Origin of the sequence: Pelomonas sp. SE-A7 (genome assembly GCF_030345705.1) — a bacterium.
GTDB lineage: Bacteria > Pseudomonadota > Gammaproteobacteria > Burkholderiales > Burkholderiaceae_C > JAUASW01.
Map to the genome: position 1 here is coordinate 1 of NZ_JAUASW010000002.1, position 452,603 is coordinate 452,603.

General features: G+C 66.8%; 407 protein-coding genes and 10 tRNA genes (1 of these 417 running past the window's edge). 147 read left to right on the top strand and 270 right to left on the bottom strand.

Features of this window, described 5'->3' with window-relative positions; all coding sequences use genetic code 11:
• Positions 1-248: 248 nt before the first annotated feature.
• From tfpB to QT382_RS14085, 3 genes are read right to left on the bottom strand one after another with little or no spacing between them, the layout of a single operon-like run.
• Complete coding sequence (gene tfpB / locus QT382_RS14075) at positions 249-2,045, bottom strand: type IV pilus assembly ATPase TfpB (protein WP_502929887.1); 1,797 nt, start codon at positions 2,043-2,045, stop codon at positions 249-251.
• A gap of 6 nt (positions 2,046-2,051) precedes the next feature.
• Positions 2,052-2,846, bottom strand: coding sequence for a class I SAM-dependent methyltransferase (locus tag QT382_RS14080; protein ID WP_289254734.1), 795 nt, complete (start codon positions 2,844-2,846; stop codon positions 2,052-2,054).
• Entirely contained in the window at positions 2,843-3,367 is a 525-nt protein-coding gene (locus QT382_RS14085) for a DNA-deoxyinosine glycosylase (RefSeq protein WP_502929917.1), read from the bottom strand. Before QT382_RS14085 ends, QT382_RS14080 begins: the two co-directional genes overlap by 4 nt.
• Before the next feature lie 48 nt (positions 3,368-3,415).
• Between QT382_RS14085 and QT382_RS14090 the strand changes: the two genes are divergently transcribed.
• The gene (locus QT382_RS14090; RefSeq protein WP_289255460.1) at positions 3,416-4,225 is read left to right on the top strand and encodes a mechanosensitive ion channel family protein; all 810 of its coding nucleotides are present in this window, start codon (positions 3,416-3,418) and stop codon (positions 4,223-4,225) included.
• Here QT382_RS14090 and QT382_RS14095 read toward each other — a convergent pair.
• The 5 genes from QT382_RS14095 to polA are packed head-to-tail and all read right to left on the bottom strand — an operon-like array spanning position 4,222 to position 10,665.
• A complete protein-coding gene (locus QT382_RS14095) occupies positions 4,222-5,037 on the bottom strand; it encodes a TatD family hydrolase (protein WP_289254736.1) in 816 nt (271 codons plus the stop codon). The genes QT382_RS14090 and QT382_RS14095 overlap by 4 nt on opposite strands.
• A 16-nt stretch (positions 5,038-5,053) precedes the next feature.
• Positions 5,054-5,917: a formyltetrahydrofolate deformylase gene (gene purU / locus QT382_RS14100; protein ID WP_289254737.1), complete on the bottom strand. Its 864-nt coding sequence runs from the start codon at positions 5,915-5,917 to the stop codon at positions 5,054-5,056.
• Between the two features lie 24 nt (positions 5,918-5,941).
• Positions 5,942-6,622 carry an ABC transporter ATP-binding protein gene (locus tag QT382_RS14105; RefSeq protein ID WP_289254738.1) on the bottom strand — a complete coding sequence of 227 codons (681 nt, stop codon included), beginning with the start codon at positions 6,620-6,622 and terminating at the stop codon, positions 5,942-5,944.
• Positions 6,615-7,871: a lipoprotein-releasing ABC transporter permease subunit gene (locus tag QT382_RS14110; protein WP_289254739.1), complete on the bottom strand. Its 1,257-nt coding sequence runs from the start codon at positions 7,869-7,871 to the stop codon at positions 6,615-6,617. The genes QT382_RS14105 and QT382_RS14110 overlap by 8 nt, the downstream gene beginning before the upstream one ends.
• Before the next feature lie 28 nt (positions 7,872-7,899).
• A complete protein-coding gene (gene polA, locus QT382_RS14115; RefSeq protein ID WP_289254740.1) occupies positions 7,900-10,665 on the bottom strand; it encodes a DNA polymerase I in 2,766 nt (921 codons plus the stop codon).
• 115 nt (positions 10,666-10,780) lie between these two features.
• On the opposite strand from polA, the gene QT382_RS14120 reads away from it, so the two are divergent.
• From QT382_RS14120 to QT382_RS14135, 4 genes are all read left to right on the top strand, one after another.
• Entirely contained in the window at positions 10,781-11,128 is a 348-nt protein-coding gene (locus QT382_RS14120; protein ID WP_289254741.1) for a hypothetical protein, read from the top strand.
• 38 nt (positions 11,129-11,166) lie between these two features.
• Positions 11,167-12,144, top strand: a complete 978-nt coding sequence (locus QT382_RS14125) for a homoserine kinase (protein WP_289254742.1) — start codon at positions 11,167-11,169, stop codon at positions 12,142-12,144.
• A complete protein-coding gene (locus tag QT382_RS14130; protein ID WP_289254743.1) occupies positions 12,141-12,968 on the top strand; it encodes a BPSS1780 family membrane protein in 828 nt (275 codons plus the stop codon). Before QT382_RS14125 ends, QT382_RS14130 begins: the two co-directional genes overlap by 4 nt.
• Positions 12,969-13,051: 83 nt before the next feature.
• Positions 13,052-15,253, top strand: a complete 2,202-nt coding sequence (locus QT382_RS14135; protein ID WP_289254744.1) for a PhoX family protein — start codon at positions 13,052-13,054, stop codon at positions 15,251-15,253.
• 60 nt (positions 15,254-15,313) lie between these two features.
• Here the strand turns inward: QT382_RS14135 and QT382_RS14140 are convergent, their stop codons facing one another.
• The 3 genes from QT382_RS14140 to QT382_RS14150 form a co-directional block, all read right to left on the bottom strand.
• Positions 15,314-16,843, bottom strand: a complete 1,530-nt coding sequence (locus QT382_RS14140; protein ID WP_289254745.1) for a ComEC/Rec2 family competence protein — start codon at positions 16,841-16,843, stop codon at positions 15,314-15,316.
• A gap of 113 nt (positions 16,844-16,956) precedes the next feature.
• Positions 16,957-19,593, bottom strand: coding sequence for a M1 family metallopeptidase (locus QT382_RS14145; RefSeq protein ID WP_289254746.1), 2,637 nt, complete (start codon positions 19,591-19,593; stop codon positions 16,957-16,959).
• Between the two features lie 31 nt (positions 19,594-19,624).
• Positions 19,625-22,021: a UvrD-helicase domain-containing protein gene (locus QT382_RS14150; RefSeq protein WP_289254747.1), complete on the bottom strand. Its 2,397-nt coding sequence runs from the start codon at positions 22,019-22,021 to the stop codon at positions 19,625-19,627.
• Between the two features lie 34 nt (positions 22,022-22,055).
• Between QT382_RS14150 and QT382_RS14155 the strand changes: the two genes are divergently transcribed.
• Positions 22,056-22,463, top strand: coding sequence for a YchJ family protein (locus QT382_RS14155; RefSeq protein ID WP_289254748.1), 408 nt, complete (start codon positions 22,056-22,058; stop codon positions 22,461-22,463).
• A gap of 8 nt (positions 22,464-22,471) precedes the next feature.
• Here the strand turns inward: QT382_RS14155 and QT382_RS14160 are convergent, their stop codons facing one another.
• Entirely contained in the window at positions 22,472-22,594 is a 123-nt protein-coding gene (locus tag QT382_RS14160; protein ID WP_289254749.1) for a hypothetical protein, read from the bottom strand.
• 116 nt (positions 22,595-22,710) lie between these two features.
• Between QT382_RS14160 and QT382_RS14165 the strand changes: the two genes are divergently transcribed.
• Complete coding sequence (locus QT382_RS14165) at positions 22,711-23,457, top strand: pseudouridine synthase (protein WP_289254750.1); 747 nt, start codon at positions 22,711-22,713, stop codon at positions 23,455-23,457.
• Here the strand turns inward: QT382_RS14165 and QT382_RS14170 are convergent.
• From QT382_RS14170 to QT382_RS14180, 3 genes are read right to left on the bottom strand one after another with little or no spacing between them, the layout of a single operon-like run.
• Positions 23,421-25,358 (bottom strand): CocE/NonD family hydrolase, encoded by a 1,938-nt coding sequence (locus QT382_RS14170; RefSeq protein ID WP_289254751.1) that lies wholly within the window; start codon positions 25,356-25,358, stop codon positions 23,421-23,423. The genes QT382_RS14165 and QT382_RS14170 overlap by 37 nt on opposite strands.
• Positions 25,359-25,387: 29 nt before the next feature.
• Positions 25,388-26,476, bottom strand: coding sequence for a WD40/YVTN/BNR-like repeat-containing protein (locus tag QT382_RS14175; RefSeq protein ID WP_289254752.1), 1,089 nt, complete (start codon positions 26,474-26,476; stop codon positions 25,388-25,390).
• A 5-nt stretch (positions 26,477-26,481) separates the two neighbouring features.
• On the bottom strand, positions 26,482-26,751 hold the full coding sequence (locus QT382_RS14180) for a MoaD/ThiS family protein (RefSeq protein WP_289254753.1): 270 nt from the start codon (positions 26,749-26,751) through the stop codon (positions 26,482-26,484).
• A gap of 89 nt (positions 26,752-26,840) precedes the next feature.
• Between QT382_RS14180 and rarD the strand changes: the two genes are divergently transcribed.
• The gene (rarD, locus tag QT382_RS14185) at positions 26,841-27,737 is read left to right on the top strand and encodes an EamA family transporter RarD (RefSeq protein ID WP_289254754.1); all 897 of its coding nucleotides are present in this window, start codon (positions 26,841-26,843) and stop codon (positions 27,735-27,737) included.
• On the opposite strand, the gene ahpF is transcribed toward rarD, so the two are convergent.
• The 3 genes from ahpF to lysA form a co-directional block, all read right to left on the bottom strand.
• A complete protein-coding gene (gene ahpF / locus QT382_RS14190) occupies positions 27,725-29,296 on the bottom strand; it encodes an alkyl hydroperoxide reductase subunit F (protein WP_289254755.1) in 1,572 nt (523 codons plus the stop codon). The genes rarD and ahpF overlap by 13 nt on opposite strands.
• A 136-nt stretch (positions 29,297-29,432) precedes the next feature.
• On the bottom strand, positions 29,433-29,996 hold the full coding sequence (gene ahpC, locus QT382_RS14195) for an alkyl hydroperoxide reductase subunit C (RefSeq protein WP_282826858.1): 564 nt from the start codon (positions 29,994-29,996) through the stop codon (positions 29,433-29,435).
• A 104-nt stretch (positions 29,997-30,100) separates the two neighbouring features.
• Positions 30,101-31,336 (bottom strand): diaminopimelate decarboxylase, encoded by a 1,236-nt coding sequence (gene lysA / locus QT382_RS14200; RefSeq protein ID WP_289254756.1) that lies wholly within the window; start codon positions 31,334-31,336, stop codon positions 30,101-30,103.
• 81 nt (positions 31,337-31,417) lie between these two features.
• Between lysA and QT382_RS14205 the strand changes: the two genes are divergently transcribed.
• Positions 31,418-32,329, top strand: a complete 912-nt coding sequence (locus QT382_RS14205) for a LysR family transcriptional regulator (protein ID WP_289254757.1) — start codon at positions 31,418-31,420, stop codon at positions 32,327-32,329.
• A gap of 4 nt (positions 32,330-32,333) precedes the next feature.
• Here QT382_RS14205 and folE2 read toward each other — a convergent pair whose 3' ends face one another.
• The 4 genes from folE2 to QT382_RS14225 all read right to left on the bottom strand — a co-directional run bounded on the left by folE2 (position 32,334) and on the right by QT382_RS14225 (position 36,332).
• Positions 32,334-33,134 carry a GTP cyclohydrolase FolE2 gene (gene folE2 / locus QT382_RS14210; RefSeq protein WP_289254758.1) on the bottom strand — a complete coding sequence of 267 codons (801 nt, stop codon included), beginning with the start codon at positions 33,132-33,134 and terminating at the stop codon, positions 32,334-32,336.
• A 105-nt stretch (positions 33,135-33,239) separates the two neighbouring features.
• Positions 33,240-35,132, bottom strand: coding sequence for a 1-deoxy-D-xylulose-5-phosphate synthase (gene dxs / locus QT382_RS14215; protein WP_289254759.1), 1,893 nt, complete (start codon positions 35,130-35,132; stop codon positions 33,240-33,242).
• A gap of 40 nt (positions 35,133-35,172) precedes the next feature.
• Complete coding sequence (locus tag QT382_RS14220) at positions 35,173-36,060, bottom strand: polyprenyl synthetase family protein (protein WP_289254760.1); 888 nt, start codon at positions 36,058-36,060, stop codon at positions 35,173-35,175.
• Between the two features lie 2 nt (positions 36,061-36,062).
• Complete coding sequence (locus QT382_RS14225; RefSeq protein WP_289254761.1) at positions 36,063-36,332, bottom strand: exodeoxyribonuclease VII small subunit; 270 nt, start codon at positions 36,330-36,332, stop codon at positions 36,063-36,065.
• A gap of 339 nt (positions 36,333-36,671) precedes the next feature.
• On the opposite strand from QT382_RS14225, the gene QT382_RS14230 reads away from it, so the two are divergent.
• The 3 genes from QT382_RS14230 to QT382_RS14240 all read left to right on the top strand — a co-directional run bounded on the left by QT382_RS14230 (position 36,672) and on the right by QT382_RS14240 (position 39,602).
• Positions 36,672-37,784 carry an aromatic ring-hydroxylating oxygenase subunit alpha gene (locus QT382_RS14230; protein ID WP_289254762.1) on the top strand — a complete coding sequence of 371 codons (1,113 nt, stop codon included), beginning with the start codon at positions 36,672-36,674 and terminating at the stop codon, positions 37,782-37,784.
• A 64-nt stretch (positions 37,785-37,848) separates the two neighbouring features.
• The gene (locus QT382_RS14235; protein ID WP_289254763.1) at positions 37,849-38,748 is read left to right on the top strand and encodes a DMT family transporter; all 900 of its coding nucleotides are present in this window, start codon (positions 37,849-37,851) and stop codon (positions 38,746-38,748) included.
• Positions 38,748-39,602: a sulfurtransferase gene (locus QT382_RS14240; RefSeq protein ID WP_289254764.1), complete on the top strand. Its 855-nt coding sequence runs from the start codon at positions 38,748-38,750 to the stop codon at positions 39,600-39,602. The genes QT382_RS14235 and QT382_RS14240 overlap by 1 nt, the downstream gene beginning before the upstream one ends.
• A 7-nt stretch (positions 39,603-39,609) precedes the next feature.
• Here the strand turns inward: QT382_RS14240 and QT382_RS14245 are convergent, their stop codons facing one another.
• Positions 39,610-41,292: a S41 family peptidase gene (locus tag QT382_RS14245; protein WP_289254765.1), complete on the bottom strand. Its 1,683-nt coding sequence runs from the start codon at positions 41,290-41,292 to the stop codon at positions 39,610-39,612.
• Positions 41,293-41,637: 345 nt separating this feature from the next.
• Between QT382_RS14245 and QT382_RS14250 the strand changes: the two genes are divergently transcribed.
• Positions 41,638-42,072: a universal stress protein gene (locus QT382_RS14250; protein WP_289254766.1), complete on the top strand. Its 435-nt coding sequence runs from the start codon at positions 41,638-41,640 to the stop codon at positions 42,070-42,072.
• Positions 42,073-42,074: 2 nt separating this feature from the next.
• Here QT382_RS14250 and QT382_RS14255 read toward each other — a convergent pair whose 3' ends face one another.
• Both QT382_RS14255 and QT382_RS14260 read right to left on the bottom strand, forming a co-directional pair.
• Positions 42,075-42,854, bottom strand: coding sequence for a ZIP family metal transporter (locus QT382_RS14255; protein WP_289254767.1), 780 nt, complete (start codon positions 42,852-42,854; stop codon positions 42,075-42,077).
• A gap of 81 nt (positions 42,855-42,935) precedes the next feature.
• Entirely contained in the window at positions 42,936-43,784 is an 849-nt protein-coding gene (locus QT382_RS14260; protein WP_289254768.1) for a dienelactone hydrolase family protein, read from the bottom strand.
• An 86-nt stretch (positions 43,785-43,870) separates the two neighbouring features.
• Between QT382_RS14260 and QT382_RS14265 the strand changes: the two genes are divergently transcribed.
• Positions 43,871-45,382, top strand: a complete 1,512-nt coding sequence (locus QT382_RS14265) for a Ppx/GppA phosphatase family protein (protein ID WP_289254769.1) — start codon at positions 43,871-43,873, stop codon at positions 45,380-45,382.
• Here QT382_RS14265 and ppk1 read toward each other — a convergent pair.
• Positions 45,369-47,438, bottom strand: coding sequence for a polyphosphate kinase 1 (ppk1, locus tag QT382_RS14270; RefSeq protein ID WP_289254770.1), 2,070 nt, complete (start codon positions 47,436-47,438; stop codon positions 45,369-45,371). The two genes, QT382_RS14265 and ppk1, sit on opposite strands and share 14 nt — an antisense overlap.
• 63 nt (positions 47,439-47,501) lie before the next feature.
• On the opposite strand from ppk1, the gene QT382_RS14275 reads away from it, so the two are divergent.
• The 13 genes from QT382_RS14275 (at position 47,502) to QT382_RS14335 (ending at position 62,824) form a co-directional block, all read left to right on the top strand.
• Complete coding sequence (locus QT382_RS14275) at positions 47,502-48,449, top strand: hypothetical protein (RefSeq protein ID WP_289254771.1); 948 nt, start codon at positions 47,502-47,504, stop codon at positions 48,447-48,449.
• Positions 48,446-50,185 carry a single-stranded-DNA-specific exonuclease RecJ gene (recJ, locus tag QT382_RS14280; RefSeq protein WP_289254772.1) on the top strand — a complete coding sequence of 580 codons (1,740 nt, stop codon included), beginning with the start codon at positions 48,446-48,448 and terminating at the stop codon, positions 50,183-50,185. The genes QT382_RS14275 and recJ overlap by 4 nt, the downstream gene beginning before the upstream one ends.
• A gap of 7 nt (positions 50,186-50,192) precedes the next feature.
• Positions 50,193-50,990, top strand: a complete 798-nt coding sequence (locus QT382_RS14285) for a substrate-binding periplasmic protein (RefSeq protein WP_289254773.1) — start codon at positions 50,193-50,195, stop codon at positions 50,988-50,990.
• A gap of 49 nt (positions 50,991-51,039) precedes the next feature.
• Positions 51,040-53,292, top strand: coding sequence for a TonB-dependent receptor (locus tag QT382_RS14290; RefSeq protein WP_289254774.1), 2,253 nt, complete (start codon positions 51,040-51,042; stop codon positions 53,290-53,292).
• Positions 53,293-53,427: 135 nt separating this feature from the next.
• Positions 53,428-55,254, top strand: a complete 1,827-nt coding sequence (locus tag QT382_RS14295) for a bifunctional diguanylate cyclase/phosphodiesterase (RefSeq protein WP_289254775.1) — start codon at positions 53,428-53,430, stop codon at positions 55,252-55,254.
• A 185-nt stretch (positions 55,255-55,439) separates the two neighbouring features.
• The gene (locus tag QT382_RS14300; protein WP_289254776.1) at positions 55,440-56,294 is read left to right on the top strand and encodes a cytochrome c; all 855 of its coding nucleotides are present in this window, start codon (positions 55,440-55,442) and stop codon (positions 56,292-56,294) included.
• Between the two features lie 36 nt (positions 56,295-56,330).
• Positions 56,331-57,212: a 3',5'-nucleoside bisphosphate phosphatase gene (locus QT382_RS14305; protein WP_289254777.1), complete on the top strand. Its 882-nt coding sequence runs from the start codon at positions 56,331-56,333 to the stop codon at positions 57,210-57,212.
• Complete coding sequence (locus tag QT382_RS14310) at positions 57,212-58,132, top strand: DMT family transporter (protein WP_289254778.1); 921 nt, start codon at positions 57,212-57,214, stop codon at positions 58,130-58,132. The genes QT382_RS14305 and QT382_RS14310 overlap by 1 nt, the downstream gene beginning before the upstream one ends.
• Before the next feature lie 32 nt (positions 58,133-58,164).
• The gene (locus QT382_RS14315; protein WP_289254779.1) at positions 58,165-58,791 is read left to right on the top strand and encodes an L-threonylcarbamoyladenylate synthase; all 627 of its coding nucleotides are present in this window, start codon (positions 58,165-58,167) and stop codon (positions 58,789-58,791) included.
• A gap of 167 nt (positions 58,792-58,958) precedes the next feature.
• The gene (locus QT382_RS14320) at positions 58,959-60,506 is read left to right on the top strand and encodes a methyl-accepting chemotaxis protein (RefSeq protein WP_289254780.1); all 1,548 of its coding nucleotides are present in this window, start codon (positions 58,959-58,961) and stop codon (positions 60,504-60,506) included.
• An 83-nt stretch (positions 60,507-60,589) separates the two neighbouring features.
• Positions 60,590-60,940, top strand: coding sequence for an energy transducer TonB (locus tag QT382_RS14325; RefSeq protein WP_289254781.1), 351 nt, complete (start codon positions 60,590-60,592; stop codon positions 60,938-60,940).
• A 193-nt stretch (positions 60,941-61,133) separates the two neighbouring features.
• On the top strand, positions 61,134-61,517 hold the full coding sequence (locus tag QT382_RS14330) for a BlaI/MecI/CopY family transcriptional regulator (RefSeq protein WP_289254782.1): 384 nt from the start codon (positions 61,134-61,136) through the stop codon (positions 61,515-61,517).
• Positions 61,514-62,824: a M56 family metallopeptidase gene (locus QT382_RS14335; RefSeq protein WP_289254783.1), complete on the top strand. Its 1,311-nt coding sequence runs from the start codon at positions 61,514-61,516 to the stop codon at positions 62,822-62,824. The genes QT382_RS14330 and QT382_RS14335 overlap by 4 nt, the downstream gene beginning before the upstream one ends.
• On the opposite strand, the gene QT382_RS14340 is transcribed toward QT382_RS14335, so the two are convergent.
• The 4 genes from QT382_RS14340 to ipdC all read right to left on the bottom strand — a co-directional run bounded on the left by QT382_RS14340 (position 62,825) and on the right by ipdC (position 66,351).
• Positions 62,825-63,175 carry a RidA family protein gene (locus tag QT382_RS14340; RefSeq protein WP_289254784.1) on the bottom strand — a complete coding sequence of 117 codons (351 nt, stop codon included), beginning with the start codon at positions 63,173-63,175 and terminating at the stop codon, positions 62,825-62,827.
• Positions 63,172-63,900: a glycerol-3-phosphate 1-O-acyltransferase PlsY gene (gene plsY, locus QT382_RS14345; protein WP_289254785.1), complete on the bottom strand. Its 729-nt coding sequence runs from the start codon at positions 63,898-63,900 to the stop codon at positions 63,172-63,174. Before plsY ends, QT382_RS14340 begins: the two co-directional genes overlap by 4 nt.
• 41 nt (positions 63,901-63,941) lie before the next feature.
• The gene (locus tag QT382_RS14350; protein WP_289254786.1) at positions 63,942-64,580 is read right to left on the bottom strand and encodes a hypothetical protein; all 639 of its coding nucleotides are present in this window, start codon (positions 64,578-64,580) and stop codon (positions 63,942-63,944) included.
• 124 nt (positions 64,581-64,704) lie between these two features.
• On the bottom strand, positions 64,705-66,351 hold the full coding sequence (gene ipdC, locus QT382_RS14355; protein WP_289254787.1) for an indolepyruvate/phenylpyruvate decarboxylase: 1,647 nt from the start codon (positions 66,349-66,351) through the stop codon (positions 64,705-64,707).
• A gap of 110 nt (positions 66,352-66,461) precedes the next feature.
• Here ipdC and ubiU point away from each other — a divergent pair, with 110 nt between their 5' ends.
• The 3 genes from ubiU to ubiT all read left to right on the top strand — a co-directional run bounded on the left by ubiU (position 66,462) and on the right by ubiT (position 68,885).
• Entirely contained in the window at positions 66,462-67,469 is a 1,008-nt protein-coding gene (ubiU, locus tag QT382_RS14360) for a ubiquinone anaerobic biosynthesis protein UbiU (RefSeq protein WP_289254788.1), read from the top strand.
• Positions 67,470-67,480: 11 nt separating this feature from the next.
• Positions 67,481-68,392 (top strand): U32 family peptidase, encoded by a 912-nt coding sequence (locus QT382_RS14365; protein ID WP_289254789.1) that lies wholly within the window; start codon positions 67,481-67,483, stop codon positions 68,390-68,392.
• Positions 68,393-68,462: 70 nt separating this feature from the next.
• Positions 68,463-68,885, top strand: coding sequence for a ubiquinone anaerobic biosynthesis accessory factor UbiT (ubiT, locus tag QT382_RS14370; RefSeq protein ID WP_289254790.1), 423 nt, complete (start codon positions 68,463-68,465; stop codon positions 68,883-68,885).
• 1 nt (position 68,886) lies between these two features.
• Here ubiT and ybaK read toward each other — a convergent pair whose 3' ends face one another.
• Both ybaK and QT382_RS14380 read right to left on the bottom strand, forming a co-directional pair.
• Complete coding sequence (ybaK, locus tag QT382_RS14375) at positions 68,887-69,381, bottom strand: Cys-tRNA(Pro) deacylase (RefSeq protein WP_289254791.1); 495 nt, start codon at positions 69,379-69,381, stop codon at positions 68,887-68,889.
• A 19-nt stretch (positions 69,382-69,400) separates the two neighbouring features.
• A complete protein-coding gene (locus QT382_RS14380) occupies positions 69,401-71,077 on the bottom strand; it encodes a diguanylate cyclase (protein ID WP_289254792.1) in 1,677 nt (558 codons plus the stop codon).
• Between the two features lie 68 nt (positions 71,078-71,145).
• Between QT382_RS14380 and QT382_RS14385 the strand changes: the two genes are divergently transcribed.
• Both QT382_RS14385 and QT382_RS14390 read left to right on the top strand, forming a co-directional pair.
• Positions 71,146-72,978: a PAS domain-containing sensor histidine kinase gene (locus QT382_RS14385; RefSeq protein WP_289254793.1), complete on the top strand. Its 1,833-nt coding sequence runs from the start codon at positions 71,146-71,148 to the stop codon at positions 72,976-72,978.
• 63 nt (positions 72,979-73,041) lie between these two features.
• Positions 73,042-73,695, top strand: a complete 654-nt coding sequence (locus tag QT382_RS14390; RefSeq protein ID WP_289254794.1) for a hypothetical protein — start codon at positions 73,042-73,044, stop codon at positions 73,693-73,695.
• A gap of 13 nt (positions 73,696-73,708) precedes the next feature.
• Here QT382_RS14390 and QT382_RS14395 read toward each other — a convergent pair whose 3' ends face one another.
• Positions 73,709-75,430, bottom strand: a complete 1,722-nt coding sequence (locus QT382_RS14395; protein ID WP_289254795.1) for an acetate--CoA ligase — start codon at positions 75,428-75,430, stop codon at positions 73,709-73,711.
• Positions 75,431-75,534: 104 nt separating this feature from the next.
• On the opposite strand from QT382_RS14395, the gene arsC reads away from it, so the two are divergent.
• Positions 75,535-75,888, top strand: a complete 354-nt coding sequence (gene arsC, locus QT382_RS14400) for an arsenate reductase (glutaredoxin) (RefSeq protein ID WP_289254796.1) — start codon at positions 75,535-75,537, stop codon at positions 75,886-75,888.
• Positions 75,889-75,925: 37 nt separating this feature from the next.
• Positions 75,926-77,959 (top strand): S9 family peptidase, encoded by a 2,034-nt coding sequence (locus QT382_RS14405; RefSeq protein ID WP_289254797.1) that lies wholly within the window; start codon positions 75,926-75,928, stop codon positions 77,957-77,959.
• Between the two features lie 3 nt (positions 77,960-77,962).
• Here QT382_RS14405 and QT382_RS14410 read toward each other — a convergent pair whose 3' ends face one another.
• Positions 77,963-78,457 carry a GNAT family N-acetyltransferase gene (locus tag QT382_RS14410; RefSeq protein WP_502929889.1) on the bottom strand — a complete coding sequence of 165 codons (495 nt, stop codon included), beginning with the start codon at positions 78,455-78,457 and terminating at the stop codon, positions 77,963-77,965.
• A gap of 56 nt (positions 78,458-78,513) precedes the next feature.
• On the opposite strand from QT382_RS14410, the gene QT382_RS14415 reads away from it, so the two are divergent.
• Positions 78,514-79,431: an alpha/beta fold hydrolase gene (locus QT382_RS14415; RefSeq protein WP_289254799.1), complete on the top strand. Its 918-nt coding sequence runs from the start codon at positions 78,514-78,516 to the stop codon at positions 79,429-79,431.
• Here QT382_RS14415 and QT382_RS14420 read toward each other — a convergent pair.
• Together QT382_RS14420 and QT382_RS14425 are read right to left on the bottom strand one after the other, a co-directional pair.
• Entirely contained in the window at positions 79,417-79,680 is a 264-nt protein-coding gene (locus QT382_RS14420; RefSeq protein ID WP_289254800.1) for a DUF4212 domain-containing protein, read from the bottom strand. The genes QT382_RS14415 and QT382_RS14420 overlap by 15 nt on opposite strands.
• Complete coding sequence (locus QT382_RS14425; RefSeq protein ID WP_289254801.1) at positions 79,671-79,925, bottom strand: hypothetical protein; 255 nt, start codon at positions 79,923-79,925, stop codon at positions 79,671-79,673. The genes QT382_RS14420 and QT382_RS14425 overlap by 10 nt, the downstream gene beginning before the upstream one ends.
• A 121-nt stretch (positions 79,926-80,046) precedes the next feature.
• Here QT382_RS14425 and prfB point away from each other — a divergent pair.
• The 6 genes from prfB (at position 80,047) to QT382_RS14455 (ending at position 86,594) form a co-directional block, all read left to right on the top strand.
• Positions 80,047-81,151, top strand: a protein-coding gene (gene prfB / locus QT382_RS14430) for a peptide chain release factor 2 (RefSeq protein ID WP_289254802.1) whose coding sequence is annotated in 2 segments (ribosomal slippage) — positions 80,047-80,127 and positions 80,129-81,151 — 1,104 coding nt in all. Because the reading frame shifts where the segments join, the coding sequence is not laid out codon by codon here.
• Positions 81,151-81,594, top strand: a complete 444-nt coding sequence (locus tag QT382_RS14435) for a hypothetical protein (RefSeq protein ID WP_289254803.1) — start codon at positions 81,151-81,153, stop codon at positions 81,592-81,594. The genes prfB and QT382_RS14435 overlap by 1 nt, the downstream gene beginning before the upstream one ends.
• 17 nt (positions 81,595-81,611) lie before the next feature.
• Positions 81,612-84,302, top strand: a complete 2,691-nt coding sequence (gene pepN / locus QT382_RS14440) for an aminopeptidase N (RefSeq protein WP_289254804.1) — start codon at positions 81,612-81,614, stop codon at positions 84,300-84,302.
• Entirely contained in the window at positions 84,299-85,309 is a 1,011-nt protein-coding gene (locus tag QT382_RS14445) for a class 1 fructose-bisphosphatase (RefSeq protein ID WP_289254805.1), read from the top strand. Before pepN ends, QT382_RS14445 begins: the two co-directional genes overlap by 4 nt.
• Positions 85,310-85,506: 197 nt before the next feature.
• Positions 85,507-85,582 (top strand) — tRNA-Thr (locus tag QT382_RS14450).
• A gap of 430 nt (positions 85,583-86,012) precedes the next feature.
• Positions 86,013-86,594, top strand: coding sequence for a hypothetical protein (locus QT382_RS14455; protein WP_289254806.1), 582 nt, complete (start codon positions 86,013-86,015; stop codon positions 86,592-86,594).
• Between the two features lie 766 nt (positions 86,595-87,360).
• On the opposite strand, the gene QT382_RS14460 is transcribed toward QT382_RS14455, so the two are convergent.
• A complete protein-coding gene (locus tag QT382_RS14460; RefSeq protein ID WP_289254807.1) occupies positions 87,361-87,576 on the bottom strand; it encodes a helix-turn-helix domain-containing protein in 216 nt (71 codons plus the stop codon).
• A 123-nt stretch (positions 87,577-87,699) separates the two neighbouring features.
• Here QT382_RS14460 and QT382_RS14465 point away from each other — a divergent pair, with 123 nt between their 5' ends.
• The gene (locus tag QT382_RS14465; protein ID WP_289254808.1) at positions 87,700-88,146 is read left to right on the top strand and encodes a hypothetical protein; all 447 of its coding nucleotides are present in this window, start codon (positions 87,700-87,702) and stop codon (positions 88,144-88,146) included.
• 400 nt (positions 88,147-88,546) lie between these two features.
• Here the strand turns inward: QT382_RS14465 and QT382_RS14470 are convergent, their stop codons facing one another.
• The 4 genes from QT382_RS14470 to QT382_RS14485 form a co-directional block, all read right to left on the bottom strand.
• Positions 88,547-90,514, bottom strand: a complete 1,968-nt coding sequence (locus tag QT382_RS14470) for a DUF5906 domain-containing protein (RefSeq protein ID WP_289254809.1) — start codon at positions 90,512-90,514, stop codon at positions 88,547-88,549.
• Between the two features lie 83 nt (positions 90,515-90,597).
• Complete coding sequence (locus QT382_RS14475) at positions 90,598-90,891, bottom strand: helix-turn-helix transcriptional regulator (RefSeq protein ID WP_289254810.1); 294 nt, start codon at positions 90,889-90,891, stop codon at positions 90,598-90,600.
• Positions 90,892-90,933: 42 nt separating this feature from the next.
• On the bottom strand, positions 90,934-91,743 hold the full coding sequence (locus QT382_RS14480) for a hypothetical protein (RefSeq protein WP_289254811.1): 810 nt from the start codon (positions 91,741-91,743) through the stop codon (positions 90,934-90,936).
• A gap of 37 nt (positions 91,744-91,780) precedes the next feature.
• Complete coding sequence (locus tag QT382_RS14485; RefSeq protein WP_289254812.1) at positions 91,781-92,152, bottom strand: hypothetical protein; 372 nt, start codon at positions 92,150-92,152, stop codon at positions 91,781-91,783.
• A 208-nt stretch (positions 92,153-92,360) separates the two neighbouring features.
• Here QT382_RS14485 and QT382_RS14490 point away from each other — a divergent pair, with 208 nt between their 5' ends.
• The gene (locus QT382_RS14490; RefSeq protein ID WP_289254813.1) at positions 92,361-92,570 is read left to right on the top strand and encodes a hypothetical protein; all 210 of its coding nucleotides are present in this window, start codon (positions 92,361-92,363) and stop codon (positions 92,568-92,570) included.
• A gap of 1 nt (position 92,571) precedes the next feature.
• Positions 92,572-93,144, top strand: a complete 573-nt coding sequence (locus tag QT382_RS14495; protein WP_289254814.1) for a DUF6879 family protein — start codon at positions 92,572-92,574, stop codon at positions 93,142-93,144.
• Between the two features lie 479 nt (positions 93,145-93,623).
• Here the strand turns inward: QT382_RS14495 and QT382_RS14500 are convergent, their stop codons facing one another.
• Positions 93,624-94,814: a tyrosine-type recombinase/integrase gene (locus QT382_RS14500; protein ID WP_289254815.1), complete on the bottom strand. Its 1,191-nt coding sequence runs from the start codon at positions 94,812-94,814 to the stop codon at positions 93,624-93,626.
• 294 nt (positions 94,815-95,108) lie between these two features.
• Between QT382_RS14500 and QT382_RS14505 the strand changes: the two genes are divergently transcribed.
• The gene (locus QT382_RS14505; protein ID WP_289254816.1) at positions 95,109-95,288 is read left to right on the top strand and encodes a hypothetical protein; all 180 of its coding nucleotides are present in this window, start codon (positions 95,109-95,111) and stop codon (positions 95,286-95,288) included.
• Positions 95,289-95,301: 13 nt separating this feature from the next.
• On the opposite strand, the gene QT382_RS14510 is transcribed toward QT382_RS14505, so the two are convergent.
• The 10 genes from QT382_RS14510 to kduD all read right to left on the bottom strand — a co-directional run bounded on the left by QT382_RS14510 (position 95,302) and on the right by kduD (position 107,081).
• Complete coding sequence (locus tag QT382_RS14510) at positions 95,302-96,762, bottom strand: sensor histidine kinase (protein ID WP_289254817.1); 1,461 nt, start codon at positions 96,760-96,762, stop codon at positions 95,302-95,304.
• 177 nt (positions 96,763-96,939) lie between these two features.
• Entirely contained in the window at positions 96,940-97,689 is a 750-nt protein-coding gene (locus QT382_RS14515; protein ID WP_289254818.1) for a sulfite exporter TauE/SafE family protein, read from the bottom strand.
• Entirely contained in the window at positions 97,670-98,488 is an 819-nt protein-coding gene (gene kdgR / locus QT382_RS14520) for a DNA-binding transcriptional regulator KdgR (protein WP_289254819.1), read from the bottom strand. The genes QT382_RS14515 and kdgR overlap by 20 nt, the downstream gene beginning before the upstream one ends.
• Positions 98,489-98,545: 57 nt before the next feature.
• The gene (locus tag QT382_RS14525) at positions 98,546-100,867 is read right to left on the bottom strand and encodes a pectinesterase family protein (protein WP_289254820.1); all 2,322 of its coding nucleotides are present in this window, start codon (positions 100,865-100,867) and stop codon (positions 98,546-98,548) included.
• On the bottom strand, positions 100,864-102,027 hold the full coding sequence (locus QT382_RS14530) for an oligogalacturonate lyase family protein (protein WP_289254821.1): 1,164 nt from the start codon (positions 102,025-102,027) through the stop codon (positions 100,864-100,866). The genes QT382_RS14525 and QT382_RS14530 overlap by 4 nt, the downstream gene beginning before the upstream one ends.
• 13 nt (positions 102,028-102,040) lie before the next feature.
• Positions 102,041-103,339, bottom strand: coding sequence for an ABC transporter substrate-binding protein (locus QT382_RS14535; protein ID WP_289254822.1), 1,299 nt, complete (start codon positions 103,337-103,339; stop codon positions 102,041-102,043).
• A gap of 3 nt (positions 103,340-103,342) precedes the next feature.
• On the bottom strand, positions 103,343-104,479 hold the full coding sequence (locus QT382_RS14540; protein ID WP_289254823.1) for an ABC transporter ATP-binding protein: 1,137 nt from the start codon (positions 104,477-104,479) through the stop codon (positions 103,343-103,345).
• 20 nt (positions 104,480-104,499) lie between these two features.
• Positions 104,500-105,357 carry a carbohydrate ABC transporter permease gene (locus QT382_RS14545; RefSeq protein ID WP_289254824.1) on the bottom strand — a complete coding sequence of 286 codons (858 nt, stop codon included), beginning with the start codon at positions 105,355-105,357 and terminating at the stop codon, positions 104,500-104,502.
• A complete protein-coding gene (locus QT382_RS14550; protein WP_289254825.1) occupies positions 105,357-106,241 on the bottom strand; it encodes a carbohydrate ABC transporter permease in 885 nt (294 codons plus the stop codon). The genes QT382_RS14545 and QT382_RS14550 overlap by 1 nt, the downstream gene beginning before the upstream one ends.
• 78 nt (positions 106,242-106,319) lie before the next feature.
• Positions 106,320-107,081 carry a 2-dehydro-3-deoxy-D-gluconate 5-dehydrogenase KduD gene (gene kduD, locus QT382_RS14555; protein ID WP_289254826.1) on the bottom strand — a complete coding sequence of 254 codons (762 nt, stop codon included), beginning with the start codon at positions 107,079-107,081 and terminating at the stop codon, positions 106,320-106,322.
• Between the two features lie 318 nt (positions 107,082-107,399).
• Between kduD and QT382_RS14560 the strand changes: the two genes are divergently transcribed.
• From QT382_RS14560 to QT382_RS14570, 3 genes are all read left to right on the top strand, one after another.
• The gene (locus tag QT382_RS14560) at positions 107,400-107,732 is read left to right on the top strand and encodes a cupin domain-containing protein (RefSeq protein ID WP_289254827.1); all 333 of its coding nucleotides are present in this window, start codon (positions 107,400-107,402) and stop codon (positions 107,730-107,732) included.
• A gap of 189 nt (positions 107,733-107,921) precedes the next feature.
• The gene (locus tag QT382_RS14565; RefSeq protein WP_289254828.1) at positions 107,922-110,891 is read left to right on the top strand and encodes a TonB-dependent receptor; all 2,970 of its coding nucleotides are present in this window, start codon (positions 107,922-107,924) and stop codon (positions 110,889-110,891) included.
• 60 nt (positions 110,892-110,951) lie between these two features.
• Positions 110,952-111,722, top strand: a complete 771-nt coding sequence (locus QT382_RS14570) for a rhamnogalacturonan acetylesterase (protein ID WP_289254829.1) — start codon at positions 110,952-110,954, stop codon at positions 111,720-111,722.
• Here the strand turns inward: QT382_RS14570 and QT382_RS14575 are convergent.
• The 9 genes from QT382_RS14575 to QT382_RS14615 are packed head-to-tail and all read right to left on the bottom strand — an operon-like array spanning position 111,716 to position 124,259.
• Positions 111,716-112,882 (bottom strand): dienelactone hydrolase family protein, encoded by a 1,167-nt coding sequence (locus tag QT382_RS14575; RefSeq protein ID WP_289254830.1) that lies wholly within the window; start codon positions 112,880-112,882, stop codon positions 111,716-111,718. The genes QT382_RS14570 and QT382_RS14575 overlap by 7 nt on opposite strands.
• Positions 112,883-112,919: 37 nt before the next feature.
• Entirely contained in the window at positions 112,920-113,630 is a 711-nt protein-coding gene (locus QT382_RS14580; RefSeq protein ID WP_289254831.1) for a carbonic anhydrase, read from the bottom strand.
• 9 nt (positions 113,631-113,639) lie between these two features.
• Complete coding sequence (locus QT382_RS14585) at positions 113,640-114,509, bottom strand: peptidylprolyl isomerase (RefSeq protein WP_289254832.1); 870 nt, start codon at positions 114,507-114,509, stop codon at positions 113,640-113,642.
• Between the two features lie 22 nt (positions 114,510-114,531).
• Complete coding sequence (gene narI, locus QT382_RS14590) at positions 114,532-115,251, bottom strand: respiratory nitrate reductase subunit gamma (RefSeq protein WP_289254833.1); 720 nt, start codon at positions 115,249-115,251, stop codon at positions 114,532-114,534.
• Positions 115,248-115,946, bottom strand: a complete 699-nt coding sequence (narJ, locus tag QT382_RS14595; RefSeq protein ID WP_289254834.1) for a nitrate reductase molybdenum cofactor assembly chaperone — start codon at positions 115,944-115,946, stop codon at positions 115,248-115,250. The genes narI and narJ overlap by 4 nt, the downstream gene beginning before the upstream one ends.
• Positions 115,947-115,956: 10 nt before the next feature.
• On the bottom strand, positions 115,957-117,480 hold the full coding sequence (narH, locus tag QT382_RS14600; RefSeq protein ID WP_289254835.1) for a nitrate reductase subunit beta: 1,524 nt from the start codon (positions 117,478-117,480) through the stop codon (positions 115,957-115,959).
• The gene (locus QT382_RS14605) at positions 117,477-121,253 is read right to left on the bottom strand and encodes a nitrate reductase subunit alpha (protein ID WP_289254836.1); all 3,777 of its coding nucleotides are present in this window, start codon (positions 121,251-121,253) and stop codon (positions 117,477-117,479) included. The genes narH and QT382_RS14605 overlap by 4 nt, the downstream gene beginning before the upstream one ends.
• A 26-nt stretch (positions 121,254-121,279) precedes the next feature.
• On the bottom strand, positions 121,280-122,941 hold the full coding sequence (locus tag QT382_RS14610) for an MFS transporter (RefSeq protein WP_289254837.1): 1,662 nt from the start codon (positions 122,939-122,941) through the stop codon (positions 121,280-121,282).
• 25 nt (positions 122,942-122,966) lie between these two features.
• Positions 122,967-124,259, bottom strand: a complete 1,293-nt coding sequence (locus QT382_RS14615; protein WP_289254838.1) for an MFS transporter — start codon at positions 124,257-124,259, stop codon at positions 122,967-122,969.
• A 254-nt stretch (positions 124,260-124,513) separates the two neighbouring features.
• Here QT382_RS14615 and QT382_RS14620 point away from each other — a divergent pair, with 254 nt between their 5' ends.
• Together QT382_RS14620 and QT382_RS14625 are read left to right on the top strand one after the other, a co-directional pair.
• Positions 124,514-125,314 (top strand): Crp/Fnr family transcriptional regulator, encoded by an 801-nt coding sequence (locus tag QT382_RS14620; protein ID WP_289254839.1) that lies wholly within the window; start codon positions 124,514-124,516, stop codon positions 125,312-125,314.
• 101 nt (positions 125,315-125,415) lie between these two features.
• The gene (locus tag QT382_RS14625) at positions 125,416-127,464 is read left to right on the top strand and encodes an alpha/beta hydrolase family protein (RefSeq protein ID WP_289254840.1); all 2,049 of its coding nucleotides are present in this window, start codon (positions 125,416-125,418) and stop codon (positions 127,462-127,464) included.
• 6 nt (positions 127,465-127,470) lie between these two features.
• Here the strand turns inward: QT382_RS14625 and QT382_RS14630 are convergent, their stop codons facing one another.
• The 3 genes from QT382_RS14630 to QT382_RS14640 are packed head-to-tail and all read right to left on the bottom strand — an operon-like array spanning position 127,471 to position 129,442.
• On the bottom strand, positions 127,471-127,944 hold the full coding sequence (locus QT382_RS14630) for an RrF2 family transcriptional regulator (RefSeq protein WP_289254841.1): 474 nt from the start codon (positions 127,942-127,944) through the stop codon (positions 127,471-127,473).
• Between the two features lie 9 nt (positions 127,945-127,953).
• A complete protein-coding gene (locus QT382_RS14635) occupies positions 127,954-129,147 on the bottom strand; it encodes an NnrS family protein (protein WP_289254842.1) in 1,194 nt (397 codons plus the stop codon).
• A 16-nt stretch (positions 129,148-129,163) separates the two neighbouring features.
• Positions 129,164-129,442: a DUF2249 domain-containing protein gene (locus tag QT382_RS14640; RefSeq protein WP_289254843.1), complete on the bottom strand. Its 279-nt coding sequence runs from the start codon at positions 129,440-129,442 to the stop codon at positions 129,164-129,166.
• A 128-nt stretch (positions 129,443-129,570) separates the two neighbouring features.
• Between QT382_RS14640 and QT382_RS14645 the strand changes: the two genes are divergently transcribed.
• Genes QT382_RS14645 through QT382_RS14655 form a run of 3 tightly spaced genes read left to right on the top strand, consistent with a single transcriptional unit; the run spans position 129,571 to position 132,021 of the window.
• Positions 129,571-129,963: a putative zinc-binding protein gene (locus QT382_RS14645; protein ID WP_289255461.1), complete on the top strand. Its 393-nt coding sequence runs from the start codon at positions 129,571-129,573 to the stop codon at positions 129,961-129,963.
• A 20-nt stretch (positions 129,964-129,983) separates the two neighbouring features.
• Positions 129,984-130,865 carry a 1-acylglycerol-3-phosphate O-acyltransferase, YihG family gene (gene yihG / locus QT382_RS14650; RefSeq protein WP_289254844.1) on the top strand — a complete coding sequence of 294 codons (882 nt, stop codon included), beginning with the start codon at positions 129,984-129,986 and terminating at the stop codon, positions 130,863-130,865.
• 34 nt (positions 130,866-130,899) lie between these two features.
• Positions 130,900-132,021: an HPP family protein gene (locus tag QT382_RS14655; RefSeq protein ID WP_289254845.1), complete on the top strand. Its 1,122-nt coding sequence runs from the start codon at positions 130,900-130,902 to the stop codon at positions 132,019-132,021.
• Here the strand turns inward: QT382_RS14655 and QT382_RS14660 are convergent.
• Genes QT382_RS14660 through QT382_RS14675 form a run of 4 tightly spaced genes read right to left on the bottom strand, consistent with a single transcriptional unit; the run spans position 131,966 to position 135,942 of the window.
• Complete coding sequence (locus tag QT382_RS14660; RefSeq protein WP_289254846.1) at positions 131,966-132,370, bottom strand: SirB2 family protein; 405 nt, start codon at positions 132,368-132,370, stop codon at positions 131,966-131,968. The genes QT382_RS14655 and QT382_RS14660 overlap by 56 nt on opposite strands.
• 11 nt (positions 132,371-132,381) lie before the next feature.
• Positions 132,382-133,062, bottom strand: coding sequence for a response regulator (locus QT382_RS14665; RefSeq protein ID WP_289254847.1), 681 nt, complete (start codon positions 133,060-133,062; stop codon positions 132,382-132,384).
• A complete protein-coding gene (locus QT382_RS14670; RefSeq protein WP_289254848.1) occupies positions 133,059-134,969 on the bottom strand; it encodes a type IV pili methyl-accepting chemotaxis transducer N-terminal domain-containing protein in 1,911 nt (636 codons plus the stop codon). The genes QT382_RS14665 and QT382_RS14670 overlap by 4 nt, the downstream gene beginning before the upstream one ends.
• A 31-nt stretch (positions 134,970-135,000) precedes the next feature.
• Positions 135,001-135,942, bottom strand: a complete 942-nt coding sequence (locus tag QT382_RS14675) for a sugar kinase (protein ID WP_289254849.1) — start codon at positions 135,940-135,942, stop codon at positions 135,001-135,003.
• Positions 135,943-136,031: 89 nt separating this feature from the next.
• Between QT382_RS14675 and QT382_RS14680 the strand changes: the two genes are divergently transcribed.
• The 3 genes from QT382_RS14680 to QT382_RS14690 are packed head-to-tail and all read left to right on the top strand — an operon-like array spanning position 136,032 to position 138,207.
• Positions 136,032-137,198 carry a GGDEF domain-containing protein gene (locus QT382_RS14680; RefSeq protein WP_289254850.1) on the top strand — a complete coding sequence of 389 codons (1,167 nt, stop codon included), beginning with the start codon at positions 136,032-136,034 and terminating at the stop codon, positions 137,196-137,198.
• A gap of 1 nt (position 137,199) precedes the next feature.
• Positions 137,200-137,868 carry a trimeric intracellular cation channel family protein gene (locus QT382_RS14685; protein ID WP_289254851.1) on the top strand — a complete coding sequence of 223 codons (669 nt, stop codon included), beginning with the start codon at positions 137,200-137,202 and terminating at the stop codon, positions 137,866-137,868.
• On the top strand, positions 137,869-138,207 hold the full coding sequence (locus QT382_RS14690; protein ID WP_289254852.1) for a VanZ family protein: 339 nt from the start codon (positions 137,869-137,871) through the stop codon (positions 138,205-138,207).
• On the opposite strand, the gene QT382_RS14695 is transcribed toward QT382_RS14690, so the two are convergent.
• Genes QT382_RS14695 through QT382_RS14705 form a run of 3 tightly spaced genes read right to left on the bottom strand, consistent with a single transcriptional unit; the run spans position 138,194 to position 140,999 of the window.
• A complete protein-coding gene (locus QT382_RS14695; RefSeq protein ID WP_289254853.1) occupies positions 138,194-139,513 on the bottom strand; it encodes a TRAP transporter large permease in 1,320 nt (439 codons plus the stop codon). The two genes, QT382_RS14690 and QT382_RS14695, sit on opposite strands and share 14 nt — an antisense overlap.
• Positions 139,510-139,977, bottom strand: coding sequence for a TRAP transporter small permease (locus QT382_RS14700; RefSeq protein WP_289254854.1), 468 nt, complete (start codon positions 139,975-139,977; stop codon positions 139,510-139,512). Before QT382_RS14700 ends, QT382_RS14695 begins: the two co-directional genes overlap by 4 nt.
• A complete protein-coding gene (locus QT382_RS14705) occupies positions 139,974-140,999 on the bottom strand; it encodes a TRAP transporter substrate-binding protein (RefSeq protein ID WP_289255462.1) in 1,026 nt (341 codons plus the stop codon). The genes QT382_RS14700 and QT382_RS14705 overlap by 4 nt, the downstream gene beginning before the upstream one ends.
• 186 nt (positions 141,000-141,185) lie before the next feature.
• Between QT382_RS14705 and QT382_RS14710 the strand changes: the two genes are divergently transcribed.
• Positions 141,186-142,067 carry a hypothetical protein gene (locus tag QT382_RS14710; RefSeq protein WP_289254855.1) on the top strand — a complete coding sequence of 294 codons (882 nt, stop codon included), beginning with the start codon at positions 141,186-141,188 and terminating at the stop codon, positions 142,065-142,067.
• Between the two features lie 147 nt (positions 142,068-142,214).
• Positions 142,215-143,045 (top strand): hypothetical protein, encoded by an 831-nt coding sequence (locus tag QT382_RS14715; protein WP_289254856.1) that lies wholly within the window; start codon positions 142,215-142,217, stop codon positions 143,043-143,045.
• Positions 143,046-143,055: 10 nt separating this feature from the next.
• Here the strand turns inward: QT382_RS14715 and fahA are convergent, their stop codons facing one another.
• The 5 genes from fahA to QT382_RS14740 are packed head-to-tail and all read right to left on the bottom strand — an operon-like array spanning position 143,056 to position 147,715.
• On the bottom strand, positions 143,056-144,372 hold the full coding sequence (gene fahA / locus QT382_RS14720) for a fumarylacetoacetase (protein WP_289254857.1): 1,317 nt from the start codon (positions 144,370-144,372) through the stop codon (positions 143,056-143,058).
• 8 nt (positions 144,373-144,380) lie between these two features.
• Positions 144,381-144,587, bottom strand: a complete 207-nt coding sequence (locus QT382_RS14725) for a DUF2783 domain-containing protein (protein ID WP_289254858.1) — start codon at positions 144,585-144,587, stop codon at positions 144,381-144,383.
• Positions 144,584-146,185, bottom strand: a complete 1,602-nt coding sequence (locus tag QT382_RS14730; RefSeq protein WP_289254859.1) for an FAD-dependent oxidoreductase — start codon at positions 146,183-146,185, stop codon at positions 144,584-144,586. The genes QT382_RS14725 and QT382_RS14730 overlap by 4 nt, the downstream gene beginning before the upstream one ends.
• A gap of 13 nt (positions 146,186-146,198) precedes the next feature.
• Positions 146,199-146,744, bottom strand: coding sequence for a VOC family protein (locus tag QT382_RS14735; RefSeq protein WP_289254860.1), 546 nt, complete (start codon positions 146,742-146,744; stop codon positions 146,199-146,201).
• A 5-nt stretch (positions 146,745-146,749) separates the two neighbouring features.
• The gene (locus QT382_RS14740; protein WP_289254861.1) at positions 146,750-147,715 is read right to left on the bottom strand and encodes an MBL fold metallo-hydrolase; all 966 of its coding nucleotides are present in this window, start codon (positions 147,713-147,715) and stop codon (positions 146,750-146,752) included.
• Between the two features lie 107 nt (positions 147,716-147,822).
• Between QT382_RS14740 and QT382_RS14745 the strand changes: the two genes are divergently transcribed.
• The gene (locus QT382_RS14745; protein ID WP_289254862.1) at positions 147,823-148,593 is read left to right on the top strand and encodes an IclR family transcriptional regulator; all 771 of its coding nucleotides are present in this window, start codon (positions 147,823-147,825) and stop codon (positions 148,591-148,593) included.
• A gap of 12 nt (positions 148,594-148,605) precedes the next feature.
• Here QT382_RS14745 and QT382_RS14750 read toward each other — a convergent pair whose 3' ends face one another.
• From QT382_RS14750 to QT382_RS14775, 6 genes are all read right to left on the bottom strand, one after another.
• On the bottom strand, positions 148,606-149,271 hold the full coding sequence (locus QT382_RS14750) for an N-acyl amino acid synthase FeeM domain-containing protein (protein WP_289254863.1): 666 nt from the start codon (positions 149,269-149,271) through the stop codon (positions 148,606-148,608).
• Positions 149,272-149,524: 253 nt separating this feature from the next.
• Entirely contained in the window at positions 149,525-151,087 is a 1,563-nt protein-coding gene (locus QT382_RS14755; protein WP_289254864.1) for an amidase, read from the bottom strand.
• 33 nt (positions 151,088-151,120) lie between these two features.
• Complete coding sequence (gene pcaCD / locus QT382_RS14760; RefSeq protein ID WP_289254865.1) at positions 151,121-152,341, bottom strand: bifunctional 4-carboxymuconolactone decarboxylase/3-oxoadipate enol-lactonase PcaCD; 1,221 nt, start codon at positions 152,339-152,341, stop codon at positions 151,121-151,123.
• Positions 152,331-153,722: a lyase family protein gene (locus tag QT382_RS14765; protein WP_289254866.1), complete on the bottom strand. Its 1,392-nt coding sequence runs from the start codon at positions 153,720-153,722 to the stop codon at positions 152,331-152,333. Before QT382_RS14765 ends, pcaCD begins: the two co-directional genes overlap by 11 nt.
• Positions 153,723-153,843: 121 nt before the next feature.
• Positions 153,844-154,599: a SapC family protein gene (locus QT382_RS14770; protein WP_289254867.1), complete on the bottom strand. Its 756-nt coding sequence runs from the start codon at positions 154,597-154,599 to the stop codon at positions 153,844-153,846.
• Positions 154,596-155,897 (bottom strand): hemolysin family protein, encoded by a 1,302-nt coding sequence (locus QT382_RS14775; protein ID WP_289254868.1) that lies wholly within the window; start codon positions 155,895-155,897, stop codon positions 154,596-154,598. Before QT382_RS14775 ends, QT382_RS14770 begins: the two co-directional genes overlap by 4 nt.
• A gap of 99 nt (positions 155,898-155,996) precedes the next feature.
• Between QT382_RS14775 and QT382_RS14780 the strand changes: the two genes are divergently transcribed.
• The 5 genes from QT382_RS14780 to QT382_RS14800 all read left to right on the top strand — a co-directional run bounded on the left by QT382_RS14780 (position 155,997) and on the right by QT382_RS14800 (position 161,284).
• A complete protein-coding gene (locus QT382_RS14780; protein ID WP_289254869.1) occupies positions 155,997-156,827 on the top strand; it encodes a symmetrical bis(5'-nucleosyl)-tetraphosphatase in 831 nt (276 codons plus the stop codon).
• 141 nt (positions 156,828-156,968) lie between these two features.
• Positions 156,969-158,120: a tetratricopeptide repeat protein gene (locus QT382_RS14785; RefSeq protein WP_289254870.1), complete on the top strand. Its 1,152-nt coding sequence runs from the start codon at positions 156,969-156,971 to the stop codon at positions 158,118-158,120.
• A complete protein-coding gene (locus QT382_RS14790; RefSeq protein ID WP_289254871.1) occupies positions 158,066-160,339 on the top strand; it encodes a TonB-dependent receptor in 2,274 nt (757 codons plus the stop codon). The genes QT382_RS14785 and QT382_RS14790 overlap by 55 nt, the downstream gene beginning before the upstream one ends.
• A 57-nt stretch (positions 160,340-160,396) precedes the next feature.
• A tRNA-Ser gene (locus QT382_RS14795) sits at positions 160,397-160,486 on the top strand.
• Positions 160,487-160,510: 24 nt separating this feature from the next.
• A complete protein-coding gene (locus tag QT382_RS14800) occupies positions 160,511-161,284 on the top strand; it encodes a substrate-binding periplasmic protein (protein WP_289254872.1) in 774 nt (257 codons plus the stop codon).
• A 13-nt stretch (positions 161,285-161,297) separates the two neighbouring features.
• Here QT382_RS14800 and QT382_RS14805 read toward each other — a convergent pair whose 3' ends face one another.
• The 3 genes from QT382_RS14805 to QT382_RS14815 all read right to left on the bottom strand — a co-directional run bounded on the left by QT382_RS14805 (position 161,298) and on the right by QT382_RS14815 (position 165,345).
• Positions 161,298-163,226: an Ig-like domain-containing protein gene (locus QT382_RS14805; RefSeq protein ID WP_289254873.1), complete on the bottom strand. Its 1,929-nt coding sequence runs from the start codon at positions 163,224-163,226 to the stop codon at positions 161,298-161,300.
• Positions 163,227-163,342: 116 nt separating this feature from the next.
• The gene (locus tag QT382_RS14810; protein WP_289254874.1) at positions 163,343-164,554 is read right to left on the bottom strand and encodes a cyclic di-GMP phosphodiesterase; all 1,212 of its coding nucleotides are present in this window, start codon (positions 164,552-164,554) and stop codon (positions 163,343-163,345) included.
• Between the two features lie 149 nt (positions 164,555-164,703).
• Positions 164,704-165,345 carry a c-type cytochrome gene (locus tag QT382_RS14815; RefSeq protein ID WP_289254875.1) on the bottom strand — a complete coding sequence of 214 codons (642 nt, stop codon included), beginning with the start codon at positions 165,343-165,345 and terminating at the stop codon, positions 164,704-164,706.
• Positions 165,346-165,433: 88 nt separating this feature from the next.
• Here QT382_RS14815 and QT382_RS14820 point away from each other — a divergent pair, with 88 nt between their 5' ends.
• The 6 genes from QT382_RS14820 to QT382_RS14845 all read left to right on the top strand — a co-directional run bounded on the left by QT382_RS14820 (position 165,434) and on the right by QT382_RS14845 (position 176,050).
• Positions 165,434-166,291: an AAA family ATPase gene (locus tag QT382_RS14820; RefSeq protein WP_289254876.1), complete on the top strand. Its 858-nt coding sequence runs from the start codon at positions 165,434-165,436 to the stop codon at positions 166,289-166,291.
• Entirely contained in the window at positions 166,291-166,890 is a 600-nt protein-coding gene (locus tag QT382_RS14825; protein ID WP_289254877.1) for a GNAT family N-acetyltransferase, read from the top strand. The genes QT382_RS14820 and QT382_RS14825 overlap by 1 nt, the downstream gene beginning before the upstream one ends.
• A gap of 167 nt (positions 166,891-167,057) precedes the next feature.
• The gene (locus tag QT382_RS14830; RefSeq protein ID WP_289254878.1) at positions 167,058-169,082 is read left to right on the top strand and encodes a S9 family peptidase; all 2,025 of its coding nucleotides are present in this window, start codon (positions 167,058-167,060) and stop codon (positions 169,080-169,082) included.
• A 10-nt stretch (positions 169,083-169,092) separates the two neighbouring features.
• A complete protein-coding gene (locus QT382_RS14835) occupies positions 169,093-170,277 on the top strand; it encodes a vWA domain-containing protein (RefSeq protein WP_289254879.1) in 1,185 nt (394 codons plus the stop codon).
• Positions 170,274-172,082, top strand: coding sequence for an autotransporter assembly complex protein TamA (locus tag QT382_RS14840; RefSeq protein WP_289254880.1), 1,809 nt, complete (start codon positions 170,274-170,276; stop codon positions 172,080-172,082). Before QT382_RS14835 ends, QT382_RS14840 begins: the two co-directional genes overlap by 4 nt.
• A complete protein-coding gene (locus tag QT382_RS14845) occupies positions 172,079-176,050 on the top strand; it encodes a translocation/assembly module TamB domain-containing protein (RefSeq protein ID WP_289254881.1) in 3,972 nt (1,323 codons plus the stop codon). Before QT382_RS14840 ends, QT382_RS14845 begins: the two co-directional genes overlap by 4 nt.
• Before the next feature lie 6 nt (positions 176,051-176,056).
• On the opposite strand, the gene QT382_RS14850 is transcribed toward QT382_RS14845, so the two are convergent.
• Entirely contained in the window at positions 176,057-178,156 is a 2,100-nt protein-coding gene (locus QT382_RS14850; protein ID WP_289254882.1) for a sodium:solute symporter family protein, read from the bottom strand.
• Positions 178,157-178,236: 80 nt separating this feature from the next.
• Positions 178,237-180,636 (bottom strand): phosphoenolpyruvate synthase, encoded by a 2,400-nt coding sequence (gene ppsA / locus QT382_RS14855; RefSeq protein ID WP_289254883.1) that lies wholly within the window; start codon positions 180,634-180,636, stop codon positions 178,237-178,239.
• A gap of 210 nt (positions 180,637-180,846) precedes the next feature.
• Between ppsA and ppsR the strand changes: the two genes are divergently transcribed.
• Together ppsR and QT382_RS14865 are read left to right on the top strand one after the other, a co-directional pair.
• Positions 180,847-181,668, top strand: coding sequence for a posphoenolpyruvate synthetase regulatory kinase/phosphorylase PpsR (gene ppsR, locus QT382_RS14860; protein ID WP_289254884.1), 822 nt, complete (start codon positions 180,847-180,849; stop codon positions 181,666-181,668).
• Positions 181,668-182,543, top strand: coding sequence for an EamA family transporter (locus QT382_RS14865; protein ID WP_289254885.1), 876 nt, complete (start codon positions 181,668-181,670; stop codon positions 182,541-182,543). The genes ppsR and QT382_RS14865 overlap by 1 nt, the downstream gene beginning before the upstream one ends.
• Before the next feature lie 13 nt (positions 182,544-182,556).
• On the opposite strand, the gene QT382_RS14870 is transcribed toward QT382_RS14865, so the two are convergent.
• The 17 genes from QT382_RS14870 to rpsB form a co-directional block, all read right to left on the bottom strand.
• The gene (locus tag QT382_RS14870) at positions 182,557-183,198 is read right to left on the bottom strand and encodes a thiol:disulfide interchange protein DsbA/DsbL (RefSeq protein ID WP_289254886.1); all 642 of its coding nucleotides are present in this window, start codon (positions 183,196-183,198) and stop codon (positions 182,557-182,559) included.
• Positions 183,199-183,283: 85 nt separating this feature from the next.
• The gene (locus QT382_RS14875) at positions 183,284-184,066 is read right to left on the bottom strand and encodes a TrmH family RNA methyltransferase (protein WP_289254887.1); all 783 of its coding nucleotides are present in this window, start codon (positions 184,064-184,066) and stop codon (positions 183,284-183,286) included.
• Entirely contained in the window at positions 184,063-184,689 is a 627-nt protein-coding gene (gene rnhB / locus QT382_RS14880) for a ribonuclease HII (RefSeq protein WP_289254888.1), read from the bottom strand. The genes QT382_RS14875 and rnhB overlap by 4 nt, the downstream gene beginning before the upstream one ends.
• Positions 184,658-185,809 carry a lipid-A-disaccharide synthase gene (gene lpxB / locus QT382_RS14885; RefSeq protein WP_289254889.1) on the bottom strand — a complete coding sequence of 384 codons (1,152 nt, stop codon included), beginning with the start codon at positions 185,807-185,809 and terminating at the stop codon, positions 184,658-184,660. Before lpxB ends, rnhB begins: the two co-directional genes overlap by 32 nt.
• Before the next feature lie 4 nt (positions 185,810-185,813).
• Positions 185,814-186,596, bottom strand: a complete 783-nt coding sequence (gene lpxA / locus QT382_RS14890) for an acyl-ACP--UDP-N-acetylglucosamine O-acyltransferase (protein ID WP_289254890.1) — start codon at positions 186,594-186,596, stop codon at positions 185,814-185,816.
• A 7-nt stretch (positions 186,597-186,603) separates the two neighbouring features.
• Complete coding sequence (fabZ, locus tag QT382_RS14895; RefSeq protein ID WP_289255463.1) at positions 186,604-187,047, bottom strand: 3-hydroxyacyl-ACP dehydratase FabZ; 444 nt, start codon at positions 187,045-187,047, stop codon at positions 186,604-186,606.
• Between the two features lie 8 nt (positions 187,048-187,055).
• The gene (lpxD, locus tag QT382_RS14900) at positions 187,056-188,090 is read right to left on the bottom strand and encodes a UDP-3-O-(3-hydroxymyristoyl)glucosamine N-acyltransferase (protein WP_289254891.1); all 1,035 of its coding nucleotides are present in this window, start codon (positions 188,088-188,090) and stop codon (positions 187,056-187,058) included.
• 15 nt (positions 188,091-188,105) lie between these two features.
• Positions 188,106-188,615 carry an OmpH/Skp family outer membrane protein gene (locus tag QT382_RS14905; protein WP_289254892.1) on the bottom strand — a complete coding sequence of 170 codons (510 nt, stop codon included), beginning with the start codon at positions 188,613-188,615 and terminating at the stop codon, positions 188,106-188,108.
• Positions 188,615-190,960, bottom strand: coding sequence for an outer membrane protein assembly factor BamA (gene bamA / locus QT382_RS14910; protein ID WP_502929893.1), 2,346 nt, complete (start codon positions 190,958-190,960; stop codon positions 188,615-188,617). The genes QT382_RS14905 and bamA overlap by 1 nt, the downstream gene beginning before the upstream one ends.
• 21 nt (positions 190,961-190,981) lie before the next feature.
• The gene (gene rseP, locus QT382_RS14915; protein ID WP_289254894.1) at positions 190,982-192,355 is read right to left on the bottom strand and encodes an RIP metalloprotease RseP; all 1,374 of its coding nucleotides are present in this window, start codon (positions 192,353-192,355) and stop codon (positions 190,982-190,984) included.
• Entirely contained in the window at positions 192,352-193,563 is a 1,212-nt protein-coding gene (gene ispC / locus QT382_RS14920) for a 1-deoxy-D-xylulose-5-phosphate reductoisomerase (RefSeq protein ID WP_289254895.1), read from the bottom strand. Before ispC ends, rseP begins: the two co-directional genes overlap by 4 nt.
• Positions 193,560-194,396, bottom strand: coding sequence for a phosphatidate cytidylyltransferase (locus tag QT382_RS14925; protein WP_289254896.1), 837 nt, complete (start codon positions 194,394-194,396; stop codon positions 193,560-193,562). Before QT382_RS14925 ends, ispC begins: the two co-directional genes overlap by 4 nt.
• Before the next feature lie 6 nt (positions 194,397-194,402).
• On the bottom strand, positions 194,403-195,134 hold the full coding sequence (gene uppS / locus QT382_RS14930; RefSeq protein ID WP_289254897.1) for a polyprenyl diphosphate synthase: 732 nt from the start codon (positions 195,132-195,134) through the stop codon (positions 194,403-194,405).
• A gap of 5 nt (positions 195,135-195,139) precedes the next feature.
• Positions 195,140-195,700, bottom strand: a complete 561-nt coding sequence (gene frr / locus QT382_RS14935; protein ID WP_289254898.1) for a ribosome recycling factor — start codon at positions 195,698-195,700, stop codon at positions 195,140-195,142.
• 34 nt (positions 195,701-195,734) lie between these two features.
• The gene (pyrH, locus tag QT382_RS14940; protein WP_289254899.1) at positions 195,735-196,445 is read right to left on the bottom strand and encodes a UMP kinase; all 711 of its coding nucleotides are present in this window, start codon (positions 196,443-196,445) and stop codon (positions 195,735-195,737) included.
• Between the two features lie 121 nt (positions 196,446-196,566).
• The gene (tsf, locus tag QT382_RS14945; RefSeq protein ID WP_289254900.1) at positions 196,567-197,481 is read right to left on the bottom strand and encodes a translation elongation factor Ts; all 915 of its coding nucleotides are present in this window, start codon (positions 197,479-197,481) and stop codon (positions 196,567-196,569) included.
• A gap of 98 nt (positions 197,482-197,579) precedes the next feature.
• Positions 197,580-198,326 (bottom strand): 30S ribosomal protein S2, encoded by a 747-nt coding sequence (gene rpsB, locus QT382_RS14950; protein WP_289254901.1) that lies wholly within the window; start codon positions 198,324-198,326, stop codon positions 197,580-197,582.
• A gap of 170 nt (positions 198,327-198,496) precedes the next feature.
• On the opposite strand from rpsB, the gene QT382_RS14955 reads away from it, so the two are divergent.
• The 3 genes from QT382_RS14955 to QT382_RS14965 are packed head-to-tail and all read left to right on the top strand — an operon-like array spanning position 198,497 to position 202,656.
• The gene (locus QT382_RS14955) at positions 198,497-199,855 is read left to right on the top strand and encodes an amidase (protein ID WP_289254902.1); all 1,359 of its coding nucleotides are present in this window, start codon (positions 198,497-198,499) and stop codon (positions 199,853-199,855) included.
• Complete coding sequence (locus QT382_RS14960) at positions 199,855-201,162, top strand: FAD-dependent oxidoreductase (RefSeq protein WP_289254903.1); 1,308 nt, start codon at positions 199,855-199,857, stop codon at positions 201,160-201,162. Before QT382_RS14955 ends, QT382_RS14960 begins: the two co-directional genes overlap by 1 nt.
• Positions 201,163-201,174: 12 nt before the next feature.
• Positions 201,175-202,656 (top strand): NAD(P)H-hydrate dehydratase, encoded by a 1,482-nt coding sequence (locus tag QT382_RS14965; RefSeq protein WP_289254904.1) that lies wholly within the window; start codon positions 201,175-201,177, stop codon positions 202,654-202,656.
• Between the two features lie 9 nt (positions 202,657-202,665).
• Here QT382_RS14965 and rnr read toward each other — a convergent pair whose 3' ends face one another.
• The gene (gene rnr / locus QT382_RS14970; RefSeq protein ID WP_289255464.1) at positions 202,666-204,945 is read right to left on the bottom strand and encodes a ribonuclease R; all 2,280 of its coding nucleotides are present in this window, start codon (positions 204,943-204,945) and stop codon (positions 202,666-202,668) included.
• Between the two features lie 110 nt (positions 204,946-205,055).
• Here rnr and QT382_RS14975 point away from each other — a divergent pair.
• A tRNA-Leu gene (locus QT382_RS14975) sits at positions 205,056-205,140 on the top strand.
• A 44-nt stretch (positions 205,141-205,184) separates the two neighbouring features.
• Here the strand turns inward: QT382_RS14975 and QT382_RS14980 are convergent.
• The 20 genes from QT382_RS14980 to QT382_RS15075 all read right to left on the bottom strand — a co-directional run bounded on the left by QT382_RS14980 (position 205,185) and on the right by QT382_RS15075 (position 225,652).
• The gene (locus QT382_RS14980) at positions 205,185-205,706 is read right to left on the bottom strand and encodes a phosphoribosyltransferase (protein WP_289254905.1); all 522 of its coding nucleotides are present in this window, start codon (positions 205,704-205,706) and stop codon (positions 205,185-205,187) included.
• A gap of 58 nt (positions 205,707-205,764) precedes the next feature.
• Positions 205,765-207,099 (bottom strand): adenylosuccinate synthase, encoded by a 1,335-nt coding sequence (locus QT382_RS14985; protein WP_289254906.1) that lies wholly within the window; start codon positions 207,097-207,099, stop codon positions 205,765-205,767.
• A gap of 38 nt (positions 207,100-207,137) precedes the next feature.
• A complete protein-coding gene (locus QT382_RS14990) occupies positions 207,138-208,301 on the bottom strand; it encodes an ATP phosphoribosyltransferase regulatory subunit (protein WP_289254907.1) in 1,164 nt (387 codons plus the stop codon).
• Between the two features lie 91 nt (positions 208,302-208,392).
• The gene (locus QT382_RS14995) at positions 208,393-208,581 is read right to left on the bottom strand and encodes a DUF2065 domain-containing protein (RefSeq protein ID WP_289254908.1); all 189 of its coding nucleotides are present in this window, start codon (positions 208,579-208,581) and stop codon (positions 208,393-208,395) included.
• Between the two features lie 21 nt (positions 208,582-208,602).
• Positions 208,603-209,499, bottom strand: coding sequence for a protease modulator HflC (gene hflC, locus QT382_RS15000; protein WP_289254909.1), 897 nt, complete (start codon positions 209,497-209,499; stop codon positions 208,603-208,605).
• 15 nt (positions 209,500-209,514) lie between these two features.
• Positions 209,515-210,801, bottom strand: a complete 1,287-nt coding sequence (gene hflK / locus QT382_RS15005; protein WP_289254910.1) for an FtsH protease activity modulator HflK — start codon at positions 210,799-210,801, stop codon at positions 209,515-209,517.
• A complete protein-coding gene (gene hflX / locus QT382_RS15010; protein ID WP_289254911.1) occupies positions 210,798-212,048 on the bottom strand; it encodes a GTPase HflX in 1,251 nt (416 codons plus the stop codon). Before hflX ends, hflK begins: the two co-directional genes overlap by 4 nt.
• Before the next feature lie 50 nt (positions 212,049-212,098).
• Positions 212,099-212,347, bottom strand: a complete 249-nt coding sequence (gene hfq, locus QT382_RS15015; protein WP_289254912.1) for an RNA chaperone Hfq — start codon at positions 212,345-212,347, stop codon at positions 212,099-212,101.
• Between the two features lie 94 nt (positions 212,348-212,441).
• Positions 212,442-213,782 (bottom strand): ribosome biogenesis GTPase Der, encoded by a 1,341-nt coding sequence (gene der / locus QT382_RS15020; protein WP_289254913.1) that lies wholly within the window; start codon positions 213,780-213,782, stop codon positions 212,442-212,444.
• A 55-nt stretch (positions 213,783-213,837) separates the two neighbouring features.
• Positions 213,838-214,965, bottom strand: coding sequence for an outer membrane protein assembly factor BamB (locus tag QT382_RS15025; protein WP_289254914.1), 1,128 nt, complete (start codon positions 214,963-214,965; stop codon positions 213,838-213,840).
• Positions 214,962-215,615: a YfgM family protein gene (locus QT382_RS15030; RefSeq protein WP_289254915.1), complete on the bottom strand. Its 654-nt coding sequence runs from the start codon at positions 215,613-215,615 to the stop codon at positions 214,962-214,964. The genes QT382_RS15025 and QT382_RS15030 overlap by 4 nt, the downstream gene beginning before the upstream one ends.
• Positions 215,616-215,665: 50 nt before the next feature.
• Positions 215,666-216,946 (bottom strand): histidine--tRNA ligase, encoded by a 1,281-nt coding sequence (gene hisS, locus QT382_RS15035; protein WP_289255465.1) that lies wholly within the window; start codon positions 216,944-216,946, stop codon positions 215,666-215,668.
• Between the two features lie 15 nt (positions 216,947-216,961).
• A complete protein-coding gene (gene ispG / locus QT382_RS15040) occupies positions 216,962-218,233 on the bottom strand; it encodes a flavodoxin-dependent (E)-4-hydroxy-3-methylbut-2-enyl-diphosphate synthase (RefSeq protein WP_289254916.1) in 1,272 nt (423 codons plus the stop codon).
• Positions 218,234-218,276: 43 nt separating this feature from the next.
• A complete protein-coding gene (locus tag QT382_RS15045; protein ID WP_289254917.1) occupies positions 218,277-219,158 on the bottom strand; it encodes a helix-turn-helix domain-containing protein in 882 nt (293 codons plus the stop codon).
• A 13-nt stretch (positions 219,159-219,171) separates the two neighbouring features.
• Positions 219,172-219,999 carry a type IV pilus biogenesis/stability protein PilW gene (pilW, locus tag QT382_RS15050; protein ID WP_289254918.1) on the bottom strand — a complete coding sequence of 276 codons (828 nt, stop codon included), beginning with the start codon at positions 219,997-219,999 and terminating at the stop codon, positions 219,172-219,174.
• A 21-nt stretch (positions 220,000-220,020) separates the two neighbouring features.
• Entirely contained in the window at positions 220,021-221,148 is a 1,128-nt protein-coding gene (gene rlmN / locus QT382_RS15055) for a dual-specificity RNA methyltransferase RlmN (RefSeq protein WP_289254919.1), read from the bottom strand.
• A gap of 45 nt (positions 221,149-221,193) precedes the next feature.
• Positions 221,194-221,619: a nucleoside-diphosphate kinase gene (gene ndk, locus QT382_RS15060; RefSeq protein ID WP_289254920.1), complete on the bottom strand. Its 426-nt coding sequence runs from the start codon at positions 221,617-221,619 to the stop codon at positions 221,194-221,196.
• 106 nt (positions 221,620-221,725) lie between these two features.
• A complete protein-coding gene (locus QT382_RS15065; protein ID WP_289254921.1) occupies positions 221,726-223,657 on the bottom strand; it encodes a pseudouridine synthase in 1,932 nt (643 codons plus the stop codon).
• On the bottom strand, positions 223,654-224,376 hold the full coding sequence (gene scpB, locus QT382_RS15070) for an SMC-Scp complex subunit ScpB (protein WP_289254922.1): 723 nt from the start codon (positions 224,374-224,376) through the stop codon (positions 223,654-223,656). Before scpB ends, QT382_RS15065 begins: the two co-directional genes overlap by 4 nt.
• Positions 224,377-224,650: 274 nt before the next feature.
• Positions 224,651-225,652, bottom strand: a complete 1,002-nt coding sequence (locus QT382_RS15075) for an RluA family pseudouridine synthase (RefSeq protein ID WP_289254923.1) — start codon at positions 225,650-225,652, stop codon at positions 224,651-224,653.
• Between the two features lie 89 nt (positions 225,653-225,741).
• Here QT382_RS15075 and QT382_RS15080 point away from each other — a divergent pair, with 89 nt between their 5' ends.
• Positions 225,742-226,575: an outer membrane protein assembly factor BamD gene (locus QT382_RS15080; protein WP_289255466.1), complete on the top strand. Its 834-nt coding sequence runs from the start codon at positions 225,742-225,744 to the stop codon at positions 226,573-226,575.
• 60 nt (positions 226,576-226,635) lie between these two features.
• On the opposite strand, the gene yoaA is transcribed toward QT382_RS15080, so the two are convergent.
• Both yoaA and QT382_RS15090 read right to left on the bottom strand, forming a co-directional pair.
• Positions 226,636-228,654, bottom strand: a complete 2,019-nt coding sequence (gene yoaA / locus QT382_RS15085) for a DNA repair helicase YoaA (protein WP_502929895.1) — start codon at positions 228,652-228,654, stop codon at positions 226,636-226,638.
• A 1-nt stretch (position 228,655) separates the two neighbouring features.
• Complete coding sequence (locus QT382_RS15090) at positions 228,656-228,859, bottom strand: YdcH family protein (RefSeq protein ID WP_289254924.1); 204 nt, start codon at positions 228,857-228,859, stop codon at positions 228,656-228,658.
• A gap of 64 nt (positions 228,860-228,923) precedes the next feature.
• Here QT382_RS15090 and QT382_RS15095 point away from each other — a divergent pair, with 64 nt between their 5' ends.
• The gene (locus QT382_RS15095; RefSeq protein WP_289254925.1) at positions 228,924-229,691 is read left to right on the top strand and encodes a PP2C family protein-serine/threonine phosphatase; all 768 of its coding nucleotides are present in this window, start codon (positions 228,924-228,926) and stop codon (positions 229,689-229,691) included.
• Here QT382_RS15095 and QT382_RS15100 read toward each other — a convergent pair.
• The 5 genes from QT382_RS15100 to QT382_RS15120 form a co-directional block, all read right to left on the bottom strand.
• Positions 229,688-230,305, bottom strand: coding sequence for a hypothetical protein (locus QT382_RS15100; RefSeq protein WP_289254926.1), 618 nt, complete (start codon positions 230,303-230,305; stop codon positions 229,688-229,690). The genes QT382_RS15095 and QT382_RS15100 overlap by 4 nt on opposite strands.
• Positions 230,306-230,313: 8 nt before the next feature.
• A complete protein-coding gene (gene zapE, locus QT382_RS15105) occupies positions 230,314-231,414 on the bottom strand; it encodes a cell division protein ZapE (RefSeq protein ID WP_289254927.1) in 1,101 nt (366 codons plus the stop codon).
• 69 nt (positions 231,415-231,483) lie between these two features.
• Positions 231,484-232,908 (bottom strand): dihydrolipoyl dehydrogenase, encoded by a 1,425-nt coding sequence (gene lpdA / locus QT382_RS15110; protein WP_289254928.1) that lies wholly within the window; start codon positions 232,906-232,908, stop codon positions 231,484-231,486.
• An 18-nt stretch (positions 232,909-232,926) separates the two neighbouring features.
• Complete coding sequence (gene odhB / locus QT382_RS15115; RefSeq protein ID WP_289254929.1) at positions 232,927-234,180, bottom strand: 2-oxoglutarate dehydrogenase complex dihydrolipoyllysine-residue succinyltransferase; 1,254 nt, start codon at positions 234,178-234,180, stop codon at positions 232,927-232,929.
• A gap of 38 nt (positions 234,181-234,218) precedes the next feature.
• The gene (locus QT382_RS15120) at positions 234,219-237,074 is read right to left on the bottom strand and encodes a 2-oxoglutarate dehydrogenase E1 component (protein ID WP_289254930.1); all 2,856 of its coding nucleotides are present in this window, start codon (positions 237,072-237,074) and stop codon (positions 234,219-234,221) included.
• 399 nt (positions 237,075-237,473) lie between these two features.
• On the opposite strand from QT382_RS15120, the gene QT382_RS15125 reads away from it, so the two are divergent.
• The 4 genes from QT382_RS15125 (at position 237,474) to QT382_RS15140 (ending at position 241,915) form a co-directional block, all read left to right on the top strand.
• Positions 237,474-238,316, top strand: coding sequence for an isopenicillin N synthase family dioxygenase (locus QT382_RS15125; RefSeq protein WP_289254931.1), 843 nt, complete (start codon positions 237,474-237,476; stop codon positions 238,314-238,316).
• 70 nt (positions 238,317-238,386) lie between these two features.
• Positions 238,387-238,689 carry a hypothetical protein gene (locus QT382_RS15130; RefSeq protein WP_289254932.1) on the top strand — a complete coding sequence of 101 codons (303 nt, stop codon included), beginning with the start codon at positions 238,387-238,389 and terminating at the stop codon, positions 238,687-238,689.
• Positions 238,690-238,751: 62 nt separating this feature from the next.
• A complete protein-coding gene (locus tag QT382_RS15135) occupies positions 238,752-240,326 on the top strand; it encodes an ABC transporter substrate-binding protein (protein WP_289254933.1) in 1,575 nt (524 codons plus the stop codon).
• An 11-nt stretch (positions 240,327-240,337) separates the two neighbouring features.
• Positions 240,338-241,915, top strand: a complete 1,578-nt coding sequence (locus tag QT382_RS15140) for an ABC transporter substrate-binding protein (RefSeq protein ID WP_289254934.1) — start codon at positions 240,338-240,340, stop codon at positions 241,913-241,915.
• Here QT382_RS15140 and QT382_RS15145 read toward each other — a convergent pair.
• The 4 genes from QT382_RS15145 to QT382_RS15160 form a co-directional block, all read right to left on the bottom strand.
• Positions 241,908-242,864 carry an NAD(P)H-dependent flavin oxidoreductase gene (locus QT382_RS15145; RefSeq protein ID WP_289254935.1) on the bottom strand — a complete coding sequence of 319 codons (957 nt, stop codon included), beginning with the start codon at positions 242,862-242,864 and terminating at the stop codon, positions 241,908-241,910. The two genes, QT382_RS15140 and QT382_RS15145, sit on opposite strands and share 8 nt — an antisense overlap.
• A gap of 14 nt (positions 242,865-242,878) precedes the next feature.
• Positions 242,879-244,666 carry an acyl-CoA dehydrogenase gene (locus tag QT382_RS15150; RefSeq protein WP_289254936.1) on the bottom strand — a complete coding sequence of 596 codons (1,788 nt, stop codon included), beginning with the start codon at positions 244,664-244,666 and terminating at the stop codon, positions 242,879-242,881.
• A gap of 81 nt (positions 244,667-244,747) precedes the next feature.
• A complete protein-coding gene (locus QT382_RS15155) occupies positions 244,748-245,680 on the bottom strand; it encodes an electron transfer flavoprotein subunit alpha/FixB family protein (protein ID WP_289254937.1) in 933 nt (310 codons plus the stop codon).
• A 38-nt stretch (positions 245,681-245,718) separates the two neighbouring features.
• Entirely contained in the window at positions 245,719-246,468 is a 750-nt protein-coding gene (locus QT382_RS15160) for an electron transfer flavoprotein subunit beta/FixA family protein (RefSeq protein WP_289254938.1), read from the bottom strand.
• A gap of 178 nt (positions 246,469-246,646) precedes the next feature.
• Here QT382_RS15160 and murI point away from each other — a divergent pair, with 178 nt between their 5' ends.
• Entirely contained in the window at positions 246,647-247,444 is a 798-nt protein-coding gene (gene murI, locus QT382_RS15165; protein ID WP_289254939.1) for a glutamate racemase, read from the top strand.
• Here murI and QT382_RS15170 read toward each other — a convergent pair.
• Complete coding sequence (locus QT382_RS15170; protein ID WP_353957280.1) at positions 247,441-248,727, bottom strand: MFS transporter; 1,287 nt, start codon at positions 248,725-248,727, stop codon at positions 247,441-247,443. The two genes, murI and QT382_RS15170, sit on opposite strands and share 4 nt — an antisense overlap.
• Before the next feature lie 98 nt (positions 248,728-248,825).
• Between QT382_RS15170 and QT382_RS15175 the strand changes: the two genes are divergently transcribed.
• Together QT382_RS15175 and QT382_RS15180 are read left to right on the top strand one after the other, a co-directional pair.
• Positions 248,826-250,130 carry a Xaa-Pro dipeptidase gene (locus tag QT382_RS15175; RefSeq protein WP_289254941.1) on the top strand — a complete coding sequence of 435 codons (1,305 nt, stop codon included), beginning with the start codon at positions 248,826-248,828 and terminating at the stop codon, positions 250,128-250,130.
• 83 nt (positions 250,131-250,213) lie between these two features.
• Positions 250,214-250,786, top strand: coding sequence for a GGDEF domain-containing protein (locus QT382_RS15180; protein ID WP_289254942.1), 573 nt, complete (start codon positions 250,214-250,216; stop codon positions 250,784-250,786).
• Positions 250,787-250,813: 27 nt separating this feature from the next.
• On the opposite strand, the gene QT382_RS15185 is transcribed toward QT382_RS15180, so the two are convergent.
• The 12 genes from QT382_RS15185 to QT382_RS15240 form a co-directional block, all read right to left on the bottom strand.
• Positions 250,814-250,902 (bottom strand) — tRNA-Leu (locus QT382_RS15185).
• Between the two features lie 80 nt (positions 250,903-250,982).
• Positions 250,983-251,058 (bottom strand) — tRNA-Gly (locus QT382_RS15190).
• A 47-nt stretch (positions 251,059-251,105) separates the two neighbouring features.
• Positions 251,106-251,181 (bottom strand) — tRNA-Gly (locus tag QT382_RS15195).
• Positions 251,182-251,189: 8 nt separating this feature from the next.
• Positions 251,190-251,263, bottom strand: a tRNA-Cys gene (locus QT382_RS15200).
• Positions 251,264-251,339: 76 nt separating this feature from the next.
• Positions 251,340-251,415, bottom strand: a tRNA-Gly gene (locus QT382_RS15205).
• Between the two features lie 117 nt (positions 251,416-251,532).
• Positions 251,533-253,944 carry an endopeptidase La gene (lon, locus tag QT382_RS15210; protein ID WP_289254943.1) on the bottom strand — a complete coding sequence of 804 codons (2,412 nt, stop codon included), beginning with the start codon at positions 253,942-253,944 and terminating at the stop codon, positions 251,533-251,535.
• 98 nt (positions 253,945-254,042) lie between these two features.
• Complete coding sequence (clpX, locus tag QT382_RS15215; RefSeq protein ID WP_289254944.1) at positions 254,043-255,314, bottom strand: ATP-dependent Clp protease ATP-binding subunit ClpX; 1,272 nt, start codon at positions 255,312-255,314, stop codon at positions 254,043-254,045.
• Between the two features lie 122 nt (positions 255,315-255,436).
• Complete coding sequence (gene clpP / locus QT382_RS15220) at positions 255,437-256,045, bottom strand: ATP-dependent Clp endopeptidase proteolytic subunit ClpP (RefSeq protein WP_289254945.1); 609 nt, start codon at positions 256,043-256,045, stop codon at positions 255,437-255,439.
• A 130-nt stretch (positions 256,046-256,175) separates the two neighbouring features.
• The gene (tig, locus tag QT382_RS15225) at positions 256,176-257,489 is read right to left on the bottom strand and encodes a trigger factor (protein ID WP_289254946.1); all 1,314 of its coding nucleotides are present in this window, start codon (positions 257,487-257,489) and stop codon (positions 256,176-256,178) included.
• Positions 257,490-257,512: 23 nt separating this feature from the next.
• Positions 257,513-257,599, bottom strand: a tRNA-Leu gene (locus QT382_RS15230).
• A gap of 135 nt (positions 257,600-257,734) precedes the next feature.
• Positions 257,735-260,860, bottom strand: a complete 3,126-nt coding sequence (locus QT382_RS15235) for an efflux RND transporter permease subunit (RefSeq protein WP_289254947.1) — start codon at positions 260,858-260,860, stop codon at positions 257,735-257,737.
• A gap of 15 nt (positions 260,861-260,875) precedes the next feature.
• Positions 260,876-261,991: an efflux RND transporter periplasmic adaptor subunit gene (locus tag QT382_RS15240; protein WP_289254948.1), complete on the bottom strand. Its 1,116-nt coding sequence runs from the start codon at positions 261,989-261,991 to the stop codon at positions 260,876-260,878.
• Positions 261,992-262,162: 171 nt separating this feature from the next.
• Here QT382_RS15240 and hpnC point away from each other — a divergent pair, with 171 nt between their 5' ends.
• Genes hpnC through QT382_RS15260 form a run of 4 tightly spaced genes read left to right on the top strand, consistent with a single transcriptional unit; the run spans position 262,163 to position 265,951 of the window.
• Positions 262,163-263,026: a squalene synthase HpnC gene (gene hpnC / locus QT382_RS15245; RefSeq protein ID WP_289254949.1), complete on the top strand. Its 864-nt coding sequence runs from the start codon at positions 262,163-262,165 to the stop codon at positions 263,024-263,026.
• Positions 263,023-263,871, top strand: coding sequence for a presqualene diphosphate synthase HpnD (gene hpnD / locus QT382_RS15250; RefSeq protein WP_289254950.1), 849 nt, complete (start codon positions 263,023-263,025; stop codon positions 263,869-263,871). Before hpnC ends, hpnD begins: the two co-directional genes overlap by 4 nt.
• Positions 263,835-265,187 carry a hydroxysqualene dehydroxylase HpnE gene (hpnE, locus tag QT382_RS15255; RefSeq protein ID WP_353957278.1) on the top strand — a complete coding sequence of 451 codons (1,353 nt, stop codon included), beginning with the start codon at positions 263,835-263,837 and terminating at the stop codon, positions 265,185-265,187. The genes hpnD and hpnE overlap by 37 nt, the downstream gene beginning before the upstream one ends.
• Positions 265,184-265,951, top strand: a complete 768-nt coding sequence (locus tag QT382_RS15260) for an IclR family transcriptional regulator (RefSeq protein WP_289254951.1) — start codon at positions 265,184-265,186, stop codon at positions 265,949-265,951. The genes hpnE and QT382_RS15260 overlap by 4 nt, the downstream gene beginning before the upstream one ends.
• A gap of 21 nt (positions 265,952-265,972) precedes the next feature.
• Here QT382_RS15260 and pbpG read toward each other — a convergent pair whose 3' ends face one another.
• The 7 genes from pbpG to QT382_RS15295 form a co-directional block, all read right to left on the bottom strand.
• Positions 265,973-266,971 (bottom strand): D-alanyl-D-alanine endopeptidase, encoded by a 999-nt coding sequence (pbpG, locus tag QT382_RS15265; protein WP_289254952.1) that lies wholly within the window; start codon positions 266,969-266,971, stop codon positions 265,973-265,975.
• 79 nt (positions 266,972-267,050) lie between these two features.
• On the bottom strand, positions 267,051-268,592 hold the full coding sequence (locus QT382_RS15270; RefSeq protein ID WP_289254953.1) for a 2-isopropylmalate synthase: 1,542 nt from the start codon (positions 268,590-268,592) through the stop codon (positions 267,051-267,053).
• A gap of 28 nt (positions 268,593-268,620) precedes the next feature.
• Positions 268,621-270,327: a 2-isopropylmalate synthase gene (gene leuA / locus QT382_RS15275; protein ID WP_289254954.1), complete on the bottom strand. Its 1,707-nt coding sequence runs from the start codon at positions 270,325-270,327 to the stop codon at positions 268,621-268,623.
• A gap of 207 nt (positions 270,328-270,534) precedes the next feature.
• The gene (gene pssA, locus QT382_RS15280) at positions 270,535-271,377 is read right to left on the bottom strand and encodes a CDP-diacylglycerol--serine O-phosphatidyltransferase (protein ID WP_289254955.1); all 843 of its coding nucleotides are present in this window, start codon (positions 271,375-271,377) and stop codon (positions 270,535-270,537) included.
• A 75-nt stretch (positions 271,378-271,452) separates the two neighbouring features.
• Positions 271,453-272,469: a ketol-acid reductoisomerase gene (gene ilvC / locus QT382_RS15285; protein ID WP_289254956.1), complete on the bottom strand. Its 1,017-nt coding sequence runs from the start codon at positions 272,467-272,469 to the stop codon at positions 271,453-271,455.
• 50 nt (positions 272,470-272,519) lie between these two features.
• Positions 272,520-273,011, bottom strand: a complete 492-nt coding sequence (gene ilvN, locus QT382_RS15290) for an acetolactate synthase small subunit (RefSeq protein WP_289254957.1) — start codon at positions 273,009-273,011, stop codon at positions 272,520-272,522.
• Positions 273,012-273,176: 165 nt separating this feature from the next.
• Positions 273,177-274,967, bottom strand: coding sequence for an acetolactate synthase 3 catalytic subunit (locus QT382_RS15295; RefSeq protein ID WP_289254958.1), 1,791 nt, complete (start codon positions 274,965-274,967; stop codon positions 273,177-273,179).
• 250 nt (positions 274,968-275,217) lie between these two features.
• Here QT382_RS15295 and QT382_RS15300 point away from each other — a divergent pair, with 250 nt between their 5' ends.
• From QT382_RS15300 to QT382_RS15320, 5 genes are read left to right on the top strand one after another with little or no spacing between them, the layout of a single operon-like run.
• Positions 275,218-275,784 carry an RNA polymerase sigma factor gene (locus QT382_RS15300; RefSeq protein ID WP_289254959.1) on the top strand — a complete coding sequence of 189 codons (567 nt, stop codon included), beginning with the start codon at positions 275,218-275,220 and terminating at the stop codon, positions 275,782-275,784.
• Positions 275,781-276,275: a DUF3619 family protein gene (locus QT382_RS15305; protein WP_289254960.1), complete on the top strand. Its 495-nt coding sequence runs from the start codon at positions 275,781-275,783 to the stop codon at positions 276,273-276,275. The genes QT382_RS15300 and QT382_RS15305 overlap by 4 nt, the downstream gene beginning before the upstream one ends.
• A gap of 13 nt (positions 276,276-276,288) precedes the next feature.
• A complete protein-coding gene (locus QT382_RS15310; RefSeq protein ID WP_289254961.1) occupies positions 276,289-277,038 on the top strand; it encodes a DUF3106 domain-containing protein in 750 nt (249 codons plus the stop codon).
• Positions 277,039-277,055: 17 nt separating this feature from the next.
• On the top strand, positions 277,056-277,538 hold the full coding sequence (locus QT382_RS15315; RefSeq protein ID WP_289254962.1) for an RDD family protein: 483 nt from the start codon (positions 277,056-277,058) through the stop codon (positions 277,536-277,538).
• Positions 277,535-277,921: a diacylglycerol kinase gene (locus QT382_RS15320; protein WP_289254963.1), complete on the top strand. Its 387-nt coding sequence runs from the start codon at positions 277,535-277,537 to the stop codon at positions 277,919-277,921. Before QT382_RS15315 ends, QT382_RS15320 begins: the two co-directional genes overlap by 4 nt.
• 9 nt (positions 277,922-277,930) lie before the next feature.
• On the opposite strand, the gene QT382_RS15325 is transcribed toward QT382_RS15320, so the two are convergent.
• Complete coding sequence (locus QT382_RS15325) at positions 277,931-278,269, bottom strand: P-II family nitrogen regulator (protein ID WP_233369985.1); 339 nt, start codon at positions 278,267-278,269, stop codon at positions 277,931-277,933.
• Positions 278,270-278,305: 36 nt separating this feature from the next.
• Positions 278,306-279,988: an NAD+ synthase gene (locus QT382_RS15330; RefSeq protein WP_289254964.1), complete on the bottom strand. Its 1,683-nt coding sequence runs from the start codon at positions 279,986-279,988 to the stop codon at positions 278,306-278,308.
• Between QT382_RS15330 and QT382_RS15335 the strand changes: the two genes are divergently transcribed.
• Positions 279,987-281,165: a GNAT family N-acetyltransferase gene (locus tag QT382_RS15335; RefSeq protein WP_289254965.1), complete on the top strand. Its 1,179-nt coding sequence runs from the start codon at positions 279,987-279,989 to the stop codon at positions 281,163-281,165. The two genes, QT382_RS15330 and QT382_RS15335, sit on opposite strands and share 2 nt — an antisense overlap.
• 64 nt (positions 281,166-281,229) lie before the next feature.
• Here the strand turns inward: QT382_RS15335 and ppa are convergent, their stop codons facing one another.
• Positions 281,230-281,769 (bottom strand): inorganic diphosphatase, encoded by a 540-nt coding sequence (gene ppa / locus QT382_RS15340; RefSeq protein ID WP_289254966.1) that lies wholly within the window; start codon positions 281,767-281,769, stop codon positions 281,230-281,232.
• A gap of 243 nt (positions 281,770-282,012) precedes the next feature.
• On the opposite strand from ppa, the gene QT382_RS15345 reads away from it, so the two are divergent.
• On the top strand, positions 282,013-284,187 hold the full coding sequence (locus QT382_RS15345; protein WP_289254967.1) for a sodium-translocating pyrophosphatase: 2,175 nt from the start codon (positions 282,013-282,015) through the stop codon (positions 284,185-284,187).
• A gap of 110 nt (positions 284,188-284,297) precedes the next feature.
• On the top strand, positions 284,298-285,125 hold the full coding sequence (locus tag QT382_RS15350) for a J domain-containing protein (RefSeq protein WP_289254968.1): 828 nt from the start codon (positions 284,298-284,300) through the stop codon (positions 285,123-285,125).
• 2 nt (positions 285,126-285,127) lie between these two features.
• On the opposite strand, the gene mobA is transcribed toward QT382_RS15350, so the two are convergent.
• The 17 genes from mobA to QT382_RS15435 form a co-directional block, all read right to left on the bottom strand.
• The gene (mobA, locus tag QT382_RS15355) at positions 285,128-285,748 is read right to left on the bottom strand and encodes a molybdenum cofactor guanylyltransferase MobA (RefSeq protein ID WP_289254969.1); all 621 of its coding nucleotides are present in this window, start codon (positions 285,746-285,748) and stop codon (positions 285,128-285,130) included.
• A gap of 116 nt (positions 285,749-285,864) precedes the next feature.
• Positions 285,865-285,941, bottom strand: a tRNA-Pro gene (locus QT382_RS15360).
• 37 nt (positions 285,942-285,978) lie between these two features.
• Entirely contained in the window at positions 285,979-286,377 is a 399-nt protein-coding gene (locus tag QT382_RS15365; protein ID WP_289254970.1) for a MerR family transcriptional regulator, read from the bottom strand.
• A gap of 34 nt (positions 286,378-286,411) precedes the next feature.
• Positions 286,412-286,786, bottom strand: a complete 375-nt coding sequence (locus QT382_RS15370) for an integration host factor subunit alpha (protein WP_502929897.1) — start codon at positions 286,784-286,786, stop codon at positions 286,412-286,414.
• A gap of 28 nt (positions 286,787-286,814) precedes the next feature.
• Positions 286,815-289,229, bottom strand: a complete 2,415-nt coding sequence (gene pheT, locus QT382_RS15375; RefSeq protein ID WP_289254971.1) for a phenylalanine--tRNA ligase subunit beta — start codon at positions 289,227-289,229, stop codon at positions 286,815-286,817.
• 44 nt (positions 289,230-289,273) lie between these two features.
• Positions 289,274-290,311, bottom strand: coding sequence for a phenylalanine--tRNA ligase subunit alpha (gene pheS / locus QT382_RS15380; RefSeq protein WP_289254972.1), 1,038 nt, complete (start codon positions 290,309-290,311; stop codon positions 289,274-289,276).
• A gap of 137 nt (positions 290,312-290,448) precedes the next feature.
• Entirely contained in the window at positions 290,449-290,805 is a 357-nt protein-coding gene (gene rplT / locus QT382_RS15385; protein ID WP_289254973.1) for a 50S ribosomal protein L20, read from the bottom strand.
• 29 nt (positions 290,806-290,834) lie between these two features.
• Entirely contained in the window at positions 290,835-291,038 is a 204-nt protein-coding gene (gene rpmI / locus QT382_RS15390) for a 50S ribosomal protein L35 (protein WP_289254974.1), read from the bottom strand.
• Positions 291,039-291,158: 120 nt separating this feature from the next.
• Positions 291,159-291,704, bottom strand: a complete 546-nt coding sequence (gene infC, locus QT382_RS15395; RefSeq protein ID WP_289255470.1) for a translation initiation factor IF-3 — start codon at positions 291,702-291,704, stop codon at positions 291,159-291,161.
• Positions 291,705-291,773: 69 nt separating this feature from the next.
• Positions 291,774-293,681, bottom strand: a complete 1,908-nt coding sequence (gene thrS / locus QT382_RS15400) for a threonine--tRNA ligase (RefSeq protein WP_289254975.1) — start codon at positions 293,679-293,681, stop codon at positions 291,774-291,776.
• Positions 293,682-293,862: 181 nt separating this feature from the next.
• A complete protein-coding gene (locus tag QT382_RS15405) occupies positions 293,863-294,933 on the bottom strand; it encodes a patatin-like phospholipase family protein (RefSeq protein WP_289254976.1) in 1,071 nt (356 codons plus the stop codon).
• A 28-nt stretch (positions 294,934-294,961) separates the two neighbouring features.
• Entirely contained in the window at positions 294,962-297,160 is a 2,199-nt protein-coding gene (locus tag QT382_RS15410) for a TonB-dependent receptor plug domain-containing protein (RefSeq protein ID WP_289254977.1), read from the bottom strand.
• A 113-nt stretch (positions 297,161-297,273) separates the two neighbouring features.
• Positions 297,274-299,610: a Tex family protein gene (locus tag QT382_RS15415; RefSeq protein ID WP_289254978.1), complete on the bottom strand. Its 2,337-nt coding sequence runs from the start codon at positions 299,608-299,610 to the stop codon at positions 297,274-297,276.
• Between the two features lie 76 nt (positions 299,611-299,686).
• Positions 299,687-302,194 carry a TonB-dependent receptor gene (locus QT382_RS15420; RefSeq protein ID WP_289254979.1) on the bottom strand — a complete coding sequence of 836 codons (2,508 nt, stop codon included), beginning with the start codon at positions 302,192-302,194 and terminating at the stop codon, positions 299,687-299,689.
• A gap of 41 nt (positions 302,195-302,235) precedes the next feature.
• A complete protein-coding gene (locus tag QT382_RS15425; protein ID WP_289254980.1) occupies positions 302,236-303,402 on the bottom strand; it encodes an SO2930 family diheme c-type cytochrome in 1,167 nt (388 codons plus the stop codon).
• 16 nt (positions 303,403-303,418) lie between these two features.
• Positions 303,419-304,681 (bottom strand): parallel beta-helix domain-containing protein, encoded by a 1,263-nt coding sequence (locus QT382_RS15430; RefSeq protein WP_289254981.1) that lies wholly within the window; start codon positions 304,679-304,681, stop codon positions 303,419-303,421.
• A gap of 163 nt (positions 304,682-304,844) precedes the next feature.
• On the bottom strand, positions 304,845-308,741 hold the full coding sequence (locus tag QT382_RS15435) for a DUF3683 domain-containing protein (RefSeq protein ID WP_502929898.1): 3,897 nt from the start codon (positions 308,739-308,741) through the stop codon (positions 304,845-304,847).
• Positions 308,742-309,005: 264 nt separating this feature from the next.
• Between QT382_RS15435 and ugpQ the strand changes: the two genes are divergently transcribed.
• The gene (ugpQ, locus tag QT382_RS15440; protein WP_289254982.1) at positions 309,006-309,743 is read left to right on the top strand and encodes a glycerophosphodiester phosphodiesterase; all 738 of its coding nucleotides are present in this window, start codon (positions 309,006-309,008) and stop codon (positions 309,741-309,743) included.
• Here ugpQ and QT382_RS15445 read toward each other — a convergent pair.
• The 4 genes from QT382_RS15445 to QT382_RS15460 all read right to left on the bottom strand — a co-directional run bounded on the left by QT382_RS15445 (position 309,730) and on the right by QT382_RS15460 (position 314,403).
• Positions 309,730-310,302, bottom strand: a complete 573-nt coding sequence (locus tag QT382_RS15445; RefSeq protein WP_289254983.1) for a GNAT family N-acetyltransferase — start codon at positions 310,300-310,302, stop codon at positions 309,730-309,732. The genes ugpQ and QT382_RS15445 overlap by 14 nt on opposite strands.
• Positions 310,303-310,307: 5 nt before the next feature.
• Complete coding sequence (locus tag QT382_RS15450) at positions 310,308-311,636, bottom strand: MFS transporter (RefSeq protein WP_289254984.1); 1,329 nt, start codon at positions 311,634-311,636, stop codon at positions 310,308-310,310.
• A 284-nt stretch (positions 311,637-311,920) separates the two neighbouring features.
• The gene (locus QT382_RS15455; protein WP_289254985.1) at positions 311,921-312,769 is read right to left on the bottom strand and encodes a GNAT family N-acetyltransferase; all 849 of its coding nucleotides are present in this window, start codon (positions 312,767-312,769) and stop codon (positions 311,921-311,923) included.
• A 2-nt stretch (positions 312,770-312,771) separates the two neighbouring features.
• Entirely contained in the window at positions 312,772-314,403 is a 1,632-nt protein-coding gene (locus QT382_RS15460; RefSeq protein WP_289254986.1) for a gamma-glutamyltransferase family protein, read from the bottom strand.
• Positions 314,404-314,561: 158 nt separating this feature from the next.
• On the opposite strand from QT382_RS15460, the gene QT382_RS15465 reads away from it, so the two are divergent.
• Positions 314,562-314,975 (top strand): hypothetical protein, encoded by a 414-nt coding sequence (locus QT382_RS15465; RefSeq protein WP_289254987.1) that lies wholly within the window; start codon positions 314,562-314,564, stop codon positions 314,973-314,975.
• 66 nt (positions 314,976-315,041) lie between these two features.
• Here QT382_RS15465 and QT382_RS15470 read toward each other — a convergent pair whose 3' ends face one another.
• The 3 genes from QT382_RS15470 to bfr form a co-directional block, all read right to left on the bottom strand.
• Positions 315,042-315,431 (bottom strand): VOC family protein, encoded by a 390-nt coding sequence (locus QT382_RS15470; RefSeq protein WP_289254988.1) that lies wholly within the window; start codon positions 315,429-315,431, stop codon positions 315,042-315,044.
• 62 nt (positions 315,432-315,493) lie between these two features.
• Complete coding sequence (locus QT382_RS15475; protein WP_289254989.1) at positions 315,494-315,733, bottom strand: (2Fe-2S)-binding protein; 240 nt, start codon at positions 315,731-315,733, stop codon at positions 315,494-315,496.
• A 97-nt stretch (positions 315,734-315,830) separates the two neighbouring features.
• Positions 315,831-316,313: a bacterioferritin gene (bfr, locus tag QT382_RS15480; protein WP_289254990.1), complete on the bottom strand. Its 483-nt coding sequence runs from the start codon at positions 316,311-316,313 to the stop codon at positions 315,831-315,833.
• A 159-nt stretch (positions 316,314-316,472) separates the two neighbouring features.
• Here bfr and QT382_RS15485 point away from each other — a divergent pair, with 159 nt between their 5' ends.
• Positions 316,473-317,909: an aldehyde dehydrogenase family protein gene (locus tag QT382_RS15485; protein ID WP_289254991.1), complete on the top strand. Its 1,437-nt coding sequence runs from the start codon at positions 316,473-316,475 to the stop codon at positions 317,907-317,909.
• Between the two features lie 144 nt (positions 317,910-318,053).
• Positions 318,054-319,106: a choice-of-anchor A family protein gene (locus tag QT382_RS15490; RefSeq protein WP_289254992.1), complete on the top strand. Its 1,053-nt coding sequence runs from the start codon at positions 318,054-318,056 to the stop codon at positions 319,104-319,106.
• 8 nt (positions 319,107-319,114) lie between these two features.
• Here QT382_RS15490 and sppA read toward each other — a convergent pair whose 3' ends face one another.
• Genes sppA through QT382_RS15510 form a run of 4 tightly spaced genes read right to left on the bottom strand, consistent with a single transcriptional unit; the run spans position 319,115 to position 322,154 of the window.
• Positions 319,115-320,122 carry a signal peptide peptidase SppA gene (gene sppA, locus QT382_RS15495; protein WP_289254993.1) on the bottom strand — a complete coding sequence of 336 codons (1,008 nt, stop codon included), beginning with the start codon at positions 320,120-320,122 and terminating at the stop codon, positions 319,115-319,117.
• Positions 320,123-320,150: 28 nt separating this feature from the next.
• On the bottom strand, positions 320,151-320,540 hold the full coding sequence (locus QT382_RS15500; protein ID WP_289254994.1) for a Rieske (2Fe-2S) protein: 390 nt from the start codon (positions 320,538-320,540) through the stop codon (positions 320,151-320,153).
• Positions 320,533-321,198 carry an HAD-IA family hydrolase gene (locus QT382_RS15505; protein WP_289254995.1) on the bottom strand — a complete coding sequence of 222 codons (666 nt, stop codon included), beginning with the start codon at positions 321,196-321,198 and terminating at the stop codon, positions 320,533-320,535. Before QT382_RS15505 ends, QT382_RS15500 begins: the two co-directional genes overlap by 8 nt.
• A complete protein-coding gene (locus QT382_RS15510; RefSeq protein ID WP_289254996.1) occupies positions 321,195-322,154 on the bottom strand; it encodes an RluA family pseudouridine synthase in 960 nt (319 codons plus the stop codon). The genes QT382_RS15505 and QT382_RS15510 overlap by 4 nt, the downstream gene beginning before the upstream one ends.
• Positions 322,155-322,879: 725 nt before the next feature.
• Between QT382_RS15510 and QT382_RS15515 the strand changes: the two genes are divergently transcribed.
• The 3 genes from QT382_RS15515 (at position 322,880) to QT382_RS15525 (ending at position 328,478) form a co-directional block, all read left to right on the top strand.
• Positions 322,880-325,777 carry an Rne/Rng family ribonuclease gene (locus QT382_RS15515; RefSeq protein ID WP_289254997.1) on the top strand — a complete coding sequence of 966 codons (2,898 nt, stop codon included), beginning with the start codon at positions 322,880-322,882 and terminating at the stop codon, positions 325,775-325,777.
• Between the two features lie 154 nt (positions 325,778-325,931).
• A complete protein-coding gene (locus QT382_RS15520) occupies positions 325,932-327,437 on the top strand; it encodes a POT-type proton-dependent oligopeptide transporter (RefSeq protein WP_289255472.1) in 1,506 nt (501 codons plus the stop codon).
• Positions 327,438-327,527: 90 nt separating this feature from the next.
• Entirely contained in the window at positions 327,528-328,478 is a 951-nt protein-coding gene (locus QT382_RS15525) for a hypothetical protein (RefSeq protein WP_289254998.1), read from the top strand.
• Between the two features lie 34 nt (positions 328,479-328,512).
• Here the strand turns inward: QT382_RS15525 and acpS are convergent, their stop codons facing one another.
• From acpS to QT382_RS15610, 17 genes are all read right to left on the bottom strand, one after another.
• Positions 328,513-328,905 carry a holo-ACP synthase gene (acpS, locus tag QT382_RS15530; RefSeq protein ID WP_289254999.1) on the bottom strand — a complete coding sequence of 131 codons (393 nt, stop codon included), beginning with the start codon at positions 328,903-328,905 and terminating at the stop codon, positions 328,513-328,515.
• Complete coding sequence (locus tag QT382_RS15535) at positions 328,902-329,684, bottom strand: pyridoxine 5'-phosphate synthase (RefSeq protein ID WP_289255000.1); 783 nt, start codon at positions 329,682-329,684, stop codon at positions 328,902-328,904. The genes acpS and QT382_RS15535 overlap by 4 nt, the downstream gene beginning before the upstream one ends.
• A gap of 3 nt (positions 329,685-329,687) precedes the next feature.
• Positions 329,688-330,458, bottom strand: a complete 771-nt coding sequence (gene recO / locus QT382_RS15540; protein ID WP_289255001.1) for a DNA repair protein RecO — start codon at positions 330,456-330,458, stop codon at positions 329,688-329,690.
• The gene (era, locus tag QT382_RS15545; RefSeq protein ID WP_289255002.1) at positions 330,458-331,378 is read right to left on the bottom strand and encodes a GTPase Era; all 921 of its coding nucleotides are present in this window, start codon (positions 331,376-331,378) and stop codon (positions 330,458-330,460) included. Before era ends, recO begins: the two co-directional genes overlap by 1 nt.
• A 4-nt stretch (positions 331,379-331,382) precedes the next feature.
• Entirely contained in the window at positions 331,383-332,096 is a 714-nt protein-coding gene (gene rnc, locus QT382_RS15550) for a ribonuclease III (RefSeq protein ID WP_289255003.1), read from the bottom strand.
• Between the two features lie 11 nt (positions 332,097-332,107).
• Positions 332,108-332,473 (bottom strand): DUF4845 domain-containing protein, encoded by a 366-nt coding sequence (locus tag QT382_RS15555; protein ID WP_289255004.1) that lies wholly within the window; start codon positions 332,471-332,473, stop codon positions 332,108-332,110.
• A gap of 43 nt (positions 332,474-332,516) precedes the next feature.
• Complete coding sequence (gene lepB, locus QT382_RS15560) at positions 332,517-333,491, bottom strand: signal peptidase I (RefSeq protein WP_289255005.1); 975 nt, start codon at positions 333,489-333,491, stop codon at positions 332,517-332,519.
• 10 nt (positions 333,492-333,501) lie between these two features.
• Positions 333,502-335,310, bottom strand: coding sequence for a translation elongation factor 4 (gene lepA, locus QT382_RS15565; protein ID WP_289255006.1), 1,809 nt, complete (start codon positions 335,308-335,310; stop codon positions 333,502-333,504).
• Between the two features lie 504 nt (positions 335,311-335,814).
• A complete protein-coding gene (locus tag QT382_RS15570; RefSeq protein WP_289255007.1) occupies positions 335,815-337,272 on the bottom strand; it encodes a DegQ family serine endoprotease in 1,458 nt (485 codons plus the stop codon).
• Between the two features lie 546 nt (positions 337,273-337,818).
• Positions 337,819-339,063, bottom strand: coding sequence for a beta-ketoacyl-ACP synthase II (gene fabF, locus QT382_RS15575; RefSeq protein WP_289255008.1), 1,245 nt, complete (start codon positions 339,061-339,063; stop codon positions 337,819-337,821).
• 55 nt (positions 339,064-339,118) lie between these two features.
• Positions 339,119-339,358, bottom strand: a complete 240-nt coding sequence (gene acpP / locus QT382_RS15580; RefSeq protein WP_282823812.1) for an acyl carrier protein — start codon at positions 339,356-339,358, stop codon at positions 339,119-339,121.
• 144 nt (positions 339,359-339,502) lie between these two features.
• Positions 339,503-340,240 carry a 3-oxoacyl-ACP reductase FabG gene (gene fabG / locus QT382_RS15585; protein WP_289255009.1) on the bottom strand — a complete coding sequence of 246 codons (738 nt, stop codon included), beginning with the start codon at positions 340,238-340,240 and terminating at the stop codon, positions 339,503-339,505.
• A 13-nt stretch (positions 340,241-340,253) separates the two neighbouring features.
• A complete protein-coding gene (gene fabD / locus QT382_RS15590) occupies positions 340,254-341,195 on the bottom strand; it encodes an ACP S-malonyltransferase (protein ID WP_289255010.1) in 942 nt (313 codons plus the stop codon).
• Between the two features lie 23 nt (positions 341,196-341,218).
• The gene (locus tag QT382_RS15595; protein ID WP_289255011.1) at positions 341,219-342,208 is read right to left on the bottom strand and encodes a beta-ketoacyl-ACP synthase III; all 990 of its coding nucleotides are present in this window, start codon (positions 342,206-342,208) and stop codon (positions 341,219-341,221) included.
• Positions 342,205-343,305 carry a phosphate acyltransferase PlsX gene (gene plsX, locus QT382_RS15600; protein ID WP_289255012.1) on the bottom strand — a complete coding sequence of 367 codons (1,101 nt, stop codon included), beginning with the start codon at positions 343,303-343,305 and terminating at the stop codon, positions 342,205-342,207. Before plsX ends, QT382_RS15595 begins: the two co-directional genes overlap by 4 nt.
• Before the next feature lie 229 nt (positions 343,306-343,534).
• Positions 343,535-343,720 (bottom strand): 50S ribosomal protein L32, encoded by a 186-nt coding sequence (rpmF, locus tag QT382_RS15605; RefSeq protein ID WP_198100908.1) that lies wholly within the window; start codon positions 343,718-343,720, stop codon positions 343,535-343,537.
• Positions 343,721-343,943: 223 nt separating this feature from the next.
• Positions 343,944-344,507 (bottom strand): YceD family protein, encoded by a 564-nt coding sequence (locus tag QT382_RS15610; RefSeq protein ID WP_289255013.1) that lies wholly within the window; start codon positions 344,505-344,507, stop codon positions 343,944-343,946.
• A 50-nt stretch (positions 344,508-344,557) separates the two neighbouring features.
• Here QT382_RS15610 and QT382_RS15615 point away from each other — a divergent pair, with 50 nt between their 5' ends.
• Both QT382_RS15615 and QT382_RS15620 read left to right on the top strand, forming a co-directional pair.
• Positions 344,558-345,160 (top strand): Maf family nucleotide pyrophosphatase, encoded by a 603-nt coding sequence (locus tag QT382_RS15615; RefSeq protein ID WP_289255014.1) that lies wholly within the window; start codon positions 344,558-344,560, stop codon positions 345,158-345,160.
• The gene (locus QT382_RS15620; RefSeq protein WP_289255015.1) at positions 345,157-345,927 is read left to right on the top strand and encodes an SAM-dependent methyltransferase; all 771 of its coding nucleotides are present in this window, start codon (positions 345,157-345,159) and stop codon (positions 345,925-345,927) included. The genes QT382_RS15615 and QT382_RS15620 overlap by 4 nt, the downstream gene beginning before the upstream one ends.
• 16 nt (positions 345,928-345,943) lie before the next feature.
• Here QT382_RS15620 and QT382_RS15625 read toward each other — a convergent pair whose 3' ends face one another.
• Both QT382_RS15625 and QT382_RS15630 read right to left on the bottom strand, forming a co-directional pair.
• Complete coding sequence (locus tag QT382_RS15625) at positions 345,944-347,428, bottom strand: DEAD/DEAH box helicase (protein WP_289255016.1); 1,485 nt, start codon at positions 347,426-347,428, stop codon at positions 345,944-345,946.
• Positions 347,429-347,462: 34 nt separating this feature from the next.
• Positions 347,463-348,569 (bottom strand): MraY family glycosyltransferase, encoded by a 1,107-nt coding sequence (locus QT382_RS15630; RefSeq protein WP_289255017.1) that lies wholly within the window; start codon positions 348,567-348,569, stop codon positions 347,463-347,465.
• A gap of 249 nt (positions 348,570-348,818) precedes the next feature.
• Here QT382_RS15630 and QT382_RS15635 point away from each other — a divergent pair, with 249 nt between their 5' ends.
• From QT382_RS15635 to QT382_RS15765, 27 genes are all read left to right on the top strand, one after another.
• Positions 348,819-350,663, top strand: a complete 1,845-nt coding sequence (locus tag QT382_RS15635; protein WP_289255018.1) for an SLBB domain-containing protein — start codon at positions 348,819-348,821, stop codon at positions 350,661-350,663.
• Positions 350,664-350,670: 7 nt separating this feature from the next.
• The gene (locus tag QT382_RS15640; RefSeq protein WP_289255019.1) at positions 350,671-351,843 is read left to right on the top strand and encodes a Wzz/FepE/Etk N-terminal domain-containing protein; all 1,173 of its coding nucleotides are present in this window, start codon (positions 350,671-350,673) and stop codon (positions 351,841-351,843) included.
• 61 nt (positions 351,844-351,904) lie between these two features.
• Complete coding sequence (locus tag QT382_RS15645; RefSeq protein ID WP_289255020.1) at positions 351,905-352,285, top strand: MarR family EPS-associated transcriptional regulator; 381 nt, start codon at positions 351,905-351,907, stop codon at positions 352,283-352,285.
• A gap of 12 nt (positions 352,286-352,297) precedes the next feature.
• Complete coding sequence (locus QT382_RS15650; protein ID WP_289255021.1) at positions 352,298-353,308, top strand: NAD-dependent 4,6-dehydratase LegB; 1,011 nt, start codon at positions 352,298-352,300, stop codon at positions 353,306-353,308.
• A gap of 20 nt (positions 353,309-353,328) precedes the next feature.
• The gene (locus tag QT382_RS15655; RefSeq protein WP_289255022.1) at positions 353,329-354,498 is read left to right on the top strand and encodes a LegC family aminotransferase; all 1,170 of its coding nucleotides are present in this window, start codon (positions 353,329-353,331) and stop codon (positions 354,496-354,498) included.
• Positions 354,495-355,655: a UDP-N-acetylglucosamine 2-epimerase gene (gene neuC, locus QT382_RS15660; protein WP_289255023.1), complete on the top strand. Its 1,161-nt coding sequence runs from the start codon at positions 354,495-354,497 to the stop codon at positions 355,653-355,655. The genes QT382_RS15655 and neuC overlap by 4 nt, the downstream gene beginning before the upstream one ends.
• Before the next feature lies 1 nt (position 355,656).
• Positions 355,657-356,733 (top strand): N-acetylneuraminate synthase, encoded by a 1,077-nt coding sequence (neuB, locus tag QT382_RS15665; protein ID WP_289255024.1) that lies wholly within the window; start codon positions 355,657-355,659, stop codon positions 356,731-356,733.
• Positions 356,730-357,383 (top strand): acetyltransferase, encoded by a 654-nt coding sequence (locus QT382_RS15670; protein ID WP_289255025.1) that lies wholly within the window; start codon positions 356,730-356,732, stop codon positions 357,381-357,383. Before neuB ends, QT382_RS15670 begins: the two co-directional genes overlap by 4 nt.
• Entirely contained in the window at positions 357,380-358,429 is a 1,050-nt protein-coding gene (locus QT382_RS15675; RefSeq protein ID WP_289255026.1) for a nucleotidyltransferase family protein, read from the top strand. Before QT382_RS15670 ends, QT382_RS15675 begins: the two co-directional genes overlap by 4 nt.
• Complete coding sequence (locus QT382_RS15680) at positions 358,426-359,160, top strand: acylneuraminate cytidylyltransferase family protein (RefSeq protein ID WP_289255027.1); 735 nt, start codon at positions 358,426-358,428, stop codon at positions 359,158-359,160. The genes QT382_RS15675 and QT382_RS15680 overlap by 4 nt, the downstream gene beginning before the upstream one ends.
• 4 nt (positions 359,161-359,164) lie before the next feature.
• Positions 359,165-360,340 carry an N-acetyl sugar amidotransferase gene (locus tag QT382_RS15685; RefSeq protein ID WP_289255028.1) on the top strand — a complete coding sequence of 392 codons (1,176 nt, stop codon included), beginning with the start codon at positions 359,165-359,167 and terminating at the stop codon, positions 360,338-360,340.
• Positions 360,341-360,344: 4 nt separating this feature from the next.
• Positions 360,345-361,106, top strand: a complete 762-nt coding sequence (gene hisF / locus QT382_RS15690) for an imidazole glycerol phosphate synthase subunit HisF (protein ID WP_289255029.1) — start codon at positions 360,345-360,347, stop codon at positions 361,104-361,106.
• Positions 361,103-361,759, top strand: coding sequence for an imidazole glycerol phosphate synthase subunit HisH (hisH, locus tag QT382_RS15695; RefSeq protein WP_289255030.1), 657 nt, complete (start codon positions 361,103-361,105; stop codon positions 361,757-361,759). Before hisF ends, hisH (QT382_RS15695) begins: the two co-directional genes overlap by 4 nt.
• Positions 361,760-361,773: 14 nt before the next feature.
• Positions 361,774-363,087, top strand: coding sequence for a lipopolysaccharide biosynthesis protein (locus tag QT382_RS15700; RefSeq protein ID WP_289255031.1), 1,314 nt, complete (start codon positions 361,774-361,776; stop codon positions 363,085-363,087).
• A gap of 10 nt (positions 363,088-363,097) precedes the next feature.
• Positions 363,098-364,150 (top strand): Gfo/Idh/MocA family protein, encoded by a 1,053-nt coding sequence (locus QT382_RS15705; protein ID WP_289255032.1) that lies wholly within the window; start codon positions 363,098-363,100, stop codon positions 364,148-364,150.
• A 32-nt stretch (positions 364,151-364,182) separates the two neighbouring features.
• Positions 364,183-365,145: a Gfo/Idh/MocA family protein gene (locus QT382_RS15710; protein WP_289255033.1), complete on the top strand. Its 963-nt coding sequence runs from the start codon at positions 364,183-364,185 to the stop codon at positions 365,143-365,145.
• Complete coding sequence (locus QT382_RS15715) at positions 365,135-366,535, top strand: hypothetical protein (RefSeq protein WP_289255034.1); 1,401 nt, start codon at positions 365,135-365,137, stop codon at positions 366,533-366,535. Before QT382_RS15710 ends, QT382_RS15715 begins: the two co-directional genes overlap by 11 nt.
• Before the next feature lie 31 nt (positions 366,536-366,566).
• Positions 366,567-367,235: an acyltransferase gene (locus QT382_RS15720; protein WP_289255035.1), complete on the top strand. Its 669-nt coding sequence runs from the start codon at positions 366,567-366,569 to the stop codon at positions 367,233-367,235.
• Positions 367,232-368,518, top strand: coding sequence for a hypothetical protein (locus QT382_RS15725; protein WP_289255036.1), 1,287 nt, complete (start codon positions 367,232-367,234; stop codon positions 368,516-368,518). Before QT382_RS15720 ends, QT382_RS15725 begins: the two co-directional genes overlap by 4 nt.
• Before the next feature lie 13 nt (positions 368,519-368,531).
• A complete protein-coding gene (locus QT382_RS15730) occupies positions 368,532-369,770 on the top strand; it encodes a glycosyltransferase family 4 protein (protein ID WP_289255037.1) in 1,239 nt (412 codons plus the stop codon).
• 21 nt (positions 369,771-369,791) lie between these two features.
• Positions 369,792-370,949, top strand: a complete 1,158-nt coding sequence (locus QT382_RS15735; RefSeq protein WP_289255038.1) for an N-acetyl sugar amidotransferase — start codon at positions 369,792-369,794, stop codon at positions 370,947-370,949.
• Positions 370,946-371,560, top strand: a complete 615-nt coding sequence (gene hisH, locus QT382_RS15740; protein ID WP_289255039.1) for an imidazole glycerol phosphate synthase subunit HisH — start codon at positions 370,946-370,948, stop codon at positions 371,558-371,560. Before QT382_RS15735 ends, hisH (QT382_RS15740) begins: the two co-directional genes overlap by 4 nt.
• Positions 371,561-371,564: 4 nt before the next feature.
• Positions 371,565-372,359, top strand: coding sequence for an AglZ/HisF2 family acetamidino modification protein (locus tag QT382_RS15745; protein WP_289255040.1), 795 nt, complete (start codon positions 371,565-371,567; stop codon positions 372,357-372,359).
• 4 nt (positions 372,360-372,363) lie between these two features.
• Complete coding sequence (locus QT382_RS15750; RefSeq protein ID WP_289255041.1) at positions 372,364-373,398, top strand: polysaccharide biosynthesis protein; 1,035 nt, start codon at positions 372,364-372,366, stop codon at positions 373,396-373,398.
• Positions 373,399-373,402: 4 nt separating this feature from the next.
• A complete protein-coding gene (gene wbjC, locus QT382_RS15755; protein WP_289255042.1) occupies positions 373,403-374,518 on the top strand; it encodes a UDP-2-acetamido-2,6-beta-L-arabino-hexul-4-ose reductase in 1,116 nt (371 codons plus the stop codon).
• Positions 374,515-375,648 carry a non-hydrolyzing UDP-N-acetylglucosamine 2-epimerase gene (wecB, locus tag QT382_RS15760; RefSeq protein ID WP_289255043.1) on the top strand — a complete coding sequence of 378 codons (1,134 nt, stop codon included), beginning with the start codon at positions 374,515-374,517 and terminating at the stop codon, positions 375,646-375,648. The genes wbjC and wecB overlap by 4 nt, the downstream gene beginning before the upstream one ends.
• Positions 375,649-375,667: 19 nt before the next feature.
• A complete protein-coding gene (locus tag QT382_RS15765) occupies positions 375,668-376,924 on the top strand; it encodes a glycosyltransferase family 4 protein (RefSeq protein ID WP_289255473.1) in 1,257 nt (418 codons plus the stop codon).
• Here the strand turns inward: QT382_RS15765 and QT382_RS15770 are convergent.
• From QT382_RS15770 to QT382_RS15790, 5 genes are read right to left on the bottom strand one after another with little or no spacing between them, the layout of a single operon-like run.
• Positions 376,870-377,745, bottom strand: a complete 876-nt coding sequence (locus QT382_RS15770; RefSeq protein WP_289255044.1) for a dTDP-4-dehydrorhamnose reductase family protein — start codon at positions 377,743-377,745, stop codon at positions 376,870-376,872. The genes QT382_RS15765 and QT382_RS15770 overlap by 55 nt on opposite strands.
• Positions 377,742-378,962, bottom strand: a complete 1,221-nt coding sequence (locus tag QT382_RS15775; RefSeq protein ID WP_289255045.1) for a glycosyltransferase family 4 protein — start codon at positions 378,960-378,962, stop codon at positions 377,742-377,744. The genes QT382_RS15770 and QT382_RS15775 overlap by 4 nt, the downstream gene beginning before the upstream one ends.
• A 5-nt stretch (positions 378,963-378,967) precedes the next feature.
• The gene (locus QT382_RS15780) at positions 378,968-380,011 is read right to left on the bottom strand and encodes a glycosyltransferase (protein WP_289255046.1); all 1,044 of its coding nucleotides are present in this window, start codon (positions 380,009-380,011) and stop codon (positions 378,968-378,970) included.
• Positions 380,008-380,937: a glycosyltransferase family 2 protein gene (locus QT382_RS15785; RefSeq protein ID WP_289255047.1), complete on the bottom strand. Its 930-nt coding sequence runs from the start codon at positions 380,935-380,937 to the stop codon at positions 380,008-380,010. Before QT382_RS15785 ends, QT382_RS15780 begins: the two co-directional genes overlap by 4 nt.
• Positions 380,934-382,358 (bottom strand): flippase, encoded by a 1,425-nt coding sequence (locus tag QT382_RS15790; protein ID WP_289255048.1) that lies wholly within the window; start codon positions 382,356-382,358, stop codon positions 380,934-380,936. The genes QT382_RS15785 and QT382_RS15790 overlap by 4 nt, the downstream gene beginning before the upstream one ends.
• 203 nt (positions 382,359-382,561) lie before the next feature.
• Here QT382_RS15790 and QT382_RS15795 point away from each other — a divergent pair, with 203 nt between their 5' ends.
• The 3 genes from QT382_RS15795 to QT382_RS15805 are packed head-to-tail and all read left to right on the top strand — an operon-like array spanning position 382,562 to position 385,784.
• Complete coding sequence (locus tag QT382_RS15795; protein WP_289255049.1) at positions 382,562-382,789, top strand: hypothetical protein; 228 nt, start codon at positions 382,562-382,564, stop codon at positions 382,787-382,789.
• Entirely contained in the window at positions 382,786-384,729 is a 1,944-nt protein-coding gene (locus tag QT382_RS15800) for a sulfatase family protein (protein WP_289255050.1), read from the top strand. The genes QT382_RS15795 and QT382_RS15800 overlap by 4 nt, the downstream gene beginning before the upstream one ends.
• On the top strand, positions 384,726-385,784 hold the full coding sequence (locus QT382_RS15805; RefSeq protein ID WP_289255051.1) for a sulfotransferase family protein: 1,059 nt from the start codon (positions 384,726-384,728) through the stop codon (positions 385,782-385,784). Before QT382_RS15800 ends, QT382_RS15805 begins: the two co-directional genes overlap by 4 nt.
• Here QT382_RS15805 and QT382_RS15810 read toward each other — a convergent pair.
• The 12 genes from QT382_RS15810 to QT382_RS15865 form a co-directional block, all read right to left on the bottom strand.
• The gene (locus QT382_RS15810; RefSeq protein ID WP_289255052.1) at positions 385,769-386,974 is read right to left on the bottom strand and encodes a type II secretion system F family protein; all 1,206 of its coding nucleotides are present in this window, start codon (positions 386,972-386,974) and stop codon (positions 385,769-385,771) included. The two genes, QT382_RS15805 and QT382_RS15810, sit on opposite strands and share 16 nt — an antisense overlap.
• Positions 386,975-386,978: 4 nt before the next feature.
• Complete coding sequence (locus QT382_RS15815) at positions 386,979-388,697, bottom strand: GspE/PulE family protein (RefSeq protein WP_289255053.1); 1,719 nt, start codon at positions 388,695-388,697, stop codon at positions 386,979-386,981.
• A 2-nt stretch (positions 388,698-388,699) separates the two neighbouring features.
• Complete coding sequence (locus QT382_RS15820) at positions 388,700-390,766, bottom strand: type II secretion system protein GspD (RefSeq protein ID WP_289255054.1); 2,067 nt, start codon at positions 390,764-390,766, stop codon at positions 388,700-388,702.
• Between the two features lie 16 nt (positions 390,767-390,782).
• Complete coding sequence (locus QT382_RS15825) at positions 390,783-391,250, bottom strand: hypothetical protein (protein WP_289255055.1); 468 nt, start codon at positions 391,248-391,250, stop codon at positions 390,783-390,785.
• Entirely contained in the window at positions 391,247-391,876 is a 630-nt protein-coding gene (locus tag QT382_RS15830) for a hypothetical protein (protein ID WP_289255056.1), read from the bottom strand. Before QT382_RS15830 ends, QT382_RS15825 begins: the two co-directional genes overlap by 4 nt.
• Positions 391,873-392,973, bottom strand: coding sequence for a hypothetical protein (locus QT382_RS15835; RefSeq protein ID WP_289255057.1), 1,101 nt, complete (start codon positions 392,971-392,973; stop codon positions 391,873-391,875). The genes QT382_RS15830 and QT382_RS15835 overlap by 4 nt, the downstream gene beginning before the upstream one ends.
• A 19-nt stretch (positions 392,974-392,992) precedes the next feature.
• Entirely contained in the window at positions 392,993-394,024 is a 1,032-nt protein-coding gene (locus QT382_RS15840; protein WP_289255058.1) for a type II secretion system protein GspK, read from the bottom strand.
• Entirely contained in the window at positions 394,021-394,695 is a 675-nt protein-coding gene (locus tag QT382_RS15845; RefSeq protein ID WP_289255059.1) for a PulJ/GspJ family protein, read from the bottom strand. Before QT382_RS15845 ends, QT382_RS15840 begins: the two co-directional genes overlap by 4 nt.
• Positions 394,692-395,171 (bottom strand): type II secretion system protein, encoded by a 480-nt coding sequence (locus QT382_RS15850; RefSeq protein WP_289255060.1) that lies wholly within the window; start codon positions 395,169-395,171, stop codon positions 394,692-394,694. The genes QT382_RS15845 and QT382_RS15850 overlap by 4 nt, the downstream gene beginning before the upstream one ends.
• Positions 395,168-395,563: a type II secretion system protein gene (locus tag QT382_RS15855; protein ID WP_289255061.1), complete on the bottom strand. Its 396-nt coding sequence runs from the start codon at positions 395,561-395,563 to the stop codon at positions 395,168-395,170. The genes QT382_RS15850 and QT382_RS15855 overlap by 4 nt, the downstream gene beginning before the upstream one ends.
• The gene (gspG, locus tag QT382_RS15860) at positions 395,560-396,015 is read right to left on the bottom strand and encodes a type II secretion system major pseudopilin GspG (RefSeq protein ID WP_289255062.1); all 456 of its coding nucleotides are present in this window, start codon (positions 396,013-396,015) and stop codon (positions 395,560-395,562) included. The genes QT382_RS15855 and gspG overlap by 4 nt, the downstream gene beginning before the upstream one ends.
• 123 nt (positions 396,016-396,138) lie before the next feature.
• Positions 396,139-397,569 carry a hypothetical protein gene (locus QT382_RS15865; protein WP_289255063.1) on the bottom strand — a complete coding sequence of 477 codons (1,431 nt, stop codon included), beginning with the start codon at positions 397,567-397,569 and terminating at the stop codon, positions 396,139-396,141.
• A gap of 534 nt (positions 397,570-398,103) precedes the next feature.
• Between QT382_RS15865 and QT382_RS15870 the strand changes: the two genes are divergently transcribed.
• Positions 398,104-399,474 carry an FAD/NAD(P)-binding protein gene (locus QT382_RS15870; protein WP_289255064.1) on the top strand — a complete coding sequence of 457 codons (1,371 nt, stop codon included), beginning with the start codon at positions 398,104-398,106 and terminating at the stop codon, positions 399,472-399,474.
• Here QT382_RS15870 and cysC read toward each other — a convergent pair.
• Genes cysC through QT382_RS15940 form a run of 14 tightly spaced genes read right to left on the bottom strand, consistent with a single transcriptional unit; the run spans position 399,471 to position 413,464 of the window.
• Positions 399,471-400,004, bottom strand: coding sequence for an adenylyl-sulfate kinase (gene cysC, locus QT382_RS15875; protein ID WP_289255065.1), 534 nt, complete (start codon positions 400,002-400,004; stop codon positions 399,471-399,473). The two genes, QT382_RS15870 and cysC, sit on opposite strands and share 4 nt — an antisense overlap.
• A gap of 2 nt (positions 400,005-400,006) precedes the next feature.
• On the bottom strand, positions 400,007-401,308 hold the full coding sequence (locus QT382_RS15880; RefSeq protein WP_289255066.1) for a sulfate adenylyltransferase subunit 1: 1,302 nt from the start codon (positions 401,306-401,308) through the stop codon (positions 400,007-400,009).
• Positions 401,308-402,240, bottom strand: a complete 933-nt coding sequence (gene cysD / locus QT382_RS15885; protein WP_289255067.1) for a sulfate adenylyltransferase subunit CysD — start codon at positions 402,238-402,240, stop codon at positions 401,308-401,310. Before cysD ends, QT382_RS15880 begins: the two co-directional genes overlap by 1 nt.
• A 13-nt stretch (positions 402,241-402,253) precedes the next feature.
• Entirely contained in the window at positions 402,254-404,122 is a 1,869-nt protein-coding gene (locus tag QT382_RS15890) for a polysaccharide biosynthesis protein (RefSeq protein WP_289255068.1), read from the bottom strand.
• Positions 404,123-404,133: 11 nt separating this feature from the next.
• Positions 404,134-404,721, bottom strand: coding sequence for a sugar transferase (locus tag QT382_RS15895; RefSeq protein WP_289255069.1), 588 nt, complete (start codon positions 404,719-404,721; stop codon positions 404,134-404,136).
• A gap of 14 nt (positions 404,722-404,735) precedes the next feature.
• A complete protein-coding gene (locus QT382_RS15900) occupies positions 404,736-405,899 on the bottom strand; it encodes a DegT/DnrJ/EryC1/StrS family aminotransferase (RefSeq protein WP_289255070.1) in 1,164 nt (387 codons plus the stop codon).
• 4 nt (positions 405,900-405,903) lie between these two features.
• Complete coding sequence (locus tag QT382_RS15905) at positions 405,904-406,593, bottom strand: class I SAM-dependent methyltransferase (RefSeq protein ID WP_289255071.1); 690 nt, start codon at positions 406,591-406,593, stop codon at positions 405,904-405,906.
• Positions 406,590-407,804, bottom strand: a complete 1,215-nt coding sequence (locus QT382_RS15910) for a glycosyltransferase family 4 protein (protein WP_289255072.1) — start codon at positions 407,802-407,804, stop codon at positions 406,590-406,592. The genes QT382_RS15905 and QT382_RS15910 overlap by 4 nt, the downstream gene beginning before the upstream one ends.
• Positions 407,801-408,889, bottom strand: coding sequence for a glycosyltransferase family 4 protein (locus QT382_RS15915; RefSeq protein WP_289255073.1), 1,089 nt, complete (start codon positions 408,887-408,889; stop codon positions 407,801-407,803). Before QT382_RS15915 ends, QT382_RS15910 begins: the two co-directional genes overlap by 4 nt.
• Positions 408,889-409,485 (bottom strand): acyltransferase, encoded by a 597-nt coding sequence (locus QT382_RS15920; RefSeq protein WP_289255074.1) that lies wholly within the window; start codon positions 409,483-409,485, stop codon positions 408,889-408,891. Before QT382_RS15920 ends, QT382_RS15915 begins: the two co-directional genes overlap by 1 nt.
• 2 nt (positions 409,486-409,487) lie before the next feature.
• A complete protein-coding gene (locus QT382_RS15925; protein WP_289255075.1) occupies positions 409,488-410,708 on the bottom strand; it encodes a lipopolysaccharide biosynthesis protein in 1,221 nt (406 codons plus the stop codon).
• 7 nt (positions 410,709-410,715) lie between these two features.
• Positions 410,716-411,804, bottom strand: coding sequence for a DegT/DnrJ/EryC1/StrS family aminotransferase (locus QT382_RS15930; protein WP_289255474.1), 1,089 nt, complete (start codon positions 411,802-411,804; stop codon positions 410,716-410,718).
• Positions 411,805-411,809: 5 nt separating this feature from the next.
• On the bottom strand, positions 411,810-412,397 hold the full coding sequence (locus QT382_RS15935) for an acyltransferase (protein ID WP_289255076.1): 588 nt from the start codon (positions 412,395-412,397) through the stop codon (positions 411,810-411,812).
• An 8-nt stretch (positions 412,398-412,405) separates the two neighbouring features.
• Positions 412,406-413,464, bottom strand: a complete 1,059-nt coding sequence (locus tag QT382_RS15940; RefSeq protein WP_289255077.1) for a Gfo/Idh/MocA family protein — start codon at positions 413,462-413,464, stop codon at positions 412,406-412,408.
• A 134-nt stretch (positions 413,465-413,598) separates the two neighbouring features.
• Between QT382_RS15940 and lysS the strand changes: the two genes are divergently transcribed.
• The gene (gene lysS / locus QT382_RS15945) at positions 413,599-415,113 is read left to right on the top strand and encodes a lysine--tRNA ligase (protein ID WP_289255078.1); all 1,515 of its coding nucleotides are present in this window, start codon (positions 413,599-413,601) and stop codon (positions 415,111-415,113) included.
• Positions 415,114-415,179: 66 nt separating this feature from the next.
• Here the strand turns inward: lysS and QT382_RS15950 are convergent, their stop codons facing one another.
• From QT382_RS15950 to QT382_RS15985, 8 genes are all read right to left on the bottom strand, one after another.
• Entirely contained in the window at positions 415,180-415,635 is a 456-nt protein-coding gene (locus QT382_RS15950) for a hypothetical protein (protein WP_289255079.1), read from the bottom strand.
• A gap of 199 nt (positions 415,636-415,834) precedes the next feature.
• Complete coding sequence (locus QT382_RS15955) at positions 415,835-416,323, bottom strand: response regulator (RefSeq protein WP_289255080.1); 489 nt, start codon at positions 416,321-416,323, stop codon at positions 415,835-415,837.
• A 64-nt stretch (positions 416,324-416,387) separates the two neighbouring features.
• Positions 416,388-417,179 (bottom strand): enoyl-CoA hydratase, encoded by a 792-nt coding sequence (locus QT382_RS15960; RefSeq protein WP_289255081.1) that lies wholly within the window; start codon positions 417,177-417,179, stop codon positions 416,388-416,390.
• Positions 417,176-418,270, bottom strand: a complete 1,095-nt coding sequence (locus QT382_RS15965) for a DUF3108 domain-containing protein (RefSeq protein ID WP_289255082.1) — start codon at positions 418,268-418,270, stop codon at positions 417,176-417,178. The genes QT382_RS15960 and QT382_RS15965 overlap by 4 nt, the downstream gene beginning before the upstream one ends.
• Positions 418,255-419,988: a M61 family metallopeptidase gene (locus QT382_RS15970; RefSeq protein ID WP_289255083.1), complete on the bottom strand. Its 1,734-nt coding sequence runs from the start codon at positions 419,986-419,988 to the stop codon at positions 418,255-418,257. Before QT382_RS15970 ends, QT382_RS15965 begins: the two co-directional genes overlap by 16 nt.
• 3 nt (positions 419,989-419,991) lie before the next feature.
• Positions 419,992-420,450 (bottom strand): DUF3429 domain-containing protein, encoded by a 459-nt coding sequence (locus QT382_RS15975; RefSeq protein WP_289255084.1) that lies wholly within the window; start codon positions 420,448-420,450, stop codon positions 419,992-419,994.
• 8 nt (positions 420,451-420,458) lie between these two features.
• Entirely contained in the window at positions 420,459-421,190 is a 732-nt protein-coding gene (locus tag QT382_RS15980) for a DsbC family protein (protein ID WP_289255085.1), read from the bottom strand.
• Positions 421,191-421,244: 54 nt separating this feature from the next.
• A complete protein-coding gene (locus QT382_RS15985) occupies positions 421,245-422,360 on the bottom strand; it encodes an FAD-dependent monooxygenase (RefSeq protein ID WP_289255086.1) in 1,116 nt (371 codons plus the stop codon).
• A gap of 102 nt (positions 422,361-422,462) precedes the next feature.
• Here QT382_RS15985 and ychF point away from each other — a divergent pair, with 102 nt between their 5' ends.
• The 4 genes from ychF (at position 422,463) to rpoH (ending at position 428,448) form a co-directional block, all read left to right on the top strand.
• A complete protein-coding gene (gene ychF / locus QT382_RS15990; protein WP_289255087.1) occupies positions 422,463-423,554 on the top strand; it encodes a redox-regulated ATPase YchF in 1,092 nt (363 codons plus the stop codon).
• A 94-nt stretch (positions 423,555-423,648) separates the two neighbouring features.
• Entirely contained in the window at positions 423,649-426,804 is a 3,156-nt protein-coding gene (locus QT382_RS15995; protein WP_289255088.1) for a CHASE domain-containing protein, read from the top strand.
• 30 nt (positions 426,805-426,834) lie between these two features.
• Positions 426,835-427,356 (top strand): chemotaxis protein CheW, encoded by a 522-nt coding sequence (locus QT382_RS16000; RefSeq protein WP_289255089.1) that lies wholly within the window; start codon positions 426,835-426,837, stop codon positions 427,354-427,356.
• Positions 427,357-427,539: 183 nt separating this feature from the next.
• Positions 427,540-428,448: an RNA polymerase sigma factor RpoH gene (gene rpoH / locus QT382_RS16005; RefSeq protein WP_289255090.1), complete on the top strand. Its 909-nt coding sequence runs from the start codon at positions 427,540-427,542 to the stop codon at positions 428,446-428,448.
• Between the two features lie 86 nt (positions 428,449-428,534).
• Here rpoH and QT382_RS16010 read toward each other — a convergent pair whose 3' ends face one another.
• The 6 genes from QT382_RS16010 to QT382_RS16035 form a co-directional block, all read right to left on the bottom strand.
• Positions 428,535-429,149 carry a PEP-CTERM sorting domain-containing protein gene (locus QT382_RS16010; RefSeq protein ID WP_289255091.1) on the bottom strand — a complete coding sequence of 205 codons (615 nt, stop codon included), beginning with the start codon at positions 429,147-429,149 and terminating at the stop codon, positions 428,535-428,537.
• Between the two features lie 139 nt (positions 429,150-429,288).
• The gene (locus QT382_RS16015) at positions 429,289-429,885 is read right to left on the bottom strand and encodes an SCO family protein (RefSeq protein ID WP_502929904.1); all 597 of its coding nucleotides are present in this window, start codon (positions 429,883-429,885) and stop codon (positions 429,289-429,291) included.
• Positions 429,886-429,891: 6 nt separating this feature from the next.
• Positions 429,892-430,812 carry a heme o synthase gene (gene cyoE / locus QT382_RS16020; protein ID WP_289255092.1) on the bottom strand — a complete coding sequence of 307 codons (921 nt, stop codon included), beginning with the start codon at positions 430,810-430,812 and terminating at the stop codon, positions 429,892-429,894.
• Positions 430,813-430,822: 10 nt separating this feature from the next.
• A complete protein-coding gene (locus tag QT382_RS16025; protein ID WP_289255093.1) occupies positions 430,823-431,920 on the bottom strand; it encodes a COX15/CtaA family protein in 1,098 nt (365 codons plus the stop codon).
• A gap of 4 nt (positions 431,921-431,924) precedes the next feature.
• Complete coding sequence (locus QT382_RS16030; RefSeq protein ID WP_289255094.1) at positions 431,925-432,614, bottom strand: SCO family protein; 690 nt, start codon at positions 432,612-432,614, stop codon at positions 431,925-431,927.
• Positions 432,577-433,266 (bottom strand): SURF1 family protein, encoded by a 690-nt coding sequence (locus QT382_RS16035; RefSeq protein WP_289255095.1) that lies wholly within the window; start codon positions 433,264-433,266, stop codon positions 432,577-432,579. Before QT382_RS16035 ends, QT382_RS16030 begins: the two co-directional genes overlap by 38 nt.
• Positions 433,267-433,296: 30 nt before the next feature.
• On the opposite strand from QT382_RS16035, the gene QT382_RS16040 reads away from it, so the two are divergent.
• A complete protein-coding gene (locus QT382_RS16040; RefSeq protein WP_289255096.1) occupies positions 433,297-433,518 on the top strand; it encodes a twin transmembrane helix small protein in 222 nt (73 codons plus the stop codon).
• 72 nt (positions 433,519-433,590) lie between these two features.
• Here QT382_RS16040 and QT382_RS16045 read toward each other — a convergent pair whose 3' ends face one another.
• From QT382_RS16045 to QT382_RS16075, 7 genes are all read right to left on the bottom strand, one after another.
• On the bottom strand, positions 433,591-434,478 hold the full coding sequence (locus QT382_RS16045) for a cytochrome c oxidase subunit 3 (RefSeq protein WP_289255097.1): 888 nt from the start codon (positions 434,476-434,478) through the stop codon (positions 433,591-433,593).
• Positions 434,479-434,522: 44 nt separating this feature from the next.
• Positions 434,523-434,756 carry a DUF2970 domain-containing protein gene (locus QT382_RS16050; protein ID WP_289255098.1) on the bottom strand — a complete coding sequence of 78 codons (234 nt, stop codon included), beginning with the start codon at positions 434,754-434,756 and terminating at the stop codon, positions 434,523-434,525.
• The gene (locus QT382_RS16055) at positions 434,753-435,364 is read right to left on the bottom strand and encodes a cytochrome c oxidase assembly protein (RefSeq protein ID WP_289255099.1); all 612 of its coding nucleotides are present in this window, start codon (positions 435,362-435,364) and stop codon (positions 434,753-434,755) included. The genes QT382_RS16050 and QT382_RS16055 overlap by 4 nt, the downstream gene beginning before the upstream one ends.
• 10 nt (positions 435,365-435,374) lie before the next feature.
• Positions 435,375-435,485 (bottom strand): cytochrome oxidase small assembly protein, encoded by a 111-nt coding sequence (locus tag QT382_RS16060; protein ID WP_289255476.1) that lies wholly within the window; start codon positions 435,483-435,485, stop codon positions 435,375-435,377.
• An 11-nt stretch (positions 435,486-435,496) separates the two neighbouring features.
• Positions 435,497-437,134 carry a cytochrome c oxidase subunit I gene (gene ctaD / locus QT382_RS16065; protein ID WP_289255100.1) on the bottom strand — a complete coding sequence of 546 codons (1,638 nt, stop codon included), beginning with the start codon at positions 437,132-437,134 and terminating at the stop codon, positions 435,497-435,499.
• A gap of 29 nt (positions 437,135-437,163) precedes the next feature.
• Complete coding sequence (coxB, locus tag QT382_RS16070) at positions 437,164-438,360, bottom strand: cytochrome c oxidase subunit II (protein ID WP_289255101.1); 1,197 nt, start codon at positions 438,358-438,360, stop codon at positions 437,164-437,166.
• 224 nt (positions 438,361-438,584) lie between these two features.
• Positions 438,585-439,496, bottom strand: coding sequence for a biotin synthase (locus QT382_RS16075; protein WP_289255102.1), 912 nt, complete (start codon positions 439,494-439,496; stop codon positions 438,585-438,587).
• A gap of 187 nt (positions 439,497-439,683) precedes the next feature.
• Between QT382_RS16075 and QT382_RS16080 the strand changes: the two genes are divergently transcribed.
• Both QT382_RS16080 and trmL read left to right on the top strand, forming a co-directional pair.
• Positions 439,684-440,253 (top strand): ComF family protein, encoded by a 570-nt coding sequence (locus QT382_RS16080; protein ID WP_289255103.1) that lies wholly within the window; start codon positions 439,684-439,686, stop codon positions 440,251-440,253.
• Positions 440,254-440,257: 4 nt separating this feature from the next.
• A complete protein-coding gene (gene trmL, locus QT382_RS16085; protein ID WP_289255104.1) occupies positions 440,258-440,728 on the top strand; it encodes a tRNA (uridine(34)/cytosine(34)/5-carboxymethylaminomethyluridine(34)-2'-O)-methyltransferase TrmL in 471 nt (156 codons plus the stop codon).
• Here trmL and QT382_RS16090 read toward each other — a convergent pair whose 3' ends face one another.
• The 7 genes from QT382_RS16090 to QT382_RS16120 form a co-directional block, all read right to left on the bottom strand.
• On the bottom strand, positions 440,729-441,739 hold the full coding sequence (locus tag QT382_RS16090; protein WP_289255105.1) for an NAD(P)H-dependent glycerol-3-phosphate dehydrogenase: 1,011 nt from the start codon (positions 441,737-441,739) through the stop codon (positions 440,729-440,731).
• Between the two features lie 82 nt (positions 441,740-441,821).
• Positions 441,822-442,310 carry a protein-export chaperone SecB gene (gene secB, locus QT382_RS16095; RefSeq protein ID WP_289255106.1) on the bottom strand — a complete coding sequence of 163 codons (489 nt, stop codon included), beginning with the start codon at positions 442,308-442,310 and terminating at the stop codon, positions 441,822-441,824.
• Positions 442,311-442,424: 114 nt separating this feature from the next.
• The gene (grxC, locus tag QT382_RS16100) at positions 442,425-442,682 is read right to left on the bottom strand and encodes a glutaredoxin 3 (protein ID WP_289255107.1); all 258 of its coding nucleotides are present in this window, start codon (positions 442,680-442,682) and stop codon (positions 442,425-442,427) included.
• Between the two features lie 41 nt (positions 442,683-442,723).
• Positions 442,724-443,137 (bottom strand): rhodanese-like domain-containing protein, encoded by a 414-nt coding sequence (locus QT382_RS16105; RefSeq protein WP_289255108.1) that lies wholly within the window; start codon positions 443,135-443,137, stop codon positions 442,724-442,726.
• Between the two features lie 75 nt (positions 443,138-443,212).
• Positions 443,213-444,727, bottom strand: coding sequence for a methyl-accepting chemotaxis protein (locus QT382_RS16110; protein ID WP_289255109.1), 1,515 nt, complete (start codon positions 444,725-444,727; stop codon positions 443,213-443,215).
• Positions 444,728-444,803: 76 nt separating this feature from the next.
• Positions 444,804-445,229, bottom strand: a complete 426-nt coding sequence (locus QT382_RS16115; RefSeq protein WP_353957279.1) for a type 2 periplasmic-binding domain-containing protein — start codon at positions 445,227-445,229, stop codon at positions 444,804-444,806.
• A 16-nt stretch (positions 445,230-445,245) separates the two neighbouring features.
• Positions 445,246-446,475, bottom strand: coding sequence for a porin (locus QT382_RS16120; RefSeq protein ID WP_289255110.1), 1,230 nt, complete (start codon positions 446,473-446,475; stop codon positions 445,246-445,248).
• 229 nt (positions 446,476-446,704) lie between these two features.
• Between QT382_RS16120 and gpmA the strand changes: the two genes are divergently transcribed.
• Complete coding sequence (gpmA, locus tag QT382_RS16125) at positions 446,705-447,448, top strand: 2,3-diphosphoglycerate-dependent phosphoglycerate mutase (RefSeq protein ID WP_289255111.1); 744 nt, start codon at positions 446,705-446,707, stop codon at positions 447,446-447,448.
• Positions 447,449-447,475: 27 nt separating this feature from the next.
• Positions 447,476-448,285 carry a 2-oxo-tetronate isomerase gene (gene otnI / locus QT382_RS16130; RefSeq protein WP_289255112.1) on the top strand — a complete coding sequence of 270 codons (810 nt, stop codon included), beginning with the start codon at positions 447,476-447,478 and terminating at the stop codon, positions 448,283-448,285.
• Here the strand turns inward: otnI and QT382_RS16135 are convergent.
• The 5 genes from QT382_RS16135 to QT382_RS16155 all read right to left on the bottom strand — a co-directional run.
• A complete protein-coding gene (locus QT382_RS16135) occupies positions 448,267-449,382 on the bottom strand; it encodes an HD-GYP domain-containing protein (protein ID WP_289255113.1) in 1,116 nt (371 codons plus the stop codon). The genes otnI and QT382_RS16135 overlap by 19 nt on opposite strands.
• Before the next feature lie 70 nt (positions 449,383-449,452).
• A complete protein-coding gene (locus QT382_RS16140) occupies positions 449,453-450,340 on the bottom strand; it encodes a ribose-phosphate diphosphokinase (protein ID WP_289255114.1) in 888 nt (295 codons plus the stop codon).
• A 1-nt stretch (position 450,341) separates the two neighbouring features.
• Entirely contained in the window at positions 450,342-451,865 is a 1,524-nt protein-coding gene (locus QT382_RS16145) for a thymidine phosphorylase family protein (protein ID WP_289255115.1), read from the bottom strand.
• On the bottom strand, positions 451,862-452,587 hold the full coding sequence (locus QT382_RS16150) for a lysophospholipid acyltransferase family protein (RefSeq protein ID WP_289255116.1): 726 nt from the start codon (positions 452,585-452,587) through the stop codon (positions 451,862-451,864). Before QT382_RS16150 ends, QT382_RS16145 begins: the two co-directional genes overlap by 4 nt.
• Before the next feature lie 5 nt (positions 452,588-452,592).
• Positions 452,593-452,603, bottom strand: the 3' end of a protein-coding gene (locus QT382_RS16155; protein ID WP_289255117.1) for a dihydroorotase. Its footprint extends 1,303 nt past the window's final position; 11 of the gene's 1,314 nt are visible here — the last part of the coding sequence; its start codon lies off the right edge, out of view; it ends in the stop codon at positions 452,593-452,595.

A 452,603-nucleotide genomic window follows, 5' to 3' on the forward strand; every position in this document is an offset into this window, starting at 1 on the left:
ACTGACTCCTCAGTCGCTTCGCTTAATCAATTTCGTGATCAGCGAAGAAGCGAGATTATGACTGAATTCTTTTGAATCCGTCAAGCGCTTTGCAAAATATTTTTGTCATCGCGCTTGCTCACTTCCCATCTCCCCAACCACTGCGCCCCGCCCCTTTCGAAGCAGCGCCGTGATCAGCGAAGTCCGCCACTATAGCATGGAAATTTCGAAGTCCGCAAGACTTTGCCGAAGCAAATGCAATAGTCGGCTCAGGTCTCCCACTGCGGCGTGCTACGAAGGACTTCCTCGACCGTGGTCACGCCTTCGGCAACCTTCATGGCACCAGCCAGCCTTAGCGGGCGAAGCCCTTCCTGCATTGCCTTGCGGCGCAGCGCACTGATGTCGGGCGTTGGATGCATAGTGGCTTTGACAGCCTCACTGACCGTCAGCAGCTCATACAAACCCGCACGACCGCGGTATCCGGTATTGCGGCAATCAAGGCATCCCACTGGCTTGTACGGCTTGACGCCTCCGTTCATCCGCCAGTGCTTCAGCATTTCATTCAACGTGTCACGGGTGATCGCCGGATCGGGCTGCTTGCAGTTGGGGCACAAAGTACGGACCAGCCGCTGAGCCAGTACGCCAATGATGGTTGCAGTAAGCAGGTATGGCGGCACTCCTAGGTCAGTGAGCCGGGTGATGGCGGACGCAGCATCATTGGTGTGCAGCGTCGAGAACACCAAGTGCCCAGTGAGCGCAGCCTGGATAGCCATCTCGGCCGTCGCCAGGTCGCGGATCTCGCCGATCATGATGATGTCGGGATCCTGGCGCATAAGAGCGCGCAGGCCCTCGGCAAAGCCGAAGTCGATGGCTGGTTGGGCTTGCGTCTGATTGAAGGCCGGCTCGACCATTTCGATCGGGTCTTCAATCGTCGAGACATTGACCTCGTCTGTCGCCAGTCGCTTGAGCGTCGAATAGAGCGTTGTCGTCTTGCCGCTACCGGTCGGTCCGGTCACGAGGATGATGCCGTGCGGCTGCGTGACCAGCTTCTCCCATCGTTCCGCGTCATGGCCGGAGAAGCCGAGCATGCTCAGATCCTTGACCGCCGTGTCCGGGTCGAAGATCCGCATCACCATCTTCTCGCCGAAGGCAGTAGGCAAGGTCGACAGGCGCATTTCGACTTCATCGCCGGCCGGGTTCCGCGTCTTGATACGTCCATCCAGCGGACGACGGCGCTCGACCACATCCATCCGCCCCAGCAGCTTGATACGCGAAGTCATCGCGCTCATGACCGAGGGCGGCAATTGGTAGACCGTGTGCAGCACTCCGTCGATACGGAAACGGATCACGCCCATCTCGCGCCGAGGCTCCAAATGAATGTCGCTGGCACGCTGATCGAAGGCGTATTGCCAGAGCCAGTCGACAACCTGAATCACGCCCTGGTCGTTGGCATCGAGCTGCTTGTTGGTCTTGCCCAGCTCGACCAGCTGTTCAAAGCTGGCGACCTGGTTGACCTCGCCGGCCTTGGCCGCAGCCCGTACCGAGCGGGCCAGGGTGAAGAACTCGGTCGTGTAACGCGCGATCTCCAGTGGGCTGGCCACCACCAGCTTGATGGTCTTGCGCACGTGGGATTCGATCTGCGGCACCCAGCTGATGTCGAAGGGCTCGGAGGTGGCAATGGTCACGTCCATCAGCCCCACTTGGATTGGCAGGCAGCGCTTGGCCTCGGCATAGCCGACCGACATCACATCGGACACCCGACCCACGTCGACCTTGAGCGGGTCAACGCGCAGGTAGGGCAGCCTGGCGCGCTGCGCCAACCATTCGGTCAGCGCATCGACCTCGAGCGGCTTGCCGTTGGCCTTGCGAACCAGGTTTGCATGGCCGAGCCGGACCAGCGGATGCATGGAGCTGTCGCCCGCCGCAAAGCGCTGCTCGGTCTTCTGCGCCTGCTCGGCGTCGATGACCTCGTCCTCGACCAGCCAGCGCAGCATCTGCCGCCACTCAAGTCGCCCCTCTGGCCTCATCTCCGGTGCCGCGACGGCTGGCTTGGTCATGGTGCTCATCGGCTTTCAGTCAGGCTGCTGGTTGATGATGCTGATCGGCAGGGGCCGCACCAGGCGCAACCATTTGCGCGCCGGCAGGCCGTACTGCGACTCGATGTTAGCCGCGCGGCGCTCCAGTTCGTCCCGCTCGGGAACCCTCACCCCGCGCGCGGCCACCACCACGGTATTACCCTCCTTGGTCGGCGCCAGACTCCAGACCTGGTCGCTGCCGAACGCGCGCGCAATCCGCCCTGCGCTGCGTGCAAAACTGGCGCTGCGGCCAAACAGGTTGACGGTCATCAGGCCGCCCTCTGCCAGCACGGCATGGCAATTCGAATAGAAGGCCTCGTCGTCCAGTACCGGCCCGGCGGCCTCATGGTCATAAAGATCGACGTTCAGCACCTGCACCGTCTGCAGATTGGCCTCGCGGGCTACCCAGGCGCCGGCATCCTCGTTCAGCACGGTCAGGCGCCTGTCGTCGTCGGGCAGATGGAACCAGGCCCGGCAGGCCGTGATCACGCTGGGGTTCAGCTCCACAGCCGTGGTCTTCATCCTCAGCACTTTGTGACTGAAGCGGGTCAGGGCCGCCGCACCCAGTCCCAACTGGACCGCATGACCTTCGCGCAGCTCTGCGTCGTCGCGCCAGAGCATCCAGGCCATCATGCGCTGGATGTACTCAAGCTCCAGCTGCTGGGGCTTGCGTATCCGCATCGCGCCCTGCACCCAGATCGAATCCAGGTGCAGAAAGCGCACGCCGTCGAATTCGCTGAGCGTGGCCGGCGCCCAGTCCTGCTTGTCGGTCTTTTTCTTGCTGCTGCTCATTGCTTGTCTTGTGCCAGCGAAAGCCAGGCTTCCAGCTTGGCATCGTAGGGCAAGGTGTAGGCCGGACTGGACGAAGGCAGGCACAGCACCCGCCATCGAGACTGGCCAAGCCGCTCCAGTTGCTTCAGCCCCAACCGCGCGGCCGTTCCGCCGTTGAAGGCAATCGTCTCCAGCTGCGGCAAAGCGGACAGCAGGCTTGCAAGGTCGCTGGAAAGCGGATCACGGATGCTGCTGTCCAAGCTGCCCTCGCGCTCGGTCTCGGTGATCACGTCCCACAGCGCGACCCGATGCTGCCGCAGCAAGGCCAGCCTGTCCTCATAGGCCAAGCCAACGAGCTCACATCCCAGCACTGCGCCCAACAGGCGCCAGAACTGGTTGCGCGGATGGCCGTAGTACTGCTGGGCCTTCAGCGAGGCGACACCCGGGAAGCTGCCAAGCAGCAGCCAGCGGGCATCCGGCCCGAACTGTGGGGCCAGGCCTTGCCAGCGCCGGGCTGGTTCGGGCGGCGATTCCTCGGCGATGATGGGGCGGGACTTGGTCTGACTCACGAATCAGGAGCAATCGAAATGATGAATACCGAAGCGATCTGGCAGTTCCTCAGCACCCAGGGCGCCGCCTTCGGGCTCAAGGTGCTGAGCGCCATCGCCGCCTGGATTGTCGGCCGCTGGATAGTCAGCCTGACCGTCCGCCTGGTCGGCGCCGCGCTCGAGAGGGGCCGGCGCATCGATTCCACGCTGTCGACCTACCTGCGTTCCATCCTCACGGTGCTGCTGAACATCGTGCTGGTGCTGGCCATCCTCGACATCTTCGGCATCCAGACCACCTCGTTCGCCGCCCTGCTGGCCGGTGCCGGCCTGGCGATTGGCACGGCCTGGGGCGGCCTGCTGACGCATTTCGCGGCCGGCGTGTTCATGCAGGTGCTGAGGCCGTTCAAGGTGGGCGACTTCGTCCAGGTCGGCGGCGTCACTGGCACGGTCAGCGAGATCGGCCTGTTCGGCACCACGGTGATCACCGGCGACAACGTGCAGACCATCATCGGCAACAACAAGATCTTCTCGGACACCATCCAGAACTACTCGTCGCTGCCGCATCGCCGCGTCGACTGCCTGGCCAAGGTGGCCAACAGTGTCGACCCCATGGATGCCATCGCCCGGCTGCGCGCTGCCGTGGCTGCGATTCCCAACGTCAAGGCCAGCCCGGCGCCGGACATCGAGATCCTGAGCTTCACGCCCGAGGGCCCGCTGCTGTGCGTGCGCCCGTATTGCCATACCGACCACTACTGGCAGGTCTATTTCGACACCCACAAGGCCGTGGTCGCCACCTTCGGCGCGGCCAGCTATCCGGTGCCGGAGACGCCCATCGCGCCGCGCAACCGCTAAGCCGAGCGAGCGCCCATCCGCGGCAAGGCCGCGCGCACATTGGCCGAGCTGATCTCGGCCGTCTGCGCCAGCGTCCAGCCGCGCAGCTCCGCCAGGCTGCAGGCAATGCGCGGCAGCTCGGCCGGCTCATTGCGTGAGGACTCGCCTGCGGCCCGTTGCTCGGCCGTCTTGTAGAGCCATTGCGGCGGGATATCGGGCGCATCGGTTTCCAGCACCATGGCCGAGTCCGGCAGGCTCGCTGCGAGTCGGCGGATCTGCAGCGAGCGGTCGAAGGTCAGCGTGCCTCCAAAGCCCAGCTTGAAGCCCAGATCGACAAAGGCCGCCGCCTGCTGCTCGCTGCCATTGAATGCATGGGCGATCCCGCCCTGCACTTCCACGCGCCGCAGACCGGCCAGCAGCTGATCGGCGCTGCGCCTCACGTGCAGGATCACCGGCAGCTTGAAGCGGCGCGCGAGCTTGAGCTGCTCCACGTAGAAATGCTGCTGCCGCTCCGCATCGATGCCCGGCACGAAGTAGTCGAGCCCGATCTCGCCCACGGCCACCAGCCGTGGATCGGCGTGGTGCTGCTCCAGCGCCGCGGCCAGGCGCTCCAGCGCGTCGTCGGCGGAGCGCATCACGTACATGGGATGGATGCCCAGCGCGTAGACGAAGTCGTGGCGGATCGCCAGCAGCCGAACGGCCTCGAAGTTGGCCACCTCCACGGCCGGCACCACGATCTGATCGACGCCTGCCGCCCTCGCCCGCGCAATCACCGCTTCGCGGTCGGCCTCGAACTCGGCCGCGTCGAGATGGCAGTGGCTGTCTATCCACATGCCGGCATCGCCTGGTTCAGCGGAACACCACCGTGCGTGCGCCGTTCATCAGCACCCTATGCTCGGCATGCCACTGGATGGCTCGGGCCAGCGTGACGCATTCGGTGTCGCGGCCAATCGCCACCAGCTGTTCCGGCGTCATGCTGTGGTCGATGCGGGCCACCTCCTGCTCGATGATCGGCCCCTCGTCCAGGTCCGAGGTCACGTAGTGCGCCGTGGCGCCGATCAGCTTCACACCGCGCTCGTGGGCCTGGTGGTAAGGCTTGGCGCCCTTGAAGCTGGGCAGGAAGGAATGGTGGATGTTTATGGCGCGGCCCGACAGGTACTCGCACATCTCGCCCGAGAGGATCTGCATGTAGCGGGCCAGCACCACCAGGTCGATCCGGTTCTCCTCCACCACCTCGCGGATGCGGCGCTCCTGTGCCGCCTTCTGCTCGGGCGTGGAAGCCAGCAGCGGGAAATGGTGGAACGGGATGTTGTGCGAGGCAGCCAGCTGGTAGAAGTCCCGGTGGTTGGAGACGATGGCCGGGATCTCTATGGGCAGGTGCCCGGTCTGCACACGGAACAGCAGGTCGTTCAGGCAATGACCGAGCTTGGAGACCAGCAGCAGCACGCGGGTCTTGGCCTGGCTGGAGACCAGGTCCCAGCTCATCTGCAACGACGAGGCCAGCGGCTCGAAGGCGGAACGCAGGGCTGCCAGCTCCAGCGGCTGCGCGGTCTCGAACTCGATGCGCATGAAGAAGCGCCGGTGATCGGCGTCGCCATGCTGGGCCGAGGTCAGGATGTTGCCGCCCTGGCCCATCAGGAAGCCGGTCACGGCATGGACGATGCCCGGCCGGTCCGGGCAGCTCAGCTTGAGGATGAAACGGGTACTGCTCATGGCCTGGGTCTCGATTCGAAAAGCTTACTGGGCCCGTCCGCTGGCCAGCCGCAGCTGGGCCTGGCATTGCCCGGCCAGGCCCTGGTCGTGCGTGACCATGACGAAGGCCGTGCCCTGCTCCGCCGCCGTGTCCAGCATCAGCTGGAACACCGACTGGGCGGTCTCGCGGTCCAGGTTGCCGGTGGGCTCGTCGGCCAGCACGCAGGCCGGCTTGGTGACCAGGGCGCGTGCGATCGCCACGCGCTGGCGCTCGCCGCCCGATAGCTGGGCCGGCCGGTGCGCCGTGCGCTGGGCCAGGCCCACGCGAGCCAGCATGGCCGCCGCCGTCTCACGGGCCTGCTCCAGCGGCATGCGGCGCACCCGCAGCGGCATGGCCACGTTGTCCAGCGCGCTGAACTCGGGCAGCAGGTGGTGGAACTGGTAGACGAAGCCCAGGTGCTGGTTGCGCCAGCGGCCGCGGGCCGATTCGTTCATGGCGGCGAAGTCCTGGCCCATCAGGGCCACGCGGCCGACGGTGGGCTTGTCCAGGCCGCCCAGCAGATGCAGCAGCGTGCTCTTGCCTGAGCCGGAGGCGCCAAGCACGCCCAGCGTCTGGCCGCGCCGCACGGTCACGTCCACGCCGCTGAGCACGGTCACGTCGAGGTCGCCGTCGTGGAAGCGTCGCTGCAGGCCCAGGCCCTGCAGAACGATGTCTGGTTCACTCATAGCGCAGCGCCTCCGCCGGTTGGACGCGGCTGGCGCGCCAGCTCGGATACAGCGTGGCCAGGAAGGCCAGCACCAGCGAAGCCACGGTGATGGGAATGATGTCGCCGGCCTGCGGATCGCTGGGCATGCGGCTGACCAGGTAGATGCTGCCCGGCAGGAAGCTGATGTTCAGCAGCCGCTCTATCACCGAGACCAGCACGCCCACGTTGAAGGCCACGCCCAGGCCCAGCACCAGGCCGGCCAGCGTGCCGATGACGCCCGAGGCCGCGCCCTGCACCATGAAGATGGCCATCACCGAACGCGGACTGGCGCCCAGGGTGCGCAGGATGGCGATGTCGGCCTGCTTGTCGGTCACCATCATCACCAGGGTCGAGACCAGGTTGAAGGCCGCCACGGCGACGATCAGGGTCAGGATGATGCCCATCAGCCGCTTCTCTATCTGCACCGCATCGAACCAGTTGGCATTGGTGCGGGTCCAGTCGCGCACGATGACCTCGGGGCCCAGACTGAGCATCAGCTCCCGGGCCACGGACCGCGCCGAATGCACATCGGCCAGCTTGAGCTGCACGCCGGTCGCGCCCTCGACGCGGAACAGCCGCGCCGCGTCTTCCATGTGGACCAGGGTCAGGTTGCTGTCGTACTCGTAATGGCCGGAGTGGAAGGTGCCGACCACGGTGAAGGTCTTGAAGCGCGGCACGACGCCGGCCGGCGTCACCTGCCCGTTCGGGGCCGCCAGCGTGATCTTGTCGCCCTCGTAGACGCCGAGCGAGCGGGCCAGCTCCGAGCCCAGCACGATGCCCCATGCGCCGGGCTGCAAGCGGGCCAGCGCACCATCCTTGAGCTCGGCCGCCAGCGGCGTGACCGTGGGCTCGAAGGCCGGGTCGATGCCGCGCACCATGGCGCCGCGCATGTCCTCGCCTCGCGCCACCAGGGCCTGGGCGGCCACGAATGGGGCGGCGCCGACCACGGCCTTGTTCTCGCGAGCCTTGGCCGCCAGCGGCTGCCAGTCTTGCATGCCGCCACCGCGGGCGTCGATCAGCTCCACATGGGCGATCACCGACAGCATGCGGTCGCGCACTTCCTTCTGGAAGCCGTTCATCACCGACAGCACGATGATCAGCGCCGCCACCCCCAGCGCAATGCCGAGCATGGAGACACCGGAGATGAAGGAGATGAAGCGGTTGCGGCGTCCGCCGCGGCCGGCGCGGGTGTAGCGCCAGCCTATCTGCAGCTCATAGGGCCAATTCATGGGGCGCGATGCTAACTGACGGCTTGCGTCAATGAGCCTCGTCCCAGTTCGAGCCCACGCCCACCTCGGCTTCCAGCGGCACCTTGAGCTGGGCAACGCCGGCCATCAGGCGCGGCACCTGTTCCTTGATCCAGTCCAGCTCGGACTCGGGCACCTCGAACACCAGTTCGTCATGCACCTGCATCACGATCAGTGTCCGCTTGCCGGCCTCGTCCAATGCCTTCTGCACCGCGACCATGGCCAGCTTGATCAGGTCGGCCGCCGTGCCCTGCATGGGCGCATTGATCGCCTGGCGTTCGGCGCCGGCTTTGCGCGGGCCGTTGCCACCCTTGATCTCGGGCAGCGTGATGCGGCGGCCGAACAGCGTCTCCACATAGCCCAGTTCCGCGGCGCGCGCCTTGGTCTCGTCCATGTAGCGCTTCACTCCCGCGAAACGGGCAAAGTAGCGCTCGATGTAGTCCTTGGCCGCCTTCTGCTCGATGCCGAGACTGGCAGCCAGACCGAAGGCGCCCATGCCGTAGATCAGGCCGAAGTTGATGGTCTTGGCATAGCGGCGCTGCTCGGCCGTCACCTCGGCCACCGGCGTGCCGAAGACCTCGGAAGCGGTGGCGCGGTGCACGTCCACGCCCTCGCCGAAAGCCTTGAGCAGGCCCGGGTCCTCGCTGATATGGGCCATCAGGCGCAGCTCGATCTGCGAATAGTCGGCGCTGACGATCTTGTGGCCCGGCGAGGCCACGAAGGCCTCGCGCACGCGCCGGCCTTCGGCCGTGCGGATCGGAATGTTTTGCAGATTGGGGTCGTTGCTGGCCAGACGGCCGGTCACGGCCACCGCTTGCGAGTAGGTCGTGTGAACCCTGCCAGTGTCCGCATTGACCTGCAGCGGCAGCTTGTCGGTGTAGGTGCTCTTGAGCTTGGCCAGGCCCCGGTACTCCAGGATCTTGGCCGGCAGCGGATAGTCCTCGGCCAGCTTGTCCAGCACCTCTTCGTCGGTCGAGGGCGCACCGGTCGCGGTCTTCTTGACCACCGGCAGTCCCAGCTTGTTGAACAGGATCTCGCCGATCTGCTTGGGGCTGCCCATGTTGAAGGGCTGGCCGGCCAGCTCGTAGGCCTCCTGCTCGAGTTTCACCAGGCGCTGGGCCAGCTCATGGCTCTGGGCCTGCAGCCGCGCCGCGTCTATCAGCACGCCGTTGCGCTCGATGCGCGCCAGCAGGGCCGATGCCGGCATCTCGATCTGTTCGTAGACAAACTTCAGTCCCGCCTCGGCCTCGATGCGGGGCATCAGCAGCTCGTGCACGCCCAGGCACATCTCCGAGTCTTCGCAGCTGTATTCGCTGGCCTTGGCCACATCGACCTGGGCGAACGGGATCTGGTGGGCGCCCTTGCCGCACAGGTCCTCGTAGCTCAGGCCGTGGCGGCCCAGGTGGCGGTCGGCCAGCGCTTCCAGGCCATGGGTCTTGTGCGCCTCCAGCACATAGCTCTCGAGCATGGTGTCGTAGCGGTAGCCGCGCACCGTGATGCCATGGTTGGCAAACACATGGGTGTCGTACTTGATGTTCTGACCCAGCTTGGGCTTGCTCTCGTCCTCCAGCCAGGGCTTGAGCCTGGCCAGCACCTCGTCCATCGGCAACTGGGCCGGCGCGTCGGGGCCGTTGTGGCGCAGCGGGATGTAGGCCGCCTCGCCGACCTTGTCGCTGAAGCTGATGCCGACGATGCGGGCCCGCATCGGATCCAGCGAGTCGGTCTCGGTGTCCAGGCCCGACAGCGCGGCGCCATTCAAGCGCGCCAGCCAGCGGTCGTACGCGGCCCAGTCGAGGATGGTGTCGTACTGCCTGTTGACGTCGGCAGCTGGCGCAGGCGCATCGGCAAACATGTCGGTGGTGACCGGGGCTGCTGCAGCGGGTTTGGCAGGTGCCTCGCCGGTCAGCTCCTTGAGCCAGGTCTTGAAGCCGTTGCGGCTGAAGAAATCCGTCAGGCCTGCGGTATCGACCTCCTTCAGCGCCAGCGATTCCAGCGCCGGCCAGCCGGGCACATGGTCCTTCAGGTCGGCATCGCAGACCACGGTCACCAGCTTGCGGCCCATGGGCAGCCAGTCCAGGGCCTTGCGCAGGTTCTCGCCGGCCACGCCCTTGATGGTCGCGGCATTGGCAACCACGCCGTCCAGCGATCCAAATTCCGCGATCCACTTGGCCGCGGTCTTGGGGCCCACCTTCTCGACGCCGGGCACGTTGTCCACCGTGTCGCCCATCAGGGTCAGGTAGTCGATGATGCGATCCGGCGGTACGCCGAACTTCTCCAGCACGCCGGCCTCGTCCAGCCGCTCGGGCGGCTTGGCCATGGTGTTGATCAGGCTGACGTCAGGAGTCACGAGCTGGGCCATGTCCTTGTCACCGGTTGCGACGACAACCGCATGCCCGCTCGCCGCGCCGACTCGGGCCAGCGTGCCAATGGCGTCGTCAGCCTCGATGCCGGGCACTTCCAGCACCGGCCAGCCCAGCAGCTTGACCACCTCGTGGATGGGCGCGATCTGGGCCCGCAAGTCCTCGGGCATGGGCGCGCGCTGGGCCTTGTATTCGGGGTACCACTCGTCGCGGAAAGTCGGGCCCTTGGCGTCGAACACGCAAGCCGCATGCTCGGCGCCTATGTCATCGCGCAGCTTTTTCATCATCGCCACGAAGCCGTGGACCGCCCCGGTCGGTCGGCCGTCAGGTCCGCGCAGGTCCGGCATCGCATGGTAGGCCCGGTACAGGAAGCTGGATCCATCGACCAGCAGCAGGATGGGTTTCTTCTCGCTCATGGCGGCGATTGTCATGCACTCAAGTCCGCGACGGGCCGCTCCCGAGCTGGCTTCGCCCCCTCGGGGGGCCGCGGCGGCCAGAGGCCGACGCTTGGGGGCGCATAGAATCGCTCGCATGTCCTCCGCAACCGACTGCCTGAAGCCCCTGGCCCTGATCACGCTGATCGCCGTGGCCAGCCCTGCCGCCCAGGCAGCCGAACCCGCCAAGGCCGAGCCGGCCAAGGTCGAGAAGGCGGCGCCGGCCGAACCGAAGGTCGAGCGCATCGTGGTCGAGGACGATCACACCAAGATCGAAGAGTTGCGCGTGCGCGGCCAGACCCAGACGGCCACGGTCACCCCCAAGGACAGCAAGCTGCCTTCCTACGAAATCATCATGGGCGACGGTGGTCGCGACCTGTCGGCCGGTCCCGGCTCCAACCGCGGTGCCACCGGCAAGCGGGTCTGGAAGCTGCTGACCTTCTGACGGCGGGCGCGGCCGCCGAGCCCGCAGCATCCCATCCCATGGCCGTATTCACAGCAGTCACCGACGAGCAGGCGCAAGCCCTCGCCAGCCGCCTCCAGCTGGGTCAGCTGCAGCAGCTGCGCGGCATCACCGCCGGCATAGAGAACAGCAACTTCTTCCTCACCACCGACCGTGGCGAGTATGTGCTGACGATCTTCGAGCGCCTGACGTTCGAGCAGCTCCCCTTCTACCTGCGCCTGATGCAGCACCTGGCCCGCCGCGGCATCCAGGTGCCGGCGCCGCAGCCCGATGCCGATGGCGAGATCCTGCTGGACCTGGCCGGCAAGCCGGCGGCCGTGGTCGACCGGCTACGCGGCGGCCATCAGCTGGCACCCGATGTCTTCCACTGCGAGCAGGTCGGCGCCGAGCTGGCTCGCATGCACCTGGCCGGCCAGGACTTCGGCCTGCAGCAGCCCAATCTGCGCGGCCTGGACTGGTGGACCGAGACCGTGCCCGTGGTCCTGCCCTATCTGACGGCCGAGCAGGCCGAACTGCTGTCCGGCGAGCTGGCGTTTCAACAGCAATTGGCCGCCTCGGCCGGCTATGAGGAGCTGCCGCGCGGGGCCATCCATGCCGACCTGTTCCGCGACAACGTGATGTTCGAAGGCCTGCCCGGCCGCGAGAAGCTCAGCGGCTTCTTCGACTTCTATTTCGCCGGCGTGGACACCTGGCTGTTCGACATCGCCGTCTGCCTGAACGACTGGTGCATAGACCTGGCCAGCGGCCGGCTCGACGAGCAGCGTGCCCAGGCCTTCGTCGATGCCTACGAAACCGTGCGGCCGCTCAGCGGCACCGAGCACCGCCTGCTGCCCGCGCTGCTGCGCGCCGGCGCGCTGCGCTTTTGGCTGTCGCGGCTGTGGGACTTCCACCTGCCGCGCGAGGCCTCCCTGCTCAAGCCGCATGACCCCACGCATTTCGAGCGGGTGCTGCGCGAGCGCATCGCCAATCCCTGGCATGCATTGAGAGAGATTGCATGACGATGATGCTGCATCTGCAGACGGTGCCGGCCCGCAACGGCCTGCTGTGGATACGCCATGCCTTCAAGGTCTGGCAGCGCAAGCCGCTGGCGCTGACCGGCCTGTTCCTGTTCTGGACCTGCTCGGCCCTGCTCATGATGGCCTTGCCGGCCGGCTTCATGCTGCTGATCGCGCTGGCGCCGCTGGCCTCGCTGGGCTTCATGCTGGCCACCCACCTGGTGCTGCAGGCGCAGACGCCCACCGTCGCCGTGTTCTTCGCACCGCTCAAGCTGACCCCGGAGCGCCGCCGCAGCCAGCTGCTGCTGTGCGGGGCCTACCTGCTCGGCGTGATGGTGATGAGCAGCCTGCTGCTCTGGGTCCAGGGCGATGCCCTGGGCCGTGCCGCCCAGGCCCTGCAGCTCGAGATGGCCAAGGACAAGCCCGACACCGCGGCGATGAACAGCATCATGCTGTCGTCCGAGGTGCTCATCGCCACAGCCTGGAACATGACGGCCAGCGCCCTGCTGTCCATCCCGTTCTGGCATGCGCCGGCCCTGATCCACTGGGGCGGCCAGGGCGTGATGCAGGCCCTGTTTTCCAGCACCCTGGGCCTGTGGCGCAACCGCGGCGCCTTTGCGCTCAACGGCCTGGCCTGGGTCGGCCTGGTGCTGGGCTTCGCCCTGCTGCTGCAGCTGCTGGCGCTGCTGCTGGGCCCCTTCGCCATGCTGCCGGCCATGGCGCTGACGGTGATCATTCCGACGCTGTTCTATGCCTCGCTGTACTTCACCTTCATCGACTGCTTCATGTTCGGCGCCCCGCGCGACCTGCTGAGCAGCAAGCCGTAATCTTTTCGTAGCCTTCCCGTCATCGCCCTGCCACCGGGGCTTTGAAGAATGCGCCGCTTGTGACCCAAGCGGAGTATTCCAAGATGTGCCTCGAGAGCTACGACGAAGAGAGAATCACCAACCACAGCGACAACGCGCATTTCGAGAGCGTGCTCGCAGCGCGCCTTGATCGCCGTGCCGCCCTGCGCGGCGGCGTGGCCGCCACGACCACCGCCCTGCTGGGCGGCCTGGCCCTGGCCGGCTGCGACAGCAACGATACGGTGGCCGCACCCGCCCCGGCTCCTGCACCGGCCCCCGCCCCCGCTCCTGCCCCCACGCCGCTGAAGCTGGGCTTCAATGCCGTGGCCAAGAACAAGGACGACATCGTCACCGTGCCGGACGGCTACCAGGTCGCCATCCTGCATGCGCTGGGCGATCCGCTGCACTATGGCGACGAATCCTGGAAGGACGACGGCAGCGAGACCGCCGACTCCTACCAGCGCCGCATAGGCGATGGCCACGACGGCATGTACTGGTTCGGCCTGTCCGAGGCCGGCGCCTACCAGGCCGACCGCTCGGACCGCGGCCTGCTCTGCGTCAACCACGAATACGTGGTCGCGCCCTATGCCCTGCACCCGGCCGGCCGCGCCGCCGGCGCCAGCCGCAACGCCAGCGAGGTCGAGAAGGAAATCTACGCCCACGGCGTCAGCGTCTGCGAGGTCAAGCGCGAGAGCAACGGCACGATGAGCATGGTGCGCGGCTCCCGGTTCAACCGCCGCATCACCTCGGCCACGGTGATGGACTTCAGCGGCCCGGCCCGCGGCGCGGCCCTGCTGGCTACCAAGTTCTCCGGCCTGGGCACTCAGACCCGCGGCACCAACAACAACTGCGCCAACGGCTATACGCCCTGGGGCACCTACCTGACCTGCGAGGAGAACTTCCTCAACGTGATCAGCCGCGCCGCCGGCGACAACGCCAAGCGCGGTGCCAAGGACGTGACCAGCCTGAACCGCTACGGCCTGCCCGAGAACCGCAAGAGTCCCTACCTGTGGGAGACCGCCGGCAGCGAAGACCTGTTCGCCCGCTGGAACTCCTCGGTCACCGGCGCCACCGCGGCCGACGACTACCGCAACGCGATCAACACCTTCGGCTGGGTGGTCGAGATCGACCCCTTCACCAACACCTCGGTGCCGGCCAAGCGCACGGCCCTGGGCCGCTTCAACCACGAAGGCGCCTGGCCGGCGGCCGCCGTGGCCGGCAAGCCCATCGTGATCTACATGGGCGACGACGCGCGCAACGAGTACATCTACAAGTTCGTGTCCAAGGCCCTGTGGGATGCGGCCGACGTGGGCAAGGGCCTGAGCGCCGGCGCCAAGTACCTGGACGAGGGCACGCTCTACGTGGCCAGGTTCAACGCCGACGGCTCGGGCGACTGGCTGGAGCTGACCTTCGGCAAGAACGGCCTCGACGCGAGCAACGCGGCCTACCCGTTTGCCGACCAGGCCGACGTGCTGATCAACGCCCGCCTGGCCGGCGACAAGCTGGGCGCCACCAAGATGGACCGTCCGGAATGGGGCGCGGTCAATCCGCTGAATGGCGAGGTCTACATGACCCTGACCAACAACAGCAACCGCGTCGCCATCACGGCCACGCCCACCGGCAGCCAGCTCAAGCCCGACGCCGCCAACCCGCGCTACTACGAGGACCTGAAGAGCGGCACCACCTCGCAGAAGGGCAACCCGAACGGTCACATCATCCGCTGGCGCGAAGATGCGGCCAACGTCGCGAAGTTCGTCTGGGACATCTACCTGTTCGGCGCCGAGTCGGTGGCCGCGGCCGAGGTGAACCTGTCGGGCCTGAGCGCCAACAACGACTTCTCCAGCCCGGACGGCATCCACTTCGACAAGCGCGGCCTGCTGTGGATCCAGACCGACGACGGCGCCTACACCGACGTCACCAACTGCATGATGCTGGCCGCCATTCCCGGCAAGGTCGGCGACGGCGGCGTGGCCACCGCCGCCGGCGGCACCAGCACCATCAAGGGCGCCAATGCCACGGCCGACACGCTGCGCCGCTTCCTGGTCGGCCCCAAGGAATGCGAGATCACCGGCATCACGCTGACCCCGGACGCCAAGACCCTGTTCTTCAATGTCCAGCACCCGGGCGAGGAATCGGCACCTGACTGGGCCGGCAAGACCTACGGCAGCTACTGGCCGGCCAGCCAGGCCAGTGCGACGGCCAAGGCCCGTCCCCGCTCGGCCACGGTGGTGATCACCCGCAAGGACGGCGGCGAGATCGGCATCTGAGTCGCCCCTGCCCCAAGCAAAAGGCCGCCCCGAGGGGCGGCCTTTCTTTTCACTGCAAGCTCAGACCCGCCGCACAGCGGCCGGCCTGGGCGCACCGGCCTCGTCCAGCTCGAAGGCGTAGGCCTCCTTCATCGCCAGATTGGCGCTGTCGGTGTAGACCAGCAGGCGCTGGCCGTCGGTGCGGGTCTTGACGATGCCGTAGGCCGCGCGGCTGAAGCCGAAGAACTCGCCGCGCGTCTTGGCCTTGGCCGCATCGCTGAGCTTGGACCAGCCCTCCATCTGGAAGAAGGCCACCAGCTCGGTGACGAAGACCAGCGGCTCGGCCACCCGCGAATAGCGGCCCAGCGCGCCCATCAGCGTGGCGCGCGGATGCACGTATTCCTTGCGCGCGCTTTCGTCCCCGCTGGAGACCACGCTGACCACCGGCTCCACGGCCTTGATGAAGGCACCGGAGAAATCGGCCGAGCCATGGTGCGGCACCTTGAACACCTCGGAGCGCAGATCTAGATGCCCCTCGGCCTGGGCCTGGACCAGGAAGCGGCTGGACTCGTCATTGAGGTCGCCGCAGAACAGGTAGCTGAAGCCGCCATAGCTGAGGCGGAACACGATGGAATGCCCGTTGATCGTGTGCGAGGCCGACTTGCCCTTGGAGGCCAGTGGCTTGTCGCTCGTTGCCTCGTCGCCTATGCGCGGTCCCTTGGGCGGCTCGCCCAGGAAAGGCAGGGCCGGCTTGCCCCCCACTTTCTTCACCAGGGGCCCCAGGCATTCGATGCGGACGCCGGCCTCGTTGAAGAAATCGAAGGCCTCGTCGTCGCCGAAGGCCAGCCGCCGAAACTCGACCGGCGAGCGCTGGTGGTATTCGGCCAATGCCGCCTTCCATTCGCGGAACGGCTTGTTCATCTCGGTGTCCGGCACCTTCAGGAGGTTGTCGACCAGGCCGTTCAGGTAGAGCTTGCTGCCCTCCTTCACCGTGGGCCCCAGCAGTTCGGTGTCCGGCACGGACTTGCCGTCGCGCGTGCTGGGCCGCTTGACGATGCCGTTGTGATAGACCCGCAGCGGCTGCATGAACAGTCGCTTGCGCAGCGTGGCGTTGGTCTCGGACTTCTTGATCTCGACCAGGCCCTCGAAATGGTCGGCATCGCCATGGGTGACCAGGATGCAGTCCACCACCTTGGGCTTGGCCAGGCTGGTGCCCGGATAGCGGCCGGCCAGGTAGCGGGCGAACATCTGGTTGTCGCCGCCGTCGACCAGCATCAGCTTGCCCTTGGGCGATTCGATCACCGCGCCGTCGCCCTGCTGCACGTCGACGAAGTTGACTCGCAGCACCTTGTTGGCACTGGCCTTGATCACCACCTCGCCGGCCTTGATGCCGGCGCTCTTGAGCGGCTTGATGTAGCCGGTCTTGCGTTCGGCCAGCGAGCTGCCGTCGGCCGCGGCCACGAAGGCGGTGAACTCGACCTCCGCCTGCTCGTCGGTGACGGTCTTGACCATCACCTCGTCACCCCAGGCCAGGGTGCGCAGCAGCTGCTTGCGGCCGGTGTCTTCCCAGACGTCGGCCAGGTCCACGGCGATGACGGAACGGGTAGCCATGATGAGTCCTCCGGTGGCGGCTCCTTGCGGCGGAGCCGATACCGAATGGACACCAGGACGGCGCGGCTGGCTTCCTCAGCGCTGCTGAAGAAGCCCCCCGGACAAACGCTGAGTCAGCGCTGGCGAGCGGATTCCAGCAGGCGCGGCAGGTCGGAGGCCTGGGCCTCGCGGTAGGCGCTGCACAGCTCGATGCGCGAAAGCGTCTTGGCCAGCACGGCCGGACCGGCATCCAGCTGGGCCGCGGCCGGGCCGAACTGCTGCTGCAGCCGCTGCACCCGCTCCAGGCTGCAGCCGCCACCGGCCACCTCGGGCAGCGAAGCCGCGGCCACCTTGGTGATGCGCTTGCGGATCGCGGCGTCGTTCTGCACCAGGAAGTCCAGCGCCGCGGCATTCAGCTGCGGATCGCGGGTCTGGCGGCCAATCACCGGGCCCAGCACTTCGCGGATGTCGAGCTGGGCATCCAGGGCCAGCTCGCGGGCCCGCGTGGCCAGCACCGCGTCGCCGAAATAGCCCAGGGCCGCCAGCAGCTGCTCGCGCAGCTGGCGCTCCGGCGTCTTGCGGGCCAGGCCCAGCATGGCGTCGAACAGGTTCGCGTCACCGCCGAGCGCGGCCGAGCGCAGCACGCCCGAACGCAGGCCCGGGTCCAGCAATTCCTCATGCGGCTTGCCATCGCGTGCCGCAGCAGCCACCCAGCTGCGCGCGTACAGCAAGGCCTGCTCGCGCAGCACGGCGTCGCGGCCCGAATCGGCCATCAGCGGCAGCAGAGACTGGCGCAGCAGGCGACGGTCCTCGTCGTCCTTGGCGTCCGGCCGCCAGCCCAGCTCGCGAGCCAATGGGCCGTAAAGGCTTTGCAGCAGGGCCGCGTAGCCGGCGCGCTGATCGGCACCGAACAGCGGGTCGATGGCGGCCAGCGTCTCCAGCGCGAACTCCTTCAGCTCGCGCCGCGGATCGGCCGCCAGCGTGCGCAGCAGCGGCAGCATCTCGCTGAGCTTGAGGTCGCCGCTCTGGGTCAGCGCGAACTGGTCATCCATCATCGCCAGCAGCTCGCCGGCGTTGTATTGCTGCGGTTGCAGCAGGGCCGTTTCCAGGCGCGAGCGGTAGTAGCCCTTGCCGTCGGCATTGGGCTGCAGCCAGGCCGGGCAGCTGGCGTCGGGCAGCTGGACCGCCTCGCTCTGCGACTTCAGGAGATGGCGGGTCACACCCGCCGGGCTGCGCAGCACGACCGGAATCATCCAGCGCGTGTCCGGCATGCTCTTGACGCCCAGCGGCCGGTAGCGCGACTGGCTCAGCAGCAGCTGCGGAGCCCGGGCCTCGTCGCATTGCAGCTCGAAGCTCACGACCGGAATGCCGGCCTGGTCGATGAAGGTGGTGAAGGCCTGCTGAAGTTCCTTGTCACCGTCCGAGATCGCGCGCACGAACTGCTCGCCGGTGGCGCTTGAGCCGGCATGGCGTTGGATGTAGCGCCGGACGCCGGCCTGCATGCGCTCCTCGCCCAGCCAGGACTCGAACATGGACAGCACGCTCTGGCCCTTGGAATAGGTGATCTCGTCGAAGGCCGTGCCCAGGTCCTCGTTGGTCCGCACCGGCTGGTGGACGCGCCTCGCCGTGGGCAGACGATCGCCGCCCATGGCCTTGCGGCGCTCGCCCTGGGTGTTCAGCTCCCAGCGCCAGCCGGGGCGCACCCTGGCCGTGATCTTGTCGCCCATCCAGGAGGCGAAGGACTCGTTCAGCCAGAGGTCGTCCCACCAGGCCATGGTCACATGGTTGCCGAACCACTGGTGGGCGATCTCGTGGGCCGCGATGGACACATAGCTGCGCTGCAGGTTCAGGGTCTCGTTGCCGGGCTTGCCGAGGATCAGGTTGCCGGCGTAGGTGATCAGGCCGGCGTTCTCCATCGCACCGAAGTTCTCGGTCAGCGGGATCACCAGGCTGTCCAGCTTGCGGAACGGATGCGGCATGCCGAACCAGCGCTCCAGTTCCTGGACCACGGCCGGCGTGGCCGATGCGGCGAAGCTGGCCTCGTCGGCGCGGCCGCGCGGCGTGAAGTAGCGCAACGGCGTGGCGCCCACGCTGCCGCCTTCCTTGACCGAGAACGGGCCGACCGCAAAAGCCAGCAGGTAGCTGGGCAGCGGCGGCGTGGTCTTGAAGGCGATCTTCTTCCAGCCCTTGCCGGCCGGAGCCTCGCTCTCGACCGGCTCGTTGGCCACGGCCACCTGCTTCTCCGGGACGGTCAGGCTCAGCGTCCAGGGCACCTTCCAGCCCGGCTCGTCGAACGAAGGGAAGGCCATGCGCGCGCCCAGGTCCTCGAACTGGGTGATCGCATACCAGTCACCGCCCTCGCGCTGGCGGAACAGGCCCAGCGTCTCCTGCTCGCTGGTCACGCCCGTGAAAGTCAGACGCAGCGTGCCGCGACCGGCCGGCAGGCCCTGGGGGAAGCGAAGCCAGGCGCTGTCCTCGTCGGCCTTCACCGCCTTGCCCGCCCTGGCCTTGCCACCGCCCTCGGGCCGGTACTCGACCTTGGCGATGCGCAGCTCCTTGGCATGCAGCCGCAGCTCCTTCATCGCCGCCGCCAGCTCCAGCTGGATCTCGACCTGGCCGCTGTGGCGCGGCTGGTTGGGGTCGATCTTCAGGTCCAGCTTGTAGGCCAGCGGCCGGGCCGCATCGCCGAGCCGCATGGGCAGGCTGGAACCGGCTTGGGCCAGCCCGCTCATGGCCAGGCTCAATGCCAGGCCGGACAACAGAAATCTCATGCGCTCCCTCATGCTCTCTCTCGTTCGCTATTCAATCAATCGGCGTCAGCTTGGCGACCGACAGGGCCAGCCACTTGGTGCCGTGGCGGCCAAAGTTGATCTGGGCGCGGGCGTCGACGCCGCTGCCTTCCAGCGTCATCAGCACGCCCTCGCCAAACTTGTTGTGGAACACGCTCTTGCCGACCCTCAGGCCGCCATGCTCTGCATCCACCTTCTTGACCATGGCCGCCGGTACCGGCGGCTCGACCCAGGCCGGCTTTTCGGCATAGCGACCCGCGCCGACCATGGACTTGAGCCCGCTGCCGCGCTGCCAGGCCTGCTGGTAGTCGCGGGCAAAGCCGGAGCCGAAGCCCTGGTTGCGCGGCGACAGCCATTTCAGCGCGGCTTCCGGCAGCTCGTCGAAGAAGCGGCTCTTGACGTTGTAGCGGGTCTGGCCGTGCAGCATGCGGGTCTGGCAGAAGCTGAGGTACAGCCGTTGGCGCGCCCGTGTGATGGCGACATACATCAGGCGCCGCTCCTCCTCGAGTCCATCGCCGTCGGACAGCGAGTTCTCGTGCGGGAACAGGCCCTCTTCCAGGCCGGTGATGAAGACCGCGTCGAACTCCAGGCCCTTGGCCGAATGCACGGTCATCAGCTGGATCGCGTCCTGGCCGGCCTGGGCCTGGTTGTCGCCGGCCTCCAGCGAGGCATGGCTCAGGAAGGCGGCCAGCGGCGAAATGATCTCTCCGGTCTCTGCATCGGGCACGGCCGGCTCGGCACGGGCCACGGCGGCGGGCAGGCCTTCGGCGATGCTGCCCGGGCCCAGCTCGTCCACCGGCAGGGCCACAGCATCCTTGCCGAAGCCCTCCTGGGTGACAAAGGCCTCGGCCGCGTTGACCAGTTCGCCCAGGTTCTCCAGCCGCTCGGCGCCTTCCTTCTCAAGCCGGTAGAAGTCCGCCAGCCCGGAGCTCTCGACCACCCGCTCGATGATGTCGCGCAGGTTGTGGCCCTGGGTCAGGTTGCGCATGGACTCGACCAGATTGACGAACCCAGCCAGGTTGACGCCGCCCTTGCCGGGCACGGCAGCCACGCTTTGGTAAAGGCTGCGGCCGCTGGCGCGGGCTGCATCCTGCAGCTGTTCCATGGTGCGGGCGCCAATGCCGCGGGCCGGGAAGTTGACCACGCGCAGGAAGCTGGTGTCGTCGTTGGGGTTCTCGATCAGGCGCAGGTAGGCCAGCGCATGCTTGACCTCGGCCCGCTCGAAGAAGCGCAGGCCGCCATAGACCCGGTAGGGAATGCCGGCATTGAACAGGCCCGACTCGATCACCCGCGACTGGGCATTGCTGCGGTAGAGCACGGCGATCTCGCTGCGCGGCATGCCCGAGCGGTGCAGGGCCTGGGCCTCCTCGATCAGCCACTGGGCTTCGTTGAAGTCGCTGCTGACCTCGTTGACACGCACCGGCTCGCCGGGACCGGCCTCGGTGCGCAGGTTCTTGCCCAGGCGGCGGCTGTTGTGGCCGATCAGGGCATTGGCGGTGTCGAGGATGTTGCCGAAGCTGCGGTAGTTCTGCTCCAGCTTGACCACCTGGCGCACCCGGAACTCGCGTTCGAAGTCCGACATATTACCGACCCGCGCGCCGCGGAAAGCATAGATGCTCTGGTCGTCGTCGCCGACGGCGAACACACCCTGCCCGGCACCGGGCGGCGCGAACATCTTCAGCCAGGCGTACTGCAGCTTGTTGGTGTCCTGGAATTCGTCGACCAGCAGGTGGCGGAATCGCTGCTGGTAATGCTGGCGCAGCAGCGCGTCGTCGCGCAGCAGCTCGTAGGAGCGCAGCATCAGCTCGGCAAAGTCGACCACGCCTTCGCGCTGGCACTGGTCCTCGTAGGCCTGGTAGATCTCGGCCAGCTTGCGGGTCTGCTCGTCGTGCTGCTCTATGTCCTTGGGCCGCAGGCCGTCTTCCTTGGCGCCGGCGATGAACCAGGACACCTGCTTGGGCACGAAGCGCTCCTCGTCCAGGTTCAGGCCCCGTATCACCCGCTTGATCGCCGAGACCGTGTCGGTCGAGTCGAGGATCTGGAAGCTCTGCGGCAGCTTGGCCTGTTTCCAGTGGGCGCGCAGGAAGCGGTTGCACAGGCCGTGGAAGGTGCCTATCCACATGCCCCGCACGTTCACCGGCAGCATGGTGGTCAGCCGGGTGACCATTTCCTTGGCCGCCTTGTTGGTGAAGGTCACGGCCATGATTGAGCCCGGCGAGGCCTGGCCGGTCTGCAGCAGCCAGGCGATGCGGGTGGTCAGCACGCGGGTCTTGCCCGAACCCGCGCCGGCCAGGATCAGGGCCGGCTCGGCCGGCGCGGTCACGGCAGCCAGTTGCTCGGGATTCAGGTTCTTCAACAGTCCGCTGCTGGCAGGGGCGGCAAACAGGTCTTCTTGGTCAGGCGGACTCATCGGCGCGATTGTAGGCAGTGGCATCATGCCGGCCGTGAGCCACCCCACCCTCCCGAAAGACTGCCCCTGCGGCAGCGGCAAGACCTACGCCGCCTGCTGCGGCGAGCTGCACCGGCGCTTCGCCGACACCGGCGAACTGACCGCCTTGAGCGCCGAAGTCCTGATGCGCTCGCGCTACAGCGCCTTCGTGCTCGATCAGCTGGACTATCTGCGCGCGACTTGGCATTCGAGCAAGCGGCCCGAGGACCTGGCGGCCAACGAGGCGGGCCTCAGATGGCTGGGCCTGGAAATAAAAAAGCATGGCCAGCAGGACGCTGACCATGCCACGGTGGAATTCGTCGCCCGCAGCAAGCTGGGCGGCCGGGCCTGGCGGCTGCACGAGACCAGCCGCTTCGTCCGCGAGGACGGTGTCTGGTACTACGTGGACGGGGACCTGGCCTGAACGCTGGCTCAGCGCGCCAGGCGCTGGCGCGGTGGCCAGCTCTGGTCTTGCTGGACACCCAGCAGGCTCAACAGCCGGGCCCAGACCGAGCCGAGGGTGGAGCGGTGTCCGACGGTGTAGGTGGTTGGCATGGCAGTCTCCCGAATCGCTGCGTCATCATCTCTTTCGAACGTGACAAGATTTTTTCGGACGATCACCGCAGCGACTAACCCCTCGAACAGGGGAAGTTGCAAGCATCTGCAACACCATGGATGACGAATTGCACATCCTCCACCGGGACCAACGCCTGGTGGCCATAGCCAAGCCGGCCGGATTGCTGGTGCACCGCACCCAGCTGGACGCCCAGGAAGAGCGCGCCGCCCTGCAACTGCTGCGCGATCAATTGGGCCAGCCGGTCTGGCCGGTGCACCGGCTGGACAAGGGCACCTCGGGCGTGCTGCTGTTCGCGCTGGACGCCGACATGGCCTCGCTCGCCGGCCAGGCCTTTGACCGCGGCGAGGTGCGAAAGCGCTACCTGGCCCTGGTGCGGGGCTGGCCGGCCGAGGACGCCGGACAGATCGACCATCCGCTGGCCCGCGACCCCGAGAAGCCCTCGGCCGGCCAGCCGCTGCTGGAAGCGCGCACGGCCTGGCAGGTCCTGGCCCGGGCGGAATGGCCGCTGGCGACTGACCCTCGCTTCGCCACCAGCCGCTATGCCCTGCTGGAGCTGCGGCCCGAGACCGGCCGGCGCCACCAGATCCGCCGCCACCTGAAGCACATCGCCCACCCCATCGTCGGCGACGCCACCCATGGCAAGGGGCCGCTGAACCGCGCCGTCGCGGCCCATCTGGGCCTGCAGCGGCTGTGGCTACATGCGCTGGAGCTGCAGATCCGCCACCCGGAAAGCGGCGAAGCGCTCGTGTTGAGCGCTTCGCCGGGGCCCGAATGGTCAGGCCTTCAGGGGTTGGCGATCGTGCTTCAGTCGATCACGCGCAGCACCAGGCCGGAGGCCTGATCCTTCCAGCGGTAGACCTTCTGGGTCGCCGCCTTGAAGTCCTCGGGCTTGGCATCGCGGATGCGCACGAAGCTCTGCGGATTGCGGTCGATCAGCGGGAACCAGCTGCTTTGCACCTGGACCATGATCTTGTGGCCGCGGCGGAAAGTGTGGTTCACGTCCGGCAGGTCGAAGGCGATCTGCTCCACCTTGCCCGGCACCATGGCCTCGGGCTTCTCGAAGCTGTTGCGGAAACGGCCGCGCAGCGGGTCGCCACGCACCAGCTGCTGGAAGCCGCCGAAATTGCTCTTGGGCGTTTCCGGGTCACTGGGTGCGCCATCGCGGCTGCGGGCGCCCGGGGGCTCACCGGCCTCGGGCGGATGCACGTCGATCAGCTTGACCACCCAGTCCGAATCGGTGCCGCTGGTCGAGACAAAGAGCTTGGCGCCCACCGGGCCGGCCACGGTCACATCCTCCTCCAGCACCTCGCTCTCGTAGACCAGCACATCGGGCCGGGTGGCGGCGAAGCGCTGGTCACTGACCATGTATTCCTGCGGCATCGACAGCGCCGTGTAGCCGACGAAGGGCACGGGCTTGTTGGGGTCGCTGATGTACTGGTCGAAGGCCGACTGCGCAGCGGCCGGCGGCGTGAAGCCCAGCTTGCCGCCCGGCTGGAAGTACAGCGTCCTGGCCTTGGCCTGGGCCGGCGGCCAGGCATCGTACTGGCGCCAGACATTGGTGCCGGTCTCGAACATATAGGCCTCGGGCAGCTTGGCATCGGCCGCGCCGCGCAGGTGCTGCTCGAAGAACGGGAACACGATCTTCTTCTGGAAGAACTCGCTGTTGTTCTGCGCAAAGCTGATCTGGCCCAGGGCCTTGCCCACCGAGCGTGACCAGCCGCCATGCACCCAGGGGCCCATCACCAGCTGGTTGGAACTGCCGGGGTTCTGCGCCTTGATGTGCTTGTAGACCGACAGCGGGCCGGCCAGGTCTTCGGCGTCGTACCAGCCGCCCACGGTCAGCACGGCCGCCTTGATGCCCTTGAGGTGCGGCGGGATGGCGCGCGCCTTCCAGTGCTCGTTGTAGGTGTCGTTGTCAACCAGTTGGTCGAAATAGGGGTTGCGTTCGCCCTTGGGTCCGAAGCTCTTCTGGATGTTCGCCAGGTTGCCCAGCTTCAGGAAGTAGTCGTAGCCGTCGCGGCTGTTGTAGTCGAAGGGTAGCGAGCCCTTGGGACCTATGGTGGGGTTGTCCTGCACCTTGTAGCTGGTGAAGAAGCCGTAGTTGTGGACCAGCATCAGGCCGCCGCCGTGATAGCCGTCATCGCGCATGAAGTAGTCAGCGATGGGCGCCTGCGGCGACGCGGCCTTGATGGCCGGGTGCGAGTCGATGATGGAGGCCGCGACGTAGAAGCCCGGGTACGAGATGCCCCAGAGGCCCAGCTTGCCGTTGTGACCCTTCACATGGTCCAGCAGCCACTGCACGCTGTCGTGCGTGTCGCTGCTCTCGTCCACGTCGTTCTTGCTCTTCTTGTTCGCCACATGGGGCGTCATCTCGACGAAATGGCCTTCGGACATGTAGCGGCCGCGCACGTCCTGGCAGACGAAGATGTAGCCGGCCTTGAGGAAGTCCTCGCTGGGCGCCAGGCGGCGTACGCCCATGTTGTCCACGCCATAGGGGCCGCAGCTGTAGGGCGTGCGCACCATCAGGAAGGGATAGGTTTTGGCGGCATCGCGCGCCGCTTCCTTGGGCACGTAGACCACGGTGAACAGCTTCTTGCCGTCGCGCACCGGGACCTTGTATTCGTACTTGGTGTAGTTGGCGGCCGAGTCGTAGGCTGGTGCGGAAGCGGCCGCGGGCGGCGGCGTCTGGGCCTGGACGGCCGAGGCCGCCAGCAGGCTGAGGACGGAAACAGTCAGGCGCATGGGCATGGGCTCAGGTTGGTACTGCGGGGTCATTCGGAAAAACGGACGGCATAGATGGGCGGCAGGTTCAGCGAAACCGTCTGCCAGCTGTCGCCGGCATCGCCGCTGGCCCACAGGCCACCGGTGGTGCTGCCCATCAGCAGTTGCTGACCGGTGCCGTCCACGGTCAGGCCGTGGCGGTACACGAGGTCGTAGCAATGTAGCTGCGGCAGGCCATTGCGCAGCGTCTCGAAAGTCCTGCCACCGTCGCGGGTGCGCAGCACGCACAGGGCGGCATCGACCGGCAGCCGCCTTTCGTCCTTGACGGCAGGCACGAACCAGGCAGTCTGTGCATCCAGCGGATGGGCGGCGACTGCGAAGCCGAAGCTGGAAGGCTCGGCCTTGAGCTCCTGCCAGCTCGCGCCGTTGTCGCTGGAGCGCCAGATGCCGCAGTGATGCTGGCACCACAACACCTCGGGCACGGCACGGCAGCGCTCGATGCGGTGCGGATCCTGGATGTTGGGGTCGTCCTGCCGCTCGGGTGGCATGAACAGCGCCTTCATGCCGGTCGACCGGGTGGCCCAGGCCTCGCCGCCATCGCTGCTGTGCCAGGCGCCGCCGCAGCTGATACCCAGCAGCAGCTCGCGGCCGCTGGACGGATGCGGGCAGACCGAGTGGATGCCCGGCGCTTCGTAGCCGCCGCCGAACCATTCGAGGCGCTCTTCGCGATGCCACAGCGATTCGACCAGCTGCCAGCTTTCGCCCTGGTCGCTGCTGCGGAACAAGGCGCCGGGAATGGTGCCGGCCCAGATCACGCCGTCGGCGCCGCGCTCCAGCGACCAGATCTGCACCAGCTTCCAGGCCGGCCCCTGGGCACCCTCGGGCTGGGCCGGGAAAGTCGGCACGGCCAGCTCGCGCCAGGTCTTGCCGCCATCGTCCGAGCCGTGCAGCTTGACGCCGAAATGCCCCAGGTTCAGTGCCGCCAGCATGCGCTGGCCGGCCGGCGCGGGCAGCAGCATGGTCACCGGCTCGGCGATGAAGCTGAGATTGGCGATCTGCCATTGGCCGGCCGCATCGCGGTTCAGCTCGAACAGGCCCTTGCGGGTGGCGGCCCAGGCGGTCTTGGTGCTCGATGTCATCCTGCTCATCCTCCGGAAAGCGCCTGCAGCACATGGACCGTGCTGCCGGCCTGCAATTCGTCGCTCAGGCCCACGGCATCGCGCTGGCGGCGGCCGTCTATGAAGATCACCACGTTGGCGCGCAGATGAGCCTGGTCGTCCAGCACATAGCCGCGCAGGCGCGGATGGGCGGCGAAGCAGGCTTCCAGCGCGTCACGCAGGCGCAATTCGCCGGTCTCGAAATCCGGCGCCTCGACGAAGCGGCGCAGCTGCGGCGTGAAGACAATGCGGGGCATGGCCGCCATTAGGCGCCAGCCCCGGCCTGGACGCACGCTGGATTTCCCGCTTCAGCAAAGGTCAAGGTAGGCGCCGGACAATCCGCGCCATGAGCCAAGAATCGTCCAAGGGCGCGCTGTACGCAGCCGCTGCCTATGCCTCCTGGGGCCTGTTTCCGCTGTTCTTCAAGCTGCTGAGCCAGGTCGGCGCCCTGGAAGTGGTCGCCCACCGCACGGTCTGGTCGCTGGCCTTCGTGCTGGTGCTGCTGGCGGTGATGAAGCGCTTCGCCTGGATGCGCGAGCTGCTCTCCAAACCCAAGGTCGTGGCGGCCTTTGCCGTCTCGGCCCTGCTGCTGGCCTGCAACTGGCTGGTCTATGTCTGGGCAGTGCAGAACGACCATGTGCTGGATGCCAGCCTGGGCTACTTCATCAACCCGCTGGTCAATGTGGCCCTGGGCTTTGCCGTGCTGCGCGAACGGCCGCGCAAGCTGCAGTGGCTGGCCGTTGGCCTGGCCGCTGCCGGCGTGCTGTGGCTGACGGTGCAAGGCGGCCGCCTGCCCTGGGTGGCGCTGACGCTGGCCTTCAGCTTCGGCATCTACGGCCTGCTGCGCAAGATCGCGCCGCTGGGTGCACTGGAAGGGCTGACGGTCGAGACCCTGGTGCTCGCTCCGCTGGCCATCGCCGCCCTCGCCTGGTGGAGCTGGCAAGGCCATAGCGCCTTCGTCATCGGTGACGGCAGCACGCTGTTGCTGCTCCTGCTGGCCGGGCCGCTCACGGCCGTCACCCTGCTGCTGTTTGCCGCCGGTGCGCGCCGCATCCCTATGACCACGCTCGGCCTATTGCAGTACATCGCGCCCAGCATCCAGTTCGGCCTGGGCGTCTGGCTCTACCACGAGCCCTTCCAGCCGACGCGGATGATCGGCTTCGCGCTGATCTGGGCGGCGCTGGCGGTCTACAGCCTGGAAGGCTTGTGGACCAGCCGGCGACCCGCGCTTCAAGCGGCCTGAACGGCCGGCGTACGTATCAGGTGATCGAAGGCCGCCAGGGCCGCCTTGGCGCCGTCGCCGGCCGCGATGATGATCTGCTTGAAAGGCACGGTGGTCGCATCGCCGGCTGCGAACACGCCAGGCACCGAGGTCTGGCCCTTGGCGTCGACGATGATTTCGCCGTGCTTGCTGAGCTCGACCACGCCCTTCAGCCATTCGGTGTTGGGCACCAGGCCGATCTGCACGAACACGCCTTCGAGCTCGATATGGCGTGACTCGCCGCTGGCGCGGTCGGTGTAGTTCAGGCCATTGAGCTTGCTGCCGTCACCGGTCAGCTCGGTGGTTTGAGCCTGCACGTGGATCGTGACGTTGGGCAGGCTCTTGAGCTTGTTGACCAGCACCGCATCGGCACGCAGGGCCTCGCCGAATTCGAGCAGGGTCACATGGCTGACCAGGCCGGCCAGGTCGATGGCCGCCTCGACGCCGGAGTTGCCACCACCGATCACCGCGACGCGTTTGCCCTTGAACAACGGGCCGTCGCAATGCGGGCAGTAGGCCACGCCCTTGTTCTTGTATTCCTGCTCGCCGGGCACGTTGACGTTCCTCCAGCGCGCGCCGGTGGAGAGGATCACGGTCTTGCTCTTGAGCGTGCCGCCATTGGCCAGCTGCACCTCGACCAAGCCACCGGGGGTGGCGGGCGGGATCAGCTTGTCACCGCGCTGCAGGTTCATCACGTCGACGCCATAGGCCTTCACATGGGCGTCCAGGCCCATGGCGAACTTGGGACCGTCGGTCTCGAGCACCGAAATGAAATTCTCGATGGCCAGGGTGTCGTTGACCTGGCCGCCGAAACGCTCGGCGGCGATGCCGGTGCGAATGCCCTTGCGGGCGGCATACACGGCCGCCGCCGCGCCGGCCGGGCCGCCGCCGACGACCAGCACGTCGAAGGCCTCCTTTGCGGAAAGCTTGGCAGCGTCCTTGTCGGCCGCGCCGGCGTCCAGCTTGGCGACTATCTCTTCCGCCGTCATGCGGCCCGAGCCGAAGGGCTGGCCATTCAGGTAGATGCTGGGCACGGCCATGATCTCGCGCTCATTGACCTCGGTCTGGAACAGCGCGCCGTCAATCACCACGGTCTTGATCTTGGGGTTCAGCACCGACATCAGCGACAGCGCCTGCACCACGTCCGGGCAGTTGTGGCAGCTGAGGGACATGTAGACCTCGAAGCTGTACTCGCCATCCAGCGATTTGATCTGCTCGATCACGTCCTGCTCGACCTTGGGCGGATGGCCGCCGGTCCACAACAGGGCCAGCACCAGCGAGGTGAACTCGTGGCCCAGCGGGATGGCTGCAAAGCGCAGGCTTTGATTCGTGCCGGTGCGGCGCAGGCTGAAGGACGGCTTGCGCGCATCCTGGCCGGCGGTGCTCAGGCTGATCTTGTCGGACATCGCGGCGATGTCCTGCAGCAGGGCCAGCAATTCCCGCGAGCTGTCGCCTTCGTCCAGCGAAGCCTCGATCTCGAAAGGCTGGGTGACGCGCTCGAGATAGGCCTTGAGCTGGGTCTTCAGGGTGTCGTCCAACATGGTGCTGCTCCTTGATCGTTCAGGCGTGGCGTGACCAGCCACTCTGGAAGCGCCCCGTGCGGACGCTTTCAGAGTCGCTTGCGCGGCTCTCTGGGGATTGCTGCAAGCCCTCCCGGGCTCGCAGCAAAGAGGATCATCAGATCTTGCCGACCAGGTCCAGCGACGGAGCGATGGTCTTGGCGCCTTCGTTCCACTTGGCCGGGCAGACCTGGCCCGGGTTCTTGGCCGTGTACTGGGCAGCCTTCAGCTTGCGCAGCGTTTCCTTGACATCACGGGCGATCTCGTTCGAGTGGATCTCGGCCGTCTTGATCACGCCTTCCGGGTTGATCACGAAGGTACCGCGCAGGGCCAGGCCTTCTTCGGGGATGTGCACGCCGAAGGCATTGGTCAGCTGATGCGTCGGGTCGCCGACCAGGGGGAACTTGGCCTTGCTGACGGCCGGCGAGGTTTCGTGCCAGACCTTGTGGGCGAAATGCGTGTCGGTCGTGACGATGTAGACCTCGGTCTCGGCCTTCTGGAACTCGGCGTAATGGTCGGCAGCGTCCTCGACTTCGGTCGGGCAATTGAAGGTGAAGGCGGCCGGCATGAAGATCAGCACGGACCACTTGCCCTTGAGGCTTTGCTCGGTGACTTCGATGAACTTGCCGTTGTGGAAAGCCTCGGTCTTGAAGGGCTGGACTTGGGTGTTGATCAGCGACATCTCGTTTTCCTTGGAAACGTGGGTTGATGGGATAGCCGGAACTATATCGACCCCGAGATGTCGTTAGTTTTGATTGATCAAATGACCCTTTTAGCAATTCCCTATCAGGCCTCGAGCGTCAGCAGCTCTTCCACCGTCTGGCGGCGGCGGATCAGGCGCGCCTCGCCGCCGTCGATCAGCACCTCGGCGGTCAGTGGCCGGCTGTTGTAGTTGCTGGACATGGAAGCCCCATAGGCGCCTGTGTCGTGGATCACCAGCAGGTCGCCGACCCGCGCTTCGGGCAGGTCGCGGGTGAGCACCACGCCGCCATCGCCCTGCGTGAACACGTCGCCGGACTCGCACAGGGGGCCGGCCACGACCGAGGGCCGCAGGGCGCGCTCGCCGCCATCGGCCGGTAGAAGGCTCATCGCGTGAAAGGCGCCGTACATGGCTGGCCGCATCAGCTCGTTGAAGCCAGCATCGACCAGCACGAAATGATTGGCGCCGGCATCCTTGACCGCCCGCACCTCGGTCAGCAGCAGGCCCGATTCAGCGACCAGGTAACGGCCCGGCTCGATCTCCAGGTGCAGTCCATGGCCGACCACGGCTTCGGCCTGCTTGCGGGCCGCATCCCAGAGGCCGAAATAGTGGGCGGTATCGATCACTGCATCGCCGGTCCGATAGGGAATGGACAAGCCACCGCCGGCAGAGATGGCCTGCAGGTCATGGCCGGCCGCGTGGGCCTGGCGCACCAGCTCGACCATCGCACCGCTGACCTGGCTCAAGTGGCCGTAGTCGACACCCGAACCAATATGCATGTGCAGACCGACCAGCAGCAGGCCCTCGGCTCGGATCACGTCGAGCGCCGTGCTCAGTTCCGCATGCCAGATGCCATGCTTGCTGTGCTCGCCGCCGGTGTTGGTCTTGTTGCTGTGGCCGTGGCCGAAGCCGGGATTGATGCGCAGCCAGACCTTGTGTCCCTTGGACACCGCGCCGAGCTGTCGCAGCATGTCGATCGACCCGGCATTGACCGGCACCTGGTGCTCGACCACGGCGGCCAGGGTTTCACGGTCCAGCAGGTCGGCGGTGAAGACGATCTCGCCGTCCGGCCCGGCAACATAGCCTGCCGCCAACGCCCGCAGGATCTCACCACGAGACACCGCATCGACCTTGACGCCCTGCTCCCGCATCAGCCGCAGGATATGGGTGTTGGAGCAGGCCTTCTGGGCGAAGCGAACCGTGTCGAAGGCCTTCAACGCGGCAATCCGTTCGCGGATGGTGGCTGCGTCGTAGACCCACAGCGGAGTGCCGAAACGTTGGGCCAGCGAGCGGAGCATGGAGGGGTTCAGATCTTGAGGCATGGCTTGGATGCTGACAGGCCCCATCCATTCACTCAAATACTTTGTTGTTTAGATTCAATCCATTCCTGATATGGTCTGTGCGTGATCTCGCACCGCCACATCGAAGTCTTCCGCGCCGTGATGCGCGCCGGCAGCGTCACCGGTGCGGCCGAGCTGCTGCACAGTTCGCAACCCACGGTCAGCCGCGAGCTGGCCCGCCTGGAACAGTTGCTGGGCTATGCCTTGTTCGAGCGCGAGCGCGGCCGGCTGCAGGCCACGGCCCGGGCGTTGGCGCTGTTCGATGAGGTACAGCGCTCCTACCAGGGCCTGGAGCGGGTGCTGGCCCGCGCGGGCCAGCTCGGTCGGGCAGAGAACGAGCAGCTCGCCGTGCTGGCCCTGCCCGCGCTGGCCCATGCGCTGTTGCCGGCAGCTTGCGCCGCCTTGCTCAGGCAGCGACCGAATGCCAGGTTGGCAATCACCCCGCAGGAGTCGCCGCTGCTGGAGGAATGGATGGCCGCCCAGCGCTTCGACCTCGGCCTGACCGAGGGCAGCACGGCGCCACCAGGCACGGTGCTGGAGCCTTTGCTGAGTCTGGACGAAGTCGCCGTGCTGCCGCCAGGACATGCACTGCTAACCAAGCCGGTTCTGTCATTGGCTGACTTCCAGGGCCAAGGTTTTGTCAGCCTGGCCGCCGACGACCCCTACCGGGTCCAGCTCGACAGCCTGTTCGATCAGGCTCGCGTGCAGCGGCGGCTGGCATTGGAAACCCATAGCGCCGTGGCCGTCTGTGCCATGGTGGAGCAAGGTCTCGGGCTGGCCATCGTCAACCCATTGACTGCCCTGGCCTGCGCGGGCGAACGCTTGCAGTTGAGGCGGCTGGCGGTGTCGGTGCCGTTCCGTGTGAGCTTGCTGCGGCCTTTGCATCGACCCAAGCAGGCATTGACCGAAGAGCTGATAGCTTGCCTGCGCGCCGAAGCACGACGCATCGAGGAGAGACTCTTCAGCCTCGATTGATTGATCAGCCGCGCTCTATGCGCGCGTAGGCCGAGTGGTTGTGGATGGACTCGAAGTTCTCGACATCCACCGAATAGGCACCAATCCGCGGCTCGGCATTCAGGCGCAGCGCCACGTCCCGCACCAGGTCCTCGACGAACTTGGGGTTCTCGTAGGCATGCTCGGTGATCCACTTCTCGTCGCTGCGCTTGAGCAGCGGCCAGATCTCGCTGGAGGCGCTCTCCTCGGCGAAGCGGACCAGCTCGGCCCAGCTCAGCGAGGCATCCTTGACCTCGGCGCGGATCGTCACCAGCGAGCGCTGGTTGTGGGCACCGTAGTCGGAGATCTCCTTGGAGCAGGGGCACAGACTCTTGACCGCCACCGCCACCTCGGCATGGACGCTGGTGCGGCCGCCACGGGTCTCCGAAATCAGGGCGCCCTGGTAGTCCAGCATCGATTCGATACCGGAGACCGGCGCGCGCTTGCGCAGGAAGAACGGGAAGCGCACCTCGATGCGGCCCTCGACGGCTTCCAGCTTGGCCAGCATCTGGCCATGCAATTCGCGCAGCGAAGCCGCATCCAGCGGTGCCTGCAGCGCGTCGAGCCAAGCCACGAAGCGGGACATGTGCGTGCCCTTCTTCTCGGCCGGCAGCATCACGTCCAGCGTCCAGTTGCCCACGGTGGGCTGGGCCTTGCCCGCCACCACGACCTGCAGCGGATAGCGCACGTCCTTGACGCCCACTCGCTGGATCACCAGGTGGCGCTCGTCACGCTCACTCTGGGTGTCGGGGATGTGGTGCAACAGGGCGCTGGTGATCTGGTTCATTCGGGGGTCGCGTTTCCAGCCCTCAGGGCCAATGGCGCGGGTTACTGCTGAGTCGAGAGCATGACAGCATGCCACCAGCCTTGCCGGCGTGGGGCCATCCTGCCTTCAGCCGTTGGCGGCGGCACGCATGGCCGGGCGCGGGCCGAAGCGTTCGAGCACCGAGCGCTCGATGCCGGCGGCATCCAGGCCGCATTGGCTCATCAGCTTGGCCGGATCGCCATGTTCGACAAACTCGTCGGGCAGGCCCAGCTGCAGCACCGGCACATGGAGGCCGGCCGCCTGCAGGCTCTCGAGCACGGCACTGCCGGCGCCGCCCATCACGCAGCCTTCTTCGATGGTCACCAGCACATCATGGCTGCGGGCCAGCTCGGCCACCAGCTCATGGTCCAGCGGTTTGACGAAGCGCATGTTGGCCACGGTGGCGTCCAGCTTGTCGGCGGCCGCCAGGGCCGGGTACAGCACAGTGCCGAAGGCCAGGATGGCGATGCGCGAGCCGCGGCGGCGGACCTCGCCCTTGCCCCAGGGCAGCGCCTGCATGGCTTTCTGCGGTTCGACGCCGGCACCGGCGCCGCGCGGGTAGCGCACCGTCACCGGACCATCGAACTGGAAGCCGGTGTACAGGGCCTGGCGGCACTCGTTCTCGTCGGCCGGCGTCAACACCGCCATGTTCGGAATGCAGCGCGTATAGGCGATGTCGTAATTGCCGGCGTGGGTGGCGCCGTCGGCACCGACCAGGCCGGCCCGGTCCAGCGCGAACAGCACCGGCAGGTTCTGGATCGCCACGTCATGGACCAGCTGGTCGTAGGCGCGCTGCAGGAAGGTCGAGTAGATCGCCACCACCGGCTTCAGGCCCTCGCAAGCCAGGCCAGCGGCGTAGGTAACCGAATGCTGCTCGGCGATGCCCACGTCGAAATAGCGGCCGGGGAAGCGCTTGTGGAAGTCCACCATGCCCGAGCCTTCGCGCATGGCCGGCGTGATGCCGACCAGGCGCTTGTCCTGCTCGGCCATGTCGCACAGCCAGTCGCCGAACACCTGGGTGAAGGTCTGCTTGGGCGGCTGGGCCGGCTTGACGAAGCCGACGGCCGGGTCGAACTTGCCCGAGGCCGCGTGGTACTTGACCGGATCGGCTTCGGCCAGCTTGTAGCCGGCGCCCTTCTTGGTGACCACGTGCAGGAACTGCGGGCCCTTCTTGTCGCGCAGGTTTTCCAGCGTAGGGATCAGGGCGTCGAGGTCATGGCCGTCGATCGGGCCGACGTAGTTGAAGCCGAATTCCTCGAAGATCGTTCCTGGCACGACCATGCCCTTGGTGTGCTCCTCGAAGCGGCGGGCAAATTCGTACAGCGGCGTGTTCTTCAGCACCGTCTTGGCGCCTTCGCGGGCCGCTGCGTAGAACTTGCCGCTCATCAACCTAGCCAGGTACTTGTTCAGCGCGCCGACCGGCGGGCTGATCGACATGTCGTTGTCGTTCAGTATCACCAGCAGGTCGCCCAGCAGGCCGCCCTGCTGCACGCCGGCGTTGTTCAGCGCCTCGAAGGCCATGCCGGCCGTCATCGCGCCGTCGCCGATGATGGCCACGGCCTTGCGGTCCTCGCCCTTGAGCTTGGCCGCCATGGCCATGCCATGCGCGGCCGAGATCGAGGTCGAGGAATGGCCGGTGCCGAAGGTGTCGTACTCGCTCTCGTCGCGGCGCGGGAAGCCGCTGATGCCGCCCAGCTGGCGCAGGCCGCTCATGCCTTCGCGGCGGCCGGTCAGCACCTTGTGGGGATAGGTCTGGTGGCCCACGTCCCAAACCAGCCGGTCTTCCGGCGTGTTGAAGACGTAGTGCAGCGCAATCGTCAGCTCCACCGTGCCCAGGTTGGAGCCCAGATGACCGCCGGTCTTGGACACCGACTCGAGCACGTAGCTGCGAAGCTCCTCAGCCAGCCGGGGCAGGTCTGCGCGCGGCAGGCGTCGCAGGTCGGCCGGGCTGTTGACGGTCTTCAGCAGGGCGTAGTTCATGTCTGTCCTGTTCTACTGTGCGGCAACCGAGCCGGAGGGCTCAGTTGTCACGCTCCACGACCTTGTCGGCCAGTTGGGCCAGCCGGCTGGTATCGGCCAGACCGCTGGCGGCCAGGGCGGCATGGGCCTGGTCACGCAGCGTCTGCGCATAGCCACGGGCCTGTTCCAGGCCCAGCACCGACACATAGGTCGGCTTGTTGGCGTCCTGGTCTTTGCCCGCCGTCTTGCCCAGCACCTCGGAGGCCTGGGTCACGTCCAGAATGTCATCCACCACCTGGAAGGCCAGGCCTATGGCGGCCCCATAGTCGGCCAGGGCATCCCAGGCGCGCTGGTCCAGCTTGCCGCAGGCCGCGCCCATCAGCACGCTGGCCTGCAAGAGTACGCCGGTCTTGCGCCTGTGCATATCGCACAGCGCAGCTTCGTCGAGCTGGCGGCCGACGCTGGCCAGGTCGATGGCTTGCCCGCCGGCCATGCCCGCGTGACCAGCGGAGCGTGCGAGCAGTGCACATAGACGTGCCTGCAGAGCCGGCTCGACGCCGTCGTCGGGCGTCAGCACCTCGAAGGCCAGGGCCTGCATGGCGTCGCCAGCCAACATGGCCTGCGCTTCACCGAAAGCCACGTGGACAGTGGGCTTGCCGCGGCGCATCACGTCGTCGTCCATGCAAGGCATGTCGTCATGGACCAGGGAATAGGCGTGGATCAACTCCACCGAGCAGGCTGCGCGCAGGGCCGCTTCGTTGCAACCACCGGCGGCCTCGCAGGCGGCCAGCACGAGCAGCGGGCGCAGGCGCTTGCCGCCACCCAGCACGGCATAGCGCATGGCTTCGCCCAGGCCAGCAGGCGAATCCTCGGGCACCCAGCGCTCCAGGGCCGCTTCCACGCGGTCCAGCGCATGCAGCGCCCAGGCATCAAATCGTGCGGCGTCCACGGTCAGGCATCCTCCCAGAGCTTCAGTTCGCCGGCGTCGAGCAGCTTGACCTGCTGCTCCACCGCCACCAGACGCTCCCGGCAAAAGCCCAGCAATTCGGCGCCGCGCCGATAGTTGTCGAGCAGTTGATCCAAGGGGAGCTGGCCACCCTCCATGGCCGACACCAGCTGTTCCAGTTCGGCCAGGGCCGACTCGTAACTGGCTGGAACAGGGCCGGCACCGCCGCGGACGGACCGGGCGGACTTGGTGGAGGATTCGGGCGCCTTGCTCATTTCAATACGCGAAACGTGACATTGTAGTCAGCGCGCTGAGCGATTCCGGCGCCTCGTCCAGGAGGGTGGTTTCGGAACGCAACAGTTGACAGCAACCCGGCCTCCAGTGCAGACAGGCAACCCTCGCCGCCCCAAGGGCGGCCGCTTGGGTACAATCCCGCCCTCGCGCAAACCATTAGACGGCCGCCGGCCGTGCAGTGGCTGGCGCCTGTTTGGCATCCGGGCCCGGCGCAAGTCGGGCTTTGTACTTTTCTCATCAGCACAAACCCGGTGCAGCGCGGCGGAGGCCGCGACCGTGCCGGGGGGTTGACATTGGTTTCTTGGAGACCCCTTTGGATCATGTCCGACCTGAGCCTCACCGTCTCGGCGCTTGAACGCAGCAAGACCCAGCTGCCCGTCACTTCCTATTTCGACGAGGCCCTGTTCCGCAAGGAGCAGGCGCTGCTGTTCCAACCGGGTCCTCGCTACCTCGGGCACGCGCTGGCGATTCCCGAGGTGGGCGACTACTACGCCCTGCCCCAGGAAGGCGAAGGCCGCGCCCTGGTGCGGACGCCGACCGGCATCGAGCTGATCTCCAACGTCTGCCGCCACCGCCAGGCGGTCATGCTCAAGGGCCGGGGCAACACGCGCAGCAACATCGTCTGCCCGCTGCACCGCTGGACCTACGACCTCAAGGGTCAGCTGGTCGGGGCCCCGCATTTCGAGCAGGACCCCTGCCTGAACCTGAATCGCTACCCGCTGCGCGAATGGAACGGCCTGCTGTTCGAGGACAACGGTCATGAGGTCGCCACCAACCTGGCCCGCATGGGCCCGACGGCCGAACTGGACTTCTCGGGCTATGTACTCGACTCGGTCAAGGTCCACGAGTGCGACTACAACTGGAAGACCTTCATCGAGGTCTATCTCGAGGACTACCACGTGGGCCCCTTCCACCCGGGCCTGGGGCAGTTCGTCACCTGCGAGGACCTGGCCTGGGAATTCGGCGAGCACCATTCGGTGCAGACCGTGGGCATCCACAAGGCGCTGGAGAAGCCGGGTTCGGACACCTACAGCAGATGGCACGAGCAGGTGCTGGCCTTCCGCGGCGGCGAGCCGCCCAAGCAGGGCGCGATCTGGCTGACCTACTACCCGCACATCATGGTCGAGTGGTATCCGCATGTGCTAGTGGTCTCTACGCTGTTCCCCAAGGGGCCGCAGAAGACCACCAACATCGTCGAGTTCTACTACCCGGAGGAGATCCACGCCTTCGAGCGCGACTTCGTCGAAGCCCACCAGGCCGCCTACATGGAGACCTGCGTCGAGGATGACGAGATCGCGATCCGCATGGACGCCGGCCGCAAGGCCCTGATGGAGCGCGGGGACAACGAGATCGGCCCCTACCAGAGCCCGATGGAAGACGGCATGCAGCACTTCCACGAGTGGTACCGCCGGCTGATGGACCAGCCCGCCTGATCCCGCGAAAGAAGGCCGCCCCCCGAGGTGGCCTTCCGCTTTCTGGGCCATGCAGAATGCGCGCATGACCTCCTCGCTGCTGATGATCGCCGCCAGCTTCCTGTTCGCCACCATGAGCGTTTGCGTCAAGCTGGCGTCCTCCGACTACGGCGCCGGCGAGATCGTGATGTACCGCGGCCTGGTCGGCGTGGCGATGATCGCCTTGATGGCCAGGGTCCACGGGCTCAGCCTGCGCACCACGGTGCCGGCCATGCATTTCTGGCGCAGCCTGTCGGGCGTCTGCGCGCTGTCGCTGTGGTTCTATTCGATAGGCCAACTGCCGCTGGCCACGGCCATGACCTTGAACTACATGTCCTCGGTCTGGATGGCGCTGTTCCTGATCGGCGGTGCCGTGCTGCTGGGCACCAACAAGGTCGACTCGCGCCTGGTCGCGGCCGTGCTGCTGGGTTTCGTCGGCGTAGCCCTGGTGCTGCGGCCGACCATAGACCAGCAACAGGCCTGGCACGGCATCGCAGGCCTGCTGTCCGGCATGCTCTCGGCCCTGGCCTATCTGCAGATCACGGCCCTGGGCCGGGCGGGCGAGCCGGAATACCGCATCGTCTTCTACTTCTCGGTCGGCGGCGTGATCGCCGGCGCCCTGGTCAGCCTGTCCGGCATCGTCGGGCCGACCCGTTTCCATTCGCACAGTCCCAAGGGCCTGGCCCTGCTACTGGCCGTGGGCCTGCTGGCCACCGTGGCGCAGTTGATGATGACCCGCGCCTATGGCCGCGGAAAGACCCTGGTCAATGCCAGCCTGCAGTACCTGGGCATCGTGTTCTCCAGCCTCTACGGCGTCTGGCTGTTCAACGAACTGCTGCACTGGACCGCCGTGCTGGGCATAGTCCTGATCGTCGGCGCCGGCCTGGCCGCCACGCTGCTGCGCAGCCGCGTCGAATCCTCTCCTCATGCCGTGAGCGAATCCTGATGAGCCATCCTGTCTACCGCACCCTGATCTCGGCCGCCGAGCTGCTGCAACTCGAGAAGCAGCACCAGTCCCTGCTGATCGTCGACTGCAGCTTCGAGCTGGCCGACACCGCCGCCGGCGAACGCGGCTGGCGCGAACGCCATCTGCCGGGCGCGCACTACCTGCACCTGGACCGCGACACCTGCGCCCCCATGACCGGCCTGAACGGCCGCCATCCGCTGCCGGATCGCGAATGGTTCGCCGAACGCATGCGCGCCCTGGGCCTGAAGGCCGAGACCCAGGTCGTGGCCTACGACAACCAGGGCAGCCCCTATGCCGCCCACCTGTGGTGGATGCTCCGCTGGCTGGGCCATGAAGCCGTGGCCGTGCTCGATGGCGGCCTGGCCGCCTGGTCTGCCGCCGGTGGACCGCTCAGCAGCCATGAGCCGCCGGCGCCGCAAGCCAGCAGCTTCGCGGCCGTCAGCTCGCTCTCGCCGACCATTTCGGCCGAAGCGCTGCAGGCAAGACTTGGCACCCTGAGGCTGATCGACGCCCGGGCCGGCGAACGCTTCCGCGGCGAGGTCGAGCCGCTGGACAAGCAGGCCGGCCACATCCCCGGCGCCAGCAACCGCTTCTTCAAGGACAACCTGGCCGCGGACGGCCGCTTCAAGCCGGCCGCGCAGCTGCGCGCCGAGATCGAGCCGCTGCTGGCGCCGCATGGCGCCGAGGCCACGGTCCACTACTGCGGCTCCGGCGTCACCGCCTGCATCAATCTGCTGGCCATGGAACATGCCGGGCTGGCCGGCTCCACGCTCTATCCAGGCTCCTGGAGCGAATGGTCGGCCGACCCGCGCCGACCCATCGCCCGCGGTTGAATCAGCGTCACAGACGCGCCTTCAGATAGGCCAGGCCGGCCTCCAGCACTTCGTCTCGCCCTTCGCGCAAGGCTTGCACGGTACGGACCTTCAGGACCGTGGGCTGGATGCCGACGCCGATCAGCCGGCTGCCGTCATGCTGCGTGACTTCCAGTCCGGTGAAGGTGATAGAGCCCGCAGACGTGCTGCCCTCGCGCAGCAAGCGCATGCTGGTGATGTCGCCGTTGATGCCCATGGTTGGCTCGCCGATGATGGCAATGCCGGCGCTCTGGACATAGCCCAGCACATGCTCGTTCTGGCTGATGCAGTACGGGCTGGAAAGTGCCACGACCGGCGCCGTCACACGCGGCGATGCCGGCTCTATCTCCTGAGGGACGCGGGTCTTGACGACCACCGGCCCCGGCGCAACCGGCCGGTGTTCGAACATGGGCAGCGATTGCAGAGGCCGGGACGCTAGCCGCGCCAGCACGGACCACCAGGCGTCCCAGCTGACCGGATAGCCGCGCAGGTCCAGTACCACGGCACGGGCCTGCTCCATCGCAGCCAGCGCAGCCGGGAGATTCTGCGGATCCAGCGTCACCAGGTTGATCACCACCAGGCCGTCGGCACGTTTTTCAATCATCGGCCGGCCTGCCGCCACGCTGTACAGCGCATGAACGCTGGTTGGCGTGGTGGCGATGCTGGAAACCAGTTGCTCGCGGCGCGCGCCCTTGGCGTCTGCCAGCTGCAGCCGGTATTGCCTGGCATCGGCAGAGCGCAAGAAGCGCTGGGCCAGCAGGCGGCTTCGGGTCCGGTGCTCGCTGCTGGTGGATTCCGCCAACATCGGGCGCAGCAGTTCATCAACGGCGACCCCATCGACGGACAGTAGTTCATCGCCCACCTGCACGCCCAGCCCGGAAGCCAGAACCTGGACGATCAAGGTGCGTCCCTCGACACTTTGGGCCACGAAGGGCGCCATCTGGTTGAACTGCTCCAGCGTTGAGCGCAGCACCACATGGTTGTCCTGCAGCTTGCTGAGGCTGAGCCGCAGCTGCCGCGCTGCATTGGCAGCTGCCTTGTCCGCGCCAACCTGCGGATCGCAGGCGGCAAGCATTTGCGGCAGCTCGGCACTCCAGCCCGGCTTGATGGTGTCGTGATAGGGCCAGAAATTGCGGATCACCGTCCAGACCCGTCCCATCTCGGCCAGGCACACGGCGGGCTCGCCGAACTGTCGTGCGCCGCGCCATTGGCTGACCGAGAAGGCGCTGCTCTTCGGCAGGCTGACGCCTCCTTCGCTGCGCTGTACCAGGGGCTGCATGACCTCGATGCCCTGCACCGTGTAGCGCAGTTGCGCGGCAGTCGGCAGCCCGGGCGCGGCGCCCAAGGCCGAAGCCGACAGCGTGACCCGCTCGCGGTGATACGCGGCCATGTCGGCGCTGCCCGAAGCGTCCTCGGTGTAGCCGTTCTGAACCCAGGCCAGCAAGCTGGCTTGCGCTGGCGCTTCGTAGGAGGCGCCAGGTTCGTTGAAGCGCACGGAAGGCGCGACATTGGCGAACAACTCGCGCAGCAGGGCCAGGTACTCGGCGTCACCGGCCACCCGCGAGACCCTCAGCATCGCGTACTGATAGAAATCCTGCCAATCGGTCGCGGCAACGCCGTCGCTGGGATGGAAGTACTGAACATTGCCAGCGACTTCAATCAGACCGGCCATGCGCGCCAGATCCATGCGCCCAAACGAACCGGGCGCAGGCAGCGTGGTCGATACCGGCGGCAGAGGCACCTCCGGCGTCAGGGAACCCGTGCCGCCGCCACCGCCCCCGCCACAGGATCCAAGCAACAGCAGCAGCCATGCAGCGGCCATGCGAGCCGGTCGCAGTCTCCTCATATCACCCTCACTCGATCAGTTATTTTGTGCCGCGATGCTCATGCCGACACTGATCGATGACCATCGGGGCTTCCACCATGGGCTCGGTCAGGCCTCGACTTGACGTGTCGCAAGACAAGCCGATGATCGGCACTGGAAGATAGTCACAGTCGACGCACAAGGAGGTCCGCCATGTTCAAGCGCATCCTGGTCCCCACCGACGGTTCCGACATCACCAGCAAGGCCATAGACACGGCCATCGCCCTGGCCCGTGTCCACGGCGCCAAGCTCTACACGATCAGCGTCAAGGAGCCCTTCCCCTACAGCGCGGTGTCAGAGATGCAGCCCACGCCGCCCCAGGAGTTCTTCGATGCGCAGGAGCGCATCGCCAGCTCAAGGGTCAAGGCCGTGCTGCAGGCGGCCGAGACGGCCGGCGTGGCCTGCGAGGGTCATACGGTCGAGGCCCTGCATCCCTGGGAGGCCATCATCGAACATGCCCAGCTGCAGAACGTCGACCTGCTGGTGATGGCCTCGCATGGCCGGCGCGGGGTCCAGGCCCTGCTGCTGGGCAGCGAAACCCAGAAGGTGCTGACCCACTGCAAGACGCCGGTGCTGATCGTTCGCTGAGCCTAGTGGCCGCTGCTGATTCGGACGACTACGGTGACCAGGGCCAGCCCCGCGGCCAGCCAGGCCAGCTGCGCAGCCGTGTCGCGCCAGGGCAGGCGACGCTGCAACTGCGGAATCAGGTCGGCCACGGCCACGTAGATGAAGCTGCTGCTCGCCGCTACCAGCAGGAAGGGGAACATCGCCTCCCAGGGGCCGACGACGAAGTAGCCCAGCACGCCGCCGGCCACCGCGGCAAGACCTGACACGGCGTTGTAGAACAGCGCCTTGCCCCGCGAGAAACCGGCATTCAGCAGCACGATGTAGTCGCCCACCTCCTGCGGAATCTCGTGGGCGATGATGGCCAGCGAGGTGGCCAGGCCCAGGTGGGTGTCGGCCAGGAAGGCGGCGGCGATGATGATGCCGTCGCAGAAGTTGTGGATGCTGTCGCCCACCAGCACCGAGAGCCCGCCCCGGCCGGCCTGCTCGGCATCGAAATGATGGTGGTGGTGGTGGCCGTCGCCCTCGTGGTGATGGGTGTGGCGGTACAGCTCGGCCTTCTCCAGCAGGAAGAAGAACAGCAACCCGGCCAGCAGGGTCAGGAACAGCGCATGCGGGCTGGCGCCCGGCCGTTCGAAGGCCTCGGGCAGCACATGCAGCAGGGCGGTGCCGAGCAGCACACCGGTGGACAGGCTGACCAGCTGCTTCACCACCTTGCCCAGCAGGCTCACCGTCAGGCTGGCCGCGATCACGACGGACAGGAGGCCGCCGATCAGGGTTGCGAGCACGATGTAGAGCAGGGTCATGGGTGCAGGAGGGAGCGGTGCAAATTCAAAGCGCACCGGGCGGTGCGCTGGGCAGCCATTGTCTCAGAGCCTTGCAAGCCCTCAGACGCCCTTGGCCTTGAACCAGGCCAGGCATCGCTGCCAGCCATCGCGGGCGTCGGCCTCGCGGTAGCTGGGCCGGTAGTCGGCATGGAAGGCGTGGGGCGCGTCCGGGTAGACCTGGACCTCGCTACGCCGGGCCGCATCGCTGCCCTGCTTCAGGGTCTCCCTCATGCGCTCGACATGGACCTGCGGAATGCCCTCATCCTTGCCGCCGTACAGGCCCAGCACCGGCGCCTTCAGCTCGGGCGGCAGATCGACCGGGTGGCGGGGATAGACCGTGTTGCGCTCGCCATCCAGCCGGCCATACCAGGCCACGGCCGCCTTCAGCCTGGCCTGGTGGGCCGCATACAGCCAACTGATGCGCCCGCCCCAGCAGAAGCCGGTGATGGCGACGCGCTCCAGGTCGCCGCCGTTGGCCCCAGCCCAGGCCAGGCAGGCGTCCAGGTCGCCCATCACCTGGGCATCCGGCGTCTTGGCGACGATCTCGGCGATCAGCTTGGCGATCTCGCCGTACTCGCTGGGATCGCCGGCCCGCACGAACAGCTCGGGTGCAATGGCCAGATAGCCCAGGCGGGCGAAGCGCCGCGCCACGTCGGCGATGTGCTCGTGCACGCCAAAGATCTCGCTCACCACCAGCACCACCGGCAGCTTGCCCTTGGCCTGGACCGGCGCGGCCCGGTAGGCCGGCAGCTTGAAGCTGTCACCCACGGCAATGCTCACTTCACCGACCGTGAGGCCGTCGGAAGACGTCTTGATCGTCTGGGCCGTCACCGGCAGCACGGCCGCGGCAAAGCCGCTGCCCAGGCTGGCCCGGATGAAGTCGCGGCGGCTGGATTCGGAAGCTGGCATTCGAAGCACTCCTGCGCAAAGCTGCGCGGATTCTAGGGAGCCCTGCGGCCCGGAACCGTCATCGATTGCCCCGACAATCGCGGCCCATGAATGCCGTCTCCAGCCTTCCCCTGCCCCTGGCCGCCATCGACATGGGCTCCAACAGCTTCCGGCTGGAGATCGCCCAGGTGGCCGGCAGCCAGTACAAGCGCCAGCAATACCTGAAGGAGACCGTGCGCTTGGGTGGCGGCCTCGATGCCGACGGGTTGCTGACCGAGGAAGCAATGCAGCGCGGCCTGGACTGCCTGGCCCGCTTCAAGACCGCGCTGAGCGGCTTTGCCCCCGAACGCGTGCGCGCCGTGGCCACGCAGACGCTGCGCGAAGCCCGCAATCGCAATGCCTTTTTGGTGCGGGCCGAGCAGGCCCTGGGCTATCCGGTCGAGGTGATCTCGGGCCGCGAGGAGGCCCGGCTGATCTTCGGCGGCGTGGCCCGGCTGCAGCCCTCCGAACATACCCGGCTGGTGATCGACATAGGCGGCCGCTCGACCGAGATGATCCTGGGCCGCGGCCGCCAGCCGCTCAAGGCCGAGTCCTTCCAGATCGGCAGTGTCAGCCTTTCGATGCGCTTCTTCCCCGAGGGCCGCTTCACGGCCGAGGCCTTCCGCGCGGCGCAGATCGCCGCCGGTGCCGAGCTGGAGGAAGCCTTCAAGCAGTTCTCCCGCCAGCACAGCCAGCCGGCCTGGACCGAGGCGCTGGGCTCCTCCGGCACCGTAGGCGCCGTGGCCCAGCTGCTGGCCGGCAGCGGCATCACCGACGGCACGGTCACGCCGGAAGCGCTGCGCTGGTGCATGGAGCAATGCCTGGCGGCCGGCCACATGGACAAGCTGGCCCTGCCCGGACTCAAGGACGACCGCCGCGCCGTCGTAGCCGGCGGCCTGTGCATCCTCTACACCTTGCTGACCCAGTTCGGCATCGAGGCCCTGAAGCCGGCCAAGGGCGCGCTGCGACAGGGTGTCGTGTTCGAGCTGGCCCAGCGCCTGCAGCCGTCCGGCCGCATGGCCGAAGACCTGCGCGAACAGTCGGTGCAGGAGCTGCAGCGGCGCTTCCTGGTCGACACCGAACAGGCCCGCCGCGTGCGCGACCAGGCGCTGGGATTCCTGCGCCAGCTGCAGCCCAAGTCGCCGCCCGAGCTGCGGCGCGAGCTGGCCTGGGCGGCCGACCTGCACGAGATCGGCATGATGGTCTCCCACCATGACCATCACCGCCACAGCGCCTACCTGCTGTCGCATGTGGATGCGGCCGGCTTCTCGCAGAACCAGCTGCAGCGCCTGGGCGACCTGGCCCTGGGCCAGCGCGGTGGCCTGCGCAAGCTGGGCGAGCGGCTCGAAGACGAAAGCTTCGTCGCTCAGCTGCTGGCGCTGCGCCTGGCCGTGCTGCAGTGCCACGGCCGCGGCGCGCAGGCCGGCGCGGGCCTGAGCCTGCAGCGCGACGAACGCCGGGTGCGGGTCAAGGCCACGCCGGCCTGGACCCAGGCCAATCCGCGCTCGGCCTACCTGCTGCTCGAAGAGCTGCAGGCCTGGCAGCGCGGCGGCCCGCTGAACCTCGTTACTGCGGAATGAAGCGCCGCATCAGTGCCTGCTGGGCGCTGATGCCGTCGCCGCTGACGCGGTTGGCGCGGCCGTCCGGCCCCAGTTGCCAGGCATCCAGACTGTCGCTCAGGTAAGGCACCAGGCCTTCGTCGATCACGCGCTGGCGCAGCTTGGCATCCAGCACCGGCCAGGCCACCTCGATGCGGCGGAACATATTGCGGCTCATCCAGTCGGCACTCGACAGATAGAGCGCCTCATCCTCCTCGCCATCGCCCCACCTGAAGTAGCTGATGCGCGAATGCTCCAGGAAGCGGCCGACGACCGAGCGCACCACGATGTTGTCGCTGACACCCGGCAGGCCCGGCGGCAGCATGCAGGCGCCGCGCACTATCAGGTCGATACGGGCACCGGCCTGGGCCGTGCGCAAGAGCGCGGCAATCAGCTCGGCGTCGGTCAGCGCATTGATCTTGACCACCACGCGCGCCGGCTGGCCGCTGCGTGCGGCCTCCTCGACCTGGGCCAGGTGCTCGACCATGCGCGAATGCATGTTGAACGGCGCCACCAGCAGGCGCCGCGGCTCCTTGAACTTGCCCAGCGAGGCCAGCTGGCGGAACACCATGTCGGCGTCGGCACAGAGGTCTGGGTCGGCCGTCAGCATGCCGACGTCGGTGTAGAGCCGCGCGGTCTTGGGGTTGTAGTTGCCGGTGGACAGATGGGCGTAGCGGCGCAGCTGGGTCTTGCCGCCCTGCTTGCTGCTCTGCTCGCGGCGCGTGATCAGCAGCAGCTTGGCGTGGGTCTTGTAGCCGACGATGCCGTAGACCACCTGACAGCCCACGGCCTCCAGCCGCTCGGCCCAGTTGATGTTGGCCTCCTCGTCGAAGCGGGCCTTCAGCTCGACCACCACCATCACCTCCTTGCCGCGCCGCGCTGCCTCGATCAGCAGGTCCATCAGCTCGGACTTGGAACCGGTGCGGTAGACCGTCTGCTTGATCGCCAGCACGTCGGGGTCCTCGACCGCCTCGCGCAGCAGCTGCACCACCGGCTCGAAGCTCTCGAACGGATGGTGCAGCAGCACGTCACCCTTCTTGAGTCGATGGAAGATGGACTTGCCGCGCGGCAGCCGGCCCTCGGGCCAGACCGGCTCATGCGGCAGAAAGCGCAGCTCGGGCGCATCGGTCAGGTCGATCAGCTCGTTGAGCCGCACCAGGTTGACCGGGCCATTGACCCGGTACAACGCCGCCGGCGGCAGGGCAAATTGCTCGAGCAGGAAGCGCGACAGCTCCTCGGGGCAGGTATTGACCACCTCCAGCCGCACGGCACGGCCGAAGTGGCGCGTGGTCAGGCCCGAGCGCAGCGCATGGCGCAGATTGGCCACCTCTTCCTCGTCCACCTCCAGGTCCGAGTCGCGAGTGACGCGAAACTGCGAGAACGACTCCACCGTGCGGCCGGGAAACAGCTCCTCCAGGTGGGCGCGGATCACGCTGGTCAGCAGCACGAAGGACTGGCGGCCGTCCGAGATCGCGGCCGGCAGCTTGATCACCCGCGGCAGCACCCGCGGCACCTTGACGATGGCGATGCGGGTGTCGCGGCCGAAGGCATCCTTGCCCGACAGCCTGGCGATGAAGTGCAGCGACTTGTTCGCCACCTGCGGGAACGGATGGGCCGGGTCCAGCCCCACCGGCACCAGCAGCGGCCGCACCTCGCGCTCGAAGAAGCGGGCCACCCATTCGCGCTGGGCCTCGGTGCGGTCGGCGTGGTTCAGGATGACGATCTGCTGCTCGCGCAGCGCCGGCATCACCTGCTCGTTGAAGATGCCGTACTGCTCGTCGATCAGCAGATGGGCCTCGCGGGCCACGCGCTCGACGTCGCGATTGCTGACCAGGCCTTCGGGCGCGCGAGCGGCATCCAGCATGTCGGCGAAGCGCACCTCGAAGAACTCGTCCAGGTTGCTGGAAACGATGCAGATGTAGCGCAGCCGCTCCAGCAGCGGCACATCGGCGCGCTGGGCCTGGGCCAGCACGCGGCGGTTGAATTCAAGGATGGCCTGCTCGCGGTTGAGCAGAGGCGGATTGGCAAGGGCGCTCATGCGCCCCAGCTTAGGGAGCTTGTGTGACAGGGTCATGTCGATCCGCCCGGGATAATGCCGGCCATGCACCTGATGATCCCCCATGCCAGCGCCGCGGGTGAAGCCGCCGAGGCGGCACTGCAGACCCTGGTGCTGCCGCGCCTGGCGGCCCTGCTGGGCCTGCTGCAAGGCCAGGCCGGCCTTGAAGGCTCGGCCGCAAGCCTCAACACCCCGCACGAAAAAGCCCTGGCCCAAGCCCTGGGCTGGCCGGCCCTGCCCGACGGCTGCCTGCCGCTGGCGGCACGAGCCGCCGCCGCCGATGGCATCGATGTCGGTGAGCACAGCTGGGCCTTGCTCAGCCCCATGCACCTGCAAGTCAGCGCCGACCAGATCGCGGCCCTGGAGCCGGCCGCCCTGAACCTGTCGGAAGCCGAATCGCGCCAGCTGCTGGACGACCTGGCCGTCGCGCTGTTCCCGGCTGATGAAGGCTGGCGTCATGCCTGGGGCGCGCCCGACCGCTGGTTCGTGGCCCATGCCAGCCTGGCCGGCCTGGCCTCGGCCAGCCTGGAACGCGTCGTCAACCGCGGCGTCGACCCCTGGATGCCCGAGGCCCGTGCCCTGCGCACGCTGCAGAACGAATGCCAGATGGTCTTGCACCGCCATCCGCTCAACGAGCAGCGCGAGGCCCGTGGCGAGCTGATGGTCAACACGGTCTGGATCAGCGGCTGCGGCGCCGCCTTGGGCGGCTCGCTGCCGGCCGGCCTGCAGATCGACGAACGCCTGGTCCAGCCGCTGCTGGCCGGCGACTGGCCGAGCTGGTGTGATGCCTGGAAGGCGCTCGACGCCGGCCCTATCGCCGAGCTGCTGGACCGTGCCCGCCGCGGCGAAGCCGTCGCGCTGACGCTTTGCGGCGAGAGCGAGGCGCGCGAATTCCACCCGCAGACTCGGTCCACATGGCAGAGGCTCTGGAACGCCCTGTCGGCGCCACGGGTCGATGCGCCCGCCCTGCTCGCTTCGCTGTCCCGATCATGAGCCCGCAACTCCTCACCCGCGACGTGCCGCCGCGCGCCGCCTGGACCCTGGAGCAGGCCGGCGTCTCGCCGCTGCTGGCCCGCCTGCTCGCCGCCCGCGGCGTGACCAGCGCCGAAGAGCTGGACGACGGTCTGGCCCGCCTGCTGCCGCCCGAAGGCATGAAGGGCATGCTTGAAGCCGCCGCCCTGCTGGCCGACCTGCTTTCGGCGGGCGAGCGCGTCTGCATCGTGGCCGACTACGACTGCGACGGCGCCACCGCCTGCGCCACCGCCTTGCGCGGCCTGGCCCTGCTCGGCGCAAGACCCGGCACGCTGGACTACGTGGTGCCCGACCGCGCCATCCACGGCTACGGCCTGACGCCGGCCATCGCCGAACTGGCCCTGGCCAAGCGGCCGCATCTCCTGATGACCGTGGACAACGGCATCGCCAGCCTGGCCGGCGTCCAGCATGCCCAGCAGCTGGGCATGAAGGTGCTGGTGACCGACCACCATCTGCCGGCCCTGGTCGGCGAGCAGATCGTGCTGCCCGCCGCCGATGGCCTGGTCAATCCCAACCAGCCGGGCTGCGGCTTCGCCAGCAAGCACCTGGCCGGCGTCGGCGTGGTGTTCTACCTGCTGCTGGCGCTGCGCGGTGAGCTGCGCAAGCGCGGCGTGTTCGACGCGGCAACTCAACCGAAGCTGGACGGCCTGCTGGACCTGGTCGCCCTCGGCACCGTGGCCGACGTGGTGCGGCTTGATGCCAACAACCGCCGCCTCGTGGCCCAGGGCCTGCGCCGCATGCGGGCCGGCCGCATGCAGCCCGGCGTGGCCGCGCTGTTCGCCGCCGCCGGCCGCGATGCTTCGGCCGCCAACACCTTCGACCTCGGCTTCGCCCTGGGTCCGCGCATCAATGCGGCCGGCCGGCTGTCCGACATGACGCTGGGCATCGAATGCCTGCTGACCGAGGATCACGCGCGCGCCGCCGACCTGGCCAGGCAGCTGGACGCGATCAACCGCGAGCGCCGCGAGATCGAGGCCGGCATGCGCGAGGTGGCGGAGGAGAAGCTGGAGACCCTGATGCAAGGTCCGGCGTTGAAAGGCACGCCGCCGCCGGCCCTCGCCATTTACGAGCCCGACTTCCACGAAGGCGTGGTCGGCATCGTCGCCTCGCGGCTCAAGGACCGGGTCCATCGGCCGACCTTCGTGTTCGCCCTGGGCGCCGACGGATCGCTCAAGGGATCGGGCCGCTCCATCCCCGGCTTCCATCTGCGCGATGCGCTGGACCTGGTCAGCAAGCGCCACCCGGCGCTGCTGAAGAAGTTCGGCGGCCATGCGATGGCGGCCGGCTGCACGCTGGCCGGCCCCGAGGCCTTTGCCGGCTTCGACGAGGCGCTGCAGCAGGTGGCCCGCGAATGGCTGGACGAGGCCGCACTGACCCGCACGCTCAAGACCGACGGCGCCCTGCCGCCCGAGGCCTTCACGCCGCAGACGGTGCGCGAGCTGGACGGCCAGGTCTGGGGCCAGGCCTTCGAGGCGCCGCTGTTCTGCGACAAGGTCGAGGTGCTCAACCAGCGCATCGTCGGCGAGAAGCACCTGAAGCTGCGGCTTCGCCAGGGCCAGGTCTTGCGCGACGCCATATGGTTCGGCCGCACCGAGGGCCTGCCCGAGCGGGTGCGCCTGGCCTACCGGCTCAGCCTGGATGTCTGGAACGGCCAGGAAAGGGTGCAGATGGTGGTCGAGGCCGCGGAACAGGCATGATGCGGCCATGCCGCTTCACCAGCTGCTCGCCGCCCTGCTGCTCCTTGGCCTCGCGTCAGGACCGGCCGCCGCCGCCGAAGCGGCGGCCACCTGGCCCAGGCTGCTGAAGGTCTGCGGCGACGCCGGCGAATTCGCCCCCTTCACCTTTCGCGACCAGAGCCGACCGGGCCGGCCGGTGGCGGGCTACAACGTGGACCTGCTGCAGGCCCTGCTGGCCCCCAGCGGCGGCGAGCTGCGGATCACGCTCTTGCCCTGGAAGCGCTGCCTGGCCGATGCCGCACGCGGCGACTACGACCTGGTGCTCGATGCGGTCCGCGCCAAGGACCGTGAAGCCTTGTTCACCTACCCGCGCTCTCATTACCGCATCACGCCGATCGCGCTCTATCGACGCGCCGCACCGCCACCACCAATTCACAAGCCGGAAGACCTGGTCGGCCTGGATCAGTGCCGTGTGCAGGGCGTCAACTACTCGCTGCTCGGCATGACGCCCACGGTCGAATCCCGCAGCCTACCGGCCACGGCCAGGGGCGCCCTGGCCATGCTCAGGGCCGGCCGCTGCAAGCTGATGATCTGGGACGAGGAAATGATCGCGGTTCCGCGCCAGGCCAGCCACGGCGCGCTGACGCTGGATGCCGAGCTGGCCTATGTGCATCTGCCCTGGCTGCCCAAGGTCTCCATGTATTTCATGGTCAGCCGGGCCTCTCGGCAAAGCGCCCGGCTGGTGCGCTGGCTGGACGAGGGCATCGCGACGCTGCAGCGCAGCGGCGAGGCAGCGCGGCTGCACGAGCCCTATCGAGCGAACTGACAGCCCCTCGCCGCGGCGCTATGCTGGGCTCGCCTTCTGGGAGGCCGTCATGCCGCTTCTTCGTCACGCCATCTGCTGGCTGGGTGTGTTCGGATGCCTGCCCTGGCATGCACAGGCCACCGAGCCGACGCAGCTGGAGCCGGTCCTGGTCACCGCCCGCAAACGCGAAGAAAGCCAGCTGCAGGTGCCGCTGGCCGTGAGCCTGCTCGATGCCCGCACCCTGGACGACTACGGCATCCGCGACTTCAACGGCTATGCGCTCAGGATTCCGGGCCTGTCCTTTGCGTACGGCAATGGCAGCAGTGCCGGCGAGACCGGCACCGCGCTCGGCAACTCGCGCACCATCGCCATCCGCGGCCTATCCGGCGCCCGCACCACGGGCTACTACCTGGACGACGTGCCGCTGCCCGGTGCCGTCGATGCCCGCGTGCTGGACCTGGCCGGCATCGAGGTGCTCAAGGGTCCGCAAGGCAGCCTGTTCGGCGAGAGCTCGCTGGGCGGTACGGTGCGACTGATCAGCCGCTCGCCGATGCTCGACACCAGCGAGGCCCGCGCCAGTGCTGGCGCCGGCGGAGGCCAGGGCCAGGGCGGCTGGGACCGCAGCGCGCAAGCGATGCTCAACCTGCCGCTGCAGACCGGTCGTTCGGCCTTGCGGATGACCGCCTTCGGCGAAGGCCAGGCCGGCTGGCTGCAGCGCAGCTTCCGCAGCCGTGTCGACGATGCGAACTCGCCGCGCCTGCTCGTCGGCGACCAGGGCGCCCGCCGCAGCGGCGGTGCCTCGCTGCACGGCCTGCTGCGCCTGGACAACGGCCTGGAGCTGAGCCTGCGCCTGCTGCACCAGCGTCAGCACTACCACGGTCAGCCGGCCGCCTATGCGCCGCTGCCGGCCTTCGAGCCTCAGCCCCTGCTGGACCGGCTGGCCGACATCCAGCCCGAGGCACAGGACCGCTGGACCCTGGCCGCCCTGGTGCTGCGCTGGCGCGGCGAAGGCTGGCGCCTGGTGTCCAGCACCAGCCGGTTTAGCCGCCAGGCCGACGACCTGGAGGACAGCAGCGAGGGCACGCTGCAATACCTGACGAGCTACGGCCTGGGCACGCCGCCGGCGCAGGGCTTTGCCTGGCAGGCCAGCCGCCACAGCCGCCAGACCAGCCACGAGACCCGGCTGCTCTTGAACGAAGGCGGACGCTGGAGTGCCACGCTGGGCGTCTACCTTTCACGGCTCAGCACGCTGCGCGACACGCCGCCGGTGTTCGGCCGCGAGGTATTGGGCCAGACCGGCCAGACCCTGCTCTGGCTGTTCGACGACCGCTACCGCCAAAGCGACAGCTCGCTGTTCGGCGAGCTGGACCTGCGCCTCGCACAAGACCTGACCCTGAGCCTGGGCGAGCGCTTCTACCGCCTGAGCCAGGACGACCGCACGCATTTCAATGGGGCCCTCTACGGCCTGGACTTCCGCTCGCAGACCGAGAGCCGGGCGAACGGCCACAACCCGCGCCTGGCCCTGGCCTGGCAGGCCGCACCGGACCGGCTGTTCTATGCCTCGGCCGGCAAGGGATTCCGGGCCGGCGGCGCCCAGGCCGACCTGACGCCGCTGCTGGGCGGCTGCGTCAGCGCCGACGAAGCGCGCCGCCTGGCCCGCGTGGCGCCGGATTCGGTCTGGAGCTACGAACTGGGCGCCAAGCGCGGCTGGACCGACCCGGGCCTGCTGCTGACCGGCGCTCTCTACCGCATCGACTGGCGCGACATCCAGCAGCCGGCCCTGATCCCGGCCTGCGGCTTCTACCTGCTGGGCAACGCCGGCAGTGGCCGCATCAATGGCGGCGAGATCGAACTGAGCGGCCGGGCCACGAGCGGCCTGCAGTTGCGACTGGGGCTGGGCTGGAGCGATGCGCGGATCACCGAGCAGGGCTCGGCACGCCTGGCGGTGGGCAACCGGATTCCCCAGGTTCCGCGCTGGAATGCCACCGCCGGCCTGCACTACAGCCATTCCGTGCATGCCGGCCTGGCCGCCAGCCTGGCCCTGGACCTGAGCGCCGTCGGCGACAGCATCTCCTACAACTCCACCAGCACGCCGCTGCGCCGGCCGGCCTACCGGATCGCCAACCTGCAGTTGGGCCTGCAGTGGAGCACGAGTCAGGTCAAGCTCGGTATCAGCAATCTGGGCAATGCCCACCCCAACCTGGGCGACCTGGGCTATCTCGGCTACCTGCGCTTCGAGGCCGACGGCATCACCCCGCGGCCCATGGTGGCCACGCTGCCGCCGCGCCGCTGGCTGCTGAGCTACGAGCACAGCTTCGACTAGCGGCTCGTCTGAGCATTTCCGCACGCCGACCCTGCCTTTCGCACCGGGCATCCGCCGCGCGGGCGGCCTGTCAAGGAACTGCCACATGGCCTCGAAAGAATGCGCCCGCAACCGCGCTGCGAGCGCCTTCATCCGATGCCCGAACTTGTCACTCCCCTCACGCCGCGCCACGACCTGCTGGCCCTGCAGCTGTCCAACCTGATCAGCCAGCAGAGCTTCGAGGTCCACTTCCAGCCGCTGGTCGACGTCAACCGTGCCGGCATCCTCGGCTACGAGGCCCTGACCCGAGGCCCCGCCGATTCGCCCTTGCATTCGCCGCTGGTCCTGTTCGAAGCGGCAGCTCGACTGGGTCGGCTGGTCGAACTGGAACGCCTGGTGGTGCGCAAGGCACTGCGGCGCTTCCGCGAGCTGGCGCTGCCGGGCCAGGTCTTCCTCAACCTCACGGCCGACACCCTGCTGGCCGCCGAGGGCCGGGTCGAGCAGATCGCCCATGAGTTCGCCGAGCTGGACATGCCGCCCTCGCGCATCGTCATCGAGCTGACCGAGACCCGGCCCATCCTCGAGCCCGAGCGGCTCAGCGCCTCGCTGGAGGGTCTGCGCGCGCTGGGCTTCGTGGTCGCGCTGGACGACCTGGGCGAGGGCTTTGCCAGCCTGAAGCGCTGGATGGACATCCGGCCCGACTTCGTCAAGATCGACCGGCACTTCATCGACGGCATTTCGCAGGAGCCGCTGAAGCAGCAGTTCGTGCGCTCCATCCTGGAGATGGCGGCCTCCAGCGGCTGCACCGTGATCGCCGAGGGCCTGGAGCAGACCGGCGGCCTGGGCGTGCTGCGCGAGCTGGGCGTGCCGGTCTGCCAGGGCTATCTGCTGGCACGGCCGGCCAGCAGCCCGCGCGCCACGCTGCGGGCCGAGGTGGCCACGCTGCTGCGCGGCGGCAACAACCCGCGCAGCTTCGGCAGCCTGCCGGGCGCCATCACCCAGGCCGCCCAATTGGCCCAGCGCGGCCACACGGTCTCGGGCCGCATCGACTGCCAGTCGGTGGTGGAGATGTTCACCGGCGACGAGCAGCTCTATGCGCTGCCGGTGCTGGACGCCGACAACCGGCCCATAGGCATCCTGCGCTCGCTGCAGGTGCTCAAGCGCAGCGCCGAGCGCTACTTCATGGACATCCACCGCCGCCACAGCTGCACCGTGCTGATGGATCCTCAGCCGCTGCTTTTCGACGTCAGCACCTCGCTGCGGTCCATGAGCGAAACCATCGCCAACCTGGACGACCGGCTGATGGTGGACGGCTTCATCGTCACCAAGGGCGGCCAGTATTTCGGCAGCGGCCGCACCTCGGACCTGCTCAAGGCCGTGTCCGACCTGCAGGTGCATTCGGCCCGCTATGCCAACCCGCTGACCCTGCTGCCGGGCAATGTGCCCATCGACCATCACCTCGACGGCCGCCTGGCCGAGGGCCAGCCCTTCGTCGTGGCGCTCTGGGACATCGACAACTTCAAGCCCTTCAACGACAGCTACGGCTACCGCTCCGGCGACGAGGTGATCAAGTTCACCGCCGCGCTGCTGAGCCAGGTGGCCGATGCCGAGCAGGACTTCGTCGGCCACATAGGCGGTGACGACTTCCTGATGGTGTTGGGCTCGGCCGATTGGGAACAGCGCCTGCACCAAGTCTGCCAGGGCTTCGATGCCGGCGTGCGCCGCTTCTTCAGCGACGAGCACCTGCAGCGCGGCGGCTACACCACCTTGAACCGCCAGAACCAGCCCTCGTTCCACCCCTTGCCGACGCTGAGCGCCGGCGTGGTGGCGGTGCGCTCCAGCAGCGGCTTCGAAAGCGCCCAGGCGCTGTCGGCCGCCTTGATCGAACCCAAGCGCGTCGTCAAGAGCCGCAGTGGGCCCAGCCGCTTCTTCCTCGAACGGCGCACGCCCGAGCTGCCCAGCCTGCTGCCCGCCGCCGCCTGATTGCCGCTCTTGCAGTCCGCAGGCGATTGCTGCCTTCACCGGCGCCCAGGACCCGGCGCCGGCCTGCCGACCTTCAGTCTTTGAGAGGACGGCTCAGGGCAATCCATGAGGCCGACCGCCTTCCCTCGCGGCCTGGACAGGACTAGGCTGGCTCGCCCCCTTGGCCCTGACCCCTGCGAGGTTGTATGAGCAGACTCTGGCGCTTGGTACTTGGCGGACTGGTCGCGGCCGTGCCGCTGGCGGCCTGGTCCGATGTCACGGCGGACCGACTGGCCCGCGGCAAATACCTGATGGACTCGGTGGTGGCCTGCGGCAACTGCCATGTCCAGCGAGGGCCCCAGGGCGAGCCGCTGTTCGAGCGCGGCCTCTCGGGCGGCTTCAAGTTCGACGCGCCGCCGTTCACCTCTTACGCTGCCAACATCACGCCCGATGCCGAGACCGGCATAGGCCGCTGGACCGAAGCCCAGTTGGTCAAGGCGATCCGCGAGGGCGTGCGGCCCGACGGCAGCCTGATCGGCTGGCCCATGCCCATCGAGTACTACCGCCATCTGTCCGACGACGATGTCGCCGCCCTGGTGGCCTACCTGCGGGCGCAGCCGGCCGTGGCCAATGCCGTGCCCAAGTCGGTCTACCGGATCCCGCTGCCGGCCAGCTACGGGCCGCCGGTAGGCAAGGTCAAGGCGCCGCCGGCCAAGGACCTGCGGCGCTACGGCGAATACCTGGCCAACATCGCGCACTGCATGGAGTGCCACACGCCGCGCGACGACAAGGGCGAACTGATCGAGAGCCGACTCGGCGCCGGCGGCCAGCCCTTCAAGGGGCCCTGGGGCGTCAGCGTCTCGCGCAATCTGACGCCCGACGCGGCCGGCCTCAAGAGCTGGAGCGATGCTCAGATCGCCCAGGCCATACGCACCGGCGTGCGGCCGGACGGCCAGGCCCTGAAGCCGCCGATGGGCTTCGGCTTCTACAGCAAGATCAGCGACGCCGACATGAAGGCCCTGATCGCCTACCTGCGCTCGCTGAAACCGCAGAAGCCCTGAGCCGGCCGGGGCGGCGGTGGCCGCGATAATGCGCGGGTGAACAGCGCCCCCACACTCCACGCCCTCAGCAATGCCGACCTGCATTGCCATTCCAAGGTCTCCGATGGCACGCTGGAGCCCGAGGCACTCGCGGCCCGCGCCAAGTCGCAGGGCGTCGAGCTGTGGGCGCTGACCGACCATGACGAGGTCGGCGGCCAGCAGCGGGCCATGGACGCCGCCCTGGCCCTGGGCCTACCTTACCTGACCGGCACCGAGATCTCGGTCAGCTTCGCCGGCAAGGTGGTCCACATCGTGGGCCTGGGCTTCGACCACAACAATGCCGAGTTGGTGGCCGGCCTGCGCGCCACCCGCGGTGGCCGCGAGCCGCGCGCCCGCGAGATGGCCGAGGGCCTGGCCCAGGTCGGCATCAAGGGCGCCTTCGAGGGCGCGCTGCGCTACGTAGGCAATCCCGAGCTGATCTCGCGCACCCATTTCGCCCGCTGGCTGGTCGATGCCGGCCATTGCAGCGACGTGCCCGAGGTGTTCCGCCGCTTCCTGACGGAGGGCAAGCCCGGCTTCGTGCCGCACAAATGGGCTTCGCTGCGCGACGCGCTGCGCTGGGTCCACGAGGCCGGCGGCCTGACGGTGATCGCCCATCCGGCCCGCTACGGCTTCACGCCCACCGAGGAATACGCGCTGTTCACCGAGTTCATCGGCCACGGCGGCCGCGGCGTCGAGGTGGTGACCGGCAGCCACACGGCGGCCGAGGCGGTCAAGTACGGCGACATGGCCCAGGAGTTCGGCCTGCTCGCCTCGCGCGGCTCGGACTTCCACAGCCCCGACGAGAGCCACACCGAGCTGGGCTCCCTGCCCGGCCTGCCCGGCAAGCTGGAGCCGGTCTGGCTGGCGCTGCAGGACCGCATCCACCTGCCGAGCTGATGGCCGCTCCTGCCCAGCGGCCCGCCCTGGGCATTGCCCTCGTGTTCCTGATGGCGGCCTGCTTCGCCAGCATGGACAGCCTGACCCGCCACCTGGGCTCCACCCTGGCCCTGCCGGTGCTCCTGATCATGTGGGCCCGCTACAGCGTGCAGGCGGTGGGCATGGCCGTGTGGCTGGGCCTGGCGGGCAGCTTCCGCAGCGCACATCCGCGCTTCCAGCTGCTGCGCGGCCTGCTGCTGCTGGCCACCAGCGCGATGAGCTTCTTCGGCGTGCAGTACATGCCGGTGGCCGAGTTCACCTCGATCAATATGCTGACCCCGGTGGTCGTGACCCTGCTGGCGGCCATGTTGCTGCACGAGCAGGTGTCGCCGCTGCGCTGGACCCTGGTGATAGGCGGCTTTGCCGGCGCCCTGATCGTGATGCGGCCGGGCAGCGGCCTGTTCGGATGGGCCGTGCTGTTTCCGCTGGCCGGCGCGCTCTGCTATGCCAGCTTCCAGGTGCTGACCAGCAAGCTGTCCTCGCTGGAGAACCCGCTGACCACGCATTTCTACACCGGGCTGACTGGCTCGCTGCTGCTGAGCGCCCTGCTCTTGCTGGGGCCCTGGTCGGTCTGGCCGCAGCTGCTGGCCGCGCCGGCCTGGCAATGGGGGCTGTTGCTGATCGTAGGCCTCCTGGGCACGACCGGCCATCTGCTGCTGATCCTGTCGCTCGGCCTGGCTCCCACGGCCACGCTGATGCCCTTCAGCTATGCGCAGATCGCCTTTGCCGCCGCCATAGGCTGGTTCGCCTTCGACCATGCGCCCGACGGCTTCGCCTGGCTGGGCATGGCCGTGGTCTCGGCTTGCGGCGCGGCCGCGGCCTGGCTCAATGTCCGCGAGAAGCAACAAGCCGCGGTTTCCACCGACACGATCGCCGATTGAAGCTCGGCTCTGCAGGGTGAGAATCGGCCGCCATGGCCCAGACTTTCGATGTTCATCCCGACAACCCGCAGGCCCGCTTCCTGCGCCAGGCAGCACAGATCCTCGACAAGGGCGGCATAGCGGCCATCCCGACCGATTCCAGCTATGCCCTGGTCTGCCATCTGGACGACAAGGCGGCCACCGAGGCCCTGCGGCGCATACGCGGCGTCGACGACAAGCATCACCTGACCCTGCTGTGCCGCGACCTCAGCGAGCTGGCCAACTACGCCCGTGTCGACAACAAGCAGTACCGATTGCTGAAGGCGGCCACGCCCGGGCCCTTCACCTTCATCCTCGAAGCCACCAAGGAAGTGCCGCGCCGGCTGCACCATCCCTCGCGCCGCACCATAGGCTTGCGCGTGCCCGACCATGGCGTCACCCAGGAATTGCTGACGATCTTCGGACAGCCGCTGCTGGCGACCACCCTGATTCCGCCCGGCGAGAGCGAGCCGCTGAACGACCCGGACGAGATTGCCGAGCGCTACGACCACCAGCTGCAGCTGGTCATCAAATCGGGAGCCTGCGCGATGCAGCCCACCACGGTGATAGACCTCAGCGGCGAGGAGCCGGCGATCGTCCGCCTGGGTCGTGGCGACCCGGCCGCACTGGGCCTGTCCTGAGCTCGCGCCAGAGCAGATATCCGGTTCTGCAAAGAGCCGAGCCGTGCTAGCGTTGGGGCCGGGCCTCGCTGCATCGAGGACTGTCGTAGGGAGTTGGTTTCGACCGGGCTCAAAGGCCCGGCACTTCGAACGAACAGGCCCCCGGGGCCGGACAACTAGGAAGCGCTATGGGACTGCTGACGCAACTTCGCATCGGCCAACGGCTCGCCTGGAGCTACGGCCTCCTGATCCTGCTGCTGGTCATCATCGGCATCTACGGCGGCTACAGCGCCAACCGATTGGCCAAGGACCTGGACCGCACGGCCAACCAGAGCCTGGTCAAGATCAATGCGGCCAATGCGCTGTCCGAAAACGTCAACGTCTTCGCCCGCGCCTCGCGCGACCTGCTGCTGCTGGACGAAGCCCGCCAGATCAAGAAGCAGAAGGCGGCGCTGGACGATGCCCAGCAGGCCAGCATCGACCAGCTCGCCAAGCTCAAGGCCGGCGCCGAGGAAGGCAAGGAGTCCGAGCTGATCTCCAAGGCCAAGAGCACGCAGGACCAGTTCCTGGAAGCCATCGCCAAGTTCCGCAAGGTGCAGCAGGACGCCAGCCCGGACGAAGCCCGCGAGGCGCTGATCACCGGCGTCAGACCGGCCCAGCAGGCCTACCAGGAAGCGCTCAAGGCCCTGGTCGACCTGCAATACGAAAGTGCTCACGACCTGGCCGTGGCCGGCGGTGACCTGGCCAAGAATGCGGTGGTCGTGACCGTGGTCCTGGTGATCGCGGCGGCGCTGTTTGGCGTGCTCGGCGGCCTCACGATCTCGCGTTCCATCGTGGTGCCGGCGCGCGCCGCCCAACGTGCGGCCGAGGCCATCGCCCAGGGCGACCTGACGCGCGAGATCACCAGCGAAGGCCGCGACGAACTGGCGCAGATGCTGCAGGCCATGCGCGAGATGCAGGACGCACTGGTCGGCGTGGTGCGCAGCGTGGGCTCGGCCGCCAGCGAGGTGGCCGACAGCTCCAGCGTGATCGCCAACAGCAACAACGACCTGTCGGACCGCACGGCCCGCTCGGCCGCCAGCCTGCAGAACACCGCCGCCTCGGTCGAGCAGATCGCCGCCAACCTCAGCGGTGCCAGCGAGCTGACTCGCAAGGCGGCGGCCATCGCCAGCACGGCCCGTCAGTCGGCCTCGACCGGTGGCCGCGTGGTGTCCGAGGTGGTGTCCACCATGGAGGACATCAGTGCCAGCTCCAAGAAGATCGGCGACATCATCGGCGTGATCGACGGCATCGCCTTCCAGACCAATATCCTGGCCCTGAACGCCGCCGTGGAAGCCGCCCGTGCCGGCGAGCATGGCAAGGGCTTCGCCGTGGTCGCCACCGAGGTGCGCGCCCTGGCCTCGCGGGCCGCCGCTGCGGCCAAGGAAATCAAGCAGCTGATCCAGGAAAGCACCGAGAAGGTGGACAGCGGCACCGGCCTGGTCAACAACGCCGGCAAGACCATCACCAGCGTGGTCGACGAGGTCAATCACATGGGGCAGCTGATCGAGGAGATCTCGCACTCGGCCCAGGAGCAGGCCTCGGGCGTGGGCGTGGTCAACCAGGCCATGAACGAGCTGGACAAGAGCACCCAGCAAAATGCCAGCCTGGTCAGCGAGCTGAATCGCTCGACCGAGGCCCTGACCAGCAGTTCTTCACGACTGCTGGAGGCGGTTGGCTTCTTCCGTACCGCCTGAGGGGCAAAAAAGGCCTCATGATGGCGCCTGTCGTTGAAATCTCTACCCGATACAACCGCTTCGAATCACAAGGAGATCCGTCCATGCAAGCCGTCGTCAACCAGCCCTGGCGCACCCACCTGGCCAAGCGCTGCGCCGTCGCCCTGATAGGCGCCCTGCTGGCCGTCGGTGCCATCGCCGCTCCCAAGGTCATCAAGAAGGTGCCGCCGGAGTTCCCGCGCGAGGCCGCCCAGAAGGGCATCGCCAACGGCAGCGTCAAGGCCGAACTGACCATAGGCGCCGATGGCACGGTCACCGACGTCAAGATCCTCGAGGCCGAACCCAAGCGGGTGTTCGACAAGGCCGTGATCGCCGCGCTGAAGGAATGGAAGTACGAAGGCACCGGCGAAAAGCAGACCGCCGAAGTCAAGCTGGTGTTCCGTAACGAGGACTGAGGCTGCACTTGCAAAGCCGCCTGCGCGGCTTTGTCAGGCAGCATCAGGCCGGATCCTGTCTTGCAGGATCCGGCTGAGCCGCAAAGAGAAAGGCCGCCTCGCGCGGCCTTTTTTCATTTCCGCGTCGCCCCTCTTGACAGCATCGATTACGTGCGTAAACATCCGCTCATGTTTACAACCGTAATCGATTGCCATGCCCACGATCTCCGAGGCTGAGGCCCAGGTCATGGAAGTGCTCTGGGCCGCCGACGCCCCCTTGAGCACCGAAGACATCGCCAGCGCCCTGCAGGGCCGCCAGGACTGGCAGCTGGCCACGATCAAGACCCTGCTCAACCGCCTGCTCAACAAGGGCGCCGTCGCGGCCGACAAGGACGGCCGGCGCTACCTCTACACGCCCCGACTGAGTCGCGAGGACTGGGCCGGCGAACAGGCCACCGGCCTGCTGGACCGGCTGTTCGGCGGCAGCCTGGCGCCGCTGGTGGCCCAGTTCGGCAGCCAGCGCAAGCTCAGGCCCGACGAGGTCGAGGCGCTCAGGCAGCTGCTGCAGGACTACGACAAGGCGGAGAAGAAGAAATGATGATGCCCCCCCTGAGCGACCCCATGAACTGGCTGGCCCTGCTGGCCCGCCAGACCCTGGTGCTGGGACTGGCCGTGCCCCTGCTGCTGGCCCTGCGCCGGCCGTTGCAGCAGCGCTTCGGCGCCAGCCTGGCCTATGCGTCCTGGCTGCTGTTGCCGCTGCTGATGCTGGCCGCCTGGCTGCCGAGCAGTCCGCCGGCCCGGGCGCTGAGGGCCGAGGTGGTCACCCGGCTGGAACCGCTGCTGGGCGTTGCGATGCCCGCGCTGCCGCCGCCGTCTCAACCGATGTGGCCGGCCCTGCTGGCCGCGCTGTGGCTGGTCGGCGCCCTGGCCTGCCTGGCACGCCTGGTCGTGCTGCAGCGCCGCTACATGCAAGGCCTGACCCTGCAAGGCCGCCAGTGGCAGGGCCCGGCCGGCAGCAGCCCGGCCCTGGTCGGCCTCCTGAAGCCGCGCCTGGCCCTGCCGGCTGACTTCGGCCAGCGCTTCGATGCCGAGCAGCAGCAGTTGGTGCTCGCCCATGAAGAGGTGCACCAGCGGCGGCGCGACAACCACTGGAACGCGCTTGGCGCCCTGCTGTGCCTGGTCCACTGGTTCAACCCGCTGGCCTGGCTGGCCCTGCGGCGCATGCGCGCCGACCAGGAACTGGCCTGCGACGCCGCCGTGCTGGCCCGTCATCCCGGCCGCGAGGCCGCCTATGGCCGCGCCCTGCTGCTGGCCCAGGCTCCGAATCCCGTCCCCAGCACCGGCCTGCCCTGGGCCAGCTGGCAGTCCACCCATCCCCTGATCGAAAGGATAGAAATGCTCAAGCAACACAGCGGTTCCGCCGCACGCCGCAAGCTGGGAATGGCCCTGCTGGGCCTGCTGGCCGTGGCCGGCACCGGCACGGTCCAGGCCCTGCATGCGGATGCAAGGCCCGAAACGGCCAGCATCGAGCTGCGCATGGAGATCGCGGTCACCGACAGCCCGGGCGGCGTCGCCAGAACCCAGCGCAGCCAGCCCACGCTGCGCGTCCATCCGGGCAAGCCGGCGCTGGTGATGTTCAACGGCGCGCCGGACAAGCCATCGGCCGATCAGCTCGCCATCGAGGTCATCGCCGAGGACCTGGGCGACAACAAGGTGAAGCTCTCGCTGGACCTGAAGAAGGGCGACCCCCTGGTCAGCATGGCCAAGCCTCGCCTCGTCACCAAGGATGGCGTGAAGGCCCTGATCGAGCTCGGCAACAAGGTCGAGTACGGCAGCAAGGACGGCGGCGACATGCTGTCGATCGCCATCACGCCTTCGGTTCTCGCCAAGCCCAAGAAGGACTGATCAGAGCGCCGCCTTCACGACGATCTCGACCTTCCATTCCGGCCGCGCCAGCGGCGCGATCACGGTGGCGCGCGGCGGCGCGCTGCCGGCCGCCACCCAGGCATCCCAGGCGGCGTTCATGCCGGGGAAATCGGCCCGGTCGGTGATGAAGATCTGGGCCATCAGGATCCTGCTCTTGTCGCTGCCGGCACGCTCCAGCAGCTTGTCGATGGCGGCGAGCACCTGGGCCGTCTGGCCGGTGATGTCGGCCGTCGCGTCCTCGGGCACCTGGCCGGCCAGGTAGGCCACGCCGTTGTGCACGGCCATTTCCGACAGGCGTGCGCCCACGTCGAATCGTTGGATCTCGCTCATGGCTTGCTCTTGCCTTTCTTGGCATGGTGATGCGAATGGCCCCGGGCCTCGTAGCCCTGGCCATGCGGATGTTTCTTGCTCGTGCCTGAGGCCGGTGCGGCCGCGGCGGCGGTGGCCTTCTGGCCCAGCTTGCTCTCGGTGCCGTTGAGCAGCTTCTGGATATTGGCCGCATGGCGCCAGACCAGCAGCAGGCTCAGCACCAGGATGGCGAGCACCGTCGGCGAGGCGCCCCAGATCAGCATCTGGTAGAACGGCGCGAACACGGCCGAGACGATGGCGGCCAGCGAGGAATAGCGCGAGAACCAGGCGATGATGGCCCAGGTCAGCAGCGTTGCGGCGCCCAGCAGCGGATTGATCGCCAGCAGCACGCCGGCCGCCGTGGCCACGCCCTTGCCGCCCTGGAAGCGAAAGAACACCGGCCACAGATGGCCCAGGAAGGCCGCCAGGCCGACCAGCGCCGGTGCATCCTCGCCCAGGCCGAAGCGCTCGCCCCAGATCACCGTGGCCAGCACCGGCAGATAGCCCTTGAGCGCGTCGAACACCAGGGTCAGGATGGCGGCGACCTTGTTGCCTGAGCGCAGTACATTGGTGGCACCGGGGTTGCCCGAGCCGTAGGAGCGCGGGTCCGACAGGCCCATGAACTTGCTGACGATGACGGCGAAGGACAGCGAGCCGATCAGGTAGGCGGCCAGGGCCGCCAGCAGCGGGGACAAGGTGTTTTGCATGGGCCGCTATTCTGCCCTGCCGCCGGGGCCGGCCCGCCGGCTCAACTGGCAATGCGCGGCCAGCGCCGCGGGGCCGCACGCCTCAGCCGGAAGACGCCGGGGTCGTAGGCGCAGGCCAGCAGCAGGGTCGACACCCGCTCATGCCAGAGCCGGCCGAGCCGGGGCAGGTCGTCCTCGGTCAGCTGGCCGGCATCCCAGCGCGCCAGCACCGCCTGCAGCGGCTCGGCCAGCGGCAGCATGTCCAGGTCGGCCTCGGCATCGACCGCCTGGCCGTTGTCCAGCCGGGTGAAACGCATGGCCAGCGGCAGGTCCGGCGAGTAGCGCTGCAGGCCGACCCGCGCGAAGCGCCCGGCAATGCCCTTGAAGCCGCTGCCGCCGGCCGCGCCGGTCAGCATCTGCACGACGCTGGCCACCACGCCGGTGCTGCCGACCCGGGCATCGTTCCTCAGCTCGACCCGGATGCCGCCACGCTGCGGAAATTCGTCGCCGTAAAGCTCGTTCAGGGCCCGCCAGGTCAGCCAGTAGCTGGCCGCCACGGTCGGGCAGGAATGGCCGGTCAGGCGCACCACGTCGTCGTAGCCGTACTCGAGGACACCGCCTTCGGCACAGCCCAGGGCGGCGGCCAGCGGATCGAGCACGCGCAGCCGCGGCACCTGGTCGAAATAGGCGGGGAACTTCATGGACGCTATTGACGCATCGGTGGGCGAATAGCGGCTTGATGCTTCGCAAGCCGCGCCGACCTTGGACTGACCTCCCCATTTCGATCGGGCTGCGCGGCTCTTGGCGGCCGCTCGCAGCGAGCTTTCAGGCCAGCATGGCCTCGGCGGCCGGTGCCGGCATCGACAGGCGCTTCACCGCCGCAACGAAACGCTCCAATGTCGGCGACAGCGCGCCCGGCTCCAGTCGCACGTCGATCAGCTGGAAGCGGCCCTCGCGCGCCTGGGCCCGGGCGAGCGCCAGGCGCAGCTCGCCGCAGGTGCGCACGCTGTAGCCCTCGCCGCCCATGCCGGCGGCCATGGCGGCAAAGTCCCATCGGCCACGGTCGTTGTAATTCACGTCGGGCTCGAACACGCGCAGCATCTCCCAGCTCGCATTGTTGAAGACCAGGACGATGGGGTCGCAACCCAGGCGCGCGGCATTGCCGAGTTCCCAACCGGTCATCTGGAAGGCGCCATCGCCGACCACCACCAGCGGGCGCAGCCCGGTGGCCAGCTGCAGACCCAGTGCCGCCGGCACCCCATAGCCCATGGTGGCGTAGTAGCCCGGCGCCACCATGGGCGTGGGCAGGAAGTCGACCGCGGTGAACAGGCAGTCGCCGACGTCGCTCGCCACCGGCATGGGACCGTGCCGCAGCAGCAGCTCGTTGACCGCTTCGGCGATGGCCAGCGGCGTCACCGCTTCGTCGTCGGCCGCCCGCGGGCCGGGCACCCGGCGCGGGTTGGCATGCCAGGCCGTGGGCCGCGCCGGCACACGCTCCAGCATCGCTTCGACCAGGGCCGCGATGCCGACCTCGGGATAGACATGGTGGCCCAGCTCGACCTGGCCCTGGTAGACGCGGATCGCATGTCTGAAATCGATGCGCCGCGCCGACACCGCGAAGTTGGTATCCGACACGATGGCGCCGAGCAGCAGGAGGCCGTCCGAATGCTCGACCAGCTCGGTCAGCGCCGGGTCGCCGGCCAGACCCAGATAGGTGCCGAGCAGGCGCACGCCGCTGTCGACCAGCAGGCCGCGGCCCATCAGCGTGGTGGCGACCGGGATGTCGAGCCGCCGGGCCAGCTCAGCCACGCGGGCCTCGATGCCATGGCGGCGGATCTCGACCCCGGCCATCAGCAGCGGCCGCCCGGCCGAGCGCAGGCGCGCCAGCACCTCGTCGGCACAGGCCGCCAGGCGCTCGGGATCGGCCTGTGGCTGACGGCGCGGTGGCACCGCAGCACAGGCCCGCGCCGGCATGTCGCGCGGGATCTCGATGTAAACCGGTGCCGCCTGGTCCAGCGCGGCGTCCAGCACCCGGGCGATGCGATCCGGCGCGCTGGCCATGTCGTCCAGCCGCACCCGGTCGACCGTCACCTCCTCGAACAGGCGCCACTGCGAATCCAGCGACTTGACCTGGTGGTGCAGCAAGAGGCCGCTGCTGGCCTCGTGCGCGGCAGGAGCGCCCGACAGGACGACCAGCGGCACCCGTTCGGCATAGGCGCTGGCCACCGCGTTGATCATGTTCAGCGCCCCCGCCCCATAGGTCACGGCGGCCACGCCGAGGCCGCCTCGCACCCGCGCCGCCGCATCGGCCGCAAAGCCCAGCGCCGGTTCGTGCGACAGCGTGTGCAGCGGCAGGATGGCGGCCCTCTCGATCTCGCGGAACAGCGGGATCGCGAAGTCGCCGGGGATGCCGAACACCTCGGTGGCGCCGCGCGCCTTCAGCGCGGCCAACAGTTGCTGCGTCAGGTTCACGCCCGATCCCTCCATCGTTGATCGAGGCGGATTCTGGCGAGCCGGCCGCGCGCTGGATTTGTGCTGGCTCCACAGGCGGCGCCGGCTGCGCCGGCACAGTGGCGCCCACCATGATTCGCAAACCCGAACTCGTCTGCCCGGCCGGCTCGCTGCGTGCCCTCAAGCTCGCCATTGATGCCGGCGCCGATGCCGTCTACCTGGGCCTGAAGAACGCCACCAATGCGCGCAACTTCGCCGGCCTGAACTTCGACGACGCCCAGCTGCGCGAGGGCGTGGCCTATGCCCATGGCCGAGGTCGCCAGGTCCTGATGGCGCTGAACACCTATGCGCGCGCCGACGACGCCGGGCCCTGGTACGCGGCGGTCGATGCCGCCGTGCGTCTTGGCGCCGATGCGCTGATCGTCGGCGACATCGCCGTGATGGCCTATGCGCGCCGGGTCCATCCCCAGCTGCGCCTGCACCTGTCGGTCCAGGCCTCGGCCACCAGCCACGAGGCCATCGCCCTGTATCAGCGGCGCTACGGCATCCAGCGTGCCGTGCTGCCACGCGTGCTGACGCTCTCCCAGGTCGGCCATGTGTTGCGCCACACCGGCGTCGAGATCGAGGTGTTCGGCTTTGGCAGTCTGTGCGTGATGGTCGAGGGCCGCTGCGCGCTCTCGTCCTATGCCACCGGCCAGTCGCCCAACAATGCCGGCGTCTGCTCGCCGCCGGCCCATGTGCGCTGGATCGAGCATCGTGACGGCGTCGAGGCGCGGCTGAACGGCCTCCTGATCGACCACTACGCGCCGGACGAGGCGCGCGGCTATCCGACGCTGTGCAAGGGCCGCTTCGACGTGGCCGGCCAGCGCGACTACGCGCTGGAGGAACCCACCAGCCTCAACACCCTGGCCATCCTGCCCGAGTTGATGCGCCTGGGTGTGAAGGCGATCAAGATCGAGGGCCGCCAGCGCAGCCCGGCCTACGTCGAGCAGGTGACGCGGGTCTGGCGCCAGGCCATCGACGCGGCGGCGGTGGCGCCCGATCGCTTCCGCGTCGATCCCGGCTGGACCGCCGCCCTGGGCCACCTGGCCGAGGGCCAGCAACACACATTGGGCGCCTACGACCGCCCCTGGCGCTGAGGACTGTATTCATGAGCCTTCCCTTTGCGCTGAGCATCGGCCCGCTGCTGTACTTCTGGCCGCGCGAGACCTTGCTGCATTTCTATGCCGGCGTCGCCGAGTCGCCGGCCACCACCGTGGTGCTGGGCGAGACCGTCTGCGCCCGTCGCCACGAGATGAAGCTGGCCGATTGGCTGGATCTCGGCCGCGACCTCGCCGCCGCCGGCAAGGAGGTGCTGCTCGCGACCCAGGCGCTGATCGAGTCCGAGGCCGACCTGCGGCTCCTGCGTCGCATTGCCGAGCAGAGCGAGTTCGGCATCGAGGCCGGCGACGCCTCGGCCCTGAACCTGCTCGAGCAGGCCGGCCTGCCCTTCGTGCTGGGTCCTCACATCAATGTCTACAGCCGCGCCGCGCTGCAGGAATACCAGGCCATGGGAGCGACGCGCTGGGTCGCGCCGGTCGAGCTGTCGTTGGACGCGGTGGGACAGGTCAATGCGGGAGGTACTGCGTTGCCGACCGAGGTCTTTGCGCATGGCCGCCTGCCGCTGGCTTTCTCGGCGCGCTGCTTCACAGCGCGCCATCACCGCCTCAGCAAGGACCAGTGCGAGTTCCGCTGCCGCGACGATGCCGACGGCCTGCTGCTGTCGACCGGCGAGGGCCAGCCCTTCCTGGTGCTCAACGGCATCCAGACCCAGTCGGCCGCCACCCAATGCCTGTTGGGCGAGCGCGAGCGCTTGCAGGCCGCCGGCGTGAGTCGGCTGCGCCTGTCTCCGGCGGCGGGCAACTTCGAGCGGGTGATCGCAGCCTTCGACGCGGTCATGAACCAGGGCGCGCCGGTGGCCGCCTGGTTGCAGGAACTGGCCGCGGGGGCGCCGCCGGGCGGACTCGCCAACGGCTTCGCCCATGGCGAACCGGGCCTGGCCTGGCGATGGAGGGCCGCATGAGCTACGCACGGCTGCCCGAAGAGGCTCATTCCCGCTTGGCGGGACGGCGCGCAGCGCCCAGGGTGCCCCAATGAACGCCGCCCTGCCTCCGCTGCTGATGGACCTGCAGGCGCGGCTGCGGCCACTGGTCGCGCGCCTGCCGATGGAGCCGCCGGCCTTCTTGCTGGCTGCGGCGCTGAACCGGCTGCTGCTGCCGCGGCTGGACGCGGCGGCCCGCGGTCCGCTGTCGGGCCGGGCCGTGCAGGTCGACGTCAGCGACCTGGGCCTGTCGCTGAAGCTGCAGCTCGGCCCGCGCGGCTTTGCGCCGGCCTCGCGCGAGGCCGCGATTGCACTGCGAATCGTCGCCGAGGCGCCCAGCTACTGGCGCCTGCTGCGCGGCAGCGATGACGCCGACCGTCTGTTCTTCGAACGCGCCCTGGTGATGGAGGGCGATACCGAGATGGGCCTGGTGCTGAAGAACACGCTGGACGCGATCGGCCCGCTCTGGGCCTGACTCAGTCGGCCAGCGCGCATTGCACCGGCCGGGCCTGCAGGAGCTCGACCAGCAGCCGGGGCTCCAGCCCCACCAGGTAGCCGCGCCGGCCGCCGTTGATGCAAATCCTCGGCAGGGCGAGGATGCCCTCTTCCACGTAGACCGGCATGGGCTTGCGAATGCCGAACGGCGAGGTGCCGCCGACCTGGTAGCCGCTGTGGCGCTGCGCCACATCGGGCTTGCAGGGCTCGACCTTCTTGCAGGGGATCTGGCGCGCCAGCTCCTTGACGCTGACCTGGCGGTCGCCATGCATCAGCACGATCAGCGGCTGGGCCTTCTCGTCCTGCATCACCAGGGTCTTGACCACGGCATGCTCGTCCACGCCCAGCTGGCGCGAGCTTTCGGCCGTGCCGCCATGCTCGACGTAGTCGTAGACATGCTCGCTGAACGCAATCTTGTGGCGGCGCAGGAACTGGGTGGCCGGGGTCTCGCTGATGTGGGTGCTTTTCTTGCTCATCGGGAAAAGGGCTTCGGATTCAGACGGCGCGTACCGCGGCGCGCCAGCAGTCGCGGCCGGACTGCTTGGCTTCGTACAGGGCCATGTCGGCATGGCGGCTCAGCTCGGCCAGGCTGCGGCCCTGGCTGGGGAACCGGGCCAGGCCCACGCTGGCGCTGAGCTGGTGGCGGCGCTCGCCGAGGTGGACGGTCTCGCGTGCCGCCGTCAGCAGCCGGTTGACCACGCTGGACACCGCCGCCTCGCCGCTGCCCGGCGCCAGCAGCAGCACGAATTCGTCGCCGCCGACGCGCGCCACCAGGTCGTCGCCGCGGATGCAGGCCTGCATGCGGCGAGCCAGCACGCGCAGCACCTCGTCGCCCTCGTGGTGGCCGAAGCTGTCGTTGACCGGCTTGAAGCGGTCCAGGTCCAGGGCCAGCAAGGTGAACGGCTGGTCGCGAGCCGCCAGCTCGGCAAAGCGCTGCTCCAGCGCACGGCGATTGGGCAGGCCGGTCAGCTCGTCGACGAAGGCGGCCTGGCTGCTGCGGTCCAGCTGCTTGATGCGCGCAGCCAGGGCCAGCGAGAAGATCAGGGTCTCCAGCGTCGCCGCCACCGGCAGGGCCAGCTCGGTCAGCGTGCTGGGTTCCAGCGCACCGGCGATGCGCAGCAGGAACAGCAGCGTGCCCAGCAGCACCGTGCCGTAGCCGATCAGGAAATAGCGTGCCGGCTCCAGGCCCTGGCGCAGCCGCAGGATGGCCACGGCAAACACCAGCGGCACGCAGAACATGGGGAAGATGGTGAGCAGCTGGGCCGAGGGTCCGTGCAGCCCGGCCAGGCGCGCCACGAAACAGACCACGTAAAGCGCCTGCACGCCGAGCAGCACCTTGTGCAGCCGCGGCAAATGCCGCCGTGTCTGGAAGAAGGCCATGACGAAGCCGGCCAGCGCAAAGCCCCAGACGCTCGGGATCAGCACCCGGCCGGCCGAGGTCAGCCAGGCCTGGTCGCGCCAAAGCCATTGCGCGAGATGGCCATGCAGATGGACCAGGAACAGGCCCAGCGACAAGGTGGTGGCCACATACCAGCCATAGGCCCGATCGCGCAGACTCAAGGCCAGAAACAGGTTGTAGGCGCTCAGCGCCAGCAGGGCGCCATACATGGCACCTAGCAGCAGCTCGCCGATGCGCTCGTGCCGACGCAGATCATCCTCGTGCCAGAGCGCCACCGGAAAACTGGCACCGCCCGGATCCTGGGCTCGCAGATAGAGCTCGGTGACGGCCTCGCCGTCGTCCGGCAGGCGGAAGGCAAATTGGCGCCATTCGCGTTCGCGACCCGCGGCGAATGGCACGCGCTCGCCAGATTGCAGCTCCTGCCAACCACCATCGCCGGCACGGCGGTAGACACGCAGATCGAAAAGATTGAGCGGCTCCACCACCAGCCACCAGGCCTGGCCGCGCTCGGTCGCCGAGCGGCGCAGCTGCAGTCGCATCCAGTGGGCGGTGCCCCCCAGGCCGGCACCGGCCCGGGCCGGCTCGACGAACAGGTCGGCATGGCCCAGCACCCCGGCGGACGGACGCAGGCCACTGCCGTCGGCAAAGGCCTGCATCTGCGCATTGATCGTGTGGCCGCTCCAGCTGCGGTCCAGCGCCAGCGGCTCCGCCCCTGCCGCGACAGCGAACAGGGCCAGCAACAGCGGCAGGAACAACAGGCGTAGGCGGCACATGGCGGACTTCGGATGCGAACGCGCAGTTTAGGCGTGCCGACCGACCGCACCCGTGCGAAAGTCGGCCCATGGATGCGCCGCTGCAGCCCCCAGAGTACAACTACCTGGACAAGGGCCAGGGCTACCGACGCTTCGTCGTCTGGCTACACCGGGCCCTGCTGCTGATCGTGCTGCTAACCCTGGTCGGTGCCCTGCTGGTCGGCTTCCAGGAATGGCCGGGCTATGTCTACCTGGCCGCCACCGTCGGCCTGGTGCTGCTGAGCCAGTGGGTGCTGCGCCGACGCGGCCCCGAGGCCAGCACCGGCCTGCTGGCGGCTGGCCTGTGGCTGATCATCAGCCTGAGCCTGCTGCAGTTCGCCGGCATCTACGGCGTCAACCTGCTCGCCTACCCCTTCCTGGTCGGGCTGGCCGGCTGGGTGCTGGGGAAACGCTGGCTGCTGGGGATGACGGCGGTCAGCGTGTCCTGGCTGCTGATGCTGGGCCTGGGTGCACACCTGGGCTGGCTGCCGCCCACGCCACGGACGCCGGCCCTGCTGGTGACCCTGCAGGCCCTGTCCCTGCTGGTGGTCTGCGCGGCCCTGGTCCATGCCGCCCACCGCAGCCTGGCCAGCAGCCGCGACGAGGCCCTGCGCCTGTCGGATGCGCTGTCGCAGCGGCATGCCGAGGTCCAGGCCCGCGAGCGCCAGCTGGCCCAGCTGATCGATGCCGTGCCGGCCGGCGTGGCCTCGTTCGACGGCGAGACGAGGATGCGGCGCTGCAACCCTCGCTATGCCGCGCTATACGGCAAGCGGCCCGAGCAGCTGGTCGGGCTGCGGGTCGTGGACTTCGTCCATGAGGACGTACTGCCCCAGGTCCAGCCGCATTGGGCCAAGGCCCTGGTCGGCCAGACCGTGCGCTTCCGCCGCAGCAATCGCGATCCCTCCGACGGTTCGGTCAGTTGGCTGGACGTCAGCCTGGTGCCCGAACTGCACGAGGGCCAGGTGGTCGGCATGTTCGCCCTGCTCGTGGACGTGACGGCGCAAGTCCATGCCGAGCGCGCAGTGATGGAACTCAACGCCGGGCTGGAACAGCGGGTCGAGCAGCGCAGCGCCGAGCTGGCCGAGGCAAACGAAAGACTGGAGCAGACCCAGCGCGAGCTGCAGGAGGCGCAGTCGCGCGCCACGCTGTCGGTGCTGGTGGCCAAGATGTCGCATGAGCTGGCCTCGCCGGTGGGCAACAGCCGCCTGCTGGCCGACACCTTTCTGCACTGGATACGCGACTTCGAGCAGGAGCTGGACCAGGGCCAGGTGCGCCGCTCCTCGCTGAACAAGCTGCTGGCCGACCTGCGCAGCGGCGCGGTGCAGATGCAGCTCAACCTGGCCGGCGCCGACTCGCTGATGCGCGACTTCAAGCAGCTCTCGGCCGACCAGGCCAGCGGCCAGCGGCGCCGCTTCGATCTCGCAACGCTGGTCGGCGAGGTGATGGCCTCGCTGGGCCCGGCGCTGCGCCGCTCCGGCCACCGCGTGCGCCTGGACCTGCCCGAGGGCGTGGCCATGGACAGCCTGCCCGGTCCGCTGGGACAGGTGCTGATCAACTTGGTCAACAACGCACTGATCCATGCCTTCGAGGGCCGCAGTCACGGCGAGATCCTGATCTCGGCCCAGCTGCTGGACGGGCCGGACCAGGGCCGGGTCGAGCTGCGCGTGGCCGACAACGGCAAGGGCATCGCGGCCGAGGCCCTGCCCGAGCTGTTCAAGCCCTTCTACAGCACCAAGATAGGCCAGGGCGGCAGCGGTCTGGGCCTGCCCATCGTCGAGGACATCGTCTGCAAGCGCCTGGGCGGCAGCATCTCGGTCAGCAGCGAACCGGGGCGCGGCAGCTGCTTCACGCTGAGGCTGCCGCTGCGACTTTTGGAAGCCTGAAGCTTGAGCCGCTACAGTGCGGCGCAGCGGCGGAAACAGCCGTAACCCGGAGGAGAGAAGACCTTGACCCTAGCCAGCCCCTGGCCGCAGCCATCTCGCTGGAAGCGGTTGCCGGCCCTGCTGATCGCATTGGCGATCCCGGCCGGCATCGTGGCAACCATGCTGCGCGAATGGCGGACCCTGCCGCTGGAACCATCGAAGCGCATCAGCAGCAGCATTCCGGTCCACTTCGTGCCGATACGGCACTACGACGACTTTCCAGTCCCCAAAAGGCCGGCCAAGCAAGCTTCGACGAACCCGAGCCAGCCGCGTGAGGCCGAGGTCCAGGCCGTGCCGTCGGGCGAGGTGACGACCGCGCCGACCGTCCAGGCCGAGACACCGCGCAGCGAGGCGCCGACCCCACCAGCGCCGCTGCGCCTGGGCCTGCCCAGCGCGCCCCGGGCCGCCTCGGCACCGCCGCGCGACTCCATGCTGGCCCAGATGCTCAACGACCCGCGCAGCAACACGCGGCGTGCCGCCACCGCCGAGGCCGCCGTGGCCGACACGGTGGGCAACCCGGTGGCCGAGGAAACCCAGATCGCCGAGGGCCATCGACTCATCAAGAAGAACGGCATCTGCACCGAGCTGCGCGACCTGGTCCAGCGCCAGCATCTGGATCCATACAACAAGAACCTGATGCCGCTGCCGGCGCTCTCGCGCAGCTACCGCTGCAAGTAGTCCGGACGCGGCTTCAGCCGGCGCGGGCGCGCGCCTCTTCCTGCAGCCGCAGCACGCGGCGCTGCACCTTGCCGGTGGTGGTCATGGGCAGGCTGGCGATGAACTCGATTTCCTTGGGGTATTCGTAGGGCGCCAGCCGGCCGCGCACATGGGCCTGCAATTGCTCGACCAGCCGGGCATTGCCCTTGTGGCCCGGCGCCAGCACCACATAGGCCTTGACCACGGCGCCGCGCTCGGCATCGGGCTTGGGCACGACGGCGGCATTGGCCACGGCCGCATGCTTGACCAGGCAGTTCTCGATCTCGCTGGGGCCTATGCGATAGCCGGCGGCCTTGAACATGTCGTCGCTGCGGCCCTGGTACCAGAGGTAGCCGTCCTCGTCCATGCTGGCCATGTCGCCGGTGCGGCACCAGCTGTCCGCCATGTCGCCGGTGAACTTGTCGGCCGTGGCCTCGGGCCGGTTCCAGTAGCCCAGGAAGAACACCGGGTCCGGGTCGCCGTGGACATCGCGGCGGTGCACGGCCACATCGCCCGCCACGCCCGGGGGGCAGGTCTTGCCTTGCTCGTCGATCACCGCCACGCGATGGCCCGGATAGGCCCGGCCCATGCTGCCGGCGCGGGCCGGCCAGAGCCGGTTGCAGTTGCCGACCACGTAGTTGATCTCGGTCTGGCCGAACATCTCGTTGACCGTGAGGCCCAGCTCGGCCTCACACCAGGCGAAGACCGCGTCGCCCACCGCCTCGCCGGCGCTCATCACCGCCTCCAGCTTCAAGGCGTGCTGCTGGCGCGGATGGGGCACGGCCTTCATCATTGCCTTGAGCGCGGTGGGGAACAGAAAGCTGTGGGTCACGCCGTGATGCGCCATCAGCTCGAAGGCGCGCTGCGGATCGAAGCGGCCCTGGTAGGCCACGATGGGCCGGCCGAAATACAGCGTGGGCAGCAAGGCATCCATCAGGCCGCCGGTCCAGGCCCAGTCGGCCGGGCTCCAGAACACCGCCTGCGAGGGCTTGCTGCTGTCGAAGGGGTCGAAGCCGAACCAGTTCTGGCTGGCGACGAAACCGCTGAGATTGCCTATCAGCGCGCGCTGCGGAATCAGGGCGCCCTTGGCCGGGCCTGTCGTGCCGCTGGTGTAGATCAGGACAGCGGCATCGTCGGCCGACAGGCGCTCAGGCAAGAAGCGCGCATCCTCGGCCTGCAGGGCCGCCATCCAGCCGACCTCGTGTTCGAGCGGCGCGCAGTCGCCGACCACGATCAGGCATTGGAGCTGCGGGCATTGCGGCCGCACCGAGCGCACCGCCTGCAGCGCACCGCACTCGACCAGGGCCAGCACGGCGCCACTGTCCTGAAGGCGATATTCCATCGCCTCGGGACCGAACAGCATGGACAACGGCATGGCCACCGCACCCAGCTGGTTGATGGCGATATGGGCCACGGCGGTTTCGAAGCGCTGCGGCAGCACGATGGCCACGCGGTCCCCGCGCTTCACGCCCTGGTGGCGCAGCACGTTGGAAAGACGGTTGGCGGCGCGTTGCAGCTGGCCGTAGCTGTAGTGGGCGCGGCAGCCGCTGTCGCTCTCGAACAGCACGGCCGGCGCATCGGGCGTCTCATGGGCCCAGCGGCCACAGCAGGCCTCGGCAATGCTGAAGTCCTCGGGCACGGACCAGCGGAACGCGCGATGGATCTCGGCGTAGCGGTCGGCTGCTTGTTCTACCGGCTCCGGCCTGACTTGGCCCATTCCCAACCCCCCTCTGCTTATTGCGCAAAAGAAGCGAGGGGCAGAGGGTAGCCAGCGGCGGCGGCCAGCGGCCTATGGATTTCCCGCACATAAACTCGGCCGCCATGAGCATTCGCCTGATCCACAACCCCGGCTGTTCCAAGTCGCGCGCTGCGCTGGCCCTGCTCGAACAGCAAGGCCTGCCATTCGAGACCATCGACTACCTGGCCAGCCCCCTGACGCTGGACGAACTGCGCGACTTGCAGCGGCAACTGGATCTGCCGGCCCGCGCGCTGTTGCGTGAGTCCGAGGATGACTTTGCGCGACTGGGCCTGGCCGACCCGACACTGTGTGAGGAGCAACTGCTCACTGCCCTGGCCAGCCATCCGCCATTGCTGCAGCGCCCCATCGTCCTGTGCGGCGACCGGGCGCTGATCGCACGACCACCCGAACTGCTGCTGGCCTTTCTCGCCGCCTGAGCCATCCCTCCATCCGTTCCCGGAGATGCCGTCCGCCATGCAAGCTCGCTACCGCCTCGCTCCCCTGCTGGTCCTGATGCTGGGCCTGGCCCAGGCGGCCGACCGCCATGTGCCGACCATCGACGAGCTGCTGCAGCTCAAGAGCCTGTCCGGCGGCACGCAGATCTCGCCCGACGGCCGTTACGTGGCCTATGCGATCAGCCAGGCGGACTTCAAGCAGGACGCCTTCGTCACCTCGATCTGGCTGGCCGACACCCGCGACGGCACGAGCCGCCAGCTGACTCAGGGAACCAAGTCGGCCCATGGGCCGCAGTGGTCGCCCGACGGCCGCTACCTGGCTTTCCTCAGCAACCGGGCCGAGGACAAGGAACAGCTGTTTGCGATACGGCCCGATGGCGGCGAGGCGGTGCAGCTGAGCAAGTCCGAGACCTCCTTGCGCGCCTTTGCCTGGTCGCCCGATGGCAAGGCCATCGCCTACACGGCCAACGAGGCGCCAAGCCAGGCCAGCAAGGACCGCAAGGCCCATTTCGCCGACTACGAGGTGGTGCGCAAGGAGACCCAGCCCGCCCAGCTGTGGACATTGGAAACTGCCGAAGCGCTCAACGCGCCGCAGGCCGGCAAGCAGCGTACCCACAACCCCAGACTCAGCATCGAGGGCTTCAGCTGGTCGCCGGACGGTCGCCAGATCGCCTTCAGCGGCGCCGCGTCGCCCGAGCCGCGCCACCTGGCCACCAGCGACATCTACCGCCTGGTGCTGGCCGACAACAGCGTCGAGCCCGTGGTCCGGCAGCCGGGCCCCGACCAGAACCCGCAGTGGAGCCCGGACGGCCAGCAGATCGTCTTCGTCAGCGCCATGGGCCAGACCGATTTCTTCGCCCTGAACCTGCGCCTGGCCGTGGTGCCGGCCGAGGGCGGCATGGCGCCGCGGTCGATCAGCAATGCCTTCGACGAGAACCCCTCGCTGATCGCCTGGAAGGCCGACGGCGTCTACTTCAATGCGCTGCAGCGCACGGCCAGCCACCTGTTCCGGGCTGACCCGGCGAACGGACGCATTGCCCGCGTCACCGCGCCCGACAGCCTGATGGCCAGCTCGTTCTCGCTGACACCGGACGGCAAGCGCATTGCCTTTGCAGCGCCCTCGCCCACCAGCCTGTCGGAAGTCTTCGTCAGCGATGCCGCCAGCTTCGCGCCCAAGGCTGTTACCCAGCTGACCGAGCAGACCCGCGACTTCCTCATGGCCAGCCGCGAGCTGGTCCGCTGGAAAAGCCAGGACGGCACCGAGATCGAGGGCGTGCTGATCAAGCCGGCCGACTTCGATGCAGGGAAGAAATACCCGCTGCTGACCATCATCCACGGCGGACCGACCGGCATTGACCGGCCGACGCTGCTGGACACGCGCTACTACCCGGCCGACCTCTTCGCGGCCCGCGGCGCCCTGCTGCTCAAGGTCAACTACCGCGGCAGCGCCGGCTATGGCGAAAAGTTCCGCCGGCTGAACGAACGCAACCTGGGCGTGGGCGATGCCTGGGATGTGGTCTCGGGCGTGGACCATCTGGTGGCACAGGGCCTGGTGGACAAGCACCGCGTGGCCAGCATGGGCTGGAGCCAGGGCGGCTTCATCTCGGCCTTCCTGGGCACGGCCACGCAGCGCTTCGTCGCGGTGTCCATGGGCGCCGGCATCTCGGACTGGGCGACCTACTACTACAACACCGACATACCGCAGTTCACTCGCAACTACCTGGGCGCCACGCCGGTGCAGGACCCGGCGGTCTATGCCAGGACCTCACCGTTCGGCTACATGAAGCAGGCCCGCACGCCGACGCTGATCCAGCACGGCGAGCTGGACAAGCGCGTGCCCATCGCCAACGCCTACCAGCTGCGCCAGGCGCTGGAGGACCAGGACGTGCCGGTGGAGATGATCGTCTACAAGGGCTTCGGCCACGGCATCACCAAACCCAAGTCGGCGCGGGCCCAGATGCAGCACAACCTGGACTGGTTCGCGCACTGGATCTTCAAGGACCCGCTGCCCGACTTCGCCGCGCCCAGCGTGCCCAAGGCCAAGAAGGATTGAAACTCAGCGCTTGTAGGCCTGCAGCGCCGGACCGGCGATGCGGCAGACGCGCCAGTCGTCCATCAGCACCGCGCCCATCTTCTTGTAGAACTCGATGGCGTTGACGTTCCAGTCCAGCACGCTCCATTCGAAGCGGCCGTAGTCGCGCGCCACGGCGGTCTCGGCCAGGCGGGTCAGCAGGGCCTTGCCCAGGCCGCTGCCGCGGTGCTGGGGCTGGACGTACAGGTCTTCCAGGTACAGGCCCGGCTTGGCCAGGAAGGTGGAGAAATTGGTGAAGAACAGGGCGAAGGCGATCAGCTCGCCCTGCGTCCCCTCGGCCACCAGGCATTCGACCACCGGCCTGGCGCCGAACAGGTGCGGATGCAGGGTCTCGGGCGTGGCCTGGGCCAGGTGGCCCAGCTTCTCGAAATCGGCCAGCTCCTGGATCAGGCCGACGATGGCCGGCACATCGGAGGGGCGGGCTTCGCGGATGCGATGGTCATGGTTCATGGCCGGCATTGTCGCTGTCGCCCCGCCGACAGCAGGGCCGCGGCAGAGCGCCTACATTGAGGCCCATGCCTGAGACCGCCTACTCCGTCCGCCGCACCGCGAGCAGCGAATTCATTCAGCTCCGCGGCCTGCGCCACCACCTCTTGCGCTGGGGCGATGCCTCGCTGGTCAAGGACGACAAGCCGCTGCTGGTGATGCTGCATGGCTGGATGGACGTGGGCGCCTCGTTCCAGTTTGTCGTCGATGCGCTGGCCCGGCTGGGCGAGCAGCGCGCCATCGTCGCCATGGACTGGCGCGGCTTCGGTCTGACCGAGAACAGCGGCGGCGACGCCTACTGGTTCCCCGACTACCTGGGCGACCTCGACGCCCTGCTCGACGCCATCAGCCCCGACGCCCCGGTGGACCTGCTGGGCCACAGCATGGGCGGCAATGTGGTGATGAGCTTTGCCGGCGTGCGGCCCGGCCGCATCCGCAAGCTGATCAACCTGGAAGGTTTCGGCCTGCCGGAGACGAAACCGGAGATGTCGCCTGGCCGCCTGGTCGCCTGGCTGGACGAGCTGAAGCAGCCGCAGCAGCTCAAGCCCTATGCCTCGCTCGCCGAGGTGGCGGCGCGGCTGCGCAAGACCAATCCCCGCCTCAGCGCCGCCAAGGCCGACTGGCTGGCGCCGCACTGGGCGCGCGAGGTCGAGGGGCAGTGGATCATCCTGGGCGACCCGGCCCACAAGCGCACCAATCCCATCCTCTACCGCAAGGCCGAGGCGCTGGCCGCCTGGTCGGCGATCGAGGCACCCACGCTCTGGGTTGAGGGCGACTCGACCAATCTCTCGCAATGGTGGGGCGACCGCTATCCGCGCGAGGATTTCGAATCGCGCCTGGCCGTGGTCCAGAACCTGCAGCGCTGCACGCTCAAGGACGCCGGCCACATGCTGCACCACGACCAGCCCGAGGCGCTGGCCGAGCGCCTGGCCTCATTCCTGGCCTGAACGGCCGGCTTGCTCTTCGTCGAGCCGGTTCATCCGGCGAGCGTAGATCCAGCTGATCGCCAGGTAGGCGATCAGCGCACCCTGCGAAGCCACCCAGAAGCTGAAGGGCCAGCCGAAGAAGACGAAATCCAGGTCGCGAGCAAAGAAGGGCACGACGAAGGTGGGCACGGCCCAGAGCACGACCAGCAGCCAGGTCAGCCGCATATTGCTGCGCCAGTAGCGGCGCTGGCGATCGGTATTCACTGGCATTGGGTGTTCTCCAGGCAGAGCCGGAGCTTGAGCGCCGTGGCCGTGAGCCACAGGCCCAGGGCCAGCCAGGGCGCCCAGCGGCGGCCGGCCGGCTGCTCGAAGGGCCGCACCACCACGTCCAGCAGGCCGTAGAAGAAATTGCCCTCGCGCCGCGCGCCAATGAGGGCGCCGAGCAGGGTCCGGCCCAGCCAGGCCAGCAGGCCGATTTCGGCCACCAGTTTGAGCGCGGAGACGAGCAGCAGCATGGCCGGCAGCTTAAGGCCAGGGCCCGGCCGGCGGCCCCGGCACTTCCCCCGGGGCGCACGGCTAAAATGCCGCCTTCTTCCCGCGCCCGGGATTCCCCGGGCGCCACCAACAGAAAACACCATGGACATCGAACGCATCAACGCGATCGGTACGACCCTCGCCGATCTGACAGCGCGTACCGCCGCGCTAAGGGGGTATCTTTGACTACGACCGCAAATCCCTGCGGTTGAACGAAGTCAACGCCTCGCTCGAGAACCCCAACGTCTGGAACGACCCCAAGCGCGCCCAGGAACTGGGCAAGGAAAAGCGCTCGCTGGAACAGGTCGTCGACACGATCAAGCACCTCGAGACCAATCTGTCGGACAACACCGAGCTCTACGAGATGAGCAAGGCCGACGAGGACTTCGATGGCCTGGAGGCCATTGAGGGCGACGCCGATACGCTGCGCGCCAAGGTCGAGGAACTGGAGTTCCGCCGGATGTTCAACAACCCGGCCGACCCGAGCAACTGCTTCATCGACATCCAGGCCGGCGCCGGCGGCACCGAGGCCTGCGACTGGGCCGGCATGCTGCTGCGCCAGTACCTGAAGTACTGCGAGCGCAAGGGCTTCAAGACCACGATGGAAGACGAGACGCCGGGCGACGTGGCCGGCCTCAAGAGCGCCACCATCAAGGTCGAGGGCGAATACGCCTTCGGCCTGCTGCGCACCGAGACCGGCGTGCACCGCCTGGTGCGCAAGTCGCCGTTCGACTCCTCGGGCGGCCGCCACACCAGCTTCGCCTCGCTGTTCGTCTACCCCGAGATCGACGACTCGATCGAGATCGACATCAACCCGTCCGACGTGCGCACCGACACCTTCCGTGCCAGCGGTGCCGGCGGCCAGCACATTAACAAGACCGACTCGGCGGTGCGCCTCACGCACATCCCGACCGGCATCGTCGTGCAGTGCCAGGACGGCCGCAGCCAGCACAGCAACCGCGACGTGGCCTGGAAGCGGCTGCGCTCGCGCCTGTACGACCACGAGATGCGCAAGCGCCAGGCCGAGCAGCAGAAGCTCGAGGACAGCAAGACCGACGTGGGCTGGGGCCACCAGATCCGCTCCTATGTGCTGGACCAGAGCCGCATCAAGGACCTGCGCACCAACTACGAGACCTCGGCCACCCAGAAGGTGCTGGACGGTGATCTCGACGCGTTCATCCAAGAAAGCCTGAAGCAAGGCGTCTGATGAAGACCCCCTTGCTGATCGCCCTGATCGCCGCCATCGCAGGACAGGTGCTCTACCACCTGGCGCAGAAAAGCGTCAGCGCGGCCGCGCACCCGGTCCTGTCGCTGCTGGCGTTCTATGCACTTGCCGCCCTGATGAGCCTGCCGCTGTTCCTGCTCTTCCCGCTCCAGACCGGGCTGGGCGAGGGCCTGCGGCAGATGAATTGGGCCACGGTGGGCGTGGCGCTCAGCATCGTGCTGGTCGAAGTCGGCTTCCTGCTGGTCTACCGCGCTGGCGGCAGCCTGCAGACGACCTACATCGTCAGCGCCCTCATTTCCACGGCCGCCCTCGTCCTGCTGGGCTGGCTGTTCTACAGCGAGGTGCTGAGCGGCACCAAGATCGCCGGCCTGTGCCTCGCACTGGCCGGCATCTGGCTGCTCAGCCGCCCCGTTGCCAATTCCTGATCCCTAGGACCCATCCCATGCGTGAAGGCACCGCCCCCCTGATCCACCTCGCCGACTACCAGCAGCCGGCCTTCTGGATACGCACGGTCGACATCAGCTTCGACCTGGAACCGGCCAAGACCCTGGTCATCAACAAGATGAAGATAGAGCGCAACACGGCCGTGCCCCACGGCCCGCTGCGCCTGCACGGCGAGGAACTGCAGCTGCTGCGCGTGCTGATCAACGGCGAGAGCGTGTCCTTCCGCCAGGAAGGCCATGAGCTGGTGATCGAATCGGCGCCGGACGCCGACTTCCTGCTCGAGATCCGCAACACCTGCGCCCCGGAGAAGAACACGGCGCTGTCGGGCCTCTACACCTCGGGCGGCAGCTTCTTCACGCAGTGCGAGGCCGAGGGCTTCCGCCGCATCACCTATTTCCTGGACCGCCCCGACGTGATGGCGGTCTACACGGTGACGCTGCGTGCCGACAAGGCCCGCTTCCCGGTGCTGCTGGCCAACGGCAATCTGGTCGAGACCGGCGCGGTCGATGCCAACCGCCATTTCGCCGTCTGGCACGACCCCTTCCCCAAGCCCAGCTACCTGTTCGCCCTGGTGGCCGGCGACCTGGTCCACCGCGAGCAGCGCATCACCACGCGCGCCGGCAAGGACCATCTGCTGCAGGTCTATGTTCGCCGCGGCGACCTGGAGAAGACCGAGCATGCGATGAACTCGCTGATCGCCTCCATCGTCTGGGACGAGGCCCGCTTCAGTCTGCCGCTGGACCTTGAGCGCTTCATGATCGTCGGCGTGTCCGACTTCAACATGGGCGCGATGGAGAACAAGGGCCTGAACATCTTCAACACCAGCGCCCTGCTCGCCTCGCCGGCCACGGCCACCGATGCCGACTTCAGCCGCATCGAGGCCATCGTCGCCCACGAGTACTTCCACAACTGGACCGGCAACCGCGTGACCTGCCGCGACTGGTTCCAGCTGTCGCTGAAGGAAGGCCTGACCGTGTTCCGCGACCAGGAGTTCTCGATGGACATGGCGGCCGCGCCCAGCGCCCGCGCCGTCTGCCGCATCCAGGACGTGCGCCAGCTGCGCGCCATGCAGTTCCCCGAGGACTCGGGCGCCATGGCCCATCCGGTACGCCCGGCCAGCTACGTCGAGATCAACAACTTCTACACCGCCACCGTCTACGACAAGGGCGCCGAGCTGGTGCGCATGTACCAGACCCTGGTCGGCCGCAAGGGCTTCGAGGCCGGCATGAAGCTCTATTTCGAGCGCCATGATGGCCAGGCCGTGACCTGCGACGACTTCGCCCAGGCCATTGCCGACGCCAACCCCGGCTCGGCCCTGAGCACGCGCCTGGATGCCTTCAAGCGCTGGTATTCGCAGGCCGGCACGCCGCGCGTGACCGCCCGCGGCGCCTACGACGCCGCAGCCCAGACGTACACGCTGACGCTGACGCAAGCCAACCCGCCCAGCCCCGGCCAGGACCAGAAGCTGCCCCAGGTGATCCCGGTCGCCATGGGCCTCTTGGGCGCCGATGGCCAGGCCCTGCCGCTGCAACTGCAGGGCGAGGCCGCCGCCGTCGGCACCGAGCGCGTGCTGGTGCTGGAACAGGCCGAGCAGAGCTTCGTCTTCACCCAGGTGGCCTCGGCGCCCGTGCCCTCGCTGCTGCGCGGCTTCTCGGCCCCGGTGCTGCTGGACGACGGCCTCACGGACGCCGAGTTGCTGGTGCTGCTGCAACATGACGCCGATGCCTTCAACCGCTGGGAAGCCAGCCAGCGCCTGGCGCTGAACCGCATCCTGGCCGCGGTGCGCGCCGGCAAGGCCCTGGTGCTGGACGGCGCCTATGTGGAGGCCATGCGCAGCGTGCTGCGCCATCCGCAGCTGGACTCGGCCTTCAAGGAGCTGGCCCTGACCCTGCCCGGCGAGGCCTACATCGCCGAGCAGCTGGACGTGGTCGATCCGCAAGCCATCCATGCCGCCGTCGTAGCAGCGCAGGCCCAGTTGGCCCATTCGCTACGCGAAGACTGGGTAGCGGCCTTCGAGGCCAACCAGGTCACCGGCGGCTACCGCCCCGACCCGGTCTCGTCCGGCAAGCGTGCGCTGGCGAATCTGGCCCTGGCCATGCTGGTGCTGGACGCCGGCCGCAGCGGCGATGCCGTCTGGCCGGGCCGCGCCTACCAGCGCTTCAAGGACGCCGGCAACATGACCGACCGCCTGGGCGCCCTGGCCGCCCTGGTCAATGCCCATGCCGAGCTGGCCGAGCCCGCGCTGCAGCGCTTCCATGCGCTGTTCAAGGACGAGGCCCTGGTCGTGGACAAGTGGTTCGCCCTGCAGGGCCGCGCCAGCGAGAGCGCCGGCAAGACCTTTGCCCGCGTCAAGCAGCTGATGCAGCACCCGGACTTCACGCTCAAGAACCCGAACCGCGCCCGCAGCCTGATCTTCTCGCTGTGCATGTTCAACCCGGCTGCCTTCCATCGTGCCGACGCCGCCGGCTATGTGTTCTGGGCCGACCAGCTGCTGGCCCTGGATGCGATCAATCCGCAGATCGCCGGCCGCCTGGCCCGCGTGATGGACCGCTGGACCAAGCTGGCCGAGCCCTACCGCAGCGCCGCCCGCGAAGCCATCGTCCGCGTGGCTGCCAAGGCCGAGCTGTCCAGCGATGTGCGCGAGATCATCGAGCGCGCCCTTGCCTCCGAAGCCAAGGAACAAGCATGACCCGTCGTGTCAGCCTTACCCAGTACCTGATCGAACAGCAGCGCCAGCACGGCCACATCCCGCAGGAGCTGCGGCTGCTGATCGAGATCGTGGCCCGCGCCTGCAAGCGCATCGCCATCAGCGTCAACAAGGGCGAGCTCGGCGACGTGCTGGGCACGGCCTCCAGCGAGAACGTGCAGGGCGAGATCCAGAAGAAGCTGGACATCATCGCCAACGAGGTGCTGATCGAAGCCAACGAATGGGGCGGCCACCTGGCGGCCATGGCCTCGGAAGAGATGGAAGGCATCTACGTGGTGCCCAACCGCTATCCGCAAGGCGAGTACCTGCTGCTGTTCGATCCGCTCGATGGTTCGTCCAACATCGACGTCAACGTCAGCATCGGCACCATCTTCTCGGTGCTGCGCAAGGTCACCAACCACCGCGGCGTCGGCGAGGAAGACTTCCTGCAGCCGGGCAAGCAGCAGGTGGCGGCCGGCTACTGCATCTACGGCCCGCAGACCACCCTGGTGCTGACCCTGGGCGACGGCGTGGCCATGTTCACGCTGGACCGCGAACAGGGCAGCTTCGTGCTGACCGGCGAGGACGTGAAGATCCCGGAGGACACCAAGGAGTTCGCGATCAATATGTCGAACATGCGCCACTGGGACGCCCCGGTGAAGCGCTACATCGACGAATGCCTGGCCGGCACGACCGGCCCGCGCGGCAAGGACTTCAACATGCGCTGGATCGCCTCCATGGTGGCCGACGTGCATCGCATCCTGACCCGCGGCGGCGTCTTCATGTATCCCTGGGACGCCCGCGAGCCCAACAAGGCCGGCAAGCTGCGCCTGATGTACGAGGCCAATCCCATGGCCTTCCTGGTCGAGCAGGCCGGCGGCGCGGCCACCAATGCCCGCGAGCGCATCCTCGACATGCAGCCCACCAAGCTGCACGAGCGCGTGGCCGTGGTGCTGGGCTCCAAGAACGAGGTAGAGCGGGTCACCAGCTACCACCTGGCTGACAGCTGAAAACTTCTGCTATAGTCGCGGGCTCGCAGCAAGCAGCCGCTTGATGGCGAAGCCGATGTAGCTCAGTTGGTAGAGCAGCGCATTCGTAAGTAGAGGGTTCGAGCCCAAAAGCTCCTGTAGAATCCACCGCTTAGCGCCAGCCGGCCGCAACTAAGAACGCAGTAATAAGGTCGCAAAGAACAGGTTAAGAAGGTTTTGCCGATGTAGCTCAGTTGGTAGAGCAGCGCATTCGTAATGCGAAGGTCGGGAGTTCGACTCTCTTCATCGGCACCACTCCTTGCAGAAGGCCACCCCTCACCGGGTGGCCTTTTTGCTTTCCGCCTCGCATCTTCCGCCTTGCCCTCAATCATGGGCCCAACAGAACATCACTCCACCGGAGTGCAGACGCCTGTACTCGCGCACACCATCCACCCCAGGCACGATTCGCGGACACAAACCGCCCCACCACATCTCCCACCAACTTCAATCATAGTTAAACATCAGCAACCAGCAACAACCAAAGATGGATTTCAAATTCGGAATCAATGCAATCATTGCGGAACAAATTTGTTCTTAAAAATCATAGACTTATTTGCTGTATATAAAGTCAGCACTGCGCCTTTTCCGTTTTTGCACTGCGCCTTTGCCATCGGATCTCTGACTCATTGCACATTACGCGCGGCCTGCTGTACACTGCAGCCTACGCGACGATGAGGAGATGCCCATGTCCGATCCGATCCAGCTAGCCATTGCGAAGCTCCAGGCGAAGCTTCGGGAACAGGAGCGCGCGGCGTCAAAGACCAAGATGGCCATCAACGCACTTTGCGAGGCTGTGGACTTGCCACCGATGTACGCCGAAGACGCCGAAGAGAACCATGACGTTGCTTCGCTCTCGATTCGCTCAGACCAGTTCTATGGTCAACCCCTCGCGGCCGCGATTCGCACCATCTTGGAGATGCGCCGCAAGCAAGATCGCGGGCCAGCCACGGTGAACGAGATTTATGCAGCGCTGATTGAAGGCGGGTTTGCCTTCGATACCCGCAACGAGGAGAACGCGAAGCGAGGGCTGCGGATTAGCCTTACCAAGAACTCTGTCACGTTCCACAAGCTGCCCAACGGCAAGTACGGCCTGTTGGACTGGTATCCGGCTGCAAAGACGAAGCGGCCGAGGAATGGCAGCACGTCTGGGGCTGCGGACGATGATGGCGGAAATGACAACGCCGACTTCGACCTAAGCACCTCGGATGAGGGCAACGAGAATTTCTTTGCAACAGCCGATGACAGCGGCCCAGAAGATGCGCGCTGAACGGATAGGAGCAGAAATGAAGACGTAAGAAGGAAGAAGCCCCGACACCCCGAAGCTCTGTGGCGGAGGGAGGGATGTCGAGGCTGCTTGGCACAGAGGCTGACTACCAATCAGCCTTTAAGTGGTTGGGGGCGACCCAAGCACCTGCACCGTCTATGTAGACCGGCCCGAAGTGTAGTTCGTTCGGGCTGCGCAGGCAATCGACTGCCCCTTCAATCCTTTTCGATTGGAGGTGACGCCATGCGCGTGCTTTCCAAGGTGAAGACCGTCTTTGTGACGGCATACAAGCGCTACCGGTTCGGCCGGTGGGAAGACGTATGCCAGCACTGGCGGTCCCATCCTGGACAGTTGAGTTTGTTCAACTGACCAAGATGGCCTGGCCCACCAGCCAGGTGCGGGGCCGGTTTCGGCCGGCCCCTCATTCACCGAGAAGCGCTCATGTGCCCCTCTGACCCATGTTGACTTCAACTTCAAGGATCAGTCATATGCCCAAGAACGAGCAATCATCGAAGCAGTTGGCGAGCCTCGCCGGCAAAGTGCTTCAGCAGAAATCTGCCACGGAGGCAGCCAAGAAACTGGCAGGGTCCGTCCTGACCCAAGCGCCAGACCGCCGGCCTGCTGGACCCAAGAAGGCCGGCAAGTAGGCCAACGCTAGCTCGCAACACGAAGGCCCCACCTGGGGCCTTCTTTCATTCCAACGCCTTCGGCACTCAATCAACACTGCGCCGACGCTCAGAAGCACCTCGTCGCAGCGGCAGGCTTTTCATCAGAGGTCGGCCGCCATCTCGCAAACGCTACACCGTAAAGCCACGCAAATCTTGCACAGCGTCAGCACAGTGATGTTCCGCTCCCCGCGCTCCACGCCGCCCATATAGGACCGGTCCAGACCAGCCAGGTCTGCCAGTTCTTCTTGGGTCAGGGACAGTTCCTTTCGACGGGCGCGGATGTTCGACCCAAGCACAGCCAATGCGTGCTCGCTCATGCACGCAGGTTCGGCGAATGGTGACTATCAGTCCACGGACTAAGATACCTCATTTTGATCTATGGCCGCACCGTAGGCCGTAGGTGGCCGCCCATCTTGGGCATCAACTGAGGGAAGTCGAAGATGAAAATCAGCCGCATCGCTGCCGGCGCCATTGCCGCCCTGGTCACGTTCGCCGCGACGGGCGCCGAGACCGCCGAACCCGACACGCGCAGCCCACTGGACCGCTACCAAGGTGACAGTCAGTTCTCGATGCTGATGTGCTCGATGACAGTGAAGATGGCGGCAACCACCGGCAGCGGCCCCAGCACTGGCGATGAGAAAACGGACTACGTGGCCTGCGTGTCCAAAGGCAAAGCCACCGCCAAGGCGAACTTCGAGAGTGCGCTGAAGACCCTCAAGAAGCCCAAGGCCCGCGAAGCCCTGAAGTCGTACCACGTCGCTCTGGTTGCCGCGCTGGAGGGCATCAAGCCCGGCACGGATGAGCGCAAGATCAGCTACGAACAGCGCCAGCAGGCACTTGAGCAGAAGATGACCGAGGCCTGGGCGCGCTTCGAAATCGAGAAGTAAGACCCCGCCTCGCAGGCCTGAACAGGTCGCGGCGCAGCAGAAACTGGCGCAGGCGCCGCGATCTGCCCCGCGACTGCGGCGCCCTACAGCCCGACCGCTCCGATGCCGCCTACGGCAATTTCTGCCGGCCTTGCGCGGGCGCGCGTTTTATGGCCCCTGGAAATGCGCTCCATATCTGGGCCGACCACTTCCCGGCACTGCGAGCGAACCGAGTTGACCGAGCGCACCGAATCGGGCGGTCGCGTATAGGGTCATGAACTTGCGCCGAATGCCCTGTCTATCGAACTCTTAAAGAGGTCAACTCGGTCAACTCGGTCCGCTCGCCACATACCCGTCCCATGGGCAAATGGCTGACCGGCGAGTTGACCGAGATGACTGGGCTGTGCGCCCGCCTCACCGATCAGCGCTCCGCCGCCCATCGCTTCCAGTCGATTGGTTGACCAATCGCCGATTCAAAGGCCTTGCGGCATTCGTCAAGGCTGGGGAACTTCCACAGGCGCACCTGCTGGCCTCCGACGCCGATGCGGGGCCGGTATGCAGTGAGCTTCGGGAGAAGGTCATGCAGCACGCGACCCAACTCAGTCTCTGAGCTTCGATGACGCTCCCCAGTGCCGTTGGAGAAATCTCTATACATCTCGTGAAGGTGCAACGTGGGCACCTCAGCCGCCCAGCCGCCCCGCTGCCGGTTGTTCACTCCAGTTGCGAGCATCTCGAAGAGGAACTTGCGGGCACCAATCAGGGAATGGAGCTTGTTGTCGAGCAAGGCCATCGTCTTCGGAATCACACGTGGATTGAATGCGCGGATATCGCGGTCCAGCAGGAATTGCATCAGCGCTTCGCGCCCACCGTTACTCATCTCAACCAGCAACCTCCCGAAGTACTGCTCATCCTGCATACGGGCGTCCGACACATCCATGATGACCATGCGCCGCTCTTCCAGGCCGGCCGGAACCGCCCAGGCGTTGTTTGTCGAGACAAGCAGGCGCGTGAAGTTCGCCACCGAGATTGCATCGCGACCTTTGCCTTCGATCATCCGAGTAGGTTCAGTGATCAGCGCCTTCAGTGCACCCTCTGCTGCCTTATCGCCCGCCCAAAAACCTTCCTCCGACAGAACGCACAGTGCGCGCTCAAGGTGCCGGTTGAAACTGCCGACCAGATGTGATTGCTGGGAGACCATCACGAAGTGCGCACCAAACAAGCTGCCGAAGTGCTTGCAAAAGACGCTCTTCCCGATGCCCATCTTGCCGCGCAACACCAACGCAGTGCCAGGCAACTCTCCGGGCTTCTGCACCGCGTGTGCCATCCAGGACAGCACGTAGGCCGCCAACTCAGCATTGCCCGCACAGATGATCTTTTCAACGTGCTGCAGGAAGAGCCTGCAATCGCCCTTCACCGGCTTCACCGCGAAGCCTTGGAACAGGTTGTAGAAGCCTGGCGCATCCGACCCGGGCGCGAACACCACGCCTCGGTACTCCCTCCGGGAAGGACTGGACTTCCAGATCGAAAACGCATTGACCATCTTGCTCCCGTTGGCGGTATGCACACGCACCAGCCGATTCGCATAGCCGGGCTCAACCTCGTTCGGACGTGCGAATGCGACTGCGGCCACCCCCGTCGAATCGCGCTCCTCCCGCAACACGAGGGCCTTGCCGCCGTTCCAGACCATGGCTATGTCGCGATTGAGTTCTGCAACCACGTCCACGGGCTCCTCGGTTGCCGCGTCAATCAGCGCCTGTAGCTGCTTGGGGCCGTGATCGACAAGGAAGTCATCAAGACCGACCTTGCCGCCATCGGCTGGAAAGTGAATGAACTTCACGACGGCGCCGCGCCCGCGCAGTTCGTCAGCAAGGGCTATCAGCGCTTCGGCGACACCGCGATTGACCTGCACGTCAGGGCTGTCGAATGCGAGGCAGACATTGCGGCCCTGCCAGTGGAACTGATCCAGACCGGGTAGTGGCTGCCTGTCACCTCGCCAACTCCAGACGCCACCAAGCCCAATCGTCGAGAAACCGTGGGCGGTGGCGCAAGCGGCCTTCTTCTCGCCCTCGGTGATCAGAAGCGGTATGCCCACGGTGGTCGCCACGTCGCGCCATGTCTGCGCGCCCACGGGCGGCAGATAGAGATGATTTCCACTGCCCGTTGCCTGCACATACCGGCGCTCCTTCTCCTCGCCCTTGGGTACCCAAGGCTTCAGCGTGCGAAGACGGTAGAACCCGGTCGGCTTCCCATCAAGGTCGAAGTACGGGATTCGAGCGGACGGCACCGGAAGCTTGACTTGCCGATCTTGGCGCGCAGGAACCAATTCGATGCACAACCGCGCCATCAGTTCAGCGCCGATTCCAGAGGGGATGAAGTGCTCGATCAGCATTGGATCGACAACGGCTTTCGCAGCTTTCGGCGCCGTCACGCCGACCGGGCCACGCCTTGCGCCGCCCTTGTTCGTTGACCGACTCACTGCGCCACCCCCTCGGACGTGTGTGCGCGCTCGTTGTCGACCAGCCACTCATCGAGCGCAGCCTTCCGGTAGCGCACCAGTCGGGTCAACTTGACATAGCGTGGGCCGCCGCCCGTGACACGCAGTAGTTCGAGAAGTTGGCGCGATACCTTGAGATACGCCGCAGCGCCCTCCGTGTCGAAGACCTCTCGCGTCCACTTCGCCGCGCCGGTATCGGCTATTTCGTCTTGCCGACTGACTGCGGCGTGGTCAGCCGCCTGTGCAGATTTCTGGGTGATGTGTCGTGGCATTTCGTGCCCTCCTAAAAGCAGGTAGGCACGATCCTCTAGAAGCTAGGGCAGAACGGAAGGACGGGGAGTCTCCACCCCGGCTGCTTCTAGCTGCCGACTGACCCGCGACGCATAGGTGGTCAACGAATTCACCTGGAGCGCGAATCCATGTCGTGCTGCCAGCGCGCTGGCATAAAGCGCAGCGGCCGTCTTTGGGTAGGTCTTCTTCGGCCCATCAAAGCCGATGAGCACCAGCACGTGCATGAGCGCTGAAGCCAGTTCAGTCTCCCGAGGGGTTCCACGCTCGTCAGACCTGGGCAAAGAAAACTTGTCGTCCAGGCCATCAATCAACTGCTGGATATCTCGCCTGAGCCGCACGGCCATCGTCGAAGTGCATAGACCTCGACGCTCCATCTCATCAATGGCCTTCAAGCTCCCCGCCAACGGTGCCTTGAGCTTTGGCAAATCGCTCCGCAGCTTCTTCACGAATGCACGTAGTTGCCCGCGCTTGTGCGCCTCCTGATTCGCGTCGTCACGCCAACCCGCAGCCCACTCGCACAAGAGTTCACAAAGCGTGACCGTCGCGTCGGCAAATTTCCCGTCTCGGACCATATCGTCCATGAGGGCAAGCCGCTCTGCACCTTGGCTCAGTGCCGCATCGCGAGCACCAGCGGAGATCGAGGCAATACCCGGAGGCTCAACGGCGTCGAGGAGATACCTGAGCCGCAGCTTCGGCAAGTCGGCCGTGAACAGGGCTGCTAGGTCATGCTCGAAGGAGCGGATGACGTGAGCAGTTGCCGCCACAATTTCTGCGTTTGCGCCCAACGGCAGATGCTTGAGCCAGCGGTTCGACAACTGGCTGGCCGACGTCATGTCGAAGCCCTGCACATCCCGACCATGTACTTGCGAATCACTTCCCTGCGATGGCCGCCACGATGGCGCCAATCGCGAACATCACGCCGCCCAGCACCAGCATCAAGACCAGCCCATATCCAAGGCATTGCAGCACCAGCGAAATCGCCTGCCCCAGCAGTGACTCCTTTGGAATCTTGAAGCGGTCCACCCGATCCCTGCGCTGATAGCTGACCAGCGTAGGTTTGAAGTTCCGCCAAACCACGTAGTGGGTCTGATTGAACATGAAGTTCGCGGCGGACAGAGCCAGGAACACCACGATGAGGACGCCGAAGAAGACGCCGGGACGCTGGAAGGCACCCACGATCATTGCGGCACCGACGACACCCTTCGCCAGTGAAAGGCCAACCTGCTTCTTGTTGATGTTCATTTAGCTCCCAAAATTCAATGAATTGTTGGATCGCGACAGGCTATCCGACCCGTTGGACGCGAGCCATCAGGCGGAGTGCTGACATACGGCACCACTTAGCCGCCGCTCACCCACTTAACCACCAGCAGTTGAGGAATTTTTTGCCTTGACACAAGGGCGGCCCTGTGGGAAACCACTAGCCGCGAGCTTCTTCGCACTGGAGATGTTCATGGAGCCAATCACCTTGACCCTGCTTGCTAGCGATCCGACAGGCTGCGCTGGTGGGAAATGCCCAACGCTCTACAGGGGTAGCGATGGTCACATTTACGTGCAAGGCTTTGTCGTGGAAGACGCCTTGAAAGCATCCGTGTCCGTGCCGAACGGCGAAGAACTGGTCCGCATCCCGGAGGCGCTCATCAACGCAGTCCGCAACTCTTGATATGCAGGCGTACGAAGCCTTCCAGTTTCTAAGACCTATTGCCCTTAGCGAGTTCGGCGAGGCATTTGACACTTTCACGACTTCGGCCTTTAGGTTGGAATGCCTCACGACCTATCTAGTCGATGAGGAGAGACCTTTTTTTGACTCATACAGCCGAACCGGGAGCTGCGAGGAAGGATTCAACCAAGACTGGCTGGACTTTCTCACTACGGCGAATCGAAAGGGAAAGTCGATTCACCGCTGCCGCATTCTTCCTCAGCCCAACGACGACCAGACGTATTTCAGGTTCGAAGTGGATTGCGGATATCGAAGGAACTTAGAGTGCGGCGAATCGATTAGTTACCTCACACGGGACGATGCTTCAGAGCTGGCTGCTGCTGTACCATTTTTGCTTGATTACTGGCTCTTCGATCACCTCAATGCATACGCGGTCCTCTACGACACAAGAGGGGTCTTCCTTGGCGCCGCCAAGATGGAAGGAGAACTCCCCAAAATTTATGCTGCACTTGCTGATCGCGCCGTCAATATCGCCACACAAATCCCAATAGAAGATGTCTTGGCAAGAATTCGTTAACCTAGCGTCAACGGTGACCGTTGCTGTTGCAACGGTCATATACACCTTTGGGACGTTCCTGCTTTGGCGCACTGGGAAGTCGAGTCTGGATGCACTTCAGGATCAGATCGACCTCCTAAAACGGCAGCATGATTCCCAGAGCGAATTCAACAAGGCAGTCACGAAGGGCGCCACTCTGGACGCCCATCGGGAAATATGGTTGCCGATAATTTCAAATCCCGAATTAGCTCAATTGCTTGAGGAGGACTCCCCAAGTGACAGGAATCGAGTTGCTTGCGAGTTTCTCGGGTCAATTTTAGTGAACCACTGCTCTCGGATATTTGATAACTATCGGGCTCAGATATATGATCCTGAAGAGCTTGATGCGTTTAAGCGCGATGCTCGACACTTGTTCTCCTACGCATTGGTTAGATGGCGTTGGAAAGAGGTATCAAAGTATCACTCAACAGCCTTTAACGACTTCATTCATGCGAATGTGATTAGCTAGTTTTGGCATATTTCGCCAATTCTGCAATTCGCTCCGAGATCGCCTGCATCGGCGCCCGCAGCCGCTCCAGTTCCGGCGAGATGTAGCCGGCCGTCACGTCCTGCTTGTCGGGCAGGCTGTGATTTACCAGCATCTTGATCGCATAGGGCGACGTGTCGAGCGATTCGGCGACCGTGATAAAGGTGTTGCGCAGGCCGTGGATCGTGAACTTCACGGCCAGTTTCTCCTTGGGCTCGGTGATGTGGCCCGACTTGCTGTCGGCCGGGAACACCCAAGGCGACTTCGGAAACATCGTGGCGGTGTCGGCGCATTCCTGCCGGCTCTTCAATAGCTCGATGAGCTGAGTGGACAGGGGCAGCAAGAAGGGTCGGCCACCCTTGGGGCGCGGAATCAGCAGCGCCCGGTTGTCCCAGTCGATGTGCGACCACTCGACACACGCCGCGCTCTCGCGACGCAGGCCGGTGAGCAGGACGAAGCGCAGGTAGTCGCGGCGCACAGGGTTCGCGATGCCCATGACTTCGGCGTGCCATGCGGCCACATCGGCGCTCGGGATCGCCGCCTTGCGCCGCTCTTCGGGGAACCAATCGACCGCGATGGCCGGGTTGACGCCCAGGTCTTCATGGATCTTCAGGGCGCCGTTGTATGCGGCTCGGAAGACCCGGAACGCGCTGTTGGCGACGTAGGGGCCGTGATCCTGGCCGATCTTGCGATGCCGCTCGCGGCAGTCCTTGCGCGTGATCTCCGACAACGGGCGCTTGAGCCAGTCCGACAGGTACTGATCGGCAAGGTAGCGATAGTCAGTGATGGTCCGCGCTGAGCGCTTCTTGTTCGAGGTGAGATGCGTGTCCAGGGCATCTTCGAACGTGACGCCGGTGGACCGCCGCTGCTCTTTCTCGCGGTTCGGGTTGATGCCCTTGCCCATGCGGATGATGAGTTCGCGGGCCTCCTCGCGCGCCTGGGCGACCGTGTACACGCCATAGCGGCCGATGGTCGTTCGTACCGTCTTGCCGTTCACGTCCCGCTGCACGAAGAAGGTCTTGGTGCGGGCGCCGACGCACAGGCCGAAGCCCTTCAGCTCGGTATCGAGATACAGCCGCTGGCGCACGCCGCCGTCCACCATGAGGGGTTGCGCGTCATCGATGGCGGCCTTGGTCAGGCGAACTTGGGCAGTGGTCTTGGCCATGAACTAGTAAGGCTGTAGGAAGGACGGTACTTCGAAGTCAGTAGGGTGACCCACTAACTCTTTAGGACGACTTCCCAGGTACCATACGCGTTCTTAGACCTTCTTAGAAGCCCCACCGGGCCCTCTAGGATTTGGCTGCTGGAATTCGTAATGCGAAGGTCGGGAGTTCGACTCTCTTCATCGGCACCAACACTGGACAAGGGCCTGACGCAAGTCAGGCCCTTTTTCTTTGCTTGCACGGCGGGTCGCCCTACCATTGCCCATCGCCTCCGCGCATCACCTCAAGGACCGGCCATGGAAGTCTCATCCGCCACCGCCAAGCCCGTGCAGGCCGCGGCTCCCGAGCAATCAAAGCCGGTGCGTGAATCCAAGCCGCAGCAAGCCGAACAGGCCAAGCCGGCCGAGCCGCCGCCCAAGCCCAGCATCAGCGCCGAAGGAAAGCCGACCGGCCAGATCATCAACGAACGGGCCTGAGCCAGCCCGCCGCTCAGGCCGCGTCCACGGCCTCGGCCTCGTTGCGCTCCGGCGCGCGCCGCGGCAGCTGCATGGTGAAGCGCGTGCCTTCGCTCAGCGCCGAATGCACCTGCAGCTGGCCGCCCAGGATGACGGTGACCAGGTTCAGCGTGATCGTCAGCCCGAGGCCTGAACCGCCCTGCCCCAGCCGCGTGGTGAAGAAGGGGTCGAAGATCTTGTCCAGCGCTTCTTCCGGGATGCCACCCCCGTTGTCCTCGACGACCAGCTCGAAGCGCTCGTCGTCCAGCGGCCGACCCAGCACGCGGACCCGGCCATCGGCCCGGTCGCCAACGCCGTGCAGCAGCGCGTTCTGCACCAGATTGGCAATCACCTGGCCCAGCGGGCCGGGATAGCCATCACATTCGATGCCCGGCTCGATCTGGGCTTGCACCTCGGCATGGCCCTTGCCGAAGCTGGGCCGCATCGAGCGAAGCAGCTCGCTCACCATTTCGTCCAGCATGAAGCCGCGGCGCCGTTCCGAACTCTGGTCCACGGCCACCTGCTTGAAGCCGGCCACCAGCTCGGCGGCCCGCTGGGTCGAGCGGGCCAGCAGGTCGGAGCTCTCGAATGAAAGATCGACAAAGGCGCGCAGCTCGGCCTTGCGCAGATGGCCCTGCTCCAGCTTGCGGCCGAACTCGCCGGCCGCCTCGCGCAAGGTGCTGGCGGTCAGCGCCGCATTGCCAATCGGCGTATTCAACTCATGGGCGACGCCCGCCACGAGCTTGCCCAGGCCGGCCACCTTTTGCCCACGCACCAGCTCGACCCGGGCCTGGTCCAGCGTGACCATGGCCTGGCGCAGTTCCTCATTGGCCTGGCTCAGTTCCTCGGTGCGACGGGCCACGCGTTCTTCCAGCGTGTGCTGGTGGTCGGCGAGCAGGCGCAGCAACCGGGTCAGGATGTAGGAAACATAGGTGGCCACCACGCTGCAGAAGGCGATCACCACCAGGCTGGTGACCACGTCCAACGGGTTGTCGTCGACGAGGCCCAGGAAGGGTGTGCCGCGCACCTGATGGGTCAGCGTGGCATAGGCCACGACGCCGACGCAGGCCATGCCGGCCAGGCAGAACAGCGCCGTCTGCCGCGGCCGCGACACCACCGAGAACGCGAGCATGCCCGCCGGGAATACCAGCATGGCCGAATCGAACGTGCCCAGGGCCAGCAGCGACAGCGCCGTGGGAACGGCCAGGAATTGCACGCCCAGCAGCAGCCCGGCCAGCATCGGACGACGGGCCAGGGCCAGGCCGATGGAGACCAGGCTCAGCAGGGCACTGGTCAGGGCGGCAGTGAGCGCCGGCGTGGCCATCCGCGAGCCCACGACCAGCAGCAGGATGGCCAGCAGGTTGGCGCCCTGGATGGACACGAGGGCGCGGCGCCGGTAGCGCGCCACCTCCTGGTCCAGGTCCAGCGCATGGGTCGCCCCGAGGACCCGGTTCATGGGCCCCCCTGTTCAATGACAAGGCTATGCAACAGCGCTTGCGGTGCCATGGTCGGATTGGAAGACGGGTGCCCCGATTCTGCCGATGGCTGGGCAATGCGCGTGCCGTCTCTCGTCAAGTTCCTCACGACAACATCGCTTACGCAACAGGACCGGGTCGCCAGCAGCAGCCAGTCGCTAGCGAGCAAAGAACAGCGCCGTCATCCCCAGGCCGGTGGCGATCACCAGACCGCGCACCGAGCTCGCCGGCAGGCGCCGGGCCACGCGGGCACCGGCCCAGCCGCCAAGCGTGGCCGCCACCATCATCAGCAGCCCCTGGCGCCAGGCGATGGCGCCGGCCGCGACGAAGGCCAGCACCGACAGCAGCGAAAGCACCAGCGAGGCCAGGTTCTTCAGCGCATTGACCCGGTCCAGCCGGCTTTCGCCGCTGAGCAGGTAGAGCGCCATCAAGAGAATGCCCAGGCCGCCGTTGAAGTAGCCGCCGTAGACAGCCACCGCCAGCAGGCCCGGCTCGCGCCAGCGTGCCAGGTCTTGCCCGGCGCCCAGCGTCCGCTGCAGCCAGGGGCCGAGGGCGAACAGGACGGTGGCGAACAGCAGCAGCCAGGGCACCAGGCCCGAGAACAATCGGCCGGGCGTGACGAGCAAGAGGCCGGCGCCGACAAGGCCGCCCGCCGCGGCGATCAGGGATTCACGCAGCAGTCGCGAACGCGGCAACTCGGCCAGTTCGGCGCGAAAGCCCAGGGTGCTGCCCAGGTAGCCCGGACTCACCGCCAGGGCGCTCGTGGCATTGGCCTGGATGGGCGGCACGCCGGCATAGACCAGGGCCGGAAACGTCAGGAAGCTGCCGCCGCCGGCGATGGCGTTGAGCACGCCGGCACCGAAGGCCGCGGCCGAGAGAAGCAGGACCTCAGCGGCCGGAGGCAGCATCCAGCGGGAAGCGCGAGCAGCCCAGGCGGGCCGAGATGTCGCGGCTGGCGTCCTGCAGGAACTTGACGATCTCGGGCTGCTTGGCCTCGTCGAAGCGGAAGGTCGGGAAGCTGACGCTCATGCCGGCGATGGGCTGGCCCAGCCGGTCGAAGATGGGCACGCCCAGGCAGCGGATGTGGTCGTCGAACTCCTCGCGGTCCTCGCCGAAGCCCTGGGCCCGCACCCGGTCCAGCTCGGCCAGGTAGGCCGGCAGCTCGACGATGGTCTTGTCGCGGAAGCGCTTGAACTCCGCACCGGCCAGCACGCGGTCGCGGCGCTCGGGATGCTCCCAGGCCATCAGCACCTTGCCGATGGCGGTGCAATGCAGCGGCGCCCGGCGGCCGACGCGCGAATACATGCCCAGCATGTGGCGCGAATCGACCTTGTGGACATAGATGATCTCGGAGTCGATCAGGGTGCCCAGGTGGACCGTTTCGCCGGTGGCGTCGGCCAGCATCTGCATGTGGTGCTTGGCCAGGTCGATCAGGTCGGGGTACTGCAGGGCCTTGGCGCCCAGTTCGAAGGCCTTCATGGTCAGGCCGTAGCGTTCGCTGCCGGATTCCTGGCGCACATAGCCCAGGGTCATCATGGTCTGCAGGAAGCGGTAGACCGTGGCCTTGGGCATGGCCAGCCGGACCGAGAGCTCGGAGATGCCGGTGTCGCGCTGCTCGGACAGGGCTTGCAGGATGGCAAACACCTTGAGCACCGCCGCCACCGACTCCGGCTGCTGCTTGCTGACATCAATCGAATCGTCGTCCATTCCGGGCTTCTCTTGTTCTGAAGTTTCTGAGCTGGCGTTTCAACAAATCCGGATTGTCTACCAACGGCCGGCACCGGCCCCGGCGCGCACCCGCGCCGCCACCTGATCGGCCGGGTCGATGCCGCCATGCAGCCGGGGCTGCCAGCCGACGTCGCCGCTGATCGCCTCGCTGCGGCCGGCGTTGACGGCACCCAGCAGATCGACCGGCTGACCGTTCAAGAGCGAGCCGCTGTCGTGGAAGCGCTGGCCCTTGAGCACGCGCACGATCTGCGAAGCGGGAATGGAAGCCGGCAGCTCCCACACATTGTTCTGGCTGTAGAGCCGCGAGTCCTGGCCCACGCCCAGCGAATAGCCGTAGCGGTAGGCCACATCGTCGCGGCCGACGAAGAGGTTGTTGTAGACATGGACCTGGCCGAAGCGCACCCGCGGCGTGCGCTCCATCACCTGCTCCCACAGGTTGTGATGGAAGCTCACGCGCAGCTTGCCCTCGTCCAGTTTCTGGCTGTCGCTGCTGCCCACCAGGTTGGTCTTGTCATGCTGGCGGAACACGTTCCAGGAGACCGTGACCAGATCGCTCTGCTGGGTGATGTCCAGCAGGCCGTCGTGGTGCTGCATCGGCCGGCCGAAGGCGATGCGCTCGGCCTGGTCGGGCCGCGCGCCATCGTCAAAAGTGCAGTGGTCAATCCAGACCCGCGTGGCGCGGCGCAGCGTGATCGTGTCGTAGTCCGAGTTCCACTCGCCGTTGGCGTTGTCCTTGGGGTCCCAGGCCGGGAACTGGTCGTAGGCATCGGCCAGGTGCAGGTGGCGGACGATGATGTTCTCGACGCCGTCCAGCATCAGGCCGCCATTGAAGAAGCCAGCGCCCGGCGCGATACCAATCAGCGTGGTGTTGGACGGGATGCGCAGCATCACCCGCTCGGCCTGGCGCTTGCTGGAGCGCTTGCGGGCCTCTTCCTGCGGGCCTTCCAGCGGCTTCTTGCCCCAGGTCTTGGGGTCGTAGTCGCGCAGATAGGCCTCGAAGTCGAAGGCCGGGTCGCGGAAATCCTCGTAACCGAGCGGACGGCCCTGGTCGTCACTGCTCAGGTCGATGCGGGCCTTGAGCTTGATGATCTTGGGCTTGCCGCCCAGGGCCAGCGCGGCCGTCAGTTCGGCGCGGTTGCTGACCTCGAACACATGCTCGGCCATGGCGGCAGAGCCGCCGCTGGTGCCCAGGCCAGCGGCGGCCCAGCCGTCGTTCTCGGCCAGGCGCTCGCGCGCCGGGTCGATCTGCTGCCGGTTGTTGAATTCATGCAGGCGGTTGGCCTGCCCGCCGCTGGCCGAGAACGGCCGGCGCGAGGTCGAGGCCGACCACGGGCCCAGGTGCGGACCCAGCTCGCTGTCGCGTATCAGGGCCTGGCCATTGGGCGAGACGCCGGCCTGCCACTGGCCCTTGGGCACGCCGGCATCCCAGGCGCGGCCCAGCGCCGCCGACCCGGCAGCCAGGCCGGCATCGCCCAGCAGGCGGCTGCCTGTCACCAGGAATCCCCGCGCCTGGCCGGGCGCCGTGCTGGGCGCCAGCACGATGCCGCCCTCGCCCGGCGTGCGGCGGCCGGCGCGGCTCTGGATCACGCTGGCTTCGATCACCAGCGTGGCATTGCCGAAGATGAAGTCCACGTCACCGGCGATCAGGCTGCGCCCCACGTAGACCCGCGACGCCCCCTGGGCGCGGGCCCGGGCATAAAAGGTGTCCTGGTGGCCGAGCAGCCGCACCGATTCCAGCTGGATGCGGTCGCCCTCGGTCATCAGGGCCACGGCCTGGGCACCGCCCGATTCGGCCACGGCCGGCGGATAGCCCTGGCCGGCCCGCACCGCGTCCATCGCGTCATTGGCCACGGTCAGGTGCGCCAGCTCGGCCGCATCGCTGAACAGGCCGAAGGTGGCGCTGCCCGCGGTGCCATAGGTCGTGGCCGCGGCGTTGGGCAGACAGGCATTCGCGGCCGCGCCCACCGCCTTGGGCTCGCCGGCGAAATGACCAGCCACGATGACGACGGCCGCCGGGTCATCCGGGCGGCCGTAGAGAGTGAACGCTGCCTTGTCTCGGATGCAGAGCTGCTCGCGGTACTGGCCCGGCTTCATCTGGATGTAATAACGCCGATTAGACGCATCCTTGGCGGGCAGCGCATTCAGCGCCGACTGCAACGTCTTGTGCGTGCCGCTGCCGTCAAGCGCCACGACGAAGTCCGGCTTCCAGGCGCGAGCGTCACCCAGCGGCTGCGGCTGCCAGTCGCCCAGGTAGTCGGCTACTTGATTGCGGGCGGCCGTGGCAGCGTCCATCTGCGGGCGCTCCTGCGCCATGGCGAGGCCACCGACCAGCATCAGCGCAAGCAGCCCTGCCCTCATGCCACGTCCGCCAGGTAGAGAGCCGGCTCGCCCGGCTCCTTGTCGCAGCTGAACAGCACCTGCTTCTCGTCGGGCGTGAAACTGGGGTGGGGATGGGTGACCTGGCGGCTGTCCTTGTAGACACCCCAGCCGCTGTCGTGGCGGGCGATGGGCCGGGTGGTGCCGGCCTTGATGTCGAACAGGTGCAGATAGGGGTCGCCGGTCAGCATCTCGTTGCTGGCGCTGCTGTCGCCGCTGGCCTTGCCGCAGCCGTCGCCGACGATCAGCGTGCCGTCATGGTTGCTCATCAGATGCGAGCACGGCGGCATCGAGGTCAGCAGCTTGTTCTCCAGCGTGACCGGATCCAGGCTGTAGATCCAGCGCTCGGGCGAGCTGTGGTTGTAGCTGACGTAGATCATGGCGCTGCCGTCCGGCACCCAGAACTCATGCGTGCAGCTCTCGCCCTCGCTGTGCTCCTTGCCGCAGCGGCGGTTCGTGCCGTCCTCGTTGATGAACCACATGCGCGCGTCGATCAGGTCATGCGGACCCTCGTGGCAATAGGCCACGGTGTTGTCGTCGAAGGGCCGGTACTGCGGATGGCCCAGCCAACCGCGCTGCTCCAGGATGACGGTCTGCTTGCCGGTCGCGAGGTCCACGCTGAACAAGCGGCAGCGCGGCTTCTGGTGGAACATCTCGTTGAACTTCTGCCAGGTGTTCAGCGGGAACCAGTCGTCCGCATGGATCTCGATGCCGACCATCTTGGTGCAGGCGCTGTTGCTGACCCAGGTGCCATAGCCCACCCAGCCCTGCGGCACGGTGTAGACCACCTCTTCGGTGAGGTCGGCCAGGTTCAGGCGAATCAGCTGGCGCTCGGCCCGCACGAAGTACAGAAAGCGGTCGTCGGGCGACATGAAGCCGCCGAAGGTGTTCTCGCCGGCCTGGTCGGTCAGCTGGGTGGCGACCTGCGTCTCCAGGTCGAGCAGGTGGTAGTTCCAGTTGGGGCTGGGCTGAGGTCCGAACTCGGCGCCGAAGATCAGCTTCTTGCCGTCGTTGGTGAAGCACTTCTGATAGAAGTAATTGCGATGGCAGGTGACGTCCAGCGGCGTCAGCCGGGTGACGCGGGCGCCGGTGTCGGGGTCCTGGCGGGTTTCGAACTTCAGCTGGCGTTGGGTCGCTTTCATCGCTTGCTCACTGCTATTTGATTCGCTTCAAGAGGGCATTGCCCTCTTCGACCAGGCGGCGGGCCGCCTCCTGGTCCGTGGTCTTGCCGTAGGCGACGGTCTCGAAGACCTCGCGCATGAACTTGTGCAGCCGGGCATGCTCGAACAGCTTGGCCGGCACCGGCACCTGGCCGGCATCGCGCAACTGCTTGATCTGGTGGTGGGCCTGCAGCTCAAGCGCCGGCAGCTTCCTGGCCCGCTCCAGCGTCTCGAACTGCTGCTTCGCCGCCGGCACGCCGCGGGTCTTGCCCAGCAGCTGGATGGCTTCCGGGTCGGTCAGCAGGAAGTTGATGAAGCGCGCCGCCACCTCGGGATGCTTGCAGTTGCGGCCCATGGCCAGCATCACCGTCGGACGACCGAACATGCCGCTGCCGGCCGCGCCGGGCAGGCTCAGGAAGTCGCCCAGCACCAGCTTCTGCTGCTTGTCCAGCGTGGCATTGCGCAAGGGGATGGTCGAGTCCCAGGTGAAGTTGCCGGCCCAGTTGCCGACCACCCAGTCCTGCTGCTGCTCGGTGGGCTTCTCGGCGCCGCCCAGGGACGCGCGCAGCGGCAGCGGCGTGGCCACATGCTGGTCGATCAGCCGCTTGTAGAACTGCACCCATTCCAGCGCGGCGGCCGGGCTCATGGCCACGCGAGGTTCGCGCGGGTCCACATAGGGCATGCCGAACTTCTGCTGCACATAGGTCTGCGACAGCAGGATCATGTCGTAGAGCTCGCCGTCCAGCGGATAGGCCTGGTCGCCGAGCTTCTGCTTGAACACCGGGCCGGCGGCCAGCAGTTCGTCCCAAGTGCGGGGCAGGCCCAGACCGGCGCGCTCAAAGGCCTTCTCGTTCCAGAGGAAGACCCGGGCGGTGAAGGCCGAGGGCAAGGCGTTGAGCTTGCCTTCGACCCGGCCGGAATCGAGGTCCGAAGGCAGGAACTGGTCCAGCGCGATGTGGCGGCGGTACTGCTCCAGGTCGGCAAAGCCGCTGCCGCGCTTGGAGAACATGGCCAGCCAGGCCCAGTTGATCTGCAGGATGTCGGGCTCGGAGCCGCCGGCGATCTGGGTGGTCAGCCGCTCCAGATAGCCGTTGAAGCCCATGTACTCGGCCTTGATGCGCAGGCCGGGGTTGAGCTTCTCGAAGGCCGCGATGGCCATGAGCGTGGCCTCGTGCCGCCCCGCCCCGCCCCACCAGGCGAAGCGCAAGACGGTCTCGCCGGAATTCGACCCCGAGCGCGAGCAGGCCGCCAGCGGCAGGCTGGCCAGCGCGGCGGTGAAGTTTCTTCGCTGCATGGCTCAGCCCCGCGGCAGCAGCGTGGCGCCGCCGTCATCGGTCTCGAACAGATGGCAGCGGTCCATCTGCAGATGCAGCTCCAGGGCCGAACCGCGCTCGCGCCGGTCTATATCGGCTATCTGGTCGGCCGGCACGCGGGTACTCATGGCCACCTCGCCCAGGTCGAAGTGGACGTAGACCTCGGAGCCCATGTGCTCGCAGAAGCGCAGCTTGCCGGGCACGGCCAGGGTGTCGCCCTGCGGACGCGGCTGCACGCCAATGTGCTCGGGCCGCAGCCCGAAGCGCACGGCGCCGGTGCGGCCATTCAAGCGCTGGGCCTTGGCAGCCGGCAGCGGCAGCAGCTGGCCGCCGAGGCGCACGGCCACGCCACTGCCCTGAGCCACCAGCTCGGCCTCGTTGATATTCATTTCCGGCGAGCCGATGAAGCCGGCCACGAAGGCATTGGCCGGATGCTCGTAAAGCGCCGTCGGCGTATCGACCTGCTGGATGCGACCTTCCTTGAGCACGCAGATGCGCTCGCCCATGGTCATGGCCTCGACCTGGTCGTGCGTCACATAGATGCTGGTGGCCGGCTGGCCCGATTCGCGAAGCGTGCGGTGCAGCTCGGTCAGGCGCACACGCATCGAGGCGCGCAGCTTGGCATCGAGGTTGGACAGCGGCTCGTCGAACAGGAAGACCTCAGGCTTCTTGACGATGGCCCGGCCCACGGCCACGCGCTGGGCCTGGCCGCCGGACAGCTGCTTGGGGTAGCGGTCCAGCAGGTGCTCCATCTCCAGCAGCTTGGCGGCATGGCGCACGCGCTGGTCCACCTCGGCCTTGGGCGTGTTGGCCAGCTTCAGGCCGAAGGCCAGGTTGTCGTAGACCTTCATGTGCGGGTACAGCGCATAGTTCTGGAACACCATGGCGATGCCACGCTGCTTCGGAGCCAGCTCGTTGACGCGCTTGTTGCCGATCTGCAGGTCGCCGCCGGAGATGCTCTCTAGGCCGGCGATCATGCGCAGCAAGGTGCTCTTGGCGCAGCCCGAGGGGCCGACGAAGACCATGAACTCGCCGTCCTTGATTTCCAGGTCCACGCCATGCACGGCCTTGAAGCCGTTGGGATAGACCTTCTCGATTTTCTTCAGGCTCAGGTGGGCCACTGCTGTCTCCGAATCTTTTCTCAACCCTTGACGCCGCTGGACGTGGCGCCTTCGATGAAGTGCTTCTGGGCCGCGAAGAACACGGCGACCGAGGGGATCAGGGCCACGACCGAGATCGCGATCACATTGGCCCATTCCACTTCCTCGGTGGCGCCTATGCTCATCTTCAGAGCCAGCGACACCGGGTATTTCTCGACCGAGGCCAGGTAGATCAAGGGGCCCATGAAGTCGTTCATGGTCCAGATGAACTGGAAGACGATCACCGAGATGATGGCCGGCTTGAGCATGGGCACGATGATGTGCCACAGCAGCTGCACCGAGTTGCAGCCGTCGATCTGGGCCGCCTCTTCCATGTCGCGCGGAATGCCGCGCAGGAACTGCACCAGCATGAAGACGAAGAAGGTGTCGGTGGCGAAGGCCGAGGGCACGACCAGGGGCAGGTAGGAGTCCAGCCAGCCCAGCTCGCGGAACATCAGGTACTGCGGCAGGCGCAGCACGATCAGCGGCAGCATCATGGTGCCGACCATGATGGAGAACATCAGCTTCTTGCCCCAGAACTCGAAGCGGGCGAAGGCATAGGCCACCAGCACGCAGGAGATCACCGTGACGATGATGCGCGGGATGGTGATCAGGAAGCTGTTCAGGAAGTAGGTGGCGAAGGTGTATTCGGTGCTGGTCTTCCAGCCCTTGGCAAAGGCGCCGAAGTCAAACCTGCTGGGCCAGAAACCGACCTCGGTGAAGATCTCGGTGTTGCTCTTGAATGAAGCGCCGACCAGCCAGATCAGCGGATACAGCATCACCAGCGCCACCAGGCCCAGCGCGAGGTAGCGCAGCCATTTGTTGCCCTGGTCGCGGCCGAGGGTGAGGGGTTCGCTCATCACTTGTTCCCCTTCTCGCCCGAATAGAACACCCAGTACTTGCTGCTCCAGAACGAGATGCCGGCCAGGCCTGCCACCAGGGCGAACAACACCCAGCTCAGGGCCGCGCCATAGCCCAGGTTGAAGAAGCGGAAGCTCTGGTCGTAGATATAGAGAGCCAGCACATAGGTGGAGCTCAAGGGGCCGCCTTCGGTGATCAGGTAGGGGCCGTTGAATTCCTGGAAGGCCTGGACCATCTGCATGATCATGTTGAAGAAGATCACCGGCGTGATCAGAGGCACGGTGATCTTCCAGAACTGCTGCCACTTGCTGGCGCCGTCGCATTCGGCCGCCTCATAGAGCGAGACCGAGACGTTCTGCAGCGCCGCCAGGAAGATCACCATGGCCGAGCCGAACTGCCAGGTGAACAGCAGCACGATGGTCCAGAGCGAGAAATGCTCGTCGGCCAGCCAGGGGATGGGATCCAGGCCCAGCTGGGTCAGGATCAGGTTGACCAGGCCGTTCTTGGAGAAGATGAAGCGCCACAGCACGGCCACCGCAATCGACCCGCCCAGAATGGAGGGCAGGTAGAAGGCCGAGCGGAAGAAGTTGATGCCGCGCAGCTTGAAGTTCAGCACATGGGCGATGAACAGCGCGAAGCCGACGCGGAAGGGCACGGCCAGGATCGCGAAGGTCAGCGTCACGCCCAGCGACTTGCGGAACAGCGGGTCGCTGGCGACCAGTTCCTTGTAGTTGTCCAGCCCGATGAACTGGGGCGGATCGATCAGGTCGTACTGCGTGAAGCTCAGCGCCAGGCTGGCCACGAAGGGGAAGAGCTTGAACAACAGCACGCCCAGCACGAAAGGCAGGACGAACAGGAAGCCAAGCCGCTTGTTCTCATACATGCACCGTGTCTCCGCGGCGAGTGGACGACCGGGGTTCTCTTTCGCCCTGGTTCGTCCATGCAGGAATCAAAGGATCAATCAGCGGGCCAGCCAGCCACCGTCTACGGCGATGGTGTAGCCGTTGACATAGTCCGAGGCCTTGGACGCCAGGAACACGACCGGGCCGCCCAGGTCATCGGGCGTGCCCCAGCGGCCGGCCGGGATGCGCTCGAGGATGGCGGCGTTGCGGCCTTCGTCGGCCCGCAGCGCGGCCGTGTTGTTGGTCGCCATGTATCCCGGGGCGATGGCGTTCACATTGATGCCATGCTGGGCCCATTCATTGGCCATCAGCCGGGTGATGCCCATCACGCCGCTCTTGCTGGCCGTGTACGAGGGCACACGGATGCCGCCCTGGTACGACAGCATCGAGGCCACGTTGATGATCTTGCCGCCCGAGCCCTGGGCCAGAAAGCAGCGGGCCACGGCCTGCGAGAAGAAGAACACCGTCTTCAGGTTCAGGTCGATGACGTCGTCCCAGTCCTTCTCGCTGAACTTGATCGCATCCTCGCGGCGGATGATGCCGGCGTTGTTGACCAGGATGTCGACCCGGCCGCCGAAGGCCTTGGCCTGCTCAACCAGGCCTTCAAGGCAGCTGATGTCCGACAGGTTGGCGCGCAGGTCCAGGAAGCGGCGGCCCAGGGCCTCGACCTGCTGGCGGGTCTCGTCCGGTTCGGACACGTTGACGCCGACGATGTCGGCGCCGGCCTGGGCCAGCGCCCGGGCCATGCCCTGGCCGAGACCGGTATTGCAGCCGGTGACGATGGCCACGCGGCCCTGCAGATGGAAGTTGTCGAGTATCACTTCAAAGCTCCGTTCAGCACGATGTCGGCGGGCCCTGCGGCCCTGCCCTTGAAAACCTGGAACCGGCCGGCTCCGGAGGAGCTCGTGGCGGCATCCAAATTGCGGGATAACCCTTGATTCCTGGGCCGGGACTTGGCGGAAAAGGGCCCGAATTGCCGCTAGCCTAACGCCGCCCCAGCTTTTCCCGGAATTATGGTTTCAACTTAGTGAACCGTTGTTTCAAATCCGTTTGTTGGCGCTATAGTAGTCACGAATCAATGTTCCACCAAGCCCTTTTTGCATGCGCTCAAGGGGCTGAGAGAAGTACGGAGACCCGGCATGAGCCATTACTTCGACAACACCGCCACGCCCTGGACCGACCTGGGCGACGGCATACGCCGCAAGATCGTGGGCCACACGCCCGAGCTGATGTCGGTGCTGGTGCAGTTCGACAAGGGCGCCATTGGCACGCCGCATGCGCATGACGCGCATGACCAGATCGCCTTCTGCATCAGCGGCTCGTTCGAATGCGAGATCGGCGGCGTCAAGAAGACCATTCGCGCGGGCGACGCCTTCGTCGCCCCGCGCCTGACCATGCACGGCGTGATCGCCCTGGAACAGGACAGCACCCTGCTAGACCAGTTCTCGCCGCGCCGCGAGGACTACCTCTGATTCAGAAGCGCCGGCCGGCACTGCAGCCGCCGGCGCCTTGACTTGCGTGGCGCCCTGCGAGCGTCCTGATTCATTCACTCACTGCAGCCGCAACCCGGGCGCACGACCCGGGACCACGGACCTGGTAAGCCGCATCGCGCCACAGCCCCCAGGGCGGCGCATGCACAAAGACACAACAGGAGACTGAGAATGCAAAGATCCTTCCGGGCCCAGCCCCGCCTGAACAAGCTGGCCGCGTGCCTGCTGGGCTCCACCTCGCTGATGGCCGCCGCCCAGACGGCGCCCACGCCGCCCGCCGCTGCCGCCTCCAGCCCCGAGGCCAAGTCGCAGCAGCTCGAGACCGTGGTCGTCACCGGCCTGCGCGGCGCGCTGGAAAGCGCTTTGCGCAAGAAGCGCGACGAGACCGGCATCGTTGACGTGATCAAGGCCGAGGACATCGGCAAGTTCCCCGACACCAACCTGGCCGAATCGCTGCAGCGCATCCCCGGCGTGGTGATCGACCGCGACGCCGGCGAAGGCCGCCAGATCACCGTGCGCGGCCTGGGTGGCGACTTCACCCGCACCCGCATCAACGGCATCGAGGGCCAGACCTCCACCGGCGGCACCGACAGCTCCGGCGGCAGCAACAAGACCCGGACCATGGACTTCAACGTCTTCGCGTCCGAGCTGTTCAACAGCGTGACCCTGCGCAAGAGCTCGGCCGCCGAGGTGGACGAAGGTTCGCTGGGCGCCGTGGTCGACCTGCAGACCACCCGTCCGTTCGACCTCAAGGGCTTCACGCTCGCCGGTTCGCTCAAGGGCAGCTACAACGACCTGTCGGGCAAGACCACGCCGCGCGCGGCCTTCCTGATCTCCGACACGCTGTGGGACCGCAAGGTCGGCTGGCTGCTGTCGGGTGCGTTCTCCAAGCGCAGCCTGCTGGAAGAAGGCTTCAGCACCGTGCGCTGGGACAACGGCGTGTCGTCGGGCGGTTGGTGCCCGCCGCAGGGCGCCACCATCGCCCCGGGAACCACCCTGCCCGCCGGTTCCACGGCCACCACCTGCGGTCCGGCCGCCCAGGGCGTGAACCGCCTGCCCAACACGACGGACAACCAGGCCGCCTACCTGCTGGCCAGCAATGCCGCCAACTTCCATCCGCGCCTGCCCCGCTATGGTCGCCTGACCCATGAGCAGGACCGCATGGGCATCACCGGCTCGATCCAGGTGCGTCCGTCCGAGAACACCCTGGTCACCTTCGACATGCTGTACTCCAAGCTGAAGGCGACGCGCCAGGAAGACTTCCTGGAAGCGATCTCGTTCAGCCGCACGCTGGCCCAGGGCGGCAAGCCGCAGACCAGCGTGGTCGAGACCCAGTACGACGCCGCCGGCCGCCTGCTGTACGGCAAGTACAACGGCGTGGACGTGCGCGCCGAGTCGCGCTTCGACAAGCTCTCGACGGTCTACACCCAGCCGACCCTGACGCTGGAGCATGACATCAGCGACAGCCTGAAGTTCACCGGCATCGCCGGCCGCGCTGACTCCAAGTTCAAGAACCCGATCCAGACCACGACCACGCTGGACGTGGCCAACGTCAACGGCTACACGATCGATTTCCGCAACAGCGACCGCCTGCCCTCGATCACCTATCCGTTCGACCCGGCCACCACTGGCGGCAGCTCGTTCGGCATCCTGGGCGTGCCCACCGGCGGCGCCACGGCGCTGACCAACGGCACGGCCAGCGAGATCCGCATCCGTCCGCAGGGCACGAACAACCGCAACGATGTGCTCAACCTGAACCTGGCCTGGGAAGTGGTCCCGGACAAGCTGACCATCAAGGGCGGCACCAGCTTCAAGAAGTACAGCTTCGAGTCCTACGAGTCGCGCCGCGCCGTCGAGACCATGTACGCGCCCCCCGCCGGCACGGCCCTGTCCAGCCTGACCACCATGGTCAGCGGCTTCGGCAAGGGCCAGAGCCTGCCGGCCGGCACGATCACCTCGTGGGCCATCCCTGACCTGAATGCCATCGCCTCGCTGTACGACATCTACTGCAACTGCCTGAAGAGCGGCGCGGCTGGCGGCCCGGGCGACTTCACGCTGGCCTCGATCACCAACGGCAATGCCCGCGGCAACAACCGCGCCATCGTCGAGTACGACCGCGGCGCCTTCCTGCAGGCCGACTTCCGCACCCGCATGGGCGACGTGCCCATGCGCGGCAACATCGGTGCCCGCCTGGTCCGCACCGAAGTGATCGCCACCGGCTACCTGGCCACCGGCGGCGGCACTCCGGTCACCGTCAGCAACCAGTACGAGGACATGCTGCCCTCGCTGAACCTGACCGCCGAGCTGAACCGCGAGCTGAACCTGCGCTTCGGAGCGGCCAAGGCCATGACCCGCCCGCCGCTGCAGCTGATGAACCCGGGCGGCACGATCAGCACCACGGGCAACCTGAGCATCACCACCGGCAACCCCAACCTGTTGCCGTTCCGCTCCACCAACGTGGACCTGGGCATCGAGTGGTACTTCGCCAAGAACGCGCTGTTCGGCATCGGCGCTTTCTACAAGGACATCGATTCCTACATCCAGACCAGCGTGCAGACGGTCAAGTTCAACGACACCGGCCTGCCCAAGAGCCTGCTGCCGGCGAACTTCACCGGTGACGAGCAGTTCGCGCTGAGCTCCAGCTTCAACACCCCGGGGGGCAAGCTCAAGGGCATCGAGCTGAACTACCAGCAGCCGTTCACCTTCCTGCCGGGCTTTGCCAAGAACTTCGGTGCCCTGCTGAACTACACCTACGTGACCTCCAAGATCGCGTACTTCACCTCGGCCACCAGCACCGTGCCCATCCTGGACGACCTGGTCAACATGTCGCCTCGCGCCTGGAACGCTTCGCTGTACTACGACGACGGCACCTTCACCGCCCGGGTCTCGTACTCCAACCGCTCGACCTACCTGACCCGCGTGCCGGGCCAGAACAACAACGACGTGGAAGGCAAGAACGGCACCAAGAACGTGGACATGACCCTGTCGTACAAGGTCAACAAGCAGCTGGAGCTGACGCTGGAAGGCGTGAACCTGACCAACCAGGCCAACGACCAGTTCATCAGCCGGGCCCGCAACAGCGTGGTGGTCAACAACGTGACCGGCCGCGAGTACATGGTGGGTGCGCGGTACAAGTTCTAATTCGTTCCGCCAAGGGCCCTGATCGAAAGGTCAGGGCCTTTTTTCATTGGGATCCTGACGATGATGAAACGACTGCTGCTCCCGCTCGCCATGGCCGCCGCCTGCGCTGCGGCGCCAGCCCAGACCCTGGGCCTGCGCCTCATCCTCGTAGGCGACTCGACGATGGCGCCGCGCAGCGGCTATGGCAACGCGCTCTGCGAGCGCCTGCCGCTGCTGGCCTGCCTGAACCTGGCCCGCGGTGGCCGCAGCAGCAAGAGCTACCGCGCCGAGGGTCTGTGGAACAGCGTGACCACGCTGCTGCGCGAAGGCGGCCAGAAGGACCTGGTGCTGATCCAGTTCGGCCACAACGACCAGCCGGGCAAGCCCGGTCGCTCGACCGACCTCGCCACCGAGTTCCCGCCCAACCTCGCCGCCTATGTCGACGAGGTGCGCGCTGCAGGCGGCACGCCGGTGCTGCTGACGCCGCTGACCCGCCGCTCGTTCAAGGCCGGCCAATTGCAGAACGATCTGGGGCCCTGGGCCGACGCGATCCGCAAGGTGGCCGCCGACAAGGGCGTCCAAGTGCTGGACCTGAACGCACTCAGCGCCGCCGCCGTGCAAGCCATGGGCGAGGACGAGGCCGACACCCTGGCCCTGGCGCCCAAGCCCGCCGCTCTCGCCCCGGTCCCCACAGACCCCAACCAGGTCGAACCGCAAGGCCAGCCCAAGAGCCTGTTCGACCGCACCCACGTCGGGCCCAAGGGCGCGGCCCTGTTTGCCGACATCGTCCTGAAGGAGCTGCTGAAGCTCAGGCCGGAACTGCAGGCAGCGACCGGCGCCCGCGCTCAGTAGGTCTTGATCTGGCGACGTTCCAGCCAGTTGAACGCCGCCTCCTGCTGCTGGGCCGTGAACTGGTGACCGCCCGGCCACATGCGGGTCTCCAGCCTGTACCCGGCGCTGTTCGCCACCCAGACCTCACGCAGCCTTGAAAAGGCCTCGGCCACGGCGGCCGGCGGGAACAGCAGGTCCTGCTCGCCGGCATAGAACAAGGCCGGCTTCGGTGCCGCCAGCGCGGCCACGTCGGGATAGTCCAGGTAGCGGGCCAGGCCGGGGTGCAGCATCGCAAACGCCGACTGGCCCTTGAGCTGGTTGTTGCCCGGGACCATCAGGCCCTGCAAGCCCGCCATCCAGTTGACGGCGATGCAGTAGCCCACGTCGTCGGACAGCGCCGCCAGCTGCCAGGCCCGCTGCGCGCCCATCGAGAAGCCGATGGCCGATACGCGAGAGCGGTCGACCTCGGGCCGCGTGGCCAGAAAGCGCGCCAGCCTCAGATCCTCGGTCGCGATCAGGGCGGCCCAGGAGAGGCCAAAGTTCAAGAGGTTGGCGGCGAGCGCCTGTTGCTGGTCGCGCCCGAAGCCGGGGCCGCTGCGATCACTCCAGCCGAGGGCATCGGCGACCAGCACCAGATGGCCGCGTCGCGCCAGCTCATCGCCCGGAAAGCGGCCCGAGAAATAGCGATCGGCCCAGGCCTGCGCGGCCTGCTCTCGTGCGGCATCGCCCCAGGGCCGCACCAGCTTCTCCTTGCCGATGTCGAAGCGGGCGCCATGGTCGTGCAGCATCAGCGCGGCCGGGAACGGGCCGGCGCCCTTGGGCACCAGCATCAGCGCCGTGATCCGGGCGTACTTCGAGACGCTCAGCTCGATGCGGTGGGCCACATAGCTGCCGCGATCGATCTCATCCACAACGCGCGGCTCGAACGGGGTCGCATCCTCAGCCGGCAGCATCATCAGCTCGCGCGCCTTGGCCAGGCCCGCCGCCTGCCAGGCCTGCGGCCGGGCCTTGTCAGCCTCGGTCCACCCCAGGCTGAACTTCATCTCGCTGCGCAACTGCCCATGAAAGGCCGGCAGGCTGCCCTCGGGACCTACCAGACCACCGGCCGCCTGCGGCGGGGCCGAGGCGCCGCCCGACATCAGGGACAGGAGCAGGACGGCGGCGAGAAGCGGCTTCAGCATGGCCGCCGATTATCCCGATGGCCGCCGGTGCGCCGACTCAGCGCTGCGGCCGCCAGGCCTCGTCGATCTCGTTGAAGATCGGCTGCTGGCCGGCATCGACCGGGTCCAGGCTGTAGGGCCCGTCGCCGCTGTGCTCGGCCCGGCTGGCCGGCACGAAGCGGCCCTGCTTCACATCGAAGACGTTGACCTCGCCGTCCTCGATCACGTAATGCCAGCCATGCAGGCTGAGCCGGCCCTGCTCGACCCGCGAGCGCACCATCGGATAGTCCATCAGCCGTTCCAGCTGCAGCACGACCGAGCGTTCCTCGGTCCGGCGCAAGGCCTCGGGCGTGGGTTGTACCGGCAAGGTGGCCTCGCGCCCCAGCTCGAGCCAGGCCTTGAGGTTGGTGGCCTCCGGCGGCGGTTCGCCGTACAGCGCGCGAATGCCGCCGCAATGGCTGTGGCCGCAGACGATGATGTGCTTCACGTCGAGCGACAGCACGGCGAACTCGATGGCGGCGGCCGTGCCGTGATGACCGGCCGAACCATCGTAAGGAGGCACAAACGCCGCAACGTTGCGGACCAGGAAGAGTTCACCCGGCCCGGCCCCGGTCAGCAGATAGGGCACCAGGCGTGAGTCCGAACAGCCTATGAACAGCGTGGTCGGATGCTGGCCCTGCTCGACCAGGTCCTTGAAGCGGGATCGGTACTGCGGAAAGAAGTCCGTGTTGAACTTCCGCAGCCGATCCAGCAGTTCGTCGGCGGGCATGAGCGACACCTACTGCAGCAGCGGAGACTCGGCCCCCTCCAGTTCCACACCCTGCAGCGCGGCCGCACCGGCCAGCAGGTTCAGGTACTGGCGCAGGGCGGTCACATAGGCCTGCTGGCGCAGGGTCTGCGCGATGGCGCCCTCCACCGCTTCATAGGCCTGCTGCTGACCCGCCTCGCGCGCCTCGACGCGGATGATGTGGAAGCCGAAGCGCGTCGTGATCAGGCGCGGCAGCACGCCGACATGGGCACTACCCTCATCCTGCGCGAACAGCGCGGCCGCGAACTCGGGCGCGCAATCGCCGCGCTCCAGCCATCCAAGCTCGCCGCCCTGCCCGCCACTGGGGCAGTTGCTGGACTCGCTCGCCGCCTCGGCAAAGCTCGCCTCGTCGGCGCAGCGCAGGCCGATCAAGAGGCCCTCGGCCCGGCGGCGCAAGGCATCGATGTCCACGCCCGGCATCACGGCGAACAGGATGTGGCGGGCATTCACCCTCTCGCCCACGCTGTAGCGCGAACGGTGGGCCTCGTAGTAGCGGCGGCAGGCCGCCGCGTCGGGATCGGGCACGCGCAGCTCGCGCTCGAGCAGACGCTCGATGGCCGCCGAGGCGGCTTCGCTCTGCACGCCGTCCAGCGAGGCCACATCGTTCAGCGACAGCAGGCCGCCCTGCTGGGCCGCCTGGCGCAGCAGCTCCGAATACGCACGCTGGCGCAGCGACTCCGGGTCCGGCGACTCGCCGGCGCCATGCAAAGGAACGCCGTTGACCCGCGCCACCGGAGCGATGTTGTCGCTCTTGTAGACATCCTGCTCTTGCGTCGCTGTCTTGGCGCTGTTGTTGCCACCGCCGCAAGTGCAGCTGCCGGTTCCACCACATCCGCTCATGAGGTTCTCCTTGATTCCAGGTTCAGCGCCGCTGCGGCGTCGTATGGCCGGGCGGCAGCGAGAGCTTGCGGCTGCGCACCAGCTGGTACGGACGCACCAGGTAGGCAAGCGTGCCGAAACCGCTCCACACATGGACGAGGCGGGTGAACGGGAACACCAGGAACACCGTCATGCCGAGGAACATGTGCAGCTTGAACACCCAGGACGCGCCAGCCAGCAGCTCGACCGCACCGCTGCGGAAGGTGACGATGCGCTGGGCCCATTCGGCCAGCAGCATCATCATGCCGCCGTCCAGGTGCTGGGCCGACAGCGGGATGGTCGCGAGGCCAAGCGCCAGCTGAACCCACAGCAGCACCAGCAGGATGATGTCGCTGGCCTTGCTGTTGCGGCGGATGCGCTCGTCGCTCAGGCGGCGGTGCAGGAGGATGCTGACGCCGATGAAGCCCAGCAGGCCGGCGATGCCGCCGCTGACCATGGCCATCAGCTGCTTGTTGCCGGCGCTGATGAAGTGCTCGTACATGAAGTGCGGCGTCAGCATGCCGACCGTATGGCCGAAGAACAAGAACAGCACGCCGATGTGGAACAGGTTGCTGCCCCAGCGCAGGCTGCCCGCTCGCAGCAGCTGCGAGGAGTCGCTCTTCCAGCTGTACTGGTCGCGGTCGAAGCGCAGCAGGCTGCCGAGCAGGAAGACCGCCAGGCAGATGTAGGGATAGAGCCCGAACAGGGCGTAGTCGATGCTCATGGACGCACTCCTTGGGAGGCCGTGTGGTTCGTCTTCTTGACGATGTGGATGGGCTGGGGCGCGCCGGGCCGGCTCTGGCCCTTGGAGGAGCAGCCGTCGAAGGCCGGCGGCTCGGCCCAGGCCTCGTCCAGCGGCTCATCGACGGTGATCTGCACGGCCTGCGGCCGCTCGCCGGCCAGCTCCAGCACCGCACCGATCGCGGCCGCATAGGGGTTGTTGTCGCGCTTGATCAGGGCGGTGTGGATGGCGTTCAGGATGTGGGCCATCTCGGCCAGGAAGGCGCGGGCCGTGGCCGGCTCCTGCGTGGAGCAGAACTCCAGCACCACAGGCAGGTAGTCGGGCAATTCGCTGGCATCGAAATACATGCCACCGGCTTCGTAGGTCTTGGCCAGGTCCACCAGGGCCGGGCCGCGCTCGCGCGAGTCGCCGTGCACATGCTCGAACAGATGCAGGCTGGTGGCGCGGCCGCGGTCGAAGGTCTCCACGTACTGGGCCTGCACCGCAAAGCGTTCGCCGCGGGCCAGGCGCAGCACCAGGCCCTCCAGCTCGGCCAGGCGCTCGCTGCTGAGAGCGCCCTCGTCGCGCAGCGCCTGCAGCAGCAGGGGCAGCTGTGTCAGCAGCTCGTCCGACGGATAGTCCAGCAGGCGCGCCAGCGCGCGGCAGCTGAGGGAGATCGCAGAAGTCTTCTTGCTCATCGCCGTCTCCTCACACCGTGGTCTTGATCGGGATCGTGCGGCGCTTCTCGCCGCCGAACAGGCTGACATTCGTCTCGCCCTCGGAGCAGCCGTTTCCGAAGCTGAAGCCGCAGCCGCCGCGCAGGTCGTAGGCGTTCTCGGCGTACTCGCGGTGCGTGGTCGGGATGACGAAGCGGTCCTCGTAGTTGGCGATGGCCATGGTCTGGTACATGTCCTCGACCTCGCTCCTGATCAGGCCGACCTGATCCAGCACCGCGCGGTTCTCGACGCCGTCCACATGCTTGCCGCGCTGGTAGGCGCGCATGGCGAGCATGCGCTCCAGCGCCCGCTCCACCGGCATCACATCGCCGGCGGTCAGGAGGTTGGCCAGGTACTGGACCGGGATGCGCAGCTGCTTGAGGTCCGGGATCTCGCCATTGCTGCCTATGTGGCCGGCATGGGCAGCGGCGCTGATGGGCGACAGCGGCGGCACATACCAGACCATGGGCAGGGTGCGGTACTCCGGGTGCAGCGGCAGGGCCACCTTCCAATCGACCGCCATCTTGTAGACCGGGCTCTTGCGGGCCGACTCCAGCCACGCCTCGGGAATGCCGTCGCGGCGGGCCTGTTCGATCACGGCCGGATCGTGTGGATCCAGGAAGATGTCGAGCTGGGCCTGGTAGAGGTCCTTGTCTTCCTTGACGCTGGCGGCCTCCTCGATGCGGTCCGCGTCATACAGCAGCACGCCCAGGTAGCGGATGCGGCCCACGCAGGTTTCGGAGCAGACCGTCGGCTGGCCGGCCTCGATGCGCGGGTAGCAGAAGATGCACTTCTCGGCCTTGCCGCTCTGCCAGTTGTAGTAAATCTTCTTGTAGGGGCAGCCCGACACGCACATGCGCCAGCCACGGCACTTGTCCTGGTCGATCAGCACGATGCCGTCTTCCTCGCGCTTGTAGATCGAGCCCGAGGGGCAGGACGCGACGCAGGCCGGGTTCAGGCAGTGCTCACAGAGCCTCGGCAAATACATCATGAAGGTGTTCTCGAACTGGCCGTAGATGTCCTTCTGCACATCCTCGAAGTTCTTGTCCTTGGCCCGCTTGACGAACTCGCCGCCGAGGATCTCCTCCCAGTTCGGGCCCCATTCGATCTTCTCCATGCGCTGGCCGGTGATCAGGCTGCGCGGGCGCGCCGTGGGCGCTGCCTTGCTCTTGGGCGCCGACTGCAGGTGGTCGTAGTCGAAGGTGAAGGGCTCGTAGTAGTCGTCGATCTGCGGCAGGTTCGGGTTGGCGAAGATGCGCATCAAGAGCTTCCACTTGCCACCCTGGCGCGGCTCGATCTCGCCGCTGGCCTTCCTCACCCAGCCGCCATGCCACTTGTCCTGGTTCTCCCATTCCTTGGGATAGCCGATGCCGGGCTTGGTCTCCACGTTGTTGAACCAGGCGTATTCCATGCCGGGACGGTTGGTCCAGACGTTCTTGCAGGTGACCGAACAGGTGTGGCAGCCGATGCACTTGTCCAGGTTCAGCACCATGCCGATTTGCGCGCGGATCTTCATGCCGTCACCTCTGCAGTTTCTTCGTCGAGCCAGTCGACCTTGGCCATCTTGCGCACCAGCACGAACTCGTCGCGGTTGGTGCCTATGGTTCCGTAGTAGTTGAAGCCGTAGCTCAGCTGCGCATAGCCGCCGATCATGTGCGTGGGCTTGGTGACGATGCGGGTCACCGAGTTGTGGATGCCGCCGCGCGTGCCGGTGATCTCCGACCCCGGCGTGTTGATGATCTTTTCCTGCGAGTGGTACATCAGGGTCATGCCCGGTTTCACCCGCTGCGAGACCACCGCCCGTGCCGCGATCGCGCCGTTGGCGTTGTAGAGCTCGATCCAGTCGTTGTCGACGATGCCGGCGTCCTTGGCGTCCTGCTCCGACAGCCACACGACCGAGCCGCCGCGGTTCAGCGTCAGCATCATCAGGTTGTCGCTGTAGGTCGAGTGGATGCCCCACTTCTGGTGCGGCGTGATGAAGTTCAGCGCCACGGCCTTGTGGCCGTTGGGCTTGAGGTGCTCCACCTCGGCGATGGTCTTCAGGTCCACCGGCGGGCGGTAGCTGGTGAAGCCCTCGCCGAAGGCCTGCATCCAGGGATGGTCCTGGTAGAACTGCTGGCGCCCGGTGAGCGTGCGCCATGGGATCAGCTCATGGACATTGGTGTAGCCGGCGTTGTAGGAGACCTTCTCGCTTTCCAGGCCCGACCAGGTGGGCGAGCTGATGATCTTTCGCGGCTGCGCCTGGATGTCGCGGAAGCGGATCTTCTCGTCCTCGCGGTGCAGGGCCAGGTGGGCATGCTCGCGGCCGGTCTGCTTGCTGAGCGCCTCCCAGGCCTTGACGGCGACATGGCCGTTGGTCTCGGGGGCCAGCTGCAGGACGACCTCGGTGGCGTCGATGTCGGTCTCGATCTTCGGCATGCCGAAGGTGGCGCCCTCCTCGCGCACCCGGCCGTTCAGGTCGCCGAGCTGCTCGACCTCGGTCTTGGTGTCCCAGCCTATGCCCTTGCCGCCATTGCCCACCTTGTTCATCAAGGGGCCGAGGGCCGTGAAGCGCTTGTAGAGGTTGGGATAGTCGCGTTCCACCACCACCATCTGCGGTGCGGTCTTGCCGGGAATCAGCTCGCACTCGCCCTTCTTCCATTCCTTCACATCGAAGGGCTGGGCCAGCTCGGCCGGGCTGTCATGCATCAGCGGGCTCAGCACCAGTTCCTTCTCCACACCCAGGTGTCCGACGCAGAGCTCGCTGAACTTCTTGGCGAAGCCCTTGTAGATCTCCCAGTCGCTGCGGGCCTGCCAGGCCGGATCCACCGCGGTCGAGAGCGGGTGGATGAACGGGTGCATGTCGCTGGTGTTGAGGTCGTTCTTCTCGTACCAGGTAGCCGTGGGCAGAACGATGTCCGAATACAGGCAGGTCGTGCTCATGCGGAAGTCCAGCGTGACCAGCAGGTCCAGCTTGCCTTCGGGCGCCTTGGCATGCCACTCGACTTCCTGCGGTTTCGCATCGTTGGGACCCAGGTCCTTGCCCTGAACACCGTGGGTCGTTCCGAGCAGATGTTTGAGGAAGTACTCATGGCCCTTGCCCGAGGAGCCCAGGATGTTGGAGCGCCACACGAACATGTTGCGCGGCCAGTTGTTCGGATGGTCGGGGTCCTCGCAGCTCATGCGCAGCGAGCCGTCCTTCAGGCCCTGCACCGCGAAGTCCTTGGCATCGACGCCGGCCGCCTGGGCCTGCTTGACCAGGTTGATCGGGTTGGTCTGCAGCTGCGGCGCGCTGGGCAGCCAGCCCATGCGCTCGGCGCGCACGTTGTAGTCGATCAGGCTGCCGCCGAACTTCTGCTTGTCGGCCAGCGGTGAGAGCACCTCGGACACATCCAGCTTCTCGTAGCGCCACTGGTCGGTATGGGCATAGAAGAAGCTGGTCGAGTTCTGCTGGCGCGGCGGGCGTATCCAGTCCAGCGCGAACGCGAGCGCGGTCCAGCCGGTCTGTGGCCGCAGCTTTTCCTGGCCCACGTAATGCGCCCAGCCGCCGCCGCTCTGGCCTATGCAGCCGCACATCATCAGCAGGTTGATGATGCCGCGGTAGTTCATGTCGCAGTGGTACCAGTGGTTCATGGCCGCGCCGATGATCACCATGGACTTGCCGCGGGTCTTGTCGGCGTTGTCGGCGAACTGACGAGCCACGGCAACGACCTGCTCTCGTTTCACCCCCGTGATGCTCTCGGCCCAGGCCGGCGTGTAGGGCTTGTCGTCGTCGTAGCTTTCGGGCGTGTCGTCGCCGAAGCCGCGGTTGATGCCGTACTGCGCCACCTGCAGGTCGAACACGGTGGCGACCAGCACCTCCTCGGCGTCCTCATGCTTGCCGAGCTTCAGGCGCACGGCCGGCACGCGGCGCTGGATCACGTCCTGCTGCTTGTTGGCGGTGAAGTGCGGCGTCTCCACGCCACCGAAGTAGGGGAAGCCGACCTCGACCAGCTCATGGGCCTGTTCGCCGTCCTCGACCACGCTGAGCTTCAGCTTCACGTCGCTGTCGCTGCGAGCCTCCTTGTTCTCGAGGTTCCACTTGCCTTCGTCGGCGCGGCCGTTGGGGCCCCAGCGGAAACCGATCGAACCATTCGGCAGCACCACCTTGCCCAGCTCGTCGAAGGCCAGGGTCTTCCACTCGGGGTTGTTGTCCTGGCCCAGCCTGCCGCCGAAGTCGCTGGCGCGCAGGTAGTGGTCGGGCACCAGCAGCTCGCGGCCGTCTGCCGTCGTCTGCTTCTTCAAGCGGACCAGCATGGGCAGGTCGGTGTAGCGGCGGGCGTAGTCGTCGAAGTACGCGGACCGCTTGTCGAAGAAGAACTCCTTCAGCACCACATGGCCCATGGCCATGGCGATGGCCGCGTCGGTGCCCTGCTTGGGGTGCAGCCAGAGGTCGGCCAGCTTGGAGATCTCGGCGTAGTCCGGCGTGATCGCCACCGTCTTGGCGCCCTTGTAGCGCACCTCGGTGAAGAAGTGGGCATCCGGCGTGCGCGTCTGCGGCACGTTGGAACCCCAGGCGATGATGAAGGTCGAGTTGTACCAATCGGCGCTCTCGGGCACGTCGGTCTGCTCGCCCCAGATCTGCGGGCTGGCCGGCGGCAGGTCGCAGTACCAGTCGTAGAAGCTCATGCAGACGCCGCCCATCAGGCTGAGATAGCGGCTGCCGGCGGCATAGGAGATCATCGACATGGCCGGGATCGGCGAGAAGCCGATCACGCGGTCGGGGCCATGCTTCTTGACCGTGTAGATGTTGGCCGAGGCGATGATCTCGTTGACCTCGTCCCAGCTCGAGCGCACGAAGCCGCCCAGGCCCCGGTCCTTCTGCCATTCACGCCGGGCTTCCGTGTTCTCGACGATGTTGGCCCAGGCGTCGACCGGCGTCCGGGCCACGGCGCGGGCGGCGCGCCAGGACTTGAGCAGCGAGCCGCGCACCATCGGGTACTTCACCCGGTTGGCGCTGTAAAGGTACCAGCTGTAGCTGGCACCACGGGCGCAGCCGCGAGGCTCGTGGTTGGGCAGGTCGGGCCGGGTGCGCGGGTAGTCGGTCTGCTGGGTTTCCCAGGTGACGATGCCGCCTTTGACATAGATCTTCCAGGAGCAGGAGCCGGTGCAGTTCGTGCCATGGGTGGAGCGCACGATCTTGTCGTGGGCCCAGCGGTCGCGGTAGGCGTCTTCCCAGGTCCGGTCCTCGCCGGTGGTGCGGCCGTGGCCGTCGGCGAAGTCTTGCTTGGGCTGCGCGAAGTAGCTCAGACGGTCGAGAAAGTGACTCATGGTGGGTCCTCAGGAAACTTGGCAATTCAGGGGTTCTTGATCTCTGCGCCGCCGCGCAGGTAGAACCACCAGTTCAGCAACAGGCAGACGGCGTAGAACACGGCGAAGCCGTAGAAGGCGTACTGCGGCGTGCCGGCCTTGATCTGCTGACCGATCAGCACCGGCGCGATGAAGGCGCCGTAGGCCGCCACGGCCGAGGTCCAGCCCAGCACCGGGCCGGCCTGCTGGCGGTCGAAGATCACGCCCACGCTGCGGAAGGTCGAGCCGTTGCCGACGCCGCTCGCGGCGAACAGCAGCACCATCAGGCCCATGAACATCGGAAAGTGCTGCTCCGGCGTGGCCGAGCCATAGGCCTGCATCAGCACATAGCCGACGGCGGCCGATGCCACGACCATCACGGCCGAGATCACCTGGGTGACGATGGAGCCGCCCACCTTGTCGGAGATCCAGCCGCCGATCGGGCGCACGGCGGCGCCGACGAAGGGGCCGATCCAGGCATAGGTCAGGGCCGAAGGCGCGTTGGGGTTCTTCAGCGTGTGCTGCAGCACGCCGGCCGCGTCGGGGATGTGCTGGAAGCCGAAGATCACCGTGATCGCCAGCGGCAGGGCCATCGAGAAGCCGATGAAGCTGCCGAAGGTCACGACGTAGAGCGCGGTCAGGCTCCAGGTGTGCTTGTTGGAGAAGATCGCGAACTGCTTGGCCACGTTCTCCTTCATGGCGCCGAAGGCCGCCAGCCGCATCACGGCCAGGGCCGCGACGATGTCCAGCGGAATCGCCACCCACATGTTCAGGAGGCCCAGGCCCGTGGGTGCGGGCAGGTAGAGGTAGAGCATCCCGATCGATGGGATGAAGGCCAGCGAGTACAGGTAGGTGATCTTCAGGAACGCCGAGATCGGCGAGCCGCTGTTCGGCGTCACCGTCTTCAGGTTGTTCATGCCGAACCAGCAGAGCATGGACAGAGGCACCAGGGACAGCACCCAGGCGAAGCCGGCGTTCTGGATCCAGGTCGGCGTGCCGGCCTTGATCTTGCCGAAGATCCAGCCGCTGTCCTTCACCAGCAGCATGGGCTCGCCGCCGAAGCCGAGCCAGCCGAACAGGCTGACCGTCATCACCAGCGGGATCACGATCTGCATCGTGGTCACGCCGAAGTTGCCCAGGCCGGCATTGAGGCCCAGGGCCGTGCCCTGCAGGCGCTTGGGGAAGAAGGTCGAGATGTTGGACATCGACGAAGCGAAGTTGCCGCCGCCCACGCCGGACCACAGGGCCATCAGCTGGAAGGCCCACAGCGGCCAGTCCTTGTGCTGCAGGCAGATGCCGGTGCCGATCGCCGGCGCCAGCAGCATGGCCGTGGTCAGGAAGATGGTGTTGCGGCCGCCGGCCATGCGGATCAGGAAGCTGGCCGGGATGCGCATGGTGGCGCCCGAAATGCCGGCGATGGCGGTCAGCGTGAACAGCTCGGCCTGCGTGAACGGGAAGCCCAGGTTCAGCATCTGCACCGTGATGATTCCCCACATGCCCCAGACCGCGAAGCCGCAGAGCAAGGCGGGAATCGAGATCCAGAGGTTGCGGTAGGCGATGCGCTTGCCGGTCGAGTTCCAGTAGCTCTCGTCTTCGGGACGCCAGTCCTGGATATCGGCACCGCTGTCGGTGGCGACAACCGGGGCGACGCGGGTGGTCGTGGTGTTCATGGTGTTTCCTTGTGTGCCGTCGGGGTCAGCGAGCAAAGCTGCGCGACATCGGCGATGCGGGGGCGTTCTTGCCCATCAGCTCGGTCTTGCGCACCTCGGTCCAGTACATCCAGATCAGCGAGACCCAGACCACGCCGTACATCAGCATGAAGGCGCTGGAGCGCACGCCGGTGAGGTCCATCAGCAGGCCGAACAGGATGGGCAGGATGAAGCCGCCCAGGCCGCCGGCCAGGCCCACGATGCCGCTGATCGCGCCTATGTTCTGGCCGTAGTCGTCGCTGATGTACTTGAAGACGCTGGCCTTGCCGAAGGCCCAGGCCACGCCCAGCACCGCCAGCAGTGCGGTGAAGCCGTAGACGCTCAGGCCGATGTGGAAAGTCCGCGGGCCGTTGACCGTGGTGACCGTGAAATCGGTCTGCGGATAGGACAGCAGGAACAGGCAGATCCAGCTCACCCACATCACCCACCAGGTGACGCTGTGGGCACCGTACTTGTCCGACAGCCAGCCGCCGATGGCGCGCAGCACGCCGCCGGGCAGCGAGAAGCAGGCAGCCAGCAAGGCAGCGACGCGGATGTCGAGGCCGTATTCACCCACGTAGTACTGCACCATCCACAGCGACAGCGCCACATAGCCGCCGAACACGATGGAGTAGTACTGGCAGTACTTCAGGACCTTGGGGTCCTTCAGGGCCTTCAGCTGCTCGCCAAAGCTGGCCTTGCTCGCCACCACATGGCTCTCGTCATGCGCGCTGAACAGCCAGAACAGGATGGCCGTGCCCAGCAGGATGGCCGCATAGACCTGGGGCACCATCACCCAGCCGAAGGCCACCACCAGGGCCGGAGCGACGAACTTGTTGACCGCCGCGCCCGAGTTGCCGGCGCCGAACACGCCCATGGCGAAGCCCTGGCGGCTCTTGGGAAACCAGCGCGCCACATAGGGCGTGCCGACCGAGAACGAGCCGCCGGCCAGGCCCACGAACAGGCCGATGGTCAGGAATTGCCAGTAGGCCGTGGCATAGCTCATCAGCCAGATAGGGATCACGCAGGCCAGCATCAGCGCGAAGAACACCAGGCGGCCGCCGTAGCGGTCGGTCCAGATGCCCAGCGGTACGCGGATCAGCGAGCCGGTCAGCACCGGCGTGGCGGTCAGCAGGCCGAACTCGGTGGCATTCAGGCCCAGCTGCTTCTTGATCGGGATGCCGATGACGCCGAACATCATCCAGACCATGAAGCAGACGGTGAAGGCCAGGGTGCTGACGATCAGCACCGACAGCGCACGGCCGGACCCTGGGGTGGTGGCGGATTTGGCGGAGGACATGAGGAAGCGCTCCTTGCGGTGACCTGTTCAATGGCTTGAGCTCACTGTAGGAATCGCCCGCCTTGCCGTGCATCCATCGGGCGGCTGGGTCGCCCCGCGCAGAAGAACTAGGCCGCCACGCGACGACATAGTCCGAAAGAACTAGCCGACGGCCCGTCGCTGCCTTTCTTGCAGCAGATCAAAACCATGCAGTTCGTTCAGGTGATCGACTACGCGTCCATACGGACAGGCAGCACTGCCGGAGGAGACGACCCATGATCCAGAGCCAGCCCCTGGTCAGCCCGGCCCGGCGACCGGCCGGCCTGCCCGCGCCGACGGTGCCGGACGACGACAGCGCCAGACCCTCGGAGGCCTCGCCACTGCGCCTGGCGCTGCGCCGGGCGCTGGCCGGCGAGTTGGTCAGCCCTTCGGCGCTGCGTGCCTTGGAGAGGCTGGGTCAGACGCGCGCGCTGCGCGCCGGCGAGACGCTGCTGCGGGCCGGCGAGGCGCCTGTCGAGCACCTATGGCTGCTGCTCGACGGCCTGGCCTGCACCGGCAAGCGCGATGCCCGCAACCGCTGGTGGCAGTCGCGTGAGCTGGTGGACGGCGACTGGATCGACGTCGCAAGCAGCTGGCGCGAACCGGCGGTGGCGCTGGAGACGGTGGTCGCCCAGACGCCCGCCCTGGCCTGCGCCTTCCCGGCCTCAGCCGTGCTGGCGCTCTGCGATGGCGAACCGGGCCTGATGCACGCCCTGGTTCGCGCCCTTGCCGACCAGCTGGCGGCGGCCACCCTGGCCAAGCAGGCCCTGCTGACTCGCGACGTCACCGCCAGGCTGGCCGCCTGGTTGTTGGAGCAGCACGAGGCAGCCGGCGGTGCAGCGACCGAGCTGGTGCTGCGGCAGCAGAAGCGCCTGATCGCCTCTCAGCTGGGCATCACGCCGGAGACCTTGTCCCGCACGCTCAAGAGCCTGCAGGACCAGGGGCTGGTGAGGATGGACCACTACCGGGTCCTGTTCCGCGATCTGGCGCAGCTGAGGCGGCTGGCGGCGCGGGTGCCGCCCTTGTATTCGCGATAGGCCCGAGGCGGTATTGGCTAGCGGTACATCGGCCCGGCTCGGCGATCTTTGAAGGCCGCTATGCTCCGCCCCGCGACCTGAGCGGTCGCTGAGGGAGCCCCATGAAAACAATGACCATCGTGCGCCTGCTGTGGACGCTCTTGTGCCTGGCCGGCCTGCCGGTGCAGGCGCAGCAGGCACCGGCCGCCGCCGAGCCGTCGGCCCGTCGGGCCGCCTTGCCCAACGCCTCGGTGTTCTTCCGCGGGCCGGAGCTGTACGAGGCCAAGCTCTCGCCCTCCGGCCGCATGCTGGCCATCACCACGCGCCGCAGCGGAGTCCGCGTGGGTCTCTTCCTGATCGACCTGGCCCAGGGCAGCAAGCCCAACCGCCTGGCCCAGTTCAAGGATGTGGACATCTGGAACATCCACTGGGTCAACGACGAGCGGCTGCTGTTCAGTGCGGTGGACTATTCGCGCGGCAGCGGCAGCCCCGAGGGCGCGCCGGGCCTGTTCGCCATCGATACCGGCAACGGCGAGATCACCGAGCTGGTGCAGCGCGAGACGCCCATTGTTTCAGAGGGTTCGATTCGGCGCCGGGTGCTGGACCTGAACCATCAGCTGCTGTGGGCCCCCGAGTCGGCCGCCGACGCCGACGGCGAGCAGGTCCTGATCGCCAAGCTGCGCGATGGCGGCAGCGGCATGTCGCCCTTCCTCAGCCCGCTGTGGCTCAACATCCGCACCGGCCGCAGCCAGCGCGGCGATCTGGAACTGCCGGGCGGCACCCGCCAGCTGCTGACCGACAGCCGGGGCCAGCCGCGCCTGGCCACCACCCTGGACGGACGCCGGCAGAAGCTGCACTGGCGCGGACCGCAGGACAAGGGCTGGCGCGTGCTGGCCGAGGGCGACCTGCTGGACATGCCCTTCACGCCGCGTTGGGTCGACGACCAGGGGCAGCTCTTTGTTCAATCGCGCGACAGCAGCGGCCTGCTGGTCTTCGGCCTCTACGACTTCGCCCGCAACCGTCCCGCCGAACCACTGGTGCGGGTCGAAGGTTTCGATTTCGAAGGCCAGGTCGTGGCCGAGCAAGGCCGGGTGCTGGGCATTCGCGTCGAGCATGACGCCGAGACCACGGTCTGGTTCGAGCCGGCGCTCAAGGCCATCCAGGCCGCGGTGGACAAGCGGCTGCCGGGCAAGGTCAACCGCCTCAGCTGCCGGCGCTGCGACCAGCCCGATGCGGTGGTGCTGGTGCGCTCCTATTCCGACCAGGATCCCGGCAGGCTCTGGGTCTACAGGCCCCAAGCTGCCGAGGGTCAACCGGCGTGGCTGCCGCTGGGCACGCTGATGCCCGGCGTCGATCCGGCCCGCATGGCGCAGCGCGAGTTCCAGCGTATCAAGGCCCGCGATGGCCGCGATCTGCCGGTCTGGATCACCCGCCCGGCCGGCCTGCCAGCCGGCCAGGCGGCGCCGGCCGTGGTGCTGGTTCACGGCGGGCCCTGGGTGCGCCACGGGCGCTGGCAATGGGACCCCATGTCGCAGTTCCTGGCCTCGCGCGGCTACCTGGTGATCGAGCCCGAGTTCCGCGGCAGCACCGGCTACGGCGAGGCGCATTTCAAGGCCGGCTGGAAGCAATGGGGCCAGGCCATGCAGGACGACGTGGCCGACGCCCTGCTCTGGGCCCGCCAGCAAAAACTCGCCGACGACCGCGCCTGCATTGCCGGCGCCAGCTATGGCGGCTACAGCGCGCTGATGGGCCTGGCCCGTCATGGCGATCTCTACCGCTGCGGCATCGCCTGGGTGGCGGTGACCGACCTCAAGCTGCTGGTCGAAGGCTCCTGGTGGATACGCGACGATGCCGGTGCCCTGGCCCGTCGCTATTCGATTCCGGAAATGATCGGCGACGCCAAGGCGGACGCCGCCATGCTGGCCGCCAACTCACCGGTGCTGCTGGCCGACAGGATCAAGGCACCGGTGCTGCTGGCGTTCGGCGAGGCCGACCTGCGCGTGCCGCTGGCCCATGGCAAGCGCATGCGCGAGGCGCTGACCGCCGCCGGCAACGAGCCGCAATGGGTGGTCTACCCCGGCGAGGGCCATGGCTTCAGCCTGATGCAGAACCGCCTGGATTTCGCGCGCCGGGTCGAGCAGTTCCTGGCCACCCACCTGGCGCCGCGCTGAACGCGATCAGGCGCGGGCGCCGCGCGCAGTCCGCGCCACAGGCAAGCGGGCGAGCGGCTGCCAGTCACTGGCCGGGTCCGCCGGCTGGCTCAGCAGATCGGCCAGCGTGTGGCCATCGAGCCGGGCCAGAAAATCGTTCAGCGCCTCGGCCAGGATGCCGGTCAGCCGGCAGTAGCCGGTCAGCTTGCATTGATTGCCTTCGCCCAGGCATTCGACCAGGGCGAAGTCGGGCTCCACGGCTCGCACCAGGGCGCCCAGACCGATCTCCTGCGGCGCCAGCGCCAGGCGCATGCCGCCGCCCTTGCCGCGCACCGTGGTGATCCAGCCGCCCAGGCCGAGCTGGTGGGTGATCTTGGTCAGGTGGGCTTCCGAGATGTCATAGGCCGCGGCGATCTCGGCCGTGGTGCACAGACGCTCGCGGTTCATGCCGAGATAGATCAGCAGGCGCAGCGAGTAGTCGCTCATGGTGGTCAGACGCATGGCGGCATCCTAGCCGGGCAGGCCGTCGGCCCGGGGGCGCATCAGCATCGGCGTGTAACGCCACAGATAGAGCCCGAAGGCAAACATCCACAGCATGGTGGCGACCTGCACGCCGAACATCAGGGCCGCCGGCCACAGCAAGGGCACGAAGACCCGCACCAGGGCCGCCACCAGCAGGCTTGCATAGGCCAGCAGCTCGACCGGACCGGCCTGCAAGGCGCGGCCGGTGTGGCCCAGCGCCGTGCGGGTGATCATGCCCAGGGTCATCATGCCCATCAGGCCCAGGGTCAGGGCATGGGTGGCCGGGCCGTTGGCCCACCAGCCCAGCTCGGCGCCGCAGCGCAGCAGCAGATGGACCGGCAGCCAGGCGTAGGCCAGTTGCAGCACCCAGACCAGCGGTTTGCTCAGCACCCGCCAGGGCTGCCACAGCAGCAGGCGCAGTGCATGGACGGCAGCGGCCAGCACCAGCAGTGCCAACAGCGGCCAGCCGTCGATGCCCAGTGCGTCAAATGCCAGCAGTGCCAGCACCGTGCCCAGCGCGCCGCGCTCGACCCAGGCCTTGCGCTGGGCATTGAGCCCCGGCACGCCGTTGTTCGAGAACATGGGCAGGATGCGGCCGGCCATCACGGCGATCATGAACAGCACGATGTCCAGCGCCACCGGCAGTCCCAGCCCCGGCGGCAGCTCGACACGCTGCATCAGGTTCAGGTGCAGCACGCCGGCTGCGCCGCCCATCGCCACGAGCAGGCCCACGAAAAAGTAGTTGCGGCGATTGCTGCCGCGCCTCAGGGCCCGCCACAGGCCCCAGGCCGCAAGCCAGGGCACGGCCACATTGGCAATCAGCGCCGCCCAGGTCCAGGGCGTCAGCACCAGCACGCGCGCCAGCAGCCACAGCGCCGCCAGCAGCATCAGCGGCCGCCCGGTGGGCGTGGCCTGGCCCGACCAGTTGCGGCCGGCCGTGAACAGGAAGCCGATGATGACGGCCAGCAGGTAGCCGAACACCATCTCATGCGCATGCCAGGCCGAGCCGCGCAGCAGGGGCGCCTGCACGAGGCCCGAGAACTGCAAGGCCCACAGCGGCACGCTGAACAGCGCAAAGCCCGCGGCCAGCAGGTAGAACGGACGGAAGCCCAGTTCCCACAGTGCCCAGTCCGCCTGGACCTGCGGACGGGGCTCCTGCAACTGCAGATAGACCGAACTCATGGCCATGTCCTCGCCGTCAGCCGCCGCAGCAGCCGCAGCAACTGCGGGCCTCGGCCTTGCGTGCGATGCGCACCCGCCAGACCGAGGGGCCCTGCTCCAGGTACTGCCAGTCGAAGCCGTCCGGCCATTGGGCCTGGAACTGCTGGCGCAGCGGCTGCGGATCGTGGTCGTTGACCAGCTCGAAGCTGTCGCCCGCGAGCAGCTGGGCGAAGTGGCTGAAGATCATCGGATGCCGCTCATAGGGCGGGATGCGGCGCAGGTCCAGGACCACGGTGTCGGCCAGCGGTGCGTTCATGGCGATTCCTTGAAGTTGACTCTTGAATGCATGAATTCTGCGGGCATCGGATTCTTAAATCAACATCTTCAATACATCTTTTGATCGAACGCAAGCCGGGTGCCCATATCGGCCGCGAGCATGACGCCATGACGCCTAGCCTGCCCCTGATCTACAGCTGCTCGGGTTGCTCCGATGCCGCCCAGCTGGCCAACCACCTGGCCGTGCGCCTGGACCGCGCCGGCCTGGCCGAGATGTCCTGCATCGCCGGGGTCGGCGGCGGCGTGAAGAGCCTGGTGCGCAAGGCGACCGAAGCCCAGGACCAGGGTCGCCCCATCCTGGCCCTGGACGGCTGCGTGCTGGCCTGCAGCCAGGCCTGCCTGGCCGGTCAGGGCCTGGCGCCGACCCGCCACATCCGGCTGCACGAGATGGGCGTGCGCAAGCACCACCACGCCGATTTCGACGTCGCCCAGGCCGAGGCGCTGTTCCGGCAACTGGCTGACGAGGTGCGGGCCCTGGCCGCCCTGTCCCAGCCGGGTTGATGCCGCTACAGTCCCCGACCATGCCCCTTTCCAGATTCGTGCCGGCGCCGCTGCTGGGCCTGATCAGCGGCCTGCTGCTGGGCCTCAACACGCTCGTGACCTTCACGCTCATGATCGTGCCGGCCCTGCTCAAGCTGGTCCTGCCGTTCACGCGCAAGCCCTGCGATCGCCTGCTCAACGCCCTGGCCTCCAGCTGGGTCGCCCGCAACAGCGTCTGGCTGTCCCTGCTGGAGCGCTCGCCCTGGCAGGTCGAGGGCGCCGAGGGCCTGAATCGTCACGGCTGGTACCTGGTCTCGCCCAACCACCGCAGCTGGGTCGACATCCTGGTGCTGCAGCGGGTCTTCCACGGCCGCATCCCCTTCCTCAAGTTCTTCCTCAAGCAGGAGCTGATCTGGGTGCCGGTGATAGGCCTGGCCTGGTGGGCGCTGGACTTTCCGTTCATGAAGCGGGGCCGCAGCAGCGGTGCCCAGGCCGCCGACCTGGAGACCACGCGCAAGGCCTGCCAGAAGTTCCGCAGCATCCCGACCACGGTGATCAATTTCGTCGAGGGCACCCGCTTCACCCAGGCCAAGCACGCCCGCCAGCAAAGCCCCTACCGCCACCTGCTCAAGCCCAAGGTCGGCGCGCTGGGCATTGCCCTGGCCACCATGGGCGAACAGTTCGAGGCCCTGCTGGACGTGACCCTGGTCTACCCCGATGGCACGCCCAGCTTCTGGGACCTGCTCAGCGGCCGGCTGGGCCGGGTGGAGGTGGTGGTCCAGCGCCGCAGCATCCCGGCCGAGGTGGTCGGCGGCGACCCGGGCCGCGACAAGACCCAGCGCGCCCGCATCGGCACCTGGATAGAAGGCCAATGGGCCGAGAAGGATGCGCTGATCGAACAGCGGCTGCTGCCGCGGGACTAATATCCTCGGCCTTGCAGGCTCAGTCCCCCTCACCTTGCCACTGAAACAATGGCTGGCCGCGCTGCGGCCCGAAGCGCCCAGCATCGACTGGCGCGAACGCATCCGCGTGGTCATGGGCGCGCTGCTGGGCATCGCCCTCACCGCCTGGATCAGCCACCACCGGGCGCCGGCCGTCGGTGCCTGGATGATCGCCACCATGGGCGCCAGCGCCGTGCTGGTGTTCGCTGTTCCGAACAGCCCGCTGGCCCAGCCCTGGTCCGTGCTCGGCGGCAACCTGGTCTCGGCGCTGGCCGGCATGGCTTGCGGCTCGCTGGGCCTGCCGGTGGAAGCGGCGGCCGCGTTGGCGGTGGCCAGTGCGATTGCGGCCATGCTGGCCCTGCGCTGCCTGCATCCGCCCGGCGGCGGCACGGCCTTGCTGATGGTGCTGGCCGGCATCCACGAGCCCTGGTTCGCCCTGCATCCGGTGCTGCTGAATTCGCTGGTGCTGGTACTGGCCGGCATCGCCTACAACCATGCAACCCGGCGGCCCTATCCGCATCTGCCGGCACCGGCCGCGCCCGGGGCCGAGCAGGACCTGGATGCGGTGCTGGCCCGCTACAACCAGGTGCTGGACATAGGCCGCGACGAGTTGCGCGCGCTGATCGAGGACAGCCAGCTGCGCGGCTACCAGCGCCGCCTGGCCGAGCTGCGCTGCGGCGACATCATGTCGCGCGAGCTGATCACGGTCGGCCACGCCACGCCGCTGGACCAGGCCTGGCGGCTGTTCCGCCAGCACCGCATCAAGGCGCTGCCGGTGGTCGATGCCAATGGCGAGATCGCCGGCATCGTCACGCCGGCCGACTTCATGCGGGCGGCCGAGCTTGAACCGGATGCACCTTTCGACGAGCGGCTGCGCCGCTTGCGCGACTGGACGCTGCGCGCAGGCCCGCCCGAGCGGGTCGGCCACATCATGAGCCGCCAGGTGCGGGTGGCCCAGGTGGACCGCCATCTGGCCGAGCTGATTCCCATGTTCGGCAGCACCGGCCACCACCACATTCCCATCGTGGCCCAGGGCCGCCGGCTGGTCGGCATGATCACCCAGTCCGACGTGGTGGCCGCGCTCAGCCGCTCCATGCCGCCAGCAGGCCCAGCGGATGGTGGGCCCGTGCCACCGTGAGCATGAAGCCGAACACCGCCAGGGCCGCGGCATAGGCCAGGCGCCGCCGGCTCGCCGTGCTGCCTCGCTTCAGCGCCACGCTGCCCAGCGCGATGTAGACGAGCAGCAGCAACAGCTTGACGCCCAGCCAGGGCGCATTGCCCAGCGGATTGAGCTGCAGCTGCATCCAAAGCGTCGCGCCGGCCAGCAGCAAGGCGCTGTCGATCAGCACGCTGGCTCGCCGCGCCAGTTCCTGCATCGGCCAGGCCGCACCCGTCAGCACGCCGAGTCCGCGCGCAGCGAAAAGGCTGCCGCTGGTCGCGACCAGGGCCAGGTGGACCAGCTTGATCGTCGGGTAATGCTCGATCATCGCCAGCGGGATCAGCCGGCGCTGGCGGCCGGCGCCAGCCCGCGCTCGCTGCCCCAGACCGCCGCCTGCACCCGCGAGCTCAGACCCAGCTTGCGCAGGATGTGCTGCACATGGATCTTGACCGTGCTCTCCGCGATGCCGAGCTGCCGGGCGATCTCCTTGTTGCTGGCGCCCTGGGTCAGCTCGCGCAGGATCTCGAGCTCGCGCGGCGACAGCGGCGGCTCCTCGTCCACCGGCGCCACCGCCCGGGCCGGGGCCGAGGAGCCGCCGCGCAGGACGTTCAAGAGCTTGTGGCTCATCTCGGCAGCCACCACGGATTCGCCACGCATGGTGCGGATCAGGGCCGCGGCCAGCTCGTCACCCTCGGCGGTCTTGAGCAGGTAGCCCTGGGCGCCGTTGCGCAGCGCCTCGGCCAGGTCCTGCTCGTCCTCGCTGACCGTCAGCATCAGCACACGGACCTCGGGCAGTTCGGCACGCAGGCTGGGCAGCAGGGCCAGGCCGGTGACGCCGGGCATGTGGTTGTCCAGCAGGATCAGGTCGGGACGCAGCTCCCGGGCCCGGCGCAGCGCATCGGCGGCATCGGCCGCCTCGCCCACGACCTCGATGCCGGCCTCCTGGCGCAGGAGCGCGATCAGGCCGCGGCGGAACAGCGTGTGGTCGTCGACCACCAGGACGCGTATCTTGGATGTCATGCAGCCAGCTCCTCTCTCGGGTCGCCCGCCTCGGCGCTCAGCCGGGCCTGGGGCGGCAGCAACAGGCTCACTCGGGTGCCTCCTTCGGGTGGCGTCTCGATGCTCAGGCTGGCACCGATGCGGTCCGCCCGCTCCCGCATGATCTGCAGGCCCACGTGCGTGGTGGCGGCCTCGGCCTCGGACAGCGCAAAGCCGCGGCCGTTGTCCTGCACCTCGAACAGCCAGCGGGGCGAGGACTCGACCCGCAGCCGCACATGGTCGGCCTCGGCATGCTTGCGCACATTGGACAGTGCCTCCTGCACGATGTGCAGCACCTGCACCTGCTGGTCCGGCGGCAGCGGCAGGCCGGCCTCGCCCATGCTCAGCTGGGTCGACAGGCCGCTCTGGCGCTCGAACTTGGCCAGCGTGGTGCGCAGCGCATGCTCGATGTCCTCGTGACCCGGCCGGGTGCGGAAATGCACCAGCAGCTCGCGCACGTTGGCATAGCACTCGCGCACGCCGGTATCGATCTCTTCGAGGCTGGCCTGCACCTCCTGCTCGCTGCCGCGGATCATTGCGCCGCGCAGCAGCTGGACCTGGATCTTCAGGAAGGCCAGCACCTGGGCGATCGAATCATGCAGCTCCTGGGCCAGCAGGTTGCGCTCTTCCGACACCGCCATCTCGCGATCACGCGCCGCCAGCCGGATGTTGTCGACCTGGACCGCGAACTGGCCGACCAGCGCATCCAGCAACTGCCTCTCGTCCTCGCCCAGGCCATGGGCGCCATAGTGGAACAGCTCGACCTCGCCGATCAGCCGCGCGCCGGCGCGCATGGTGATCGAGATCACGGTCTGGTAGCCGGCCGCCTCGCAATGGCCGAGCCGCGGCTGGCCGGCGGCCTGGATGGGAATCACGCGCGGGCCGTCTGCCGGGGCGGTGAAACCGCAGGCGCAATCGCCCTGGCGCAGGCAACGCTCGGCATCGATCATGGCCTGGGGCAGGCAGTGCTGACCCAGCAGCAGCCAGCGCTCGCCCTCCTGGGCGGCAATGCGGACCGCGCTGGCATCGGCCCGGGCGATGCGGGCCAGCTTGACCGCGAAGCTCTGGGCCAGTGATTCCAGGCTGGCGTCGGGCTGGTTGCCCATCTGGGCCACGTCGTACAGCGCCTGCAGGCGTTCGTTCTGGCGGGCCAGGTGGGCGGTCTTGTCCTTGACCTTGCCTTCCAGGCCCTCATAGGCCTGCTGCAGCGCCTGTGCCATCTGGTTGAAGCCCGAGGCCAGGCGACCGAACTCCTCGACCGAGGCGCCTTCATCCACCCGCGCGCCGAACTGGCCGGCGGCCATGCGCTGCAGGCCGTCGCGCAGCCGCTGCAGGGGCTGGATGATCCAGACATAGGTGCCGGAGACGAAGATCACCGAGGCTGCGACGACCAGCACCACCAGACCGAAGCAGAGCCCGCCCAGGACGGCGGTGCGCGCGGCAATGGTGTGCTCGATGGCGCCGACCAGTCCGTCGATGCTCGCCACGAAACCGTCGGCCTGGCGGCGCAGCTCGGACGACGGCGTGGACAGCTCCAGGGCTCCGCGCAGCCGCGGCCATTGCCGCTCGACCTCGGCCAGTCGCTCGCGGCATTCGTCGGTGTCCGGCACGAACAGCGGCCGCTCCGGGTCGCCGCTGCGCAGGCGCTGCACCATCAGGCCGAAGTCGCGCATGTCGCGCTCCAGGGCAGGCCAGTCGCCGGCGCCGTGGGCCAGCGTCATGCGGTAGCTCAGCATGCGCATGCGGCCAGCCTCGTTGATGGCGCCGGCCCCGCCTTCGAGCTGCCAGGAGACCCACAGCGTGAAGGCGATCGAGGCCAGGGCGACGATCAGGAAGCTGGTCTGTATCAGGGCCAGCTTGCCGACCAGGCTGCGGGTGCGGTGGAACATGATGGCTCGCACCTTAGCGAGCCCGCGCCTCTCAGGCCTTGACGGCCATCAACTCCGCCATCGCCTCGCGCGGGATCAACGCGCCGCGATGCTGGATCACGCGGGCCGCCAGCCGGTTGGCAAAGGCAGCGGCCTCGACCGCCGGGGCCCCGGCAAGTCGGCGCGACAGATAACCGGCGGCAAAGGAATCGCCGGCCGCCGTCGTGTCCACCACGCGCTCGACCCGCTCGGTGGCCACCTCGGTCCAGTCCTGGCCCGGCGCGCGCAACAGCGTCGGCTGGGCGCCGCGCTTGATCACCAGTTCGGGCGCCGGCAACTGCTTGGCCAGGGCCACGGCTTCGTCCACCCTGGGCAGGCCCAGCAGGGCCTGGTGGTCGTCGGCCGTCAGCAGGGCCAGGGTGGCCAGTTCGAAGGCGCGGGCAAAGCATTCGCGCGCCACCGCGATGTCCGGCCAGAGCCGCGGCCGGTAGTTGTTGTCGAACACGACCTGGGCACCGCGCTGGCGCAGCCGCTGCATCAGCGCGAACACCCGCTCGCGACCGGCCGGCGGCAGGATGGCCAGGCTGATGCCGCTGAGGTACAGGCAATCCCATTCGGCCTCGCGCTCTTCCAGCGGCGTGGCCGCGGTCTCGAAATAGGCCTTGGCCGCGCTGGTGTCGCGCCAGTAGCTGAAGCTGCGCTCGCCGCGCTCGTCCACCTCGATTAGGTAGAGCCCCGGCATGCGGCCGGCGATGCGGCGCACCAGGCTGCAGTCCAGGTTCTCGGTCTGCCAGCGCTGGATCAGGCCGGTGGACAGGCTGTCCTCGCCCAGGCCGGTGGCATAGCAGACCTCCAGGCCGCTGCCGCAGCGCGACAGGTAGACGGCGGTGTTCAGGGTGTCGCCGCCGAAGGTCTGGTTCATGGCGCCGAAGGCCTGGCCCTGCAGCTCCAGCATGCATTCGCCCAGCAAGGCCACTTTCTTCGTCGCGCTCATCGCAAGTCCATTTTTTGAAACAACGTTTCAATGATGCCATAGGCCAGATTCCGGCCCACCCGGGCACACCCTGACCCGACAATGCCGCCATGCCCGGAGTCCTGCATGTCGACACCCTGCTGACGGTCTACCTGATGGTGGCCGTGCTGATGCTGGGTGTTCTGGTTGGCGGCGCCTGGCAGGCGCGCGGGCGCTACGGCCTGTGGTTCTGGACCGGCGCCTTCGCCGCCGTGGTGCTGGCCCAGTCGGCCCGCGACTGGGCGGTGCTGGAGGGCGGCCCTGCCCCGCTGCTGACCCTGGGCCACATAGGCGGTGTGGTGTCGGCCGGCCTGGTCGCGCTGGGCGTGCGCGCCTTCCTCGGCCTGCGGCTGCACTGGCTGGCCCTGCTGCTGGCCATGCTGGTGATGGCCTTGCTGTCCATCGTCGTTGTCAGCCTGGGGCAGCCGCTGGGAGTCTCGCTGAGCCTGTCGCTGTTCGGCGCCGGGCTGCTGCGCGCCGTGGCCCTGTGGCCGCTGGTCCGGGCCCTGCGCCAGGAGTTCAGCTTTCCGCTGTCGCTGATGGCCACCGACCAGGCCTTGTCCATGCTCGCCCACTGGCTGCGCGGCTGGATGGTGATGCCCGGTCCGGCCACGCCGGCCGCCCAGACCGAGCAGGCCAATGCGCTGTGGCTGCTGGCCTTCATCGCCCTGCTGCTGACCCAGGGCTTTGCCCTGCTGCTGCTGGTCAATCAGCGGCTGACCCACAAGATCCTGGCCCTGGTCGAGATCGACCCGCTGACCGGCCTCCTGAACCGCCGCGGCCTGGACGACCGTATGCTGCGCCTGCACCAGCGCGCCGCCACCTCGCAGCGGCCGCTGCAGCTGGCCGCCGCCATGCTGGACCTGGACCATTTCAAGCTGATCAACGACCGCCATGGCCATGCGGTCGGCGACCAGGTGCTGGTCGAGCTGGGCCATCGCCTGCAGCAGCAGGTGCGGGCCAGCGACCTGGCGGTGCGCCTGGGCGGCGAGGAGTTCGTCGTGCTCTGGTTCGACGTGGGCGCCGATTCCGCCACCAGCATGGCCGAGCGGCTGCGCCAGTCTGTCGAGCAGGTCGCCTTCGCCACCGATGCCGGCCCGCTGCATGTGGGCGTCAGCATTGGCGTGGCCAGCCAGGGCGCGGCCGGCGAGCCGCTGGAGGCCCTGCTGAAACGCGCCGATGCGGCGCTCTACGAGGCCAAGCGCATGGGCCGCCACCGAGTCGTCAACGCCGGATGAAATGAGCACGATCAAGACCACCGCCCTCTTCACCCTGTCCAACGCCCAGATCGCCATCGAGGCCGTGGCGACCATCGCCTTTGCGCTGTCCGGCCTGCTGGAGGCCGCGCGCAAGCGGCTGGATGCCGTGGGAATCTGCGTGGTGGCAGGTCTTGCCGCCTTCGGTGGCGGCACCTTGCGCGACGTGCTGCTGGACCGGCGGCCCTTCTTCTGGGTCGAGCATGCGGTCTGGCTGTGGCTGCTGCTGGGCCTGTGCGTCGCCGCCATGCTGTTCCTGCGGGCCCGACATTTCGCGGTCACCGAACGCGCCATGCAGTGGCCCGACGCCCTGGGCCTGGGCCTGTTCACCGCCGGCGGCACGCAGATCGCGCTGAATCTGCAGCAGCCGGCCATAGTCGCTGTGCTGATGGGCATGGTCACGGCCGTGTTCGGCGGCGTGCTGCGCGACATCGTCTGCAACGAGATTCCCAGCGCCTTCCGCGACCACCGGCCCTATGCGATCTGCTCCTTCGCCGGCGCCTGGGTGCTGGTCGCCACCACCCAGCTGGGGCTTTCGCAGGAGCTCGGCCTGCTGCTCGCCGCCGGCACGGCCACGCTGCTGCGCGCCGCGGCCCTGTGGACCGGCTACACCTTGCCGAGCTGGCAGAGCGGCCACGAGGAGCCGCGCTGAATGCGCCGCGCCTGGCAGGCCCTGTTCGTCGCGCTCGTTCTCATCGTCGCCTGGCTGGCGCTGACGCCGGTGCCGCCGCGCGAGCTGAGTACCGGATGGGACAAGGCCAACCACTTGCTCGCCTTCGGCAGCCTGATGCTCGTAGGCCGGCTGGCCTGGCCGAGGCGCTGGTGGCCGATGGCGCTAGGACTGGTGGCCTATGGCGGTGCGATCGAGCTGCTGCAGCTGCTGGTGCCGGGCCGCGAGTCGGAATGGGCCGACCTGCTGGCCGACAGCCTGGGCATCGCCCTGGGCGAGCTGCTGTCGCCGCTCGCCTTGCGCCTGTTCAAAGCCACTTGAGCACGTAGAGGCTCAGCGCCGGGAAGAACAGCAGCGCAACGATGCGCAGGAAGTCCGAGACCAGGAAGGGCATCACGCCCTTGTAGGTCTCGTTCATGGGCACGTCGCGCGCCATGCCGTTGACCACATAGACATTGAGCCCCACTGGCGGCGCCAGCATGCCAACACCGACGGTCATCAAGACCAGCACGCCGAACCAGATCGCCTTGGGCTCGGCCGCCAGGCCCCAGAGGTCCAGTTGCATGATGGTGGGGAACAGCACGGGGATGGTCAGCAGCATCATCGAGAGCTCGTCCATCACGCAGCCCAGCAGCACATAGAAGGCCAGGATCAGGGCCACGATGGTCAGCGGCGCGACCTGCAGATGGCCCACCCACTCGGCCAGCCGGGCCGGCATCTGGGTCAGTGCCAGGGCCGAGTTCATCATGTCGGCGCCCAGGAAGATCATGAACACCATGGCCGAGGTCTCGGCCGTGCCCAGGAAGCTGCGCTTGAGGCCCTCCCAGCGCAACTCGCCGCTCAAGGCGCCGCTGGCGAAAGTGCAGATGGCGCCGACCGCCGCGCCTTCGGTCGGCGAGAACAGGCCGCCATAGATGCCGCCGAACACCAGCACGAAGATCGCCACCAGCGGCCACACGCCCCACAGAGCCTTCCAGCGCGCCGGCCAGGCCTGGCGCTCGCTCGGTTGCGCCAGCTCGGGCCGCAGCCGGCAGTAGATTGCGATCACGGCCAGGTAGCCGGCGGTGGCGATCAGGCCGGGCACGAAGGCGGCGGCGAACAGCTTGGCGATGTTCTGCTCGGTCAGGATGGCGTAGACCACCAAGGGCACCGAGGGCGGGATCAGGATGCCCAGCGTGCCGCCGGTGGCCAGCACCGCGGTGGAAAGCCGGCCGTGGTAGCCGCCCTTCTTCATCTCGCCGTAGGCCACTTGCGTGATGGTGGCGCAGGTGGCGACCGAGGAACCGCAGACCGCGCCGAAGGCGGCCGAGGCCAGGATGGCCGCCATCGCCAGGCCACCGCGCCGGTGGCCGACGAAGGCCGCCGCGGCGCGGAACAGCGCCCGGCTCAGGCCGCCCTGGGTGGCGAACTGGCCCATCAGCAGGAACAGCGGAATCACCGACAGGTCGTAGACCGAAAGCCGCGCCACGGCCGAGCCCTTGAGCAGGTTCAAGAGGGCCAGATCGCTGGTCATCAGCCAGTAGCCGGCCGCGCCCGGAATGAACATGGCCGCGGCGATGGGCACGCGCAGCGCCATCAGCGCCAGCATGGCCACGAAGATCCAGAGTCCCACGCTGCCGCCGCTCATCGAGCCTCCATACGGCCGGCCGCCTGGACCAATGCGATCACGGCCGTCAGTGCCAGGCCCGGCGACAGCGTCGCATAGCTGAGCCACATCGGCAGAGCCAGGATCATCGTGATCTCGCCGGCCTCGCGCACCGCTTGCGCACCGACCGCCGAACGCCAGGCCAGCAGGCCGACCATCACCGCCAGCAGCAGCGAGCCGACGGCATCGAGCACGCGGTTCACCCGAGGCGGCGCCTTCTGGGTGAAGAAGTCCACGATGATGTTGGCCCGCTGCAGCTGGCACCAGGGCAGGCATAGCGCGATGCACAGCGCGATGCCGAACTGGCTCAGCTCCACGTCACCAGGAATCGGCCGCGACCACAGCGCCCGGCCGACGATGCTCAGCACGGTCAGCAAGGCCACGGCGCAGCCGGCCAGGCAACCGGCCAGCGCGCTCCACAGCGCCAGGCGCCGCAGCCAGATCACTTCTTGTACTTGGCCAGCAGGGCCTGGGCGTCCTGCAGCATCTGCTTGCCGGGCAGGCCGCGCTTGTCCATGTCAGCCACCCAGTCGTCATACAGCGGATGGCTGGCCTTGATCCACTGGTCCACCTCGGCCGCCGGCACGGTGTAGAACACGTTGCCGCGGTCCATGGCCGGCTTGCGGCCCACGGCCTGGCTCTCGTCCCAGATGCGGCCCGCATGCTGCGACAGCTGGGCGCCGGAGTTGCGGTCTATCACGGCCTTCAGCTCGGGGCTCAGGCTGTCGTATTTCGCCTGGTTCATGGCCAGGATGAAGACCGCGCTGTACAGCGCCGGCCGCGAGGGATCGGTCTCGGTGTGGTACTTGACCATCTCGTGCAGCTTGACCGAAGGGATGACCTCCCAGGGCAGGGCGAAACCGTCGATGGTGCCCTTGCTGACCGCATCGGCCACGCCCGGCAGCGGCATGCTCACCGGCGTCGCGCCCAGCGAGGCCAGCAGCTTGTTGGTCTGGCGGGTCGGCGCACGCAGCTTCATGCCCTTGAGGTCGGCCATGCTCTTGATCTGCTTCTCGCGGCTGTGCAGATAGCCCTCGTCATGGGTGCTGAACATCAGCGGCTTGAGGCCGGTGAATTCCTTGCTGGCGTACTTGCCGTAGTAGTCCCAGGCCGCGCGCGCCGCCGCCTCGGCCGAGTTGGTCATGAAGGGCAGCTCGAACACCTCCATGATGGGGAAGCGGCCGGCCGTGTAGCCCGGCAACGTGAAAACGATGTCGACCACGCCGTCCTTGGCCTGGTCGATCAGCTGAGGGGGCGAACCGCCCAGCTGCATGGCCGGGAAGATCTGGCACTTGAGCTTGTTGGCCGAGTCGGCGGCGATCTTGTCGCACCAGGGCTGCAGGATCCTGGTCGGCGGCATGGCGCCCGGCGGCCAGAAATGGTGGACCTTGAGCGTCACCTCCTGGGCCAGGCCCAGCGAGCTGGCGATACCCAGGACCAGGCCGAACAGCGATTGCTTGGCAGTCATCAGTCTCATGCTCAGTCTCCTTCTAGCTTGCAGGCCACCCGAGCAAGGATGGTAGGTGCGGACCCGCAGCCCGGCACTGGCGTTTGCCCTTGCGCAGCTCGCCCATGGCCTTGGTCATCCCCGGAAACCCGCTGCTATGCTGCGCCGCGACAAGAGCCCGCCAGAGCCCCTACTAGGAGACGCTCCATGAAGTCCGCGATCCTGAGTCCGCTGTTCGCCGCCATCATCCTGCTGCAGCCGCTGGCGGCCCTGGCGCAGACTCCCAAGCCCGCCGTGATCGCCCTGGTCGCCGCCGTCGGCGACAAGCTCAGCTATGTGCGCCAGCGCGAAGGCACGGGCGGTCACATCGAACCCTTCCGGCGCCAGTCCGTCCCCATCAACAGCCAGGCCCTGAACTTCGCCGTGCTGCGCGGCCTGGACAAGGCGCTGGAACTCGAAGAGCCGGGCTCGCAGCGCATCATGCTGCGCTGGAGCACGCCGCCCGAAACCGCCGCCGCCATCGACAAGAGCTACGGCGGCAAGCGCGATGAGCTGCTGCTGGATGCCCTGCGCGAACATCTGCGCGCCATGCCCCAGCGGCAGGACTGGGACCGCATCGAGGCCGTGCTGCCGCGCTACTCGCATCTGGAGCGCCAGGGCATGGCCGGCAAGCTCGGCGGCATGGGCATCTACGTCCAGCCCCTGCAGTCCGGCACGGTCGAGTTCGACGAGAACGGCGACGTGTCTTCAAGCACGGTCAACGACGGCCAGCTCAAGACGGTGAATCCCAAGACCGGCGAGACCGGCAAGGAGTCGACCTTCGTCGCGCCCTATTTCTACTTCGACCGCATCACGCTGGACGCCAAGACCCTGGCCGTGCTCTCGCGCAAGCCGCAGTACGACGACGTCAAGTACAGCGACCCCTATTCCGACGCGATCGACGTGGCCAAGCAGCTGCCGGTCAAGGACATGTTCGAGCGGCTGCTCAACCTGGCCGAGCGCTCGGCCTTCCAGTCGGTGCGCGGCAAGAGCGAGGTCGAGGTGGGGCCGGCCCGTGCAATCACGCCGCCCGCCTCGGCGCCCCGTTAGTTTTCTAAGAGAATCCGCACCGGCCGGATCCTTGTTCCAGGAAGAGCCGGAACTTTTTTTGGTCAGAACACAAAACAACAGCATCAGGAGGAACCCATGCAGCTTCGCCGTCGTCTTTCGCTTGTCGCACTAGCAGCCCTGCTGCCCATGACTTCCGTCTGGGCCCAACGGGTCCAGGCCGAGGCACCGACCACCGTGGCCCTGATCGCCGCGGTCGGCGACCAGATCAGCTTCGTCCGCCAGCGCCCCAGCACCGGCAGCCACACCGACCCGTTCAAGCGCCAGACGGTGCAGACCCAGGGCCAGCAGCTGAACTACGCCGTGCTGCGCGGCCTGGATCGCGCGCTGGAGCTGGAAGAGCCCAAGACCCAGCGCGTGCTGCTGAGCTGGAACCCGCCGGCGGAATTCGCCGAGGTCCTGGACAAGGCCAATACCCGGGACCGCAACGAGCTGCTGCTGGACGAGCTGCGCAAGTACCTGATGGCCGCGCCCGAACGCAAGCAATGGGACCGCATCGAAGCCATCGTCCCCCACTACTCCTGGCGCGGCACCAAGGGCATGGCCGGCAAGCTCAGCGGCATCGGCATCTATGTGCAGCCGCTGGCCGCCACCTCGTTCGACATCGACTCGGAAGGCACGGTCAACGAGGTCAGCGAGCGCAACGGCGACTACAAGACGGTCAACCCGAAGACCGGTGAGGCCGGCAAGTACTCGACCTACGTCGCGCCCTATTTCTTCTTCGATCGCGTGACGCTGGACGCGCAGACGCTCAAGGTGCTGTCGCGCAAGCCGCAGCTGGACAGCGTCAAGTACCACGATCCGGACGCCGCCTCGCTGGACGTGGGCCAGCAGATGTCCATGGCCGACATGATGGGCAAGCTGCTCGACATCGCCGAGAAGTCGGCCTACCGCTCGGTGCGCGGCTCGGTCGAGGTCTCGGCGCCCAAGGCGATCGATACGCCGGCCAAGGCCAAGTAAGCAGCGGCCTTCAGCGCGCGGGCAGCATCTCCGCGCTGCATTCGCCGAAGCCGATGCTGCGCGCGCCCTCGGCCACGGCCCGGCCGCGCAGCATCAGGCGGTCACCGTCCTGCAGGAAGGTCCGGGTCTCGCCGTTGGCGAGCCGGATCGCCTGCTTGCCCCCCAGGCTCAGCTCCAGCAGCGAACCGCCCTGCTCCGGCCTGGGCCCGCTCTGCGTGCCGCTGCCCAGCAGGTCGCCGGGGTTCATGTTGCAGCCGCCGCTGGCATGGTGGGTCAGCATCTGGGCCCAGGTCCAGTAGGCATCGCGGAAGTTGGACTGCGAAAGCCGCTCGGCCGGCAGGCCGGCAGCGCGCATGGCCGCCGTCTCTATCCAGACCTCCAGCTCGATGTTGAAGGCGCCCTGAGTACGGTTCTGCGCAGAGTCCAGATAGGGCAGCGGCTGCGGATCTTCGGCCGGCCGCTCGAAGGCGGTGCGGAACGGCGCCAGCGCTTCCATGGTGACGATCCAGGGCGAGATCGTGGTGCCGAAGTTCTTGGCCAGGAAGGGGCCCAGCGGCTGGTATTCCCAGGGCTGGATGTCGCGGGCCGACCAGTCGTTCAGCAGCGTGAGCCCGAACAGGTGCTGCTCGGCCTTCTCCATCGCAATCGGCTCGCCGAGGGCATTGCCGCCGGCCACGAAGGCGCCCAGTTCCAGCTCATAGTCCAGCCGCTGGCTGGGTGCGAACGTGGGCTCGGCCGCGTCCGGTGCCTTGCGCTGGCCCCAGGGCCGGCGGATGCCGGTGCCGCTGACCACGATGGACGAGCTGCGGCCGTGATAGCCGATGGGCACCCACTTGTAGTTGGGCAGCAGCGGATTGTCCGGACGGAACAGCTTGCCCACCGTGGTGGCGTGATGGATGCCGGTGTAGAAGTCGGTGTAGTCGGTGATGCGGCAAGGCAGCAGCATCTCGGCATCGGCCTGCGCGACCAAGGCTCCGCGCAGTGCCGCCTCCTGCTCGGAGCCGCTCAGCAAGGCCTCGAACAGCGCATGGCGCAAGGCCAGCCGCTCCTCGGCGCTGCGGGCCATGTGGGCATTCAGGTCACCCTGGGCCAAGGGCTGGAGCAGCCCCTGGATGGCGCTGCTCCAGCCGCCCTGCTGCAGGGCCCGCTGCAGGTCCAGGATCTGGTCGCCAATGGCCACGCCAATGCGCGCGGCCTCGTCGCTGCCGCGTCGGCGGAAGGCGCCGAACGGCAGGTTCTGGATCGGAAATTCGCTCTCGGCGGCATTGGCACTCTCCACCCAGCTCGTGGCCTTGGGGTCGTGCGTGGTATCGGTCTGGATGTTCATGGGACGGTTCAGGGGTTCGTCAGGGTGTTCGTGCGGGCCAGGGCAATCGCCTCGGCCAGGATCTCGCGGTCGCCGACCTGGTTGGCCAGGATCAGCACCAGCTTGGCGAGAAGCAGGTCGGCCTGCTCGTCGCTGAGCTCGCGCTGGGCCGCGATCAGCTGCTCGTAGAAGCCGTCGGGGTCGGGGATGTTGGGCGTTCGTATCAGGCCTGTCATGCGCTACTCCTTGCCAGGGCTCGGTCCAGCGCGGCTTGCACGGCCGCGGCATCGAAGCTTCGCCAGCGTGCGGCCACATGTTGGTCCGGCCGGATCAGGTAGACGGTGCCGGGCCTTGCGTCGTAGCGCTGCGCCAGCAGGACCTGCTCGTCAATCAGCTCGCGGCCGATTTCGAGCAGGTGCAGACCTTGGACCGCCGGTGCAGGCCCGAAGCTCAAGAGCGTGAAGCCCTGGCCCAGGTGGTCGAGCAGCCAGGCCGCCCGGCCGTCGGCCGTCTTCAGCGGCGCATCAGCGCAGGCCGTACCTGGCTTCATGCGGCCTTCGAAAGCCTCGGCATCGGGCGTGTTGAGCGCGGAATCGACATAGGGCGTCGGCGTCGAAAGCCGGCCGCTGTTGACCAGGGGCCGTGCGAACGGTTCGGTGCGCGCCAGCTCCAGCACCGCATTGCGCAGCCGCAGCGAGGCCCGGCTCTTGGGTGTGATGAAGTCGGTCGAGCGGGTCGAGTTCGAGAGGTTGTCGTCGGCCGCCAGCGAGCGCTCCTGCTCGTAGCTGTCGAGCAGGGCTTCGTTGGCTTCGCCGCGCAGCAGGGCCGCCAGCTTCCAGGCCAGGTTGTCGGCATCCTGCACGCCGCTGTTGGCGCCGCGAGCGCCAAAGGGCGAGACCTGGTGGGCCGAGTCGCCGGCGAAGAGCACCCGGCCATGGCGGAAGCGGTCGATGCGGCGGCAAGCGAACTGGTAGACCGAGACCCATTCCAGCTCGAAGTCCGCGTCCGGGCCCAGCATGGCGCGAATCCGCGGGATCACGTTCTCGGGCTTCTTCTCTTCCGCCGGGTCGGCCTGCCAGCCGAGCTGGAAGTCGATGCGCCAGACGTTGTCGGCCTGCTTGTGCAGCAGCACCGACTGGCCGCGGTGGAAAGGCGGGTCGAACCAGAACCATCTCTCGGTCGGGAAGTCGGCTTTCATGACGACGTCGGCGATCAAGAAGCGGTCCTGGAAAGCCTGGCCGGTGAACGGTGCGCCCACCATCTGCCGCACATCGCTGCTCGCGCCATCACAAGCCACCAGCCAGTCGGCCTGCATCCGGAATTCGCCATCGGGCGTCTCGACCGTGAGCGTCGCGAACTCGTCGCCCTGCTCCAGCGCCTTGACGCGGTGCTTCCAGCGCAGGTCGATCAGCGGCTGGTCGAGCGCTGCCTCGACCAGCCGCTGCTCCAGGTGGTACTGCTGCAGGTTGATCATGGCCGGCAGCTGGTGGCCGGCCTCGGGCAGCAGGTCGAACTGGTAGGCCAGGCTGTCGCCAAAGAAGACCTTGCCGACCTGCCAGCGCACGCCGCGTTCCAGCAGCTCGCTCGACACGCCGAGCCGGCGCCAGATCTCCAGCGGCCGCTTGGCATAGCAGACGGCGCGCGAGCCGCTGGACACGCTGTTGTTGTCGTCCAGCAGCACCACAGCCTGGCCGCGCGAGGCCAGGTCCAGCGCCAGCGTCAGGCCCACCGGACCGGCACCGACGATGACGACCGCATGGCGGCGCAGCGCGCCGCTGGCCTGCTCTTCGCTGCGGCGGTAGGCGTACTCGGGGTAGCTGAATGTGGACTGCATGGCAGCCGCCGGCTCAGGTGGGCGAGGCCAGCGACTTGTCGTGCATCCAGGCCGCATGCTTGGGCGCGCGGCGCGTGGCGGCCCATTCGTTCAGCATCTCCCACTTGCACTCGTCCAGCGACTTGTACATGGCGGGCGTGCCCACGTCAGCCGCCAGCTCCAGGCGGTGGCCATTGGGGTCGAAGAAATAGATGCTCTTGAAGATCGTGTGGTCGGTCGGGCCCAGCACCTCGATGCCGGCAGCCACCAGGCGGGCCTTGGCCGTCTCCAGCGCCTCGTAGTTCTCGACCTTGAAGGCAATGTGCTGCACCCACTGCGGCGTGTTCTCGTCGCGACCCATGCTGGCCGCCTTGGGCAGCTCGAAGAAGGCCAGCACATTGCCCTGGCCGGCGTCGAGGAAGACATGCATGTAGGGGTCGTCGGCGCCGGTCGAAGGCACCTTGTCCTCGGCGATGGCCAGCACGAAGTCCATGCCCAGGTGCTTGACGTACCACTCCACCGTGGCCTTGGCGTCCAGGCAGCGGTAGGCCACGTGATGAATGCGTTCAATCTTTTCCATGATGTTCACTGCCCCTCCAGGCTCTTCCACATTGCTATATCGCGTTCGGCGGTCCAGATGCGCGGGTCCACATGGCCGCTGGCCTCGTCGAAGGCGCGGGTCACGTCGAACGGCATGCAGTGGGCAAAGATGACCCAGTGGCCGTACTTGCCTTCCAGCTGCGAATAGGCCTCGCGGTAGACCCGGTTCAGGTCGCGGCCCGCGGCCACGCCGGCCTTGACGGCGGCATACAGCTCGGAGACGAAGGCGCGAGTGCCCTCGAGGCCGGCTTGCACTTGCTCGGGCGTCTGCAGCGCCGCGCCGCGACCCGGCACCAGCTTGGCCGGCTTCAGCGCGGCCAGACGGTCCAGCGTCTGCGGCCAGTCCTGGAAATAGGCATCGCCGGCATAGGGCGTGGCATCGAATTCGACCAGGTCACCGGAGAACAGCACCCGGTCCTGCGGCAGCCAGACCACCGTGTCGCCCTTGGTATGGCCGCGGCCCAATTGCAGGATCTGCACCTCGAGTTTGCCCAGCCACAGCGTCATCTTGCCGGTGAAGGTGAGCGTGGGCCAGGTCAGGCCCGGAGGCACCGATTCGACGTTCTGGAACAGGCGCGGGAAGCGGCCGATCTCGCTGGCCTTGTCCTGCTCGCCGCGCTCGACGATGAGGTCGAAGGTGTCCTGGCTGGCAATCACATGCTCGGGCTTGTAGGCCGAGGCGCCCAGCACGCGCACCGCGTGGTAGTGGCTCAGCAGCACGTACTTGATCGGCTTGTCCGTGACCTCGCGGATGCGGCGTATCACGTCCTGGGCCATCACCGGCGTGGCCTGGGTGTCTATCACCATCACCGCGTCGTCGCCCATGACGATGCCGGTGTTGGGGTCGCCCTCGGCCGTGTAGGCATAGGCATGCTCGGACAGCTTGTCGAAGCTGACCCGTTTTTCCTCCAGGTCGGCCTGGGAGGCGAAGGTCTTGCTGGTCTGGCTCATGGATGGCCTCTGCTCTGGCGAGGCCGCAATTTAACCAAAAGCAAATCGATTCGTCTATAACGAATTTTCTTGCCAGGGGATTGGAGCCTCTGCTAGCCTCGCGGCCCATGAGCGAAAACCAAGAAGCCGAGCGTGGTGGACCGCGGGGCATCCAGAGCGTCGAGGTCGGCGGCCAGCTGCTGATCGCGCTGGCGGCCCAGGGCCGGCCCATGGCCTTGAAGGACCTGGCCCGCGAGGCCGGCATGGTGCCGGCCAAGGCCCATCCCTACCTGGTCAGCTTCATCAAGCTGGGCCTGGTGGAACAGGAAGGCGGCCGCTACGGCCTGGGCCCGTTGGCCCTCCAGCTGGGCCTGATCTCGCTGCAGCAGTACGACCCGGTGCGCCTGGCCACGCCGCGCATCGAGGAGCTGGCGATCAGCCTGGGCCATACCGTGGCCATCGCTGTCTGGGGCAATCGCGGGCCGACCATAGTCCGCGTGGCCGAGGCGCCAAGCCCGGTCCACATCAGCATGCGCCATGGCACGGTGATGAGCCTGACGGGCACGGCCTCGGGCCGATTGTTCGCGGCCCATCTGCCGCGCGAAGTGGTGGTGTCAGCGCTGGCCATGGAGGCCGCCGCCGAAGGGCGCGCCGCGGCCAGGCTGGACAAGGCCTTGCTGGCCGAGGTGCGCGAGCTCGGACTCGCGAGCTCAAGGGATGGTGTGGTGCCCGGCGTCAGTGCCTTGGCGGCGCCGGTGTTCGATGAGGCGGGCCGCATCGTGCTGAGCCTGACGGTGATCGGCCCCAGCGCCGCCATCGACCTGGATCCGGCCGGCAGCGCCGCCCTGCAGCTGCTCGCCTCGGGGCGTGAGCTGTCGCGCCAGCTGGGCTGGCGCTAGCAAGCGGCCTTCTCAGACCAGCTGCAGGCCTTGCTCGGTCGGCAACATGTAGGCGTAGAGCGAGCGGGCCGGCTCGCCGCGGGCCGCGCTGCCGCCCACTCGGTCGATCTCCTGGCGGGCATGTTCCAGGTCCAGCACCATCAGCACGGCCGGTGCGCGCACCCGCTCGTTGAAGCGGGTCTCGCCCATGACCTTGAAGCCCAGCATGCGGCGGTAGAACACCACATGGCGCGGGTTGACCTCGATCACCAGCAGCTCGGCATGGCGGCGGCGGTGGGCAAAGACATAGGCGGTCTGGAACAGGCGGGCCAGCGCGTCCTTGGACGGCTGCTCCATTTCTTCCATTGCCAGGCGGGTGAATTCGCAGAGCTTTCTTCCGTCCTGGCGCAGCTCGTCCAGCTCGGCGCCGAAGACCTCGTCGGCGCCCAGGCCGTTGGGGCCGTCGAAGCGCACGCTGAGCGTGCCGGACATGGTGTCCGACAGGCCGAGACTGAAGGTGGTCAGCTCGTCGTGGCTGGGATCCATGCCCTTGGTGACATAACCCCGCTGCGCATAGCGGCGCTGGATCAGGGCCAGGCTTCGAAGCCGCTCGGCGGAGTCGCTGACGAGATTGCTGTGCAGGGGAAAGGGATGGTGACTGACCGAAGTCTGGATCTGGATTTCAGGTACGGAATTCATCGGATCAATCCCCAACTCTCTTTGCTGCGGCCCAGTCTATAGGAAGCGGGTGACAGGCCCGCAATAGGCCTGCGATTACACCTCGTCACATTCCTTACGGACTCTTCGTGGCAGCGGGCTCCCTGGCTTCTCATGTGATCGGCATTTGCCGTCGGCGCTGTAACAAGTGATCGCGATATCGGCCACGGCCCGCACACATTAGCTTGCATATCGGCCGGGCTTTGCATCATCAGCACAACATTCCTGCGATTCATCAAGGTACGGTCTTCTTGACAAAGCCAGGTGGGCGGCGATGCCGGGTGGACTGCTCAAAAGCCTGACCGTAGGACAGCAGTTTCCACTCGCTCCAGGCCGGTCCGACAAAGGACAGGCCCAGCGGCAGGCCGCGCACGAAGCCGGCGGGCACCGTCAGGTGCGGGTAGCCGGCCACCGCGGCCGGCGTCGAGAAGCTGGCGCCATAGTGGTCGCTGGCCACGGGATCGATCAGCCAGGCCGGCCCCCCGGTCGGCGCGATCAGTGCATCGAGCCGATGGGCCTTGATGGCCTTGTCCAGACCCTCTTCCCGCGCGCCCTTGCCGCAGGCTGCGAGCGCCTCGCGATAGGCCGGCGCGGACAAATCGCCCAGGGCCTCGGCCTTCTCGAACAGCTCCTGGCCGAACCAGCCCATCTCCTTGTCGCGATGCGCCTTGTTGAAGGCAATCACATCGGCCAGCGTCTGCATCTTGTGGCCGGGCGCAAAAGTCTTGAGCCACTGGGCCAGGTCGGCCTTGAGCTCGTACAGCAGCACCGACAGCTCGGGATCGCCGTAGCCGACCGGCGCCAGCTCGATGTTGTCGACGATCTCGGCGCCCAGCTCGCGCAGCTTGGCGATGGCCGCTTCGATCACGGCATCGGCCTCATCGAAGCCGGTGAAGTAGTTGCGGGCCACGCCCAGGCGCGCGCCCTTGAGCGAAGCCGGGTCCAGGCGCCCGGCCGCCGTCGGCGCGCCCTGCGTGACCGCATCGGCGGCGTCGGGGCCGCACATCGCTGCGTAGAGCAAGGCCGCGTCGGCAACGCTGCGGGTCATGGGGCCGGCCGTGTCCTGGCTGTGGGCGATGGGAATCACGCCGTCGCGGCTGACCCGGCCCATCGTCGGCTTCAGGCCCACCAGGCCGCAGATCGAGGCCGGCGACACGATGGAGCCGTCGGTCTCGGTGCCCACGCCCAGCGTGGCGAGGTCGGCCGCAATCGCGGCGCCGGTGCCCGAGCTGGAGCCGCTGGTGCTTCGGTCCAGCGCATAGGGATTGCGGGTCAGCCCGCCGCGGCCACTCCAGCCGCTGACCGAGCGGGTCGACCGGATATTGGCCCATTCGCTGAGATTGGTCTTGCCCAGGATCACGGCACCGGCGGCGCGCAGGCGCTGCACCAGGTGGGCATCACGGCTGACGCGCAGGTCGGCCAAGGCCAGCGAGCCCGCCGTCGTGTGCATCTGGTCGCCGGTGGCGATGTTGTCCTTCAGCAGCACCGGAATGCCGTGCAGCGGGCCGCGCAGCTTGCCGGCCTTGCGCTCGGCATCCAGCGCCCGGGCAATCTGGCGCGCCTCGGGATTGAGCTCGATCACGCTGTTCAGGCGCGGGCCGGCCTTGTCGAGCGCGGCGATGCGGGCCAGGTAGTCCTGCACCAGGCGCTCGGACGTCAGCTTGCCGGCCGCCATGGCCTGGGACAGCGAGGCCACCGAGGCCTCGGCATGGACGAAGGAGGAACGGGTGGCGGCAGAACTCAGGCCTGGCAGGGCCAAAGTGGCGGCCGAGCCGAGCAGCAGGTGGCGACGGTGCATAGAGCGCCCAGCATAGCCGGGCCGGAGAGGCCCTCAGGACAGGGAAGAAACGAATTCCCCCAGCAAGGCTTCAAATGCCTCAGGGTCTTCCATGACGCCTAAATGGGCGACAGCCGGCAGCAAGGCCAGCCGGGCCCGGGCGATGCGGCCGGCCATTGCCTCGGCCATGGCCGGCGTGGCGCCTGGGTCGCGACCACCGGCGATCACCAGGGTCGGGCAGCGCAAGGCCGCCAGGCGGCCCAGGTAGTCGACCGAGCACACCGCATGCGCCGCCGCCATATAGGCCTGCGGATCCTGGGCCAGCAACGTGGCACGAAGTCCCTCGCGCAACTCCGACAAGGACGCGTCAGCTCCAAGGTAGCGATCCACGATCTGCTCCACGACCGCCGCCATGCCGCCTGCCTCCACTGCCGCGATGCGCTGAGCCCAGGCGGCCTGGGCCTCGGGCGGGTATTGGGCGGTGGTGTGAGCCAGCACCAGGCCCTTGAGCAGGTCGGGCCGCGCCAGCGCCAGGCCCTGCCCCACCATGCCGCCCAGGCTGAGGCCGACGAAGACCACCGGGCCGCGGCCCCATTCCTCGATCAGCCGAATGGCGTCCTGCACCAGTTGGTCCAGCGAACAGGGGCCGGCCGGCCGCGCCGAGCGGCCATGGCCGCGCTGGTCGTAGCGCAGCGTCGGATGGCCGAGTGCCGCGAAATGCGTGGCGCAGCCGTCCCACAGATGCAGGTCCAGGCCCAGCGCATGGCTGAACACCAGCGGGATGCGCTCGCCTTCGCCTTGCAGCACCAGGCTCAGCTGCGGGCTGCTGAAGGTCTGCTGGCGGCTGGGCCGGCGCTCAGGGCTGAGCGGCTCGGGCAGCGGGGCCAGGCCCTCCTGCACCAGGATCTGCTGGGTCAGCTTGAAGGCGGTGTTGGCCGCCGGCACGCCGCAGTAGATCGCGCCCTGCAACAGGGTTTCCTTGATCGCCTCGACGGGCACGCCGCCGCGTATCGCCGCGCGGCAGTGCAGCTCGAATTCCTCCCAGCGCGCCAGGCCCATGGTCATGCCCAGCACCAGCAGGCGGCGCGTCTGATGCGGCAGGCCTGGCCGGGTCCAGACGTCCTGCCAGGCATAGCGGGTGATGAAGTCCTGGAACTCGGCGGTGAAGGCGGTCGCGCCTTCGGTGGAACGGCGCACCCAGTCCTCGCCCAGCGTGGCCCGGCGCATGGCCAGGCCGCGCTCGAAATCGTCGCGCCGCTGTCCGTCATCCTTCATGGCCAGGCCCTCCGCCTTGCTGCAGCGACTTGAACTCGCCGCGCGCCTGCTGGAGCCAGGGCTGCAGCCGGGCCTCGGCGGCGCGCGCCGTGGCATGGACGTCGAACAGCATTTCCAGATCGGCCGGCGCGACGCGCCCAGGCAGATGGCCCAGCCGGCGCAGCAGCTCCTGGGCCAGCAGGCGCAGCGGCCCGCGGCCGGCCTGTACGCCGGCGATCAGCTCGGCAATCGCCTCCTCGCCCACCGGTCGGCCCAGTTCGCGGGTCAGCAGCTGGCGCAGGCCTTCGGCGAACACCAGGTCCTGCTGGGCGTCGATGTTCTCCAGCATGCGCGCCGGAAACACCTGCAGATGCTCGAAGGCGTCGGCCAGTGCATGAACGCTGCCATGGCAGCTCAGCAGCAGGCCGCTCCATTCCGCCTGCTCGGCCTGCCAGCCGCCCAGGGCCCGCTCCTGCTCCTGCACCATGCAGGACAGCAGGCAGGCCACGCGATGCGGGGCCCGCTGCGCCGCCGCCAGGGCCACCATGGCGCCGACCGGATTCCGCTTCTGCGGCATGGCGCTGGAGCCACCGCGGCCGGGCGTCTGGCCCTCGGCCAGTTCACCGACCTCGGCTTGCGACATCAGCGCCAGGTCGCGTCCGATCTTGCCCAGGCTGCCGCAAAGCACACCCAGCTCGGCGCCCAGCCGCACCCAGCGGTCGCGCTGCACATGCCAGGGCCCGTTGCTCAGCGGCAGTTGCAACTGGGCCGAGACCTGGTGGCAGACCGCATCGGCATGCTGGCCCAGCGTCGCCAGCGTGCCGGCCGCGCCACCCAGTTGCAGGCGCAGCGCCGCATCGGCCTGGCGGCGCAGCTCGGCCGCCGAGCGCAAGAGCGGCTGCAGCCACTGCAGGATCTTGCAGCGCCAGCCGGTGACCAGAGCCGGCTGCATCAGCGTGCGGGCCAGCAGCGGCTGGCCCTTGTGGGCATCGGCCAGCGCCAGCAGGCGGCCGCAAAGGCGCAGCAGGTCGGCCTCGATCAGGCGCAAGGCCTTGCGGGTCTGCAGCACCAGGGCGGTGTCGATCACATCCTGGCTGGTGGCGCCCTGGTGGACAAAGGCAGCGGCGACCGGGTCGAACAGCGAGACGTTTTCTATCAGCCGCCGGACCAAAGGAATGGCGACCGTGCCCGCCGTGCCGGCAGCCTTGACCAGGGCCGGCACGTCATAAAGCTCGGCCCGGCAGAGGCTGGCAATCGAGCGCGCACTGGTTTCCGGGATCAGACCCAGCTCGGCCTGGGCACGCACCAGGGCCGCTTCGAAATCGAACATGGCCTGGATCAGCGCGGCATCGCCGAACAGCTCATCCATGGCCGGGGCATAGAGCACGCTTTCAAGGACCATGGGCCGATGCTAGCGAAGCCCGAAGCCCGCGGCGGCCAAAGCGGGCGCCTGTCGTGCGCGCGGCACAACAAAAAGCAAAGGGCCGCACTGAGGCGGCCCTTGCGAGTCAGGCTGGACCGGCTCAGGCCTGGGCGGCCACGCCTTCCAGACCGGCCAGACGCGGCATGTTGCCCATCGACACGCGGTGCATCTCGATCAGCGACAGCAGGCCGTTGCGGTGGATCTCGACGACCTTGGCGTCGTCCAGCTTGCCCAGCTTTTCCTCGTCGATGGCCATGAAGCCTTCGACGTCCAGCTTTTCGCCATTGGGCAGCGTGGCCTCGAAGCGCATGTCCTGCAGCAGGTCCAGCTTGACCAGCTCGTCACAGGCGAGGCGGGTGCGCTCGGTCTCGCGCTCGAAGCTCTCGACGAAGTTCTTGGCGTTGACCAGGAACTCGGTCGGCTGGCCGTCTTCGGCAAACAGCGAGGTGCCCTCGGTCTCCGAGAAGCCTTCCCAGTCGGCATCGAAGCACATGGCCAGTTGGTCGCTGCCAGCCTCGACGCGGACCATGCTGAACGGATAGCGGCGCAGGTAGGCCGGCGCGTAGTTGGCCGTCCACTTGCCGTCCTTGTCCACGAAGCGGTTGCTGCCGCTCTTCAGGCCCATCACGGCCAGCGGTGCCACCGCCTGGCGGCTGCCGTCGCTCGGCACTTCACCGACGCGCACGAACACGATGGGGAATTCCTTGCAGGCTTCGGCGAATTCGGCCGCGGCCACGAACAGCGAGTTCATGGTCTGCACGCGCTTGACCGTGTTGGCATCGACATTCAGGCGCAGCTTCTTGTGGACTTCACGGTCCAACGGCACCAGCTTGCCGTACAGGGGGGGGTTGCTCATTCTCTATCTCCGTCATTCGCCAGTCGGCTGACCAGCACCTTGTCCACACGTTTGCCGTCGAGGTCCACGACCTCGAATCTCCACGCGTTCCACTCCACCACATCGGCCGTGCGCGGCAAGCGCCCCAGCAGCAGCATGATCATGCCGGCCAGGGTGTTGTAGCGACCACGGTCCTCTTCGGGCAGTTCCTTCAGCTCCAGGCGGTCCTTCAGCTCCGGCACGGGAATCAGGCCGTCGATCAGCCAGCTTCCGTCCGCGCGTTGCACCGCCCAGGCATCGCCATCGCTGGGCGCATTGAATTCGCCAGCAATCGCTTCCAGCACATCGCGCACCGAGATCACGCCCTGCACTTCGCCGTACTCGTCGACGACAAAGACCAGGGGCGCGTCCGAAGCGCGGAAATGTTCGAGCAGCTCCATGCCGGACAGCGTCTCCGGCACGAAGACCGGCGCCACCAGGCCATCACTCAGGGACAGCGGCTCGCCGCTCAGCGAGCGCTGCAGCAGGCCCTGCGCCGAGACCACGCCCAGCACATCGCTCAAGCCGCCGCGGCAGACCGGATAGCGGCTGTAGGCATGCTCGCGCATCACGGCCAGCACCTCGTCCTTGCTGGCCTCGACGTCCAGCCAGGCGATCTCGGCGCGCGGAATCATCATCGAGCCGATCTGGCGCTCGTCCAGCCGGAACACGTTGCGCACCATCTGGTGCTCGTGTTCCTCGATCACGCCGGCATCCAGGCCCTCTTCCAGGCTGGCGGCAATTTCTTCCTCGGTCACGCTGCGCGCGGCCTGGCCGCCCAGGCCCATCAGGCCCAGCGTGGCCTCGGTACAGAAGCTGAGCATGCGCACCAGCGGCCGGGCCACCAGCGACAGGCCGTTCATCGCCGGCGCCACCAATCGGGCCACGGTCTCGGGATAGATCTGGCCCAGGCGCTTGGGCACCAGCTCGCCGAAGATGATGGTCAGCACGGTGATGATGACCACCACCAGCGCCGTAGACACGACCTCGGTCGCCTGGGCATGCAGGCCGAAGGTCTCGGTCAGCCAGCGCGACAGCGGCTTGGAGAAGGCGGCATCGCCGACGATGCCGTTCAGCACCCCGATGGAGGTGATGCCTATCTGCACCGTGGACAGGAAGCGGGTCGGGTTCTCATGCAGGTCCATGGCGGCCTGCGCACCCGATTCGCCGCTCTCCACCATGACCTGCAGGCGCGCCTTGCGGCTGGCGGTCAGGGCCATTTCCGACATGGCAAAAAGCCCGTTGAGCAGGATCAGGAAGAGAAGAAGCGCGGTATCCATTGAGGGCGCCAGGGGTTAACCCGTAGTCAGGCGCAGTCGGTTTAGAAAGCCGGCAAGGGTAGCAGATGGACGTCACGCTTCCGACAGCACAATCCCGGTATGAACTATCTAGTCGGCGACCTCCAGGGCTGCTGCGACGCGCTGGAGCGCTTGCTGCTGAAGCTCGATTTCTCCCCTTCCCGCGACCGGCTCTATCTGCTGGGTGACCTGGTCAACCGGGGCCCGGCCTCGCTGGCCACGCTGCGGCGGCTGCAGGGCCTGGGCGATGCCGCCATCTGCCTGCTGGGCAACCACGATCTGCATCTGCTGGCCGCCGCCCAGGGCGTGCGCAAGCCGCACCGCAAGGACACCCTGCACGACATCCTCGACGCGCCCGACCGCGAGGCCCTGCTGTCCTGGCTGCGCCAGCAGCGCATGGCGGTGAGCTGCCAGGGCTGGCTGCTGGTCCATGCCGGCGTCGTGCCGCAATGGGATGCGGCCCAGACCCTGAGCCTGGCCGGCGAGGTCGAGACCCTGCTGCGCGGCCCAGAACTGCCCGACTTTCTGCACCAGATGTATGGCAACCAACCCGACCAATGGAACGCCGGCCTGGGCGGCATCGAGCGGCTGCGCTTCATCGTCAACGTGCTGACCCGGCTGCGCTTCTGCACGCCGCAGGGTCGCATGGACTTCGAGGCCAAGGACGGCGCCGACAGCGCACCGGCCGGCTTCATGCCCTGGTTCGAAGTGCCGGGCCGCCGCACGGTCGGCCAGCCGGTTGCGTTCGGCCATTGGTCGACGCTGGGCCTGGTGCAGCGACCCGACCTGCTGGCCCTGGACACCGGCTGCGTCTGGGGCGGCGCGCTGAGCGCGGCCTGCCTGGATGAGGCGGGCCGGGTGCGCGAGGTCGTCCAGGTCCGTTGCGACCAGGCGCAGCAGCCGGGCCGCTAGTCGGTACGGGTTCCTGGGGCCTGCGCCGACCGGCGGTGCCAGGTCATGCCCACCCCCCAAGCTTGTGGGTCCCGGCCGTCTTGCCGCGGTGAATAATTCTCAATACATTGATTCGCACCCTGTGCTTCCGGCAATGGATTCATGCGCCCGGACCCGGCCCCGCCCACCAAACTCCCCGCCGCCCTGGCACCGGGCGGCGTCTGCGAGTTCCTGGGCGCCCAGGTGCAGGCCCTGCACAGGCAGGGGCGCTACGAGCTGGCACTGACCGTCGCCGAAAGAGCGCTGGCCCTGGTGGAGAGCACGCCCTGGCCTGACCCACGCTACCGGGCGCGCTGCCTCAACGACCTGGCCGCGCTGCACGCCAGCTGCGGCCACCACGAGAAAGCCGAGCCGCTCTACCGGCAAGCCCTGGCCCTGCGCCGGCAAGCCCTGTCGCCGCAGGATCCCGAACTGGCGCAAAGCCTCAACAACCTCGCCCTGCTCTGCGCCATCCGCGGCCGCTACGGCGAAGCCCAGGGCCTCTACCAGGAGGCCCTGGCCATCCAGGTCGTCGCGCTGGGACCGACCCATCCCGAGCTGGCCACTACGCTGAACAACCTGGCCGTGTTGCTCAAGACCCAGGACCGGCTGGCCGAGGCCGGCCTGCTTTACAGGCGGGCGCTGGCCATGCGCGAGCAGGCCTGCGGGCCGCAAAGCCTAGAGGTGGCCAACAGCCTGCACACGCTGGCCGCGCTGCTGAGGGCCGAGGGCGACCCGGTCGGCGCGGAATCGCTGGGCCGCCGCTCGCTGGCCATCCGCGAACAGCAGCTGGGCTCACAGCATCCCGATGTGGCGATGAGCCTCTACCTGCTGGCCCAGCTGAGCCTGGACCAGGGGCGCCAGGCCGAGGCATTGGAACTCCACAGCCGCGCGCTGGCCTTGCGCGAGCAGGCCCTGGCGCCCGGCCATCCCGAGATTTCTCAGAGCCTGCATGGCCTGGCCCGGCTGCACCAGGCCCAAGGCCGGCTTGCCCAGGCCGAATTCCTTTACGCCCGCGTCCTGACGATGCGCGAGCGCGCGCTCGGCAGCCAGCATCCGCTGGTGGCCAGCACGCTGGAGGCGCTGGCCCTGCTGCGCCGCCAGACCTTTCGTCCGGCCCAGGCCCTGCTGCTCGAGCAGCGGGCCCAGGGCATCCGAGCCATGTCGCACCAGGCCACCGCCGCCCGCGACCCGGCATTGCCTGCCCTGGAGATCCCGCCATGCAACACAAGACCCTGGCCCCCATCCCTACCGGCCTCACCCTGTCGGCCCTGATGCTGGCGCCGGCCATCGGCGCCGAGGCGCCGAGCGCCGTGGCCGACCCTGCCGACCCGCCCCGTCCGGCCGACAACAAGCTGCAGAAGGTCACCGTGGAGGGCCAGCGCGAGGCCGAGCTGTCCTCGGTCAAGCAGACCAAGCCGCTGCTGGACACGCCGCAGACGGCCCTGGTGATTCCGGCCGCCCTGATGCGCGACCAGGCGGCCACCAACCTGGTCCAGGTGCTGAAGAACAGCCCCGGCATCAGCATGCAGGCCGGCGAAGGCGGCAGCGGCGGCGCGCCGGGCGACAGCCTGTCGATACGCGGCTTCAATGCCCGCAAGGACATCTTCGTCGACGGCGTGCGCGACTTCGGCAGCTATTCGCGCGACCCCTTCAACCTGGAGCAGGTGGAGATGATCAAGGGCCCGTCCTCGGCCTTCGGCGGACGCGGGTCGACCGGCGGCCTGATCAACCTGGTCACCAAGCAGCCGCAGAAGGAAAACCTGATGGCCGCCACGGCGGGCGGTGGCAGCGGTGCCTACCGGCGCCTGACCCTGGACTTCAACCAGTGGCTGGGCGCCACCGAGTCCGGCGGCGCCGGCCTGCTCAACGACGCGGCCCTGCGCGTCAACGCCATGGCCTTCGAGGCCGACACACCGGGGCGTGACCATGTGCGCAACCAGCGCTCGGGCATCGCCCCCTCGCTGACCCTGGGGCTGGGCACGCCCGACCAGCTGTCCATTGCCCTGTTCCACCTGAAGCAGGACAACATGCCCGACTTCGGCATCCCCTTCGTGCCGCTGGCCAACAACAACGTGGCCGCGGTGGCCGGCTACGGCAACAAGATCGCCCCCGTGCCCTTCAGCAATTTCTACGGACTGCTGAACCGGGACCATGAGTTCATCTCCACCCACATCGGTTCGCTCAACTACCGGCACGAGTTCGGCAACGGCATGGTGCTGCGCGACCATGCGCAGTACGGCTCCACCTATCGCGACTCCATCATCTCGGCGCCGCGCTTCAGCAGCGCCACCAGCGCCAACATCAACCACGAGCTGCAGACGCTGGACGAGAAGGACACCAGCTGGATCAACCAGACCGACCTGACCCTGAAGCTGCAAAGCGGCAGCGTGACCCAGACCCTGGTGATGGGCGCCGAGTTCGGCTACGAGACCTCGGGCAACTATGCGCGCGGCGCCTACAACCCCGGCACCTCGCCAGCCACCGTGGCGCCACTGGCGGCGGCGGCCTTCCCCACCACCGACCTGTTCCATCCGGACGCCACCCAGGCCTATGTCTACTCGGTGCTGCGCACCGGCGCCTATGCCTATGTGGCGGCGCACAGCCAGGCCGTCTACCTGTTCGACACCGTGGACTTCGACCCGCGATGGTCGCTGACCGCCGGCCTGCGCTGGGACCGCTTCCATGCCGATGCCAAGGCGATCTCCACCACCTTCACCGGCAATGTGCTCAGCCGCCTCGGCCGCACCGACTCCATGCTCAGCTGGCGGGGCAGCCTGGCCTACAAGCCGAGCGAGAAGAGCAACCTCTATCTCAGCGCCGGCAGCTCGTTCAATCCATCGGCCGAAGCCCTGACGCTGGCGAACGCCGCCAACTCGGCCAACAGCAGCAACCTCTCGCCCGAGAAAAGCCGCGCCATCGAGCTGGGCGGCAAATGGGAGATCGGCGAGAAGCTGCTGCTGAGCGCCGCGCTGTTCCGCATCGACAAGACCAATGCACGCACCGAGGACCCGGCCAACCCCAACGACTTCATCACGCTGAACGGCAAGCAGCGCATGCAGGGCCTTGAGCTCGGCGCGGTCGGCCGGCTCGACAAGGACTGGAGCATGAGCACCGGCTATGCCTATCTGCGCGGCAAGATCCTGAGCTCGGCCAACCCGCTGGAGGTCGGCCAGCCGCTGAGCAGCGCGCCGCGCCAGTCGGCCAGCCTCTGGATAGGCCGCGCCGGCGCTTCGCCATGGAGCTTCAGCGGCGGCTTGACCCATGTGGGCAGCCGTGTGGTCAACACCACCAACACCCGCCAGATCGGCGGCTACACCACGGTGGACGCCATGGCCGCCTACCGCGTGAGCGGGCATTTCACGCTGCGGCTGAATGCCTACAACCTCGGCGACAAGCCTCATGTGCTCGACATGTACAACACCGGCAGCAGCGGCCATGTGATCCCCGGCCCCGGCCGCTCGGTGGCCCTGCACGGTGAGTTCAGCTACTAGGCCGCCGAGGCCAGACCCCGATGGTGCAGGCAGCTAGAATCGCGCCTCCTCCATCCTGGAAACGTGGCCGAGTGGTCTAAGGCAGCGGTCTTGAAAACCGCCGAGGGTTTGCGCCCTCCGTGAGTTCGAATCTCACCGTTTCCGCCAGTCTCAGAAGGCCCTGTCTCGCCCGTGCGTTTGCGTGCCATCAGCAGTGCCATGCTGCTCGGGGCCCTGGCCTGCCTGCCAGCCGCCGCCTGCGAGCTCAGCGTCCGCTGGTCCGACGACCCGCCCTATGCCTACCGGGACAAGGCCGGCCAGATCACCGGCATCGATGTCGATTTCGCCGTCGAGGCGCTGCAGCGCATGGGCTGCAAGGCCCGCCTGGTCGAGCTGGTCTGGGCACGCGCCCTGGTCGACCTGCGCGACGGCCGGCTCGACGCCCTGCCCGGCACGCTGCGCCGGCCCGAGCGCGAGGCCTATGCCTGGTTCGCACAGCCGCGTGGCAGCAATCGCAATGTGCTGTTCGCCCGTGTCGAGGCAATCAAGCGCTGGCCGGCCCTCAAGCATCTCAAGGACCTGCCCGACAGCGGCTTCCGCCTCGGTGCCGAGATCGGTGCTTCCTACGCGCCCGAGTTCAAGCAGCTGCTGGAGCATCCGCGCTTCGGGCCTACGGTGCAGATGGTCAGCACGCGCCACAGCCTGATCCACATGGCCCGGCTGGGCCGCATCGACGGCTATGTGGTCGACGAGCGCCTGGGCCTGTACGAGCTGAAGAACGAGAACCTCGAGGAGCAGATCCGCCCCACGGCCGTGATCGCCTCGACCGAATCCGACATGGTGGCGTTCAGCCGCAAGACGGTGAACAAGGACCTGGTGGAACGCTTCGACGCCGCCACGGCCGCCCTGGTCAGGGAAGGCCGCTACACCGCCATCCTGAAGCGGCACGGCGCGCTGGCGCGCTGAGCCAGCCTCGAACTCAGAACTTCGGCAGGTAGCGGCTGAACAGGCGGCGGCCCTGGCTGTCCTGGGCCGTCAGCCAGTACTCGAGCTTGGTGGCATTGAAGGCCAGCGGCGGCTTGCCCAGCACCAGCTCGGTCGTGGGCGGCAGCGGCAGCGGATAGTCGGCGATGCGCTGGTTGCCATTGCTGTCGGAGAACACGGCGCGCAGGCCGACCAGTCGCAGGTCCGGATTGGCCTTTGACCAGCTGGACCAGTCGGCCGTGAAGCCGGCCAGGGCGGTGCTGGCCAGGAAGGGGCTGCTGCTGCTCGCCACCGAGAGCTTGGGGAAGCGGCTGCTGGCCGGCGTCTCGGCCGGCACCTCGGCGCGCAGGTAGACGGCCTTGGTCTCCGGCGTCGTGCCCACGGTCATGGAGAACTGGTACTTGGCGCTGCGCAGCGCGTCCATGTTGCCGATCCAGCCCAGCGAGGACTGCAGCAGGGCCGTGTCGGCGATGCCGCCGCTGGCCGTGGCGCTGGTCGAGCCCGGCACATTGCTGACGCAGAGATAGAGGCGGCCGCAATAGGCCAGCGGAATGCTGTAGCCGCCCGGCGTCTGCACCGTCGCCGAGGACTGCAGCAGGTTGGGCGGCGTCGCATAGTCCAGCGCCTGGACCAGCACCTGCACGCCGGCCGCGGGGTTCGGCATCACCGTGCTGCTGACGCTGCCATCCGGCTCGAAGGCGATCCAGTGCAGGGGATTGGCCGCCAGCTCGCGCTTGCGGCCGTTGCCGACCAGGCTCCACTTGGTCATGCCGGTGGCCGGCGTGGCCTTGTAGCTCAGCGTGTCGAAGAACAGCTCGACGACCTTGCCGGTGCTGTCACTGACCGGCGCGGCCACCAGCACCTTCTTGCAGTCGCCACTGGCCAGCTGGTCGTCGGCGCAGCCGGTGACCGTGAACCGGCCCAGCTGGCGGTTGGTGACCGCATAGCCGGCCAGCAGCAGCGCGAGGTCGTTGGCGCTGCGGCTGTCGTGCGTGGTGTAGAGCGACAGCAACGGATCGGCCAGCACGGCCGTGGAGCCGGGGCCCTGCGAGATCAGCTTGTTCAGTGCCGCACCCAGCTCGTCCATGCTGCCCAGGTTGCCCAGGGTCGTGGCGGCACTGGTGGTCGCCTTCAGCGTCGAGACCACGGCCGTAGCCGGCGTGGCACCGCTGCTCTTGGCCAGCTCGGTCTTGGCAACCGCCAGGTCGACCAGCACCTCGGCCGGGTTGTTGGGCTGCAGCTTGTTGGCGAGCAGCAGCTGGTCCACGCCCTTGCTGGTCCGCACATAGCCGACCCGCAGGCTCTCGATCAGCAGGTCATGCGTGCCCTTGTTGGCCGCAAAGCTCGCATCGGTCAACAGGTTCAGCGTCGTGGGATCGCTGACCTTGAGGTCGGTCAGCTGGCTCTTGATCAGCGTCTTCAGAAAGGTCTGGGCCGCCGCCGCCGAACTGAGGGGCGCCAGCGCGGCCGTGCTGGGCGCGGCGAACACGGTGCGGGGCTCGCTGCCGAGCGAAAGCGCCACGATGGCATCGCTGAGCGGTGTCACATGGGCCACCATGCTGGAGGCGGCACTGCTCACGATGGAATGCAGCAGCTGCGGATTGCCGGCCGCATCCATGCCCGACACCTGTATCAGCAGCGGCGCGGTCGGCGTCTTGCTGAGCGTCAGGCTGTAGCTGCCTTCGGAGGGATGGGAGGTGGTCGTGCCCAGCGAGGTGCCCGAGGCGTCCAGCACCGTGACCTTGGCATTGCCCAGCGGCGCGCCGGCGGCCGCAATGCCGCTCAGCGTCACCGTGGTCGTGCCACCACCGCTGCTACCACCGCCGCTGCTGCTGTCGCCGCCGCCTCCGCCGCCTCCGCCACAGGCGCTCAAGGCCAGCAGCAGAGCGGAAATCAGGTGGACCGGGGTGATGGGCGGCTTCATGGCGGACGTACGGGCAGGCAGACAAACAGGCGGTTCTACAGTCCCTGCCAGTATTGGCCGGTGGCCCCGGCCTCAAAGCCTGCTTGAAAGGGCCAAAGCCGGCCCTGCTCGCCGGATCAGTGCTTGTCGGCCTGGGTCCAGAACTCGTCCAGGTTCTTGAAGCCCCAGTCGCCCGGCGCCTCGCGGCCGACGATGCGGTCGGTGCTGCGCGTCAGGTCCAGCAATTCGACCGGGATCGGCATCTGCGACTTGGTCGAGTAGAAGACCTTGACCGTGGGCGCCACCAGGTTGCTGGCATGCTGGTCCACCACCACCGCCAGCCGTCCCGAGTGCAGCTTGACCAGGGTGCCGACCGGATAGATGCCCACGCATTTGACGAAGGCCTGGAAGATGCGCGGGTCGAAATGCCCGTTCCACTGGGCCATGCGCTGCAGCGAGCCGGCGGCGTCCCAGGCGTTCTTGTAGGGCCGGTTGGAGGTGATGGCGTCATAGACGTCGCAGACCGCGCCCATGCGAGCCAGCAGGCTGATCTGCTCGCCGGCCTGCTTGTGCGGATAGCCGCTGCCATCCATCTTCTCGTGGTGATGCAGGCAGACCTCCAGCGCCGAGGCGGGCACGGCCGAGCCGTCCTGCAGCGCCTCGAAGCCGCGCATCGGGTGGGTGCGCATCACGGTGAACTCGTCGTCGGTCAGCTGGCCCGGCTTGTTCAGCACCTCCAGCGGCATCATCATCTTGCCCACGTCGTGCAGCAGGCCGGCCAGGCCGGCCTCGCGGGTCTGCGCCTCGTCCAGGCCCAGCTGGCGGGACAGCGAGACCATCAGCGCGCAGACCGCCACCGAATGCAGGTAGGTGTAGTCGTCCTTGGTCTTGAGCCGCGCCAGGCTGATCAGGGCCGAAGGATTGCGAGCCACCGAGCTGGCCACTTCCTCGACCAGGGGCAGGCATTGCTCGGCATCGACGGCCTTGCCCAGACGGGCTTCGCCGAACAGATTCATCACCTGCTGGCGCGAGCGATTGACCAGGGCCGCGGCCTTTTCCATCTCGGCCCCTGCCGGCACCCGCACGGAGGCGACGGGCGGGGGTACAGCCGCAGCTGACACAGGTGCCGGCGCAGCCACCGGGCTGCCCTGAGGTGCAGCCACCACATCGACGCCCTTGCTGGCGTCAATCCAGACTGCCGGCACCTGGCTGCGCAGCAGCGCCTCGAGATCGGAGGCATCCCCGAGCAGGAACTTGGTTTTCCAAAAGGGATGCGACAGCCAGGGCCCGTCCAGCGCCTGGATGAACATGCCTAGCCTGACCTGAGACGTGGGTATCTTCTTGAGCATGGCCTTGCCGCTGAGCAAGCGGCCCAGCCCGAAGCCCCGAGTATCAGCCGCGGCCGATATGGGGACGCCATGATCAAACGCAAAAAAGCCGCCTGATCAGGCGGCTTTGTCACGCTTGCCGCGACCCGGGGCCGCGGCTGGCATTTGCTTCAGCGCATCTTGGCTTGCGGCACCGTACGCAGCTCGCCGGGCAGCGAGGCGATGTACTTGGCGATGGCCTTCAGCTCTTCGTGCTTGAACTGCTTGACCTGGCCGGCCATGATCGCGTTGCCGCGGCCGACCATGGGGTTGCCCTCGGTCTGGTAGGCCTTGAGCGCCACGTACAGGTAGTCGGCATGCTGGCCGGCCAGCTTGGGATAGGCGCCGTCGACGGGCTTGCTGAAATTGGCACCGTGGCAGGAAGCGCAGGCGCCCTTCTCCAGCAGCTTGGCCACGTCGGTCGAGGCGGCAGCCGGGCCTTCGGCCGGGGCCGGCGCCTTGGCCTGCTGTTCGTAGTAGGCCGAGACGTCGGCAATGTCCTGCTCGGTCAGGCTCTGGGCGATGCCGCGCATCGTCGGGTGCTTGCGCTCACCCTTGGCATAGGCGTTCAGCGCGGCGCTGATGTACTTGGCGCCCTGGCCGGCGATCATCGGCACCTTGTGGACTTCGGGGAAGCTGGCCTGGTAGCCCGGGATGCCGTGGCAGCCGATGCACATGGCGATCTTCTTCTCGCCATTGGCGACGTCCTGGGCCTGGACGGAGCCGGCGATCAGGGCCAGCGCGGCGAGCGAAATCTGCAGCAGTTTCTTCATGATCCCGAGGGTTCTGTTCTTACACCGGCGGGCATTATAGGGCGGCCCGTATACTGGTCCGCCGCCTCTGTCGTCCTTGATCCACGCCATGAAATTCGCAGGTTCCGACCAGTACATCGCCACCGACGACCTGATGCTGGCGGTCAACGCCGCGATCAAGCTGCAAAGGCCGCTGCTGGTCAAGGGCGAGCCCGGCACCGGCAAGACCATGCTGGCCGAGGAAGTGGCCCGCACCCTGGGCATGCCGCTCTTGCAGTGGCACATCAAGTCGACCACCAAGGCCCAGCAGGGCCTGTACGAGTACGACGCCGTCAGCCGGCTGCGCGACAGCCAGTTGGCCGGCATCGAAGGCTCGGAGCGGGTGCGCGACATCCACAACTACATCGTCAAGGGCGTGCTGTGGCAGGCCTTCGAGGCCGAGCAGCCGGTGGCCCTGCTGATCGACGAGATCGACAAGGCCGACATCGAGTTCCCCAACGACCTGCTGCGCGAACTCGACCGCATGGAGTTCTACGTCTACGAGACCCGCCAGCTGGTCAAGGCCCGGCACCGGCCCCTGGTCTTCATCACCTCGAACAACGAGAAGGAGCTGCCCGACGCCTTCCTGCGCCGCTGCTTCTTCCACTACATCAAGTTCCCGGACGCGGCCACGATGCAGAGCATCGTCGACGTGCACTTCCCCGGCATCAAGGGCGAGCTGCTGGCCGCCGCGCTGAAGAGCTTCTACGAGGTGCGCAATCTGCCGGGCCTGAAGAAGAAGCCCTCGACCTCGGAGCTGATCGACTGGCTCAAGCTGCTGCTGGCCGAGGACATCCCGGTCGAGCAGCTGCGCGCCGAGGGCGACAGCAAGGTCACGATCCCGCCGCTGGTCGGTGCCCTGTTGAAGAACGAGCAGGACCTGACCCTGTTCGAGAAGCTGGTCTTCATGCAACGGAACAACCGCTGATGGCGGGCAACATCCTCGAGCCCGTCACCCTCGCGGGCCGCCACGCCCGCCTCGTTCCCCTGTCGGCCGACCAGTTGGAGGGCTTGAAGCAGGCCTCCGCCGACGGCGAGCTGCACCGGCTCTGGTACACCAGCGTCGCCGCGCCCGAGCGCATGGAAGCCGAGATCGCCCGCCGCCTGGCTCTGCACAAGGCCGGTTCCATGCTGCCCTTCACCGTGCTCGACGCCGAGGGACATGTCGCCGGCATGACGACCTACATGAACATCGACCTGGTGCACCGCCGGGTCGAGATCGGCTCCACCTGGTACGCCCGCCGCGTCCAGCGCAGCGGCCTGAACACCGAGTGCAAGCTGATGCTGCTCACGCACGCCTTCGAGACGCTGGACTGCATCGCCGTCGAGTTCCGCACCCACCGGCTCAACACCCAGAGCCGCCGCGCCATCGAGCGCCTGGGCGCCCAGCTGGACGGCATCCTGCGCGCCCACCAGCGCACGGCCGACGGCCATCTGCGCGACACCTGCGTCTACAGCATCACGGCGGCCGAATGGCCGACGATCAAGGCCCATCTGCAATGGCAGCTGGAGAAACCCAGGGATTGAATCGGAGGCCCCTCGCCCGGTCTTGCTCCGCTGAACGCGAGCAAGCCCGGTCGGTCCCCCGAGGGGACGACGATGCATGCGGCGTCGAGCCGCATGAGCATCGCCAACGCGGGCCGGCTTGGGAGCGGCCCGGCGCTCGGCCCACCACTCGATAGATAGGCATTGCTATGGCCAACGGCAGAAAACCTTTTGACATCGATGCGCTGTGGGCGCTGGACCGGGTCGGGGCGCCCAGCCTGTCCCCCGACGGTGCCCAGGCCGTGGCGAGCGTGGTTCGCTACGACATGGAGAAGAACCAGGCGCGCTCCAGCCTGCATCTGCTGTCCACCCTGGGCGGCGAGCCGCGCGAGCTGACCCAGTGCGGCGACAAGGACGGCGCGCCGCAATGGAGTCCGCAGGGCGACCAGATCGCCTTCATCGCCCGCCGCGAGCAGCAGGGCGAGAAGGACGAGACGCCCCAGCTCTACCTGATACCGCCCGATGGCGGCGAGGCCCGCCGCATCAGCCAGCTGGCCACCGGCGTCGAGTGCTTCAAGTGGTTTCCGGACGGCCAGCGCATCGCCTTCGTCTCCTGGGTGTGGCCCGGGCTCAAGGGCGCAGCCGCGCAGGCCAAGGCCTGGGCCGCCCACAAGGATCGCAAGGCGACCGGCCAGGTGACCGAGGAAGCCCAGTACCGCTTCTGGGACCACTTCATCCCCATGGGCCGGGTGGCCCATCTGCATGTGCTGGACCTGAAGACCGGCAAGACCCGCGACCTGTTCGAGGGCACGGACTACGAGCTGGCCCGCGACGACCCGGGCCATGACGGCTTCGACATCTCGCCCGATGGCCGCCGCATCGTCTTCGCCTTCGATCCCGCGGCCGAGCAGCGCCTGGACCATTGCCAGGCGCTGGCCGAGATCGAGGTCCGCAGCGGCGCCGTCCAGCTGCTGCTGCAGGACAAGGATTGGGACTTCACGGCTCCGGTCTACAGCCATGCCGGACACCACCTGGCCTTCCTCGCCAGCCACCAGGCGCTCAAGAGCACGGCACCCAAGCAACTGGCGGTGCTGGACACGCAAGGCCATTGGGCCGTGCTGTCGGAAGACTGGGACCATGAGGTCGAAGCACCCTTGCGCTGGGATGAGGACGACCTCGGCCTGATGTTCTGCGCCGAGGACCGCGGCCGCCGCCACCTCTGGCGCTTCGACGTCAAGACCTGCGCCGCCTTCGTGATCTTCCGCGGCGGCCATGCAGCCAGCTTCGCTCTGGAGGCCGGCACCCTGCTGGTCAACCACGATGCACTGGACCATCCCTCGCGCCTCTCGGTGCTCGAAGCCGAGGGCGACGAGGAAGGCGAAGGGGCGCGCTGGCAGCGCATCGAGCAGTTCAACGACAAGCAGCTGGCCGGCCAACGCTTCGGCAAACAGGAGGAGCTCTGGTTCGAGGGCGCCAAAGGCGAGCCGGTCCAGATGTGGCTGCTCTACCCGCCCGGCTTCGACCCGCGTCGCAAGCAGCCGCTCTTGCACCTGATACACGGCGGGCCGCACACGGCCTTCGGGGACAGCTGGCACTGGCGCTGGAACCACCAGGTCTTCGCCGCCCAGGGCTATGTGGTGGCCAGCGTCAACTACCACGGCTCCTCGGGCTTCGGCTACCAGTTCCTCGATTCGATCACCGGCGACTGGGGCCCGCTGGAGATGCAGGACATCGAGGCCGCCACCGACCTGCTGCTCAAGCGAGCCTGGGCCGACAGGCGCCGGCTGTTCGCCAGCGGCGGCAGCTATGGCGGCTACATGGTGGCCTGGATGAACGGCCACCTGAAGGCCGGCCGCTACCAGGCCTATGTCTGCCATGCCGGCTGCTTCGACTGGCAGGCCATGATGGCCGACGACGTCTACGGCGGCCATGCCCGCGAACTGGGCGCCTGGTACTGGGACGACGCGAAGCAGATCTCCAAGCAGAGCCCGGCCAGCTACGCCGGCGCGATGAAGACGCCGACCCTGGTGGTCCACGGCGCGCTGGACTACCGCGTGCCCGACGCCCAGGGCCTGGCCTACTACAACACGCTCAAGGCCCGCGGCGTGCCGGCCCGCCTGGTCTGGTTCCAGGACGAGAACCACTGGATCCTCAAGCCCCGCAACAGCCGGCTCTGGTACGGCGAGTTCTTCGCCTGGCTGGAACGCCACGACCCGGGCCGCAAATCCCGATAATTGCCCGACCATGCTGATCCCCTTCTTCTTCACGCTGCGCGCCGCCAAGCTGCCGGTCTCGGTCAAGGAGTACCTGACCCTGATCGAGGCGCTGAAGAAGGGCGTGATCGGTGGCGACGAAGGCACGCCTTCGGTGGACGACTTCTACTTCCTGGCCCGCACCTGCCTGGTCAAGGACGAGGCCCATTTCGACCGCTTCGACCGCGCCTTCTCCGCCTACTTCAAGGGCGTGGAGCTGCTGACCGATTTCAGCAAGGAAGTGCCGGCCGAATGGCTGAAGCAGCACCTGGAGCTCAACCTCACGCCCGAGCAGAAGGCCGCCCTCGAGAAGATGGGCTGGGACGAGCTGATGGAGACGCTGAAGAAGCGGCTCGAGGAACAGAAGGAACGCCACGAAGGCGGCAACCGCTGGATAGGCACGGGCGGCACCAGCCCCTTCGGCAACAGCGGCTACAACCCGCAGGGCGTGCGCATTGGCGGCAAGGGCGGCAACAAGAGCGCGGTCAAGGTCTGGGAGCAGCGCAGCTACCGCGACTACGACGACCAGCTGGAGCTGGGCACGCGCAACATCAAGGTGGCGCTGCGCCGGCTGCGCCGCTTTGCCCGCGAAGGTTCCGACCTGGAACTGGACCTGGACGACACCATCCACAAGACCGCCGCCAACGCCGGCTTCCTGGACATCCGCATGATTCCGGAGCGGCACAACAAGGTGAAGGTCCTGCTCTTGATGGACGTGGGCGGCACCATGGACGAGCACATCCACCGCGTCGAGGAGCTGTTCTCCGCCACCAAGAGCGAGTTCAAGCACCTGGAGTTCTATTACTTCCACAACTGCGTCTACGACTTCGTCTGGAAGAACAACCGCCGCCGCTTCGCCGAGAAGTTCCCGACCTGGGACATCATTCGCAAGTACAACCGCGACTACAAGCTGATCTTCGTGGGCGACGCGACCATGAGCCCCTACGAGATCCTGCAGCCCGGCGGCAGCGTGGAATACAACAACGAGGAGGCCGGCGCCGAATGGCTGCAGCGCCTCACCCATGCCTTCCCCAAGTACGCCTGGATCAACCCCGAGCCGCAGGGCGTCTGGCAGTACCGCCAGAGCATTGCACTCATCCAGCAGCTGATGCACCAGCGCATGTTCCCGCTGACGCTGACCGGCCTGGAAGGGGCCATGCGCCTGCTGTCCAAATGACGGGCCTGCGTCTGCTTTGCGCCGCGCTGGCCCTCAGCCTCGGCGGCTGCGCCCTCTTGCGCAGCGAGTCAGAGAAGCCGGCCGCCAAGGCCGAGCAAGCCACGCTGGTCCAGGCCTACGAGCTGCAGATCGAGGCTCCGACCTCCAATCTGCGCGAGCTGCTTGAAGAGCACCTGGACCTGGCCCGCTTCCAACGCACGCCCGAGGCCGAGCGACCGAGCAGCGTCGAGCTGGACCGCTTGCGCCTGCTGGCCCCGGCCCAGGCCAAGGCCCTGCTGGAAACCGCCGGCTATTTCGATGCCCAGGTCGAGGCCAGGCTGGAAGCCCGCGACAGCAGCAAGCCGCTGATACGCATCCAGGTCACGCCTGGTACGCCCAGCCGGGTCCGCAGCATCGCCTGGGCCTTCGAGGGCGAGGTCGCCGGCCCCCAGGGCGCTGCGCTGCGCGAAGCCCTGCAGTCCAACTGGCCGCTGGAAGCCGAGTACCGATTCACGCAGACGCGCTGGGCCACGGCCAAGAGCGAGGCCCTGGCCCGCGCCCGCACCCAGGGCTATCCGCTGGCCCGCTGGGCCGACACCGCCGCGCGCGTGCTGCCGGCCGAGCATGCGGTGGACATCAGCCTGAGCTTGGACAGCGGCCCGCTGTTCCGCCTCGGCGAGCTGCGCATCGAGGGCCTGGAGTTCTACCCGGCCGAGGCCGTGCAGCGCCTGGCCGGCTTCGAACCCGGCCAGCCCTACAGCGAGAAGGCCCTGCTCGACTTCCAGGACCGATTGCTCAAGACCCAGCTGTTCGACGCGGTCACCATAGACATCCAGCGCGAAGCCGAGCAGTCCAGCGCCACGCCGGTGATCGTGCGGGTGCGCGAGGCGCCGCGCCAGCAGGCCACCACCGGCATCGGCTATCACGCCAACACCGGCCAGCGCGTGCTGCTCGAGCATCTGCACCGCCAGCCCTTCGGCCTGCCGATCCGGGCCCGCACCAAGCTCGACCTGGGCCGCGACCTGCGCGCGGCCGAGCTGGAGCTGTCCTCCTACCCGCAGCCCGACATGCAGCGCAACCTGATGGCCCTGCGCGGCGCCCAGGACCGCTCGGGCGACAAGATCGTCGACAGCTTCAGCATCCGCCTGGGCCGGCTGCGCGAGACGGTGGAGAACGAGCGCCTGGTCTTCGTCGAGGCCCTGCGCTCGCGCGAAAGCTCGGCCACGGGCCGCATAGACGGCGGCGCCCTCTCGCTCAACGGCAACTGGACCCGCCGCCGCCTGGACAGCGTGCTGTTGCCCACCGAAGGCCATTGGGCCAAGCTGGAACTGGGCCTGGGCCGCGCCGACAGCAGCGTGGCGCAGAACGGCATCTTCGGCCGCGCCCTGCTCAAGCTCGGCTGGTACAAGCCGGTCGGCGGCTGGTTCGCCAGCGCCCGCACCGAGGTCGGCCAGCTGCTGGCCGCCGATGCCGTGGGCATCCCCGAGACCCTGCTGTTCCGCGCCGGTGGCGACGACTCGGTGCGCGGCTATGCCTATCGCTCGCTGGGGCCGCTCAAGAGCGGCCTGGCCGTGGGCGGCCGCTCGCTGTGGACCGGCAGTGTCGAGCTGGCCCGGCCGGTGAGCGCTGAGCTGTCCAGCGTCTGGGGCGCGGTCTTCGTCGATGCCGGCCAGGCGGCCGAAAGCTTCGGCCAGCTGAAGCCCGACCTCGGCTGGGGCGCCGGCGTGCGCTGGCGCAGCCCGGTCGGGCCCTTGCGGCTCGACGTGGCGCGCGGCCAGGCCACGGGGCGCTGGCGCTTGCACTTTAGTGTCGGGATTGCGCTATGAAGCGCGGCCATCGCTGGTCCCTGCTGCTGGCGGTGCCGGCCGTCGCGCTGTCGTTGGCGGCCGGCACGGCCCTGCTGCTCAAGACCGAAGCCGGCACGGCCTGGCTGCTGCGCCATCTGCCTGGCGTCGAGGTGCAGGCACCTCAGGGTCCGCTGCTGGGCAGCTTCTCGGCCCGCCACGTGTCGCTGGACATTCCCGGCGGCGACCGACTGCTGATCCAGGGCCTGCGCTGGCAAGACCTGGCACTGGACCTGTTCCCGCTGAAGCTGGCCACGCCGCTGCTGGCGGCCGACAAGCTCGAATACCGCAGCGCGCCGACCGCCAAACCCAAGCCGCTGCAGGCACCTACGGATCTGCATTTGCCACTGGCTGTGGAGGTCGACAAGCTCGAGCTCGCCGAGCTGATCGTCCCCGGCCTGGAGAAACAGCCGCTGCGCCAGCTGCAGGCCTCGGTGACTCTGAATGGCCGGCATGAGATCAAGCTGCGGCGCCTCAAGTGGGACCGGCTGCAGATGGAAGGCCAGCTCCATCTCGGCGCCGATGCTCCACTGCTCTTGCAGGCGACGCTGAAGCTGCAGGACGACGGCAGCCTGGGCCGCCCCTGGGATGCGCATTTGCAGCTGAGCGGCCAGCTGAGCGAGATCGCGGTCCAGGCCGGCCTGCGGGCTGAGGCGCAGGCAATGCAGGTCCAGGCCCGCGTCCAGCCCTTTGCCGCCTGGCCGCTGGCCTCGCTGCAGGCTCAAGTCGATTCGCTGGACCTGGCTGCCCTCTACAGCCAGGCGCCGCACACCAGGCTCACGGGCAAGGCCGAATTGAAGTCCATCGGCTGGCAGCAGCCGGCCCAGTTGCAGCTTCAGCTCAGCAATCCGCAGGCCGGCCGCTGGGACCGCGAGCGCCTGCCGATCCGCCAGCTGCAGGCCAGCCTGCAAGCGAATCCCGAGCATCCCGAGCTGTGGCATCTGCAGTCGCTGGACCTGGACCTGGGCAGCGCCGGCCGCGTCACGGCCCAGGGCCGCCAGGCCGCCGAGCAGCGCTGGCAGGTCGAGGCCCGCGTGGCCGAGCTGCGCCTGGCCGAGCTCGATGGCCGGCTGGCGCCGCTGCGGCTCTCCGGCCCGCTCAAGCTGCAAGGCCAGGGTCTCACCGGCAAGCGCAGCCTGCAGGCCCAGCTGGAGGGCCGGCTCGAATCGCGACCGGCCACGCCGCTGCAGGTCCGCCTGGCGCTGGACAGCCAGGACCAGCATCTGCAGCTGCGCCAGCTGCTGCTCGAATCCGGCACGGCCAAGCTGCAGGCCACGGCCGAGCTGGACCTGGCCGAACGCTGGCGCGCCAGCGGCCAGGCTACGGTCCAGGCACTCGATCCGCGTCTGCTGTGGGCCGGCCAGGCCGGGTCGGCCTGGCAGCGCGGCGAGCATGGCCTGAATGCCGAGGCGCGCTTCGACTTGCGAGCGCCTGCTTCATCGGCCTCTCGCTGGCCGCTGGGGACGGCGAACCTGCAACTGCTGCCGAGCAAGCTGCAGGGCCAGGCCCTGCAGGGAGAGGCCAGCTACCTTGGCGAGGCCGACAGCCGCCTGCAGGCCAGCTTCGCCAGCGGTGAGAACCGCTTGCAGCTGAGCGCAGACCCGACCGGCGCGCGCGCCGAGCTGAAGGCGCCGCAGCTCGCCAGCCTCGCTCCGCTGCTGTCGCTGTGGCAGATCAAGCTGGCGGGCGCCGCCGAGGGCAAGCTCCAGACACGGCTCGATGCCGCACTGAAGCCTGTCGCCGCCACTGTTGAACTGCAGGGCCGCGACCTGGTCGTGGCCAGCCCCGGCAGCAAGGACTGGAAGGCCACGCGCCTGAACGTCTCCGGCGAGCTGGCCAGCGCGCTGGACGCTCCGCTGCGCCTACAGGTCCAGCTCGACGGCCTGGGCCAGGGCCAGGGCCACATGCTCGGCCGCGGCCTGCTCGACCTGCAAGGCAGCTGGGCCCGCCACCAGGCCCGTATCGAACTCGATGCACAACTGGCGCTGAATCCCACGCTGCAGTCCTTGCTGGCGGAAGGCCCGACGCTACCCAGCCAACTGCGCAGCTCCTTGCAAGGCGGATTCGACCAAACACCGCTGGCAGCGGGCGACCACGCCCTGCGCTGGCAGGCCAGGTTCTCCGAACTGCTGGCGCGGCCCGCGCGGCCGCAGGCCCAGCCCTGGCTGAGCGGCAAGGACCTGGGCCTGGCCCTGGACTTCGATGCCGGCCTTTTCGTAGGCCCCAGCCGCTTCTCGCTGTTGCCCGGCCGGGCCGAGATCGGTGGCGCCGCGCTGGCCTGGCAGTCCGGCCGCTGGCAGGCCGCTCGCCAGCAGGCCGAGCCCGGCCAGCTGCAGGCCGATCTGAAGCTGGAGCCGCTGGCCATTGCACCGCTGCTCAAGCGCTGGCAGCCCGACTTCGGTTGGGGCGGCGACCTGGTGGTGGCCGGCCGCCTGCAACTGCGCGCCACGCCCCAGGTGGAGCTGGACATCGAACTGCAACGCGAACGTGGCGACCTCAGCGTGACCGACGAGCGCGGCCCGCAGCAGCTGGGGCTCTCGGCCCTGCGCCTGGCCCTGCAGGCCCGAGACGGGCGCTGGCAGCTGCAGCAGCAGTTCGAAGGCAGCAGCCTCGGCCGCTTGAGCGCCACGGCCAGCGCCAAGGCAGAGCCGCTGGATCTAATCCCCGGGCCGAAGTCGCCGCTGGACGGCAAGCTGCAGGCCGATGTGGCCAACCTGGGCCTTTGGGGCCGCTGGGTGCCGCCGGGCTGGCGCGTGGGCGGCCAGCTCGAGGCCGGCATGCAGCTGGCCGGCACGCTGCAGGCGCCGCAGCTGATAGGCCAGGTGCAGGGCCGCCGGCTCTCGCTGCGCAATCCGCTGCTGGGCGTGGACGTGCGCGACACCGAGTTTCTGCTCAAGCTCAATGGCGAGAACGCCCAGCTCGAACGCCTGCTGGCGCGCGGCCCCGAAGGCCTGCTGACCGCCAGCGGCACGGCCCAACTGGGCGAGAAGCCGCAGGCCAGCCTGCAGCTCAAGGCCGAGGGCCTGACCCTGCTCAACCGCGTGGACCGCCGCGCCCAGATCAGCGGCGAGGCCAAGCTGGCCCTGGCCGAGCAGTCGCTGGAGCTGGACGGCAGCCTGCGCCTGGACAGCGCCCTGTTCGACTTCTCGCGCGGCGACGCGCCGACGCTGGATGACGACGTCACGGTCGTGAGGCCGCAGCAGCAGGCCGCGCCGCCGACACCGGTCGCACCGGCCAAGCAGCGCCGCGTGCGGGTCGACATGCAGCTGGACATGGGCGAGAAGCTGCAGCTGCGCGGCCGCGGCTTCGAGAGCCGCCTGGTCGGCCAGCTCAAGCTGAGCCAGCGCGACGCGAGCATCCGGCTGAACGGCATCCTGCGCACCGAGGGCGGCACCTATGCAGCCTACGGCCAGAAGCTGGAAATCGAGAAAGGCGAGCTGATCTTCACCGGCCCCTACGACAACCCGCGCCTCGACGTGCTGGCCCTGCGCCCGAACACCGACGTGCAGGTCGGCGTGGCGCTGGGCGGCACCGCGATCTCGCCGCGCATCAAGCTCTACTCCGACCCGGAGATGAGCGATACCGACAAGCTCTCCTGGCTCTTGCTCGGCCGTGCGCCCGAAGGCCTGGGCCGCGCCGACACCGCCGTGCTGCAGCGCGCCGCCCTGGCCCTGCTCAGCGGTGAGGGCGAAAGCCCCTCGGGCCGCTTGATGAAGAACCTGGGACTGGACGAGCTCTCGCTCTCGCAGAACGAGGAAGACAGCCGCGGCACCGTGGTGCGGCTGGGCAAGCAGCTGTCACGGCGCTGGTACGTGGGCTACGAGCGCGGCCTCAACGCCACCTCGGGCAGCTGGCAGCTGATCTACCGCATCGCCCAGCGCTTCACGCTGCGGGCTCAGAGCGGGGACGAGAACGCGCTGGACCTGATCTGGCAGTGGCGCTGGAAATAGGCAGGCTCAGCGCGGGACCGGGCCGGCCGGTGCGTGCAGCGCCTCGACCAGGTCCTGATGCTCCTGCGCCGGAGCGCGAGTCAGCAGGCTGACTGTGATGCAGGCCGCAAAGGCCGCCGGCACGCCGAACACACCGGCCGACAGCGGCTGTATGCCCCACCAGAGCTCGGGCGGCCCGGCCAGCTTGAAGGCCGAGCGCAGCCAGGGATGGGCCGTGACCATGTAGTAGGCGGTCACCGAGAGGCCGCAGAGCATGCCGGCGATGGCCCCGGGGCCATTGGCCCGTTTCCAGAAGATGCCCAGCACCAGCACCGGGAAGAAGGCCGAGCCGGCGAACGAGAAGGCCGCCGTCACCAGGAAGAGGATGTCGGCCGGCTTCTGCGCCGCGATGGCCGCGGCAGCCAGGGCGGTCAGCAGCAGCAGGGCCTTGGACAGGGTCACGCGGCGCGAGGCCGAGGCGCGCGGGTTCAGCGTGCGGTAGTAGACGTCGTGTGACAGCGCGCCTGAAATCGTCAGCAGCAGGCCGTCGGCCGTGGACAGCGCCGCCGCCAGGCCGCCCGCCGCCACCATGCCCGAGACCACATAGGGCAGGCCGGCCATCTCCGGCGTGGCCAGCATGATGATGTCGCCGCCTATGCGCATCTCGCCGAGCTGCAGCAGGCCGTCCTTGTTGACGTCGGTCACCGAGAGCAGGCTGGAATCCACCCTCGCCCATTGCGAGATCCAGGCCGGCAGCTGGTCGAAGGGCGTGCCCACCAGGTTGTTGAAGATCTCGTACTTGACCATCACGGCCAGGGCCGGCGCGGTGAAGTACAGCAGGCAGATGAAGAACAGCGACCAGCCGACCGAGCGGCGCGCCTCGGCCACGCTGGGCGTGGTGAAGTAGCGCACCAGGATGTGCGGCAGGCCGGCCGTGCCGACCACCAGGCAGAACACCAGGGCCAGGAAGTTGCGGCGCGACTCGCCGAAGGCCTGTCGCTGCTGGGCATTGCCCTCGGGGTCGCCAGCGAACTGCTGGGCATGGGGCGGCATGCCGCCCAGCGGCTTCGAACGCTGCTCGGCCTGGGCTTGCGCGCGGCGCCATTGCTCCTCGGCATCGGCCGGCGTGCGCGGCAACGCGGCCCGGCGCTTCTCGGCGTGCTGGATCTCCGCCAGCGGCGCGTCCTCGGCCTTGAGCGCCGCCACCTGGCGCGTGGCCGCGAGGCGCTCGCGCGCCAGGGCGGTGTTCACGTCAAGCAGCTTCTCGCGGTAGTCCTCGGCCTGCTTGGCAAAGTTCTGCATCACGACCAGCTCGCGCGGATCGTTCATCAGCTCGCGCTCGCGCTGGCTGACGCTTTGCAGCTGGTAGCCATAGGCCAGCTGCGGCACCGGTGCGCCGGTCTGCTTGATCGACAGCCAGACCACCGGCACCACATAGGCCAGGATCAGGATGATGTACTGGGCCACCTGGGTCCAGGTGACGGCCCGCATGCCACCGAGGAAGGAGCAGACCAGCACACCGCCCAGGCCGACGAAGACGCCGATCTCGAAGGTCAGGCCCGAGAGCCGCGTGGTGATCAGGCCTATGCCGTAGATCTGTGCCACCACGTAGATGAAGGACACGAGGATGGCCGCCGTCACGCCCACCAGGCGCACGGCATTGCCGCCGTAGCGTTCGCCCAGGAAGTCGGGCACGGTGTAGCGGCCGAACTTGCGCAGATAGGGCGCCAGCAGCAGGGCCACCAGGCAGAAGCCGCCGGTCCAGCCGACCACGAAGGCCAGGCCGCCATAGCCCGACAGGTAGAGCGTGCCGGCCATGCCCAGAAAGGTGGCGGCGCTCATCCAGTCGGCACCGGCCGCCATGCCGTTGTAGAAGGCCGGCACCTGGCGGCCGGCCACGTAGTACTGGTCGGCATCGGTGGTGCGACACAGCACGCCTATGCCGGCGTAAAGCAGCACCGTGGTCAGCAGGAAGATGAAGCCTATCCAGCTCTTGGGCAGACCCATGCGCTCCAGCACCGCCAGGCCCAGCACGAAGGCCACGAAGCCGACGGTGAAGCCACCGTAGATGCGGTGGAGCTTGCGCTGCAGCACCGAGGTGCTGCTCGAAGGGTCTTGCTGTGCCATCGGGCGCCGATCATGCCGGCCGGCGCCGCGGGCTGTCGATACCGACGAACCCGCGAGCGGACGACATCAGCGCCTAGACCTCACTTGCGGACGGCCAGCCTTTGCCATGTGTCAATCACCGTGTCGGGATTGAGGGAGATGGAGACTATGCCTTCCTGCGCCAGCCATTCGGCGAAGTCCGGATGGTCGCTGGGGCCCTGGCCGCAGATGCCTATGTACTTGCCGGTGGCCCGGCAGGCGGTGATGGCGCGCGAGATCATGGCCTTGACCGCCGGATCGCGCTCGTCGAAGTCACCCGCCAGTTGCTCCAGGCCCGAGTCGCGGTCCAGGCCCAGGGTCAGCTGGGTCAGGTCGTTCGAGCCTATCGACATGCCGTCGAAATGCTCGAGGAAGGCCTCGGCCAGGATGGCATTGCTGGGCACCTCGCACATCATGATCACGCGCAGGCCGTTGCTGCCGCGCTTGAGACCGCGCTCGGCCAGCATCTCGACCACGCGCGAGGCCTGGCGCACGGTGCGCACGAAGGGCACCATGATCTCGACGTTGTTCAGGCCCATGTCGTTGCGCACGCGCTTGAGCGCCTCGCATTCCATGGCGAAGGCGTCGCTGAACTCGCCGCTGATGTAGCGCGAGGCGCCGCGGAAACCCAGCATCGGGTTCTCTTCGTCCGGCTCGTAGCGCGAGCCGCCGATCAGCTTGCGGTACTCGTTGCTCTTGAAGTCGGACAGGCGCACGATCACCGGTCGCGGGAAGAAGGCGGCGGCAATCGTGGCGATGCCTTCGGCCAGCTTGTCCACGTAGAAGGCGCGCGGCGAGGCATGGCCGCGAGCCACCGACTCGACCGCCTTCTTCAGGTCGGCGTCGATGTTCGGATAGTCCAGGATGGCCTTGGGGTGGACGCCTATGTTGTTGTTGATGATGAATTCGAGGCGGGCCAGGCCCACGCCGCCGGACGGCATCTGCGCGAAGTTGAAGGCCAGCTGCGGATTGCCGACGTTCATCATGATCTTGATCGGGCAGTACGGCAGCTCGCCGCGGTGCACCTCGCTGACCTCGGTCTCCAGCAGGCCGTCGTAGATGTAGCCGGTGTCGCCTTCCGAGCAGGCCACGGTGACCAACTGGCCGTCCTTGAGCTTCTCGGTGGCATCACCACAACCAACCACGGCCGGGATGCCCAGCTCGCGAGCAATGATGGCGGCGTGGCAGGTGCGGCCGCCGCGGTTGGTGACGATGGCGCTGGCGCGCTTCATCACGGGCTCCCAATTCGGGTCCGTCATGTCGGTGACCAGCACATCGCCCGGCTGCACCCGCTCCATCTCGGCCACGCTCTCGACCAGGCGGACCGGGCCGGTGCCTATCTTCTGGCCGATGGCGCGGCCCTCGGCCAGCACGGCGCTGTGGCCCTTGAGCTTGTAGGTGTGCTCGACCTGGCCCTCGGCCTGGCTCTTCACCGTCTCGGGGCGGGCCTGCAGGATGTAGAGCTTGCCGTCCTCGCCGTCGCGGCCCCATTCGATGTCCATCGCGCGGCCGTAGTGCTGCTCGATGATCAGCGCATAGCCGGCCAGCTCGACCACCTCGGCATCGTTCAGCGAATAGCGGTTGCGCTGCTCGGGCACGGTGTCCACGGTCTTGACCAGCTTGCCGCTGGCGGCCTTTTCTTCCGGCGTGGCGAACTCCATGCGTATCAGCTTGGAGCCCAGGTTGCGGCGGATCAGCGGGAACTTGCCGGCCTTGAGCGCCGGCTTGTGGACGTAGAACTCGTCCGGGTTCACGGCGCCCTGCACCACGGTCTCGCCGAGGCCGTAGCTGGAGGTGATGAAGACCACGTCGTTGAAGCCGCTCTCGGTGTCGATGGTGAACATCACGCCGGCCGAGCCGAGGTCGGAGCGAACCATGCGCTGCACGCCGGCCGACAGAGCCACTTCGCTGTGGGCGAAGCCCTTGTGCACGCGGTAGCTGATGGCGCGGTCGTTGTAGAGGGAGGCGAACACCTCCTTCATCTTGTGCAGCACTTCCTCGATGCCATGCACGTTCAGGAAGGTTTCCTGCTGGCCGGCGAACGAGGCGTCGGGCAGGTCTTCGGCCGTGGCCGACGAGCGCACGGCGAAGCTGACGCCGGGGTTGTCGGCGGTCAGCTGGGCGAAGGAGCTGCGGATCTCGGCTTCCAGCGCGGCCGGGAAGGGCTGAGCCTCCAGCCAGCCGCGGATCTCGGCCCCGGCCTCGGCCAGCGCGCGGACGTCGTCGGTGTTGAGCGTGGCCAGGCGCTGCTCGATGCGCTTGTCCAGGCCCTCGTACTTGAGGAACTCGCGGAAGGCATGGGCCGTGGTGGCAAAGCCGCCGGGCACGCGCACGCCGGTGGCGGCGAGCTGCGAGATCATTTCGCCGAGGCTGGCGTTCTTGCCGCCAACCACCTCGACGTCGGTCATTCTCAGATTCTCAAAGGGAACGACCAGGGCGGTCGCGTCGAAGCGAGAGGACATGGGAGGACTCCGTGATGTTGAAAACCGGGGGCTCCCGCCGACCGCGGGTCGGCGCAGCGGGCCTCAAGAGACGATGCCGCGGCCGACCCAGGATTTCTGGATTCTTGTGAGGCTGGGGGGGCGTACATCGGAGGCGTCGCTGGGGGCGTTGCGGGCGATTCTAAGGGGCAAGCCCACTTATGATGAACCCAGTTTCCAAGGGGTTACCGCATGCCCAATCACACCGTCTACTTCGTCTCGGACGGCACAGGTATCACGGCCGAGACCTTCGGCAATTCCATCCTGGCCCAGTTCCCGGGCAAGTTCCGCCATGTGCGCCGGCCATTCGTCGACACCGCCGAAAAAGCTTACGAGGTGGTAAGGGAAATCAATGCCGCCGGCGAGGCCGAGGGCCGCCGGGCCATCGTCTTCGCGACCTTGGTGAACCGGGAGGTGCTGGCCATCTTCCGCGAGCATTGCCAGGGCAAGATGCTGGACATGTTCGGCACTTTCATCGAGCCGCTGGAGGAGGAGTTCCAGGTCAAGAGCAACCACCGCGTGGGCCGCTTCTCCGACGTGGCCAAGAGCCAGGAGTACCACGACCGCATCGAGGCGATCAATTTCTCGCTGGCCCATGACGACGGTCAATCGGCCAAGAACCTGGATTCGGCCGAGGTCATCCTGGTCGGCGTCAGCCGCTGCGGCAAGACGCCCACCTCGCTCTACCTGGCCATGCAGCACGGCATCAAGGCGGCCAACTATCCGCTGATCCCCGAGGACTTCGAGCGCAACAAGATCCCCGGCTCGCTGGCGCCCTACAAGGCCAAGTGCTTCGGCCTGACCATCGATCCGGACCGGCTGAGCCAGATCCGCAACGAGCGCCGCCCGGGCAGCAAGTACGCCGACCTGGTGAACTGCCGCTACGAGGTCAACGAGGCCGAGAAGATGATGAAGCGCGAAGGCATCTCCTGGCTGTCCTCGACCCACAAGTCGATCGAGGAGATCGCCACCACCATCCTGCGGGACATCCGGCCTGATCGCCTGATCTACTGATGCCGGCTACCGCCATCGCGCTGGTGCTCTGCGCCGCGCTGCTGCATGCGCTCTGGAACCTCGGGGCCAAGAAGGCCCAGGGCAACCACCATTTCGTGCTGGCCTGCTCGATGGGTGTCAGCCTGCTGTGGGCGCCGCTGGCCCTCTACGTGGGCTGGGACCAGTTTCCGCAGTGGAGCACCCAGGCCTGGCTGGCCGCGCTGGCCAGTGCCGTGCTGCATCTGGTGTATTTCAATTCACTGCTGGCCGGCTACCGGGCATCGGACCTGAACGTTGTCTATCCGGTGGCGCGAGGCAGCGGCCCAGCCTTGTCGGCCACGGCGGCCGTGCTGCTGCTGGGCGAGCAGTTGGGCACCGCGGGCTGGCTGGGCTTGGCGGGCGTGGTCGGCGGCATCCTCTTGATCGCGGCCGGGCCCGGCCTCTGGCGCAAGGGTGATCCGATCGCGGCCGAGCGGCGCAAGAAGGGCATCGCCTGGGGCGCGCTGACCGGCGCGCTGATCGCCGGCTACACCGTGGTCGACGGCTATTCGGTCAAGGTGCTGATGATCTCGCCGCTGCTGCTGGACTGGGTCTGCAATGTGCTGCGCGTGCCCTTCATGCTGCCCGCCGTGCTGCGCGACCACCAGGGATTCATGCCGGCGCTGCGCCGGCAATGGCCTTATGTGCTGATGGTCGCGGCGATGAGCCCGCTGGCCTACATCCTGGTGCTCTATGCAATGCAGCTGGCGCCGCTTTCGCGCGTGGCGCCGGCCCGCGAACTGTCCATGCTGGTGGCCGCCCTGCTGGGCGGCCAGCTGCTCAACGAGGGCGAGCGCCACTGGCGCCTGGTCGGCGCCGCCTGCATCGCGGCGGGCGTCGTGGCCCTGGCGCTCTGAACCGCTCTGCCGATCAGCCGCGCGGCAGGGTCAGCAGGTAGTTCAGGACCTCGATGGCCTGGGCCTCGCCGCCGGCCATGCTGGGCGAGGTCAGGTAGCGGCCGTTCACCGCCAGCGTGGGCACCGTGTAGGTGTCGCCCATATAGCTGCGGATCAGGGCTGTGGCCTGCTGGCAGCGGGCTTGAACGGTGAAGGACTCGTACTGCTGGGCGAACTTGGCCGTGTCCACGCCCAGCTTCTTCATCAGGCCCTGGATCTCGGCCAGCTCGCCCAGCGCGGCCGGGTCGGCCTGCACGGCAGCGAACACCTGGGCATGCAGGGATTCGGCCAGGCCCATGCCCTGCAGCGCGAAGAAGATGCGCTGATGGGCCTTGCTGGCGCCGTGGATGATGGCCGGGCTGCGGCGGAAGGCCAGTTGGGCCGGCTTGCGCGCCAGCCACTGGTTCAGCGTCGGTTCGAAGCGATAGCAATGCGGGCAGCCGTACCAGAAGAACTCGATCACCTCGCCGGTCTTGCTGGCCACCGGCTGAAGGTTCTGCAGCTTGCGGTAATGCTGGCCCTCGACAGGCTTGCCCTGGGCCCAGGCCGGCAGGGCGAGGGTCGTGGCCGCCAGGCCACCGGCTTGCTGGATGAATTCACGTCGGGTCGTCGTCATGCCGGAAATGCTCCACTGGGTCGTACAGGCTGGCGCATTCTGCACCAGGGTTCGGGCCTGGGCCCGTGGTCAGCCAACGCGGCAATCAAACCAGGCGCTGACGTGCACTTTCGTAAAGGCAGATGGCGGCGGCACTGCCCACGTTGAGCGACTCCTCGCCACCCGGCTGAGGGATGCCCACCGTCAGCGAGCAGCGCTGCATCAGCTCGGGCTGCACGCCCTGCCCTTCATGGCCCATCACCCACGCGCAGGGGCTGGGCAGGCGCAGCTGGTGCAGCTGCTTGTCGGCATGGGAGCTGGTCGCGACCAGGGGCACTTGCAGAGCGTCCAGGTCGGCCGGCGCCAGGCCCTCGACCAGGCGCAGCCCGAAATGCGCGCCCATGCCGGCCCTGAGCACCTTGGGCGACCACAGGGCGGCCGTGCCTTTGAGCGCCAGCACCTGGCGAAAGCCCAGGGCCGCGGCGCTGCGCAGGATGGTGCCCACGTTGCCGGCGTCCTGCAGACGGTCGAGCACCACCGAGTCCAGGCCGGGCTCGGGCCGCGCGTCCAGCGCATGCGGCACCTCGAAGCCGATCTGGGCCGGTGACTCCAGGCCGCTGATGGTCTTGAACAGGGCCACCGGCACGACCAGCACCCGCGGCGCCGCTTCGGCCAGCTCGCGCAGAGCATCGATGGCCCAGGCGGCTTCGGTGATCACGGCCAGCTGGACAGCATGCTGCCTTTGCAGCGCAGCGCGGGCCAGGTGGTCGCCTTCCAGCCAGACGCTGCCAATCTTTCGATAAGCACCCGGATCGGCTGCCAGCTTACGCAGCCGCTGCAGCACCGGGTTGTCGCGCGAGCTGATGTGGAGGATTTTGCTTTCGCTCATGATTCTTGGAGGACCTCGCGCACCGGCGCGAACGAGCGCCTGTGCCAGGGGCTGACGCCATGCTCGCGCAGGGCGGCCAGGTGTTCGGCCGTGGGATAGCCCTTGTGCATGGCGAAGCCGTATTCGGGATGGGCTTCGTGCATGCCGAGGCAGAGCCGGTCGCGATGCACCTTGGCCAGGATGGAAGCGGCCGAGATGGCCGGCACCTTGGCATCGCCCTTGACAATGGCCTCGGCCGGGATCTTGAGCACCGGCAGGCGGTTGCCATCGACCAGCACCAAGACCGGCTTGAGGCGCAGGCCCTCGACCGCCCGGCGCATGGCCAGCATCGTGGCCTGCAGGATGTTGAGCCGGTCGATCTCCTCGACCGTGGCCTCGGCGATGCAGCAGCACAGGGCCTTGGCGCGGATCTCGTCGAACAGGCGCTCGCGCTTCTTTTCGCTCAGCACCTTGGAGTCACCGAGGCCCGCGATGGGCTGCTCGGGATCGAGGATCACGGCCGCGGCCACGACCGGGCCGGCCAGCGGGCCGCGGCCGGCCTCGTCCACGCCGGCCACCAGTCCGGGCGCCTCCCAGGCCAGGCCCAGCTGCTCAGGCGCGGCCAATGACTTGCGCAATCGCATCGGCGGCCACCTGCGCGGTATTGCGGCGCAGCACCTCGTGTTGTTCGGCAAAGCGCAGGCGCACGCGGGCGCAGCGCTCGGGATCGTCCAGCCAGGCCAGGCCTTCGCGGGCCAGGTTCTCGGGCGTGCATTGCTCCTGGATCAGCTCGGGCACCAGGAACTCGCGGGCCAGCACATTGGGCAGGCCGTACCAGGGCTGGTAGTTGCGGCCCTTGATGCGCCACCAGTTGAAGGCGTGCATCTTGTAGGCGATGACCATGGGCCGCTTGAACAGTGCCGCCTCCAGCGTGGCCGTGCCGCTGGCGACCAGGGTGATGTCGCAGGCGGCCAGGGCCTCGTGCGAGCGGCCGTCCAGCACGCTCAGCTTCAGGCCTTGGCCGTGACGCTGGATCAGCGGATCAATCAGCTTGCGCAGCCCCGGCGCCACCGGCATCACGAAGCGCAGCCCGGGCCGGGCGGCCTGCATCTGCTGGGCCGCCTTCAGCAGCGGCTCGGCGATGTAGCGCACTTCGCTGCGGCGGCTACCCGGCAATAGCGCGACCACCTCGGCATCGGCCGGCAGCTGCAGCAGCTCGCGGCAGGCCGCCTGGGGCGGCTCCAGCGGAATGGCATCGGCCAGCGGATGGCCAACATAGGTCGCGCCGATGCCATGCTTGACCAGCAGCTCGGGTTCGAACGGGAACAGGCACAGCACATGGTCGGCCGAGGCCTTGATCTTGGTGACCCGCTCGGCCCGCCAAGCCCAGATCGAGGGGCAGACGAAATGCACCGTCTTGACCCCGCCCTCGCGCAGCCGCCGCTCCAGGCCGAAGTTGAAGTCCGGCGCGTCGATGCCGATGAAGACATCGGGCTTGCGCTCCAGCAGGCGATTGCCCAGCTGCTTGCGGATGGACAGCAGCTCGTGCAGGTTCAAGAGCGCGTCCACATAGCCGAAGATGGCCAGCTTGTGGTGCGGCCACCAGGCCTCGAAGCCTTGTGCCGCCATCTTGGGACCGCCGATTCCGACTGCCGTGAGCCCGGGCCAGCGAGCCTTGAGGCCCTGCAGCATCAGGCCGGCGAGCAAGTCACCGGAGGCCTCGCCGGCCACCATGCCAAGCCGAGGCGCAGTGTCTTGCTTCATGGCTTCAGCGGACGATGCCGCGCTGGGCCTTGCTCAGGAAGTCCAGCATCAGCTCGACTTCAGTGTCACCACCCTGCCCGCGCAGCTGGCCAATCTCGGTGATGGACTGCTCCAGCGTCAGGCTGCTGCGGTACAGCAGCTTGTGGATCTGCTTGATGACCGCCAGCTGCTCGCTGGTGAAATCACGGCGGCGCAGGCCGATCAGGTTGAGGCCACGGGCCGACAGCGGATGACCGTCGACCATCATGAAAGGCGGCACGTCCTGCGAAACATGGGCCTGGAAGCCGATCATCGCGTGGTCGCCAATGCGCATGCGCTGCAGCACGCCGGTGAGGCCGCCTATGGTGACCCAGTCGCCCACCTGCACATGGCCGGCCAGCGTGGCGCCATTGGCCAGCACGCATTGGTTGCCCAGCACCACGTCATGGGCCAGGTGCACGTAGGCCATGATCCAGTTGTCGTCGCCGACCTTGGTCTCGCCCCGGTCCTGCACCGTGCCTATGTTGAAGGTGCAGAACTCACGCACAGTATTGCGGTCGCCTATCACCAGCGTGGTGGGCTCGCCGGCGTACTTCTTGTCCTGGTTGGCCGCGCCAATCGAGCTGAACTGGAAGAAGCGGTTGTCGCGGCCAATGGTCGTGTGGCCTTCGATCACCACATGGGGGCCGACGACGGTGCCGGCGCCAATGCGCACATGGGGGCCGATCAGCGTGTAGGCGCCGACCTCGACCGAGCCGTCCAGCTCGGCCGCCGGATCGATGATCGCGGTCGGATGGATGCGGCTCATGGACGTATCAGGCCTCGATACGACGCATCGTGCACATCAGCTGCGCCTCGGCGGCGACTTCCTCGCCGACCAGGACCTTGCCGCTGAACTTGTAGATGCCGGCCTTGGCGCGCTCCAGGGTCACGTCCAGGAACAGCTGATCGCCGGGCTCGACCGGACGCTTGAAGCGGGCGCCGTCGATGCCGGCGAAATAGACCACCGACTTGTCGTCCAGCTCCATGTCGGCACTGACCAGGGCCAGCAGCGTGGCCGCCTGGGCCAGGGCCTCGATCATCAGCACGCCGGGCATCACGGGACGATGCGGGAAATGGCCGTTGAAATGCGGCTCGTTGATGCTGACGTTCTTCAGTGCGCGGATGTACTTGCCCTTCTCAATCGTCAGCACGCGATCCACCAGCAGGATCGGGTAACGGTGGGGCAGCTTCTTCAGGATCTGGTGGATGTCCAACATCGTCTCGTTCATTTTGAATTCTTCTCCAGGGCGCGGACTCGCTCGCGCAGGGCGTGGAGTTGGCGCAGCGTGGCCGCGTTTTTCTCCCAGCTGGCATTTTCGTCGAAGGGGAACATGCCGCTGTAGACCCCCGGCTTGTTGACCGAACGCGTGATGGCCGTGCCGGCGGAAACATGGACACCGTCGACCAGGCTCAGGTGGCCCAGGATGATGGCCGCGCCGCCGACTGTGCAATGCTTGCCAATCACCGCACTGCCCGCCACGCCGACGCAGCCGGCCATGGCCGTGTGCTCGCCTATGTGCACGTTATGGGCGATCTGGATCAGGTTGTCCAGCTTGACGCCGTTCTCGATCACCGTGTCGCCCAGGGCGCCGCGGTCAATGCAGGTGTTGGCGCCTATCTCGACGTCATCGCCGATGCGCACCGCGCCCAGCTGCTCGATCTTGACCCACTGGCCCTGGCTGGGCGCGAAGCCGAAGCCATCTGCGCCTATCACCACGCCGCCATGGACGATGCCGCGTTCGCCGATGCTGCAGTCGAAGCCCAGCGTGACTCGCGCCGCCAGCCGGGTACCCGCACCAATGCGGGCATGGGCTTCGATCACGCAATGCGGTCCGATGCTGGCGCCGTCACCGATGACGGCACCGTCCTCGACGACGGCCAGGGCGCCGATGCTCACGCCGGCCCCGATCTGCGCCGTGGGCGCAATGACGGCCGAAGCGTGGATGGTGGCCGCGGCCTGGGGGCGCACGCGGCGGGCCCACCACTGGGTCAGCCGGGCGAAGTACAGGTAGGGGTCAGCGGTGACGATGGCGGCGCCACGGGCGGCGGCCGCTTCGGCCAGCGCCGGCGCCACGATCACGCAGGCAGCGCGGCTCTCAAGCAGCTGGGACTGATAGCGCGGATTGGCCAGGAAGGCCAGGGAATGCTCGCCGGCTTCGGCCAGCGGCTGCAGGGCCAGGATCTGCGTTGAGGGATCACCAAGAAGATCGCCGCCCAAGGCGGCGATGACTTCAGCCAGCGTGGTGGCGGTGGCGGCCACTCAGTCAGGCCCTTGTCACTTCTGGGCGTTGAGCACGTCGATCACCTTCTTGGTGATGTCGACGCGCGGGCCGGCCATGATGGCGTCCTGCAGGATCAGGTCGTACTTGTCGGCATCGAACACCTGCTTCACCGCACGGTTGGCGCGGTCCAGGATGTTGGCCATTTCCTCGTTCTGGCGGCGGACGAAGTCTTCCTTCAGCTCGCGCTGCTTGCGCTGCAGGCTCAGGCCCTCTTCGGAGAGATTGCGCTGGCGCTTGATGCGCTCGTTCTCGCTGAGGCTCGGGGCTTCCTTGTCCAGCTTCTCTTCAGCCTGGCGCAGCTTGGTCTCGACGTCCTTGAGATCCTTGTCGCGCTTGCTGAATTCGGCCTGCAAGCGCTGCTCGGCGGCCTTGGCCGCATTGCTTTCACGCGTGAGGCGCTCGGTGTTCACATAGCCGATCTTCAGTTCCTGGGCCTGAGCCGACAGGCTGGTCACGGTGGCGACGGCAGCCACGGCCATCGCAAAAAGCAGCTTGCTCTTCATCAGAATGCAGTCCCGATCTGGAATTGGAATTTCTCGATTCTATCTTTGCCGTACTTGCGCACCGGCACGCCATAGCTGAGGCGCAGCGGGCCCATGGGCGACATCCACGAAAGGCCGATACCGGCCGAGGCGCGAATCATGTCGGGACCATCGATCAGATTGCCATTGCGGCCCTTGCTGTCGCGGTCCCAGCGCAGCTTGGTGTAGTCAGCCCAGACGCCACCGGCGTCCACAAATCCGAAGAGTCGGAAGGTCTTGTCATTGCCACTGCCTGGCACCGGCAGGTAGAGCTCGGCATTCAGGTTGACGCGGCGATTGCCGCCGGAATAGGAACCGGTCACGTCGACCGGACCCAGCGACCCGGCCTCGAACACGCGGATCGAACCGAGGCCGCCGGCATAGAAGTTCTTGAAGATCGGGTATTCGTACTTGCCGAGGCCGGCGCCATAGCCGATTTCACCGTTGATCATCAGGGTGAACTTGGGACCGTAGACCTGGAAGAACTGCTGGTACTGCAGGTTGGCACGCAGATAGCGCAGGTCGCCGCCCGGGCTCAGCTCGAAATTGGCGCGCTGGTACTTGCCGGCCATGGGTGACAGCACGCTGTCACGGTTGTCGCGCTGCCAACCAATCGTCAGCGGGAAGGCGTTGCTCTTCTGGCCATTCTGGTGGCGGTACAGGAAGTAGCTGTTGGGCAGGCCGGCCGAGGTGGTGATCTTGGTCTCTTCGTAGCCGGCGCCGAAGAAGACCGTGTCTTCTTCGGAGAATGGCACGCCGAAGCGCAGGTTGCCGCCGTGCGTGACCAGTTGGTAGAACTCGCCCAGCGTGTTCAGCGGCTTGGTCGTGCGGTAGAACACATCGAAGGCGCGCGAGATGCCGTCCACCGTGTAGTACGGGTCCACCGTGCTGAAGGTCAGCGCGCGGCCGGTCTTGGCCGTGTTGACTTCGACGCCCAGGTAGTTGCCTGAGCCGAACACGTTGTCCTGACGGATCGAGCCGGTCAGCGACATGCCCATCTGGCTGGAGTAGCCGGCGCCGACCATGATGTTGCCGGTCGGACGTTCGGTCACCGTCATCACCACATCGACCTGGTCCTGCGCGCCCGGCACTTCATTGGTCTCGAAGTTGACGTCCTTGAAGTAGCCCAGCCGCTCGACGCGATCGCGCGAGGCCTTGATGCGCTGGCCGTCGTACCAGGCCGATTCGAACTGGCGGAACTCGCGGCGGATGACTTCGTCACGGGTACGCGTATTGCCCGAGACGATCATCTTGCGCACATAGACACGGCGCTGCGGGTCGGCCACGAAAGTCACCGTCACGCGGCCGGTCGTGCGGTCGATCTCCTGGCGGCTGTCGGCCCGCGCGAACGCATAGCCGTAGGTGCCGTACAGGTCGGTGAAGTTGCGCGTCGTGGCATTGACCGCTTCCAGGCGATAGGGCTCGCCAGGCTTGAGCGCGATCAGGCGCTTGAATTCCTCGTCGCGGCCCAGGAACTCGCCTTCCATCTTCACGTCGGTCACGATGAAGGGCTGGCCCTCGCGCACGGTGATGGCGACGTTGATGTGCTGCTTGTCCGGCGAGATCGTCACCTGGGTCGATTCGACGGCGAAGTCCAGGTAGCCGCGGTTCAGGTAGTACGAACGAATCGTCTGCAGGTCCGCATCGAGCTTGGTGCGCGAATAGCGGTCGGTCTTGGTGTACCAGGTCAGCCAGCCGGTCGTCGTCTGCTCCAGCAGGCCCAGCAGCGTGCTCTCGGAGAACACCTTGCTGCCCAGGATGCGGATCTCGCCGATCTTGGCCGGGTCGCCTTCAACCACGGTGAAAGCCACGTTGACGCGGTTGCGCTCAAGCGGCGTGATCGTGGTCGTGACCTGGGCGCCGTAGAGGCTACGGGTCAAGTATTGGCGCTTGAGCTCCTGTTCGGCGCGATCGGCCAAGGCCTTGTCGAAGGCCTTGCCTTCGCCGATGCCCACGTCCTTCAGCGACTTGGACAGCGCCTCGGTGTCGAATTCCTTCAGGCCGATGAAGCTGACGTTGGCGATGATGGGGCGCTCTTCGATCACCACCACGACGGTCGAGCCGTCGATGTTGATCTTGACGTCCTTGAACAGGCCGGTAGCGAACAGGGCGCGCAGCGCGGCGGCACCCTTTTCGTCGTTGTAGGTATCGCCGATCCGGAACGGCAGCGATGCGAACACCGTGCCCGGGTCGGTGCGCTGTGCGCCCTCGACTCGGATGTCCTTGAGGACGAAGGGATCGATGGCCCAGGCCGAACCGGAGTACAGGGCAACGGCAAGCGCCAAGGTCAGGGCTGACGGGCGCAGGCTCGCGCGGTGACTATTCATCAGGGACATGCGAGAGGAAATTCAGTGCAGACCCAGCAGGCGGGTCATATCGTTGGACAGGGCTAGAGCCATCATCAGCAGCAGAACGAAAGCGCCGGCGCGCTGCAGCTGCCTGTGCCACCACTCCGAGACGGGGCGACCGCTCAGACCCTCGAAAAGATAATACATCAGGTGTCCCCCATCGAGCATCGGCAGCGGCAGCAGGTTGAGCACGCCGAGGCTGACGCTGACCAGGGCCAGGAAGGCCAGGAACTGCGTGGGGCCGAGCTGGACGCTCTGGCCGGCCTGCTCGGCAATCGTGAAAGGGCCGCTCAGATTCTTCAGCGAAGCCTCGCCGATCAACATGCGACCCAGCATGCGCAGCGTCAGCGCGGACAGCTCCCAGGTACGGCTGGCACCATTTGCGAGGCCGTCGACGAAGCCCCGCTGGACCAGCACCCGCTCGGCCCGGCCACTCAGCGGTGCGTCGATACGGCCAAACGTCTGCCCGTTCTGCGTGGCGACGGCGGGCACGACCTCGGCCTCCAGTACCTGGCCCCGCCGCTCGATGCGGAACAGCAAGGGTCGGCCCTTGTCGCCGTCCACCGCACCCCGAACAGCTGCAACCATGGCAGCGCCATCGGCCACGGCGCGGCCGTCGATGCTCAGCACCTTGTCGCCTGCCTGAAGCCCGGCACGCGCAGCCGCACCGTCGGGCCCCGGCGCACCGAGTACCACCTCGACATAAGGACGGCTGATGCCGACCTTGTTCAGCACGCTGGCATTGATTTCGCGCGTGGCCAGAGCCTCTGTGTCCAGCACCCGCACGCGGCGGCCATGCCCGGGCTCGCGCGTTGCCAGGTGCAGCTTGCCCCCTTGCGAAAGCGCACCTACCAGGTGCCAGTGCAGATCCGACAGGGTCTGCACCTGCTCCCAGGAATGGCCGTCCAGCGAGGCCTCCTGCACCAGCTCGCCGGCCTGCATGCCCGCGGCCTCGGCCAGGCTGCCTGCCGGCGGCGTGGCCAGCACCGGGCGAAGCTCCTCGACGCCCATCCAGCTGACCCCGGCCAGCAGCACGATGGCCAGCAGAAAGTTGGCGACCGGGCCGGCGGCGACCACGGCGGCGCGCTGCCACAGCGGCTTGTTGTTGAAGGCCTGGTCTCGCAGCGACGGAGCCACCGGGCCTTCGCTCTCGTCCAGCATCCGTACATAGCCACCCAGCGGCAGCAAGGCCACGGTGAACTCGGTGCCGCCTGGCTCTGGCTGGCGGCGCCAGATCACGCGGCCGAAGCCAATAGAGAAGCGCAGCACCTTGATGCCGCAAGCTCGCGCCACACGGAAGTGGCCGTATTCGTGCACGACGATCAGCACGCCCACGGTGAGGGCGAATCCGATGAGCTGGTAGAAGCCGATCACGCGTGCAGCTCTTCTTGCATCAGCTGCAGCGCATGACGGCGCGCCCGCTGGTCCAGATTCAGCAGGCCCTCGACGCTGGCGCATTCGCCGGCCTCCGGCAGGACCTGCTCCAGCGTCTGGCGGTTGAGCTGGTGGATCTGGTCGAAGCGGATGCGGCGGTCCAGGAAGGCGGCCACCGCCTCTTCATTGGCGGCATTGAGCACGGCCGTCGAACCCTCGGCGCCGCGCAGGGCCTGCCAGGACAGGTGCAGGCCCGGGAAGCGGCGCTCGTCCGCCTCCTCGAAGCTGAGGCTGGCGCAGGCCAGCAGGTCCAGGCGCTTGGCGCCCGACTCCACCCGCTCGGGGAAGGACAGCGCGTAGGCAATGGGCACGCGCATGTCCGGCGTGCCCAGTTGGGCCAGCACCGACATGTCGCGGCAGACCACCATCGAATGAATGATGCTCTGCGGATGGATCAGGACCTTGACCTGCTCGGGCTGCAGGTTGAACAGCCAGCGCGCCTCGATCACCTCGAGCGCCTTGTTCATCATCGTGGCCGAATCGACCGAGATCTTGCGGCCCATCACCCAGTTCGGATGGGCGCAGGCCTGCTCGGGCGTGACATCAGCCAGCGTGGATGGATCGCGCTGGCGGAAGGGGCCACCGGACGCCGTCAGCACGATGTGGTCGATGCGCTGGTGCCAGGCCGCGCGTTCTTCGGGCAGGCACTGGAAGATGGCCGAATGCTCGCTGTCCACCGGCAGCAGCGTGGCCCCGCCCTGCTCGACCGCCTGCATGAACAACGCGCCGCCCAGTACGATGGCTTCCTTGTTGGCCAGCATCAGGCGCTTGCCGGTCCGGGCCGCGGCCAGAGCCGGTGCGAGGCCGGCCGCACCAACGATAGCGGCCATCACGGCATCAACGTCCGGATGCGAAGCAATCTCGCAAAGCGCCTGGGCACCTTGCAGCACCTCGGTGCGCGAACCCTGGTCGCGCAGCAGGGAGCGCAGCTGAGCAGCCAGCGCCGCATCTGGCATCACGGCAAAGCGCGGCTTCCACTGCAGACATTGTGCGGCCAGTTCGTCGACCCGGCTCATCGCGCTGAGGGCAAACACCTCGTAGCGCCCCGGATGCCGGCCGATCACGTCCAGCGTGTTGGTGCCGATGGAACCGGTGGAACCCAGCACCGAGACGCGCTGGGGTCGCGCAGACGGGGATTGAATGCTCATAGGCTACTCAGCGCCAATGCCAGCGGGAAGACCGGCAGCAGCGCATCGACTCGGTCCAGCACGCCGCCGTGGCCGGGCAGCAGCTGGCTGCTGTCCTTGGCGCCAACGGCGCGCTTGATCAGCGATTCGAACAGATCGCCAACGACACTCATCGCAGCAAGGAATATCAGGGCCAGCAGGTTCACCAGCCAGCCCTGGCGCTGCAACAGCTGGAACAGGCTGGGCGAATCGATGCTCAGCCTGGGCTCGATCACCCCGGTCCACAGCACGGACAGCAGCAGCACGCCGGCCATGCCGGTCCAGACGCCCTCCCAGCTCTTGCCCGGCGAGATCGCCGGCGCCAGCTTGCGCTTGCCCATGGTGCGGCCGCCGAAATAGGCCGCGACATCGGCCATCCAGACTAGGCAGAAGATGGACAGGATGAAATTGATGCCCTGGGCCTTGGCCTGGGCGATGGCCAGCCAGGCGGCCCACAGGGCCACGGCCCCGAGCACCAGGCGGAGAGCCAAGGCGATCTTGGGCCAGCCGGCAACGCCACTGCGCAGAGCCTGCGCGCCACCCAGCACCCACAGGGCACCGGCAATCCACCAGCACCAGGCTGGCGGCGCAGCAAGACCCAAGGCCAGCAGCGTCCCACCACAAGCGGCTGCGATCAGGCCGCCAAAGGCCAGGGACGGCACCCGGGCCAGGCCGTTGAGCTTGGCCCATTCCCAGCCGCCGGCACCGATCATCACCAGGGTCAGCATCGCGAAAGGCCAGGGCGAGGCTGCGAACAGGGCCGGAAGCAGCACCGCCAGCAGGACGATGGCCGTGATCACGCGGGTGCGCAGCATGGAGCTTCAGACGCCGGCCAGGGCCGGGCTTTCCTTGACGCCACCGAAGCGGCGATCGCGCTCGCGGAAGGCCTCGATGGCGGCGTCGAGTTGAACCGCACCAAACTCCGGCCATAGGCAATCGGAGAACACGAATTCCGTATAGGCGACCTGCCAGAGAAGGAAATTGCTGATGCGCACCTCGCCACCGGTGCGGATGAACAGATCCGGATCCGGCGCGTAGTTCATGGCCATGAACCCGGACAGACGCGCCTCGGTCAGCTCCTGCGGCGACACGCCGGCTTCCATGGCAGCCTTGCAGGCTTGGACGATGTCCCAGCGGCCACCATAGTTGAAGGCCACGGACAGCGTCAGCTTCTTGTTGTCCTTGGTGCGGGTCTCGGCTTCATTCCAGGCATTGCGCAGTTTCTCGGACACGGCCTCGCGGTCGCCGACGATGCGGATGCGAACGCCCATGGCGCCGATGCGCGCCAGGTAGCGGGAAACAGCGGCCAGTACCAGACCCATCAGACCGGAGACCTCGTCGCTGGATCGCTTCCAGTTCTCGCTCGAGAAGGCAAAGACGGTCAGGTACTCGATCTCACGATCAATGCAGGCCTGGATCACGTTGACCAGGGCGTCCACGCCTTGCTTGTGACCGAAGAAGCGCGGCAGGAAGCGCTTCTTGGCCCAGCGGCCATTGCCATCCATGACGATGGCGACATGGCGGGGCACCGCCTTGCTTGTACTCTCGCTCACGGGACTCAGACGGCCAGGATCTCGGCTTCCTTGCCGGCGATCAGCTTGTCGATCTCGGCAATGACGCGGTCGGTCAGCTTCTGCACCTCGTCCAAGCTGCGGCGCTCTTCGTCCTCACCGATTTCCTTGTCCTTGAGCAACTTCTTGGCCTGCTCGTTGGCATCGCGGCGCAGATTGCGGACAGCCACCTTGGCGTCTTCACCGGCATTGCGCACAACCTTGGTCAGGTCGCGGCGGCGTTCTTCGGTCAGCGGCGGCATGGGCACGCGGATCAGGTCACCCTGCGTGGCCGGGTTCAGGCCCAGGTCGGATTCGCGGATCGCCTTCTCGATCTTGGCTCCCATGCCCTTTTCCCAGGGCTGGACGCTGATGGTGCGCGCGTCGAGCAGGCTCACATTGGCCACCTGCGAGATCGGCACCATGGAACCGTAGTAGTCGACGCTGACCTGGTCCAGCAGGCCAGGGTGGGCTCGGCCGGTGCGGATCTTGTGCAATTCGTTCTTCAGGGCTTCGACCGACTTGGCCATCTTGGCCTCGGCGTTCTTCTTGATGTCAGCAGTGCTCATGATTACGACCTTGAACGGGTAACTTGTTCTCTTGTCAGACGTGGACCAAGGTGCCTTCGTCCTCGCCCTGCACGACACGCCGGAGCGCGCCTTGCTTGAAGATCGAGAAAACCTTGATCGGCAGCTTCTGGTCGCGGCACAGCGCGAAGGCCGTGGCGTCCAGCACTTGCAGGTTCTTGGCGATGGCTTCGTCGAAGCTGATACGTGCGTAGCGGGTCGCCTCGGGATCCTTCTTGGGATCGGCGGTGTAGACGCCGTCCACCTTAGTGGCCTTGAGCACGATCTCGGCGCCAATCTCGGCGCCGCGCAGCGCGGCGGCGGTATCGGTGGTGAAGAAGGGGTTGCCGGTGCCGGCGGCGAAGACGACGACCTTGCCTTCTTCCAGGTATTGCAGCGCCTTGGGGCGGACATAAGGCTCAACGACCTGCTCGATCGCGATGGCAGACATCACGCGGGCCGTCAGCCCCTCCTGGCGCATGGTGTCGGCCAGAGCCAGCGAGTTCATCACCGTGGCCAGCATGCCCATGTAGTCGGCCGTAGCGCGGTCCATGCCGACCGAGCCGCCAGCGACACCGCGGAAGATGTTGCCACCGCCGATGACGACCGCCACCTCGACGCCCATCTGCGTGATCTCCCGGACCTCCTGGACCATGCGCACGATGGTGGCGCGATTGATGCCGTAGGCGTCGTCGCCCATCAGGGCTTCGCCGGAGAGTTTGAGCAGGATGCGCTTGTACGCGGGCATTGTGTGACCTCGGGTCTGCGTTGGATGCGTTGGAATGAGGCACTGCGCCACAGCTCCTCAGCAGCGGTGCAGGCACAAGTGTAAAGGGCGCCAGAGGCGCCCTTTGTTTCTGTCGAACGCTTTACGCGTTCTTTGCAGCGGCGGCTGCTTCGGCAGCAGCCTTCTGGGCCGCCACTTCGGCCGCGAAGTCATCCACCTTCTTCTCGATGCCTTCGCCGACCACGTACAAGGTGAAGCTCTTCACCGTGGTGGCCTTTTCCTTCAGCATGGCAGCGACGGTCTGCTTGCCGTCAGCGGCCTTCACGAAGACCTGGTCCAGCAGCGAGACTTCCTTCAGGAACTTCTGCACCGAGCCTTCGACCATCTTGGCGACGATGTCGGCCGGCTTGCCGGATTCGGCAGCCTTCTCGGCGGCGATCTTGCGCTCCTTCTCGACCAGGTCGGCCGGCACTTCGGCCGACGACAGGGCGGCCGGCTTCATGGCGGCGACGTGCATGGCGACATCCTTGGCGGCCACATCATCACCATCGAACTCGACCATCACGCCGATGCGGGTGCCGTGCAGGTAGGAAGCCAGCTTGCTGCCGTTGGCATAGCGCTGGAAGCGGCGGATCGTCATGTTCTCGCCGATCTTGCCGATCAGGCCCTTGCGCACGTCCTCGACCGTCGGGCCGAAACCTTCTTGCGACAGGGCCAGGGCCGACAGAGCCTCGACGCTGGCGGGATTGTGCTCGGCGACCAGGGCGGCGGCGGCATTGACGAAGGCCAGGAAGGCGTCGTTCTTCGAGACGAAGTCGGTCTCGCAGTTCACTTCGACCAGGGCGCCGACGCCATTGGCCACGGCCGTGGCGACCACGCCTTCGGCGGTGATGCGCGAGGCGGCCTTGCCGGCCTTGTTGCCCAGCTTGACGCGCAGGATCTCTTCAGCGCGGGCCAGATCGCCTTCGGCCTCGGTCAAGGCCTTCTTGCACTCCATCATCGGAGCGTCGGTGCGAGCGCGCAGCTCGGCCACCATGCTTGCGGTAATTGCAGCCATCTTCGGTCTCCAGGGTCAGGGCGGCGATGCCGCCCAAACAAAAATCAACTTAGCAAAAAGGGGCTGAAACAGCCCCTTCTGATGGGTGAGCGAGAAGCTTAGGCGCCTTCGCTGACTTCCACGAACTCGTCACCAGCCGGGGCCACGGCGGCAGCCAGCTCGGCGCCGGCGTTGGCACGGCCTTCCAGCACGGCGTCGGCGATGGCCTTGGCGTACAGGGCGACGGCCTTGGCCGAGTCGTCGTTGCCGGGGATGATGTAGTCGATGCCTTCGGGCGAGTGGTTGGTGTCAACCACGCCGATGACCGGAATGCCCAGCTTCTTGGCTTCGGCCACGGCAATCTTGTGATAGCCGACGTCGATCACGAAGATGGCGTCCGGCAGGGCGCTCATGTCCTGGATGCCGCCGATGTTCTTTTCCAGCTTGGCGATGCCGCGCTGGAACATCAGGGCTTCCTTCTTGATGGCGGGCTGGGTGCCGGCCTCGACCTGGGCTTGCATGTCCTTCAGGTTCTTCAGCGAACCCTTGACCGTCTTGAAGTTGGTCATCATGCCGCCGAGCCAACGGTTGTCGACGTAGGGCATGCCGCAGCGAGCGGCTTCAACGGCCACGACGTCACGGGCTTGACGCTTGGTGCCAATCATCAGGATCGTGCCGCGCTTGGCAGCCAGCGAACGCACGAACTTCATCGCTTCCTCAAACTTGGGCAGCGTCTTTTCGAGGTTGATGATGTGGATCTTGTTGCGATGGCCATAGATGAAGGGGGCCATCTTGGGGTTCCAGAAGCGGGTTTGGTGACCGAAATGGACACCGGCTTCCAGCATTTCGCGCATCGTGACGGACATGAGTAACTCCGAAGGTTGGGTCTAAAATCCGGCCCGAATCGACGACGCCCCGATGCTCTTGGAGCGCAGCCGACACCTTAGTTGGACCGGTTTGCGATTTGTTCTGCGTGGCAACACCCTTGCACAGCGCAGCGGGCATTCAGCAAAACCCAGAGAGTATAGCACGAGCAATGCCCGACGACCTGATGGCCGCCCTGCAGCGGCGGCAAGCGGGGACCCTTCAAGCCAGCGGTGCGCTGGCAGCCAGTACCGAGGCGGCACGCAGCTCGGCATGCCGCTTCGCGTTCGTCCGCCAATTCACCGAATCGGCCCAACTGATCGCGCGCCAAGCTGACGAGCAGTCCGCATCCGGCATGCCGTTACCCCCGTTAGCCGGGCTGTCGATCAGCGTCAAGGATCTGTTCGACGTGGCAGGCCACCCCACCACCGCCGCGTCTGCGTCGCTGGAGAGCTCGTCAGCCGCGCAAAGGGATTCCGCGGTTGTCGCCCGGCTTCGTGCGGCTGGCGCATGCCTGATCGGCCACACCAATATGACGGAGTTCGCATTCTCCGGCCTGGGCATCAATGCCCATCACGGCACGCCGCCGAATCCGGTCACTCACGCACTCGACGGGGTTGCGCGAATACCGGGCGGATCCAGTTCGGGCGCTGCCGTCAGCGTGGCGACCGGTGCTGCCTGGGCGGCACTGGGTACGGACACGGGTGGCTCGATCCGCATTCCCGCAGCATTCCAGGGGTTGGTCGGCTTCAAGAACACCGCCGCGCTGACGCCGCGCGAGGGTTGCATCCCGTTGTCCACTTCGCTGGATACGGCCTGCGCGATCACTCGAAGTGTGCGGGATGCGGTGCTGATGCATGAACTGCTGGCAGCCCGACGCGTCACCATCGATCCCCGCCCGCTCCGTGTCAGGCGCCTTGCCGTGGTTACCGAACCATTGCTGCTCGATGGCATGGATGCCACGGTTGCCCGAGCCTTTGATCGCAGCCTTCGCAGACTCCGGCAGCAAGGCGCTCAGATCGACGAAATCGCCCTGCCAAGCCTCGCCGGACTATCGCTCCTTCAGGCGCAAGGAGGTCTGGTGGCCGCCGAAGCGTGGGCCTGGCACCGCAACAGAATGCAAGACCTGACCTCTCTATACGACCCACGCGTGGCAACCAGAATACAACGCGGCGCGACCATCAGCGCTGCCGACTACATCGCGATGCAGCAGGCGCGCGCTGCTTGGATTTGCGCAATGCAAGCCGAACTCGCAGGCTATGACGCCCTGCTCTGCCCGACGGTGCCCATCGTCGCGCCTGAACTGGCTACGCTGGAAGCTAGCTTGGATGCCTACATGGCAACCAACGCCTTGGTCCTGCGCAATCCAGCAGTGGTCAATATGCTCGACGGGTGTGCTATCAGCCTGCCGTGCCACATGAACGGCGAGTTGCCTGTTGGCCTGATGTTGTGGAATGCGGCGGGTCACGACGACCGCCTGCTGTCGATTGCCCTGCAAGCCGAGGCGGCATTGGCCGCGGGAGTGCAGTGATGCGCATTGCCGTGATCGGTGCCGGCATTGCCGGCGTTTGCAGCGCCTTCGAGTTGGCCATGGACGGTCACGAAGTCACCGTGTTCGAACGGCTGGGCGGCGTTGCCGGCGATTCGAGCTTCGCCCATGGCGGCCTGCTCGCCCCCAGCTTCCTGACCGCCTGGAGTGCGATTGGCCGGCGGGCGCTGCTGCAGCCGCGTCGGCGCCACGCCTCGCTGCAACTCAGTGCATCGCGTCTGCTTTCGCCTGCGCTCTGGCGTGCGGTTCGTTTCGACCCGGAGGTGGCGAGGAAGCTGCAGCCGCTGCTCAGCTACAGCCAATCGCGTCAGACTGAACTCCGGCATGCGCTCAAGCTCGACTATGAACGTGAGCAAGGCCTCCTGATGCTGCTGCGCGGCGAGCGGGACCGGGCCGCCGTGCAGGCCGGCATCGACTTGCTCACCGATCTGAAACTGCCTCACAAGCTGCTCGACGCCAGCGAATGCCTTGCCCTGGAGCCTGGCCTCAGCCCTGACACGCCTCTAGTCGGCGGCATCCAGTTGCCTCAGGACGAGATCGGCAACAGCCGCCAATTCGCGCATTTGATCCGGGTCGAAGCGCGCCGCCTCGGCGTGCGCTTCCGCTTCCACACTACGGTGCGCAAGATCGAGCCGGGACCCCAACCACAACTGCTTCATGCGTACACACCGCCAATGGAAGCCATCCAAGTCCAGGCGGCGGACAGCGACTCTGGCGGAGACACGCGCCCCGAGACACTGGAGCCCCGACTGGAGAGCTTCGACGCAATCCTGGTCTGCACAGCGGGCGATTCGAGCGCCCTGCTGCGACCACTGGGTCTGAAGCTGCCGCTACAGACCTGGCAAGGCCATTCGATCACCGCACCGTTACGCCAGCTGGAAGCACACCCCGACCTGGGCCCGCGCAGTGCCTTGGTAGACGCGGCATATCACGTCAGCCTGAGCCGGCTTGGCCAGCGGGTGCGCGTGACCGGCGTCACCGAGATTGGCGGCCATGCCAGCCGCATCAGCGAGCGGGCCATAGGCACCTTGCACAAGGTGTTGCACGACTGGTTCCCTGGCGCAATCCAGCACGGCGCCGTGCAGCGCTGGCGCGGCAGCCGCACGCGCCTGCCTGACGGCTTGCCGCTGCTGGGCGCCAGCGGCTTGCCCGGCCTCTGGCTCAACCTTGCCCATGGTGACAGCGGTTGGTCTTTGGCCAACGGAACGGCCCGCGCGTTGGCGGATCAGATTGCGGGTCGCGCACCGGCGGTCGAAGTTGCCGGCATGGACATTTCCCGACTCGGCTGACAAGCTCGTGCCATGCTGACCCAGGTCCTGCCGGCGCAGCGCTCCCTCCCGCTGCTAAGTGCCGAACAATGTCGAGCCCTGGAGGCCGATCATCACCAACCGCCACTCATGGAGCGTGCCGGGCTCGCCGTCGCCAAGCTGGCATTGGCCTTGGCGCCATATCGCAAGCCCATCCAAGTCGTCTGCGGCCCCGGCAACAACGGTGGCGATGGCCTCGTCGCGGCAAGGCTGCTGCATTTGGCGGGGCACTCCGTCCAGGTCATTCTTCTGGCCGGATCCAAACCTGCGCCACCTGATGCAGCTGCGGCGCTGCTGCGCGCGCAGCAGGCCGGCGTCGCGATCGCCGGCTCCATGACTGGCCTGGGAGGCGCCTCGCTCGTCATCGACGCCCTGCTTGGCCTGGGCCAAGCCCGAGCGCCGACGGGCGAGATCGAACAGGCGATTGCCGGCATCAACGCCGGCAATGCAAAGGTACTAGCTGTCGACCTGCCCAGCGGCCTGTCCAGCGAGACCGGCCAGGTCCACGGCGAGGCCTGGGTGCGCGCCCATCACAGCCTGGCCTTGTTGGCCCTGAAGCCTGGTCTGTTCACAGGGCACGGCCGCGAGGCGAGCGGCCAGATCTGGTTCGATGACCTGGGTGTCCAATCGGTGCACGGTTTTCGCAGCCAGTTGCTGGGGGCCGACACCATGCGCCCTGCGGCCCTGGCCTGGCATGCATCACACAAGGGCAGCCGCGGCGACGTCGTCGTGACAGGCGGAGCGCGGGGCATGCAGGGCGCAGCCCGGTTGGCCGGCCGCGCCGCGCTGGCAAGCGGCGCAGGCCGTGTTTACTTGGACCTTTTGGGCGAGTCCGGCGAAATGGCCGATCTCCAGCAACCGGAATTGATGTGCTGGCCAGCAGCACAGCGCACTGAAGTCGTCAGCTGGCGGGGCCGCGTCCTGGTGACCGGATGCGGCGCAGGGGGAGTCATCGCTTCCATGCTTTCAAGCCAACTCACGGCAGCGGAACGTCTCGTCCTTGACGCCGATGCTCTCAACTGCATCGCCGCTGATCCGAACCTGCAGCAGTTGCTGGCTGCAAGGAACTCGTTGGCGTTAGCCACGCTATTAACGCCACATCCACTAGAAGCTGCCCGCTTGCAGGGGGCGAGTGTCGCTGACGTCCAGGCGGATCGGCTGGCCGCCGCGGAAGCGCTGGCTGAACGCTTCGCTTGTACGGTCGTCCTCAAGGGTTCGGGAACCATTGTCGCCACGGCCGACAGGCGGACGGCCGTCAATGGCAGTGGCAACGCCGCGCTTGCCACGCCAGGCAGCGGCGATGTGCTTGCCGGTTGGTCGGGCGGGCTCTGGGCCCAAGCGGGCATCGACGCCGACGTGCATGAACTGGCTTGCAGCGCCGTCTACTGGCACGGCGCCGCGGCGGATCTGCAGGCCGCAGGGCCGCTGCGCGCCAGCGACTTGATCGAGCGCATGCACAGCCTGCATACGCGCTGATCCAAGCACTCAGCGACGCTTGCGGCCGCGCGCCTCAGCGCTCGCCCTGGCCTTGCCCTTTGCCACCTTGACTGGATGCGCCGGCAATGCATCGACAGTCGAAGCCTTTGCCGGTCGCGCCGGCTTGATCGACTTCGTCTTGCGCCCGGCCTTGACGGCGCGATCGGCCCGCCGCGCCTGCTCCAGCGCCTCGACAGCCGTGGTTGGCGCAACCTTTGCCGCCGCCGAGGCTTTCTCGCGGCTGGTCCGGCTGCTCTTCTCGCGCTGTTCCTCACCTTCGCGCACCAGGCGGAAGTCAATTTTTCGGCCATCAAGATCGACACGGCTGACCTGCACCTGGACCCGCGCACCTGTGGCATAGCGGATGCCAGTACGCTCGCCCCGGAGCTCCTGTCGCACTTCGTCGAAACGGTAATACTCGCCACCGAGCTCGGTGATGTGGATCAACCCTTCGACATAGAGCTGGTCCAGTTGCACGAACAGCCCAAAGCTGGCGACGGCGCTGACCGTACCGCTGAACTCCTCACCAAGGTGCTCGCGCATATAGCGGCATTTGAGCCACGCTTCAACGTCGCGCGAAGCTTCGTCGGCACGACGCTCGTTGGCGCTGCAATGCGCGCCCACGACTTCCCAGCGCTCGTTTTCTGTCGACGCCAAGGCGGGGTTGATTGGCTTGGCGCGGCCGGGTCGCTTGGGCGGCTCCGGCACGTCCATCTTGCCTGCGTCAAGGTGGTAACGCTTGTTGGCCAGCAAGGCCTTGATCACGCGATGGACCAGCAGGTCCGGATAGCGACGAATTGGGCTGGTGAAATGCGTGTAGGCCGGATAGGCCAGGCCGAAATGGCCCGAATTCGCCTGCGTGTAGATCGCCTGCTGCATGGAGCGCAGCAGCATCGAATGGATCTGTGTGGCGTCCGGCCTGTCCTTGGTTGCCGCGGCAACCGCCTGGAACTCGCCCGGTGTCGGCTCGTCGCTGATGCCAAGGCCAATACCCAACGAACGCAAATAGGCTTGAAGTGCGGTTCGCTTCTCCGGAGTCGGCCCCTCGTGGACCCGGAACAGCGAGGCATGCTTGCCACCCGCAATGAAATCGGCGGCACAGACGTTCGCGGCCAGCATCGCCTCTTCGATCAGGCGGTGCGCCTCATTGCGCGTGCGCGGCACGATCTTCTCGATGCGGCCGTTCTCATCGCAGACGATCTGGGTTTCGGTCGTCTCGAAGTCGACTGCGCCGCGCCTGCCACGCTCAGACAGGAGGGCGCGATAGACCTCGTGCAGGTGGAGCAGGTGAGGCACCAGCTCGCGCCTGCGCGCGGCCTCGGGGCCGTGCGTATTGCCCAGCACGGCAGCTACTTCGGTATAGGTCAGGCGGGCATGCGAGTTGATCACCGCCGGATAGAACTGGTAGGCGTGGGTCTGGCCTTCGGTCGTCACGAGCATGTCGCAGACCATGGCGAGGCGGTCTTCATGCGGATTGAGGGAGCAAAGCCCGTTGGAGAGCTTCTCCGGCAGCATGGGGATCACGCGCCGCGGGAAGTAGACCGAGGTCGCACGCTCGTAGGCATCCTCGTCCAGTGATTCGCCCGGCTTCACGTAGTGGCTGACGTCGGCAATGGCGACGATCAGGCGCCATCCGTTGAAAGCCGTCTTGCCCCGGCCTTGCTTGTGCGGCTCGCAGTAGACGGCGTCGTCAAAATCGCGCGCATCTTCGCCGTCAATGGTCACCAGCGCCACATCACGCAGGTCCACGCGGTGCTTGAGGTCGGTATTGCGCAGCCGCTCCGGCAACTTGGCCGCCTGGGCCTGAGTGGCCGAACTGAACGCGTGGGGCACGTCGTACTTGCGCACCGCAATCTCGATCTCCATGCCGGGGTCGTCGATCTCGCCCAACACTTCGGTCACGCGCCCCACCGGTTGCGAGTACAGCGACGGCGGCTCTGTCAGCTCGACCGAGACGATCTGGCCTGCGGCCGCGTTGGCAATGGCGTTCTTGGGGATCAGGATGTCCTGACCGAAGCGCTTGTCCTCCGGCGCCACCAGCCAGACACCTGACTCGAGCAGCAGGCGGCCAATGATTGGCTTCTTTTTGCGGTCCAGAATCTCCAGCACCTTGCCCTCGGGCCTGCCACGCTTGTCGTAACGCACGATGCGCACCCGCAGACGGTCGCCATGCATGACAGCATGCATCTCCTGGGCCGCCAGATAGACATCAGGCTGGCCATCGTCGGGAATCAGGAAGCCATGGCCATCCCGGTGACCTTGGACCCGCCCCTCGACCTCGCTGAGCAGGGCCCCGCCACCGGTCGGGCCGGGGCCGCTTGCGTTCTTAAAATTTTTGATGATAGAATCCTAGTCTTGCCTGAATTTTGGAGAGCTCCGATGAGCTTTCCGAAAAACTAGCCCAGGTGGCGGAATTGGTAGACGCACTAGTTTCAGGTACTAGCGGGTAACTCCGTGGAGGTTCGAGTCCTCTCCTGGGCACCAGAACAATAAGAAAAGGCCGGCTTTCAAAGCCGGCCTTTTTCATTTCAGACGCTGAACTTCTTGGCCAGCTGATCGGGGCCCATGCCGTCGTATTCCTCGAACGGCTGATGGATCCAGGGGCTGGTCTCCAGCATCTCCACATAGTAGTCCGGCGTGTAGGTCGAGACCGACTTGGTCCAGATTACGGCCGAGCGCAGTTCCGAGATTGCCGGCATGCCGCGCAGACGCTCCACCACAGCCCTCAGCGTGACGCCGGAGTCAGCCAGATCATCGACCAGCAACACGCGCCCTGCCAGCTCGCCCTTGGGCATGGTGATGTACTTGGCGATGTCCAAACGACCCTGGATGGTGCCAGCCTCGGCGCGATAGGAGCTGGTGGACATGATGCCCAGCGGCTTGTCGAAAACGCGCGAGAGCACATCACCCGGGCGCATGCCGCCGCGAGCCAGGCACAGGATCTGGTCGAATTGCCAGCCAGACGCGTGGACCTTGAGAGCCAGGCGTTCGGTCAGCAGGTGGTATTCATCCCAGGACACATACAAATGCTTGCCGTCGTCGGTCAACATGGGGAACTTCTCCTGATTCGGTGATTGTTAGTGTCGGGGCTGCCGGACCGATTCGGCCTCAGGCCTTGTACGGGTGTTGCAGCAGGATGGTGTGATCGCGGTCCGGACCGGTCGAGACCATGGCGATAGGCGCACCGATCACCTCGCTGACACGCTCCAGGTAGCGGCGCGCATTCAGTGGCAGCGCATCCCAGGCGGTCACGCCAAAGGTCGTCTCGGTCCAACCCGGGAAAGTCTCGTAGATCGGCTTGCAAGCCGCGATCTCGTCGCCGTCCAGCGGCAGGATGTCGATAGTCTGGCCATTCAGCTCATAGCCCACACACATCTGGATCTCGGACAGGCCGTCCAGCACATCCAGCTTGGTCATGCATAGACCGGTGATGCCGTTAATGATGATGGATCGCTTCAGCGCTGCGGCATCCAGCCAGCCGCAGCGACGTGCGCGACCGGTGACCGTACCCTTCTCCTGACCGACGGTCGACAGGTGGTAGCCCACGGTGCCTTCCTTCTCCCAGTCCAGTTCGGTCGGAAACGGGCCGGACCCGACACGCGTCGTGTAGGCCTTCGTGATGCCCAGCATGTAGTGCAGCATCTGCGGGCCGACACCGGCACCGGCAGCAGCGTTACCTGCCACGCAATTGCTCGAGGTCACGTAGGGATAGGTGCCGTGGTCGATGTCCAGCAGGGTACCCTGGGCGCCCTCGAATAGGATGTTCGCGCCGGCCTTGTGGGCATTGTGGATCCGGTAGCCCACGTCGGCCATCATGGGCTTCAGCAGCTCGGCCATCTTCATGGCTTGGTCGAAGATGGGCTGGAACTCCAGCGCACCGGCCTTCAGATAGCCGGTCAGCGCGAAGTTGTGCAGCTCCAGCAGTTCACGAAGCTTCTTGGCGAAGCGGTCCGGATGCTTCAGGTCTTGCACGCGCAGAGCGCGACGGGCGACCTTGTCCTCGTAGGCCGGGCCAATACCCTTGCCTGTCGTGCCGATCTTGCCGCTGCCGCTACTCTCGCGCAGGGCCTCGCGGGCCTTGTCCACTTCCACATGGAAGGGCAGGATCAGCGGACAGGATTCGCTGATGAACAGGCGCGAGCGTACTTCGATGCCAGCCTTCTCGAGGCGCTCGATCTCGCCCAGCAGATGGGTCGGATCGACCACCACGCCGTTGCCGATGTAGCAGGCCACACCGTCGCGCATGATGCCCGAGGGGATCAGCTGCAGCGCCGTCTTGACGCCCTTGATCACCAGCGTATGGCCGGCGTTGTGGCCACCCTGGAAGCGGACGACGCCTTCGGCATGGTCGGTCAACCAGTCGACCACCTTGCCCTTGCCCTCGTCACCCCATTGGGTGCCGACCACGACCACATTGCGACCACGCGCGATTTCGCTTTGCATGACTTTCAGTTCCTACTTCGTTGCTGACGACGCCGGGCTCAGAGTGCCCGCACCGCCCAATGGGAGTCGACCGCGACCAGCTCGCGGTCGCAGTCGAATTCGTCGCCTTCGTGTTCGTGCCCAGGCAGCACGCACACCACGGTCTCACCTTGCTCGCGCAGCCGTCGAATGGCTGCGCGCAGCGCCTCATCCTCGCCCCAGGGCGCACGGATGGCCGCGCGCAGGGCACTCACCGGACCCAGGCTCACCAGCGCCTTGAGGTCGGTGCTGAAGCCGACGGCCGGACGGCGCCGGCCGAACACTGCCCCGACCTCGTCATAGCGGCCGCCGCGCAGCACAGCATCACTGCAGCCTTCTGCGTAGAGAGCGAAGCGAGCGCCGGTGTAGTACTCGTTGCCGCTGGCATCCGCCAGGTCAAAGCCCAGCAGCAGATCGGGATGAGTCTTGGCCAAGTGCTTGGCTAGCCAAGCCAGGTCGGCCAGGGCCGCCGCAATCAGCGGATGAGCAGGCAGCTGCTTGCGTGCCTGCTCAAGCACTTCGAGGCCGCCGTAGAGCCCTGGCAAGACCTGCAGGCCGCGGGCCACGGATTCCGGCAAGCCCGCACACAGCCGAGCCAACTCGGCCTGATCCTTGGCCGCCAGAGCTGCTCCCAGTTGCTCCAGCAAGTCCGCCGAAACCTCGGCATCGGCCAGCACACCCTTGAGGATGCGCGCATCACCCAGGTCCAGCGCGATGCCGACCAGGCCGGCACGGCGTAGCGAGTCGATGGCGAGTTCCTGGACCTCGAGGTCGGCTTCGAGTCCGGCATGGCCGTAGATCTCGACACCGAATTGCAGCGGCTCGCGCGTGGCGTGCAGGCCGGCGGGCCGCGTATGGACCACAGGACCGCAATAGCAGAGACGGGTAACGCCGGCCCGGTTCAGCAAGTGGGCGTCGATGCGCGCGACCTGGGGCGTCGTGTCAGCGCGCAGGCCAAGACTGCGGCCGGACAGCTGGTCGACCAGCTTGAAGGTCTTGAGGTTCAGCGAGCTGCCGGCGCCCGACAGCAACGAGTCCAGATGCTCGACCAGCGGGGGCATGACCAGTTCGCAGCCGTAGCCGCGGGCCATGTCCAGCAGCTCACGCCGCAACTCTTCGATGCGGCGCGCCTGGGAAGGCAGGACGTCAGCAATATGCTCGGGCAACAGCCAAGCAGAGCTCATGGACTTCGAGGGGGGTTAAAAGCGCATTGTACCGGCCCACGCAGACCTGCCGAGCGCGCTGTCGCGCCGCCGGCTGCGCAATTTGGGGCGCTCAGGACCAGTTCAACAGCAGGAGCAGCAGGCCCAGCAGCATGCTGGACAGACCGACGAAGCGGATCTGCCCATCGCTCATGGCGAGCACCTTGGAAAACACCTGGCGCCACAGGGCCGGGCTGACGAAGGGCAGCAGCCCTTCGATCACCAGCACCAAGGCCAGGGCGCCCAGCAACAGGTCCGACATCGACCGGATGCGTCCGAATGCTTACTTGCGGGGCGCTGCGGGTGCAGCACCGCTGCCGCTGCCACGCATGGCCTTGAAGAAGTCACTGCCCGGATCAACCACCATCACGTCCGACTTACTGCGGAAGCTGGAACGGTAGGCCTCGAGGCTGCGGTAGAACTGGGCAAAGTTGGGATCACGTCCGAACGACTCGGCGTAGATGGCCGACGCCTTGGCGTCGCCCTCACCCTTGAGCTTCTGCGCATCGCGATAAGCCTCAGCCACCAGCACCTCGTACTGGCGGTCAGCATCGGCCTTGATCTTCTCGCCCTCGGCGTTGCCGGTATAGCGCAGTTCGTTGGCCACGCGCAGGCGCTCAGCCTTCATGCGGCCGTAGACCGAATCGGTGATGCTGGCCGAGAAATCGACACGCTTGACCCGCACGTCGACGATCTCGATGCCGAACTGCTTGGCCTCGTCCTGCAGGCGCTGGCGCACGTCGGTCATGACCTTCTCGCGCTCGGTAGCCAGCATGGCTCGCACGGTGCGCTTGGTCACTTCCTCGTTCAGCGCGGCCTGGACGATGGGACTCAGCCGGTTCTCGATGTTGCGCAGGTCGCTGCCGTTGTTGCGGATGAACTGGCGCGGCTCAGACACCCGCCACTTGACCAGCCAGTCGATCACCAAGCTTTTCTTCTCGGCGGTGAAGATGGGGCGCGAATCGGGGCTGTCCAGCGTCTGGATGCGGCGATCCAGGAACACCACGTTCTGGAACGGCGGTGGCGCCTTCAGCTTGAGGCCGGGCTCGGTGATGATTTCCTTGATCTCGCCCAGCGCATAGACGACGGCGAACTGGCGCTGATCGACGATGAACAGGGTGGAGCTGGCCAGCATGAAGGCGGCCAGGGCGACGGCGATGATGGTGACGATGCGGTTCATGTCCTGGGTCCTCGCTCAGCGGCCATCGCGGTCACGGCTGCGCAGTCCGTCGCGCGAGCGCACGTCGCTGCTCAGGGGCACGCTCACGGGATCGGGCTGCACCGCCGCCGGCGTCGGCGGCGAAGCGGTCACTGTGCTGCCCTGCTGCAGCAGCTTGTCCAGCGGCAGGTACAGCAGATTGGAGCCATTGCGGCTGTCCACCATCACCTTGCTGACGTTCGCGTAGACATCGCGCATGGTGTCGATATAGAGGCGGTCGCGGGTCACGGCGGGCGCCTTCTGGTACTCGGCCAGCACGCTCTTGAAACGCTGGGCATCGCCCTCGGCCATGGAAATCACCCGCGACTTGTAGGCCTCGGCCTCCTGACGCAGGCGGGCAGCGCGCCCCTGGGCCTGGGGGATCACCTGGTTTGCATGTGCCTCGGCCTCGTTCTTGATGCGTTCGCGGTCGGCCGTGGCCTTCAGCGCATCGTCGAAAGCGGCCTGCACCTGCTCCGGCGCCTGCACCTGCTGGACGTTGACGTTCTTGATCAGGATGCCGGCCTTGAGCCGGTCGAGCTGGGCCTGGACCGACTTGGCCAGCTCGGCGGCAATGGCGTCGCGCTGCTCGTACAGCACCGAGTCCATATTGCTCTTGCCGACGATCTCACGCACTGCGGACTCGGCCGCCTGGACCACGGCCGCCTCTGGGCCGCTGTTCTCGAACATGAAATCGCGTGCGTCCTTCAGCAGGTACTGCACCGAGAAGCGGATGTCGACGATGTTCTCGTCCTGCGTCAGCATCGACGAGTCGCGCAGCCCGGTGGCGGCGACCACGCCGCTACGGCCTATCTCGACCGATCGCAGCTGGGTCACGGCCACCGTCTCGTGGCCTTGGAACGGGTAAGGCAGGCGCCACTGGAAGCCGGCGCCAACGGTCTTGCTGTACTTGCCGAACGAGGTGACGACGGCCTGCTGGCCTTCCTGGACGATGAAGAAGCCGCTGCCCATCCAGGCCAGCGCCACCACGCCGACGATCAGGCCGGCGCCAATGCCGGCGCTCTTCATGTCGGGCTGGAAGTTGTTGCCACCGCCGTTGCTGCCGCCATTGCCTTCGTTGCCCGGCCGCTTGCCGCCCCCGAACATGCCGGAGAGCTTGCGGTTGAAATCGCGCCAGAGCTCGTCCAGGTCGGGCGGGCCGTCGTTGCGGCCATTGTTTAACAGTCGGCCTGCCTGCCAGCGCAGGGTCTCGCCCAGACGCGCGAAGAGGCCCTGCGGAGCGGCGGAGGCCGGGCGGGACGCTTTCGGCTCGAAGGTGTTCATGCTCTTGCCTGTGGTTCGGTGATTGGCGCTGCCTGGACAGCCGCCTCCAGCGGCGTGCCGGCCCAGTCAGCTGGGGTCAGGTCTTGTGGATTCAAGCCGGCATTCTGCGCCCGCATCGCCTCGACAATGCTTGCACGCAGCACATCGAGACCGGTGCCGTCCAGCGCGCTGACGAAGACGCGCGGCGTACGGACGCCGCCTTCTCGCTCCACCCAGTCGCTGGCCGAACGCGGCCGTTGATTCTCTTCCAGCATGTCCTGCTTGTTGTAGACCAGGATCTGCGGAATGTCGCCAGCGCCGATTTCGGCCAGCACCCGCTCGACTTCCTCGCGCTGCTCGTCCAGCACCGGGCTGGCGGCATCGATGACGTGCAGCAGCAGGTCGGCATCGGCCGCTTCCTGCAAGGTGGCTTGGAAAGCCTCGACCAGCTTGTGCGGCAGGTCGCGGATGAAGCCCACGGTGTCGGACAGCGAAACGCTGGTGCCGGCATCCTCGAGATAGAGCGAGCGCGTGGTCGTGTCCAGCGTGGCAAACAGCTGGTCGGCCGCATAGGTACGTGCCTTGACCACGGCGTTGAACAACGTGCTCTTGCCGGCATTGGTATAGCCGACCAGCGAGACGCGGAACACGCCATTGCGCTGGCGGGCGCGCCGCTGAGTGCCGCGCTGGCGCTGGACCTTCTTGAGCCGCTCCTTGGTGACCTTGATGCGGTCGTCGATCATCCGGCGGTCCAGCTCGATCTGGGCCTCACCTGGGCCGCCGCGCATGCCGATTCCGCCGCTCTGGCGTTCCAGGTGGCTCCAGCGACGGACCAGGCGGGTCGCCAGGTATTGCAGCCGGGCCAGTTCGACCTGCAGCTTGCCCTCGTGACTCTGGGCTCGAGCAGCAAAGATCTCGAGGATCAGCGCCGTACGGTCGGCCACCGGGACACCCAGCAGGCGCTCCAGGTTGCGCTGCTGGGCCGGCGAGATCGCCTGGTCGAACAGCACGGTATGGGCCTGGTGAGCCTGCACAAGCAGCTTGATCTCGTCGGCCTTGCCCGAGCCCACGAACAGGGCGGCGTCCGGCGCCTTGCGGCGGGCCACGACCCGGGCCACGGGCCTGTCGCCGGCCGACTCGGCCAGCAGGGCCAGCTCGTCAAGGGTTTCGTCAAAGGGCGCGCCGCGGCCGAAATCGACGCCCACGAGAATGGCGCGCGCCGCCTCGGTGGGCGGCGTCGCGGCGGATTGGGAAGCGGAAGAACTCAAGGTCTTGGGGGGCGGGCCGGTTCAGCAGCCCGCGATCGGGTTCCGGCCGGTCAGGCGGAAGCGTCGACCTGGCCGTCGTTGGCGTGGAAATTGACAGCACGGCCCGGCACCACGGTGGAAATCGCGTGCTTGTAGACCATCTGGGTCACGGTATTACGCAGCAGGACCACGTATTGATCGAAAGATTCGATATGTCCTTGCAGCTTGATCCCGTTGACCAGGTAAATGGAAACGGGCACATGCTCCTTGCGCAGCAGGTTCAGGAACGGGTCTTGCAGGAGTTGGCCTTTGTTGCTCACGATATGCTCCGTGATGTGGGGAGTGGGGAGAACCCCACGTTAACACAGGGCGCCAAGGAGGCGCTTACGAGTCTCGGTAAGAACCCTAGGCGTGCTAGGCGTCCTTGTCCTCGAAGGGATTCTTGCCCGAGCGCAGCTCGATCTTGAGGGGCGTGCCGACCAGCTTGTAGTGGTCGCGGATCCAGCCTTCGAGGTAGCGCTTGTAGACCTCGGTCACGCCTTCCAGCGAGTTGCCGTGGATGACGACGATGGGCGGGTTCATGCCGCCCTGGTGTGCGTAACGCATCTTGGGTCGGAAGCCGCCCACGCGCTTGGGCGTCTGGTGCTCCACGGCCTCGTGCACCAGGCGCGTCAGCACCGGCGTGGTCATCTTCTTGTAGGCCGACGAGTAGGCAGCGGCCAGCGCGTCCCACAGCGGGCCCAGGCCCTGGCGCTTGAGCGCCGAGATATTGCAGATGGGCGCGAATTTCAGGAAGGCCAGGCGCTGCTCGATCGAGCGCTTGAGCTGCTCGCGCTGGTAGCTGTCGATGGCATCCCACTTGTTGACGGCCACTACCACCGCGCGGCCGCTCTCCAGCACATAGCCGGCGATGTGGGCATCCTGCTCGGACACGCCCTGCGTCGCATCGACCAGCAGCAGCACCACGTTGGCATCGGCAATCGCCTGCAGCGTCTTCACGACCGAGAACTTCTCGATCGCCTCGAAGACCTTGCCCTTGCGGCGCAGGCCGGCGGTATCGATCAGCTTGAATTTCTGGCCATGGCGCTCGAAGTCGACCGAGATCGCATCGCGCGTCGTGCCCGGCATGTCGAAGGCCACCAGGCGTTCTTCGCCCAGCCAGGTATTGATCAGCGTGCTCTTGCCGACATTGGGACGGCCGGCCACAGCCAGGCGGATGACGCCCGGCTCTTCGGCGGCCGGCTCTTCCTCGTCCTCGTCTGAGATGAAGGGCTCCAGCACCGCTTCCAGCAGGCTGCGAATGCCCTGGCCATGCGCGGACGAGATCGGATGCGGCTCGCCCAGGCCCAGCTCATGGAACTCGGCCAGCAGCGGCGAGTCGGCCATGCCTTCGGCCTTGTTGACCGCCAGAAGGATGCGCTTGTTGGCCTGGCGCAGGTAGCGGGCGATGTCCTGGTCCTGGCCCGACAGGCCGGTCCGCACGTCGACGACGAAGATCACCGCATCCGCCTCGGCCACGGCCTGGCGGGTCTGCTTGGCCATCTCCTTGACGATGCCGGTCGTGCTGTCGGGTTCGAAGCCCCCGGTGTCGACGACGATGAATTCCTGCTGACCCAGGCGACCGTCACCGTAGTGGCGGTCGCGGGTCAGGCCGGCGAAGTCGGCCACGATGGCATCGCGGCTCTTGGTCATCCGGTTGAACAAGGTCGACTTGCCCACGTTGGGGCGTCCGACCAGGGCGATGACGGGCTTCATGCGCGGTACTTCCTTGTTGTTGTTCTTCTGCCTGCGGCGCGCGACGAAGCCGGCCTCAGTCGACCTTGAGGCCGAACACGCCGCCCTTGGCGGTCACCACCACGATCAGGCCGGCCACGGCCTGCGGCGCCGCGACCACGGCCGAACCGTCGGTCGCCAGGCGCAGCTGGGTCTTGCCGGTCTCGCGCGACAGGAAGTGGACGAATCCCTCGCTGTCGCCAAACACGGCCAGCTTGCCGGTCAGCAGCGGAGCGCTGAGCTTGCGGCCCTGCAGCTGATCGGCCGACCAGGCGGACTCGCCGTTGGACAGCTTCCAGGCCGTGATGCGGTCGACGCTGTCGGCGCCGAGCACCAGGTCGCCTTCGGCCGAAACGCCCACCGTGCCGGCGTTGTTGCGGCTCCAGACCTGCACACCGCGCTCGGCGTTGATGCAGCCCACAGCCAGCTGGAAGGCACGGGCGCACAGCATTTCGCCGCTGCGCCCCAGGGGGCCGACCAAGTCGGCCAGGCGTTCGACTTCATTCGTGCCGCGCGGGCTGCCGACGACCGCTTCCCAGCGCAGGGTGCCGCGCAGCGGATCGACGCCCGCCAGGCGCGGGCCCTGCCCCACCACCAGCGTGTCCTTGTACGAAGACACCACGCCAGACTGGTTCAGCGTCAGCGGCTCGCCCGGACGGCGCATTTCCCAAAGCTTGCGGCCATCGAGCACGTCGAAGGCCATGACTTGGCGATCCACGGTCAGCACGAACACGCGCTCGCCGGCCACCAGGGGCGCGGTCTTGACCGGCGTGGTCAGTACCTTGGTCCAGACCTTCTTGCCGGCATCCAGCACGACCAGCTCGTTGTCTTCGGTGACGGCAGCGGCAAAGCGACCGTCGCTGCCCACGGCGGCCGAGGGCTTGCCCTTGATGTCGCCACGCCAGATCGACTGGCCGTTGGCCGGGTTCAGCGCCTGCAGCACGCCGTCGCTGTCGGCCACGACCAGGCGGTCGCCTACGACAACGACATTCAGCGGGAACTTGATGCTATCGACCTTGGTCGACCAGGCGGTCTTGCCGGTCAGCGTGGCCGTGAAGGTCTCCTGTGGCAGGCCCTTCTTGGGCATCACCCAGTCGACCACGGCGCAGCCGGACAGCAACGCGGCCAGAGCCAGCGCGCTCAAGGTGCCATGGCGAACCGTCATTGCTTCACCTCGTCGGCCGGCGCAGCGCCCAGACTGGCCAGCTTGGCCTCGATCAGGCGGCGGTAGTCCAGCTGCTTGTCCATGGCGGCATAGGCCTTGGTGTACTCGGCCTTGGCCAGGTCGGGCTTGTTCTGCAGCAGGGCGATGTCGCCACGGCGGTCGGCCACCAAGGCGGCGTAGTCGGGGGCGATGATGCCATCCAGCGTCTTGATTGCGGCGTCGTACTGCTTGGCATCGATCTGCAGGCCGGCGAGGCGCAGCTTGGCGACCTCGCGGTAGTCGGAGGCATTGTCTGCCGCCCAGCTCAGCGTGGCCTGGGCCGCTTCGGCCTGGCCCTTGTCGAACTGGATCTTGGCCGCCAGCAGCGCGCCCTGGGCCGCATAGGTGGTGCGCGGATAGCGGTCCTTCAGGTCGGCGAAGGCGCGGTTGGCCTTGTCCAGCTCGCCGGCCTTGCCGGCGGTTTCCAGCGCGTCGTACAGCGCCGTGGCCTTGGTGGCCTGGTCACGCTGCCACCAGTTCCAGCCCTGCCAGCCGGCAAAGGCCAGCAGGCACAGCGTGATCAGCCAGGTGATCAGGTTGCCGTACTTGTTCCAGAAAGCCTTCAGCTGTTCCAGCTGTTCCTGTTCTTCTAGGTCGAGATGCGAAGCCATGTGCGATACCGGGGAAAACCGTCTTGTTGCTTGGTTGAAGCGAGCCGCGATTATGCGTTGCGCAGTTCCGCCGCCCATCGGGCAGCCTGAGCGAGCTCGCGGGTGTACTGGGCCGCGCCTTCCTGGCGCAGCGGCTTGATGGCGACCTGGCCCTGGGCCAGCTCGTCGGGTCCGAAAACCAGGGCGAAGGCGGCGCCGCTGGCATCGGCCTTCTTGAACTGCGACTTCATGCTGCCTTGGCCGGGATGCAGGACCACGGCGACGCCGGCCGCGCGCAGCGACTCTAGCGTCACCATCACCTGGGGCAGGCCTTCGGCCGAAGGCACGATGGCATAGGCGTCCGGCGTCTGGGCCGGGATGGTGGCACCGACTTCCTCGAGCAGCAGGAGCAGGCGTTCCATGCCGAGGCCGAAGCCCACGCCAGGGGCCGGCTTGCCACCCAATTGCTCCACCAGGCCGTCATAGCGACCGCCGGCACAGATCGTGCCCTGCGAACCCAGGCGCTCGGTGACCCACTCGAACACCGTCAGGTTGTAGTAGTCCAGGCCGCGCACCAGGCGCGGGTTGATGCGGTAGGCCAAGCCTGCCGCATCGAGGATGGCGCGCACGCCGTTGAAGTGGGCCAGCGAGGCTTCGCCCAGGAAGTCCAGCAGCTTGGGCGCGGCCTCGGCCATGGCCTGCATGGCCGGATTCTTGGTGTCCAGCACGCGCAGCGGATTGCTGTGCATGCGGCGCTTGGCTTCCTCGTCCAGCACATCCTGGTGTTGCTCCAGGTAGGCGATGAGGGCCTCGCGGTGCGCGCGGCGCTCGTCCGGCTGACCCAGGCAGTTCAGCTCCAGCACCACGTCGCGGCCTTCGACCAGGCCCAGCTCGCGCCAGAGCAGGCGCGCCAGCAGGATGACTTCGGCGTCCACGTCGGGGCCGCTGAAACCCAGGGCCTCGATGCCCATCTGGTGGAACTGGCGGTAGCGGCCCTTTTGCGGGCGCTCGTGGCGGAACATCGGGCCCATGTAGTAGAGCCGCTTGCCGCCTTCGCGCAGGAAACTGTGCTCGACCATGGCCCGCACCACGCCGGCCGTGCCCTCGGGGCGCAGGCCCAGGTGGTCGCCGTTCATCTTGTCCTCGAAGGCATACATCTCCTTCTCGACCACGTCCGTGACCTCGCCCAGGCCGCGCACAAACAGCGCCAGCGGCTCGACGATGGGCGTGCGCACATTGGCATAGCCATAGCGCTGCAGCACGCTGCGCATCTGCGCTTCCAGCCATTCCCAGCGCGCCGAATCGGGCGGCAGGATGTCGTTCATGCCCTTGACTGCTTGCAAGGGCTGGATCTTCTTTTCAGACATTCAGACCGTGGCGCCGAAGCGCTTCTCGATGTAGTTCTCGACCAGCGCGTGGAACTCGGAAGCGATGTTCTCGCCGCGCAGCGTCAGCGCCTTCTGGCCGTCGATGAAGACCGGGGCAGCCGGCGCCTCGCCGGTGCCGGGCAGGCTGATGCCGATGTCGGCATGCTTGCTCTCGCCCGGGCCGTTCACGATGCAGCCCATGACGGCCACCTTCATGTTCTCGACGCCCGGGTACTTCTTGCGCCAGACCGGCATCTGCTCGCGCAGGAAGTCGTCGATCTGCTTGGCCAGCTCCTGGAAGGTCGTGCTGGTGGTGCGGCCGCAGCCCGGGCAGGCCGTCACGCTGGGATTGAAGTTGCGCAGGCCCAGGGCCTGCAGGATCTCCAGCGCGACCACCACTTCTTGCGTACGGGCCTCGCCGGGCTGGGGCGTCAAGGAGACGCGGATCGTGTCACCGATGCCCTCCTGCAGCAGCACCGACAGCGCAGCGGCCGAGGCCACCGTGCCCTTGGTGCCCATGCCGGCCTCGGTCAGGCCCAGGTGCAGAGCATAGTCGCAGCGCTGGCTCAGCGCGCGGTAGACCGAGATCAGGTCCTGCACGCCGCTGACCTTGCAGCTGATGATGATGTTGTCCGGGTTCAGGCCCAGCTCGCGCGCATAGTCGGCCGAGCTCAGCGCCGACTGAATCAGCGCCTGGTACATGACCTGCTGGCCGTCCCAGGGCTCGGCCCGCTGGGCGTTCTCGTCCATCATGGATGCGAGCAGCTCCTGGTCCAGGCTGCCCCAGTTCACGCCTATGCGGACGACCTTGTCGTACTTCATCGCCGCCTCGACCATCATGGCGAACTGGCGGTCCTTCTTGTCGCCCTTGCCCACGTTGCCGGGGTTGATGCGGTATTTGGACAGGGCCTGGGCCATGGCCGGATGCTCGGTCAGCAGGCGGTGGCCGTTGTAGTGGAAGTCGCCGACCAGGGGCACGTCTATGCCCATGCGGTCCAGCTGTTCGCGGATGTAGGGCACGGCCTCGGCCGCCTCGGGCGTGTTGACCGTGATGCGCACCAGCTCGGAGCCGGCGATGGCCAGCTCCTTGACCTGGATGGCCGTGCCAATCGCGTCCACCGTGTCGGTGTTGGTCATGGACTGCACGCGCACCGGGGCGTCGCCGCCTATGGTGACCACCCGCGATCCCCAGACGACCCGCGCCTGGCGCGTCAGTCGGCGGCCGGCGCGTGCGGCGGCAATGGCTTCTTGCAGGGGACGGATCTCACTCATCGGGACTGGCGCAATCAGACAGAGGAAACGGACAACAGGCGAATCAGTTCAGCTCGAGTCGAGCCACGTTATTGCTGGACTGGGCAGCCAGGTCGACAGAGACGCCCCGCAGGCTCAACTGCGTACCGGCCACATTGCCGATGCGGACCTTGACCGGCGTCTGAACGGACAGCTCGGACACTTCGCCGCTTCGCAGCAGCTTGGACAGCAAGACCTGGCCCTGAGCATCGATCACCTCGATCCAGGTATCGGCCGTGGCCTTGACGCGCAGGGGGACCTGGCCGGCCACCGGCGCCGGTGAGGCATTGGCCCCAGGCGCTGGAGCCGAAGCGGCCGGCAGGTCGGCACGGATCGCAGCCTCCGAAGCGGCCTGGGCTGGAAGGGTGACAGCCTGCGAGGCAGCCGGCTCCAGCAGCACCGGCGTGGGCGCCGAGGCCGTAGTGTCTGGCGCCGCCACCTCGGTGGCCGCAGGACGGTTGAACTGTTCCAGCCAGCTTGAGGGCATCAGGTAGACCGCGGCAGCAGCCAGCAGCAGCAGCAGCGGACCCCAGACCACGGGCCGCTTGAGGATGTCGAGGCTCAGCGTCTCGTCACGCGTGGCGCGCTCGCGGAACGGCTGGTTCAGGCCGCGCGACACCCGTTCCAGGCCGGGATCCTGTACACGAGGCAGCAGTTCCAGCACGGTGGCAGCGTCAACCTTCAGGGCCCGGCACATGGCCTGGGCCAGCGCGCGCACAAAGGTCGGATCGGACAGGTCCTGGTAGCGGTCAGCCTCTATCGCCTCCAGCTTGGACTGCGGCACCTTGAGCGTGGCGGCCAGCACGGCGATGTGCATGCCCTGGGCCTGTCGCACCTGGCGCAGCCAGGCGCCTGCCGTGCGCGGAGCCGGCGCCGTTGTCGGCGCCTCGCCCACCGTGGATTCCATGCTGCGCTCCCCTTCAGTCATCGAAACGTCCATTGTCCAGGGCCAGGGTCTCAGGCGACTGCGGGAAGCGCTTGCGCAGTTCCTGGGCCAGTTCGGTCACGGCGCTCGAATTGTTCAAGCGGCGCTCGATCTTCAGAGCCAGCCACAGGCTCTGGGCATTGCTCTGTTCCGGATTGCCGTTGACGCGCTTGATGTAGAAGCGCGCCCGCTCGGCCTGGCCATTGCGCAGCAGCACTTCGGCCAGGTTGACCTGCACAGCCGGGTTGCCCGGCTCGAGCTCGAAGGCCTTGCCCAGGCTGCGCTCGGCTTCGGCCATCTGCAGGGCACGGGCCTCGCAGACACCCTTGGCCAGCCACGACCGGGCCGGGCCGCGGTACTGGGGTTGGGCCAGCGCCTGCTCGAACTGCGACGAGGCCTCGCCCCAGCGCTTGAGCTGGCACAGGAACCAGCCGTAGTTGTGCAGCGTGTCCGGATCGCGAGGAGCGAGAGCCAGCGACCGCTTGAAGCTTTCGTCGGCCAGGCCGGTCTCGCCCAGGGCCGCATAGATCAGACCGCGCAGGGTCAGGGCCTCGGGCATGTCAGGCTTGATGGACAGAACCTGTTTGACCTCGTTCAGCGCCGTGCCGTACTGGCCACCAGCAAAGTAGCCCGAGGCCAGCTCCAGGCGCACGCCGGCACGGCGGTCGGCATCGGTTCGGTCGAAGTCCGTGCGAGGCACATTGCCACTGCCTCCGGAGGGCGCCTGGGCGCCACCGCCCTGGGTGCCGGCGCATCCCGTGACCAGACCCACCAGCGCCACGGCGCAGGCGGCACGAATCAGCTTGTCGAGGTGCTTGTTCATAGCCGCGGATGGTAGGTGCAATCAGCCCGCAGCCGAACCCGGTTTACCCGGTCTGAGCACCACCGGTGCGCGCACCATGCGCACTTGCACATTGGTGCGGTCCTTCACCTCGCCAGCCAGCTGGCCGCAGGCCGCGTCGATGTCGTCGCCGCGGGTCTTGCGGATCGTGGTGATGAGGCCGGCCTTGATCAGGATGTCGGCAAAGGCCTTGACCCGCTCGTTTGAGCTGCGCTTCAGGCCCGACTCGGGGAATGGATTGAAGGGAATCAGGTTGAGCTTGCAGGGCACCTTGCCCCGCACCAGTTCGACCAGTTCGCGGGCGGCTTCCGGCGTGTCGTTGACGCCGTCCAGCATGCAGTATTCGAAGGTGATGAAGTCGCGCGGCGCCTTGTCCAGATACTGGTTGCAAGCCGCCAGCAATTCGGCAATTGGGTACTTCTTGTTCAGCGGCACCAGCTGGTCGCGCAGCGGGTTGTTGGGCGCGTGCAGGCTCACGGCCAGGGCCACGGGACAATCCTCGCGCAGACGCTCGATCATGGGCACCACGCCCGAGGTGGACACCGTCACGCGGCGGCGCGACAGGCCGTAGCCATGGTCGTCCAGCATGATGCGCAGTGCCGGCACCAGCGCCGAGTAGTTCTGCAGCGGCTCGCCCATGCCCATCATCACGATGTTGCTGATGACGCGCTCGTCGCTGCCGAAGCGCTTGCGCAGGCTGTGCTCGGCATACCAGAGCTGGGCAACGATCTCGCTCGTGTCCAGGTTGCGACTGAAGCCCTGATGGCCGGTCGAGCAGAAACGGCAGCCGACGGCACAGCCGGCCTGGCTGGACACGCACAGCGTGCCGCGGTCGTCTTCGGGAATGAACACCGCCTCGACGGCATTGCCGGCGCCCACGTCGAACAGCCACTTGACCGTGCCGTCGGCGCTCTGATGTTCGGAAATCACTTGCAGCGCAGCGATGTGCGCGCGGCTGGCCAGCTTGTCGCGCAGCGACTTGGCCAGGTCGCTCATCTGAGCAAAGTCAGAGGCGCCCTTTTGATGGATCCAACGAAAAAGCTGGGTGGCGCGGAAACGCTTCTCACCCAGCTGTTCGCAGTACGCGGCCAGTCCGTCTAGATCGAAACCAAGCAGATTGACCGTGTCCATCGTCGTACTTTCAATCCCCCCGCGCCTGGCACGGGGGAAGGTCCATCAACGCGAGTAGACGTTCATGCCGGGGAAGAAGAAAGCCACTTCCTGGGCGGCCGTTTCAGCGGCGTCCGAGCCGTGGACGGCGTTGGCGTCGATGCTGTCGGCGAAGTCGGCGCGGATCGTGCCCTTCTCGGCCTTCTTCGGGTCGGTGGCGCCCATCAGGTCACGGTTCTTCAGGATGGCGCCTTCGCCTTCCAGGGCCTGGATCATCACCGGGCCGGAGATCATGAAGCTGACCAGGTCGTTGAAGAACGGGCGGGCCTTGTGCACGGCGTAGAAGGCCTCGGCCTCGCCACGCGACAGGTGCACCATCTTGGCGGCCACGACCTTCAGGCCGGCGGCTTCAAAACGGGCGTAGATCTGGCCGATGACGTTCTTGGCGACTGCATCGGGCTTGATGATGGAAAGGGTGCGTTCGATCGCCATTGATGTTCTCCTGGAATTTTGGGACTAGGCAAAACCCTGAATTGTAGTCTGGAAAGATGAGCCCGCCGTGTAGGCGGGCTCTCTATCAGGGCTGGATTTCGCTGGATCAGCGGTGGCGACCGCCGCCGCCGCCGCGACCACCACGGCCGCCTCGGTTACCACCACCACCGCCACCACCCTTGCGGTGGAAGGCGTCGGCGCCGATGTAGCCCATCGAGGTCTGCATGGGATCCGGCTCACGCGGGCCACCGCCCTGCTTGTTGCCCCCCTTGCCGCGACCGCCTTGGCCCTGGCCCTGACCACGGTCCGGACCCGAGCCGCCGGCACCGAAGCCCTGTGGGATGCGCTTGCTGCCGGTGGCGAAGCGACGGTCAAATGTCTGCTCCAGCGGGTTGATGTTGCGCGGCATGAAGTCGTCGTCTTCGTCCTCGTCGCGGCCACGCGGCGCGCTGCGCTCGCTCTGGCGCTCCACGAAACGCTGCTCGTTACGCTGCGGCTGTTGCGGCGCCTCGGGGCGGCTGGGACGCGGGCCGCTGCCGGAACCGCGGTCGGAGCGGCGCTTCTTGTCGCGGCCCTGCTCCTGATTCGCACCCGGCTCGCGCATCTGGTGGCCAGCCAGGCGGCGGATGATGCGCACGTCGTCGTCGCTCATCTCCACCCAGACGCCGCGCTTGAGGCCGCGCGGCAGCACCACGGTGCCGTAGCGGATGCGGATCAGGCGGCTGACCGCCAGGCCCACGGCATCGAACAACTTGCGCACTTCGCGGTTGCGGCCTTCGGTGATGACCACGCGATACCAGCGATTGACGCCTTCGCCGCCGCCATCCTCGATGCTCTTGAACTGGGCCTTCTGGCCTTCGATCTCTACACCTTCCAGCAGGCGAGCACGTTGCTCGACATTGAGCGAACCCAGCACGCGAACCGCGTACTCGCGCTCGACGCCGAAGCGCGGATGCATCAGTTGGTTGGCCAGTTCACCGCTGTTGGTGAACAGCAGCAGGCCTTCGGTGTTCAGGTCCAGGCGGCCGACCGACTGCCACTTGCCGTTCTGCAGCTTGGGCAGGCGGCGGAACACGGTGGGGCGGCCCTCGGGATCGTTGAAGGTCACGACCTCGCCGACCGGCTTGTGGTACGCCAGGATGCGCGGCGCCGGGGGCGTGATGCGCACCCTGATCGGCTTGCCACCGACAGACACGCGGTCGCCGAAGGAGATGCGCTGACCGATGTGGGCGACCTCGCCATTCACCTCGATCTTGCCCTCGGCGATCATGTCCTCGATGTCGCGGCGCGAGCCGACGCCGGCCTGGGCCAGCACCTTCTGCAGCTTGGGCGCATCCGGGTCGGCGGCCAGCACACGCTTGGACTCGGCCTCCTCGGCTTCCTTCACTTGCTGCTCAGGCTCGGGCAGAGCTTCCTCGCCATCGAAGGCACCGGCCAGCACGTCGGCGAAACGCTCGCCCACGGCCTCAATCACCTCGGGTTCGACGGCCACGGCCTGCTCGGTCGGCCAGTTGTTCTGGCGTTCGGCTTGAGGCTGGCCTTCGCCGCCCTCGCCCCGACCCTTGCGACCGCGACGGCGGTTGCGGCCGCGGCGGCCTTCGCCTGCTTCTTCGCCATCCACCTCGCCTTCGGCGCGCAGGCCCTCGCCGGATTCACCGGCTTCGCCCGGCGGTGCCGGAGCCGGCGGCGGCGCTTCAGGCTCGACCGGAGCCGGCGGCGGCGCCTCAGGTTCACCGGGCGACGGCGCCTCGCCGGCCGCAGCCGAAGCGGCGGTCTTGCGCGGAGCGCGGCGCTTGGGCGCAGGCGCGGCCTCGGTCACGGCCGACTCGGCAGCGGCAACCTCGGTCACGGCAGCTTCGTCAGCCGCGGTGGCCGTCTTGCGGGGGGCGCGCTTGCGGGCCGGCTTGGCTTCGGCGGCGGCGGACTCGTCGACCGCGGCGGCCGTCTTGGCCGGAGCGCGGCGGCGCTTGGGGGCTGCGGGCTCCGCAGCGTCGGCGCCGGGCAGGTCGGCTGGGTTGGTGGGGTTGTCTTGGTTCATGCGTCAGCTTGCGCCTGAGGGGCGTCGTCGGACTCGGGAGCCGGCTCGGCCGGCGGTGGCGGAGCAGCGTCGACCACGGTCGGCGCCTCCTCGGAAACAGGGGATTCGGAAACTTCTACGGCAGCCGTTTCGGCCGCCGGCTCGGCGGCCTCGTCCAGCAGCGAAGCCTGCAACTCGGCCGGCAGCTCCAGGCCCGGCAGCGGCTGGCCGCCAGCTTCCAGGGCCGGTAGCTGTTCCAGGCTGGACAGACCGAGGTCGTCGAGGAACTGGCGCGTCGTGGCGTAGAGGGCTGGTCGCCCCGGCGCCTCGCGGTGGCCGATGGCGTCGATCCAGCCGCGGTCCTCGAGCTGCTTGATGATCTGGCTGGAGACCACGACACCGCGGATGTCCTCGATGTCACCGCGAGTCACCGGCTGGCGATAGGCAATGATGGCCAGCGTCTCAAGCACGGCGCGCGAATAGCGCTGCGGCTTCTCGGGGTGCAGGCGGTCCAGGTATTCGCGCAGCTCGGGGCGGCTCTGGAAGCGCCAGCCACTGGCCACCGGCACCAGCTCCACGCCGCGACCTTCCCAGTCGCGCACCAGCTCGTCGAGCAGGCTGCGCAAGGTATCGGCGCCGAGTTCATCGGCAAACAGCGTACGCAGCTCGCGCAGGGTCAGAGGCTGCTGGGCGCAAATCAGCGCGGTCTCGAGGACGCGCTTTGCATCCTGTGTATTCATTGACTCTCGTCAGCGTTCCCGTTGGTAACAAACGGCTGGTGCCCGCCGGTTCATTGCGGCGGACGGTACTTCTTGGGCCCGTGCGGCTGCGCCTGCGCTACTGGAAAGCGCGGAATTCGGCAACGTTCGGGCGGGTGCTGGGCGCTCGGGCCGGGTCCGGTCAGACCCGTGGGCAGCGCGTCCAGCGCTTGGGATGCGGCGCTGACCCGGCTGGGCCGGTCGCGACAGGAGCGCATCGTCTGGGCACGCATTGTAGCCTTGCTACCCAGCGCCCTCAGGCCAGCGGATCTGCGGGCAAACCCAGGGCTTGCCAAGCCGCGGCCAAATCGGCAGGCAGCGGGGCGACGAATCGCAGGCTGGCGCCGGTGATCGGATGAGCCAGACTCAAGCGCGCCGCATGCAAGGCCTGCCTCTGCAGATCCAGGGCTGGCGTCCCGGCGTAAAGCGCATCCGACACCAGCGGATGGCCGCGCGAAGCCAGGTGGACCCGGATCTGGTGGGTGCGCCCGCTGTGCAGCACGCAGTGCACGCCGGTGATCGTGCGCTCCTGCCAGACCGTAGTGCCAAGCGGGAACACGTCGGTCCGCGAGGGCTTGCCGCCGGCCAGCACCGCCATCTTCACGCGAGACACCGGATCGCGGCGCAGCGGCGCATCAATCTCCAGGGGCGCGGCGATGCGGCCATGGGCCAGCGCCAGGTATTCGCGGTGGACCTCGCGGGCCGCGATCATGCGGCTCAAGGCCGTGACCGCCTCCAGCGTCTTGCCCACCACCATCACGCCCGAGGTGTCCTTGTCCAGCCGGTGGACGATGCCGGCCCGCGGCAGGCTGGCCGCGGCCGGGTGATGGGCCAGCAAGCCGTTCATCACCGTGCCCGACCAGTTGCCCGCCGCCGGATGCACCACCCGGCCGGCCGGCTTGTTCATCACCAGCAGATGCTCGTCCTCGTGGACGATCGCCAGGTCCATGGCTTCGGCCCGGAACGCCCGGCTCTCCGCCGTGGGCTGCAGCTCGACCTCGACCCGCTGGCCGGCCTGCAGCTTGCGCGAAGCCGTGGTGATGGTCTGGCCGTTGACCCGCACGCAACCGCGCTCGATCAGGCTTTGCAGATGGTTGCGCGAGAACTCTGAGGCCATCTCGACCAGGCAGCGGTCCAGCCGCTGGCCATGCCAGGCGGCGCCGGCTTCGGCACGGCGCGTCTCGACCTCTTCTTCGCCCTGATCGCCTTGCTCGGCCTCCTCGCCGATGCCTTCCCAGCCGGGTCCCAGCTCATCCATATAATCCGCGTTCCTATTTCTGCACCGGGTCGGCCAAGCGCCTGCCCCAAGGGATCATGAGTGAAAAAACGCTGGAGCTCCGGGGCTCCATGCAAGCGCCGGCCCAGGGCTCCCTGCGCTCGACGCGCGGCTCCAAGGCCGCCTGGCTGATTGGCGCCATCGCCATCGCACTGGCCGGCTGCTCCACCGACCCGAAGGATGACCCGAACTCGCAGGCCAGCCTCGACAAATTGTATTCAGAGGCCAAGTCCGATCTGGAAGGCGGCGCCTACGACCGCGCGATCAAGTCGCTGGAAAAGGTCGAGGGCCGCGCCGCCGGCACGCTGATGGCCCAGCAAGCGCAGCTGGACCTGGCCTGGGCCAACTACAAGAGTGGTGAACGCGCCGCGGCGATCACGGCCCTGGACCGCTTCATCAAGCTGAACCCGTCGAGCCCGGCCATCGACTACGCCCTCTACATGAAGGGCATTGTGAACTTCAACGAGGACCTGGGCCTGTTCGGCCGCCTGGCCAGCCAGGACGTCGCCGAGCGCGATCAGCAAGCCTCGCGTGATGCGCTGCTGGCCTTCCGCCAGCTGGTCGACCAGTACCCCTCCTCGCGCTATGCCGAGGACGCCAAGGTCCGCATCGACTTCATCACCAACACGCTGGCCACCTATGAGGTCCACGTGTCGCGCTACTACTTCAACCGCAATGCCTTTGTTGCCGCAGCCAACCGCGCGCAGAACGCAGTGCTGGAGTTCCCGCGTGCCCCGGCCGTCGAGGAAGCGCTGTACCTGATGATGCAGAGCTACGAGAAGCTGGGCCTGAAGCCGCTGCGCGATGACGCCGAGCGGGTGCTGACCAAGAGCTTCCCGCAGAGCAAGTTCCTGGTGCAGAACCAGGCCGAGCAGCAGAAGAAATCCTGGTGGAAGTTCTGGTGATTCCGGCCTGAGGCCTGTCGCCCCGCAAGAAGCGCGTGCCGGTCACGCGCTTTTTTCTTTCTAGAGAGGCAGTTCGTGATCGGCCGCCAGCTCGGCCAGCCAATCGAGGGCTTCCTGCTCATGCTCCAGCCGGGTCATGGGCGGCAGGGCCTCGCGCAGCCGCCGGCCGTAGTTCATGCCGGCCATGCGCGGGTCGCAGACTACCAGCAGGCCGCGGTCGCCCTCGCTGCGGATCAGGCGGCCGCCGCCCTGCTTCAGGGCAATCGCCGTCTCGGCGATGAAGTACTCGGCGAACGCGTTCCGCCCCGCGGCTTCCAGCCGCTGCACCCGGGCCTCGACCAAGGGATCGTTGGGCGGCGGGAACGGCAGCTTGTCGATCAGCACGCATTGGAGTGAATCACCGGGCACGTCTATGCCCTCCCAGAAGCTGGCCGAGCCGACCAGCACGGCGCGCGGATCGGCCATGAACTGGGCCAGCAGCACCCGCTTCGTGGCCGTGCCCTGCTGAAGCACGCGGATGGTGTCGCCGCCCTGTTCGAAGTCTTCGCGTAGCGCGTCACCTATCGCCTGCAAGGCCCGCAGCGTGGTGGTGAGCACAAAGGTCCGGCCGCCCAACGAGCGGGCACAGCGCGCGGCCAGCGCCGCGACCTCGCTTGGATGATCAGGCTCGGCCGGCTTGGGAAAGCGGCGCGGAATGTAGAGCCGCGCATGCTCTGGATAGTCGAAGGGGCTGCCGACCCTGAGGACGATGGCGTCGTCCAGGCCGGCCGGTTCGGTGAACCAACTCAGCCGCTCGTCCTCGCCCAGCGTGGCCGAGGTGAAGACCCAGGCCTTGGGCGGCCCGGCCAGCTGTTCCTGCATGGCCTGGCGGATGTCCAGCGGCGACTCGACCAGGCGCGCCTGCTGCGGACTCAGGTCTATCCAGCGGACCGCGCCGTCGGCAGGCTCGCCAGCGAAAGTCGCGGCCAGCGACTCCAGCTGCTCGGCCCGCTCGTGCAGGCGCTGGGAGTCGGGCGACATCTCCATCACCGTGGCCAGGGTCTCGCGGGCCAGGGTAGCGGCTTCGGCCACGCTGCTCAGGGCCTCGGCGAAGCCGGGCCGCTCCGCCCTCTCCTTCCAGGCCAGCTTGAGCAGGCCCCGCACTTCCTTCATCGGGCCAGCACAGGCCAGGCGCAGCTCGCGGGCCGCCAGTTCCAGCCGCGACTGCAGCCCTTGCCAGTCCTGCAGGCCGCGTGCATGGGCCAGGCCCTGGGCCAGCACGTCGCGGGCAAAGTCGATCAGTTGGCCTGTGCCCAGCAGGGTGCCTAGGAACTGCACGCCCACTTCGGCCAGCTGGTGGGCCTCGTCAAACACCGCCAGCTCGACCGAGGGCAGCAGCTCGGCCACGCCGCTTTCTCGCAAGGCCAGATCGGCAAAGAACAGATGGTGGTTGACCACCACCACGTCAGCCTCCATGGCCTCTCGCCGCGCCTTGACCACGTGGCAGTCGCGGTAGTCCGGGCATTCCGTGCCCAGGCAGTTGTCGCGGTTGGAGCTGACGATGGGGATGATGGGAGAACGCTCGTCCAGGCCCTCCAGCTCGGCGAAGTCACCGCTGTGGGTCTGCTGGGCCCAGCGCTCCACGCGGGCCAGCATCATCACGGCGCGGCGGTCCGGCAGCTCTGCGCTTTGCCTTGCCTGCTTCATGCGGTGCAGGCAGAGGTAGCTGCCGCGTCCCTTGAGCAAGGCGGTGCGCACCGGCACATGCAAGGCTTCGCAAAGCCGCGGCAGGTCGCGCAGGAAAAGCTGGTCCTGCAGGCTCTTGGTCGCGGTGCTGATCAGCGCCCGGCTGCCCGACAAAAGCGCGGGCACAAGGTAAGCGAATGTTTTGCCGACGCCGGTGCCGGCCTCGACCACCAGGGTCTGGCGGCGCGCCACGGCGCGGGCCACGGCCTGGGTCATCTGCAGCTGGGGCTCGCGCGGCGAATAGCCGGCATCGGCCCGGGCCAGCGGGCCGCCGGCGTCGAAGGCCGCGGCCACCCATTGCTCCAGCTCGCTGGGCGGGTCCTCGCCGGCGCTGACGGGGGACTCGGCGTTCAAGTCAGGCAGGTTCCTGGGGATCGCAGACCTGCTCCAGGCGGGCGATCTGGTCGCGCAGCGCCAGGCGGCGCTTCTTCAACCTTTGCAGGGCCAGTTCGTCCAGCGGCGACTGTTCGACCAGACGGTCGATCATGCCGTCGAGGTCGGCATGTTCAATGCGCAACTCGATCAAACGGCGCGACAGCGAGTGAAGTTGTTCGTCCATGGCGGCTAGCGGCGCGATTATAGTTTTGACCCAACCCACGATTCGGATTTTTCCGGCCTACCGCATGACACGTCCCGCCCCCGGCTTCAGGCTCAATGCCGCCACCGGCACCCACCGCGGCGACCGGCTCTACCAGCAGGACCAGGTCGAGGTCATCAGCCATCCGCGCAATGCCGGCTGGATGCTCTCGGTGCTGGCCGATGGCATGGGCGGCAAGAGCGGCGGACGCAAGGCGGCCGACCAGGTGGTGATGACCGCCCACCAGCTGTTCGAGCGCTTCTCGCCGGAGGAAGAAAACCCGGCCGAGCTGCTGCGCCAGCTGGTCTCCGAGGCCCATCTGATGATCAAGCTGACGGCCATCTCCACCGAGGAGGAGCCGCACAGCACCATCGCCGCCTTCCTGGTCACGCCGGACCGGCGCTGCTACTGGATCCATACCGGCGACTCGCGGATCTACCATTTCCGCGGCCCCAACATGATCAAGCGCAGCTTCGACCACTCCTATGTGCAGCGCCTGGTCGACGAGGGCCAGATCACCGAGGACGAGGCGATCAGCCATCCGCAGTCCAACCTGCTGACCGGCTGCCTGGGCACGGTGCAGGACCCGACGCCCAGCGAAGACCAGATCGAGAAGCTGGAGATCGGCGACAGCCTGCTCTCCTGCAGCGACGGCCTCTGGCACTACTACAACGACCGCGAGCTCGGCACCGTGGTGCACAGCCTGCCACCGCGCGAGGCGGCCGAGTTGCTGATCAGCAAGGCGCGTCAGCGCGCCAAGGGCAGCGGCGACAACCTTTCGATGAGCTTGATCCGCCTAGACGCCATCGCCTAACGGCTGGCCGGTTGCGCCGGCAGCGCGGCTATCGAAGCCGCGGTCGGCACAGGCAGCGGCACGCCCTTCTTGCCATCGCGGCGCGCGTTGCGCTGCTCCACATCGCGGGCATGCTCGGCCAGCCTGGCCTTGCGCAGCTCGGTCTGGCGAGCTCGCTCGGCCGCCTGCAGGGCTTCCTTCTCGGCCTGCTCGACCTTGCGCTGTGCATGCGCCTGCTGGCCCGAACGCACTTGCTTCAGGCCGGCTTCGGACGAAGCCTTGGCCGGCAACGACGCCCGCGCCCCAGGGCCGGCGGCCGGTGGATCCTGCCGCGCCGAGCTGCGCAGCTCCTGCACCAGGGCCCGGTGCTGGCGCGCCTGCTCATCCATCTCGCGCTCGCGAGCCTGGATCGGATGCAGCTTCTGCTTGTACTCGGCGTTGGCCTGCGCCCGGCAGCGATTGACCTCGAAGCGCTTGCCGCATTCGGCCAGCTTCTCGGCATGGGCCGCCTCCAGTTCGCGCTGCTGCTGGCGCAGCTGGGCGCGCTCGTCGGCACCAGGGTCCGCGGGACGAGACATCGCCGCGCCGGCCGCCAGCATCAGCAAGGGAATCAGCAGCAGTCGCACAGCATTCACACTCGGCCTCAGGTCAGCGAAGTATCGACCTCGCGCCGGGCCAGCGACAGGTATTCCTGCGACTGCATTTCCTGCAGCCGCGACACGGTGCGCGGGAACTCGTGCGCCAGCGGACCCTCGGTGTAGAGCTGGTCCGGTGGCACGGCGGCCGAGATGATCAGCTTGACCCGGCGGTCGTAGAGCACGTCCACCAGCCAGGTGAAGCGCCGCGCCTCGCTGGCCAGGCGGACAGGCATCTCGGGCACGTCCGACAGGATCAGCGTGTGGAACTGGGCCGCCAGCTCCAGGTAGTCGTTCTGCGAGCGCGGCCCGCCGCACAGGGTCTGGAAATCGAACCAGACCACGCCGCCGGCGCGCCGCCGCGCACGCAGCTCGCGGTGCTCTATGTGCAGGCGCGGGTCTTCGTCGCGCGCCTCGGCCAGCGACTCGAAGGCCGTGGTCAGCGCTGCATCGGCCTTGTCGTCCAGCGGTGTGTGATACAGCTCCACATGTTCCAGCGAGCGACGCCGGTAGTCGGTGCCGTTGTCCACGTTGATCACCTCGAGCTTCTCCTTCAGCAGCGCGATGGCCGGCAGGATGCGGTCGCGATGCAGGCCGTTGGGATACAGCTCGTCGGGCTGGAAGTTGGAGGTCGTGACTATGGAAACGCGGTGCTTGAACATAGCGTCCAGCAGCCGGTGCAGGATCATCGCGTCGGTCACGTCGGCCACATGGAATTCGTCGAAGCAGATCAGGCGGAAGCGCTTGGCGATGCGCTTGCCCAGCTCTTCCAGCGGATCGGCGATGCCCTTCAAATCCTGCAGCTCGCGATGGACCTCGCGCATGAACTCGTGGAAGTGCAAGCGGGTCTTGCGGGTCAACGGCACGGCCTGGAAGAAGCAGTCCATCAGAAAGCTCTTGCCGCGTCCCACGCCACCGTACATGTAGACGCCGCGCGGCAGTGGTGGCCGTACCAGAAGCTTGGTCACCGCATTGCTGCGGCGCGCCTTGTAGTCGGCCCATTCGTCCTGGCAGCGCTGCAGCGCCGCCACGGCGTTCAGCTGAGCCGGGTCGGCCGTGTAGCCGCGCTCGGCGAGGGTCTGCTTGTAGAGCTCGGTGACAGTGGTCATGGGCCTTGAAATGAGAAGGGGCGACTTGGTCGGCCGCCCCTTGTTCGCTTTCGCTTCGCGCTCAGGCGATCAGAAGTTCAGCGTGCGCTTGTCCACGGCCAGGGCCGCTTCCTTGGTCGATTCGCTCAGAGACGGGTGGGCATGGCAGATGCGCGCGATGTCCTCGGCCGAGGCCTTGAACGCCATCGCCACCGTGGCTTCGGAGATCAGCTCCGAGGCGAAGGGGCCGATGATGTGCACGCCCAGGATCTCGTCGGTCTGGGCATCGGCCAGGAACTTGACGAAACCGGTGGTGTCGCCCAGCGCCCGTGCGCGGCCATTGGCCAGGAAGGGGAACTGGCCGGCCTTGTAGGCGCGGCCTTCGGCCTTGAGCTGCTGCTCGGTCTTGCCGACCTGCGCGATCTCGGGGCTGGTGTAGATCACCGACGGGATGATGTCGAAGTCCACATGACCATGCTGGCCGGCGATGCGCTCGGCAACTGCCACGCCTTCTTCCTCGGCCTTGTGCGCAAGCATCGGGCCGCGCACCACGTCGCCGACCGCCCAGACATTGGCCAGGTTGGTCTTGCAGTCATGGTCGACCACGATGGCGCCGCGCTCATCCAACTTCAAACCAACAGCTTCCGGGTTCAAGCCAATGGTGTTGGGCACGCGGCCGATCGAGACGATCAGCTTGTCCACGTCCAGGGTCTGCTCGGCGCCCTTGGCATCGGCATACGAGACGCTGACGCCCTTCTTGTCCGCCTTGACGGCCGAGATCTTGACGCCCAGCTCGATCTTGAGGCCCTGCTTCTTGAAGACCTTGGCGGCCTCCTTGGCGACCGACTCGTCGACGGTCGGCAGGAAGGCCGGCATGGCCTCCAGCACCGTGACCTCGGCACCCAGGCGGCGCCAGACCGAACCCAGCTCCAGGCCAATGACGCCCGAGCCGATCACGCCCAGCTTCTTGGGCACGGCGCCGACGCGCAGCGCGCCGTCGTTCGACAGCACCAGCTCTTCGTCGAACGGCGTGCCCGGCAGCGCGCGGGCATTGGAGCCCGTGGCCACGATCACGTGCTTGGCCTGCACCATCTCATCGCCGGCCTTCAGCTCATAGCCGCCGTCCTTGGCGGCGACGAAAGAGCCGCGGCCGTGGAAGAACGTGACCTTGTTCTTCTTGAACAAGTAGAGGATGCCGTCGTTGTTCTGCTTCACGACGGTGTCCTTGCGGGCCAGCATCTTGGCCACGTCCATCTTGACCTCGCCGGTCGAGATGCCATGGTCCGCGAAGTGGTGCGTCGCGTGCTCGAAGTGCTCGCTGGACTGCAGCAAGGCCTTGGACGGAATGCAGCCGACGTTGGTGCAGGTGCCGCCGGGTGCGGGGCCGCCCTTGTCGTTCTTCCACTCGTCCACGCAGGCCACGTTGAAGCCCAGTTGAGCGGCGCGGATGGCCGCGATGTAGCCGCCGGGGCCGCCGCCGATGACGACGACGTCGAATTGCTTAACAGCGCTCATGAATCGTCTCTTGGCTTCTTAGATGTCGAACAGCAGGCGGGCCGGATCTTCCAGCGCTTCCTTCATCGTGACCAGGCCCAGCACGGCTTCGCGGCCGTCGATGATGCGGTGGTCGTACGACATTGCCAGGTAGTTGATCGGGCGCACGACCACCTGGCCGTTCTCGACCACGGCGCGGTCCTTGGTGGCGTGAACGCCGAGGATGGCCGACTGCGGCGGGTTGATGATGGGCGTCGACAGCATGGAGCCGAAGGTGCCGCCGTTGGAGATCGAGAAGGTGCCGCCGGTCAGGTCGTCGATCGAGATCTTGCCTTCCTTGGCCTTCTGGCCGAACTCGGCGATCTTCTTCTCGATGTCGGCGAAGCTCAGCTGGTCGGCATTGCGGATGATGGGCACGACCAGGCCGCGCGGCGAGCCGACGGCGATGCCGATGTCGAAGTAGCCGTGGTAGACGATGTCGTTGCCGTCCACCGAGGCGTTCAGCACCGGGTACTTCTTCAGCGCGGCGACGGCCGCCTTGACGAAGAAGCTCATGAAGCCCAGCTTGACGCCGTGCTCCTTCTCGAACTTCTCCTGGAACTTCTTGCGCATCTCCATCACCGGGGCCATGTTCACTTCGTTGAACGTGGTCAGGATGGCGTTGGTCGATTGCGACTGCACCAGGCGCTCGGCGACGCGGGCGCGCAGGCGGCTCATGGGCACGCGCTGCTCCGGGCGGTCGCCCAGGTTCTGCTGAACCGGCGGCTGCACGGCCGGCAGCGGCTTGGCCACGGCCGGGTTGGCGGCGACGGCCACAGGCGCCGGCACGGCGGCCTTGGCGCCACCGGCCACAGCCGCCAGCACATCGCCCTTGGTGACGCGGCCGTCCTTGCCGGTACCGCTCACGTCACCGGTCGACAGGTTGTTGTCGGCCAGCAGCTTGGCGGCGGCCGGCATGGCCACGTCGCCCTTGCTCGCGGCAGCGGCCGGAGCAGCCGGCGGCGGCGCAACCGGGGCAGCAGCCGCCGGAGCGGCGGCAGCGCCGGCCTTGCCTTCGCTGTCGATCTTGGCGATGGTCTCTTCGCTGGTGACGGCGGAGCCGTCAGCCTTGACGATCTCGGCCATCACGCCGGCCGACGGCGCGGGCACTTCCAGCACCACCTTGTCGGTCTCGATCTCGACCAGGATCTCGTCGATGGCGACGGCCTCGCCGGGCTTCTTCTTCCAGGTCAGCAGCGTGCCTTCGGCCACGGACTCGGACAGCTGGGGAACTTTGACTTCTACGATTGCCATGATTTGTTCTTTCGATTCTGTTCAGTGCCGGGCGCTGATCACTTGGTCAGGATGAAGCCCTTGAGCTTCGCGAAGGCCTGATCCAGCAGCGCCTTCTGTTGCTCCTGGTGCAGGTGCGCATAACCGCAGGCCGGCGAGGCCGAGGCCGGGCGACCGGCGAAGCCGAGCTTCTGGCCGTCGAGCATGTTCTCGTGGATGTAGTGCTGCACGAAGAACCAGGCGCCCTGGTTCTGCGGCTCGTCCTGGCACCACACGATGTCGGTGGCGTTCGGGTAGCGCTTGATCTCAGCAGCGAAGGCCTTGTGCGGGAACGGATAGAGCTGCTCGACGCGGATGATGGCCACGTCGTTGGACTTCTTGTCCTCGCGCTTCTTGACCAGGTCGTAATAGACCTTGCCCGAGCAGGCGATCACGCGCTTGACCTTGGCGGCGTCGATGCCGGCATCCTGCTCGCCGATCACCGTCTGGAACTCGCCCTTGGTGAATTCGCTCAGCGGCGAGGTGGCGTCCTTGGCACGCAGCAGGCTCTTGGGGGTCATGATGACCAGCGGTTTGCGGAACATGCGCAGCATCTGGCGACGCAGCACGTGGAAGATCTGCGAAGCCGTGGTCGGCTGGACCACCTGCATGTTGTTGTCGGCCGAGAGCTGCATGAAGCGCTCCAGGCGGGCCGAGCTGTGCTCGGGGCCCTGGCCTTCGTAGCCGTGCGGCAGCATCAGCACCAGGCCGTTGGCGCGGCCCCACTTCACTTCGCCGGAGGCGATGAACTGGTCGATCACGACCTGGGCACCGTTGACGAAGTCGCCGAACTGGGCCTCCCAGATGGTCAGCGTGTTCGGCTCGGCCGCGGCATAGCCATATTCGAAGCCCAGCACCGCCTCTTCGGACAGGATGGAGTCGATGACGACGAACGGGGCCTGGTTCTCGGCCACGTTCTGCAGCGGGATGTAAGTGCCTTCGTCCCAGTTCTCGCGCGCCTGGTCATGGATCACGGCATGGCGGTGGGTGAAGGTGCCGCGGCCGCAGTCCTCACCGGACAGGCGCACCGGGTAGCCCGAGGACACCAGCGAGGCGAAGGCCATGTGCTCGCCCATGCCCCAGTCGATGTTGGTTTCGCCGCGGCCCATGGCGGCGCGGTCGGCGATCAGCTTCTGCACCAGGTTGTGGGCGACGAAGTCCTTGGGCAGCGTGGTGACGCGCTCGGCCAGGCGCTTCCACTCCGACATCGGGATCGCCGTGTCGCAGTTGTCGGTCCACTTCTTGCCAAGGAACGGCGTCCAGTCGGTCGCGTACTTGCTCTTGAAGTTGGTCAGCACCGGGTCCACCGTGTGGCGGCCTTCGTCCATGGCGGCGCGGTAGGCCTTGGCCATGTTGTCCGGCTCGTCGGCAGTCAGCGTGCCCTGCGCCACCAGCTTCTCGGCATACAGCTTGCGGGTACCAGGGTGGGCGGCAATCTTCTTGTACATCAGCGGCTGGGTCAGGGCCGGCGTGTCCTGCTCGTTGTGGCCCAGCTTGCGGAAGCACACGATGTCCAGCACCACGTCCTTCTTGAACTGCTGGCGGTAGTCCATGGCCAGCTGCGTGGCCCAGACCACGGCTTCCGGATCGTCGCCGTTGATGTGCAGCACCGGGGCCTCGATCATCTTGACCACGTCCGAGCAGTACTGCGTGGAACGCAGGTCGCGCGGGTCGCTGGTGGTGAAGCCGATCTGGTTGTTGATGACGATGTGGACCGTGCCGCCGGTGCGATAGCCGCGGGTCTGGGCCATGCACAGGGTTTCCTGCACCACACCCTGGCCTCCGAAGGCCGCATCGCCGTGCACAAGCACGGGCAGCACTTGCGAGCCGGCGCTGTCGCCGCGGCGGTCCTGACGGGCGCGCACGCTGCCTTCGACCACCGGGTTGACGATCTCGAGGTGCGAGGGATTGAAGGCCAGGCTCAGGTGCACCGGGCCGCCGGGCGTCGAGACGTCGCTAGAGAAACCCTGGTGGTACTTGACGTCGCCGGCCGGCAGGTCGTGCGCACCCTTGTGCTCGAACTCGGCGAACAGTTCCGAGGGCATCTTGCCCAGCGTGTTCACCAGCACGTTCAAACGGCCACGGTGGGCCATGCCGATGACGATTTCCTGGACGCCGTTCGCGCCGGCACGGCGCAGCAACTCATCCATCGCGGCGATGAAGCTTTCGCCGCCTTCCAGCGAGAAGCGCTTCTGACCGACGTACTTGGTGTGCAGGTAGCGCTCCAGGCCTTCGGCCGCGGTCAGGCGGTCGAGGATCTGCTTCTTCTCGGCGGCGGTGAAGCTGGGCTTGCTGCGCGCCTTCTCCAGGCGCTCCTGCCACCAGCGCTTCTCGGCCGGGTCGGAGCCATGCATGAACTCGGCGCCGATGGAGCTGCAGTAGGTCTCGCGCAGCGCCTGGACGATCTGGCGCAGCGTCATGGTCTCGCCGCCGAAATAGGTGTTGGCGGCCGAGAACGAGATGTCCATGTCGGACTCGCTCAGGTCGTAGAAGGCCGGATCGAGTTCGGGAATGCGAGGACGCTCGCCGCGCTTGAGCGGGTCGAGCTCGGCCCAGCGGTTGCCGAGGAAGCGGTAGGCGGCGATCAGGCTCTGGACGTGAACCTGCTTGCGGGCCACGGCCAGGTCGGCGCTGGAAGCCTTGTTGCCGAGGGCATTGGCCTTGGCACGCTGAGCGAAGGATTCGATGACAGGCGCATGGGCCACGTCACGGGATTCGGAGCCGTCGGTGGCGGGAACGTTCTGCAACGCGTCGAAGTAGGCGCGCCAGTTGTCGGGCACCGAGCCCGGGTTGTCGAGGTAGGCCTCGTACATCTCTTCGACGTAGGGCGCATTGCCTCCGAACAGGTACGAGTTGGACCTGTATTGCTGCATCATTTCGCTCACCTCATGCCCCGATTCCCAAGGCTGTTGGCTGGTTAGTAAACCTTCCGCGACACGGCTTGACCGGTTGGCGGATTGCGACCCGCCTTTGCTGTTGCCAGAAAAGGGGACGGGAAGGACCACAAAGTCTCAAGGGCCGGACTGTAGCACCGACCGCTTGCCCCACCGCGCCGGCCCGGCTTGCTGAAATCGGCAGTAATCCTCGCGCCACTGCGGCCTTCAAGCCGATCTTGTCCCCAGCTTTCCCAGCAGAAGTTGGCCCGCCTGATCTTGCGCAAACCCCGTGGCCAAACGTTTGCGATTCGGGGCGCCAGGGCTTAGACTTCGCCCCTGCGCGGCCAGGCCCCGCCATTGAATGGCCTGCCGTAGGGATAGCTTCAGGAGAAAGATCCCATGCAAGTCCGAGTCGTCGACTACCGCGCGCCCGATGCCGCGGAGCAATTCACCCGTTCGCTGCACGAAACCGGCTTCGGCGTGCTGGTCAACCACCCGATCCAGCAGGCGCTGGTCGAAAAGATCTACGCCGACTGGCTGAGCTTCTTCAACACCGAAGAGAAGCACCAGTTCGCGTTCTCCCAGGAAAAGCAGGACGGCTACTTCTCGACCGAGATCTCCGAGACCGCCAAGGGCGCGACGCAGAAGGACATCAAGGAATACTTCCACATCTACCCCTGGGGCCGCGTGCCGGCGCAGCTGAAGGCCGATGCGGACTCGTACTACAAGCAGGCCAATGAGCTGGCCGAAGAGCTGCTGTCCTGGGTCGAGCGCTACACGCCGCCCGAGATCGCCAAGCATTACCGCGAGCCGCTGTCCAACATGATCAAGGGCAGCCAGCAGACGCTGCTGCGCGTGCTGCGCTACCCGCCGCTGACCGGCAATGAGCCGGCCGGCTCGATCCGCGCCGCAGCCCATGGCGACATCAACCTGCTGACCATCCTGCCGGCCGCCAACGAGCCGGGCCTGCAGGTGCAGGGCAAGGACGGCAGCTGGCACGACGTGCCCTGCGACTTCGGCACGCTGACCATCAACATCGGCGACATGCTGCAGGAAGCCTCGCAGGGCTATTACCCCTCGACCCAGCACCGCGTGGTCAACCCGACCGGCGAAGGTGCAAAGAAGAGCCGCGTCTCGCTGCCGCTGTTCCTGCATCCGCGCAACGACGTGGTGCTGTCGGACCGCTACACGGCGGACAGCTACCTGCAGGAGCGCCTGCGCGAGCTGGGCGTCAAGAAGTAAGCCGCGTTTGCCCCGCTCCAGGCCGCCTTCGAGGCGGCCTTTTCTTTTGCAGCCTTCCTATGATGGCCGCGTGAGCCGCCACTACCGTGTCATCCTGATCCAGTCCGAGGCGCCGCCCAAGCCGGCGCTGGGCCAGCCCTGCAACGGCTGCGGCCTGTGCTGCCTGGCCGAGCCCTGCCCGGTCGGTGCCCTGCTGAGCCTGAAGCTGCGCGGCACTTGTCGCCTGCTGAGCTGGGACAGCGAGCAGCGCCGCTACCTCTGCGGCGCGCTGATGGCGGCCCCGACCGGCTGGCCGCGCCGCCTGATGTCGCGCTGGATTGCCGCCGGCGTCGGCTGCGATGCCGAGCTGGAATCCGCCCCGGGCAAGCCCTAGGCGCGCAGCCCGGCGCGCCCGCCCTAGCATCCGACGTCGTCGCCACGTCCCAGGGATGCCTCGTGTTCCTTCGCAAGCTCAAGCAAACCGCCGTCCTGCTGCTGACCATGCTGGTCATGGCCGCGCAGGCCAGCACCCTGCGCTGGGCCGCCCAGAACGACATCCTGAGCCTGGACCCGCATTCGCAGAACCACACGGTCACGACCGCGCTGCTGATGCATTCCTACGAAGGCCTGACCCGCTACAACGCCCGCTATGAATTGGAGCCGGCCCTGGCCAGCAAGTGGACGGTGGTCTCACCCACCCTCATCCGCTTCGAGCTGCGCAAGGGCGTCAAGTTCCACGATGGCACGCCGTTCACCGCCGACGACGTGGTCTTCAGCTTCAACCGCATCCGCCAACCGCAAGGCACGATGCAGATCTACGTGACCGGCATCAAGGAGATCCGAAAGCTCGGCCTGCACGAGATCGAGCTCCAACTCGAAGCCACCAATCCGCTGCTGCTGAAGAACCTGGTCGACTTCCGCATCGTCAGCAAGCCCTGGGCGGAGAAGCACAAGTCGGTCCAGGTGCAGGACTACCGCAGCAAGGAAGAGAACTACGCCTCGCGCAACGTCAACGGCACCGGGCCCTACAAGATCACCGGCTGGCAGCCCGACCAGAAGGTCTCGCTGACGCTGAACAAGGACTGGTGGGACCAGCACCACAACAACGTCGCCGAGGTGCAGTACCTGCCCATCAAGTCGGATGCGACGCGCGTGGCCGCCCTGCTCTCCGGCGACGTGGACCTGCTGACCGACCTGCCCACCCAGGACGTGGCCCGTCTCAAGTCCGACCCTCGCATCAAGCTGGTCGAGGGGCCCGAGACCCGCACCGTGTTCTTCGCCCTGGACCAGGGCAGCGAGGAGCTGCGCGGCAGCAATGTGAAGGGCAAGAACCCGTTCAAGGACAGGCGGGTGCGAGAGGCGATGTCCATCGCCATCGACCGCGAGGCGATCAAGCGCACCACCATGCGCGGCCTCTCGATCCCGGCCGCGCTGATGATTCCGCCCGGCGTCAATGGCCACTCTGCCGAGCTGGACGCCGTGGTCCGCCCCGACCTCGACAAGGCCCGCAAGCTGCTGGCCGATGCCGGCTACGCGCAAGGTTTCGAGGTGCCGCTGTACTGCCCCAATAACCGCTATGTGAACGACGAGGAGATCTGCCTCGCCGTGGTCTCCATGTGGGCCAAGATTGGCATCCAGGCCCGCCTGGTGGCCCAGCCCATGTCGCAGCACAGCCAGGCCTTCCAGCGCTTCGAGGCGCCGCTCTACATGCTGGGCTGGGGCGTGCCCAATTTCGACGCCCAGTTCACGCTGCAGGCGATCACCCACACCCGCACCGGCGGCCCTGACGGCAGCTTCAACTACGCCAAGGTCAGCGACGCCAAGCTGGACCAGCTGATAGACGCGCTCAAGGTCGAGCCCGACATGGCCAAACGCAACGCGCTGATCCGCGAGGCCCTGCTGAGGGTTCGCGACGAGCACTTGTTCATTCCGCTGCACCACCAGATCCGGCCCTGGGCCATGAAGACCAACGTGGACACGGTGCACCGCTCGGACGACCGGCCCGAGGCCCGTTTCACCTCCATCCGCTGAAGGGAATTCGCATGAGCAAGAGCCTGCATCGTGGCTTCACCCTGGCCCTGCTGTCGCTGGCCTACGGCCTGGCCTCGGCCAATGCCTTGCGCTGGGCGGCGCAGAACGACGTGCTGACGCTGGACCCGCATTCGCAGAACCATTCGACGACCACCGGCCTGCTGGCCCATGCCTACGAGGGCCTGACCCGCATGGACGCCAAGTACGAGCCCGAGCCCTGCCTGGCGACCAAGTGGACCATGGTCACGCCGACGCTGTGGCGCTTCGAGCTGCGCAAGGGCGTCAAGTTCCATGACGGTTCTCCCTTCACCGCCGACGACGTGGTCTTCAGCCACGGCCGCGTGATGCAGCCGCAGGGAAACATGCAGATCTACGTCACCGGCATCAAGGAAGTGAAGAAGATCGACAGCCACACGGTGGAGCTGGTGCTCAGCGCGCCCACGCCGCTGCTGCTGCGCAACCTGCCCAACTTCCGCATCATGAGCAAGGCCTGGGCCGAGAAGAACAAAGCCCAGAACACCCAGGACTACAAGGCCAAGGAAGACAGCTACGCCTCGCGCAATGCGATGGGCACTGGCCCCTACAAGATCACCGCCTGGCAGCCCGACCAGAAGCTGACCATGGTGGCCAATGAAGACTGGTGGGACATCAAGAACCGCGGCAATGTCACCGAGCTGAGCTACCTGCCGATCAAGAGCGACCCGACCCGCGTGGCCGCCCTGCTCTCGGGTGACGTGGACCTGCTGACCGACCTGCCCACACAGGACGTGGCCAGGCTCAAGACCGACTCGCGGCTGAAGGTGATCGAGGGTGCCGAGAACCGCACCATCTTCATCGCCATGGACCTGGGCAGCGACGAGCTCAAGGGCGCCAGCGTCAAGGGCAAGAATCCGTTCAAGGACAAGCGGGTGCGCGAGGCCCTGTCCATCGCCATCGACCGCGAGGCGATCAAGCGCACCATCATGCGCGGCTATTCGATTCCGGCCGCCCTGATGGTGCCGCCCAGCGTCAATGGCAATACGCCCGACATCGACGTGGCGCCCAAGGCCGACCTGGTACGCGCCAAGGCCCTGCTGGCCGAGGCCGGCTATGGCCAGGGCTTCGAAGTGCCCTTCCACTGCCCCAACAACCGCTACGTGAACGACGAGGAGATCTGCCTGGCCGTGGTCTCCATGTGGGCCAAGCTGGACATCAAGGCCCGGCTGACGGCCCAGCCCTGGTCGCAGCACACGCAGACCTACCAGCGCTTCGAATCGCCGCTCTACCTGCTGGGCTGGGGCGTGGCCACCTTCGACGGCCAGTACACGCTGCAGGACATCATCCGCACCCGCACCAGCGGGCCGGACGGCCACTCAAACTTCTCGCGCGTCAGTGACGCCAAGGTCGATCAGCTGGTCGACGCGATGAAGGTCGAGACCGACGTGGCCAAGCGCAATGCCCAGATTCGCGAGGCCCTGGTGAGGGTGCGGGACGAAGTGTTCTTCATCCCCCTGCACCACCAGATGCGGCCGTGGGCCATGCGTGCCAACGTCGAGGCGCCGCACCGGGCCAATGACAACCCGGTGAGCTGGCGGACCTGGGTCAGGTAAGGCTGAGACGCTGGCGCGCAGCCTGGTATTCGCGAGCCAGGCGCGCGACCAGTTGGGCCGCCGGCACGACCTCGCGCACCGCGCCTATGCCCTGGCCGCTGCCCCAGATGTCCTTCCAGGCCTTCTTGGCGCCAGCGCCACCGAAGTCCATGGTCTTCACATCGCCCTCGGGCAGGTTCTCGGGGTCCATGCCCGAGGCCACGATGGAGCCGCGCAGGTAGTTGCCGTGCACGCCGGTGAACAGGCTGCTGTAGACGATGTCGTCGCTGTTGCTGTCCACGATCATCTGCTTGTACTCGGCCGGCGCGCGTGCTTCTTCCGTCGCGATGAACGCCGAGCCGATGTAGGCGAAGTCGGCGCCCATCGCTTGCGCCGCAAGCACCGCGTCGCCGGTGGCCATCGAGCCGGACAGTGCCAGCGGGCCGTCGAACCATTCGCGGATCTCGTGGATCAGCGCGAACGGACTCTTCACGCCTGCATGGCCGCCCGCACCGGCCGCGACGGCGATCAGGCCGTCGGCGCCCTTCTCGATCGCCTTCTTGGCGAACTTGTTGTTGATGATGTCGTGCAGCACGATGCCGCCCCAACCATGCACTGCCGCGTTCACATCCTCGCGAGCACCGAGGCTCGTGATGATGATGGGCACCTTGTACTTCGCGCACAGGGCCATGTCGTGCTCGAGCCGGTCATTGCTCTTGTGCACGATCTGGTTGATGGCAAAAGGTGCCGCCGGCTTGTCCGGATTGGCCGCGTTGTAGGCGGCCAGCTCGGTGGTGATTTCTTTCAACCACTCTTCAAGCAGCTCGGCCGGGCGCGCGTTGAGCGCCGGCATCGAGCCGACCACGCCGGCCTTGCACTGCGCGATCACCAGCTTCGGATTGCTGATGATGAACAGCGGCGAGCCGATGATGGGCAGGGGCAGGTTCTTGAGGATGGGGGGCAGTGCCATGACTACAAAGGTGCTTAGAAGGCGTCCAGGGACAGGGCGGTGACGCTGTCAGCGCCCTCGACGATGGCATCGCGCAGCGCACCGCAGCGCGGCAGGATGTGCTCGGCGTAGAAGCGCGCGGTCGCGACCTTGGCGGCCATGAAGTCGGCGTCCTCGGCCTGCTTGTCCTCGGCCACGATCAGCGAGCGGGCCAGCTGCCAGCCCGCGACCAGGTTGCCGGCCAGCATCAGGTAGGGCACCGAGCCGGCATAGGCGGCATTCGGGTTGCCCTTGCCCTGAACCGCGATGAACTCGACGGCTTGCAGATAGGCCTCGCGGGCCGCCTTCAGGCGCTTGGCCACCGACTGCGATGACGCACTGCCACGGGCGGCCAGCTCGGCTTCGGTCTTCTCGATCTGGCCGGCAACGGCCTTGGCCAGCGTGCCACCGTCGCGCGTGGTCTTGCGACCCACCAGGTCGTTGGCCTGGATCGCGGTCGTGCCTTCGTAGATGGTCAGGATCTTGGCATCGCGGTAGTACTGGGCCGCGCCGGTCTCCTCGATGAAGCCCATACCGCCATGGACCTGCACGCCGAGGTCGGTGACCTCCAGGCTCATCTCGGTGCTGTAGCCCTTGACCAGGGGCACCATGAATTCATAGAAGGCCTGGTTCTGCTTGCGGGCCTCGGCATCCGGATGGTGGTGGGCCGCGTCATACGCTGCGGCGGCCACGATGGACATGGCGCGCGAGCCTTCGATCAGCGAGCGCATGGTCATCAGCATGCGGCGCACATCGGGGTGGTGAATGATGGTGGCGGCACCGGGCTTGGAGCCGTCGACCGGACGCGACTGCACGCGGTCGCGGGCATAGGCCACGGCATGTTGGTAGGAACGCTCGGCGACGGCGATTCCCTGCACGCCGACGCCAAAGCGGGCCGCGTTCATCATCACGAACATGTACTCGAGGCCGCGGTTCTCCTGGCCAATCAAGTAACCCACGGCGCCGCCGTGATCACCGAACTGCAGGACCGCCGTCGGGCTGGCCTTGATGCCCATCTTGTGCTCGATGGAGACGCAATGCGCGTCGTTGCGCGCGCCCAGCGAGCCGTCGGCATTGACCATGAACTTCGGCACGATGAAGAGGCTGATGCCCTTCACGCCTTCCGGCGCACCCACCACGCGGGCCAGCACCAGATGGACGATGTTCTCGGCCATGTCGTGCTCACCATAGGTGATGAAGATCTTGGTTCCGAAGATCTTGTAGGTGCCATCGGCCTGCGGCTCGGCGCGGGTGCGCACCGCCGCCAGATCCGAGCCGGCTTGCGGCTCGGTCAGGTTCATGGTGCCGGTCCAGCTGCCATCGATCAGATGCGGGATATAGGTGGACTTCTGCTCTTCCGAGCCGGCGGTCAACAGCGCCTCAATTGCACCGTCCGTCAGCAGCGGGCACAGGGCGAAGCTCAGGTTGGCGCTGTTGACCATCTCGCCGCAGGCGGCACCGATCGTCTTGGGCAGGGCCTGGCCACCGTACTCGGCCGGATGTTGCAGGCCTTGCCAGCCGCCCTCAGCGAACTGGCGGAACGCTTCCTTGAAGCCCTTGCTGGTGAAGACATTGCCGTCTTTCCAGTACGAGGGGTTCTTGTCGCCTTCGACGTTCGTGGGGGCCACCACGTCTTCGTTCAGCTTGGCGCATTCCTCCAGCACGGCCTGGGCAGTATCGACGCCATAGTCGGCGAAGCTGGGAATCTGTTCGGTCAGGGCCTGCAGGCCAGCGAGATGCTGCATGTCGAACAGCATGTCTTTGACGGGGGCACGGTAGCTCATGGCTTTGTCTCCGGATACAAGAAGGGCGCCGCGACCTCTGGTGGCGGCGCCCCGTTTAGGCTGTCTCTCTCTGACGAAAACTTAAAGGCTGCTGACCAGTTCCGGCACGGCCGTGAACAGGTCGGCCTCGAGGCCGTAGTCGGCCACCGAGAAGATCGGGGCTTCCGGATCCTTGTTGATCGCGACGATCACCTTGGAGTCCTTCATGCCGGCCAGATGCTGGATCGCGCCGCTGATGCCGGCGGCGATGTAGAGCTGCGGGGCGACGATCTTGCCGGTCTGGCCGACCTGCCAGTCGTTCGGCGCGTAGCCGGCGTCCACCGCGGCGCGCGAAGCACCCAGGGCGGCGCCCAGCTTGTCGGCCAGCGGCGTCAGCACTTCATTGAACTTGTCGCTGGAACCCAGGGCGCGGCCACCGGACACGATGATCTTGGCGGCGGTCAGCTCGGGGCGGTCGCTCTTGGTGACCTCGCGGCCGACGAAGCTGCTCTTGCCGCTGTCGGCGGCGGCGGCGATGCTTTCAACAGCGGCCGAGCCACCGGTGGCGGCAGCCGGGTCGAAGCCGGTGGTACGCACGGTGACAACCTTCGTGGCGTCGCTCGATTGCACGGTGGCGATGGCGTTGCCGGCGTAGATCGGGCGCACGAAGGTGTCGGCGCTGACGACCTTGGTGATGTCGCTGACCTGGGCCACGTCCAGCAGCGCGGCGACGCGCGGAGCGACGTTCTTGCCCGAGGCGGTGGCGGGGAACAGGATGTGGCTGTAGTTGCCGGCGATGGCGATCACCTGGGCGGCCAGGTTTTCGGCCAGGCCTTCGGCCAGGGCTGCAGCATCGGCGTGCAGGACCTTGGCAACACCAGCGATCTGCGCGGCAGCGGCTGCGGCGGCAGCGGCATTCGAGCCGGCCACCAACACGTGCACATCACCACCGCAGGCGGCGGCGGCCGTGACAGTGTTCAGCGTGGCGCCCTTGATCGAGGCGTTGTCGTGTTCAGCAATGACGAGAGCGGTCATGAGTCGAATCTCCAAATCTTGTGTTCAGCGGACGAGGCTCAGATGACCTTGGCTTCGTTCTTCAGCTTGCTCACCAGGGTGGCCACATCGGGCACCTTGACGCCGGCGCCGCGCTTGGCGGGCTCTTCGACCTTCAGCGTCTTGATGCGCGGCGTCACGTCCACGCCCAGGTCGGCCGGCTTGACGATGTCCAGCTGCTTCTTCTTGGCCTTCATGATGTTGGGCAGGGTGACGTAGCGCGGCTCGTTCAGGCGCAGGTCGGTGGTGATCACGGCCGGCAGGGCCAGCGACACGGTCTCCAGGCCACCGTCCACCTCGCGGGTCACGGCCACCTTGCCGTCGGCCGCTTCGACCTTGGAGGCGAAGGTGCCCTGGGGCATGCCGGTCAGTGCGGCCAGCATCTGGCCGGTCTGGTTGCAGTCGTCGTCGATAGCCTGCTTGCCCAGGATCACCAGCTGCGGCTGTTCCTTGTCGACCAGGGCCTTGAGCAGCTTGGCCACGGCCAGCGGCTGCAGTTCGGCATCGGTCTCGACCAGGATGGCGCGGTCGGCACCGATGGCCATGGCGGTGCGCAGGGTTTCCTGGCACTGCGTGACACCGCAGGAGACGGCGATCACCTCGGTGATCACGCCCTTTTCCTTCAGGCGCACGGCCTCTTCGACGGCGATCTCGTCGAAGGGGTTCATCGACATCTTGACGTTGGCGATGTCCACGCCAGTGCCATCGCTCTTGACGCGCACCTTGACGTTGTAGTCGACGACGCGTTTGACAGGGACCAATACCTTCATCGCAGCACTCCAGAGCCTGATTGACGTTAACGTTAATTAGAGATTCTACGGGCCACCGTCGAGGCCTCAGAGTCACCTGGATGTCTCTGCGAGGCCTGGGAGGTGGAAAAATAGCACGATCGTTCGATTCTAACCATGGCGCGCCGGCTCCCCGCTCGCCGCTAGACTGCCGGCCGCGATGACTGCTGCCCCCGTTTCCCCAAGCATCGGCGTGTTCGACTCCGGCGTCGGCGGCCTGACTGTGCTGCGCGAACTGCACCGTCAGCTGCCGGATGTGCCACTTCACTACATCGCCGATGCGGCTTATGCCCCCTATGGCGAGCGAAGCCCGGCCTTCCTGGCCGAGCGCAGCACCCGGCTGACCCAGCGACTACTGGACCAGGGCGCGCGGCTGATCGTCATCGCCTGCAACACCGCGACTGCGCATGCGATCCAGGCGCTGCGAGAGCGCTGGCCGGGATTGCCTATCGTCGGCACGGAGCCCGGTATCAAGCCCGCCGTGGCAGCGAGCAGCAATGGCCGGGTGGGCGTGCTGGCGACTCCGGCGACGATTGCCAGCCAGCGCTACCGTACGCTAGTGCATCGGCACGCCGGAAGCGCCGAGGTCTTCAGCCAGCCCTGCCCCGGACTTGCCGACCTGATCGAACGCGGCAATTTGCAGAGCCCCGAACTCGCAGAGCTGATTGAGCAGCAATGCGCGCCGCTGCGCGAGGCTGGCGTCGATACCGTGCTGATGGGCTGCACGCATTACCCCTTCGTCCAGACCGAGTTGCAGCAGGCCCTGGGCCCCCAGGTACGTCTGCTCAATATCGAGACGGCCGTGGCGCAGCAGGCGCGACGGCTATGGGAAGCGCTGTCGATCGCACCGGCGCAAGGTGGTCTGCAGCTGGCCACGACCGGCGATGCCGCCACCCTAACCCGCTTTGCAAATCAGATGTTGGGCTGGCAGGTCCAGGCAGAAGCGGTCGTCATCTAGGCGCTCTGGCGATGCGCGGCATCGATGCCGCGCTGCAGGTCGATGCCGCGCAGGACCAACCAGCCGACCACGAAGAACACGCCTGTACCCAGGATGCCCAGGCGGTGGTTGCCGCCGCTGGCCCAGGTGATCAGGCCGTAGCTGAGCGGGCCGATGATGGCGGCCAGCCGGGTTGCAAAGGTCCAGAGGCCAAAGAACTCGGCCAGGCTCGCGGCAGGCGCGAAGCTGCCGGCCAGCGCCCGGCCACAGCTCTGGCTGGAGCCCATGCACAGGCCGGCAATGACGGCGGCGATCCAGAACAAGGTGGCATCGGTCGCCAGGTAGGCCAGCGTCACCATCAGGATCCAACCCCACAGCGTGATCGAGAGCGCGCGCTGATGACCGACGCGATCCTCGAAATAGCCGAAGCCGAAGGCGCCGATCGCGGAGGCGATGTTGACGAGGAAGACCAGGGCCATGGTCTGCGCCTGTTTGAAGCCCAGGGCCTGTTCCGCATAGACCGCCGCCAGCGCGATCACCACCGAGATGCCGGCCTGGTAGCTGGTGCCGCAGGCCAGCAGGCGCAGGAAGTCGGGATAGGAGCGCGCCTTCTGCCACGAGGCCCATAGCGTCGCCAGACCCGAGGCCTTGGGCTTGCTCAGGTCGGGCAAGGCGCGTTCACGAAGCAGCAGGAAGGTCGGGATCGCCGCCACGGCGTAGACCACGGCCGTGATGTACATGGTGACCGGCACGAACTCGGTTGCTGGCTTGCCCTGCGCCTGCGCGTGCAGCACATAGGCGAGGCTCAGTCCCAGCGAGAGCATGCCGCCGAAATAGCCGAACGCCCAGCCCCAGCCGGAGACGCGACCCAAGGCATCGCGCCGCGCGAGTTCCGGCAGGAAAGAGGCGATCAGCGATTCGCCGTAGGAGTAGCAGCAATTGGAAATCACGACGGCCATACCGGCAGCGACGATCTCGCCGCGCCCGGCCAGGCCGAGGCCGATGGTGCTGACCACGCAGCCCGCCGTCGTCGCCAGCAGCAGCCGCTTCTTGGCTCCGTGGCGATCAGCGTAGGCGCCCAGCACCGGCATGCTCAGCATCACGATCAGGCTCGAGAGCGCGATCAGCAAGGTCCAAAGTAGCGTGGCCGACGGGCTGTTCTCTGCGATCACGCCGACGAAGTACGCGTTGTAGACCGCGGTCAGGACGACCGTGGTGTAGCCCGAGTTGGCAAAGTCGTACATCGACCAGCCCAACACCTCGCGCTTGCGGACGCCTTCGTTCAGCAGGTCCTGGTCGAACATTCCCACGCATCGCTCCTCGGCGCCCACCTGGCGCGGCCCGCAGTGTGGCACAGGCCAGTGACGCCTATCATCGTGCGCCTGTCATCACGGAGAACCGCATGTTGCTGTCGTCCAAGCCCCGCCTTCTTGCTGCCCTTGGGCTGGCGTTTCTAGCGACGGCCACACTGGCCGCCGAGCCTCCGCTGGTGGCCATCAAGGCGGGCAGGCTGGTCGACGTGGAAGCCGGCCGTGTCTTGAACGACCAGGTCCTGCTGATCCAGGGCGACAAGATCAAGGCTGTCGGCCCGGCCGCGCAGACCCAAATTCCAAGCGGAGCCAGGCTCATCGACCTGAGTCGCAGCACCGTGCTGCCGGGGCTGATCGATGTCCACACGCACCTGACTGCCGACGCGCAACTGCAGGGTTACAAGCAACTGGGAGTCTCGGACACCCGGGCCGCGCTCTACGGCGTGAGAGCTGCCAGACTGACGCTGATGGCCGGCTTCACTACCGTCCGCAACGTGGGCGCCTCGGGGTTTGGTGACGTGGCCTTGCGAGATGCCATCAACGACGGCGACTTTCCCGGCCCACGCATGCAGGTCTCGGCCTATGCCCTAGGCATCCAGGGCGGCCATTGCGACGACAACCTGCTGCCGCCCGACTACAAATTCACCGGACGCGGCGTGGCCGATGGCCCCTGGGCCGCACGTGCCAAGGTGCGGGAGATGGTCAAGTACGGCGCCGACCTGATCAAGATCTGCGCCACCGGCGGCGTGCTCAGCAAGGGCGATTCGCCGGGTGCCCTGCAGTACACACCTGAAGAGATGAAGGCCATCGTCGAGGAAGCTCACAAGCTGGGCCGCAAGGTGGCGGCCCATGCACACGGTGCCAGTGGCATCGTGGAGGCCATCAAGGCGGGGGTCGATTCGGTCGAGCATGTCAGCCTGCTGGATGACGAAGGGCTCAAGCTGGCCCTGGCCCGCGGTACCTATCTGGTCATGGACATCTACAACGATGACTACATCCTGCAGGAGGGCGAGAAGGCCGGCATCCTGCCTGAATCGCTGGAGAAGGAAAGGCAGATCGGCCAGCAGCAGCGCGACAGCTTCGCCAAGGCCTGGAAGGCCGGTGCCACCATGGCGTTCGGCAGCGATTCCGGCGTCTATCCGCACGGCGACAACGCCAAGCAATTCGCCTACATGGTCAAGTACGGCATGACGCCCATGCAGGCAATCCAGGCCGCGACCTTCAAGGCGGCCAAGCTGATGGGCTGGGACGCCCAGATCGGCAGTCTCAAGGCCGGCAAGCTGGCCGACCTGATCGCGGTCGATGGCGATCCATTGGCCGACGTAAATCGGCTGACGCAGGTCGACTTCGTGATGAAGGGCGGTGAGGTGGTCAGGGCGGGCGGCAGCCGACCCTGAAGCAGATACCGCGGGATATGGAGCATGTGCTGAGGTGCAGCGCATGACTAGCATGTGGCATCAACTATGCCGCCGGGAGCCTCATGCCCATTGCACATGCTGACTTGCGAGCCGTGGCCGGCGTCCTGGATCGACAGGCCATGCGTCCGGCGCTCGAGGCGGTGGCGCAGGCCACTCGGGGCTCTGGCCGCTCACTGGCCCTGCTCACGCTGGACATCGACCACTTCAAAGACTACCAGGACGAGCACGGTCCAGCGCAGGCGCAGCAAGTACTGACCCAACTGGCAATGCTGTTGCAACAACTGCTCCCCCCTGGTGCGAGCCTGGCCTATATGGGCGCTGACGAATTCGTCGTGATCTTGCCCGAAACCAGCCTGGCGGCCGCGGCCGAACTGGGTGAACGCCTGCGTGATCGGATTGCCAGTGCGCTGGCTCAGCTAGGCGGCTTGCGGCCATTGACGGCAACTGTGGGTGTCGCAGCAAGCCCGCCCAACCAGGGCTGGCAGGCCAACACTCTTTTGGCCCTGGCCGACGCCCGAATGACCTTTGCCAAACGACGCCTGCTGCCACACCACAACCTGGTCTGGGCCGGAACGCTGCCGTCCGATTGGTATTTGCGCCTGGAAGTGCAAGCCGGCGTTTGGCCGAGCCTCTGAACCTAGCGGTTCGATTCACGCGCGCTTTGGTGCCCAGGACGGGACTCGAACCCGTACGCCCCTCTCGAGGCCGCGGATTTTAAGTCCGCTGCGTCTACCAATTTCACCACCCGGGCGCTGGCGCCAAGCCTGCGGATTATGGCCGCCACCACCAACGAAAAAGGGAAGCCGACTGGCTTCCCTTTTTTCTTCCAACTGGAGCGGGTAACGAGGCTCGAACTCGTGACCTCAACCTTGGCAAGGTTGCGCTCTACCAACTGAGCTACACCCGCATTTCTCTCTGGCTTGGTGAACCAGAGACCGGCGCGAACCGGGATCTTGGAGCGGGTAACGAGGCTCGAACTCGTGACCTCAACCTTGGCAAGGTTGCGCTCTACCAACTGAGCTACACCCGCATGTTTTCTGGAGGCGCGGGCCGGAGTCGAACCGACCTACACGGATTTGCAATCCGGTGCATAACCGCTTTGCTACCGCGCCGAAGAAACCATCAATTCATTACCGGCCTTTGGTGCTGCCGATAAAAATGGGAAGCCTGGGCTTCCCATCATGTGCCTGGAGCGGGTAACGAGGCTCGAACTCGTGACCTCGACCTTGGCAAGGTCGCGCTCTACCAACTGAGCTACACCCGCATAGTTTCAACACACTGCTCGCTGGACTTTAGGTCCTGCGCCGTCTGCGCTGAAGCAGCTATTCTATACCGAATTTCTCTACTCGTGCAAGGCTCTTCCGTCTTGCACGAGTCAGGTTCAGTGAGTCGCCGTCGGCGGTGCCACCACTGCAGTTTCTGCCTTGGCGGCAACGGCCGGCTCCTCGTCCGGCAACGGCACGGGGTTCGATTCGAGCGCAACTTCGAGCACCCGGTCGATCCAGCGCACCGGCACGATCTCGAGCTGGTTCTTCACGTTCTCCGGAATGTCCTGCAGATCCTTGACGTTCTCTTCCGGGATCATCACGGTCTTGATGCCGCCGCGGTGAGCCGCGAGCAGCTTTTCCTTCAGGCCACCGATGGCGGTGACTTCACCACGCAGCGTGATTTCGCCGGTCATCGCCACGTCTGCGCGAACCGGGATGCCGGTCAGGGCCGAAACGAAGGCGGTCGTCATCGCGGCACCAGCACTCGGGCCGTCCTTGGGCGTAGCGCCATCCGGCACGTGGACGTGCACGTCGCGCTTCTCAAAAGCCTCGTCCTTGATACCCAGGCGACGGGCTCGCGAACGAACCACGGTGCGCGCGGCCTCGACCGATTCCTTCATCACGTCGCCCAGCGAGCCGGTACGGATGATGTTGCCCTTGCCGGGCATGGCCGTAGCTTCGATGGTCAACAGATCGCCACCGACTTCCGTCCAGGCCAGGCCGACAACCTGACCAACCTGGTTGGTCTTCTCGGCACGGCCGAAGTCGTACTTGCGTACGCCCAGGAAGTCGTTGAGGTTTTCCTCGTGCACCACGACCTGGCCTTGGTAGGTCTTGAGCGCCAGGCCCTTGACCACCTTGCGGCAGATCTTGGAGATCTCACGCTCCAGCGAACGCACGCCAGCTTCCCGCGTGTAGTAGCGGATAATGCCGCGGATGGCCGACTCGGTGACGTCCATCTCGTCGTCCTTGACGCCATTGTTCTTGCGCTGTTTGGGCAGCAAGTAGCGCTGGGCGATGTTGACCTTCTCGTCTTCGGTGTAACCCGACAGACGAATCACCTCCATCCGATCCAGCAGGGCCGGTGGAATGTTCAGCGAGTTCGAGGTGGCCACAAACATTACATCGCTGAGGTCGAAGTCGACCTCGATGTAGTGGTCACCAAAGGTGTGGTTCTGCTCGGGATCCAGCACTTCCAGCAGAGCCGATGACGGGTCTCCACGGAAGTCCATGCCCAGCTTGTCGATCTCGTCGAGCAGGAACAGCGGATTGCGCGTACCCACCTTGGACAGCGACTGCAGCACCTTGCCCGGCATGGAGCCGATGTAGGTGCGACGGTGACCGCGGATCTCAGCTTCGTCACGCACACCACCCAGAGCCATGCGGACGAACTTGCGGCCGGTGGCGCGCGCCACCGACTGGCCGAGCGAGGTCTTACCGACGCCCGGAGGGCCGACCAGGCACAGGATGGGCGCCTTGACCTTGTCGACGCGCGCCTGCACCGCAAGATATTCAAGGATGCGGTCCTTGACCTTGTCGAGGCCGTAATGGTCTTCGTTCAGCACTTCCTCGGCATGGCCCAGGTCATGCTTGATCTTGGTCTTCTTGCTCCAGGGCAGGCCGACCAGGGTGTCGATGTAGTTGCGCACCACAGTGGCTTCAGCCGACATCGGCGACATCAGCTTGAGCTTCTTCAGCTCGGCCTCGGCCTTCTTGCGCGCTTCCTTGGGCATGCGCGCGGCCTGGATCTTCTTGTCCAGCTCTTCCAGGTCGGCGCCTTCTTCGCCGTCGCCCAGCTCCTTCTGGATGGCCTTGACCTGCTCGTTCAGGTAGTACTCGCGCTGGCTCTTCTCCATCTGGCGCTTGACGCGGCCACGGATGCGCTTTTCCACCTGCAGGATGTCGACTTCATGCTCGAGCAGATCCAGCAGCTTCTCCAGCCGCTTGGACACTTCGGACAGATCAAGCACCGCCTGCTTGGCGTCCAGCTTCAGCGGCAGATGCGCGGCGATGGTGTCAGCCAGCCGACCGGCATCGTCGATACCGGCAATCGAGGTCAGGATCTCGGGCGGGATCTTCTTGTTAAGCTTGACGTATTGGTCAAATTGCTGAGTCACCGCGCGACGCAGCGCCTCGACTTCGGGTTTGGTGTCGGCCTCGGGCGGGATAGGCAGCACGACGGCGCTGAAATGCTCCTCGCCATCGGTGATCTCCTGCGTGCTGGCGCGTTGCAGGCCTTCCACCAGCACCTTCACCGTGCCATCAGGCAGCTTGAGCATCTGCAGGATGCTTGAGACGCAGCCGACCTCGAACATGTCTTCGGGCTTGGGCTCGTCCTTGCCGGCGGCTTTCTGGGCCACCAGCATGATCTGGCGGCCGGCTTCCATCGCCGCTTCCAGGGCCTTGATGGACTTGGGGCGGCCGACGAACAGCGGAATCACCATGTGCGGGAACACCACCACGTCTCGCAGCGGCAGCAGCGGCAGGGTGATGGGTTCGGCGGGCAGAACGGGATGACCGGACATGAAAACCTCTCTTTCTCAGGCCGATCTATGGCCTGAGAGAACAATTGCAAGGCGCTGCTTGGGCGGGCGGCGGTGGGCGGCTTTCAATGCGGCTGGTGTCAGGCGCTGGCCTTCGACTCACGATAGACCAGCAGGGGCTTGGCATCCTCCTCGATGTTGTGCTCGTCCAGGACAACCTTGGCCACGCCATCAAGGGCGGGCAACTCGAACATGGTGTCGATCAGCGCATGCTCCATGATGGAGCGCAGACCGCGGGCACCGGTCTTGCGAGCCAACGCCTTGCGCGCAATCGCACCCAAAGCCGATGGCCGGACCTCAAGCTCCACACCGTCCATAGAGAACAAGTGCTGGTACTGCTTCAGCAAGGCGTTCTTGGGCTCGGTGAGGATCTGCACCAGGGCGTCTTCCGTCAGCTCGCCCAGCGTGGCGACCACCGGCAGGCGGCCGACCAGTTCGGGAATCAGGCCGAACTTGATCAAGTCCTCAGGCTCGACTTCGCGGAACACTTCGGAGACGCGACGCTCGCTCTTGCTCGTGACCGAAGCGCTGAAGCCGATGCCGGACTTCTCTGAACGGTTCTGGATCACCTTCTCCAGGCCATCGAAAGCACCGCCGCAGATGAACAGGATGTTGGTCGTGTCGATCTGCAGGAAGTCTTGATTGGGATGCTTGCGTCCCCCCTGAGGCGGCACCGAAGCCATCGTACCTTCGACCAGCTTCAGCAGGGCCTGCTGCACGCCCTCACCCGACACATCGCGGGTGATCGAGGGGTTGTCGGCCTTGCGTGAGATCTTGTCGATTTCGTCGATATAGACGATGCCGCGCTGGGCACGCTCGACGTCGTAATTGCAGTTCTGCAGCAGCTTCTGGATGATGTTCTCGACATCCTCGCCCACGTAGCCCGCCTCGGTCAGCGTGGTCGCATCGGCGATCACGAAAGGCACATTGAGCAGGCGTGCCAGCGTCTGGGCCAGCAACGTCTTGCCCGAGCCCGTCGGACCAATCAGCAGGATGTTGCTCTTGGACAGCTCAATGCCGTCCTTGGCGCCGCCACCGGTCATGTGACGCAGCCGCTTGTAGTGGTTGTAGACCGCCACCGACAAGGTTCGCTTGGCCACATCCTGGCCGATCACGTAGTTGTCCAGGCTGGCCTTGATCTCGCTGGGCACCGGCAGATCGGACTTGCTGGCGCGGGCCTGCGGAGCCTCGGTCGGCGTTTCGTCGCGGATGATGTCGTTGCACAGCTCGATGCATTCATCGCAGATGAACACCGAGGGGCCTGCGATCAGCTTCTTCACCTCATGCTGGCTCTTGCCGCAGAAGGAGCAGTACAGAACCTTTTCGCTGGAATTGCCTTTTTTCTCGGCCATGGATTCGCTCGACAAACTTCAGGCGCGGGTCGCCTGAACTGATGATAGTTCAAATGAGAAGAGGGCCCTTTTTCGGAAAAGGGCCCCTTGGCGGCACCAGTTGGCACCGGTTGTCGCTTTGATCAGGGGCGCTTGCTGATCACCTGGTCGATCAGGCCGTAGCCTGCGGCCTCGTCGGCGGACATGAAATAGTCGCGCTCGGTGTCGGCCTGGATCTTTTCCAGCGGCTGGCCGCTGCGCTCCGCCAGGATCTTGTTCAGCTGGTCACGGGTCTTGAGGATCTCGCGGGCGTGGATCTCGATGTCCGTGGCCTGGCCCTGTGCACCGCCCAGCGGCTGGTGGATCATGATCTTGGAGTTCGGCAGCGCAAAACGCTTGCCCTTGGCCCCAGCCGCCAGCAGGAAGGCGCCCATGCTGGCCGCCATGCCCATGCACAGGGTCGAGACCTGGGGCTTGATGAAGTTCATCGTGTCGAAGATCGACATGCCGGCCGAAACACTGCCACCCGGCGAGTTGATGTACAGGTTGATGTCCTTGTCCGGGTTCTCGCTCTCCAGGAAGAGCAGCTGGGCAACGACCAGGTTGGCAACGGCATCATTGACCGGGCCGACCAGGAAGATCACTCGCTCGCGCAGCAGACGGCTGTAGATGTCGTAGGCGCGCTCACCGCGGCCCGACTGTTCGATGACGATGGGCACCATGCCCAGGTTGCTTGTCTCAAGCGCGCTCATGCAGCAAATCCTCGAATAAGAAACATTGCGTGTCCGGCGATTATGTCCGCTCGCCGACGGACCCGCCGGAAACGACAAGGGCGCCGGCCTTGCGGCACGGCGCCCTTGGTGGGCACTACCCGGCGGGCAATCAGTTGCCGGCGGCCATCAGCTCATCGAACGGCAGGGCTTTGTCGACGATCTTGGCCTTGGCCAGCACGAAGTCGGTCACGTTGTTCTCGACAACGACAGCCTCGACTTCAGCCAGGCGCTCGCGGTCGCTCAGGTACCAGCGGACCACGTCGGCCGGCTTTTCATAGCTCTGCGACAGCTCTTCGATGTGGGCTTGCAGTTGCTCGGGCTTGGCTTGCAGGTTGTTGGCACGGACCAGCTCGCCGACGACCAGGCCCAGGCGCACGCGGCGCTCGGCCTGCGGCTTGAACAGCTCTTCGGGAATCGGGGCCTTGTCAGCATCCTTGACGCCGCGCTTCTTCAGGTCTTCGCGGGCACCGGCGACCATGCGCTCGGTCTCGCCAGCCACCAGGGCGTTCGGGATGTCCAGCTCGGCCACGGCGACCAGGGCATCCATCACGGCGGCCTTGTTGCGGGCCAGCACGCGGAACTTCACTTCGCGCTCAAGGTTCTTCTTGATGTCGGCGCGCAGGGCCTCGACCGTGCCGTCCTTGATGCCAAGGGCCTTGGCGAAGGCCTCGTTCACTTCGGGCAGGTGCTGGGCCTCGACCTTCTTGATCGTGACCAGGAAGTCAGCTTCCTTGCCGGCGACGTCAGCACCGTGATAGTCAGCCGGGAAGGCCAGCGGGAAGGTCTTGCTTTCGCCCGACTTCATGCCGCGCACTGCCTTCTCGAAAGCCTCGAGCATCTGGCCTTCGCCGACCAGAAACTGGAAGCCTTCGGCCTTGCCGCCGGCGAACGGCTCGCCGTCGATCTTGCCTTCGAAGTCGATGGTCACGCGGTCGCCTTCGGCCACCACATCGGCCGCAGCGCGCTGGGCGAAGGTGCGGCGCTGCTTGCGCAGGATCTCGACGGTCTTGTCGATAGCTTCTTCGCTGACGTCGCTGGCGACGCGCTCGACCTCGGCCGTGGCCAGGTCACCGATCTTGACTTCCGGATAGATCTCGAAGGTGGCGTCGAAAGCCATGGTGCCTTCGGCAGCCTGGTCCTTCTGGGCGATGCGCGGCATGCCGGCAACGCGCAGCTTGGCTTCGTTGGCGGCGCTGGCGAAGGCTTCGCCGAGCTTGTCGTTCATCACTTCGTACTGCACCGAGTAGCCGTAGCGCTGGGCCACGACGCTCATCGGCACCTTGCCGGGACGGAAACCGTCGGCCTTGACGGTACGGGCCAGCTTCTTCAGGCGGGTCTCGACTTCGCTGTTGATGTCAGCGGCCGCCAGCGTGAGCGTGATGCGGCGTTCGAGCTTTTCGAGGGTTTCGACGGTAACGGCCATGTTGGACTCAATACAAAGTTAGCTGGTGCGCGGGGCCGGACTCGAACCGGCACGCCGGTGAAGGCGTCAGGACCTAAACCTGGTGCGTCTACCAATTTCGCCACCCGCGCGGCGTTTGTTCCAGGCCTGCCGCCGCTGAAAAAACTGCGGCGACACACCTGTGGCGATTCGGCAAACCGGCGATTGTAGCCGCTTCGAAACGCGAAAAATCAGCCCCCCGAGAATCGGGTGGGCTTGGCCATTTTTCAGACCGGTCGACGCACCCGGAACCAGGCCGCGTACATGGCCGGCAAGGCAAGCAGCGTCAGCACCGTAGCGACGATCAGTCCGCCCATGATGGCCACGGCCATCGGCCCCCAGAACACCGAGCGCGACAGCGGCACCATGGCCAGCACCGCAGCGGCGGCCGTCAGCACGATGGGCCGGAAGCGGCGCACCGCCGATTCGACGATGGCATCCCAGGCCGGCACGCCCCGCTCGCGGTCCTGCTCGATCTGGTCGATCAGGATCACCGAGTTGCGCTGGATCATGCCCATCAGCGCGATCACCCCCAGCAGCGCAACGAAGCCGAACGGACGGTTCAACAGCAGCAGCGCCCCGGCCACGCCAGCAATGCCAAGCGGACCGGTCAGGAACACCAGCATGGCGCGCGAGAAGCTCTGCAGTTGCAGCATCAAGAGCGTGAAGGTGATGAACAGCATCATCGGCACGCCGGCCGCGATCGAGCCCTGCCCCTTGCTGCTTTCCTCCACCGCGCCGGCCACGTCGATGTGATAGCCCAGCGGCATCTTGGCCTGCAGCTTTTGCAGCTCCGGCCAGATCTCGGCCGTGACCGTGGCGCCCTGCATGCCCTCGACCACGTCGCCCTGCACCGTCACCGCGTAGTTGCGGCCCTCGCGCCACAGCACGCCCGGCTCCCAGTCGAATCCGACCTTGGCGATCTGCGTCAGCGGAATTGCGCGGCCGCTGGCCGTGGGGACATAGGCATTGGCGATGTCCGAGATCGCATTGCGCTCGTCGGCCGGCTGGCGCAGCACGATGTCGATCAGGCGATCACCCTCGCGGTACTGGCCGACTATGGAACCCGACAGCAAGGTACGCGAAGCCTGGGCCAGGCTCTGGCTGGTGACGCCGAGCGCGCGTGCCTTGTCCTGGTCCACGTCCAGCTTCAGCGCCTTGACCGACTCATTCCAGTTGTCGTTAACACCGCGCATGTGAGGATTCAAGCGCAGGATGGCCTTGGCCTGATCGGCCCAGGCCCGCACCGTCTTGACGTCCTGGCCGACGACGCGGAACTGCACCGGATACGGTACCGGCGGACCGTTGGGCAGCAGCTTCACGCGGCCGCGCACGTCCGGGAACTCGCTGGCCAGCAGGGCCGGGAGGCGCTGGCGCAGCGTCTCGCGCTCTGCCAGGCTCTTGGGCAGCACGATGGCCTGAGTGACGTTGGACTGCGGGAACACCTGGTCCAGCGGCAGATAGAAGCGCGGCACGCCGCTGCCCACCCACATGGTGACCGAGGAAACACCGGCCTCGCTCATCATCCGCGCCTCGAATCGCTTGGCGACAGCCTCGCTCTGCTGGATGGTGGCGCCCTCGGGCAGCCAGAGGTCGACCATGATCTCGGGCCGGCTGGAGTCCGGGAAGAACTGCTGTTGCACCTTGCCCATGCCGACCAGGCCGAGCGCGAACAGCAGCACGGTCATGCCAATGGTCTTCCAGCGATGCTCGACGCACCAGTTCACCATGCGGCGGAAGCGGCTGTAGAACGGCGTGTCGAACAGCTCATGCGGCTCCTCGGCGCCATGCGGCCTGACCTTGAGCAGCAGCGCGCCCAGATAGGGCACGAAATAGACCGACACCACCCACGAGATCATCAGCGCCGCGGCCGTGACAGCAAAGATGGCAAAGGTGTATTCGCCGGTCATTGATTTGGCGAGGCCGATGGGCAGGAAGCCGACCGCCGTGATCAAGGTGCCGGTCAGCATCGGCATGGCAGTCACGTCGTAGGCGAACGTGGCCGCATGCATCTTGTCGTAGCCCTCTTCGAGCTTGCGCACCATCATCTCCACCGCAATGATGGCATCGTCCACCAGCAGGCCCAGCGCGATGATCAGCGAGCCCAGCGAGATCTTGTGCAGGCCCACGCCCCAATAGAACATGGTGACGAAGGTGATCGCCAGCACCAGGGGGATGGTGATTGCCACGACCAGGCCGGGCCAGATGTCGATTCGCAGCGGCCGGGTATGCAGGCCCAGCGAGATGAAGCTGACAGCCAGCACCACCACCACCGCCTCAATCAGCACCTGGACGAACTCGTTGACCGAGCGCGCCACGGCCTGCGGCTGGTCTTGCACCTGCTGCAGCTCGATGCCGGCAGGCAGGCCCGAGCGGATCTGCTTGGCCACCTTCTGCAGGTTCTTGCCCAGGGCGATGATGTCGCCACCCTTGCCCATGGACACACCCAGGGCGATCACTTCCTTGCCCTGGTGCCGCACCTTGACCGCCGGCGGGTCCGAATAGGCGCGCTGTACCGTGCCTATGTCGCCCAGCTTGATCGAGGTGGCGGCGCCCGTGGCCGGGTTGAAGCCGCGGATCGGGAATTCCTTCAGCGCATCGACCGAGTTCAGCTGGCCGGCCACGCGCACCTGCAGATTGCTGCTGCCGGCGTTGAGCACGCCGGCGCCTTCGACCGCGTTCTGCGCATTCAGTTGACCGACGACCTGATTCAGGTCCAGGCCCAGCTCGGCCAGGCGCTTGTGCGAGATCTCGACGAACAACTTCTCGGGCTGCACGCCGAACATCTCGACCTTGGCCACGTCGGTGACCTTCAGCAGCTCGCTGCGCACCCGCTCCGCATGCTGACGCAGTTCCTCGAGGGAAAAGCCTTCGGTGGTCAAGGCAAAGATCGAACCATAGACATCGCCGAACTCGTCATTGAAGCCCGGGCCAAGCACGCCTTGCGGCAAAGTCGGCCGCATGTCGCCGATCTTCTTGCGGACCTGGTACCAGACCTCGGGCACTTCCTTGGGCGGCGTGTTGTCGCGCAGCTGGAAGATGGTCAGCGATTCTCCCGGCTTGGTGTACGAGCGAATCTTGTCGGAGTAAGGCACCTCCTGCAGCGTGCGCTCGATCTTGTCGGTCACCTGCTCGGCCACCTGCTGGGCGGTCGCGCCGGGCCAGTAGGCCTGGACCACCATGGCGCGGAAGGTGAAGGGCGGATCCTCGTCCTGGCCCAGCTGGAAATAGGCGGCGAAGCCCATCACCATCAGCACCACCATCAGGTAGCGCGTCAGGGCCGGATGCTCAAGCGCCCAGCGGGAAACGTTGAAGCTGGAGCTCACCTGCGAGCGGCTCGGCGTGCTGTTCATGCGCGGGCTCCCGGATCAGCGCGAGGCCGCGGGCTGAACGGCCGCCGGCTTGCCCGGCGTCTCGTAGCGACGCACCTTCTGACCCGGGGTCAGCACATGGACGCCGGCCACCACCACTTCCTGGCCAGGCGTCAGGCCGGCGGCAATCACGACCTCATTGCCATCAACGCCACCCACCTGGACCGCTTGCGACTTGACCGTCATCGACGGGCCATCGAGCACCCACACGCTGCTCTTGCCCTGCAGTTCGAGCACAGCGCTGAGCGGCAGCTTGATGACGTTGTTGGTGCGAGGGAGTTCCAGCAGCACCGTGGCCGTCTGGCCTAGCTTCAATTCACCCCGGCCGGCATCGGCCTTGAAGAGGAAGGTGCGGGTCACGGGATCGGCCGCCGCCGACACCTCGCGCAGCGTCAGCGGCTGCACGGCCTGGCCCTGCCCCCAGGGCCGGATCTTCAGAGCTCCTGACTGGCTGGCCGCGGCGCGCAGCAGGCTGACCTTGTCTTCGGGCACGGCGAACACCACGTCGCGCGGGCCGTCCTCGGCCACACGCACGATGGGCGTGCCAGCCCCGACCACCATGCCCGGCTCGGCATCGACGCCGGTGACCACGCCAGCATGGTCAGCGAGCAACTGTGCATAGGTCGCCTGGTTGCCCTGGACGCTGGCCTGGGCGCGCGCCTGTTCCAGCTGAGCCTGGGCTGCCTTGAACGCGGCATCGCGCCGCTCCAGTTCAGCCGCGCTGATGAAGCCCTGCTCGCGCAGTTCCATGAAGCGTTTCAGTTCGGCGCCGAGTTGGTCGCGATTGGTTCGCGCGGCCAGCATGGCTGCCTTGGCGGCTTCCTGCGCCAGCACCAGGTCCTGCGAATCCAGTTGCGCCAGCACCTGGCCCGACTTGACCATGTCGCCGAGGTTGACTTTGCGGCTAAGCAGCTTGCCGCCTACGCGGAACGACAGTCTAGATTCGGTCCGCGCCTTCACCTCGGCAGCGAACTCCAACACCATGCCGGCGCTGGCACTGTCCAGCTTCAAGGTCCGCACTGCCCGCTCGGGCTCCGGGGCGGCCGCCTGCTTGCTGCAGGCAGCAAGCGCCGCCAGGGCAAGGAGGACCAGGGCAGTTCGAACTTTGGGCATGAGTACCTCGTGAATGGCAGACCCGGCCGACGCCGGGCCTGGCAAAGACCCGCGGCAAGCCCGTACTGCAGTAACTGACTAATCGGTCAGTAATGTATTCAGCCCCCTCCGGACTGTCAAACCGCCGGCGAGGGACAAGGCCACCGCGGGGCCTCGACAAATGCACCCACAATGCCGCTCGTGAGCATAGAGCACTACGAGAATTTTCCTGTCGCTTCCTGGCTGTGCCCGCCGCGTCTGCGGCCGGCTGTCGTCGCCATCTACGGTTTCGCACGCACCGCCGACGACTTGGCCGACGAAGGCGAAGACACGCCGGCCCAAAGAGCGCAGGACCTTCAGGCCTACCGTGCCGACCTGCATGCCATGGCGCGCGGCGCCCGCTGGTCGCATCGCTGGGCCCCAGTCTTCGACAGGCTCTCGCCCCAGTTCTCGCAGCATGGACTTCCGCTGCAACTGCTCGACGATCTGCTGGACGCCTTCCTGCAAGACTTGCACAAGCAGCGCTATGCCGACCGACCCGAGCTGCTCGACTACTGCCGCCGCTCGGCCAATCCCGTGGGCCGCCTGCTCCTGCATCTCTACGGCGTCACAGATCCAGAAGCCTTGCGTCGCTCCGACGCCATCTGCACCAGCCTGCAGCTGATCAACTTCTGGCAGGACCCGAGCCGCGACATCCCCAACGGCCGCTGCTATGCGCCGGCCAGCGACTTGGCCCGGCACGGCATCGACAGCGAGACCTGGCTAGCGGGGCAAGACAGCAGCGCAACGAAAGCCAGCTTGGCCGATCTTTGCGCCTGGGCCGGCGAGCTGATGGAGTCCGGCGCGCCACTGGTTCATCAGATTCCGGGACGGGCCGGCTGGGAGTTGCGCCTGGTCGTGCAGGGCGGGCTGAGGATTCTTGAGAAAATCGCCGCCATGGATTTCGCCACGCTGCGGCAGCGCCCTGCCCTCAATGCCCTAGACACCCTGCCCATGATGTGGCGCGCGCTGTTCATGCGCGCCAGGCAAGACCTGGCCCTGGAGGCACGCTCTTGACCCCCGAGCAGTACGTGCAGGACAAGGCGGCCAAGAGCGGCTCCAGCTTCTACTACGCCTTCCTGTTCCTGCCACCGCCGCGCCGCGCCGCGATCACGGCCTTCTACGCCTTCTGCCGCGAGGTGGACGACGTGGTCGACGAGATCCAGGACACCGGCGTGGCCGCCACCAAGCTTGCCTGGTGGCGCAAGGAAGCCGCCAGCGCCTTCGCCGGCCAACCCCAGCATCCGGTGATGAAGGCGCTGATGCCGCACTGCGAGGCCTACAGCATCCGATTGGAACACCTGATGGCGGTGATCGACGGCTGCCAGATGGATCTGGAGCAGACGCGCTATCTGGACTACCCCGGCCTTCAGCGCTACTGCCATCTGGTGGCCGGCGTGGTCGGCGAGGTGGCGGCCCGCATCTTCGGCCAGCAGCACGAGCAGACGACGGCCTATGCCCACAAGCTGGGACAGGCCATGCAGCTGACCAACATCATTCGCGACGTCGGCGACGACGCGCGGCGAGGCCGCATCTATTTGCCGGTCAGCGAGCTGCAGCAGTTCGACGTGAAGGCCCACGAGATCCTCAAGCGCGACAAGCCCTGGGGCTACAGCGAGCGCTTCACGGCGCTTATGCAGTTCCAGGCCCAGCGGGCCCATGCGCTCTACGACGAGGCCTTCGCCCTGCTGCCCGAGGCCGATCGCCAGCCGCAGAAGCCGGGCCTGATGATGGCCAACATCTACCGCGCCCTGCTGCGCGAGATCGAGGCCGAGCAATTCCAGGTGCTGCACCAGCGCATTTCGCTGACGCCGCTGCGCAAGCTGTGGATAGCGATGCTCACCAACTGGCGCGGCCGCTGATGGCGGCTGTGCGGCCGCGAGTCGCAGTCATCGGCGGCGGCTGGGCGGGGCTGGCGGCTGCAGTCCGGGCCTGTGAATTGGGTGCACAGGTCGCCCTGTTCGAGATGGCTGCGCAGTTGGGCGGCCGTGCCCGCAGCGTCAGCGAACGGGATCCTGGCCTCGACAACGGCCAGCACATCTTGATCGGCGCGTATTGCGACACGCTGAGCCTGATGCGGCATGTCGGTGCCGACCCGGACAAGTTGCTGCTGAGAACGCCGCTACGCCTGCGCTATCCAGACCATGAAGGCCTGCGCCTGCCGGGCGGGCAGCCCTTGCTCTCATTCCTGCGCGGCGTTCTCAGCTATGGCAACTGGCCCTGGTCGGCTCGCTGGCGCTTGCTCGCTCAAAGCACGATCTGGCTGGCCAAGGGCTTTCAATGCGAGCCGGAACTCAGCGTGGCCGACCTTTGTGCCGGCCTGCCTCGCCCGGTGTTGAAGGACCTGGTCGAGCCGCTCTGCGTCGCCGCGTTGAACACGCCGGCCGACCAGGCCAGCGGCCAGGTGTTTCTGCGGGTACTCCGGGACGCGCTGTTCAGCGGACCGGGCTCGGCTGATCTGCTGTTGCCCCGCAAGCCGCTAGGCGACCTGCTGCCTGAGCCGGCAGCCGCCTGGCTGAACGCGCACGACGCGACGCTCAAGCTGGGCAGCCGGGTTCAGGCTTTGGAAACCATGAGCGACGGTAGCTGGCGTGTCGATGGCGAGCGTTTCGATGCCGTTCTGCTGGCCTGCCCGCCCATGGAGGCCGCACGGCTGGCTGCCGCGGTAGCACCGGCTTGGGCCGAGCAGGCCCTGGCCCTGCGCTACGAGCCCATCGTCACCGTCTACCTGCGATGTGAAGGCCAAAGCCTGCCGGCGCCCATGATCGCCCTGCACGAGTCGCCGTCGGCGCCGGCCCAGTTCGCCTTCGACCATGGCCAACTGAGCGGCCAGCCGGGTCTGTTCGCCTTCGTCATCAGCGGCGCGCGACCCTGGGTCGAAGCCGGACTGGATGCCACCACCCAGGCTGTCGAGACGCAGGCCAAGACCTGCTTCGGCTGGAATGGCGCCATCGAACGCGTCCGCACGCTGGCCGAAAAGCGAGCGACCTTCGCCTGCACGCCAGGTCTGCTGCGCCCCGCCGCAGCCATCGCGCCCGGCCTTTGGGCGGCCGGCGACTATGTGGCGGGTCCATATCCCGCAACGCTGGAGGGCGCCGTGCGCTCCGGTCTCGCCGCCGCGACAGCTGCCGTTTCGCCATGCAAAACGATGGGGAAATCGCACACAATCGCCGCATGAAAAACAAAGAGCTCGCCACGCCCGCCATCCAGGTGCTGGAACGCACCTTCGCCTTGTTGGACGTGCTGGCCAGCCACCAGGATCCGGTGTCGCTGAAGCTGATCAGCGAGTCGACCGGCCTGCACCCCTCCACCGCTCACCGCATCCTGAACGACCTGGCCATAGGCCGCTACGTCGATCGGCCCGAGGCTGGCAGCTACCGCCTAGGCATGCGGCTGCTGGAGCTGGGCAACCTGGTCAAGGCCCGGCTCGACGTGCGCGACGCTGCCCTGGGCCCCATGCGTGAGCTGCACAAGTTCACCCATCAGCCGGTCAATCTCTCGGTGCGCCAGGGCGACGAGATCGTGTACATCGAGCGCACCTATTCCGAGCGTTCGGGCATGCAGGTGGTCCGCGCCGTGGGCGGCCGGGCGCCGCTGCACCTGACCTCGGTCGGCAAGCTCTTCCTGGCCAGCGACGACCCGCAGCGCGTACGGTCCTATGCCACGCGCACCGGCCTGGCCGGTCACACCAAGAACAGCCTGACCGAGATCGGCGCACTGGAACGCGAGATGGCGCTGGTGCGTCAGCGCGGCGTGGCCCGCGACGACGAGGAACTAGAACTTGGGGTGCGCTGCATGGCCGCCGGCATCTACGACGACCAGGCCAAGCTGGTGGCCGGCTTGTCGATCTCGGCACCGGCTGACCGGCTGGAAGAAGGCTGGAGCACGCGGCTCAAGGAAACGGCCGCGCAGATCTCGTCGGCCCTGGGCTACCGCGGCTGAGCGCCGCTGCCAGCTGAAGGCTTATTCGGCCTTGCTGCCCAGCGCGGTGAGTCCGCCGGGGTTGTTGGTGGTCAGCCACTTGCGGATGCGCTCGGCATCGCCGATACGGGCGTATTTGCCGGTCGAATCGAGGAAGACCATGATCAGCTTGCGACCCGCGAGCTGAGCCTGCATCACCAGGCATTTGCCGGCCTCGTTGATGAAGCCGGTCTTTTGCAGGCCGATGTCCCAGTCGCGGCTGCGGACCAGGCCATTGGTGCTCTGGAAAGCCAGCTGGCGACGGCCGACCGTCACGCTGTAATTCTTGGAGGTTGAGTACTCACGCAGCAGCGGCACCTCATGCGCCACCTTGACCAGGGCCGCCAGGTCCTTGGCGCTGGACTGGTTGCGGCTGGACAGGCCGGTCGGCTCGACATAGTGGGTGTCGTCCATGCCCAGGGACTTGGCCTTGGCATTCATGGCCGCGACGAAGGCCTCCTCGCCACCGGGATAGTGGCGGCCCAGCGCATGGGCGGCACGGTTCTCGGAGGCCATCAGGGCCAGGTGCAGCAACTCGCCGCGCGGCAGCGAAGTGCCAACGGCCAGGCGCGAGCCAGTGCCCTTCTCGGTGTCCTTGTCAGCGTCGGAAATGGTCAGCTTCTCGTCCAGCGGCAGGCCCGCCTCGACGACGACCAGGGCGGTCATCAGCTTGGTGATAGAGGCGATGGGCAGCACCGCCTCGGGATTCTTGGAAAACAGCACCTCGTTGGTGTCCTGGTCCAGGACCAGGGCCACGCTGGACTTCAGGTCCAGCGGGTCGTCCACCGAGTGCAGGCCATAGAGCTGGCCGAACGTGGGGGCGGCGACGATGGCGGCCTTGCGCGGAGCCTTGGCGGCCGGCTTGGCCTTGCGCACGCTTTGCTGGTTGGTCTTGCTGGCGGTGGCGGCCTCGGCTTGCCCGCTCAGGAGCAGGCCGCTTGCCATCAGGCTACCGCACAGTACGGCCGACGAGACAAAGGTGGCAATCGACTTCAAACGCATCCCCATGAGACCAGGGCGGCAGTCTATTTGATCGGCAAAACTCCTGCAAGATCAAAAACTTAACCGCTACTGTTCAAGTTCAACCTTGCGCTGCGACGCGCTCGGTCTTGCTTTGCAGCTTGTTCAAGGCGCTCAAATATGCCTTGGCCGATGCGACCACGATATCGGGGTCGGCCCCGACACCGTTGACGACCCGGCCCGCATGCTGCAGACGAACCGTGACCTCGCCCTGCGATTCTGTGCTGCCGCTGGTGATTGCGTTCACTGAGTACAGGATCATTTCTGCGCCACTTTGCACGGCAAGCTCGATTGCGCGCAGCGTGGCGTCCACCGGACCGTTGCCGTCGCTCTCCATCCGATGCTCGACGGCACCGGCGGCGAACACGATGCTGGCATGCGGCCGCTCGCCCATTTCCGATCGCTGCGACAGGGCCAGCAGCCGGTAATGCTCCTGCTCAGCTGTAACAGACTCGTCCATCACCAGGGCCAGGATGTCCTCGTCGAAGATCTCGTTCTTGCGGTCGGCCAGGTCCTTGAAACGCAGGAAGGCCGCATTGATCTCGGCCTCGGACTCCAGGGCGATGCCCAGTTCCTGCAGGCGCTGCTTGAACGCGTTGCGGCCGGACAGCTTGCCCAGCACGATCTTGTTGGCGCTCCAGCCCACGTCCTCGGCCCGCATGATCTCGTAGGTGTCGCGCGCCTTCAGCACGCCGTCCTGGTGGATGCCCGAGGCATGAGCAAAGGCATTGGCGCCGACCACCGCCTTGTTGGGCTGGACCACGAAGCCGGTGGTCTGCGAAACCATTCGCGAAGCCGACACGATCTGCGAGGTGTCAATGCCCACGTCCAGGCCGAAATAGTCGCGGCGGGTCTTGACCGCCATCACCACCTCTTCCAGCGAGCAATTGCCGGCGCGCTCGCCCAGGCCGTTGATCGTGCACTCGACCTGGCGCGCGCCACCGATCTGCACACCAGCCAGCGAATTGGCCACCGCCATGCCCAGATCGTTGTGGCAATGGACCGACCAGACGGCCTTGTCCGCGTTGGGCACCCGCTCGCGCAGCGTGCGAATGAAGTTGCCGTACAGCTCGGGGATGGCATAGCCCACGGTGTCGGGGATGTTGATCGTGGTCGCGCCCTCGGCGATCACCGCCTCGACGACGCGAGCCAGGAAGTCCGGATCCGAGCGGTAGCCGTCTTCGGGCGAGAACTCCACGTCGCCGCACAGATTGCGGGCAAAGCGCACGGCCAGCTTCGCCTGCTCCAGCACCTGCTCGCGGGTCATGCGCAGCTTCTTCTCCATGTGGAGTTCGCTGGTGGCGATGAAGGTGTGGATGCGCGAGCGGACCGCGCCCTTCAAGGCCTCGGCTGCACGCGAGATGTCCCGATCGTTGGCGCGCGCCAGCGAGCAGACCGTGCTCTCACGTATCACGTCGGCAATCGCCTTGACCGCCTCGAAGTCGCCGTTGCTGGAGGCCGCAAAGCCGGCCTCGATCACATCGACGCGCAGGCGTTCCAGCTGACGGGCGATGCGCAGCTTCTCGTCCTTCGTCATCGAAGCGCCGGGCGACTGTTCGCCGTCGCGCAGGGTGGTGTCGAAGATGATCAGCTTGTCGGCCATGGCAGGACTCCCGTTGAGGCGATGGATCTTAGGCGACGGTCGCAGGGCGGCCGCCGACGATGGAGACGTGCTGCGCACGGCTCAGGCCCGAGGCGATGGCCTTCAGCGAGGCGCGAACGATGTTGCCGTCCATGCCAACGCCGAAGCGCGTCTGCGCCGCCTCGCCCTCGCCTATGCGCAGCTCCAGGTAGGCAACGGCGCGGGCATCGGCGCCGCTGCCCATCGAGTGCTCGTGGTAGTCCAGCACCCGCACCGGCACGCTGGTAGCCTTGACCAGGCCGGCGACGAAGGCGTCGATGGGGCCCGTGCCCTCGCCTTCGACGCTCACGCGGTGGCCCGACACCACGACCTCAGCTCGAAGGTGCACGGCATCGCGCCCCTGCTCCGTAATGCTCGGATTCACCACCTCGACCCGGGCCCGGTCGGCGATGGCGTATTCGCGCTCGAAAACATTCCAGATGTCGGCCGCCGACAGCTCCTTGCCGCTGTCATCCATCACGGCCTGCACCACCTGGCTGAACTCGATCTGCAGGCGGCGCGGCAGCTCAAGGCCATACTCGTTCTCCAGCAGGTAGGAAATGCCGCCCTTGCCCGACTGGCTGTTGACCCGGATCACCGCGTCATAGCTGCGCCCCAGGTCCTTGGGATCGACCGGCAGGTAAGGCATGTTCCAGATCTCACCTTCCTTGCGCGCCGCGAAGGCCTTCTTGATCGCATCCTGGTGCGAGCCGGAGAACGAGGTGTAGACCAGGTCACCCACATACGGGTGGCGCGGATGGACCGAAATCTGCGTGCAATGCTCGACGCAGCGACGCACCTCGTCGATGTCCGAGAAATCCAGCTCAGGGTCGACGCCCTGGGTGTAGAGGTTCAGCGCGATGTTCACCAGGTCCACATTGCCGGTGCGTTCGCCATTGCCGAACAGGCAACCTTCGATGCGGTCGGCACCCGCCATCAGGGCCAGTTCGCCAGCGGCCGTGCCGGTGCCGCGGTCGTTGTGCGGATGAACCGAGAGCACGATGGACTCGCGCCGCTCCAGATGCCTGTGCATCCACTCGATCATGTCGGCAAAGATATTGGGCGTGGAATGCTCGACCGTCGAAGGCAGGTTGATGATGCACTTGCGCTCAGGCGTCGGCTGCCAGACGGCTGTCACCGCATCGACCACGCGTTTGCTGAAGCCCAGCTCGGTGCCAGAGAACATCTCCGGCGAATACTCGAAGCGCCAGTCCGTCCCGCTCTGGCGGGCCGCGCATTCGACGATCAGGCGGGCATGCTCGGTGGCGAGATCAACGATGCCGTCCTCGTCCATGCCGAGCACCACCTGGCGCATCACCGGTGCCACCGCGTTGTAGAGGTGCACGATCACGCGCTTGGCACCGACCAACGCTTCGAAGGTCCGCTCGATCAGATGCGAGCGGGCCTGGGTCAGCACCTGGATGGTCACGTCCTCGGGGATGCGGTCTTCGTCGATCAGCATCCGCAGGAAGTCGAACTCGGTCTGCGAGGCCGAGGGGAAACCGACCTCGATCTCCTTGAAGCCCACCTTGACCAGCAGCTCGAACATGCGCAGCTTGCGCTGCAGGTCCATGGGCTCGATCAGGGCCTGGTTGCCATCACGCAGGTCGGTGCTCAGCCAGATCGGTGCGCGGCTCAGCTGGGCGTCGGGCCAGCGCCGGGCGGGCAAGGCGACCCGGGGGAAGGCTCGGTACTTCTGGTTCGGTTGCTTCAGCATGGTGCTTCCAAGGGGGTTCTCGGGAGCAACCAGCAGACTCGAACAAAAGCAAACGGCCCGCTGCTGGTTGCATACGGGCCGTTGAGGACTAAGACGCGTGGACGTGCTTGCCTAGCGAACCCGTAGGTCCTCTAGCGATAGCAGCAGCGTGCAAGCGAAGTTCATGGCGGCGAAATTTAGCATGGCTTGCCTGGAAAGGCTTCGCGATCAGTGGAGGCCGCGTTCGTCGGGCTCGTCGGTCGAGGTGGCGATCACGCTCACCGGCTTGCCCTTCATGCGCTTGTAGACATAGACCACATAGCCCGACAGGCCGTACAGGCAGAACACGCTGAACAGCACGATGGGCGGGTGGATGTTGATCACGGCGATGCCCAGGGCAATCGCGACGATCACGATGAAGGGCACGGTGCGCTTGAAGCTGATGTCCTTGAAGCTGTAGAACGGCACGTTGGTGACCATGGTCAGGCCGGCATACAGCGTGAAGCCGAAAGCCACCCAGGCCAGATGGGGCTGCGTGTGGACGGCGGTGTAGCCGAGATCGTCCATCACCCAGACCAGGCCGATGACCAGGGCTGCGGCCGCCGGGCTGGGCACGCCCTGGAAGAAGCGCTTGTCCACGACACCGATGTTGGTGTTGAAGCGGGCCAGGCGCAGGGCCGCGGCGGCGCAATAGACGAAGGAAGCGATCCAACCCAGCTTGCCCAGACCCTGCAGCGCCCAGACATACATGATGAGCGCAGGAGCCGCACCGAAGGACACCATGTCGGACAGCGAATCCATCTGCTCGCCGAAGGTGCTCTGGGTATTGGTCATCCTGGCCACGCGGCCGTCCAGGCTGTCCAGCACCATGGCGCAGAAGATGCCGTAGGCCGACTGCTCGAAGCGGCCGTTCATGGCCATCACGACCGCATAGAAGCCACCGAACAGGGCGGCCAGCGTGAACAGGTTGGGAAGAATATAGATGCCCTTGCGACGGGGTCGCACCGGCTCGGGCGTCTCCACGTCGTCGTCGTCCAGCTCGGGACGGGCATTGGCTTTGGGATCGGTCATGGGGCGGGAGGATACAACAGCGGTCCCAATGAAAAAGCCGCGGCGGGGCCGCGGCTTTCCTTGCGCAAGATCCGCTTAGTTCTTGCTCTGGTCGACCAGGCGGTTCTTCTTGATCCAGGGCATCATCGCGCGCAGCTTCTCGCCGACTTGCTCGATCGGGTGCTCGGCCGTCAGACGGCGGCGCGACAGCAGGGTCGGGGCACCGGCCTTGTTCTCCAGGATGAAGCTCTTGGCGTACTCGCCGGTCTGGATGTCCTTCAGGCACTGGCGCATCGCGTCCTTGGTGGCCGAGGTCACGACCTTGGGGCCGGTCACGTACTCGCCGTATTCGGCATTGTTCGAGATCGAGTAGTTCATGTTGGCGATACCGCCTTCATAGATCAGGTCGACGATCAGCTTCAGCTCGTGCAGGCACTCGAAGTAGGCCATTTCGGGCGCATAGCCGGCCTCGGTCAGCGTCTCGAAACCTGCCTTGATCAGTTCGACGGCGCCACCGCACAGCACGGCCTGCTCGCCGAACAGGTCGGTTTCGGTTTCTTCGCGGAAGTTGGTTTCGATGATGCCGGCCTTGCCGCCGCCGTTGGCGGAAGCGTAGGACAGGGCCAGGTCACGCGCCTTGCCGGTCTTGTCGGCATAGACGGCGATCAGGTGGGGCACGCCGCCACCTTGCGTGTAGGTGCCGCGCACCGTGTGGCCAGGGGCCTTGGGGGCGACCATCCAGACGTCCAGGTCGGCACGGGGCGTGACCTGGCCGTAGTGGACGTTGAAGCCGTGGGCGAAGGCCAGCGAAGCGCCCTGCTTGATATTGGGCTCGACCTCGCTCTTGTAGACACCGGCGATCTGCTCGTCGGGCAGCAGGATCATGACCACGTCAGCGGCCTTCACGGCCTCGGCGATCTCGGCGACCTTGAGGCCGGCGTTCTCGGCCTTGGCCCAGGAAGCGCCGCCACGGCGCAGACCGACGGTGACCTTGACGCCGCTGTCGTGCAGGTTTTGCGCATGGGCGTGGCCTTGTGAGCCATAGCCGATGATGGTGACGTTCTTGCCCTTGATGAGGCTCAGATCGGCGTCCTTGTCGTAGTAAACGTTCATGTCGGTCTCCAGGGAAAAATCAGGTCGGTGTTCGGGGTGGAAATTGGGAATCAGACGCGCAAGATGCGCTCGCCGCGGCCGATGCCGCTGGCGCCGGTGCGCACGGTCTCAAGGATGGCCGTGCGGTCGATGGCGTCTATGAAGGCATCGAGCTTGCCGGCGTCTCCGGTCAGCTCGATCGTGTAGGTCTTTTCGGTCACGTCGATGATGCGGCCGCGGAAGATGTCGGCGGTGCGCTTCATCTCCTCACGCTCCTTGCCGACGGCGCGCACCTTGATCAGCATGAGCTCGCGCTCGGTGTAGTGGCCTTCGGTCAGGTCGACGACCTTCACGACTTCGATCAGGCGGTTCAGGTGCTTGGTGATCTGCTCGATCACCTCGTCGGAGCCTGTGGTGACTATGGTCATGCGCGACAGTGAGGGGTCCTCGGTCGGCGCCACGGTCAGGCTTTCGATGTTGTAGCCCCGTGCAGAGAACAAGGCCACGACGCGCGACAGCGCACCCGGCTCGTTCTCGATGAGCAAAGCAATGATGTGTCTCATGTGAATCTTCGTCCTTCGCGCTCTTCAAACCGGCGGCGGTAACCGACGGCTCTTGGCCACGCTCTTCGATGGAGGGGATTGCTGGGTTGGTCCGCTGAGCGGCACGTCTGCCACCGGGTCAGGCCGGGCGCGGTAACGCCCGGCTTGCTCGGCAGCTTCAGCGCCTCACAGGTCTTCGGAGCCCAGCAGCATTTCCGAGATGCCCTTGCCCGCCTGGACCATGGGCCAGACGTTCTCGGTCGGATCGGTGCGGATGTCCAGGAAGACCGTGCGGTCCTTCAGGCGCTTCGCTTCGCGCAGCGCGCCCTCGACATCGCCGGGCTTCTCGACCAGCAGGCCCACATGGCCATAGGCCTCGGCCAGCTTGACGAAGTCCGGCAGCGCTTCCATATAGCTGTGCGAGTAGCGCTTGCCGTAGTCCAGCTCCTGCCACTGCCGCACCATGCCCAGGTAGCGGTTGTTCAGCGACACGACCTTGACCGGCGTGTTGTACTGCTTGCAGGTCGACAGCTCCTGGATGCACATCTGGATCGAGCCCTCGCCGGTGATGCAGAACACGTCGGCCTGCGGCTTGGCCAGCTTGATACCCATGGCGTAGGGCAGGCCCACGCCCATCGTGCCCAGGCCACCAGAGTTGATCCAACGGCGCGGTTCGTCGAACTTGTAGAACTGCGCGGCCCACATCTGGTGCTGACCGACGTCGGAGGTGATGTAGGTGTCGTCGTCCTTGGTCAGGTTCCACAGGGTCTCGACCACCATCTGTGGCTTGATCACCTCGCTGGACGACTTGTAGGCCAGGCAGTCGCGGCGGCGCCATTCGTTGATCTGGCTCCACCAGGCGTTGATCGCGGCAGCATCGGGCCGGGCCTGCGCCTCGCGGATCTGGTGGATCAGCTCCTGCAGCACGTCCTTGACGTCGCCGACGATGGGGATGTCGACGCGCACCCGCTTGGAGATCGACGAGGGGTCGATGTCCACGTGGATGATCTTGCGCTCGACCGAACCGAAGTGCTTGGGGTTGCCGATCACGCGGTCATCGAAGCGCGCGCCCACGGCCAGCAGTACATCGCAGTGCTGCATGGTCATATTGGCTTCGTAGGTGCCGTGCATGCCCAGCATGCCCAGGAAACGCGGGTCGCTGGCCGGCATCGAACCCAGGCCCATCAGCGTGTTGGTGCAGGGATAGCCCAGCAGGTCGACCAACTCGCGCAGTTCTTTGGAGGCCTCGCCCAGCACCACACCACCGCCGGTATAGATATAGGGTCGCTTGGCCTGCATCAGCAGTTGCACCGCCTTGCGGATCTGGCCGGAATGGCCCTTGCGCACCGGGTTGTAGGAGCGCATCTCCACATGGCTGGGGTAATTGAAGTGCGCCTTGTTCAGCGACACATCCTTGGGGATGTCCACCACCACCGGGCCGGGACGGCCGGTCCGTGCAATGTGGAAGGCCTTCTTGATCGTCACCGCCAGGTCACGCACATCCTTGACCAGGAAGTTGTGCTTGACGATGGGTCGGGTGATGCCGACGGTGTCGCATTCCTGGAAGGCGTCCAGGCCGATGGCGGGCGTCGGCACCTGGCCCGTGATGATCACCATGGGGATCGAGTCCATGTAGGCGGTCGCGATGCCGGTTACGGCATTCGTGACGCCAGGACCCGAGGTCACCAAGGCGACGCCTACGTCTCCAGTGGCGCGGGCATAGCCGTCTGCCGCATGGATAGCCGCCTGCTCATGGCGCACCAAAACATGCTGGATGGAATCCTGCTTGTAGAGCGCGTCGTAGATGTACAGCACGGCGCCGCCGGGATAGCCCCAAAGGTACTTGACACCTTCGGCCTGCAGGCAGCGAACGAGGATTTCAGAGCCGTTCGGCTCCGAGGAGGGGGGATTGGTTTGCGGTTGTGCACGGCTTTCCATAGCCGATGCACGCTTGACGTCCGCGGCAGACATGTCCATGTCGAACCTCTGTGAATTTCTCTAACGAAAAACCATCGGTGCCCCTTCTCGCGCCCTTGTGAGGCGGATTCGGAGCCTGCGCGGTCAAAAACGAGGCGCCCCGGTTGGGCGGCCAGCTTGAGACCCAGAACTCATTGTGCGAAGCAGCATTATGCACAGAATCCGCGGAGCCCCCAGGAATTCCCTAGGGCCAGCCTTCGCGATGCAATAATCGCCACCCTTTGCGATCGCTACAGTCCCGTCGAGTCCCTTGGCCACCGATAAAGAACTGAACGACTTCCTGCGCGGCGTTGACCGCCGTGCCTTCAAGCGCACGGTCTATCTGGTCCGCGACGAGGATGCGGCACTGGACATCGTGCAGGACGCGATGATCAAGCTGGCCGAAAAGTACTTCGACCGACCGGCCGAGGAACTGCCGCTGCTGTTCCAGCGCATCCTGTCCAACGCGACCATGGACTGGTTCCGGCGCCAAAAAGTGCGCAGAGCGGTCATGACCAACATGTCCGATTTCGAGTCAGGGGATCCCGACGACGATTTCAATCTGCTTGAATCACTGGAAACCAGCGATGGGGCCATGGGTGCCCTCAGCGCGGCTGACGAAGTATCCAAGGCCCAAATCTTGCAAGTGATTGAGGCGGAAGTCGCCGAATTGCCGGCGCGTCAACGCGAAGCCTTCCTGCTCCGTTACTGGGAGGAATTGGATGTCGCGGAGACAGCTTCCGTTATGGGTTGCTCGGAAGGCAGTGTGAAAACCCACTGCTCCCGTGCGGTACACGCACTCGCGAAATCGCTGAAGGCAAAGGGGATCACGCTATGAACGAGTCACGCCAAACGACCCATGACACGGATGAACTGGTGTCGCGCTTCGCTTCGCGCGTGACCGCCAGTCTTGACCAGCAAATGACTGCACTGCCGGTGGACATCACCGAGCGGCTGCGCTTTGCCCGTGAGCAAGCACTGACAAAGGCGCGCCGGGAGCGGGCCTTGGCCGCCGCGTCGGCCGTCAAAGCCGTCGCAGTTGGCGGCGGTGCCATGGCGCTTGCCGGCAATGGACGTTCTCCGCGCTGGCTGAAGCTGGCCTCACTCTTGCCGCTGCTGCTCCTGATCGCCGGCCTGCTGCTGATCCAGCAAAGCCAGTGGTACGAGCAGATCACGGCTGCCGCCGAGGTGGATACTGCGTTGCTCTCCGACAAGCTGCCACCGGCCGCCTATAGCGACCCCGGCTTCAAGGAATATCTGCAGGAAGACGAGCAGCAGCAATCGCGGCCGCAGCTGCAACAACAGCAGCAGCCACAAAAACAAGAGTGACGAGCCCCCGCCTATGACCCGTCGGCCTCCGCTGGCAACCCGGTTTTCTTTTGCCCCCCTCACCGTCCTGTTGTTAGGCCTGGGCGCTGTTGCGTCGCAGGCTCAGTCGAGCGAGGCTGCCGCCAGCAGCGCTGTGGCAACAAAGCCGGCGGCGAGCGCCGTTGCGACATCCGGTGCACGCTGGCGCGGTCTCAGTGGAGCCCATCAACGCATCCTCGCTCCGCTGGAGAAGGATTGGGACAGTCTGGACGCCCAGAGTCAGGGCAAGTGGCTGGAACTTGCCGGACGCTACAACACCCTGCCCGCCGCGGAACAGCAACGGGTTCAGGAACGTATGAGCGAATGGGCCAATACCAGCCCGGCCGAGCGACAACGTGCCCGTGTGGGCTACCAAGGTGCGCAACAAATCAAGGTCGATGACCGGCAGGCCAAATGGGAGGCCTACCAGTCATTGCCGGCCGAGAAACGGCAGGAACTGGCAGCCAAGGCTGCAGAGAAAGCCAGCGCCGCCTCGGTCAAGGTGCCCAGCCCTGGTGCGGGAACCAAGTCCAATCTGGTGCCTGCTGCATCGACGGCGCCTGTGGCGCGCCCCGTCGCCCCGTCTGTCTTGCAGGCCAAGCCCGGGGCAACGACGGTATTGATCACCCAGGCTCCGGCCCGCCCCAGCCACCAGATGCCCGGCATGCCCAAGCTGATTGCCGACCCCAGCCTGGTTGACCCCAAGACCCTGCTGCCCCGGCCCGCCTCGGCACCCGTCCAATGAGCGGACCGAATCCAGACTTGCCGGGCCTGGCCCGACGCATGGCTTGTTTCGTCTACGAAGGGGTGTTGCTCTTCGGCGTCGTCTTTGTGTCCGGTTACCTGTATTCAACCCTGACCCAGCAACGCAATGCGATGCAGGGCCAGCACGGGTTACAAGCCTTCCTGTTCGTAGTGCTGGGCGTCTACTTCATCTGGTTCTGGTCGCATGGCGGCCAAACGGTGGCCATGAAAGCCTGGCATGTCAGGGTGCTGACCCGTGAGGGCTTGCCGCTGAGCCAGGCCCGTGCTGCGGTTCGCTACCTGCTGTCCTGGTTGTGGTTCATGCCGGCCTTGGTGAGCGTCTACATGTTCGGTTTGCACGGGCTGGGTGCCATCTTCGGCAGCATGGCGGCCGGCGTCTTCGCGTATGCCTTGATCAGCTACCTGCAGCCCGAGCGTCAATTCCTGCACGACACGCTCTGCGGCACACGCCTGGTGACGCAATTGCCCGCCAAGCGATGAGCAAGACCAACCCCCACAAGGGCCGCGCCGGCCTGGATCGCATCATTCATGCGGCCGGCTATTCAATGGAAGGATTGAAGGCAGCCTACACAGGTGAAAGCGCTTTCAGGCAGGAAACCTGGCTGTGCGTGGTGGCAACGCCCGTCGCTTTCTGGCTGGGACGCAACTGGGTGGAGGTCGCTCTGCTGCTGGGCTCACTCGCCCTGCTGCTGATCGTCGAGTTGCTGAATTCGGCAGTCGAAGCGGCCATCGACCGGATCTCGTTCGACCGCCATGAACTGTCCAAGCGCGCCAAAGACATTGGCAGCGCCGCCGTGTTCATCGCACTGATGCTCTGTGCCGGCATCTGGGGCACGGCGCTGTGGCAGCGCATCGCCGGCTGATCAGACGACTCAGACGGCTGCTTCGTCGGTCTCGCCGGTGCGGATGCGCACCACCTGCTCCACCGGGGTGACGAAGATCTTGCCGTCGCCGATCTTGCCGGTCTTGGCGGCCTTCAGGATGGCATCGATGCAGCGGTCGACCTCGTCGTCCTTGACGACCACCTCGACCTTCACCTTGGGCAGGAAGTCGACCACGTATTCAGCCCCGCGATACAGCTCGGTATGTCCCTTCTGGCGGCCGAAGCCCTTGACCTCGGTGACCGTCAGCCCCGAAGCCCCGACTTCGGCCAGCGCCTCGCGCACTTCGTCGAGCTTGAACGGCTTGATGATGGCGGTGATCTGTTTCATGGCGGCGAGCTCCAGCGAATTGCGATTGGCTCCGATTTAAGCACGGAACTTCGAGGTGATCGGATAGCGCCAATCGCGGCCGAACGCCCGGTGGGTGATGCGGATTCCCACCGGTGCCTGACGCCGCTTGTACTCGTTGAGCTTGATCAGCCGCGTCACACGTTCGACATCGGCTTGCGAATAGCCGGCGGCGACGATTTCGGCGATGGAACGGTCCTCTTCCATATACATGGCCAGGATGGCGTCCAGCACCTCGTAAGCCGGCAGGCTGTCCTGGTCCTTCTGGTCCGGCCGCAGCTCGGCAGACGGCGGGCGGGTGATGATGCGCTCCGGAATCACCGGCCCCACGGTGCCGTCGGCGCGCCGGCTGGGCTGCTCGTTCTTCCATCGCGCCAGCCGGAACACCAGCGTCTTGGCCACATCCTTGATGACTGCAAAGCCGCCAGCCATGTCGCCGTAGAGCGTGCAGTAGCCGGTTGCCATCTCGCTCTTGTTGCCCGTGGTCAGGACGATGGAGCCGAACTTGTTCGACAAGGCCATCAGCAGGGTGCCGCGGATGCGCGCCTGGATGTTCTCCTCCGTAGCGTCGAGCGCCAGCCCCTCAAACTCGCTGGCCAGGCCTGCGTTGAAGGCCTCGAACATCGGCACGATGGACTTCTCGTCGTAGCGCACGCCCAGGCGCTCGGCCATGTCACGCGCATCGATCCAGGAGATGTCGGCCGTGTATGGCGAAGGCATCATCACGGTCCGAACCTTGTCGGCGCCCAGCGCGTCAACGGCAATGGCCAGCACCAGGGCCGAATCGATGCCGCCGGACAAGCCGATGATGGCGCCAGGGAAGCCGTTCTTGCCCACGTAGTCGCGCACACCCATCACCAACGCGCCCCAGACCTGGGCCTCCGGCTCCGGCAGCGGCGTCACCGCACCACGCGGCCGACCAAACGCATCCAGATCGACCGTCGTCAGCGCTTCCTGGAACATCGGAGCCCGCGCGGCGATTTGCCCTTCGGCATCGAGCGCAAACGAGGCACCATCGAACACCACCTCATCCTGGCCGCCGACCAAGTGCGAATACAGCAGCGGCAGACCGACGTCGCGGGCCCGCTCCGCCATCCGCTGCTCGCGCTCCTCGACCTTGCCCATGTGGAAGGGCGATGCGTTCATCACGCACAGTAGCTCGGCGCCCGCGGCCTTGGCTGCACGGGCCGGTTCGTCGAACCAGGCGTCTTCGCAGATCAGCAGGCCGAAGCGCCGACCGTCGACTTCGAACACCACAGGCGCTTCACCCGCATCGCGGCCGGAGACGAAATAGCGGCGCTCGTCGAAGACCTGGTAATTCGGCAGCTCGCGCTTGCAGTAGGTGCGCAAGACCTGCCCCTTGGACAAGACCGACGCTGCGTTGAAGCGCCGAGGCACACTCAGGCTTCGCGACCTAAGATCGCCCTCGCGCTGATACGGATGACCGACCACCACATGCAGACCTTCGCAATCCGCCAGCGCCCGGGCGATGCCGGCAAGCGCATCGTCGCAGGCCTGCATGAAGGCCGGACGCAGGAGCAGGTCTTCGGGCGGGTAACCGCACAGGCTGAGCTCCGGCGTCAGCACCAGGTGCACACCCTCGGCATGGGCACGCCGGGCCCATTCCACGATCTTGCCGGCATTGCCCGCGAGGTCACCGACCGTGACATTGATTTGAGCCAGCGCGACTTTCAGGGACATGGATAGCGGCACCAAAACTGAGGCTGGGAATTATGTCATCCGGGTTCTCACCGACCCGGCCGAGATCCCCATAGAAGCCTGGAATGCTCTGCTGGAAACACAGAGCCAGCCGACGCCCTTCATGCGTCTTGAGTACCTGTCGTCCTTGGTCAGCTCCGGCAGCGCCTGTGCAGACACTGGTTGGCAACCGCAGTTCATTGCCATCACGTCGGGCGACGAACTGATCGCCGCCTGTCCAGCCTGGCTCAAGTCGCACAGCTACGGAGAATATGTGTTCGACTGGGCCTGGGCCGATGCGTACCAGCGCCACGGCCTGGCCTACTACCCCAAGTTGCTGGTGGCCGTGCCTTTCACTCCGGTGCCAGGCAGTCGCTTGCTGGCGCGTGATGCCGCCTCGCGAAGCCTCCTCGTTCTCGCACTTCAAGCTATGGCCGAGCAGCAGCAGCTGTCGTCAATTCACCTGCTCTTCGGTACTTCGGACGACCACGCGGCGGCTGGCGAACGGCAATGGCTGGAACGGCATGGCGTGCAGTTCCACTGGACCCAGCCGTCGGGCACTGAGCCTTGGTCGGACTTCGCAAGCTTCCTGGCTTCGCTGCAACGGGACAAGCGAAAGAAAATCCTGCAGGAGCAGCGCAAGGTCAGAGAAGCAGGCGTCAGCTTCGAAGCGAAGCTGGGGCCGGCCATTGCGACGGAGGACTGGGATTTCTTCTACCGCTGCTACCAGCTGACGTACCGGGCCCATCACAGCACGCCCTACCTTAGCCGCGACTTCTTTGCGCATATGGCCGACAGCATGGCCGGCTACTGGCTGCTGTTCATCGCCCGCCACGATGGCGAGCCTGTCGCCGCCTCGCTAATCGCACTCGACCCGGAGCGTCGCGCGGCCTTCGGCCGCTACTGGGGCGCCGTCGCAGACATCCCCTGCCTGCACTTCGAGGCTTGCTACTACCAGCCGCTCGCCTGGTGCATTGCGAACGGCTACAGCCGCTTCGAAGGTGGAGCGCAGGGGGAACACAAGATGGCCCGAGGCTTGCTGCCCGTGGCTACACAGTCCTCGCATTGGCTGGCGCATCCGGACTTCAGCGAAGCCGTGGCGGACTTTCTGGCCCGGGAGGGTCAGGCCATGCAGGGCTACGTCAGCGAGTTGGAGCAGCACCAGCCCTTCAGGCTCTGAAGCAAAAAGGGCACCCATGGGTGCCCTCTTCGCGGATGGCCAGTTGGCCAATCGGCCTGCCTGATTACTTCTGCTGCGACTTCGCGTAGTTGGCGATGCCGGACACGATTTCGGCCTTGGCGGCCTCAGGGCCTTCCCAGCCCTTGACCTTGACCCACTTGCCCGGCTCCAGGTCCTTGTAGTGCTCGAAGAAATGCTGGATCGCGTTGAGGCGCATCTTGTTCACGTCCTCGGGCTTCTGCCAGTGGTCGTACATGGGCAGGATCTTGCTGGTGGGCACGGCCAGCAGCTTGGCATCGCCGCCCGCCTCGTCGTCCATCTGCAGCACGCCGATTGCACGGCAAGTCACCACCACGCCTGGCGTCAGGGCGTAGGGCGTGATCACCAGCACATCGACCGGGTCGCCGTCGTCCGAAAGCGTCTGCGGGATGTAGCCATAGTTGCAGGGGTAGTGCATGGCCGTCGTCATGAAGCGGTCCACGAACAGCGCGCCGGTCTCCTTGTCGACCTCGTACTTGATCGGGTCGGCATTCATCGGAATCTCGATGACGACGTTGAATTGCTCGGGCGCCTTGGCGCCGGGGGTGACGTTGTGCAGGCTCATCGCGGTTCTTCTCGGTGGAATGCAGGGGAAACCCGGATTCTAAGGCGGCGGCTTGCCCCGCCCTGACGGGACGCAAATCCACGCTGGTTTTCCCGCGGTTCGCTGGTAAACACCAGAGCGCCCCCTAGCGCTCCTCCTTAGCATGCCCGCAGCGACCGGCGCACCCCCACAGGGCCAGAACAGTGGGCCGGCGTGAAATCCGAAACGGCTGAGACAGACTGACTGACTAAAGGAGACATGTTCATGTCGACGAGTATGGCGCTGGGCTTCGCGCTGGCCTGCGGAGTTGCCGCGGTTCTTTATGGTTTCATTCAACGCAGCTGGATCCTGAGTCAGGACGCCGGCAATGCCCGCATGCAGGAGATCGCCGCGGCGATTCAGCAAGGTGCGGCAGCCTATCTCGCACGGCAGTACAAGACCATAGGCATGGTCGGTGTGGTGCTGGCGGTGCTGATCGGCTATTTCCTAGACATGCAGACGGCTATCGGCTTCGTCGTCGGCGCCGTGCTTTCCGGCGCCTGCGGCTTCATTGGCATGAATGTCTCGGTGCGCGCCAACGTGCGCACCGCGCAGGCAGCCACCAAGGGCATGGCCCCGGCACTGGACGTCGCCTTTAAGGGTGGCGCCATCACCGGCATGCTGGTGGTCGGCCTCGGCCTGCTGGGCGTTGGCCTCTTCTACTGGCATGTGAGCAAGGGCGGCGTAGAGAACAGCTCGGCCGCGCTGAAGCCTCTGCTGGGCCTGGCTTTCGGCTCCTCGCTGATCTCGATCTTTGCCCGCCTGGGTGGCGGCATCTTCACCAAGGGCGCCGACGTGGGCGCCGACCTGGTGGGCAAGGTGGAAGCCGGCATCCCCGAGGATGACCCGCGCAACCCTGCGGTGATCGCCGACAACGTGGGCGACAACGTCGGCGACTGCGCCGGCATGGCCGCCGACCTGTTCGAGACCTATGCGGTAACGCTGATTGCCACGATGGCCCTGGGTGCTCTGATGGTGGCCAATTCGGCCAGCGCCATGGCCATCGTCTACCCGCTGGTGCTGGGTGGCGTGTCCATCCTGTTCTCCATCGTCGGCTGCTACTTCGTCAAGGCCTCGCCCGGCATGAAGAACGTGATGCCGGCCCTGTACAAGGGCCTTGCGGTGGCGGGTGCGCTGTCGCTGGTGGCCTTCTTCTTCGTCACCAAGGCGATGTTCCCGCAAGGTCTGGCCCTGAGCAGCGGCACGACGGTTTCTGCAATGGCCCTGTTCGGCACCTGTGCCGTGGGCCTGGTGCTGACAGCCGTGCTGGTCTGGATCACCGAGTTCTACACCGGCACGCAGTACAGCCCGGTGCAGCACATCGCCCAGGCCTCTACCACCGGCCACGGCACCAACATCATTGCCGGCCTCGGCGTCTCCATGCGCTCCACCGCCTGGCCGGTGCTGTTCGTGGTGGCCGCCATCCTGGCCGCCTATCAGCTGGGCGGCCTGTATGGCATTGCGGTCGCAGCCACATCCATGTTGAGCATGGCCGGCATCGTCGTCGCCCTTGACGCCTATGGCCCGATCACCGACAACGCCGGCGGCATTGCCGAGATGTCGGAGCTGCCCGACAGCGTGCGTGCGGTCACCGACCCGCTGGACGCCGTGGGCAACACGACCAAGGCCGTGACCAAGGGCTATGCCATCGGCTCGGCCGGCCTGGCAGCCCTGGTGCTGTTCGCCGACTACACCCACTCGCTGCAGGACCGCGGCATCACGACCACCTTCGACCTGAGCGAGCCGCGCGTCATCGTCGGCCTGTTCATCGGTGGCCTGATCCCCTACCTGTTCGGCGCCATGGCCATGGAAGCCGTCGGCCGAGCCGCCGGCTCGGTGGTGGTCGAGGTGCGTCGCCAGTTCAGCACCATCAAGGGCATCATGGACGGCACCGGCAAGCCTGAATACGGCAAGGCGGTCGACATGCTGACCACCGCTGCCATCAAGGAGATGGTGGTTCCGTCGCTGCTGCCGGTCGTCGTACCGGTCATCGTCGGCCTGCTGCTGGGCCCCGCAGCCCTGGGCGGCCTGCTGATGGGCACCATCGTCACCGGCCTGTTTGTCGCCATCTCCATGTGCACCGGCGGCGGCGCCTGGGACAACGCGAAGAAGTACATCGAAGACGGCCACCATGGCGGCAAGGGCTCCGAGGCCCACAAGGCTGCGGTGACCGGCGACACCGTGGGAGATCCGTACAAGGACACAGCCGGTCCGGCCGTGAACCCCTTGATCAAGATCATCAACATCGTCGCCCTGCTGATCGTGCCGCTGCTGCCGATGTCGGCAAGCACCAAGCCAGTCGAGCACGCGCCGGTCACGGCTGCGGCCAGCGCCCCGGCCATGCCGGCTGAAGCCGCCTCTGCGGCGGCACCAGCTGCCAGCGGCGCCTCGCAGCCCTGATCCGGCTCCAACATCCGAAAACAAACAGCCCCGCTTAGGGGCTGTTTCTATTTCTGGGTGTCGCCGGAGCAGCGAGAATCGGCCCATGTGCTGGATGGATTCGCGCCGTGATGAGTGAGGGACTGGCCCTGTCGCGCCACGCGCTGGCCCGCCGCCAGAGCGCGCTGGCTGACCTGCGCCGCTACCTGGCTATCCAGGAGCAGGACTACCAGCTGCTACGCGCAACGCTCTTCCAGTTCATGCAACGCTACAAAGGTGAACTGGGCCCGCTCTACCGGGAGCTGGATCGCACCGAAGACCAGTTGCACGCCATCGTCTGCCAGTTGGGCGGCCAAGACATTCCCGCCGCACCGCGAATTCGGCACGCTGCGATGCAGGCGCTGACCCAGCCATTGCCACCCGCGCCGTCCCTGCCCGCCGAGCCAGGTACGACAGCGATTGCCAGCGGCGAGCCTCTCAGCCTCAAGCAGCTCTACCGCCGCGCCGCCATGCGGCTTCACCCCGACCGCGCGCCGGATGAGTCGATCCGGGCGCAGAACCAGCTCAGCATGGTGGCCGCCAATGCCGCCTATGCCCGGGCTGATCGCCACGCATTGGAAACGTTGCTGATCGCCGCTGGCGAGGATGCCGCCCTGGTCAGCGGTCCGGTGCATCCGCGCCTGGCCTGGCTGCGCCAGGCTGAGCGCATGGTGCAGGATCGCTTGTCTCTGGTGCAGCAGCACCGCCGGCAGTTGCAAGACCATCCGCTGCACAGACTCTGGGAAGCAGTCAGCCGTGCCGAGACCAAGGGCCTGAGGCCGCTCACGATCATGGCCAACCGCTTGCGCACCCAGATCTCGGAACGACGCCGCGAGCTTTACATTGGCCAGCGGCTGCATCCCGCCTCTCTGCTGGCCCAGACCTTCTTGGCCGAGCGACGGGCCAGGCTGGAAGCCTGAGTTCAGACCTGGCGGTCGGCCTGCTGCGCTTGCAGCTCGTCGAGGGTGTTGAGATTTCTGAAGGCCTTGGCGTCGTCGAAGATCACCTCGGCGCATCGCTGCTCCAGAGCCCAGCGCTCGATACGCCTCCCCCCATCGGCCATGTATTGCTCAAGGCCTGGCCGCAGGGACACCTTCATCAGACTGAACACCGGTTGGCGTTGAAGGCTGCCATCCGCATCTCTCGTGACCGCGATGGCAATCTCAGCATCGGCGGCGCTCAAGCCTGCAACCAAGCGCTCCACCAGATCAGCAGGGAACCCTGGACAGTCGCACGGCACTGTCGCGAGATATGGCGTGGCGCAATGCACCAGGCCGGCCACGAACCCGGCCAGCGGGCCTTGAAAAGACGAATCGGCGTCGCTGCAGACCGGGAAGCCGAATCGCTCGTAAGTCTCGAGACAACGGTTGGCGTTCACCATCAGTGCGCCGACCTGCGGTGCCAATCGCCGCAGCGCATTCAGTGCAAGCGGCTGCCCACCCAGCAGCTGCAGGCCTTTGTCTACGCCGCCCATGCGGCTGCCACGCCCACCGGCCAGCACCAGGCCCGTGATCTGGTCCCGAATTGACGAAAGCTGGGCCATGAGTGCGGAGGTCAGGACAATTTGCGGATTCGCCGAGACCCTGCCAAGAGCCGAGTCCAGATGGAGAAACGGGCCAGATGCTTGCGCATCTGGCCCGTTGGTTTCTCGCTATTCAGTGGTCGGGACGGCGGGATTCGAACTCGCGACCCCTTGCACCCCATGCAAGTGCGCTACCAGGCTGCGCTACGCCCCGACTGAAGCGTGAGAGTATATACGAAAACACAGGCCTCTCAGAGGAGCAGCGTTTCGCGAATCGCCTTGAGCTCCTGTCGCAGTTGCAGCATCGACAACTGCTCGCCAACGACAGGCGGAGGCACGGAATTTTCATGTGCCATTTCGGATTCAAAGTCGTCCAACGCCTCAAGTCGAGCGGCCCCTTGATCCGCCAACTGATTGCGCGCCCCACTGATCGTAAAGCCCTGGTCGTAGAGCAGGTCGCGGATGCGACGGATCAGGAGCACTTCGTGGTGCTGGTAGTAGCGACGGTTGCCGCGTCGCTTCATCGGGCGAAGCTGGGTGAACTCCTGTTCCCAGTAGCGCAGCACATAGGGCTTCACACCGCAAAGCTCGCTCACCTCACCGATGGTGAAGTAGCGTTTGGCGGGGATAGCGGGCAGCGCTTTCTCCATTGAAATCAAGAGCTTCAGCCGGGGAGGTCAGACTCTACTCGAAGTCTTCTACGGCAGGTGCATCACCTTGTACCTGGTCTTTCAACTTGTGGCTGGCGTGAAACGTGACCACATTGCGGGCATTGATCGGTATCGATTCGCCGGTGCGTGGATTGCGCCCCGGGCGCGGCGCCTTGCGACGGATGTTGAAGTTGCCAAAGCCCGAGAGCTTGACGTCGTCACCGCGGACCAGGGTCTGGTGAATGATGTCGTAGAACGCCTCGACCATGTCTTTGGATTCGCGCTTGTTCAGGCCCAGCCTGTCGAAAAGCAGGTCAGCCAGTTCGGCCTTGGTCAGCGTCGGTGTTTCCAGGCTGGGCAGGAGCACGCTCATCACGGCGGGCTTGATGTCTTCTTGGTCGTCGCTCATTGGTTGTCGTCTCCTCGCCGACTTGTCTTCAACCGCGCAAGCGTGCGCCGAGCTTTTCACTGAGTGCCGCCAGCACGCGAGCCACCGCGGGCTCGATGCGCTCGTCGGTCAGCGGCGTTTCTTCGTCCAGCAGCTCCAGGCGCACGGCCATGCTGCGCTCGCCGGCCTGCATCTCGGCATTGGCCTGGCCTGGCTTGAACACATCGAAAAGCTTGGCAGAGCGGATCAAGCCATCATGCGCGGCGTTGATGGTTCCGATCAGCGCGTCGTGCGTGACCTGCTCGCCGACGATCACAGCGATGTCGCGCAACACTGATTGCTGGCGCTGCACGCCCCGGCCCTTGGGCAGGGTCAGGCTCAGCACGGCATCGACGTCCAGCTCGAACAGCACAGGCGCCGAAGGCAGCTCATAGCCCTGACGCCACTTGGGGTGCAGTTCGCCGACCACCCCGATCTCACGGCCATCCAGCAATACGCACGCGCTGCGGCCCGGATGCAGGGCCGGATGCTCGGTGGCCACGAATTGCAGCTGACGCGGCGCGAACAGCGCTTCCAGGTCGCCCTTCACATCGAAGAAGTCAACCGCAAGATCACGCTGCGACCATTGCTGCTGTTCGGCAGCGCCCCAGGCCAGCGCGGCCACGCGCATCGGCTGACGGACACCTGTGATGCTGCTGTCGCTCTCGACCACCGTGGCATCGCGCAAGAACACACGACCAATCTCGAACACGCGCACTCGCGGTGCTTTGCGCGTCAGGTTGTAGCGCAACACCTGCACCAAGCTGCCGATCAGGCTGGTGCGCATCACTGCCAGCGGCGCGGCGATTGGATTCAGGAGCTGGATCGGGTTGGCATTGCCAGCCAGCTCCTGCTCCCATCGCGCCTCGACGAAGCTGAAGTTGATCGTCTCGAAGTAGTCGCGGCCGGCCAGGGCATGACGCAGCGCATGGATAGAAGCTCGCGACTCCGAGCGCACCTTGCCAACGACCGGCGCCAGCGGCGGCGTATTCGGAAGCTTGGGATAGCCCAGCACGCGGATCACTTCCTCGATCAAGTCTTCCTCGATCTGGATGTCAAAGCGCCAGCTCGGCGGCGTGACCGTCAACGTGCCCTCACCTTCAACAAACTTCAGGCCCAAGCGCTGGAACACCGTGGTGCATTGCGCCTGCGTCAAGGGCATGCCGATGATCTTGGCGGCGCGCGCGACGCGCAGCGTGACCGGCTTGCGCGTGGGCAACTGCGTCGTTTGATCGTCCATCGGACCGGCCTCGCCGCCGCAGATCTCGAGGATCAATTGCGTGATGCGCTCGATGTGCTCCACCGTCTGCGCCGGGTCAACGCCGCGCTCGAAGCGATGGCCGGCATCGGTCGAGAAATTGAACTTGCGCGAACGGCCAGCGACTGCCTTGGGCCACCAGAAAGCCGCCTCGACATAGACGTTCTTGGTGTCGTCAGACACGGCCGTCGCGTCGCCGCCCATGATGCCCGCGAGCGATTCCACTTCTTTCGAATCGGAGATCACGCCGACCGTTTCGTCCAGCTCGATCGTGTTGCCGTTCAGGAGCTTCAGCGACTCGCCCTGCTTGGCCCACCGCACGGTCAGGCCGCCGTGGATCTTGTCGAGGTCGAAGATGTGGCTCGGACGACCGAACTCGAACATCACGTAGTTCGAAATGTCGACCAGCGGCGACACCGATCGCTGGCCACAGCGCGCCAGTCGCTCGACCATCCAGGCCGGCGTTTGTGCCTTGATGTTGACGCCGCGAACGATGCGGCCCGAGAAGCGACCACACAGATCGGCCGCCTCGATGCGCACCGGCAGCTTGGCATCGTGCTTGACGGCCACGGGCGTGAACTCAGGCTTCAGCAGCGGCGAGCCAGTCAACGCCGAGACCTCACGGGCAATGCCGAATACGCTCAGGCAATGCGCCAGATTGGGCGTCAGCTTCAGCGTGAACAGCGCGTCGTCCAGCTTCAGGTGCTCGCGGATGCTCTGGCCAATCGGCGCGTCGGCGGCCAGCTCCAGCAGGCCGCCGTGGTCTTCGCTGAGCTTCAGCTCGCGGGCCGAGCACAGCATGCCGAAGCTCTCGACACCGCGCAGCTTGCCCTTGCCGATCTTGAACGGCTTGCCGTCCTCGCCTGGAGGCAGCTCGGCACCGATGGTGGCCAGCGGCACGCGGATGCCAACGCGGGCATTGGGGGCGCCGCAGACGATCTGCAGCAGCTCGGCACCACCGGCGTTGACCTTGCAGACGCGCAGCTTGTCGGCGTTCGGATGCTGCTCGGCCTCGACGATCTCGGCCACGACGATGCCGCTGAACGGCGGCGCCACCGGCCGCAGTTCCTCGACCTCCAGGCCGGACATGGTCAGCAGCTCGGCCAGCTCTTGGGTGTTCAGCGCGGGATTGCAGAAGCTCCGCAGCCAGGACTCAGGGAATTGCATGGTGTTCTGTTCTCTTCAGGCGTTCGGTTCGCGGGACTTGCACTTCACTTGAATTGCGACAGGAATCGCAGATCGCCATCAAAGAACAGACGCAGGTCGCCGACGCCATAGCGCAGCATGGCCAGCCGGTCGATGCCAGAGCCGAAGGCAAAGCCGATGTATCGCTCGGGGTCCAGACCCATGTTGCGGATCACCTGCGGGTGAACCTGGCCCGATCCCGACACTTCCAGCCAGCGCCCTTGCAGCGGACCGGAGCCGAACATCATGTCGATCTCGGCACTGGGTTCGGTGAATGGGAAATAGCTGGGGCGGAAGCGGATCTCCATGTCCGTGGTCTCGAAGAACTCCTGCATGAAGTTCAGGTAGACCGACTTCAGATCCTTGAAGCTGATGTTCTCGCCCACCCACAGGCCTTCTACCTGGTGAAACATCGGCGAGTGGGTTGCATCGCTGTCGACGCGGTAGGTGCGGCCCGGCGCGATCACGCGGATCTCGGGCATAGCTCGGCCAGCATCGATCAAATGCTTGTGCTTCTTCACATGCTGCACCGCATAGCGGATCTGCATCGGGCTGGTGTGCGTGCGCAGCACATGACCACCCTCGATGTAGAAGGTGTCGTGCATCGATCTCGCCGGATGATCCTCGGGCGTGTTCAGTGCCGTGAAATTGAACCAATCGTTCTCTATCTCGGGGCCATCGGCCACGTCGAAGCCCATGGAACCAAAGATGGCTTCGATGCGCTCCATGGCACGCGTGATCGGGTGCAGGCCGCCGGTGCCGCGCTGCCGACCCGGCAGGGTCACGTCCAGCGCCTCGGCCTTGAGCTGTTTCTCGAGTTCGGCATCAAGCAGGGCCTGGCGACGCTCGTTCAGCGCAGCCTCGATGCCCTGCTTGAGCTTGTTGATCTCGGCCCCACGGGTCTTCTTTTCTTCGACCGTCAGCGCGGCCAAGCCCTTCATCAGCTCGGTCACCTGGCCGGACTTGCCCAGGAAGCGGGCCTTGGCGTTCTCCAGGTCGGAGGGCGTGGCAGCGGCAGCGAAGTCCGCCTGCGCTTGTTGCAGCATTTGATCGAGATCGTTCATCGCGGGGCGATCATTGGATTCGGAGTCTGTGCGGGGCACAAATGAGAAAAGGCCGAACACCTGGGGTGTCGGCCTTTAAAGGCGCGCCCCGGCTTACGCCGGGGCTGCCGCTGCCGCACGAGGCGACAGACCGGCAATTAAGCGAGAGCGGCCTTCACCTTGGCGAAGATGCTGGCAAAACCAGCAGGATCGTTGACGGCGAGATCGGCCAGGACCTTGCGGTCGATGTCGATCTGTGCCTTCTTCAGGCCAGCCACGAACTTGCTGTAGGTCAGTCCCAGGCCACGGCTTGCTGCGTTGATACGAGCAATCCACAGCTGACGGAACACGCGCTTCTTGGCACGGCGGTCACGGTAGGCGTATTGGCCCGCCTTCATCACCGCCTGCTTGGCGATGCGGAAGACGTTCTTACGACGACCACGGAAGCCCTTGGCAAGAGCCAGGACCTTCTTGTGACGGGCACGAGCGGTAACACCACGTTTAACGCGAGGCATATTGAATCTCCTTTAGTTAAGCGGTGGGTTTACAGGCCAGCAAAGGGCAGCATCTGAGCGATGTGACCCATGTTGGTTTCATGCACGTTCACAGCGCCGCGCAGCTGACGCTTGTTCTTCGTGGACTTCTTGGTCAGGATGTGGCGCTTGAACGCCTGACCGCGCTTGACGGTGCCACCCGGACGAACGCGAAAACGCTTCTTCGCGCTGCTCTTGGTCTTCATTTTGGGCATGTGATGCTCCTTTTAAGTACGTCCCAGGGGCGGTTGCGGGACTCGCAACACTTGCCGGCCTCTGGAGACTAATAAGCCCGCCGACGACCAAATCGACGGGCTGAATTCCTTACGTGGGTCTCAGCGCTTCTTGGGCGCCAGGACCATGATCATCTGCCGGCCTTCCAGCTTGGGCATGTTTTCGACCACCGAAACATCGGCCAGTTCGTCGCGGATTCGCTCCAGCAGACGCATGCCGATTTCCTGGTGGGTGATCTCGCGACCGCGGTAACGCAGCGTCACCTTGCCCTTGTCACCATCTTCGGCGATGAAGCGGCGCAGATTGCGCATCTTGATCTGGTAATCGCCCTCGTCCGTACCCGGCCGGAACTTCACTTCCTTGATCTCGATGATCTTCTGCTTGGCCTTGGCTTCGGCAGCGCGCTTCTGCTCCTGATACTTGAACTTGCCATAGTCCATCAACCGGCACACGGGCGGGTTGGCGGTGGGCGAGATTTCGACCAGATCCACATCCATATCACCTGCCATGCGCAGGGCTTCCTGGATGCTAACGACGCCCAGGGGCTCGTTCTCAGGCCCGTTCAGACGGACCTCGGGATGCATGATTTCGCGGTTCAGCCGGTGCTTTCGCTCGGGAATGGCACGACGGTCAGCAAACGTAGCGATGGTGCTTACCTTTCAATGGACCCAAGGCGAGGCCCGACAAGAACGAAAGCGCGCCCTGGGTCGGACCTTTCAGGCCTTGGTGGTGATGGATTCCGACAGCTTCGACTGGAAGTCTGCCAGCGACATCACCCCCAGGTCTTGGTTGCCTCGGGCGCGCACCGCGACGGCCCCGTTTGCCTTCTCCTTGTCGCCGACGACCAGGATGAACGGAACCTTCTGCAAAGAATGCTCGCGGATTTTATACGTGATTTTCTCGTTCCGCAAATCAACCGCTGCCCTAACTCCTTGTTTTTGCAGCGATTTCACGATCTCCGCGGCATATTCGGCCTGCGCGTCCGTGATGTTGGCCACGACCACCTGCACCGGCGACAGCCAGGCCGGCAGGGCACCGGCATGCTGTTCGATCAGGATGCCGATGAAGCGCTCCAGGCTGCCGACGATAGCCCGGTGCAGCATGACCGGGCGGTGGCGCGAGCCGTCTTCGCCGACGAATTCGGCATCCAGCCGCTCGGGCATGTTCGGGTCCACCTGGATGGTTCCGCACTGCCACTGGCGACCCAGAGCGTCCTTCAGCGTGTACTCGATCTTGGGGCCGTAGAAGGCACCCTCGCCCGGCAGGTACTCGAATTCGCATCCGGACGCGCGAAGGCCTTCGGCCAGCGCGGCCTCGGCCTTGTCCCAGCTTTCCTCGGTGCCGATGCGCTTCTCGGGGCGCGTAGACAGCTTGTAGAGAATCTCGGTGAAGCCGAAGTCCTTGTAGACCTTCTGCAGCAGGCTCGTGAACGACTGGACCTCGGCCTGGATCATGTCTTCCGTGCAGAAGATGTGGCCGTCGTCCTGCGTGAAGCCGCGCACGCGCATGATGCCGTGCAGGCCGCCCGTGGGCTCGTTGCGGTGGCACTGGCCGAACTCGCCGAAGCGCAGCGGCAGATCGCGGTAGCTCTTGATGCCCTGCTTGAAGATCAGGATGTGGCCAGGGCAGTTCATCGGCTTGAGCGCGTAATCGCGCTTCTCCGATTCGGTCGTGAACATGTTCTCGCGGTACTTGTCCCAGTGGCCGGTCTTCTCCCACAGCGACTTGTCGATGATCTGCGGGCCCTTGACCTCCAGGTAGCCGTTGTCGCGATAGACACGGCGCATGTACTGCTCCACCTCCTGCCAGACCGTCCAGCCCTTGGGATGCCAGAACACCGTGCCGGGGCTGTGTTCGTCGATGTGGAACAGGTCCAGCTCGCGGCCCAGCTTGCGGTGGTCGCGTTTCTCAGCCTCCTCCAGCATGGTCAGGTACTTCTGCAAATCGTCCTTGCTGGCCCAGGCCGTGCCGTAGACGCGCTGCAGCTGCTCGTTGTTGTGGTCGCCGCGCCAGTAGGCGCCGGCCACCTTCATCAGCTTGAAGTGCTTGAGCTTGCCGGTAGAAGGCACGTGCGGGCCGCGGCAAAGGTCGGTGAACTTGCCCTCGGCGTACAACGAGACGTCCTCGTTGGCCGGAATGCTGGCGATGATCTCGGCCTTGTAGGCCTCGCCTATGCCCTTGAAATAGGCCACGGCCTCATCGCGCGGCAGCACCGAGCGGGTCACGGCCTCGTCCTTCTTGGCCAGCTCGGCCATCTTGGATTCGATCGCCGCCAGGTCGTCCGGCGTGAACGGGCGCTTGTACGAGAAGTCGTAATAGAAGCCGTGCTCGATCACCGGGCCGATGGTGACCTGGGCCTCCGGGAACAACTCCTTGACGGCATAGGCCAGCAAGTGGGCCGTCGAATGACGGATCACTTCTAGGCCGTCGGCGTCCTTGTCCGTGATGATGGCCAGCTGGGCATCAGCGGCGATCAGGTGGCTGGTGTCCACCAGCTTGCCGTCAACGCGGCCGGCCAGCGCAGCCTTGGCCAGGCCGGTGCCAATGGAAGCGGCCACCTGGGCCACCGTGAGGGGCGCGTCGAACTCGCGCTTGGAACCGTCGGGCAATTGAATCGAGATCATGGGAAAACTCCGGGAGAAAACAAAAAGCGCGGCCAGGTGCCGCGCTTTGTTGTTCTGAAAGAAAGAAGACGTGACGTGCCGCGGCCGACTAAACCTCGAAGGGGGTGGTCGTAGTTCGCGGTGTCATAACCAGGTCGCCTTTCTCATCCTTGCTGGTGGGAGGAGCGGCGATTGTAGCCAATCAAAGCGGCAGGGCCTGGATGGAGTCCCGCTCGGCCAGGGCGGCGAACTCGTCACGCAGCCGCTCGCCCTCGCGCACCGCGCGCAGCCAGGCGACAGCCCTGCCTTGCAGGTCGTCGCCGTAGTGCTGGAAGTCGGCCCGGTCCGGCAGCTTGCCGCGCGGCAGGCCGCGGATGAAGTCCTCGCTGGGCGTCAGCACCACCACGTTGTCCAGGAACGCCGTCGGCGCGTGCCGATACCTGAGCGCCTTGTCTAGCCAGCCCGGCACGATGCTGCGCTGGAAATGCGGATACAGCACCAGCCCATCACCCAGCATCTGCGCGTAGTTCAGATGCAGGTGGTAGTCGGTGATGCCGCCATCCCAATAGGCGCCCTTGGGCGCACCGGGAATGTCGTGGACGGCGTTCAGCCAGAACGGGATCGAACAGCTGGCCAACAAGGCCTGTTGAAGATTTCGGGCCGACAACTCGACCTGTCGGCTGCGGTAGTCCTTCAGCAGCATGGGCAGCGGCGAGCGCAGGTCGGAGAACACGACCCGCTCCAGCCATCCACCCATTGCCTTGCGAGAGACCAGGTTGGTCGCGAAGGCGCCGAAATAGCCCAGCGGCGTGCGCACCCGCCCTTCCCGTCCCAGCAGATGCCGGCCTCGCGACGTGAACAGATGCAGCCGGTAGCGCGGATGGCTGAGCACTTCGCACTCGCGACCGCCAAACACCTGGTCTAGCTTGGCGGCAAAGCCCTTGCTCACGGAGGACGCCGTCGGCGGCTTGCCCGGAGCATGGTCGTAGTCCTGATGGGCGTATTCCTGGGCCAGCCTTTCGAACTCGGCCTCGGCGTCACCCAGGCAGGCGGTCGCCATTCGCCAGGCGCCGATGGAAGCACCCAGCAGATGGACTTCCTGCTGGCTCGCGCCCAGCCATGGGCCGAACAGATGCCGGTCCAGGGCGTTGAGGATCAGCCCCTTGGGACCACCGGCCGCCGCGGGAATGATGCGCACATCCTCGGCGCGCAAGCCGCGCTCGGCCAAACGACTGCGGGCCCGAGGGCCCGCATGGAACTGCAGTGCTTGCATGCGCCGCAGTGTAGGACCCTCGGGTCCCTTAGAGCTTCTGATCCCAGGACAGGCCGAACTGCGTGCGGCCGCTGCGCTCGCCGCGGCTGTAGCCGCTGGTGACGAAGGTCGTCTGACGCGTATCGACCGCCCACAGGTTGTTGGCCGAAAAGCGGATCGAGCTGGTACGGCTCAGCGTCCACTGCGCAAACATGTCGATGCCGCGGTTGCGGGTCTGCTCCATGGACTGAGTCAGCGTCTGCGTCGTCACGTAGCCGGGCGTGAAGTTGAAGTTGGCACCCATGTTCACCGGCAGGCCCGTCAGGCGGTAGTCGAAGCCGGCATTGACCGACCAAGGCTGCTGGCCGTCCAGGCGGTTGTCAGGTCCGGGCAGGCCCTGGACTTTCGACTTGTAGTAGTTGAACGAAGCCCGCAGATTCAGCGGCAGCTTGGTGTCGAAGACCGAGGGAATCAGCTCGCCGGCGCGGCCCTTGATCTCGAACTCAAGGCCGGCCGTCTCGGCGCGGGCGAAGTTGGTCGGGTGGTTGACGTAGCGGGCCTGCGTCTTGGAGACATTCAAGGCCGAACCTGCCGCCTCCAGCGTCGTGACGTTGCGCATCAGGTCGTTCACGCGGCGGTAGAAGCCTCCGATGCTGATCATGCCTCCGCCGCTGAGGTACTTCTCGTAGGCCACGTCCAGGCCGGTCGCCAGCTCGGGCTTGAGGCCCGGGTTGCCGATGAAGTCCGGCGCCAGGTAGGTATTGGGCGTGTTCGGGTCGGGGTACAGACCCGAGATGGCCGGGCGAGCCAGCAACTGGTTCAGGTTGGGCGCCTTGTAGCTGCGGGTCAGGCTGGTGCGGATCAGGTCGCGGCCCTTGGGGTCGATCTTGTAGTTCACATGCAGCAGCGGCGTCGTCACGCTGCTGCTGTTGCGACGCTGGGCATCGCCCTCGGCGGCGCTCTCGGTGACGATGCGCTCGGTGCGCAGGCCCAGATAGGCCGACCACTGAGGCGAGATCTCCCATTCGTCCTGGACGAAGAAGGCCTGGCGCTGGATGGTGGCAGCGAACGGCAGGCCGTCCACGCCCGGCAGCTGGGCCTGGCCGCCCACGGTCACGAAGCGAGTTTCCTCGCGCTTGCGCCATTCCAGGTCCCAGCCGGCCGCGAGGCTGTGGCTGTCATTGAGGACCTGGGCGTACTTGCCGGCCTGGGTGAAGTTGCGGTCGGAGTTGTCGCCGACGGAACCGCGCTGCAACTTGTCGTAGACGTAGTTCTTGAAGCTGCCACGCGCTTCCTGCACGCCGGCCTTCAGCTCGATGCGCTGGGTCTCGCTGAACTGGTTGTTGTATTGCAGGTTGCCGCGAACCATCTGCCAGGTGCCGATGTTGCGGGAGTTGTAGTCCTCGCTGGGCAGGCCGGCCTTGATCAGGGTCTCGTACTCGGGATTGAAGTGCCAGCGGCCCTGCTGAAGGAAGGCCATGGCGGTCAGGTTCTGCTCGTCGCTGATCTTCCAGTTCAGGCGCGGCGTGGAATTCCAGCCGGCGCCCCAGAAGTTCTGCTCCTGCTTCTGGCTGATCACCGAGGGCATGCCGTCCGTGCCCGGGGCGGCACGAGTGTTCACCGATTCATTGAGGCCGCGCCAGGAGAACAGCGAGAAGGGCACGGTGTAGGCCACGTCACCCTTCTTCTCGCCATAGGTGTAGGAGCCGGCGAGGCTGGGGCGCACGGCGTTGTAGCCCATGTTCAGGCGCAGGTCGCGCTGAGTGATCTTGGGCGCGTCCTTCAGGATGATGTTGATCGCACCGGCCACGGCCTGAGCGCTCTGGTCGGCGCTGGGGCCCTTGGTGACCTCGATGCGCTCCACCTGGGCCGGATCCAGCTGGGTAAGGTCGAAGCCCGGGGGCGCCGGGTCGCCGTTGAGCAGGATCAGCGTATAGCCGCTGCCCAGACCGCGCATGCGGGGGGCGCCACCGGCCACGTTGACGCCGGGCAGCCGCTTGAGCACGTCGGCCACATTGGTGTCGCCGAACTTGTCGAGCTCCTCACGGCCGTAGATCTGCTTGGCCACCTGGGACTTGCGGCGCAGGTCAGTATCGCTTTGCGGCCGGGCGCTGATCTCAACGCGCTCCAGCTTTGCACCGGCACGCGGTTGGCCGTCGCCGGGGCCCTGGGGGCCCTCCTGGGCCATGGCGGCGCCGGACAACATCAGCGCGCAGGCAGCGGCAATCGTGTGCTTCTTGGTATTCAAGGGGGTACTCCAGAAATCAATGCTGGGCGGCACGATAGCCGCCCGGGCCAGGCTCAGACAGTGGTCATGCGATCAACCGCCGGATTGCGGGGTTCAATGGCCGAGGCGGGTCGTCAGCCGCGCCCCTGCAGCTTGGCGAAGGCAGCGGCCATGGCCCCGCCGGCGCTGGGCGCTGCCTGGCCGCCCCGCGGCGCACCGGGCCGCTCGTTGCGGGCCGCCGGGCGAAAGCTGTTGTCCGTCGGCTTGCCTGCGGCCCGCGGTGCGGCGTCCAGCTTCATGGTCAGCGAGATGCGCTTGCGGGCCAGATCGACCTCCAGCACCCGGACCTTGACGATGTCGCCGGTCTTGACCACCTCGCGGGCGTCGTTGACGAACTTGTTGGCCAGCTGGCTCACGTGGACCAGGCCATCCTGGTGCACGCCCAGGTCCACGAAGGCGCCGAACTGGGCCACATTGGACACCGTGCCCTCCAGCACCATGCCCTCCTGCAGGTCCTTGATGTCCTCGACGCCGTCATTGAAGCGGGCCACCTTGAAGTCGGGGCGCGGGTCGCGCCCGGGCTTCTCCAGCTCGGAAAGAATGTCTTTGACCGTGATCGCGCCGAACCTGTCGTCGGCAAAGACCTCGGGGCGCAGCGCGCGTATCACGTCGCTCTTGCCGATCAGGTCGGCGATGGGGCGCTGCAGCTGATCCAGGATGCGCTGCACCAACGGATAGGTCTCGGGGTGGACGCCGCTGAGATCCAGCGGGTTGTCGCCGCCGCGGATGCGCAGGAAGCCGGCCGCCTGCTCGAAGGTCTTGGGACCGAGGCCGGACACGTCCAGCAGCTGCTTGCGGCTCTTGAATGCACCATTGGCGTCGCGCCAGCGCACGATGCTGGCCGCCACGGCGCCGGAGAGGCCCGACACGCGAGACAGCAGCGGCGCCGAGGCCGTGTTCAGGTCCACGCCCACCGAGTTCACGCAGTCCTCGACCACCGCGTCCAGCATCTTGGCCAGCTCGCTCTGGTTCACGTCATGCTGGTACTGGCCGACGCCGATGCTCTTCGGGTCGATCTTGACCAGCTCGGCCAGCGGATCCTGCAGGCGGCGGGCAATCGACACGGCGCCGCGCAGGCTCACGTCCAGCTCGGGCAGCTCCTTGGAGGCGAACTCGGAGGCCGAATAGACAGAGGCGCCGGCCTCGCTGACCACCACCTTCTCGATGGCTGTACCAGGAGCCAGCTGCTGGATGCGCTTGATCAGGTCGCTGGCCAGCTTGTCGGTCTCGCGGCTGGCGGTGCCGTTGCCGATGGCGATCAGATTGACGCCATGGGCGGCGCAGAGACGGCCCAGCGTGTGGATCGAGCCTTCCCAGTCCTTGCGCGGCTCATGCGGGTAGACCGTGTTCGTGTCCAGCACCTTGCCGGTGTCGCTGACCACGGCCACCTTGACGCCGGTGCGGATGCCGGGGTCCAGGCCCATCACCACCCGCTTGCCGGCCGGCGCGGCCAGCAGCAGGTCGCGCAGGTTCTCGGCGAACACCTTGATCGCCGTGGCCTCGGCCGCCTCGCGCAGCCGCGAGAACAGGTCGCGCTCCAGGCTCATGGCCAGCTTGACCTTCCAGGTCCAGGCCACGGTCTTGCGGATCAGCTCGTCCGAGGCCCGCTTGGCATGGCTCCAGCCCAGGTGGCGGGCGATGCGGCCCTCGGCCAGGCCGGGCTGGCCGGCAACGACCTCCTCGTCCAGCACCAGCTTGGCGTCGAGGATTTCCTGCGTGCGGCCGCGGAACACGGCCAGCGCGCGGTGCGAGGGCACGGTCCGGATCGGCTCGGCGTAGTCGAAGTAGTCGCGGAACTTGGCGACGTCGGGGTTGTTCTGGTCCTTGCCCTCGCAGAGCAGCGACTTGAACAGGCCCTCCTCCCACAGCCATTCGCGCAGCTTGCCTATCAGCAGGGCATCTTCGGCCCAGCGCTCGCTGAGCACGTCGCGCACGCCATCCAGCACGGCATAGACGTCGGCGAATCCGGCGTCGGGGTTCAGGAAGGCCGCGGCTTCGCCCATCGGGTCGAGCGAAGGGTCGGCGAATAGCTTGTCGGCCAGCGGCTCCAGGCCGGCCTCGCGGGCGATCAGGCCCTTGGTACGGCGCTTGACCTTGTAAGGCAGGTAGAGGTCTTCCAGCTCCTGCTTGGTCGGCGCCGCCTCGATGGCCGAGCGCAGCTCGCTCGTCAGCTTGCCCTGCTCCTCGATGCTCCTGAGCACCGCCGCGCGGCGCTCCTCGAGCTCGCGCAGATAGCCCAGGCGCGACTCGAGATCGCGCAGCTGCGCGTCATCGAGGCCGTCGGTGGCTTCCTTGCGGTAGCGGGCGATGAAGGGGACGGTGGCACCACCGTCGAGCAGCTCGACGGCTGCGTTGACCTGGGCCGGCCGAACTTTCAGCTCGGCGGCAATCTGCAGAAGTATCTTGTCCAAGACAGCTGGAACCCGGCAAAAGGCGAAGCGCGGGAGTTTGCCACAGGCCTCCCGCGCTTCCTGGTCCTGGCCGGCCTCAGAGCTTGAAGTTCAGCTCCAGCGACATCTTGCGCGGCGCGCTGATGTAGGCCGCCGGCGTGCCGGTGGCGAAGCTGGGCGCCGACATGTAGCTCACGTACTGCTTGTCCAGCAGGTTGTTGACCAGCAGGCCCAGGCCCCAGGTCTTGCTGGGCGCTTCCCAGCCCAGGCGCAGGTTGACCCGGTTGGTCGCTTCGCCCACGGCAAAGGCCGGCAACTGGCCGCAGGTGTTGCGGTTGCGGGTTTCGTCGTTGCAGCGCTGGGCGCCGGAATAGGCCCAGTTCAGGCTGGCCGTGGCCTGGCCGTCGGCCAGGCCGAAGCGGGCGTCCAGGCCCAGCGTGGCCGTCATGCGCGGCGTGCCGGCCGGCTGGCCGGCCATATTGAACACCACGCCGGCGCCGGGCGAGTAGCTGTAGCGCTTGTAGACCTGGTCGATGAACTCGGCCGCGCCGCTCAGGCGCCAGGTGCGATCAATCTGCCAGTAGGCCTCCAGGTCCAGGCCGGTCGCCTTCTGGTCGCTGACGTTGACCACATAGGTGGTCACGCCCGAGCTGCTCTTGGTCGTGCCGATGCTCTGCAGGTTGTTGAAGTCGTAGTGGAACAGCGCCGCCGTGTAGAACAGGCCGGTGCTCCTGACGTTGCCCTTGACGCCGGCTTCCAGGTTGGTGACCGTCTCGGGCCCGAAGGCCGCCACGCCCTGCTTGTAGATCGCGTTGAAGCCGCCGGCCTGGTAGCCGCGCGTGGCCGAGGCGAACAGCATGGTGTCCTTGTCCAGCCGGTGGTCCAGCACCAGGCGGGGGCTGGTGTTGGTCCAGGAGGCGCTGTCATACATCGGCGCCGCCGTGGCCGCGGGGCTGTTGAAGTTGACGTTGGTCGTCATCAGGCCGTAGAGCGCGTAGCCCAGCTGCGGCGGCAGGCCATTGGCCTGCAGGGCGCCGCGCAGCTGCGCATCGCTCAGGCCCATGCTGGCGGCGATCAGCGGCTGGTTGGCATTGACCCCGTCGAAGAAGCCGCCGGTAGTCGGCGGGCCCAGGGCCTTGAGCGTGGCATCCAGCTGCGGCGCCGTGCGGACCGGGTTGTGCCAGCTGAAGCGCTTGCTGTCGCGGGTGAAGCGGATGCCGGTCGTCAGGTTGGTGCTGGGTGTCAGCTTCCAGATCACGTCGCCGAACACGGCCGCGGCGCGCGAGCTGATGGTGTTGAACATGGACTCGGTCCAGGGCAGGCCGACCACGTTGACGCCCGGGATGCCGAACATGCCGGCTAGCTGGTTGACCGTGGCATAGGGCGCCAGCAGGCCGCCGCTGGCGCCGGCCATGATGGTGTCTATGGTGTCGGTCGCCGAGAACAGCGCAGTCTGCTGGTCGGCCTTCTCGTGGAAGGCGCTGACGCCTGCCACCCAGTCGATGCTGTCGTTGCTGCCGTTCAGGCGGAATTCTTGCTGCCAGCTGCGGCTGCCCTCGTAGTTGCCGGTGGACAGGTAGGCGTACTTGATCGCCGAGCCGTCGTTGTCCTGCACGTCCTGGGCGTTGAAGCGGCGGTAGCCGGTGGTGCTGGTCAGCTCGCCAATGGCCAGGCTGTGGCTGATCTTCAGCGTCAGGCCGTCGAACTTGCGCGACTCGATATTGGGGTCGGCGTCATTGGCCAGCTTGAGCGTGCGCGGGTCCTTCCAGGTGGCAGCGCTGCCGGTGAAGTCGGGCTTGGAGACCACGGCGAACAGCGGCCGCGCCGGCTGGTTCAGCACCTCGTGCTCCCAGCTCAGCAGGGCCGAGCTGTCGGCGTCGGCCCATTTCAGCGCCAGCTTGGTGCCCCAACCGTTCGCGCCGCCTTCCTTGCGGCCGTTGATCGAGTTGGTGACCCAGCCGTCGTCATGCTCGCGCACCGCCGAGAAGCGCAGCGCCGTGTTGTCGTTCAGCGGCGTGTTGTAGAGCAGCTCGCCGTGGTACTGGCCCTGGTTGCCCAGGCGCAGCAGGCCGCTGGCTTCGCGCTTCTGGCTGGGGTCGTTGGTGATGATGCTGACCGCTCCGCCGGCGGCATTGCGGCCGAACAGCGTGCCCTGCGGCCCCTTGAGCACCTCGATGCGCTTGACGTCGTTGAAGGTCAGCAGCGCGCCACCGGTCTTGCCGGCGTAGATGCCGTCGATGTAGAGGCCCACCGGCGCATCGGTGCCAATGCCGAAGTCGCCGGTGCCTATGCCGCGCATCGCGTAGTTGGGCTGGGTCGGCTGCGAAGCGTCCACGGTCAGGCCGGGCATCAGGCCGTCGAGCGCACCGATGTTGGCGGCGCCCACGCTCTTGATCTTGTCGGCCCCGACCACGCTGATCGTGATCGGTACGTCACGCAGTTGCTGGACGCGACTCTGGCCGGTCACCTCGACCACGCCCAGGCTCTTGACCTCCTCGGGCGCGGCGGCCTGCGGGGCCGGCGCCTGGGTCTGGGCCTGAGCCGCCCCCAGGCTCAGCAGAAGAATGGCCAGGGCACAGGGCGTGCGGGCAAAGCGTTGGTGCATGCAGGTCTCCATGGTTTGTTGTCTGTCTTCGAGGTCCGGCTCTAGCGGCCGGGTTGCTGGATGGGTTCGCAATGGCCGGGCAGTCCTTCGATCCACTTGCGTATCAGCTCGACGCCTTCCTCATGGACGATGGAGCGACCGAGCTCGGGCATCATCACGCCGCCTTCCTTGGAGGCCATGCGGAAGGGCAGGATGGATTCGTCGGGGTTGCCCGGCACGATGCCGAACAGCCGGTCGCCCGTGCCCTTGCCGGCCGCCACCGAGGGCTTGCACAAGCCCTGGCGCAGACCCAGCGGAGGAAACGGCTCCAGATTCAGCGAGGTGTTGTTGGCCGGGCCGCGCGGGTTGTGGCAGTGGGCACAGTTGATGTCGAGATAGGCACGGGCCCGCTGGTCCAGCGGCTGCTTGTCGTCGCGCCAGTTCACGGCCATGGGCAGTTGGTCCACCTTGGCCGGCAGCTTTTCCAGGTAGCCAACCCGCACCAGGTGCTCCAGCTGGTTCTCGGTCTTGCCGGAATAGGTCAGGCTGCGGTTCAGGTGGCGGGCCTTGGGGCCAATGGGCTGCAACTGCTTGGACTTGAGCTGCGTCATGTGGCAGCTGGCGCACTGGTTCTCGTTGGGCACGACATAGGTGAACTGCTCCGGCTTGCCCGGCGGCTTGGCCAGCTCCAGCGCCAGCTGGTCACCGGTGCGCATCAGCTCGGCATCGGTCTGCTGGTCGTTCCAGACATAGGGAAAGGCCACCCAACCCGCTTCGCGCCGCACCAGCAGCCGGGTCTCGATCAGGCGCACCTGGTTCAGGTCCAGGCCATGGGCGCCCAGCGCCTTGTCCGCGCCCGGGTCGACCACGCGCTGCAGGCGCACCGCGCCCTCCTTGGGGTAGTAGAAGGTCTTGCTGATGATGGTGCCGACCGGAAATTCGAAGGTGGCCTCGGGGTCGTACTTGGCCTTGCGACCGACCGGCATCCAGATCGTGCGCAGCTTGTGCGCATGGTCTGTGAACAGCGAGGAGTTCAACTCGTAGGGCTCGACGCCCTGGTTCAGGCTCAGCAGGCTGCCGTCCTTGATCAGCAAGCCCCATTCGCTTAGCAGGGCCGGCCGGCCCTGCTCGATGAACTTGACCGGGTCAGGCTCACGCGAGCAGGCCACCAGTCCCAGGGCGCACAGCAGCGCAGCGGCTGCGGCCAGCAACAGTCTCCGGTACAGCATGGGTCCCTCGCCGGCCTCAGGTGCGGCTCTTCAGGACCACCGGGCTCAGGCGCGGCAGCTCGCAGTCATGCGGCTTGTTGTCGACCTTGGGGTCCTTGTACTTGTTCGGCCCGTCGGCGTTGAGCACGTCGATCTTGCCGTTGCGAACGCAGATCCGGTCCTCGGCCACCCAGCCCTTCTTGGTGTCCACATAGCCGTCCCACAGCACGTCGGGCAGGCGGCCGTTGAGGCCGAACAGCACGGTCTTGAGCGTCTTCAGGTCCAGGCCGTCGGGCGAATCGCCGCCGCCCTTGAAGCGGTTCTCCAGCACATAGATGGCGCGCGGGTACGGGTCGTAGCCCTTCTCCACGCCGGAGTCGGTGAAGTAGCCGGTCGAGAAGTAGCTGGACACGATGACATTGGCCGTCTGGTTGTCGGCGATGTCGTTGTCGAAGATCTCGACCTTGGAATTGGCGTTGATCACCACACCCGAGCCGGCCGGCACGCTAGCCACGGCCGTACCCTTGGCGCCGAAGTTGTCGAGGTTGTTCTTGAACACCTGGTTCTTGTAGACCCGGGTGCCATGGCCGGCCTGCGAGAGGTTGGGCATGTTGAACACCAGGATGCCGCCGGTATTGCCGGTGGCCACGTTGTCGTAGACATCGGCATTGACCGTGTTCTCGATCTCTATGCCGGCCACGTTCTGCTCGGCCCGGCAGCGGCGCACGACCACGTCGGTGGACTGGCCTACGTAGATGCCGGCATCCGAGGCACCATAGGCCTCGGAATCCTCGATCAGCACGTTCCTGGTCTTGACCGGGTAGAGGCCATAAGCGCCATTGCTGGTCTTGGGGCCGCCGGTCCAGCGCACCCGGACCTTGCGGATGGTGATGTTCTCGCCGTCGTTGATCTTGACCGCGTCGCCCTTGCTGTCCTCGATGGTCAGGCCTTCCAGCGTGAAATCGCTGGCATAGACGATCAGGCCCTCGGGGCCGGCCACCTGGTTCTTGAAGGACAGGATGGTCTTGTCCAGGCCCGCGCCCTTGAGCGTCACGCCATTGGCGCGCAGCGACAGGCCGCGGTCGAAGTGGTAGTTGCCGGCCGGGATCTCGATCACCGAGCCCGGCTGGGCATCGAGCAGCTGTTCCTGGATCTTCTTCTGCAGGGCCGTGTCCACCGGCTGGTCGCCGACCTGGGCTGTGGTCTCGGTTTTCTGGCAGCCGGCCAGGGCCGCCAGCAGGACGAGCAGGCCACCGGCCCGCCAAGCAGCGCCCAGGGCGCCTGTGATCGATTGCCTCACCGATACCTCCGGTCATTGCAATGAGGCGCCAGCCTGAGGGCAGCTGGCGCCGGATTGCAGCAATCTATCGAGCCAAAGGCCCGGACAGCAGCGGGTTTGCCCGCGCTCTCGGGGAAGCCCTGCCCCCCGCGCCGAGGGGGCAGGCCGCTATGCGAACCTCAGTTCACACAAGCACCCGCTCGATGCCGCCGGCATTGGCCTTGGCCACGTAGTCGGGCATCCAGCTGTCACCCAGAATCTGCTTGGCCATCTCGACCACGATGTAGTCGGCCTCCAGCAGACCGTTCTGCAGGTCGTTGCCGTAGCGGCTGAGGCCTTGCAGGCAACTGGGGCAGCTGGTCAGTATCTTCAGGTTGTCGGCCGCGGCCACCTTGCCGCTGTCGCGCAGCTGGGTCTCGACCTTGCGCAGCTCTTCTTCCTTGCGGAAACGGATCTGGGTCGAGATATCGGGCCGGGTCACGCCCAGCGTGCCGCTTTCGCCGCAGCAGCGCTCGCTCTTGACCACCTCGGGGCCGACCAGGGCCTTGACCGTCTTCATCGACTCCTGCAGCTTCATCGGGCTGTGGCAGGGGTCGTGGTAGAGGTAGGCCTGCTGCGAGTCCAGCTTGACGCCCTTCTCCAGCAGGTATTCGTGGATGTCCACGATGCGGCAGCCCGGGAAGATCTCCTCGAACTTGTAGCCCTGCAGCTGGTCGTAGCAGGTGCCGCAAGAGACCACCACGGTCTTGATGTCGAGGTAGTTCAGGGTGTTGGCGACGCGATGGAAGAGCACCCGGTTGTCGGTGATCATCTTCTCGGCCTTGTCGAACTGGCCCGAGCCGCGCTGCGGATAGCCGCAGCACAGGTAGCCGGGCGGCAACACCGTCTGCACGCCGGCATGCCAGAGCATGGCCTGAGTCGCCAGGCCGACCTGGCTGAACAAACGCTCCGAGCCGCAGCCGGGGAAATAGAACACGGCCTCCGTCTCGGCCGTGGTGGCGGCCGGGTTGCGGATGATGGGCACGTAGTCCTTGTCCTCGATGTCCAAGAGCGCCCGCGCCGTCTTCTTCGGCAGGCCGCCGGGCAGCTTCTTGTTGATGAAGTGGATCACCTGCTCCTTGACCGGCGCCGGGCCCAGGGTCGCGCGGGGCGCGGCCGTCTGCTTCTTCGCAAAGCCCTTCAAGAGGTCGTGAGCCATGCGCTGGGCCTTGAAGCCCACGCCGACCATGGCCGAGCGCGCCAGCTTGATGGTCTCGGGATTGGTGGCGTTGAGCATGAACATCGCGGCCGCATTGCCGGGGCGGAAGCTCTTCTGGCCCATCTTGCGCAGCAGGTTGCGCATGTTCATGGTCACGTCGCCGAAGTCGATCTTGACCGGACAGGGATTGGCGCACTTGTGGCAGACCGTGCAGTGGTCGGCCACATCCTCGAATTCCTGCCAGTGCTTGACCGACACACCGCGGCGGGTCTGTTCCTCGTACAGGAAGGCCTCGACCAGCAACGAGGTGGCGAGGATCTTGTTGCGCGGGCTGTAGAGCAGGTTGGCGCGCGGCACGTGCGTGGCGCAGACCGGCTTGCACTTGCCACAGCGCAGGCAATCCTTCACCGAGTCGCTGATCGCGCCGATGTCGCTCTGCTGCATGATCAGCGACTCGTGGCCCATCAGGCCGAAGCTGGGCGTGTAGGCGTTGGTCAGGTCGGCATAGGCCGTGCCACCGCGAAGCAGCTTGCCTTTGTTGAAGCGGCCCTCGGGATCGATCCTGGCCTTGTAGCCGGCAAAGCCCGCCAGCTCCTCGTCGGACAGGAACTCCAGCTTGGTGATGCCGATGCCATGCTCGCCCGAGATCACGCCGTCCAGGCTGCGCGCCAGCTTCATGATGCGGGCCACGGCCTCGTGGGCCGTCTGCAGCATCTGGTAGTTGTCGGAGTTGACCGGGATGTTGGTGTGGACGTTGCCGTCGCCGGCATGCATGTGCAGGGCCACCCAGACCCGGCCGCGCAGCACCTCCTTGTGGACGCGCTTGCACTCCTCGACGATGGCGGCGAAGGCGCCGCCGGCAAAGATGCTCTGCAGCGGCTTCAGGATCTGCGTGCGCCAGGAGGCGCGCATCGTCTTGTCCTGAAGCTGGTCGAAGAAGCTGCGGCCGCTCTCGAGCTGGACCTCGTCCAGCCCGTCCTTCCACAGCTGCCATTGCGCGCCGACTTCCTTCAGCAGGGCCATAGCCTGCTGGACCCGGTCTTCCAGCAGCTCGGCGCTGGGGATCTCGCTGGCATCGTCGGTCTTGCCCAGCGGCAGCCGGCCCTGCGCGAAGAAGGCCTGCAGCGCCTCGGCCAGCTCCAGCTTGTTGCGCAGGCTCAGCTCGATGTTGATGCGCTCTATGCCCAGCGTGTACTCGCCCATGCGCTCCAGCGGAATCACCACGTCCTCGTTCACCTTGAACGCATTCGTATGCTTGGAGATCGCGGCGGTGCGCTTGCGGTCCAGCCAGAACTTCTTGCGCGCGTCGGCGCTGACGGCCACGAAGCCCTCGCCCGAGCGGCCGTTGGCCAGGCGCACGACCTCGCTGGTGGCGCGGGCCACCTGGGCCTCGTCGTCGCCGACGATGTCGCCGATCAGCACCATCTTCGGGAGGCCGCCGCGCTTGCTCTTGGTCGCGTAGCCCACGGCCTTCAGGTAGCGGTCGTCCAGGTGCTCGAGGCCGGCGAGGATGGCACCGTTCTCGCGTTTGGCCTCCGCGAACATGAAGTCCTTGATGTCGACGATGGACGGCACGCAGTCCTTGGGGTTTCCGAAGAACTCCAGGCAGACCGTGCGCACATGGGCCGGCATGCGGTGCACGACCCAGCGGGCGCTGGTGATCAGGCCGTCGCAGCCTTCCTTCTGGATGCCGGGCAGGCCGGCCAGGAACTTGTCGGTGACGTCCTTGCCCAGGCCTTCCTTGCGGAAGGTGCGGCCCGGGATGTCCAGCCGCTCGGTGCGCTCCAGCTTCCTGCCCGAGGCATCGAAGTAGCGCAGCTCGAAGCTGGCGACCTCGACGTCATGGATCTTGCCGAGGTTGTGGTTGAGGCGATGCACCTCCAGCCACTTGGCGTCCGGCGTGACCATTTTCCAGGAGGCCAGGTTGTCCAGGGCCGTGCCCCACAGCACGGCCTTCTTGCCGCCGGCGTTCATCGCCACGTTGCCGCCCACGCAGGAGGCCTCGGCCGAGGTCGGGTCGACGGCGAACACGAAGCCATGCTGCTCGGCCAGGTCCGAGACCCGCTGGGTCACGACGCCGGCCTCGCTGAAGATGGTCGCCACCGGCCGGTCCAGGCCCGGCAGCTGGATCATCTCGACGCCGCGCAGCGCCTCCAGCTTCTCGGTGTTGATCACCGCGCTGTTCCAGACCAGGGGCACGGCGCCGCCGGTGTAGCCGGTGCCGCCGCCGCGCGGGATGATGGTCAGGCCCAGCTCGATGCAGTCCTTGACCAACTGGGCCATCTCGGCCTCGCTGTCCGGCGTCAGCACCACGAAGGGGTACTCGACCCGCCAGTCGGTCGCGTCGGTCACATGGGCCACGCGCGACAGGCCGTCGAACTTGATGTTGTCCTTGGCCGTGTGCTTGCCCAGCAAGCGCGTCGCACGGCGGCGCAGCTCGGCCGTGCGCTCGAACAACGAGGCGAAGTCTTCGACCGACTTGCCGGCCGCCGCCAGCAGCTCGCCCACCAGGGCGTCGCGCTTGGCGTCACTGGGGTTGCGGCGCTTCTCGACCTCGTGCAACCGGTGGTGCAAGGCCTCGATCAGCAGGGCGCGGCGCTTGGGGTTGTCCAGCAGGTCGTCCTGCAGGTAGGGGTTGCGCTGGACCACCCAGATGTCGCCCAGCACCTCGTACAGCATGCGGGCCGAGCGGCCGGTGCGGCGCTCCTCGCGCAGCAGGTTCAGCGTCTCCCAGGCGGCAGCGCCGAGCAGACGGATCACGATCTCGCGGTCGGAGAACGAGGTGTAGTTGTAGGGAATCTCGCGCAGCCGGGCGGGCGGCGTCATCACGCCGTCCTCGGCGAGGGCGGTGGCTTCGGGCATCAGCGGATGCGGAGCGTTCATGGCGGCCTGGGCAATCTCAGCAGAAAAGGTCGCCGACCCTCGCACTGTTGGCAAGCCCGGCGCCATGGGTCATGGGCCGGCAAAGCGCCCGCGGTGGCCGGCCTGATGCGCCGGTGCCGCGGGTCACTGCCAGGCCGCCTCGGGGATGCGAGGGACCCAGCGGTCGTCGGAGTGCGATCCTACCGCAGTGCAACATGGCCGCTGGTCAGACAGGGCCTTGGCGCAATAGAGTGGCGCATCCATGCAATCGAAGGCCGCACAGCCATGACCAAGCCCTGGCCCCTCCCCTTCTGGATCGCCCACCGCGGCGCCGGCAAGCTGGCCCCCGAGAACACGCTGGCCGCGTTCCGCCTGGGCGCCGCCCATGGCTACCGCGCCTTCGAATGCGACGTGAGGCTGAGCCACGACGGCCGCCCCTTCCTGTTGCACGACGACAAGCTGAACCGGACGACCAGCGGCCGCGGGCCGGCCGGCCTTCTTTCCTGGCACGAGCTGAGCCGGCTCGATGCCGGCGGCTGGCACAGCCGGGCCTATGCCGGCGAACCCATTCCCAGCCTGGAGACGGTGGCCGCCTACTGCCGGCGCAACGGCTTCGGCCTGAACCTGGAACTCAAGCCCAATCCGGGCCAGGATGAGGAGACCGGCCGCGTCGTCGCCCTGGCCGTGCGCGAACTCTGGGCCGGCAGCGAACGGCTGCCGCTGCTCAGCTCCTTCAAGCCGGCCGCCGTCGCGGCTGCGCAGGCCGCGGCGCCCGAGCTGCCGCGTGGACTGCTGATCGACAAGGCCCGAGACAGCTGGACCGAGGAAGCCAAAGCGCTGGGCTGCAGCACCGTCATCACCAATTACGCGCTGATGGACAGGGCCATGGTCGAGGCCGTCCACGCGCTCGGAATGAAGGCGCTGGTCTACACGGTCAACGACGAGTCGGTGGCCCGCTGGCTGATGGCCAACGGCCTGGACGGCATCATCACCGACACGGTGGACAAGTTCAGTCCGGTTTGAACTTCACGTAGACGCAGCTGCTGCACAGTTCGCCAGCGGTGTTGACCGACTGGCCGCGCATTACCGACTCCAGCGTGAACCCGCAGCGCTCCGCAACGCCGCGGCTGCGGTCATTGGTTTCGTCACAGCGGATTTCCAAGCGCCGCGCGCGGAGCTGCGTGAACGCCATCTCGGCCATGCCATTCACAGCCTCGCTCATCAGCCCCTGGCCTTGCGCCGTGCGGCGCAGCCAGTAGCCGATCTCGAAACGCCGCGCGGCCCAGTCGAAGCGATGCAGGCCCATGGCACCGAGCAGGCGCCGGCCCTGCGGCTCCCGGCTGTAGATCTGGAACGGCAAATCCTCGCGCAGCACGAACGCTGCGACCTGCCGCCGAACCACGGCCTCCATTTCTTCGATCGTCGACGCCTGCTGTGCCCACGGCATCCAGCGCTTCAACTGGTCCATCGTCTCGATGACGGCCTCATTGAGCGCCGGCCCGACACCGGCCCGCGGCGCGGCTATGAGCAGACGCTCGGTCTCGATCTTCTCCGGCACTTCGATCAGGATGGGATCGCTCATGCTCATCACTTGCTAGGAATCAGCTCAGGCTCGTGCGCCGTGCCCACCTTGGGCAACTCGCGCACACCGCGGATGGTGGGCACACGCCAGGCCACGAAGGCCAGCAGCAAGGCGCCGCAACCCGAGAACAGCAGGGCCGCGCGCAGGTCCACATGCTCGCCCAACCAGCCGCCAATCAGGGCACCGGGGCCGGCCGGTATCAGGATCAGCCAACGCATGGTGCTGGTCATGCGGCCCAGCAGCGGCGCGGGCGTCACGGCCTGGCGCAGCGACAGGAAGTTGATGAAGATGAGCACGGCGCCAATGCCGAAGGCGAACAGCATGAAGGCAAAAGCCGCGATGCCCATCGCATTAGCCGGCGCGAGCGCCAGCGTCAACCAGCCCAGGCCGCAGACGCCGAAGCCCAGCACCAGCGAAGGCCCGGGGCCTATGCGATGCGACAGGCGATGACCGAAAACGCTGGCCAGCACCGTGCCGGCCCCCAGGCCTATGTAGCTCAGGCCGACCTGCTGGGCGCTCAGACCCAGCACCCGCGTGGCGAACAGGATCTGCACCACCTGTGCACCGTTGTGGAACAGCTGCCAGCCGCCCACGGCGCAGGCCAGGCTGACCAGCAGGCGCTGCTGGCGCACGAAGCTCACGCCGGCCTTGAGGTCGCGCCAGAAGTCCGCGCCGCTGCACTTGGCCGCCAGTTGCTCCTCGACCTTGATGCCGCGCAGGATCAGGGCCGAGACCAGCACCAGCAGGGCATCGGCCGCCAGCGCCATGGGCGCGCCCAGCAACTTGATCAGCAGACCGGCCACGCCCGGACCCGCCACTTCGGCACCCGACGAAGCGAGTGCGTTCTTGGCATGAGCCTCGACCAGGCGCTCGCGCGGCACGACCTGGGTCAGCACGATCTGGGCCGCGCTGCCTGCCACGGTGTAGACGCAGCCGAGCACGAAGCCGACCGCGTAGAGCCAGCCCATGCTGAGCCAGCCCAGCCAGGCGGCCAGCGGCACGGTAGCCACGGTCACGGCCAGCAGGGTCTCGCCGGCCACATAGACCGGCAGCTTGCGCACCCGGTCCAGCCAGACGCCGCCCGGCAGCGAGAACAGCACGAAGGGCACGATCTCCATCGAGGTCAGCAGGCCCATCTGTGTTGGCGTGGCATTGAGCAGCACGGCCGCGGTCAGCGGCAGGGCCAACATCGTGATCTGGCCGCCGAGCGAGCTGATCAAGATCGAGGTCCAGAGGCGGTGGTAGACGCGGTCGCGCAGCAGGTCACCGCTGGGCAGCGTCAGCATCTTCATCAGGCGGTCGCGCCAGGCGAGCAGCCGGTTCTGCAGAAGCATTCGATTTCTCCATGGCGGCGGCCCAGCCGGACCCTCGTGAGGTCGCGATGCGGGCGGCGGCCCAGAAAGCAGAGTCTAAGGAAAAGGGGGAATTCGGTCGTCGCTCGCGCTCAAGGCGGCGAGGACGACAGGCCATGACGCGCGACGCTGAACCCGGACGGACGCGGGCCGGCCACGGCGGTAGCCGGGCATCGGTCGCGGTCGAGCAGCTTGGTCATGGCCTTGGGAGGAAGAAGTCGGGCGATGGTAGCAGCCGATCTGCACCCATGGCAAAAGGCACCGGCTCAGGCCGGGCGCTGATCGCGCGAGGGCCGGCGCTGTGCGCCCCAATGGCGGGACGCCCGCATGAAGCCGAGCGACTCGTAGATGCCTATGGCCACTTCATCCGGGTCGGCACACATCACCAGTTGCTCCAACCTCTGATGTTCAAAGCCGAAGCGGCAGGCGGCCTCGACCATGGCGGTGCAAAGGCCGCGGCGTCGCCAGTTCGGATGGGTGGTCACATGCTGGAAGCGGCCCAGCCCACCGTCCCTGAACAGGCCGCAGTCGGCCACCAGCTCGTCGGCCCTGCGCACGCCCAGCCATTTGCCAAGCCCGGCCGACTGCATGGCGGCATAGCGATCCATCTGGCGCTCTCGATGCCGGCGGTAGCCCGCCGGTTCGAAACCCATCGCGTCGGCCGCGTTGCTGGCGCAATGCAGATCGACGACCGAGCGCCGCTGGGCGGCATCCTGCAGGTCGATCACGCTGAACTCATAGCCCTGAGGCAGCTCGCGGCGCCCGCCCAGCAATTGCATGGGCAACAGCCTCAAGGTCACGGTTTCGAAGATCTCGAAGCCGGCGCGCTGCCAGCTCAGCAACGGCTCATGCGCCTGCGTGGCGTCGAAACCAATGGCGACATGGCCGGACTCGCGGGTATGGCAGCCGATCTCCTCGTCGAAGCGCGCCAGCCAGTGAGCCAGTCCGTCGTCGCGCGGCGGTGCCGGCAGGATCAGGCAGTTGCCCCAGTAGAAGAGCGGGTTGTCGGGCGTGCGCACGACGACGCAGTCGCCGCGCTCCTCGACCAGGCCGCCGAAGCGGGCAAAGATCAGGTCGGTGCGCCAACCCAGAGACAGGCGTTGCTGCAAATCCATGTTCAGAACCCGACGGCCGCGCCATCCCGGCGTGGATCACTGGCGGCCACATAGCCCTCGACCGCCGGTTCGCCAAGACGCCAGATGAACTGGCCGGCCCCCAGGTCCAGCGACGGCTCATGCATGTCGCCGATCTGGTGACCCAGAGCACGCAGCCCTTGGACTGTGGCCGCTGGCATCTCTGGCTCCACATCTATGGACAGGCCCTCGTTGAAGCGCCAGCGAGGCGCATCGCAGGCGGCCTGCGGATGCTGGTGGAAGTCCAGCATGCGGACCAGGGTCTGCAGATGGCCCTGCGGCTGCATATGGCCGCCCATCACGCCGAAGCTCATCTGCGCCTGGCCGTCGCGCATCAGCATTGCCGGGATGATGGTGTGGAAGGGCTTCTTGCCCGGCGCCACGCAATTAGGATGGGCCGGGTCCAGCGAGAAGCCATGGCCGCGGTTCTGTAGCGAAACGCCGTAGCCGGGCAGCACCAGGCCCGAGCCGAAGCCCATGAAGTTGCTCTGGATGAAGCTGACCATCATGCCGCTCTCGTCGGCAGCGCTGAGATAGATGGTGCCGCCGCGCACCGGGTTGCCATGGCCGAAGTCCTGGGCCTTGCGCGGGTCGATCAGTGATGCCCGCTCGGCGAGGTAGGCCGGATCCAGCAACTCGGCCGCTGTCAGTTCCATGGCTAGTGGGTCGGCCACGAAGCGGTAGGTATCGGCAAAGGCCAGCTTCATCGCCTCGATCTGCAGGTGCTGGGCCACGACGCTGTCTGCCCCCAGGCCGCGCAGATCATGGTGCTTCAATAGGCCCAGCGCGATCAGCGCCGCGATGCCCTGCCCACTGGGCGGCAACTCATGCAGCTGATGGCCGGCGTAGGCCTGCGAAATCGTGTCCACCCATTGCGGCTGGTGGGCCGCCAGATCGGCGGCTGTCAGCTGGCCGCCGGTGGCCTTGGAGAAGGCCGCCAGCGCGGCGGCGATTTCACCCCGATAGAAGGCTTCGCCACGCGTTTCTGCGATCAGCTTCAGGCTGCGCGCCGCACCTGGCATGCAGAAGCGCTCGCCCACGGCCGGTGACCGACCATGCGGGAGAAAGGTTTCAGCAAAGCCTGGCTGGCCCACCAGTTCTCCAATGCCAGCAGCCAGCTGCCACTTGCGCTGCACGATCACGGGCACCGCATAGCCACGCTCGGCAATCTCGATGGCAGGTTGCATCAAGTCACCGAAAGGCAGCTTGCCGTAGCGCTCGCTCAGCGCGACCCAGCTGCTCACGGCGCCTGGCACGGTGACGCTGCTCCAGCCACGCTTGGGCGGCGCCTTTGCTGCATCTCCGAACTGCGCGCGCGTCCAGGCCGCTGGCGCGACACCTGCAGCATCCAGACCCTGGAGGCGCTGGCCGTCCCAGACGATGGCGAAGGCATCGGAGCCCAGGCCGTTGCTGCAAGGCTCCAGCACCGTCATGCAGGCCGCGGCAGCCACGGCTGCATCGACGGCATTGCCTCCGCTTGCCAGCATGCGCAAGCCCGCCTGGGCCGCCAGCGGATGCGAGGTCGCCACCACATTGCGCGCGAACAGCGGCGAGCGGCGGCTGGCGTAACCGCTCTTCCAATCGAATCCCTGCATGACCTGGGTGGGCGTTGTCATCGCTGCTGTCCGTACCTGCTCAAGATGTGCTGCGCCGCGATTCTGCTTCGGATGGAAAGCCCGGTGTAACGCATTGCAACGCTGCTCGCCCAGGGTCAACTCTTGCATGGGAGGCCTCGTTGTCTGCTTACCCTTTCACAACCGACGGAGAAATCCTGATGAATGCTCTGAAGACCGCTCTGATTCCTGCCCTGCTGGCTTTCACCGGTCACCTGGCCATGGCGCAGACTGCTAACACCGCAACGACTGCCCCCAAGACCGGAACGCCGCCTGCCACGACTGCGGCCACGAGCACCACTCCGGCACCCGCTGCAACGCCTGCGGCCACGCAGACGCCGGCCGCTACTGCAGCGGCCACCGCCACCACGACTCCGGCCGCAATGCCGGCCGTGACCAAACCCGCCACGCCTGCCGTCGCTACCACCACCGCGGCAGCTCCGGCCACGGAAGCCAAGCCGGCCGCCGCAGCCAAGCACGCTGCCAAGCATGCGAAGGCTCACAAGGCTGAAGCCAAGGTCGAGGCCAAGCCGGCCATGACCGCGACTCCGGCCCCGGCTGCGACTACCAAGTAAGCAGGCCCCTCCCAACAAGCTCCGCGCCGTCGCAAGACGCGCGGAGCTTGTCGTTTATGGCGCCCGTTAGCGCCGCTCCTCCATCAAGCCCACCAGGTTGTCGTCCGGGTCACGCACGAAGGCCATCCACAACTCGTGGTCCGGCATGCGGGCGATCAGATGCGGCGGCGAGTCGGTCTTGGCACCCCGGGTCACCAGGGCCGCAAAGCTCGTCTCCAAAGAGGCGGTCCGAAAGTACAGGACCGAGTTCTCGCCTACCGCGCCTGCGCCCTGCGGCGTGCTGAGCATCAGCCTCACGCCACCGGCCTGCAGGAAGGCCAGATTGGGTCCGGCACTGAACAGGAACTGCAGCCCCAGCACGTCGCGGTAGAAGCCCAGGGCCCGGCCCACGTCACTCACCGTGATCGCGATTTGCCCGATTTCGCCCAGGGCTGGCGTTGGGTTGCTGTCGTCCATGGCGCCATGCTGCGCCACGACCCATTGCTTGGGTCAGCGGGAAAACGCAGGGGAGACTGAGATCAGGCAGGCTGCAGCGCGATCACGCGCTTGCCCACATGGCCGGGCTCGGCCATGCAATGGGCCGCATCGTGGCAGCGGGCCACGGCGGCATCGAATTCCTCACGGGCACAGTCCAGGCAGCTGCCGCAGGCCGACGCCACCGAGGTCTCGTCCTGCAGCAACTCGAAGTTGCGCACGCCGGCCGACACCGCATGGCGGATGTCGCGGTCGGAGACGCGGTGGCAGAGGCAGACGATCATGGCGGGCAGCTGGACGATCAGGAATGGCCCATAGTCTAACGCAAATGCGAACCCTTCTCAATTCGTTTTGCATTGCCCCGCCGCCGGGCCGATCCAGTCAGCTGCCGGCTTCCTCGCCCACTTGGCTCTGCAGCCAGTTCTGCTCACCCAGTTGCGCCACCAAGCCGATCTGGGTTTCCAAGTGGTCGATGTGGCCCTCGGTGTCGTCGAGGATGCGGGTCAGGATGTCCCGCGAGACGTAGTCGCGCACCGCCTCGCAATGGGCGATCCCATCCTTGAGCGTGGTCAGCGAGCCGGTTTCGATGCGGAGATCGCATTCCAGCGTCTCGACCGCCGTCTCGCCGATGTAGAGCTTGCCGAGGTCCTGCAGATTGGGCAGGCCTTCGAGTTGCAGGACCCGCTCGATCAGCTTGTCCGCGTGCTTCATTTCCTCGATGGACTCCTCGTACTCATGCTTGGCAAGCCGGTTCAGGCCCCAGTTCTTCAGCATGCGGGCATGCAGGAAATACTGGTTGATCGCGGTCAGTTCGTTCTTCAGCTGGGCATTCAGATACTCCAGCACCTTGGCATCGCCTTGCATCTTGTTCTCCTTGGACTTGCAGTCGGAAAAGGGCTGGGCGATTGTGCTTCGATTCATTGGCAGGCCGGCCTAAAAGCCGCGCTGATCCGGCTGGGATACGACGCGTTCTCAGCCTGCCTTGGAATTAGATATATTTGCAATATTCCAAAGAGACAAACCATGCAGACCTACGCCAACTACATCGCCGGCCAATGGCTGGTCGGCCCCAGCCAGCGCCCCAATGTCAACCCGTCGGACACCGGCGATGTGTTGGGCCTCTATACCCAAGCCGATTCGGAACAAGCCGAGCAGGCCATTGCGGCCGCGCATGTTGCTGCGCCGGCCTGGGGACTGAGCAGCCCGCAGGTGCGGGCCGATGCGCTAGATCGCATCGGTAGCGAGATCCTGGCCCGCAAGGAAGAGCTGGGGGAGTTGCTGGCCCGCGAGGAAGGCAAGACCCGGCCCGAGGCCGTGGGCGAAGCAGCGCGCGCCGGAGCCATCTTCAAGTTCTTCGCCCAGGAGGCCCTGCGACTGCGCGGCGACAAGCTCGCCTCGGTCCGGCCTGGCATTGAAGTCGAGGTGACCCGCGAACCGCTGGGCGTGGTCGGCCTGATCACCCCCTGGAACTTCCCCATCGCCATCCCGGCCTGGAAGATTGCGCCGGCCCTGGCCTTCGGCAATGCCGTGGTGCTCAAGCCGGCCGAGCTGGTGCCGGGCTCGGCCTGGGCTCTGGCCGAAATCATTTCGCGGGCCGGACTGCCTGACGGCGTCTTCAACCTGGCGATGGGGCCGGGCTCTGTGGTCGGCCAGGCCCTGCTGAACGACCGCCGCGTGAACGGCCTCAGCTTCACCGGCTCGCAAGCCACGGGCCAGCGCGTCGCCATGGCGGCCGTGCAGCGCGGCGCCAAGTTCCAGTTGGAGATGGGAGGCAAGAACCCGCTGCTGGTGCTGGCCGATGCCGACATCGAGGCCGCGGTGAACTGCGCCGTGCAAGGTGGCTTCTATTCGACCGGCCAGCGCTGCACGGCCTCAAGCCGCGTCATCGTGGAGCGGGCCGTGTATGCCCGCTTCGCCGAGCGCATGGCCGAAGTGACCCAGGCCCTGCGTGTAGGCCACGCCCTCAGGCCCGAGACCCAGATCGGCCCGGTCGTCGATGCCAGCCAGCTGCAGCAGGACCTGGACTACATCCGTTTGGCAAAAGAAGAAGGTGCTCGCTTGCTGGCGGGTGGCCAGACGCTAACGTTGGATTGGCCCGGCCACTACCTGGCGCCGGCCCTGTTCGGCGACTGCGACAACGCCATGCGCCATTGCCAGGAGGAAATCTTCGGACCGGTGGTGAGCCTGATCCCCTGCGAAAACTACGAGCATGGGCTGGCCCTGGCCAACGACACACCCTTCGGCCTGTCCAGCGGCATCTGCACCGGCTCGTTGAAACATGCCCATCACTTCAAGCGCCATTCTCAGGCCGGCATGGTGATGGTCAATTGCCCGACGGCCGGCGTGGACTACCACGCGCCCTTCGGCGGCCGCAAGGCTTCGAGCATGGGCGCACGCGAGCAGGGCAGCTATGCGGCCGAGTTCTTCACCAGCGTGAAGACCAGCTATCTGCAGGCCTGAGTCGGACCCGCGATTCGTGCACAAGCTCACGACCTGAGCCGGGCACACCCGAACCCGGGGGCAGCCGCGAACAGCCCCTCTTCCTAGAATCCGCTCGCCGCAACGACTTGCGGTTAATAACGAATTGGATGAGGGGTAGAGGGAATGTCCACAAGTCAATCCAGACTGGGTGCCGCCACGCTGCGCGCCATCTGCACTGCGGCAATGCTGGCGATCGCCGGTGTTGCCCATGCCGGCCCGGTGATCAACCTGGGCGCTGCCGGCGACTACAGCGGCTTCTTCTTCGGCAACCTCACCGCGCACTCTGATATCGAAGGCCGCCTGGCAGTGCGCGGCAACCTGTCGCTCAACAGCATTTCGGTCGGCTACCGCAATCCGTCGCCCCATGGCGCCTCGGGCAGCCAGGACCCCAGCCTGGTGGTCGGCGGCAACATCAAGATCGGCGGCGGCGCCATCTACAACGGGCCCAGCAATCCCGCCGTCGATAGCAACGCCGGCATGGGTCCGACGGGCGCATCCTGGCTCACACAGGCCGGCGGCGTCGTGCAAGGCACCGGCGTCTACGGCGGCAACGACCTCGGCTCGGCCGGCTATCTGAGCCTCAGCAAGGGTGACCAGGCCTCCATCCAGCAGATGTTCACCGACACCGCGGCGCTGCTGCAGGGCCTGTCGGCCGACCTCGGCGCCCTGGCCAGTACCGGCACGGTCACGCGCGGCTGGGACCTGCTGCTGCGCGGCGGCAGTGCAGGCACCGGCGCAGGCCTGCAGGTCTTCAACATTGCCGACAACAACATCAAGCCCTTCACGCTGGATGCCGCGAGCTTCGATGCCGACGACTACATCATCATCAACCTGACGGCCGGCGGCACGCTGAAGTTTGGCTTCGACTGGCAAGGCAGCCAGCTGTCGCGCTATGCCGACCGGCTGATCTTCAATGTGCTGAACGCCGACAAGGTCGAGCTGCACTCCGGCTTCGGCACCCTGCTGGCCCGCCAGGCCGATATCGTCGCGGCGAGCTCGGGCCACTGGGAAGGCTCGGTCATCGCCAACAACATGCTGTCGACGCTGGAGATCGGCTACGAACCCTTGCGCGAGCAAGAGCCACCGGCACGCGTGCCCGAGCCGCAAGGCCTGGCCCTCGTCGCAGCCGCTCTTGGCGCACTGGCCCTGGCCATGCGCCGCCGCTTGCAGCGCTGATTACGCGATCAGCGCAGTTGCGCTGTCGCGCGCAGGGCCTTGACGGCGCCCTCGCCCATGGCCGCGCCGAAGCGCTTGGCCACACGTTCGGCGAGGTTGTCGCGCGGCGTGTAGTCGATCACCTCCTCGGCCTTGACCACCTCGCGCGCCACGTAGTCGAGGCTGCCGAGATCGTCGGCCAGGCCCAGCTTCACGGCCTGCTCGCCACTCCAGAACAGGCCGGAGAAGATCTCCGGCGTTTCCTTCAGGCGCTTGCCGCGGCCCTCGCGCACAACAGCGATGAACTGCTGATGGATCTGGTCCAGCATGGCCTGCGCATAGCCGCGCTGCTCGCTCGACAGCGGGGTGTACGGATCCAGCATGCCCTTGTTGCGGCCGGCGGTCAGCAGGCGCCGCTCGACGCCCAGCTTGTCCATCAAGCCTGTGAAACCGAAGCCGTCCATCAACACACCGATGGAACCGACCACAGAGGCCTTGTCCACATAGATTTCGTCGGCCGCCGCCGCGATGTAGTAGGCGCCCGAGGCGCAGATTTCCTCGACCACGGCGTAGACCTTCTTGTTGTGCAAGGCCTTGAGCCGCTGGATCTCGTCGTAGACGATGCCGGCCTGCACCGGGCTGCCACCCGGCGAGTTGATGCGCAGCACGACGGCCTTGGCGCCCTCGTCTTCGAAGGCATTCTTCAGCGCCGACAGCATCAGCTCGGCGCTGGCCTCGGTATCGACGGCAATTTCGCCCCGCAGCTCGATCAGCGCCGTATGCGGCGTGTTCGGCGCCTGGCCGTGATGGCGCTGCGAGAAGAACAAGACCCAGGCCAGGAAGACAAAGAACGCCAACCAGATCAGGCGGAAGAAGACCCGCCAGCGCCTTTCGCTGCGCCGGTCCGCGAGGTAGCTGGCGGCGAACTGCACCAGCAGCTGCTCATAGCCGCCGGCCTGCGAACTTGCAGGCGTGGGCGCGGGTGGCACGACCGCCGGCTGCGGATCGGGAAGGGGCGGAGGCAGGTCGTCGTTCATGGCTAGCTACGCTACGTCGTCTTTTTCGTCAATCTTCAAAGGCCGGCTTGGTGTCGCGGGAAGGATACCAATACACCCTGCCCTCGCTCTCGCTGACCTCCAGCTTGGTCAGGCCCATGCGGCCGCACATGCCGGTGACGCAGCGACCGGTCAAGGGGTCGTACACGGCGCCATGGATGGAGCACATGATGTATTGCTTGTCGGCATCGAGGAATTCACCTTCCTGCCAGTCCATCTCGGTCGGCACATGGGCACAGCGGTTCAGGTAGGCCACGACCTTGCCCTCGAATCGCAGCGCGAAGGCACGGGCCGGCTGGCTGTACTGCAGCACGTCGAAGCTGTGGGCGCGGCCCCGCTCCTCCAGCTCGTCGGAGCCGCAAAGAGGCAGGCCCTGTCGGTCTTGTTGTTCGTCAGGCATGGTCCAGCAGCCAGCGCTGCAGTTCGGGAATGGAGTGGCAAATATGCAGCGGACCGAATTCCTCCAGGTCCGCGGGGTCATGGGCACCATAGCCCACGCCCAGGCTGGCCGTCCCCGCATTGATGGCGAGCTGCAGGTCATGGCTGGTGTCGCCGATCATCAAGGTGCGCTCGGGTTCGGCGCCGAACTCCCGCATCAACTGCAGCAGCATGGTCGGGTCCGGCTTGCCGGCGGTTTCGTCGGCGGTGCGGCTGCCGTCGAACAGGCCTTGCAGGTCGGGAGTCTTCAGCAGCCGGTCCAGGCCCTTGCGGCTCTTGCCGGTGGCGACGGCCAGCCAATGGTGGCGCGCCTTGAGATGGCGGAGCATGTCCAGCGCTCCCTCGAACAGGCTCAGCTGATCCTCGGCCGCGAAGAAATGGCGGCGGAAGGCCTGGCCCAGCTCGGGATAGCGCTCCCGCGGCAAGGTCGGCATCGCGTGGGCCAAGGCTTGGTAGAGGTCGAGACCGATCACGTAGCTGGCCTGCTCGTCCGTAGGCACCGGCAGGCCGAGGTCGGCGGCGGCCGACTGGATGCACTTGCCGATCAAGGCCGTCGAGTCGTACAGCGTGCCATCCCAATCGAACACGATCAGGTCGAAGCGCTGCGGGCGGCCGCTCATGGCGTCACCGCCTGGACGAGCGCAGCGCAATCGGCCGGCAGGTCGGCCAGCAGCTCCATGGTCTCGCCGCTGGCCGGATGGGTAAATTGCAAGCGCTTGGCATGCAGGAACATGCGATCGAATTTCAACGGGCCGCGGGCCATGGCCTTGTTCGCCACGAAATCGCCGTACTTGGGATCGCCGACGATGGGGTGGCCGGCATGGGCCAGGTGCACGCGGATCTGATGGGTGCGGCCGGTCTTGATGGTCACGTCCAGCAGGCTGTAGCCCTGGAGCTTCCGGGCCACGCGCACCAGGCTGATGGATCGCTTGGCCTGTTCGGCCCCCTGGTCGTGCGAGCTGGTCACCGCCCTAACCCAGCGCTCGCCATCGCTGCCGACGAACTTCAGGAGCGGTACATCGATCACCTTCTTGTTCTCGGCCCAGTCGCCTATCACCAGGGCGGCATAGGTCTTGCCGGTCTCGCGCTCGCGGAACTGGTCTTGAAGGGAGGTCAGCGCACTGCGCTTCTTGGCGATCAGCAAGAGGCCCGAGGTTTCCTTGTCGAGCCGGTGCACCAGTTCCAGGAACTTGGCCGTCGGCCGCGCCTGCCGCAGTTGCTCGATCACGCCAAAGCTCACGCCCGAGCCGCCATGGACGGCGACGCCGGCCGGCTTGTTGACCGCGATCAGGTGCTCGTCCTCGAACACGATGGGGAACTCCCGCGCCGGCACCGCCGGGGCTGCCGCTTTTTCAGGCACCCGCACCGGAGGCACGCGGACCTCGTCGCCCAGTTCCAGCCGCGTGTCGGCCTGGGCCCGGCCCTTGTTCACCCGCACCTCGCCGGCCCTTATCACGCGGTAGACATGGGTTTTGGGCACGCCCTTGAGCTCGCGCAGCAGGAAGTTGTCCAGCCGTTGGCCGGCCGAGCCCTCGTCGACCGTCACCCGGCGGACCTGGGGTTTCTCCGTAGCCAACTCAGGCTTGGCAGCTTGTGGCCGGGCCGGCTTCTCAGCGGCGGGCCGCTGGGCTTTAGCCCGTATAATCTTCGTCACCACAAGTCCGCTCTAAGTGTTTGATTTTTCAGATTTTACCCGTGCAAGACACGCGGAAATGCTGAAAGCGGACGGTGGCGACAGGGTGGGAACGCGAGTTCCGGCCCGGTCGACAACCCGGTGATGCAGGGTGCAATCGTGGCGAGCGGGCCTGTTCCCCAAGTGATCAGGCGGCCTGCGGCGCTGCACCCCAAGCGCAAGTAGAGAAAGAGACGAGCCCTGTCGTCCCTGCCCTTTCGCAGGAACGCCAGCAGACAAAGGTTTTTTGAGTCACCAGGCCGGTCCAGCCTTCAGAGTTCGACCGCCTGGTGGCAGCGTCCCACAGTCCGCGCCATGAGCACGATTCCCCCCACCCCCCACCGCCTTTGTGCGCGACCCCGGCTTGAAGCCGGCGTCGCCCTCGGCCGTGGCCGGGCCGCAGCGCCAGGAGCGCTGCGTCAATGGGAGCTTGCCATCGCACCGCCTGAGGCCACGCACGCGCCAACGCTGCACTGCTGACCGACAAGATCGGCTCCAGCACCAGTCCAGGGCGATTCCTTCCTCGGCTCCTCCAAAGCGCATGCATCTGACAGTCGCCCTGGCCGCATGGCCAGGCGACGGCATGCTGCGCGCCTCGCAACCAAGAAGAGGCGCGCGAGGAGTGATGTATGAAGCGAATGTTGATCAACGCGACGCAGCAGGAAGAGCGGCGTCTTGCCATCGTTGACGGCCAGAAGCTGCTGGACTTCGAGACCGAGATCGAAGGCCGCGAGCAGCGCAAGGGCAATATCTACAAGGCGGTAGTGACCCGCGTCGAGCCCTCGCTCGAAGCCTGTTTCGTCGACTACGGCGAAGACCGCCACGGCTTCCTGCCGTTCAAGGAAATCGCCCGCCAGTACTTCCGCGAAGGCGTGGATGTGCGCAGCGCGCGCATCCAGGACGCGATCAAGGAAGGCCAGGAACTGCTGGTCCAGGTCGAGAAGGAAGAGCGTGGCAACAAGGGCGCCGCCCTGACCACCTTCGTCTCGCTGGCTGGCCGCTATCTGGTGCTGATGCCCAACAACCCGCGTGGCGGTGGCGTCTCGCGCCGCATCGAGGGCGAGGACCGCGAAGAACTGAAGGAAAACCTCGACCAGCTCGAGTACCCCAAGGGAATGAGTCTGATCGCCCGCACTGCCGGCATCGGCCGCTCGGCTGCCGAGCTGCAGTGGGACCTGAACTACATGCTCAAGCTCTGGAGCGCGATCGATGACGCGTCCAAGGGCGGCAAGGGTGCCTACCTGATCTATCAGGAGTCGTCGCTGGTGATACGCGCGATCCGCGACTACTTCACCGCCGACATCGGCGAAATCCTGATCGATACCGACGACCTGTTCGAACAGGCCCACCAGTTCATGAACCACGTGATGCCCGACCAGGGCCATCGCGTGAAGCGCTACCGCGACGACGCGCCGCTGTTCAGCCGCTTCCAGATCGAACACCAGATCGAAACCGCCTTCAGCCGCACGGTCAACCTGCCCTCGGGCGGCGCCATCGTGATCGACCACACCGAGGCCCTGGTCTCGGTCGACGTCAACTCGGCCCGCGCCACCCGTGGCGGCGACATCGAGGAAACCGCCACCCGCACCAATCTGGAAGCCGCCGATGAAATCGCGCGCCAGATGCGCCTGCGCGACCTGGGCGGCCTGATCGTCGTCGACTTCATCGACATGGAAGAGTCGAAGAACCGTCGCGAAGTCGAACAGCGCCTGCGCGATGCACTGCGCCAGGACCGCGCCCGCGTGCAGTTCGCCTCGATCAGCAAGTTCGGCCTGCTCGAACTGAGCCGCCAGCGCCTGCGCCCGGCGCTGAGCGAAGGCAACCACATCACCTGCCCACGCTGCAACGGCACCGGCCACATCCGCGACACCGAATCCTCGGCGCTGCAGATCCTGCGCATGGTCCAGGAAGAAGCGATGAAGGACAACACCGCCGCCGTGCACGTGCAAGTGCCGGTGGAAGTGACCTCCTTCCTGCTGAACGAGAAGCGCACCGAGATCACCAAGATCGAGCTGAAGCAGCGTGTCACCGTGCTGCTGGTGCCGAATAAGCATCTCGAGACGCCCAACTACAAGCTGGAGCGCCTGCGCCACGACGATCCGCGCCTGGAGAACCTGCAGGCCAGCTACACCATGATCGACGAGCCGCAGGAAGAGGTGGGCATCACCCGCCGCGGCGCCGACGACAAGGGCAAGAGCAAGCAGGAGCCGGTGATCAAAGGCATCCTGCCCGAGCAGCCCGCTCCCATCGCCCCGCCCAAGCCCGAGCCGGTCGCCAAGGCAGCTCCGGTGGCTGCACCAGTGGCGGCCCCGGCCGTCAGCGGCGGCTTCATGGGCTGGCTGAAGAAGATCTTCGGCAGCGAGCCCGAGGCCGCCCCGGCCCCGGCTCCGGTCGAGGCCAAGCCGGCCGAGCGCAAGGAAGGTGGCAAGCGCGGTGAAGGCCGTGGCGACGGTCGCCGTGGCGGCCGTGGTGATCGTTCCGAGCGCGGCGAGCGTGGCGAACGAGGCGAGCAGCAGCGCGGTGGCGAACAGCGCCGTGGTGGCCGCAACGAAGCCAAGGAAGCCGGGCGTGGTGAAGGCCAGCGCGGCGACCAGCGTCGCCGTGGCGATGCCAACAAGCCCGAAGGCCAGGAGAACCAGCAGCCGCGCGCCGAGCGCAACGAGCAGCAACCGCGTGCCGAGCGCGGTGAGCGCAGCGAGCGTGGCGAAGGCCGTCGCCAGCGTGGCGAGCGGACCGAGCGTGCGGTCGAGGCGGCTCAGGCCGAACTCGCAGCCAAGCCCGAGGCCCTGACCGAAAACCCGGCGTTCGCCGACACCCAGCCTGACGGCATCGAAGCCGCTGCCACCGAGGCCAGCAGCGATGAACGCCAGGGCCGCCGCCGCCGCCGCCGTGGTGGCCGTGGTGAGCGTGGCCAGGAAGGCACGGAAGCTCAGCAGCCGGTGGCCGAAGGCGATCAGGCAGCAGCACCCGAGGCCGCCGAAGAAGCCGTCGCCCAAGGCGCCGAAGGCGAAGGCCAGGACGAGGCTCGTAGCGAAGAAGGCCGTGAAGGTGGCCGTCGCCGTCGCAGCCGTGACCGCTATCGCCGCGAGCGCCGCGAGGACGGCCAGGCCGAGGGTACGCCCGCCGAAGAAGGCGGTCAGGCCCAGCTGGCCCTGGACGCCCCGGCTCCGGAGACCGACCTGCCCGAGTCGCCCGCTCCCGAGGCGCCCCCGCCGTACGCACCGCCTCCGGCTGCTCCGGCGCCGGCACCGGTGGTCGCCGCCGTGGCTCCGCCGCCGGCCGTCGAGCGCTTCGAGCTGCCGCTGGCTTCGCTGCACTCCATCGCCGAGGCCGCCGGCCTGCAGTGGGTGAATTCCGATGCCGACAAGATCCGCGAAGTCCAGGCCGCCATCGCCGCCGAGCCCAAGCCGGTCCATGTGCCGCGCGAGCGTCCGCCGGCCGTGGTGATCGACGAAGGCCCGCTGGTCCTGGTCGAGACCCGCAAGGACCTCAGCCAGATCAAGCTGCCGTTCGAGGTCCAGGGCTGAAACTGAGTCCGTTTCTGCCCTGACAATACGCACGCCGCCGGGCCACCGCCCGGCGGCGTTTCTTCTTGACCGCCACAAGCATCATTACGACGGAGAGAGACAAGCCGTGACCATCGCCCTAGACCCCGGCAGCAAGGCCGCAGCAGCGCCCAAGATGCCGCCGCAGATCCCCTACATCATCGGCAACGAAGGATGCGAGCGCTTCAGCTTCTACGGCATGCGCAACATCCTGACGGTGTTCCTGATGACCAGCCTCTTGCTGTCCATTCCGGAACCGCTGCGCAAGGGCGAGGCCAAGGATGTGTTCCACACCTTTGTCATCGGCGTCTACTTCTTCCCGCTGCTGGGCGGCTGGATCGCCGACCGCTTCTTCGGCAAGTACAACACCATCTTCTGGCTCAGCCTGCTTTACTGCTGCGGCCATGCCTGCCTGGCGGTCTTCGAGAACAACCTGCGAGGCTTCTACTTCGGCCTGTTCCTGATCGCCCTGGGCTCGGGCGGCATCAAGCCGCTGGTCAGCAGCTTCGTCGGCGACCAGTTCGACCAGAGCAACCGGTCGCTGGCCCAGAAGGTCTTCGACGGCTTCTACTGGATCATCAACTTCGGCTCCTTCTTCGCCTCGCTGCTGATGCCGCTGTTCCTGAAGAACTTCGGTGCCAGCGTCGCCTTCGGCATCCCTGGCGTCTTCATGTTCATCGCGACGATGATCTTCTGGGCCGGCCGCAAGAAGTACATCCACGTGAAGCCAACGGCCCATGAGGACCCGAACAGCTTCCTGAAGGTGGTGCGTACTGCGCTGGGCCAAGGCGCCCGAGGTCAGGCGCTGGCCCTGTCGGGCATGCTGCTGGCCGTTGTCGGGCTGTTTGCGTACAAGGACATCGGCATCGTCGCCGCCCTGTGCTCGGCCTTGGTGCTGGTGATGGGCTTCGGCGGCATCGGCGCCTGGGTCGAACTGCATCGCGCCGTGCCCAAGCATGGCGAGGCCGCGGTCGAAGCCGTGCGCACCGTGCTGCGCCTCCTGGTGCTGTTCGCGCTGGTGACGCCGTTCTGGTCGCTGTTCGACCAGAAGGCCTCGACCTGGATCCTGCAGGCCGACCAGATGAACAAGCCCGAGTGGTTCCAGTCCTCGATGATGCAGGCGCTGAATCCGGCCCTGGTCATGATCCTGATCCCGTTCAACAACATGGTGCTCTACCCGCTGCTGAACAGCCTGGGCCTGAAGGTGACCGCGCTGCGCCGCATGGGCGCCGGCATCGCCTTCTCGGGCCTGGCCTGGATCGTCGTCGGTGGCATGCAGCTGTGGATCGATGACGGCCACGCCGTGACCATCCTCTGGCAGATCCTGCCCTATGCGCTGCTGACCTTCGGCGAGGTGCTGGTCTCGGCCACCGGCCTGGAGTTCGCCTACAGCCAGGCACCGCTGGCCATGAAGGGCGTCATCACCAGCTTCTGGAACCTGTCGGTCACCATTGGCAACCTCTGGGTGCTGCTGGCCAACAGCAGCGTCAAGGGCGAGGGTGTGACCAACTACATCAAGAGCACCGGCACCAGCGTGACCGCCTTCCAGATGTTCTTCTTCGCCGGCTTTGCGCTGGTGGCGGCGGCCCTGTTCGGCCTCTATGCGCGCCGCTATCCGCTGCAGGACAACTACCGCAAGTAGCCCTGTTTCGCGCCCTATGATGCGCCCGGGTCGCCGCAACGCACGGCACCCGGGCGTTTTTGCATTCACATCCAATCAGGGGGAAAACCAATGAACCACCGTGTCCTGTCACGCCTGCTGCTTTGCGGCCTGCTTGCGACCGGCCTGCCGGCCTTGGCCGCCACGGCCGCACCCGCTGCCGAGAAGGCCATCGAGTTCCATGTGCTGCCGCTGCCCAATTCGCAGCAACAGCTCGACCAGCAGATGCGCATTGAGATGCGCATGAAGATCACGCCCAAGGCCGATGCCACGGACGCTGAGCGGGAAAAGATCGCCACGACGATGGCTGCCATGCCCTCGCCGATGGTGATGAGCACGCGCAGCAGCCAGCGCATCACCACCAGCACCGCCGACAAGCAGGGCCGCATCAAGGTCAGCTCCGAAATCCAGATGGGTGCCACCGAGATCCAGGCCGGCGAGAAGGGTGAGATCCGGCGCATGCCCGCCCAGGTCGGCAAGATGGGCTTCAGCGCGGTGCTGAACAACGGCCGTTATGAGCAGATCCAGTTCGGCCCTGAAATGAGCAAGGCCCTGCCGCCCGAGCAGGCCGAAGCCCTGTTCAGCAAGCTGTTCAACGCCATGGGCCAACTGGAAGGCGCCAAGCTCAAGGTCGGTGAGTTCATCGACGTGCCCTTCCCGCTCGACCTGCCCATCCCGGGCGCCCCGGCCAATGCCATGAATGGCAAGGTGTTCGGCCGCTACACGCTGACCAAGGTCGACAAGGGCGTGGCCGAGTTCGACGTGCAGATGCAGGTCAATATGCAGTTCGAAGCGCCCGCTGCAGCGGCCAGCGCTGCCAGCGCGCCCGTTATGCCCGGCTTCACGAGCCAGGGCAGCGGCGGTGGCAAGTTCAAGCTGCGCCTGGCCGACCGCCTCCAGCTGTCCAGCGCCATGGACTTGGACATGCAGATGCAGGTTCGCATGCCCGACGGCAACCTGATGGACATGTCCATGAAGATGGACATGCAGGTGCAGGGCCGCAGCCTGGCCAAGGCTCGCTGAAGCAACAGACTGCCGAGCCGGCCGGTCGGGCTCCTCAGCGGGTCTCGACCACCACGAAGGCAGCGGCGTACTCGCTCTCGTCGCTGACCGTCACATGAGCCTTCAGGCCCCTGGCCTCGAACCAGGAAGCCAGCTCGCCGTGCAGGCGGATCTCGGGCTTGCCGCTGGCGGCCTTGACGACCTCGCAGGCCCGCCAGGTCATGGGCATGCGCATGCCCATGCCTATGGCCTTGGAGAAGGCCTCTTTGGCCGAGAAGCGCGTGGCCAGATAGGCCACCCCTCGAGCTTCCACCTTGGCGCGGCGCTCGCGGAACACCGCCAGCTCATGCGGGCCCAGCACCTTCTCGGCAAAGCGCTCGCCGCGCCGCTCCAGCGTGTCGCGGATGCGGCGGATGTCGCAGATGTCGGTGCCGATGCCGTAGATCACAAGATGTAGGCCCTTTGGATGCTGCGTTGGTATTCGCGCACCGTCTCGGCATAGCCCAGCTCAAGCGCGTCGGCAACCAAGGCGTGGCCGATGGAAACCTCCTGCACGCCAGGCACCTCCTGCAGGAAACGGGTCAGGTTCTCGCGGTTGAGGTCGTGTCCGGCGTTGATGCCCAGACCCTGAGCAAGGGCCGCCCGAGCCGTGGCAGCAAAGCCGGCCACCACTTCGGCCTCGCGGGGGGTGCCGAAGGTGCTGGCGTAGGTTTCGGTGTAGAGCTCGATGCGTTCTGCACCCAGTGCTGCGACATGGACCATGGCCTCAGGCAGCGGATCCATGAACAGGCTGACGCGCACGCCCAGCTGCTTGCACTCGGCGATCAGCGGACGCAGGCGGTCCATGTCGGCCGGCAGGTTCCAGCCATGGTCCGAGGTGAACTGGTCTTCGGAATCGGGCACGAAGGTGACCTGGTGCGGACGGATCTCGCGCACGAAATCCATCAGGTTCTGGGTCGGATTGCCCTCGATGTTGTACTCGGCGTGGGGCCAGGCCTTGAGCAGCTCGGCCAGCTCGTTCACATCGCTGGAGCGGATGTGGCGGGCATCAGGACGCGGATGGACAGTTATGCCCTGGGCGCCGGCCAGCAGGCAAGCCTCGGCCGCCTTCAGCACGCTGGGAATGCCCAGGTGGCGGGTATTGCGCAGCAGCGCCACCTTGTTGACGTTGACCGACAGGGCGCAGCGCCCGCCCTGGGCGCCATCCGGCATCACGAGTGGATTCATGGTTCAGTCGAGCAGTTTCTGGACGTCCAGCATCACCTGGCGGGTGCGCAGCGGCCGGTGCCCCAGATGATAGAGAAGCAGCCCACGCAGCACCGTCTTCAATGCTGCCTGGTCGTTCATGCAAGCCTGCTGCAGCGCGCCGGCACTGCCGTGCAAGAGCGCGGCCTGGAGCTGGACCAGGCTGGCGCCAAGCAGCAGGGCTGAATCGTCGCTAGCGGCTATCACGCCTGACTCCGGCGACAAGGCATAGCGGCGTTCCGCCTCAAGCGGCTGCTGAGTCAGCGTCGCGACGCTCAGGTCGGGCAGCAGGCCGAGCTCCGACAGCATTCGAAGTTCGAAGGCGCGCAAGGCTGCCTGCGATTGAGCATCCTCGCTCGCATGCAGCTCGGGCAATGTCGCTGCATAGGCATCGAACAGTCGGGGATGCGGATCCTGGCGAGCCAGCAGCTTGAGCAGAAGCTCGTTCAGGTAGTAGCCGCTGAACAGGGCCGCACCGGCAGGCAAGGTATTCCCACCAGCCCACTCGGCCGTGCGCAGCGTTAGCACTTCGGGGGCGCCCTCCTCGGCCGTCTTGCCCGGCTTGGACAGGCCGACCTGGATGCGCTGGAACGGCAGCAGCACGGCACGCAGCTGAGAATACGGCCGCTTGGCCCCCTTGGCAACGACGGCCAGGCGACCCTGCTCTCGGGTGAACAGGTCCAGGATCAGGCTAGACTCGCTCCAGTCGTAGTGGTGCAGGACGAAGGCAGGCTGAACGGCTGGAACCCTGCGCATCACTCGTAGCCGTAGCTGCGCAGGTGCTCCTCGCTGTCCGCCCAGCCGGAGCGCACCTTGACCCACAGCTCCAGGAACACGCGGCCATCCATCAGATGTTCCAGCTCCTGGCGGGCCTCGGAACCAATGCGCTTGAGCACCTCGCCGCCCTGTCCGATGACCATGCCCTTGTGAGCATCGCGCTCGACCACGATGGAAGCCGAGATGCGACGCAGCTCGCCCTCGTCTTCCCACTTGTCAATGACCACGGTAGACGTGTACGGCAATTCGTCACCGGTCAGTCGGAACAGCTTCTCGCGGATGATCTCGCTGGCCAGGAACTTCTCGCTGCGATCGGTCAGCGCATCCTCGTCGTAGAACCAGCCCTGCTCGGGCAGGTAGGGCTTGAGGATCTTGAACAGGCGCTGCACGTCGGCCGCCTTCTTGGCCGAGATCGGTACGAACTCGGCAAAGTTGCGGCGCTCGGCCATGCTCTTGAGCCAGGGCGCCAGCTCGGCGCGGCGATGCACGGCATCCAGCTTGTTGGCAATCAGCACCACCGGCTTGTCCTCGGGCAGCAGCGACAAAACCTTGGCGTCGTCCAGCCCGAAACGCCCGGCCTCGACGACGAACAGCACGAGGTCCACGTCGCCCATCACGCCATGGACGGTGCGGTTGAGATTGCGGTTCAGCGCCGCGTTGTGCTTGGTCTGGAAGCCCGGCGTGTCGACAAAGACAAACTGCGCCTCCTCGACCGTGCGCACGCCGGTGATGCGGTGGCGGGTGGTCTGGGCCTTGGCCGAGGTGATGCTGACCTTCTGGCCGACCAGGGCATTGAGCAGGGTCGACTTGCCGACATTGGGTCGGCCGACGATGGCAATGAGACCGCAGCGCTGCGAGTTTTCGGAAGGGGCAGCGGCGGGAGGAGTGATGTCGGTCATGGTGTCAGTCGCGCGGGCCGGATCCAGGCCGGTCGCGGGCAATCAGTTCGTCAAGCATACGCCGGGCGGCGTCTTGTTCGGCAACCCTACGGGATCGGCCTTCGCCGCGGTGGCTCAGCGCCAACGCCGGCACAGCGCATTCGACCTCGAAGATCTGGTTGTGGGCTTGGCCGCGGGTTTCCGCAATGCGGTAGCTGGGTACGGCCAGCTTGCGGGCCTGCAGCCATTCTTGCAGGGCGGTCTTGGCATCCTTGCCGAAATTGGCACCGGCACTGATGCTGTTCTGGATCTGATCGCCGAACAGCATACGGACCATCCCGCGCGCGGCCTCGTAGCCACCATCAACGAAGCACGCGCCGATGACAGCTTCCAGCGCGTCGGCCAGGATGGAGGGTCGCTGAGCACCACCGCCACGGGCTTCGCCCTCTGACATGCGCAGAACAATCGGCAGGCCAAGGCCTAGGGCGAGTTTGTACAGGCTGTCCTCGCGCACCAGGTGGGCGCGAATGCGGGTCAGATCGCCTTCATCCGAATTGCCGAAGTGCTCGAACAGCAGGCTGGAGACCGCCAGGCTCAGGACTGCGTCACCGAGAAATTCAAGTCGTTCGTTGTGATCTGCCCCAAAGCTCCGATGCGTCAATGCGCGCTGCAGCAGGCCCGGTTCAGCGAAGCGGTGACCGAGGCGTTTTTGCAGGGCATCCAGCGCAGCGGAACTCATGGACGAAGGCTTCAGCGCGAGCGGCCTTCGTACTTGAGCAGCAGGAAAGCCGGACCGAACAGGTCGATCTCGCGGTTGTACGCGAAGCTGATGCGGACCTTCTCGTTTTCCTTGGTGATTTCCAGGTCGGCACCACTGATGCTCTGAATCGAATACTCCACCTGCTTGATGCGATCAAATTCGGCACGTGCTGCCGGCACGGTGGCCGGATTGCCAGAGGCGATCTTGTCCACGGCCTTCTGGATCGTGTAGTACTCCATCACCGTAGGAACGACCTTGGCGGTGATCACCCCAGCACAGGCCAGGAAGATGCCCCAGAACAGCAGGCCGACCAGGCTGATGCCTCGCTGACGACGACCGTATTGACGCTGCAGCATCGAAGGGGTTCCTTTCAGGTGCTTGGATAGCAACGGCACGGCTTCAGTGGAAGCTGCCAATGCGCTTGAGATTACCGAAATTCATCCAGACGAAGAAGGCTTTGCCGACGATGTTCTCATCGGGCACGAATCCCCAGTAGCGTGAATCGCGCGAATTGTCACGGTTGTCGCCCAGCATGTAGTAATAGCCGGCCGGCACCTTGCAGGTCACACCTTCGAAGCTGTACTTGCAGTTGTCCTGGAACGGGAAAGGACCGTCGCGGCGATCGGGATGGAAGACCGAGCTGCGCTGCGGATTGACCAGCACGTCGTGCGTCTTGTCGCCGAAGGTCTCCGCGAAGTGCTGGCGGTAGACCATGCTGTCTTCGTCGTAGTAGTCGGGCTTGCTCTCGACCGGGACCGGCTGGCCATTGATGTACAGGCGCTGGTTCAGGTAGCTGACCTCGTCGCCGGGAATCGCAGCCACACGCTTGATGTAGTCGACGCTGGGATCCTCCGGAAAGCGGAACACCATCACGTCGCCACGCTGCACCTCATGGTTGGAGATGATCTTCTTGTTGATCACCGGCAGGCGGATGCCGTAGTGGAACTTGTTCACCAGGATCAGGTCGCCAACCAGCAGCGTGGGAACCATGGAGCCCGAGGGGATCTTGAACGGCTCGACCAGGAAGGAGCGCAGCAGGAACACCATCAGGATCACCGGGAACAGGCCGGCGGTCCAGTCCAGCCACCAGGGTTGGCGCAGGATGGCCTGGCGCGCTCCCTCGATGTCGCCGTCCACGCGCTGGATGCCTTGCGCCGCCAGCGACTCACGTCGCTGTGCGTCACTGGCCAGCAGGGTGTTGGCTGCCTTCTCGCGGACCGGCTTGAAATGGAAGCGCTCGGCCAGCCAGTACAGGCCTGTCACCGAGGTCAATAGCAGCAGCAGCAGGGCGAAATTGGCGGTCCACTGGCCGGCCAGCCAGCCTCCCACGTAGACGATCAGAGCGCCGTAGAGAAGTCCGGTCAGTGCAGTCATCGTTGGGCTATCAATCTTCCACTTGGAGGATGGCCAGAAAGGCCTCTTGCGGCACCTCGACGGAGCCGATCTGCTTCATCCGCTTCTTGCCGGCCTTCTGCTTTTCGAGCAGCTTGCGCTTGCGCGTGATGTCGCCGCCGTAGCATTTTGCCAGCACGTTCTTGCGCAAGGCCTTGATGTTCTCGCGCGAGATGATGTTGGCGCCGATGGCGGCCTGGATGGCCACGTCGTACATCTGGCGCGGGATGATCTCACGCATCTTGGCCGCCACCTGGCGACCGCGGTACTGGCTCTGCGAGCGGTGGACGATGATGGACAGGGCGTCGATGCGGTCGCCGTTGATCAGCATGTCGACTTTGACCACGTCCGAAGCGCGGTACTCCTTGAACTCGTAGTCCATGGAGGCATAGCCACGCGAAACACTCTTCAGCTTGTCGAAGAAGTCCAGCACGATCTCGGCCAGCGGGATCTCGTAAGTCAGCATGACCTGGCGCCCGTGGTAGGCCATGTTCATCTGCACGCCGCGCTTCTGGTTGGCCAGCGTCATCACTGGGCCCACATAGTCCTGCGGCATGTAGAGGTGAACCGTGACGATGGGTTCGCGGATCTCGGCAATCTTGCTCTGCTCCGGCATCTTCGAGGGGTTCTCCACCTCAAAGACCTCGCCGTCGCCGGCCACGACCTCGTAGACCACACTGGGCGCGGTCGTGATCAAGTCCTGATCAAACTCCCGTTCCAGCCGCTCCTGCACGATTTCCATGTGCAGCAGACCCAGGAAGCCACAGCGGAAGCCGAAGCCCAGCGCCTGCGAAACCTCGGGCTCGAAACGCAGCGAGCTGTCGTTCAGCTTGAGCTTCTCCAGCGCGTCGCGAAGCTGGTCGTACTCGCTGGCCTCGGTCGGATACAAGCCGGCGAAGACTTGCGGCTGGATTTCCTTGAAGCCGGGCAGCGCCGATTCGGCCGGGCCCAGGTTGTTCGGAAGCTTCTTTTCCAGCGTGATGGTGTCACCGACCTTGGCGGCCGCCAGTTCCTTGATGCCGGCGATGATGAAGCCCACCTCGCCCGCATTCAGCTGCTCGCGCGACTCGGACTTGGGAGTGAACACGCCCAGGTTGTCGGCCGGATAGACGGCGTCGGTTGCCATCATGCGGATGCGCTCGCCCTTCTTGAGCGTGCCGTCGACCACGCGCACCAGCATCACCACGCCCACATAGGCGTCGTACCAGGAGTCGATGATCATTGCGCGCAACGGTGCCTCGACCTCGCCCTTGGGCGGCGGCATGCGGGCGATCACGGCCTCGAGGATCTCGTCGATGCCCATGCCGGTCTTGGCGCTGCAGGGGATGGCGTCGTCGGCGTCAATGCCGATCACATCCTCGATCTCGGCCTTGGCGTTGTCCGGATCTGCATTGGGCAGGTCCATCTTGTTCAGCACCGGCACCACTTCGACGCCCAGGTCCAAGGCGGTGTAGCAATTCGCGACAGTCTGGGCTTCGACGCCTTGGCTTGAGTCCACCACCAGCAGCGCACCTTCGCACGCCGACAGCGAGCGCGAAACTTCATAGGAGAAGTCCACATGCCCGGGCGTGTCGATCAGGTTCAGGTTGTAGACCTGGCCGTCCCTTGCCTTGTATTGCAGCGCCGCCGTCTGCGCCTTGATGGTGATGCCGCGCTCGCGCTCGATGTCCATCGAGTCCAGCACCTGCGCCTCCATTTCCCGATCCGAGAGGCCGCCGCAGCGCTGGATGATCCGGTCCGCCAGCGTGCTCTTGCCGTGGTCGATGTGGGCGATGATGGAGAAATTGCGGATGTGGTTCATGCTGGATCACGCATCGCCTGCGGCGCGTTCAAGGCTTCAATTCGGTTGCCGAAGCACTCGTTTTCGAGGCGCTGGGAGGGCGCGGAACTGGCCGCGCCGGGGAATAAAAAAAAGGCACGTCGAAGTGGTGACGCGCCTTCCAACAAAACTAATGGCAACTGCTTGTTGGGCCTTCATTGTAGCCAAAAGGCCTGGGCAGGAAACCGCGCCGAACCCGGATTCCCCGCCGTTGCAGGCCTCCAACAGCAATTTTGTCCACAGATTATTCACAAGCCAGCCAACAGGCCGACGAATGTGCTGGAACGGTCGCGCATTGCGACAAGAAGCCACCTTTCGGTGGCCTCTTTGTGCCGAATTCTAGCGGATCGAGCAGGGAATCCCCTCGCCTATTCAAGCTGACGTGAGCGCACGCCAACCGAAATCTGGATCCATCGACTCTCATCAGATGAAAAGACCCGGCTTGGCGCTAGGTTGTAGGGCGCCGCGCCGGTGGCTTTGACCGGCTCAGCGCTTTTCCGGCTTGACCAGCACGATGTTTACGGCATCGCCCCGACGCACCACCATGCTGACCACCTTGGCCTTGTCCAGCTTGGCCAATTGGGCCTGGAACTGTTTGACGCTGCCGATTTCAGCGTTATCGACCGAGAGAATCAGGTCGCCAGCACGCAAACCGGCGCGTGCGGCGGGTCCTTCAGCGGCTTCGACGCGGACACCCGAGCGCAGCTTCAGTTCCTTCTTCTGGCTTTCGCCGATCTCACCCACACTCAGACCCAGCGAGTTCCCCCCCGCGGAATCAGGCGAGGCTTCGGTCTTCGCTGGCTCATCGTCGCTGGCTTCGGCCAACACGATAGACAACTCCTTATGGGCTCCTCGACGGAAGACCTGAACCGACACCTTGCTACCCGGCTTGGTGGCTGCCGCAATTCGGCGCAGGTCGATCGCACGCTCAATCGCCTTGCCGTCGAACTTGGTGATGACGTCGCCACCCTCGATGCCGGCCTTCTCGGCAGCACTGCCGGCCACCACGCTGCTGACCAGGGCGCCTTGGGCCTTGCTGCCCAGGCCGATGGCCTCGGCGACATCCTTGCTCACGTCCACCGGCAACAGTCCCATCATGCCGCGCTTGACCTTTCCACCGGCACGCAGTTGGTCGGCGACCCGGACCGCCTCGTCGATGGGGATGGCAAAGGAGATGCCCATGAAGCCGCCGCTCTGGCTGTAGATCTGCGAATTGATGCCTATGACCTCGCCGCGCAGATTGAGCAGGGGGCCGCCCGAATTGCCCGGATTGATGGCCACGTCGGTCTGGATCAGCGGCAGGAAGTCGCCGGTCTCACGTGCCTTGGCACTGACGATGCCGGCCGTCACCGTGTTCTCGAAGCCGAAGGGCGAACCGATGGCCATCACCCATTGGCCGACCTTGAGCTTGCTGGCGTCGCCGATCTTGAGGGCCGGCAGTCCGCCGGCCTCGATCTTGAGGACGGCGACGTCGGTGCGCCTATCCGCGCCAATCAGCTTGGCCTTGAACTCGCGCTTGTCGGTCAGCGTGACCATCACTTCGTCAGCGCCATCGACCACATGGGCATTGGTCATGACGTAGCCGTCGGCACTGAGGATGAATCCCGAGCCGACGCCGCGGCGCTGAGGCAGGTCCTCTTCGCCACCTCGGGGATTGCCGCGCCGCTGGTTGGGCGCAGGAATGCCGAAGCGCTTCAGGAACTCCTGCATCTGCTCATTCATCTCGGAATCAGCCGCATTGGGCTTCAGGCGCTCGGAGGTCCGAATGTTGACCACCGACGGGCCCGCCTTCTCGACCAGCTCCGTGAAGTCAGGCAATTCGCCTCGCTGCGCATGACTTGGAGCCGGAGCGCCAGCCAGCGCCAGAGCCAGGGAAGCGACGGAAAGCAGCGCAACCAGAGGGTGCTTGGAGTCAGAACGGGGAGCGAGGTCGGAAGTCTTCATCGTTCGAAGGTCGGCGGTTGGGTTCGAAGCTTGTCGCTCAGTCGCGTTGCTGGCGTGTTGCCGCACCGCAAGTAGAGCAAGCCAATGCCTCAAGACTGAGGTGGTTCAGCATACAGGCTTGTTCTCAACATGACCCAATGCACCCCATGCCGACGACGGCTAAGCGCCAGGTAGCGAGGTGCCAGCCTTGTGGCCCAGCCCGCACCTGTCAGGCGGAGCAGCAGCCACGAATCGAAGTCCAGGACAGGTTGGACCGCGACTTCGGTTTCGCGGCTCTGTGCGTCCAAGAGCTGCCAAGCCTGTCCATCCCATCTCAGGCGCTGTCCGGCGGGGCCAGCCCAACGCCACCAAAACCAGACACCCAACGGCACGATGGGAAGCAGCAGCCAGGCTGATTGACCCCAATGCTGAGCCAAGGCCAGAAGCAGGCCAGCCGCGGCCACGCCGGCCAGCCCTGCATTCAGCAGGCTCCAGGCGAAGTCACGGCTCAGGACAACTTGGAAGGGCGGCGGACTGCGCAGCTCAGGCTGCATGGCCGCCGACCTGTCAGACGCGCTTGAAGATCAGCGTGCCGTTAGTACCGCCGAAGCCAAAGTTGTTCTTGGCGGCGTACTCGATCTTCATCTCCCGCGCGGTGTTGGCGCAGTAGTCCAGGTCGCACTCGGGATCCTGGTTGAAGATATTGATCGTCGGCGGGGCGATCTGGTTGTGCACGGCCAGCGTGGTGAACACCGACTCGATGCCGCCAGCGCCGCCCAGCAGATGGCCGGTCATGGACTTGGTCGAGCTGACCACCATCTTCTTGGCGTGGTCGCCAAAGGCCAGCTTGATCGCGTTGGTCTCGTTCACGTCGCCCAGCGGCGTGGAGGTGCCATGGGCGTTCATGTACTGGACCTGGTCCGGATTGAGGCCGGCATTGCGCAGGGCCGCGCGCATAGAGCGCTTGGGACCATCCACGTTGGGAGCCGTCATGTGATACGCGTCGGCGCCCATGCCGAAGCCAGCCAGCTCAGCGTAGATCTTGGCGCCGCGCTTCTTGGCATGCTCGTACTCCTCGAGCACCAGCACGCCAGCGCCCTCGCCCAGCACGAAGCCGTCGCGGTCCTTGTCCCAGGGACGGGACGCGGTCTTGGGGTCGTCGTTGCGGGTCGACAGCGCGCGGGCCGCGGCAAAGCCGCCAATGCCCAGCGGCGACACGGTCGACTCGGCACCGCCGGCGATCATCACGTCGGCGTCGCCGTATTCGATCAACCGCCCCGCTTCGCCAATGGCGTGCAGGCCGGTCGTGCAGGCCGTCACGATGGCAAGGTTCGGGCCTTGGAAGCCGTACTTGATCGAGACATGGCCGGAAATCATGTTGATGATCGAAGCCGGCACGAAGAACGGCGACACGCGGCGCGGGCCGCGGTTCACCAGTTCGGCATGCGTTTCTTCGATCATCGGCAGGCCGCCGATGCCGGAGCCCACCAGCACGCCGATGCGCTCGGCCTGCTCTTCCGTCAACTGATCGTTCGTCGGGAGGCCCGCGTCCTGCACCGCCTGGATGGCCGCTGCCAGCCCAAAGTGGATGAAAGTGTCCATCGTCCGAGCTTCCTTGCTGGACATGTAGGCACTGACATCGAAGCCCTTGACCTCGCCCGCGAACTGGCAGGCGAAGGCACTGGCGTCAAAACGGCTGATGCGGTCAATGCCGGACTGACCGGCCAGGATGTTGGTCCAGCCTTCGGCCACCGTGTTGCCCACGGGGCTGATCAGGCCGAGACCGGTGATGACGACGCGACGACGGCTCATGCGGTACGGGAATCAGTTGACGGTCGGCCGCGAGGGAACGCGGCCGCTTGCTTCATCAGGCCTTCTGGGCCTTCTGGGCGTAGTCGATCGCCAGCTGGACGGTGGTGATCTTCTCGGCCTCTTCGTCCGGGATCTCGATGCCGAACTCGTCTTCCAGGGCCATCACCAGTTCCACGGTGTCCAGAGAATCGGCGCCCAGGTCGGCCACGAAGGCCTTTTCATTGGTCACATCGGCTTCGGGCACGCCGAGTTGCTCGGCGATGATTTTCTTGACACGTGCTTCGATATCGCTCATGACTCCTCCAAGAGGGGTTTGCAAAGGAACAGCCCGGGATTCTAAGGCCTCTAGGGTGACGCCCCTAAGACAGGGGTCAGGGCACCTGGAAAGCCTTCACCGGCCGGGCAGAAACCGGTGGGCGGACGCGTGATGCGTGCCGCCTCAGTTCATGAACATGCCTCCATTGACATGCAGTTCGGTGCCGGTGATATAGCCGGCCGCCGGCGAGGCCAGGAAGGCCACGGCATCGGCAATCTCCTTGGGCTCGCCCAGGCGACCAACCGGAATCTGCGCCAGCAGCGCGGCCTTCTGGGCCTCGGGCAGGACCTCGGTCATGTCGGTGGCGATGAAGCCGGGCGCGACACAGTTGACGGTGATGCCGCGGCTACCCAGTTCGCGGGCCAGCGAGCGGGTCATGCCGGCCACGCCGGCCTTGGCGGCGGCGTAGTTGGCCTGGCCGGCATTGCCGGAAGCCCCCACCACGGAGGTGATGCTGATGATGCGGCCGTAGCGCTGCTTCATCATCGTGCGCATCACGGCGCGGCACATGCGGAACACGGCCTTGAGATTGGTGTCGGCCACCGCATCCCAGTCCTCGTCCTTCATGCGCATGGCCAGGGTGTCGCGCGTGATGCCGGCGTTGTTGATCAGGATCTGCAGGCCGCCCTGCGTCTTGACGATCTCGTCGATGGCGGCATCGACCGCCGCTGCGTCATTGACGTTCAGCACGATGCCTCGGCCGCCCAAGGGCGCCAGCGCTTCGCTGATACCAGCGGCGCCGGATTCGCTGGTGGCCGTGCCGATCACGACATAGCCGCGCTCCGCCAAGGTCAGCGCGATGGAACGACCGATTCCGCGGCTGGCCCCGGTCACCAGGGCAACTTGCTTGTTCTCACTCATGGATAACGTCCTCTCAGGCCAGCAAGGCCTTGGCCTCGGCCAGCGAGGCCGGATCCAGCACCGTGGTGCTCTGCAGCTCGCCGTCGATGCGCTTGACCATGCCCGACAGCACCTTGCCCGGGCCGCATTCGATGATGTGGCTCAGGCCTCGCGCCTTCAGTGCCTGGATCACCTCGACCCAGCGAACCGGACCGAAAGCCTGGCGGTACAGCGCGTCGCGCAGGGCGTCAGCCGAGTCCGTCACGGTCACGTCGATGTTGTTGACGATGGGGAAGGCCTGGGCCGCGAAACTGGTCGCGGCCAGCTTCTCGCGCAGCCGCTCGGCGGCTGGCTTCATCAGGCTGGAATGGAAGGGAGCCGACACCGACAGCGGCAACGCGCGCTTGGCGCCTGCAGCTTTCAGCACCTCTGCAGCCTTCTCGGCGCCAGCCTTGCTGCCGGCGATCACGGTCTGCTTGGGGTCGTTGAAGTTCACGGCCTCGACCACTTCGCCACTTTCGGCCGCGGCCTGAGCACAGCCAGCGCGAACGGCTTCGCCGTCCAGGCCCAGGATGGCGTACATCGCACCGGTGCCAACCGGCACAGCTTCCTGCATGGCCTGCGCACGGAAGCGCACCAGCGGCAGCGCCTCGGCCAGGCTCAGTGCACCCGATGCGACCAAGGCCGTGTATTCACCCAGCGAATGGCCGGCCGCAGCGGCCGGCACCAGGCCGGTCTCGGCGATCCAGGCGCGGTAGCAGGCGATGCCCGCGGTCAGCATGACCGGCTGGGTATTGGTCGTCAGGTCCAGTTGTTCCTTGGGGCCGGCCTTGATCAGCGCGGCCATGTCCTCGCCCAGCGCGCTTGAGGCCTCGGCCAACGTGCGGGCCACCTCGGGATGGTCGCCCCAGGCGTCCAGCATGCCCACGGCTTGAGAGCCCTGGCCGGGGAACACGAATGCGAATGCGGTTGTCATGTCGTTCTTCTCTTGCTCTCGAATCAGAGGTCCAGCAGCACGGCGCCCCAGGTGAAGCCGCCGCCCACGCCTTCCAGCATCACCGTGTCACCGGCCTTGATCTTGCCGCTGCGCACGGCAGCATCCAGCGCCAGCGGAATCGAGGCCGCGGAGGTGTTGCCATGCTCGTCCACGGTGACGATCAGCTTGTCCATCGGCAGCTTCAGCTTCTTGGCCGTGCCCTGCATGATGCGGATATTGGCTTGGTGCGGAATCAGCCAGTCGATGTCGCCGTCCTGCTTGCCGGCCTTCTCCAGCACCGAGCGCGCCACCTTCTCGAGCACGCCGACCGCCAGCTTGAAGACGCCCTGCCCATCCATCTTCAGGAACGGATGACCGGTCACCGCGCCGCCGGCCACCTGGCCGGGGACGCAAAGGATGTCCACATGGCGGCCATCGGCATGAAGCTCGGTGGCGAGGATGCCGGGCTTGTCGCTGGCGCCGAGCACCACGGCACCGGCGCCGTCGCCGAACAGCACGCAGGTGGTGCGGTCCTTGAAGTCCAGGATGCGGGAGAACACTTCGGCGCCGATGACGAGCGCCTTGCTGGCCGCGCCGCTCTTGATCATCGAGTCGGCCACGGTCATCGCGTAGACGAAGCCCGAGCAGACCGCCTGCACGTCAAAGGCAGCGCAGCCGGCGATGCCCAGCTTTTGCTGCAACAGGCAGGCTGTCGAGGGGAAGACCATGTCGGGCGTCGAAGTCGCGACGATGATCAGGTCGATCTCGCCGGCCTGAAGGCCGGCAGCCTCCAATGCAGCCTTGGCTGCAGGCAGGGCCAAGTCACTGGACGTGACCTCGGGCGCAGCGAAATGGCGAGCGCGGATACCGGTGCGCTCGATGATCCATTCATCCGAAGTCTCGATGCCGTCAGCCGCCAGGCGCTGGGCCAGGTCGGTGTTGGTGACGCGATTGGGGGGCAGGTAGCTACCCGTGCCGAGTACACGGGAATAGCGGGGAAGAGCTGAATTCATGCGGGGTGGGCGGACGGGGCCGCCTTGTCTCCTGCGTCGTCGTTGGCCGCCGGCTTGGGGCAGGCCTGCATTGTGTCGACCACGCGATCGTGAACCCGGTCCAGGAGCCGGTTGCGGGCCGCATCATAAGCCCTGTTCAGCGCCGTCTCGAAGGCGAAGGCATCGGCCGAACCATGGGCCTTGAACACCAGGCCGCGCAGGCCCAGCAGCGCCGCGCCGCTGTAGCGACGGTGATCCACGCGAGCCTTCAGCCGGTTCAGCACCGGCAGTGCCACGACGGCCGCCAGCTTGCCGTACAGGCTGCCGGTGAATTCCTGCTTGATGAAGCCGACCAGCATCGAGGCCAGGCCTTCGGCGGTCTTGAGCGCCACGTTGCCGACGAAGCCATCGCAGACGACGATGTCGGCCGTGCCCTTGAAGATGTCATTGCCTTCCACGTTGCCGTGGAAGTTGAGTTGGCCGGCCGCGGCGACCGCACGTAGCATCTCGCCGGCGCGCTTGATGGTCTCGCTGCCCTTGATCTGCTCCTCGCCGACATTGAGCAGGCCGACGCTGGGATCGGCCTTGCCGTCCACCGCCTGCACCAGAGCCGAGCCCATGATGGCGAACTGCAGCAAGTGCTCAGCTTCGCAATCGACGTTGGCACCCAGGTCCAGCACGGTCGTGAACCCGCCCTTCTGGTTGGGCATCACCGTGGCCAGCGCCGGACGGTCAATGCCGTCCATGGTCTTGAGCAGATAGCGGGAGACCGCCATCAAGGCACCGGTGTTGCCGGCCGAGACACAGGCCTGCGCTGCCGCCTGACCACCCTCACCCGGCTTGACCTGGCCGATGGCCACGCGCATCGAGGAATCGCGCTTGCGGCGCATCGCCACTTCGACCGGGTCGTCCATCTCGACCACTTCGCTGGCCGCGACGATGCGGCAGCGCGGCCATTGGGCCGCCTCGGCCAAAGCCTCGGGCTTGCCCACCAGCAGCAACTCGGCCTCGGGATGACGCGCCAGGAAGGCCTTGCAAGCCGGCAGCGTGATCGAAGGACCATGGTCGCCGCCCATGCAGTCGACCGACAGGCGCACGACGCCGCTCTTATCCACCATTGCGTTCATCGAAATCTTGTCAGCGCGATCCTGTCGATCGCGAAGCCGCAGACCTTACGCGAGCGCCAGGCTCGCGGCAAGCGGGCGCACCCGCAGCAGAATGCCAGCGCAGAAATACAAAAACCCAGCCCTGCTTCAAGCTAGCAGGCCGGGTCTTGTCGTTCACCGTAGAACCGCTTCGAAGGTCATCCTGCCCGCAGGCCGACGACCCATTCGCAAGTCAGTGCTATCAGGCGGCGTCAGCCTTGGTCTTCAGGACCTTGCGGCCGCGATAGAAACCATTGGGGCTGATGTGGTGACGCAGATGCACTTCGCCGGTGGTCGGCTCGATCGCGGTGCCCGGGTTCACCAGGGCATTGTGCGAGCGGTGCATGCCACGCTTGGAAGGCGACTTCTTGTTTTGCTGAACGGCCATGAATTTCTCCTGCGGCTAACGGTTTGAGGCTTGTCCTGTCGGCAACACGATTGGCACAAGAGGTTCTAGACCTATCAATACCTGCCACCGTCGCCTGGGCTACCCCCGGGAAATCCACTCGGCGGCCCGCGCAAATGCACTAGCCATGGGACATGGGACCCGGGAAAGCCCGCGATTCTAGCACGGGTTCAGGGGATCCCCAAACCTCTGCCATGCGCCGGAACTACTGGGTTCCGCCGCCCTTCTTCAGCGCGGCCAGCGCGGCAAAGGGGTTGGGACGCTCCTCTTCGATCTCCTCGTCGACCGAGGCGGGTACGGCCAAGGGCTGAGGGCAGCTGTCGTGGCGCGGCACCAGCGGCAGTGCCAGCAGGATCTCGTCCTCGATCAGTTCGGCCAGATCGAAGCTGCGCGACAACTCCAGCACGTCTTCATCGCTGTTGGCGTCCAGCTCGGCAGCCGTGGCCTCGTCCTTGGCGAAACGGAAGCTGTGCTCCAGCGCCAGGGCTTCGGTCACCGGCTTGAGGCAGCGCTGGCAGGTCAGTGCGGCGCTGGCGTCGATCTTGAGATGCAGCCAGACCTGCGACTCGCCGCCGCGCGGCTCATGCAATTCGCCCTCGGCGGACCAGCGAACCGGCGGCCATTGCTCGGCCGGCGCCTCGGGCGCGGCCATCTCGGCCATACGTCCCAGGCTGGTGGCCGGCCATTCGCCTTGCAGACTCCCCGCGTCCTGCGCGAAGGCAGCCACGTCGAGCTTGCGGGGATCGAATACGCGTTCTTTCTTCTTCATGCCGCAAGTGTAAGAGCCGGCCGGCCAGGCCCATCCCCGACAATCGCGCCATGCCCAACAGCCCCCGCCTCCTGATTCTTGGCTCCACTTCGCGCTACCGCCGTGAACTACTCGAGCGACTGCGCCTGCCGTTCGCAGTCGAGTCGCCCAAGGTCGACGAAACCCCCATGCAGGGCGAGGCGCCGGCAGCGCTCGCCGTCCGGCTGGCCCTGGCCAAGGCGCACGCCGTCGCTGCCCTGCATCCGGAAGCTGTCGTCATAGGCTCGGACCAGGTGGCCGACCTGGACGGTCAACCCATTGGCAAGCCAGGCACCCATGAAAGAGCCGTCGAGCAGTTGACGGCCATGAGCGGCAAGCAGGTTGTCTTCCAGACCGCCGTCGCCGTGGTCTGCCGGGACAGCGGCTTCGAAGGTCAGTCCTTGGCGCCAGTCACGGTGCGATTCCGCAAGCTGAGTGCTGCCGAGATCGAGACCTATCTCCGAGCCGAGCAGCCCTATGACTGCGCCGGCAGCGCCAAGTCCGAGGGACTGGGCATCTGCCTGCTGAGCGCCATCGAGTCCGATGACCCAACGGCCCTGATCGGGCTGCCGCTGATACGCACCTGTGCGCTCTTGCGCCAGGCAGGGCTTGATCCGCTGGTGGCCCGCGCATGAGCCAGCCAGGCCGTCTGATCCTGATGCCGAACACGCTGGACTTCGGTGTCGAAGGCGCCGAGGTGCCGCTGCAGCTCGTGCTGCCACAGCAGGCCTTGGAGCTCGCTGCCGGGCTGACGCATTGGGCGGCCGAGAACGCCAAGACCACGCGAGCCTTCCTGAAGCGGGTCGATGCCATCTGTCCGCTGAAGCAGCCGCTGCAGAGCCTTGAGATCGTCGAACTGCCGCGCCCGCCCAAGGGCAGCAAGCCTGCGGGCGACGACAGCGCCGCTTGGGATGCCCTGCTGACACCAGCATTGCAAGGCCGTGACCTCGGCTTGATCTCGGAAGCTGGTCTGCCCGCGGTTGCTGACCCGGGTGCCCGGCTGGTCGCGGCGGCGCATGCAAAGGGTGTTGGCGTCTTGCCGCTGAGCGGCCCCAGTTCCCTGCTGATGGCTCTCGCGGCCAGCGGCCTCAATGGGCAGAGTTTTGCCTTCGTCGGCTATCTGCCGGTAGAAGCTGCCGCCCGCGGCGTTCGCATTCGGGAACTCGAGCAGCAGTCGCTGCGTCAGCAACAAACCCAGCTGATGATCGAGACGCCCTATCGCAATGAAGCGCTGCTGCAGGCCCTGCTGGCTGCACTGAAGCCGCAGACGCGGCTGTCAGTGAGTTGCGGGTTGACGCTCAGCGATGGCTGGACGCGCTCGTCCAGCGTGGCCGACTGGCGCAAGACCCGGACCCAGCTGCCAGACAAGGTGCCGGCCGTTTTTGCGTTTCTGGCCGGCTGAGCCGGCCCGCGATGGGTCAGGCGCCTTCAGGCGTCGATTCGGGAATCGGCGGCTTCTTGGCGCCGAACAGCGCCGCCACCTTCTTCTTGGGCTTGATATAGCTGGACAGGCCCGCCTTGACGGTCGGCTTGGCCGCATTCTTCTCCCAGGCCGGCGCCTCATCGACGGCCGTGGCTTCGTAGGGCTTGTCGAAGAACGGGTCGCGGGGCGCGGGGGCCGGGGTGCGGTAGCTGCTGCGCGGCGCGGCCGATGCAGCGGCCGGCGCCGGCGAATAGCCGCCCTCACTCTCTTCATCGCGACGACGCGGCGGCCGGCGCGGACGCTCATCGTCCAGCTCGATGGCCTCGAGATCGATCTTGCGCTTGGTCAGCTTCTCGATGTCCGCCACCAGGCGGGCGTCGCTGCGCTCCACCAGGGTCACGGCCAGGCCCGAAGCGCCGGCGCGGCCGGTACGGCCGATGCGGTGCACATAGTCCTCGGCGTTGAAAGGCACGTCGAAGTTGAAGACGGCCGGCAGGTCGGCGATGTCCAGGCCGCGGGCCGCCACGTCGGTGGCCACCAGCAGGTCGACTTCCTGGCGCTTGAAGGCCTCGAGCGACTTCAGGCGCTCGTCCTGCGACTTGTCGCCATGCAGGGCGGCGGTACGCAAGCCGTCGCGTTCGAACGAGCGGGCCAGGCGAGCGGCGCCCAGCTTGGAATTGACGAAGACGATGGCCTGGCGGATCTCGCGGTCCTTCAGGATCTGGCGCACCACGCGGCGTTTGTCGTCTTCCTCGACGCTGTAGAAGCGCTGCTCGACCGTGCTGGCCGTTGCATTGGGTCGCGCCACCTCGACCAGTTCGGGGTTCTGCAGGTAGCTCTGGGCCAGCTTCTTGATCTCGGGCGAGAAGGTGGCCGAGAACAGCAGGGTCTGGCGGGCCTTGGGCAGGTAGCTCAGGATGCGCTGCAGGTCCGGCAGGAAGCCGATGTCCAGCATGCGGTCGGCCTCGTCCAGTACCACGTACTCCACATGGTTCAGCACCGCGTTCTTGGCCTCGATGTGGTCCAGCAGGCGGCCCGGCGTGGCGATCAGCACCTCGACGCCGGCCTTGAGCTGCACGGTTTGGGGCTTCATGTCGATGCCGCCGAACACGCAGGCCACGCGCAGCTGGGTGTGCTTGGCATAGGCCTTGACGTTGTTGGCCACCTGGTCGGCCAGCTCGCGGGTCGGGGCCAGCACCAGGGCGCGGACCGGGTGGCGGGCCGGCGAAACGCTGGCGTTCTCGTGCTTCAGCATGCGCTGCAGCAGCGGGATCGAGAAGGCGGCGGTCTTGCCGGTACCGGTCTGGGCGGCACCCATCACGTCACGACCCGCCAGCACGATGGGGATGGCCTTGGCCTGGATGGGCGTCATGGTCGCGTAGCCGGAATCGGCCACGGCGCGCAGCAGCTTGGCATCCAGAGGCAGGGTGTCGAAGCGCGCCGGGGCGGGGGCGGCTTCAGGCAGGGTCGTGTCAGTCATAGCCGGCGATTATCGCCGGCTTGGCAAAAAGCCCTCAACGGCGCCTTTCGCCGACGACCAGCCAGCGTGGTGCCTTGAAGCGGACGATGCGCCAGTAAAGCAGCACATAGCAGGCGACAAACAGCATCAGCACCCAGCGCAAGGTGGCCGTGTCGTCCCACCAGAGCGAGGCCGGCACCACCGACAGGCTGCACAGCACCCAGAGGTAGGGAGCCGTCAGCGAATTCCGTCGGGTCAGGATGGCTGCATCCTTGCTCCCCAGGGCCCAGCGCATCAGGCGTCTGTAGATCAGGCTGTGCAGGTGGATGCCGTCCGGCATGCCCATCGGTCGGCCGCGAACGACCCTGCGTCTATACATGGAGAACACCGTTTCCCAGACCGGGTAGACGCAGAGCAGCAGCGGGAACATGGGCGAAACCGCCTCATTGCGCACCAGCAGCAGGATGGCCAGCTCGGCCAGGACAAAGCCCAGGAAGTAGGCGCCACCGTCGCCAAGGAAGACCAGGCCGAACGGGTAGTTCCAGAGGAAGAAGCCGAGGGCCGCCCCGATGACGATGATGGCCAGGGCGGCCACCAGCTGGTCGCCCACCTGCAGGGCCACGTAAGCCAGCCCCGCGAGCATGATGGCCGTGCACATCGAGGCCAGGCCGTTCATGCCGTCGATGATGTTGATCGAATTGGACACGCCACTGACGACCAGCAGCGCCAGCAGGAAACTGCCCACCGAGGTCGCGGCAATCCAGTCCAGACCGGGAATTTCGGTCCTGTCTATCACTCCGCCGAGCAGCCAGGCGCCAAGGCCGGCCGACAGCATGGCCGCGAGCAGTCGCCGCATGGGGCTGACATTCTTGGTCAGGTCTTCCAGGAAGCCGGCACCGAAGGCCGGCAGGCTGCACAGCACCAGGGCACCGATCTGCTGCCAAGACGCTGACTGCGAGCGCATGGCCAGCGCCAGCGATCCGCCGCAAAAACCCAGGAAGATGGCAAGGCCGCCAATGCGGGGCACGGCGCGCGAATGGAACTTCTGCGGCCCGGACAAATCATGGTCGGCCGACACCCTGCCATGCAGATGCGCTGATCGAACAATCAACAGCGTGACCACCGCCGCGACGGCAAAACTCAAGGCGAGGATAGAGAGCATGAAGCTAGGCTGGCGACCGGACGACGGATTTCGAACAGGGCGCAAGTGTATCGAGGCCGACGAATCTGCCGCGCAGCGACCGGAAACGAAAAATCAGATCGCTAGAATGCGCCGCTTCTGTCGCCCGACCACCGCGCGGGCACCGATCGAACCACCTGCGAGCACATTGGCATGATTCATTGCGAGAACTGGCGCCCGGCCTCGATAGGGAGCCCTCCCCGACTGGGTCTGGCCATACTGGCAATGGCCATGGCGCTGCTGGCAGCACCAGTGGCCATGGCAGCCGGTGCTGCAGACAGCGTGAGCGAAACCGGCGGGCCGATTCGCCTGGTGCCGCCGCGCAGCAGCGAACAGCAGCAACAGGATCCTCAGCAGGACCGAGCCGCCAACCAGACGCAACAACTGCCTGGGCAGCGTGGCCGTTTCGATCTGGAGCGCCCCCCGGTCTACGTGCCCAGCGAGTTCGAGCGCCATGTGCAGAAGATGGTGCCGCCCGATGTCGAGATCCGGCGCTTTGGTGCCGAGCTGATGACCAACCAGGATCGAACGGCCCAGCAGCCCGCGGAAGGCAACAACCGGGTTCCGGCCGACTACCTGATCAGCATCGGCGACGAGGTGCTGGTTGCGATCTGGGGTTCGGTCGAAGCCGACCTGCGCCTCACCGTCGACCGCGGCGGACGGGTCACGATCCCGCGCGTCGGTCCTGTCCTGGTGGCCGGCCTGCGCTATTCCGAACTGGCCGACGCCATCGACCAGCGCATCGGCAAGGTCTTCCGCAATTACCGCGTCAGCGCCTCGCTGGGCCGTCTGCGCAGCATCCGCGTCTACGTCACGGGCTTCGTGCAGCGGCCCGGTGCGGTCACCGTCAGCAGCCTGTCGACCCTGGTCAACGCCCTGATGCAGGCCGGCGGCCCCCAATCGGCGGGCAGCTTCCGCAACATCGAACTGCGTCGCGCCGGCCAGCTGGTCACGACCTTCGATTTCTACGACCTGCTGCTGAAGGGCGACAAGACGGCCGACCGCGTGCTCCAGGCCGAGGACGTGGTCCATGTGGGCGCCGTCGGCACCCAGGTTGCCCTGATAGGCAGCGTCAACCGGCCAGGCATCTTCGAGCTCAAGACGGGCGAATCGGTGGGCGATTTGGTCGCCATGGCCGGCGGCTTCACGGCCGTGGCCGACCGCAGCCGGCTCGCCATTGAAAGGGTGGAAGACCGCGCCAACAGCCGCATCAATGAGCTGCAACTGCCGCGCGACGGCGCCCAGCGTCCGAACAGCGGCGATGTGGTCCGGGCCTTCAGCGCGGCCGACACCGCCCTGCCGCAAGACCGGCAGAACAAGCGCGTCCGGGTCGAAGGCGAGGTCCAGCGTCCCGGCGAGTACATCCTCCCGGCCAACAGCACGATCAACGATGCGATCCGTGTTGCCGGTGGCATGACCAGCTCGGCCTACGTGTTCGGCACGGACTTCAGCCGCGAAAGCGTTCGCGCCGTCCAGCAGGTCAACTACGACCGGGCCCTGCGCGACCTCGAGCTGGAGTTCACGCGTGCGGCCACGACGCAGAAAGCCAGCACCGGCGAGGACGCTGCGGTCCAGGCCAGCCGGGCCCAGGGCTCGACGCTGCTGATCGAGCGGCTTCGCAATGTCCGCCCCAGCGGCCGCATCGTGCTGCAGCTGACGCCCGACTCGGCCTCGCTGCCCGACCTGCCGGTCGAGGATGGCGACCGGCTGCTGATCCCGGCCAAGCCCACCACCATCGGCGTCTTCGGCAGCGTCTTCAACGGCGGCAGCTATCTTTATGGCAGGGGCGGCACCATCGGCGACTTCCTGCGGCTGGCCGGCGGCCCGACTCGTGGCGCCGACACCGGCAGCCTGTTCGTGCTGCGGGCCAACGGCAGCGTCGTGAGCTCGCGTCAGAAAACCGGCTGGTTCATGCCGGGCACCGGGCTGGACAGCCTGCACGCCGAAGCCGGTGACACGATCTTCGTGCCCGAGGAACTCAACAAGACCACCCTGGCCCAAGAGGTCAAGGAATGGACCCAGATCCTGTACCAGTTCGGCCTCGGCGCCGCGGGTCTGAAGGTGCTGAAGAACTGACCGGACCATGGATCAACAGAGCAACAACCCCAACGAAGCGTCCGTCGGCACCCCCCTTGACCTGCTGAGCGTCGGCACCCTGCTCGCCGCGCGCTGGCGCAGCCTCGTGGCCGTGCCCCTGCTGGTCGGCGCCGCCGCCGTCGGCGCGAGCTACCTGGTCAAGCCGACCTTCACGGCGCGCACCACCTTCCTGCCGCCACAGGGGCAGCAAAGCGCAGCCAGCTCGGCCCTGGCCGCGCTGGGCTCGCTGACCGGATTGGGCGGCGGCAATGCCATGAAGAGCCCGGGCGATCAGTACATCGCCTTCCTGCAGAGCAATGTGATCGCCGACCGCCTCATCAGCGCCTTCGATCTGCAGCAGGTCTACGAGACCGATCTGCATTCGCTGACCCGCAAGGCCCTGGGCGATCGCAGCCGGATGACCGCCGGCAAGAAGGACGGCGTCGTCGTGGTCGAGGTGGACGACAAGGACCCGCAACGCGCGGCCGACATCGCCAACCGCTACATCGACGAACTGCGCCGCCTGACCTCCGAGATCGCCGTCACCGAGGCCCAGCAGCGCCGCGCTTTCTTCGAGCGCCATGTGCAGGCGACCCGGCAGAACCTGGCCAATGCCCAGGCTGCCCTGCAGGGCAGCCTGTTCGACAGCGGCGCCCTGAAGGCCGAACCCAAGGCAGCGGCCGATGCCTATGCCAAGCTAAAGGCCGAGGCGACCACGCTGGAGGTGCGCCTCAAGGTCATGCGCAACTCGTTCAGCGAGGACGCGCCCGAGCTGCGCCAGGTGCAGTCGGCCCTGGGCGAGCTGCGTGGCCAGCTGTCCAAGCTAGAACAGGCAAACCAGGGTGGCGACAAGCCGGCCGATGCCAGCTACGTCAGCAAGTACCGCGAATACAAGTACCAGGAGACTCTGTTCGAGATGTTCTCCAAGCAGTTCGAGCTGGCCAAGCTCGACGAAAGCCGTGAAGGCCTGCTGATCCAGGTGCTAGACAAGGCCGACAAGCCCGACCACAAAAGCAAGCCCAAGCGAGCCCAGGTCGGCATTGGCGCCACGGCGGGCACGCTGCTGGCCATGCTGCTGTGGATCCTCGGCCGGCATTCGCTGGCCCAGGCCAAGGCGGGCGATCCTCGCTTCGCCGCCCGACTGCAAGGCTTCAAGGCAGCCTTTCGCCGCCAGCGCTGAGCGGCCCACCGTGGCCCCTGAGTGAACGCGAGTGGCCTGCGGCTATACTCGCGTTCACATCATGAACACACCCCCTTCCGACGACGAACTGGAACTGGCGGCGATGCGCGCCGTGGCGGGCTCACCGCCCAGCTCGCAGCGAGAACTCGCCGCCACGCTGGGCATCAGCCTGGGCAAGACCAACTACCTGCTGCGCGCCCTGCTTGAAAAGGGCCTGGTCAAGGTCGAGAACTTCTCCCGCAGCGACAACAAGCTCGGCTACCTCTACCTGCTCACGCCTTCCGGCGTGGTCGAGAAGACCCGGCTGACCCGGGCCTTCCTGACCCGCAAGGAAGCCGAGTACCTGCAGCTGCAGCAGCAGATCCATGCGCTTCGCAGCGAGGTCGACGCCACGGCCCCGTCCTCGGCCCGCATACAACCCGACGCCAAACGCGCCCCCTAACGGAATCCCTCCATGAATTTGAACGGCAAGAAAGTCCTGGTCACCGGCGCCGACGGCTTCATCGGTTCGCACCTGACCGAACACCTGGTACGGGCCGGTGCCGATGTGCGGGCCTTCGTCTACTACAACAGCTTCAACAGCTGGGGCTGGCTGGACCAGAGCAGCGACGAGATCCGTTCGTCGCTGGACGTGTTCGCCGGCGACATCCGGGACCCGCACGGCGTGCGCACCGCGATGCAGGGCTGCGACGTGGTCATGCACCTGGCGGCCCTGATCGCCATCCCCTACTCCTACCACTCGCCCGACACCTACGTCGACACCAACATCAAGGGCACGCTGAACATCGTCCAGGCGGCCCGCGACCTGGGCGTGGAGCGCGTGGTCCACACCTCGACCAGCGAGGTCTACGGCACGGCCCGCTTCGTGCCCATCACCGAAGAGCATCCGCTGCAGGGCCAGTCGCCCTACTCGGCGAGCAAGATCGGCGCCGACCAGATCGCGCAGAGCTTCCACCTGTCGTTCGGCACGCCGGTGGCCACGATCCGCCCCTTCAACACCTATGGCCCGCGCCAGTCGGCCCGGGCGGTGATTCCGACCATCATCACGCAGCTGGCGGCCGGTGCCCGTCAGATCAAGCTGGGCGCCCTGAGCCCCACGCGCGACTTCAACTACGTGCGCGACACGGTGCGCGGCTTCGCCGCCATCGCCGAATGCGATGCGGCCGTCGGCCAGGTCGTCAACGTCGGCAGCAATTACGAGGTGTCCATTGGCGACACGGCAGCGCTGATCGCCGAGCTGATGGACCGCGAGGTCGAGATCCTCAGCGACGAGCAGCGGCTGCGTCCGGCGGGCAGCGAGGTCGAACGCCTGTGGGCCGACAACAGCCGCGCGCTGCAGCTGGCTGGCTGGGCGCCCGAGTACCCCGGCATCGAAGGGCTGCGCCGCGGCCTGGCCGAGACCATTGACTGGTTCACGCGCGCCGAGAACCTGAGCCGCTACAAGGCCGGCCAATACAACATCTAAGCCCAACCGAGCCCACCGCCATGCAACTCGCCGACATCGTCACCGAGCGGATCCAGCGCGTCACCCAGGCCCCCAAGGTCGCCCTGCACGAGCCCAGGCTGGACGGCAACGAGCTGGCCTATGTGCGCGACTGCGTCGAGTCCGGCTGGGTGTCGTCGGTGGGCAGCTATGTCGACCGCTTCGAACGCGAGCTGGCTGCCTTCGTCGGTGCTGCCCATGCCGTGGTCGTGAGCAACGGCACCTCGGGCCTGCACCTGGCCCTGCAGCTGGTCGGCGTCAAGCCGGGCGACGAGGTGCTGGTGCCGGCCCTGTCCTTCGTGGCCACCGCCAATGCGGTGAGTCACTGTGGCGCCCATCCGCATTTCGTCGACAGCACCGCGGCCACGCTGGGCCTGTGCGTCGAATCGCTGAGCAGCTACCTGGGCGACATCGCCGAGCTGCGCGACGGCCAATGCTTCAACCGCAACAGCGGCCGGCGCCTGGCCGCCGTCGTGCCCATGCACACCTTTGGCCATCCGGTCGACATGCCGGCGCTGCAGGAGCTTGCCGCGCGCTGGTCCCTGCCCATCGTCGAGGATGCGGCCGAATCGCTGGGCAGCTGGATAGGCGAGCGCCACACCGGCAACTTCGGCCACTGCGCCATGCTGAGCTTCAACGGCAACAAGATCGTCACCACCGGCGGCGGCGGCGCCATCGTGACCAACGACCCGACCCTGGCCAAGCGCGCCAAGCACCTGACGACCACGGCCAAGCTGCCCCATGCCTGGGCCTTTCAGCATGACGAGGTGGCCTACAACTACCGCATGCCCAACCTGAACGCCGCCCTGGGCTGCGCGCAGCTGGAGCGCATCGACGGCTTCCTGGAGGCCAAGCGCGAGCTGACCCAGCGCTACCTGGCCGCCTTTGCCGACGTGCCCGAGGTCGAGCTCTTCGTCGAGCGGCCCGGCACGCGCGCCAACTACTGGCTGCAGACCCTGATCCTGTCGCCGCAGGCAGCGGCGCAGCGCGACCAGATCCTGGCCGCCACCAATGGCGCCGGCCAGATGACCCGGCCGGTCTGGGAGCTCCTGACCCGTCTGCCCATGTACCGCGACTGCGCCTCCATGCCGACGCCGGTGGCCGCGGACCTGGCGGCACGCATAGTCAATCTGCCGAGCAGCCCTCAGCTGGTCACCGACCTCGCCGCATGAAGCCCCAACGCAAGATCGCCGTCGTCACCGGCAGCCGGGCCGAATACGGCCTGCTGTACTGGGTGATCCAGGACCTGCGCGCGAGCGCCGGTGTCGAGCTGCAGCTGATCGTCACCGGCATGCACCTGGCGCCGGAGTTCGGCATGACGGTGCGAGAGATCGAAAGCGACGGCGTGCCCATCGCCCGCAAGGTCGAGATGCTGCTGTCCAGCGACACGCCGGGCGGCATCGCCAAGTCCATGGCCCTGGGCCTGATCGGCCTGTCCGACGCCTTCGAGCAGCTGCAACCCGATGTGGTGCTGGTGCTCGGAGACCGCTTCGAGATCCTGGCGGCCGCCCAGGCGGCCCTGCTGCACAACCTGCCCCTGGCCCATATCGCCGGCGGCGACACCACCGAAGGTGCCTTTGACGAGGCGATCCGACACGCGATCACCAAGATGTCGCACCTGCACCTGGTCACGACCGAGCTGTCGGCCCGGCGCGTGCGCCAGCTCGGCGAGGACCCGGCCAGCATCCGGGTGGTCGGCAGCCCCGGCCTGGACCAGCTGCGCCGGCGCCCGCTGCTGGACCGCGCGGCCCTGGCCGAATCGCTGGGCGTGCCGCTGGGCGAGCGCAATCTGCTCATTACCTTCCATCCGGTGACGCTGGAGCCGGGCGAAGGCGAGCGCCAGCAGGCCGAGATGCTGGCCGCGCTGGAGACCCTGCCCAAGGACACTACGCTGTGGTTCACGCGGCCCAATGCCGACACCGGCGGCCGCGCCCTGGCCGCGGCGCTGGACGCGTGGGCCCAGGGCCGGCCCAATGTGCAGGTGTTCACCTCGCTGGGCCCGCTGCGCTACCTGAGCCTGATGTCGCAGGTCGATGCCGTCGTCGGCAACTCGTCCAGCGGCCTATACGAGGCCCCTTCGTTCCGCATTCCCACGGTCGACATAGGCGACCGCCAGCGCGGCCGCCTGGCCGCCGACTCGGTCATCCACTGCGAACCGCAGCGCGACGCCATCCGGGCTGCGCTGGAGCAGGCCCGCCAGCTGGACTGCAGCGCCACGCTCAACCCCTATGGCGACGGCCAGTCCGCCGCCCGCATCGTTGCCGCACTGCTGGCCCTGCCGGCGCGCGAACAGCTGGTCAAGAAACGCTTCCACTTGCTCGAGGTCTGAGGTGACACAACCCGTCTTCTTCATCGCCGAGGCCGGCGTCAACCACAACGGCAACCTGGACCTGGCCCTGCAGCTGGTCGACGTGGCCGCCGAGGCGGGCGCCGATGCGGTCAAGTTCCAGACCTTCAAGGCCGACAAGCTGGCCACGGCCCAGGCCGCCAAGGCCGGCTACCAGGTCGCCAACACCGGCGAGGCCGGCTCGCAGCTGGAGATGCTGCGCCGGCTGGAGCTCTCGGCTGCGGACCATGAGCGGCTGCTGGCCCATTGCCGCCAGCGCGGCATTGCCTTCATGTCGACCGCCTTCGACGAAGACAGCCTGGCCCTGCTGGCGCCGCTGGGCATGCCGGCGATCAAGATCCCCTCGGGCGACATCAGCTGCGGACCGCTGCTGCTGCAGGCCGCCCGCTTGCGCCAGAAGCTGATCGTCTCGACCGGCATGTCGACGCTGAGCGACATCGAGCAGGCCCTGGGCGTGATCGCCTTCGGCCTGACCACCGACGCCGAGCCCCGCGGCCGGGCCGACTTCGACGCCGCCTACTGCAGCGCCGCCGGCCGCCAGGCGCTGCGCGAGCATGTGACCCTGCTGCACTGCGTCACCCAGTACCCCGCGCCGCCGGCCGCCGTGAACCTGCGCGCCATGGACACGATGGCTGCGGCCTTCGACCTGCCGGTCGGCTACTCCGACCACACGCTGGGCATCGAGGTCTCGATCGCCGCCGTGGCACGCGGTGCCTGCGTGATCGAAAAGCATTTCACGCTGGACCGCCAGCTGCCCGGCCCGGACCACGCGGCCTCGCTGGAACCGGCCGAACTCCGCCAGCTGGTCCAGTCCATCCGCAACATCGAACAGGCGCTGGGCAGCCCGCTGAAGCAGCCGGCCGAGCAGGAAATGGCCAACCGGCCGATCGCCCGCCGCAGCATCGTGGCGACCCGCCCCATCCGCAAGGGCGAGACGCTGAGCGCGGACATGCTGACCAGCAAGCGGCCGGGCACCGGCATCTCGCCGCTGGAGATCTGGTCGCTGCCCGGCCGGGTCGCCAATCGCGACTACGAAGCGGACGAAGCCATCGAGCCATGAGCCAGCCAGCGGTCATCGTCATCGGAGCCGGCGGCCATGCGGCCGTCGTCGGCGACGCCCTGCTCGCGGGCGGCGCCCGGCTGCTCGGCTTCACCGACATGAACAGCGCTGTCCATGGCAGCACGCTATGCGGCCGCCCGGTGCTGGGCGGCGACGAGGTGCTGAACGAATACGACCCGGCCGAGGTGATGCTCGCCAATGGCCTGGGCAGCCTCGGCCACGAGGACCGGCCCTTGCGCCAACGGGTGCAAGAGGCGCTGGAGGCCCGGGGCTGGCGTTTCTGCCGCGTCGTCCATCCGGCCGCCATCGTGTCGCCGTTCGCCCAATTGGCGTCCTCGGCCCAGGTGCTGGCGGGCGCCGTCGTGCAGCCGCGCGCCTCGGTGGGCGTAGGCGTCATCGTCAATACGCGGGCGGTCGTCGAGCACGATGTCCGCCTGGGCGACTGGTGCCATGTGGCGCCGGGCGCCGTGGTCTGTGGCGACGTGAGCCTGGGCGCCGGCAGCCATGTGGGCGCCGGTGCAGTCGTGCGCCAAGGCGTCAAGCTCGGCGAGCAGGTGCTGGTGGGCGCAGGCGCCACCGTGGTGGGCAATTTTGCGGGTCCGTGCGTACTGACAGGCGTGCCGGCGCGCCCGATGGAATCAAAGCAATGAAGAGTTGGGAACGCGCCCTGATCGGGCCCGAGACAAGCCTGCGCACCGCGCTGGAAACGATCAACCAGGTCGGCTGCCAGATGGTGCTGGTGGTGGACGAGCAGCGCAAGCTGCTGGGCACGCTCAGCGATGGCGATGCGCGGCGCGCCCTGCTGCGCGGCCTGACCCTGACCGACAAGGCCGGCGACGCCATGCACGCCACGCCGACCACCGCGCGCGGCAACGACGACCGCGCCACGCGGCTCTCGATGATGCGCCGCCTCGGCGTGCACCAGCTGCCGGTGGTCGATGCCGACGGCATCGTCATAGGCCTGGAGACGGTCGACGATTTCCTGAGCACGCCGGTGCGCAGCGAGACCGTCATCATCATGGCCGGCGGTCTGGGCAGCCGGCTCAAGGAACTGACCCACGACACGCCCAAGCCCATGCTGCGCGTGGGCTCGCGGCCGCTGCTGGAAACCATAGTGCGGGGCTTCTCCGACCAGGGCTTCCGCAACTTCTATTTCGCGGTCAACTACAAGGCCGAGCAGATCGAGAGCCATTTCGGCGACGGCAGCCGCATGGGCATCAACGTGCGCTATCTGCGCGAGCAGCAGCGCCTCGGCACGGCCGGTGCATTGAGCCTGCTGCCCGAGCCGCCGCAGGGCCCGATCTTCGTCACCAATGCCGACCTGCTGACGAAGGAGAACTTCGCCCACATGGTCGACCAGCACATCCAGTCCGGCGCCGTGGCCACCATGGGCGTGCGCGAGTACGAGATGCAGGTGCCCTTCGGCGTGGTGCGCGAGCGCGACGGCACGATCGAGGCGATCGAGGAGAAGCCCATCCAGCGCTTCACCGTCAGCTCGGGCATGTACGTGCTGTCGCCTGCGGCCCTGGAACTGGTGCCCTCGGACCGCTTCTTCGACATGCCGACCCTGTTCGAAACCCTGGTCGCGCGCGGCCTGCCCACGCGCTGCCACCGCATCGACGGCTACTGGCTGGACATTGGCCGCCTGCCCGATTACGAGCGCGCCAACCTCGAATTCGACGAGGTGTTCAGATGATCGCAGGCCGCTCGGTGCTGGCGCTGATCACGGCGCGCGGCGGTTCCAAGGGCGTGCCCGGCAAGAACATCCTGCCGATAGGCGGCAAGCCGCTGATCCAGTGGACCATCGATGCGGCACGTGCCTCGCGCTACATCGACCGCCTGATCCTGTCCTCGGACGACGACGCCATCATGGCCGCGGCAGCCGCCGGAGGCTGCGAGGTGCCGTTCCGCCGCGAAGCCGCGCTGGCCGACGACACCGCCTCGTCGATCGACGTCGTCATCGACGCGCTGCAGCGCGTGCCCGGCCACGACATCGTCGTGCTGCTGCAGCCCACCTCGCCGCTGCGCAGCACGGCCGACATCGACGGCACGCTGGAGCGCCTGGTCGAGAGCCAGGCGCCTTCGTGCGTCAGCGTGCGCGCGGCCGAGGAGCATCCCTACTGGACCTTCCGCACCGGCAGCGACGGCCGACTGGCCCGCTATGCCGAGCCGCCGGCCGGCCTGCCCACGCGCCGCCAGGACCTGCCCGAGGCCTGGTGCCTCAATGGCGCGGTCTATGCCGCCCAGGTGGACCGCTTCCTGGCGGACCGCAGTTTCCTGACCGCTCAGACGGTCGGCTATCCGATGCCGGCCGAGCGCTCGCTCGACATCGACACGCCTGCCGACGTCGAGCGCCTGATTGCCGCCGTGCAGAATGCGCGGCTTCCTTTCCACGACCGGCCCGACGCGGCAGCCACCCCAAGGTGATCCCATGAAGAAGCGAGACGTCATCACGCAATACAACCTGCCGACCGAGGTCAGGTTCTGCAAGCTGTGCACCGTGTCGAACCAGCGTCCGCGCATCACGTTCGACGAGAACGGTGTCTGCTCGGCCTGCAATTTCGCCAACTACAAGCGCACCAAGATCAACTGGGAAGAGCGCGAGCGCGAACTGGTCGAACTGTGCAACCGCTTCCGCAAGGGCAATGGCGAGTACGACGTGATCGTGCCCTGCAGCGGCGGCAAGGACGGCAGCTTCGTGGCCCACCAGCTGAAGTTCAAGTACGGCATGAATCCGCTGGCCGTGACCTGGGCGCCGCTCAAGGCCACCGAGATCGGCCGCCGCAACCTGGATGCCTTCATCCAGTCGGGCTTCGACAACGTGCTGGGCACGCCCAACGGCCAGATCACGCGCAAGCTGACCCGTTTGTCCACCCAGCACCTGGGCGACCCCTTCCAGCCCTTCATCTACGGCCAGACGAACTACCCGATGCACATGGCGGTCAAGCACAACGTGCAGCTGATCATGTACGGCGAGAACGGCGAGGTCGAATACGGCGGCGACATGAAGAACGCGTTCCGTCCGACGCGCGAGATCAAGGATCACGACAAGCATTACTTCTCCGGCCTGCCGCCCGAGTTCTGGGTCGAGCACGGCGTGAGCCAGGCCGACCTGAAGCCCTTCATGGCGCCCAGCTACGAGTCCATCATGGAGAACAAGACCGAGATCCACTTCCTCGGCTACTACAAGTTCTGGGACCCGCAGGAGAACTTCTACTACTGCCGCGAGCACACCGGCTTCCAGCCGAACACCGAGCGCTCGGAAGGCACGTATTCCAAGTACGCCAGCCTGGACGACCGCATCGACGGCTACCACTACTACCTCGGCTACATCAAGTTCGGCATCGGCCGCACCACCTCGGATGCAGCCCATGAGATCCGCGACGGCAAGATCACCCGCGAGGAAGGCCAGGCCCTGGTGCGCCGCTATGACGGCGAATTCCCGCAGCGCTACTACCAGGAGTTCCTGGACTACTGCGGCATCACCGACGAGGAATTCCAGGCCGTGGTCGACAGCTGGCGCTCCGACCACCTGTGGCGCAAGACCTCCGAGGGCTGGGAGCTGAAGCACGCGGTCTGGAACGACAACGGCGAGTCGCAGGGCTGAGCCCATGAAGAAGATCCGACTGATCCCGCGCCTGGACATCAAGGGCCCCAAGCTGATCAAGGGCATCCACCTTGAGGGCCTGCGTGTGATGGGCGATCCGCAGGAGTTCGCCCGCCGCTACTACGAGCAGGGCGCCGACGAACTGCTCTATGTGGACGTGGTCGCCAGCCTGTACGGCCGCAACAGCCTGCACGACATCATCGAGCGTGCCGCTCGGGACGTGTTCGTGCCGCTGACGGTGACCGGCGGGATCCGGTCGGTCGAGGACGTGCGCAAGATCCTGCGCGCCGGTGCCGACAAGATCGGCATCAACACGGCCGCGACCAAGCGGCCCGAGCTGATACGCGAGGTGGCGCGCAAGTTCGGTTCGCAGTGCATGGTGCTGTCGATTGAAGCCAAGCGCATAGGCGACGGCCGCTGGGAGGCCTACACCGACAACGGCCGCGAGAAGACCGGCTTGGACGTCGTCGAATGGGCGCAGCGCGGTGTCGAGCTGGGAGCGGGCGAGATCCTGCTGACCTCGGTGGACCGCGAAGGCACGCGCGAAGGCTTCGACACCGAACTGCTGTCCGCCGTCTCCAGCGTGGTCCCGGTGCCGGTGATCGCCAGCGGCGGCATGGGCCGGCCCGAGGACGCAGAAAAGGCCGTGCGCCAGGGCTCGGCCGACGCGGTCGCCATGGCCGACATCCTCCACTACGGTCGCTCGACCGTGGGCGAGATCCGGGCGGCGGCCAAGGCCGCCGGCCTCAATCTGAGAACCGTATGAGCGAAGCGCAGCGTCCCATCGTCACCGTCATCGACTATGGCAGCGGCAATCTGTTCAGCGTCGCCCGGGCCCTGGAGCATGTGGGCGCCGAGGCCAGGCTGTCGCATGGCCCGGCCGAGATCGAGCAGGCCGAGCGCCTGCTGCTGCCCGGCGTCGGCGCTTTCGAAGACGGCATGCAAGGCCTGCGCGAGCGCGGCCTGATCGAAGCCATACGCCGCTACGCCTCGTCCGGCAAACCGCTGCTCGGCATCTGCCTGGGCATGCAGATGCTGGCCAGCGTCGGCGAGGAGTTCGGCGTGCATGAAGGCCTGGGCCTGATACCGGGCCGTGTCGTACCGGTGCCGGCCGTCGACCTGGACGGCAGCGCCCAGAAGATTCCTCACATCGGCTGGGCCGACCTCAGCCCCGCGGCGCCGGGCGCCTGGCAGGACTCGATCTTTGCCGGCACCGCCGAAGGCAGCTCGGTCTACCTGGTGCATTCCTTCCAGTTCAGGCCGGACGATGAGGCGAACCGGCTGGCCGATTGCTTCTACGGCGGCCATCGAATCGCCGCAGCGGTGCGCTCGGGCCGAATCGTCGGCTGCCAGTTCCATCCTGAAAAGAGTGGCGAGGCCGGCCTGGCCCTGCTGCGCGCGTTCGTCCAGCAGACCTGAGTCCACGAGCCGACATGAAGTTCCTGCGTGCGGGCATCGTCTATGCCGCGGCCAATGTGGCCTCGGCGGCGGTGCCTTTCCTGCTGCTGCCGCTGCTGACGCGGGTGCTGACGCCCGAGCAGTACGGCCAGGTGGTCGGCTTCTCCATGCTCACCACGCTGTGCATGACGCTGTCGGGCCTCAATGCCCATGCGGCGCTGGGCGTGCTGTGGTTCAAGAAGCCGCGCGAGGAAATGCCGGCCTACACCGGCACGGCCGTGGCCCTGGCCGTGCTGAGCACCGGGCTGGTGGCCCTGCTCGCGGCCGCCGTGCTCGCCGCCTGGCCGCAGCTGGCGGCCGGCATCTCGCCGACCTGGGGCGCCCTGGCTGCGCTGACGGCCGGTGCCGGCGTGCTGCTGCAATGCCGCCTGGTGCTTTGGCAAAGCCAGCACCGTCCGCTGGCCAATGCCGTGGTGCAGGTCGGTGCCAGCACGCTCAACGTGCTGCTTTCGCTGCTGGCCGTGCTGGCGCTGGGCATGGGTAGCGAAGGCCGCAACGGCGGCATCGCCCTGGCCGCCTGCCTGATGGGCTTGCTCGCGGTCGGCCTGCTGCGCCGCGACGGCGATCTGCGCTGGGCCCCGCGCGGCATCCAGTTCAGGGAGCTGTTCGCCTTCGGCCTGCCGCTGATCCTGCATTCGCTGGCCGGCGTGCTGCTCAGCACCGCCGACCGCTGGACCGTGTCGGCCCATCTGGGCGCTCATGCCCTGGGCATCTACGGTGCCGGCGCGCAGCTGGGCATGGTCATGTCCATCCTGGCCGACGCCTTCGTCAAGGCCTATGGGCCCTGGCTCTATGCCCGCCTGGCCAGCCGCAAGGAAGGCGATGCCCTCGGCGCCGTGGGTGCCATCTACGTGGCCATGCCCTGCTTCTTCATCCTGGCCGCCGGCGTGGGCCTGGTGCTGCACTGGGCCAGCATGGCCCTGCTGGGCGCGCGCTACCAGGACGCCGCCGCCGTGCTGCCCTGGTTCATGCTCGGCGGCGCCTTCAGCGGCGTCTATCTCTGCACCTCGGTGCTGTTCTTCTACTCGGCCCGCACCGGCCTGCTGTCGCTGACCACCAGCAGCGCGGCCCTGTGCGGAGCCTGCTGCACCTGGCTGCTGGTGCACCGCTTCGGCATAGACGGCGCGGCCATGGGCTTCGCCTTGACCCAGGGCCTGCTGGCCCTGTTCACCACCACCGTGGCCATGCGCAGCTTCGACCTGCCCTGGGGAAATCCGGGCCGGGCGCTGCGCAGCTGGCACAGCCAGATCTTCCGGGCCGGCCACGCCAGCCCTTCACCGTTGTCCTGAGAGCCGTTCCATGACTTCCACCCCCACTTCCAGCGCGGCCGCCGGCCTGCGTGTCGCCGTCATCGGCCTGGGCCGCATGGGCCTGCGCCATGTCGAGGCGGCACGCCGGCTCGGCATGGACGTCTGCGGCGCAGCCGACACCAACCCGGACGCACTGAAGGCCGTGCAGGCCCAGTTTGGCGTGGCCGCCGAGGCCTGCTTCACCGACGCCTACCAGATGCTGGCCACGGTCAAACCGGCGGCCCTGGTGATCGCCACGACGGCGCCTACGCATGCTCCCTTCGTACTGGCCGCCGTCGAGCAAGGCACGCGCCACATCCTGTGCGAGAAGCCGCTCGCGACTTCGCTGGCCGAGGCCGACGCCATGTTGGCCGCCTGCGAGCGCAGCGGCACGCGCCTGGCCGTCAACCACCAGATGCGCTTCATGGCCCAGTACACCCAGGTCAAGGCGCTGATAGGCAGCGAGGAACTCGGACCGCTCGCCAGCATCCTGGTGGCCGGCTCCAATTTCGGCCTGGCCATGAATGCCAGCCACTACTTCGAGATGTTCCGCTACCTCAGCGACCAGCCGGTGGCCGAGGTGCAGGCCTGGTTCGAAGACGGCCAGCTGGCCAATCCGCGCGGCCCGCAGTTCGAGGACCGCTCGGGCCGATTGCTGGCGCGCAGCGCCGCGGGCCCGTCGATGTTCATCGATTTCTCCGCGTCCGCCGGTTGGGGCCTGCAGGTTGTCTACATCTGCCGCCATGGCCAGATCGTGGTCGACGAACTCAACGGCGACATGCGCATCGCCGCCCGCCAGGCCCAGTACCGCGAGCTGCCGACCACCCGCTACGGCATGCCGGTCGACATCCGCGTCGAGCAGATCGAGCCGGCCGACACCGTGGTGCCGACCATGGCCGTCTGGCAGGCCCTGCTGGCCGGCGAAGGCTATCCGAGCGGCGCCGATGGCGCCCATGCCCTGGGCTGCCTGGTGGCGGCCCATGCCTCGCATGAGGCCGGCGGCCGCGCCGTCCGCCTGGACGATCCGGCCCTGCCGCGCGAACGCGTCTTCAAGTGGGCCTGAGTGCCCCGTTTCTGAAAACAGGAATTCCAACAATGAAGCAATGGAAGATCGCCATCGTCGGCTCCGGCTACATGGCCCAAGAACATGCCAAGGCCTTCGCCTCGCTGCCCGGCGTGCAGATCGTCGGCGTGGCCGGCCGCTCGCGCCAGCGCGCCGAAGCGCTGGCCGCGCAGTACGGCACAGCGGTCAATGACAGCGTCGACGCCCTGTACGCCGCGACGCAGGCCGATGCCGTGGTCGTGGCCGTGAACGAGCTGTCGGCTCGCGAGGTCTGCCTCGCGGCCTTCCGCCATCCCTGGGTCTGCTTCCTGGAGAAGCCGGTCGGTGTGGACCTGCCCCAGGCCGAGGAGATCGCCGCAGCCGCCGCCAGCGCCGGCACGCGGGCCTATGTGGCGCTGAACCGCCGCAGCTATGCCTCGACCCGCCAGGCCCTGGCCGAGCTGGCCACCGACGACAGCCCGCGCCTGATCTCGGTGCTGGACCAGCAGGACATGGTCTCGGCCCGCGAAGGTGGCCAGCCGGACGAGGTGGTGCGCAACTACATGTATGCGAACTCCATCCACCTGATCGACTACCTGAACCTGTTCGGCCGCGGCGAGATCGTGTCGGTGCAGCCCACGCAGGCCTGGAACGCCGAGCAGCCCGGCCATGTGGTCGCGACCGTGCACTACGCCAGCGGCGACGTGGGCGTCTACCAGGCCGTCTGGAACGGCCCCGGCCCCTGGTCGGTCACGGTGACCAACAGCCAGGTCCGGCTGGAGATGCGTCCGCTCGAGAAGCTGGGCGTGCAGCGCCGCGGTGAACGCCGCCTGACCGAGGCTCCCGCCGATCCGGTGGACACCGACTTCAAGCCGGGCCTGCGTCACCAGGCCGAGCAGATCGTCGCCGTGCTCGAGGGCCAGCCGACCCGCTTGGCCAGCCTGGCCGAGGCCACGCGCTCGATGGCCCTGTGCGCCGACATCTACGGATTGAGGAGTGCCGGCCGTGGCGCCTGACGGCAACGTCCAGAACCGGCTGGCCGCACTGCAGGACTTCGAGCGGCGCACCCGACTGTTCGATTTCAAGGTCGACGGCTGGTCGGCCTGGCGGGTGCTGCGCAACCCGCTGACCCACCTGGCCGAAGCCCTGCCACTGGCACAACCCGCGCGCTCCAACGGCCCGCGCATCCTGGCGGCCTTGCGCGACACCGGGCGGCTCGCCGCCCTGCTGCTGCGCGGTCAGGTGGTCGAACTGCTGATCAAGACCTGCCGCACCGGCCTGCGCATGGCGCAGGGCGAGCGCTTCCGCGACGTCTATTTCGACGGCCTGCTGGCCACCGGCCGCAGCTACGTCAAGCTGGAAGAGGTCAACAGCCTGGACTTCGAGCGTCAGGCCGCCGCCGCCTGCTTCCCGGCCCAGCTGGACCCGGTGGTCTTCACGTTCTGGGGCCGGGTGCTCGGCAAGCTGATGCCGGTGCGCGCCGCGCGCGGCTTCTGCGACCAGCTGGCCAAGGACCTGGCCGAGCAGGTGGGCCTGCAGGTGCAGGGCAGCTGGCTGCTGTCGCGGATCTCGACCGCCTACTGGCAGGCCAGGCTGTATGCGCTGTTGCTGCGCCGCCTGAAGCCCCGGGCGGTCCTGGTGTCGGACACCGGCGAGTACGGACTGATCATTGCGTGCAAGCGCCTCGGTGTGCGCTTCGTTGAACTGCAGCACGGCATGTACGACGCGGTGCACCCGGACGTCATCCCGGAGTGGGTGCCCGGCACGCCGGCCGAATTGCTGCTGCCCGACCATCTGGCCTGCCGCGGCGACTACTGGATAGACCAGCTCGCCGGCACCCGCCAGGGCAGGGACCATGCCGTGGCCATAGGCAACGAGCTGATCGACCAGGCCCGCGAGCAGCGCAGCCTGCACCGTCCGGACCCGCGTCTGCATCTGGTGCTGAGCTCGCAGGGGCTGGACTCCGAACGCCTGGCAGCCTGGGTCTCGGCCCTGGCCGACCAGGCCCCGGCCGGCCTCGATTGGGAGCTGGCGATCAAGCTGCACCCCTTCTATGACGCCGGCAACCGCAGCTTCGACGAGCTGCGCGCCCACCCGCGCATCCGCATCATCGGCGGCGCCGAGCAGCCCAATGTCTACCAGTTGCTGGCAGCGGCCGACCTGCACCTGAGCATCGCCTCGGCCTGCCATTTCGACGCCGCCGCCCTGGGCCTGCCCAGCGTGGTGATTCCGCTCGCCGGCCATGAGCCCATGCTCGAAGCGATCGACAACCGGCTGATCCACCTGGCCCGCCAACCGGCCGACGTCTGGGCGCTGCTCGAACGTCGCCCCAGTGGCGATCCGGCCTCGACCTGGCGCTATGCCGCGCCGGGATTCGTAGACAATCTAGGCCGCCTGCTGGCCTGAGCCCCTCTGCCCCCTGAAAAGCAAGCCTTCGATGATCCAAATCCATCCCACCGCCACCGTCGACCCCGGCGCCGAAATCGGCGCCCACACCGCGGTCTGGCACTACTGCCACGTCGAATCCAAGGCCAAGGTCGGCGAGAACTGCAACCTGGGCCAGAACGTCTACATCGGCAACAACGCCGTGGTCGGCCATGGTTGCCGCCTGGGCAATTCGGTCGCGATCTTTTCGCACGTCGAACTGGGCAACTTCGTGTTCTGCGCACCCTTCATGGTGTTCACGCACATCGCCTTCCCGCGGGCCGCCGTCAACCGCCGCGCCAGCTTCGAGAAGACCATCGTCAAGGATGGCGTCTCGCTGGGTGCGAATGCCACCGTGATCCCCGGCATCACCATAGGCACCGGCACCTTCCTGGCGGCCGGCTCGACGCTGACCAAGTCCAGCAAGGACTGGTCGCTGATGATTGGCACGCCGGCCCGCCAGGTGGCCTGGGTCAGCGCCTACGGCGAGAAGATCCCGCTGCCGCTGGAAGGCCAGGGCGACTGGACCTGCCCCCACACGCAGGATCACTACCGCCTGGACGGCGCCAGCCTGAGCCGCACGCCCGGCCCGCGCGACATCCTGGCCTACACCCCCGGCAGCAAGCTGGAGCGCCTGGTCGCGACTGAAGTCGAAGACCTGCGGCCCGAAGACCTGGCATGACCGCATTGGCGGCACAAGGCGGCAGCACGCCAGAACTGAGCAGCATGGCCGCGCCGGAACCCCGGCGCAGCCTGTCGCTGCTGCTGTTCATCGTGCTTTCCATGCTGGTGGCGATGTCGATCGACCAGAAGGAAACCCCCGAGGTCGGCTCCTTCGCCTACCTGCTGCTGGTCGTGCCGTCCCTGCTGCTGCCGCTGACCGAGCCGCTGGCCGTGGCCCGCGCCCTGCTGGGCCGGGCCCGGCCGATTCTGATCTTCGGCATCGTCGCCGGTGGCTGGCACCTGATGCGCGGCGACCTGCGCGCGGTCCAGCAGCTGGTGCTGATCGTGCTCGTGCTGGGATGGCTCAGTACCGACCGCGCGAGGCTGGCCACCAACGACCTGGTCCGCCTCTACCTGGCCCTGGTGGTCATCGGCGCCTTCATCTGGCTGCAGTCGGACTTCAACATCTGGGGCCTGCTGCCCGGCTTCACGGTCGAGGACGCCGCGCTGAGCTGGCGCGTGTCCTTCTTTCCGAACATCGCCAATACCGCGGTGCTGTCCCTGGCCCTGGTGCTGCTGCTGACCCGCACCTGGGAGCTTGCCAAGCGGCACACCGGCGTGCTGCTGCTGGCCACCTACTTCCTGCTGTTCTCCTTCGTCCGAACCGCCTCCATCGGCCTGGCGCTCTATGCCTTCATGCGTTGGTGGCTGGGCCGCAAGCCGCGCAGTGCGCGCGCCAGTTTCTGGATGGCCCTGGGCCTGGGCGTGGGCATCAACCTCTTGATCGCCAGCTCGGTCTTCATCGTCAACTACCTGCAGCAGTTCGAGCTGATCTCGCGCCTGTTCTTGCGCAGCGAGTCCGACCTGACCCCCGAGGAAATCTACGCCCAGCTCTACCGGCCCTGGCTGTGGATGCAGCACCTGGAGCTGTTCTGGACCAGCCCCAGCATGATGGGCCTGGGGTTCTTCGAATTCGTCGACGTGCAGATCGAGGAACTGAACGTGGGCACGACGCCAGCCGGCAACGAAGCCCAGCTGACCCGCCTGCTGGCCACCTATGGCCTGCCGGGGGCGCTGTACAGCTACTTCTTCATCGCCCGGCTGCGAGAAGCCGCCCGGCTTGGCGACCATTGGGGCGTGGCCTGCTTCCCCACCTTCGTGCTGCTGATGATGCAGTGGGGCAGCATCTTCCATCCCTCGGACGCCAACGGCGCCCTGTTCACCCTGATCGCCATCCATGGCAACAGCGCCTTCCTGCCGCTGATCCGAAGACCCCTCCTGCCGGCCCAGGCCCAAGCCTAGGAAGCAACCCAGAATGAATGTTCTCTATCTCGATGGCGTCGGCCCGTTCGGCGGCGCCTCCCGCAGCCTCTTCGAAGCCGTGCGCGCGCTCGCCCAGGGCGACGTGCGTCCCCATTTCGTCGCGGCCCGCGGCACGGCCCTGGACTTCTATTCCAAGGTTGCCGTGGACATGGTCACCACGCGCGGCCTGACCCGCTTCGACAACACGCATTACAGCCACTACCGCGGCGTGCGCTGGCTGGTGCTGCTGCGCGAGCTGTTCCATGTGCCGTTCACCCTCGCGGCCTTGTTCAAGGCGCGCCAGAAATGGGCCGGCCAGATCGACCTGATCCACGTCAACGAGGTCACCGAGATCATCCCCGGCCTGCTGGCCAAGCGCATCTTCAAGGTGCCCATGGTCGTCCATGTGCGCTCGCCGCAATGGACCACGCCGTCCTGGCGCACGCGCTGGGTCCATCGCCGGCTGACGCAGGCCGCCGATGCCGTGATCGCGATCAACGAGACCACGCGTGACACGCTGCCGGCCGAGATGCCGGTCGAGGTGATCCAGAACTCGTTCACCGCCAAGCGCGCGCCCAATCCCGATCCGGCCATGCTGGCCCGGCTGGACGCGTTGCGGCCGGATTCGCTGAAGGTCGGCTTCGTCGGCAACCTGCATGTGTCCAAGGGCCTGTTCGACCTGCTGGACGCGGCCAAGCTGCTGCGCGATGCCGGCGCCAATGTCGAGTTCGTGATCGTCGGCGGCCATACCCGCATGGACACCGGCCTCAAGGGCTGGCTGCTCAAGCGCGCCGGCCTGGCCCAGGACGTCCATGCCGACCTGGTCGAGCGGATCGCGGCCTATGGCCTGACCGACTCCTTCCACCTGCTCGGCGCCACCAGCGACATCCAGTGCGTCTACGAGCGCCTGGACGTCATCACCTTCCCCTCGCATTTCGATGCACCGGGCCGCCCGGTCTTCGAGGCCGCGTTCTCCTCGGTGCCCAGCATCGCCTGCGTCAGCAAGCCCAAGCCGGACACCCTGGTCCATGGCGAGACCGGCCTGGCCATACCGGCGCGCGATCCGCAGGCGCTGGCCGACGCGATCCGCCATTTCGAGGCCGACCGCAACGAGGTGGCGAGAATGGGCGCCCAGGCACGCCAGCTGGCCGTCGACAACTTCGATCCGCAGCTCAACGCCCGCAAGCTGCGCGCCGTCTATGCACGCGTTCATCGCTCCGGCCAGGCCACGGCCGTGCAGCAACCCGCCTGAGAGAACAGCAAGGAATCCGCGATGAGCCCCGAGAAGAGCGTCCAGCGCCCGTACCAGATCTGCAAGCACTGCATCATGGATACCAGCGACCCCAACATCCGTTTCGACGAGCGGGGCTGGTGCGATTTCTGCTGCAATTTCGAATCGACGATCAAGCCGAACTGGGACACCGGCGCCAAGGGCCAGGCCGAGCTGCAGCGCCTGGCGGACAGCATCAAGGCGGCCGGCAAGGGCCGTGACTTCGACTGCATCATCGGCCTGTCGGGCGGCCTGGACAGCTCCTATGCCGCCTATGTGGCCAAGGAGAAGATGGGCCTGCGTCCCCTGCTCTTCCACGTCGACGCCGGCTGGAACACCGACCAGGCTGTCGGCAACATCGAGAAGCTGGTCGACGGCCTGGGGCTGGAGCTGTTCACCGAGGTGGTCAACTGGGAAGAGATGAAGGACCTGCAGGTCGCCTTCCTCAAGTCCGGCATTCCCGACCAGGACCTGCCGCAGGACGCTTCGTTCTTCTCGGGGCTCTACAAGTTCGCCCGCCAGCATGGCGTCAAGCATGTGATCACGGGCTCCAACTTCTCGACCGAATGCTGCCGCGAGCCCGAGGAATGGGGCGGTTACCTCGGCATCGACAAGCTGCTGTTCGGCGACATCCACCGCCGCTTCGGCCAGCGGCCGCTGGAGAGCTTCCCGCTGACCGACATCCTGGTCTACAAGCTGTACTACCAGAAGATCCTCGGCATGAAGGTTCACCATCCGCTGAACCTGGTGCCCTTCGTCAAGAAGGAGGCCGAGGACGAGCTGGAGCGCCGCTTCGGCTGGCAGCGCTTCCAGCACAAGCACCACGAGTCGCGCTTCACCCGCTTCTACGAGGATTACTGGCTGCCGCGCAAGTTCGGCTTCCACAAGCGCCGCGCCCATTTCTCCAGCCTGGTCCAGACCGGCCAGATGAGCCGCGAGGCCGCGCTGGACCGCCTGTCCAGGCCCGAGATGGATGAGCATTTCCTCAAGCAGGAATTCGAGTACGTGGCCCACAAGCTGGACCTCAGCGTCGACGAGCTGCAGGCCATCTTCGACGGCGAGAACAAGACCTACCGCGACTACAGCAACAAGCGCTGGATGATAGGCCTGGGCACCAACATCTTCCGCTGGCTGGGCCTGGAGAAGAGGTACTTCAGATGATCCGCATCGTCGACTACGGCGTCGGCAACATCCAGGCCTTCATGACCATGTTCAAGCGCCTGGACCTGCCGGCCACACGCGCCCGCACGGCCGAGGAGCTGGAAGGCGCCACGCGCCTGATACTGCCCGGCGTCGGCGCCTTCGACCAGGCCATGCACCTGCTCAACCAGTCCGGCATGCGCCAGCGCCTCGAGGAGCTGGTGCTGGGCCAGCAGGTGCCGGTGCTGGGCATCTGCGTGGGCATGCAGATGCTGGCCACGGGCAGCGACGAGGGCGTGCTGCCCGGCCTGAACTGGGTGCCTGGACGGGTGCGTTCCTTCGACAGCCATGCCCAGTCCAAGGACCTGCCCATGCCGCACATGGGCTGGAACGACCTGAGCATCCAGGCCGGCCATCCGTTGTTCAGGGACTTCGAGCCCGAGCCGCGCTTCTACTTCCTGCACTCCTACTACTTCGAGTGCGAGAACCCCGCTCATGTGGCCGCCAGGGCCGACTACGGCCATGCCTTCGACTGCGTGGTGTCCAACGGGCATATCCACGGCGTGCAATGCCACCCCGAGAAGAGCCACCACTTCGGCGCCCAGCTGCTGAAGAATTTTGCGGAGCACTGAAGCCATGCTGCGCCCCCGCATCATTCCCTGCCTGCTCGTCCACAAGGGCGGCCTGGTCAAGACCCAGGTCTTCAAGGCGCCCAAGTACGTGGGCGACCCCATCAATGCCGTCAAGATCTTCAACGAGAAGGAATCCGACGAGCTGATGGTGCTGGATATAGACGCCAGCGTGAACGGCGTCGAACCCAACTACGCATTGATCGCCAAGCTGGCCGCCGAATGCCGCATGCCGCTTTGCTACGGCGGTGGCATCACTACGGCCGAACAGGCCGCACGCATCATCGACCTGGGTGTCGAGAAGGTGTCGATCAGCGCCGCTGCCGTGGCCGATCCCGGCTTGATCACCCGCATCGCCGACGCCATCGGCCGGCAGAGCGTGGTGGCCGTGCTGGACCTGCGCAAGAAGACCGGGCTGTTCGCCAAGGGCTATGAGCTTTGCACCCACAACGCTCGCAAGGCCCACAAGCTGGATCCGTTCGCCTTCGCGCGCCAGCTGCAGGAAGCCGGTGCCGGCGAGATCGTCATCAACTCCATCGACCGCGACGGCGAGATGAAGGGCTACGACCTCGAGCTGGCCCAGCAGATGCGCCAGACGCTGCGGATTCCCATGTCGGTGCTCGGCGGCGCCGGCTCGCTGGCCGACATCGAGGCGCTGATCAAGGCCTGCGGCGTCGTCGGCACCGCGGCCGGCAGCCTGTTCGTCTTCAAGGGCCAGTACCGCGCGGTACTGATCAACTACCCCACCCCGGCGCAGAAGGACGAGATCTTCCGCGCCGCCCTGCCTGGCCGCAAGGTCTGACCCCATGTTCAAGAACAAGACCCTGCTGATCACCGGGGGCACCGGCTCCTTCGGCAATGCCGTGCTGCGCCGCTTCCTCGATTCGGAGCTGAAGGAGATCCGCATCCTCAGTCGCGACGAGAAGAAGCAGGATGACATGCGCAAGCGCTATGCCAATCCCAAGCTGAAGTTCTACATCGCCGACGTGCGCGACGCCCGCAGCGTGGCGGCCGCGATGCGAGGCGTCGACTACTGCTTCCACGCCGCGGCCCTGAAGCAGGTGCCCTCCTGCGAGTTCCATCCGATGGAAGCGGTCCGCACCAATGTGCTGGGCACCGAGAACGTGCTGCAGGCGGCCATCGCCGCCGGCGTGCAGCGCGTGGTCTGCCTGAGCACCGACAAGGCCGTCTATCCGATCAATGCCATGGGCATCTCCAAGGCCATGATGGAGAAGGTCATGGTCGCCGCCTCGCGCAACCTCGAAGGCACGGGCACGGTGATCTGCGGCACCCGCTACGGCAATGTGATGGCCTCGCGCGGCTCGGTGATCCCGCTGTTCGTCGACCAGGTGCGTGCCGGCAAGCCGATCACCATCACCGACCCGGCCATGACCCGCTTCATGATGACGCTGGACGATGCGGTGGAGCTGGTCATGTACGCCTTCGCCCACGGCAACAACGGCGACATCTTCGTGCAGAAGGCCCCGGCCGCCACCGTGCGCGTGCTGGCCCAGGCCGTGCTGGAGCTGATGCAGCGCGCCGACCACGAGATCCGCGAGATCGGTACCCGCCACGGCGAAAAGCTCTACGAGGCGCTCTTGAGCCGCGAGGAACGTGCCGGCGCCGAAGACCTGGGCGAATACTTCCGCGTGCCGCCGGACGGCCGCGACCTCAACTACACCAAGTTCGTCGAACAGGGCGAGTCGCGCATCCAGGAAGCCGAGGACTACACCTCGCACAACACCCTGCGCCTGGACGTCGAGGGCATGAAGCAGCTGCTGCTCAAGCTCGACTTCATGCAGCGCATCGCACGCGGCGAGGCCGCCCAGGCCGAGGACTGAGACCATGCGCATCGCCATCACCGGCGCCTCCGGATTTGTCGGCCGCAACCTGCGCTGGCGCCTCAAGGAACTGGGCCACGCCGACGTGCGCCTGATCTCCCACCAGGCCAGCGACCGCGAGCTGATCGAGCAGCTGCAGGAGCTCGACTTCGTGTTCCACCTGGCCGGCGTCAACCGACCGCTGGATCCGGGCGAGTTCGACGACGGCAATGCCGACTTCAGCCTGCGCCTGACGGCCATCCTGGGCAGCCTGCCGAATCCGCCGGCCGTTGCTTTTGCATCGTCCACCCAGGCCGCGCTGGACAACAGCTACGGCCTCAGCAAGCGCGCCGCGGAAGACGCCTTGCTGCACTACAGCCGGCAATGCCGGGTGCCGGTCTACATCTTTCGCCTGACCAATGTGTTCGGCAAATGGTGCAGGCCCAACTACAACTCGGTGGTCGCCACCTTCTGCCACAACATCGCGCGCGACCTGCCGGTCACCATCAACGACCCCTGCGCCCCGCTGCGCCTGGTCTACATCGATGACGTGATCGACCATTTCCTGACGCTGCCGGGCAATGCCGCCGCACCGAGCGGATTCCTCGACGTGAGCCCGAGTTACGAGACCACGGTCGGCGAACTCGCGGAGACCCTGCGCGGCTTCCGCGACACGCGCAGCAGCCTGCTGATCGACCGCGTCGGCACCGGCCTCAAGCGGGCCCTGTATGCGACCTATGTCAGCTACCTGCCCACCGAGTCCTTCGACTACCAGGTGCCGCGCCACGCCGACCCGCGCGGCGTGTTCGTCGAGATGCTCAAGACGCCGGACGGCGGCCAGTTCTCCTACTTCACGGCCGGCCCCGGCATCACCCGCGGCGAGCACTACCACCACACCAAGACCGAGAAGTTCCTGGTCATCAAGGGCACGGCGCATTTCGGCTTCCGCCATATCGACAATGGCGACACCCACGAGCTGGTCACGCGCGGCGGCGAAGCCCGCATCGTCGAGACCATCCCGGGCTGGACCCACAACATCACCAACATCGGCGAGGACGAGCTGATCGTCATGCTCTGGGCCAATGAGGTCTTTGATCGCGCCCGCCCCGACACCGTCAGCATGAAGGTCTCTGCGACATGAAGAAGCTCAAGGTACTGACCGTCGTCGGCACGCGCCCCGAGATCATCCGGCTCTCGCGGGTCATGGCCCGGCTCGACGCCCATTGCGAGCATGTGCTGGTGCACACCGGCCAGAACTACGACTACGAACTGAACCAGGTCTTCTTCGACGACCTGGGCGTGCGCAAGCCGGCCCATTTCCTCAATGCGGCCGTGGGCGGCGCTGCACAGACCATAGGCAACATCATTGCCGGCATCGACCAGGTGCTGGAGGTCGAGCAGCCCGAGGCCATGCTGGTGCTGGGCGACACCAACAGCTGCCTGGCCGTGATCGCGGCCAAGCGGCGCAAGATTCCCATCTTCCACATGGAAGCCGGCAATCGCTGCTTCGACCAGCGCGTGCCCGAGGAAACCAACCGCCGCATCGTCGACCACACGGCCGACATCAACCTGACCTACAGCAGCATCGCCCGCGAGTACCTGCTGCGCGAAGGCATGCCGCCGGACCAGGTGATCAAGACCGGCAGCCCGATGTTCGAGGTGCTCGAGCACTACCGTCCCGGCATCGAGGCCTCCGACGTGCTGCAGCGGCTGCAGCTGCAGGAGCAGCAGTACTTCGTCGTCAGCGCCCACCGCGAAGAGAACATCGAATCTCCCCGGACCTTCGGCAAGCTGGTTTCGGTGCTCAACGCCGTCGCCGAGGACCATGGCCTGCCGGTGATCGTCTCCACCCATCCGCGCACGCAGAAGCGCATCGACGCCGAGGGCATCAAGTTCCACCCCGGCATCCAGCTGCTGAAGCCGCTGGGCTTCCTCGACTATGTCCGCCTGCAGCTGTCCTCGCGTGCCGTGCTGTCCGACAGCGGCACCATCAACGAGGAATCCTCCATCCTCAACTTCCCGGCGCTGAACCTGCGCGAGGCCCACGAGCGGCCCGAGGGCATGGAAGAAGCGGCCGTGATGATGGTGGGTCTCAGCGTCGACCGCGTGCGCCAGGGGCTCGCCCTGCTGGCCGGGCAGGCGCGCGGTGTGCAGCGCGATCTGCGCCTGGTGGCCGACTACAGCATGCCCAACGTCTCCGACAAGGTGCTGCGCATCATCCACAGCTACACCGACTACGTGAACCGCGTGGTCTGGCGCAAGTACGACTGAGCGGGGCCGGGTCTTGCGCGTGCTCGTGCTGAGCCAGTACTTCTGGCCCGAGGTTTTCCGTGTCAACGAGATCGTCTCCGAGCTGACGGCGCGCGGCCACGAGGTGACGGTGCTGACCGGCCGGCCCAACTATCCGGACGGCGTCGTGCTGCCCGAGTTCGCCGCCGACCCTGAGGCCTTCTCGCGCTACGCCGGTGCCGAGGTCATACGCGTGCCGCTGCGCCCGCGCGGCCAGGGCAGCTTGCGCCTGGTGCTGAACTACTGGAGCTTCGTGTTCTGGGGTTGCCTGCTGGGCCCCTGGAAGCTGCGCGGCCGGGCCTTCGACGCGATCTTCGTGTTCGAGACCTCGCCTATCACCTCGGCCCTGCCGGCCCTGCTGATCAAGAAGTTCAAGCGCGCGCCGCTGCTGCTGTGGGTGCTGGACCTGTGGCCGGACACGCTGTCGGCCATCGGCGTAGTCCGCTCGCCGCGGCTGCTCGGCTGGGTGGGGCACCTGGTGCGCTTCATCTACAAGCGCTGCGACCTGATCCTGGCCCAGTCGCGCGGTTTCTTTCCGCGCATCGAATGCTGGTCGCGCGATCCGGCCAAGACCCGCTACTTCCCGCAGTGGGCCGAGGCCACCTTCGACACCGACCTGGATGCGGTGGCGCCGGCACCCGAGGTCGTCGAGCACCAGGGCTTCTTCAACATCATGTTCGCCGGCAACATCGGCGAGGCCCAGGACTTCCCGGCCATCCTCGATGCGGCCGAGCAGCTGCGCGAACAGCGCCAGATCCGCTGGCTGATCGTCGGCGACGGCCGCGCCGCGCCCGAGGTGCGCGAAGCCATCGCCAGCCGGGGACTGCAGGACACGGTGTTCATGCTCGGCCGGCATCCGCTGGAGCGCATGCCCGGCTTCTTCAAGGGTGCGGATGCTCTGCTGGTGTCACTGAAGGCCGAACCCATCTTCGCGATGACCATTCCCGGCAAGGTCCAGGCCTATCTGGCCGCCGGACGGCCGTTGCTGGGCATGCTGGACGGCGAAGGCGCCCAGGTGATACGCGACGCAGGCGCAGGCCTGGTCTGCCCTTCGGGCGACGGCAAGGCGCTGGCGGCGCGAGCGCTTGAGCTCGCCGCGTTGAGCCCACAGGCCCGGCAGGCCATGGGGGCCAGCGGCCGGGCCTATTGCAGGCGCGAGTTCGACCGCGCGACGCTGATTGCCCAGCTGGAAGGCTGGTTGGCTCAGGCGAATTCGCGCATGCGCCGGACCAGCTCCGACCAGGCCGGCGGCCGATAGCCGCTGATCGCGTTGAAGCGCTCGGCGTTCAGCGAGCGGTCCATCACCAGTTCAGCGTCGGACTGCAGCTTGTTGGTCCGGCCATACTCGCGGGCCACGATTTCCAGCAGGTCGTACTTGCTGATGGTTTCGGCGCCCACGTGATAGGTGCCATGCAGTTCGGGCCGGGGGATCACATGCTCCTGGATCACCCGTGCCAGCTCGACCGTCGGCAGCGCCGAGAAGATGGCCTTGCTGAAGCCCTTGACCGGCCCCTGCTGGGACAGGAACCAGCCCACCAGGCCGTGCCCGGTGTTGAGCTCGTGGCCGATGATCGAGGTACGCAGCGTGATCGCGTTCGGGTAGTCGACCTCGCCCATCAGCTTGCTCCGGCCATACAGGTCGCTGGCATCCGGCACGTCGTCCTCGGTGTAGCTGCCACGCGCACCGGAGAACACGCAGTCGGTGCCGATATGGATCAGCCGGGCGCCACTCGCCAGGCACAGGCGAGCCAGGCGATGCGGCAACAGCGCATTGATGGGAATGGCGATGGCCGGATCCTCGGCCCCTGCCAGCTGCTTGACCACGCCGATGCAGTTGATCACCAGGTCGGGCCGGACCTCGGTGAAGAGGCGTCGCAGGCTGCTCAGCTGCTCGCCCTCCACATCGGCCACGAAGGTGACCTGCGGCAGGCGGCTCTGCAGGGTCTCGACGGTCGCCAGCTTGCGAACCGAACCGAAGACGCGGTACTGCGGATCCTGTGCAAACCAGCGCAGCACGGCATTGCCCAACATGCCGTTGGCGCCCAGCACCAGCAATCGGCGAGGAGTCGTTCCAGTCATGGCGCGGATTGTCCCTCATCCCTAGCAGCTGCCAGGTGCGCGCGCAGCGTTCGTGCCAGCGCCTCGGGCTCGAAGCTGGCGTCAAAGCAGCGCCGTGCCGCGCCGGCCATGGCCTCGCGTTGGCCCGCACTTGCCTGCTTGAGCTGGAGCGCAGCGGCGGCCAGAGCGGCAGCGTCTTCGGCGGGACAGGCCAGGCCGGCACCGGCTTCGGTGACGAGCGCAGCGCCCTCGCCATCGAGCGCGGCCAGGATGGGGCGGCCGGCACCGAGGTAGTCTTGCAGCTTGCTGGGCACGGTCCGGCTCAGAGCTTCGTCACGCTTGAGCGACACCAGCAGCACGTCGGCCTGGGCATAGATGCCGCCCATCTGCTCGGGCTCGAAGCGGCCCGGCAACAGCACCTGCGCCTGCAGGCCGCGCTGCTGCACTTGCGCCGCCAGCCAGTCCGATCGGGCTCCGCTGCCGACCAGCACCCAGCGGATGTCGCTGCCGGGCCCGAGCAAGGCGGCCGCGTCCAGCACGGTGTCCAGCCCCTGCGCCATGCCGAGGTTGCCGGCAAACACGATCTTGAAGCCCTCTCCCAGGCGCGGCCCGCCCGCTGTCACCGGTGCGGGCAGGCGGCCCGGATTCGGGTGATAGCGCACCGGCGTGGCGCCGGCCAGCGCCTGCACCGGCGCGATGAAGCCGCGCGACTGCACCAGCAGCAGGTCGCAGCGCTTGTAGATCCAGCGCACCACGGCGGCCGTGGCGGCCAGCAGGCGCGGGCTGCTGACATAGCCGGTGAGCTGCAGGCTCTCCGGCCAGAGGTCCTGGACCCAGGTCACCAGCGCAGCCTTCTTGAAGCACTTCAGGACCACGGCCGCAATCGCCTGCAGGATGGGTGAGGTGCCGTACACGAAGATCACGTCGAAGCGGCGGCCACGCAGGGCCCAGCTGCCGAGCACGGAGGCACTGGCGACGAAGGACAGGTAGTTCAGGATCAGGCGCAGGGCACCGCCCGGGCCGCGCGGCAGCAGCGGCACGCGCACGATCTCGCAGCCCTGGTAAGACTCGCGCTGGATGCCTGCCACGCGGTAGCCACCAAAGACCCGGCCCTCGGGGTAGTTGGGCTTGCCGGTCAGCACGGTCACCTCGCAGCCCTGCTGGACCAGCGCGGCAGCCACCTCGTTGATCGCAAAGGACTCGGGCCAGAAATGCTGGCTCAGCAGCAGCACTCGCATCGGCGTCAGCGCGGCTCGCCGCCATCGATGCGGCTCAGGAACTCGGCCGCAGTGAGCGGCGCCTGCAAGGCTTCGGGCCTTTGGAGAAAGCGCCGCACGGCCCGCGCGATCGAGACCGCCGACTCCGGATCAAAGGTCTCGGCCGGATGGCAGATGTCGCGCACATAGTCGCGTTCGCTGGCCACGATGGGCAGGCCGAGGACCTGGGCCTCGACCAGCGGCAGGCCGAAGGACTCGCCCAGCGAAGGAAAGATCAGCGCATGGGCATCGGCGTAGAACTGCGGCATTTCATGGTGCGGGCGCTGCGGCAGGTTGTGGATGGCCAGACCGTGCACCGACGCCTGCTGCATCACCCAGTCCCGCAAGGCGGCATGCCGGTCGCTCAGCGTCACGGCCAGGCGAGGCTTGAGGCCTTGCCCGGCCAGCAGTTGCCAGGCCTCGACCAGGCGCCGGTGATTCTTGTGCGGCTCGCCGTCGGCCACGAAGACGAAGTCGAATGGCTTGGCAAGCGGCTCGCCACTTGCTGGTACGACGAGGTCCGGCACGAAGGGCAGCACCCGCAGCGGCGCCGGCTCGGATCCGAACCAGGCCTGCAGGGCGCGGGCCATGGTCGGACTCTGCACGTAGTAGCAGCTGACGCTGGAGCGATAGAGGCGGCTGATCCACTGCTCGGCGCGATTGCGCCAGCGGGTGCGCCATCCGTATTCGTCAAGCGGCACCTGGCCCAGGTAGTTGCGGTTCTGCAGGAACAGCTGCGCCTCGGCGCGGCACAGCAGCGGCGGCAGCCCGTGAAAGCACAGCACGCGATCATCGGCCTTCGCCCGGCGCGCCAGCGAAACCTCGGCCCCCAGACGCGAGGCCAGGCTCGGGCTGACCCAGCTCACCTCGGCCTGCGCGGGCAGCTGCAGTGCCGCCTTGGCGCGCTGGTCCAGCCAGGCAATCAGCGGAGCCTGGGCGGGCCAGGCGTCCAGCAATTGCTGCAGCAGGACCAGGCCACCGCCGGTATGGACATTGGGCGCATGCAGCAGCAGACGGCGTCCAGCGGTCATGCGGCCACCCCACGCAGCACCCGCCGTGCGCCGTAGTAGGCCCGGCGCGTGAAGCCGACCAGCAACTGGCGCCAGATCGCCGGCTCCAGGGCCAGGCCGGGGCGCCGCTGGAAGGCCTGGGCCAGCCTTCCAAGGGCCAGCAGGGGTCGTCCGGACTGGGCGTGATTCTTGGCTGCGATGCTCAGCGCGCGAGCCGTGGCGCGCGATGCGCTGCCCGCATCCGGCGCGCTCTCCCAGAAACCTTCGACGACGCGGACGATCTCGTCGGCCCGCGCCTCGGGCATGACCATGAAGGAAGCCGAGCCCTCATGGATGCGGTAGTCGGCCAGGCATTGGGGCACCCGCAGAAAAGCGCCTTCGGCGGAAGCGCGCAACCAGAATTCAAAGTCGGGAACCTGGCGACGTCGCACGTCCCAACCGCCGGTGGCCTCGAAGACGCGGCGCCGGAAGAACGCACCCGGCCCCGGCTGGCAGACCAGTTCGACGCGCAGTTGCTCGGCATCGAACTCGGCCGCCTGCACCGGACGCAGGCGCCGGCCGGCGGCATCCATCAGCCAGAAGTCGCAATAGGCCACGGCGACCTCGGGGTGCGCGTTGAGCGCCGCCACCATGGCGCTCACCGCGCCGGGACAGAGGCAGTCGTCCGAGCTCAGGTAGGCCAGGATCTGGCCCTGCGCCAGCGACCAGCCGCGGTTCAGCGTCGCCGCCTGGCCTGCGTTGGCTTGCGTCAGCACGCGAAGGCGCCCGGGATGCTCGCGGGCCAGGCCTTCGGCAATTGCCAGCGTCGCGTCGCCGGAGCCATCGTCGATCACCAGGTACTCCAGCGCCGGATAGTCCTGGGCCAGCACGCTCTCGATGGTGGCCCGCAGATAGTCGGCCTGGTTGTAGGCCGGCGTGACAATGCTGACGAGGGGAAGCTGGCTCATGGATTGAAGTGGCGCTGGCGCCAGGCCATTGTCGTCGCCAGGGCGGTCAGCAGCAGCCAGACCAGCAAGCGCCCGCCCAGGCTGGGCAGCGCGGCCGCAGCAAAGGCCGGCAGCACGAGCAGCGTGCCGGCCAGCCACTGGCGCATCGGCCAGGCTGCGCCGCCACGTTGCCGCCCGCACAGCAGGAACAGGGCCGCCGCATCGACCGACATTCGCAACAGCCAGGCCCAGGCCGCGCCCTGCATTCCCCAGGCACGGGTCAAGGCCCAGAGGCCAAGCAGGAAGACCGGCAATTCCAGCGCATGCAGCAGGGCCGGTCCGCGGAACTGGCCGGCGCCATGCAACCAGGTCAGCGGTACATGGGCCAGGCAATTGATCAGGATGCCGAACGCAAACAGCTGCAAGAGTGCTGCGCTGTGACCGGCGAACTCCGCCCCCAGCCACAGGCTCAGCAATTCGTTCGCAAACAGGGCCAGGCCCAGCGTGATCGGCAGCAGCACGAGGAACAGCAGGCCGACGGCCCGATCGAACAGCCGCCAGCTGTGGTCATCGCTGCGCGCCAGCTGGGCTGCGAAGGCCGGCAACAGCACGGCCGTCAGCGCGCCCGGCAGTATCCAGAGCTTGGTGACCAGTTCCTGCGGCGTGGCGTAGTAGGCCGCTGCCGCTGCGGAAATGCCAATACCGACGAAGAACCGATCGGCATAGCCCATCAGGGGGCTGATCACATTGCTCAGCGTCAGCCAGCCGCCCGACACCAGCAGCGGCCGCACCCAGCGGCGCTGCCACTGCAGATGACCGCGCAACTGCGGCAGCGCGCGCGACACCGCCCAGGCATGGACACCGCAGGCCAGGACCCGGCCCAGCACCAGGGCCAGAGTGATCAGCGCCAGGTCCGGCCCCCAGAGTTTCACGACCAGCCAGGGGCCGGCAAAGGTCCAGGCGCCCAGCGGCAGCCGGACGAGATTGATCAGGCCGAAAGCATGGCAGGCCTCCAACATGCCGCGCAATCCTGCCGTTATCACCATGAACGGCAGGCCGAAGCCCATCAGCTGCAGGGCGATGCGCGCCGCCTTGGCATCAGTGAGCGAAGGGAAGGCGGCAACACCCGCCGGCGCCAGCCCGACCAGCAGCAAGCCGCCGATCAGGCCCAGGCCCGCCATCAGGACCAGCGCGGTGGCCGACAGGGCGCCGGACCGCTGCGCATCTCCCTGCGACAGGCTGACCGCCAGTTGCTGCGTAAGCGCCCGTCCCAGGCCGAGGTCGAAGAGTCCGAAATAGCTGGTGACCGCCCAGATCAGGGTCAGCAGGCCGAAGCGCTCGGGCCCCAGGGCCTGCAGCAGGGAGGGAATGAGCAGCAGCGCCAGCAGCAGTGGCGCCCCGAGACCCAGCAGATTGAACAGCGTGTGGCGGGCGATTCTCAAGGCGGCGGGTGGGTCGGCTGGAGGTGACGGTGGCCTGTGCAGGGTGCCCGCAGCCGAACGGCTGGGGCGACGGATTCTAAGGGCAGGCCCCAGGGCGGGACGACCATCCGGCAGCAGTGCAGCAGATAGAATTCGCGGCCTGCTGCCGACCCGCGCGGACACGCTTTTATCGCTGCGCCGCGGCAGCCCCTCAGACCTGCACCATGCCCAAACGATCCATCGAACGTCTGCTCGCGCTGTTCCTGCTGCTCTTCGTTGCCTGCAGCGGTTCGGCCCATGCGTACATCGACCCGAACGCGGGCGGGCTGCTCTTCCAGCTGCTGGCACCGCTGTTCGCCGCGGTGGTGGGCGCCTGGTTGTTCCTGCGCCGCTGGATCGCCGACTTCTTCCGTCGCGCCTGGCGCCGGCTGAGCGGCCGCGGCGAGGAATGAACGGCGACGGCGTCGCGCTGGCGGCGCGCGGTTTCTGGCCGCGACTCTGGACAGCCTTCGCGGCCCTGGGCCTGGTCTGGATGCCCCTGGTGCTGTTGCGCCAGATCGATGCCTACGTCGCCTTCCTGACGCCGATGCAGTTGCTGCGCGACGCGGCACTAGCCTACGTACTGCTGCTCCTGCCCGCTGCCCTGCTGGCCGCGTTCGGCAGCCTGGCCGCCGCGGCACTGGACCGCCTGGCACGCACCGCCGGACGGGGCGGCATCCTGGCCTGGGCCCTTGTGCTGGCGCCCACACTGTGGGTCTGCCTCTGGCAACTCGGCAGCAGCGCCTGGGCCTGGCTCCGGTCGCTGGCCGGCGATGCATTCGCGATCAGCCCGGCCATGCGCGTTGGGGCCGCCGTGCTGCTCCTGGCCCTGCTGGCCTGGCTGGTGCGTCGCTTCGGCCTCACCCGCCTGATGCTGCGCCTGGTGGAGCGCCTCGCCGACTTGCAGCGACCTGCCCAGGGCCTGCTCGTCGTGGCGTTGGTAGTAGTCGTGATGGCGCCACCGACGATGCTGAGGACCAACCCTGTAGCCACCAGCACGCCCGGGCCGGCTCGCCCTGACGTCTACCTGATCACCATAGACACGCTGGCCGAAGCCGATGCGCGCGTCTGCGGCGAGGGTCCGGGCCTGATGCCGGAACTGCAGGCCTTCGCAGCCTCAGCCACCTGCTTCAGCCGCGCCTATTCGACCAGCAACTTCACGACGCCGAGCACCTCGACGCTGGAGACCGGTGCCCTGCCCTGGACCCACTGGGCGGTACAGATCGCCGCACCGGTCGCCGCACCGCTGCAAGACCCATCGCTCGCAAGACAGCTGCGCGAGGTCGGCTACGAAGCCCATTCGCTCAACGCCAATCTGCTGGCCAGCCCGCGCCACCACGGCACCTCGGCGAGCTGGGACAGCGCGGTGATCACCGAGTCCGATGCGCTCGGAAACCTACCGCGCGTTGCCCTGACACGCCTGGGTGCCACCACCCTGCCCTACTGGTTTTCCAGCCTGCTGCCTTTCCTGGACACGCTGGACGTCTACCGGCAGGGTGACAAGCATCCCTACGCCGCGGAACACACCTACCGTGCCCTCGATCCGCTGCTCAAGCAAGCCGGCGACAAGCCCAGGTTCGTCTGGCTGCATACGCTACCGCCTCATGATCCCTACCTGCCGCCCGCCGTCAGCAAGTACAAGCTGCTGCCGCGCGGCGAGCTGGAGCGCTGGGGCGACTTCCGCGCCATGGGCGACTACGCCCCCGCCGCCCAGGCCAGCATCGACAAGTACCGGCTGAGATACCGCGAGAGCATCATGGGCGCCGATGCCGCGCTGGGTGCCTTGCTGCGCCAGCTGAAAGCCCAGGGACGACTGGACCAGGCGCTGGTGATCATCAGTTCCGACCATGGCGAGTCGTTCGAGCGGGGCTTCCTCGGCCACGCCGGCGAGCGTATCCACAACGCCGTGCTGCAGGTGCCACTGGTGATCAAGCTGCCCGGGCAGACCCTGGCCCGGCGCGTCGAAACGCCGGTCAGCCTCGCCGACCTGGCGCCCACCATCGCCGACCTTGCCGGCGCCAAGGCCCTGCCCTATGCCGACGGACGCTCCCTGCGACCGGCGCTGCAAGGCGAAGGACTTGAGAACAGGCCGGTCTTCGCCATGGCCATGGAACGGCAAAGCCGCTTCCAGACGATCTCGCAAGGTCATTACGCTCTCATCCTTGGTGACCACAAGCTGGTGCACCACCTGGCCGAACAGCGCAGCGAGCTCTTCAATCTGAAGCGGGATCCGACCGAGCTGCAGGACCTCAGTGCCAGCGAACCGGCGCTCGCGGCGCAATTGCTGCAGACGCTGCGCGGGCACCTGGCATCGGCCGAGCAACGCCGCGACCGGCTGGTAGCGGAACCATGACCTTCAAGCTGCCCGCCCTGACCCTGTCCAAGCCGCTGCTGGCCTGGCTGCGCGAGGACCCGCATTGGCCAAGGCTGGACTGGCGGCTCAGGGCCGCCCTGGCCTGGCGAGCCCACTGGGGCAGCGTCAACGCCCGCCTCAGCGAAGCGCAGGCGCGGCCCGCCGCCAGTACGCAAGACCTGGCCCCGCTCCTGATACTGGGTCCCTGGCGCAGCGGCACGACCGTGATGCATGAGCTGCTCACCGCGGCAACTGCCTGGCCAACGCCGCTCACCTGGCAATGCATGGATGCCTGTGCTTTCCGGCTGGGGCACCCGCCACGCAGCGGCGTGCGCATCGCCCGCCCGATGGATGGGCTGACGGTGGACGCCCTGTCGCCGCAGGAAGACGAGTTCGCACTACTGACCCTGGGCCAGCCCTCCGCCTACCGGGCCTTCTGGCAGCCGCAGCGCATCCTCGAGCTGCTGCCCACGCTGGAGCAGGAGTTCTGGCTGGAGCACGGCGAGTGGCTGGCGCCCTGGGAATCCTTTCTCCGTGCCGTGCAGGCCAGCGCTCCATCGGCTGGCGGCCTGATCCTCAAGTCACCCAACCACAGCTTCCGGCTGCAGGCCATCCTGCGCCGCTTCCCGGCTGCCAAGGTCGTCTGGATGCTGCGGGATCCGGCGGACGTTTTTCAGTCCAACCTGAAGATGTGGCGCACCATGTTCCGCGAGCATGGTCTGGGGCCGTCGCAGGACGAGGCGCTCGAGCAATTCCTGGTGGCGGCGCTACAGGCCAGCGCAGCGAGCTTGCGCTGGGCACTCGCCGAACTGCCTGCCGGCCAGCTGGTCTGCTGCAGCCAGGAACAATTGCGCCAGGCGCCGGCCGAACATGTGGAGCGAATCCTCGATGCACTCGGCCTGCGAGACCAGGCGGACGGCGTCGCCCTGCGCTCTGCAATCAAGCGCACCCAGGTCGGCCGCACCGAGGTCTACTCCGAGCCCTTGCCGGCGGCGGCACGGGCGGCCGTCGAGGCCCTGCGTGCCGCGCAGGCCGAGGCTCAGCCCGCCAGCTGATTCATGCCGGTGATGGCCGTCATCACGGCGACCATCACGAAACCGATGACGCCGCCGATGAGCAGGATGGCCGCGGGCTCGATCAGGGTCAGCAGGCGACGCTGCATCAGACGGGCCGCATCGGTCTGGCTGTGGCCCAGTGCCAGCAGCATCTTGGGCAGCTCGCCGCTGCGCTCGCCCACGCGTATCAGGTTCAGGCGCGATGCCGGGAACCAGCCTTGGGATTCCAGGGCCACGGCCAGGGTCTGCCCCTGTTGCAGCGCACGCGCGGCTCGCTCCAGGCCACTGCGCAGGATCTCGAACTTCAGCACGCGCGCCGAGATGCCCATGGCCTCGATGATGGGCACGCGGTTGTCGAGCAAGGTGCCCAGGATCGTGGCCCAGCGCCCGATTTCGCTCTGCAACAGCCAGGGCCCGATGCCGGGCAGCTTGAGCAAGCCCTGCATGAATTGATGGCGCAGGTTTTCGCGGCTCGCCGCCATGCCGAGCAAGGCAACGAGGCCGCCTACGCCGAAGCCGAACTCCGTCAGGTGGGCCCGCAGGAAAACGCCCGACTCGATCACCCAGCGCGACATCTCGGGCACATTGGATCCGCCGCGACGGATCAGCGGCGCGAACTTGGGCACCACGCCGATGAAGATCAAGAGCACCGCCAGCGTGCCGGCCACCACCAGCACGGTCGGGTAGATCAGGGCACTGCGCAGCTCTTCCGTGACCTTGCGGTCCAGATCCATCTGGTCGGCCGCCTCGCCAAGTGCCCGGGCCAGCTGGCCGCTGGCCTCACCCGCCTGAGTCAGGGCGAGCACGAAGGGCGGCAGGCGCAGGCTTGCATCGCTCAAGGCCTCCGACAGGCGACCGCCGCCCCGGACATGGCCGTGCAAGCGATCAAGCGCCGGTCCCAGTGCCTGGTCGGCATAGGCCTGCACCAGGCTTGGCAAGGCATCACCCAGGGTGACGCCGGCGCTGAGCAGGGTCGCCAGCTCACGCAGCAGCAAGGTCTGGTCGGCAGTCCGTATGCGTCCGCTCGCAGCACGACCGGCGCGACGTGCCGGGACATCGACGGCGTCGAGCCTGACTGGCGTCAGACCGGACGCGCCCAGCTGGCGCACGGCAGCGCCCTCGTCGGCGGCGTCTATGCTGCCCTTGTGCTCATGGCCGTCACGGTCACGCGCGCTGTAGTCGAATCGCATGGCTTCAGTCCGCCAGGCTGCCGCCGGTGGCCCGCAAGACTTCGTCCAGCGTGCTCATGCCGGCCACCACCTTCAGGACACCTTCCTGCGCCAGGCTTCGTCGGCCCTGGGCGTTGGCCATGGCTTCAATCGAAGCGATGGGCTCGCCCTGGGCGATCGCATGCTGCAAATCGGGCCCGAGATCGAGCATTTCGTAGATGCCCACACGGCCGCGGAATCCGGTCTGCTCGCAGGCCGGGCAGCCGATCGGCTTGCGCCAGCGCGGCAGCTCGGACACCGGCAAGCCATCGCTGCCAGCATCGACCAAAGACAGCTGCAAGGAGCGGTCACTCAAGGCTGCAGGCGCCGTGGTGGGCTGCGCGCAGGCATCGCAGAGGCGACGCACCAGGCGCTGAGCCATCACGGCACGCAGCGAAGCCGCCACGAGGAAGGGCTCGACCCCCATGTCCACCAGGCGCGTGATTGCCGCCGGCGCGTCGTTGGTGTGCAAGGTGGCCAGCACCAGGTGTCCGGTCAACGCCGACTGGATGGCGATCTCCGCGGTCTCGCGATCGCGAATTTCGCCCACCATGATCACGTCGGGATCGTGACGCAGGAAGGCGCGCAGCGCGCGCGCAAAGGTGTAGCCGATTTCGGCCTGGGTCTGCACCTGGATCACATGGGGCAGACGGAATTCGACCGGGTCTTCGACGGTGACGATCTTGCGCGTCTGGTCATTGGTGGCCGCGAGCGCCGAGTAAAGCGTCGTGCTCTTGCCCGAGCCGGTCGGGCCGGTCACCAGCACCAGGCCATTGGGAATACCCAGCCAGCGCTTGAACATGCCCAGTTGGGTCGGCCGCATGCCCAGCCGTTCCAGCGACAGGTCGTCGCGCCGCTTCGGCAGCAGGCGCATCACGATGGACTCGCCATAGACCGCCGGAATGGACGACACGCGCACGTCGATCTCGGCACCAGCAGCGCGCATCGAGATGCGGCCATCCTGCGGCAGGCGCCGCTCCGCGATGTCGATGCCGGCGATCAGCTTGATGCGCGAGGCAACCGCCGGATAGCGATCCATGCCCAGGCTCTGGCGCAGGTGCAGCACGCCGTCGATGCGCAGACGCACTTCGAATTCACGCTCGCCCGGCTCCAGGTGGATGTCGGAAGCTCGCGCCTCGACGGCTTGCGCCACCAGGTTGTTGACCAGGGCGATGACCGGGGCGTCCTCGGCCAGTTCGCGCAGGGCCCGCGCATCCAGCGACTGCAGGTTCAGCTCGCTGCGGGCAAGGCGTTGGCTCCATTGCTCCAGGTCGGCCTCGGGCATCAGCTGCCAATCGGCGCCTTCCAGCGAATCCAGCGCGGCCACGCTTTCGCGCAGATCGGCCAGCAAGGGGTCGGCACTGACGATCTGCCAGCGACCATCAGCCTCGCGCCACGGAAGGACGCCGGCGGCCAGCAGTCGCTGCCCGGGCGCGCCGAGCTCTGCCAGGGCAGCGCGCACGGCGGCTTCGTCCAGCTGGGCACCGCGGAGCAGCGGCATGCCCAACTGCTCGGCCAGGACCGGATAGAGGGAATCGGCCGTGACTGCACCCATGCGCAGCAAGACGGCACCGATACGACCCCCATGGGCCGCCTGGTAGCCCAGCGCCGCGTCCAGGTCGCTGCTGCGCAGCAGGCCGCGATCAAGCAGCAGCTCGCCCAGGCGGCGGGGGCGGCGCTCCATGCCGGCTTCGTCCTTGGCCATCATCAGCGCTGCGGCGTGCCGGCCGGCCGGGTATCAGGCTTGTCCGGACCACTCGCCCAGGAACCGAGCTGCTTGCGGAAGGCGTCGGTGATCGCCTCGGCATCGTGCGAGTCGTTGGCGATATAGGGCGTGATCAGCACGATCAACTCGCGCCGGACACCCCCCTTGGACTGCTTGCTGAAGAAGCTGCCGATCAGCGGCAGGTCTTTCAGGAAGGGCACGCCGGCATTGCCCTGCGATCCGGTCTCGGAGATCAGGCCGCCCAGCAGCACGGTGGCGCCATTTCGCAGGGTCAGCTTGGTGTCGACCTTGCGGGTCTGGAACGTCGGCGAGCTGGCCACACCAGTCTCGGTCTTGCCTGCTTCGCTGACTTCCTGCGTCACGTCCAGGTCCACCTGGTCGCCGGAATGGATGACCGGCTTGATTCTGAGAATCACGCCGGTGCTGCGGTACTGGACCGTCTGCAGCAGGCCGAGGCCATTGTTGACTGCGGTCGTGCCGGTCGATTGCTGCGACGTGATGATGGGCACTTCCTGACCGACCTGGATGGTTGCCGCTTCGCCATTGCGTGCCATCAGGCGCGGGCTCGACAAAATGGTGGCCCGGTTGTTGGAGGCCAGTGCATTCAGGGCCACTCGCAGGCCGCCGGCGTTGTTGAAGACCTTGAAGTTCAGGCCCGCCGTTCCCAGGGCTGTGCCGCCCTGGGTATTGACGTTGTAGCTGCCGCCATGGTCGCTGAGCCATTCAACGCCCAGAGCACGCGAGTCATCGACCGACAACTCCGCCACCGTGACCTCGATCAGGGCGGCCTTGGTGGGTCGGTCCAGGGTCTGCAGCAGCGACGTGATCTGGCCGTATTCGTCCGGCCGGGCCTGGAAGATCAGCACGTTGGTCGACTTGTCGACGACGACGGACGTCAGGCGGGTCGTTGCGGAATCGCTGCCTGCGGTCGTGCCCGGCGCGGCCGCAGCCGGGGTCGCCCCACGGTTGCCCGTGAGGATGCGGTCCAGCGTCTGGCCCAGCAGTTCCGCGTCCTTGTGCTTGACGGCGTAGGTGAAGAAGTTCTTGCCGATGCCGCGCTCGTTGGGCTTGTCCAGCGTACGGGCCCATTCCGCCACGTGATTGGCGACGGCATCGGTCGCGGCGAACACGTAGACGGCATTGAGTGCGGCCACGGGCAGCAGGATCACCGGATAGCGGCTGGCTCCGGGGGTGATGGCCTGTCCGACCGGATGGACGGCGTAACCCTCGGCGCCCAGCACCTCGGCAAGCCGCCGGGCCAGTTCCTCGCTGGACCAGAACGCTGGCGTCAGCGCCAGGCTGGCACGCCCCTTCATGGCTGGTTGGTCGAGGGCCTCGATGGCCTCGAGGGCCGCCTTCATGTCGTCCGGATTGCCGCGCAGCAGCACGGCGTTTCGACCGGCATCCTCTTGCACGGTGATGCGTTCGCCGAACATGGTGCGCAACCAGTTGGTGACATCGGTCTGCCGCACGGTGGACAAGGTCACCAGCTGGAAGACCGGTCGCAGCGGCAGCGGAACGTCGGCCGTGGCGGAGCCGTAACGAATGGTCGGCAGGCTGCCGAGCTGTGCGTTGTCCGGGACCACGCGCACGAGGCCGCCCACGTCGATGGCAGAGACACCATAGCTCTTCAGCAGCAGGCGCACGGCCTGCTCGATCTGTGCCGCTGTCTGCCCGCCACCGGTGCGGAAGGTCACGAGGTCCTGACGGGCCGTGATCGACGGATGGACGTTGACGTTCTTGCGCAGCACCTCGGCATAGACGAACTGCACAAAGGCCGGGAGCGCCACCTGCTGCAGATTGACCGCAGCAAGCACTTCACCGCCGCTGGTGTCGACAGGCACGACGGGGTCGGCCGCTGCCTGGCTTGCCGCGGGCGCCACCGGATTGGCAGCAACGCCCATGGTCGGCGACAGCTTCTCCTTGCCCAGGGCAGCACTGCTCGGGCTCACCGAAGCGGCGCCGGGCACCACGGCCGGCAGCCTCGGCTCGATCTGGGCGCAGGCCCCCAGTAGCAGGCAGCTGGCCAGCGTTGCCCGGGCGGGCATTCGCTCAAGAAGTCGGTCAATCACGGTATTCCACCCCCAGACGGTAGGTCTTGTTGCCCAGTTGCACGCAGACCTCACCATCATCAATCCTCTTAATCATGTGTCCGCTGGGCAGGCGGTCGCCGACATGCAGTGTCTGCGGCGGTTTGCCCGGTGCCATGAAGTTGATCAGCACGCCACGCTGCTTGTCGCGCCTGAATAGGCCCGCGATGCGCCAGCGCTTGTCCTCGCTCTCGGCCGCTGCCGCGGCGGCGGCCGCAGCCCGCACTTGCGCCTCGGGTTCGAACATCGGTGATGTCACCAGCGACAGCCCGATGGCCGTCAGCTCCGGCTTGCGCGGCAGGTCCGGCAATTCCCAGCTGTTACGACGTGCCTGCACAAGGCTCGCGTCGAGCTCCACCCCGGGGGCAAGCAGCGCGCCGATCAGGGCCGCCACCACAAACCCCGACGCGTACTTGAGCCTGCTCTTGTTCAAGGCGTTCATGTGCCGGCCTTTGCGTTGCGAGCAAGTACACGAAGGTCGACTTCAGCCATGGGCACCGGCCCTTGCATTCGCAGGGCCAGCCGCTCGACGACGACCGCGCGCTCGCTGCGTGTGCATTCGCCCAGAAAGGCCATCAGCGGCGCGCGCTGCAATTCAATGCTCATGCGGGCTCGCAGCACAGCGTAGCCGCTTGGCACCGCCGGCAGTGCGGATGCAGCGACGGGATCCTGACCCTTGCCGGCTTCCACGCGCACGATGGTCAGGTCCCTGGTCTTCAGTCCCAGGCGCGAAGCCATATTGCGCAACCAGTCCTGGAGCGCCGCCTCAGTCAGGCCCAGGTCGTTGTCGTTCCAGGCCATGGTCGTCATGGCGATCTTGAGTTGCTCGGCCTCCTTGGCCCGGTCGGCCCAAGCTCGCTCGCCGGACAGGGAGCGCATGCGCGTCAACTCAGCATCCAAGGTCTTGATGCGTTCGCGCTGCAGGTCGACATGGTCCAGCGCCAGCTGCATGCCGTACAGGACCAGGATGAGCAGCACCGCCCAGACGCCCCAGCGCAGGCGGGCCGAGGCCGCCCATTGGCTGCGCAGCTCCTGCCATTGGGCAGACAGTTGTTGGGAGGCGTTCATCGCCGGCCTCCAAACACCTCAGCGGCGCTTGTCGCTGCATTGCCAAACGGGTTCGGCACCGAAGCCGCGGCCGTTGGCGCGCTCGCAGCCCGCGCAGCCCGCGCCGGTGGCCGCAGACCTTCGAGCCGCATATCGAGGACCATCAGCCCCCCCAAGTTCTCAACACGGGCTTCGGCCACGTCCTTGAACCAGCCGCCGGCCTGCAGGTCGCGCACGATGGCCGAGCGAGAGGCTTGAGGCGGCATCTGCAATCCCAGCCGCAGCTTGCTGCCCGTGAGTTCCAACTCCTTCAGCTGCGCACCCGATCCGCTGATCAGCTCGTGCAGATGAGCCATCACTTCGATGGGCAGTGGTTCGTTGAGCCACGCCGCCCATTGCTGCGCCGTGGTCGCATGACTGAGGGCCCGGTCGCGGCTGGACAGCACGTCGGCGCTGGAGGCCCGCAGGCTGGTGATTTCTTTCTGTCGCTGAAGGCTCAGCTGATGGACGTCGAAGACCTGCTTGCCGACGACTCCGGCACAAACGCTGAGGGCCAGTCCTCCAAGCATGAGCAGGCGATGCTCTCGGTCGTCACTCTGGGCCGCGCGCTCGTCCAGCCCTTCGGTCGTGGCCCAGGGCCGGTCAAGCCAGCTCAGGGCCAGCGGCTCCGGCCTGCTAGACGAAATATTCGATGGATCGGTGCCCGATGCCGTGTGCAGGAAAAGCTGCCACTCGCGCTGCTCAGGCAGGTCAGGCCACCAGCGGCTTGCGACCAGTTGGCCATCGGCCCAATGCTGGGCTTCGTAACCTTCGAGGCAGGCTTGCAGGTAGATCCCATCCTGCTCGGGACGACGCAGCAAGGTTTCAGGAACCAGGCGGCAGCGCTTCGGATCCAGACCGGCCTTGAGCAAGTCCTGGTCCGCACTTTCACCGTCCCACGCCACCACCAAACCAAGATCGCCCAGGACCACGAGAGCACAGGAGGTCGTGTCAAAGGCCTGCCATGCCGCCGCCTGCATTCGCAGTGCTGCCGCGCGCTCCGGCGCGGGGATGGTCTGGAGGCGAACCCACTTCAGTCGGCAGCGACTGCGTGACAGCACGACCTGCTGGGCGCCCAAGGTGCGTCCGCTGGCTGGCTCAAGGTGATCGCGAAGCAGCTGCGCTTGTCGGGAAGGATGGTTCGCTTGCGACCAAGGGAAGCGGAAAGGTAGGCGCAGCGGTGGGCTCATTGCTTGGACTGAGTCGGGGCGTTGAATGCTGCTCAAGGATGGTCCACGGCCCGGTCCGACCGGCCGGGGTAAGGCGCGCATTGTACTCAAGCGCCCTGGGCAAACCGGGTGCCCAGACCGTGATGCGCGAGTCCCAGCCCGGTGCAAACCAGTAGTCTTCGCGGTCCAGCGCCAGACCGGTCGCGTGGGCGGCCGCAGCCCCCGATGTCAGCAGTCCGCCCTTGCGCAGCGCAAGCAGCAGATCGATCTGGGCCGGACTTGCTCCGACCATGACCGCCTTGAGCACTTCAGCGGGTGCGGTGGCCGGGTTGAACTGGTTGCTGGGGCTGACGCTCAACCAGCGGCTCATGCGTGCCAGTCGTTCAGGGTCGTCGCGCCATAGCGGCAAGTGCTCGAGCTCACGCAGTGTCATCAACCAGTCGTTGCGAGGTGCGGGCAAAGACTGGCGCCGATAGTCCTCGCGTTCAGCGCCATTGAGTCGTCGCAGATCGTCGGTATCGAGGTAGTCGTCCAGTACATCGATCCAGGCTTGCGATTGCAGCGGCTCGACTCCATCCAGTATCAGCAGATTGCCGAGCACGGCGCGATCCGCTGAATTTACCGAGAGCAAACCGCGCATGTCCTGCACCGACACCCAGGCGCCGTAGCCTAGTGAATAGTTGCGTCCGTCCATGCGCAGCGCAGCCGATTCGTCGCCCCGGCCATCGGCCATCATGGGACGCGTCGCCATCCAGTAGAGCGTCGCCGCCTGCGCACTCAGCGCCTTGGTTCGTGCGGATGCGTATTCGTCAAAGCCCACGGCCCCTCGACGCAGTTCATCGATGCGCAGCGAGAATCGCATGGCGACAAAGGCCACCACCGCCAGCGCGGCGACGACCATCAACAGCACATAGCCTTGCTGCCGAGCGGCCGCGCCGCGCGCTGCTCGCCTTCGACTCATTGGCGCTCCCAATCGAGGCGTCGCATGCGCGGCGCCTCGTCGCTGCCGATGGACGCGAGCAAGGGTCCGCCGGTTGCCGCACCCAAGTTCATCAGAACGGCACGTGGCAGGTGCGGCACCATCGCGCCAGCAGCCGGCAGCGCGACGGGCCACTGCTCGAGCCACTGGCCATCATCCCCAAGATATTTGAATGTCGCGGCTGGTCCTTGCCATCGAAGCAGCACCACGGCCGGCTGAGCTTGCGCCAGCGACGATTCGACCTCCGACTCCAAGGACGACATCTGCAGTTCATTGCGGCGCTCGGCTGGCAAGTGCACCAATCGAAGCCTGATACGGCCCCCAGCCACTCCGGGCAGATCCAGGGCCTCGCCACTGGCAAGGCGCAGCTCCGTCGCATCCCCCTGGAACTGCGGCTTCTCAAGGTTAAGTTGCTCGGGAAGTGCGCCCTCTATCAAGCCGCGGACCCATTCACGGCGGACCATGTTGAGCTGCGACTCAGCCGTAGCGCCTTGCAGCATCAGCTCGACCCGCATCACCAGTTGCATGGCTTGCCAGAGCATGGCGCTGATCATGGCAACGATGACCATGCTCACCAGCATCTCGACCAGCGTAAAGCCGCGCAGCGCTGATTCGTGACTGGCGCGATGTTTGGATCGGGAGCACGTGCTCATCGGCCCGCCCCCTCTTTGGACTCACTGAACCCAGGCTTGGCGCGCCAGCCTGCGACCACCTGTTGCCATTCGGCGTGGACACTGCCATCAAGCCGACTGGCCTTGACGTCCAGCCTGTAGAGGCCCAGCTGCCATCGAGGAACGATGTTGGCGCCATAGTTGAACTCGTCGCGCATAGGCTCGACCAAAGTGCTGCGCCAAGCCAACTTCATCCCGGCGACCTCTCGCTCGCCGGCCGATTCGATGGCAGGGTTGAATCGACCCACCCATCCCTGCGCTTCCAGTTGCAGCTGGGCTCTGGCCTCGGCATCCTTGAGGCGCGCGGCGCCATTCAAGTTCTGGTTGATCCAGGTGAACAGCAACAGGCCTGAAGTGGCCAGCACCACCAGAGCAACGATGGCCTCCAGGAGACCAAAGCCCTTGACGAGGCCGCTGGACGTGCGGTCAGCGGACAACTTGCGCGTCGCGAGCTTCAACGGAGCAGCTCCTGGACTTCGCCGCTCACCGGCCTGATCAGCCAACGCTCGCGCCGGCCGCCTTCGATCAACTCAAGCTCGCCACCTTCGGCGGCACCACTCGCGCTGTACCTCAGGGGTCGTTTCAAGGCAAGGCGCAGGCCTTGAGGCGCTCCCGGCAACTCGGCCCGCAACTGCTGAGCATCCAGACTGATGGCCTGACCGGCAAGAAACGCCCGAATCGGCTGAGCTTCAAGGCGAGCCCGGAGGTCTGCTCGCCAACCACGCGCTTGTGCGGCTTCGAGCCATCGACCGGCCTGCGGAGCGACGATGCCTGCGGCCAACGCGAACAACGCCAACACCACCAGCATTTCAAGCAGCGTAAATCCGCTGCCGGGCCCTCTTGAGCTCACTGTGGCGGCAGGCTGCCAATGTCGGCAGCATCTCCTTCGCCACCGGGCTTGCCATCCGAGCCGAACGAATACAACGCAAAGGGCAAGCCGTCGCGGCCGGGCACGGCATATTGGTAAGGCTTGCCCCAGGGATCCAGGGGAACTCCCTCATCCAGATACGGACCACGCCAACGGCCAGCCAGAACAGGGTCACTCGGGGCCTTGAACACCATCGAGAGGCCCTCGTCGTTGCTGGGGTAGCGCCCGATGTCCAGACGCAGACTCTCGACCGCTCCGCGAAGGATCTTGATCTGAGCCGTGGCAGCGGTAACTTGGGACTTGTCCAGGCCACGGGTGACCCGCGGCACGACCAGACCGGCGATCAGGCCGATGATGACCAGCACCACCAACATCTCCAACAGCGTGAAGCCAGCGCCTCGTTGGCGGGACAAGCTCGATTCGAGTTTGGGCATGTTTGATCGATGACTTTCAGAGGGAGGGGTTGACTCGGGGCGGCCGCAATTATTCCATGTGCGAGGCACAAAAAAAGGGCGCCCGAAGGCGCCCTTTTGCGTTCAACAGAGAACGAGGCTTGCTTAGTACGAGCTGCCGTTCGTCGTGTTGTTGTTGCCGTACGGACGCTCCAGCGGCAGGAAAGCCGTTTGACCGCCGTTCAGGGCCAGGTTGTAGGCGCCCTTGATGTTGGCGACCGGTGCGTTGATCGTGAAGGTCACCGAACCACGGATGCCGCTGCTGAACGAGCAGACGTTCTTGGCGTCGATGACAGTCTGACCAGCAGCCAGGGTGCCGCTAGCAGCGGTACCCGTCGTCACGGTCTTGCCGGTTTCAGCTTGGCAAGCAGCGGTGTACGTAGCGGCCGGGCCCAGGTTCTGGAAGAAGAAGCGGGTCAGGACGCCAGTGCCGTTGTCGGTCGAGAAGTACGGAGCCGACAGTTGGACAGCGTTGGCCGTCCAGGTCCACCAGCTGGTGTTGCCACCGGCCAGGGTTTCGTCAGCGCCCGTGACCACGTCGGCCAGGACGGACACACCGAAGCTGCGGCTGGTGCCCAGCGAGGTGTTGCCAGCAGCGGTCATCGTGACAGTGACGTCTTGAGCCGTGTTGGCAGCGTTGATGTTGGCCGGCAGCAGCGTGAAGGTCGCCGAGCTAGCACCAACGGTCACAGCCGGAGCGCCGACAGGAGCAGCCACGGTGACAGGCGTCGTGGCGTGCAGGCCCGTGAAGTTCGTGCCCGAGATGGTCACAGCCATCGACGTGCCGTCAACGGTGAACTGCCAAGCAGTGGCGCCGTCCGGCTTCAGCCAGGTGGTAGCACCGCTGTTGTTGTTGACGGTGAACTTGGCGACAGCGGTCGAGGTGGTGTCAGCCGGGGCTGCGCCGCCGTTGACGAAGCCATACAGCGGGCCGTTCGTGTTGTTCACGTCAGCGGTCGTGGCGGTGTCAGCCGTGGCGGTGATGCTCAGCGCGTTGCCCGACAGAGCAGCCGTGGCGGTCACGTCAGCCGAGTTGTCGATGCGAGCGGTTTCACCCAGGTCCCACAGACCAACGGTCACGCCACCGGTGTTGCCAGCGATGTTCAGCGTGTGGGTGTCCAGCACCAGGCCGGGGAAGTTCAGCGAGACCAGGTCCGCGCCGGCGGGGCCCGAGAAGGCCGTCGTCACGTCGATTTCATAGGCGCATTCCGTGGTGCTGGCGCGCTTGATGGTCGGCGTGAACGCGCCGGTGGCAGCGCCACCCAGCGTGATCGTCGGCAGAGCGGCCGTGCAGCTGGCAGCAGTGAACGTGGCGCCGGCGGTCGGCTTGACGATCACGGTGAAGTCCTGAGCCGTGGTACGTGCAACGCCCATTTGGTAACGGATGGTCGGCAGCGTGATGTCGGTCGTACCGACCAGCGACTCAACCGCGTACTTGGTCGACGTAGCGGGCAGCGTGATCGTGCCAGCGAAAGCAGCCGATCCGCAAACCGACGCGATAGCCAGGGCGGTGGCCTTGACGGTGAACATTTTCATTAAAGGATTCTCCACAAATTGTTGGAACATGAACGCATTGATTCGCGAATCAGCGCACGATGAGCGCTCACCCATTCTATGCAGCAGCACTTCTGGGCGTCAACGACATCGGTAGATCAAGGCAGTTGCCGGTCTCTCCCTACCAATCTCGCTGCAAGCACTTGTTCCTTGCGCTATCCCCACCCCACTCCGCCCAGACATTCCAGACTTCATTTGATAGGTTGGCCGGAAGCATAGCAGACCGATCTAGCGCGATTTGCCAGACTCAGGTCCGAATCTGTATGCATTCGCCGAGTTTGTAGCGCCAATCCAACGAACATGCTTGCAATTGCTTGGCAGTTTCGTCTAAGGCTGTGGTTTTCCCGGATATCGAAAGCCTGGTGTTCAATCATCCCCACCGCCGATGCGCGGGCCTTGGCAACCAGGCCCGTGAAAAACTGCTCATGAGTGCATGCGAACATGCCGCCATTCGTGGCGGCAAGGCAATTGGCTGCCAATCTCAATAGTTCGGAACGCACTACATATCTTTACTGAATGGATTTCCTGATTGTTGGCGGTGGCTTCGTAGGCGCCGCGATGGCGTGCCACCTGCTGAAACGGGCACCAAGCGGCGCCAGCATCACTTTGGTGAATGCAAGCGGCCCGTTAGGGCGCGGATTGGCCTATGGCACCAGTTCACCTGGGCACCTACTCAACGTGCCGGCGGCACGCATGTCGTGGGATGAACGACAGCCAGATGACTTTGTCACCTGGCTTCGGCAGTCGCATCCCGAGTACGGCGGCAACGGCTTCGTGCCGCGCAGACTCTATGGGGACTATTTGGCTGCACGCTTGGAGCAGCAGCGGATGTCGCGCGACGACATTGCGTGGTCACATCAAATTGCTCACGTTGATACCCTGGCGCCGGATACACAAGGGGGATGGCGCGCGTCACTGTCAAATGGTGCGTCACTTCAGGCCTCGCGCGTCCTGTTGGCTCTTGGGAACTTTGCACCAAGTTGCCCACACTCCGGACTCTTGGGCCTGCCTTCGGATCGATATGTAGCGGACCCTTGGCACGGAAAAGCCCTGGATGGGCTCGGCATCGACGCCCCGGTCGCCATCGTGGGCAGCGGCTTGACCATGCTGGACGTGCTTGCGTCGCTGGACAGCCGCGGCCATCGAGGGCCGGTTTTGGTGCTGTCACGGCGGGGGTTGTGTCCCCAGTCACATCGTCGCAATGAGTTGCCCCCACCGTCTTGGCACCCGCAGCCCGGCTGGCTGGACCGGCCGCGCTCCTTGCTTGACCTGGCGCGGCGCGTCCGATTGGCGACACAGCAGGCTCAGGCCAACGGTCATGACTGGCGTGACGTCTGGGTCGCCCTGCGGCCTCACACGCCCGACCTATGGCGCCGCCTGTCGGCACGAGAACAGGCCCAGTTTCTGCGTCACCTCCAGGCCCATTGGGATGTACATCGGCACCGCGCTTCACCGGAGGCGATGACTCCGCTTCTCCAGGCCCAGACCGAAGGTCGGCTGCAACAGCGGGCGGGTCGCATCATCAGCGTCGAGGCCACCACAAGCGGCGCGACCGTTCTGTGGCAAGCCAGAGGATCCGGCGCGTTGAATCAATTCGAGGCCGTCCGGATTTTCAATTGCACCGGGCCCTCGAGCCGCATCGCTGACGATCGTTCCACGCTGTTTGGCAATCTGCTGGCTGCCGGACGCCTTCAGATTTGCCCGCTTGATCTGGGCATCCATGTCGACGCCAGGTACCGGCTGCTGGATGCCCAGGGCCGCCCACAACCAGGTCTGCTGTACGCAGGTCCGATGTTGCGGGCTCAACATTGGGAGGCCACGGCCGTCCCGGAGTTGCGGCAACATGCACTGGCTGCCGTGGAGCAAGCGCTCCAGGCGAATGCCTAGGCGCTCCGACGGCCCTGCACGACAGCTAGCAAGCGAAGCACCGAGTCTCCTAAGGTCTGCTCGTCGGTATCGAGCACAAGATCCGGCGACTCGGGCTCCTCATAAGGCGAGTCGATGCCTGTGAACATGGGGATCTGTCCGGCCCGCGCCTTCTTGTAGAGCCCCTTGGGGTCTCGCCGTTCACAGGCCTCCAGCGATGCGGCCACATGCACCTCGACGAATGCCTCCCGGCCAATGATCTGCCGGGCCATCTGCCGATCCGCCCGCAGTGGCGATATCAGGGCGCAGATCACCGTCACACCGGCATCGTTCATCAGCCGTGCCACCTCCGCCACGCGGCGGATGTTCTCGTGGCGATCCGCGGTGGAGAACCCCAGGTCCTTGCAAAGGCCCGCCCGCAATACGTCGCCGTCCAAGACTGCGACCTGCTCGCCGGCAAACAGGCGCTGGGCCAGCAGTTCACGCGCCAGCGTCGACTTGCCGGAGCCCGACAGGCCGGTCAGCCAGACCGTCAGTTTGCGTGGACTCATGCTCACCTCACCAGCAGCGCACCCGAGGTGCGATTGGTTGTGGGGTCCACGACGATCAGGGCGCCGCCGACGCGGTTGGCCGCATAGGGCTCCACCGGCAGCGGCTGCTGGGTCTCGATCCGCACATGGCCGATCTCGTTCACCGCCAGCTCATGCGCGTCGGCCTCCTGGAGCGTGTGGATGTCCACCTTGTGCTCGATCGCCGTGATCCTTGCCTGCACCCAGCGGTTGCCGTGGCGCACCCAGTACTTGCGACCGACCTGGGCCGCTTCGGTGTCCAGCCAGGCCAGCGTCGCCTCGAAGGCATTCGTCGGCTCGCTGGAGCCCGGCGTGACGATCCAGTCGCCGCGGGAGGCGTCGAGTTGTCGGTCCAGGAGCACGCCGGCCGATTCACCGGCCACCACTTGTGCCACCGTGCTGCCCGCCTTGCGCACCTCAACCACCCGGGCCTTCTGGCCGCTGGGCAGGATCTGGATCTCGTCCCCGGCCTGGACCTGGCCGTGGGCGATGCGGCCCCACAGCGTGCGGGGCTGATGGCCCGTGCCGTCGCCATTGGTGGCCACGTACTGCACCGGAATCGCCAGGCGCCCTTCAACCTTCTCCTGCACCGTCGGCAGCGACTCCAGCACTTGCAGGAGGCTAGGGCCCTGGTACCAGTTCGACTCCAGCGGCTGGGTGACGTTGTCACCGCGCAGGGCGCTGACCGGCACGATGGCTTGCACCTCGATGCCCGCCTCTTCGGCGAACTGGCGCAGCGCCCGGCTCACCTTGGCATAGCCCTCGGCCGGATGCACCAGCGCATCGATCTTGTTGATCGCGAACACGATGCTCGGGACTCTCAGCAGATGGGCCAGCAAGCTGTGCCGGCGGGTCTGGGGCAAGAGCGTGACCTCGGCTTGCTCCAGGTCCAGCTTGGTGATGTCCACCAGCACCACGGCGGCATCGCTGCCGGCGGCGGCCGTGACCATGTTGCGGGTGTACTGCTCATGGCCCGGCGCGTCGGCAATGATGAACTTGCGGGTGCGGGTGGCGAAGTAGCGATACGCCACGTCGATGGTGATGCCCTGCTCGCGCTCGGCCTCCAGGCCGTCGGTCAGCAAAGAGAGGTCGATCGGGGCACCGGCGGCGCGCTTCTCCAGCGTGTCGAGTTGATCGGCCAGGATGGCCCGGCTGTCAAACAGCAGCCGGCCGATCAGCGTGCTCTTGCCATCGTCGACGCTGCCGGCCGTGAGGAAGCGCAGGGCGCGATGCTGGGTGTCCACGTCGGTCTCGTGATGGATCAGGGAATTGAGAACGGCGCTCATCAGAAGTAGCCCTCTTTCTTGCGGCGCTCCATCGAGGCCTCGCTGGTGCGGTCGTCCATGCGCGTGGCGCCGCGCTCGCTCACCGTGACGGTCAGAGTCTCGGCCACGATGTCCGAGGCATTCAAAGCTGAACTCTCCACCGGGCAGGTGCAGGTCATGTCGCCCACGGTGCGAAAGCGCACGGTGGCGGTCTCCACTAGCTCGCCGGCTTCGGGCGGGGTCACCTCGGTCAAGGGCACCAAGAGCCCCTTGCGGCGGATGACCGAGCGCTCATGGGCGTAGTAGAGGGACGGCAGCGGGATGTTCTCTCTAGCGATGTAGAGCCAGACGTCCAGCTCGGTCCAGTTCGAGATCGGGAAGGCGCGGAAGTGCTCGCCCGGGCGGATCCGGGTGTTGAACAGGTTCCACAGCTCGGGCCGCTGCTCCTTGGGCTGCCATTGGCCGAAGGAATCGCGGTGGCTGAAGATGCGTTCCTTGGCGCGGGCTTTTTCTTCATCGCGGCGGGCGCCACCGATCAGGCAGTCGAAGCGGTGCTCTTCGATGGCTTCCAGCAGGGTCACGGTCTGGTGGCCGTTGCGGGATTCCAGCGGGTGAGAGAGGCGCACGGTGCCGCGGGCCATGGAGTCTTCCAGGTGGCCGACGACCAGGCGCTCGCCCATCTCGGCCACGCGCTGGTCGCGGAACGCTATCACCTCGGGGAAGTTGTGGCCGGTGTCCACGTGCAGGAGCGGGAACGGCAGCCGGCCAGAGAACTCGTTGCCCGCGACGCGGTTCTTGAAGGCCTTCTCGGCCAGGCGCAAGACCACGCAGGAGTCCTTGCCGCCCGAGAACAAAAGCGCCGGGCGCTCGAACGAGGCCGCCACCTCGCGCAGGATGAAGATGGCTTCTTCCTCGAGGTGGTTCAGGTGGGATTCGCTGATCTGCTGGGACATCGGAAAAGTAAGCTCAGTCGTGGCGCGCCGGCCGGTATTCGTCGCGCAGCAATTCTCGCAAGGCGGTGCGCACCGCCTCGTCGTCCAGGGCCTGGTCGGCCAGCGGCAACAGCCAGTCCAGCACAGCGCCGGCGGCGGCCTGGTCGTCCAGGCGGGCAATGCTGAGCCGGCTGATCGCCGTCGGCAGCGTCTGGTCGCTGTCCGAGAGCAGTTCCTCGTACAACTTCTCGCCGGGCCTCAGGCCCGAGAACACGATTCGGATCTCGTCCAGGCTGTGGCCCGAGAGCCGGATCATGTCGCGCGCCAGGTCGACAATGCGCACCGGCTCGCCCATGTCCAGCACATAGACCTGGCCGCTCTCGCCTATGGCCGCGGCCTGCACCACCAGCCGTGCCGCTTCGGGGATGGTCATGAAGTAGCGGGTGATCTCCGGATGGGTCACGGTCACCGGACCGCCGCGGGCGATCTGCTCCTTGAACTTCGGGATCACGCTGCCGCTAGAGCCCAGCACATTGCCGAAGCGCACGGCCATGAAGCGGGTTCTGTGGCCCTGGCCGGCCAGGTGGCTGATGACCAGCTCGGCCGCGCGCTTGCTGGCACCCATCACATTGGTCGGGTTGACCGCCTTGTCGGTGCTGATCAGCACGAAGCGCTCGGCACCGGCCTCGGCCGCGGCCAGCGCCGCGTGATAGGTGCCCAGCGTGTTGTTGCGCAGGGCCGCCCAGGCGTTGTGCTGCTCCATCAAGGGCACATGCTTGTACGCCGCGGCATGGAATACCAGCTGTGGCCGCTCGCGACCGAAGGCCTGGCGCAGCTGGGCCAAGTCCTTGACGTCGCCTATCAAGCGGGTCAGCGGCAGATGCGGGAAGCTCTCGCTGAGTTCCTGCTCGACCTGGTAGAGCGCGAACTCGCTGAGCTCGTAAAGCACCAGGCGCTGCGGTCCGTAGCGCGCCACCTGGCGGCACAGCTCGCTGCCAATGCTGCCACCGGCCCCAGTGATGAGCACCACCTTGCCGGCAATCGCCTCGCTGATGCCGGCCTCGTCCAGCTTGACCGGCTCGCGGCCCAGCAGGTCCTCGGGTTCGATGTCGCGCACCTGCTCCACCGCCCGGCCCGACAGCAGCTCGTCGCTGCTGGGCACGGTCAAGACATGCAGGCCGGTCGAGCCGGCCAGGTCCAGCGCACGGCGACGCTGGGCCGGCGCGGCCGAGGGCATGGCCACGATGAGATGGGTGATGCCCTGCAGCTGGCTCAGCTCGCGGACCTGGCCTATCCGCCCCAGCACCGGAATGCCGCCCACGCGCATGCCCTGCTTGGAGGCGTCGTCGTCCAGCAGGCCCACGACCACCCAGCCCTGGTGCTGGATGCCGGCCACCAGCAGGCGCCCCGCATCGCCGGCCCCCATCACCAGCGCCCGGCGCGTCTCCACCGAGCTGCCGCTGATGCGGCCCCGCATGTGCTCGTACAACATGCGGTAGCCCAACCTCATCATGGCCAGGCCAATCAGGCCCAGCACCGGATGCAGGGCCAGCACCGCGCGGGGCACGGCCCGCAACTCGGCCATCTGCACCACGGCAGCGCCCAGCGCCCCGGCGATGGCACAGGCCCAGGCCAGGCGCTTGACCTCGCCGAAGCCGCTGAAACGCCACATGCCCTTGGGCACGCGCAGGCCCCAGAGCACGCCCATGTAGAGCAGCACCAGGCCTAGCAGCACCCAGGCGTCGTAGGTCGGCCGGGCCGAGATCCAGCGCTCGAAGCCCAGGCGGAACAGATAGGTGGCCTGCCAGGCCAGCGCCACCACGGCGCCGTCGAGCAGCAGCGACAGCGGCTCGCGCCAGCGGCGGATGCGGGTCAGGAAGGCGTCGAGGGATTGCCAGAACATGGGACGGATTTTCAGCGCCGCAGCGCGCCCAGGGTGGCAAAGATCAGACGCAGGTCGCCCCACAGGCTGGCCTGGCGCACATAGTCGGCCGCCAGGGCCAGCTTGCGCGGCATCACGACCTCGATGTATTCGCGCTCCGGGTCACTGGCCAAAGCGAGCTGCTCGCTCTCGTCGCGATACAGCAGCGAGGCCGGATCGGTGATGCCCGGTCGCACCGACAGCACCAGCTCCCGCAACTCGGCCGGGTACAGCGCCACGTACTTGGGCACCTCGGGGCGTGGACCGACCAGGCTCATCACGCCGCGCAGCACGTCCCACAGCTGCGGCAGCTCATCCAGCTTGGTGGCCCGCAGGAAATCGCCGCTGCGGGTGATGCGCGGGTCGCGACCCACGGTGATCTGCAGGCCGGCGTTGTCGACCCGCATGGTGCGGAACTTGTGGATCACGAAGGGCCGGCCACGGCGGCCCACCCGCTGCTGGCGGAAGAATACCGGGCCCGGCGAATCCAGCTTGATCCAGAGCGCGACCAGCAGCAGCAGCGGCGACAGCAAGGCCAGGCCCAGCGCCGAGCAGCAGACGTCGAACAGCCGCTTCGCCATGGTTCGCGGCTCGCTCAGGGCGCCAGCACGATCTCGCGCACGGCCGTGATCACGCGTTCCACGTCGGCATCACTCATGGCCGTGTACAGCGGGATGCTGAGCATGCGCTCGTAGGCCTTTTGCGAATGCGGGAACTGCTCGGGCTTGAGGCCGTAACGATCGCGCCAGTAGGGCTGCAGGTGCAGCGGGATGTAGTGCACGCTGCAGCCAATGCCGCGGGCGAACATCTGCTCGATGAAGGCGTCGCGCTCCATCTCCAGGCTGTCGTCCAGCCGCAGCACGAACAGATGCCAGGAATGGGTGTCGCCCTCCACCGCCTGCGGCGGCATGACCAGCGGCAGATCGGCAAACGCTTCCAGATAGCGCTGGGCGATCTGCTCGCGCCGGACCTGGAAGGCCGGGATGCGCTTGAGCTGGTGCAGGCCCAGGGCGGCGGCGATGTCGGTCAGGTTGTACTTGAAGCCGGGCGCCACGATCTCGTAGTACCAGCTCGGCACCTTGGCGGTGAAGCGGTCGAAGGCATCGCGGTTGATGCCGTGCAAGCGCATCACCTTGGCCCGCTTGGCCAGCTCGGCATTGCGGGTGACCAGCATGCCGCCCTCGCCGGTGGTCATGGTCTTGTTGGCATAGAAGCTGAACACCGTGGCATCGCTGCCCATGGTGCCTATCAGCTCCTTCTCCAGCGTGGTGGGCAGGGCATGGGCGGCGTCCTCGACCACGCGCAGGCCATGGCGGCGGGCGATGTCGAGGATGGCCAGCATGTCCACCGCCAGGCCGGCGTAGTGCACCGGCAAGATGGCCTTGGTCCGCGGCGTGATGGCGGCCTCGACCAGCCTGGGGTCGATGTTCATCGTGCTCGGGTCTATGTCCACCAGCACCACATCGGCGCCCAGGTAGCGCACCACCTCGGCCGTGGCCGTGAAGGTGTGCGTCGTGGTGATCACCTCGTCGCCGGGGCCAATGCCTATGGCCTCCAGCGCCAGGTGCAGGCCGGCCGTGGCCGAGTTGACCGCGATGCATTCGATCTGCGGGTCACCGAGGAACTCGGCGAAGGCCTGCTCGAAGCGCCGCGTCTTGGGGCCGGTCGTGACCCAGCCCGAGCGCAGGGTGTCCACCACCTCGTCGATTTCCTCCTGGCCGATCTCGGGCAGGGCAAAGGGCAGGAAGGCTTGGCTCATGGGCTCAGGGTTTCTCGATCACGGCCAGCACATGGGTGCGCAGCCAGGGAATGCTGTTGAAGACGGTGTAGGCGCCGGGATGCAGGCGGCAGACCAGGCGCGCCAGCGGCGGCGCCAGCGTCACACGGCGCCAGCGCAGCTGCCCCTGCGGGAACAGCTCGCGCACCCGGCGCAGCGGCACGCCGCGCACATCGCGGTTGCGCGGATTGTCGATGATGAAGTCGTACCAGAGCACCGCTCCGCCCGGCTTCAGCCAGCTCCACATGGCTGCGGCCAGCTGCTGCTGGACCGGGTCGCTGAGGATGGACGAGAAGACGGTGGACTGCAGCACCAGGTCCTGGCTGGCCGGCGCCATGGGCGCCTGGCTGGCATCACCCAGGGTCAGCCGCAGCGAAGCCGGAAGCACCTGGCGCGCCAGCTCGTGGCGCTCGGCCAGCAGTTCTATGCCCTGCAAATGCTCCGGCGCAAAGCCCATGCGCAGCATCTCCAGCAGATTGCCGCCGGCACCGCAGCCGACCTCGGCGAGATGCCAGTCCTGCGGCCGGCCCTCGCGCCGCGCCAGCTCGCGGAGCAAGGCCCGTTCACGCTCCTGCAGCATCTGCCAGACCTCGGGCCGCAGCAGGCTGTAGCGGTCGCCCACGTCACGCCGGGCGTAGCGCTCGGCGATGGCAGTGAGCTCGCGTTCGCGGGTCATTCAAGAGCCTGCAGGAAGCGTTGTGCCAACACCGGATAGGTGTGATTGGCCAGCACGAATTCGCGGCCGCGACGGCCCATGGCGGTGCGCTCCTCGGCGCTGGTCGCTGCCAGCTTCTTCAGGCCCTCGGCCACGGCCGCGGCGTCTTCCGGTGCCACGGTCAGGCCGGCCTGGGCCTCGGCCACCGGGTCGTTGCCGGCCTCGACCGAATGCAGCACGGCGCGCTCGGCCATCAGGTAGTCCATCAGCTTGTTCGGCGCAATGCCGAAGCGGTAGATGGGGCTGCGCTGCCAGCCTATGTAGGCAATGTCGAAGCGGCGCAGCAGGGCCGGGATCTGGCGCTTGGGAATGGCGTCGAACATCGCGACATTGGCGAGGCCCTCGTCGCGGACGCGCGCCGCCAGCCGCTCCTTCTCATGTCCGCCCCCGACCAGCACGAAGCTCAGCGTGGAGTCGCCCAGCAGCTTGGCCGCATCGAGCAGCACGTCCAGCGCATTGGGCAGGCCATGGGAGCCGGCATAGCCGACCACGGTGCGGCCTGCCGCCTTCTGCATTGCCAGATGGGCGGCGATCTCGCTCTGCAGCGGCTCGCCCTCGCCTTCCCATTCTTCCAAGGTGATGCCGTTGGGCACGATGTGCAGCTTGGAAAGAATCAGCCCATGCGAGGCCATGTGCTGCTGCACCTTGGGCAGCATCGAGACCACGCGGTCGGCATCGCGGTAGGCGTCGTTCTCGGCCTTCTGGCACAGCATCGCGAACGGATGATGGGGCGACATGCCCGAGAGCTCGATGGGCGACAACGGCCAGAGGTCGTGCACTTCGTAGACCAGCTTCGCCTTCGCGAGACGAGCGACCTTGCGCGCGACCCAGACATCCATTGGATAGGTGGACGAAGCGATGACCGCATCGGGCCGGAACTCGCGCGCCAGCGCTTCGGCGTCGCCCCAGACCTGGCGGCAGAAGGACCAGATGTTGCGCACCCGGCCGAGGCCATTGCCCTGGTAGGCCGGCGTCGGATACCAGCAGTAGGAGATGCCGTCGATCTCCTCACCCAGCTTGCTCGGCTGCGTCGTGCGCACATGCGAATGCGAGGCGGCGAGTATCAGCACCTGATGGCCCAGGCGCACCCATTCGCGCGCCAGGTAGTAGGGCCGGTATTCCATGCCGTGCTCGGGCGAGCCGGCGTAGTGGTTGATCAGCAGCAGCCTCACCGGCCGGCTCCTTTCATGTCGTCTATCTCCTGCAGGCGGGCCAGGAAGCGCTCAACCGCCGGCGCGAACAGGCCATGCTCGGCCACCCAGGCGCGGTTGGCGCGGCCGGCAGCCTCGGTGTCGCCCATGTCAGCCAGCAGTGTGGGCAAGGCCTCATCGTCGCGCAGGATCAGGCCCTGACCGGCGCCTGCGCCGACCAGCTCGCGGTTGGCCGGCAGCTCGGACAGGATGGGAATGCATTCATGGGCCATGGCCTCCAGCACCGAGACCGAGACCGAGTCGCTGCCCGGCAGGCTCAGGTACCAGCGGGCCCGGGCGTAGTGGCCGGCCTGGGCCTTGGCGTCGAGCCGGCCTACGAATTCGACCCTGCCGTCCAGGCCCAGCTGGCGGACCTGCTGTTCCAGCGCCGGCCGCAGTGAGCCCTCGTTGGCGACGACCAGCCGCGCCTCGGCCTGCACCGCGGCCACATTGGCAAAGGCCGTGATCACCCGATGCGGCGCGTAGATAGGCTCCAGGCCGCGGTTGGCGAAGAACAGCCAGGGCTGCTTCTTCGCGCCCTGCTTGGGCAGGGACTCCAGGCCGAACGGGAAGGTCATCACCTCGCCCGCCCCCAGCTCCTGCATGCGCCGGGCCATGTAGAGCGAATCGGAGGTGCAGACATCGCAGGCCCTCAGCACCCGGCGCGTCAGCCAGCGGTAGGCGGCACCCTGCTCGGGCGTGACCAGGATGTCCGTGCCCCAGGCCGAGCCGGCGATGCGGGCCCTCAGGCCCCAGCCGCGCCTGGCGGCCCAGGCCAAGGTGCCATGTGAGGTCAGGTAATGGGCGTGCAGCCAGTCGGCGTCGATCTTTGCGAGCCAGCGGCCCAGGGCCGGCAGCTTGGCCAGCACAGCCACATTGCCGCCAGCATGCAGCGGGTCGGTGCTCATGGCATGGCGGCGCTCGGCCGGCACCAGGGCTTCGAACTCCGGCGTGAAGCCGCGCGACGAAGCCGCCCACAGCTGCACCTCGGGCGCCAGGGCGCGCGCCCACTTGACCAGGTGCGGGCTCTGGCCGTCGCCGATCAGCACTAGCTTCTTCTGCTTCATCATGCCTTGGGTGCGGGCGGCAATTCGCCGGCCCAGGCTTCGTAATGCGCGGCCATCCAGGGGTAGCGGCCCAGCAGCTCGGCATCGCGTTGGCGGACGTCGCCGATCTGCACCGCCGGCTGGCCGGCCATGATGGCGAAGTCGGGCACCTCGCCACGAACCTGCGAATAGGCGCAGATCACGCAGCCCTTGCCGATGTGGGCACCCGATTCGATCAGGCTGTGCGGGCCTATGAAGCTGTAGGCGCCGATGCGGATGGGCGCCTTCAGGTAGCCGGGCGGCGGGCCGGTGTGCTCCACATAGGCGCGGCCCAGCAGGCGGATGGAGCGGTGCGAGCTGTGGGTGACGATGGAGACGAAGTTGGTGATCTGCACCCCCTCCTCGATCACCAGGCCCGCGGTCGCATCAATGAAATTGAACTGGCCTATGAAGACATGGTCGCCCAGCTGCAGGCCAGATTCGCCGTCAATGCAGGTGCTGGGCGCCACGCGGGTGTGGGCCAGGTAATCGCCGGCAGCGCCGCGCTCGCCGAACACCATGCGGTAGAAGAGCGTGCGCCACAGCAGGCGACGGCAGCGGTTCAGGATGGCCCTCATGCTTACTCGTGCCTCCAATGCGCCAACGACCAGAAGAAGTAGCTGAAGTAGACCAGCATCGCCGCCGACACGCCCCAGGCTGCGCCTATCAGGCCGCCCAACTTGAGGCCCAGAGCCAGCCCGGCAACGAACATCACCTGCCCCACCAGGGCCAGCTTCAGGGCCCAGGCCTGGGCGCCCCAGGCCATGGTGGCCACCGACAGCGGCGAAGCGATGAAGTGCATGGCAATGTAGGGCGCCAGGGCCCGGGCCAGGGTGCCGGCCTCGACCCAGCGCTCGCTGAAGATGCGGGCGAACAGCCACGGCCCCCAGAGCAGCAGCACCACCATCAGCGGCAGGGCCAGAGCCATCAGCACCAGCATCGACTTGCGCACCGCATGCAGGCCCTCGGCCGGCGTCTCGGCGCCGACCAGGCGCGGATAAAGCGTCTGCGACAAGGCGCCGCCGACCAGGCCGGCCGGCGCCTTCAGATAGCGCAGGGCCAGGGCCCAGTAGCCGGCCGCGGCCTCGCCGGACCAGGCGGTGATCAGCACCAGGGCCAGGCTGTCCTGCAAGGCGCCCGCAAAAGCATGTGGCGTGTTGAGCAGCGGAAAGTCGCGATGACGCGCGGCCATGGCCTTGAGTTCGCTCCAGCGCTGGCGCCACAGGCCGGCCCAGCCGCCCGCTGGCTGGGGCTGCGAGAGCAGCAGCGCCGCCGCCAGGGCCGAGGCAATGGGACCGAGCAGCAGGCCGAGGGAGCCGGCTTGCAAGAGACCCAACACGACCTGGGCTGCGGCACCTCCACCGTACTGGACGACCCGGGCCGAAGCCAGCGCACGGAAGCGCTCGGCCCGCGTGGACCAGAGCGTCAGCCACTGGGTCAGCGCACCGGCGGCCACGGCCAGTGGCAGCCACCAGGCCAGCGGCTGGTCTTGCAATATCAAAAGGACGCCCGCAACCACGGCCGACACCGCCACCACGCCCAGCAGCACGCGGGCGCAAAGGCCCATCAGCAAGGCCGCGGGGCCACCCTCACGCTCCAGCGGCAGGGCGAATTCATAGCGGGCGCAGCCGATGACGGCAAGATTGGTCGCCAGGGTCCAGACGAAGGAGGCCTGGCCGAACTCGGTCGGCGAATAGAGCCGGGTCAGCCACGGCCCCAGCAGCAGGGGCAGCAGCTGGGCCAGCGCGCCGCCGGCCAGCAGGGTCAGGGTGCTGCGCAGCAGCCCGCCACGTCCCGGCATCGCGTACTCAGCCCAGGGCCTTGGCCAGGGCGGCCACGACGGCATCCTGCTGGGCTTGGCTCAGGTCGGCGCTCATGGGCAGGCTCATCACGGTCTCGGCCGCGGCCTCGGCATGAGGCAGGCTCAGCTCGGGCCGCGCATAGGCCGGCTGGCGATGCAAGGGCTTGGGATAGTGGATGGCCGTCGGTATGCCGGCCTCGCTCAGCGCCTTCTGCACCGCCGGGCGCTTCTGCAGCATCAGCGTGAACTGGGCCCAGACGCAGTCGCGGTCCGGCCGCACGGCCAGGCGCTGCACCGGCAGCGAGGCCAGCAGCTGCTGATAGCGATCACCGATTTCGCGGCGTCGCGCAAGCTCCCATTCGAAGCGTTCCAGCTTGGCCAGCAGGATGGCGCACTGCAAGGTGTCCATGCGGCCGCCGACGCCGACGCGGGTGTGGGTGTAGCGCTGGCTCTGGCCGTGGACGCGAATCTCGCGCGCCGCCTGGGCCAGCGTGTCGTCATCGGTGAACAGCGCGCCGCCGTCGCCATAGCAGCCCAGAGGCTTGCTGGGGAAGAAGCTGGTCGCGCCGAAGGTGGAGAGGCCGCAGCTCTTCCTGCCTTGATAGCTGGCACCAAAGCTTTGCGCCGCGTCCTCTATCACCGGGATGTTGCCGTGGCGGGCGGCGATGGCATTGATCTCGGCCATGTCGCAGACCTGGCCGTAGAGGCTCACCGGCAGGATCGCCCGGGTGCGCGGCGTGATCAGGGCCTCGATCCTGGAGGCGTCGATATTGCAAGTGTCGGGCTCGATGTCGGCATAGACCGGCACGCCGCCCAGCAGGGCGATCACCTCGACCGTGGCCGCGAAGGTGAACGGCGTGGTGATCACCTCATCACCCGGCTTCAGATCCAGGGCCATCAGCGCGATCAAGAGGGCCTCGGTGCCGCTGGCGACCGTGATGCAGTGCTTCACGCCGACGAAGCTCGCCAGCTTTTCCTCCAGCTCCTTGACCTCGGGGCCCATGATGTATTGGCCATGGTCCAGCACGCGCTGCATGCGCTCCGCGATGGGGTCGCGCAGGGCCTGGTACTGGGCTTTCAGGTCGATGAAGGGGATGGTGCTCATGGCAGGCGGCCGGGTTCGATCAGTTCGCAGCGTTCGCCGCTGAGTTGGTAGACATCGCCGCTGTGCGGGCAGACCGCGCGGCCCGCAGCGTCGAACTGAAGCTTCTCGCCGTAGCGGCTCATCCAGCCTATGCGGCGGGCCGGCACGCCGACCATCAGGGCGAAGTCGGCCACGTCCTTCTGGACCACGGCACCGGCACCGACGAAGGCATGGCGGCCAATGGTCGTGCCGCAGACGATGGTGCAGTTGGCGCCCAAGGTGGCGCCCTGCTTCACCAGCGTGCGGCGGTATTCGTTCTTGCGGGCCACGGCAGCCCGCGGGTTGTAGACATTGGTGAACACCATGGACGGCCCGCAGAACACGTCGTCCTCCAGCGTCACCGCGTCATAGACCGAGACGTTGTTCTGGATGCGGACATTGCTGCCTATCGTGACGTCATTGCCCACGTAGACGCCCTGCCCCAGCGAGCAGCGCTCGCCGATGCGGGCACCCGGGCTCACATGGGCGAAGTGCCAGACCTTGCTGCCCTCGCCCAGCTGCGCGCCCTCGTCGACGATGGCGCTGTCGTGCTTCCAGTAAGTCATCTGCTTGTTCAGAACACCAGGGGCAGGCCGACACGCTGGCCGTCGCGGGCGCTGCGGTAGGCGGCGATCAGGATTTCCAGCGAGCGCAGGCCTTCGTAACCATCGACCTCGGCATGGGCCTCGCCGCGCAGCGTGCGGATCACGTTGTCGTAATAGAGCGGATGGCCAGGGCCGTAGACGCTGCCGGTCTCGTAGTTGCCGGACAGCGCCTCGGCGTCCTCGGGCTTGGACTCGGCAAAGGCCCAGTGCTCGATCTTGTTGACCGCCGTGCCACCGATCCGCACCGTGCCCTTCTCTCCCAGGATGGTGATCGAGCCCTCCAGGTTTTGTGGCCAGGTCAGCATGGTGACGTTGATGGACGCCAGGCCGCCATGGCGCAGGCGCAGGCTCATCACGCCGGTGTCCTCGGCCTCGATGTCGCGGCCCAGCGTGGCGGTGTAGGCATGGACGTTGTCCACGGGGCCGACCAGCCAGTCCAGCAGATCCACATAGTGGCTGGCCTGGTTCATGAAAGCGCCGCCATCCAGGTCCCAGCGGCCGCGCCAGGGGGCCGCGTCGTAGTAGCTCTGCGGCCGGGTCCAGAACACATTGACCGTGCTCAGGTAGATGCGGCCGAAGCGGCCTTCGTCGATGGCCTGCTTGACCCGCTGCACCGTGCTGTTCAGCCGGTTCTGCTTGACCACGAACAGCTTTACCCCGGCATCGCGGCAGGCCTGGACCATGGCCATGCCCTGCTCGAACTTGGTGGCCATGGGCTTCTCGCTGAGCACATGGCGGCCGGCGGCGGCGACTTGGATGGCCTGCTGGGGATGCAGACCCGAGGGCGTGGCCAGCACGACCACGTCGGCGTCCGAGCCCGCCAGCAGCGCCTCCAGCGACGCGAATCCGGCGGCACCAGTGGTCGCCACGGCGGCCTGCAGGGCCTCGGGGCGGTTGTCGCAGACCGCCACCAGCTCGGCCCGCTCGCCATGGGCGGCGATGGCTTCGACATGGTTCTTCGAGATGCGGCCACAGCCCACCAGGGCGAAGCGGATCTTGCGGTCGAGGATGGGCAATGGACGAGGCATGGAACTCGCGGCAACGAGGCGAAGCGGGGGATTCTACGAGGGGGCTCTTCAAGCGCCTTGCGCTTCAGAGAAGACTCATATCGCGAAGCGATGTGATGTCGGAACTAAAATCGCTGGAAATTCAACGAGTTGCCATGAGCCAGTCGCAAGAAACGCAAGCCGCCCCCGCCCAGGACGAAAACCAGCTGATCACCGAGCGCCGCGAGAAGCTGGCCCAGCTCCGCGCCAAGACCTCGGTCCCCTTCCCCAACGATTTCAAGCCCCAGCACCGCGCCCTGCCGCTGCAGCAGCGCCATGGCGACGTGGCCAATGAAGAGCTGGAGCCGCAAGCCATCGCCGTGACCGTGGCCGGCCGCCTGATGCTCAAGCGCATCATGGGCAAGGCCTCGTTCGGCACGCTGCAAGACGCCACCGGCCGCATCCAGCTCTTCGTCACCAAGGACGGCGTCGGCGAGGAAAGCTACGACGAGTTCAAGCACCTGGACCTGGGCGACATCGTCGGCGCCGAGGGCACGCTGTTCCGCACCAAGACCGGCGAACTGTCGGTGCGAGTCTCCAAGCTGCGCCTGCTGACCAAGAGCCTGCGCCCGCTGCCAGACAAGTTCCACGGCATGGCCGACCAGGAGCAGAAGTACCGCCAGCGCTATGTGGACCTGATCACCGACGAGGCGGCACGCGCCCGCTTCGTGGCCCGCTCCAAGGCCGTGTCCTCGATCCGCAGCTACATGGTCGAGCATGGCTTCCTGGAAGTCGAAACGCCGATGCTGCACCCGATCCCGGGTGGCGCAAACGCCAAGCCCTTCATCACCCACCACAACGCCCTGGACCAGGAGATGTACCTGCGCATTGCGCCGGAGCTCTACCTGAAGCGCCTGGTGGTGGGCGGTTTCGAGCGGGTGTTCGAGATCAACCGCAACTTCCGCAACGAAGGCATTTCGGTTCGCCACAACCCCGAGTTCACGATGATGGAGTTCTATGCGGCCTACTGGACGCACCATGATCTGATGGACTTCACCGAGGAAGTGCTGCGCCACGCCGCCCGCGCTGCGACCGGCAATGCCCGCGTGACCTATGCCGGCAAGGAAGTGCACCTTGACCAGCCCTTCGCCCGCCTGTCGGTGCGCGATTCGCTGATCCAGGTGGCTGGTCTCACCGCTGCCGAGGCCGATGACGCCGAAGTCTTGAAGGCCCGCATCAAGGCCGCCGGCGAGGACGTGCACGCGCACTGGAGCCTGCCCGAGCTGCAATTCGGCCTGTTCGAGGCCGTGGTGGAAGAAAAGCTCTGGCAGCCGACCTTCATCATCGACTACCCGGTCGAGGTCTCGCCACTGGCCCGTGCCTCGGACACCAACCCCAAGATCACCGAGCGTTTCGAGCTCTTCATCACCGGCCGCGAGTACGCCAATGGCTTCTCCGAGCTGAACGACGCCGAAGACCAGGCCGCCCGCTTCCAGGCGCAAGTGGCCAATAAGGATGCGGGCGACGAAGAGGCGATGTTCTACGACGCCGACTTCATCCGCGCGCTGGAATACGGCATGCCCCCGACCGGCGGCTGCGGCATCGGCATCGACCGGCTGATGATGCTGATCACCGATTCGGCCAGCATCCGCGACGTGATCCTGTTCCCGGCGCTGCGCCGCGAAGCCTGATTGCACTTGCCCAATGGAAAAGGCGCCCCGCGGGGCGCCTTTCTTCATTCAAAAACCGGCGTCGGCTTACTTGCCGGCGTAGACCGGGCTGCCGGTCAGGCCGGGCTGAGCCGGCGTGGCCGGCACGCCGACGGGCGTCTGCAGAGCGGCCAGCTCGCCGGTTTCACGGGCGCGCTGCAATTCAGCGACGACTTCGGCGCGGCTCTTGGCCGACTTGGTGGCGATGCCGCTCACCAGGGTGCCGACACCAGCTTGCTGGGCTTGCAGGGCGGCCAGTTCGCCGCTCTTGCGTGCGTTCTGCAGTTCGGCCGACACCTCGGCCTGGGTCTTGGCCGAGCCGGCCTTGATGGGCAGCAGGTAGCCGAGGCCGTTGGAACCAGCTTGCACAGCCGCCAGTTCGCCGCTGGCCTGGGCGCGGGTCAGTTCGGCAATGACTTGCTCACGGGTGGTCTCGGCCGAAGCGGCGCCGGCGAACAGCAGGGCCGACAGGGTGGCGACGGTGATTTGCGACAGCTTGCTCATGATCGAATCCTTTCCAGTTGGACCCGCTTGTCGGGTCCGGGGGTTGTTGGACTCGGCGACTTCGCTTCGTCCATGGCCCACACTGTAAAAATTCGGCCTACGGGAAAACACCAGCAGGAATGGAAGGGGTCATTCCTGATTTGCAAACAATCGCGCTATTGAACTTTGACTGCCGCGGCACAAGCAAGAGTCGATGGCCTCAGCCGGCGGCTTCGACGATGTCCCGGTAGTTGCGCAGCGCGAGCAGGCAGATGCGGTTCAGCTCGGCGTCGGTCAGCTGGGTCTTGAGGCAGTAGCCGTTCACGTCATAGCGGCGCAGCAGCTCGTCCTCGCTGAGCAGGCCCGGCTGGCCGGTGCGGATGATGATGCGGGCACGGTGGTTGTTCAGCTCGCGCCGGATCCGCTCGACCAGCAGCAGGCCGGCCATCTCGGTCTCCATCACCACGTCCAGCAGCAGCATGCCAATCTCGGGCTGGTCGCGCAGCGCCTGTTCGCCCTCGGCGGCCGAATAGGCGTGCAGCAGACGCACCGAACGTCCTTCCAAGCGACGGCCCTGCATCAAGAGACGGGTCACTTCGTGGACGCCTTCATCGTCATCGACGACCAGGATGTTCCAGGGCGGCGCCAGGTCGGGCGCGACCTGCTCATCTTCTTCATCCAGCACGAGCAGATCGTCGTCGTCGTTCACGCGCTTCCCTCCAGGCTGTCGGTCGATGCGCCGGCGCCTTGGAGCGCGCCGGCTGGCGACGATATTACTGCTGCTTGAACTGCGGCGAACGCTTCTCTAGGAAGGCCGACATGCCCTCGCGCTGGTCATCCGTGCCAAACAGCGCATGGAAGTAGCGCCGCTCGATGGCCACACCATCGGTCAGCGGCCCCTGGAAGGCCAGGTTGACCAGCTCCTTGATCAGCATGACTGAAGGGCCGCTGAAGCCGTTGATGGTCTCGGCGGCGGCCAGGGCCTCTTCCATCAGCTTGTCAGCCGGCACCACGCGCGACACCTGGCCGGCACGCTCGGCCTCCGCGGCGTCCATCATGCGGGCGGTCAAGAGCATGTCCATGGCCTTGCTCTTGCCCACGGCGCGCGGCAGACGCTGCGTGCCACCGGCACCGGGGATGATGCCCAGCTTGATCTCGGGCTGGCCGAACTTGGCCGTGTCGGCGGCGATGATGAAGTCGCACATCATCGCCAGCTCGCAGCCACCGCCCAGGGCGAAACCGGCCACTGCAGCGATCACCGGCTTGCGCACCTGCAGGATGGTTTCCCAGTTCTTGGAGATCAGGCCGCTCTTGAAGGCGCTCATGAAGTTGTGCGGCAGCATGGTCGGGATGTCGGCGCCGGCAGCGAAGGCGCGCTCGGAGCCGGTCAGCACGATGCAGCCTATGCCGTCATCGGCGTCGAAGGCCAGCAGGGCCCGGCCGAGCTCGTCCATCAGCTGGTCGTTCAGCGCATTCAGCTGCTTGGGACGGTTCAACTGGATCAGGCCGGTCTTGCGCGCGCCCTCGCCGCGCACCTCGGTCAGGATGCATTCGTAATCGCTCATGGTCGGGACTCCTTCTTGATGGATGGAACTATAGGGTCGGGCGCCGCCTGCAGCGGAGGGCTCTTGAGCAGCAGGTCGACGAAGGTCTGCTCGTCCTGGCGGATGCGCAGCCGCACTGGCAGCCACTGCAAGGTGGGCGCCAGCCAGATCTCGGCGCTGAGGTCGCCGCCGCTGATCGGCCGGGTTGGACGCAGATGCCAGGTGGCAATCGGCCCCATCGGCGTGTCAATGATTTCCTCGCCGGTCACCTCGTAGCGCCAGTCGCCGTACTGCCGCCGCGGCAGGGCCAGCGGAATCGTCACCACATGGCCGACGCGGGCCGGTTCGCGGCCGGTCAGGAACAGCCAGGTCAGCTGGACGAACTGGCTGGACGAGTCCTGGACCTCCAGCGGTGTCGGCTCGGTTCGACCGCCGGCCAGCTGGACCTGGCCAGGCCTGAACGTCAGCGTCGTGCGGCGCCGCTCGCGAAAGATGATCTTGGTGTCTTCGTCATAGCGCCTTGGCGAGATGCCGCGTGGGCCCAGCTCGCCCTCACTGCTCATGCGCCGGGTGATGAAAGGCGTCAGCCGCGGGCCTACGCCAACATCCAGGTGGACCTGGTAGCGACGGCCCTGGCGTATCCATTCAACCTGCGCGTCGCCATGCACGTCGCCGTTGTAGAAGCCGTAGAGCGAGTAGCTGAGCCGGGTCGAGGCCGGCCACTCGGGACCGGGCTCGTCGGACTCGGCCGCGCTGGCGGCGGGCGCCGGCACGGTGCCCGTCAGCTCCGGCGCCATGGCGACCTGGGGCGGCAGTGACTCCATCACCGGAACCGGCTCAGGCTGCACCGCACTGGCAGGCAGAGCCGGCACCGACAGGGGCGGTGTGAGCTCCTGCCGCGGCGGGCGAGCCACCGCCCGGCCTCCGACCGGCGCCGCCATCTTCAGCTCGCGAACAAAGGCCGCCTGCATACGCGGCGGCATTTCCTCCAGCGCGCTCCAGCGCTGGAATTCAGCCTGCAGCCGATCGACCAGAATCCAATGCAGCAGCAGCACCAGCAGGGCCAGCGAGGCAAAGCTCCAGCGCCTGATGGGGCTCAGGCGCCGAGCCATGCGTGGCGCAGCGTCTGGGCCCGGGCGGCCACCTTGTCCGCCACGGTCAGGCCGACCGCGCCGACCTGGCCCGCGGTGGCCGGAGGCAGGTTCAGGCTCAGGCTCAGCACCCGCTGCTCACGCGCCAGCAGCAGGTTGAGCTTGAGCGGATCCCGCGTGTCCAGCAACAGCGGGATCTCGTCAAGCTTGCGCAGCCGCCAGCCATTGCAGGCCAGCAGCTCGTCACCGGCACACAGGCCCGCCTCGGCCGCGGCGCCGCCAGCCAACACCTGCTTGATCTGCAACCCCTGGCCCAGCTTGAGGCCCAGCTTCTGCTCGAGCAGGACCGGTTCATGCGCCCAGTGGACGCCCATGTGGTCCAGCAGGCTGGCCAGCGGCGGGTCCTCACGGCCGTGCACCCATTGCCGCAATTCCTCGGCGGCGGCCGGGCCACCCAGCTCGGCCACGGCGTCCAGGATCTGGGTCTCGCTGACCGGCCCACCGCCGCTGCGCTGCCAGAGCAGCCGCATCACCTCGTCCAGGCTGGCTTGGCCGCTGCTACGCAGGCTCAGGTCCAGCGCCAGGCCCACCAGGGCACCCTTGCCGTAGTAGCTGACCGTGGCATTGGGCGTGTTCTCGTCCGGCCGGTAGTACTTGGTCCAGGCCTCGAAGCTGGCCTCGGCCAGGCTCTGCACCTTGCGGCCGGGCGTGGCCAGCATGCCGTTGATGGCGGTGGCCAGCAGCTTCAGGTAGCGGCCTTCGTCGACCAGGCCGCTGCGCACCAGGAAGAGCTCGTCGTAATACGAGGTAAAGCCCTCGAAGAACCACAGCAGCTCGGTGTAGTTCTCGGCGTCGTAGTCGTAGCGGGCCAGCTCGACCGGCCGCAGGCGCTTGACGTTCCAGCTGTGGAAATACTCGTGGCTGATCAGGCCCAGCAGGCGCACCTGGCCGTCGCCCAGCTCGCGGCTGCCCAGCCGCGGCAGGTCGCGCCGGGCGGCAATCAGCGCCGTGCTGGCGCGGTGTTCCAGGCCGCCGTAGCCCTCTTCCACCGCGTTCAGCATGAACACATAGCGCTGGAAGGGCAACTCGGCGCGCTTGGGATGACGGCCATGCCAGAAGGCAATCTGGGCGGCGCAGAGGCGGCGCGTGTCCTCGATCAGCCGGTCGCCATCGAATACCGGCAAGGCGCCGGCGACGATGAACTCATGCGGCACGCCTTCGACCTCGAACTGGCCGCGCCAGAAACGGCCCAGCTCGAACGGATGATCGACCAGCTCGTCGTAGTCGGCCGCCATGTAGCAGCGGCCGTCGAAGGCCAGGGCCGTGCCGACCTCCCAGCCTTCGGGCAGGCCGGCCAGGGTCAGCCGTTGGGGCTGGGCTTCGAAGCCTTCGGCGCGCAGGCACAGGCTGCTCGGATTGAAGAAACCGCGCTCGGCGGCCAGGTAGGCGGCCCGCACCGAGCTGTCGAAGGCATAGACCCGATAGCGAAGCACGAGCGGCTCGTCGGCCAGGTTTTCGGCCTGCCAGCGGTTCTTGCTCAGCTGGCGCAGCTTCACCGGCTGGCCCTGCTGCTCGGCGCGCAGCGAGCTGAGGTGGCGCGAGAACTCGCGCACCAGGTAGCTGCCGGGAATCCAGACCGGCAGGCTGAAGCATTGCCCGGCCTGCGGCCGCTCCAGCCGCAGCTCGACCTGGAAATGGTGGCTGGCGACGTCCTCGACCGAGATCAGGAAGTCGACCATGGATCAGACCCCGGCCGCGGCAATGAAGCAGCACAGCGCTGCAATCATGGACAGGCGGAAACGCAGATTCAGCCAGGCGCTGGCACCCAGGGCCGGATAGCTGCGGCGGTCCACCAGGTAGCAGACGATCAGCATCACACCGTGGATCACGAGGCCGGCATAGGCCGGCATCAGCGTGGCGATGGCGGCGACCACGCTGGGCACCACGCCCCAGATAAAGGGCTGCGGCGAAGGCACGGTCTGGCGGAACGCGAGGCCCCAGTGGATGCCGCCCAGGAAGGAGACCACGCTGCCGGCATAGATGGACAGGCCCAGCGTTGCGTAGGTGTGGGCTTCGTCGTTGTAGCCCAGCAGCAGCCAGACCAGCAGCATGCCCAGCACGAAGGGCACGAGGCCGAGGTAGCCCAGGCGGGCGGCGACAGGGTTCAGCGGCAGGCTCATCGGCAGCGTGGCGGTGGTCATCGCTGCCTTCAGGACTTGCTGCCGCTCACCAGGGCCTGCAGCCGGCGCTCGATCTGCTCGGCATTGATGGCACCCGGCACGCGCGTGCCGTCCTCGAACAGGATGGCCGGCGTGGCGTTGACATGGTGCTTGCGGGCAAAGGCCTGGTTGCGCTCAATGGCCGAGTCGTCGCAGGCACCGGCGGCAACGCGCACCGGCGGCACGCCGTCCAGCATCCAGTTGCGCCAGCTGTTGGTCTGCTCCTTGGCACACCAGATCGAGCGCGCCTTGTCGGGCGAATCGCCGCCCAGGATGGCGACGACGAAGGTATAGACCGTCACGTCCTTGAGGTCCTGCAGCGAGCGCTCCAGGCGCTTGCAGTAGCCGCAGTTCGGGTCGGCGAACACGGCGATGCGGCGCTTGCCGTTGCCGGTCTTCCAGACCACGGCATCCTTCAGCGGCAGCAGCGAGAAGTCGATCTGGTTGAGCTTGCTGATGCGCTCGTCGGTCAGGTTCTTCTTGCTCTTCAGGTCGATCAGCTCGCCCTCGATCAGGAACTGGCCGGTGGCATCGGTGTAGCGGATCTCATTGCCATGGCGAACTTCCCACAGGCCCGGCATGGGCGAAAGCCGGACCTCGTCGGGCTTGGGGAAGTTGGGCACCTTCTCGGCCAGGCTCTTGCGGATCACGGCCTCGTTGGCCAGGGCCCCTATGGACAGCGTGGCCAGAACAACAGCCAGACCCAGACTCTTGATGAACATGTTGTATTCGGTTCCCTGAATGAGCTCGTAGGAGTGAAGGCGGTGGGCCCGGGCTCAGCGGCCCAGTGCCTGGCCGGCCAGCAGGCGCTTGAGCGGCGGCAGGCGGTTGAGCGCCTTGAGGCCCTGGTTGCGCAGCAGCCGCAAGGCCGGCGCCTCGCTGGCAAACAGGCGCTGCAGGCCATCGGTCAGCTGGCCCATGGCCAGCGTGGGCAGCAGGCGTTCCCGCGCGTAGCGACGCAGCAGGCGGGCATCGCCGAGCGAGCGCCACTGCTCGCGCTGCGACAGCACGCGGGCCAGGCAGGCGGCGTCGGCCAGGCCCAGGTTCAGGCCCTGGCCGGCCAGCGGATGCACCAGGTGAGCGGCATCGCCGACCAGCACCCAACCTTCGCCCGACACGGACGAGGCCTGAGCCAGACTGAGCGGCCATGAGGCACGCGCGCTGGCCAGCTTCAGGCGGCCTGCCGCTTCACCGCTGGCCTCGTTGAGCGCGGCCTCGAAGCTGGTTTCGTCCATGGCCAACAGTTCGGCCGCCCGCTCGGGCGACACCGACCAGACCAGGCCGAAGCTGTGCTCGGGCTGAGGACGGTCAAAGGGCAGCAGGGCCAGCACCTCGGGCGCACGGAACCACTGGTGGGCCAGCCCCAAATGCGGCCGGCTGGCAACCAGCCGCGCGGCCACGCCATGCTGCTCGTAGGGCTTGAGATCGAAGCGCACGCCATGGGCGGCACGGGCGTTCGAGTAGCGGCCTTCGCAGATCGCCTCCAGCTCGGCTTCGACCGGCTGGCTGACCCGCTGGATATGGGGCGAATAACGGACAGCGCCGGCCAGTTGCTGGTCCAGCGCCGCGGCATCGACGATGAAGGCCAGCTCGCTGCGGCCCTGCTGCCAGGCCGAGAAATCGAGCCGGGCGTCGTCCTGGTCGCCGCGTATCGCCATGTCGTAGACCGGCGTGCGGGCCTCGGGCGGCAAGGCCTCCCAGACCTTGATTTCCTTCAGCAGCGCGACCGCCTCGGCATTGAGAGCGTAGGTGCGCACGTCGTCGGCCCGCGGAGCCTCGTCGGCGCCCAGCAGCGCGACCTGCAGCCCCTGGGCGGCCAGGGCCAGGGCCAGGCTGCGGCCGACCGCGCCGTCGCCACGCACCAGGACCCCGAATCGCTGCTTGCTTTCCATGCGCGGCATTGTAGGCGTCGGGATTACCCGGGTCGGCCCGGCTAAAATCACGCCCTTCCCTGCAGCATCGGCCGCCGCCGAGCCCAAAGAAAGCCCCCCGCCATGAGCCTCAAATGCGGCATCGTGGGCCTGCCCAACGTCGGCAAGTCCACCCTGTTCAACGCCCTGACCAAGGCCGGCATCGCCGCCGAGAACTACCCGTTCTGCACGATCGAGCCCAATGTGGGCGTGGTCGAGCTGCCCGACCCCCGCCTCAACCAGCTGTCCGACATCGTCAAGCCCGAGCGCGTGGTGCCGGCCATCGTCGAGTTCGTCGACATCGCCGGCCTGGTGGCAGGTGCCTCCAAGGGCGAAGGCCTGGGCAACCAGTTCCTCTCGCACATCCGCGAGACCGACGCCATCGTCAACGTGGTGCGCTGCTTCGACGACCCGAACGTGATCCACGTCAACGGCAAGGTCGACCCGATCTCCGACATCGAGGTGATCCAGACCGAGCTGTGCCTGGCCGACCTGGGCACGGTCGAGAAGAGCCTGCACCGCTACAACAAGGTGGCCCGCGCCGGCGACAAGGAAGCCATCGCCCTGGTCAAGGTGCTGGAGAAGTGCCAGGCCGCACTGAATGAGGCCAAGCCGGTGCGCGGCATCGACTTCAGCAAGGAAGAGCGCGTCATCCTCAAGCCGCTGTGCCTGATCACGGCCAAGCCGGCCATGTTCGTCGGCAACGTGGCCGAGGACGGCTTCGAGAACAACCCCTTCCTGGACCGCCTCAAGGAGTACGCCGCCGCCCAGAACGCGCCGGTCGTGGCCATCTGCGCCAAGACCGAGGCCGAGCTGTCGGAAATGGACGACGAGGACAAGGCCATGTTTCTGGCCGAGATGGGCCAGGACGAACCGGGCCTGAATCGCCTGATCCGCGCCGGCTTCAAGCTGCTGGGCCTGCAGACCTACTTCACGGCCGGCGTCAAGGAAGTGCGCGCCTGGACCATCCACATCGGTGACACCGCCCCGCAGGCCGCCGGCGTGATCCACACCGACTTCGAGCGCGGCTTCATCCGCGCCCAGACCATCGCCTTCGAAGACTACATCCAGTTCAAGGGCGAGGCCGGTGCCAAGGACAACGGCAAGATGCGCGCCGAGGGCAAGGAATACGTGGTCAAGGACGGCGATGTGCTGAACTTCCTGTTCAACGTCTGATCCAGGCGTTGTTCCCGTCCTAAAAGCCGGCCTTGCGCCGGCTTTTTTTGTGTAGGCTCCGGCGCAGTCCGATCCGATTGGCCCGCCTGCCTCGATGCCCTACCGCAAGACGCTGCTCCGCGACATCGCCCGCACGCTGGCCGTGGCGCTGGCCTACACCATCGTGTCGCTGGCCTCGCTACAGCTGGCGATACCGCCGGACTACGCCTCGCCGCTCTACCCTTCGGCCGGCCTGGCCCTGGCGGCAGTACTGGGTTGGGGCTTCGGCGTGCTGCCGGGCATAGGCCTCGGGGCCTTTCTTGCCAATGTGCTGCTGGCCCAAGAACGCGGCCTGCCTACGCTGCTCAGCCCCGCGCTGATTGGCCTGGGTGCGATGCTGCAGGCTGGTGCCGGTGCCTGGGCGATCCGGCGCTGGGTCAGCCAACCGCTGGTGTTGTCGGAACCGCAGGACCTCGCCCGCTTCTATGCCGCCGGCGCGCTGTCCTGCCTGATCAGCCCGACGGTGGGCGCCAGCGCCCTGTTGGTGGTCGGCGCCATCCCCGGCAGCCTGTGGCTGCATACCTGGTCATCCTGGTGGGTCGGCGACACCCTCGGCCTCTTGATCGCCGCGCCGATGGCACTGACCCTGCTGGGCCAGCCTCGCAAGGCCTGGCGACCGCGCCGTCTCAGCGTGGGTCTGCCCATGTTGCTGACCACCCTGCTGCTCGCGGCCGCCACGGCGCGGGTGCTGGAATGGGATGCCCAGCGAGGGCGCTCCGTCTTCGAGCGCGAAGCTGCCAACGCCTCGAATGCGCTCGAAGCACGGCTGCGCGAGCCACTGATGGCGCTCGAATCGCTGCGCAGCCTGATGACGGTGGCGCCCCGCATCAGCCGCGAGGAATTCGCACGAGGCACGGCCAGCTTTCTGGACAACGGCCCCTTGCTGGCCATGGGCTGGGCGCCGCGCTTGCAGCGCGGCGAGCTGGCCGCCTTTGACCGCGCTGCCTTGGCCGAAGGCCTGGACGGGTTCAAGGCCCGCGACCGCGACCGACCCGGCGACCTGCAGCCGCCGCCCAATGAGGACATGCTGGCGATCCGGTTGATCGAGCCGCTGGAGCGCAACCGCGGCGCCCTGGGCGTCAACATCCGATCGATTCCGGGGCCGCGCATCGCCCTGGCCCGTGCCGAAGCGAGCGGACTGGCGAGCGCGACCGCTGGCTTCCAGCTGTCGCAGGACAAGGAGCAGAGCACTGGCGTGGTGGTCTATCAGGCACTCTACGAAGGCTCGGTGAACAGCCCGGCCGAGCGCATGGCAGCACTGCGCGGCGTGGCCTTCGCCACGCTGCGGCCGGACCTGGTCCTGAAGTCGCTGCCGGCCCATCCCAGCTACGTTCAACTCTGCCTGCTGGACGCCGATCCGGCCTCACCGCGCCGCCTGCTGGCCGGCTCGCCCCACTGCGAGAAGCCCGACCTGGCGCTTCCCCACACGCTGCGCACGCTCAGCTTCGCGGGCCGCCAATGGCAGATCCTGGCGCTGGCCCCGCAGGGCATGCCCCTGGTGGAAGGAGCCGGCGGCCTGCCGTTCGCCTTGGTCGGCCTGGTCTGCACGGCCTTGCTCGGCCTGTTGCTGCTGACCGTGACCGGCCGCGCTCGCCGGATCGAAGACCTGGTGCGAGCCAGAACGTCCGAGCTCAAGCGAGAGGTTCAGCAGCGGCAGCATGCCGCCGCCGCGCTGCAGGACAGCGAACTGAGGTTCCGCAACATCTTCGACACCACGCCCATAGGCTTGGTGATCGCCGACGCCCATGGCGTGCCGCTGGAGGCCAATCCCCATTTCTGCCGGCTGGTCGGCTATTCGCCGGACGAGCTCAAGCAAATTCGCTCGGTCACCTTCACCCACCCCGACGACCGCGCCGAAGACCTGCGACTGGGTCGCCTGCTTCTGCAGGGCAAGTTGGGCATGTACAGGCGCGACAAGCGCTACCTGCACAAGGATGGGCACCAGATCCATGTGCGGGTCACGGTCTCGGCACTGGAAGCCAGTGGCGACAGCGGTCGCCGCCTGGTCGGCGTGGTCGAGGACATCACGGACCAGCTGAAGATGGAAGAGCTGGAACGCGCGCGCGAAGCGGCCGAGGCGGCCAACCGTGCCAAGAGCGATTTCCTGTCGCGCATGAGCCATGAGTTGCGCACGCCGCTCAATGCCATGCTCGGTTTTGCCCAGCTGCTCGAGATGGACCGCGAGCACCCCTTGAGCGGCCGCCAGCAGGCCTGGACCGGCCAGATGCAGCAGGCCGGTTGGCATCTGCTGGAGATGATCGACGACACGCTGGACCTTTCGCGCATCGAGTCCGGCGCCCTGCGCCTGGATCTGGGCGCGCAGGACCTGGACTCCCTGCTGGACGCAGCGCTGGCCATGGTCGACGCCTCGGCAGCGCAGCGCAAGCTGAGTGTCGTACGCCAGGTCGACGCGGGCGCCCGCCATGTGCAGGGCGACGCCACCCGCATCAAGCAGATCCTCATCAACCTGCTGAGCAACGCGGTCAAGTACAACGTCGAGGGCGGCCGCATCGAGATCCGCGGCGAGCTGACGCCCGAGGGCCAGGTGGCGCTGAGCGTCTCCGACAGCGGCATTGGGCTCACGCCCGAGCAGCTGGCCGGCCTTTTCCAGCCCTTCAATCGCCTGGGCCGGGAGCAGAGCAACGTGGCCGGCACCGGTATTGGGCTCGTGATCTGCAAGCGCCTGGCCGAGGCCATGGGCGGCGAGCTGCGGGCAACCAGCCGGGCCGGCCTGGGCAGCCGCTTCACGCTGCTGTTGCCGGCGGCCAGTGCCGACGTCCCTGTCGAAACCAGTCGTTTCGACAGCACGGTGCAAACCCACTATTACCAGCAGCGCCGCCTGATCTACATCGAGGACAACCCGACCAATGCCGAGGTCATGCGCGGAATCCTGGCCCAGCGTCCGCAGATCAGTTGGGAGCTTTGCGTCGACGGCCAGAGCGGGCTTGAGACCGTGCTGAGCGTGAGGCCCGACCTTGTGCTGCTGGACCTGCAGCTGCCCGACATCGATGGCCTGGAACTGCTGCAGCGGCTGCGCGCGGCAGGCGCAGCGATGCCGGTGGTGATCCTGTCAGCCAACGCGCTGCCGGAACAGATGGCCGCCTGCAAAGCCGCCGGCGCGGCCGACTACCTGACCAAGCCGGTCGACGTTCAGGCGCTGCTGACCTTGCTCGACCAGCTGTTGGCCGGGCCACCGCTTGCTTCACAATAAGGACCACCCGGCCCTTTTCCTCGACAGGACATGAGCACGTCTACCGAACTGACCACCCAATCCGCCCAGTCCCTGGCCACTGTGACCTCGAGCCTAGGCGGCTCGGCCAACGCGCCGACCCGGCAGTTCCTGACCTTCAGGATCGCCGCCGAGGAATACGGCATCGACATCCTCAAGGTCCAGGAAATCCGCTCCTACGAGGCCCCCACCCGGGTGGCCAACGCCCCGGCCTTCGTCAAGGGCGTGGTCAACCTGCGCGGCGTCATCGTGCCCATCGTGGACATGCGGATCCGCCTGGCCCAGGCCGCCGAATACACCGGGTTCACCGTGGTCATCGTGCTGAACGTGATCGGACGCGTGGTCGGCATCGTGGTTGATTCGGTTTCCGACGTGCTGGAACTGGAAGCCGCCGCCATCAAGCCGCCTCCCGAAGTCGGTGCCGCCATCGATACGCGCTTCATCACCGGCCTGGGCAAGATCGGCGAGCGCATGTTGATCCTGATGGACATTGAAAACATGGTGGCCAGCCCCGACTTTGGGCTGGTCGACTGAGCGCGCGCACAAGGTCCGGAAGGAGCTTGTGGCTGGTGAAGGTCCTGACGCGATACCAGCGGCAGGGCTGACGAATCCCCCCGCGGTTGACGGGCCTCAATGCGGGCTTTAGCACTCACCAGCCAAGAGTGCTAATATGCGCCGCAACTGATGCCCGAACTCTGACCCGAGGAGGCCATTGAGATGACCGCAACCGCCATCGCTGTCCGCGACCCCTGGGCCCTGGTGCCCTCGCTGGGCAACCTGGACGCCTATATCAGCGCCGTCAACCGCGTGCCGCTGCTGACTCCCGAAGAGGAGTCGACCTTCGCCCGTCGCCTGCGTGAGAACGGCGACCTGGAATCCGCCGGAAAGCTGGTGCTCTCGCACCTGCGCCTGGTGGTCTCCATCTCCCGCCAGTACCTGGGCTACGGTCTGCCGCATGGCGATCTGATCCAGGAAGGCAATGTCGGCCTGATGAAGGCGGTCAAGCGCTTTGATCCGGACCAGGGCGTGCGCCTGGTCAGTTACGCCATGCACTGGATCAAGGCCGAGATCCACGAATACATCCTGCGCAACTGGCGCATGGTCAAGGTCGCCACGACCAAGGCCCAGCGCAAGCTGTTCTTCAACCTGCGCTCGATGAAGCAGGCGCTGAAGGAAGGCTCGCAGCAAACCCACCGCATGACCCTCAGCGAATCCGAGGTCGAGCATGTGGCCAGCACGCTCAAGGTCAAGCGTGAGGAAGTGCTGGAGATGGAAACCCGGCTGTCCGGCGGCGACGTGGCCCTGGAGCCGCAGACCGACGACGACGGCGAGAGCTACGCCCCGATCGCCTACCTGGCGGACGAGAGCCAGGAGCCGACCCGCGTGCTGGAAGCCCAGCGCCGCGACGCCCTGGCCAGCGACGGCATCACGCGCGCCCTGGCCGTGCTCGACGAGCGCAGCCGTCGCATCGTCGAGGAGCGATGGCTCAAGGTCAATGACGACGCCTCGGGCGGCATGACCCTGCATGAGCTCGCGGCCGAGTACGGCGTGTCGGCCGAGCGGATTCGCCAGATCGAGGTGGCCGCCATGAAGAAGATGCGCAAGGCACTCGCGGAAGAAGCCTGATCCGCTCGCGCACGGAGGCCGCTCGACGGCAACAAGAAACGGCCCTCAGGGGCCGTTTTCTCTTGGGCAAGGATATGGTGGTGCGGTCAGGAAGGCCGTCGCCTGATGACCGTCAGGGCCCCCATGCCAGCGATCAGCAAGGCCAGGGCGCCGGGCTCGGGCACCTCGCGGCTGACGGCAACCACATTGGTGAAGGCGAAGGTCTCGTCGAAATAGTTGAAATCGCTGCCAAAACGCGAGTCCAGGTCCTCGAAGGCCACATAGGTGCCCGCCGGAATGGGCCCATCACCGCTGAACGAGGTCGAGTAGATATGGTTGCTGCCATCGACGTTCATGGCCATGTCCGAATACCAGGGGCCCACATCGCCAGGCGCCAAGTTCAGCATGACGAAGACGATCTGGTCCCCAGCCATCACATTGCCCAGCATCAGCGAGTCGCCAACCGACGATGACTGGTTGTTCAAGCCCTGAATGCCCGTGGCCACGCCATTGACCAGCATGGTCAGCTCATTGGTGAAGCCCGCATTCGAGCCCAGGAAGTAGGCCGTGATGCTGCCCGTCGAGGCGGCGGTGAACGAGTAGAGAATCGGGTTCTCAATGCCGGGATTGGCATAGGGGATCGCGTCGGCCTGGGCTGGATTCACCCAGGCCAGCGTCACCGCGACAAGGCCCGCGGCCAGCTTGGAACGGAGCTGAAGCATGAGTCACCTCCAGATCAAATTGCGCGATCAGCGCACGCATAGCGCGTGCCAACTGACCTAAGTGCCTGAGCTACAAGGACTTGATTCGGTCCACCCGCATCGGTATGCGGGCCGATGTAAAGGACTCCGACGACGGCGTTCAGCCCTTTTCGGCCAGCAGGAGCTTCAGGTCGCTGGCCAGCGCATCGGCGCCCGCGCCATAGCGGGAGAACACCCGCACCCGCCCGGCCCCGTCGAACAGAAAGCTGGCCGCCGTGTGGTCCATGGTGTAGCTGCCTTCGGCCTTGCCCGGCACCTTGGCGAAGAAGACCTTGAAGGCCTTGGCGGCCTCCTTGATCTGCTCGGGGCTGCCGCGCAGCGCCACGAAGCTGGGGTCGAAGCTGGCGAGATAGGCGCGCAGCAGCTCGGGCGTGTCGCGCTCGGGGTCGACGGTCACGAAGATGCCCTGCACCCGGTCGCCGTCCGGACCCAGGTCCTTCTTGACACGGGCCAGCTCGGCCATGGTGGTGGGGCAGACATCCGGGCACTGGGTGTAGCCGAAGAAGATCACCAGCACCTTGCCCTTGAAATCGCCCAGCGCGCGCTCGCGGCCGTCGATGTCGGGCAGGCGCAGTTCCTTGGCGTAGTCAGCGCCGGTCAGATCCACGCCCTGGAAGGCCGGCTTGGACGTGCCCGGCTGGCAGGCCGCGAGCATGGTGGTCGCGGCCAGGGCCGCCAGGAAGACACGTTTGCGCATGCTTGATCAGCCCAACCAGGGTTGCAGGTAATGGTCGACCAGCAGGGCCGCGAACAGCAGCGACAGATGCCAGATCGAGAACAGGAAGGTCTTGCGGGCCAGCGCATCCGAATAGTTGCGCCAGAGCTTCCACGCGTAGTGGCAGAAGCGCAGGCCCAGCACGATGGCGCCGGCCAGATAGACCCAGCCGCTCATGCCCGTCAAGAAAGGCAGCAGCGTGGCGGCGAACAGGATCCAGGTGTAGAGCAGCACCTGCAACCGCGTGAAGTCGGAGCCATGCGTCACCGGCAGCATGGGCAGGCCGGCGCGGGCGTAGTCCTCGGTGCGGTACAGAGCCAGGGCCCAGAAATGCGGCGGCGTCCACAGGAAGATGATCAGGCACAGCAGCATGGCCTCGGGGCCCACATCGCCGCGCATCGCCGCCCAGCCCAGCACCGGCGGCATCGCGCCCGAGGCGCCGCCGATGACGATGTTCTGCGGCGTCAGCGGCTTCAGGATCACCGTGTAGACGATGGCATAGCCGACGAAGGTGGCGAAGGTCAGCCACATGGTCAGCGGATTGACCCAGAACCACAGCAAGGCCGAACCGGCGGCACACAGCAATCCCGAGAACAGCAGGGTCTGGCTGCGGCTCAGCTCGCCCTTGGCCGTGGCACGCCAGGCGGTGCGCTTCATCTTGGCGTCGATCTGCTGCTCGATCAGGCAGTTGAAGGCGGCGGCCGCGCCGGCCACCAGCCAGATGCCGGCGGTGGCCGCCAGCAGGGTCAGCCACTGCTCGCCCTGCGGCAGACCCGGGATGGCCAGGGCCATGCCGATGACGGCGCAGAACACGATCAGCTGCACCACGCGCGGCTTGGTCAGCTGGTAGAACTGCTGCCAGCGCGGGTTCAGCGGCGGCACGGCGGCGGAGGTCGTCGACGAGGACATAGGGCGGAGTCTATTGTTTTGCGCGGCCGCGCATCATCAGCACGGTCAGCAGGGTCAGTAGCAGGCCGGCGCCGGCCGTGTGGGCCAGGGCGGCGACGATGGGCCAGTCGAGCACCACGTTCGAAAGGCCGGAGAGGACTTGCAGCGCCAGCACGGCGCCGAGCCGGCGCGACCAGCGGCATTGGCCGATCTGGGCCAGGCGCCAGACCAAGGCCAGCAGCGCGAGCGTCACCACCAGGGCGCCGATGCGGTGCGTCAGATGGATGGCGGTGAGCGCCTCGTAAGGCAACCAGCCGCCTTGAGCGTCCACGCCCAGGTGGCGCCAGAGGGTGAAGCCGGCCGCGAAGTCGGTGGCCGGCCACCATTGACCGGAATGGCAGCTGGGGAAGTCATCGCAGGCCAGCACCGCATAGTTGGTGCTGACCCAGCCGCCCAGCGCCACCTGCAGCAGCACCAGCAGCCAGACGGCCAGCAAGCCGCGACGCAGGGCCGGCGACAGGGCCACCAGCTTGGGTTCGTAGATCTGGGCCTGCGCGGCCAGCAGCATCAAGAGGCCCAGGCCGAACAGCAGATGCAGGGTGACGATGGCCGGGAACAGCTTCATGGTCACGGTCAGCGCGCCGAAGGCGCCCTGGACCAGCACCCAGACCAGGGTGAGCGTGGGCCACCAGGGCGAGGGCCGCGGCAGGCCCTTCTCATCCTTGGCGCGCCAGCCATAGAAGCACAGCAGCAGGATCAGGAAACCGACCATGCCCGCCAGGTAGCGGTGGGTCATCTCTATCCAGGCCTTGCCATGGGTGACCGGGCCGGTGGGCATGGCCGTCTGCGCGGCCTGGATCTCGGCACGCGCGGCGAACGGGTGGGCTTCGCCGTAGCAGCCCGGCCAGTCCGGACAGCCCAGGCCGGAATCGGTCAGGCGGGTAAAGGCGCCGAACACCACCAGATCAAAGGTCAGGAACAGGGTCAGCAGCGTCAGCCCCTGCAGCCAGGCGCGCGAGCCCACGGCCGCGCCGCGCTGGCGCCGCCAGAGCCACAGCAGCGGCAGGCCGCCCAGCAGGGCGGCGAGCAGCAAGAGCTTGGCCAGCGGTGCGAGATCGAATCCGCTCATCGCCTCAGCGCCCGGGCTTGTCCCAGCCGGCATTGGCCTTCATCAGGCGGTCCAGGTCGCGCTTGATCTTGCCGGGATCGGGATCGACCGGCGTGCGCATCATCCAGCGGCCCATGGGATCGACCAGGTACAGGTGCTCGCGCAGCTGGTGGCCCTTCTGCGGCTGCAGCCAGGCTTCGAGCTGGGCCTTGGGCACGCGCAGCGCGCGCAGCGGCACGCCTTGCGAGATGACCTGCTGCAGCTCGGGGCGCAGCGGCTCGCCGTCGGGGATCAGCCAGAGCTTGTCCAGCTTGTCGCGTTCCTTGCCCAGCATCTCGCGCAGCTGGCGCTGCATGAACAGCTGGGCGTCGCAGGCCTGGTCGCAGGCCGAGGGCTGGACCGCCACCAGCAGCCACTGGCCCTTGAGGCTTTCGGCCGTCACCTTGGCGCCGTCCAGAGCGCTCAGCTGCAACGCCTCGGGAATGTCCTTGGTCGGCATGATCAGCTGGCTGTAGGCGCTACCGCTTAGGCGCAGCACATAGAAGCTGTAGTACGAGGCCAGCACCGGCATCGCGCAGATCACGATGACGGCCAGCGCCTGCCAGCGGCCGCGGCGGGTCATGGCCGTGCGCTTGTCGGGCTGCGGTGCGCTGTGCACCGTCAGGCTGACCGGTTGATCAGCGGTTTCGGGGGCGGAGGACTTGGAACCAGACATAGAGACCCAGGATCAGCGCGGCAAGCGCAAACCATTGAAAGGCGTAACCGTAGTGCTTGGACAGGCCCAGATCGGGCGCCGGCCAGTCGCGAGGCAGGGAGTCGGCGCCCGCGGTCTGCCAGACCGCCAGCGGCAGCAGCTTCAGCCCGGTTTCGCGGGCGTAGGCGGCCGGGTCGAGATTCTGCCGGATAGACCCGGCACCGGCTTCGCCCAGCTGATAGGCCCGCGACGGCGTGGCCGCCACCCGCCCTTCCACGTCGACCAGGCCGGCCGGAGTTTCCAGCTGAGGCAGCTTGTCATGCTGGCGCGGGTCGACCGGCAGCCAGCCGCGCTGAACCAGCACGAACTCGTCGCGACCTTCCAGCTTCAGCGGCGTCACTGCAAAGAAACCCGAGCGGCCCTGCATGTGCCGGTTGTCGAGGAAGACTGTGTGATCGGCCAGCCATTCGCCACGCAGCTTGACCTTGCGGTGAAGGGGCATCGGCTGCTCCAGCAGGGCCGAGGCCGGCAGCGGCGCGGCTCGTTCGCCGGCATCGAGCGCCGTCTGCAGCGCCTTCTTCTCGGCCGCCCGGTCGAGCTGCCACCAGCCCAGGCGTGCGGTCACCACCACGCCGACCAGCGCCGCGGCAAGCACTACCCAGCGACGGCTCATCGCTGCACCCCGATGGAATAATCGCGAACCATGAAATTCCTGATCGTGATCGGCCTCATCGCCGTGCTGGGTGCCCTGGCCTCGGCCGGTTTCTTCATGCTTCGCAAGGGCCAGAAGAGCGACGGCCGCGACGCCCGCATGGCGCGGGCCCTGGCGGTGCGCGTGGGCGTGTCCGTGGCTTTGTTCCTGCTCATCCTGCTGGCCTACTTCATGGGCTGGATCCAGCCCACCGGCGTGCCGATGGGGCACTGAAGAAGAAGAAATAAGAAAGCGCCGCATCGCGGCGCTTCTTCTTTGGGGCTCACGGGCAGTGACGCCCTCGCCTTACATCCAGTAGACGACGATGTACAGGCCCAGCCAGACCACGTCCACGAAGTGCCAGTACCAGGCCGCGCCTTCGAAGCCGAAGTGGCGGTCCTGCGTGAAATGGCCTTTGTGCAGGCGCAGCGTGATGAACAGCAGCATCAGCATGCCGACGAACACGTGGAAGCCGTGGAAGCCCGTCAGCATGAAGAAAGTCGAGCCGAACACGCCCGAGTTCAGCTTCAGGTTCAGCTCATGGTAGGCGTGGTAGTACTCGTAGCCCTGGAAGCCCAGGAACACGATGCCCAGCAGCACGGTGATCCACATGAAGCCTATCGTCTTGCTGCGGTTGCCGGCCAGGATGGCGTGGTGGGCAATGGTCAGCGTGACGCCCGAGGTCAGCAGCAGGGCCGTGTTGATGGTCGGGATCGGCCAGGGACCCATGGTCTGGAACGCATCCACCGTGCCGGCCGGAGCCGCCGTGGCGCCAGCGGCCACCGTGGGCCACAGGGCCTTGAACGTGGGCCACAGGATGGCGTTGTCCAGGCTGCCGAGGTTGGGCACCGCGTGCAGGCGGGCCCAGTACAGCGCGCCGAAGAAGGCGCCGAAGAACATCACCTCCGAGAAGATGAACCAGCCCATGCTCCAGCGGAACGAGATGTCGATCCGCTCGCTGTACAGGCCGCCTTCGCTTTCCTTGATCGCATCGCCGAACCACTGCTTGAGCACGAAGGCCCACCACAGCAGGCCGAAGATCAGCGAGTACATGCCCCAGCCGTGGCCGTTGATCCACTGGCCGGCGCCCAGGATCACGAAGAACAGGCCGATCGCGGCCATGACCGGATGGCGCGAGGGTCCTGGCACAAAGTAGTACGGGGCTTTCCCGTGGGAGCTGGTCGCTGCCGACATCTTTCTTCTCCTAGAACTAATGCAGTTCGGACTGGTTCATTCAATCAGCTGCTGGCCACGCCGCTGCCTATCACCCAATGGACAAGCAGCACCAAGGCCAGCACAAACACAACGGCTGCGATGAGGCCGGCGATGATCACATGCACCGGGTTCAATCGAGCCACATCCTTGTCGTAATCGGCGCCCCGACGGACGCCGAAAAAGGCCCAGGCAATCGCCTTGACCGTCTGCAGGAACGAGCCGGGCCGCTGGGCGGCTTCCTTCAGGTCCTGCGTCATGACTTGCTCTCGGCAGGCTCAGCGCTCTGGGCCTGCTTCTTCTTGCCCGCCACCTCGAAGAAGGTGTAGGACAGGGTGATGGTCTTCACGTCCTTGGGCAGCTTGGGGTCGATCACGAAGACCACCGGCCATTGCTTGCCCTCGCCCGCCGCCAACGTGTACTCGTTGAAGCAGAAGCACTCCAGCTTGTTGAAGTGGGCCGTGGCCTGCTTGGGCGCGTAGCTGGGGATGGCCTGGGCCGACATGGTCCGGTTCTGCACGTTCTTGAATTCGTACATCACCGTGGCCAGCTGGCCCGGATGGACTTCCAGGTGCGCGACCGCGGGCTTGAACTCCCAGGGGCCATGCGCATTGGCATCGAACTCGACCGTGATCGTGCGGCTGGTGTCGACCTGGGTGTTCTGCACATCCTTGGCCTTGACCGCATGTTGGCGCTCGGACAGCGACAGCACATTGATGCCCAGGGCCGAGCAGATCGCGTTGTACAGCGGCACCAGCGAGTAAGCGAAGCCGAACATCAGGGCAGCCACGACCGACAGCTTGCCGACCAGGCGCAGGTTGTCCCTGTGCAGGGCGGCCAGCCAACGGAGTTGCTGCTTGTCGGTCATCGTGCCGATCTCAGAAGCCGTACAGCGCGATCTTGGTGACGAAGCCGAGCGCGAACACCGCGGCCACCGACGCCAGGATCAGGGCCAGGCGGCGGTTGGCGCGACGTTGCTCTTCGGTCATGGCCATGGCGTTCAGCCGATCACCTTGGTGGCGGTCACGTCCAGCTTGGGCGGGTTCTCGAAGGTGTGGAACGGGGCCGGCGACGGCACTTCCCATTCCAGGCCTTCAGCCGCTTCCCACGGACGCTGGGGAGCCTTCTCGCCCTTGCCGCGCATCATCGGGATGGCGACGGCCAGGAAGAAGTAGACCTGCATCAGACCGAAGCCGAAGGCACCGACCGTGGCCACCGCATTGAAGTCGGCGAACTGCATCGGGTAGTCGGCATAACGGCGGGGCATGCCGGCCAGGCCCAGGAAGTGCATCGGGAAGAAGGTGACGTTGAAGAAGATCAGCGAGCCCCAGAAGTGGATCTTGCCGCGCGTCTCCGAGATCATCACGCCCGACCACTTCGGACCCCAGTAGTACACGCCGGCGAACAGCGCGTACAGCGAGCCGGCCACCAGCACGTAGTGGAAGTGGGCGACGACGTAATAGGTGTCCTGGATCTGGATGTCGATCGGCGCCATCGCGCAGATCAGGCCGGTGAAGCCGCCCATCGTGAACACGAAGATGAAGCCCACGGCCCACAGCATCGGGGTCTCGAAGGTCATCGAACCGCGCCACATCGTGGCCAGCCAGTTGAAGATCTTCACGCCGGTCGGCACCGCGATCAGCATCGTCGCGTACATGAAGAACAGCTGGCCCGTCACCGGCATGCCGGTGGCGAACATGTGGTGGGCCCAGACGATGAAGGACAGGATCGCGATCGAGGCGGTCGCGTAGACCATCGAGGCATAGCCGAACAGGCGCTTGCGGGCGAAGGCCGGGACGATCTGGCTCACGATGCCGAAGGCCGGCAGGATCATGATGTAGACCTCGGGGTGGCCGAAGAACCAGAAGATGTGCTGGTACATCACCGGGTCACCACCGCCGGCGGCGCTGAAGAACGAGGTGCCGAAGTGGCGGTCGGTCAGCGTCATCGTGATGGCGCCGGCCAGCACCGGCATCACGGCGATCAGCAGGTAGGCGGTGATCAGCCAGGTCCAGGCGAACATCGGCATCTTCATCAGCGTCATGCCCGGAGCGCGCATGTTCAGGATGGTGACGATGATGTTGATCGAACCCATGATCGACGAGGCGCCGAGGATGTGCATCGCGAAGATGCCGGCATCCATCGAGGGGCCCATCTGCAGCGTCAGCGGCGCATACAGCGTCCAGCCGGCGGCCGGGGCGCCACCGGGCATGAAGAACGAGGCGACCAGCATGATGGCGGCGGGGATCATCAGCCAGAAGCTGAAGTTGTTCATCCGCGCGAAGGCCATGTCCGAGGCACCGATCTGCAGCGGGATCATCCAGTTCGCGAAGCCCACGAAGGCCGGCATGATCGCGCCGAACACCATGATCAGACCGTGCATGGTCGTGAACTGGTTGAACAGCTCGGGATTGAAGAACTGCAGGCCGGGCTGGAACAGCTCGGCGCGGATGCACAGGGCCAGCACGCCGCCGATCATCAGCATCGTGAAGGCGAACAGCAGGTACAGCGTACCGATGTCCTTGTGATTGGTCGCGAAGACCCAGCGACGCCAGCCCGTGGGGGCGTGATGATCATCGTGATGATCGTGGTCGTGGGCATGAGAGTCGTGACCGTGGTGGTCAAGCACTGCTGTCATGTCGATTCCTTGAAAGACGTCCGGTGTTCTTACTTGCGGGCGGCCACGACTTCGGCGGGCTGCACGACCTGGCCGGTCTTGTTCGACCAGCTGTTCTTGGTGTAGGTGATCACGGCGGCGATCTCGGTGTCGCTCAGCTGCTTCCACGAGGGCATGGCGCCGTTGGCCTGGCCGTTCAGAACGACCGCGACCTGCTTGAGCTTGTCGTCGTTCAGCACCACCGGCGAGCCGTCCAGCGGCTTGGCCGTGCCGGCGCCCTTGCCGTCAGGCTTGTGGCAGACGGCGCAGTTGGACGTGTAGACCTTCTCGCCGCGGGCGACCAGGGCGGCCAGTTCCCAGACCTTGCTGGGGTCGTCGGCCTTGGCGGCCATTTCCTTCTTCTTGCCATCGACCCACTGGCTGTACTCCTCGGCGGAGACAACCTTCACGTGGATGGGCATGTAGGCGTGTTCCTTGCCGCACAGCTCGGCGCACTGGCCGTAGAAGTCGCCGGTCTGCTCGGCCTTGAACCAGGTGTCGCGCACGAAGCCGGGGATCGCATCCTGCTTGACGCCGAAAGCCGGCACCATCCAGGCGTGGATCACGTCCTGGGCGGTGGTGATGATGCGCACCTTCTTGCCGACCGGTACGACCAGGGGGTTGTCCACCTTCAGCAGGTAGTTGTCGACCGCCTCGGGCTTGCCCGAGTCGGAGGCGATGCGCTGAGCCACATCCAGCGTGGCCAGGAAGCCAATGCCCTCGCCCTCGCCCTTCAGGTAGTCGTAGCCCCACTTCCACTGGTAGCCGGTGGCCTTGATGGTGATGTCGGCATTGGTCGTGTCCTTCATCGCGACCACGACCTTGGTGGCCGGCAGGGCCATCAGAATCACGATCACGAAGGGCACCACGGTCCAGGCCACCTCGACCGCCACGCTCTCGTGGAAGTTGGCGGAGACCGCGCCCTTGCTCTTGCGGTGCTTCCAGATGGAATAGAACATCACGCCGAAAACGGCGATGAAGATCACCAGGCAGATGACCAGCATGAAGTTGTGCAGCCACATCTGCTCGGTCGCGATCTTGGTGACCGGCGGGTGCAGGTTGAGCTGATTGACGGCCGGGCCGCCCGGCAGGTCCTTCACCGCAGGGCCCGCCAGGGCCGCCTGGACGGCAAGCGTGCTGCCCAGGGCCAGCGCCAGCTGACCGATCCGGCGCCCAACTTGATGCACTCGCTCGTTCATCATTTTCATGGTCGTCACTTCAGTTTCAATTTCAACCCAGGAATGCCGACGCGGCCCGCCAAGGCCGCCTCCACATCCATCGCTTTTTTGCCCCGCGGGGCTGCACTTTTCTAGAGTTGCGCCCCGGACGGACGTGCCAGGTCTTGACCGGTCGGCCGGGCGCAAAAATGGTCAGCCGCGCATTTTAGCCCAGGCCCAGCAGCACAAAGCCGCCAAGAAAGGCTTGACTTGGCTCAGCGCGGTCCGCCGCCACGCACCATGGCCCGCATCTGCTCCAGCGAGACCGTGGTCTCGGCCGCCATGCGAGCCTTGGACAGCGGCTTGAACGCATGGCCATAGATCAGCTCGACCCGGGCGCGCAGCAGACCGTCGGCGCCGCGCAACGTCTCCAGCGCATCCAGCAGCTTGGCCCGCCAGCCGCGTCCGCGCAAACCGGCAAAGCGGCGCGGCGAGACATTGCCGCCCAGCGCCCGCAGGTCCTCCAGCAGGCGCTCGGGGCTGGTCCAGGTCAGGGTCAGCAGTTCCTGGTCCATGACGGGGTCGGCAAAGCCGGCCTGGACCAGCTCGTCGCCAATGTCATGCATGTCAATCCAGGGCGGCGCAGGCTCGCCCCAGCCTTCGCGGGCATAGAGCGGCCGCAGCTCGACGAAGCTGTCCGGCCCCAGGCAGGAGAACATCAGGAAGCCGTCCACGGCCAGTGCCTGCTGCCAGCTGCGCAGCAGCGGCGCCAGCTGCTCGCTGGCATGCAGGCACATATTGGCCCAGAGCAGTTCGGCAGCCCCCGGGCTCAGCTGGTCGGGCAGGCAATGCTCAGGATGGGCGCGCCGCAGCAGCCTGTCCAGCCAGCCGGGCTGGGGCGCGCGACTCGGGTCCCGGTCGACCCAGACCTGCCGGGCCTGCGGATAGGCCTGGACCAGATCCGCCTGACTGCCCCCCAACCAGGCCGACCACTGCAGCACGGTCTTGGGCTGCAGCTTGATCATCGGAAGTCGCTCGGCCATGCGGCGCGAAACCTCGCGGTGCAACCAGGGCGCCTCGTCGGCCGCCAGCAGGCGCCTGCGCTGCCTTTGCACGGCGACCGGGTCGACGGCAACCGCCTGCGCCGGCAGTGATTCGGGAGAAGGAGCGACCGGCGGCTGCGACATGGGCCGGCAGTATATTGAGCCGATGCCAGCGCGGCCTCTGCCCCCGTCCAAGCCCGCACGCTTCGAGCGGCTGTTGGCGACCTGCTCCAGTCAATGTGCGATCTGCAGAGCCTGGTCGGATGAGCGCATCTGCCGTGCCTGCCAGACCCTGCATCTGCGCCCCGCGGCACGCTGCCCCCGCTGCGCCTTGCGCCTGGCTACGGTCGATTCGCCCTGCCTTGCCTGCCTGCGCGAACAGCCACCGCTGGACCGCTGCGTTGCCGCGCTGGACTACGCCTTTCCGTGGGACCGGCTGCTGCAGCGCTACAAGTTCCATCAGGGGATTGAGTTGAGACGCCCGTTGCTCGACTTGCTGGACCAATCGCTGGACGCTGCCGAGGTCGCGATGCCCGACTGGCTGCTGGCCGTGCCGCTGAGCGAGCAACGCCTGCGTGAACGGGGCTACAACCAGGCCCATGAACTGGCCAAGGCCCTGGCCCAGCGGCGCGGTCTGCGCTGCGACGCCGACTTGCTGCAGCGTCTGCGCCAGGGCCCGTCCCAGAGCAGCCTGCCGCTTGCCGAACGCAAGGACAACGTCAAGCAGAGCTTTGCTGTCGAGCCGAGTCGCCTGGCTGAGCTGCGCGGCACACAGGTCGCCCTGCTGGACGACGTGATGACCACCGGCGCCACGCTCTTCGAGCTGGCCCGCAGCTTGCGCCAGGCCGGCGTGGCCGGGGTCCAGGCCTGGGTGCTGGCGCGTACGCCGGCGGCACAATGAGGCCATGTTCCATATCGTCCTGGTCCATCCCGAGATCCCGCCCAACACTGGCAACGTGATCCGGCTGGCCGCCAACACCGGTTGCAGCCTCCACTTGATCGAGCCCCTGGGCTTCTCGATGGAGGACAAGCTCCTGCAGCGCGCCGGCCTCGACTATCACGAGTACACGGCCGTGCTGCGCCACGCCTGCTGGCAGGCCTTCCTGGACCAGGTGCAGCCGTCGCGCGAACGCATGTTTGCGTTCACGACCAAGGGCAGCCATCCGTTCGCCGAGCAGCGCTGGCAGCCGGGCGACTACCTGGTGTTCGGCTGCGAGACCTCGGGCCTGCCGGCCGAGCTGCGCGACAGCTTCCCGACCGGGCAGCGCGTGCGCCTGCCCATGCTGCCGGGCCAGCGCAGCCTCAACTTGAGCAACAGCGTGGCGGTGGCGGTGTTCGAGGGCTGGCGGCAGAACGGCTACGAAGGCGCAGCCTAGTCAATGTTCTGACCGTGCCTGCCGCCCCATCAACAGGTCGATGGCATCCAGCACGCTGAGCCGACCTTCGAGCACTTCGACGACGGCGGCCGTGATCGGCATTTCCACGCCATTGGCTTGAGCCCGCGCCAGCACCGTCGGCGCGCTGTAGACGCCTTCGGCCACATGGCCCAGGCGCTGCAGGATCTCCGGCAAGGCCAGGCCCTCGGCCAGCATCAGGCCGACCCGGCGATTGCGAGAAAGGTCGCCGGTAGCCGTCAGCACCAGGTCGCCCATGCCGGACAGGCCCATGAAGGTCTCGGTCCGCGCTCCCAGGCTTTGGCCCAGGCGCAGCATCTCGGCCAGGCCGCGGGTGATCAGGGCGGCGCGCGCATTCAGGCCCGGTGCCTGCGAGGCATTGCCCAGGCGCTCGGCCCGCAGCCGCAGGCCGTCGGCGATGCCGACGGCGATAGCCATCACGTTCTTGACCGCACCACCCACCTCGACGCCCACCGGGTCGTTCGAGCTGTAGACACGCATGCGTTCGCCGTGAAAGGCCTCGATGCCCAGCTGGGCCAGGGCAGGGTCCTCGCTGGCCGAGACCAGCGCCGTGGGCTGGCCGGCGGCGACTTCCTGAGCAAAGCTGGGCCCGGACAGGATGCCGACCTTGAGCCGCGGCTGGACCGCGCGGGCGATTTCATGGCCCAGCAGGCCGGTGCCGGCCTCGAAGCCCTTGCACAGCCACATCACCTGCGCGCCATCGGGCAGGCGGACCAGCATCTCGCGCAGCGCCGCCATCGGCGTGGCCACGATCAGAAGCTCGCCAAAGCGCAGCGCCGCCTCGAAATCGCTGCTCAACTGCAGACCGGGCGGCAGCTGGGCTTCGGGCAGATAACGGGTATTGCAGCGGCTGGCCCGCATGGCCGCCACGGAGGATTCCTCGCGCGCCCACAGCATCACCTCGTGCCGGGCCGCGGCCTGGATCGCCAGGGCCGTGCCCCAGGCACCGGCGCCGAAAACCGTGATCCTCATCGCTAGCAATCTCCAGAAATGAACAAAGCGCGCCGCGCGTCTGCGTCGGCGCGCTTGATGCGCAGGATCTGAGCTGGTGGCTTCAGTTCAGCGTGGCGTCGGCCGGGGCACCGGCGGCGGCCTCGGCCTGCAGCTGCTGCAGGCGAGCCTGCTGCTGGGCTTCGAACATGGCCTGGAAGTTCATCTCGGTCAGCATCACGGGCGGGAAGCCGGCGCGGGTGCAGATGTCCGACACGATGGCGCGCAGATAGGGGTACAGGATCTGCGGGCAGACGACGCCGATGATGCCGTCCAGCTGCTCGTCCGGGATGTTGCGGATCTCGAAGATGCCGGCCTGCTTGGCTTCGACCAGGAACAGGGTGCGCTCGCCGACCTTGGTGGTGACCGTGGCGGTCACGCAGACTTCGAAGAAGCCTTCCATGGCGGCTTCAGCCGACAGCGTGATGCTGATGTCGACCTGGGGCTGCGACTGCTCCAGCAGGATTGCCGGCGAATTCGGCTGCTCCAGCGACAGGTCCTTCAGGTAGATGCGCTGGATCTGGAACACGGGGTTGTTGTTCTCGTCGGCCATGATGTGTCTCGAGGAAAAGTAAAGCCCGTCGACGATCGACGGGCAACGGCGGCAATTATGGCCTAGCCGCCTGACAGGCTTTCAGCGGGCATGCCCGCTCTTGCAATCCGGGAATCAGGCCGCAAGCAGGGCCTGGAGCTCGCCACGGTGGTCCAGGGCGACCAGCTCGTCGCAGCCCCCCACATGGGTGTCGCCGATGAAAATCTGCGGCACGGTGCGGCGCCCGGTCAGGGCCACCATGGCCTCGCGCTGGCCGGGGTCCAGGTCGACGCGGACCTCGTCGATCTGCACGACGCCGCGCTGCTTCAGCAAGTTCTTGGCCCGCACGCAGAACGGGCAGACCAGGGTGGTGTACATCTTCACGCGACTCATCGCGACTCAATCCTCGAACGACAACAACAGGGAAAGCAGGCTCAGCCGGCGCTGCGCTCGGTGGGCAGGTTGGCTTCGCGCCAAGCCTTGAGGCCACCGGCCAGCGGGCGGGCCTTTTCATAGCCCAGCTTGCGCAGCATGCCAGCTGCGCGTGCGGCGCGTGCGCCGCTCTGGCACATCACCACGATGGGCAAGGCCTTGTTCGAGGGCAGTTGCTTGTGGCCTTCGAGTGTGTTCAGCGGGATGCTGCGCGCGCCCTGGGCATGGCCGGCGGCGTATTCCTCGGCTTCGCAGACGTCGATCAGCACCGCCTTCTCGCGGTTGATCAGTCGCACGGCTTCGGCCGGTTCGACCGCACCGGCCGCGCCACCTTTGGCCAGCGCGGGCCACAGCAGCAGACCGCCGGACAGCACAGCAGTCAGGACCAGGTACCAGTTTTCGAGCAGGAAGTTCAAGAGCGCGTCCCGAATAGAAAAGGAGCGGGATTATAGGAATCCCGCTCCCTGGCCCGCCGACGCGGGGGTTTGTATTCAGGCCAGCTTGAAGGTCGAGACCGCGGTCTGCAGGCTGCGCGCCTGTTGCTCGAGGCTGCTGGCTGCTGCCGCCGCCTGCTCGACCAGGGCAGCGTTCTGCTGGGTCATCTGGTCCAGCTGGGTGATGGACTGGTTGACCTGGCCTATGCCCTGGCTCTGCTCGGAGGACGCCGCGGTGATCTCGCTGATGATGTCCGAGACCCGCTGCACGCTGGCCACGATCTCGGTCATGGTCGTGCCGGCGTCCTGGACCAGGCGGCTGCCGGACTCGACCTTCTCGACGCTGGCGCCGATCAAGCCCTTGATCTCCTTGGCCGCTTCGGCGCTGCGCTGGGCCAGACTGCGCACTTCGCCGGCCACCACCGCAAAGCCGCGGCCCTGCTCACCGGCCCGGGCCGCCTCTACCGCTGCATTGAGCGCCAGGATGTTGGTCTGGAAAGCGATGCCGTCGATCACGCCGATGATGTCGTTGATCTTCTTGGAGCTGGTGTTGATCTCGTCCATCGTCGAGACCACCTGCGAAACCACCTCGCCACCCTTCTGGGCCACCGCCGCTGCACTGCCGGCCAGCTGGTTGGCCTGGGCCGCTGCATCGGCGCTCTGGCGCACCGTGTCGGTCAGGGTCTGCATGTTGCTCGAGGTCTGCTCCAGCGAACTGGCCTGCTTTTCGGTACGCACCGACAGGTCCTGGTTGCCCACCGCTATTTCACGAGAAGCCACCGTCATCGAGTCGGTGCCGGTCCGGACGTTGGAGACGATGGCCGACAGGCCACGCGACATGTCGCGCACCGCCGCCAGCAGGCTCTGGTCGGCGCCGGGCGCCACATGGATGTCCTGCGAAAGGTCGCCGTCGGCCATGTGGCGCATCACGTCGCGCGCATATTCGGGTTCGCCGCCCAGCTGGCGCCAGACGCCGCCAATCACCAGGAAGGAGCCCGCCCCCAGGCACAGCACCACCACGGCGCCACTGAGGACGATGGCCCAGAGGCTGGACGACACGCCCTGCTGGGCCTTGTTCAGGCCCTGGTCGAAGCCTTCGCCGGCGTCCTTGCGAACCTTGGCGACCGTGCCTTCGAGCTGCTTGAGCGAGCTCTGCATCTTGGAGATCGCGCCGCCCTGGTCGCCCTGCTTCATGCCCATGAACATCTGGGCCGTGTCGACGGCGGCGCTGAAATACGCCTCGAAGTCCTTGCGCAGCAGGCCGGCCATTTCCTTCTTGCCTTCGATCTTCTCCAGCGTGGCCAGCACCTTGCGCAGCGCGGTGGCACGCTCGTTGGCTTCGTCCAGGCGTTTCTTCTCGCCCTCGGCCACGGCGCTCTGGATGGTGCCGCCCAGGGCCTCCAGCTGCGAGGCGAACTGGGTGCTGGCATCCAGGTAGGGATAGTCGACGTCGCCGACCGAGCGGATCGCATCGGAAGTGCGCGACGAGAACAGGAACACGATCGCAATGCCGATGGCAAAGATGACGGCCGCCAGGGCCGGCAGCAACCAGATCCGTGTCTTCACATTCATCTTCTAGTCTCCATCCAACAGCAGGGCGCGGAGCCCTCTCCGCGCCCTGTATTCCCAGCGACTCAGGGATCGTCCCTCAGTCGACGCTCAGCACCACCTTGACGCTGCCGTCCACCGCGGATTTCTCGATATAGCCTATCGCGTCGGGGTTGGAGGCGACAAATTTTTTCACGTCGGCCGAGCTGGCCAGTTCCTTGGGCGGCGTGCCCTTGCCGCTGAACACGATGCGAGACCAGGCCGCCTTGACCTGGGCCGCCTGCTTGCCGGTGACCTTGGAATAGAACAGCTCGCGGATGGCCGCGCTTTCGGCCTGGTCGACGGCGGCCGCCGTAGCGCCGCCCGGCAGGGTGCTGCTCTTGCCCAGGAAGATGCCGGCCACCTGGTCGGCCGTCATGCTGGCGGTCGCATTCTTGCTGTTGACGATCACGGCCACCTGGGCCTGGGCGGCGGCGCCGGCCAGTGACAGCAGCGCCAGGACGGTCAGATGCTTGAACTTCATCATGCTGTACCTCCCTGCGTCAGAACACCATGTCCACAGACAGGCTGTAGACGGAGACTCGGTTGGCGAAGTTGGAGGGCACGCCCAGCAACAGGCCCGGACCCTTGGGCGTGATGCGGTCGAGCTGGGCCTTCACTGCCACGTTGCGCATCGCGTCCCAGCGCACACCGGCCGCCAGCGTCTTCTCGTCGCGGCGTTGGCCGGCCACCACGCCTTCCACATTGGCGCTGAGGAAATTCAGCTGCGCCTGGGTGGCTGCCGGATAGCCGCTCTTGGGGATGGTGTTGTCCACGTTGCTGCTGATCTGCTTCAGCTGCGACACCGTGCCGTAGGGCGTGAACTTGCCGAAGCGATGGCCGACGGTCAGGTACCAGCCATTGGTATCGGAGGCATAGGTGTCGGTGCGGCGCTGGGTGTACTCGCTGCTCACCAGCCATTCGCCCTGGTCCCAGGTCAGGCCCAGGCCGGTGAAGCTGGCATCCTTGCCGTTCGGGTCCAGCTGGTTGCCGACCGACACCACCGAGGGGATGGGCACCGAGCGCAGGCCGGCCACCAGCGAATTCAGGGTAGCCGCATGCACCGTCAGCTTGCCCTGCAGCCGGCCGATGCGCAGGCTGACGCCGTTGTCCATCTCCAGCGTGGCGTTGAAGCCGACCAGGCTCTTCATCTCGACCTTGGTGCGCTGCACCATGGACTTGGCCTTGCCACCGAACACCTGGGCCGACAGCGAACCCAGGCCGGTGTTGGTCTGGTAGATCACGTCGGCGCCTTCGAAATTGCTGATGGGCACCTGACCATAGACGTCGTGCGGCGGGCGCAGCCAGGTGTTGGCATAGCCCACGTCGCGGAAGTCGGAGACCGCGAAGAACGGGCCGCCCATGCGTCCCACCCGGAACGACAGCGAGGGCATGGCCTGCATCTTGACGTAGGCCCATTCGACCTCGGGATTGAAGTTGCCGTCGCCGTTCTGCTTGGACAGCAATTGCACCGTGCCCGAGAACATGGCGTTGGCCTTGGCCGTCAGTTGCACGCCGAGCTTGCTGTCGACCTCGCCGCTCCAGGTCTTGCTGGCCCCGCGGTTCTGGCCAAAGATCGCGTACTGTCCGGTGTCGCTGTTGGTACCCGCCATGCCCAGCGTGGCGAAGCCCGACACCGAGAAGGCGCTGTCGCCGCTCTGAGCCTGCGCTCCCGCGCAGGCCAGTCCGGCCAGGACCAGAGGCGCCAGGCGCCACTTGCTGTTCTTCTGCATGCTCTGTCTCCTGCTCAAAAAACCAGAACAAATGAGGCGAGGAACGCGCACCGTGCGCGAAAGTCGCCCGAATCGATACTAGGACGAACGACTGGGCCGGGCTTGTGATTCGTCATTTCCTTCGTGGTTTGTGGACTCAGGGCAACGTGCCAAGGAAATAGTCCACAGTGGGGCCCTCGATAGAATCCCGCCAGCCCGAATCGGGCGGCCTTCCCCCTTGCCACAGACCATGTACAAGCTCGTGCTCATTCGCCACGGCGAATCGACCTGGAACCTCGAAAACCGCTTCACCGGCTGGACCGATGTCGACCTGACCCCCACCGGCGTGGCCCAGGCCCAGCAGGCTGGTCGCCTGCTCAAGGAAGCCGGCCTGGACTTCGACCTCACCTACACCTCGGTGCTCAAGCGCGCCGTCTGGACGCTGTGGCACTGCCTGGACCAGATGGACCGCACCTGGTTGCCGGTGATCCATGAATGGCGGCTCAACGAGCGCCACTACGGCGGACTGCAGGGCCTGAACAAGGCCGACATGGCCAAGCAGTACGGCGACGAGCAGGTGCTGATCTGGCGCCGCAGCTACGACACGCCGCCGCCGGCCCTGGAGGCCAGCGACCCGCGCAGCGAGCGCGGCGACATCCGCTACGCCGGCCTCAAGCCCGAGCAGATCCCGCTGACCGAATGCCTGAAGGACACCGTGGCCCGCGTGCTGCCGGCCTGGAACGAAGTCTTCGCCCCGGCCATCAAGAGCGGCAAGCGCGTGCTGATCGCCGCCCATGGCAACAGCATCCGTGCCCTGGTCAAGTACCTGGACGGCATTGCCGACGACGCCATCGTCGGGGTCAACATCCCCAACGGCATTCCGCTGGTCTACGAGCTGGACGAGAACCTGAAGCCGATCAAGAGCTACTACCTGGGCGACGCCGAAGCCGCCGCCAAGGCCGCAGCCGCCGTGGCCAACCAGGGCAAGGCCTGACCCCGGGGGCGGCGAGGCCTGCTAGTCATGCCGCGCTTCGCCGCCAACCTCAGCCTGCAGTACGGCGAACAGCCGCAGTTCCTCGACCGCTTTGCCGCCGCGGCTGCCGACGGCTTCCGCGCCGTCGAGTACCTCTTCCCCTACGAGCATGCACCCGAAGTGCTTGCCGGCCAGCTGCGCCAGCATGGCCTGCAGCAGGTGCTCTTCAACGCACCACCCGGCGACTGGGCGGCCGGCGAGCGCGGCCTGACTTGCCTGCCGAGCCGCGAACGGGATTTCGAAGCCAGCGTCGAGCAGGCCCTGAGCTATGCCCGGGCGCTGGATTGCCCCCGCATCCACCTGATGTCCGGCCTGCTGCCCGAAGGCCACAGCCGTGAGCAGCTCAAACCCCTGGTGGTGGAGCGTCTGCTCTGGGCCTGTGACCAAGCCGCCGCGGCCGGCATCACCCTGCTGCTCGAACCGATCAACGGCCGCGACATGCCGGGCTATTTCCTGAACCGGCAGGACCATGCGCTGGAGCTGATAGCCGCCGTGGCCCGGCCCAATCTCAAACTGCAGATGGACTGGTACCACTGCCAGGTCGTCGAAGGCGACGTGGCCACCAAGCTTCGCCGCACGATGGAACTGGGCCTGCTGGGCCATGTGCAGCTGGCCGGCGTGCCGCTGCGCCAGGAGCCCGACCAGGGCGAGCTGAGGACCGAGTACCTGCTCGAGCAGCTGGACGAGCTCGGCTACCAGGGCTGGGTCGGCTGCGAATACCGGCCGCGGGCCGGCACCTCGGCGGGGCTGGGATGGATCAGGCGCTGGATGCCGGCGATTCAGCCGATCAGGCCGTAGAGCCGTTCCAGCGGCACCCGCGCGGCCAGGCCCTTGTCGGTCTCGACCGCCTTGATCGCAAAGCCGGCCTGGCCGGTGTCGCGCTTGAAGGTCTGGGTGCTGGGCAGGCCGTGCTTGTCGGTCAGCGTGGCGGCCAGCGGAGTCTGCAGCGTGCTGCCGCGGCGGATGACGACGGCCTTCTCGCCGCTGGCCAGGTCCACCAGCTCTCCCGGCGGATAGAGGCCGAATTCCTTGATCAGCGTGGCCACCATGGGATGGCCCGGCCATTGAGCATAGGCCTGGCGGGCCGCCTCCTTGCAGTCCATGGGCGGGCGTGACTCGCGCCGGCTGATCTTGGCCAGGAACACATCGACCAGCCGCAGCAGCTGGGCAAGCTCCGAGACCACGGTGATGCCGCGTGGATAGCCGGCGCCGTCCGCATGCTCGTGATGCTCCAGCACGGCCTGCAGCCATTCGGCGTCGCTGATGCCGGCCGCCTGCAGCCGGGTGACGGCACTGATCGGATGCTGGCGCAGCTCGTCGCGCTGCTCCTGAGTCAGCCGGCCGTGAACGGCGAAGCGCGCCTGCAGATCGAAGGCCGTGAGGTTCATGGTCAGCGCCGCCATCATGGCGCTGCGCTGCCGGGACTCGTCCCAGCCCATGCGCGCCGCGACCAACTGGCAAAGAGCGCCCGAGAACACCGCATGCGTCAGGCCGTACATGCGCAGCTGGTGCTGCTCCTGCCGCATCATCTGGTAGATCGCCACGTCGGCATCCAGCTTGAGCATGGCCTCCAGCTCGTCACCCAGGCGCTCGCAGCCTTCGCGCAGCGCCGCCGGGTCAAGGTCGGGCCGGGCCAGGCTGTCCAGGCTCCAGTAGATCTGGTTCCAGCGCACGAACAGGCCCGGCGGCTTGGCCTCGACCTTGCGGCCGGCGGCCAGGGCCTTGATCTCCTCGACGTCGGCAAAGATGCCGCGGGCAAACAGCGCTTCCAGCTGGCCCTGGCTGAAGATCAGCTGGCCGCAGGCCAGCAACAGGCTGCCCTGTTCGTCCCGAACATTGAAGGGCAGGGTCTCGCCGACCTTGACCTGGCTGGCAACCAGCTTGAGCAACTGCATGATTCAGGCCGTCAAGGCTTGCAGAACGAGCAGCAAGCGCGGCGGCAGGCCACAGCTGAGGTGGCCCAGTCTAAGTCAGCGCACCGGCCAGCAGGGGCACGACGGACACGCTGTTGCTCTCATGCGGCACGGCGTTGCTGCTCCAGACATGGCGTACGCCGGCCGCCATGAGCGCCGGCAGGGCATCGCCGTTGAAGAGCGCATGGGTCACGGCCACGTCCACCGAGACGGCGCCACGGGCCAGCAACTGCTCGGCCGAGCCGATCAGGGTGCGGCCGGTCGAGGCCATGTCGTCGAGCAGCACCACCGCCCTGCCCTTCACGTCGACCTCCGGCAAGGCGAGTCGGACCTGGTGATCGCCCTCGCGGACCTTGTGCCCGACGGCCTGCTCCAGGCCTCCGGCCTGCGCGGCATCGCGCACCCATTGACCGGACTCCTCGTCGGGCCCGATCAGCAATGCACCAGGGACCCGCTCGGCGATCCAGCGACCCAGCAGCGGGGCGGCCGACAGCGCGATGCCCCGGCCGGCCGGCATCACTTCGTCCAGGCTGGCGATGCGGTGCAGGTGCGGGTCGATGGTGACCACGCGGTCGAACTGCTGGCCGAGCCAGCGACCCATGTGGCGCTGACTGACCGCCTCGCCCGGCGTGAACTCCATGTCCTGTCGCATGTAGGCCAGGTACGGTGCCACCAGCTCCAGGCTTTGAGCGCCCAGTTCGCGCGCCGTGGGCGCCGCGATCATCAGCTCGACCAGCTTGTCGTTGGGCTGCTGCAGGCCGCGCAACAGGATGACGCGCGACGGCAGCGGCTTGGGCAGGACCAGCCGCAGTTCGCCGTCGGGGAAACGGTGGCGGCGCACCAGGGCCATCGGAATACCCAGAGTCGCTGCCAGCTCGGCGGCCAGGGCCTGCTCGTCGTCAAAGGCCAGCAGCAAGGTGTCTTGGAGGGTCGTTGTCATCTCAGCGGGCGCCGATGCGGCAGCCATTGTCCCGGGCCGCATGGGCGCAGGCGAAGGAAAGGTCGGCGCCGAACTGCGCATGGATTCGGTAGAGGGGCTCGCCCCTGGCGACCGCATCCCCCTGCTTCTTCAGCAGCAGGATGCCGGCGCCCGGCACCTGGGGCGCACCGGCCAACCGGGCGATGCGGGCGATGCGCAGATTGTCCAGCTCGCACAACAGGCCGTCCTGCGCGGCCAGCACCTCGTGGGTGAGGCTGCCCAGAGGCAGGGCCTCGGCGCGCCGACCCTGGGCATCGATGATGGCATTCATCTGCGCCAGGGCCCTGCCCGAGTCGAGGATGCCGCGCGCAATCTCGTAGCCCTGGCCACCCCGCACCGCCGGATCGAACTCGATCATGCGGGCGGCCAGCTGGAGCGACTTCTCGCGCAGGTCCTGCGGTGCGGCCGGATCGCCTTGCAGCACGGCCATCACATCGCGCGCCTCCAGCACCGGACCGATGCCGGCGCCTATGGGCTGGCGGCCGTCGGTCAGCAGAACGTCCAGCTGCAAGCCCAGGTGGCCGGCCACGAACTCGAACAATTTCTTGAGACGCTGAGCCTCGCCGGTGGAACGCACCTTGGCCGTCGACCCGACCGGAATGTCCAGCACCAGATGGGTCGAACCGGCCGCAATCTTCTTGGACAGGATGGACGCCACCATCTGGCCGGGCGAGTCGATCGACAGCGGCCGCTCGACCGAGATCAGGATGTCGTCTGCCGGCGAGAGCTCGGCCGTGCCGCCCCAGGCGAGACAGGCGCGAGTCTTGCGCACGATCTCCACCATGGTCTCGAAACTCAGGTCGACGCGCGCCAGCTGCTCCATGGTGTCGGCCGTGCCGGCCGGCGAAGTGATGGCCCGGGAACTGGTCTTGGGGCAAAGCAAGCCATGCGCCGCCACGATGGGCACGACCAGCATCGACGTGCGGTTGCCCGGGATGCCACCGATGCAATGCTTGTCCACCACCAGCTCGGCACCGACCTGGCGTTGCCAGTCGAGGCGGCGGCCGACGGCGATCATGGCCTCGGTCAGGTGCAGCACCTCCTCGCGATCGAGCTCGTACTGGTTGGTGGCGACCACGAAGGCCGCCAGCTCGATCTTGGAATAGCGGGCCGAGGCCACGTCGCGGATGATGGCCGCCAGCTCCTCCTTGCCCAGCCGCTCGCCATTGATCTTGCGGTGCAGCGCCGCGATCGAACCCGGCGGCTCGGCATGCGCGATGCTGGCCGGATGTCCCTCCTGCACACCCAACCGCGCAAAGCCGTCCTCGCTCAGGCCCAGCTCGCAATTGCTGACGATGCGTTCGTCGTCGACGACGTTGAGCACGGCCAGGATGGTCTGGCCTTTGGCATGGATCTCGACCTTGGACAGGGCCTGGAAGCCGGCGGCCCGTGCAACCGGGCAGTCGCGGTGCAGGTAGGCCACGTTCTCGCGCCAGGTGTCGATGCCGACCCGGCGGATCTGCAGGGTCTGGGCCGCCGCATTCATCGTGCCAGTTCCTCGGCGATCAGCTCGCGCACATGTTCGGACAGGGCCCGGCGGTCGGCATGGGCCGATTCCATGGGCAGCAGGATGCGCAGCTCGCAGCCCAGGCCGCGGGCGCTGACTATGGACCAGACGCTCTGCAACAGGGTCATGTCGCCAATGAAGCGGGCCGAGGTGCTGAAGCGCTGGCCCGGCTCGTGCCAGCGCAGCATCATCGGCTGGATGGGTGTCTCGGTCGCGATGGCGGCCTGCAGCAGATTGGCGTGGAAGGGCAGCAGCTCCGGCCCCGGCCCGGTCGTGCCTTCCGGGAACACGGCCACGGTGTCGCCGTTCTTCAGCGCCTCGGCCGTCTGGTGCACCACGCGCAGGGCATCGCGCTTGCTGCTTCGTTCGATGAACAGCGTGCCTGCCGCCTCCACCAGGGCGCCGACCAGGGGCCAGTGCTTGATGCCGGCCTTGGCCACGAAGCGCGCCTCGGGCATCACCGCATGCACCGCGGCGATGTCCAGCCAGGACACGTGGTTGGCCAGCAGCAGCTTGGCGCCGGGCCGCGGCAGGCCGCTGCATTTGAGCTCGACGCCCAGCAGCACCAGGGTCCGCGACGACCAGGCCTGGATGGCCGCCAGCCGGCCGGCCCGGTCCAGGCTGCCGAAGCGCACGTGGATGGTCCAGAGCCCCCCCGCCACATGGACCAGCAGCCTCAGCAGACGCCAGATCGCCCGCATGCGGTTCAGGCCTCGA

Bases quoted from the DNA above. Each gene is read 5' to 3' on its own strand.
- tfpB (WP_502929887.1), bottom strand. From the start codon at position 2,045: ATGAGCACCATGACCAAGCCAGCCGTCGCGGCACCGGAGATGAGGCCA.
- QT382_RS14080 (WP_289254734.1), bottom strand. From the start codon at position 2,846: ATGAGCAGCAGCAAGAAAAAGACCGACAAGCAGGACTGGGCGCCGGCC.
- QT382_RS14090 (WP_289255460.1), top strand. From the start codon at position 3,416: ATGAATACCGAAGCGATCTGGCAGTTCCTCAGCACCCAGGGCGCCGCC.
- QT382_RS14095 (WP_289254736.1), bottom strand. From the start codon at position 5,037: ATGTGGATAGACAGCCACTGCCATCTCGACGCGGCCGAGTTCGAGGCC.
- purU (WP_289254737.1), bottom strand. From the start codon at position 5,917: ATGAGCAGTACCCGTTTCATCCTCAAGCTGAGCTGCCCGGACCGGCCG.
- QT382_RS14105 (WP_289254738.1), bottom strand. From the start codon at position 6,622: ATGAGTGAACCAGACATCGTTCTGCAGGGCCTGGGCCTGCAGCGACGC.
- QT382_RS14110 (WP_289254739.1), bottom strand. From the start codon at position 7,871: ATGAATTGGCCCTATGAGCTGCAGATAGGCTGGCGCTACACCCGCGCC.
- polA (WP_289254740.1), bottom strand. From the start codon at position 10,665: ATGAGCGAGAAGAAACCCATCCTGCTGCTGGTCGATGGATCCAGCTTC.
- QT382_RS14120 (WP_289254741.1), top strand. From the start codon at position 10,781: ATGTCCTCCGCAACCGACTGCCTGAAGCCCCTGGCCCTGATCACGCTG.
- QT382_RS14125 (WP_289254742.1), top strand. From the start codon at position 11,167: ATGGCCGTATTCACAGCAGTCACCGACGAGCAGGCGCAAGCCCTCGCC.
- QT382_RS14130 (WP_289254743.1), top strand. From the start codon at position 12,141: ATGACGATGATGCTGCATCTGCAGACGGTGCCGGCCCGCAACGGCCTG.
- QT382_RS14135 (WP_289254744.1), top strand. From the start codon at position 13,052: ATGTGCCTCGAGAGCTACGACGAAGAGAGAATCACCAACCACAGCGAC.
- QT382_RS14140 (WP_289254745.1), bottom strand. From the start codon at position 16,843: ATGGCTACCCGTTCCGTCATCGCCGTGGACCTGGCCGACGTCTGGGAA.
- QT382_RS14145 (WP_289254746.1), bottom strand. From the start codon at position 19,593: ATGAGATTTCTGTTGTCCGGCCTGGCATTGAGCCTGGCCATGAGCGGG.
- QT382_RS14150 (WP_289254747.1), bottom strand. From the start codon at position 22,021: ATGAGTCCGCCTGACCAAGAAGACCTGTTTGCCGCCCCTGCCAGCAGC.
- QT382_RS14160 (WP_289254749.1), bottom strand. From the start codon at position 22,594: ATGCCAACCACCTACACCGTCGGACACCGCTCCACCCTCGGCTCGGTC.
- QT382_RS14165 (WP_289254750.1), top strand. From the start codon at position 22,711: ATGGATGACGAATTGCACATCCTCCACCGGGACCAACGCCTGGTGGCC.
- QT382_RS14170 (WP_289254751.1), bottom strand. From the start codon at position 25,358: ATGCGCCTGACTGTTTCCGTCCTCAGCCTGCTGGCGGCCTCGGCCGTC.
- QT382_RS14175 (WP_289254752.1), bottom strand. From the start codon at position 26,476: ATGACATCGAGCACCAAGACCGCCTGGGCCGCCACCCGCAAGGGCCTG.
- QT382_RS14180 (WP_289254753.1), bottom strand. From the start codon at position 26,751: ATGCCCCGCATTGTCTTCACGCCGCAGCTGCGCCGCTTCGTCGAGGCG.
- rarD (WP_289254754.1), top strand. From the start codon at position 26,841: ATGAGCCAAGAATCGTCCAAGGGCGCGCTGTACGCAGCCGCTGCCTAT.
- ahpF (WP_289254755.1), bottom strand. From the start codon at position 29,296: ATGTTGGACGACACCCTGAAGACCCAGCTCAAGGCCTATCTCGAGCGC.
- ahpC (WP_282826858.1), bottom strand. From the start codon at position 29,996: ATGTCGCTGATCAACACCCAAGTCCAGCCCTTCAAGACCGAGGCTTTC.
- lysA (WP_289254756.1), bottom strand. From the start codon at position 31,336: ATGCCTCAAGATCTGAACCCCTCCATGCTCCGCTCGCTGGCCCAACGT.
- folE2 (WP_289254758.1), bottom strand. From the start codon at position 33,134: ATGAACCAGATCACCAGCGCCCTGTTGCACCACATCCCCGACACCCAG.
- dxs (WP_289254759.1), bottom strand. From the start codon at position 35,132: ATGAACTACGCCCTGCTGAAGACCGTCAACAGCCCGGCCGACCTGCGA.
- QT382_RS14225 (WP_289254761.1), bottom strand. From the start codon at position 36,332: ATGAGCAAGGCGCCCGAATCCTCCACCAAGTCCGCCCGGTCCGTCCGC.
- QT382_RS14230 (WP_289254762.1), top strand. From the start codon at position 36,672: ATGTCCGACCTGAGCCTCACCGTCTCGGCGCTTGAACGCAGCAAGACC.
- QT382_RS14235 (WP_289254763.1), top strand. From the start codon at position 37,849: ATGACCTCCTCGCTGCTGATGATCGCCGCCAGCTTCCTGTTCGCCACC.
- QT382_RS14240 (WP_289254764.1), top strand. From the start codon at position 38,748: ATGAGCCATCCTGTCTACCGCACCCTGATCTCGGCCGCCGAGCTGCTG.
- QT382_RS14245 (WP_289254765.1), bottom strand. From the start codon at position 41,292: ATGGCCGGTCTGATTGAAGTCGCTGGCAATGTTCAGTACTTCCATCCC.
- QT382_RS14250 (WP_289254766.1), top strand. From the start codon at position 41,638: ATGTTCAAGCGCATCCTGGTCCCCACCGACGGTTCCGACATCACCAGC.
- QT382_RS14255 (WP_289254767.1), bottom strand. From the start codon at position 42,854: ATGACCCTGCTCTACATCGTGCTCGCAACCCTGATCGGCGGCCTCCTG.
- QT382_RS14260 (WP_289254768.1), bottom strand. From the start codon at position 43,784: ATGCCAGCTTCCGAATCCAGCCGCCGCGACTTCATCCGGGCCAGCCTG.
- QT382_RS14265 (WP_289254769.1), top strand. From the start codon at position 43,871: ATGAATGCCGTCTCCAGCCTTCCCCTGCCCCTGGCCGCCATCGACATG.
- ppk1 (WP_289254770.1), bottom strand. From the start codon at position 47,438: ATGAGCGCCCTTGCCAATCCGCCTCTGCTCAACCGCGAGCAGGCCATC.
- QT382_RS14275 (WP_289254771.1), top strand. From the start codon at position 47,502: ATGCACCTGATGATCCCCCATGCCAGCGCCGCGGGTGAAGCCGCCGAG.
- recJ (WP_289254772.1), top strand. From the start codon at position 48,446: ATGAGCCCGCAACTCCTCACCCGCGACGTGCCGCCGCGCGCCGCCTGG.
- QT382_RS14285 (WP_289254773.1), top strand. From the start codon at position 50,193: ATGCCGCTTCACCAGCTGCTCGCCGCCCTGCTGCTCCTTGGCCTCGCG.
- QT382_RS14290 (WP_289254774.1), top strand. From the start codon at position 51,040: ATGCCGCTTCTTCGTCACGCCATCTGCTGGCTGGGTGTGTTCGGATGC.
- QT382_RS14295 (WP_289254775.1), top strand. From the start codon at position 53,428: ATGCCCGAACTTGTCACTCCCCTCACGCCGCGCCACGACCTGCTGGCC.
- QT382_RS14300 (WP_289254776.1), top strand. From the start codon at position 55,440: ATGAGCAGACTCTGGCGCTTGGTACTTGGCGGACTGGTCGCGGCCGTG.
- QT382_RS14310 (WP_289254778.1), top strand. From the start codon at position 57,212: ATGGCCGCTCCTGCCCAGCGGCCCGCCCTGGGCATTGCCCTCGTGTTC.
- QT382_RS14315 (WP_289254779.1), top strand. From the start codon at position 58,165: ATGGCCCAGACTTTCGATGTTCATCCCGACAACCCGCAGGCCCGCTTC.
- QT382_RS14320 (WP_289254780.1), top strand. From the start codon at position 58,959: ATGGGACTGCTGACGCAACTTCGCATCGGCCAACGGCTCGCCTGGAGC.
- QT382_RS14325 (WP_289254781.1), top strand. From the start codon at position 60,590: ATGCAAGCCGTCGTCAACCAGCCCTGGCGCACCCACCTGGCCAAGCGC.
- QT382_RS14330 (WP_289254782.1), top strand. From the start codon at position 61,134: ATGCCCACGATCTCCGAGGCTGAGGCCCAGGTCATGGAAGTGCTCTGG.
- QT382_RS14335 (WP_289254783.1), top strand. From the start codon at position 61,514: ATGATGATGCCCCCCCTGAGCGACCCCATGAACTGGCTGGCCCTGCTG.
- QT382_RS14340 (WP_289254784.1), bottom strand. From the start codon at position 63,175: ATGAGCGAGATCCAACGATTCGACGTGGGCGCACGCCTGTCGGAAATG.
- plsY (WP_289254785.1), bottom strand. From the start codon at position 63,900: ATGCAAAACACCTTGTCCCCGCTGCTGGCGGCCCTGGCCGCCTACCTG.
- QT382_RS14350 (WP_289254786.1), bottom strand. From the start codon at position 64,580: ATGAAGTTCCCCGCCTATTTCGACCAGGTGCCGCGGCTGCGCGTGCTC.
- ubiU (WP_289254788.1), top strand. From the start codon at position 66,462: ATGATTCGCAAACCCGAACTCGTCTGCCCGGCCGGCTCGCTGCGTGCC.
- QT382_RS14365 (WP_289254789.1), top strand. From the start codon at position 67,481: ATGAGCCTTCCCTTTGCGCTGAGCATCGGCCCGCTGCTGTACTTCTGG.
- ubiT (WP_289254790.1), top strand. From the start codon at position 68,463: ATGAACGCCGCCCTGCCTCCGCTGCTGATGGACCTGCAGGCGCGGCTG.
- ybaK (WP_289254791.1), bottom strand. From the start codon at position 69,381: ATGAGCAAGAAAAGCACCCACATCAGCGAGACCCCGGCCACCCAGTTC.
- QT382_RS14380 (WP_289254792.1), bottom strand. From the start codon at position 71,077: ATGTGCCGCCTACGCCTGTTGTTCCTGCCGCTGTTGCTGGCCCTGTTC.
- QT382_RS14385 (WP_289254793.1), top strand. From the start codon at position 71,146: ATGGATGCGCCGCTGCAGCCCCCAGAGTACAACTACCTGGACAAGGGC.
- QT382_RS14395 (WP_289254795.1), bottom strand. From the start codon at position 75,430: ATGGGCCAAGTCAGGCCGGAGCCGGTAGAACAAGCAGCCGACCGCTAC.
- arsC (WP_289254796.1), top strand. From the start codon at position 75,535: ATGAGCATTCGCCTGATCCACAACCCCGGCTGTTCCAAGTCGCGCGCT.
- QT382_RS14405 (WP_289254797.1), top strand. From the start codon at position 75,926: ATGCAAGCTCGCTACCGCCTCGCTCCCCTGCTGGTCCTGATGCTGGGC.
- QT382_RS14410 (WP_502929889.1), bottom strand. From the start codon at position 78,457: ATGCCGGCCATGAACCATGACCATCGCATCCGCGAAGCCCGCCCCTCC.
- QT382_RS14415 (WP_289254799.1), top strand. From the start codon at position 78,514: ATGCCTGAGACCGCCTACTCCGTCCGCCGCACCGCGAGCAGCGAATTC.
- QT382_RS14420 (WP_289254800.1), bottom strand. From the start codon at position 79,680: ATGCCAGTGAATACCGATCGCCAGCGCCGCTACTGGCGCAGCAATATG.
- QT382_RS14425 (WP_289254801.1), bottom strand. From the start codon at position 79,925: ATGCTGCTGCTCGTCTCCGCGCTCAAACTGGTGGCCGAAATCGGCCTG.
- QT382_RS14435 (WP_289254803.1), top strand. From the start codon at position 81,151: ATGAAGACCCCCTTGCTGATCGCCCTGATCGCCGCCATCGCAGGACAG.
- pepN (WP_289254804.1), top strand. From the start codon at position 81,612: ATGCGTGAAGGCACCGCCCCCCTGATCCACCTCGCCGACTACCAGCAG.
- QT382_RS14445 (WP_289254805.1), top strand. From the start codon at position 84,299: ATGACCCGTCGTGTCAGCCTTACCCAGTACCTGATCGAACAGCAGCGC.
- QT382_RS14455 (WP_289254806.1), top strand. From the start codon at position 86,013: ATGTCCGATCCGATCCAGCTAGCCATTGCGAAGCTCCAGGCGAAGCTT.
- QT382_RS14460 (WP_289254807.1), bottom strand. From the start codon at position 87,576: ATGAGCGAGCACGCATTGGCTGTGCTTGGGTCGAACATCCGCGCCCGT.
- QT382_RS14465 (WP_289254808.1), top strand. From the start codon at position 87,700: ATGAAAATCAGCCGCATCGCTGCCGGCGCCATTGCCGCCCTGGTCACG.
- QT382_RS14470 (WP_289254809.1), bottom strand. From the start codon at position 90,514: ATGCTGATCGAGCACTTCATCCCCTCTGGAATCGGCGCTGAACTGATG.
- QT382_RS14475 (WP_289254810.1), bottom strand. From the start codon at position 90,891: ATGCCACGACACATCACCCAGAAATCTGCACAGGCGGCTGACCACGCC.
- QT382_RS14480 (WP_289254811.1), bottom strand. From the start codon at position 91,743: ATGACGTCGGCCAGCCAGTTGTCGAACCGCTGGCTCAAGCATCTGCCG.
- QT382_RS14485 (WP_289254812.1), bottom strand. From the start codon at position 92,152: ATGAACATCAACAAGAAGCAGGTTGGCCTTTCACTGGCGAAGGGTGTC.
- QT382_RS14490 (WP_289254813.1), top strand. From the start codon at position 92,361: ATGGAGCCAATCACCTTGACCCTGCTTGCTAGCGATCCGACAGGCTGC.
- QT382_RS14495 (WP_289254814.1), top strand. From the start codon at position 92,572: ATGCAGGCGTACGAAGCCTTCCAGTTTCTAAGACCTATTGCCCTTAGC.
- QT382_RS14500 (WP_289254815.1), bottom strand. From the start codon at position 94,814: ATGGCCAAGACCACTGCCCAAGTTCGCCTGACCAAGGCCGCCATCGAT.
- QT382_RS14505 (WP_289254816.1), top strand. From the start codon at position 95,109: ATGGAAGTCTCATCCGCCACCGCCAAGCCCGTGCAGGCCGCGGCTCCC.
- QT382_RS14510 (WP_289254817.1), bottom strand. From the start codon at position 96,762: ATGAACCGGGTCCTCGGGGCGACCCATGCGCTGGACCTGGACCAGGAG.
- QT382_RS14515 (WP_289254818.1), bottom strand. From the start codon at position 97,689: ATGCTGCCTCCGGCCGCTGAGGTCCTGCTTCTCTCGGCCGCGGCCTTC.
- kdgR (WP_289254819.1), bottom strand. From the start codon at position 98,488: ATGGACGACGATTCGATTGATGTCAGCAAGCAGCAGCCGGAGTCGGTG.
- QT382_RS14525 (WP_289254820.1), bottom strand. From the start codon at position 100,867: ATGAGGGCAGGGCTGCTTGCGCTGATGCTGGTCGGTGGCCTCGCCATG.
- QT382_RS14530 (WP_289254821.1), bottom strand. From the start codon at position 102,027: ATGAAAGCGACCCAACGCCAGCTGAAGTTCGAAACCCGCCAGGACCCC.
- QT382_RS14535 (WP_289254822.1), bottom strand. From the start codon at position 103,339: ATGCAGCGAAGAAACTTCACCGCCGCGCTGGCCAGCCTGCCGCTGGCG.
- QT382_RS14545 (WP_289254824.1), bottom strand. From the start codon at position 105,357: ATGAGCGAACCCCTCACCCTCGGCCGCGACCAGGGCAACAAATGGCTG.
- QT382_RS14550 (WP_289254825.1), bottom strand. From the start codon at position 106,241: ATGTATGAGAACAAGCGGCTTGGCTTCCTGTTCGTCCTGCCTTTCGTG.
- QT382_RS14560 (WP_289254827.1), top strand. From the start codon at position 107,400: ATGAGCCATTACTTCGACAACACCGCCACGCCCTGGACCGACCTGGGC.
- QT382_RS14565 (WP_289254828.1), top strand. From the start codon at position 107,922: ATGCAAAGATCCTTCCGGGCCCAGCCCCGCCTGAACAAGCTGGCCGCG.
- QT382_RS14570 (WP_289254829.1), top strand. From the start codon at position 110,952: ATGATGAAACGACTGCTGCTCCCGCTCGCCATGGCCGCCGCCTGCGCT.
- QT382_RS14575 (WP_289254830.1), bottom strand. From the start codon at position 112,882: ATGCTGAAGCCGCTTCTCGCCGCCGTCCTGCTCCTGTCCCTGATGTCG.
- QT382_RS14580 (WP_289254831.1), bottom strand. From the start codon at position 113,630: ATGCCCGCCGACGAACTGCTGGATCGGCTGCGGAAGTTCAACACGGAC.
- QT382_RS14585 (WP_289254832.1), bottom strand. From the start codon at position 114,509: ATGAGCGGATGTGGTGGAACCGGCAGCTGCACTTGCGGCGGTGGCAAC.
- narI (WP_289254833.1), bottom strand. From the start codon at position 115,251: ATGAGCATCGACTACGCCCTGTTCGGGCTCTATCCCTACATCTGCCTG.
- narJ (WP_289254834.1), bottom strand. From the start codon at position 115,946: ATGAGCAAGAAGACTTCTGCGATCTCCCTCAGCTGCCGCGCGCTGGCG.
- narH (WP_289254835.1), bottom strand. From the start codon at position 117,480: ATGAAGATCCGCGCGCAAATCGGCATGGTGCTGAACCTGGACAAGTGC.
- QT382_RS14605 (WP_289254836.1), bottom strand. From the start codon at position 121,253: ATGAGTCACTTTCTCGACCGTCTGAGCTACTTCGCGCAGCCCAAGCAA.
- QT382_RS14610 (WP_289254837.1), bottom strand. From the start codon at position 122,941: ATGAACACCACGACCACCCGCGTCGCCCCGGTTGTCGCCACCGACAGC.
- QT382_RS14615 (WP_289254838.1), bottom strand. From the start codon at position 124,259: ATGTCCTCCGCCAAATCCGCCACCACCCCAGGGTCCGGCCGTGCGCTG.
- QT382_RS14620 (WP_289254839.1), top strand. From the start codon at position 124,514: ATGATCCAGAGCCAGCCCCTGGTCAGCCCGGCCCGGCGACCGGCCGGC.
- QT382_RS14625 (WP_289254840.1), top strand. From the start codon at position 125,416: ATGAAAACAATGACCATCGTGCGCCTGCTGTGGACGCTCTTGTGCCTG.
- QT382_RS14630 (WP_289254841.1), bottom strand. From the start codon at position 127,944: ATGCGTCTGACCACCATGAGCGACTACTCGCTGCGCCTGCTGATCTAT.
- QT382_RS14635 (WP_289254842.1), bottom strand. From the start codon at position 129,147: ATGAGTTCGGTCTATCTGCAGTTGCAGGAGCCCCGTCCGCAGGTCCAG.
- QT382_RS14640 (WP_289254843.1), bottom strand. From the start codon at position 129,442: ATGAACGCACCGCTGGCCGACACCGTGGTCCTGGACCTGCGCCGCATC.
- QT382_RS14645 (WP_289255461.1), top strand. From the start codon at position 129,571: ATGACGCCTAGCCTGCCCCTGATCTACAGCTGCTCGGGTTGCTCCGAT.
- yihG (WP_289254844.1), top strand. From the start codon at position 129,984: ATGCCCCTTTCCAGATTCGTGCCGGCGCCGCTGCTGGGCCTGATCAGC.
- QT382_RS14660 (WP_289254846.1), bottom strand. From the start codon at position 132,370: ATGATCGAGCATTACCCGACGATCAAGCTGGTCCACCTGGCCCTGGTC.
- QT382_RS14665 (WP_289254847.1), bottom strand. From the start codon at position 133,062: ATGACATCCAAGATACGCGTCCTGGTGGTCGACGACCACACGCTGTTC.
- QT382_RS14670 (WP_289254848.1), bottom strand. From the start codon at position 134,969: ATGTTCCACCGCACCCGCAGCCTGGTCGGCAAGCTGGCCCTGATACAG.
- QT382_RS14675 (WP_289254849.1), bottom strand. From the start codon at position 135,942: ATGAGCGCGACGAAGAAAGTGGCCTTGCTGGGCGAATGCATGCTGGAG.
- QT382_RS14680 (WP_289254850.1), top strand. From the start codon at position 136,032: ATGCCCGGAGTCCTGCATGTCGACACCCTGCTGACGGTCTACCTGATG.
- QT382_RS14685 (WP_289254851.1), top strand. From the start codon at position 137,200: ATGAGCACGATCAAGACCACCGCCCTCTTCACCCTGTCCAACGCCCAG.
- QT382_RS14690 (WP_289254852.1), top strand. From the start codon at position 137,869: ATGCGCCGCGCCTGGCAGGCCCTGTTCGTCGCGCTCGTTCTCATCGTC.
- QT382_RS14695 (WP_289254853.1), bottom strand. From the start codon at position 139,513: ATGAGCGGCGGCAGCGTGGGACTCTGGATCTTCGTGGCCATGCTGGCG.
- QT382_RS14705 (WP_289255462.1), bottom strand. From the start codon at position 140,999: ATGACTGCCAAGCAATCGCTGTTCGGCCTGGTCCTGGGTATCGCCAGC.
- QT382_RS14710 (WP_289254855.1), top strand. From the start codon at position 141,186: ATGAAGTCCGCGATCCTGAGTCCGCTGTTCGCCGCCATCATCCTGCTG.
- QT382_RS14715 (WP_289254856.1), top strand. From the start codon at position 142,215: ATGACTTCCGTCTGGGCCCAACGGGTCCAGGCCGAGGCACCGACCACC.
- fahA (WP_289254857.1), bottom strand. From the start codon at position 144,372: ATGAACATCCAGACCGATACCACGCACGACCCCAAGGCCACGAGCTGG.
- QT382_RS14725 (WP_289254858.1), bottom strand. From the start codon at position 144,587: ATGACAGGCCTGATACGAACGCCCAACATCCCCGACCCCGACGGCTTC.
- QT382_RS14730 (WP_289254859.1), bottom strand. From the start codon at position 146,185: ATGCAGTCCACATTCAGCTACCCCGAGTACGCCTACCGCCGCAGCGAA.
- QT382_RS14735 (WP_289254860.1), bottom strand. From the start codon at position 146,744: ATGGAAAAGATTGAACGCATTCATCACGTGGCCTACCGCTGCCTGGAC.
- QT382_RS14740 (WP_289254861.1), bottom strand. From the start codon at position 147,715: ATGAGCCAGACCAGCAAGACCTTCGCCTCCCAGGCCGACCTGGAGGAA.
- QT382_RS14745 (WP_289254862.1), top strand. From the start codon at position 147,823: ATGAGCGAAAACCAAGAAGCCGAGCGTGGTGGACCGCGGGGCATCCAG.
- QT382_RS14750 (WP_289254863.1), bottom strand. From the start codon at position 149,271: ATGAATTCCGTACCTGAAATCCAGATCCAGACTTCGGTCAGTCACCAT.
- QT382_RS14755 (WP_289254864.1), bottom strand. From the start codon at position 151,087: ATGCACCGTCGCCACCTGCTGCTCGGCTCGGCCGCCACTTTGGCCCTG.
- pcaCD (WP_289254865.1), bottom strand. From the start codon at position 152,341: ATGAAGGATGACGGACAGCGGCGCGACGATTTCGAGCGCGGCCTGGCC.
- QT382_RS14765 (WP_289254866.1), bottom strand. From the start codon at position 153,722: ATGGTCCTTGAAAGCGTGCTCTATGCCCCGGCCATGGATGAGCTGTTC.
- QT382_RS14770 (WP_289254867.1), bottom strand. From the start codon at position 154,599: ATGAGCAACCCCCCCCTGTACGGCAAGCTGGTGCCGTTGGACCGTGAA.
- QT382_RS14775 (WP_289254868.1), bottom strand. From the start codon at position 155,897: ATGGATACCGCGCTTCTTCTCTTCCTGATCCTGCTCAACGGGCTTTTT.
- QT382_RS14780 (WP_289254869.1), top strand. From the start codon at position 155,997: ATGAACTATCTAGTCGGCGACCTCCAGGGCTGCTGCGACGCGCTGGAG.
- QT382_RS14785 (WP_289254870.1), top strand. From the start codon at position 156,969: ATGCGCCCGGACCCGGCCCCGCCCACCAAACTCCCCGCCGCCCTGGCA.
- QT382_RS14790 (WP_289254871.1), top strand. From the start codon at position 158,066: ATGCAACACAAGACCCTGGCCCCCATCCCTACCGGCCTCACCCTGTCG.
- QT382_RS14805 (WP_289254873.1), bottom strand. From the start codon at position 163,226: ATGAAGCCGCCCATCACCCCGGTCCACCTGATTTCCGCTCTGCTGCTG.
- QT382_RS14810 (WP_289254874.1), bottom strand. From the start codon at position 164,554: ATGCTCAAGAAGATACCCACGTCTCAGGTCAGGCTAGGCATGTTCATC.
- QT382_RS14815 (WP_289254875.1), bottom strand. From the start codon at position 165,345: ATGAAGAAACTGCTGCAGATTTCGCTCGCCGCGCTGGCCCTGATCGCC.
- QT382_RS14820 (WP_289254876.1), top strand. From the start codon at position 165,434: ATGAAATTCGCAGGTTCCGACCAGTACATCGCCACCGACGACCTGATG.
- QT382_RS14825 (WP_289254877.1), top strand. From the start codon at position 166,291: ATGGCGGGCAACATCCTCGAGCCCGTCACCCTCGCGGGCCGCCACGCC.
- QT382_RS14830 (WP_289254878.1), top strand. From the start codon at position 167,058: ATGGCCAACGGCAGAAAACCTTTTGACATCGATGCGCTGTGGGCGCTG.
- QT382_RS14835 (WP_289254879.1), top strand. From the start codon at position 169,093: ATGCTGATCCCCTTCTTCTTCACGCTGCGCGCCGCCAAGCTGCCGGTC.
- QT382_RS14840 (WP_289254880.1), top strand. From the start codon at position 170,274: ATGACGGGCCTGCGTCTGCTTTGCGCCGCGCTGGCCCTCAGCCTCGGC.
- QT382_RS14845 (WP_289254881.1), top strand. From the start codon at position 172,079: ATGAAGCGCGGCCATCGCTGGTCCCTGCTGCTGGCGGTGCCGGCCGTC.
- QT382_RS14850 (WP_289254882.1), bottom strand. From the start codon at position 178,156: ATGGCACAGCAAGACCCTTCGAGCAGCACCTCGGTGCTGCAGCGCAAG.
- ppsA (WP_289254883.1), bottom strand. From the start codon at position 180,636: ATGTCCTCTCGCTTCGACGCGACCGCCCTGGTCGTTCCCTTTGAGAAT.
- ppsR (WP_289254884.1), top strand. From the start codon at position 180,847: ATGCCCAATCACACCGTCTACTTCGTCTCGGACGGCACAGGTATCACG.
- QT382_RS14865 (WP_289254885.1), top strand. From the start codon at position 181,668: ATGCCGGCTACCGCCATCGCGCTGGTGCTCTGCGCCGCGCTGCTGCAT.
- QT382_RS14870 (WP_289254886.1), bottom strand. From the start codon at position 183,198: ATGACGACGACCCGACGTGAATTCATCCAGCAAGCCGGTGGCCTGGCG.
- QT382_RS14875 (WP_289254887.1), bottom strand. From the start codon at position 184,066: ATGAGCGAAAGCAAAATCCTCCACATCAGCTCGCGCGACAACCCGGTG.
- rnhB (WP_289254888.1), bottom strand. From the start codon at position 184,689: ATGCGATTGCGCAAGTCATTGGCCGCGCCTGAGCAGCTGGGCCTGGCC.
- lpxB (WP_289254889.1), bottom strand. From the start codon at position 185,809: ATGAAGCAAGACACTGCGCCTCGGCTTGGCATGGTGGCCGGCGAGGCC.
- lpxA (WP_289254890.1), bottom strand. From the start codon at position 186,596: ATGAGCCGCATCCATCCGACCGCGATCATCGATCCGGCGGCCGAGCTG.
- fabZ (WP_289255463.1), bottom strand. From the start codon at position 187,047: ATGTTGGACATCCACCAGATCCTGAAGAAGCTGCCCCACCGTTACCCG.
- QT382_RS14905 (WP_289254892.1), bottom strand. From the start codon at position 188,615: ATGAAGAGCAAGCTGCTTTTTGCGATGGCCGTGGCTGCCGTCGCCACC.
- bamA (WP_502929893.1), bottom strand. From the start codon at position 190,960: ATGAATAGTCACCGCGCGAGCCTGCGCCCGTCAGCCCTGACCTTGGCG.
- ispC (WP_289254895.1), bottom strand. From the start codon at position 193,563: ATGAGCATTCAATCCCCGTCTGCGCGACCCCAGCGCGTCTCGGTGCTG.
- QT382_RS14925 (WP_289254896.1), bottom strand. From the start codon at position 194,396: ATGCTGCGCACCCGCGTGATCACGGCCATCGTCCTGCTGGCGGTGCTG.
- frr (WP_289254898.1), bottom strand. From the start codon at position 195,700: ATGAGCACTGCTGACATCAAGAAGAACGCCGAGGCCAAGATGGCCAAG.
- pyrH (WP_289254899.1), bottom strand. From the start codon at position 196,445: ATGCCCGCGTACAAGCGCATCCTGCTCAAACTCTCCGGCGAAGCCCTG.
- tsf (WP_289254900.1), bottom strand. From the start codon at position 197,481: ATGGCTGCAATTACCGCAAGCATGGTGGCCGAGCTGCGCGCTCGCACC.
- rpsB (WP_289254901.1), bottom strand. From the start codon at position 198,326: ATGTCCGTCACGATGCGCGAAATGCTGGAAGCCGGTGTCCATTTCGGT.
- QT382_RS14955 (WP_289254902.1), top strand. From the start codon at position 198,497: ATGCCCGACGACCTGATGGCCGCCCTGCAGCGGCGGCAAGCGGGGACC.
- QT382_RS14960 (WP_289254903.1), top strand. From the start codon at position 199,855: ATGCGCATTGCCGTGATCGGTGCCGGCATTGCCGGCGTTTGCAGCGCC.
- QT382_RS14965 (WP_289254904.1), top strand. From the start codon at position 201,175: ATGCTGACCCAGGTCCTGCCGGCGCAGCGCTCCCTCCCGCTGCTAAGT.
- QT382_RS14980 (WP_289254905.1), bottom strand. From the start codon at position 205,706: ATGTTGACCGACGACGGCAAGCATTTGTATGTGTCCTGGGATGAATAC.
- QT382_RS14985 (WP_289254906.1), bottom strand. From the start codon at position 207,099: ATGCAAAGCGAAATCGCGCGTGGTCGCAATGTGGTCGTGGTCGGCACC.
- QT382_RS14990 (WP_289254907.1), bottom strand. From the start codon at position 208,301: ATGAGCTCTGCTTGGCTGTTGCCCGAGCATATTGCTGACGTCCTGCCT.
- QT382_RS14995 (WP_289254908.1), bottom strand. From the start codon at position 208,581: ATGTCGGACCTGTTGCTGGGCGCCCTGGCCTTGGTGCTGGTGATCGAA.
- hflC (WP_289254909.1), bottom strand. From the start codon at position 209,499: ATGAACCGCATCGTCACCATCATCGCCGTCGCCCTGGCCGCCTTCATG.
- hflK (WP_289254910.1), bottom strand. From the start codon at position 210,801: ATGAACACCTTCGAGCCGAAAGCGTCCCGCCCGGCCTCCGCCGCTCCG.
- der (WP_289254913.1), bottom strand. From the start codon at position 213,782: ATGAAGCCCGTCATCGCCCTGGTCGGACGCCCCAACGTGGGCAAGTCG.
- QT382_RS15025 (WP_289254914.1), bottom strand. From the start codon at position 214,965: ATGACGGTTCGCCATGGCACCTTGAGCGCGCTGGCTCTGGCCGCGTTG.
- QT382_RS15030 (WP_289254915.1), bottom strand. From the start codon at position 215,615: ATGGCTTCGCATCTCGACCTAGAAGAACAGGAACAGCTGGAACAGCTG.
- ispG (WP_289254916.1), bottom strand. From the start codon at position 218,233: ATGAGTGAGATCCGTCCCCTGCAAGAAGCCATTGCCGCCGCACGCGCC.
- QT382_RS15045 (WP_289254917.1), bottom strand. From the start codon at position 219,158: ATGGAATCCACGGTGGGCGAGGCGCCGACAACGGCGCCGGCTCCGCGC.
- pilW (WP_289254918.1), bottom strand. From the start codon at position 219,999: ATGAACAAGCACCTCGACAAGCTGATTCGTGCCGCCTGCGCCGTGGCG.
- rlmN (WP_289254919.1), bottom strand. From the start codon at position 221,148: ATGGACACGGTCAATCTGCTTGGTTTCGATCTAGACGGACTGGCCGCG.
- ndk (WP_289254920.1), bottom strand. From the start codon at position 221,619: ATGGCGATCGAACGCACCCTTTCCATCATCAAGCCCGATGCAGTCGCC.
- QT382_RS15065 (WP_289254921.1), bottom strand. From the start codon at position 223,657: ATGAACCAAGACAACCCCACCAACCCAGCCGACCTGCCCGGCGCCGAC.
- scpB (WP_289254922.1), bottom strand. From the start codon at position 224,376: ATGAATACACAGGATGCAAAGCGCGTCCTCGAGACCGCGCTGATTTGC.
- QT382_RS15075 (WP_289254923.1), bottom strand. From the start codon at position 225,652: ATGGATGAGCTGGGACCCGGCTGGGAAGGCATCGGCGAGGAGGCCGAG.
- QT382_RS15080 (WP_289255466.1), top strand. From the start codon at position 225,742: ATGCAAGCGCCGGCCCAGGGCTCCCTGCGCTCGACGCGCGGCTCCAAG.
- QT382_RS15090 (WP_289254924.1), bottom strand. From the start codon at position 228,859: ATGGACGAACAACTTCACTCGCTGTCGCGCCGTTTGATCGAGTTGCGC.
- QT382_RS15095 (WP_289254925.1), top strand. From the start codon at position 228,924: ATGACACGTCCCGCCCCCGGCTTCAGGCTCAATGCCGCCACCGGCACC.
- zapE (WP_289254927.1), bottom strand. From the start codon at position 231,414: ATGACCACTGTCACCGAGCTCTACAAGCAGACCCTCGCCGAGCGCGGC.
- lpdA (WP_289254928.1), bottom strand. From the start codon at position 232,908: ATGAGCGCTGTTAAGCAATTCGACGTCGTCGTCATCGGCGGCGGCCCC.
- odhB (WP_289254929.1), bottom strand. From the start codon at position 234,180: ATGGCAATCGTAGAAGTCAAAGTTCCCCAGCTGTCCGAGTCCGTGGCC.
- QT382_RS15120 (WP_289254930.1), bottom strand. From the start codon at position 237,074: ATGATGCAGCAATACAGGTCCAACTCGTACCTGTTCGGAGGCAATGCG.
- QT382_RS15125 (WP_289254931.1), top strand. From the start codon at position 237,474: ATGCAAGTCCGAGTCGTCGACTACCGCGCGCCCGATGCCGCGGAGCAA.
- QT382_RS15140 (WP_289254934.1), top strand. From the start codon at position 240,338: ATGAGCAAGAGCCTGCATCGTGGCTTCACCCTGGCCCTGCTGTCGCTG.
- QT382_RS15145 (WP_289254935.1), bottom strand. From the start codon at position 242,864: ATGGCACTGCCCCCCATCCTCAAGAACCTGCCCCTGCCCATCATCGGC.
- QT382_RS15150 (WP_289254936.1), bottom strand. From the start codon at position 244,666: ATGAGCTACCGTGCCCCCGTCAAAGACATGCTGTTCGACATGCAGCAT.
- QT382_RS15155 (WP_289254937.1), bottom strand. From the start codon at position 245,680: ATGACCGCTCTCGTCATTGCTGAACACGACAACGCCTCGATCAAGGGC.
- QT382_RS15160 (WP_289254938.1), bottom strand. From the start codon at position 246,468: ATGAAGGTATTGGTCCCTGTCAAACGCGTCGTCGACTACAACGTCAAG.
- murI (WP_289254939.1), top strand. From the start codon at position 246,647: ATGACTGCTGCCCCCGTTTCCCCAAGCATCGGCGTGTTCGACTCCGGC.
- QT382_RS15170 (WP_353957280.1), bottom strand. From the start codon at position 248,727: ATGTTCGACCAGGACCTGCTGAACGAAGGCGTCCGCAAGCGCGAGGTG.
- QT382_RS15175 (WP_289254941.1), top strand. From the start codon at position 248,826: ATGTTGCTGTCGTCCAAGCCCCGCCTTCTTGCTGCCCTTGGGCTGGCG.
- QT382_RS15180 (WP_289254942.1), top strand. From the start codon at position 250,214: ATGCCCATTGCACATGCTGACTTGCGAGCCGTGGCCGGCGTCCTGGAT.
- lon (WP_289254943.1), bottom strand. From the start codon at position 253,944: ATGTCCGGTCATCCCGTTCTGCCCGCCGAACCCATCACCCTGCCGCTG.
- clpX (WP_289254944.1), bottom strand. From the start codon at position 255,314: ATGGCCGAGAAAAAAGGCAATTCCAGCGAAAAGGTTCTGTACTGCTCC.
- clpP (WP_289254945.1), bottom strand. From the start codon at position 256,045: ATGAGCGCGCTTGAGACAAGCAACCTGGGCATGGTGCCCATCGTCATC.
- tig (WP_289254946.1), bottom strand. From the start codon at position 257,489: ATGGCCGTTACCGTCGAAACCCTCGAAAAGCTCGAACGCCGCATCACG.
- QT382_RS15235 (WP_289254947.1), bottom strand. From the start codon at position 260,860: ATGAACAGCACGCCGAGCCGCTCGCAGGTGAGCTCCAGCTTCAACGTT.
- QT382_RS15240 (WP_289254948.1), bottom strand. From the start codon at position 261,991: ATGCCCAAAGTTCGAACTGCCCTGGTCCTCCTTGCCCTGGCGGCGCTT.
- hpnC (WP_289254949.1), top strand. From the start codon at position 262,163: ATGCCGCTCGTGAGCATAGAGCACTACGAGAATTTTCCTGTCGCTTCC.
- QT382_RS15260 (WP_289254951.1), top strand. From the start codon at position 265,184: ATGAAAAACAAAGAGCTCGCCACGCCCGCCATCCAGGTGCTGGAACGC.
- pbpG (WP_289254952.1), bottom strand. From the start codon at position 266,971: ATGCGTTTGAAGTCGATTGCCACCTTTGTCTCGTCGGCCGTACTGTGC.
- QT382_RS15270 (WP_289254953.1), bottom strand. From the start codon at position 268,592: ATGGCCGACAAGCTGATCATCTTCGACACCACCCTGCGCGACGGCGAA.
- leuA (WP_289254954.1), bottom strand. From the start codon at position 270,327: ATGCTGAAGCAACCGAACCAGAAGTACCGAGCCTTCCCCCGGGTCGCC.
- pssA (WP_289254955.1), bottom strand. From the start codon at position 271,377: ATGACCGATCCCAAAGCCAATGCCCGTCCCGAGCTGGACGACGACGAC.
- ilvC (WP_289254956.1), bottom strand. From the start codon at position 272,469: ATGAACGTTTACTACGACAAGGACGCCGATCTGAGCCTCATCAAGGGC.
- ilvN (WP_289254957.1), bottom strand. From the start codon at position 273,011: ATGAGACACATCATTGCTTTGCTCATCGAGAACGAGCCGGGTGCGCTG.
- QT382_RS15295 (WP_289254958.1), bottom strand. From the start codon at position 274,967: ATGGACATGTCTGCCGCGGACGTCAAGCGTGCATCGGCTATGGAAAGC.
- QT382_RS15305 (WP_289254960.1), top strand. From the start codon at position 275,781: ATGAACGAGTCACGCCAAACGACCCATGACACGGATGAACTGGTGTCG.
- QT382_RS15310 (WP_289254961.1), top strand. From the start codon at position 276,289: ATGACCCGTCGGCCTCCGCTGGCAACCCGGTTTTCTTTTGCCCCCCTC.
- QT382_RS15320 (WP_289254963.1), top strand. From the start codon at position 277,535: ATGAGCAAGACCAACCCCCACAAGGGCCGCGCCGGCCTGGATCGCATC.
- QT382_RS15325 (WP_233369985.1), bottom strand. From the start codon at position 278,269: ATGAAACAGATCACCGCCATCATCAAGCCGTTCAAGCTCGACGAAGTG.
- QT382_RS15335 (WP_289254965.1), top strand. From the start codon at position 279,987: ATGGATAGCGGCACCAAAACTGAGGCTGGGAATTATGTCATCCGGGTT.
- QT382_RS15330 (WP_289254964.1), bottom strand. From the start codon at position 279,988: ATGTCCCTGAAAGTCGCGCTGGCTCAAATCAATGTCACGGTCGGTGAC.
- ppa (WP_289254966.1), bottom strand. From the start codon at position 281,769: ATGAGCCTGCACAACGTCACCCCCGGCGCCAAGGCGCCCGAGCAATTC.
- QT382_RS15345 (WP_289254967.1), top strand. From the start codon at position 282,013: ATGTCGACGAGTATGGCGCTGGGCTTCGCGCTGGCCTGCGGAGTTGCC.
- QT382_RS15350 (WP_289254968.1), top strand. From the start codon at position 284,298: ATGAGTGAGGGACTGGCCCTGTCGCGCCACGCGCTGGCCCGCCGCCAG.
- mobA (WP_289254969.1), bottom strand. From the start codon at position 285,748: ATGGCCCAGCTTTCGTCAATTCGGGACCAGATCACGGGCCTGGTGCTG.
- QT382_RS15365 (WP_289254970.1), bottom strand. From the start codon at position 286,377: ATGGAGAAAGCGCTGCCCGCTATCCCCGCCAAACGCTACTTCACCATC.
- QT382_RS15370 (WP_502929897.1), bottom strand. From the start codon at position 286,786: ATGAGCGACGACCAAGAAGACATCAAGCCCGCCGTGATGAGCGTGCTC.
- pheT (WP_289254971.1), bottom strand. From the start codon at position 289,229: ATGCAATTCCCTGAGTCCTGGCTGCGGAGCTTCTGCAATCCCGCGCTG.
- pheS (WP_289254972.1), bottom strand. From the start codon at position 290,311: ATGAACGATCTCGATCAAATGCTGCAACAAGCGCAGGCGGACTTCGCT.
- rplT (WP_289254973.1), bottom strand. From the start codon at position 290,805: ATGCCTCGCGTTAAACGTGGTGTTACCGCTCGTGCCCGTCACAAGAAG.
- rpmI (WP_289254974.1), bottom strand. From the start codon at position 291,038: ATGCCCAAAATGAAGACCAAGAGCAGCGCGAAGAAGCGTTTTCGCGTT.
- thrS (WP_289254975.1), bottom strand. From the start codon at position 293,681: ATGATCTCGATTCAATTGCCCGACGGTTCCAAGCGCGAGTTCGACGCG.
- QT382_RS15405 (WP_289254976.1), bottom strand. From the start codon at position 294,933: ATGCAAGCACTGCAGTTCCATGCGGGCCCTCGGGCCCGCAGTCGTTTG.
- QT382_RS15420 (WP_289254979.1), bottom strand. From the start codon at position 302,194: ATGCACCAACGCTTTGCCCGCACGCCCTGTGCCCTGGCCATTCTTCTG.
- QT382_RS15425 (WP_289254980.1), bottom strand. From the start codon at position 303,402: ATGCTGTACCGGAGACTGTTGCTGGCCGCAGCCGCTGCGCTGCTGTGC.
- QT382_RS15435 (WP_502929898.1), bottom strand. From the start codon at position 308,741: ATGAACGCTCCGCATCCGCTGATGCCCGAAGCCACCGCCCTCGCCGAG.
- ugpQ (WP_289254982.1), top strand. From the start codon at position 309,006: ATGACCAAGCCCTGGCCCCTCCCCTTCTGGATCGCCCACCGCGGCGCC.
- QT382_RS15445 (WP_289254983.1), bottom strand. From the start codon at position 310,302: ATGAGCGATCCCATCCTGATCGAAGTGCCGGAGAAGATCGAGACCGAG.
- QT382_RS15450 (WP_289254984.1), bottom strand. From the start codon at position 311,636: ATGCTTCTGCAGAACCGGCTGCTCGCCTGGCGCGACCGCCTGATGAAG.
- QT382_RS15455 (WP_289254985.1), bottom strand. From the start codon at position 312,769: ATGGATTTGCAGCAACGCCTGTCTCTGGGTTGGCGCACCGACCTGATC.
- QT382_RS15460 (WP_289254986.1), bottom strand. From the start codon at position 314,403: ATGACAACGCCCACCCAGGTCATGCAGGGATTCGATTGGAAGAGCGGT.
- QT382_RS15465 (WP_289254987.1), top strand. From the start codon at position 314,562: ATGAATGCTCTGAAGACCGCTCTGATTCCTGCCCTGCTGGCTTTCACC.
- QT382_RS15470 (WP_289254988.1), bottom strand. From the start codon at position 315,431: ATGGACGACAGCAACCCAACGCCAGCCCTGGGCGAAATCGGGCAAATC.
- QT382_RS15475 (WP_289254989.1), bottom strand. From the start codon at position 315,733: ATGATCGTCTGCCTCTGCCACCGCGTCTCCGACCGCGACATCCGCCAT.
- bfr (WP_289254990.1), bottom strand. From the start codon at position 316,313: ATGCAAGGCGATGCCAAGGTGCTGGAGTATCTGAATGCCCAGCTGAAG.
- QT382_RS15485 (WP_289254991.1), top strand. From the start codon at position 316,473: ATGCAGACCTACGCCAACTACATCGCCGGCCAATGGCTGGTCGGCCCC.
- QT382_RS15490 (WP_289254992.1), top strand. From the start codon at position 318,054: ATGTCCACAAGTCAATCCAGACTGGGTGCCGCCACGCTGCGCGCCATC.
- sppA (WP_289254993.1), bottom strand. From the start codon at position 320,122: ATGAACGACGACCTGCCTCCGCCCCTTCCCGATCCGCAGCCGGCGGTC.
- QT382_RS15500 (WP_289254994.1), bottom strand. From the start codon at position 320,540: ATGCCTGACGAACAACAAGACCGACAGGGCCTGCCTCTTTGCGGCTCC.
- QT382_RS15505 (WP_289254995.1), bottom strand. From the start codon at position 321,198: ATGAGCGGCCGCCCGCAGCGCTTCGACCTGATCGTGTTCGATTGGGAT.
- QT382_RS15515 (WP_289254997.1), top strand. From the start codon at position 322,880: ATGAAGCGAATGTTGATCAACGCGACGCAGCAGGAAGAGCGGCGTCTT.
- QT382_RS15520 (WP_289255472.1), top strand. From the start codon at position 325,932: ATGCCGCCGCAGATCCCCTACATCATCGGCAACGAAGGATGCGAGCGC.
- QT382_RS15525 (WP_289254998.1), top strand. From the start codon at position 327,528: ATGAACCACCGTGTCCTGTCACGCCTGCTGCTTTGCGGCCTGCTTGCG.
- QT382_RS15535 (WP_289255000.1), bottom strand. From the start codon at position 329,684: ATGAATCCACTCGTGATGCCGGATGGCGCCCAGGGCGGGCGCTGCGCC.
- recO (WP_289255001.1), bottom strand. From the start codon at position 330,458: ATGCGCAGGGTTCCAGCCGTTCAGCCTGCCTTCGTCCTGCACCACTAC.
- era (WP_289255002.1), bottom strand. From the start codon at position 331,378: ATGACCGACATCACTCCTCCCGCCGCTGCCCCTTCCGAAAACTCGCAG.
- rnc (WP_289255003.1), bottom strand. From the start codon at position 332,096: ATGAGTTCCGCTGCGCTGGATGCCCTGCAAAAACGCCTCGGTCACCGC.
- QT382_RS15555 (WP_289255004.1), bottom strand. From the start codon at position 332,473: ATGCTGCAGCGTCAATACGGTCGTCGTCAGCGAGGCATCAGCCTGGTC.
- lepB (WP_289255005.1), bottom strand. From the start codon at position 333,491: ATGACTGCACTGACCGGACTTCTCTACGGCGCTCTGATCGTCTACGTG.
- lepA (WP_289255006.1), bottom strand. From the start codon at position 335,310: ATGAACCACATCCGCAATTTCTCCATCATCGCCCACATCGACCACGGC.
- QT382_RS15570 (WP_289255007.1), bottom strand. From the start codon at position 337,272: ATGAAGACTTCCGACCTCGCTCCCCGTTCTGACTCCAAGCACCCTCTG.
- fabF (WP_289255008.1), bottom strand. From the start codon at position 339,063: ATGAGCCGTCGTCGCGTCGTCATCACCGGTCTCGGCCTGATCAGCCCC.
- acpP (WP_282823812.1), bottom strand. From the start codon at position 339,358: ATGAGCGATATCGAAGCACGTGTCAAGAAAATCATCGCCGAGCAACTC.
- fabG (WP_289255009.1), bottom strand. From the start codon at position 340,240: ATGAGTGAGAACAAGCAAGTTGCCCTGGTGACCGGGGCCAGCCGCGGA.
- fabD (WP_289255010.1), bottom strand. From the start codon at position 341,195: ATGACAACCGCATTCGCATTCGTGTTCCCCGGCCAGGGCTCTCAAGCC.
- QT382_RS15595 (WP_289255011.1), bottom strand. From the start codon at position 342,208: ATGAATTCAGCTCTTCCCCGCTATTCCCGTGTACTCGGCACGGGTAGC.
- plsX (WP_289255012.1), bottom strand. From the start codon at position 343,305: ATGGTGGATAAGAGCGGCGTCGTGCGCCTGTCGGTCGACTGCATGGGC.
- rpmF (WP_198100908.1), bottom strand. From the start codon at position 343,720: ATGGCCGTTCAGCAAAACAAGAAGTCGCCTTCCAAGCGTGGCATGCAC.
- QT382_RS15610 (WP_289255013.1), bottom strand. From the start codon at position 344,507: ATGAAGAAGAAAGAACGCGTATTCGATCCCCGCAAGCTCGACGTGGCT.
- QT382_RS15615 (WP_289255014.1), top strand. From the start codon at position 344,558: ATGCCCAACAGCCCCCGCCTCCTGATTCTTGGCTCCACTTCGCGCTAC.
- QT382_RS15620 (WP_289255015.1), top strand. From the start codon at position 345,157: ATGAGCCAGCCAGGCCGTCTGATCCTGATGCCGAACACGCTGGACTTC.
- QT382_RS15625 (WP_289255016.1), bottom strand. From the start codon at position 347,428: ATGACTGACACGACCCTGCCTGAAGCCGCCCCCGCCCCGGCGCGCTTC.
- QT382_RS15630 (WP_289255017.1), bottom strand. From the start codon at position 348,569: ATGCTCTCTATCCTCGCCTTGAGTTTTGCCGTCGCGGCGGTGGTCACG.
- QT382_RS15635 (WP_289255018.1), top strand. From the start codon at position 348,819: ATGGCGCTGCTGGCAGCACCAGTGGCCATGGCAGCCGGTGCTGCAGAC.
- QT382_RS15640 (WP_289255019.1), top strand. From the start codon at position 350,671: ATGGATCAACAGAGCAACAACCCCAACGAAGCGTCCGTCGGCACCCCC.
- QT382_RS15645 (WP_289255020.1), top strand. From the start codon at position 351,905: ATGAACACACCCCCTTCCGACGACGAACTGGAACTGGCGGCGATGCGC.
- QT382_RS15650 (WP_289255021.1), top strand. From the start codon at position 352,298: ATGAATTTGAACGGCAAGAAAGTCCTGGTCACCGGCGCCGACGGCTTC.
- QT382_RS15655 (WP_289255022.1), top strand. From the start codon at position 353,329: ATGCAACTCGCCGACATCGTCACCGAGCGGATCCAGCGCGTCACCCAG.
- neuC (WP_289255023.1), top strand. From the start codon at position 354,495: ATGAAGCCCCAACGCAAGATCGCCGTCGTCACCGGCAGCCGGGCCGAA.
- QT382_RS15670 (WP_289255025.1), top strand. From the start codon at position 356,730: ATGAGCCAGCCAGCGGTCATCGTCATCGGAGCCGGCGGCCATGCGGCC.
- QT382_RS15675 (WP_289255026.1), top strand. From the start codon at position 357,380: ATGAAGAGTTGGGAACGCGCCCTGATCGGGCCCGAGACAAGCCTGCGC.
- QT382_RS15680 (WP_289255027.1), top strand. From the start codon at position 358,426: ATGATCGCAGGCCGCTCGGTGCTGGCGCTGATCACGGCGCGCGGCGGT.
- QT382_RS15685 (WP_289255028.1), top strand. From the start codon at position 359,165: ATGAAGAAGCGAGACGTCATCACGCAATACAACCTGCCGACCGAGGTC.
- hisF (WP_289255029.1), top strand. From the start codon at position 360,345: ATGAAGAAGATCCGACTGATCCCGCGCCTGGACATCAAGGGCCCCAAG.
- hisH (WP_289255030.1), top strand. From the start codon at position 361,103: ATGAGCGAAGCGCAGCGTCCCATCGTCACCGTCATCGACTATGGCAGC.
- QT382_RS15700 (WP_289255031.1), top strand. From the start codon at position 361,774: ATGAAGTTCCTGCGTGCGGGCATCGTCTATGCCGCGGCCAATGTGGCC.
- QT382_RS15705 (WP_289255032.1), top strand. From the start codon at position 363,098: ATGACTTCCACCCCCACTTCCAGCGCGGCCGCCGGCCTGCGTGTCGCC.
- QT382_RS15710 (WP_289255033.1), top strand. From the start codon at position 364,183: ATGAAGCAATGGAAGATCGCCATCGTCGGCTCCGGCTACATGGCCCAA.
- QT382_RS15720 (WP_289255035.1), top strand. From the start codon at position 366,567: ATGATCCAAATCCATCCCACCGCCACCGTCGACCCCGGCGCCGAAATC.
- QT382_RS15725 (WP_289255036.1), top strand. From the start codon at position 367,232: ATGACCGCATTGGCGGCACAAGGCGGCAGCACGCCAGAACTGAGCAGC.
- QT382_RS15730 (WP_289255037.1), top strand. From the start codon at position 368,532: ATGAATGTTCTCTATCTCGATGGCGTCGGCCCGTTCGGCGGCGCCTCC.
- QT382_RS15735 (WP_289255038.1), top strand. From the start codon at position 369,792: ATGAGCCCCGAGAAGAGCGTCCAGCGCCCGTACCAGATCTGCAAGCAC.
- hisH (WP_289255039.1), top strand. From the start codon at position 370,946: ATGATCCGCATCGTCGACTACGGCGTCGGCAACATCCAGGCCTTCATG.
- QT382_RS15745 (WP_289255040.1), top strand. From the start codon at position 371,565: ATGCTGCGCCCCCGCATCATTCCCTGCCTGCTCGTCCACAAGGGCGGC.
- QT382_RS15750 (WP_289255041.1), top strand. From the start codon at position 372,364: ATGTTCAAGAACAAGACCCTGCTGATCACCGGGGGCACCGGCTCCTTC.
- wbjC (WP_289255042.1), top strand. From the start codon at position 373,403: ATGCGCATCGCCATCACCGGCGCCTCCGGATTTGTCGGCCGCAACCTG.
- wecB (WP_289255043.1), top strand. From the start codon at position 374,515: ATGAAGAAGCTCAAGGTACTGACCGTCGTCGGCACGCGCCCCGAGATC.
- QT382_RS15770 (WP_289255044.1), bottom strand. From the start codon at position 377,745: ATGACTGGAACGACTCCTCGCCGATTGCTGGTGCTGGGCGCCAACGGC.
- QT382_RS15775 (WP_289255045.1), bottom strand. From the start codon at position 378,962: ATGCGAGTGCTGCTGCTGAGCCAGCATTTCTGGCCCGAGTCCTTTGCG.
- QT382_RS15780 (WP_289255046.1), bottom strand. From the start codon at position 380,011: ATGACCGCTGGACGCCGTCTGCTGCTGCATGCGCCCAATGTCCATACC.
- QT382_RS15785 (WP_289255047.1), bottom strand. From the start codon at position 380,937: ATGAGCCAGCTTCCCCTCGTCAGCATTGTCACGCCGGCCTACAACCAG.
- QT382_RS15795 (WP_289255049.1), top strand. From the start codon at position 382,562: ATGCCCAAACGATCCATCGAACGTCTGCTCGCGCTGTTCCTGCTGCTC.
- QT382_RS15800 (WP_289255050.1), top strand. From the start codon at position 382,786: ATGAACGGCGACGGCGTCGCGCTGGCGGCGCGCGGTTTCTGGCCGCGA.
- QT382_RS15805 (WP_289255051.1), top strand. From the start codon at position 384,726: ATGACCTTCAAGCTGCCCGCCCTGACCCTGTCCAAGCCGCTGCTGGCC.
- QT382_RS15810 (WP_289255052.1), bottom strand. From the start codon at position 386,974: ATGCGATTCGACTACAGCGCGCGTGACCGTGACGGCCATGAGCACAAG.
- QT382_RS15815 (WP_289255053.1), bottom strand. From the start codon at position 388,697: ATGGCCAAGGACGAAGCCGGCATGGAGCGCCGCCCCCGCCGCCTGGGC.
- QT382_RS15820 (WP_289255054.1), bottom strand. From the start codon at position 390,766: ATGCCCGCCCGGGCAACGCTGGCCAGCTGCCTGCTACTGGGGGCCTGC.
- QT382_RS15825 (WP_289255055.1), bottom strand. From the start codon at position 391,250: ATGAACGCCTTGAACAAGAGCAGGCTCAAGTACGCGTCGGGGTTTGTG.
- QT382_RS15830 (WP_289255056.1), bottom strand. From the start codon at position 391,876: ATGAACGCCTCCCAACAACTGTCTGCCCAATGGCAGGAGCTGCGCAGC.
- QT382_RS15840 (WP_289255058.1), bottom strand. From the start codon at position 394,024: ATGAGTCGAAGGCGAGCAGCGCGCGGCGCGGCCGCTCGGCAGCAAGGC.
- QT382_RS15845 (WP_289255059.1), bottom strand. From the start codon at position 394,695: ATGAGCACGTGCTCCCGATCCAAACATCGCGCCAGTCACGAATCAGCG.
- gspG (WP_289255062.1), bottom strand. From the start codon at position 396,015: ATGCCCAAACTCGAATCGAGCTTGTCCCGCCAACGAGGCGCTGGCTTC.
- QT382_RS15865 (WP_289255063.1), bottom strand. From the start codon at position 397,569: ATGAAAATGTTCACCGTCAAGGCCACCGCCCTGGCTATCGCGTCGGTT.
- QT382_RS15870 (WP_289255064.1), top strand. From the start codon at position 398,104: ATGGATTTCCTGATTGTTGGCGGTGGCTTCGTAGGCGCCGCGATGGCG.
- cysC (WP_289255065.1), bottom strand. From the start codon at position 400,004: ATGAGTCCACGCAAACTGACGGTCTGGCTGACCGGCCTGTCGGGCTCC.
- QT382_RS15880 (WP_289255066.1), bottom strand. From the start codon at position 401,308: ATGAGCGCCGTTCTCAATTCCCTGATCCATCACGAGACCGACGTGGAC.
- cysD (WP_289255067.1), bottom strand. From the start codon at position 402,240: ATGTCCCAGCAGATCAGCGAATCCCACCTGAACCACCTCGAGGAAGAA.
- QT382_RS15890 (WP_289255068.1), bottom strand. From the start codon at position 404,122: ATGTTCTGGCAATCCCTCGACGCCTTCCTGACCCGCATCCGCCGCTGG.
- QT382_RS15895 (WP_289255069.1), bottom strand. From the start codon at position 404,721: ATGGCGAAGCGGCTGTTCGACGTCTGCTGCTCGGCGCTGGGCCTGGCC.
- QT382_RS15900 (WP_289255070.1), bottom strand. From the start codon at position 405,899: ATGAGCCAAGCCTTCCTGCCCTTTGCCCTGCCCGAGATCGGCCAGGAG.
- QT382_RS15905 (WP_289255071.1), bottom strand. From the start codon at position 406,593: ATGACCCGCGAACGCGAGCTCACTGCCATCGCCGAGCGCTACGCCCGG.
- QT382_RS15915 (WP_289255073.1), bottom strand. From the start codon at position 408,889: ATGAAGCAGAAGAAGCTAGTGCTGATCGGCGACGGCCAGAGCCCGCAC.
- QT382_RS15920 (WP_289255074.1), bottom strand. From the start codon at position 409,485: ATGAGGGCCATCCTGAACCGCTGCCGTCGCCTGCTGTGGCGCACGCTC.
- QT382_RS15925 (WP_289255075.1), bottom strand. From the start codon at position 410,708: ATGCCGGGACGTGGCGGGCTGCTGCGCAGCACCCTGACCCTGCTGGCC.
- QT382_RS15935 (WP_289255076.1), bottom strand. From the start codon at position 412,397: ATGACTTACTGGAAGCACGACAGCGCCATCGTCGACGAGGGCGCGCAG.
- QT382_RS15940 (WP_289255077.1), bottom strand. From the start codon at position 413,464: ATGCCTCGTCCATTGCCCATCCTCGACCGCAAGATCCGCTTCGCCCTG.
- lysS (WP_289255078.1), top strand. From the start codon at position 413,599: ATGAGCCAGTCGCAAGAAACGCAAGCCGCCCCCGCCCAGGACGAAAAC.
- QT382_RS15950 (WP_289255079.1), bottom strand. From the start codon at position 415,635: ATGAGCAAGCTGTCGCAAATCACCGTCGCCACCCTGTCGGCCCTGCTG.
- QT382_RS15960 (WP_289255081.1), bottom strand. From the start codon at position 417,179: ATGAGCGATTACGAATGCATCCTGACCGAGGTGCGCGGCGAGGGCGCG.
- QT382_RS15965 (WP_289255082.1), bottom strand. From the start codon at position 418,270: ATGGCTCGGCGCCTGAGCCCCATCAGGCGCTGGAGCTTTGCCTCGCTG.
- QT382_RS15970 (WP_289255083.1), bottom strand. From the start codon at position 419,988: ATGGTCGACTTCCTGATCTCGGTCGAGGACGTCGCCAGCCACCATTTC.
- QT382_RS15975 (WP_289255084.1), bottom strand. From the start codon at position 420,450: ATGACCACCGCCACGCTGCCGATGAGCCTGCCGCTGAACCCTGTCGCC.
- QT382_RS15980 (WP_289255085.1), bottom strand. From the start codon at position 421,190: ATGTTCATCAAGAGTCTGGGTCTGGCTGTTGTTCTGGCCACGCTGTCC.
- QT382_RS15985 (WP_289255086.1), bottom strand. From the start codon at position 422,360: ATGGAAAGCAAGCAGCGATTCGGGGTCCTGGTGCGTGGCGACGGCGCG.
- ychF (WP_289255087.1), top strand. From the start codon at position 422,463: ATGAGCCTCAAATGCGGCATCGTGGGCCTGCCCAACGTCGGCAAGTCC.
- QT382_RS15995 (WP_289255088.1), top strand. From the start codon at position 423,649: ATGCCCTACCGCAAGACGCTGCTCCGCGACATCGCCCGCACGCTGGCC.
- QT382_RS16000 (WP_289255089.1), top strand. From the start codon at position 426,835: ATGAGCACGTCTACCGAACTGACCACCCAATCCGCCCAGTCCCTGGCC.
- rpoH (WP_289255090.1), top strand. From the start codon at position 427,540: ATGACCGCAACCGCCATCGCTGTCCGCGACCCCTGGGCCCTGGTGCCC.
- QT382_RS16010 (WP_289255091.1), bottom strand. From the start codon at position 429,149: ATGCTTCAGCTCCGTTCCAAGCTGGCCGCGGGCCTTGTCGCGGTGACG.
- QT382_RS16015 (WP_502929904.1), bottom strand. From the start codon at position 429,885: ATGCGCAAACGTGTCTTCCTGGCGGCCCTGGCCGCGACCACCATGCTC.
- cyoE (WP_289255092.1), bottom strand. From the start codon at position 430,812: ATGTCCTCGTCGACGACCTCCGCCGCCGTGCCGCCGCTGAACCCGCGC.
- QT382_RS16025 (WP_289255093.1), bottom strand. From the start codon at position 431,920: ATGAGCGGATTCGATCTCGCACCGCTGGCCAAGCTCTTGCTGCTCGCC.
- QT382_RS16030 (WP_289255094.1), bottom strand. From the start codon at position 432,614: ATGTCTGGTTCCAAGTCCTCCGCCCCCGAAACCGCTGATCAACCGGTC.
- QT382_RS16035 (WP_289255095.1), bottom strand. From the start codon at position 433,266: ATGAGCCGTCGCTGGGTAGTGCTTGCCGCGGCGCTGGTCGGCGTGGTG.
- QT382_RS16040 (WP_289255096.1), top strand. From the start codon at position 433,297: ATGAAATTCCTGATCGTGATCGGCCTCATCGCCGTGCTGGGTGCCCTG.
- QT382_RS16045 (WP_289255097.1), bottom strand. From the start codon at position 434,478: ATGTCGGCAGCGACCAGCTCCCACGGGAAAGCCCCGTACTACTTTGTG.
- QT382_RS16050 (WP_289255098.1), bottom strand. From the start codon at position 434,756: ATGACGCAGGACCTGAAGGAAGCCGCCCAGCGGCCCGGCTCGTTCCTG.
- QT382_RS16055 (WP_289255099.1), bottom strand. From the start codon at position 435,364: ATGACCGACAAGCAGCAACTCCGTTGGCTGGCCGCCCTGCACAGGGAC.
- QT382_RS16060 (WP_289255476.1), bottom strand. From the start codon at position 435,485: ATGACCGAAGAGCAACGTCGCGCCAACCGCCGCCTGGCCCTGATCCTG.
- ctaD (WP_289255100.1), bottom strand. From the start codon at position 437,134: ATGACAGCAGTGCTTGACCACCACGGTCACGACTCTCATGCCCACGAC.
- coxB (WP_289255101.1), bottom strand. From the start codon at position 438,360: ATGAAAATGATGAACGAGCGAGTGCATCAAGTTGGGCGCCGGATCGGT.
- QT382_RS16075 (WP_289255102.1), bottom strand. From the start codon at position 439,496: ATGTCGCAGCCGCCGGTCGCTCCTTCTCCCGAATCACTGCCGGCGCAG.
- trmL (WP_289255104.1), top strand. From the start codon at position 440,258: ATGTTCCATATCGTCCTGGTCCATCCCGAGATCCCGCCCAACACTGGC.
- QT382_RS16090 (WP_289255105.1), bottom strand. From the start codon at position 441,739: ATGAGGATCACGGTTTTCGGCGCCGGTGCCTGGGGCACGGCCCTGGCG.
- secB (WP_289255106.1), bottom strand. From the start codon at position 442,310: ATGGCCGACGAGAACAACAACCCCGTGTTCCAGATCCAGCGCATCTAC.
- grxC (WP_289255107.1), bottom strand. From the start codon at position 442,682: ATGAGTCGCGTGAAGATGTACACCACCCTGGTCTGCCCGTTCTGCGTG.
- QT382_RS16110 (WP_289255109.1), bottom strand. From the start codon at position 444,727: ATGAATGTGAAGACACGGATCTGGTTGCTGCCGGCCCTGGCGGCCGTC.
- QT382_RS16115 (WP_353957279.1), bottom strand. From the start codon at position 445,229: ATGATGAAGTTCAAGCATCTGACCGTCCTGGCGCTGCTGTCACTGGCC.
- QT382_RS16120 (WP_289255110.1), bottom strand. From the start codon at position 446,475: ATGCAGAAGAACAGCAAGTGGCGCCTGGCGCCTCTGGTCCTGGCCGGA.
- gpmA (WP_289255111.1), top strand. From the start codon at position 446,705: ATGTACAAGCTCGTGCTCATTCGCCACGGCGAATCGACCTGGAACCTC.
- otnI (WP_289255112.1), top strand. From the start codon at position 447,476: ATGCCGCGCTTCGCCGCCAACCTCAGCCTGCAGTACGGCGAACAGCCG.
- QT382_RS16135 (WP_289255113.1), bottom strand. From the start codon at position 449,382: ATGCAGTTGCTCAAGCTGGTTGCCAGCCAGGTCAAGGTCGGCGAGACC.
- QT382_RS16140 (WP_289255114.1), bottom strand. From the start codon at position 450,340: ATGACAACGACCCTCCAAGACACCTTGCTGCTGGCCTTTGACGACGAG.
- QT382_RS16145 (WP_289255115.1), bottom strand. From the start codon at position 451,865: ATGAATGCGGCGGCCCAGACCCTGCAGATCCGCCGGGTCGGCATCGAC.
- QT382_RS16150 (WP_289255116.1), bottom strand. From the start codon at position 452,587: ATGCGGGCGATCTGGCGTCTGCTGAGGCTGCTGGTCCATGTGGCGGGG.